This window comes from Chryseobacterium sp. B21-037 (assembly GCF_028570785.1).
Classification (GTDB): Bacteria; Bacteroidota; Bacteroidia; order Flavobacteriales; family Weeksellaceae; genus Chryseobacterium; species Chryseobacterium proteolyticum.
Window position 1 is genome coordinate 346,029 of sequence record NZ_JALGCB010000001.1, and the last position, 461,373, is coordinate 807,401.

General features: G+C 37.2%; 384 protein-coding genes, 2 tRNA genes, 3 pseudogenes and 1 riboswitch (2 of these 390 running past the window's edge). Of the genes and pseudogenes, 245 read left to right on the forward strand and 144 right to left on the reverse strand.

What is annotated here, in order from left to right; translation table 11 throughout:
* From trpA to MTQ00_RS01580, 10 genes are all read right to left on the reverse strand, one after another.
* On the reverse strand, window positions 1–85 hold the start of the coding sequence (gene trpA / locus MTQ00_RS01535; protein ID WP_273647458.1) for a tryptophan synthase subunit alpha. It extends 650 nt beyond the left edge of the window; 85 of the gene's 735 nt are visible here — the first part of the coding sequence; its start codon is at window positions 83–85; the stop codon falls past the left edge of the window.
* Between the two features lie 122 nt (window positions 86–207).
* On the reverse strand, window positions 208–1,386 hold the full coding sequence (gene trpB / locus MTQ00_RS01540) for a tryptophan synthase subunit beta (RefSeq protein ID WP_273647459.1): 1,179 nt from the start codon (window positions 1,384–1,386) through the stop codon (window positions 208–210).
* Between the two features lie 11 nt (window positions 1,387–1,397).
* Complete coding sequence (locus MTQ00_RS01545) at window positions 1,398–1,937, reverse strand: hypothetical protein (RefSeq protein WP_273647460.1); 540 nt, start codon at window positions 1,935–1,937, stop codon at window positions 1,398–1,400.
* Window positions 1,921–2,442 carry a hypothetical protein gene (locus MTQ00_RS01550; RefSeq protein ID WP_273647461.1) on the reverse strand — a complete coding sequence of 174 codons (522 nt, stop codon included), beginning with the start codon at window positions 2,440–2,442 and terminating at the stop codon, window positions 1,921–1,923. Before MTQ00_RS01550 ends, MTQ00_RS01545 begins: the two co-directional genes overlap by 17 nt.
* A complete protein-coding gene (locus tag MTQ00_RS01555; RefSeq protein WP_273647462.1) occupies window positions 2,439–3,092 on the reverse strand; it encodes a phosphoribosylanthranilate isomerase in 654 nt (217 codons plus the stop codon). Before MTQ00_RS01555 ends, MTQ00_RS01550 begins: the two co-directional genes overlap by 4 nt.
* A complete protein-coding gene (gene trpC / locus MTQ00_RS01560) occupies window positions 3,092–3,874 on the reverse strand; it encodes an indole-3-glycerol phosphate synthase TrpC (RefSeq protein ID WP_273647463.1) in 783 nt (260 codons plus the stop codon). Before trpC ends, MTQ00_RS01555 begins: the two co-directional genes overlap by 1 nt.
* Window positions 3,875–3,934: 60 nt before the next feature.
* Window positions 3,935–4,921 (reverse strand): anthranilate phosphoribosyltransferase, encoded by a 987-nt coding sequence (gene trpD, locus MTQ00_RS01565; RefSeq protein WP_273651041.1) that lies wholly within the window; start codon window positions 4,919–4,921, stop codon window positions 3,935–3,937.
* Between the two features lie 38 nt (window positions 4,922–4,959).
* Window positions 4,960–5,559: an anthranilate synthase component II gene (locus MTQ00_RS01570; protein WP_273647464.1), complete on the reverse strand. Its 600-nt coding sequence runs from the start codon at window positions 5,557–5,559 to the stop codon at window positions 4,960–4,962.
* Window positions 5,560–5,569: 10 nt separating this feature from the next.
* Window positions 5,570–6,991, reverse strand: a complete 1,422-nt coding sequence (locus tag MTQ00_RS01575) for an anthranilate synthase component I family protein (RefSeq protein ID WP_273647465.1) — start codon at window positions 6,989–6,991, stop codon at window positions 5,570–5,572.
* Between the two features lie 264 nt (window positions 6,992–7,255).
* Window positions 7,256–7,900 (reverse strand): hypothetical protein, encoded by a 645-nt coding sequence (locus MTQ00_RS01580; protein WP_273647466.1) that lies wholly within the window; start codon window positions 7,898–7,900, stop codon window positions 7,256–7,258.
* Window positions 7,901–8,038: 138 nt separating this feature from the next.
* Here MTQ00_RS01580 and MTQ00_RS01585 point away from each other — a divergent pair, with 138 nt between their 5' ends.
* The 5 genes from MTQ00_RS01585 to MTQ00_RS01605 all read left to right on the forward strand — a co-directional run bounded on the left by MTQ00_RS01585 (window position 8,039) and on the right by MTQ00_RS01605 (window position 12,553).
* Window positions 8,039–8,263, forward strand: coding sequence for a hypothetical protein (locus MTQ00_RS01585; protein ID WP_172276484.1), 225 nt, complete (start codon window positions 8,039–8,041; stop codon window positions 8,261–8,263).
* Window positions 8,263–8,637 (forward strand): c-type cytochrome, encoded by a 375-nt coding sequence (locus MTQ00_RS01590; protein ID WP_172277630.1) that lies wholly within the window; start codon window positions 8,263–8,265, stop codon window positions 8,635–8,637. Before MTQ00_RS01585 ends, MTQ00_RS01590 begins: the two co-directional genes overlap by 1 nt.
* A gap of 3 nt (window positions 8,638–8,640) precedes the next feature.
* Window positions 8,641–9,576: a 23S rRNA (adenine(1618)-N(6))-methyltransferase RlmF gene (gene rlmF / locus MTQ00_RS01595; RefSeq protein WP_273647467.1), complete on the forward strand. Its 936-nt coding sequence runs from the start codon at window positions 8,641–8,643 to the stop codon at window positions 9,574–9,576.
* Window positions 9,577–9,686: 110 nt separating this feature from the next.
* Complete coding sequence (gene lysS, locus MTQ00_RS01600; RefSeq protein WP_273647468.1) at window positions 9,687–11,384, forward strand: lysine--tRNA ligase; 1,698 nt, start codon at window positions 9,687–9,689, stop codon at window positions 11,382–11,384.
* A gap of 347 nt (window positions 11,385–11,731) precedes the next feature.
* Window positions 11,732–12,553 carry an OmpA family protein gene (locus MTQ00_RS01605; protein WP_273647469.1) on the forward strand — a complete coding sequence of 274 codons (822 nt, stop codon included), beginning with the start codon at window positions 11,732–11,734 and terminating at the stop codon, window positions 12,551–12,553.
* A 3-nt stretch (window positions 12,554–12,556) separates the two neighbouring features.
* Here the strand turns inward: MTQ00_RS01605 and MTQ00_RS01610 are convergent, their stop codons facing one another.
* On the reverse strand, window positions 12,557–13,561 hold the full coding sequence (locus MTQ00_RS01610) for a cytochrome d ubiquinol oxidase subunit II (RefSeq protein WP_172277638.1): 1,005 nt from the start codon (window positions 13,559–13,561) through the stop codon (window positions 12,557–12,559).
* Complete coding sequence (locus MTQ00_RS01615) at window positions 13,558–14,901, reverse strand: cytochrome ubiquinol oxidase subunit I (protein ID WP_172277640.1); 1,344 nt, start codon at window positions 14,899–14,901, stop codon at window positions 13,558–13,560. The genes MTQ00_RS01610 and MTQ00_RS01615 overlap by 4 nt, the downstream gene beginning before the upstream one ends.
* 227 nt (window positions 14,902–15,128) lie before the next feature.
* Between MTQ00_RS01615 and gyrB the strand changes: the two genes are divergently transcribed.
* From gyrB to MTQ00_RS01645, 6 genes are all read left to right on the forward strand, one after another.
* Entirely contained in the window at window positions 15,129–17,063 is a 1,935-nt protein-coding gene (gene gyrB / locus MTQ00_RS01620; protein ID WP_172277642.1) for a DNA topoisomerase (ATP-hydrolyzing) subunit B, read from the forward strand.
* 118 nt (window positions 17,064–17,181) lie between these two features.
* Window positions 17,182–19,074: a DUF3857 domain-containing protein gene (locus tag MTQ00_RS01625; RefSeq protein WP_273647470.1), complete on the forward strand. Its 1,893-nt coding sequence runs from the start codon at window positions 17,182–17,184 to the stop codon at window positions 19,072–19,074.
* 2 nt (window positions 19,075–19,076) lie between these two features.
* Entirely contained in the window at window positions 19,077–21,005 is a 1,929-nt protein-coding gene (locus tag MTQ00_RS01630) for a DUF3857 domain-containing protein (protein ID WP_273647471.1), read from the forward strand.
* Window positions 21,006–21,070: 65 nt separating this feature from the next.
* Window positions 21,071–21,484: a DUF5684 domain-containing protein gene (locus MTQ00_RS01635; protein WP_273647472.1), complete on the forward strand. Its 414-nt coding sequence runs from the start codon at window positions 21,071–21,073 to the stop codon at window positions 21,482–21,484.
* A 72-nt stretch (window positions 21,485–21,556) separates the two neighbouring features.
* The gene (locus MTQ00_RS01640) at window positions 21,557–22,378 is read left to right on the forward strand and encodes an RsiV family protein (RefSeq protein WP_172277650.1); all 822 of its coding nucleotides are present in this window, start codon (window positions 21,557–21,559) and stop codon (window positions 22,376–22,378) included.
* A gap of 5 nt (window positions 22,379–22,383) precedes the next feature.
* On the forward strand, window positions 22,384–23,274 hold the full coding sequence (locus MTQ00_RS01645; protein WP_373428004.1) for a diacylglycerol/lipid kinase family protein: 891 nt from the start codon (window positions 22,384–22,386) through the stop codon (window positions 23,272–23,274).
* Here the strand turns inward: MTQ00_RS01645 and MTQ00_RS01650 are convergent.
* Window positions 23,271–24,551, reverse strand: coding sequence for a dicarboxylate/amino acid:cation symporter (locus MTQ00_RS01650; RefSeq protein ID WP_273647473.1), 1,281 nt, complete (start codon window positions 24,549–24,551; stop codon window positions 23,271–23,273). The two genes, MTQ00_RS01645 and MTQ00_RS01650, sit on opposite strands and share 4 nt — an antisense overlap.
* 137 nt (window positions 24,552–24,688) lie before the next feature.
* Window positions 24,689–26,377 carry a gamma-glutamyltransferase gene (gene ggt, locus MTQ00_RS01655; RefSeq protein ID WP_273647474.1) on the reverse strand — a complete coding sequence of 563 codons (1,689 nt, stop codon included), beginning with the start codon at window positions 26,375–26,377 and terminating at the stop codon, window positions 24,689–24,691.
* A gap of 253 nt (window positions 26,378–26,630) precedes the next feature.
* On the opposite strand from ggt, the gene MTQ00_RS01660 reads away from it, so the two are divergent.
* From MTQ00_RS01660 to MTQ00_RS01670, 3 genes are all read left to right on the forward strand, one after another.
* Window positions 26,631–29,477, forward strand: a complete 2,847-nt coding sequence (locus MTQ00_RS01660; protein WP_273647475.1) for a TonB-dependent receptor plug domain-containing protein — start codon at window positions 26,631–26,633, stop codon at window positions 29,475–29,477.
* A gap of 106 nt (window positions 29,478–29,583) precedes the next feature.
* Window positions 29,584–30,549 carry an NAD-dependent epimerase/dehydratase family protein gene (locus MTQ00_RS01665; protein WP_172277658.1) on the forward strand — a complete coding sequence of 322 codons (966 nt, stop codon included), beginning with the start codon at window positions 29,584–29,586 and terminating at the stop codon, window positions 30,547–30,549.
* Between the two features lie 84 nt (window positions 30,550–30,633).
* Entirely contained in the window at window positions 30,634–31,386 is a 753-nt protein-coding gene (locus MTQ00_RS01670; RefSeq protein ID WP_273647476.1) for a polysaccharide deacetylase family protein, read from the forward strand.
* A gap of 96 nt (window positions 31,387–31,482) precedes the next feature.
* Here MTQ00_RS01670 and MTQ00_RS01675 read toward each other — a convergent pair whose 3' ends face one another.
* Entirely contained in the window at window positions 31,483–32,688 is a 1,206-nt protein-coding gene (locus MTQ00_RS01675) for a metallophosphoesterase (RefSeq protein ID WP_273647477.1), read from the reverse strand.
* 67 nt (window positions 32,689–32,755) lie between these two features.
* A complete protein-coding gene (locus tag MTQ00_RS01680; protein ID WP_172277664.1) occupies window positions 32,756–33,823 on the reverse strand; it encodes a 3-oxoacyl-ACP synthase III family protein in 1,068 nt (355 codons plus the stop codon).
* A 100-nt stretch (window positions 33,824–33,923) separates the two neighbouring features.
* On the opposite strand from MTQ00_RS01680, the gene MTQ00_RS01685 reads away from it, so the two are divergent.
* The 8 genes from MTQ00_RS01685 to MTQ00_RS01720 all read left to right on the forward strand — a co-directional run bounded on the left by MTQ00_RS01685 (window position 33,924) and on the right by MTQ00_RS01720 (window position 40,211).
* The gene (locus MTQ00_RS01685) at window positions 33,924–34,493 is read left to right on the forward strand and encodes a hypothetical protein (protein ID WP_172277666.1); all 570 of its coding nucleotides are present in this window, start codon (window positions 33,924–33,926) and stop codon (window positions 34,491–34,493) included.
* Window positions 34,490–35,221, forward strand: coding sequence for a bifunctional demethylmenaquinone methyltransferase/2-methoxy-6-polyprenyl-1,4-benzoquinol methylase UbiE (gene ubiE / locus MTQ00_RS01690; RefSeq protein ID WP_172277668.1), 732 nt, complete (start codon window positions 34,490–34,492; stop codon window positions 35,219–35,221). The genes MTQ00_RS01685 and ubiE overlap by 4 nt, the downstream gene beginning before the upstream one ends.
* 3 nt (window positions 35,222–35,224) lie before the next feature.
* Window positions 35,225–36,007 carry a type IX secretion/gliding motility protein PorT/SprT gene (gene porT, locus MTQ00_RS01695; protein ID WP_172277670.1) on the forward strand — a complete coding sequence of 261 codons (783 nt, stop codon included), beginning with the start codon at window positions 35,225–35,227 and terminating at the stop codon, window positions 36,005–36,007.
* Window positions 36,008–36,145: 138 nt separating this feature from the next.
* Window positions 36,146–36,448 carry a hypothetical protein gene (locus MTQ00_RS01700; RefSeq protein WP_172277672.1) on the forward strand — a complete coding sequence of 101 codons (303 nt, stop codon included), beginning with the start codon at window positions 36,146–36,148 and terminating at the stop codon, window positions 36,446–36,448.
* On the forward strand, window positions 36,448–36,735 hold the full coding sequence (locus MTQ00_RS01705; RefSeq protein ID WP_172277674.1) for a cell division protein ZapA: 288 nt from the start codon (window positions 36,448–36,450) through the stop codon (window positions 36,733–36,735). The genes MTQ00_RS01700 and MTQ00_RS01705 overlap by 1 nt, the downstream gene beginning before the upstream one ends.
* A gap of 226 nt (window positions 36,736–36,961) precedes the next feature.
* Window positions 36,962–38,530, forward strand: coding sequence for a ribonuclease Y (rny, locus tag MTQ00_RS01710; RefSeq protein WP_172277676.1), 1,569 nt, complete (start codon window positions 36,962–36,964; stop codon window positions 38,528–38,530).
* A 73-nt stretch (window positions 38,531–38,603) separates the two neighbouring features.
* Window positions 38,604–39,848 (forward strand): MFS transporter, encoded by a 1,245-nt coding sequence (locus MTQ00_RS01715; RefSeq protein ID WP_273647478.1) that lies wholly within the window; start codon window positions 38,604–38,606, stop codon window positions 39,846–39,848.
* A 168-nt stretch (window positions 39,849–40,016) separates the two neighbouring features.
* The gene (locus MTQ00_RS01720) at window positions 40,017–40,211 is read left to right on the forward strand and encodes a hypothetical protein (RefSeq protein WP_172277680.1); all 195 of its coding nucleotides are present in this window, start codon (window positions 40,017–40,019) and stop codon (window positions 40,209–40,211) included.
* Window positions 40,212–40,294: 83 nt separating this feature from the next.
* Here MTQ00_RS01720 and MTQ00_RS01725 read toward each other — a convergent pair whose 3' ends face one another.
* The 5 genes from MTQ00_RS01725 to MTQ00_RS01745 all read right to left on the reverse strand — a co-directional run bounded on the left by MTQ00_RS01725 (window position 40,295) and on the right by MTQ00_RS01745 (window position 45,056).
* The gene (locus MTQ00_RS01725; protein ID WP_273647479.1) at window positions 40,295–41,251 is read right to left on the reverse strand and encodes a YeiH family protein; all 957 of its coding nucleotides are present in this window, start codon (window positions 41,249–41,251) and stop codon (window positions 40,295–40,297) included.
* A gap of 62 nt (window positions 41,252–41,313) precedes the next feature.
* Complete coding sequence (locus MTQ00_RS01730; RefSeq protein WP_273647480.1) at window positions 41,314–42,195, reverse strand: LysR family transcriptional regulator; 882 nt, start codon at window positions 42,193–42,195, stop codon at window positions 41,314–41,316.
* A 60-nt stretch (window positions 42,196–42,255) separates the two neighbouring features.
* The gene (locus MTQ00_RS01735) at window positions 42,256–43,560 is read right to left on the reverse strand and encodes a voltage-gated chloride channel family protein (protein WP_273647481.1); all 1,305 of its coding nucleotides are present in this window, start codon (window positions 43,558–43,560) and stop codon (window positions 42,256–42,258) included.
* A gap of 30 nt (window positions 43,561–43,590) precedes the next feature.
* A riboswitch (Fluoride riboswitch) is annotated at window positions 43,591–43,658 on the reverse strand.
* A 13-nt stretch (window positions 43,659–43,671) separates the two neighbouring features.
* The gene (locus MTQ00_RS01740; protein ID WP_273647482.1) at window positions 43,672–44,514 is read right to left on the reverse strand and encodes a GLPGLI family protein; all 843 of its coding nucleotides are present in this window, start codon (window positions 44,512–44,514) and stop codon (window positions 43,672–43,674) included.
* Between the two features lie 74 nt (window positions 44,515–44,588).
* Entirely contained in the window at window positions 44,589–45,056 is a 468-nt protein-coding gene (locus tag MTQ00_RS01745; RefSeq protein WP_172277690.1) for an acyl-CoA thioesterase, read from the reverse strand.
* 116 nt (window positions 45,057–45,172) lie between these two features.
* Here MTQ00_RS01745 and MTQ00_RS01750 point away from each other — a divergent pair, with 116 nt between their 5' ends.
* The 4 genes from MTQ00_RS01750 to MTQ00_RS01765 all read left to right on the forward strand — a co-directional run bounded on the left by MTQ00_RS01750 (window position 45,173) and on the right by MTQ00_RS01765 (window position 47,380).
* Window positions 45,173–45,526, forward strand: coding sequence for an arsenate reductase family protein (locus tag MTQ00_RS01750; protein ID WP_273647483.1), 354 nt, complete (start codon window positions 45,173–45,175; stop codon window positions 45,524–45,526).
* A gap of 287 nt (window positions 45,527–45,813) precedes the next feature.
* Window positions 45,814–46,518, forward strand: a complete 705-nt coding sequence (locus MTQ00_RS01755; RefSeq protein ID WP_273647484.1) for a hypothetical protein — start codon at window positions 45,814–45,816, stop codon at window positions 46,516–46,518.
* A 151-nt stretch (window positions 46,519–46,669) separates the two neighbouring features.
* Complete coding sequence (locus MTQ00_RS01760) at window positions 46,670–46,855, forward strand: hypothetical protein (RefSeq protein WP_273647485.1); 186 nt, start codon at window positions 46,670–46,672, stop codon at window positions 46,853–46,855.
* Between the two features lie 90 nt (window positions 46,856–46,945).
* Window positions 46,946–47,380, forward strand: a complete 435-nt coding sequence (locus MTQ00_RS01765) for a hypothetical protein (RefSeq protein ID WP_273647486.1) — start codon at window positions 46,946–46,948, stop codon at window positions 47,378–47,380.
* A 70-nt stretch (window positions 47,381–47,450) separates the two neighbouring features.
* On the opposite strand, the gene gcvT is transcribed toward MTQ00_RS01765, so the two are convergent.
* The 4 genes from gcvT to MTQ00_RS01785 form a co-directional block, all read right to left on the reverse strand.
* The gene (gene gcvT / locus MTQ00_RS01770) at window positions 47,451–48,527 is read right to left on the reverse strand and encodes a glycine cleavage system aminomethyltransferase GcvT (protein WP_273647487.1); all 1,077 of its coding nucleotides are present in this window, start codon (window positions 48,525–48,527) and stop codon (window positions 47,451–47,453) included.
* An 11-nt stretch (window positions 48,528–48,538) separates the two neighbouring features.
* Window positions 48,539–49,018 (reverse strand): hypothetical protein, encoded by a 480-nt coding sequence (locus tag MTQ00_RS01775; RefSeq protein WP_273647488.1) that lies wholly within the window; start codon window positions 49,016–49,018, stop codon window positions 48,539–48,541.
* On the reverse strand, window positions 49,019–49,528 hold the full coding sequence (idi, locus tag MTQ00_RS01780) for an isopentenyl-diphosphate Delta-isomerase (protein WP_273647489.1): 510 nt from the start codon (window positions 49,526–49,528) through the stop codon (window positions 49,019–49,021). It lies immediately after the preceding gene.
* 101 nt (window positions 49,529–49,629) lie between these two features.
* Window positions 49,630–50,469 carry an AraC family transcriptional regulator gene (locus MTQ00_RS01785; protein WP_273647490.1) on the reverse strand — a complete coding sequence of 280 codons (840 nt, stop codon included), beginning with the start codon at window positions 50,467–50,469 and terminating at the stop codon, window positions 49,630–49,632.
* Window positions 50,470–50,575: 106 nt separating this feature from the next.
* Between MTQ00_RS01785 and MTQ00_RS01790 the strand changes: the two genes are divergently transcribed.
* The 3 genes from MTQ00_RS01790 to MTQ00_RS01800 all read left to right on the forward strand — a co-directional run bounded on the left by MTQ00_RS01790 (window position 50,576) and on the right by MTQ00_RS01800 (window position 52,712).
* Window positions 50,576–50,992 (forward strand): carboxymuconolactone decarboxylase family protein, encoded by a 417-nt coding sequence (locus tag MTQ00_RS01790; RefSeq protein ID WP_273647491.1) that lies wholly within the window; start codon window positions 50,576–50,578, stop codon window positions 50,990–50,992.
* A gap of 262 nt (window positions 50,993–51,254) precedes the next feature.
* Window positions 51,255–51,662 (forward strand): LNS2 domain-containing protein, encoded by a 408-nt coding sequence (locus tag MTQ00_RS01795; RefSeq protein ID WP_373428005.1) that lies wholly within the window; start codon window positions 51,255–51,257, stop codon window positions 51,660–51,662.
* 90 nt (window positions 51,663–51,752) lie between these two features.
* Entirely contained in the window at window positions 51,753–52,712 is a 960-nt protein-coding gene (locus MTQ00_RS01800) for a D-2-hydroxyacid dehydrogenase (RefSeq protein WP_172277710.1), read from the forward strand.
* A gap of 53 nt (window positions 52,713–52,765) precedes the next feature.
* Here MTQ00_RS01800 and mscL read toward each other — a convergent pair whose 3' ends face one another.
* Complete coding sequence (gene mscL, locus MTQ00_RS01805; protein WP_172277712.1) at window positions 52,766–53,146, reverse strand: large conductance mechanosensitive channel protein MscL; 381 nt, start codon at window positions 53,144–53,146, stop codon at window positions 52,766–52,768.
* Between the two features lie 165 nt (window positions 53,147–53,311).
* Here mscL and MTQ00_RS01810 point away from each other — a divergent pair, with 165 nt between their 5' ends.
* Window positions 53,312–54,829: an NAD(P)H-hydrate dehydratase gene (locus tag MTQ00_RS01810; RefSeq protein ID WP_273647492.1), complete on the forward strand. Its 1,518-nt coding sequence runs from the start codon at window positions 53,312–53,314 to the stop codon at window positions 54,827–54,829.
* A gap of 78 nt (window positions 54,830–54,907) precedes the next feature.
* Here the strand turns inward: MTQ00_RS01810 and lgt are convergent, their stop codons facing one another.
* On the reverse strand, window positions 54,908–55,774 hold the full coding sequence (gene lgt / locus MTQ00_RS01815; protein ID WP_228456944.1) for a prolipoprotein diacylglyceryl transferase: 867 nt from the start codon (window positions 55,772–55,774) through the stop codon (window positions 54,908–54,910).
* A gap of 434 nt (window positions 55,775–56,208) precedes the next feature.
* A complete protein-coding gene (gene yidD / locus MTQ00_RS01820; protein ID WP_172277717.1) occupies window positions 56,209–56,451 on the reverse strand; it encodes a membrane protein insertion efficiency factor YidD in 243 nt (80 codons plus the stop codon).
* A 101-nt stretch (window positions 56,452–56,552) separates the two neighbouring features.
* Here yidD and MTQ00_RS01825 point away from each other — a divergent pair, with 101 nt between their 5' ends.
* Window positions 56,553–57,830, forward strand: coding sequence for a replication-associated recombination protein A (locus MTQ00_RS01825; protein WP_273647493.1), 1,278 nt, complete (start codon window positions 56,553–56,555; stop codon window positions 57,828–57,830).
* Between the two features lie 47 nt (window positions 57,831–57,877).
* Here MTQ00_RS01825 and MTQ00_RS01830 read toward each other — a convergent pair whose 3' ends face one another.
* From MTQ00_RS01830 to MTQ00_RS01850, 5 genes are all read right to left on the reverse strand, one after another.
* Window positions 57,878–58,315 (reverse strand): hypothetical protein, encoded by a 438-nt coding sequence (locus MTQ00_RS01830; protein WP_172277719.1) that lies wholly within the window; start codon window positions 58,313–58,315, stop codon window positions 57,878–57,880.
* Between the two features lie 110 nt (window positions 58,316–58,425).
* Complete coding sequence (locus tag MTQ00_RS01835) at window positions 58,426–60,675, reverse strand: DUF2339 domain-containing protein (protein WP_273647494.1); 2,250 nt, start codon at window positions 60,673–60,675, stop codon at window positions 58,426–58,428.
* Between the two features lie 122 nt (window positions 60,676–60,797).
* The gene (locus MTQ00_RS01840) at window positions 60,798–61,514 is read right to left on the reverse strand and encodes a hypothetical protein (protein WP_172277721.1); all 717 of its coding nucleotides are present in this window, start codon (window positions 61,512–61,514) and stop codon (window positions 60,798–60,800) included.
* Between the two features lie 340 nt (window positions 61,515–61,854).
* Window positions 61,855–62,703 (reverse strand): prephenate dehydratase, encoded by an 849-nt coding sequence (gene pheA / locus MTQ00_RS01845; protein ID WP_273647495.1) that lies wholly within the window; start codon window positions 62,701–62,703, stop codon window positions 61,855–61,857.
* A gap of 83 nt (window positions 62,704–62,786) precedes the next feature.
* On the reverse strand, window positions 62,787–63,215 hold the full coding sequence (locus MTQ00_RS01850; protein WP_172277723.1) for an acyl-CoA thioesterase: 429 nt from the start codon (window positions 63,213–63,215) through the stop codon (window positions 62,787–62,789).
* A 137-nt stretch (window positions 63,216–63,352) separates the two neighbouring features.
* On the opposite strand from MTQ00_RS01850, the gene dnaA reads away from it, so the two are divergent.
* From dnaA to MTQ00_RS01875, 5 genes are all read left to right on the forward strand, one after another.
* Window positions 63,353–64,807: a chromosomal replication initiator protein DnaA gene (gene dnaA / locus MTQ00_RS01855; RefSeq protein ID WP_172277724.1), complete on the forward strand. Its 1,455-nt coding sequence runs from the start codon at window positions 63,353–63,355 to the stop codon at window positions 64,805–64,807.
* A 103-nt stretch (window positions 64,808–64,910) separates the two neighbouring features.
* Window positions 64,911–65,360: a low molecular weight protein-tyrosine-phosphatase gene (locus tag MTQ00_RS01860; RefSeq protein ID WP_273647496.1), complete on the forward strand. Its 450-nt coding sequence runs from the start codon at window positions 64,911–64,913 to the stop codon at window positions 65,358–65,360.
* Complete coding sequence (locus tag MTQ00_RS01865; RefSeq protein WP_273647497.1) at window positions 65,361–65,861, forward strand: nuclear transport factor 2 family protein; 501 nt, start codon at window positions 65,361–65,363, stop codon at window positions 65,859–65,861. It begins immediately after the preceding gene.
* 4 nt (window positions 65,862–65,865) lie between these two features.
* On the forward strand, window positions 65,866–66,564 hold the full coding sequence (locus MTQ00_RS01870) for an SAM-dependent methyltransferase (protein ID WP_172277727.1): 699 nt from the start codon (window positions 65,866–65,868) through the stop codon (window positions 66,562–66,564).
* Between the two features lie 149 nt (window positions 66,565–66,713).
* Entirely contained in the window at window positions 66,714–67,091 is a 378-nt protein-coding gene (locus MTQ00_RS01875) for a hypothetical protein (protein ID WP_172277728.1), read from the forward strand.
* 40 nt (window positions 67,092–67,131) lie between these two features.
* Here MTQ00_RS01875 and MTQ00_RS01880 read toward each other — a convergent pair whose 3' ends face one another.
* Both MTQ00_RS01880 and MTQ00_RS01885 read right to left on the reverse strand, forming a co-directional pair.
* Window positions 67,132–67,992 (reverse strand): DUF4349 domain-containing protein, encoded by an 861-nt coding sequence (locus tag MTQ00_RS01880; RefSeq protein WP_273647498.1) that lies wholly within the window; start codon window positions 67,990–67,992, stop codon window positions 67,132–67,134.
* A 53-nt stretch (window positions 67,993–68,045) separates the two neighbouring features.
* Window positions 68,046–68,519: an Mpo1 family 2-hydroxy fatty acid dioxygenase gene (locus MTQ00_RS01885; protein ID WP_273647499.1), complete on the reverse strand. Its 474-nt coding sequence runs from the start codon at window positions 68,517–68,519 to the stop codon at window positions 68,046–68,048.
* Window positions 68,520–68,590: 71 nt separating this feature from the next.
* Between MTQ00_RS01885 and MTQ00_RS01890 the strand changes: the two genes are divergently transcribed.
* The 6 genes from MTQ00_RS01890 (at window position 68,591) to MTQ00_RS01915 (ending at window position 75,691) form a co-directional block, all read left to right on the forward strand.
* Entirely contained in the window at window positions 68,591–69,436 is an 846-nt protein-coding gene (locus tag MTQ00_RS01890) for a helix-turn-helix domain-containing protein (protein WP_273647500.1), read from the forward strand.
* An 89-nt stretch (window positions 69,437–69,525) separates the two neighbouring features.
* Window positions 69,526–70,836 (forward strand): TolC family protein, encoded by a 1,311-nt coding sequence (locus MTQ00_RS01895; protein ID WP_273647501.1) that lies wholly within the window; start codon window positions 69,526–69,528, stop codon window positions 70,834–70,836.
* Window positions 70,837–70,860: 24 nt separating this feature from the next.
* The gene (locus tag MTQ00_RS01900; protein ID WP_273647502.1) at window positions 70,861–71,976 is read left to right on the forward strand and encodes an HlyD family secretion protein; all 1,116 of its coding nucleotides are present in this window, start codon (window positions 70,861–70,863) and stop codon (window positions 71,974–71,976) included.
* Window positions 71,977–72,067: 91 nt separating this feature from the next.
* A complete protein-coding gene (locus MTQ00_RS01905; protein WP_273647503.1) occupies window positions 72,068–73,660 on the forward strand; it encodes an MFS transporter in 1,593 nt (530 codons plus the stop codon).
* 261 nt (window positions 73,661–73,921) lie between these two features.
* Window positions 73,922–74,734, forward strand: coding sequence for a siderophore-interacting protein (locus tag MTQ00_RS01910; protein ID WP_273647504.1), 813 nt, complete (start codon window positions 73,922–73,924; stop codon window positions 74,732–74,734).
* Window positions 74,735–74,986: 252 nt separating this feature from the next.
* Window positions 74,987–75,691, forward strand: coding sequence for a class I SAM-dependent methyltransferase (locus tag MTQ00_RS01915; protein WP_273647505.1), 705 nt, complete (start codon window positions 74,987–74,989; stop codon window positions 75,689–75,691).
* Window positions 75,692–75,782: 91 nt separating this feature from the next.
* Here MTQ00_RS01915 and metG read toward each other — a convergent pair whose 3' ends face one another.
* Window positions 75,783–77,819 (reverse strand): methionine--tRNA ligase, encoded by a 2,037-nt coding sequence (gene metG, locus MTQ00_RS01920; RefSeq protein WP_273647506.1) that lies wholly within the window; start codon window positions 77,817–77,819, stop codon window positions 75,783–75,785.
* 335 nt (window positions 77,820–78,154) lie between these two features.
* Here metG and MTQ00_RS01925 point away from each other — a divergent pair, with 335 nt between their 5' ends.
* From MTQ00_RS01925 to MTQ00_RS01955, 8 genes are all read left to right on the forward strand, one after another.
* Window positions 78,155–80,884, forward strand: a complete 2,730-nt coding sequence (locus MTQ00_RS01925) for a SusC/RagA family TonB-linked outer membrane protein (protein WP_273647507.1) — start codon at window positions 78,155–78,157, stop codon at window positions 80,882–80,884.
* Between the two features lie 6 nt (window positions 80,885–80,890).
* A complete protein-coding gene (locus MTQ00_RS01930) occupies window positions 80,891–82,489 on the forward strand; it encodes a RagB/SusD family nutrient uptake outer membrane protein (protein ID WP_273647508.1) in 1,599 nt (532 codons plus the stop codon).
* A 17-nt stretch (window positions 82,490–82,506) separates the two neighbouring features.
* Window positions 82,507–83,577: a SusE domain-containing protein gene (locus MTQ00_RS01935; RefSeq protein WP_273647509.1), complete on the forward strand. Its 1,071-nt coding sequence runs from the start codon at window positions 82,507–82,509 to the stop codon at window positions 83,575–83,577.
* Window positions 83,578–83,686: 109 nt separating this feature from the next.
* Entirely contained in the window at window positions 83,687–85,843 is a 2,157-nt protein-coding gene (locus MTQ00_RS01940) for a glycoside hydrolase family 97 protein (protein WP_273647510.1), read from the forward strand.
* Between the two features lie 75 nt (window positions 85,844–85,918).
* Window positions 85,919–87,502, forward strand: coding sequence for an alpha-amylase family glycosyl hydrolase (locus tag MTQ00_RS01945; RefSeq protein ID WP_442868039.1), 1,584 nt, complete (start codon window positions 85,919–85,921; stop codon window positions 87,500–87,502).
* A gap of 50 nt (window positions 87,503–87,552) precedes the next feature.
* The gene (locus MTQ00_RS22330; protein ID WP_442868070.1) at window positions 87,553–87,780 is read left to right on the forward strand and encodes a cyclomaltodextrinase C-terminal domain-containing protein; all 228 of its coding nucleotides are present in this window, start codon (window positions 87,553–87,555) and stop codon (window positions 87,778–87,780) included.
* Between the two features lie 26 nt (window positions 87,781–87,806).
* Window positions 87,807–88,322, forward strand: a complete 516-nt coding sequence (locus MTQ00_RS01950) for a nuclear transport factor 2 family protein (RefSeq protein WP_273647511.1) — start codon at window positions 87,807–87,809, stop codon at window positions 88,320–88,322.
* A gap of 6 nt (window positions 88,323–88,328) precedes the next feature.
* On the forward strand, window positions 88,329–89,711 hold the full coding sequence (locus MTQ00_RS01955; protein ID WP_273647512.1) for an MFS transporter: 1,383 nt from the start codon (window positions 88,329–88,331) through the stop codon (window positions 89,709–89,711).
* Window positions 89,712–90,170: 459 nt separating this feature from the next.
* Here the strand turns inward: MTQ00_RS01955 and MTQ00_RS01960 are convergent, their stop codons facing one another.
* A complete protein-coding gene (locus MTQ00_RS01960) occupies window positions 90,171–90,767 on the reverse strand; it encodes an FMN-dependent NADH-azoreductase (RefSeq protein WP_273647513.1) in 597 nt (198 codons plus the stop codon).
* A gap of 91 nt (window positions 90,768–90,858) precedes the next feature.
* Here MTQ00_RS01960 and MTQ00_RS01965 point away from each other — a divergent pair, with 91 nt between their 5' ends.
* The 10 genes from MTQ00_RS01965 to MTQ00_RS02010 all read left to right on the forward strand — a co-directional run bounded on the left by MTQ00_RS01965 (window position 90,859) and on the right by MTQ00_RS02010 (window position 104,313).
* A complete protein-coding gene (locus MTQ00_RS01965; protein WP_273647514.1) occupies window positions 90,859–91,245 on the forward strand; it encodes a winged helix-turn-helix transcriptional regulator in 387 nt (128 codons plus the stop codon).
* 261 nt (window positions 91,246–91,506) lie between these two features.
* Window positions 91,507–92,235 (forward strand): pirin family protein, encoded by a 729-nt coding sequence (locus tag MTQ00_RS01970; RefSeq protein ID WP_172277767.1) that lies wholly within the window; start codon window positions 91,507–91,509, stop codon window positions 92,233–92,235.
* A gap of 36 nt (window positions 92,236–92,271) precedes the next feature.
* A complete protein-coding gene (locus MTQ00_RS01975) occupies window positions 92,272–92,826 on the forward strand; it encodes an NADPH-dependent FMN reductase (protein ID WP_273647515.1) in 555 nt (184 codons plus the stop codon).
* Between the two features lie 281 nt (window positions 92,827–93,107).
* Window positions 93,108–94,100 (forward strand): phosphoribosylformylglycinamidine cyclo-ligase, encoded by a 993-nt coding sequence (gene purM / locus MTQ00_RS01980; RefSeq protein WP_273647516.1) that lies wholly within the window; start codon window positions 93,108–93,110, stop codon window positions 94,098–94,100.
* Window positions 94,101–94,177: 77 nt separating this feature from the next.
* Window positions 94,178–94,741, forward strand: a complete 564-nt coding sequence (gene purN / locus MTQ00_RS01985; RefSeq protein WP_273647517.1) for a phosphoribosylglycinamide formyltransferase — start codon at window positions 94,178–94,180, stop codon at window positions 94,739–94,741.
* Window positions 94,742–94,890: 149 nt separating this feature from the next.
* Complete coding sequence (gene purH, locus MTQ00_RS01990; protein ID WP_273647518.1) at window positions 94,891–96,408, forward strand: bifunctional phosphoribosylaminoimidazolecarboxamide formyltransferase/IMP cyclohydrolase; 1,518 nt, start codon at window positions 94,891–94,893, stop codon at window positions 96,406–96,408.
* A gap of 92 nt (window positions 96,409–96,500) precedes the next feature.
* Complete coding sequence (gene purD, locus MTQ00_RS01995; RefSeq protein ID WP_273647519.1) at window positions 96,501–97,739, forward strand: phosphoribosylamine--glycine ligase; 1,239 nt, start codon at window positions 96,501–96,503, stop codon at window positions 97,737–97,739.
* 158 nt (window positions 97,740–97,897) lie between these two features.
* Window positions 97,898–99,427, forward strand: coding sequence for a glutamine-hydrolyzing GMP synthase (guaA, locus tag MTQ00_RS02000; protein WP_273647520.1), 1,530 nt, complete (start codon window positions 97,898–97,900; stop codon window positions 99,425–99,427).
* A gap of 319 nt (window positions 99,428–99,746) precedes the next feature.
* Complete coding sequence (locus tag MTQ00_RS02005; protein WP_273647521.1) at window positions 99,747–102,722, forward strand: glycoside hydrolase domain-containing protein; 2,976 nt, start codon at window positions 99,747–99,749, stop codon at window positions 102,720–102,722.
* Between the two features lie 82 nt (window positions 102,723–102,804).
* On the forward strand, window positions 102,805–104,313 hold the full coding sequence (locus MTQ00_RS02010) for a bifunctional GNAT family N-acetyltransferase/carbon-nitrogen hydrolase family protein (RefSeq protein WP_172277783.1): 1,509 nt from the start codon (window positions 102,805–102,807) through the stop codon (window positions 104,311–104,313).
* A gap of 66 nt (window positions 104,314–104,379) precedes the next feature.
* On the opposite strand, the gene MTQ00_RS02015 is transcribed toward MTQ00_RS02010, so the two are convergent.
* On the reverse strand, window positions 104,380–104,541 hold the full coding sequence (locus tag MTQ00_RS02015) for a bacteriocin-like protein (protein WP_172277785.1): 162 nt from the start codon (window positions 104,539–104,541) through the stop codon (window positions 104,380–104,382).
* 157 nt (window positions 104,542–104,698) lie between these two features.
* On the opposite strand from MTQ00_RS02015, the gene MTQ00_RS02020 reads away from it, so the two are divergent.
* From MTQ00_RS02020 to MTQ00_RS02030, 3 genes are all read left to right on the forward strand, one after another.
* Window positions 104,699–106,348, forward strand: coding sequence for an ABC1 kinase family protein (locus MTQ00_RS02020; protein ID WP_273647522.1), 1,650 nt, complete (start codon window positions 104,699–104,701; stop codon window positions 106,346–106,348).
* A 42-nt stretch (window positions 106,349–106,390) separates the two neighbouring features.
* Window positions 106,391–106,900: a hypothetical protein gene (locus MTQ00_RS02025; protein ID WP_273647523.1), complete on the forward strand. Its 510-nt coding sequence runs from the start codon at window positions 106,391–106,393 to the stop codon at window positions 106,898–106,900.
* Between the two features lie 67 nt (window positions 106,901–106,967).
* The gene (locus tag MTQ00_RS02030; protein ID WP_273647524.1) at window positions 106,968–108,320 is read left to right on the forward strand and encodes a DEAD/DEAH box helicase; all 1,353 of its coding nucleotides are present in this window, start codon (window positions 106,968–106,970) and stop codon (window positions 108,318–108,320) included.
* Between the two features lie 76 nt (window positions 108,321–108,396).
* Here the strand turns inward: MTQ00_RS02030 and MTQ00_RS02035 are convergent, their stop codons facing one another.
* The 4 genes from MTQ00_RS02035 to MTQ00_RS02050 all read right to left on the reverse strand — a co-directional run bounded on the left by MTQ00_RS02035 (window position 108,397) and on the right by MTQ00_RS02050 (window position 111,474).
* Entirely contained in the window at window positions 108,397–109,053 is a 657-nt protein-coding gene (locus MTQ00_RS02035; RefSeq protein ID WP_273647525.1) for a GDSL-type esterase/lipase family protein, read from the reverse strand.
* A 70-nt stretch (window positions 109,054–109,123) separates the two neighbouring features.
* On the reverse strand, window positions 109,124–109,585 hold the full coding sequence (locus MTQ00_RS02040; RefSeq protein WP_172277794.1) for a lipocalin family protein: 462 nt from the start codon (window positions 109,583–109,585) through the stop codon (window positions 109,124–109,126).
* Window positions 109,586–109,790: 205 nt separating this feature from the next.
* Window positions 109,791–110,954: an iron-containing alcohol dehydrogenase gene (locus MTQ00_RS02045; protein ID WP_273647526.1), complete on the reverse strand. Its 1,164-nt coding sequence runs from the start codon at window positions 110,952–110,954 to the stop codon at window positions 109,791–109,793.
* Window positions 110,955–111,069: 115 nt separating this feature from the next.
* A complete protein-coding gene (locus tag MTQ00_RS02050; protein ID WP_273647527.1) occupies window positions 111,070–111,474 on the reverse strand; it encodes a winged helix-turn-helix transcriptional regulator in 405 nt (134 codons plus the stop codon).
* Between the two features lie 102 nt (window positions 111,475–111,576).
* Here MTQ00_RS02050 and lpdA point away from each other — a divergent pair, with 102 nt between their 5' ends.
* Window positions 111,577–112,977 (forward strand): dihydrolipoyl dehydrogenase, encoded by a 1,401-nt coding sequence (gene lpdA / locus MTQ00_RS02055; RefSeq protein WP_273647528.1) that lies wholly within the window; start codon window positions 111,577–111,579, stop codon window positions 112,975–112,977.
* A gap of 34 nt (window positions 112,978–113,011) precedes the next feature.
* Here lpdA and MTQ00_RS02060 read toward each other — a convergent pair whose 3' ends face one another.
* From MTQ00_RS02060 to MTQ00_RS02070, 3 genes are read right to left on the reverse strand one after another with little or no spacing between them, the layout of a single operon-like run.
* Window positions 113,012–113,617: a hypothetical protein gene (locus MTQ00_RS02060; RefSeq protein WP_273647529.1), complete on the reverse strand. Its 606-nt coding sequence runs from the start codon at window positions 113,615–113,617 to the stop codon at window positions 113,012–113,014.
* A 37-nt stretch (window positions 113,618–113,654) separates the two neighbouring features.
* Window positions 113,655–114,059, reverse strand: coding sequence for a hypothetical protein (locus tag MTQ00_RS02065; protein WP_273647530.1), 405 nt, complete (start codon window positions 114,057–114,059; stop codon window positions 113,655–113,657).
* Window positions 114,060–114,113: 54 nt separating this feature from the next.
* Window positions 114,114–114,779, reverse strand: a complete 666-nt coding sequence (locus tag MTQ00_RS02070) for a hypothetical protein (RefSeq protein WP_273647531.1) — start codon at window positions 114,777–114,779, stop codon at window positions 114,114–114,116.
* A 478-nt stretch (window positions 114,780–115,257) separates the two neighbouring features.
* Here MTQ00_RS02070 and MTQ00_RS02075 point away from each other — a divergent pair, with 478 nt between their 5' ends.
* Window positions 115,258–117,792 (forward strand): phosphoenolpyruvate carboxylase, encoded by a 2,535-nt coding sequence (locus MTQ00_RS02075; RefSeq protein ID WP_273647532.1) that lies wholly within the window; start codon window positions 115,258–115,260, stop codon window positions 117,790–117,792.
* 68 nt (window positions 117,793–117,860) lie between these two features.
* Here MTQ00_RS02075 and MTQ00_RS02080 read toward each other — a convergent pair whose 3' ends face one another.
* Window positions 117,861–119,465 (reverse strand): S8/S53 family peptidase, encoded by a 1,605-nt coding sequence (locus MTQ00_RS02080; RefSeq protein WP_273647533.1) that lies wholly within the window; start codon window positions 119,463–119,465, stop codon window positions 117,861–117,863.
* Window positions 119,466–119,551: 86 nt separating this feature from the next.
* On the opposite strand from MTQ00_RS02080, the gene MTQ00_RS02085 reads away from it, so the two are divergent.
* From MTQ00_RS02085 to MTQ00_RS02095, 3 genes are all read left to right on the forward strand, one after another.
* Window positions 119,552–120,676 (forward strand): DegT/DnrJ/EryC1/StrS family aminotransferase, encoded by a 1,125-nt coding sequence (locus MTQ00_RS02085; RefSeq protein ID WP_273647534.1) that lies wholly within the window; start codon window positions 119,552–119,554, stop codon window positions 120,674–120,676.
* Window positions 120,677–121,160: 484 nt separating this feature from the next.
* Window positions 121,161–122,183, forward strand: coding sequence for a UDP-glucose 4-epimerase GalE (galE, locus tag MTQ00_RS02090; RefSeq protein ID WP_273647535.1), 1,023 nt, complete (start codon window positions 121,161–121,163; stop codon window positions 122,181–122,183).
* 80 nt (window positions 122,184–122,263) lie between these two features.
* A complete protein-coding gene (locus tag MTQ00_RS02095) occupies window positions 122,264–122,710 on the forward strand; it encodes an adenylyltransferase/cytidyltransferase family protein (protein WP_273647536.1) in 447 nt (148 codons plus the stop codon).
* 35 nt (window positions 122,711–122,745) lie between these two features.
* On the opposite strand, the gene MTQ00_RS02100 is transcribed toward MTQ00_RS02095, so the two are convergent.
* From MTQ00_RS02100 to pnuC, 5 genes and pseudogenes are all read right to left on the reverse strand, one after another.
* Window positions 122,746–125,265, reverse strand: coding sequence for a TonB-dependent receptor domain-containing protein (locus MTQ00_RS02100; protein ID WP_273647537.1), 2,520 nt, complete (start codon window positions 125,263–125,265; stop codon window positions 122,746–122,748).
* 168 nt (window positions 125,266–125,433) lie between these two features.
* Window positions 125,434–126,459, reverse strand: coding sequence for an endolytic transglycosylase MltG (mltG, locus tag MTQ00_RS02105; protein ID WP_273647538.1), 1,026 nt, complete (start codon window positions 126,457–126,459; stop codon window positions 125,434–125,436).
* Window positions 126,460–126,492: 33 nt separating this feature from the next.
* Window positions 126,493–127,261: pseudogene (gene dapF, locus MTQ00_RS02110) on the reverse strand (diaminopimelate epimerase).
* 92 nt (window positions 127,262–127,353) lie between these two features.
* The gene (locus tag MTQ00_RS02115) at window positions 127,354–127,980 is read right to left on the reverse strand and encodes a hypothetical protein (RefSeq protein WP_273647539.1); all 627 of its coding nucleotides are present in this window, start codon (window positions 127,978–127,980) and stop codon (window positions 127,354–127,356) included.
* Window positions 127,977–128,654 carry a nicotinamide riboside transporter PnuC gene (gene pnuC / locus MTQ00_RS02120; protein WP_273647540.1) on the reverse strand — a complete coding sequence of 226 codons (678 nt, stop codon included), beginning with the start codon at window positions 128,652–128,654 and terminating at the stop codon, window positions 127,977–127,979. Before pnuC ends, MTQ00_RS02115 begins: the two co-directional genes overlap by 4 nt.
* A 177-nt stretch (window positions 128,655–128,831) precedes the next feature.
* On the opposite strand from pnuC, the gene MTQ00_RS02125 reads away from it, so the two are divergent.
* From MTQ00_RS02125 to MTQ00_RS02140, 4 genes are all read left to right on the forward strand, one after another.
* Window positions 128,832–130,361, forward strand: coding sequence for an APC family permease (locus MTQ00_RS02125; protein WP_273647541.1), 1,530 nt, complete (start codon window positions 128,832–128,834; stop codon window positions 130,359–130,361).
* Window positions 130,362–130,435: 74 nt separating this feature from the next.
* Complete coding sequence (locus tag MTQ00_RS02130; protein WP_273647542.1) at window positions 130,436–131,446, forward strand: glycosyl hydrolase; 1,011 nt, start codon at window positions 130,436–130,438, stop codon at window positions 131,444–131,446.
* A gap of 272 nt (window positions 131,447–131,718) precedes the next feature.
* Window positions 131,719–133,077, forward strand: coding sequence for an oxygen-independent coproporphyrinogen III oxidase (gene hemN / locus MTQ00_RS02135; protein WP_273647543.1), 1,359 nt, complete (start codon window positions 131,719–131,721; stop codon window positions 133,075–133,077).
* A 3-nt stretch (window positions 133,078–133,080) separates the two neighbouring features.
* The gene (locus MTQ00_RS02140; protein ID WP_273647544.1) at window positions 133,081–134,286 is read left to right on the forward strand and encodes a hypothetical protein; all 1,206 of its coding nucleotides are present in this window, start codon (window positions 133,081–133,083) and stop codon (window positions 134,284–134,286) included.
* A gap of 23 nt (window positions 134,287–134,309) precedes the next feature.
* Here the strand turns inward: MTQ00_RS02140 and MTQ00_RS02145 are convergent, their stop codons facing one another.
* On the reverse strand, window positions 134,310–135,674 hold the full coding sequence (locus tag MTQ00_RS02145; protein WP_273647545.1) for a PQQ-dependent sugar dehydrogenase: 1,365 nt from the start codon (window positions 135,672–135,674) through the stop codon (window positions 134,310–134,312).
* 217 nt (window positions 135,675–135,891) lie between these two features.
* On the opposite strand from MTQ00_RS02145, the gene secD reads away from it, so the two are divergent.
* A complete protein-coding gene (gene secD, locus MTQ00_RS02150; RefSeq protein ID WP_273647546.1) occupies window positions 135,892–138,786 on the forward strand; it encodes a protein translocase subunit SecD in 2,895 nt (964 codons plus the stop codon).
* 211 nt (window positions 138,787–138,997) lie between these two features.
* Complete coding sequence (locus MTQ00_RS02155; RefSeq protein WP_172277839.1) at window positions 138,998–140,224, forward strand: TCR/Tet family MFS transporter; 1,227 nt, start codon at window positions 138,998–139,000, stop codon at window positions 140,222–140,224.
* Between the two features lie 68 nt (window positions 140,225–140,292).
* Here MTQ00_RS02155 and MTQ00_RS02160 read toward each other — a convergent pair whose 3' ends face one another.
* Window positions 140,293–141,234 carry a hypothetical protein gene (locus tag MTQ00_RS02160; RefSeq protein WP_273647547.1) on the reverse strand — a complete coding sequence of 314 codons (942 nt, stop codon included), beginning with the start codon at window positions 141,232–141,234 and terminating at the stop codon, window positions 140,293–140,295.
* A 223-nt stretch (window positions 141,235–141,457) separates the two neighbouring features.
* Here MTQ00_RS02160 and MTQ00_RS02165 point away from each other — a divergent pair, with 223 nt between their 5' ends.
* Genes MTQ00_RS02165 through MTQ00_RS02175 form a run of 3 tightly spaced genes read left to right on the forward strand, consistent with a single transcriptional unit; the run spans window position 141,458 to window position 143,169 of the window.
* Complete coding sequence (locus MTQ00_RS02165; protein WP_172277843.1) at window positions 141,458–141,787, forward strand: Sec-independent protein translocase subunit TatA/TatB; 330 nt, start codon at window positions 141,458–141,460, stop codon at window positions 141,785–141,787.
* A 3-nt stretch (window positions 141,788–141,790) separates the two neighbouring features.
* Window positions 141,791–142,357: a phosphatase PAP2 family protein gene (locus MTQ00_RS02170; RefSeq protein WP_172277845.1), complete on the forward strand. Its 567-nt coding sequence runs from the start codon at window positions 141,791–141,793 to the stop codon at window positions 142,355–142,357.
* Window positions 142,354–143,169 (forward strand): tetratricopeptide repeat protein, encoded by an 816-nt coding sequence (locus tag MTQ00_RS02175; RefSeq protein ID WP_273647548.1) that lies wholly within the window; start codon window positions 142,354–142,356, stop codon window positions 143,167–143,169. Before MTQ00_RS02170 ends, MTQ00_RS02175 begins: the two co-directional genes overlap by 4 nt.
* 2 nt (window positions 143,170–143,171) lie before the next feature.
* On the opposite strand, the gene MTQ00_RS02180 is transcribed toward MTQ00_RS02175, so the two are convergent.
* The gene (locus tag MTQ00_RS02180) at window positions 143,172–143,645 is read right to left on the reverse strand and encodes a 23S rRNA (pseudouridine(1915)-N(3))-methyltransferase RlmH (protein WP_172277849.1); all 474 of its coding nucleotides are present in this window, start codon (window positions 143,643–143,645) and stop codon (window positions 143,172–143,174) included.
* 159 nt (window positions 143,646–143,804) lie between these two features.
* Here MTQ00_RS02180 and MTQ00_RS02185 point away from each other — a divergent pair, with 159 nt between their 5' ends.
* From MTQ00_RS02185 to MTQ00_RS02195, 3 genes are all read left to right on the forward strand, one after another.
* A complete protein-coding gene (locus MTQ00_RS02185; protein ID WP_273647549.1) occupies window positions 143,805–144,827 on the forward strand; it encodes a DUF4421 family protein in 1,023 nt (340 codons plus the stop codon).
* Window positions 144,828–144,829: 2 nt separating this feature from the next.
* Window positions 144,830–145,789, forward strand: a complete 960-nt coding sequence (locus tag MTQ00_RS02190; RefSeq protein ID WP_172277853.1) for a YihY/virulence factor BrkB family protein — start codon at window positions 144,830–144,832, stop codon at window positions 145,787–145,789.
* A 157-nt stretch (window positions 145,790–145,946) separates the two neighbouring features.
* Window positions 145,947–146,090: a bacteriocin-like protein gene (locus tag MTQ00_RS02195; RefSeq protein WP_172277855.1), complete on the forward strand. Its 144-nt coding sequence runs from the start codon at window positions 145,947–145,949 to the stop codon at window positions 146,088–146,090.
* A gap of 53 nt (window positions 146,091–146,143) precedes the next feature.
* Here the strand turns inward: MTQ00_RS02195 and nhaA are convergent, their stop codons facing one another.
* The 3 genes from nhaA to MTQ00_RS02210 all read right to left on the reverse strand — a co-directional run bounded on the left by nhaA (window position 146,144) and on the right by MTQ00_RS02210 (window position 150,018).
* Window positions 146,144–147,331: a Na+/H+ antiporter NhaA gene (gene nhaA / locus MTQ00_RS02200; protein ID WP_273647550.1), complete on the reverse strand. Its 1,188-nt coding sequence runs from the start codon at window positions 147,329–147,331 to the stop codon at window positions 146,144–146,146.
* Between the two features lie 2 nt (window positions 147,332–147,333).
* Window positions 147,334–149,544 (reverse strand): RelA/SpoT family protein, encoded by a 2,211-nt coding sequence (locus tag MTQ00_RS02205; RefSeq protein ID WP_172277859.1) that lies wholly within the window; start codon window positions 149,542–149,544, stop codon window positions 147,334–147,336.
* 111 nt (window positions 149,545–149,655) lie between these two features.
* Entirely contained in the window at window positions 149,656–150,018 is a 363-nt protein-coding gene (locus tag MTQ00_RS02210) for a hypothetical protein (protein ID WP_172277860.1), read from the reverse strand.
* 247 nt (window positions 150,019–150,265) lie between these two features.
* Here MTQ00_RS02210 and MTQ00_RS02215 point away from each other — a divergent pair, with 247 nt between their 5' ends.
* A complete protein-coding gene (locus MTQ00_RS02215) occupies window positions 150,266–151,528 on the forward strand; it encodes a photosystem II stability/assembly factor-like protein (RefSeq protein WP_273647551.1) in 1,263 nt (420 codons plus the stop codon).
* A 53-nt stretch (window positions 151,529–151,581) separates the two neighbouring features.
* On the opposite strand, the pseudogene acs reads toward MTQ00_RS02215, so the two are convergent.
* The 9 genes and pseudogenes from acs to MTQ00_RS02260 all read right to left on the reverse strand — a co-directional run.
* A pseudogene (acs, locus tag MTQ00_RS02220) lies at window positions 151,582–153,498 on the reverse strand (acetate--CoA ligase); the annotation flags it as partial.
* A 42-nt stretch (window positions 153,499–153,540) separates the two neighbouring features.
* A complete protein-coding gene (locus MTQ00_RS02225) occupies window positions 153,541–155,439 on the reverse strand; it encodes an AMP-binding protein (RefSeq protein ID WP_273647553.1) in 1,899 nt (632 codons plus the stop codon).
* A 78-nt stretch (window positions 155,440–155,517) separates the two neighbouring features.
* Window positions 155,518–155,883, reverse strand: coding sequence for a response regulator transcription factor (locus MTQ00_RS02230; protein ID WP_273647554.1), 366 nt, complete (start codon window positions 155,881–155,883; stop codon window positions 155,518–155,520).
* Window positions 155,884–155,892: 9 nt separating this feature from the next.
* Window positions 155,893–158,586 (reverse strand): ATP-binding protein, encoded by a 2,694-nt coding sequence (locus MTQ00_RS02235; RefSeq protein WP_273651043.1) that lies wholly within the window; start codon window positions 158,584–158,586, stop codon window positions 155,893–155,895.
* Window positions 158,579–158,773: a hypothetical protein gene (locus MTQ00_RS02240; RefSeq protein ID WP_273647555.1), complete on the reverse strand. Its 195-nt coding sequence runs from the start codon at window positions 158,771–158,773 to the stop codon at window positions 158,579–158,581. The genes MTQ00_RS02235 and MTQ00_RS02240 overlap by 8 nt, the downstream gene beginning before the upstream one ends.
* 79 nt (window positions 158,774–158,852) lie before the next feature.
* Window positions 158,853–159,080, reverse strand: coding sequence for a DUF6814 family protein (locus MTQ00_RS02245; RefSeq protein WP_172277871.1), 228 nt, complete (start codon window positions 159,078–159,080; stop codon window positions 158,853–158,855).
* 43 nt (window positions 159,081–159,123) lie between these two features.
* Entirely contained in the window at window positions 159,124–160,704 is a 1,581-nt protein-coding gene (locus tag MTQ00_RS02250) for an MFS transporter (protein WP_273647556.1), read from the reverse strand.
* A gap of 57 nt (window positions 160,705–160,761) precedes the next feature.
* Complete coding sequence (locus MTQ00_RS02255) at window positions 160,762–162,141, reverse strand: porin (protein ID WP_273647557.1); 1,380 nt, start codon at window positions 162,139–162,141, stop codon at window positions 160,762–160,764.
* 204 nt (window positions 162,142–162,345) lie between these two features.
* A complete protein-coding gene (locus tag MTQ00_RS02260; RefSeq protein WP_172277876.1) occupies window positions 162,346–162,762 on the reverse strand; it encodes an IS1/IS1595 family N-terminal zinc-binding domain-containing protein in 417 nt (138 codons plus the stop codon).
* Between the two features lie 158 nt (window positions 162,763–162,920).
* Here MTQ00_RS02260 and MTQ00_RS02265 point away from each other — a divergent pair, with 158 nt between their 5' ends.
* From MTQ00_RS02265 to argH, 8 genes are all read left to right on the forward strand, one after another.
* Complete coding sequence (locus MTQ00_RS02265) at window positions 162,921–163,610, forward strand: GNAT family N-acetyltransferase (protein WP_172277878.1); 690 nt, start codon at window positions 162,921–162,923, stop codon at window positions 163,608–163,610.
* Complete coding sequence (gene argG / locus MTQ00_RS02270; RefSeq protein WP_273647558.1) at window positions 163,582–164,778, forward strand: argininosuccinate synthase; 1,197 nt, start codon at window positions 163,582–163,584, stop codon at window positions 164,776–164,778. The genes MTQ00_RS02265 and argG overlap by 29 nt, the downstream gene beginning before the upstream one ends.
* Complete coding sequence (argC, locus tag MTQ00_RS02275; RefSeq protein WP_273647559.1) at window positions 164,775–165,737, forward strand: N-acetyl-gamma-glutamyl-phosphate reductase; 963 nt, start codon at window positions 164,775–164,777, stop codon at window positions 165,735–165,737. The genes argG and argC overlap by 4 nt, the downstream gene beginning before the upstream one ends.
* 94 nt (window positions 165,738–165,831) lie before the next feature.
* Window positions 165,832–166,971 carry an aspartate aminotransferase family protein gene (locus tag MTQ00_RS02280; protein WP_273647560.1) on the forward strand — a complete coding sequence of 380 codons (1,140 nt, stop codon included), beginning with the start codon at window positions 165,832–165,834 and terminating at the stop codon, window positions 166,969–166,971.
* 150 nt (window positions 166,972–167,121) lie between these two features.
* Window positions 167,122–168,084 (forward strand): N-acetylornithine carbamoyltransferase, encoded by a 963-nt coding sequence (locus tag MTQ00_RS02285; RefSeq protein WP_273647561.1) that lies wholly within the window; start codon window positions 167,122–167,124, stop codon window positions 168,082–168,084.
* Between the two features lie 9 nt (window positions 168,085–168,093).
* On the forward strand, window positions 168,094–168,885 hold the full coding sequence (argB, locus tag MTQ00_RS02290; protein ID WP_194304220.1) for an acetylglutamate kinase: 792 nt from the start codon (window positions 168,094–168,096) through the stop codon (window positions 168,883–168,885).
* Window positions 168,860–169,942 (forward strand): M20 family metallo-hydrolase, encoded by a 1,083-nt coding sequence (locus MTQ00_RS02295; RefSeq protein ID WP_273647562.1) that lies wholly within the window; start codon window positions 168,860–168,862, stop codon window positions 169,940–169,942. Before argB ends, MTQ00_RS02295 begins: the two co-directional genes overlap by 26 nt.
* 247 nt (window positions 169,943–170,189) lie before the next feature.
* Entirely contained in the window at window positions 170,190–171,494 is a 1,305-nt protein-coding gene (argH, locus tag MTQ00_RS02300) for an argininosuccinate lyase (RefSeq protein WP_172277888.1), read from the forward strand.
* A gap of 92 nt (window positions 171,495–171,586) precedes the next feature.
* Here argH and MTQ00_RS02305 read toward each other — a convergent pair whose 3' ends face one another.
* Window positions 171,587–172,048 (reverse strand): Lrp/AsnC family transcriptional regulator, encoded by a 462-nt coding sequence (locus MTQ00_RS02305; protein WP_172277890.1) that lies wholly within the window; start codon window positions 172,046–172,048, stop codon window positions 171,587–171,589.
* A 243-nt stretch (window positions 172,049–172,291) separates the two neighbouring features.
* Between MTQ00_RS02305 and MTQ00_RS02310 the strand changes: the two genes are divergently transcribed.
* The 7 genes from MTQ00_RS02310 (at window position 172,292) to MTQ00_RS02340 (ending at window position 180,123) form a co-directional block, all read left to right on the forward strand.
* Window positions 172,292–173,182, forward strand: coding sequence for an aspartate carbamoyltransferase catalytic subunit (locus MTQ00_RS02310; protein ID WP_172277892.1), 891 nt, complete (start codon window positions 172,292–172,294; stop codon window positions 173,180–173,182).
* Between the two features lie 86 nt (window positions 173,183–173,268).
* The gene (locus tag MTQ00_RS02315) at window positions 173,269–174,342 is read left to right on the forward strand and encodes a carbamoyl phosphate synthase small subunit (RefSeq protein ID WP_273647563.1); all 1,074 of its coding nucleotides are present in this window, start codon (window positions 173,269–173,271) and stop codon (window positions 174,340–174,342) included.
* A 53-nt stretch (window positions 174,343–174,395) separates the two neighbouring features.
* The gene (locus MTQ00_RS02320; RefSeq protein ID WP_273647564.1) at window positions 174,396–174,749 is read left to right on the forward strand and encodes a four helix bundle protein; all 354 of its coding nucleotides are present in this window, start codon (window positions 174,396–174,398) and stop codon (window positions 174,747–174,749) included.
* Window positions 174,750–174,807: 58 nt separating this feature from the next.
* Window positions 174,808–177,990, forward strand: a complete 3,183-nt coding sequence (carB, locus tag MTQ00_RS02325) for a carbamoyl-phosphate synthase large subunit (RefSeq protein WP_273647565.1) — start codon at window positions 174,808–174,810, stop codon at window positions 177,988–177,990.
* A 199-nt stretch (window positions 177,991–178,189) separates the two neighbouring features.
* On the forward strand, window positions 178,190–178,609 hold the full coding sequence (locus MTQ00_RS02330; protein WP_273647566.1) for a hypothetical protein: 420 nt from the start codon (window positions 178,190–178,192) through the stop codon (window positions 178,607–178,609).
* Between the two features lie 247 nt (window positions 178,610–178,856).
* Window positions 178,857–179,441: a hypothetical protein gene (locus MTQ00_RS02335; protein WP_172277902.1), complete on the forward strand. Its 585-nt coding sequence runs from the start codon at window positions 178,857–178,859 to the stop codon at window positions 179,439–179,441.
* Window positions 179,442–179,619: 178 nt separating this feature from the next.
* Window positions 179,620–180,123, forward strand: coding sequence for a hypothetical protein (locus tag MTQ00_RS02340; protein ID WP_273647567.1), 504 nt, complete (start codon window positions 179,620–179,622; stop codon window positions 180,121–180,123).
* A gap of 35 nt (window positions 180,124–180,158) precedes the next feature.
* Here MTQ00_RS02340 and MTQ00_RS02345 read toward each other — a convergent pair whose 3' ends face one another.
* Entirely contained in the window at window positions 180,159–181,010 is an 852-nt protein-coding gene (locus MTQ00_RS02345; protein ID WP_273647568.1) for a hypothetical protein, read from the reverse strand.
* Between the two features lie 123 nt (window positions 181,011–181,133).
* Between MTQ00_RS02345 and MTQ00_RS02350 the strand changes: the two genes are divergently transcribed.
* The 7 genes from MTQ00_RS02350 (at window position 181,134) to MTQ00_RS02380 (ending at window position 185,719) form a co-directional block, all read left to right on the forward strand.
* Window positions 181,134–181,910, forward strand: coding sequence for an isocitrate lyase/PEP mutase family protein (locus tag MTQ00_RS02350; protein ID WP_273647569.1), 777 nt, complete (start codon window positions 181,134–181,136; stop codon window positions 181,908–181,910).
* Window positions 181,910–182,953 carry a bifunctional transcriptional activator/DNA repair enzyme AdaA gene (locus MTQ00_RS02355; protein ID WP_273647570.1) on the forward strand — a complete coding sequence of 348 codons (1,044 nt, stop codon included), beginning with the start codon at window positions 181,910–181,912 and terminating at the stop codon, window positions 182,951–182,953. Before MTQ00_RS02350 ends, MTQ00_RS02355 begins: the two co-directional genes overlap by 1 nt.
* A 48-nt stretch (window positions 182,954–183,001) precedes the next feature.
* Window positions 183,002–183,535, forward strand: coding sequence for a Crp/Fnr family transcriptional regulator (locus tag MTQ00_RS02360; RefSeq protein ID WP_273647571.1), 534 nt, complete (start codon window positions 183,002–183,004; stop codon window positions 183,533–183,535).
* 54 nt (window positions 183,536–183,589) lie between these two features.
* Window positions 183,590–184,144 (forward strand): DinB family protein, encoded by a 555-nt coding sequence (locus MTQ00_RS02365; RefSeq protein WP_273647572.1) that lies wholly within the window; start codon window positions 183,590–183,592, stop codon window positions 184,142–184,144.
* Window positions 184,145–184,222: 78 nt separating this feature from the next.
* A complete protein-coding gene (locus tag MTQ00_RS02370; protein WP_172277915.1) occupies window positions 184,223–184,828 on the forward strand; it encodes a DUF2911 domain-containing protein in 606 nt (201 codons plus the stop codon).
* A gap of 5 nt (window positions 184,829–184,833) precedes the next feature.
* Window positions 184,834–185,358, forward strand: a complete 525-nt coding sequence (locus MTQ00_RS02375; protein WP_273647573.1) for a GNAT family N-acetyltransferase — start codon at window positions 184,834–184,836, stop codon at window positions 185,356–185,358.
* 1 nt (window position 185,359) lies between these two features.
* On the forward strand, window positions 185,360–185,719 hold the full coding sequence (locus tag MTQ00_RS02380) for a cupin domain-containing protein (protein ID WP_273647574.1): 360 nt from the start codon (window positions 185,360–185,362) through the stop codon (window positions 185,717–185,719).
* Window positions 185,720–185,803: 84 nt separating this feature from the next.
* On the opposite strand, the gene MTQ00_RS02385 is transcribed toward MTQ00_RS02380, so the two are convergent.
* The 3 genes from MTQ00_RS02385 to MTQ00_RS02395 form a co-directional block, all read right to left on the reverse strand.
* Window positions 185,804–186,547 (reverse strand): dienelactone hydrolase family protein, encoded by a 744-nt coding sequence (locus MTQ00_RS02385; protein WP_273647575.1) that lies wholly within the window; start codon window positions 186,545–186,547, stop codon window positions 185,804–185,806.
* Between the two features lie 193 nt (window positions 186,548–186,740).
* Window positions 186,741–187,352, reverse strand: coding sequence for an HAD family hydrolase (locus MTQ00_RS02390; protein WP_273647576.1), 612 nt, complete (start codon window positions 187,350–187,352; stop codon window positions 186,741–186,743).
* Window positions 187,353–187,584: 232 nt separating this feature from the next.
* On the reverse strand, window positions 187,585–188,019 hold the full coding sequence (locus tag MTQ00_RS02395; protein WP_273647577.1) for a type I restriction enzyme HsdR N-terminal domain-containing protein: 435 nt from the start codon (window positions 188,017–188,019) through the stop codon (window positions 187,585–187,587).
* Window positions 188,020–188,025: 6 nt separating this feature from the next.
* Here MTQ00_RS02395 and holA point away from each other — a divergent pair, with 6 nt between their 5' ends.
* The 4 genes from holA (at window position 188,026) to MTQ00_RS02415 (ending at window position 192,058) form a co-directional block, all read left to right on the forward strand.
* On the forward strand, window positions 188,026–189,063 hold the full coding sequence (gene holA, locus MTQ00_RS02400) for a DNA polymerase III subunit delta (RefSeq protein WP_273647578.1): 1,038 nt from the start codon (window positions 188,026–188,028) through the stop codon (window positions 189,061–189,063).
* A 268-nt stretch (window positions 189,064–189,331) separates the two neighbouring features.
* Entirely contained in the window at window positions 189,332–190,273 is a 942-nt protein-coding gene (gene trxB / locus MTQ00_RS02405) for a thioredoxin-disulfide reductase (protein WP_172277927.1), read from the forward strand.
* A gap of 226 nt (window positions 190,274–190,499) precedes the next feature.
* Window positions 190,500–190,584 (forward strand) — tRNA-Ser (locus tag MTQ00_RS02410).
* A gap of 253 nt (window positions 190,585–190,837) precedes the next feature.
* The gene (locus MTQ00_RS02415; protein ID WP_273647579.1) at window positions 190,838–192,058 is read left to right on the forward strand and encodes a site-specific integrase; all 1,221 of its coding nucleotides are present in this window, start codon (window positions 190,838–190,840) and stop codon (window positions 192,056–192,058) included.
* A 784-nt stretch (window positions 192,059–192,842) separates the two neighbouring features.
* Here the strand turns inward: MTQ00_RS02415 and MTQ00_RS02420 are convergent.
* Both MTQ00_RS02420 and MTQ00_RS02425 read right to left on the reverse strand, forming a co-directional pair.
* The gene (locus MTQ00_RS02420; RefSeq protein ID WP_273647580.1) at window positions 192,843–193,187 is read right to left on the reverse strand and encodes a hypothetical protein; all 345 of its coding nucleotides are present in this window, start codon (window positions 193,185–193,187) and stop codon (window positions 192,843–192,845) included.
* Window positions 193,188–193,241: 54 nt separating this feature from the next.
* Entirely contained in the window at window positions 193,242–193,565 is a 324-nt protein-coding gene (locus MTQ00_RS02425) for a helix-turn-helix domain-containing protein (RefSeq protein ID WP_273647581.1), read from the reverse strand.
* Window positions 193,566–193,721: 156 nt separating this feature from the next.
* Here MTQ00_RS02425 and MTQ00_RS02430 point away from each other — a divergent pair, with 156 nt between their 5' ends.
* The 4 genes from MTQ00_RS02430 (at window position 193,722) to MTQ00_RS22340 (ending at window position 196,474) form a co-directional block, all read left to right on the forward strand.
* The gene (locus MTQ00_RS02430) at window positions 193,722–194,477 is read left to right on the forward strand and encodes a hypothetical protein (protein WP_273647582.1); all 756 of its coding nucleotides are present in this window, start codon (window positions 193,722–193,724) and stop codon (window positions 194,475–194,477) included.
* Between the two features lie 149 nt (window positions 194,478–194,626).
* Window positions 194,627–195,055 carry a hypothetical protein gene (locus tag MTQ00_RS22335; RefSeq protein ID WP_442868071.1) on the forward strand — a complete coding sequence of 143 codons (429 nt, stop codon included), beginning with the start codon at window positions 194,627–194,629 and terminating at the stop codon, window positions 195,053–195,055.
* Window positions 195,052–196,092 carry a sporulation-delaying protein SdpB family protein gene (locus MTQ00_RS02435; protein WP_273647583.1) on the forward strand — a complete coding sequence of 347 codons (1,041 nt, stop codon included), beginning with the start codon at window positions 195,052–195,054 and terminating at the stop codon, window positions 196,090–196,092. The genes MTQ00_RS22335 and MTQ00_RS02435 overlap by 4 nt, the downstream gene beginning before the upstream one ends.
* Window positions 196,093–196,264: 172 nt before the next feature.
* Entirely contained in the window at window positions 196,265–196,474 is a 210-nt protein-coding gene (locus MTQ00_RS22340; RefSeq protein ID WP_442868040.1) for a PH domain-containing protein, read from the forward strand.
* A 669-nt stretch (window positions 196,475–197,143) separates the two neighbouring features.
* Here MTQ00_RS22340 and MTQ00_RS02440 read toward each other — a convergent pair.
* Window positions 197,144–197,392 carry a hypothetical protein gene (locus tag MTQ00_RS02440; RefSeq protein ID WP_273647584.1) on the reverse strand — a complete coding sequence of 83 codons (249 nt, stop codon included), beginning with the start codon at window positions 197,390–197,392 and terminating at the stop codon, window positions 197,144–197,146.
* 113 nt (window positions 197,393–197,505) lie between these two features.
* Window positions 197,506–197,586: pseudogene (locus MTQ00_RS22345) on the reverse strand (hypothetical protein); the annotation flags it as partial.
* A gap of 280 nt (window positions 197,587–197,866) precedes the next feature.
* On the opposite strand from MTQ00_RS22345, the gene MTQ00_RS02445 reads away from it, so the two are divergent.
* From MTQ00_RS02445 to MTQ00_RS02480, 8 genes are all read left to right on the forward strand, one after another.
* Window positions 197,867–198,451 (forward strand): Crp/Fnr family transcriptional regulator, encoded by a 585-nt coding sequence (locus MTQ00_RS02445; RefSeq protein ID WP_273647585.1) that lies wholly within the window; start codon window positions 197,867–197,869, stop codon window positions 198,449–198,451.
* A 136-nt stretch (window positions 198,452–198,587) separates the two neighbouring features.
* Window positions 198,588–198,722, forward strand: coding sequence for a hypothetical protein (locus tag MTQ00_RS02450; RefSeq protein WP_273647586.1), 135 nt, complete (start codon window positions 198,588–198,590; stop codon window positions 198,720–198,722).
* A gap of 276 nt (window positions 198,723–198,998) precedes the next feature.
* Window positions 198,999–199,646, forward strand: a complete 648-nt coding sequence (locus tag MTQ00_RS02455) for a malonic semialdehyde reductase (protein WP_273647587.1) — start codon at window positions 198,999–199,001, stop codon at window positions 199,644–199,646.
* Between the two features lie 84 nt (window positions 199,647–199,730).
* Entirely contained in the window at window positions 199,731–200,099 is a 369-nt protein-coding gene (locus MTQ00_RS02460; RefSeq protein ID WP_273647588.1) for a VOC family protein, read from the forward strand.
* 191 nt (window positions 200,100–200,290) lie between these two features.
* Entirely contained in the window at window positions 200,291–200,818 is a 528-nt protein-coding gene (locus MTQ00_RS02465) for a YceI family protein (protein ID WP_273647589.1), read from the forward strand.
* Between the two features lie 73 nt (window positions 200,819–200,891).
* Entirely contained in the window at window positions 200,892–201,911 is a 1,020-nt protein-coding gene (locus MTQ00_RS02470) for an Atu2307/SP_0267 family LLM class monooxygenase (protein ID WP_273647590.1), read from the forward strand.
* 66 nt (window positions 201,912–201,977) lie between these two features.
* Window positions 201,978–202,961, forward strand: coding sequence for a type I glyceraldehyde-3-phosphate dehydrogenase (locus MTQ00_RS02475; protein WP_273647591.1), 984 nt, complete (start codon window positions 201,978–201,980; stop codon window positions 202,959–202,961).
* Window positions 202,962–202,983: 22 nt separating this feature from the next.
* Window positions 202,984–203,595, forward strand: coding sequence for a pyridoxamine 5'-phosphate oxidase family protein (locus MTQ00_RS02480; RefSeq protein ID WP_273647592.1), 612 nt, complete (start codon window positions 202,984–202,986; stop codon window positions 203,593–203,595).
* Between the two features lie 624 nt (window positions 203,596–204,219).
* Here the strand turns inward: MTQ00_RS02480 and MTQ00_RS02485 are convergent.
* The 3 genes from MTQ00_RS02485 to MTQ00_RS02495 all read right to left on the reverse strand — a co-directional run bounded on the left by MTQ00_RS02485 (window position 204,220) and on the right by MTQ00_RS02495 (window position 207,656).
* Window positions 204,220–205,641: an amino acid racemase gene (locus MTQ00_RS02485; RefSeq protein ID WP_273647593.1), complete on the reverse strand. Its 1,422-nt coding sequence runs from the start codon at window positions 205,639–205,641 to the stop codon at window positions 204,220–204,222.
* A gap of 634 nt (window positions 205,642–206,275) precedes the next feature.
* A complete protein-coding gene (locus tag MTQ00_RS02490) occupies window positions 206,276–207,007 on the reverse strand; it encodes a pirin family protein (RefSeq protein ID WP_273647594.1) in 732 nt (243 codons plus the stop codon).
* Between the two features lie 73 nt (window positions 207,008–207,080).
* The gene (locus tag MTQ00_RS02495; protein WP_273647595.1) at window positions 207,081–207,656 is read right to left on the reverse strand and encodes an isochorismatase family protein; all 576 of its coding nucleotides are present in this window, start codon (window positions 207,654–207,656) and stop codon (window positions 207,081–207,083) included.
* A 382-nt stretch (window positions 207,657–208,038) separates the two neighbouring features.
* Here MTQ00_RS02495 and MTQ00_RS02500 point away from each other — a divergent pair, with 382 nt between their 5' ends.
* From MTQ00_RS02500 to MTQ00_RS02535, 8 genes are all read left to right on the forward strand, one after another.
* A complete protein-coding gene (locus MTQ00_RS02500; protein ID WP_273647596.1) occupies window positions 208,039–208,584 on the forward strand; it encodes a carboxymuconolactone decarboxylase family protein in 546 nt (181 codons plus the stop codon).
* Window positions 208,585–208,632: 48 nt separating this feature from the next.
* On the forward strand, window positions 208,633–209,496 hold the full coding sequence (locus MTQ00_RS02505) for an alpha/beta fold hydrolase (RefSeq protein ID WP_273647597.1): 864 nt from the start codon (window positions 208,633–208,635) through the stop codon (window positions 209,494–209,496).
* A 162-nt stretch (window positions 209,497–209,658) separates the two neighbouring features.
* Window positions 209,659–210,237, forward strand: a complete 579-nt coding sequence (locus MTQ00_RS02510; protein ID WP_273647598.1) for a Crp/Fnr family transcriptional regulator — start codon at window positions 209,659–209,661, stop codon at window positions 210,235–210,237.
* 95 nt (window positions 210,238–210,332) lie between these two features.
* Window positions 210,333–211,151, forward strand: coding sequence for an MBL fold metallo-hydrolase (locus MTQ00_RS02515; RefSeq protein WP_273647599.1), 819 nt, complete (start codon window positions 210,333–210,335; stop codon window positions 211,149–211,151).
* Window positions 211,152–211,184: 33 nt separating this feature from the next.
* Window positions 211,185–211,595: a nuclear transport factor 2 family protein gene (locus MTQ00_RS02520; protein ID WP_273647600.1), complete on the forward strand. Its 411-nt coding sequence runs from the start codon at window positions 211,185–211,187 to the stop codon at window positions 211,593–211,595.
* Window positions 211,596–212,569: 974 nt separating this feature from the next.
* A complete protein-coding gene (locus MTQ00_RS02525) occupies window positions 212,570–213,061 on the forward strand; it encodes a cupin domain-containing protein (RefSeq protein WP_273647601.1) in 492 nt (163 codons plus the stop codon).
* Between the two features lie 6 nt (window positions 213,062–213,067).
* Complete coding sequence (locus MTQ00_RS02530) at window positions 213,068–213,907, forward strand: AraC family transcriptional regulator (RefSeq protein ID WP_273647602.1); 840 nt, start codon at window positions 213,068–213,070, stop codon at window positions 213,905–213,907.
* Between the two features lie 23 nt (window positions 213,908–213,930).
* On the forward strand, window positions 213,931–214,947 hold the full coding sequence (locus MTQ00_RS02535) for an NADPH:quinone reductase (RefSeq protein ID WP_273647603.1): 1,017 nt from the start codon (window positions 213,931–213,933) through the stop codon (window positions 214,945–214,947).
* A gap of 491 nt (window positions 214,948–215,438) precedes the next feature.
* Here the strand turns inward: MTQ00_RS02535 and MTQ00_RS22350 are convergent, their stop codons facing one another.
* Window positions 215,439–215,630, reverse strand: a complete 192-nt coding sequence (locus MTQ00_RS22350; protein WP_373428006.1) for a glycoside hydrolase family 30 beta sandwich domain-containing protein — start codon at window positions 215,628–215,630, stop codon at window positions 215,439–215,441.
* Here MTQ00_RS22350 and MTQ00_RS02540 point away from each other — a divergent pair.
* Entirely contained in the window at window positions 215,606–216,460 is an 855-nt protein-coding gene (locus tag MTQ00_RS02540; RefSeq protein WP_273647604.1) for an erythromycin esterase family protein, read from the forward strand. The two genes, MTQ00_RS22350 and MTQ00_RS02540, sit on opposite strands and share 25 nt — an antisense overlap.
* A 232-nt stretch (window positions 216,461–216,692) precedes the next feature.
* Here the strand turns inward: MTQ00_RS02540 and MTQ00_RS02545 are convergent, their stop codons facing one another.
* Window positions 216,693–218,189: a BspA family leucine-rich repeat surface protein gene (locus MTQ00_RS02545; protein WP_273647605.1), complete on the reverse strand. Its 1,497-nt coding sequence runs from the start codon at window positions 218,187–218,189 to the stop codon at window positions 216,693–216,695.
* A 434-nt stretch (window positions 218,190–218,623) separates the two neighbouring features.
* Between MTQ00_RS02545 and MTQ00_RS02550 the strand changes: the two genes are divergently transcribed.
* The 3 genes from MTQ00_RS02550 to MTQ00_RS02560 all read left to right on the forward strand — a co-directional run bounded on the left by MTQ00_RS02550 (window position 218,624) and on the right by MTQ00_RS02560 (window position 221,954).
* Window positions 218,624–219,229 (forward strand): DUF6134 family protein, encoded by a 606-nt coding sequence (locus MTQ00_RS02550; RefSeq protein WP_273647606.1) that lies wholly within the window; start codon window positions 218,624–218,626, stop codon window positions 219,227–219,229.
* Window positions 219,230–219,394: 165 nt separating this feature from the next.
* Window positions 219,395–219,859: a hypothetical protein gene (locus tag MTQ00_RS02555; RefSeq protein WP_273647607.1), complete on the forward strand. Its 465-nt coding sequence runs from the start codon at window positions 219,395–219,397 to the stop codon at window positions 219,857–219,859.
* Between the two features lie 295 nt (window positions 219,860–220,154).
* Window positions 220,155–221,954 carry a hypothetical protein gene (locus tag MTQ00_RS02560; RefSeq protein ID WP_273647608.1) on the forward strand — a complete coding sequence of 600 codons (1,800 nt, stop codon included), beginning with the start codon at window positions 220,155–220,157 and terminating at the stop codon, window positions 221,952–221,954.
* Window positions 221,955–222,032: 78 nt separating this feature from the next.
* On the opposite strand, the gene MTQ00_RS02565 is transcribed toward MTQ00_RS02560, so the two are convergent.
* The 5 genes from MTQ00_RS02565 to MTQ00_RS02585 all read right to left on the reverse strand — a co-directional run bounded on the left by MTQ00_RS02565 (window position 222,033) and on the right by MTQ00_RS02585 (window position 225,476).
* Complete coding sequence (locus tag MTQ00_RS02565) at window positions 222,033–222,416, reverse strand: hypothetical protein (protein WP_273647609.1); 384 nt, start codon at window positions 222,414–222,416, stop codon at window positions 222,033–222,035.
* Between the two features lie 75 nt (window positions 222,417–222,491).
* A complete protein-coding gene (locus tag MTQ00_RS02570) occupies window positions 222,492–223,022 on the reverse strand; it encodes a Crp/Fnr family transcriptional regulator (RefSeq protein WP_273647610.1) in 531 nt (176 codons plus the stop codon).
* 59 nt (window positions 223,023–223,081) lie between these two features.
* Window positions 223,082–223,540 carry a MaoC family dehydratase gene (locus tag MTQ00_RS02575; protein ID WP_273647611.1) on the reverse strand — a complete coding sequence of 153 codons (459 nt, stop codon included), beginning with the start codon at window positions 223,538–223,540 and terminating at the stop codon, window positions 223,082–223,084.
* A 285-nt stretch (window positions 223,541–223,825) separates the two neighbouring features.
* Window positions 223,826–224,221, reverse strand: a complete 396-nt coding sequence (locus MTQ00_RS02580) for a DUF3574 domain-containing protein (RefSeq protein ID WP_273647612.1) — start codon at window positions 224,219–224,221, stop codon at window positions 223,826–223,828.
* Between the two features lie 226 nt (window positions 224,222–224,447).
* Window positions 224,448–225,476, reverse strand: coding sequence for a rod shape-determining protein (locus MTQ00_RS02585; protein ID WP_172277960.1), 1,029 nt, complete (start codon window positions 225,474–225,476; stop codon window positions 224,448–224,450).
* Between the two features lie 253 nt (window positions 225,477–225,729).
* Between MTQ00_RS02585 and MTQ00_RS02590 the strand changes: the two genes are divergently transcribed.
* Window positions 225,730–226,329 carry a DUF6624 domain-containing protein gene (locus MTQ00_RS02590; protein ID WP_273647613.1) on the forward strand — a complete coding sequence of 200 codons (600 nt, stop codon included), beginning with the start codon at window positions 225,730–225,732 and terminating at the stop codon, window positions 226,327–226,329.
* 11 nt (window positions 226,330–226,340) lie between these two features.
* Here the strand turns inward: MTQ00_RS02590 and MTQ00_RS02595 are convergent, their stop codons facing one another.
* The 3 genes from MTQ00_RS02595 to MTQ00_RS02605 all read right to left on the reverse strand — a co-directional run bounded on the left by MTQ00_RS02595 (window position 226,341) and on the right by MTQ00_RS02605 (window position 229,275).
* Window positions 226,341–227,039, reverse strand: coding sequence for a LytR/AlgR family response regulator transcription factor (locus MTQ00_RS02595; protein ID WP_273647614.1), 699 nt, complete (start codon window positions 227,037–227,039; stop codon window positions 226,341–226,343).
* Window positions 227,036–228,703: a histidine kinase gene (locus MTQ00_RS02600; RefSeq protein WP_273647615.1), complete on the reverse strand. Its 1,668-nt coding sequence runs from the start codon at window positions 228,701–228,703 to the stop codon at window positions 227,036–227,038. The genes MTQ00_RS02595 and MTQ00_RS02600 overlap by 4 nt, the downstream gene beginning before the upstream one ends.
* A gap of 113 nt (window positions 228,704–228,816) precedes the next feature.
* Window positions 228,817–229,275 carry a MarR family winged helix-turn-helix transcriptional regulator gene (locus MTQ00_RS02605; protein WP_172277968.1) on the reverse strand — a complete coding sequence of 153 codons (459 nt, stop codon included), beginning with the start codon at window positions 229,273–229,275 and terminating at the stop codon, window positions 228,817–228,819.
* A gap of 101 nt (window positions 229,276–229,376) precedes the next feature.
* Here MTQ00_RS02605 and MTQ00_RS02610 point away from each other — a divergent pair, with 101 nt between their 5' ends.
* The 7 genes from MTQ00_RS02610 to MTQ00_RS02640 all read left to right on the forward strand — a co-directional run bounded on the left by MTQ00_RS02610 (window position 229,377) and on the right by MTQ00_RS02640 (window position 237,548).
* Window positions 229,377–230,567 carry an FAD-dependent oxidoreductase gene (locus MTQ00_RS02610; RefSeq protein ID WP_273647616.1) on the forward strand — a complete coding sequence of 397 codons (1,191 nt, stop codon included), beginning with the start codon at window positions 229,377–229,379 and terminating at the stop codon, window positions 230,565–230,567.
* 121 nt (window positions 230,568–230,688) lie between these two features.
* Window positions 230,689–233,061 carry a TonB-dependent receptor domain-containing protein gene (locus MTQ00_RS02615; protein WP_273647617.1) on the forward strand — a complete coding sequence of 791 codons (2,373 nt, stop codon included), beginning with the start codon at window positions 230,689–230,691 and terminating at the stop codon, window positions 233,059–233,061.
* An 87-nt stretch (window positions 233,062–233,148) separates the two neighbouring features.
* Complete coding sequence (locus tag MTQ00_RS02620) at window positions 233,149–233,565, forward strand: HIT family protein (protein ID WP_273647618.1); 417 nt, start codon at window positions 233,149–233,151, stop codon at window positions 233,563–233,565.
* Between the two features lie 317 nt (window positions 233,566–233,882).
* Entirely contained in the window at window positions 233,883–234,593 is a 711-nt protein-coding gene (locus MTQ00_RS02625; protein ID WP_273647619.1) for a DUF2071 domain-containing protein, read from the forward strand.
* 41 nt (window positions 234,594–234,634) lie between these two features.
* Window positions 234,635–234,970: a TfoX/Sxy family protein gene (locus MTQ00_RS02630; RefSeq protein ID WP_273647620.1), complete on the forward strand. Its 336-nt coding sequence runs from the start codon at window positions 234,635–234,637 to the stop codon at window positions 234,968–234,970.
* Between the two features lie 181 nt (window positions 234,971–235,151).
* Window positions 235,152–236,957 (forward strand): beta-lactamase family protein, encoded by a 1,806-nt coding sequence (locus tag MTQ00_RS02635; protein ID WP_273647621.1) that lies wholly within the window; start codon window positions 235,152–235,154, stop codon window positions 236,955–236,957.
* A 183-nt stretch (window positions 236,958–237,140) separates the two neighbouring features.
* Window positions 237,141–237,548, forward strand: a complete 408-nt coding sequence (locus MTQ00_RS02640) for an ACT domain-containing protein (protein ID WP_273647622.1) — start codon at window positions 237,141–237,143, stop codon at window positions 237,546–237,548.
* Window positions 237,549–237,636: 88 nt separating this feature from the next.
* Here MTQ00_RS02640 and MTQ00_RS02645 read toward each other — a convergent pair whose 3' ends face one another.
* The 5 genes from MTQ00_RS02645 to MTQ00_RS02665 form a co-directional block, all read right to left on the reverse strand.
* On the reverse strand, window positions 237,637–238,551 hold the full coding sequence (locus tag MTQ00_RS02645; protein WP_172277982.1) for a helix-turn-helix domain-containing protein: 915 nt from the start codon (window positions 238,549–238,551) through the stop codon (window positions 237,637–237,639).
* An 81-nt stretch (window positions 238,552–238,632) separates the two neighbouring features.
* Window positions 238,633–239,532 (reverse strand): SDR family oxidoreductase, encoded by a 900-nt coding sequence (locus tag MTQ00_RS02650; RefSeq protein WP_273647623.1) that lies wholly within the window; start codon window positions 239,530–239,532, stop codon window positions 238,633–238,635.
* Window positions 239,533–239,702: 170 nt separating this feature from the next.
* Entirely contained in the window at window positions 239,703–240,233 is a 531-nt protein-coding gene (locus MTQ00_RS02655) for a hypothetical protein (protein WP_273647624.1), read from the reverse strand.
* Between the two features lie 421 nt (window positions 240,234–240,654).
* The gene (locus MTQ00_RS02660; RefSeq protein WP_273647625.1) at window positions 240,655–241,563 is read right to left on the reverse strand and encodes a helix-turn-helix domain-containing protein; all 909 of its coding nucleotides are present in this window, start codon (window positions 241,561–241,563) and stop codon (window positions 240,655–240,657) included.
* 82 nt (window positions 241,564–241,645) lie between these two features.
* Window positions 241,646–242,629 carry an aldo/keto reductase gene (locus MTQ00_RS02665; protein ID WP_273647626.1) on the reverse strand — a complete coding sequence of 328 codons (984 nt, stop codon included), beginning with the start codon at window positions 242,627–242,629 and terminating at the stop codon, window positions 241,646–241,648.
* Between the two features lie 260 nt (window positions 242,630–242,889).
* Here MTQ00_RS02665 and MTQ00_RS02670 point away from each other — a divergent pair, with 260 nt between their 5' ends.
* Window positions 242,890–243,834, forward strand: a complete 945-nt coding sequence (locus MTQ00_RS02670) for an alpha/beta fold hydrolase (RefSeq protein ID WP_273647627.1) — start codon at window positions 242,890–242,892, stop codon at window positions 243,832–243,834.
* A gap of 42 nt (window positions 243,835–243,876) precedes the next feature.
* Here MTQ00_RS02670 and MTQ00_RS02675 read toward each other — a convergent pair whose 3' ends face one another.
* Together MTQ00_RS02675 and MTQ00_RS02680 are read right to left on the reverse strand one after the other, a co-directional pair.
* Window positions 243,877–245,391: a hypothetical protein gene (locus tag MTQ00_RS02675; RefSeq protein ID WP_273647628.1), complete on the reverse strand. Its 1,515-nt coding sequence runs from the start codon at window positions 245,389–245,391 to the stop codon at window positions 243,877–243,879.
* Window positions 245,392–246,077: 686 nt separating this feature from the next.
* A complete protein-coding gene (locus tag MTQ00_RS02680) occupies window positions 246,078–246,710 on the reverse strand; it encodes an NAD(P)H-dependent oxidoreductase (protein WP_273647629.1) in 633 nt (210 codons plus the stop codon).
* Between the two features lie 179 nt (window positions 246,711–246,889).
* Here MTQ00_RS02680 and MTQ00_RS02685 point away from each other — a divergent pair, with 179 nt between their 5' ends.
* On the forward strand, window positions 246,890–247,276 hold the full coding sequence (locus MTQ00_RS02685) for a winged helix-turn-helix transcriptional regulator (RefSeq protein ID WP_273647630.1): 387 nt from the start codon (window positions 246,890–246,892) through the stop codon (window positions 247,274–247,276).
* Window positions 247,277–247,393: 117 nt separating this feature from the next.
* On the opposite strand, the gene MTQ00_RS02690 is transcribed toward MTQ00_RS02685, so the two are convergent.
* From MTQ00_RS02690 to MTQ00_RS02710, 5 genes are all read right to left on the reverse strand, one after another.
* Window positions 247,394–248,599 carry a hypothetical protein gene (locus tag MTQ00_RS02690; RefSeq protein WP_273647631.1) on the reverse strand — a complete coding sequence of 402 codons (1,206 nt, stop codon included), beginning with the start codon at window positions 248,597–248,599 and terminating at the stop codon, window positions 247,394–247,396.
* Window positions 248,600–248,604: 5 nt separating this feature from the next.
* Window positions 248,605–249,645: a nucleoid-associated protein gene (locus MTQ00_RS02695; protein WP_273647632.1), complete on the reverse strand. Its 1,041-nt coding sequence runs from the start codon at window positions 249,643–249,645 to the stop codon at window positions 248,605–248,607.
* A gap of 379 nt (window positions 249,646–250,024) precedes the next feature.
* Window positions 250,025–251,158: an HNH endonuclease gene (locus MTQ00_RS02700; RefSeq protein ID WP_273647633.1), complete on the reverse strand. Its 1,134-nt coding sequence runs from the start codon at window positions 251,156–251,158 to the stop codon at window positions 250,025–250,027.
* Window positions 251,136–251,342 carry a hypothetical protein gene (locus MTQ00_RS02705; RefSeq protein WP_273647634.1) on the reverse strand — a complete coding sequence of 69 codons (207 nt, stop codon included), beginning with the start codon at window positions 251,340–251,342 and terminating at the stop codon, window positions 251,136–251,138. The genes MTQ00_RS02700 and MTQ00_RS02705 overlap by 23 nt, the downstream gene beginning before the upstream one ends.
* 56 nt (window positions 251,343–251,398) lie before the next feature.
* Window positions 251,399–253,369 carry a hypothetical protein gene (locus tag MTQ00_RS02710; RefSeq protein ID WP_273647635.1) on the reverse strand — a complete coding sequence of 657 codons (1,971 nt, stop codon included), beginning with the start codon at window positions 253,367–253,369 and terminating at the stop codon, window positions 251,399–251,401.
* A 167-nt stretch (window positions 253,370–253,536) separates the two neighbouring features.
* Here MTQ00_RS02710 and MTQ00_RS02715 point away from each other — a divergent pair, with 167 nt between their 5' ends.
* Entirely contained in the window at window positions 253,537–253,905 is a 369-nt protein-coding gene (locus MTQ00_RS02715; RefSeq protein WP_273647636.1) for a helix-turn-helix domain-containing protein, read from the forward strand.
* 98 nt (window positions 253,906–254,003) lie between these two features.
* Here the strand turns inward: MTQ00_RS02715 and MTQ00_RS02720 are convergent, their stop codons facing one another.
* On the reverse strand, window positions 254,004–254,444 hold the full coding sequence (locus MTQ00_RS02720; RefSeq protein WP_273647637.1) for a hypothetical protein: 441 nt from the start codon (window positions 254,442–254,444) through the stop codon (window positions 254,004–254,006).
* Between the two features lie 253 nt (window positions 254,445–254,697).
* Between MTQ00_RS02720 and MTQ00_RS02725 the strand changes: the two genes are divergently transcribed.
* From MTQ00_RS02725 to MTQ00_RS02735, 3 genes are read left to right on the forward strand one after another with little or no spacing between them, the layout of a single operon-like run.
* A complete protein-coding gene (locus MTQ00_RS02725; RefSeq protein ID WP_273647638.1) occupies window positions 254,698–255,954 on the forward strand; it encodes an alkaline phosphatase family protein in 1,257 nt (418 codons plus the stop codon).
* 11 nt (window positions 255,955–255,965) lie between these two features.
* Complete coding sequence (locus tag MTQ00_RS02730; RefSeq protein ID WP_273647639.1) at window positions 255,966–258,923, forward strand: SusC/RagA family TonB-linked outer membrane protein; 2,958 nt, start codon at window positions 255,966–255,968, stop codon at window positions 258,921–258,923.
* 19 nt (window positions 258,924–258,942) lie between these two features.
* Window positions 258,943–260,394: a SusD/RagB family nutrient-binding outer membrane lipoprotein gene (locus tag MTQ00_RS02735; protein WP_273647640.1), complete on the forward strand. Its 1,452-nt coding sequence runs from the start codon at window positions 258,943–258,945 to the stop codon at window positions 260,392–260,394.
* 106 nt (window positions 260,395–260,500) lie between these two features.
* On the opposite strand, the gene MTQ00_RS02740 is transcribed toward MTQ00_RS02735, so the two are convergent.
* From MTQ00_RS02740 to MTQ00_RS02750, 3 genes are all read right to left on the reverse strand, one after another.
* Window positions 260,501–260,896 (reverse strand): VOC family protein, encoded by a 396-nt coding sequence (locus MTQ00_RS02740; RefSeq protein ID WP_172278012.1) that lies wholly within the window; start codon window positions 260,894–260,896, stop codon window positions 260,501–260,503.
* A 72-nt stretch (window positions 260,897–260,968) separates the two neighbouring features.
* Window positions 260,969–261,820, reverse strand: coding sequence for a helix-turn-helix domain-containing protein (locus tag MTQ00_RS02745; protein WP_273647641.1), 852 nt, complete (start codon window positions 261,818–261,820; stop codon window positions 260,969–260,971).
* A gap of 18 nt (window positions 261,821–261,838) precedes the next feature.
* Window positions 261,839–262,819, reverse strand: coding sequence for an amidohydrolase family protein (locus MTQ00_RS02750; protein WP_273647642.1), 981 nt, complete (start codon window positions 262,817–262,819; stop codon window positions 261,839–261,841).
* 214 nt (window positions 262,820–263,033) lie between these two features.
* Between MTQ00_RS02750 and MTQ00_RS02755 the strand changes: the two genes are divergently transcribed.
* Entirely contained in the window at window positions 263,034–263,618 is a 585-nt protein-coding gene (locus tag MTQ00_RS02755) for a Crp/Fnr family transcriptional regulator (protein WP_273647643.1), read from the forward strand.
* 62 nt (window positions 263,619–263,680) lie between these two features.
* Window positions 263,681–264,307 (forward strand): FMN-dependent NADH-azoreductase, encoded by a 627-nt coding sequence (locus MTQ00_RS02760; RefSeq protein WP_273647644.1) that lies wholly within the window; start codon window positions 263,681–263,683, stop codon window positions 264,305–264,307.
* A gap of 41 nt (window positions 264,308–264,348) precedes the next feature.
* Here MTQ00_RS02760 and MTQ00_RS02765 read toward each other — a convergent pair whose 3' ends face one another.
* Together MTQ00_RS02765 and MTQ00_RS02770 are read right to left on the reverse strand one after the other, a co-directional pair.
* A complete protein-coding gene (locus MTQ00_RS02765) occupies window positions 264,349–265,665 on the reverse strand; it encodes a sensor histidine kinase (RefSeq protein WP_273647645.1) in 1,317 nt (438 codons plus the stop codon).
* Window positions 265,666–265,723: 58 nt separating this feature from the next.
* Complete coding sequence (locus MTQ00_RS02770) at window positions 265,724–267,067, reverse strand: sigma-54-dependent transcriptional regulator (RefSeq protein ID WP_273647646.1); 1,344 nt, start codon at window positions 267,065–267,067, stop codon at window positions 265,724–265,726.
* Between the two features lie 198 nt (window positions 267,068–267,265).
* On the opposite strand from MTQ00_RS02770, the gene MTQ00_RS02775 reads away from it, so the two are divergent.
* From MTQ00_RS02775 to MTQ00_RS02790, 4 genes are all read left to right on the forward strand, one after another.
* Window positions 267,266–268,507, forward strand: coding sequence for an efflux RND transporter periplasmic adaptor subunit (locus MTQ00_RS02775; protein ID WP_273647647.1), 1,242 nt, complete (start codon window positions 267,266–267,268; stop codon window positions 268,505–268,507).
* Between the two features lie 132 nt (window positions 268,508–268,639).
* Window positions 268,640–269,362: an ABC transporter ATP-binding protein gene (locus tag MTQ00_RS02780; protein ID WP_273647648.1), complete on the forward strand. Its 723-nt coding sequence runs from the start codon at window positions 268,640–268,642 to the stop codon at window positions 269,360–269,362.
* 74 nt (window positions 269,363–269,436) lie between these two features.
* Window positions 269,437–271,854: an ABC transporter permease gene (locus tag MTQ00_RS02785; protein ID WP_273647649.1), complete on the forward strand. Its 2,418-nt coding sequence runs from the start codon at window positions 269,437–269,439 to the stop codon at window positions 271,852–271,854.
* Between the two features lie 49 nt (window positions 271,855–271,903).
* The gene (locus MTQ00_RS02790) at window positions 271,904–273,202 is read left to right on the forward strand and encodes a TolC family protein (protein WP_172278031.1); all 1,299 of its coding nucleotides are present in this window, start codon (window positions 271,904–271,906) and stop codon (window positions 273,200–273,202) included.
* Between the two features lie 102 nt (window positions 273,203–273,304).
* Here the strand turns inward: MTQ00_RS02790 and MTQ00_RS02795 are convergent, their stop codons facing one another.
* Complete coding sequence (locus tag MTQ00_RS02795; RefSeq protein WP_273647650.1) at window positions 273,305–274,114, reverse strand: DUF4249 domain-containing protein; 810 nt, start codon at window positions 274,112–274,114, stop codon at window positions 273,305–273,307.
* 3 nt (window positions 274,115–274,117) lie between these two features.
* A complete protein-coding gene (locus MTQ00_RS02800; RefSeq protein ID WP_273647651.1) occupies window positions 274,118–276,451 on the reverse strand; it encodes a TonB-dependent receptor in 2,334 nt (777 codons plus the stop codon).
* Between the two features lie 566 nt (window positions 276,452–277,017).
* Here MTQ00_RS02800 and MTQ00_RS02805 point away from each other — a divergent pair.
* From MTQ00_RS02805 to putP, 3 genes are all read left to right on the forward strand, one after another.
* The gene (locus MTQ00_RS02805; RefSeq protein ID WP_273647652.1) at window positions 277,018–277,362 is read left to right on the forward strand and encodes a YciI family protein; all 345 of its coding nucleotides are present in this window, start codon (window positions 277,018–277,020) and stop codon (window positions 277,360–277,362) included.
* A gap of 122 nt (window positions 277,363–277,484) precedes the next feature.
* Window positions 277,485–280,049: a M1 family metallopeptidase gene (locus tag MTQ00_RS02810; protein WP_273647653.1), complete on the forward strand. Its 2,565-nt coding sequence runs from the start codon at window positions 277,485–277,487 to the stop codon at window positions 280,047–280,049.
* A gap of 93 nt (window positions 280,050–280,142) precedes the next feature.
* Entirely contained in the window at window positions 280,143–281,639 is a 1,497-nt protein-coding gene (gene putP / locus MTQ00_RS02815) for a sodium/proline symporter PutP (RefSeq protein ID WP_273647654.1), read from the forward strand.
* A gap of 118 nt (window positions 281,640–281,757) precedes the next feature.
* Here the strand turns inward: putP and MTQ00_RS02820 are convergent, their stop codons facing one another.
* From MTQ00_RS02820 to MTQ00_RS02835, 4 genes are all read right to left on the reverse strand, one after another.
* On the reverse strand, window positions 281,758–282,105 hold the full coding sequence (locus tag MTQ00_RS02820) for a 4Fe-4S dicluster domain-containing protein (protein ID WP_172278050.1): 348 nt from the start codon (window positions 282,103–282,105) through the stop codon (window positions 281,758–281,760).
* Window positions 282,106–282,171: 66 nt separating this feature from the next.
* Window positions 282,172–282,735 (reverse strand): NADPH-dependent FMN reductase, encoded by a 564-nt coding sequence (locus MTQ00_RS02825; RefSeq protein WP_273647655.1) that lies wholly within the window; start codon window positions 282,733–282,735, stop codon window positions 282,172–282,174.
* 5 nt (window positions 282,736–282,740) lie between these two features.
* Window positions 282,741–283,241 carry a DUF2480 family protein gene (locus MTQ00_RS02830; RefSeq protein WP_273647656.1) on the reverse strand — a complete coding sequence of 167 codons (501 nt, stop codon included), beginning with the start codon at window positions 283,239–283,241 and terminating at the stop codon, window positions 282,741–282,743.
* 30 nt (window positions 283,242–283,271) lie between these two features.
* On the reverse strand, window positions 283,272–283,898 hold the full coding sequence (locus tag MTQ00_RS02835) for a superoxide dismutase (RefSeq protein WP_273647657.1): 627 nt from the start codon (window positions 283,896–283,898) through the stop codon (window positions 283,272–283,274).
* A 191-nt stretch (window positions 283,899–284,089) separates the two neighbouring features.
* Between MTQ00_RS02835 and MTQ00_RS02840 the strand changes: the two genes are divergently transcribed.
* Window positions 284,090–284,710 (forward strand): helix-turn-helix transcriptional regulator, encoded by a 621-nt coding sequence (locus tag MTQ00_RS02840; protein WP_172278058.1) that lies wholly within the window; start codon window positions 284,090–284,092, stop codon window positions 284,708–284,710.
* A 52-nt stretch (window positions 284,711–284,762) separates the two neighbouring features.
* Here MTQ00_RS02840 and MTQ00_RS02845 read toward each other — a convergent pair whose 3' ends face one another.
* Window positions 284,763–285,269, reverse strand: a complete 507-nt coding sequence (locus tag MTQ00_RS02845; RefSeq protein ID WP_172278060.1) for a DinB family protein — start codon at window positions 285,267–285,269, stop codon at window positions 284,763–284,765.
* Window positions 285,270–285,808: 539 nt separating this feature from the next.
* Here MTQ00_RS02845 and MTQ00_RS02850 point away from each other — a divergent pair.
* Both MTQ00_RS02850 and MTQ00_RS02855 read left to right on the forward strand, forming a co-directional pair.
* Window positions 285,809–287,944 (forward strand): S8 family peptidase, encoded by a 2,136-nt coding sequence (locus tag MTQ00_RS02850; RefSeq protein WP_273647658.1) that lies wholly within the window; start codon window positions 285,809–285,811, stop codon window positions 287,942–287,944.
* A gap of 131 nt (window positions 287,945–288,075) precedes the next feature.
* Window positions 288,076–289,542, forward strand: a complete 1,467-nt coding sequence (locus tag MTQ00_RS02855) for a beta-lactamase family protein (protein WP_273647659.1) — start codon at window positions 288,076–288,078, stop codon at window positions 289,540–289,542.
* Between the two features lie 133 nt (window positions 289,543–289,675).
* On the opposite strand, the gene MTQ00_RS02860 is transcribed toward MTQ00_RS02855, so the two are convergent.
* Complete coding sequence (locus MTQ00_RS02860; RefSeq protein WP_273647660.1) at window positions 289,676–290,302, reverse strand: RNA polymerase sigma factor; 627 nt, start codon at window positions 290,300–290,302, stop codon at window positions 289,676–289,678.
* A 270-nt stretch (window positions 290,303–290,572) separates the two neighbouring features.
* Here MTQ00_RS02860 and MTQ00_RS02865 point away from each other — a divergent pair, with 270 nt between their 5' ends.
* The 17 genes from MTQ00_RS02865 (at window position 290,573) to MTQ00_RS02945 (ending at window position 311,205) form a co-directional block, all read left to right on the forward strand.
* Complete coding sequence (locus tag MTQ00_RS02865; RefSeq protein WP_273647661.1) at window positions 290,573–291,520, forward strand: FecR family protein; 948 nt, start codon at window positions 290,573–290,575, stop codon at window positions 291,518–291,520.
* A gap of 72 nt (window positions 291,521–291,592) precedes the next feature.
* A complete protein-coding gene (locus MTQ00_RS02870) occupies window positions 291,593–294,895 on the forward strand; it encodes a TonB-dependent receptor (protein WP_273647662.1) in 3,303 nt (1,100 codons plus the stop codon).
* A gap of 315 nt (window positions 294,896–295,210) precedes the next feature.
* Window positions 295,211–296,527 (forward strand): hypothetical protein, encoded by a 1,317-nt coding sequence (locus MTQ00_RS02875; protein ID WP_172278072.1) that lies wholly within the window; start codon window positions 295,211–295,213, stop codon window positions 296,525–296,527.
* A 65-nt stretch (window positions 296,528–296,592) separates the two neighbouring features.
* Window positions 296,593–297,516, forward strand: a complete 924-nt coding sequence (locus MTQ00_RS02880) for a T9SS-dependent choice-of-anchor J family protein (RefSeq protein ID WP_172278074.1) — start codon at window positions 296,593–296,595, stop codon at window positions 297,514–297,516.
* A 180-nt stretch (window positions 297,517–297,696) separates the two neighbouring features.
* Window positions 297,697–298,434: a hypothetical protein gene (locus MTQ00_RS02885; RefSeq protein ID WP_273647663.1), complete on the forward strand. Its 738-nt coding sequence runs from the start codon at window positions 297,697–297,699 to the stop codon at window positions 298,432–298,434.
* Between the two features lie 25 nt (window positions 298,435–298,459).
* Complete coding sequence (locus MTQ00_RS02890; protein ID WP_273647664.1) at window positions 298,460–299,812, forward strand: S41 family peptidase; 1,353 nt, start codon at window positions 298,460–298,462, stop codon at window positions 299,810–299,812.
* Window positions 299,813–299,866: 54 nt separating this feature from the next.
* The gene (locus MTQ00_RS02895; protein ID WP_172278081.1) at window positions 299,867–300,142 is read left to right on the forward strand and encodes a hypothetical protein; all 276 of its coding nucleotides are present in this window, start codon (window positions 299,867–299,869) and stop codon (window positions 300,140–300,142) included.
* Window positions 300,143–300,471: 329 nt separating this feature from the next.
* Entirely contained in the window at window positions 300,472–301,941 is a 1,470-nt protein-coding gene (locus tag MTQ00_RS02900; protein ID WP_273647665.1) for a hybrid sensor histidine kinase/response regulator, read from the forward strand.
* 6 nt (window positions 301,942–301,947) lie between these two features.
* The gene (locus tag MTQ00_RS02905; RefSeq protein ID WP_273647666.1) at window positions 301,948–305,553 is read left to right on the forward strand and encodes a response regulator; all 3,606 of its coding nucleotides are present in this window, start codon (window positions 301,948–301,950) and stop codon (window positions 305,551–305,553) included.
* A gap of 15 nt (window positions 305,554–305,568) precedes the next feature.
* Complete coding sequence (locus MTQ00_RS02910) at window positions 305,569–305,934, forward strand: response regulator (RefSeq protein WP_172278087.1); 366 nt, start codon at window positions 305,569–305,571, stop codon at window positions 305,932–305,934.
* On the forward strand, window positions 305,935–306,765 hold the full coding sequence (locus MTQ00_RS02915; RefSeq protein ID WP_273647667.1) for a CheR family methyltransferase: 831 nt from the start codon (window positions 305,935–305,937) through the stop codon (window positions 306,763–306,765).
* An 8-nt stretch (window positions 306,766–306,773) separates the two neighbouring features.
* Window positions 306,774–307,355 carry a chemotaxis protein CheB gene (locus MTQ00_RS02920; RefSeq protein WP_273647668.1) on the forward strand — a complete coding sequence of 194 codons (582 nt, stop codon included), beginning with the start codon at window positions 306,774–306,776 and terminating at the stop codon, window positions 307,353–307,355.
* Between the two features lie 16 nt (window positions 307,356–307,371).
* The gene (locus MTQ00_RS02925) at window positions 307,372–307,737 is read left to right on the forward strand and encodes a response regulator (protein ID WP_172278092.1); all 366 of its coding nucleotides are present in this window, start codon (window positions 307,372–307,374) and stop codon (window positions 307,735–307,737) included.
* Window positions 307,738–307,909: 172 nt separating this feature from the next.
* Window positions 307,910–308,401: a MarR family winged helix-turn-helix transcriptional regulator gene (locus tag MTQ00_RS02930; protein ID WP_273647669.1), complete on the forward strand. Its 492-nt coding sequence runs from the start codon at window positions 307,910–307,912 to the stop codon at window positions 308,399–308,401.
* 6 nt (window positions 308,402–308,407) lie between these two features.
* A complete protein-coding gene (locus MTQ00_RS02935) occupies window positions 308,408–309,166 on the forward strand; it encodes a hypothetical protein (protein WP_172278096.1) in 759 nt (252 codons plus the stop codon).
* A gap of 209 nt (window positions 309,167–309,375) precedes the next feature.
* On the forward strand, window positions 309,376–310,383 hold the full coding sequence (locus MTQ00_RS02940) for an SDR family oxidoreductase (protein ID WP_273647670.1): 1,008 nt from the start codon (window positions 309,376–309,378) through the stop codon (window positions 310,381–310,383).
* 81 nt (window positions 310,384–310,464) lie between these two features.
* Window positions 310,465–311,205 (forward strand): sterol desaturase family protein, encoded by a 741-nt coding sequence (locus tag MTQ00_RS02945; protein WP_273647671.1) that lies wholly within the window; start codon window positions 310,465–310,467, stop codon window positions 311,203–311,205.
* Window positions 311,206–311,225: 20 nt separating this feature from the next.
* Here MTQ00_RS02945 and MTQ00_RS02950 read toward each other — a convergent pair whose 3' ends face one another.
* The 4 genes from MTQ00_RS02950 to MTQ00_RS02965 all read right to left on the reverse strand — a co-directional run bounded on the left by MTQ00_RS02950 (window position 311,226) and on the right by MTQ00_RS02965 (window position 314,099).
* Window positions 311,226–312,089 carry an NAD(P)-dependent oxidoreductase gene (locus MTQ00_RS02950; protein ID WP_273647672.1) on the reverse strand — a complete coding sequence of 288 codons (864 nt, stop codon included), beginning with the start codon at window positions 312,087–312,089 and terminating at the stop codon, window positions 311,226–311,228.
* 176 nt (window positions 312,090–312,265) lie between these two features.
* Entirely contained in the window at window positions 312,266–312,622 is a 357-nt protein-coding gene (locus MTQ00_RS02955) for a nuclear transport factor 2 family protein (protein WP_273647673.1), read from the reverse strand.
* Complete coding sequence (locus MTQ00_RS02960; RefSeq protein ID WP_273647674.1) at window positions 312,585–313,217, reverse strand: FMN-dependent NADH-azoreductase; 633 nt, start codon at window positions 313,215–313,217, stop codon at window positions 312,585–312,587. The genes MTQ00_RS02955 and MTQ00_RS02960 overlap by 38 nt, the downstream gene beginning before the upstream one ends.
* 48 nt (window positions 313,218–313,265) lie before the next feature.
* Window positions 313,266–314,099 carry a sigma-70 family RNA polymerase sigma factor gene (locus tag MTQ00_RS02965; RefSeq protein ID WP_273647675.1) on the reverse strand — a complete coding sequence of 278 codons (834 nt, stop codon included), beginning with the start codon at window positions 314,097–314,099 and terminating at the stop codon, window positions 313,266–313,268.
* 108 nt (window positions 314,100–314,207) lie between these two features.
* Between MTQ00_RS02965 and MTQ00_RS02970 the strand changes: the two genes are divergently transcribed.
* Both MTQ00_RS02970 and MTQ00_RS02975 read left to right on the forward strand, forming a co-directional pair.
* Window positions 314,208–314,771, forward strand: a complete 564-nt coding sequence (locus MTQ00_RS02970) for a Crp/Fnr family transcriptional regulator (RefSeq protein ID WP_273651044.1) — start codon at window positions 314,208–314,210, stop codon at window positions 314,769–314,771.
* Between the two features lie 102 nt (window positions 314,772–314,873).
* Complete coding sequence (locus MTQ00_RS02975) at window positions 314,874–315,263, forward strand: RidA family protein (RefSeq protein WP_273647676.1); 390 nt, start codon at window positions 314,874–314,876, stop codon at window positions 315,261–315,263.
* A 175-nt stretch (window positions 315,264–315,438) separates the two neighbouring features.
* On the opposite strand, the gene MTQ00_RS02980 is transcribed toward MTQ00_RS02975, so the two are convergent.
* Entirely contained in the window at window positions 315,439–316,500 is a 1,062-nt protein-coding gene (locus MTQ00_RS02980; protein WP_273647677.1) for an NADH:flavin oxidoreductase, read from the reverse strand.
* 135 nt (window positions 316,501–316,635) lie between these two features.
* Between MTQ00_RS02980 and MTQ00_RS02985 the strand changes: the two genes are divergently transcribed.
* The 4 genes from MTQ00_RS02985 (at window position 316,636) to MTQ00_RS03000 (ending at window position 319,400) form a co-directional block, all read left to right on the forward strand.
* Window positions 316,636–316,977, forward strand: a complete 342-nt coding sequence (locus MTQ00_RS02985; protein WP_172278116.1) for a winged helix-turn-helix transcriptional regulator — start codon at window positions 316,636–316,638, stop codon at window positions 316,975–316,977.
* A gap of 257 nt (window positions 316,978–317,234) precedes the next feature.
* Window positions 317,235–318,293 (forward strand): 3-oxoacyl-ACP synthase III family protein, encoded by a 1,059-nt coding sequence (locus tag MTQ00_RS02990; protein WP_172278118.1) that lies wholly within the window; start codon window positions 317,235–317,237, stop codon window positions 318,291–318,293.
* A 93-nt stretch (window positions 318,294–318,386) separates the two neighbouring features.
* Window positions 318,387–318,471, forward strand: a tRNA-Ser gene (locus MTQ00_RS02995).
* Window positions 318,472–318,821: 350 nt separating this feature from the next.
* Window positions 318,822–319,400 (forward strand): Crp/Fnr family transcriptional regulator, encoded by a 579-nt coding sequence (locus tag MTQ00_RS03000; protein ID WP_273651045.1) that lies wholly within the window; start codon window positions 318,822–318,824, stop codon window positions 319,398–319,400.
* Window positions 319,401–319,964: 564 nt separating this feature from the next.
* Here MTQ00_RS03000 and MTQ00_RS03005 read toward each other — a convergent pair.
* A complete protein-coding gene (locus tag MTQ00_RS03005) occupies window positions 319,965–320,960 on the reverse strand; it encodes an SDR family NAD(P)-dependent oxidoreductase (protein ID WP_273647678.1) in 996 nt (331 codons plus the stop codon).
* A 36-nt stretch (window positions 320,961–320,996) separates the two neighbouring features.
* A complete protein-coding gene (locus MTQ00_RS03010; RefSeq protein ID WP_273647679.1) occupies window positions 320,997–321,764 on the reverse strand; it encodes a succinate dehydrogenase/fumarate reductase iron-sulfur subunit in 768 nt (255 codons plus the stop codon).
* Between the two features lie 392 nt (window positions 321,765–322,156).
* On the opposite strand from MTQ00_RS03010, the gene MTQ00_RS03015 reads away from it, so the two are divergent.
* From MTQ00_RS03015 to MTQ00_RS03190, 36 genes are all read left to right on the forward strand, one after another.
* A complete protein-coding gene (locus MTQ00_RS03015; protein WP_273647680.1) occupies window positions 322,157–322,348 on the forward strand; it encodes a DUF3606 domain-containing protein in 192 nt (63 codons plus the stop codon).
* A gap of 93 nt (window positions 322,349–322,441) precedes the next feature.
* Entirely contained in the window at window positions 322,442–325,138 is a 2,697-nt protein-coding gene (gene ligD / locus MTQ00_RS03020; protein WP_273647681.1) for a DNA ligase D, read from the forward strand.
* A complete protein-coding gene (locus tag MTQ00_RS03025) occupies window positions 325,135–325,377 on the forward strand; it encodes a hypothetical protein (protein ID WP_273647682.1) in 243 nt (80 codons plus the stop codon). The genes ligD and MTQ00_RS03025 overlap by 4 nt, the downstream gene beginning before the upstream one ends.
* Window positions 325,378–326,063: 686 nt before the next feature.
* Window positions 326,064–326,789: an NUDIX hydrolase gene (locus MTQ00_RS03030; RefSeq protein ID WP_172278131.1), complete on the forward strand. Its 726-nt coding sequence runs from the start codon at window positions 326,064–326,066 to the stop codon at window positions 326,787–326,789.
* Window positions 326,790–326,804: 15 nt separating this feature from the next.
* On the forward strand, window positions 326,805–328,289 hold the full coding sequence (locus tag MTQ00_RS03035; RefSeq protein ID WP_273647683.1) for a xylulokinase: 1,485 nt from the start codon (window positions 326,805–326,807) through the stop codon (window positions 328,287–328,289).
* Window positions 328,290–328,396: 107 nt separating this feature from the next.
* Window positions 328,397–329,725, forward strand: coding sequence for a xylose isomerase (gene xylA / locus MTQ00_RS03040; RefSeq protein WP_273647684.1), 1,329 nt, complete (start codon window positions 328,397–328,399; stop codon window positions 329,723–329,725).
* A 93-nt stretch (window positions 329,726–329,818) separates the two neighbouring features.
* A complete protein-coding gene (locus MTQ00_RS03045) occupies window positions 329,819–332,713 on the forward strand; it encodes a SusC/RagA family TonB-linked outer membrane protein (protein ID WP_273647685.1) in 2,895 nt (964 codons plus the stop codon).
* Window positions 332,714–332,725: 12 nt separating this feature from the next.
* The gene (locus MTQ00_RS03050; RefSeq protein WP_172278139.1) at window positions 332,726–334,684 is read left to right on the forward strand and encodes a RagB/SusD family nutrient uptake outer membrane protein; all 1,959 of its coding nucleotides are present in this window, start codon (window positions 332,726–332,728) and stop codon (window positions 334,682–334,684) included.
* 96 nt (window positions 334,685–334,780) lie between these two features.
* Complete coding sequence (gene uxuA / locus MTQ00_RS03055) at window positions 334,781–335,938, forward strand: mannonate dehydratase (protein WP_273647686.1); 1,158 nt, start codon at window positions 334,781–334,783, stop codon at window positions 335,936–335,938.
* A 31-nt stretch (window positions 335,939–335,969) separates the two neighbouring features.
* Window positions 335,970–336,785 (forward strand): SDR family oxidoreductase, encoded by an 816-nt coding sequence (locus MTQ00_RS03060; protein ID WP_273647687.1) that lies wholly within the window; start codon window positions 335,970–335,972, stop codon window positions 336,783–336,785.
* 237 nt (window positions 336,786–337,022) lie between these two features.
* Complete coding sequence (gene uxaC / locus MTQ00_RS03065) at window positions 337,023–338,441, forward strand: glucuronate isomerase (RefSeq protein ID WP_273647688.1); 1,419 nt, start codon at window positions 337,023–337,025, stop codon at window positions 338,439–338,441.
* Window positions 338,431–339,441, forward strand: a complete 1,011-nt coding sequence (locus MTQ00_RS03070; protein WP_273647689.1) for a sugar kinase — start codon at window positions 338,431–338,433, stop codon at window positions 339,439–339,441. The genes uxaC and MTQ00_RS03070 overlap by 11 nt, the downstream gene beginning before the upstream one ends.
* Window positions 339,438–340,070 (forward strand): bifunctional 4-hydroxy-2-oxoglutarate aldolase/2-dehydro-3-deoxy-phosphogluconate aldolase, encoded by a 633-nt coding sequence (locus MTQ00_RS03075; protein ID WP_273647690.1) that lies wholly within the window; start codon window positions 339,438–339,440, stop codon window positions 340,068–340,070. The genes MTQ00_RS03070 and MTQ00_RS03075 overlap by 4 nt, the downstream gene beginning before the upstream one ends.
* Before the next feature lie 4 nt (window positions 340,071–340,074).
* A complete protein-coding gene (locus MTQ00_RS03080) occupies window positions 340,075–341,349 on the forward strand; it encodes an MFS transporter (RefSeq protein WP_273647691.1) in 1,275 nt (424 codons plus the stop codon).
* Between the two features lie 32 nt (window positions 341,350–341,381).
* On the forward strand, window positions 341,382–343,865 hold the full coding sequence (locus tag MTQ00_RS03085) for a glycoside hydrolase family 95 protein (protein ID WP_273647692.1): 2,484 nt from the start codon (window positions 341,382–341,384) through the stop codon (window positions 343,863–343,865).
* A gap of 38 nt (window positions 343,866–343,903) precedes the next feature.
* On the forward strand, window positions 343,904–345,622 hold the full coding sequence (locus tag MTQ00_RS03090; RefSeq protein ID WP_273647693.1) for a glycoside hydrolase family 43 protein: 1,719 nt from the start codon (window positions 343,904–343,906) through the stop codon (window positions 345,620–345,622).
* An 85-nt stretch (window positions 345,623–345,707) separates the two neighbouring features.
* Window positions 345,708–347,315, forward strand: a complete 1,608-nt coding sequence (locus tag MTQ00_RS03095) for a glycoside hydrolase family 43 protein (RefSeq protein ID WP_273647694.1) — start codon at window positions 345,708–345,710, stop codon at window positions 347,313–347,315.
* 94 nt (window positions 347,316–347,409) lie between these two features.
* Window positions 347,410–347,742, forward strand: a complete 333-nt coding sequence (locus MTQ00_RS22355) for a hypothetical protein (RefSeq protein WP_273647695.1) — start codon at window positions 347,410–347,412, stop codon at window positions 347,740–347,742.
* Window positions 347,652–349,334 (forward strand): alpha/beta hydrolase-fold protein, encoded by a 1,683-nt coding sequence (locus MTQ00_RS03105; protein WP_273651046.1) that lies wholly within the window; start codon window positions 347,652–347,654, stop codon window positions 349,332–349,334. Before MTQ00_RS22355 ends, MTQ00_RS03105 begins: the two co-directional genes overlap by 91 nt.
* 49 nt (window positions 349,335–349,383) lie before the next feature.
* On the forward strand, window positions 349,384–351,831 hold the full coding sequence (locus MTQ00_RS03110) for a glycoside hydrolase family 31 protein (RefSeq protein ID WP_273647696.1): 2,448 nt from the start codon (window positions 349,384–349,386) through the stop codon (window positions 351,829–351,831).
* Between the two features lie 16 nt (window positions 351,832–351,847).
* Window positions 351,848–353,221: a glycoside hydrolase family 43 protein gene (locus MTQ00_RS03115; protein ID WP_273647697.1), complete on the forward strand. Its 1,374-nt coding sequence runs from the start codon at window positions 351,848–351,850 to the stop codon at window positions 353,219–353,221.
* A gap of 95 nt (window positions 353,222–353,316) precedes the next feature.
* The gene (locus tag MTQ00_RS03120; RefSeq protein WP_273647698.1) at window positions 353,317–354,102 is read left to right on the forward strand and encodes an NPCBM/NEW2 domain-containing protein; all 786 of its coding nucleotides are present in this window, start codon (window positions 353,317–353,319) and stop codon (window positions 354,100–354,102) included.
* 38 nt (window positions 354,103–354,140) lie between these two features.
* The gene (locus MTQ00_RS03125) at window positions 354,141–355,334 is read left to right on the forward strand and encodes a glycoside hydrolase family 27 protein (protein WP_273647699.1); all 1,194 of its coding nucleotides are present in this window, start codon (window positions 354,141–354,143) and stop codon (window positions 355,332–355,334) included.
* A gap of 13 nt (window positions 355,335–355,347) precedes the next feature.
* The gene (locus tag MTQ00_RS03130) at window positions 355,348–356,754 is read left to right on the forward strand and encodes a glycoside hydrolase family 43 protein (protein WP_273647700.1); all 1,407 of its coding nucleotides are present in this window, start codon (window positions 355,348–355,350) and stop codon (window positions 356,752–356,754) included.
* A gap of 168 nt (window positions 356,755–356,922) precedes the next feature.
* The gene (locus tag MTQ00_RS03135; protein ID WP_273647701.1) at window positions 356,923–358,305 is read left to right on the forward strand and encodes a glycoside hydrolase family 43 protein; all 1,383 of its coding nucleotides are present in this window, start codon (window positions 356,923–356,925) and stop codon (window positions 358,303–358,305) included.
* On the forward strand, window positions 358,302–360,239 hold the full coding sequence (locus MTQ00_RS03140; RefSeq protein ID WP_273647702.1) for a glycoside hydrolase family 97 protein: 1,938 nt from the start codon (window positions 358,302–358,304) through the stop codon (window positions 360,237–360,239). The genes MTQ00_RS03135 and MTQ00_RS03140 overlap by 4 nt, the downstream gene beginning before the upstream one ends.
* Window positions 360,240–360,266: 27 nt before the next feature.
* Window positions 360,267–361,487 carry an SGNH/GDSL hydrolase family protein gene (locus MTQ00_RS03145; RefSeq protein ID WP_273647703.1) on the forward strand — a complete coding sequence of 407 codons (1,221 nt, stop codon included), beginning with the start codon at window positions 360,267–360,269 and terminating at the stop codon, window positions 361,485–361,487.
* 16 nt (window positions 361,488–361,503) lie between these two features.
* Window positions 361,504–364,026 carry a glycosyl hydrolase 115 family protein gene (locus MTQ00_RS03150; protein WP_273647704.1) on the forward strand — a complete coding sequence of 841 codons (2,523 nt, stop codon included), beginning with the start codon at window positions 361,504–361,506 and terminating at the stop codon, window positions 364,024–364,026.
* Window positions 364,027–364,282: 256 nt separating this feature from the next.
* Entirely contained in the window at window positions 364,283–367,021 is a 2,739-nt protein-coding gene (locus MTQ00_RS03155; protein WP_273647705.1) for a T9SS type A sorting domain-containing protein, read from the forward strand.
* Window positions 367,022–367,316: 295 nt separating this feature from the next.
* Window positions 367,317–369,950: a beta-glucosidase gene (locus MTQ00_RS03160; protein WP_273647706.1), complete on the forward strand. Its 2,634-nt coding sequence runs from the start codon at window positions 367,317–367,319 to the stop codon at window positions 369,948–369,950.
* A 52-nt stretch (window positions 369,951–370,002) separates the two neighbouring features.
* On the forward strand, window positions 370,003–371,991 hold the full coding sequence (locus MTQ00_RS03165) for an alpha-L-arabinofuranosidase C-terminal domain-containing protein (RefSeq protein WP_273647707.1): 1,989 nt from the start codon (window positions 370,003–370,005) through the stop codon (window positions 371,989–371,991).
* A gap of 128 nt (window positions 371,992–372,119) precedes the next feature.
* Entirely contained in the window at window positions 372,120–373,820 is a 1,701-nt protein-coding gene (locus tag MTQ00_RS03170; protein ID WP_273647708.1) for a ribulokinase, read from the forward strand.
* Window positions 373,821–373,853: 33 nt separating this feature from the next.
* Window positions 373,854–374,564 (forward strand): L-ribulose-5-phosphate 4-epimerase, encoded by a 711-nt coding sequence (locus tag MTQ00_RS03175; protein WP_273647709.1) that lies wholly within the window; start codon window positions 373,854–373,856, stop codon window positions 374,562–374,564.
* A 38-nt stretch (window positions 374,565–374,602) separates the two neighbouring features.
* Complete coding sequence (gene araA / locus MTQ00_RS03180; RefSeq protein ID WP_273647710.1) at window positions 374,603–376,099, forward strand: L-arabinose isomerase; 1,497 nt, start codon at window positions 374,603–374,605, stop codon at window positions 376,097–376,099.
* A gap of 27 nt (window positions 376,100–376,126) precedes the next feature.
* Window positions 376,127–377,284: an aldose epimerase family protein gene (locus MTQ00_RS03185; protein WP_273647711.1), complete on the forward strand. Its 1,158-nt coding sequence runs from the start codon at window positions 376,127–376,129 to the stop codon at window positions 377,282–377,284.
* A 3-nt stretch (window positions 377,285–377,287) separates the two neighbouring features.
* Entirely contained in the window at window positions 377,288–379,015 is a 1,728-nt protein-coding gene (locus MTQ00_RS03190; RefSeq protein ID WP_273647712.1) for a sodium:solute symporter family transporter, read from the forward strand.
* 80 nt (window positions 379,016–379,095) lie between these two features.
* Here the strand turns inward: MTQ00_RS03190 and MTQ00_RS03195 are convergent, their stop codons facing one another.
* Window positions 379,096–380,814 (reverse strand): RICIN domain-containing protein, encoded by a 1,719-nt coding sequence (locus MTQ00_RS03195; RefSeq protein WP_273647713.1) that lies wholly within the window; start codon window positions 380,812–380,814, stop codon window positions 379,096–379,098.
* Between the two features lie 646 nt (window positions 380,815–381,460).
* Complete coding sequence (locus tag MTQ00_RS03200) at window positions 381,461–382,147, reverse strand: NUDIX hydrolase (protein ID WP_172278194.1); 687 nt, start codon at window positions 382,145–382,147, stop codon at window positions 381,461–381,463.
* Between the two features lie 514 nt (window positions 382,148–382,661).
* Here MTQ00_RS03200 and MTQ00_RS03205 point away from each other — a divergent pair.
* From MTQ00_RS03205 to MTQ00_RS03230, 6 genes are read left to right on the forward strand one after another with little or no spacing between them, the layout of a single operon-like run.
* On the forward strand, window positions 382,662–385,049 hold the full coding sequence (locus MTQ00_RS03205) for a glycoside hydrolase family 127 protein (RefSeq protein ID WP_273647714.1): 2,388 nt from the start codon (window positions 382,662–382,664) through the stop codon (window positions 385,047–385,049).
* Window positions 385,050–385,070: 21 nt separating this feature from the next.
* Complete coding sequence (locus tag MTQ00_RS03210; RefSeq protein ID WP_273647715.1) at window positions 385,071–386,975, forward strand: sialate O-acetylesterase; 1,905 nt, start codon at window positions 385,071–385,073, stop codon at window positions 386,973–386,975.
* Between the two features lie 28 nt (window positions 386,976–387,003).
* Complete coding sequence (locus MTQ00_RS03215; protein WP_273647716.1) at window positions 387,004–388,449, forward strand: MFS transporter; 1,446 nt, start codon at window positions 387,004–387,006, stop codon at window positions 388,447–388,449.
* Between the two features lie 9 nt (window positions 388,450–388,458).
* The gene (locus MTQ00_RS03220) at window positions 388,459–389,568 is read left to right on the forward strand and encodes an endo-1,4-beta-xylanase (RefSeq protein ID WP_273647717.1); all 1,110 of its coding nucleotides are present in this window, start codon (window positions 388,459–388,461) and stop codon (window positions 389,566–389,568) included.
* Window positions 389,569–389,589: 21 nt separating this feature from the next.
* Entirely contained in the window at window positions 389,590–390,564 is a 975-nt protein-coding gene (locus MTQ00_RS03225; RefSeq protein WP_273647718.1) for a glycoside hydrolase family 43 protein, read from the forward strand.
* 27 nt (window positions 390,565–390,591) lie between these two features.
* Entirely contained in the window at window positions 390,592–392,625 is a 2,034-nt protein-coding gene (locus tag MTQ00_RS03230) for an alpha-glucuronidase (protein WP_273647719.1), read from the forward strand.
* Window positions 392,626–392,738: 113 nt separating this feature from the next.
* Here the strand turns inward: MTQ00_RS03230 and MTQ00_RS03235 are convergent, their stop codons facing one another.
* Complete coding sequence (locus MTQ00_RS03235) at window positions 392,739–393,335, reverse strand: hypothetical protein (RefSeq protein ID WP_273647720.1); 597 nt, start codon at window positions 393,333–393,335, stop codon at window positions 392,739–392,741.
* A 156-nt stretch (window positions 393,336–393,491) separates the two neighbouring features.
* On the opposite strand from MTQ00_RS03235, the gene MTQ00_RS03240 reads away from it, so the two are divergent.
* The 13 genes from MTQ00_RS03240 (at window position 393,492) to MTQ00_RS03300 (ending at window position 405,025) form a co-directional block, all read left to right on the forward strand.
* Window positions 393,492–394,364, forward strand: a complete 873-nt coding sequence (locus MTQ00_RS03240) for an AraC family transcriptional regulator (RefSeq protein WP_273647721.1) — start codon at window positions 393,492–393,494, stop codon at window positions 394,362–394,364.
* 92 nt (window positions 394,365–394,456) lie between these two features.
* On the forward strand, window positions 394,457–395,110 hold the full coding sequence (fsa, locus tag MTQ00_RS03245) for a fructose-6-phosphate aldolase (RefSeq protein WP_273647722.1): 654 nt from the start codon (window positions 394,457–394,459) through the stop codon (window positions 395,108–395,110).
* Window positions 395,111–395,200: 90 nt separating this feature from the next.
* Window positions 395,201–396,385 carry a galactokinase gene (gene galK / locus MTQ00_RS03250; protein WP_273647723.1) on the forward strand — a complete coding sequence of 395 codons (1,185 nt, stop codon included), beginning with the start codon at window positions 395,201–395,203 and terminating at the stop codon, window positions 396,383–396,385.
* Complete coding sequence (locus MTQ00_RS03255; RefSeq protein WP_273647724.1) at window positions 396,369–397,418, forward strand: UDP-glucose--hexose-1-phosphate uridylyltransferase; 1,050 nt, start codon at window positions 396,369–396,371, stop codon at window positions 397,416–397,418. Before galK ends, MTQ00_RS03255 begins: the two co-directional genes overlap by 17 nt.
* 83 nt (window positions 397,419–397,501) lie before the next feature.
* On the forward strand, window positions 397,502–398,296 hold the full coding sequence (locus MTQ00_RS03260; RefSeq protein WP_172278218.1) for an HAD family hydrolase: 795 nt from the start codon (window positions 397,502–397,504) through the stop codon (window positions 398,294–398,296).
* A 55-nt stretch (window positions 398,297–398,351) separates the two neighbouring features.
* On the forward strand, window positions 398,352–399,086 hold the full coding sequence (locus MTQ00_RS03265; RefSeq protein WP_172278220.1) for a helix-turn-helix transcriptional regulator: 735 nt from the start codon (window positions 398,352–398,354) through the stop codon (window positions 399,084–399,086).
* Window positions 399,087–399,156: 70 nt separating this feature from the next.
* Window positions 399,157–399,690: a dihydrofolate reductase family protein gene (locus tag MTQ00_RS03270; RefSeq protein ID WP_172278222.1), complete on the forward strand. Its 534-nt coding sequence runs from the start codon at window positions 399,157–399,159 to the stop codon at window positions 399,688–399,690.
* Window positions 399,691–400,092: 402 nt separating this feature from the next.
* Window positions 400,093–400,287 carry a hypothetical protein gene (locus MTQ00_RS03275; RefSeq protein ID WP_273647725.1) on the forward strand — a complete coding sequence of 65 codons (195 nt, stop codon included), beginning with the start codon at window positions 400,093–400,095 and terminating at the stop codon, window positions 400,285–400,287.
* Window positions 400,288–400,344: 57 nt separating this feature from the next.
* Window positions 400,345–400,797 carry a hypothetical protein gene (locus tag MTQ00_RS03280; protein ID WP_273647726.1) on the forward strand — a complete coding sequence of 151 codons (453 nt, stop codon included), beginning with the start codon at window positions 400,345–400,347 and terminating at the stop codon, window positions 400,795–400,797.
* Entirely contained in the window at window positions 400,794–401,708 is a 915-nt protein-coding gene (locus MTQ00_RS03285; RefSeq protein ID WP_273647727.1) for an alpha/beta hydrolase family protein, read from the forward strand. The genes MTQ00_RS03280 and MTQ00_RS03285 overlap by 4 nt, the downstream gene beginning before the upstream one ends.
* Before the next feature lie 306 nt (window positions 401,709–402,014).
* Window positions 402,015–402,881: an AraC family transcriptional regulator gene (locus MTQ00_RS03290; RefSeq protein WP_273647728.1), complete on the forward strand. Its 867-nt coding sequence runs from the start codon at window positions 402,015–402,017 to the stop codon at window positions 402,879–402,881.
* A gap of 72 nt (window positions 402,882–402,953) precedes the next feature.
* Entirely contained in the window at window positions 402,954–404,009 is a 1,056-nt protein-coding gene (locus tag MTQ00_RS03295) for a hypothetical protein (protein ID WP_273647729.1), read from the forward strand.
* A gap of 200 nt (window positions 404,010–404,209) precedes the next feature.
* Window positions 404,210–405,025, forward strand: coding sequence for a helix-turn-helix domain-containing protein (locus tag MTQ00_RS03300; protein WP_273647730.1), 816 nt, complete (start codon window positions 404,210–404,212; stop codon window positions 405,023–405,025).
* A gap of 1 nt (window position 405,026) precedes the next feature.
* Here MTQ00_RS03300 and MTQ00_RS03305 read toward each other — a convergent pair whose 3' ends face one another.
* The 3 genes from MTQ00_RS03305 to MTQ00_RS03315 all read right to left on the reverse strand — a co-directional run bounded on the left by MTQ00_RS03305 (window position 405,027) and on the right by MTQ00_RS03315 (window position 407,902).
* Complete coding sequence (locus MTQ00_RS03305; protein ID WP_273647731.1) at window positions 405,027–405,473, reverse strand: YybH family protein; 447 nt, start codon at window positions 405,471–405,473, stop codon at window positions 405,027–405,029.
* Window positions 405,474–405,607: 134 nt separating this feature from the next.
* Complete coding sequence (locus MTQ00_RS03310; protein WP_273647732.1) at window positions 405,608–406,438, reverse strand: universal stress protein; 831 nt, start codon at window positions 406,436–406,438, stop codon at window positions 405,608–405,610.
* Between the two features lie 51 nt (window positions 406,439–406,489).
* Window positions 406,490–407,902 (reverse strand): inorganic phosphate transporter, encoded by a 1,413-nt coding sequence (locus tag MTQ00_RS03315; RefSeq protein ID WP_273647733.1) that lies wholly within the window; start codon window positions 407,900–407,902, stop codon window positions 406,490–406,492.
* A gap of 334 nt (window positions 407,903–408,236) precedes the next feature.
* Between MTQ00_RS03315 and MTQ00_RS03320 the strand changes: the two genes are divergently transcribed.
* Window positions 408,237–408,872: an FMN-dependent NADH-azoreductase gene (locus MTQ00_RS03320; protein WP_273647734.1), complete on the forward strand. Its 636-nt coding sequence runs from the start codon at window positions 408,237–408,239 to the stop codon at window positions 408,870–408,872.
* Between the two features lie 171 nt (window positions 408,873–409,043).
* Here MTQ00_RS03320 and MTQ00_RS03325 read toward each other — a convergent pair whose 3' ends face one another.
* Window positions 409,044–409,190, reverse strand: a complete 147-nt coding sequence (locus MTQ00_RS03325) for a bacteriocin-like protein (protein WP_172278248.1) — start codon at window positions 409,188–409,190, stop codon at window positions 409,044–409,046.
* Between the two features lie 27 nt (window positions 409,191–409,217).
* Entirely contained in the window at window positions 409,218–409,361 is a 144-nt protein-coding gene (locus tag MTQ00_RS03330) for a bacteriocin-like protein (protein WP_172278250.1), read from the reverse strand.
* 314 nt (window positions 409,362–409,675) lie between these two features.
* On the opposite strand from MTQ00_RS03330, the gene MTQ00_RS03335 reads away from it, so the two are divergent.
* Both MTQ00_RS03335 and MTQ00_RS03340 read left to right on the forward strand, forming a co-directional pair.
* Window positions 409,676–410,551, forward strand: a complete 876-nt coding sequence (locus tag MTQ00_RS03335) for an alpha/beta fold hydrolase (RefSeq protein WP_273647735.1) — start codon at window positions 409,676–409,678, stop codon at window positions 410,549–410,551.
* Window positions 410,552–410,604: 53 nt separating this feature from the next.
* Entirely contained in the window at window positions 410,605–411,198 is a 594-nt protein-coding gene (locus tag MTQ00_RS03340) for a dihydrofolate reductase family protein (protein WP_273647736.1), read from the forward strand.
* Window positions 411,199–411,238: 40 nt separating this feature from the next.
* Here the strand turns inward: MTQ00_RS03340 and MTQ00_RS03345 are convergent, their stop codons facing one another.
* The 6 genes from MTQ00_RS03345 to MTQ00_RS03370 form a co-directional block, all read right to left on the reverse strand.
* Window positions 411,239–412,135, reverse strand: coding sequence for an aminoglycoside phosphotransferase family protein (locus tag MTQ00_RS03345; RefSeq protein ID WP_273647737.1), 897 nt, complete (start codon window positions 412,133–412,135; stop codon window positions 411,239–411,241).
* 116 nt (window positions 412,136–412,251) lie between these two features.
* Window positions 412,252–413,676, reverse strand: a complete 1,425-nt coding sequence (locus tag MTQ00_RS03350; RefSeq protein WP_273647738.1) for an MATE family efflux transporter — start codon at window positions 413,674–413,676, stop codon at window positions 412,252–412,254.
* 278 nt (window positions 413,677–413,954) lie between these two features.
* The gene (locus tag MTQ00_RS03355) at window positions 413,955–414,137 is read right to left on the reverse strand and encodes a hypothetical protein (protein ID WP_273647739.1); all 183 of its coding nucleotides are present in this window, start codon (window positions 414,135–414,137) and stop codon (window positions 413,955–413,957) included.
* 182 nt (window positions 414,138–414,319) lie between these two features.
* The gene (locus tag MTQ00_RS03360) at window positions 414,320–415,249 is read right to left on the reverse strand and encodes a bifunctional helix-turn-helix transcriptional regulator/GNAT family N-acetyltransferase (RefSeq protein ID WP_273647740.1); all 930 of its coding nucleotides are present in this window, start codon (window positions 415,247–415,249) and stop codon (window positions 414,320–414,322) included.
* A gap of 131 nt (window positions 415,250–415,380) precedes the next feature.
* Window positions 415,381–416,229: a universal stress protein gene (locus MTQ00_RS03365; RefSeq protein WP_172278260.1), complete on the reverse strand. Its 849-nt coding sequence runs from the start codon at window positions 416,227–416,229 to the stop codon at window positions 415,381–415,383.
* A gap of 20 nt (window positions 416,230–416,249) precedes the next feature.
* Entirely contained in the window at window positions 416,250–416,699 is a 450-nt protein-coding gene (locus tag MTQ00_RS03370; RefSeq protein ID WP_172278262.1) for a MarR family winged helix-turn-helix transcriptional regulator, read from the reverse strand.
* Between the two features lie 237 nt (window positions 416,700–416,936).
* Between MTQ00_RS03370 and MTQ00_RS03375 the strand changes: the two genes are divergently transcribed.
* Window positions 416,937–418,067 (forward strand): alpha/beta hydrolase-fold protein, encoded by a 1,131-nt coding sequence (locus MTQ00_RS03375; protein WP_273647741.1) that lies wholly within the window; start codon window positions 416,937–416,939, stop codon window positions 418,065–418,067.
* A gap of 51 nt (window positions 418,068–418,118) precedes the next feature.
* On the opposite strand, the gene MTQ00_RS03380 is transcribed toward MTQ00_RS03375, so the two are convergent.
* From MTQ00_RS03380 to MTQ00_RS03400, 5 genes are all read right to left on the reverse strand, one after another.
* Entirely contained in the window at window positions 418,119–421,220 is a 3,102-nt protein-coding gene (locus MTQ00_RS03380; protein WP_273647742.1) for a non-ribosomal peptide synthetase family protein, read from the reverse strand.
* Window positions 421,221–421,608: 388 nt separating this feature from the next.
* Window positions 421,609–422,535, reverse strand: a complete 927-nt coding sequence (locus MTQ00_RS03385; protein WP_273647743.1) for a hypothetical protein — start codon at window positions 422,533–422,535, stop codon at window positions 421,609–421,611.
* Between the two features lie 68 nt (window positions 422,536–422,603).
* Window positions 422,604–423,707: a hypothetical protein gene (locus tag MTQ00_RS03390; RefSeq protein WP_273647744.1), complete on the reverse strand. Its 1,104-nt coding sequence runs from the start codon at window positions 423,705–423,707 to the stop codon at window positions 422,604–422,606.
* A 246-nt stretch (window positions 423,708–423,953) separates the two neighbouring features.
* A complete protein-coding gene (locus tag MTQ00_RS03395; protein WP_273647745.1) occupies window positions 423,954–424,568 on the reverse strand; it encodes a response regulator transcription factor in 615 nt (204 codons plus the stop codon).
* A complete protein-coding gene (locus MTQ00_RS03400; RefSeq protein WP_273647746.1) occupies window positions 424,561–427,575 on the reverse strand; it encodes a ligand-binding sensor domain-containing protein in 3,015 nt (1,004 codons plus the stop codon). The genes MTQ00_RS03395 and MTQ00_RS03400 overlap by 8 nt, the downstream gene beginning before the upstream one ends.
* A gap of 270 nt (window positions 427,576–427,845) precedes the next feature.
* Here MTQ00_RS03400 and MTQ00_RS03405 point away from each other — a divergent pair, with 270 nt between their 5' ends.
* Window positions 427,846–428,400, forward strand: coding sequence for an OmpH family outer membrane protein (locus MTQ00_RS03405; protein ID WP_172278276.1), 555 nt, complete (start codon window positions 427,846–427,848; stop codon window positions 428,398–428,400).
* Between the two features lie 118 nt (window positions 428,401–428,518).
* Here MTQ00_RS03405 and MTQ00_RS03410 read toward each other — a convergent pair whose 3' ends face one another.
* Entirely contained in the window at window positions 428,519–429,643 is a 1,125-nt protein-coding gene (locus MTQ00_RS03410) for an endonuclease/exonuclease/phosphatase family protein (RefSeq protein ID WP_273647747.1), read from the reverse strand.
* 189 nt (window positions 429,644–429,832) lie between these two features.
* Here MTQ00_RS03410 and MTQ00_RS03415 point away from each other — a divergent pair, with 189 nt between their 5' ends.
* Both MTQ00_RS03415 and MTQ00_RS03420 read left to right on the forward strand, forming a co-directional pair.
* Window positions 429,833–430,426, forward strand: coding sequence for a TetR/AcrR family transcriptional regulator (locus MTQ00_RS03415; protein ID WP_273647748.1), 594 nt, complete (start codon window positions 429,833–429,835; stop codon window positions 430,424–430,426).
* A 110-nt stretch (window positions 430,427–430,536) separates the two neighbouring features.
* The gene (locus MTQ00_RS03420; protein WP_273647749.1) at window positions 430,537–431,802 is read left to right on the forward strand and encodes an MFS transporter; all 1,266 of its coding nucleotides are present in this window, start codon (window positions 430,537–430,539) and stop codon (window positions 431,800–431,802) included.
* Window positions 431,803–431,864: 62 nt separating this feature from the next.
* Here MTQ00_RS03420 and MTQ00_RS03425 read toward each other — a convergent pair whose 3' ends face one another.
* A complete protein-coding gene (locus tag MTQ00_RS03425; protein ID WP_273647750.1) occupies window positions 431,865–432,359 on the reverse strand; it encodes a hypothetical protein in 495 nt (164 codons plus the stop codon).
* Window positions 432,360–432,586: 227 nt separating this feature from the next.
* The gene (locus MTQ00_RS03430) at window positions 432,587–433,450 is read right to left on the reverse strand and encodes a helix-turn-helix domain-containing protein (RefSeq protein WP_273647751.1); all 864 of its coding nucleotides are present in this window, start codon (window positions 433,448–433,450) and stop codon (window positions 432,587–432,589) included.
* A gap of 342 nt (window positions 433,451–433,792) precedes the next feature.
* Between MTQ00_RS03430 and MTQ00_RS03435 the strand changes: the two genes are divergently transcribed.
* Window positions 433,793–434,923: a 1-acyl-sn-glycerol-3-phosphate acyltransferase gene (locus MTQ00_RS03435; RefSeq protein ID WP_273647752.1), complete on the forward strand. Its 1,131-nt coding sequence runs from the start codon at window positions 433,793–433,795 to the stop codon at window positions 434,921–434,923.
* A gap of 120 nt (window positions 434,924–435,043) precedes the next feature.
* Here MTQ00_RS03435 and MTQ00_RS03440 read toward each other — a convergent pair whose 3' ends face one another.
* The gene (locus tag MTQ00_RS03440; protein WP_273647753.1) at window positions 435,044–435,673 is read right to left on the reverse strand and encodes a class I SAM-dependent methyltransferase; all 630 of its coding nucleotides are present in this window, start codon (window positions 435,671–435,673) and stop codon (window positions 435,044–435,046) included.
* Window positions 435,674–436,683: 1,010 nt separating this feature from the next.
* Here MTQ00_RS03440 and MTQ00_RS03445 point away from each other — a divergent pair.
* Window positions 436,684–457,887, forward strand: a complete 21,204-nt coding sequence (locus tag MTQ00_RS03445) for an SDR family NAD(P)-dependent oxidoreductase (protein ID WP_273647754.1) — start codon at window positions 436,684–436,686, stop codon at window positions 457,885–457,887.
* Window positions 457,888–457,979: 92 nt separating this feature from the next.
* Window positions 457,980–461,373 carry the 5' portion of an SDR family NAD(P)-dependent oxidoreductase gene (locus tag MTQ00_RS03450; RefSeq protein WP_273647755.1) on the forward strand. It continues 1,124 nt past the right edge of the window, so only the first 3,394 of its 4,518 coding nucleotides appear in the window; the start codon lies at window positions 457,980–457,982; its stop codon lies off the right edge, out of view.

Here is a 461,373-nt window from a genome sequence, read left to right on the forward strand (position 1 = left end):
CGGCATCCTGTATGAGTTTTATAATATCTGCAGTATCTTCCAATTTAGGAATCCCTGCTGTGAAGTATATATTGAGTTTTTTCATTGGGTTTATTGTATTTATGTATTCATGTAAAATGTATTTATGATAAAAAGACGCATAATTTTCTTTAACAACTGTCAGAATCATTTTACATGAATACTTTTTACATTTTACAGATTAAAAATTTAAAGATTAGCTAAATAAGTTTCCATATCCTTATCACCACGTCCGCTCAGGCAGATCACCACGATGTCATTTTCGTCGAATTTCTTTTTATCCAGGACGGCCAGAGCATGTGAGCTTTCAAGGGCAGGAATAATTCCTTCCAGTTTTGTGAGCTCAAAAGCTGATTTCAGGGCTTCATCATCATTGATGCTGAAAAATTCCGCACGCTTTTCCTTAAATAAATGAGCATGGAAAGGCCCGATCCCGGGATAATCCAAACCGGCAGAAATTGAATGGGGTTCGATTACCTGACCGTCGCGGGTCTGCATGACAAGACTTTTGCTTCCGTGTAAAACGCCTAAAGTTCCAAGAAAAGTGGTGGCCGCAGATTTTCCGGATTCCACACCGAAGCCTCCTGCTTCTGCCGCAATAATTTTTACATTTTCTTCTTCCACAAAATGGTAAAAAGTTCCTGCTGCGTTACTGCCACCTCCTACGCAAGCAATCACATAGTCAGGATTCTCTCTTCCTGTTTGTTCATGAAGCTGTTCCCTGATCTCTTTTGATATGACGCTTTGAAATCTTGCAACCAAATCGGGAAAGGGATGAGGTCCCACAACGCTGCCTATAACATAATGAGTTGTCACGGGATTATTGATCCAATCTCTTAAAGCCTCATTTACAGCGTCTTTTAATGTTTTTGATCCCGAAATTGCCGGAACTACTTCTGCACCCAGCATTTTCATTCTTGCTACATTTGGAGCCTGCCTCTGAATGTCAATTTCACCCATATAAACAATACATTTCAAACCAAGCAATGCGCAGGCGGTAGCAGTAGCAACGCCGTGTTGTCCGGCTCCGGTTTCTGCAATAATTCTGGTTTTTCCCAATCGTTTTGCCAGTAAAACCTGGCCTAGTGCGTTATTGATCTTGTGGGCACCGGTATGGTTAAGATCTTCTCTTTTCAGATAAATGTTCGTTTTGTACTGGTTGCTCAGATTTTTGGCAAAATAAAGAGGAGTAGCACGCCCCACATAATTTTTCAGTAAATCCTGATATTCTGCCTGAAACTCCTCAGATTCTATAATTTCAAGATAGTTTTTTTGAAGCTCTTCTACATTTGGATAAAGCATTTCAGGGATAAAAGCTCCTCCGAATTCTCCATAATATCCATTTTGATCAGGGTTTTTATAATTCATTTTCATTGTTGTTATTGTATTAAATAAGCAGTTTTTTCTGAATCAAGCTGCTTGAAAAGATTTCTATTTTCTTCAGACAAATGGATGATCAGGATATCATCATCTTCAGAACTGATCCAGTGATCATCTTCCTGCTCCAGAATTTTTTTTGCTTTATCGTATAATATATCAATTTTGCACTTTTCATAAAAGGGGCGCAAATCGGAAATACAGAATCCAATAACCTGCAGGTCCCTCTCAGTAACATTTTCTGCTGAAAGCTTCAGCAATTGGCTGCCATAGCCATGTCCTTTTTGTGCAGAAACAAAGCCCACCATTTCTGTATAAGAATGTAGATTTCCCGATATCTTTAATGTAAAATCGAAATTCAGACGCAATACAGATTTGATATTTCCATCAGTGTCCAGTAATAAATGAAATTCAGAATTTTTAAATAGCTGTCTGAAATCATCAGCTTTCATACCTGTCCATTCCTTGTTTTCCCAAAGCTTTATTATTACTCCTATTTCCTGTACGGTAAGTTGTTCCGGATTTTTAATGTGGTACGTCATGGTTCAGGGTATTTAGATAGGACAGATTATGATCGAATTGCTGTCTTGTTATTTGTTTATTCTGGTACAGGTATTTTATTTTACTTGAAATGCTGATCAGGGTTTCGATATCTAGCTTTGAACGATACATTTTAAAGATCAGTTCCAGGTTATCCAGCAAATAATAAGAATCCAGTTTTTCATAAGATAAGAATATCTTAAAATAGATTTTTCCCAGGTCATAATTAACATTAGCTTTGACCGTATTTTCCATCAGTTTATCCGCAATTATTACCAAATGATATCCATCCCATAAATGAATGGTTTCAAAAAAATACTCAATATCATCTTCATTAAAATCCTTAATGATACTTATAAATATGGATAATAAACCACCCATTTCCCAGAAGTCTGTGGTGCTGTCATTTTCACATATGAAATCATGCAGTTTTTTTACCCTTTCATTCTCAAACCTCGGTGGGAATAAAGTTTTATAGAACTGTTTTTTCAATGATTGTATATTCATAAGGATGAGATTAATGGGTTTGACTTAAATACTTTAATTTTCTCTACATCTTTAATTCCTGGTCCGGTTTCAAATTTTGAATTGATATCCAAGGCAAAAGGTTTCTGATCCAATACTTTGATATCTTTTATATTCTGTTCTGAAATGCCCCCGCTCAGCAGGTATGGAACATTTATTTTGATATCATTTAACAGCGACCAGTCAAACTGTTTTCCAGTTCCTCCAAATGATTGACTATCCGTATCAAATAACAAATAATCAATAACGGATTGTATCCGGTCAATTTCAGAAGAAAGATGTCCCATTGTTTCACCAATCCTTAAGGCTTTGATTATTTTTACTTCCGGATCTGTTTTTTGCTTTAATACCTTAATATATTCATCACTTTCATCACCGTGCAGCTGAATAAAATTAAGCTCAGCCTTTTTAGTAATATCCGCTACATTTTCTATATCCTCGTTCACGAAAACTCCTACCTTTCCTTTGTGAATGATTTTCGAAATATTATCTAAACTTAAACGATTAAGTGCATACCGCGGCGATTTTTTGTAGAATATAAATCCTATAAAATCAATATTCATGGAAATTAATTCCAGAATTTGATCAGGCAGTGTAAGACCACATACTTTTATTTGTAGCTGCTGGTTCATCACGATAGGTTTATATGGTTGATGAATTCTTTAAAGGCTTTGGCAGGATCTTCATTCTTCATAAAATATTCACCCATTAAGAATCCGTCGAAACCCTTTTCTTTCAGGTAACTGAAATCCTCAATACTGTAAATTCCACTTTCAGCAACAGATAAAGTTTGTTCGGGCAGTTGATTTTTTAATCGGACAGAATGTTGAAGATCTACTTTAAAATCTTTTAGGTTTCTGTTATTAATTCCTACCAGATCAATATCAGGATGGAAGTGTTGCAATTCTTCTTCTGTATGCATTTCCAGTAAAACTTCTAATCCCAGTTCGTGTGATAAATGGGTGAACTCCAGAACCTGTGATGGTGAAAGACAGGCGGCAATCAGTAAAATAACATCCGCACCCATATTTTTAGCCTCATAGAACTGATATTCGTCGATCATGAAATCTTTTCTGAGAACGGGTGTTTTAATCTGACTTCTGAGATCCATAATATCTTTAAAACTACCGCCAAAAAAATCGGTGTCGGTAAGTATTGAAATTCCGCTTGCTCCAAAATTCTCATAAGCAGACACTACTTCAAAAGGAGAAACCTTATCATTAATTACTCCCTTTGAAGGAGATTGTCTTTTAAATTCAGCGATTATTCCGCTTTTCTCTTTAAGAGAAGATTTTAAAGAAGCGGTTTTTCTTTCAAAAAAAGCAGAATCCTTTAATTCTTCTACAGAAATATTTGCTTTTGAAAAATTAACTTCTTCTTTTTTTCTCGATATAATTTTATCTAATATGGTCATTTATTGTGTGTTTTTATATTTCCTGAAACTAATTAATTCTATTCAAAACCTCAAAATGCATTATTCTAATAACAGTTCCAGGCTTCTCAATGCTTTTCCGCCATGTAAACTTTCCTGTGCCAAAAGGAGGCAATCATCATAGGAACCGAATTTTTCCGTATGATAAAGTGCTACCGCAGCATTCGCTAAAACAACGGCATTTTGAGAATCTGTTCCCTTTCCTTCCAAAATATTCCTGAAAATTCTTGCTGCTTCCTGAATGGTTTTACCTGCCTGGATACTTTCAGGACTTACCGGATCGAATCCCAGATCTTCGGAAGAATAAATATTTTCACCTTTTTTGGTTATAATTTTACTGTCATGGGTAAGGCTGATCTCATCATATCCATCCAGGCCATGAACCAGGACGAACTCCTGAGGTTCTTTTTGTAAAAGATATTGATAAATCCTTGCGATTTCCAGGTTGTATACTCCGATCACAGAAAATTTTGGTTTTGCCGGATTTACCAATGGACCTAATAAGTTGAAAAAGGTTCTTAGCCCCAGTGATTTCCTCAATGCTCCGACAGACTGAAGGGCAGGATGGAAGTAGGGAGCATGTAAAAAGCAGATATTCGCTTTCTCCAGATCTCTGTTCAGCTTATCAGAATCATTATTCATCTGATAACCCAGCTCTTCCAAAACATTTGAAGAACCGGTAACAGCTGAGGCCCCATAATTTCCATGTTTTGCTACGCTTTGTCCTGCTCCGGCAATAACAAAACCGGCCAGCGTTGAAATATTGATCGTGTTTTTGCCATCACCTCCCGTTCCTACGATATCTAAAGCATCAGTGGCATCAAGGCTTACAGGAACTGCCATTTGCAATAATGCTTCCCTGAAGCCTTCCAGCTCTCTCAATGTAATATTGCGCATAAGGAAAACGCTCATAAAAGCAGTAACTTCCGTTGAATTGAATTTATTCTGGGCAATTTCAATCATGATCGCTTTGGCCTCAGATTTAGATAAGGTATGATGATTGAATAAATATTGCAGGATCTCTTTCATTTGAGGTGTTTTTATTGTTGAGGGAATATCTTGTGTTTTCAATGTAATAAGAAATTTTTAATGATAACTTCTCCGTCCGGAGTTAAAATACTTTCAGGATGAAACTGGACACCATGTACATCATAGGTTTTATGTTGCAGGGCCATGATCATTCCATCTTTATCTACGGCAGTGATCTCCAGTTCTTCGGGGAACTGATCGGGATCCACAGCCCAGCTGTGGTATCTTCCTACTTCCATTCCTGATGACAGGTTTTGGAAAAGTTTGGTTTTTTCTTTCACCAGCTCTGTGGTGGTTGCCACACCATGAAAAATTTCTGAAAGATTAATCAGTCTTCCTCCGAAAGCCTCAGCAATGGCTTGTTGCCCCAGACAAACTCCGAGAATGCTTTTAGTGGGAGCATATTTCCTGATCAGATCAAGTAATATACCGGACTCCTCAGGTATTCCGGGACCTGGAGACAAAATGATCTTATCATACTTTTCCACTTCTTCCAGGCTGATTTCATCATTCCGATAGATATCCACTTTCTGGTTTAGAATTCTTTCAATAATCTGAACCAGATTATAGGTAAAGCTATCGTAATTATCAAATACTAAAACTTTAGCTGTTGATTGGGTTTTTATATTTTCGTTCATCTTATTTAAATTAGTATTTGAGTTTATCTGCCTTTTCTACAGCTTTCTTGAGTGCGTTAAGCTTATTGTTGACTTCCTGAAGTTCACTTTCAGGATTGGATTTGGCTACCAGTCCTGCACCGGCCTGATAAAAAAGAGTATTGTTTTTACTTAAAAAGGTTCTGATCATAATAGCCTGGTTGCAGCTTCCGTTCAGACCTACCATTCCGATACAGCCTCCATAGTAACCCCGTGAATCCTTCTCATATTGATTGATTAATTGAAGGGCTTTATGCTTAGGAGCACCACTTAAAGTCCCCTGAGGAAAGGTGGAAGCAACCACTTCAAAAGGATTGGTATTTTCCGGTAATTCCGATGTTACTTCACTTACCATATGAATAACGTGAGAAAAAAGTTGGATTTCCTTTAACTTTGTTACCGTTACATTTCTTCCCATTTTTCCCAGATCATTTCTTGCCAGGTCTACCAGCATAGTATGTTCAGCATTTTCCTTGGGGTCATTTTTTAATTCTTCTATAGATTGAAGATCTACATCAAAGTTTCCGGTTCTTTTAAAAGTTCCCGCAATAGGATGGATGATGGCCTTATGATCTTTAATAATCAGTTGGCTCTCGGGGCTCGATCCGAATAATTTGTAATCTCCGTAATCGAAAAAGAACAGATAAGGAGAAGGATTGATATTTCTTAAAGCACGGTATACGTTGAATTCGTCACCCAGAAACTTTTGTTCGAATCTTCTGCTCAATACCAATTGAAAAACATCTCCCCGCATGCAGTGTTTTTGAGCCGTTTTAACCAGTTCCAGATATTCTTCATCGGTAATATTTGAGGTTTCTTCACCCGTTTTCTCAAAAGGGTAGACTACTGAGCTTTTATTTTTTATTAAATTTTCTAAAGTATAAAGTTCTGATTTGATCCCTTCGATTTGATTTTCGATAAAATGCATTTCATCATTGTAATGATTGATTGCAATAACGTACTGGTATAATCTGTATCTCACAAGGGGAATTTCAACCTCCGGGCTTTGTGCTTTAAAATTGATGTTCTCGAAAAACTGAACCGCCTCAAAGCTGGTATATCCGAAAAGGTTTTGTGCTGTTTCTTCAATGGGATCCGTTGTTTTTTCACAATCAAAAACAGAAGAAAAGTCATGCAGGATATCTGCGATCTTATGATCAATGATAAACTGCTTTACAGGTTCTGAATTGGGGAACTTAACCTCGAATTCATTAAGGTTCTTAACCTCAATTCCTGCTATGGCATTTATGGCGATAAATGAAAAATTATTATCTATGTTTTTAGAATCCGAGCTTTCCAAAAGAATGGTGTCCCTGAACTTGTCACGGATCTGCAGATAAATATTCATGGGAGTCTGAAGATCTCCCAGTGTTTTCTTTGATACGGTTTTTACCTTTATATTCTTATTAAACATTTGATGTTTTTATTTTTGTTTGAGATTAAATAATAAAAAAAAGACTTCAACGGAATCCGTCAAAGTCTTGATATTTTGTTTATCTTATTTTATTGCAAAGCAGCTTAACAATTAGCAATACGATAATCCTTTCAGACCCGACGAAGAGTTTGAAAGCCACCACCAAAAATTATTGCTCGTATTAAACATGGCACAAATGTAAAAATTTTTTTTAATATCAAAACCAAAAAAGAATAAAATTAAAAAAACTTAAGATAAAATTAACTATCGGCTCTCTTCCAATTCTTTCTTCAGCTTTTCAATTTGAATATTGTAGTTATCATCTTTATAAACTTCTACATAATTTTCTAATGCAGTTAGGTATTCTTTGATGAATTCTTTATTGGTGGGATCTGCCTCATATTTTATTTTTGCTGTATTGATAGGAGCCTGCATTTCATATTGGCGAAGACGTCTGCCTTCTTCGGACTGATCATATAAAATCACGATATTTTTCTCATATCCCGGAATATATTTTACGGGAAATGGACTGTTTACCTGTGGAATACGGATTGCATTTTCAATAGGGTATATAGAAGCCGAAGTGGTAGAGAAAAAAGTTGTAATATATTTACCGTCCTGCTTTTTTACAATTGCTTCATAATCATGGATATACATATCGTTTAATGTAGAACTTGTCTCCACATCGGAGGTAATGATTGCAGTACTTTCAGTTCCGTATTTGTTTAAAAACCAGGCATTCAAAAACTGTCCCGCAAAGGCATTGGCTATTCCTAAAGGGATAATCGGCAGTAATAACCACCATTTTTTAGTAAGGAATGATACTAAGCTGAAGAAAACAATCAGGAGGACCACGGTGTAAAAACCATGATGACTGGTGAAAAACAGAATTTTAGAAATGAATATCATACTTTAAAATTAAAATTTTTATTTAGATAAAAGAACATTAGTAATCTTATTCCAGATAAATTATTGTTGAAACGGATATTTATCATCACTTTAAAAATTTATTTTTTATACTTTTGCTTAAATTTTATAGAAAAAATAATGAAAAAAGTATTAGCACTTGCATTTATCGGAGGTTTATTAGTTGTAAACTGCAAAAAGAAACCAGATCATTCACTACAAGATAGCAACACAATGCTTGAAGAGCCTGAAGCAACTACAGTTGTAGACACTACCGCAACAGCCCGCAACAAACCAGAAGCAGATGTAAATGCAGCAGTATCCGTACCTGCAAAGGACGCAAAAGCAGATACATTGACTAAATAATGAAAAAACTGTTTTTGACAGGATGCATAGGATTTTTTATTCTTTCCTGTTCCAAAAAAGAAAATACACCTGTTGATACTCCTTCATCAGAAACAACTGCTGCTTCTGAACCGGCAAAAACCAATCTTTCCGGGAGCCAGATCATAGAAACGTTGGATTGTACAGGATGTCACACGGTTAATGAGAGAATGATAGGACCTTCTTATCAGGAAATAGCTGACAAATATTCTGAAAAAGATATTGAAATGCTGGCCTCCAAGATTATAGAAGGCGGAAGCGGAGTTTGGGGAAGTGTTCCTATGCAGCCCCATCCTCAGGTATCTAAAGACGATGCAAAAAAAATGGTAGAATATATTTTAAGTCAGAAGAAGTAAAATATGTCTGCTGAAAAATCCAGTCTGCACACAAGAAATCTTCATCGTGATCCCTATGATTTTGATCAGCTCATTTCTTGTGTGCCAGAACTGAAGCACTATGTTTTTGTTAATGCACACCAAACATTAACGATCAACTTCAGCCTTCCAAAGGCGGTAAAACTACTCAACAAAGCCCTTTTACAACATTTTTACCATATCCGGAACTGGGATATTCCTGAAAATAATTTATGCCCTCCGATTCCCGGAAGAGCAGATTATATTCATTACATTGCTGATTTACTGGCTCTTGAATCCGGATCCGGTGAAATCCCTGAAAGCTCTTCAATAGATGGTATCGATATAGGTGTAGGAGCTAATCTCGTGTATCCTTTAATTGCTCACAGGTCTTACGGATGGACAATGACGGGAACAGATATTAATAAAGACTCGTTGCAAAATGCACAACGTATTCTCGACAATAACCCGGATCTGTCATCTTTTATTCATTTGAAGCATCAGCCGGCTTCTGACTGTATATTCAGGAATATGCTTCTAGAAGGAGACAGATTTATGTTTTCAATGTGTAATCCTCCTTTTCATGACTCTGAAGAATCTGCCATAAAAGGAAATCTCAGAAAGACTAAAAATCTCCGTCAATCCAGAGTTAAGAAGCCTTTACTCAATTTTGGAGGACAACAATCGGAATTATGGTGCGAAGGTGGGGAGCTTGCTTTTATTACCAGGATGATACATGAAAGCAGTTTATTCGCTTCGCAGGTCCTGTGGTTTACCTGTCTGGTTTCCAAAAAAGATAATCTGTATCCACTTACCACACTCCTGAAAAAGAGTAAGACAGTAGAGTTCAAAACCATCGATATGGCTCAGGGCCAAAAAATAAGCAGAATTCTGGCCTGGACATTTATCCCTCAACAAGACAGAAAAGGCTGGTTCCCGTAAGCAAACCTCTCTTTAACCGCATTTTTACAGAAATAAATATATTTCTGGGAAAAGTCATTGACAGTCAACTCAAAAATACCTAAATTTGTAGGCTTTTAGAAAAATAAGAAATGCAATTATCAGAACAAGAAATCATTAGAAGAGAAAAGCTTAATAAGCTTGTTGAAATGGGGATCAACGCGTTCCCGGCAGATGAATACAAAATTACAGATACAACAGAATCTATAAAACAGGATTTTTCTGAGAGTAAACAGGTGAAGATTGCTGGTAGATTGATGTCCCGAAGAATTCAAGGGAAGGCTTCTTTTGCTGAATTGCAGGATTCTACAGGTAAAATTCAGGTATATTTCAACAGAGATGAGATCTGTACAGGAGAAGATAAAACTTTGTATAATGAAGTGTACAAACACCTTTTAGATATCGGGGATATTATCGGTATAGAAGGGGAGCTTTTTACCACACAAGTAGGGGAGAAAACTGTACTGGTAAAGAATTTTACTCTCCTTACGAAATCTTTACGTCCGCTACCACAATCCAAAACGGATGAGAATGGAGTAATACATGATGGATTTAATGATCCTGAACTAAGATACAGACAACGTTATGTTGATTTAACCGTCAACCCGCATATTAAAGAAATTTTTGTGAAGAGAACAAAATTGTTCAATGCCATGAGAACCTTCTTTAATGATGCAGGATATTTTGAAGTTGAAACTCCGATTCTTCAATCCATTCCGGGAGGAGCTGCGGCAAAACCGTTCATTACACACCATAACGCCTTGGATATTCCATTATATTTAAGAATTGCAAACGAGCTTTATCTTAAAAGATTGATCGTTGGAGGATTTGATGGGGTATATGAGTTTTCCAAAAACTTCAGAAATGAGGGAATGGACAGAACACATAATCCGGAATTTACAGCGATGGAAATTTATGTGGCTTACAAGGATTACAACTGGATGATGGATTTCACAGAAAAGCTATTGGAATTCTGTGCTACTCAGGTTAATGGAAATGCCGAATCTACTTTCGGAGAGCATAAGATAAATTGGAAAGCACCTTATCCTAGAGTTTCAATGACTGAAGCGATCCAGAAATATACAGGATTCGATATCACAGGAAAAACTGAAAAGGAATTGTTTGATTTTGCTAAATCTATTGGGATTGAGGTTAATGAAACAATGGGTAAAGGGAAATTAATTGATGAGATCTTCGGAGAAAAATGTGAAGGAAATTTCATTCAGCCAACTTTCATTACCGATTATCCGATCGAAATGTCTCCTTTAACTAAAAAACACAGAAGCAAAGAAGGCTTAACAGAGCGTTTTGAGTTGATGGTTTGCGGAAAGGAAATAGCTAATGCTTATTCTGAGTTAAATGACCCTATTGATCAGAGAGAACGTTTCGAAGCGCAGATGGCTCTTTCTGAAAGAGGTGATGATGAAGCGATGTTTATCGACCAGGATTTCCTTAGAGCTTTGGAATACGGAATGCCTCCAACTTCCGGATTAGGAATTGGTATGGACAGATTGATCATGTTCTTAACGGATAATGCATCCATCCAGGAAGTATTATTCTTCCCTCAGATGAGACCTGAAAAAACAGTTCCTCAGATTGAATTGGGAGAAGATGAGAAAGTAATTCTTGAAATTTTAAACTCTCAGGAAGAAGCATTCTCTTTAGCAGAAGTTAAAGAAAGAAGTCAGTTATCCGGTAAAAAATGGGATAAAGCATCTAAGACTCTAACTAAGAATAATTTAGTCAAAGTAGAAAAAGTTGATGAGCAGGTTTTAATGAAACTAGTATAAATAAGAAATTCATTCATTTTTAAGTTTAACTGGCTTAAGCTTAGAAGGCTTTGACTTACTTATAAAATTTGTGCTTGGCGTTTTATATGATTTTATAAAAGATTTCTTTCCTACAATTAAAAATGAGTATCAAACAACAAAAACAAAGCTTATGGAAATAATAAAAAACGGTGCGATAAAAACCTTAATTGCGTGAGTCATATTTTTTATTCTAAGTTAAAGTCAATGAATAGTTAAGGTTAGGGATCGGATCCCGCTTACGCACAAAAATCCTGAAGATACTTCAGGATTTTTTTTGCTACAAACTATAAATTGTTATTTTCCGTTCCATATAAAACTCAATTTCGATGAAAATTTTTGTTTTATTTTTTCTGTTACAATGTCTTGTCATTAAGTCGCAAATGATTGAATCTGTTTACTTTGTGCATGATGACTATAAACTTGATAAGCAATCCCAAAAGAAATTAGATAGTTTGGCTCAGTTAAAAGGCAATTTAAGATTCAGGATTTTTGGAAATTGTGATTCTACGGGAAGCATACATTACAATAAAATATTGTCTGAAAACCGTGCAAATGCAGTTAAAAAATACCTGCAGGAGAAAATTAAAACTCATATTACAATTGAAAATGTTGTAGGTCTCGGTGAGGGAAAACAGATCAATGATAATAGTTCAGAAGAATTACGGAAGAAAAACAGAAGAGTAGATATTTTTATAGACAGAGAATGGGCTAAGGGAGAAAAAATTCTACGAAAAGTTCCTCCAAGTTTTGTAGATCTGAGTGTTGCTGAGCTGAAAGTTCAAAATACATATTCTCTTCCTAATGTTAATTTTATTGGCGGCCGTCATGTCTGGCTCCCGGTTGGGAATGAAACAATTCTTAAGCTGCTTAAAATACTAAGAGATAATCCGGCTATGCAGGTAGAATTACAGGGGCATATTTGCTGTGATTATAATAATTTTGATGGTGAAGATCTTGATTTGGGTACTTTTAATCTTTCACATACAAGGGCTAATTCTATAAAGGAATTCCTCCAGATGCAAGGTATAGATTCCAGCCGTATAAAAGCAAGCGGACAAGGACATCTTAATCCGGTTGCTTATCCCGAACAAACGGAAGCGGACCGGATTATGAATAGGAGGGTTGAAATTGTTTTACTTAAAAAATAATCCTTACTTCCTTAGTTTACTGAATGAAGCCATCAGGTAAAATAAAAACGGCAGAATAAATAAAGATCCTAACATTAATGCCCACGCTAAAGCAGAAATCGTTTTCGGAGCTGCTACATGTTCTAATAATGAAAGATGCTGCCCATTCCCTAATAATATGATATCAGGGTTATGCTGATACGTTGCGGCCACCAGGATCATAATAACCTGGAATCCTGCTAAGGCACGAACGGGAAGGAGCTTCCGTTGTTTCATAGCCCGGAAAATCAATAACAGTGCTATCGTTGCAAAGGCAATTGCCATAATTCCCAAAGGTTTGGAGAAAACCCAGGTAACTAGAGGAATGCCCGAAAGATACGCTGAAAGAAAAACCAGAGCTCCGGTGATCACTACAAAGATCATCGTTTGTTTGGATTTTCTGATCATCAGATTAAGTTGCACACGATCCTTGGTTTCCCTAAGAGAAAATATTGAAGCAAGATAGGCACAGAGGGCCACTGTAAATAAACCAACGGTCACTCCGAACCAATTCAGCCAGCTGAAAATATAGAGATCCAGAAATGTGGTGGCGTCCGGATTAATGGATTGGGAAACTGTAGCTGCCGCAATCAGCCCTAAGAAAAAAGGAGTGAGAAGGCTTGCATAATAAAAAATGTGAGTATATAAAAACTGCCAGTCATCTTTCACCGCATCATAATGCCTGAATGTAAAAGCGGTACCTCTTGCAATAATTCCTACAAGCATAAGAACTAACGGAATATGCAGGTAAGTGGACATCGTTGTGTAAATTTCAGGAAATCCTACAAACAGGATCACAATAGCAATAATCACCCACATATGATTCGCTTCCCAAACCGGAGCGATTGATTCATACATAATCTCCTCTGTTTTATGACGGGATTTTTTATTGGTGAATAACTCCACGATCCCTGCGCCAAAATCAGCTCCTCCCAAGATTACATACAGGCAAATTGACAGCCAAAGAAAGCCTATAACAACGTAGATCATGATTTTGTATTTTTAGCGTTAAACTGAATATCTGTAGGGTCATATAATTTCGGAACCATTTGGATTTGTCTTTTGAGAAGAAATATTAAAATCAATGACAGGGAAACAAAAATTGCGGTGAAGAAATAGAAGGAATACTGGATGCCCGGCATAGGCGTTACAGCATCTACAGTCCGCATAATACCATAAATTATCCAGGGCTGGCGGCCTACTTCTGTTACAGTCCAGCCTGCTTCCAATGCTATATATCCAAAAGGAGTGGCGATCAGAAATGTTTTCAGCAGCCAGTTCTTGCTCAGCCATTCTTTTTTAAAGAATAGCGAATAGACATATAGAGAACCTATGCAGATCATTATGACACCAAAGAAGATCATGATCTGGAAAGAGTAGTGGACAACGGCAACAGGAGGCCATTCATCTCTGCTGAAATCATTCAATCCCTTTACTTCAGCATTAAAATCATTACTGACGAGAAAACTTAATAATTTAGGGATTTTTAATGCATATTTGATTTCGCCTTTCTTTTCATCCGGAATTCCTCCGATCACAAAAGAAGCTCCCTTTTCTGTTTTAAAATGAGCTTCCATTGCAGCCAATTTTATAGGCTGTCTTTCTGCAACTGATTTAGCAGCGATATCACCACTTAAGGGAGCTCCGAAAGCTCCTATGAGGGCAAAACCTGCAGCAATTCTAAATGCTTTGGTGTGAAATTCCACATTTCTTTTTCGCATAATTAAAAAAGCATGAACTCCTGCAACGGCAAAACCGGTTGCACAAAATGCAGCTACCGTCATATGCAATGCCTGTGGAAACCAGGCTTCATTAAACATCGCTTTGATAGGATCTATATTTACATATTGTCCGTTGATATAATCAAAGCCTGCGGGAGAGTTCATCCACGCATTGGCTGCAACGACAAGGATGCCGGAAGCCAATCCACTGAGTCCGACTAAAAATCCACAGAACCAGTGAAACCATTTGTTGAACTTATCCCATCCGTAAAGAAAAAAACCGATAGCAATTGCTTCGATAAAAAATGCTGTTCCTTCAAGAGAAAAAGGCATTCCGAAGATGGGGCCGGCGTGTTTCATGAACTGTGGCCAAAGAAGTCCCAATTCAAAAGAAAGCATAGTTCCGGAAACAGCTCCTGTTGCAAAAAGAATGGCGACTCCTTTGCTCCATGCTTTTGTAAGTCCCTTATATACTTCGTTTTTTGTTTTAAGGTATTTCCAGTGGGCAAAGGCCATTAAAAATGGCATAACCATACCTACACACGAAAATATAATGTGGAAGCCGAGGGACATGGCCATCTGGGCACGGGCTGCAATGAAATCGTCCATAATATCAATTTTGAGTAAATAAATTTAAGCATTAATTATAGAAGAATACATGATTTAAAACAGTTGATATTATTGAAATGCAATATAACTTTGTATTTTTTTAAGATAAAAATGCCTTTGATTCGTGTTGAAAACTCCATCTTTTTTGACATATTTTAACTTTCATATCTCGAAAAAAATCACGATATTTGTAGGTCTTTGCAATTGGCAAAGTTTAATAATTTGATATGAGTCAGAAACAATATACAGCTAGTAGTATTCAGGCATTGGAAGGAATGGAGCACGTTCGTATGCGTCCTTCAATGTACATTGGTGATGTAGGAGTAAGAGGTCTCCATCATTTGGTTTATGAAGTAGTAGATAACTCTATTGACGAAGCGTTAGCAGGATACTGCGATACCATTTTCGTTAGCATTAAAGAAGGAAACGGAATCGAAGTAATGGATAACGGTAGAGGTATTCCGGTTGACTTCCACGAAAAAGAACAAAAATCTGCTCTTGAAGTTGTAATGACGAAGATCGGAGCAGGAGGTAAGTTCGATAAAGATTCCTATAAGGTTTCCGGAGGTCTTCATGGTGTTGGGGTATCTTGTGTGAATGCACTTTCCAATGAAATGATTACAACCGTATACAGAGACGGAAACGTTTACCAGCAGGTATATTCCAAAGGAAAAGCACAAACGGGAGTTGAAGAAATAGGGAATAGTGACAAAAGAGGAACTAAGCAGTTCTTCCAGCCTGATGATACCATTTTCACTGAATTAGTATATAACTATGATACGTTAGCAAGCCGTTTACGAGAGCTTTCTTATCTTAATAAAGGTATTACCATTACCCTTACCGATGAAAGAGAGACTCTGGAAGATGGTTCTTTCAAATCAGAAGTCTTTCATTCCGAAGGCGGTTTAAAGGAATTTGTTGCCTACATTGACGGAAGCCGTGAGGCCATTATGGAGAATGTAATCTTCATGGAGGGCGAAAGAGATGATATTCCGGTTGAAGTGGCAATGCGTTACAATACTTCATTTAATGAGAATCTTCACTCTTACGTTAATAATATCAATACCCATGAAGGGGGAACACACCTTGCGGGTTTCAGACGTGCATTAACGAGGACCTTAAAGAAATATGCCGATGATCTGGGGATCCCTCAGAAAGAAAAGGTAGAAATTACGGGAGATGACTTCCGTGAAGGTCTTACAGCCGTGGTTTCCGTAAAAGTAATGGAACCGCAGTTTGAAGGGCAAACTAAAACAAAATTGGGTAATTCCGAAGTTTCCGGAGCAGTTGATAAAATTGTGGGGGAAATGCTTACGAACTTCTTAGAAGAAAATCCTAACGAAGCTAAAATTATCGTTCAGAAGGTTGTTTTAGCAGCAAAAGCAAGACAGGCTGCGAAAAAAGCCCGTGAAATGGTTCAGAGAAAATCTCCGATGGGAGGTTCCGGACTTCCTGGGAAATTGTCCGACTGTTCTTCTAAAAGTCCTGAAGAATCTGAAATATTCCTTGTTGAGGGAGATTCCGCAGGAGGTACTGCAAAACAAGGACGTGACAGACATTTCCAGGCTATCCTTCCATTAAGAGGTAAAATTTTGAACGTTGAAAAGTCTATGCTTCATAAAGTTTATGATAATGAGGAAATTAAAAATATTTACACAGCTCTTGGGGTTTCTGTAGGAACGGAAGAAGACAGTAAGGCGTTGAATATGGCGAAACTGAGATATCATAAGATTGTCATCATGACCGATGCCGATATTGACGGTTCCCACATTTCTACATTGATTCTGACATTCTTCTTCAGATATATGAAAGAATTGATTGAAAATGGTTATATCTATATCGCTCAACCGCCTTTATATTTATTGAAGAAAGGTAACAAAAAAGTATATGCCTATAATGAAAAAGAGCGTGAGGAATTTACTCTGGATATGTCTCCGGATGGAAAAGGAGTAGAGGTACAACGTTACAAAGGTCTTGGGGAAATGAATCCTGAGCAGCTTTGGGAAACGACCTTAAATCCTGAGCATAGAATATTGAAACAGGTAACTATTGACAATGCTGTAGAAGCAGATAGTGTTTTCTCTATGTTGATGGGAGATGAAGTTCCGCCAAGAAGAGAGTTTATTGAGAAAAATGCAAAATATGCTAAAATTGATGCATAATTTATTTTTCTAAAAAATATAATGAAAAAGGCTCCGTTTTGGAGCCTTTTTTTGTCTTCGAAAATTAAATTTTAACATTTATTAAGATTTCATTACTTTTGTTAAATTTTTTAAAACAATGATGAAAATCTTAACAGTTGGTGCCGTTTGTATTGCTTCTCTTTACTACGCCCAAAGCTATCCGGTGTCAGCAATCCCGGAGAATTTAAAGAAGGATGCCAATGCGGTGATCCGAAAAGATTTTACCACGATCCAGATCAACAAGATAGATGAGGTAAAATATCAGATAAATACCGTAACTACGGTTTTAAATAAAGACGGGGATTCCCAGGCTCATGCTTATATTCCATATGACAAAGGAGATCATATTTCTGACGTAAAAGTTACAGTGTATGACGAATCCGGTAAAAAAATAAAGTCTTATTCCAAATCGGATTTCGGAGACTTTGCTAACAATTCCCAGGGAGTCTTTTATTCGGATAGCAGATATTTATCATTGGCTTATACTCCGACCCAATATCCTTATACACTCGAGTTTTCGTACCAGATCACTAATGAAAACACTATTTTCATACCGGATTTTGTACCTTTTTCAGGCACCAATGTAGCATTGGAGGAAAGCCAGTTTAAGATTCTTAATAATTCAGGTATTGAGCTCCGTACAAAAACTTATCCTTCGAAGTACAATTATACTACGGTTGCAGAAAGCAGTAATGGGGCAGAAAAAGTATATTCATATAAAAATGTTCCTGCAATAGAAGATGTTTCTTTACTTCCTTCACCACTTAAGATCTTACCTAAAGTGAGTTTTTCACTGGCAAAATTCAATCTGGAAGGAAAGCAGGGAAGTATTACGAGCTGGAAAGATTTCGGATCCTGGTATTATAATAGCATTTTGCAACCTGTATCTGTTTCCACGCCCTCTATAAAAGCTGATGTTGCAGCACTTAATTTACAGGGGTCCACAGAAGAAAAGGTGAGAAAACTGTATCAGTATATGCAGGGTAAAACCCGATATATATTTGTTGCGCTGGGAATTGGGGGATGGCAGCCTATGATGCCGGATGAAGTACAGAAAAAAGGATATGGCGACTGTAAAGGGTTATCCAATTATATGAAGACCTTACTTGATGAAGCGGGAATTCCATCGTACTATTGCACCATCAACTCCGGCTCTTCACCGGTGTCTTTCGATAAAGATTTTCCAAAAATGGGAGGGAACCATGTTATCTTAATGGTGCCTACTGAAAAGGGAAACATATGGCTGGAAAATACATCCCAGCAGATTGCTTTTAACCATTTGAGCTACAGTACAACGGACCGAAATGTTCTTTTGGTTAAAAAGGATGGAATTGAAGTGATGGATACTCCTTCATATTCTGCAGAACAAAATAAAGAAAAGCAAATCCTTAAAATTAAGCTTAATGAAGATAATAGTATTGCAGGAAAAGGAGAGTTTGCTTTTACAGGCAGTCAATATGATTATAACTTAAGATTTGCCACATTATCTCCTAAGGAAAAAAATGAATCAGTAAAAAGCCTTTTAAATATTTTACATTTTGAAAATATTGAAATGAAAGATTTTATTAATGACAGGGATAATGCAGTTATAAAATATAATCTTGATTTTAAGGCTAATAACTATTCCAAGAATGCCGGAAGCAGTATGGTATTCCGAGCGGTACCTATCTTTTCTGATAATAATTATAAAGCAGATGATAAAAGGGAATTGCCGTTTGAGATCATGCAGTCTTTTGAAGATGAATATAAGATTACATTTGAAATTCCTAAAAATTATAAGATCGATGAAGTTCCTGAGGATGTAAAACTTCCGTCTGAATTTGGAACCTATCAGCTTAACTTTATCAAGAATGGACAAGAGCTTACCGTTACCAGGACTATTCATGTAAATAAAGGAACGTATCCTAAAGAAAAATACAATGATTATATCAAATTCCGAAAGAAAACTGTAAATATGGACAATTCTAAAATTCTAATAACTAAAATCTAAGCATGAAAAAAATTATATTCGTCGTTTTGAGTTCAATCAGTATTGTTTGCCTCAAAGCCCAAAAACAGGAATTTCTCAACCCACCTAAATTTAATGATACCGATTTATCAAAGCAAAAATCATTGCTGGACGAAAATGCTCCGGCGGAAATTTTGTATAAATCAGTGTCTTTTAATATAGATTCCAATAATGGTACTTTGCAGAAAAGAGCCTTCTACAGGGTGAAGATTTATGATAAAGAAAAAGCCGAAGACTGGCTTAATCTTGAAGTGCCCCTTTATCAGGATGGCAGCAGCCAGGAAAGCTTATCTAAAATGAAGGCTTACACCTATAACCTTGAAAACGGAAATGTGGTCACGACTAAAGTAGATAAAAGTTCAAAGTACAAGAGTAAAGAAAATAAGTATATATCGGTTACCAAATTTGCTTTTCCTAATGTAAAAAACGGTTCTGTTATTGAATACCAGTATGAGATCACTTCTCCGTTCTTGTATTCCATTCCGGAAATATTGATAGAATCTGATACACCATCATTATATACTGAATATATTTTGGATGCTCCTTCCAATATATCGTATAATATAAATTATACAGGCTCTTTAAGTCCTAAATACAAGCAGGTTGAGGAAAAGCTTCTGTATGGCTCCAATTACAGAACCTATCGTTTCGGGTATGAAAACCTTAAAGGTTTTAAAACGGAGAAATTCATAAAAAATGATAGGAATTACAGAACGAAGATCAGTGCGGAATTGCATTCCACCAATTTTAAAGAACTGAAGTTGTATTCATCATCCTGGGAGAAGATCAAAGAAAGATTATATGAGAATGAAGATTTTGGTGGAGAACTGAAAAGAACAAAATTGGCGAAAGAAAATATGCCTTCAGGAATTTCAGGGCTTACAGATATGGATAAGGCGGATGCTATTTTTAAATATGTCCAAAAGGCCTTTACCTGGAATAAATATTCGGGAGTAAGGACAGAAGATGGAATAAAAAAACTTCTCGAAACAAAAACCGGAAACGCTGCGGAGATCAATCTTTTTTTAATCATGATGCTTAGAGAAGCAGGGTTAAAGGCAGATCCGTTATTGATCTCTACTGTTAGTAACGGAATGATCAATATTGCATCTCCGAATGTCTCGAATTTAAACTTTGTCCTGGCAGCCGTTAAAATTAAAGACCAATATCATTTATATGATGCTACATCCAAGCAATCTTCAAGGGATATGCTGCCTCCAAGAGATTGGAATCAATTTGGGATCCTGGCTCCAAAGGAAAAAGTACAGGAATTATCTATGACCAATGCACAACCAAGTTTTACTTACCTTACGGCTGAGGCTAAGATCAATGAAGATGGAAGTATTTCCGGAACTTATTCCGACAAAGATACAGGTAGCTATGCGATGTTTGCCAAAGAAAGTTATGACGAGAATATGGATAAATACAAAAAGCAGTACAAGGAAAACTTTGCTATTGATTTTACGGATATTAACTCAAAAGTTCTAGAAAATGGTGATTTTGAAAGTACGATGAAATTTACATCAGAAAACCTGATCGATAGAATAGGGAAAAAAATGATCATTAATCCTATGCTGTTTCTTAATAAAAACTCCAATGAATTTGATCAGACAGATGAAAGAAAATATCCCATAGATTTTATATCAGCCTACACAAGAACAAAAAAAATCATTTTCGAAATTCCCGAAGGTTATGTTATTGAAGAAATGCCAAAAAATAAAAAGATAATAACGGATGATAAGGAGATCGAATACAGCTATGTTGCAGAGCAAAAAGGAAATAAACTGGAGGTCACCTCAAAGACCAAAGTAAGCAGTCCGGATTATCCTAAAGATTATTATCCCGCATTTAAACAGATTTGGGGAGTAGCTTCAAAAAGTGAAAATCAGGTGATAAGTTTAATTAAAAAATAAATTAAAAGCTTCTATTTATAGAAGCTTTTTCGTTATATTTGAGCAAACCAATAAAAATTAATAATATGTTAACTCTTTTACAAACAGATCCTTACGATGGGATGGATTCTGCGGCAGCGGCCGGAATTGGAATCGGAATGTTATTCTTTTATCTGATTATATATCTGTTCTATGGATATTGTATGTATAAAATATTTCAGAAAGCAGGGCGCCAAGATGCATGGGCGGCTTTCATTCCTATTTATAACATCATCGTTTTGCTTGATATTGTAAAGAAACCGGCTTGGTGGATTATTTTATTTTTTATTCCGTTTGTTAACCTGTTTGCATCATGGATGGTTAATGATAGTCTTGCCAAAGGATTTAGCAAAGAAACGCCTTTATACACGATTCTTTTATTCTTCTTAGGATTTATATTCATTCCTGTTTTAGCTTTTGGGAATGATCAATTTGAAAGCCAGAAAATACCGGCGAACTAAAAAAATTCATTATAATTTACAAAACCATTCATTTTGTGAATGGTTTTTGTATTGACATCACAAATATAGAATATGAAAAATACAATTGCAGCTATTTTGCTTTCCTCGTTCTTTGCTCTTGCAGCGTGTAAAAAGAATGAAAAAAAGGATTCATCGACAGAAAAAACAGAAGTGAATCAGTCCGAAAAATTTGTAGTCGATTCAGTAAAAGTTAGCGACTCTACGAAGGTCAATGATTCTTTAACTGTAAAATATACTTCGAAACTTTTAGTATTTCCTTCTTTGAAAGACCAAAAGCTCCTGGACAGCATCTATTTTATCAATAAAGGGGCAACAGATTTTTCTAAAAACGGGATTCAGTCCTACCTGGAAAGAGAAAAGGCAGAATATTTCAATTCTATCAAGAAGGAGGCGAAGGATCTTGGAGTATCATTTCCTCAGGAATGGTATACCAGTAACTATATGAATCTGAAATCCACAACCAATGATTATATGCACATTGAATATGTTTACAGTGCGTATGAAGGGGGAGCCCACGATAATTACGGGTTTTCCGAGCGGGTGTTTGACCTGAAAAACAATAAGAAAGTACAGTTGGCTGATATTACCACCATGCCTAAAAAACAAATTGAGGGAATTCTGATGAAGAATATCAATAAGATGAATAGTGGAACGACCGATGAGAAAGGAGAGGTGAAAAATTCTGATATGCTCCTGGTAGAAGTAATTCCTGCAAGTAGCAATTTCTACTTTGATGATAAGAACCTGTATTTCCATTATAGTCCATACGAAATTGCAGCTTTCGCAGCTGGAGACATCACAATCCCCGTATCATGGGAGGATCTTAAAGGGACGCTTAAGCCCGAGTTTAAAGAAAGAATGAAAATTAAATAAGAATAATGCTTCCAAATCAGGAAGCATTTTTTATTTTTGCTGTAATGGAAAAAGTAGCTTTTATCATCAACCCGTTTTCTGCCAAAAGGAATTATCAGCCATTTCTCAATGAGTTGAAAAAAAAGGTGGAAAATCCCCTTTACTATATTTCAGAATCCATTCAGGGAACAGATGATTTTATTGAAGAGCACTTCAATGAAATAGAAATTTTTGTTGCAATAGGAGGGGATGGCACTATTTCTACAGTAGCAAGGAAGTTGATTAATACACCTAAAATTTTAGCTATTTTTCCGGCAGGTTCAGGAAACGGATTCTCGAACGAAACCCAATTCAGCAAAAATCTAGATGAGCTACTGGATAAGCTAAAGGCGAAAAAATCCAGAAAAATTGACACTTTTACCGTAAATGAAAGACTTTCCATCAATGTTTCAGGAACAGGATTTGATGGCAAGGTGGTAAAAGAATTTGAAAAGACGGACAGGGGTTTCAAAAATTACATCAAGGTTTCCCTTAAAACCTTTTTTAATTATAAACCCATTAAGGTTAAATTTGTTGATGAAGCTTACCAGCAATATAACGGCAGATATCTGATGCTGAATATTGCTAATACCCGTCAGTTTGGAAATAATGCATATATTGCTCCGCACGCGAGTAAAAGTGACGGATTGGTAGATATGGTTTTGGTTAAGAAATTTCCATTAACCTATTCTGCATTATTTGCATACAGGATGTTTACCAAAAAACTGAAAGATGATGATTATGTGACCTATCTTCCGGTTTCAGAAATCGAGTTCAGTGTCAATACCAAAAACTGGCACCTGGACGGTGAATTTAATAAAATAAAATCCCCGATCCATATTAAGGTGCTTCCTGCCAGTCTGACGATTCTAATTTAAGCCTCTAACTTCTTTTCTACTTCTTGTGGATGGTTCAGGGAGTAATGGAGCTGTTCTTTATCCAGTTGTTTTTCCCAATTTGCAACCACTACAGTGGCTACGGAATTTCCTATAACGTTGGTCAATGCCCGGCACTCGCTCATGAATTTATCGATTCCCAGGATCAGTGTCATTCCTGCGATCGGAATCTCCGGAACTACAGCCAATGTAGCTGCTAAAGTTACAAATCCGGCTCCTGTTACGCCCGCTGCACCTTTAGAACTTAGCATAGCGACAAGGAGTAGCATTAATTGTTTTTCCAGTGGCAGATGAATATTCAGGGCTTGTGCTATGAACAATGAAGCCAGTGTCATGTAAATATTAGTGCCATCGAGGTTGAAAGAATAGCCGGTGGGAACCACCAATCCTACGATAGCTTTGGAGCATCCTGCTTTTTCAAGCTTTTCCATAATTCCCGGTAATGCGGATTCTGAAGAGCTGGTTCCCAGAACTAAAAGAAGCTCCTCTTTAAGATAAAACATCAGCTTAAAAATGCTGAAACCATTATACCAGGCAACAGCACCCAGTACCAAAACAACAAATAGTAATGAGGTGATATAAAATGTCCCTACCAGGAACAGAAGATTGAGAACTGAATGAAGACCATATTTTCCGATGGTAAAAGCCATTGCCCCGAAAGCTCCGATGGGAGCAAGTTTCATAAGCATATGCACGATTTTAAAAACAGGTGTTGAAAGATCCTGCAGAAAGTTGGTTATCCTTTGGCTTTTTTCTTTTGTCAATACAAGTGCAACTCCCATTAAAATAGCGACCAATAAGACCTGAAGAATATTTTCACCGACCAGGGGACTGAAAAGGGTTTCAGGAATAATATTCATCATAAAACCCGTAAGTGTGGATTCGTGGGCTTTTTGCTGATACTGGGAAATATCTCCAGAAAGCGAGGCCGGATCAATATTCAAGCCTGTGCCGGGTTGAAGGATGTTACCGACGATTAGTCCGATGATTAAAGCTAATGTTGAAAAAGTAAAGAAATAGATCATTGCCTTTACTGCAATTCTCCCTACCTTTTTCAGGTCGGTCATATGGGCAATTCCTAATGTAAGCGTAATAAAAATTACCGGAGCAATAATCATTTTTACAAGTTTGATAAAGCCATCGCCTAAAGGCTTCATTTTCTCTCCCAGTTCGGGATAGAACCTTCCCAGAAGTATACCTGCAATGATGGCGATGATTACCTGAAAATAGAGCTGCTGATAGATTTTTTTTGCTTTCAATGGGGGTGTTTTTTAATTTAAAGGACGAAAAGTAAGAAAAAATATCAGGAATCATGATAGATGTCATGAAAAAATGATCTTTTCCTTTTTTCGTCCTTTAAATATTTAGTTGAAAATTACAAATAGGTAACCAGAAGTTATTCTGTTGCGACAGAGTCGTCACCACGTCCGTCCGCTACTGCATGTATGTTTCCATTCTCATCAATAACGATCATTTCTGTTTTTCCGATCTGTTTTACTTTTTCGATAACATAATTTTTAGCCTTTAATTCAGAAATTGTTGATTCCGGAAAATTGTTTTCCACAGATACGGTTTCTGGAAGCCATTGGTGATGGAATTTAGGTGCGTTTACGGAAATATTGGCGTTCAATTTAAAATCAACAACATCTACGATGGATTGATATACTGATGTCGGAATTGTTGTTCCGCCCGGTGTTCCTACTACCATAAAAGGTTTTCCGTTTTTTAAGAGTATGGTAGGAGTCATGGATGAGAGCATCCTCTTATTCGGTTGAATAGAATTGGCTTCCCCGCCTACAGCCCCAAACATATTCGGAACTCCCGGTTTGATAGAAAAGTCATCCATCTCATTATTTAAAAAGAATCCTGCTCCGGACACAACCACTTTACTTCCGTAATACCCGTTAAGGGTAGTGGTTACAGATGCAGCATTTCCATCCTTATCAATTACTGAAATGTGGGTCGTTTGTGTTGATTCTTTAGGTTGCTTTATGATCTTTCCAATCTCAGAGCTAGGCGTGGCCTTAGAAAAACTAAAGCTTTTCCATCTCTTTTTCAAATAATCATCAGAGATAAGATAAGAGGTCTTATCTCCTATAAAATCCGGATCCCCCATATATTCTGCACGGTCAGCATAGGCTCTTCTTTCGGCTTCTACCATGATCTGTACGGCAGGAGTAGAATTCAGCTGATATTTTTCTAAATTTTCAAAACTTGCCATTCTCAGCATCTGGGCTAAAAGAACTCCACCACTGGACGGTAAGGGCATGGAAACAACATTATTTCCTTTGTAATCAAATTCAAGAGCTTTTCTCTGGGCAACCTTATAGTTTTTTAAATCTTCAGAAGTGATAATTCCGTTTCCTCTTTTCATTTCAGAAACAATAAGGGCTGCGGTTTTACCTTCATAAAATCCTTTTGCTCCTTGTTTCTGAATAAGTTTTAAAGTCTCAGCCAATTCTTTCTGAACCAAAATATCACCCGCTTTCCACGGGGTGTCTTTTACAAAAGGAATTGGTGATTGATTGTGTTTTTGGAAATTTACCTTGTGGGTGTTAAGCATATCAGCTTCTTTTTCTGTAATAGCAAACCCTTTCTCAGCGAGATCTATGGCTGGCTGAATAATTTTTTCCATGGGAAGGTTGCAATATTTTAGGGTAGCAAAAAAGCCTGCAATACTACCAGGGATTCCTACAGCTAATCTGCCGTTCTGCGAAAGGTCTGTACTGGCTTTTCCTGTTTTGTCGACGTACATATCTCTCGATGCATTCCTTGGAGCTGTTTCTCTATAATCGATCGTAAATTTTTCACCATTATTTTTTACACCCACTAAAAATCCGCCACCGCCTATATTTCCTGCCTGAGGATAAACCACGGCTAATGCATATTGAGTGGCTATGACAGCATCATAAGCATTTCCTCCTTGCTTCATGATTTTTGCTCCTGCTTCACTTGCTAGCGGATGGGCAGAAACAACAACTCCTTTGTTTTTTACCTTAACTTCTTTTACGATATTAAAATCTGTATACTGACTCCAGTACAGGTTTGTGCTTAAAAACACGGCGGCGAATAATAGGTTCTTCATACCATTTTGCTTTTTATTGATAGCAAAATTATATATTTTTAAATGAAATATTTCTTTTTCAGGTCTATATGTATAATTGATCAGCTGAAGGATTAATTATACATTGTGTTATTTTTATTAAAACGACATATGATGTTTGTTTTGTTTAATTTTTATTCGTTTTAAATAATTATAATTTAATAAAACTGGTTTTTGTTTGCGTTTAAATTGTTTTTAAAAGATAATTCATTACTTTTGGAAAAAAAACAACCGTATGATCAAAAATTACCAGAAGGCAGCTTCTCTCGCTGCATTATTTTTTGTTTCCGTTTATGCCCATGCACAAACCGATTCTACAAAAACGAAGAATATAGAAGAAATCAAAATTACCTTAGGGTCCAGAAACAAAGCAAGAGTAGCAACGGATACGCCTGTACCTGTAGATGTTATCAATATCAGCTCACAGTCTGTTATCACTCCGCAGATGGATCTCAACCAGATTCTGAATTATGCAGCTCCTTCGTTTACCTCAAATTCAACCACAGTTGCAGACGGTACGGATCATATTGATCCGGCTCAGTTGAGAGGGTTGGGTCCCGACCAGGTATTGGTTTTGCTTAATGGTAAAAGAAGACATACCTCTTCGCTGGTTAATGTAAATGGTTCTCCCGGAAGAGGTTCTGTGGGAACCGATCTGAATGCATTGCCTGCATTTGCTATAGAACGTCTGGAAGTCTTGAGAGATGGAGCTTCTGCACAATATGGTTCCGATGCTATTGCGGGGGTGATTAATGTTATCATGAAGAAGAATACCAATGCATTTACTTCGGCAATTACAGCAGGGGGATTTAATTCCAAAGGATCCAATGACCACAGCGGAGGCTGGGATGGAGGTAAATATCAATTAGACCTTAATTATGGTACAGCTATAGGAAAGAATGGATTCATCAATTTTACGGCAAGTTTAATGAAGCGGGAAGAGACACGAAGAGCCAATGCTGCTACCGGGCAGATTTTTAATGCCTATAATGCTATCGAACAAAGGGCGCTGGAGAACGGTGTCAATATTTCCTCCCTTTTCGGAAATATCGGGAACACTCCCAATTCCCAACAGATTATTGATTATATTCATCAATATGCTCAAAATGTAAATTATTTTAGTCCCGCTTTTCAAACTGAGATTCAGAATGCCAATAGTATTTCTCAGCTTCAAACACTTTTAAAAACTGATGTTTCAGAAAATGAAATGGCATACAGAGGGCTTGCGAGAAACGATTTTAATATGAGAGTAGGACAGTCCAGGTTGACATCGGGGCAATTTTTCATGAATTCTGAATTTGATCTTGCTTCTTCCGTAAAAGGATATGCTTTTGGGGGGATTTCCTATAGAAGTGGCAATGCGGGAGGTTTTTTCCGCAGGCCTTATGAGAGTAGGGCTTCTACTTCTATTTATCCCAATGGTTTCCTGCCTGAAATCGCTTCTGATGTTATAGATCTTTCCCTGGCAACAGGTCTTAAAGGTAAAATAGGAAATATTAATTATGATATAAGCAACACATACGGTCGGAATACTTTCGATTATACCATTAAAAATACGGCGAATGCTTCTATGCTTTATCCGAGTAAAACAGAATTTAAAGCTGGAGGACTCAATTTTTCACAGAATACCGTTAATGCGGATTTTGATACAAAAGTTGACTGGCTTCAGGGGTTTAATATTGCATTTGGGGGAGAGGCCAGATTTGAGAGGTATAAAATTCAAAGTGGAGAACAGGATTCCTGGGCACTCTATGATATTAATGGCAATGTTCAGGATGTTTCAACACCTGCTAATCTTAAACCGACTGATTTTTTTGGTGCGGTGAGACCAGGTGGAGCTCAGGTATTTCCGGGATTCAGACCAGCGAATAGCTTAAATAAGGGAAGAAGTTCCGTCGCGGGCTATATAGATACTGAGCTTGATGTTACGGATAAATGGCTGATAAGCGGTGCTGTGAGATATGAGAATTATTCTGACTTTGGATCTACATTTAACTACAAAATTGCTACGAGATATAAGCTAACGAATCAGATTAACCTTAGGGCTGCGCATTCTACAGGATTTCGTGCACCTTCTTTGCAGCAGATTTACTATAACGCAACATCTACACAATTTGTGGGTGGTATAGCATATGAAGTTGGTACATTCTCTAATGATTCTGAAATAGCAAAAAATTTAGGAATTCCACAATTGAAACAGGAGGAATCTGTAAGCTATTCCGCCGGCTTTACTGCTAAAATACCTAATGCGAACCTTACATTTACGGTGGATGGATATTATATTAAAATTAAAAACAGAGTTGTTTTAACGGACCAGTTTTTGAGGCCAAGCGGGACGTATCCAGGCGGAAGTCCTTTGTTTAACCTTCAAAGGGAGTTTGATAAGGCTAATGCCAATGCGGCAACTTTTTTCGCCAATGCTATTGATACTCAGACAAAAGGATTGGAGGGTGTTATTTCCCACCGTGCTAAATTCTCATCAAACATTTCACTAAATTCCGATCTGGCTGTCACTATTTCCAAAACAAATAGGGTAGGGAATATCCACGGCTCTGATGTTTTAATTAATGCAGGGCAGATCAATCGTTATTATTCCGAGACCAGTCGCATCTATGTAGAAGAAGCCGTTCCGAGGTTTAAAGCATCTCTTAATAACGGCCTGGAGATTGGTAGATTTAATGTTTTACTAAGAAATGTATATTTTGGAAAGGTGACCGATCCTAATACAATGGATGTTAATGGAGATGGTAAAATTGGCTATGAAATAATCAATGGCAGTGTTGTTGAAAATGAACATCCGGTTTGGGGTGCTAAGGTAATAACCGATCTTTCCGTTGGTTTTAAATTCAATAAGAGCTTTATCCTGACGATTGGTGCCAATAACCTGTTCGATATCTATCCTGATAAAAATTATGGGCCAACGCCGGTGCAGAGGCCTACTGTGGATGCTGCAGGAAATATTGTTTATACACCCGCTACAATTGATCTCTCTAATCAAAATCAGTTTGTATATTCCAGAAATGTCTCGCAGTTTGGGATGAATGGAAGATTTCTTTTTACAAGGCTGAATTTTAGTTTTTAGAGAACTTCTGACAATGTTCTGAAGGTGTGTTTTTACGCACCTTTTTTTATTATGATAAGCATGATTTTTTTACTTTTGTAAAATTCAAAACCTAAAAGAAATAAAAATGGAATCCTATACGGAAAAAATACTGATTACCGGTGCTTTAGGGCAAATCGGAACTGAACTTACCAACAGACTTGTTGAGATCCACGGAGCGGAAAATGTTGTAGCCTCAGGCCTCGACAGATGGCAGAAGGGAATTACATCAGCCGGCTATTATGAGAGAATGGATGTTACCAACACCCAGCTTGTGAGACAAATCATTAAAGATTATGATATCACGACTGTCTATCACTTAGCTTCTTTATTGTCCGGAACCTCAGAAAAGCAGCCTATTTTTGCATGGAAGCTAAACCTGGAGCCTCTCCTTCATTTTTGTGAAATGGCAAGAGAAGGATTGCTTAAAAAGATCTTTTGGCCAAGTTCAATTGCAGTATTCGGAAAAGGAATTCCAAAAGAAAATGTTGAGCAGGATGTAGTCCTGAATCCTACTACCGTTTATGGTATTTCTAAAATGGCAGGTGAAAAATGGTGTGAGTATTACTTTGACAAACACGGAGTGGATGTGAGAAGTATCCGTTATCCGGGGTTGATTTCATGGAAGACTCCGGCAGGAGGAGGAACTACGGATTATGCGGTAGAGATTTTTTACGAAGCGATAGAGGAGGGGAAGTATACGAGTTTTATTTCTGAAAATACAGGGATGCCTATGTTGTATATGGATGATGCTATCAATGCGACATTGAAATTAATGGAGGCTCCAAAAGAAAGTTTAACGGTTCGTTCTTCTTATAATTTAGGTGGAATGTCATTTACTCCAAAAGAATTGGCAGAAGAAATCAAGAAAGAAATTCCGGATTTTGAGATCGATTATAAACCTGATTTCAGACAGGAAATTGCAGATTCATGGCCGGCTTCAATTGATGATTCAATCGCCAAAAAAGATTGGGGACTGACGTATGATTTTGGAATTTCTGAAATGACAAAAGACATGATCAAGAATCTTAAAGTAAAATTAGGTAAAAATTAGCTAATTAAAGTATAGCTTTAATTAAAAATGTTTTTAACGTCTCATTTTTAATGTATTATAAAATTTATATAAAATTAAGTTTAAATGATATTATTAACTTTTAACATCCTTGATATTGAAGCAAAGACTAAAACTAATGCTCAGATTACAGGCGATGACCGTTTAAAAATAACAGTTGATAATACAAAAGCTATTCTCAGAATTTTGGATATTCACGATACGAAAGCCACATTTTTTATTGAGGTCTCCATCGTTGAAAAACTTCATCATCTTATAAAAGCAATTTCAACCCGTGGGCATGAAATTGCTTTTTATAATAAAAATTCTTCCCTTCAGGAAATCGAAGCAGTTAAGAAAAATATAGAAGAATGTTTTGGAAAACAGATACGGGGAATTCGCCAGAAAGATGTAAAACTTCCGCAGGAGAATTTGAAATTACTTGAGTTTAATTATGTTTCCAATATCGATAATGCCAATATTCTTTTTCCGTTCAAAAGGCTGAAAAGGGATACTGAGATTACAGAAGAAGATGGGTTAAGTATTGTTCCGGAAAGTATTTCGCCGTACAGTCAATTACCCTACAATGATTTTGTATTTCAGATATTGCCTATGAAATATTACCAGAATATGGTTTTTGAAACATTAAAGAATGATGAATTTGTTTTGATCTATCTTAATTCCTGGCAGTTTACGGATTTTAAGACGTATCCCTTTGATATTCCTTTTTACAGAAGCTTTTCATCAGGAAAAAAAATGGAGGACAAATTAAATGCCCTCCTTACCTGGATCAACGAGAAAGAAATGGCTACTTCCCGTATGAAAGATTATATTTTTTAATAAGAAAGTTTACAGTAACACACGAATTGAAAAATGTCTTAAGTAGTTTATTGAAATGATACCTAAGATCTAATTTTGTCTTCTAACTTCTAACTTCTAACTCAACTCAAAAAGTGTGATTTCAGGTAAAACTCCAACCCTCCCTGGATATCCAAGCACTCCGAACCCTCTGTTTACATACAGGAATTTACCTTCGCTCTCATAGATATCCGCCCATTTTGGATAACGGTATTGGACTGGTGACCATTTGATGTTTTTAAGATCAAGACCGAACTGCATTCCGTGGGTATGGCCTGATAACGTCAACTGGACATTTCCGGGGTGTTGTTTTACAATGGAATCAAAGTGAGTAGGGTCGTGGCTCATTAATATTTTTGCGGCTGATTCCGGCACTCCTGCAATCGCCTTATCAAGATCTCCGAATTGAGGGAACGGTTTAAGTCCCCAGTTTTCTACACCCAGAATATAAAGCTTTTCACCATCTTTTTCGATAATTCTGTGTTCATTTCTCAGCATGTCAAATCCGGCCTGTTTTTCATAGTCAATAAGCGTTTCCAGGTTCTTTTTCTTGGCATCCAGAGAGGTCCAGGTAACATAATCACCGTAATCATGGTTTCCCAGTACTGCAAATTTGCCATCCTTGGCTGTTATTTTTGAAAATAAGGGTATAAATGGTTTGAACTCTTCAGAAACATTATTGACCATGTCTCCAGTAAATAAGACCAGATCAGGTTTTTGCTCATTAATCAGCTCAATGGCGTGCTCTAATTTACTTGGATCGGCGAAACTTCCGCTGTGGACATCGGAGATCTGTATGACCTTATAACCTTTGAAGTTTTTAGGAAGATTAGCAATTTTTACTTTAACCTTTCTCACTTTATGCCTGTACTTACCAAATGTAATTCCATCAATAAAAAGTGCCGAAAGTACACCTCCCAGACCGAGTCCCATTAAGCTTAAAAACTTTCTTCTCTCCGGGAAAAAGTTTTCTGCAGGGTTTCGGAATCCAAGGATATAGGTACCGGTCCTGAAAATATCATCGATCAATAAAAACAGAACAATGAAAATTTTGGGAAGGATGAAAATGAGAAAGAGGGACATCATCCATTGAATTCTTACAGAACTTCGGTCTGCTTTCTGAAAATGGGCAAGCTCATAGGCGAAAAGCCCGTAAATAGCTAATGATAAAACACAGTAACCGATTTTCACCCAGGAATTATCCGCCAATGTCCTTATCGCCTGATAAATGTATATTTCCAAAAACAGAAATATGGCGGCAATAATTAAAAAATTTTTTTGCATAATCAGATTAAAAAAGCACAAAAGAAAATTTCCCTTTGTGCTTTTAATATTTTTAAATTATTTATTCTTAAGGAAATTTATAAACGATAGCATTGATGTTCATTCCGGCACCTACCGAAGTCATAACAACGTTACCTTTTTCTTTAAACGAATGACCAGCCATTTTTCCTTTAATTATTAAATCATACATGGTAGGAATGGTTGCTACAGACGAATTTCCAAACTCCTGAATGGTCATTGGAGAGATAGTATGATCATAATCTTTTACATCATAAAGCTTGTGAAGTCTTTCGATCATAGCGTAATCCATTTTTGCATTAGCCTGGTGGATTAATATTTTGTCGATATCCTCAATAGAAAGCCCAGCGTCATCAATAGTTTCTTTGATGGCTGCCGGAACATTTTTTAATGCGTATTCATAGATCTTTCTACCCTGCATTCTTACAAATAAGCGGGTTTGATCAGAGTCTTTATTGATCGAAGGTCCGTTGGCAAGGTAGTTCAATTCAATTCCATTATCGCAAATTGTATTGTGTGCAATAATTCCTACATTTTCCTCATCTGTAGCTCTTACTACTACAGCTCCGGCTCCGTCTGCAAAAATCATTCTGTTTCGGTCGTGTGGATCTGTAACACGGCTTAAAGTTTCCGCACCGATTACTAAAATGGTTTTTGCTGCTTTGGCTTTGATCAGATTATCTGCTAAGATCATTGCTTCCACCCATCCCGGACATCCGAAAAGCATGTCATAGGTTACACATTTTCTGTTCGTAATACCCAGTTTATTCTTTACTCTGGCAGCCATTGTAGGCATGAAATCAGCGTATCCGTTTACAGTAACTTCTCCAAAATTACTGGCATAAATAATATAATCCAGTTCTTCACCGTCAATTTTAGCATCTGCAATGGCTAGCTTTGCAGCTTCGTAACCTATTTGTGAGTTTGAAAGATCTTCGTCAATGAATCTTCTGTTTTCTATTTCTGTAATTTCTACAAACTTGGCAATCGTTTCTTCAGTAGGCTTGTCAATCTTTACCCCGTCTTCTGTATAGAATTCTGAACCTAGAAAAAAGTCTCTCCCGATAATCCTTTTAGGAAGGTAAGATCCAGAACCAATAATGATCGTATTCGGCATTCGTTTAAATGATTTTTTAAAAACGCAAAGTTAATAATTAATCTTAATAAGAAAGAATTAAAAATATTATTAAATTTGCAAAAATTGTACTTTACAGTCTATGAAAAATAATCCATCCTTAAAAGGCTTACTTATTGCTGTTGTGGCGTTTATCATTGCCTTTGGGATTTATTTCCTTTTTTTAGCTAAGAAAAATTATTACTTAGTAGACAACCCCACTCCCAATACCTATTACTATAGAATTAATAACGGTTCTGAAGGAATTATTTCAGCAGGACAGTCGGTGAAGGTTGATTTGAATAAAGGAAAAAATTCTATTAAAGTTTTCGATCAGAATAAAAAAATACTTTACGATTCTGCCTTTGAGGTAAATAAAATTCGCGGGTTATTGAACATCGCTCACCAGGATTATTATATTAACCGCCAATATTATGGATACAATCTTAAAAAAGATTCATTACTTTTGGAGCTTAATAAAACCGTAATAGACGGAAAAGAATATCTGGGCGGAGCGAAGCATTTCAATAAACTGTTTACTGATGATTTTTATTATAATGTAGATGAGGATTATGATAAGATCATTAAAAATATTGACAAAGTAGAATCCCGTTCAAAGATTTTCAGAAAGCAAGATTACCTTAATTACTATAAAGAATATTACAAGTTTTGACAAAAGATATCAACCAAGTAACTCCCTACAATTCTGATGCTACAAAAAAAAGCCAGGTAGAGGATATGTTCGACAATATTGCACCCAAGTATGATCTTTTAAACCGTGTTTTATCAATGAAGATTGATATCATATGGAGAAATAAATTGGTCAAATGGATGAAAAATGACAACCCTCAGGAAGTGCTGGATGTGGCTACAGGAACGGGGGATCTGGCCATTACAATTGAAAAAGGAACCAATGCAAAAGTAGTTGGTTTGGATTTATCGCAACAAATGTTAAATGTTGGCGTTATTAAAATAAAAAAACTTAAATTAGACGGCAAAATTTCCATGCAGAAGGGGGATGCAGAAAATTTACCCTTCGAGGACAATAGATTCGACTCTGTTTCCGTTGCATTTGGAGTGAGGAATTTTGAAAACCTTACAAAAGGTTTAGCAGAGTTAAGAAGAGTAGTAAAAGATAACAAAAGTGTTTTTATACTTGAGTTTTCAAAGGTTGAGGGGTTCTTGGGGCCATTTTATATGTTTTATTTTAAAAACATATTACCTGCGATAGGGAAATTGGTTTCTAAAGATAATAGGGCATACACATACCTTCCGGATTCTGTAAATGCTTTTCCTTACGGGGAGAAGATGAGACAAATTCTTTTAGATACAGGATTTAAGAAAGTAGAATATAAAAAACTAAGTTTAGGTATAGCCACAATTTATAAAGCAACAAAGTAACCTATGAATAAATTTTTATTAAAAGCACTGGTGTTAGCCTCAGTAAATATTGCAATCTTTGCAGATGCGCAATTTAGAACCCGAAACAGAATGGATAAGTTGGAGGAATTTGATCAACAAGTCTTCAGTTGGGGTTTTTATCTGAATGGCAATATACTGGACTACCGTATCGTATTAAACCCAAGATATGGTATGAATGGGAATCAAAATCTTGTTACATCTAAGAGCAGTACAAGCTTCGGAGCCGGATTAATCGGTAAATGGAGATTGAATGACTATTTAGATTTAAGAGCAGAACCAGGCTTGCAATTTGCTCAAAGGGAACTTACTTTCAACACGCAGTCTAATGACCAGTATGCGGCTGGTACTTTAACAAATGCTCCTTTTACTCCATTTCCTTTAACGGAAAAAGATAAAGTAAGACAGGTAAAATCAACATTGGTAGATATTCCGGTCATGCTTGAGCTTCACGGACAGAGATGGTACAATTCCAGACCATATGTCGCTGCAGGGGTAAATTATATCGTGAATCTTCAATCCAACTCTACTTCCACTGATGATAACCTTCAGCAGGTTTTCAGATCCACTACACATAACTTTGCGTGGTCTGCGGAGATGGGAATCCAGTTTTACTTCAATAAGTTTAAACTGACTCCGGCCATCAGAGGTACGTTCATTATGAACAACGAAGTTGTTGCGGATAACGCAAACACTCCTCCTTACTGGGCAGCTGCAATGTCTACTTTACAGACAAGAGCCATCATGTTTGTATTGAAATTTGAATAAGAAAAGACTTAAAATATAAAAAGGAGATGCGAAAGCATCTCCTTTTTTGTTCATCATATCAAAATATAGAGACTTTTATTTTTGTTAATGTCAATATTTTTATATTTTTGCTAACAGTTAGAATATATAAAACCTGGAATGCTTCAAGATTTAGAGAATAATTTTTCAGAGCTGGAAAAAAAGATTTTGAATTTACATAAAAACTATCAGAATCTTACTGAGAAATTTACGGAATTGAATACAGAGCATGAAGAATTGAAGAAGAAATATGATGAGGAAAGAAAAAAAAGTCAGGTATTAGCAGAAGAACAAAAAAAGATAAAACTTTATTCAGCAATATCAGGAAATCCCGAACATAATAGATTAATGAAAAACCATATCAATCGATTAGTAAAGGAAATTGATTTCTGTATTGCTCAGCTTCAAAACAGTGGATTATAATGGAGGTAAGGAGAATAACCATCAACATTGCAGGAAGAGTGTATCCGCTGAACGTACCGGCCGCAGAGGAAGAGACTTTGCGTAAAGTAGGGAAGCAGATTGAAAGTATGATTAAAGATTTTGAACAAAACTTCGATGTAAGAGATAAACAGGATGCTTTGGCCATGTGTGCCCTTAAATTAGGAACCAATGCTGAAGTAGTATCACTTAACTACGAAAAAAACATAAATTCAACCAACGAAAGATTAGTAAAGATTAATCAGACGTTGAATGAAATTGGGAAATAGATTTTTTTTCCTGAAACAACTGCCTACAATAGTTCTAACACATTAAAGGTAAACTCAACGCTAAACAATTACCGAACAAATGTCCATCGAATGGCGTGCCGGTTCTCCGGATTACAGACAGTGGAAATCAGTTCAAATCGTGTTGATTAGGAGTTTACTCTATATCACTAGATTATTGTAGGCTTTTTTTATTTAAATGATTAAAGACAATTAAAACTCAATATATATGACAACAGCCATTATAGTCGGCGTTATTTGCTTGGTAGTTGGTGCGGTTATAGGGATTCTTTTCTCTAAGAGCTCACTCAATGCCAAGGCAAAATTTATTATAGATGATGCAAAGAAAAATGCTGAAAACCTTATAGAAAAAGCTAACGTACAAGCCGAATCCATAAAAAAAGAAAAGAACCTTCAAGCTAAAGAGAAATTCCTTGAATTAAAATCTCAGCACGATGCCGATATCCAGGCCCGTGAAAAGAAAATACAGGAGATTGAGAAAAGAACAAAAGATAAGGAACATAAGCTGAATGATGAGCTTAGTAAGACCGGAAAGCTTGAAAAGGATCTGGATAAGCAGATTGCAGATTATGCAAAGAAGAACGAAATTTTAGAAAGAAAACAACAGGAATTGGATTCTGTGACTTCTAAAAAAGTTGAAATTCTTGAAAAGATATCTAACTATACGGCAGAAGAAGCAAAAGCTGAATTGGTAGAATCCATGAAAGCAGAAGCTAAAACCAGAGCTCAGGCGCATGTTCAGAGCATCATGGAAGAAGCCCAGCTTAATGCCAAGAGTGAAGCCAGAAAAATCGTAATTCAAACGATTCAAAGAATCGGGACAGAGCAGGCTATCGAAAACTCAGTATCGGTTTTCAATATCGAATCTGATGAAGTAAAAGGTAGAATTATTGGTAGAGAGGGTAGAAATATCCGTGCACTGGAAGCGGTAACAGGAGTAGAGATTATCGTAGATGATACCCCGGAAGCTATTCTTCTTTCATGTTTTGACCCTGTAAGAAGAGAGATTGCAAGATTATCACTTCACAGATTGGTTACAGATGGAAGAATCCACCCTGCAAGAATTGAAGAAGTTGTTGAAAAAACGAGAAAACAAATCGAAGAAGAAATCATTGAGGTTGGTAAAAGAACCATCATAGATTTAGGAATTCACGGATTACACCCTGAATTGATTAAGATCGTAGGTAGAATGAAATACCGTTCTTCTTACGGACAAAACTTATTACAGCACTCCAGAGAAGTAGCCAATATTGCTGCAACCATGGCTGCTGAACTTGGATTAAATGTGAAACTGGCAAAAAGAGCAGGTCTTTTACATGATATCGGTAAGGTTCCTGAACAGGAATCTGAACTTCCTCACGCATTGTTAGGTATGCAATGGGCTGAGAAATATGGAGAAAATCCTGAGGTAATCAATGCTATTGGAGCTCACCACGACGAAGTTGAAATGACTTCCCTGTTGTCTCCAATTATCCAGGTTGCCGATGCTATTTCCGGAGCAAGACCGGGGGCAAGACGTCAGGTATTGGAGTCTTATATTCAGAGACTGAAAGATCTTGAATCGGCAGCATTAAGCTTTGATGGAGTATCAAGTGCTTACGCGATTCAGGCAGGTAGAGAGTTGAGAGTAATGGTAGAAAGCGGAAAAGTGAATGACGAAATTGCTTCTCAGTTGTCTTACGATATCTCTGAAAAGATCCAGAACGAATTAACATATCCCGGACAGGTAAAAGTAACAGTAATCAGAGAGACGAGAGCTGTGAATATTGCGAGATAATAATTTAACAAAGATATTCTGTAAAAACCTTTCAAGAAATTGAAAGGTTTTTTATTTTTATCAAAATTTAAAAATGCAAGAACTATCCATGTCTTCAAAGCTGAAGTACATTTTCTCCATTCCGGTAATTATTTCTGCTCTCGGTTATTTCGTAGATATTTATGACCTTCTTTTATTCGGTATTGTAAGGATTCCGAGTTTAAAAGCTTTAGGCCTCAATCCTGATGTGGATGGTACCTTCATTTTGAATTGCCAGATGACCGGCTTATTGATTGGTGGGGTTTTCTGGGGTATTTTTGGAGATAAAAAAGGCCGGCTATCCGTATTATTCGGTTCTATTCTTGTATATTCCCTCGCAAACATAGCCTGTGGATTCCTTCCTTACTTTCCTAAAGAGCATTTGGTGTACCAATATGCGGGTTTAAGGTTTATAGCAGGTATTGGGTTAGCCGGAGAGCTTGGAGCCGGAATAACCCTTGTTTCTGAAAGCCTCCCAAAAAGTTTACGGGCAATAGGGACATCTGTAGTGGCAGGTTTTGGATTAATGGGTGCGGTAGTGGCTCAGCTAACTGTTGAACTCGCCGGAAGCTGGAATATTTCTTACATTATCGGAGGTGTTCTGGGGATTATGCTGCTATTTTTAAGGATAAGCGTTTCAGAATCGGGAATTTATAAGAATATTGAGCATCAGACGAATGTTTCAAAAGGCAATTTTCTTTCCCTTTTTACCAATAAAGATCGTTTCATCAGGTATATGAAATGTATAGCTGTCGGACTTCCAACCTGGTATTGTATAGGTATTCTTGCTGTGTTAGCCAATCAGTTTGCTCCGGAAATGGGCATTAAGGAGATCAATCCCGGAAAAGCTATTATGTGGGGATACGTTGGAATATCTATCGGGGATTTGATGAGTGGATTTATTTCGCATCTTTTAAAATCCAGGAAAATGGCTATTTTTTATATGCTGGCATTTACGCTGGTAGGTGTTGCAGTTATGCTTTTCGGTAATACCAATACCGAAACCAAATATTACATTTTCTGTGTATGGCTAGGGCTGGGAACAGGATATTGGGCCATGTTCGTTACCCTGGCTGCCGAACAGTTCGGGACCAATATCAGGAATACGGCAACGACTACTGTTCCTAATATGGTAAGGGGATTGGTGCCTGTAATGATTCTGGCTTTTGACTTACTTAAGCATAATTTTACTGTTATCATAAGTGCCGCTATTGTTGGAGTAATCGTTTTCGGACTGGCATTTTATTCATCAATTACGATCTCCGAAACTCATAACAAAGACCTTGAATTTACAGAATAACAGCAGGTGTTTAATAAATTGTAAAAGTATTTTTTGCTTTAAAAAATTAATAACTGTTTTTATATTAATAAATTATGAATTTTTTTCGTAAACTATGCTTTGAATATTAATTATTTGTTTAAATTTGAAATCATTAAACTATATTGTTCAATCTCAAAATCAAATCACATGGTAAACAACATTTTTAAAAACGCTAAGAAATTAAACAAAGGAGAACTTAAAAACATCGTAGGGGGTGTAAACGTGAATCCTGATTTATCTCTATGCGGATGCAGCTGTTCAGGTTCTGTAACTGGTCCTAAATACTGCATTCAGTACATTGCTTGCCCACAGGTATATACTTGTGATCAGTCGGCAATTTAATTATGAATTATTTCAGTTAGAAATAAACATTTCCACATTTAATACGCAAAAGCCTTTTGGGGATCCAAAGGGCTTTTGTCTTTTTAATGGATAATATACAACAATGTTCCCGTACTTATAGAAATCCATAGGATGACAGCTACAGTCAGTGGCTTAAAACCAATTGTTTTTAAGGTTTGCAGAGAAAGGGTGGATCCAATAAGAAATAAAGTTAAGTTTAATCCTGATTTTGAAACTGTGGTAATGATCTCGCTGAAATGAGCAAACAAGGGTATATAGGTATTTAATAAGATTGCAAAAACAAAATATCCGATAAACCACGGAATTTTAATCTTCGATTCTTTATTTTTAAAGATCAACATGGTAATAAGAGAAACCGGAATAATCCATAAAGCACGGGCAAGCTTCACAGTAGTGGCTGTTTTTAATGCTTCATCCCCAAACTTGCCTGCAGCTCCAACAACGGAACTGGTATCATGAATACCGATCGCACACCATAACCCGAATTGTTCCTGGGAAAGGTGTAATGCATGACCAATAACAGGGTAAACAAATAATGCAATGGAGTTTAAAGTAAAAATGATTGCAAGAGCAAGAGAAATCTGTTTGGTGCTGGGTTTAATGATGGGAGAGGTAGCCGCTATGGCACTGCCTCCACAGATAGCGGTACCAACAGAAACCAGATATGACAATTTTTTTTCCAGCTTACATATTTTACCTAAAAAATACCCCAGGATCATTACTGTTGCAATGCTCACAACGGTTAATATAAAACCCGTTTTACCAGCCTGTAAAGCTTCGTTAAGTTTTAATCCGAAACCCAACCCTACAATGGATATCTGAAGCAGTAAGTGAATATACCGATGGAGATATTTCTCAAAAGGATTTCCTAAAAGGACAGCGAGTAGAAATCCTAAAGCAAGAGCGATGGGAGATGAAATCCACGGTGTAAGCGTAATGACTGCTAATGTAAGGAAAATGATTTTCTTTATTTTTTCGTTGTGGATAAAACGATTCATATTATAGATTCTTGAATTCATTCTTCAAAATTCTACAATTAATTATTACAATGTAAATTGTATTTTGTTATACTTTATAACTTTTAGTTATAATTTATAAATTTTAAGAAAAGTTGAATAAGGGCAGATTGCTCTCCTTTCGGAAGGATATAATGGAAGTTTCGTTCAATACTGAAATTTTTAATATCAATAATCGTCAGAGTATTATTTTTCAGCTCATTTAAGACAGTGCTTACGGAAAGAAATGCTAGACATTCGGAATGAAGGAGGTAGTTTTTTATACTTTCGCTGCTTCCCAATTGCATAACAATATTGAGATTTTCTAGATCAATGCCTTTTTCTTTTAACCGACTCTGGATAAATTCCTGTGTTCCCGAACCTTGCTCCCGGAAGATCAGGTCTGTATTGTATAAGTCTTTCAATTGCAGTGTCTTGTTCATAAGAGGGTGGTCCGATTTTGCAACAAGTACAATTTCATCGGGTTTAAAAATTTTATAATCAAAATAAGAAGATTGGGATTCGCCTTCAATGATTCCCAAGTCAATTTTACCCTCTTTTAATAATGTTGATATAGCTTCTGTATTGTAAGTAAGCAGTTCAATCTTAATATCCCGGTAATACGAATGAAATTTTGCGAGGATCTCAGGAAGAATATATTGTGCAACGGTAGTACTTGCTCCAATAATCAGTTTTCCCCTGTGTTCAGAATTCAGCTGATAAATTTCAAACTCCAGATCCCTGTACATATTGCGGATTTTTTCTGCATATTTGTAAAGTATGACTCCACTACCAGTAAGCTGGATAGATGTACCTTTCCTGTTAAACAGCCTGGTGTTAAGCTGGCTTTCTATTTCCTTGATATGTTTGGTGACCGCCGGTTGCGAGATATTCAACTCCTCAGAAGCTTTTGTAAAGCTCAGTCTTGAAGCAACCGTATGAAAAACTTTAAGTCTGTAGTCAAACATGCTGTAAAAACAATTAAGACACAAACTTAGTTAAATTGTATGTAAGAATACCTTTAAAATTCAGAGATCTGAAAAACTTTTATCCTGGTCGCTCTCGTATCTGCGATGTTTAGCTTGTCCGATTCTTTGCCGTGTGTAAATGCTGTTTCTGCCCGATAACAAATAAGAAACAACACAAGCTATGGCAACATAAATTCCGGATTCAGCTCCAAAAAGCTCAATCCCCATAAGCATACACGCAAGGGGAGTATTGGTTGCTCCCGCAAAAACTGCCACAAAACCCATTCCTGCCAAAAGCCCGAAAGGAAGAGGGATAAACAGGGATAAAGCACTTCCCAATGTTGCTCCGATAAAAAATAACGGAGTTACTTCACCGCCTTTGAATCCTGCGGATAATGTTATGATCGTAAAAATCATTTTTAAGGCAAAATCATAAAAAGGCAGCTGATTTTCGAATGATTCCACAATTGTGGGGATCCCCAGACCGATATACCGTGTCGTTCCCATTGTAAATACAGCAATAGCAACAATACCACCACCCACAATAGGCCGGAATGGGGGAAACGTGATTTTAGATTTGAATATTCTTCCTGCCCAATGTATCATTTTACTGAATGCTGCTGCACACAGACCAAAAGCAATACCGGCCAGAATACTGTAAAGAATAGGTAAAAACTCAGGTTTTGGGACGAAATCAATATGATAATGGGTATGTTTTACATTCCACAGATCGGTTGCCCAGTTTGCAATAATAGCAGACGCAAATGCAGGAAAAATGGCATTATAACGGATCCTTCCAATGAGAAAAACTTCAAGACCGAATACCGCTCCGGCTAGCGGTGTTCCAAAAACAGAACCGAAACCAGCAGCTATGGCAGCAATAATTAAAATTTTCCTTTCGGTTTTATCCAGTCTGAATGGTTTACTGATCTGGTCTGAAATTGCTCCTGCCATTTGTATTGCTGTTCCTTCCCGGCCTGCAGAACCTCCAAAAAAATGAGTAACTATAGTACCCAGATATACAAAAGGAGCCATTTTAAAAGGAATGGTTTCCTGAGGATCATGAATGGTATCGATCAGTAAATTATTACCGGCTTCGACGTCCTTTCCATAGTAATGATATAGCAGGCCTATTAAAAAACCGGCCACCGGAAGAAGCGAAATCAACCAGATATGGTTCTCTCTGAAACGGGTAGCCCATTCAAGGGACTGCAAAAACCCGGCTGAGGCACTTCCGACCAGAATCCCGATGATCGAGCTGATGCAAAGCCATTTTACAATATATGGGAGAGCAGGGAATTTTCTAAAGAAAAATCTTGAATGAAATACTATTTTTTTACTTACTGTTCGGGGATTTTTAGACATAATAATCCTGATTAATTTTGGTTGATAATCTATTAATCAGGCGTCATCAGCTTACGTAAAGCGGTTGGGTAAGGAAGAACACCATTTCCTTTTGAACTACAAAGATAAATATTATTTATTAATCTTATAATGCATTGCTTTATCAATCTCAATAGGATTATTATACTTTCTTATTACCTCCTGCATGCTTTTGGTTTGTGTATTCAGCTCATCTACATTGCGGATTTCTTTTCCGTTGATATTGATATTAAGATCAGTTGCCGTTTTGCTGATGGTATTTCTTTCAAAAGCAAAAGGGTCATTATAAAATTCCAGCAATAATTTTTGCTTTTGCTTTTCATTGATAGGGACCGCTTTGTTGCCAAAATTAGACTCCAGAAAATCTTCAGTGGATGGTGTTCCGGTTAATGTTTCGCTTTTTAGAAGATGATAGATGAAATTTTTATTTGAATCGGATAATTCAAAAATTAAACCCGGCAGACCACGAAATTTAAAAGGTCCTTCATTAAATGGAATATCCTTACAAAACCATGCAGTCCAGCTTCTTCCTCCAAAATCGGCAGTTGCTTTTTGCAAAGTGTAATGTTCTACTTTTTTCACTTCATCAGAGATCATCCAGTTGATTTTGTCCGTAGTCCTGAATGAATAATATCCTGCTTTTATGTTAATGAAATTTTCGTGATCAAAGGAGTTGACTTTTCTTTTTACAACCTGTCCGGACATATCCGTATAGCTGGAGTTCATTCCGAACTTTTTATTTAAAGAATCCGTAGCCATTAGGTTTTGTCCGTAGAACTTAACTTCTTTTGGGGTGATATCCAGGATCATATTCAGCTTTTCATAACCGGATTCCGTGGAGTCCATTTTATATTTGAGCTCATAAATGAACCTATGGGTCTGGGACTGAACAAAAGTAATAATTAACAGGGCAGATAATGTAAAAATAATTTTCATGATATCTATAAATTTCTATTCCTTAACTATAAATTGTTGCTCATCTCTTTATGATTAATGAATTGCTGCCTTTCTTATAAAAAAGGCTTCATTTCATCCTCAATCTGGGTCCTTAATTCCATAAGTCTTTTTGCATACTGCTCCTGCTGCTTTTCTTCTTCAGTCTCAGGAACCCATTTAGGAACAGGCAGCTTTTTGCCATTTTCATCCACGGCCACAAAAACAATGATGCAATGTGTCTTCTTGTCAAAATTAGGTTGCTTGAGGTTTCTCGAAAATACATTGATCGAAATGTGCATGCTGGAGGTTCCGGTATAAATAACCTGAGCTTCAACCTTCACAATTTCCCCGATTTTAATGGGTTCATAAAAACGAATTCCCCCTACGTAAACCGTTACAGAATAATTTCCGCTCCAGGTAGTCGCACAGGCATAGCCGGCCTGGTCTATCCATTTCATCACGCTTCCCCCGTGAACATTTCCTCCATAATTAACATCCGATGGTTCCGAGATAAACTGAAACGTAATTGGCTTGTTCTGCATTGTATAAAATTTGAATAAAGATATTTAATAATTTTCAAAATCCTGAATTAAATCATAATTTTGAAGGGTTAAAGCTTATCATAAGCTTTTTTAGGATCATAAAAATCATAATAGAGATGAAAAAAGTATTCCACCTGAATACCTGCGATACCTGCAGAAAGATATTGGCACAGTTTGATCTTACAGACTGGGAACTCCGAGAAATTAAGAAAGAGCCGGTTACAGAAGAAGAGCTTGCTGAGATGTACAAAAGGACTCAATCGTATGAAGCATTGTTTAGCAAAAAGTCTACACAGATCAAATTACGGGGACTGGATGTAAAATCATTAAAAGAAAAGGATTTTAAAAATTTATTACTGGATCATTATACCTTTTTGAAGCGACCTGTTTTCGTAACGGATAAGGAAATTTTTGTGGGAAATGACAAAAACAATATTGAGAATTTAAAAAAGTTCTTTGGTGCCGATTAATTTCTGAAAATAAGATCATACAAATTTAAAACTTCGATTTGTAAAGGATTATTTTTCTGATTCGAAATATTTCACTCAATTAAATACATGTACGATTTTGAATATCCGGTATTGTTTACCGGATATTTGCTTTTCAGTAGAATTTGATAAAAAAATGATTTTTAGATTTTTTTGTATGTTAGCTGGTGATGAAAAAACTCCCTGATTCTCTTAATTCCCAAATTCCCTAAACAGGATCTGTGAAATTTTTCATCTATAATTTATAAACACAAAAAATAAAACAAATTATGATGGAAAAAGATTTTAATCCTGTAATAAAAGCTGTCCAGAACCTAAGAAAATTAAGCACTGATATTACCCTTACCCACAAGGAGATTGTGGAGGGCAATGATGGCATCATAAAAAAGATTGATGAAGCTGGAGAACTTATTGTTTTGTTTAATGATTGCATCATTATCAATTTATGGCTGAACGAAAAAGCTAAGCTACTTGAAAATATCATTGTATTGCTTGGAATACTTAGGAGTATCGAAGACAAATTCATAAATAAGGACCGCTCCAACCTGCTTGAAATAAGACAAGCTTACAACCATTATAAAGATGTTGTAATTAACATTCTGATAGAAATGCAAAATGTAGGAAACAGTATTTTTACAGCAGAAAACCTTCAAAAATGGGACAGCATCTGGGAGATTATTTCAAAGAATCTGAACCGGATTCTTTCCACATCTGAATCTTATAAATTAAAACTAACCCTCATGGAAAACCTTGAACCGGATGAAATTGATGCTTTAACATTAGATATCCTGAAATATATTCCATGGAGTTACCCGGATTCGGAAGATCAAAATTATGAAAGACAATATGCGGAGGCTTACGATGAATTAAATCAATCCCTGTCTGAGAAAAAGAATGTATGGAATAAAGTTCTTAGTGTTTTGGCTGGTGGTATGGACGAGACATCAGCACATCGCTTGTCAATTAAAAGATAAATGTTGAGTGATTGGTTTAATATAGCCAAAATTAAGGCGTGGTTTTGTTCTATGTGATTTTACTTCAGGTATTTATGTGATTTATTTTTCTTCAGATATCGTTTCTATATGTCGGAAAAATTCTATATTTGATGATACCAAAAATATTATTATGTTAAAAAATGTTCACAAAATCAAAAGCCTAAACAGGGGAGACCTTAGAGAAATCAATGGAGGAATCGGACCTGTTGTAAATTGCAATTTTTTATGCGGTGGTGCCGGTGGAGTAGTTTCCAATAATCCGGGAATGGGTGATGTATGTACCCCGGATCGGAAATTATGCTGTATCTGCTATTAAACTAAAAGAGACTGTATCCTACACAGTCTTTTTTATTGTGGAAAAGCAAATTATTTTAACAATATTTGCATTCTGTTTTACCTTTGTATCATGAAATATATTTTCGTTCTGTTAAGTTGCGTCTTTTGTCATCTTCATGCTCAGCATAAGATTGATTTAGATAAAAAGAATACCAAAGAACTGGATACTTTACATTATCTTAAAACAAATTTTGAACTTAAGAAATTCGAATATAGAGGAAAACCCTTTTCTTATTTATTGAGCAAAATGACCAGAATATATCCACGAACTGTTTGGAACACCCCAGATATAAGAGATAGTACCATTGTTGAGCGGTCTTTGTTTCGGTTTTATGATATCAATTATCCGATTTTAAATGAAACCAAAATGCTCATTATCTGGCAAACAGGATTTTCTTACAGAACTGCTGACGCTTATAGCAGAAGAAATAAATATTACTTTACCAATGCGGAAAAGAAATTGTATGGAAGTATGATCATCAAGGATATTTTGGTTTACCGATAACAAAAACCCCAATAAAAAAAATAAAACCGTAGGAACTCCTACGGTTTTTATTTTAATAAAATATTCCTTTCTATACAAAAGGTGCCTTCACAACTTTTGCAGGGATATTTTTATTTCTTACCTGGATGAAGATATCCGATCCTAATTTAAAATGAGGTTTAGCAACATAAGCCAATCCTAAACCAATCTTTTTCATAGGAGACTGCGTTCCTGAAGTTACTTTTCCGATTACATTTCCTTCCGCATCCACTACAGGATAATCATGTCTAGGAACCCCTTTGTCCTGAAGTTCAAAAGCAACCAGTTTTCTTATTACTCCTTCTTCTTTTTGTTTTGCAAAGGTTTCTTTAGAAAGGAAATCTTTATCGAATTTTGTGATCCATCCTAAACCGGCTTCAATAGGAGAAGTTGTATCATCGATATCATTTCCGTAAAGACAGAATCCTTTTTCAAGTCGCAAAGTATCTCTGGCAGCAAGTCCACAAGGAATAATACCCTCTGTTTCTCCTGCTTTGATGATCTCATCCCAAAGTTTTACGGCATCTTCATTTTTAAAATAAATTTCAAATCCTCCGCTGCCAGTATATCCCGTATTTGAAATAATGACATCGTTTACTCCTGCTACAGCCCCTACTGTGAAGTGATAGTAAGGAATTTCAGACAAGTTAACGTCAGTAAGCTTTTGAAGGATTGCTGTTGCATTCGGTCCCTGAATTGCCAAAAGTGACATTTCATCGGAAGCGTTGGTCATTTTAGCTCCGAAAGTGTTGTATTTTGAAATATGATTCCAGTCCTTTTCAATATTTGAAGCATTAACTACTACAAAATATTTTTCATCATCCATCTGATACACGATAAGGTCATCTACGATACCGCCATTCTCATTAGGAAGACAAGAATATTGGGCTTTTCCTTTTTCCAGTGCATTTACATTATTTGTCGTAACGAATTGCAAAAGCTCTTTAGAACCAGGACCCTCAATGAAAAATTGTCCCATGTGAGAAACATCGAATATTCCCGCGTTTTCTCTCACTGCAAAATGTTCTTCCGTAACTCCGGAATATTGTACAGGCATTTCGAAGCCTGCGAAAGGTACTATTTTCGCTCCTAAAGAAACGTGTTTGTCGTACAAGGCTGTTTTCTTCATATTTATTTTTATTACTTTATTTTAAAGCTGTTAAAAGTATCATTGAAAAGATTCATATAATTGCCATTCCAATATTTCTGGCCACAATTGATGGAAATAATGAACAGGTTTTTCTCTTTTTGAAAAACTTTGGTAATCCAGAAAAGCTTATCGTGATCATCAAAATATTCATACGTATATTCTGTGTATCCTTTCTTTCCTTTCTTTCCTTTACCGGATTTTACCTTGCTTTCTTCATCATTGGATTTGTAAAGGGCAAGGATGAATTTTTTTGTTTCCTCTTTAGGAATATTCAGGTCATGGTATTCTGAAATTGTAATGGCACCAATTTCATTCGAAGGAAATATATTTACAATATCATCGTCATTTGTCGATTTCCACCCTTCAGGAACGTTAATCGTGTAATTGGTACTTTCATAAACTGCCGTTTTCTGTGCAAAGGTAAAACAGCCTAACATCAATATTAATCCTGCGATCAAATTTTTTCTCATCTAAAAATGGTGTTTGTATTCTTCCAGAATGATTTTAAACCATTCTGTAAAATTTTCTGGGTTCTCAGAGATCTCTTTATCCAGATCAGCAATGGAGATGTATCTTACCTCTTCAACCTCTTTTTTATTTAAACTGAAATCAGCATCATAATTTCCGACGAACACATGGTCAAGCTCATGCTCCCAAAGTCCACCGCCAACATCAGCTTTATAAATAAAACTGAATTTTTCCGCAAGTTCTACTTCTATTCCCAGTTCTTCTTTCACCCTACGCTTTGCACCTGCCAGATAGCTTTCACCATTTCTGGGATGCGAGCATACTGCATTGGTCCATTGGTTAGGAGAATGATATTTTTCCGAAGCTCTTTTTTGCAAGAGCATTTCTCCCTTTTCATTAAATAGAAATACGGAAAAAGCCCGGTGTAGCAAGCCATTAATGTGTGCCTGCTGTTTTTCCATCAAACCTATAACATTGTCCTGCGGATTTACTAAGACTACCAATTCTTCCATTCCTACAAATGTAAGTCTAATAAATGTATTTTGGAAATTTTTGGGGAAACATCATATCAATGCCTGATCGCGAATGGAATCCCTGAAATTTTCGGAACTTTTTAATGATCTGCAGTTCGTTTTTCTTTTCTCAATATGGATGAAGATATACCGAAATGCTTTTTTAAGGCCTTATTAAGGTGGCTTCCGTCGGTAAAACCCAGGCTCCATGCAATTTCCTGTAATGGAGCTGTTGTATATGTAATCCTGTTGATCGCTATCTGCAGTTTGGTTTTTTGAGTATATTCCTTTAATGTTTCGCCGGCATTTCTTTTGAAATATTCGCTGAAATACTTTCCGGAAAGATTAAATTTTTTGGATAAATAATCGATAGACAATTGATCCTCATTAATGATGTTTTGATTGATATGCCGGATGATTTCAGAAAATTTAGTATCACCTTTCTCTTTCGTATCGGCCAGTCTTGAACTGATAATTGTAAGTATTGAAGACAGGGAACTGGCGATTAACGTTTCAGAATACGCCGCGTTCTGATCCTTTTCATAAACTATAATATCCAATAATCTTCTAACCTGTTCCTTGTCTTTATTATCATGAAAAACAAGTCCTGTGCTGAAATCATAGAATCCTATGATATAATTGAGTTTGCTGTACCATTGTGAGTAATTGATATCCGTATTTTTAAGGTTTTTAAAATAATGCTCTGTAAACCGGATGAATAAAAATTGAGTAGGCTGGATGATGTCATAGGCATGACACTTTGAATAGGGAAGCAAAAAGAAATCCTGAGGTTGATAATTCCGGGTTTTGTATTCTATACTTTGTACTCCTTTCCCCGAAAGAATGAAGACGAGTTCAAAAAAACTGTTTTTACGGAAACGGTCCTTCCATTCAGATAACTCAGTTATTTCGATTTCAATAAGCTCATGTATATGGTCCATCGCAGCATCAATGATTAGTACAAAATTAATCTTTTATTTATACTTAATCTTCTGTTTTTTTTACTCTTTTAAGAATGTATGCCTGCTGTAGCTTTGTAAAAAAAAGATGGATTATAAAAGTATAGCCAGGCAAACTGTTGGATATTTATATCAGGCTCGTTCAAGTATCAGAAATTCAGGAATTGATAATAAACTTATTGCTCTGGCCGAGCTGAGGATATCCCAGTTAAACGGCTGTGCCTATTGTTGCAGTTTCCATGCCGGAGAACTCAGAGATATGGGTATCGATCAGTCAATAATAAATAAGATCCCGGGATATAAGCACTCGGCATCATTCAGTAAAAAACAGCTCTTAGTTTTACAGTGGGCAGACGCTGTAACCTTCATCAATGGAGATATCAGTAATTTACTTGTAGAACTTCAAACTGAATTCTCTGAAAGGGAGATTGTAGAACTTACATCAAGTATTTCCCTTATGAATGCCTTGAACCGGTTGCGCATTAGCCTTGGAGAAAAATTTTAAAATTTTCTGTTCAGTGATGATATCTCAGATTATCAATAATGTAAATCTTGTGGTTATTTGTTGAAATCTGATATTATTTTTAATGAACTTCTGGTGATTAAACTCAAGTGAAACTGAAAATTTTAAATCATAAATGTAAAATTGGTTGATTTAATATTGAATTTATTAATCTAATTTACGTTATAGTAGTAAATTTTTAACATAAACAAAGTTTAACACCTCTTTTCATTGTAAAAATCGTAACTTTGTAATTCAAATTTTTATGATGGAGCTAGATTATATCGAACACGTGAGTCCAGTACTAAAGGACGGAGTAAAAAATTACTTAATAGATATTGACGGAACAATTACGGATGATGTTCCGAACGAAGAACCGGAGAGAATGGTTACCTGTGAGCCTTATCCCGATGCTTTAGAAACCATAAATAAATGGTATGATGAAGGACATCAGATATGCTTTTTTACTTCCCGCACTGAAAATTTAAAACAAATTACAATTGACTGGCTGGATAAACACGGATTCAAATACCATAGTGTTTTGTGTGGAAAACCAAGAGGAGGGAACTATCACTGGATTGATAACCACCTGGTGAGAGCGACAAGATACAAAGGGAAATTTACTGATCTGGTCGAAAAACAAGTGACAATCGAAGTTTTCAAAGAAGATTAAAAATAATTCAAAGATTTAAAGATTAATGATAAAGCAGCACGCCGAATTTTAATTTTTAAATCTTTTTAAATTTAAATAGACATTGTATTTATGAAAGTTTTAGCAAATGACGGTCTGGATCAATCTGGAATTGATGCATTAACTGAAAAAGGGTTTGAAGTAATCACAACAAAAGTACCACAGGAATTTTTAGTAGATTACATTAATGAGCACAAGATCCGTACTTTACTGGTACGTAGTGCGACACAGGTAAGAAAGGATATTATTGATAATTGTCCATCCATTGAGATTATCGGAAGAGGAGGAGTTGGTATGGATAATATTGATGTAGATTATGCAAGGGAAAAAGGAATTCATGTAATCAATACACCATCTGCCTCTTCGGAGTCGGTTGCGGAATTGGTATTTGCCCACTTATTTTCAGGAGCACGATTTTTACAGGATTCGAACAGAAAGATGCCTGTAGTAGGAGATACTGAATTTGCAGGACTTAAAAAAGCATATGCTAAAGGAATAGAATTGCGAGGGAAAACCATCGGTATCGTTGGAATGGGAAGAATAGGACAGGAGGTTGCTAGGATTGCTTTAGGTCTTGGAATGAGAGTAGTTGCGGCTGATAATAATGTAGGCAGGGCAAGTATAAAAGTCAAGTTCTATAACAACCAGTTTATTAATGTGGATATTGAAACGGAACCGTTACAGGATGTTCTGAAGCATTCGGATTTTATTACCCTTCATGTACCGGCACAGAAAGACGGATATATGATCGGAAAAAATGAGTTTGAAATTATGAAGGACGGAGTTGCAATAGTGAACTGCTCACGCGGAGGTGTTATTGATGAGGTGGCTTTAATTGAAGCCCTGGATTCCGGAAAAGTGAAGTTTGCAGGACTGGATGTTTTCATTAATGAGCCTACTCCTTCAAAAGACATTCTCACTCATTCTAAAATTTCCCTCACACCTCATACAGGAGCTTCAACATTGGAAGCACAGGATAGAATTGGTCTTTCTTTAGCGGAGCAGATTTCAAGTATACTACAGATTCACTAATCGAATGAAGTTCGTATTGAAATAAAAAACACCTCAAATGAGGTGTTTTTATGTTATATGTTGTTCTTGTTTTTTAGTAAATCTCTGATTTCCATCAATAATTTCTGATCATCTGTAGGACCAGCCGGAGCAACCTCTTTTGCCTTTGATACTTTGTTAATTCCTTTAATCATTATAAAAAGAACCATTGCTATACAAAGGAAGTTAATAACTGCCGCCAGGAAATTACCATAGGTAACGCCGTTCCATACCAGGGTTTTGATATTTTCTGCCCCTGCAGCTTTTAGAGCCGGATTAAGTAAAAGAGGAGTAATAACATCTTCTACAAATGATGAAACAATTTTACCAAAAGCTGCACCAATGATAACCCCTACTGCAAGATCAATGACATTGCCTTTGACTGCAAATTCTTTAAATTCCTTTAAAAATCCCATAATTTAATTTTTTTTATGTTGTGTATGAGACAAATATAGCTAAAATTGTTATTTTTTTCGCGTTTATGGGATATTTATTTGTATTCTTTTTAAATAATGTGAATGTGGAGTAATCGCCTTTGCGTTAATAAAAAATATTATAAATTAGTCGGATACTAATATGAAATGAAAATATTTACGAAGGAGCAAATAAGGGCGTGTGATCAGTTTACGATATCGAACGATCAAATTTCTTCAATTAAACTAATGGAGCGCGCAGCACAATCATGTGTAAACTGGATATCTGAACATTGTAAAAATCATAAGAAGTTTTTTGTTTTCTGTGGCGTTGGAAATAACGGAGGAGATGGATTTGCTATTGCACGGCTGCTCCATACCGAAGGTTTTGATGTAGAGGTATTTGTAGAGGATCCCAAATCGAAACTTTCCGATGATGCAGAGGTCAATTTTGAAAGAGTACAAGGGGTTTCGGAAATTCCGGTTAAAAGATTCAGTGAGCTGGATAAGGACCCGCTGGATGATGATACTGTTATTATTGATGCCCTTTTCGGAACCGGATTATCAAGAGAACTTGAAGGAGCATACAAAGAAATAGTTGATTATTTAAACACTCTGAAGGTTGTTAAAATTTCTATTGATATTCCTTCCGGACTTTTTACAGATACCACTTCTGTTGCAGGCTCTACTATTTTCAAGGCTGATTATACTCTGAGTTTTCAATTCTGGAAGAAGAGCTTTTTACATCCTGAAAGTGGTATATTTACAGGTAAGGTAGAGATTTTGGATATAAATCTTAGCAGAGAGTATATTTCAAATACTGAAACAGCTGATTTTTCAGTTGATGAAGAATGGATCAAAAGAATTTTTAGACCGAGACCGGACTTTTCTCATAAAGGATTGTATGGTAAAGTATATATTGTTGCAGGAAGCTTCGGTAAAATGGGAGCTGCTGTGCTATCCACAAAAGCTGCCTTAAAAACCGGAGCCGGTTTGACGTTCACGGTTGCTCCCGAATGCGGATATAATATTTTACAAATATCTTGTCCGGAAGCCATGTTTATAAAAAGTGGTGATCAAGTTACAAGTAAGATAGAGATTGAAGATAATTCTGTATTTGGTATAGGGCCGGGTATAGGAGCAGATAAGGAAACGCAAAAAGTGCTTCTGCAATTTTTAAAAGAATATGAGAAACCACTGATCCTGGATGCGGATGCTTTGAATATAATTTCGGAAAATGAAAAAAATCTGAAACTGATCCCGAAGAATTCAATCATTACTCCTCATCCCAAGGAGTTTGAAAGGCTATTTGGTAAATCTGCAGACTCTTTTGAAAGGCTGGAACTGGCTCGTCAGAAAGCGGATGAGCATCAGATATATATTGTCCTGAAGGATCATCATACACAAATTATTACTCCTGATGGAAAAGTGTATTATAATACAACAGGAAATTCGGGACTGGCCAAGGGAGGAAGTGGAGATGTTCTTACAGGAATTCTTACCTCATTACTGGCACAAGGATATTCCGAAGAAGATGCCGCTGTTTTCGGGGTGTGGCTTCATGGAAAAGCAGCAGATTATGCAGCAGAAAGATATTCTAAAGAATCTATGCTTTCTACTGATCTCATTAATGAACTGGGAACAGTATTTGAGAAAATCAATAAAAAAACGGCAGTTAAGCTATAAAGTACTTCTAAAGGAGGTCGTAAAAATATAAAAGCCACAATTCAATTGTGGCTTTTATATTTATTTTAAGGAATATAATTATTCAGGTTTTGCGTTTTGTTCCTGAGTAATTTTGAATTTTTTAGACATAATCATGATCACTACTCCTGCAAGCATGAAAGGAATAGAAAGTACCTGTCCGGTATTCAAGCCTCCGATCTGGATAAATTCATCTCCCTGAGGCTCTTTTAAAAATTCTACAAAGAATCTGATAGCCCAAAGAATAATGAAAAATAATCCAAATAACCAGCCTTGCTGATATTTCTTATCTGTCTTTTTGTATAAGATCCAAAGTAGGATAAACAGGCAAATATATCCGAAGGCTTCAAAAAGCTGGGTAGGATAACGTGGTACAGTTAGACCATATTCACTGCTTTGCTGAGGGAAAAGTAAAGCAAACGGGGAATTCGGGTCTACAGGTTTTCCCACAATTTCAGAATTGAAAAAGTTTCCCATTCTTACAAATGCACCTCCCAAAGAAACCACTATTCCTAATCTATCGTATACCCAGAAAGGATTTTTTCTGATGATCTTAAACGAGTAATAAAGAGTTGTAAGAATTAAAGCAATAGTAGCTCCATGGCTTGCTAATCCTGAAAAGCCTGTGAATTTCAGGCCGTTTTTTGTGCTTATTGGTAAAAAGACACTCCAGAAATCTTCCTTGAATAATTCAGGCTGATAAAAGATAACGTGGCCTAGCCTTGCACCCAAAATAGTTCCGATCAGCGTCCATGTAAATAATGGTTCCAGATATTTTAAATTGACATTATCAGTTTTGAAGATTCTTGCCATCAGGAGATAACCAAATCCAAAGGCAAAAATGAACATCAGGCTATAAAAATGAAGTGTAACAGGCCCCAGTTTGATCCCATTGGAAGGATCCCATATTTTAAAAGGAGTTTCCAGTTCAACATGGTCTGCAGCTGTAATGGGTTTGTCTGCTTTTACAGCATATTTGAAAGTTTCAATATTTTCCTGAGTAGCCGGAGTTTCTATCAGCTTAAAGTGTTTATCAAAAAACTGGTATTTTGCTTCTTTGTATTTACTTAATGTTGCAGCGCTGAAATTGAAGTAAGCAGGCTCAAAATTAGACTTATTCAGAATTACCAGAACATTACTATTGATAGGTCTTTCCACAAAAGAGTCCAGATCTCTGATTTCAGTTGTTGAATAGATTTTAACGGGGATTTCCGTAGCATTTACTTGTAAGCTTCCGTCCGATAGACCGCCAGGGTATGCCTGTGCAAAAATACACTGGGTAACGAAGGCAAATACTACGAGGTACATTCTGAAAAAAATATTACTCATTTCTATTTTTTTGATAGTTTATTACTGAATTTTTATTTCTTTGGAGGAACGGGGTCATATCCGCTACCTCCCCATGGATGACATTTTGAAATTCTCCTTATACCCAGCCACAATCCTTTAAAAATACCATGCACCTGCAGTGATTCTACCATATAATGGGAGCATGTAGGTTCATAACGACAGTTTTTAGGGAGTAAGGGCGAGATAAACCATTGGTAAAATTTAACTAAAATTACCAAAGGAAAAGTAATGATCTTGTTGACTGTTAATTTCAAAACAATGCAAAAATAGGGTAAAAAAATGAAAATTAGTTTAAATTTGTTATAAGTTTCAGACACATAAATCTGAAATATTCACTCAAAAATCCTAAAATATCTTGAATCAAAATATTCCATTAGCTGAAAAATTAAGACCCAAAACCCTGGATGATGTTCTGGGGCAGGAGCATCTTACGGGTGAGAAGGGAACAATACGGAAGATGATTGAGAACGATACGCTCAATTCTCTTATTTTATGGGGGCCTCCGGGAACGGGGAAGACAACATTGGCAGAAATTATTTCTGAAAAATCCGGAAGAAAGTTCTATAAACTTTCTGCGGTTTCTTCGGGTGTAAAAGATGTTCGCGATGTCATTGATGAAGCAAAAAAACAGAATCTATTTTCAGGAAAATCGCCAATCCTATTTATTGATGAAATTCACCGCTTTAATAAGTCGCAGCAAGATTCATTGCTTCACGCAGTAGAAAAAGGATGGATCGTTCTGATAGGTGCAACCACGGAAAATCCAAGTTTCGAGGTAGTTTCAGCCTTGCTTTCAAGGAGTCAGGTGTATATCCTGAAAGCTTTAAGCTATGAAAAACTGGAAGAATTGGTGGACATTGCTCTCGATAGGTACAATAAAGACGAGAATACCCATTTAAAAATTGGAGAAAAAGGTGCATTTATACAATATTCGGGTGGTGATGCCAGAAAACTTATCAATTCTGTTGAGCTGGTTCTCAATCAATATAAAAATACAGAGACAACTGAGGTTTCCAATGAAGATGTTCTTGCCGTTCTTCAGGAAACAATGGCTTTATATGATAAAAATGGAGAACAGCACTACGATATTATCTCTGCATTTATTAAATCCATGCGGGGAGGTGACCCCAATGGTGCGGTATATTGGCTGGCAAGAATGATCGCCGGGGGAGAAGATATTAAATTTATTGCGAGAAGGATGCTTATTCTTGCGGCTGAGGATATTGGATTAGCAAATCCGAATGCTTTGGTTATTGCTAATAATTGTTTTCAGGCTGTCAACGTAATAGGTAATCCCGAAGCCCGGATTATTTTAAGTGAAACTGCAGTGTATCTGGCAGTATCTCCTAAAAGTAATTCTACTTATATGGCTATTAATAATGCATTGGCATTAGTAAAACAAACAGGTAATCTTCCTGTACCCCTTCATCTCAGAAACGCTCCGACAAAACTAATGAAGGATCTTAATTATGGCAAAGACTACAAATATGCACATTCTTATGAAGGAAACTTTGTAGACCAGGATTTCCTTCCTGAAGAAATTAAAGACACCAGGCTTTATGAGCCGGGAAATAATGCCACGGAGAAAAAGATCTATGAAGAACTCAGAAAAAAATGGAATAATAAGTATTAGAAAAGGATGCTCACTGAGCATCCTTTTTTATGATCAAAAATTAATGATTATTTCTGGGTTGTTGTAATAAAAAGGGACTTTTTGCCATTGTAATCCTTTACTTCAGTTTTAGCTAAAATATCAGCATAAATACTGGTTTCAGGATTAGAAAATTCATAACCTTCGATGATTACAGGTGTTTCTTTGGGTAGGTTGTTTTGTACATTAAGCTGAGCTAATGTTAATCTGTCAAGGTTTTCATATCCTTTTTTGATTTTGAACTCTGTAATCCCATTGTCTGCCAGATAACTGAATTTTTTTAGATTCTGTGGCAAAGTAGCAGGCGTTTTATAAACATGCATGCTTTGTATGAAATCTGATTTGTCCTTGAACATATCAACTGTTCCAACAATATCATTAGCAACAGCAAATTTCGCTGAAGGATTCTTCTGTCCAAACAAACATACAGAAGATACTAATAAAAAAGAATAAAGTATTTTTTTCATAATCTAAAGAATAAGTAACGATTAAAAACAGGTTAAATATAAGTTTTTTTTGTAGAATTTGAATGTGATTTCAAGATAAATTAAAAATTATGTATAAATAATGGTTTTTATTAAAATTCTGAATTTTCATTTTTATCAGTTTCCTCCTTTTTATCCACAAGATTTTTAATGATATTTTTCAATCTCTGGAACATAAATGAGCTTAGCAATAAAATCACTCCAAGTAATATAAAAGCTATAATTCTGGAGATATTATCCATTTGCCATACATCATATGCATACAGTTTCACAATAACGATCCCTATAAGGGTGAATCCGATTCTGCTTAATTCATTATTCTCTCTTTTAAGCCCGGTATAAATAAAGATAATTGAAAGGATAGCCCAAATGATTGGAAGATACAGAATGCTAAAATGTTTTTGAAGTGCAGGCAGTTTTGCAAGGTTTACTGAATTTCCCAATAAATATAAATGATACAATTCACAGCTTACAACAGTAACCAATGTAAAGGCACCGAGCCAATACGAAATTTTTATTTTCAAAAAATCCGGTGTGTTTATTACCTTATAATAATATACATATATAAAAGGAATGAGGTATAGTAAATAAATTCCATAGAAAGAAGGTGAAGTTTTCTTTAATACGATATCATGTATAAGCTCGGAAGCACAGAAAGTAACATGAATGATAGTAAGGCAAAAGAAAAAATAAATCAATCCGTTTTCGATTTGTCTGTTTATTTCCAGTTTTCTGCCGAGTAGTAAAAGGATGAAGATGTAGAACAGACTCAGTAAAAGCCCCGATACTAAAATAATAGCAAAAGGCTGTTCAGAAATCTGATAAATCAATTCAAATAATATCGCGAAATAAATGATAGAGTAATTAAGGATTTTAAATGCATTTTCAAAGAAGCTATTTCCGGAAGTGTTATTTCCCTGTAATCTTTTGAGTAGGGCAAGATTAAAAAGGATGGTAATGATTGTCACCAAACTTGTTAAAAAGATAGGGTTGATTATTACGTTAAGATCTTTTGCGTCGAAATATTGTGCCCATGTAATGATTTGAGCTAACAGGACCAAAGGAAAAAGAATATAAAAGAAAACTTTAAAAATACTAAGATTTGTTTTTTTCCAGATAAAAAGAAGTAAAGTTGCTTCAATTGCCCAGATGCTTGTGATCAAATGCGTTTTGAACTGCAATGCGACAGCAATGGTTAGAAGGCTTACAGTAATACCTGTAAATATGGAATAAGTGCTGTTAAAACTTTTCTTATTATATTCCCTGAAAACGAGACAGCCGTTAATTGCTGCAAAGATTAGAGGAAATATGATGACCGGTTCATATCCCAATTTGTTAAAAAGGTAAATTAAACTTAGAGTACTAAAGAAGTTGACCAGGACTAATAATATTGTATCAAAAGCAAAAAGTATGTTTTTCTTAATATTGTTAAGCAATGCGAAAGCATAAAATATAACATAATTGATCAGATAAAAATAAATACTTAATATTTCAGGTTTTTCTACAATCCAATATAACAAATAGAGATGCGTAAAGAAAAATGCAATTCCTCCAACACTTTTCCATTGTTTCAAAAAGGTAATGATAAACATTCCGATATTTAAAACAGATATATAGGTGAATAAAAATAAGTAATTACTCTGGCCGGAACTGATCATTAAAGGGGCTAGAAATCCGCCAAATAATGAAAAAATAACTAGGACCTCGCTATTATAGCGATAAGAAAGAATGATAGATAATAATGTTATACAGCATGTAATAATAAAAGCGGTATTCTGTGCGAACAGATGATATTCACGAAACGCTATGGTAGTGGTAAAATATAAGATTGCAATACCACCTCCCAATATTATAGATGAAAATGTTGCATAATTTTTTCTTAGAAAATGACCTGTAATTATAATAGCTGAACCGATGAAGAATCCTATTGTCGCCCTTGCTGCTTCTCCAATCCAGTTTTTATCAATGGCATACTTTACAAAGTAACCGATACCTAAAACCAAAGTGAAAATACCAATAACTGCCAGAATGTTTTGTTTAAGAAAACCCATAATAGGGGAAAGCCAGTCTGTTTGTTGATCTGATGGTACCTGTTCCTGAATGTTGGGGTAGATCTCCGGTGCAGATTCTTTTTCATGATGTGTATTGATAGGTGAAGCTTCAGGAGATAGCTGAGATGGACTTGTAGATTCTTTTTTTAGCCCTGCAACCGGAATGTCTTTAGGAGTATTTTCCTGTAAGTCTGAAATTTTCTTTTCAAGCTTTTGTATTCTGCTATTTAAATTACTATAAACAATAACAATCAATACAATCAGTAGAATAACCAGGAAATTTGCCGTCATAATTTTCATTTGTTTGATCAAATATAAATAAATGTTTGTTAAGCTACTCGTAAAAACAATTAATCCATCATATTGGGATATGATGGATTAACGGTGTATAGTGATTAAATTAAATAAAAGTCCTAGTTAGATACTTTGTAAATATAGAATGAAGCAACACTTGATCCAAGTAAACCTACGTCAAGCGCAGATGACCCTACAAGACCGAATGAAATCTTATCTCCTGCCTGTAAGCTATAGATTGAGTTCAAGCTGGATTCTGAAATTGTTAAGCTTAACAGAATTAGGTTTGCTCCGCTAAATGCACGGCTATCTATTGTAGTAGCTACCCCTGCTCTTGTTCTAACGATTCCTACTCCCGGGCTGTTGGCAAGGATTGAAGCTTGTAATCCTGTTCCGTAACGGAAAGTAAATCCAATAGCGTATACTCCGTCAGATGGAACAACATACGTATTGTCGGTATCAGAGAATAATGCTGCACTACCGATTGTTCTTTCTGCTGTCAGGAAGTTAACTCCTCTAAATCCGGAAGGAAACAATCCTAAGCTTAATAAACTGATTCCTGCTGTTTTTTTAGCAGCAAACAGGGTAGGGTTTGTAGCACCACCACTTCCGGCACTCGCTACTAATGCAGGATCTGCTTGTTGTAATTCACCGGTAGCAATATTATACATCATAACATCAAATCCAGTTAATGTTGTCGTTGTTGGAACCTGGCGTACTTTCACATCTCCGTTTACGTCAAGAGTAGCTGCTGGTGTTGTGGTGTTTATTCCTACCTGTGAAAAGGCTTGAAATGAGATCAAAAATAAGATCAGAATGGAAATTTTAGTTTTCATGTTATAAAAGTTTAAATTGTTATGGTTCTAGTTTTAGTTTCGTAAAAATACAGCAAAAATTATGCCTGTAGGTTATATTTTATATAAAGTTATTGTAAATTATGTTTAAATATTTTAACAATTTACAATTTATATTCAATATAACGTTACGTATTTATACTATAAGTAAATATACTTAAATTTTTTGAGAATAAAGATAAATAAAATAATTTAAATAAATCCCTTTTTATTGAATAATTTTTATTTAATGTAAAAATAAAGCTGTCAGAACGTCTGACAGCTTTTTAGTAGGTTATATTTCTTAGATAATATTATAACTATCCTGTATTTTTAATAAGATTTAACTTTCTAATAAGTACTCTTTGTAATTTCCAAGGAAATCAACATCTGCGCGGATGGATTCAAGCTCCTGTATTGCATTTCCATGCAGGATCGGATGCCATTCACCTACCACATTGATATAGAAAAAGTAGTTTCCAAGTCCCGTTTTTAAGGTCCGGGATTCTATTTTACTAAGATTCATCTTTCTCCAGGCGAATACTGATAGTACCTGGTGTAATCCTCCGGCATGATCTTCAGGTAATGTAATGAGCATCCCGGATTTTTCCCCAAGAACCTCTAATTTTTCGTTTTTGTAAGAATTTCCTTCTTTAGAGATCACGATAAAGCGTGTATGGTTCTGCTCAAAGTCCTGAATATTCCGGTTAATGATTTTTAAACCATAAAGATTAGCAGCAAATTGGTTGGCGACAGCTGCGATCTTTTGATCAGGGTTCTCGGATACAAACTTGGCTGCGGCGGCCGTAGAAGAAAAATCCTGTCTTTGAACATTCTTGTAGTGTTCATCTAAAAAATGAAAACTCTGAGCCAATGCCTGCGGATGGGAATAAATCTTCTCGATTTCCTCAATAGAATTGTTGGGATGAATCATTAAGTGATGTGCAATGGGCATCACAGCTTCAGCTTCGATTTTTATTGCAGGGGTTTTATACAGATAATCTAATGTCATGGAAACGGTACCTTCAATGGAGTTTTCCAATGGGACAACAGCTTTAGCAACTTCTCCTTTTTCTACTGCTTCAAAACAATCCAGGATATTTGCCTGTGGTAATAGGTCTTCCTCAGGAAAAAGTTGTGTGGTGGCAAGTTGAGTAAAACTTGCATGTGGGCCAAGAAATGCAATCTTCATATATTCTGCGTAATTGTTAAATGTAAATTAAACTTCAACAAAGGAATGAAATAGTTGATAGTTAAAAAAATTATATACCGTAATTATTCAGGGGTATTTTCTTCAACCTTCCAGTTTGCTTTAAAAAGATTCAATAAATGCTCCGGGCATCTGATGATTTTGTTGGTTGATGAATCCAGAAAGAACAGGGTGGTAGAAGCTTCGGTAATTTTTACTCCATCTTCGTTGTAGATTTCATATTCAAATTCAATCCGTACTCCGGGTATTTTTTTTATATAGGTGTGGATTTCTAATTTTTGATCGTATAAAGCTGGTTTTAAATACTTAATTTTATAATCGGAAACGGGTAACCAAATTCCCTGGTTTTCAATTTCATTATATGACATTCCGATGGATCGAAATAGCTCAACTCTGCCAATTTCAAAGTACGTTGCATAGTTGCCATAATAGACATATTTCATAGGGTCGGTTTCGGCGTAACGTACTCGTATTGAGTGGATTGTGTGTATCATTTTGGGTCTCAAATTATACATACAAATATATTTTTAAATAATCAATACCTGCAAAATTTTTTTTTGAAAATAAAAAATTAGACCTTTGTCTTCCTTCTAAACACAGTACTAACTAAAGAATTAATCGGGGCATAAATATGGATGAAAATTTAATGATGATATGGCAGAAGTGCCTTCAGTTTATGCGTGACAATCTTAACGCAGCTGAAGATAATTCTGATTTGAAAAAACTTGAAAAATCCTTCGACTTATTGTTCGATAAGGTGCAGCCAATCTCTTTGGTTGACAATAATCTTACATTAATGGTACCTAGTGATTTTTACAAGGAATATATTGAGGATAATTACTTATCTCTACTTTCTGCGGCCCTGAAGAAAAATATAGGTAAAGGAGTAAAATTATGGTATTCTGTAATGGAAAATAAGCCTAATGGCTTAGAAAAACCAGTTACCATGAACATGAAAGGGAAAAGTGTTCCTACACCGAAAGTGCAGGAAACAATGCCTCAAGGTTTTTCATCCAATATTGTTAATCCTTTTGTTGTACCTGGAATTAAAAAAGTAAATATCGATTCCAATCTGAAATCTGATTTTTCTTTTGATAACTATGTAGAGGGAGAAAGCAATAAATTTGCTGCAACAGTAGCAAGATCTATAGCAAAAAGACCTGGTGCTACTGCCTTTAATCCATTGTTTTTATATGGAGGATATGGAGTGGGTAAAACACACTTGGGACAAGCGGTAGGATTGGAAGTTAAAAGCCAGTTTCCGGATAAAGTAGTCCTTTATTTGTCTTCTGAAAAATTCATACAGCAATTCATTTCAGCAGCAAAGGCACATAAGCAAACCGAGTTTGCTAACTTCTACCAGATGGTGGATGTTTTGATCATTGATGATATTCAGTTCTTGTCCGGTAAATCGGCGACACAGGATAGTTTCTTCCACATTTTCGATTATCTGCATCAGAATGGAAAGCAGATCATTCTGACTTCTGATAAGGCTCCTGTAGATATCATGGATATTCAGGACAGAATCGTTTCCCGTTTCAAATGGGGACTTTCTGCAGAGATCAAATCTCCGGATCTGGAAACCAGAAGAAAAATTATCGTTGATAAGTTAAGCAGAGATGGTATTGTACTGACGGAAGATATGCTCGACTTCTTAGCGGCTGAAGCAAAGACCAACGTAAGAGAACTTATAGGGGTGATCAATTCTGTAATTGCTTACTCCACAATTTATAAATCCGATCTTAGTCTTGAGTTATTGAAAGATACCATCAATAAGATTGCAGCCAATCAGAAAAAAATCATCAACATTCCTTATATTCAGGAGATCGTATGTGATTATTTTGGTATTAAAAGAGAGCAGTTACTTTCGAAAACAAGAAAAAGGGAAATTGCACTTCCAAGACAGCTGGCCATGTATTTTGCAAAGGAATTTACCAATGCTACATTTACTAAAATCGGTGAAGAAATGGGAGGTAAAGATCATTCAACGGTAATGTATGCTTGTGAAACTATTAAAGATGTTTCCAAGATAGACAAAGAAGTGAAAAAGTACGTAAAAGAGCTTACGGAAAGAATCAAACACTAGAATAATTTAATTTGATATAAAGAAAATGAAGGATAGGAATTATTCTTCATTTTTTTGTTTAATTTTGATAGATATGCTAGTCCTTAATTCATAGAATTGTAACATGAAAATATTGATGGTGTGCTTGGGAAACATTTGCAGGAGCCCTTTAGCAGAAGGAATTATGAAAGAAAAGCTCCCTCCCGGTTTTGTAGTGGATTCTGCGGGAACGATTTCAATGCATGAAGGTGAACATCCGGATAAACGGGCGATAAAAACGGCAGCTAATCATGGGATTGATATTTCCAAACAAAGATCCAGACCCATCACCAAAGCGGATCTGGAAAATTTTGATAAAATCTACTGTATGGATATTGATATTTATGGGGATGTAATTTCAAAAGCAAAAAATGAGGAACAAAGGCAGAAAATATTTCTGTTTTTAGAAGCTGCAGGAAATCATGAAAATGCTGAAGTTCCCGATCCTTATTGGGGAAATATGGATGATTTTGAAGATGTGTATCAACTTTTGGATGAAGCATGCAATACGATCCGTAATCAAATTATAAATTAAATGAAATACTTGATTTTCTTTTTTGTTTTAATTGCCAACTTTCTATTTGCCCAGACAAACGACGAGATTGCTATTAGGAAAGTAATGGATGATTTTATGACAAGCATCAAAACCAGGGATGAAAGTAAATTTCTTTCCCTTTTTCAGGAACCGGTTTTATGGACGGGAACATATAGTGAAAGGACTCAATTGAAACGTCTTGAAAAAAATCCAAAAGCAGAAAGCCACTTTACCGATGATTATAAAACCTTTATTAAGGGTTTTAAAGACGATAAATCAGAAGAAAAGTTTGATAATATCAGGATCATTGAAGACGGTTCCATAGCTTCCGCTAATTTCGATTATAGCTTTTGGTATGACGGAAAAATGAGTAACTGGGGAAAAGAAATATGGACCTTAATGAAGATCAGCGGGACATGGAAAATCACCTCAGTGACGTTCTCAATGGATCTGACCCAATATTTTCAACAACCCTCATTAAAAGAAAGAACCCAAAAATAAAAAAATGCTTTTTTTACTTCCAGCCTATTTATCAGAAAATACTCCTATCAATCATTTTTCACCGGTGATGAATGATTATATCATGCAAACCGATTATTTCTTTGTGGAAAATGAAAAAACTGCCCGAAAGGTCATTAAATTCTTTGCTCCTGAAAAAAAACAATCCGATCTCAAGCTTTTTTTACTGGATAAATACACCGAGAATGCGGACATTAAAGATGCTCAGGAACTCATGTTAAAAGGTCAGGATTTTGGATTGCTTTCTGAAGCTGGACTTCCCTGCATTGCTGATCCGGGAAATCTGATTGTGAAATGGTGCCATGAAAAAAATATAAGAGTAATACCTGTTTCAGGACCATCTTCTATTATCCTGGCTCTGATTTCAAGTGGGTTTAACGGTCAGGAGTTTTCGTTTAACGGATACCTTCCTATTGATAAAGGAGAAAAGAAAAAACAAATTCTGCATTTGGAAAGCCTTGTACAGAAGACAGGATATTCCCAGATTTTTATGGAAACGCCCTATCGGAATAATCCCCTTATCGAAGATCTGTGTAAATTTTTATCTCCCAATACAAAATTGTGTATCGCTGCTAATATCAACGATCCTGAGCATGAATTTATTCAGACGAAAACCATTAAAGAATGGCAAAAGAAAAAACCGGAACTTCATAAAATCCCCGCTGTATTTGTGCTTGGTAAATAATTATGTAGATCTTTCTTATAAAGAGTTTTCGTATAACAGGTCTTGTTTCATTGTTGTTTAATTTTTTTAGTGCAATTATTTTTAACATGCATTAACGTCGTCTTTGCACCATTGTTGTTCTATATAGAGTAACATTAAAATACAAGATTATGTCAGACAAAAAATTAGCAGGAATCTGGATAGATACCGAAAAAGCTATCGTTGCAAAAAATCACGATGCACAAAATGCCTTTAAATTTTTTCTTTGTAATCCTGTAAAAGCTGAGATTCAGCATGGTAATTCAAGTGAAAATGCAGGTAATAATGCGGAAAGGACGAATCGGATTAAGTTTTTTAAAGAAGTTGAACATTTATTAATAAATTCTCAGGAAGTATATATTACCGGTCCGGGAAAAATTCAGGAAGAATTAAAACACTATCTGCATGATACTGCTCAGTTCAAGGATCTGAAAATTACATTAGACACGTCCCAGCAAATGTCAGACGAGAAAGTGCTGGAAATGGTAAAGAAGCATTTTAATGCATAGTTTTAAAAACAAAAATAGATCCGGATATAGATATTCAGATCTATTTTTGTTTTCTTCTTCCTTTCCATTTTCTCCAAAGGAAAACAATAAGCGGGATGGCTAAAAAGAATGGCCAAAAAGAGATGAGTCCTAGTATGAAACTTATAAAACTATTCCAGCCTTGGGTAATGGAGTCTCCGAACCGGCTTCCAAAACCTATTTTTGATGTAGCTGAACTTCTTATTTTTTCTTTATATAAACTCAAATTGAGTGTGCTGTAGTTCACACGGTCATCAATAAAACGAAGTTTTCCTTCTGCAACATCTATTTCATCTTCCAGACCACGGATTTTTTCCTGGATTTCAAGCATATCCTTCGTATTGGAGGCTCTCCTAAGCAAATCCCGGTATTTTTCAAGATAAATCTTTTTGTTGGCTAGTTTGATGCTTACATCTGTATACTCTTCCGTAACATCTTCAGAGGAAATGTTTTTAGATAAAACAGAACCTATCCCATTAGAAAAAGAATTGATTAAAGCATCAAAATTTTTATGAGGCACACGGATCGTAAGGCTCAGGTTTTCATCTTCATCTGAGTTTTGAAAATCTTCTGTTTGTATATAAGCATTATTTTTCTTTAAGGCTTCATTTACCTGATCCAGGGATTTTTTAATATCTGAAACTTGGATACGCATTTCTCCATTTTTAATGATTTTTTTAGAAATGGTATCGATTTTTTTTGGTGTATTTTCCCGCGGTTCCTCTTGAGGCGAAGGAACTAGTTCGTTTTTTGAGAAATTAGCTGTTTTATCATCCGGTAGTACTTCTACAAGATCAGCACTAGCTCTTGGACTGGCGACACCATCTGATTTACTGCAATGAATGCATATTATGAGCAATAAGGGTAAAATTAAGTTCTTCATGATTCTTTTTATGAATCTTATCAAAAATGATGCATAATTCAAAAGAAAGACTGTTAATATTTTATTCCTGTCTTTTTGAAAATAAAGGTTAATAACCAAATAGGCCCCATTAGAAGGAATTGAAGATCTTTTAAGAAGGGAGGCTTTTTACCTTCGATTCTGTGTCCGAAAAGTCTTAAGATCCAGGTAACCACGAATATTGAAAAATAAATAATCCATGCGTTTTTCAAGAATCGTATATTAACCATATATATTGAACCCTCCATCAATATCATGATAATAAGCATCATCATGCTGATCAGGAAGGATAGTCTGAGATAAAATAGCGTAATGAATGCAACTGCAACCATGCTTATGATGCTGGCACAACCAAAGTAAGGAGAGCAAATATGCGGTGAAGGAAGTAAGGAGATAAAGCCTAATATGCTCCAAAAAGTGAGAGGAACACACATCCAATGAATGAGCTTATTGGTTTTATTTCTGTGGTTTTTACAATATTCTGCGAAAAATAAATCTATCTTTCTCATAATTTGGAATTTGGTTAATACGAAATTAATAAAATTTTGCAATCGTCCAAGAGATTGAATACATTTGTGGTATGTCTGTCCTGGAAAAATTCGGTGTAGAGATCTTTACACAGCATAATATCTTTGAAAGAATTTCTGTCGAAAAACCCTTTCGTCCAGATAATCCTGCGTTTATATTTGTTAAAACCGGGACTATAAAGCTTCGTCAGCATTTCAGGGACCTTGAACTTATGCCCAATATGTTTATGGTAACCGATCCCCAGACTGTTTATGAAATGGTATCGGTAAGTGATGACTTTCAATCCAGAATGGTTTCTTATAAAAGGGAGTTTATTTCTGCTTTATCCCTGAAATTTAACCGTCTTATCGGATACCGTTATTTCAGGCAACAAATGAATAAAGGAGTTCCTTTTCAGCAGGATGAAATGGAGTTGGTGTGGAAAAGTGTTAATTTCCTTAAATATATACTGGATTCGGAAACGGAAATGATGTATAAAAAGGAGATAGTGGAACACTTATTTTCCGTTTTTTGCTACCAGATGGCCGGGATTATTTCCAAGGAGGATAGCAACGCCATGGGGCAGATGTCTAGACAGGAAGAAATTGTTTTTATCTTCTTGACAGATCTCGCAGAACATCACCATACGGAAAGAGCTGTTGAGTTCTATGCCGAAAGACAGTCCATTACAACCAGACATCTTTCGTCGGTGGTGAAATCTATTACCGGAAAGTCGGCCAGTCAGATCATAGCGGCTATAGTGGTCAACGAAGCCAAAGTACTTCTAAACTCTTCCAAAAAGTCTGTTTCAGAGATTTCTTCCATGCTTGGGTTTAGTGATCAGTATTCATTTTCTCACTTTTTTAAGAAGCATTTAGAGATCAGTCCCACCCAATACAGAAATCAGTTTGACAGGTAAATCCTACATTTGAACATCTTTTTCCAGTTATCAAACATTTGTTTGATTTCTGTGTTGCCGTAACTTTGCCTATGTAAAAACAAGGTAAAATGATACATTACATAAAAACAGCACTATCAGTTTTGATAGCTATATTCCCTGCGCTGTTTTTTTCTCAGGAAGTCAGACAAATGACAGCGAATGAGGTCGCTGAACTGGCTCTTCAGAATCATCAGCAGCTAAAAGTTACCGCTCAAAATATCAATATTGCAAAACAACAGACAGGTGTCGCAAAACTACAGAAGTTGCCTAATATAACGGCATCAACAAGTCAGTTTTACTTGGGAGATGCAGTAGCAATTGACAAAGATTTTTCGGGTTCTACCACTATTCCTATGCCTCACTATGGAAGCTCATATGCAGTACAGGCTACTCAGTTGATCTTCAAAGGAGGATTGGTGAATAAATCTATAGAATTAGCCGGATTAAGGGAACAGCTTTCTGAATTGGATCTTGAAAAGAATAAACAGGACGTTAAGCTCTTAGTTATATCCAATTATCTGGATATCTACAAAATTCTTAATCAGGAATCCGTTTTTCAGAATAATAAGAAACTGGCCCAGGAACGCCTGAAAAACATCCAGAAATTTTATCAGCAAGGAATGGTTACCCGCAATGAAGTGATCCGTGGAGAGTTGGCAATAAAGAATCTCGATCAGGGAATCTTAACGCTCGTTAATAACCGGAAGATCCTTAATTATAATATGAATATTGCATTAGGGTTACCTTCTGAAACAGAAATTATTCCTGTCGAAAGTTTAGACAATAAGGAAGCGGGTATCGGAATGGAGTATTATATGGATCTGGCTCATAACAGTAATCCACAGCTAAAGTCTGCCAAAACGAATATTGATGTTGCAAATAAAAATATAGAGATTATAAAAACCGATCAGCTTCCTACGTTATCCGGTTTTGGAGGTTATACATTACAGCGCCCGATTACGACAAGAAATCCTGTTCTGGATATGTATTCCGGAGGATGGCAGGCAGGAGTTTCTCTAAGTTACAATATCGACAATCTTTATAAAACGAAAGAGAAAATTAAACTTGGAGAAATACAAAAAACGCAAGCCGGAGATGCAATGACTTTAGTTCAGCAAAATGTAGACATGGGAGTTAATGCGGCTTATGTTAAATACCAGGAATCTATTCAGCAGGCTGATATTCTTAATGACGCCAAAAAACTGGCCGAAGAGAATTACAAGATTACAGAGGCTAAATATCTTAATCAGCTGGCTGTACAAGCCGAAATGATTGATGCTCAAAATCAGAAATTACAGTCTGAACTGGACTTTGCCAATGCAGAGATCAATGTTCTGTATCAATATTATAATCTTTTAAAATCTACGGGAACACTTTAATTTTTAAAACTGAAAATCAAGATAATGGAAAACAAGGAACAACAAAATATAGAACAGGCACCTGCGGTTTCAAGCGCAGTAGCTAAAAAGAAGGAAGCTAGGAAAAATAAAATTAGAGCAATTATTTCCAATATTATTGTATTTCTGGCTATTGGTTTTGGCTTATTCTGGCTGGTTAGGGAATATTTTCATATCGGAGATAAGACTTATACAGAAGCAGCCCAGGTTGAAGAATTTATCAATCCAATCAATACCAGGGTTTCAGCCTATATCAAAGAAATTAAATTTATTGAGCACCAGCAGGTAAAAAAAGGAGATACTTTGGTTATTTTAGATAAAAATGAAATTTTAACCCAGCTAGGCCAGGCCGAAGCAGCGTATCAAAATGCTTTGGCACAGCGCTCCGCTACGTCATCATCCGTAAATACGGTTTCTAATAATGTTAACGTGATGGAGTCTAATTTAGCAGGGGCAAAAGCCAGATTATGGAATGCCGAACAAAACCTGAACAGGTACAAAAACCTATTGGCTTCAGAAGCTGTTACCAGACAACAATATGACCAGGTGAAAACAGAATATGATGCACAAAAAGCAGCTTACGAAACATTAGTTAATCAAAAGCAATCAGCTAACCTTTCTACGACGGAAGTTAAAAGCAAGCTTGGGATCAATGATGCCGAGATCAAAAGAACAAAATCGGCATTGGATATGGCAAGAATCAATCTTTCTTATACCGTAATTACAGCACCCTATGACGGCGTTATGGGGAGAAGAACGATTTCCGAAGGCCAACTGATCCAGCCGGGGCAGCAGGTAGCTACGATTGTACTGAATGGTCAGAAATGGGTAACTGCCAATTTTCTGGAAAGCCAGATGCCAAATGTTAAAATTGGAGAGAAGATGACAATGACGGCGGATGCGCTCGGCGGACAACAATTTGAAGGAATTGTTACGGCTATTTCTGCAGCTACAGGATCGAGATATTCCAGTGTTCCGACAGACAATTCTACCGGTAACTTCATTAAAGTGCAGCAGAGAATTCCCGTAAGAATAGAATTTACTACCGCTAATAAAAAAGAGGATATCAATAAACTGAGTGCGGGGATGAATATGAATGTGAATGTTAACAAGAAAGATTGAAAGATTGAAAGATTGAAAAATTGAAAAATTTGTCCGTAAGATATCTTTTTCAACTTTTTCAATTGTCTGTAACATCTAAAAAAATTAAAAAATGTATAACAAAGGCTTATATCATGATTGGGTTCCAAAGCCGGTTCAGCTTTTACTGATCGTATTACTTCTTGCCGTGGTAATGCCGTTGGGGGGAGTGTATACAGGTAATATAAGTTATCTTGTAGGAGGAACAGGAGCTCTGTCAGAATATTTTCTATGGGCAAATTATGCAACGACAATAGGAATGGGAGCCTGTATGCCTGTAGTTCTAAGAATGAAGATGAGATTTAAGGTACGCGATAAGATCACTTTAATTCTTGTTCTTTTAGGACTATTAAGCTATGTTAATGCTACCACGCTGCAGCCAATGGTAATCGTAATAACAGCACTAGTCATCGGTTTTCTGAAAATGATGGTTACTATTGAACTGTTCTTACCATTAATGGCAATGATAGGAAACAGGGGGATGTTCTACGGAGCATTTTATACGTTCGTCCTTATGATGAATCAGGTGGCAAGTTATTATGCTGTAGAAGTGTCTGTTCTTTACAACTGGCAGCATTTTTACATTATTGTGTCCGTTTTATGTTTTGTACTGGCAATGATTCATTGGATCTTTATGCATGATAAATATTTTGCCCTTAAAGTTCCTTTGCATTATATTGATTGGCTGAGTATTCTGCTTTTTATTTCCTCATTCATGTTTTCGGCATATGTATATTCTTTTGGAAAGCAGCAGGATTGGTGGAATTCTTCGAAAATAGTGAAGGCCAGCATTGGTGCTTTTATAAGTTTTGCGTTATTGGCAACACGACAATTAACATTAAAAAGACCTTATCTGTCATTTTCCATATTCAAAAGAAACAATGTCCAGAATGGATTGTTCATGTTGTTCTGGCTGGGAATGTTTTTAGGGACAACAACTTTGCAAAATACGTTTGCGGTGGGAGTATTGGGATATGATCAATTGACCAATGCAAGGCTCAGCATCCTGATGATTCCGGGAATTATTTTGGCTGGGATTACAGCTATTTTCTGGTTTAAAAATGAAAAACCTTTAAAGATGTTCATTTTTTCAGGATTTTCTGCGATGATAGGATATGCTGTGATCATGTACTTTTCAATGGTATTGGAATTCAATTATGAAGGTTGGTATCTGCCTATGTTTTTAAAAGGTTATGGGATGTGTTCATTGTTTATCTCAGTATGGTATTATACGCTTGATAAACTGGAGCTTGATGATATGCTTGCTGCAATCGGCTTGGTGCTGGTTTGGAGAACATTCTTAGCGGTAGGTATATTTTCAGCAATCTATTCATGGTTTCAATACCACTTTCAGGTGGTGGCGGTAGGAGATCTGGCTGTTTATATTGATGGAATGACAGTGACTCCTCAAACACTTTCCGGTAATATGAAACTCGTTCAGCTGAATGCGATCATTATCGCGTCCAAAAAGATATTTGGTTACATTATAATAGTAGGTTTAGGGGTATTGGCTTACGTTTTAACCCATCATTTCGGTAAAGAACGGTTTCAGTATGGTAGATTTATCAGAATGCTGGGTGGTAAATCCGTGATTGCCAGAAGGAGATTGAGAGAACGTAAAAAATTGTTAGAAGAAATAAAAGATGCGGCTGGTCCCGCTTTGTAAAGATACCTTGTTTTTCACTTGTAAACCCCGGATTTATTTTGAGTCTGGGGTTTACGTTTTCTTGTTTGGTATCTTATGGTATGAAAATGAACCCGATAAAATGTAATTTATTTCAATAATATTATTTTTATTTAGACGTAATAAAAATAATTAACTACATTTGTATCATTCTTTATGAAGAATGTTCTTTATCCTTATGTCCTATTATCAAAGGCTTCAAAGGATGATTGGTGTATAGCATATTAATTAAAAAAAAAAGGTATGGCTACAATGCAAGCAGGGCAGATCGTTGCCGAAGTAATCAAAAAACAATACATAACTCCTCATTTTATCAGAGTTTATCTTAAGGCCGAAGATGTTTCGATGTTCAGAAATACAACGATCGGTGATAACAATAAAATTGCGATTCCTCCCCATGGGCTGAACGAGATCTATTTTCCAACTTTAAATGAAAATCATGAATGGATCCATCCATCAAAGGAAGTCGCTCCCTTTATCCGTACGTATACGCATCGGGGAATTGATTTTGAAGCCAATGAACTGGTTATTGACTTTATTGATCACGGTGATAGTGGTCCTGCTTCAAAATGGGCTAGAGATGCGAAAAAGGGCTCAAAGCTAGGCGTGATGATGCGTACAGAGGCCAAGGAACTTTATCCTCAGGCAGATTGGTATTTTCTTATTGGTGATGGTACTGCAATTCCGGTTTTGAGTGCCATTTTAGAAACCCTTCCCGAAACGGCAAAAGGAGTTTGTGTCATCGAAGTCCATGGGAGAGAAGACGAGCAGGAATTGGAAACCAAGGCCGATATTGAATTCATATGGGTTCATAATCCTGATGCTCACTTAGGAAACAAGCTTGCTGAGGTGGTGCGAAGGGTGGAGATCCCGGAAACTTCAAAATTTGGATATATTGCCTGTGAACTCTCCACCATGAAAGAGGTTCGCAATTATTTCAGAAAAGAAAAGAGCTGGAATCAGTCTGAGCTATATGCATATTCATACTGGAAAGCCGGTGCTGCGCAAGATGAGTCACAGGCAGAAAGGAGGAGAGAATTGCATGCGAATGAATAAGAATGGTCCCGACAAATCGTTCGGGTTTCTTTTGATAGGTATATTTTGAAGCTTTTTCCCGCTATCCACTCATACTCCTCGCGCCTTGCTTTCCCGATTCTTGCTGTGGGGTAACCGTTCCTATCGGGGCTATCTGTTACTACCGGTAACAAATTAATCTCCGCTAATTGGATTAGACTATCTTTTGTTCTATCAATTACCGCGATAGCTTTTCAAGGCAAAAATCTTATCTTTGCTTGATTAAAAGTTATTATGAAAGATTTAATGGGAAAAGCAATCTGGGATTACCATCATAATGAAGATCCTGAAGATTTGCAGACTGAAACTTCAATTTCCGAACTGGATGAACTTCCTGTAGATTATCTTTTCAGAACCTTTGAAGAGATGAATGCCTTGGAACAAAAAGCTCTGGAATCATCTTATGGAAAGGTTTTAGATATCGGAGCCGGAGCTGGTTCTCATTCTTTATATCTTCAGGATATCAGGAATCTGGATGTTGTGGCATTGGATATTTCCCAAAAATCGATTCAGGTGTGTCAGATAAGAGGAATTAAAAAAGCTGTCTGCGAGAATATGCTTGATTTCTCTGGCGAAACTTTTGATACCATATTGTTGTTAATGAATGGAACCGGGATTTTTGGAAGCCTGGCTGAAATAGATAATTACCTCCAAAAACTGCATTTATTGCTCAATGATAACGGACAGGTTTTAATCGACAGTACAGATATTTTATACATGTTTGACCGGGATGAAGATGGCGGAGTATATATCCCGGCAGAAGGTTATTATGGAGAATTGGATTATATCGTACACTATAAAGGAGAGTCCGAAGATCCTATCAAGTGGTTATACCTGGATTTTGAGACTTTAAAGAATGCTGCAGAAAATAATGGTTTCAATATTGAAAAGGTGATGCAGGATGAAGATGCTTATTTGGCAAAACTAATGAAGAAATAGAATATGAGTATCCCTGCGAGGACAATTGTATAAAAATAAAAATCCCCTAAGGTAAAACCTTAGGGGATTTTTTTACTATGCATTTAAATATTTAGCCTATTTCAATACCGTTTTCAACATTGCTGTCATCCGGAGTAACAAAAGATAGTTTTCCATCCGGCTTTGTGGTTAATAATAACATACCCTGAGATTCTATTCCACGAATTTTTCTTGGAGCCAGGTTTAATAAGATCATCACCTGTTTTCCGATCAATTCTTCCGGAGTAAAACTCTCAGCAACTCCTGAAACTACTGTTCTTATATCAACTCCTGTGTCAACCGTAAACTTTAATAGCTTATCGGCTTTTTCTACTTTTTCAGCCTCTATAATAGTAGCCGTTCTTAAGTCTATTTTAGTAAAATCATCAAAAGTAATTTCCTCTTTCATCGGTTTTGCGTTAGGATTTGTTTTTTTATTATTCTGTTTTGTATTCTCCAGTTTTTGAATCTGTGCTTCTATAACGTCATCTTCAATCTTATTAAAAAGCAATGGTGCATTCTCAATTTTATGACCAGCTTCAATTTGGATTTCAGAATTTTTTATCTCGTTCCAATTCTTTTTGTCAATATTAAAGTATCCAAATAGCTTTTCAGCAGTAAAAGGCATAAAAGGTTCACATAATTGAGCAACAACTGCTGCAATTTGTGCTCCAACAAACATCGTTTGACCCGCTGCATCCTTGTTTTCAGCTATCGCTTTCCAAGGAGCGGCATTTTGAAGATATAAATTACCATAATCTACTAGAGCCATAAATGAATTTAGTGCATTTCTAAATTCATATTTTTCTAGATAATTACTTACCTCATCTAATGCAATTTTAATTGCATTTTTAGTCTCTTCATCTAAGATACCATTTGGAACTTTTCCTTCGAAGTTTTTATTTGTAAACGAAATAACTCTGTTTATAAAGTTTCCAAACTTATTTACTAGTTCCGAGTTATTTTTTGTCTGAAAATCTTTCCACGTAAAATTATTATCCTTTGTTTCAGGAGCAGAAGAAAGAAGAGCATATCTCAAAACATCCTGTTGTCCCGGGAAATCTTCAACATACTCATGTGCCCATACCGCCCAGTTTCTTGAAGTTGAGATTTTATCGTTTTCAAGGTTCAGGAACTCAAATGCCGGAACATTTTTAGGCATTATATAATCTCCGTGTGCCTTCATCATTGCCGGGAAAATGATACAATGGAATACAATATTATCTTTTCCGATAAAGTGAATCAGGTCACTGTCTTCACTTTGCCAGTAGTCCTTCCAGTTTTTTCCGTTTTTCTCTGCCCATTCCTGAGTGAATGAAATATATCCGATAGGAGCATCGAACCAAACATACAATACTTTTCCTTCTGCATTAGGAAGAGGAACCGGAACTCCCCAGTTGAGGTCCCTGGTCATTGCACGTGGTTTTAATCCGTCATTTAACCATGATTTTACCTGCCCGTATACATTGGGCTTCCAGTCGTCTTTATGGCCTTCAATGATCCATTCGTTTAAGAAATCTTCATATTCATTTAAAGGTAAATACCAGTTTTTGGTTTCTTTAAGGATCGGAACATTTCCACTTAACATTGATTTCGGATTGATCAGTTCTGAAGGAGAAAGGGTAGTACCACATTTCTCACACTGATCTCCGTAAGCATTTTCATTCCCACAATTAGGACATGTTCCTACAATATAGCGGTCCGCTAAAAACTCGTTAGCCTGCTCATCAAAATATTGTTCAGAAACTTCCTCAGTAAATTTTCCCTTTTCATATAATGTTTTAAAGAAATCCTGGCTGGTTTCATAATGTTTTTTAGAAGTGGTTCTGGAATATTCATCGAATGAAATTCCAAGATCTGAAAAAGATTTTTTAATGATCTCATGGTATTTATCCACAATATCCTGAGGAGTAACTCCTTCCTTTTTGGCTCTTATGGTAATAGGAATTCCGTGCTCATCCGAACCACAGATAAACGCTACATCTTTTCCTGACCTTCTTTGAAATCTTGCGTAAACATCCGCAGGAATATAAACACCTGCCAAATGTCCTATATGAACCGGTCCGTTTGCATAAGGCAAAGCTGCCGTAATCATCTTTCTGTTTGACATTTATAGTAATAATTTAACTACAAATATACGGATTATCTCCCGAAAATTCTTGATGGCCCTTAATATTAGCAACAATAAGCGATTATTGGGAAATAAATATTACATTTTGTTAAACGTTTGTTTAACTTTTTGTTAATCCTGCGATAATATTATGCAATGCATAAGATCGTGTAAATTGATGAAAAGCAGAAATCTAATCTTTGGACCGCGTTTAATTTACATAAAATTATCTAAAGTTTTATTAAATTTATGATAATTCTAATTTTTTTCTAAATTGCAAGCGTGGTTTTCACGCCATTATTACTACAAAAACGAAACTATATAAAAAAAATATTGTGAGAAATTTTACAACGGTATTAAAAATAGCACCTGCTTTTTTATTGGCCAGTTCAATGGTTTATGCACAAGACTCTGTGACTAAAGAAAAGAAAATAGAGGAAGTGGTGCTGATTGGATATGGAAAGCAGAAGAAAACAGATTTAACAGGATCTATTTCTTCAGTGACATCAAAAGATTTTAATGGTGGTGCAGCAACTGCAGACCAATTAATTGTGGGAAAAACCCCAGGCGTGCAGATAACTGGGAACAGTGGAGCGCCCGGTGCAGGTTCTACTATAAGAGTAAGAGGAGGTTCTTCATTTATTAATAATGATCCATTAATAGTAATTGATGGTGTACCTATTGACTTTAATAGCTTAAGTGGTGCCACTAATCCATTAGCTCTCATAAATCCAAATGATATTGAAACTTTTGATATTTTAAAGGATGCTTCTTCCGCAGCGATTTATGGTAACAGAGCTTCAAATGGGGTCATTTTAATTACAACAAAGAAAGGAACTACAGGTAAATTGAAAGTTAACTTCAATACCAATTTTTCAGTCTCTACCAAAATGGGTAATGTGGACGTCCTCAATGCCAGCCAATTTCGAGATTTTGTAAATACATACGGAACTGCACTTCAAAAGACATACCTAGGAAATGCAAATACCAATTGGCAGGATCAGATTTATCAACAAGCATGGGGAACTGACAATAATATAGCTTTCTCCGGAGGTATTAAAAAATTACCTTATCGAGTTTCTATAGGATATAATGAACAAAATGGTATTGTTAGAACAAATGAGTTTAAAAGAACATCTTTAGGTTTAAATTTTTCACCTAAATTTTTTGATAATCACTTAACTGTTAATGGTAACTTTAAAGGAACATTTTCTGAGAACAGATTTCCAGATAAAGGGGCTATTGGAGCATCTATCTATTTTGATCCTACTCAGCCTGTGTATTCTGGTAATTCAAATTATGGAGGGTATTATGAGTGGTTGGATCCTCAAAATCAGGCTACAGGACTAAATGTAAATGGTACCAGAAATCCCTTGGGATTATTGTACGGGAAAAGAGATCTTTCGTCTGTTTTTAGGATTATACCTAGCCTTCAATTAGATTATAAATTCCATTTTCTGCCTGATTTACGTTTAAATGTGACGGGATCATATGATTATGCAAAAAGTGATGGATCTGTAAATGTATCAAAAGACTATGCTCAAGGAATAGGGAGTTTAGGATCTTACCGTTCGTATTCCCAAGAAATAAAAAGTAAACTTTTCGAGTCATATTTAAATTATGTTAAGAAAATTGATGCAATAGATACCAATTTGGATATTATTGCAGGTTATTCTTATCAGGATACTCGTTCTATTACTCCTGAAGCACCTACATATTATGGCAACCAAAAAACAGATTATTCAACTCCCGGAGACACAAGAAGAACCTTATTGTCTTTTTATGCTAGAGGTATTTTTACTATAGCTAATAAATATGTCATTAACGGATCAATAAGAAGAGATGGTTCTTCTACATTCTGGAATGGAGTTGATAAAAATAACTTATGGGGTAATTTCCCGGCAGTGTCAGTTGCTTGGAAAATCAATGAAGAAAATTTTCTGAAGAATATTTCAAGTATAAATTCCTTGAAAATAAGAGCTGGATGGGGTAAAACAGGACAACAGGAAACAGGTAATTTTTATCCTGCTTTTGGTTCATATTCATATAGCAATAGTAGTACTGCTCAGTATCAATTTGGGAATAACTTTTATACGTTACTTCGTCCGGATGTTTATAATCCTAATCTGGTTTGGGAGACTACAACCACAAAAAATTTAGGGTTGGATTTCGAAATTCTTAATAGTAGGATTAATGGTTCAATAGATTATTTTGATAAGAAATCTGAGAATCTGATTGCAAAAGTTCCAACTTGGGCTGGAGATTTAAATAACTTTAATATTAAAAATGTTGGAATTATTGCTAATAAGGGATTTGAAGCTAATTTAAATATCATTCCGATAAAAAATGAAAATCTAACGTGGGATGTAAATTTTAATGCAACGAGATTCAATCCTAAAGTTACGAGTCTTTCACAATATGTAGATTCTGCTTATAAGATACCTGCTGGAAGTATTTCTGGAATCAACAATTATATTCAGGCAATTACAGTTGGTCAACCTCTTAATGCCTTTTACGTTTATCAACAGGTCTACGGTGCTAACGGAAAACCATTGGACGGGGCTTACATTGACAGAAATGGGGACGGAAAAATAACAGAAGATGATAAATATTTTTACAAATCACCGAATCCGGATGTTATACTAGGTTTTTCCACAAAGGTGAAGTTTAAGAAATGGGATATTGGAACATCCCTTAGAGCGGTTTTAGGTAACTATGTTTATAATAATTCAGCTTCTAACAGTTCCATAGCAAATATTCAGGCAAACAATTTCTTAAGCAATACCAATTCAAGTGTTCTAAATACTCAGTTTGCAACTACACAGTTATTCTCTGATATGTTTATAGAAGATGCTTCGTTCCTAAGAATGGATAACATTACGGTTGGATATAACGCAGGTGAATTTATGGGGAAAGGCACAAATTTACGAATAAATGCAATGGCTCAAAATGTATTTGTAATCACCAAATACAAAGGTGTGGATCCTGAGGTTTTTGGTGGAATTGATAACGGATTTTATCAACGACCTAAAGTTTATTCAGTAGGGTTTAACTTTCAATTTTAATCTATCATGAAAAATAAGTATTTATATAAAAAACTAATTATTGGAACTATTACATTAGGAACTTTAATTTCAACAGGATCTTGTACACAGGATCTCGAAAGAGAGCCAACCTTGGGTTTAACCTCTACCGTATTATACAAAGATTTTAATAATTATAAACCTGCTCTCGCAAAAATCTATGCAGGTTTAGCAATTGGAGGACAAGGTGATGAAAATAATGGAGATGGAAATACGGATATCGGAGGTATAGATGGTGGGTTTTCCAATTATCTTCGTCAGATGTATAGTATGCAGGTATTGACGACAGATGAGGCTGTTATTGCCTGGAGTGATGCTGGTTTGCCTGAAATGCATAATATGACCTGGAATGCTTCAAATCCTTTTGTTGCGGCGATTTATTATAGAATGTATAACGTTATTGCTGTTAGTAATGAATTCATCAAAAATACAACCGATGAAAAACTTGCTACCAATGGAATTTCAGGAAGTAATCTTACTGAAGCTAAATATATGAATGCTGAAGCTCGATTTTTAAGAGCTCAATCATACTATCATGCTTTAGATTTATTTGGAAATGTTCCTTATGTATTGGAAACAACTGATATCATTAATAATCCGCCTCCAAGAATTACAAGACCAGAATTATTTAAGTTTGTGGAAACTGAATTATTGGCTTGTGCCAACGATTTAAAAGATCCTAAAACAAATGAATATGGTAGAGCGGATAAAGCTGCTGCCTGGGCATTACTTGCAAGACTGTATCTAAACGCAAAAGTTTATACGGGGACAGAAAGAAATACAGATTGTATTACTTATTGTAAAAAAGTAATTAGTTCTGGGTATGCCTTAAAATCAAATTATGGCTCATTGTTTATGGCGGATAATAATTTGAATAATCCGGAGGTTATTTTATCAGTAAATTATGATGGAATGCGTACAAAAACTTATGGGGGCTCAACTTTCATGGTACATGCTGCTATTGGAGGTTCAATGCCTGCTGCTCAATTTGGTGTCAATGGTGGTTGGGGTGGTTTAAGAACGACGAAATCCTTTGTGAGTTTGTTTAACGGAAACTCTAATGACCAAAGAGGTAATTTCTATACAAGCGGGCAAAATCTGGAGATTAATGATATAACTGCTTTTACTGACGGATATGCTTTTATAAAATATAAAAATATAAAATATGCTAACAATGCACCAGGTTCTGACCCTACAGGAAATTTTGTAGATGCTGATATACCATTATATCGTTTAGCAGATATTTATTTAATGTATGGCGAAGCTGTTACTAGAGGTGGTTCAGGAGGTGATATTGCAACTGCATTAGGATATGTAAATGCTCTCAGAACAAGAGCAGGAGGAAACTTAGTTACATCAATTAATACTGACTTTTTCTTAGATGAAAGAGCGCGAGAAATGTCGTGGGAGGCTACCAGAAGAACTGATTTAATACGATATGGGAAATTTACCTCAAGTGCTTATATATGGCCTTGGAAAGGTGGTGTGAAAGAAGGAAAAGGAGTGGATGAATATAGAAATCTATTTCCTATTCCAGCTAATGATATCGTAGCTAATCCTAATTTGATTCAAAATCCAGGGTATTAACTTTAAAAAGTCTAAAAATGAAACATTTTTTTAAAATCTTAGCAATAGCTTTCGTAGGGCTTTGGGTTATCTCATGTACAAAAGACGATGATGAGGCTGTTATTACTGAAACTACCAAAAGTAAGATTTCACCAGATAAGACAACGATCGTTTTGGATAAAAACAATCCTGATAACGTAGCTTTGAATGTAACCTGGAGTAAGTCAACTTTTGATCTACCTGTAGTTTACACACAACAGTTACAGTTTGCAATAAAAGGGAAAAGTTTTAAAGATGCTTCTACTATGGAAGCTACAAATTCTCCTATAGCCTTTACTCATAAACAACTTAACAATATAGCATTGAGTTTAGGAGCATCTACAAATGCAGCAGCTGAAATTGAGGTTCGCTTAAGAACTTTAGTCGGGGCAGCACCCTTTTATTCTGAGGTAATTACTTTAACAATCACTCCATATCTTTTAGGACCTGTTTATAACTATACAGATTTATATCTAATAGGGGATGCCACATCAGCCGGATGGACAAATACAACAGCTAATACTAATTTCCTTCCATTGCAAAAAACGGCTACTGCCGGGATCTATTCTTATACTGGGTATTTTGCACAGGGAGAATTTAAAATGATTAAAACTCCTGGATCATGGGATCCGCAATATGGATTAGGTTCTCCAGGAACATTAAGTACAAGTGGTGGATCAGGGAATATTCCTGTTGCAGCTGCGGGGTATTATAAGCTCAGTATTAATACAACCGCTTTGACTTATACTTTAGTATCTGTACCTGCTCCGTCAACAACTTATACAACTATTTCAATGATTGGAACAGCATCAGGGGACTGGAATACGGATCTTGATCTTCAGAAATCAACTTTTGATCCTCATATTTGGGTGAAGAAGAATGTTGCAATGAATTCCGGTGAATTTAAGTTCAGAGCTAATCATGATTGGGGAACAAGTTGGGGAGTAGCACAGGAATTCTTTGGAGTAGCAGCCGTAGGAGGAGCTAACATTCCTTTAGCTACAGCATTCCATTATGATGTATATTTTAATGATATAACAGGTGAATATTCTGTAATTCCTGTATTTTAAAATATCCTGAAAAATACTATATCAAATATTAAATTACATAGAATTTAAAAAGTAAGGTGTTGCTTTTTAGTAACACTTTATTTATTTTTTAAACATATAAATAGTCATTATGAAGAAAATTACAGTTGGAGCTTTATTGTTCTCAATGATGTTTGCGGGTGTTAATGCACAAACTTTAAAATCGCCGGACGGAAAGTTCGAAATGGACTTTCAGCTAAAGCAGGGAGTACCTTATTATAACTTAAAATATAATGGGGCAGTAGTTGTTGAAGATTCTAAATTGGGATTGAGATTATTTAAAGACACAGCTATTAAATTTGCCTCTGAAATTGCAAAAGCAGAAGACGCTAAATTTGACTTGAATAACGGGTTTACCAAGACAGATGAGAAAAGGGATTCTAAAAATGAAACCTGGCAGCCTGTACTTGGAGAAAAGAAAAACTATATCAATAACTATAATGAATTAGCTGTTACGCTTAATCAGGCTTCCACAGACAGAAGCATTGTGGTAAAATTCAGGTTGTTTAATGACGGATTAGGTTTCCGATATGAATTCCCACAACAGAAGAACCTTAATTATTTTGTGATCAGAGAGGAAGATTCTGAAATTGATTTTCCGACAGATATGAAAGCATGGTGGATTGTGGCTGATTATGATTCTCAGGAGTACCAATATCAGGAAACAAAAATTTCTGAAATCCCGGGTCGATGGGACAAAGCGTTTGATGCCAATGCTTCTCAGTCATTGGTTAAAAATGCAGTTCAGTCTCCTTTAATGTTAAAGAAAGAAGGTAAAAGTCCTTTATACGTCAATGTAGCTGAAGCGGCGGTTTTGGATTATCCTGCTTCGCATCTGGAAGTGGATGCTCAGAATTTTAAATTTAAAACGCATCTTACAGCCGACAGGCAAGGAGCGAAAGGATATATTCAAACTCCTTCTGTTACGCCATGGAGAACGATTATAGTATCTCCAAAAGCAGAAGAGGTAATGGACTCAAAAATGATATTTAATCTTAATGAGCCGACTAAATATACCGATACTTCTTATATTCACCCTACAAAATATATGGGTGTTTGGTGGGAAATGATCATCGGAAAATCCCAATGGGCTTATTCTACGGCAGAAAATGTTCATTTAGGTAAAACCGATTTTACCAAATTAACTCCAAACGGAAAGCATGCTGCGAACAATACTAAAGTTAAAGAGTATATCGACTTTGCTGCTGAAAACGGATTTCAGGGACTTCTGATCGAAGGTTGGAATATCGGTTGGGAAGACTGGTTTGGACATTCAAAGGAATTTGTTTTTGACTTCATTACACCTTATCCGGATTTTGATATCAAAATGCTGAATGATTATGCCCACTCCAAAGGGATCAAATTGATCATGCATCATGAAACTTCAGGTTCGGCAACCAATTATGAAAGATGGTCCGATAAAGCTTTCCAGTTAATGAATAAATATGGATACGATGCTGTAAAAACAGGATATGTAGGAGATATTATTCCAAGAGGCGAGCACCATTATTCTCAGTGGACGATCAATCATTTTTACAGAATTGCAGAGAAAGCGAATGAATATAAGATCATGGTTAATTCTCATGAATCTGTACGTCCGACAGGAGAAAGCCGTACCTATCCGAATTACATTTCCGCAGAAGCAGCCCGTGGAACGGAATATGAGGCATTTGGAGGAAATAATGCAGATCATCAAACCATTTTACCATTTACAAGATGGATGGGAGGTTCAATGGATTATACTCCGGGAATTTTCCAGACTAAACTGGATTATTACTTCCCAGGTGATAAACGATTTGTAAAGACTACTTTGGTAAAACAGCTGGCATTATATGTTACCATGTATATGCCACTTCAGATGGCTGCCGATCTACCTGAGAATTACAAGAAGCATATGGATGCTTTCCAGTTTATCAAAGATGTAGCAGCGGATTGGGACGATACAAAAATCCTGGCAGCAGAGCCTGGAGATTACGTAATTACAGCCAGAAAAGCTAAAGGAACCGACAATTGGTTCGTGGGTGGAATTACAGACGAGAACAAACGTGAATACACAGTAGACTTCTCTTTCCTGGATAAAGGTCAGAAATATGAGGCAACAATTTATGAAGACGGTAAAGACGCTGATTATATTAATAATCCTCAAAGCTATAACATCTACAAAAAACAGATTACAAGCAAGTCTAAGATCAATTTTAAAATGGTAAGAAGTGGTGGTTTTGCAATCTCCATTAAGCCTATAAAATAAATTTTAAGAACCAACTTAAAACTTAAACCTTACAGGTATATGATTCCTGTAAGGTTTTTTTAAACCAAGTCCATTATGAAAAAACTATATACAATATTAGCTCTTTTGACAGGTTGCCTTGCTTTTTCCCAGTTGAAAACATTAGAAAGAGTAGAGCCTGCATTTTGGTGGAAAGGGATGAAAAATCCTGAGCTTCAGTTATTGATTTATGGAAAGAACATCGCAGATTATGGGATTGAGCTGTCCAATGGTATTAGAATTAAAGATATCCGGAAAGTTGAGAACCCAAACTATCTCTTCGTTACCATTAATACGGATGAAATTAATGCTTCTGAGTTTAAAATCAACATAAAAAGAGGAACTGAAAATATAGCTTCTTATTCTTATGAACTCAGACAAAGAAATCCCAATTCAGCCAACAGGGAGTCCTTTACCTCTAAAGATGTGATGTATCTGATCATGCCGGATCGTTTTGCCAATGGTGATGAGAAGAACGATTCTCAGCCTGATCTTACTGAAAAAGCAAACAGAAAGCTTCCCAACGGAAGGCATGGTGGCGACCTCCGCGGTATTATCAATAATCTTGATTATATCCAGAATTTAGGTGCTACATCCGTATGGCTAACTCCGGTTACTGAAGATAATGAAAAAGTATATTCTTATCATGGATATGCACAAACAGATCTTTATAAAATCGATGGACGTTATGGTACCAACGAAGATTACCGTGAACTGTCCCGTGAACTGAATAAGCGGAATATGAAACTTGTTTTGGATTATGTTACCAACCACTGGGGAGTTTCACACTGGATGATCAGGGATCTGCCAACCAAAGATTGGATCCATTGGTTTGATGAAGGAGAAAAAGGCTTCTATCGTTCGAATTATAAAACAACGACTCAGTTTGATACCAATGCATCTGATATTGATACAAAATATGCTTTGGATGGATGGTTTGATAAAACAATGCCCGACATCAACCAAAAAAATCCTTTGGTTCTGAAATATCTGATCCAGAATGCAATCTGGTGGATCGAATATGCCGAGCTGGGAGGTTTTCGTGTGGATACCTATCCTTATAACGATAAAGAAGCGATGGCAAAATGGGCAAAAGCCATTACTGATGAATATCCGAAATTTAATATTGTTGGTGAAACGTGGTTATATACAGCCGGTCAGATTTCGGCCTGGCAGAAAGATTCAAAAACAGGAGAGGCTGCTCATTATAATTCCAATTTACCTTCTGTAATGGATTTTATGCTGTATGGGGATCTATCTAAAGCATTTACTGAAAAAAATGGTTGGGATAGCGGGCTGATTAAATTGTATAACGTATTTACCAGTGATTTCCTGTATCCTGATATTGATAATGTGATGGTCTTTTTCGAAAATCATGATACCGAGAGATGGAATGAAATTTTTAATGCTGACCCGGATGCGTACAAAATGGCTTTAACAGTAATTTCAACTGTCCGGGGAATTCCGCAAATATATTATGGTTCTGAAATAGGAATGAGGGGGATAAAAAGAAAGGAGGAGATGCTGATATTCGAAGAGACTTTCCGGGAGGATGGAAATCAGACAGTCAAAATGCTTTTAATCCTTCAACCCAAACGGAAAAGCAAAAGGAATTCTACACTTTTACCCAAAAACTTCTGAACTGGAGAAAAGGGAAAGAGGTTATTCATACGGGAAAAACCAAAAATTATATTCCCCAAGACAATGTTTTCGTATATTTCAGGTATAATGAAAAAGACAGTGTTATGGTTGTTTTAAATAATAATAAAAAAGAGCAGGTTTTGGATTTAAAACGATTTGCTGAATCTATAGGCACCATTAAAAAGGGAAAAGATATCATTTCAGGGAAGGAATTTTCATTACAGAACACCATCACCATACCTGCAAAAACATCGCTTGTGATTGAATTACAAAAATAATGACATCAAATATCTTAAATTAGAATATGAAAAAAATAACAATCATTTATACGCTGGTACTCCTGGTGTTTGCTATCAACTATTCTTCAGCGCAGTCTAAATTCGAGAAAGATAAAGCTGAGATCGGAACCATGCTCGACGGATTCAATGTTGCTGCTGCCAAAGCAGATTATACTGCATATTTTAATTATTTTGCTGATGAGTCTACATTCATCGGGACTGATGCCACAGAAGTTTGGGATAAAAAAGCTTTTATGGTTTGGGCTAAGCCGTATTTTGATAAAAAGAAGACCTGGAATTTTACTTCTTTGAAAAGAAATGTGTATTTCAGTAAAGACGGTAAACTAGCCTGGTTTGATGAATTATTGGATACCCAGATGAAAATCTGCCGTGGTTCCGGTGTGGTGGAAAAAATAAACGGAAGCTGGAAAGTAAAACAATATGTCCTTTCCGTAACGGTTCCAAATGATGTAATAGATAAAGTGGTGGCTGAAAAGGCACCGATTGAGGATGTACTTTTGCAGCAATTGAAAACCAAATAACAGGCAATGGCTAAAAAAGTAAAACCGAACCTTTCCATGGCTCAGATCATCAATATGAGTATGGGATTTTTAGGGATTCAGATGGCTTTTGGTTTACAAAACGGGAATGCCAGCCGGATTCTTGCCAACTTTGGAGCAGATGTTCACGAGCTTTCCTGGTTTTGGTTGGTCGCTCCCGTTACCGGATTGATTGTTCAGCCTATTATCGGTCACATGGGGGATAATACCTGGAGCCCATTGGGAAGAAGGAAGCCTTACTTCTTAATAGGAGCCATTTTGTGCGCAATAGGCCTGGTACTACTTCCCAATGCTGCTTCCGCAACCCATATGATGGCAGCAAATGTCTTATTATTAGCTGTTATATTTTTGGCCATGATGGATGCATCCATCAATGTTGCAATGGAACCGTTCCGTGCGCTGGTAGGGGATATGCTTCCAAAACATCAGGGAACAATCGGATTTTCTGTTCAGACAATACTGATAGGAATCGGAGCGGTTATCGGGTCCTATTTGCCGGATTGGTTAACTCAACTTGGAATTTCCAACGTTGCTCAGCCTGGTTTTGTAGCGGATAATGTAATTTATGCCTTTTATATCGGAGCAGGGTTTTTACTGGCAAGCATACTGTATACCATAGTGAGTACAAAGGAATATTCCCCAGAGGAGTTTGCAGAATTTGAAAATGGAAAAGAAATGGTTCAAGAACCATCTAAATTTACTGATATCTTCAAAGATTTTGCTAAAATACCTTTGCTTATGAAGAAATTAGGTGCAGTTCAGTTTTTTTCATGGTTTGCTCTTTTTACGATGTGGGTATTTACCACAAGTGCTTTGGCAACACATCATTTCGGACTGTCCCCGCAGGATACTCATTCAGCTGAATTCAATAGGGCTGGCGATCTTACAGGAAAATTGTTTGGATATTATAACTTGTGGGCAATTCCGTTTGCGTTTCTGCTCACCCCAATCGCCAAATTAATCGGAAAAAAACAAACTCATGCATTAGCTCTTTTTTGTGGAGGGATAGGACTGATTTCTATGTATTTTATCAAAGATGTAAGTTATCTGAAAATCTCAATGATAGGATTAGGCTTTGCCTGGGCAAGTATTTTAGCAATGCCTTATGCGATGCTGATTGATGCTATTCCTCAAAAGAAAATGGGAGTATACATGGGAATCTTTAATTTCTTTATTGTAATTCCTCAGATTATCAACGGTCTTTTTGGTGGGCCTATTGTAAGCGGACTCTTTGGGAATTATGCAATTGGGTATGTTGTTATAGGAGGTGTTTGTATGTTGCTTGGAGCTGTCCTTACGATGATTTTTATTAAATCTGAAGATGAAACACCTAAAGAAATTGAAGAAGAAATTCAACAGGTCCATTTTTAATTTTATATTAGTAATAATATATCAGATATTAGAAGTTAGAAGGCAGCAATACAATTATGTCGAAAAATATATCAATAGAAGCGGGCTTTAGTCCGCTTTTCTAATTTATACAAATAGCTTTAGCCAAAATATAGTTTAAATTACAGATTTATTCATCATAAATGAAGTTTGCAACTGTTCCATAAAATTGATGAGATTATTTAATATATCCATATTCAAAGAGAATAATAGCTCAATTATACGTCTGCAACTTTAGAATCTCTGATTGCCCTTATGCTGATTATTTTCGCTTTACTTTTCTATCTTAAACGAAATTCCAAAATTAAGGAGGCTTTTTAACCTTTCTTAAAAAAATAAACTAATCCTCCTGTAATGAAAAAGGTGGGTTTAAACCCACCTCAACAATAAGAGTATAAAAACGGCTTAGCCAAAACTTACATTTTTATTAGCTCAATTGAATTATACCAGTTCTTCAATCTCAGCAATTGCTTTTGATAAATTTGTTTCTTTCAACTGTGGAACCATGGTTCCCTGAGATTTGAAAACTTTGATATCCGTAATACCGATGAAACCGAATAAGGTTTTTAAGTAGGTTTCCATATTTTCAATAAGTCCATTTTCATACACACCTCCGGATGCGAAATTCAGGTATATTTTTTTATTTTGCAGAAGACCTTTCGGAACCCCGTCAATATAAGAAAATGTTTTCCCTGCAACAGATATGCTATCGATCCAGGATTTTAAAGTTGACGGAAAACTGAAATTATAAAAAGGAACTCCTATAACAATAATATCTGCATCCTGAACTTCTTTTAATGCTTCGTTAGAATATTTTGATGCTTCTTTCTGTTCATCATTCTTTTCCTCATCCGGAATTCTTGAAGCACTAAAATGATGAATCTCCAGATGGGGGATAGGATTTAAACCCAGATCACGGATAACAACCGTGCTCCCGGGATTTTTATCCAGTAATTGATTGATAACAGTCTGAGATAATTGATTGCTTATAGAATTTTCTCCTACAATACTTGTTTTGATATTTAAAATGTTAGCCATTTTGTTTAAATTTTTTTTGTTTTTATTAATGTCAAAATTATTGTAAATTTACTTTCAAAAGTATAGTGGTTACCTAAAGGAAAGTGGAATAATGGAAAAACAACATAATCATAAAGATTGTACAAAGGCTCTTAAACCTGTTCAGGATACATTGGATGTCATTAATGGGAAATGGAAATTACAGATCATCATTTCTTTGAATGCCGGAAATAAGCGTTTCACAGAGATTGAACGTAGCATTCCCAAGCTTACTTCGAAAGTTTTAGCCAAAGAATTAAAGGAATTAGAACAAAATGGTTTGCTTGAAAGGGTTGTGAAGGATACATATCCTGTTTCTATTGAATACTTACCGACAGAATATACAAAAACACTTCACCCTGTGGTAGAATCATTGGGAAATTGGGGTAAAAATCACCGTCAGCATATCTTTGGGACAACAATTGAAGAAGAGACGAAGAATGACGAAGTGGCTGAATAGATGAAAAGCAAAATGACAAAAATGCTGAAAGGCGAAAAGTCAGAACAGTTAAGTCGTTTAATCGCTAGGAATGTTTGTTGAAAAAAGTTTTTATCAAAGGGTGAAAGTTGTTCATCGACAAAGATGGCGATTTTGCAGTTCCGCAATTCAGCGATTTTGCCTTTTCACCTTTCAACGATTTCACCTTTTTTTCCTTTCTTACCCTACATCAATATCCACTCCGTCTACGCTGCGTACATTTGTACCATAATTAATCACAATATGAAAACAGTATATCATAAATCAGATTCAAGAGGCCATGCTAATCATGGTTGGTTAAACAGCTACCATACTTTCAGTTTTGCAAACTATCAAAATCCTGAAAGAACAAACTTCGGAGTTTTAAGAGTGTTGAATGACGATACCGTCTCTCAGGGAATGGGATTCGGAACACATCCTCACAGAGATATGGAAATCATTTCTATTCCATTAGAAGGAGATCTGGAGCATAAAGATTCAATGGGTACAACGGCGGTTATCAAAAAAGGAGAGATTCAGGTAATGAGTGCCGGGACAGGTGTTCAGCATAGCGAATACAATAAAAACAAGGATGAGGAGGTGAAATTTCTTCAGATCTGGGTGTTTCCAAGAGAGCTGAATGTAGAGCCCCGATATGATCAGAAAAGCATCAAAGAAGGAGAGAAAATTAATGGTTTCCAGCAGATTCTTTCACCCAACAAAAATGATGATGGAGTGTGGATTCATCAGGATGCATGGTTTAACCTGGCTAACTTTACAAAAGGGAATGGTAAAAACTACGTGTTTAACAAAAAAGGAAACGGGGTTTATGCATTTGTTCTAAAAGGAAGTGCAAAAGTAGGCGACAGAATCTTAAATGAGAGAGACGGATTAGGAATCTGGGATACCCAAAGCTTTAATATTGAAGCAATTGAGGACACAGAAATATTATTGATGGAAGTGCCAATGGAATTACCATCTTATCTAAAATAAAAATTAAATTTGTAGACATTAAAAAAATTAAACAGAATGAAAGTTTTAGCAATAGCAGGAAGTAATTCCGAAGCATCAATGAATAAGCATTTGGTATCCTACGCAGCTTCTTTGTTTGCGGGAAAAGCAGAAGTAGAAGTAGTAGACCTTAACCCTTTCGAAATGCCTATTTATAAGCATGAGAGAGAATTGGCCGGAGGAGTACCTCAGGAAGCAAAAGATTTTGCAGCAAAAATTGATGGCGCTAATGTACTCTTGGTTTCTTTACCTGAACATAACGGAACATATTCAACAGCTTTTAAAAATGTATTTGATTGGGTTTCAAGAATCAAGGACAGAACAGTGTGGAATGAAATACCAATGCTTTTAATGTCTACATCACCGGGAGGGAGAGGTGGAGCCGGGGTTTTGGAAGCTGCAACAAAACGTTTCCCTTTCCACGGAGGAAATATTGTAGAAACATTCTCTCTTCCTTTCTTCAACGATAATTTTGATAAAACAGCTGAAAAGATCTCTAATGAAGAAAAAGATAATGAGTTGAGAGAGAAAATTATTAAGATTTCTGCCATTGAAACAATCCTTGAAAAATAGAATTTGAATTTTAATTTAAAATTACTATTTTTGCAAAAAGAAAAAGAGATGAAAATTCAGTCCACTTTCAAAGAATGTTTTTCCATAAAAGGGAAAACTGTGGGCTCTAAAATTCTCAGATAAAATACTGGCCGATAATCTACTAAGATTGTCGGCTTTTTTATTTTCTAAATTTTAAATAAAATTATAATATAAAAAGGTTGGATATACTTCAGATGTAAGATATTAGATTTTCAATAGTCTGCAATCTGAAATCTGGCATCTAAAATCTAAATAATAACATGAGCAATACTTACAAATCTGCAGGAGTAGACAAAGAAGAAGGATACAAAACCGTTGATAAGATCAAAAAAGCGGTTGGTGAGACCCACAATTCCAATGTACTGAACCATTTGGGAAGTTTTGGGGCTTTCTATGAAATCGGTGGATATAAAAATCCGGTACTCGTTTCCGGTACGGATGGAGTAGGAACTAAGCTTAAAGTAGCTTTAGATTCTAAAAAATATGACTCTATCGGTGTAGATTGCTTCGCAATGTGTGCCAATGATATTTTATGTCACGGTGCCAAGCCATTGTTCTTCCTGGATTATCTGGCTTGTGGAAAATTAGACTCTGAAATTGCAGCAGAAATTGTTTTAGGAATGGTAGAAGCCTGTAAAGATAACAACTGTGCATTGATAGGTGGTGAGACCGCTGAAATGCCGGGGATGTATCAGCCTGGGGACTATGATGTTGCAGGATTCTGTGTAGGAATTGTTGAAAAAGATCAGATTATTGATGGTTCTAAAATAAAACCGGGAAATAAGATCATTGCATTACCGAGTTCAGGATTCCATTCCAATGGATTTTCACTGGTAAGAAAAGTATTCCCGAATTTTGAAGAAGAATTTGAAGGAAAACCTTTGTATGAAACTTTATTGGTTCCTACAAGATTGTACTATAAAGATATTCATAAAGTAATCGGAGAAGTAAAAGTTGCAGGAATCGCTCACATCACGGGAGGTGGGTTGTATGAAAATATCCCAAGAATTATTCCTGAAGGTTTGTGTGCTTCTATCGATGCTTCAAAAATACAGATCCCAAGCATAATGCTTGAACTTGAAAAAAGAGGTGGGGTAGCTCGCGAAGAAATGTTCGGAACTTTCAATATGGGAGTGGGAATGATCGTTGTTGTAGATGCTGAACATGCAGAGAAAGTTTTACACCTGCTGGATGATGCTTACGAAATCGGAGAAATCAGGGAAGGAAGTGAGAAAATAAAATTAACATTTTAAAAGACTTCAAATGTCAGATATCAGATACAAGACGAAATAGTCTGAAATCTGATATCCGACATCTAGTATCTAAATTAATGAAAAACATCGTTGTACTCGTTTCTGGTTCCGGGACCAATCTTCAGAGAATCTTAGATACCATTGAAAGTGGAGAAATCCAAAATGCAAGAGTGTCTTTGGTTGTTGCAGACAGAGAATGCTACGGGCTGGAAAGAGCAAAAAATCATCATATAGAAAATATACTCATTCCAAGAGGGAAAAATTTCAGCAGTGAATTGAGCAAAGTAATTCCTGAAAATACTGATGTAATTGTATTGGCAGGGTTCTTATCTATTCTGAAACCTGAATTCTGCGAAAACTGGAATGGTAAAATAATTAATATTCATCCTGCTTTGCTCCCCAAATTTGGTGGAAAAGGAATGTGGGGAATGAATGTTCATAATGCCGTTATTGAAGCTAAAGAAAAAGAAAGCGGGGCAACAGTTCATTTTGTAACTCCGGGAATTGACGAAGGCCAGGCTATCCTTCAGAAAGCATTTGACGTTACAGAAAATGATACTCCGGAAACATTGGCTGAAAAAGTACACAAGATTGAGTACGAAATTTTTCCGATAGCGATCAATAAAGTATTAGGGAATTAATATAATATACCTGTTTGATAATATTACATTGCTGGAAAGGGACATTGTTACAATTAAAAAAAATCTAAGTAAAATAAAAGTAAATCCGGGGGTGAAAGACCGGGAATACAGTTTGAGATAGCTGTGAAAAGTAAAAAATTGAAAGTAAGATGAGTAAAAAGAGAGTTTTAATTAGTGTTTCTGACAAAAGTGGATTAATAGAATTCGCTCAGTTTTTGGAAGCTCAAAACTACGAATTGATTTCTACCGGAGGTACCTTCAAACATTTGAAGGAAGCCGGTCTGAATCCGATTCAGATTGATGAGGTGACCAATTTCCCTGAGATGCTGGATGGCAGAGTAAAAACCCTGCATCCAAAAGTTCATGGTGGGCTCCTTGCTGTTCGTTCCAATGAAGAACACATGAAGACGGTTCAGGAACATGGAATTGGTTTGATCGATATGGTTATTGTAAACCTTTATCCTTTCTTTGAAAACGTAAACAAAGATATTTCTCTACATGAAAAGGTAGAATTTATCGATATCGGTGGTCCTTCAATGCTTCGTTCAGCAGCCAAAAATTTTGACTCTGTTACTGTAATTACTGATGTTGAAGATTATACAACCGTAAAAATTGAAATGGAACAGAATGGAGACACGTATATCGAAACCCGTAAAAAGTTGGCCGGTAAAGTGTTCAATCTTACTTCTGCTTACGATGCTGCTATTTCAAGAATGCTTTTAGAAGAGGAATATCCTACTTATTTAAGTGCATCTTATAAAAAAGCTGCTGATCTGAGATACGGTGAAAACCCTCATCAGACTGCTGCTTATTATGTTTCCACTTTCGAAAATGGAGCGATGAAAGATTTCGAACAACTTGGAGGAAAAGAACTTTCCTTCAACAATCTCCGCGATATGGATCTTTGCTGGAAAGTGGTTACTGAATTTAAAGAAGAGATGGCTTGTTGTGCTGTGAAACACTCTACACCTTGTGGCGTGGCGATCGGGACTTCAGCATTGGAAACATATCAAAAAACTTTTGAATGTGATCCTATTTCAATTTTTGGCGGAATTGTTGCAATGAACTATAAGATCGATGCGGCTACTGCTGAAGAATTAAATAAAACTTTCCTTGAAATTGTTATGGCTCCTGATTTTGATGAGGAGGCTCTTGAAATTTTAAGAAAAAAGAAAAACCTAAGAATTATAAAGATCGTAAATCCGGTTTCCGATAAGCAGACATGGGTGAAAATTGATGGAGGAATGCTGGTTCAGGATAACGATACTTATTTCTCTGAAGATATTAAAGTAGTTACCGATGTACAGCCTACTGAAGAGCAGAAAAAAGCATTGCTTTTCTCTCAAAGGGTTGTAAAATATGTAAAATCTAATGCGATAGTAGTTTCTAACGGTATTCAGGCTTTTGGAATCGGAGGAGGCCAGGTTAACAGAATCTGGGCAACTCAGCAGGCAATCGAAAGAGCTAAAGAGAAATTCTCCGGAAATCTTGTATTAGCTTCAGACGCTTTTTTTCCTTTCCGTGATGTTGTAGATTTCTGCGCTAAGGAAGGTATCAAAGCGATCATCCAGCCGGGAGGAAGTGTAAAAGATCAGGAAAGCATCGAAGCTGCAAATGAGCACGGAATTCCGATGATGTTTACAGGAGTTAGACATTTTTTACATTAATTAAATTAGAATTAAAAAGTAGTTTTGAGGTGGCATTTATCGCTTTCAAAATTATATATTTGTATAATATAGACTAGATAATTAAATAAAGTATGAGAATCTTAATCATAGGTGAAGGTGGAAGAGAGTCTGCATTGGCAGCGAAACTTCATAAAGACTCCAGAGTTACTAAAATGTTTTTTGCTAATGGAAATGCAAGTACGGATGTAATAGGGAAAAATGTTCATTTATCAGAAATTAAAGAACTTAGAGACTTTGCTATCAAGGAAAAGGTGGATCTAACGATTGTAGGTCCTGAAGCTCCACTTGTAGCTGGTTTGAAAGATGAGTTTAAGAAACATGATCTTAAAGTTTTTGGTCCGAACCAGAAAGTGGCAAGTCTTGAAGGAAGCAAGGCTTTCTCTAAGAAATTTATGCAGACCTATGATATTAAAACAGCAAAAGCTGTAGTATTTGATTCATATAACGAAGCTAAAGAATACGTTCAGACTCAGGAATACCCTTTAGTGATCAAAGCAAGTGGTTTAGCAGGCGGAAAAGGTGTTGTAATTTGTGATACCCTGGAAGAAGCTGAAGCTACAATCCACGATTTCATGATTCGCAGAATTTATGGAGATGCAGGTATCCGTTTGGTTATCGAAGAATTTTTACAGGGTTTTGAAGCTTCAATCATTGCTTTCTCAAACGGAGAAAAACTATTCCCTTGTATTGCTGCTAAAGATTATAAAAAAGCCGGAAACGGAGATACAGGACCTAATACAGGAGGTATGGGATCTGTGGCACCAAGCCCGGAATTTACTGCTGAACATCAGGCTGATTTTGAAAAAAATATTTTGGAGCCTACTGTTCGCGGTCTTAAAGAAGAAGGATTCAGCTTTAAAGGGATTATCTTCTTCGGATTAATGGTTACTAAAAACGGGACTTACCTGCTTGAGTACAACATGAGATTCGGAGATCCTGAAACTCAGGTATTGATGGCTCTTATGGAAAACAATCTTTTGGATGTAATCAATGACTGTATGAGCGGAAAAGACATCGAGCTTAAGTTTAAAGACGAGAAAGCCGTATGTCTGGTAATGTGTTCAGGAGGTTACCCGAGAAATATAGAAATAGGCTTCGAGATCAAAGGAGAAGATAAAGTAAAACACAGTCAGTTGCTACACGCCGGAGCGATCCGAAAAGGAGACAAAGTGGTTTCCAACGGGGGTAGAGTTCTTAACCTGGTTGCAACGGGTGCTACTTATGAAGAAGCTCGCAAGAAAGTATACGAAGATGCACTTCCGGTTCACTTCGATTACAGTTTCTACAGAGAAGACATCGGAAAGTTTTAATAAAAATCATAAAAAAAGATTTGGAACGTTTCCAAGTCTTTTTTTGTAAAACAGTTAATATTAGAAATAAGAAGTCAGATGCTAGATTCAAGACTTCAGACTAAAATCTGAAATCTGATGTCTGAAATCTGATATCTTTCAAACAAATCAATTATAAAATGAACAACGGTATTATCATATTAGATTTCGGATCTCAGTACAACCAGCTTATCGGAAGAAGAATCCGTGAAATGGGAGTATATTCGGAAATCTTACCTTACAATACACCATTACAAGAAATTCTTGAACGCCAGCCTAAAGGAATTATCCTTTCTGGAGGGCCAAGTTCTGTAAATGCAGAAAATGCTCACCTGGTTGAGAAAGCATTATACGAACAGGGAATTCCTGTACTGGGTATTTGCTACGGAATGCAGCTTACGGCACATGTTTTAGGAGGAAAAGTAAATAAAGGAGAAAAAGGGGAGTACGGAAAGGCTCACCTTGATATTATTAAAGAAAATGCTCTATTAGAAGGGGTGAGTCAGAATTCTGTGGTTTGGATGAGCCACTTTGATGAAGTAGGTGATTTGCCGGCAGGTTTTGAATTAAATGCAAAATCGGGAGTTATCGCCGCTATTTCAAATTCTGAAAGAAAAATCTATTGCGTTCAGTTCCACCCAGAAGTTTCTCATACAGAAGAAGGTGGTAAAATGCTTGAAAACTTTGTTTTCTCGATCTGTAATGCTGAGAAAAATTGGAAGCTTACCAATTATATTGAAAGAACAGTTGCTGATATCAAAGAAAAAGTAGGAGATAATAAAGTAATCCTTGGGCTTTCAGGAGGTGTTGACTCTTCTGTTGCTGCAGTTTTGATTCATAAGGCAATTGGCGATCAGCTGACTTGTATCTTTGTGGATACTGGTCTTTTGAGAAAAAATGAAGATGTAAAAGTGATGGAGAATTATGGAGAGCACTTCCATATGAACATTAAATTGGTTGATGCTTCAGAAAGATTTTTATCAAAATTGGCTGGAGTAGATGATCCTGAACAAAAAAGAAAGATCATCGGAAACGAATTTATCCATGTTTTTGATGAAGAATCTCATAAAATTGAAGGAGCTAGGTTTTTAGCACAAGGAACAATTTATCCTGATGTAATCGAAAGTCAGTCTGTAAACGGACCATCAGCAGTGATCAAATCTCACCATAATGTAGGAGGGCTTCCTGAGGAAATGGAATTTGAGCTTTTAGAGCCTCTTAGAGAGCTTTTCAAAGACGAAGTAAGGAAAGTAGGGGAAGAGTTGGGGATTCCTCATCATTTGGTATACAGACACCCTTTCCCTGGTCCTGGTTTAGGGATCAGAATTTTAGGAGCTGTAGATGCAGAAAAAGTAAGAATTCTTCAGGAAGCTGATGACATATTTATTGAAGAATTATACAAAAATGATCTTTATGAAAAAGTTTCTCAGGCTTTTGTAGTATTGCTTCCGGTTAAGTCTGTTGGAGTAATGGGAGACGAAAGAACCTATGAATACACTGCGGTAGTTCGTTCTGCCAATACAATCGACTTTATGACGGCAACCTGGAGCAGACTTCCTTATGAATTTTTAGATACTGTTTCCAGCAGGATCATTAATGAAGTAAGAGGAATTAACAGGGTAGCTTATGATATTTCAAGCAAACCACCTGCAACTATTGAGTGGGAATAATCTTACCTAAAACATAAAAATGCAGAATCCTACTTTTTTAGTAGGATTTTGTATTTTATGATTAAGCTCATGATTTATTTTATTTTTAGGCCGTACATTTGTATAAGAATTACATGATTTATATTCTAATAGATATAATAATTTTTTTTCATCATTTGTGTTTTTGAACCTCCCTTATGGGAGGTTTTTTTATTTCTGAGGAGATATTCTTTCTTTATTTACCTGTAATGTGTTAAGAGTTATTTAATATTTTCTATGTATTGTGATTTATCTTAAATTTGAAAAATAGTAAATCATTGACCACTTTATCTCATTTAATATGCTTTTAAAAAAAATTTTCCCACTGATTCTGACAGGAAGCCTTATTCCAAATTTTAGTAATGCACAACATGTCTATCCTCCTCAAATCCAGAAATGGAATGCCGATGAATTGGGTAATCAACGGGCAGTATTGCGGTGGAATGCATCTTCAAAGCAGGCTAAGGCCGTCATTCCCTGGCGAAATATAAATGTAAAAGCTGATCAGAAGGTCATAATTATAGACAGCCTTACTCAAAAACAGTATGAACCGGATGCATACCTGAGTATGAATGAAGAAGAAGGTTCATTTGTTTTTAATCCGGTTTCAGGAAAGGGAATTTACTATGTCTATTTTCTTCCCTATAAGTTGGATGAAAGAACGAATTACCCCAAAGCGACTTACCTTAAGAGGACCAATACAGCGACTGCTAAAGATGTTGGAGCCGTACCATTGGCCAGTGTGATAAGAATAGAGTCGGTGGATAAGTTCAACTCCAATGATCCGATGGAAGTAATTGCGACTAAAAAAGAGATTGCAGAATACATGAAAAAACATGAAGGTCAGTCTTATTTTGTATTCCCTGAGACTATAGAAAACCCTGTTAAAATGAATATAATCCCTCAACGTTGGGTGGATGATAAAAAGGACTCATCTGTTCTTCATGGAAATACTGAAAGAGGCCTATTTTATGCTTTTCAGATTGGGGTTTTACCAGTAAAAATTAATCTTGAAAAAGTAAAAATAACAGCTTCTTCATTAAAAAGTACTTCAGGAGCGACAATAGATTCCCGATATTTTAATTGTATCAATACAAACGGTACAGATTATAAAGGAGAAAAGCTGGAGTTAAACGCAAATGTAAAAAAAGATGATTTACAGGCTTTCTGGTGTGGCTTTGATATCCCTGAAAATACTTCTCCCGGAATCTATGAAGGGACAATTACCATTCGTCCAGAAAATGCTGCTGTACAAACAGTGAAAATTGTATTAAACATAAGTGGGGAAAAACCTGTTAATAAAGGTTTTGATGAACCCTGGAAAATGACCAGGTTGCCATGGCTTAATTCTACCTTGGCGCAGGCTAATACCGTAATCAAACCATATACACCATTACAGCTCAAAGGACAGGAAATTTCCTTACTGGGAAGGAAGGTACAATTAGATGCTTCAGGATTTCCTAAGCAGATTCAGACTTTTTTTACTCCGGAAATGACATCAATCGGAGAAAGGGCCAATTCAATACTAAGTGAACCTATACATTTTGTAGTAAAAGGACCCGGGGCAAAACCTGAGAACTTCAAAAATTCAGGAATTAAGTTTATAGGAAAAGAAGAAGGTAAAATATCCTGGATAAGCACAAATACTTCAGGGAACTTACAAATGAAGGTAGAAGGTTCCATAGAATTTGACGGATTTATGGAATACAGTGTGAAGATTACTGCATTAAAAGATATGCAGATTGATGATATTGCCTTGCAGATTCCTTTTGAGAAAGATAAAGCAACCTATATGATGGGATTAGGACAGAAAGGAGGTTACAGACCGGATCATTTTAACTGGAAATGGGATGTTGCCAAAAAAAATCAGGATGGAGCATGGTTGGGCAACGTAAATGCCGGAATACAATTTTCCTTAAGGGACCAGAATTATTCACGTCCGCTTAATACCAATTTTTACCTTCAAAAACCATTGATTCTGCCATCTTCATGGGGTAATGAAAATAAAGGAGGGATCACGATAAAAGGAACCGGCGGAAAAATTGTTGTCAATAATTTTAGTGGGGCCCGCAGCATGAAAAAAGGAGATGAACTATATTATAACTTTCATCTGTTGATTACTCCGTTCCATCCGATCAATACAGAGGAACAATGGAATAACCGTTTTTATCATGCTTATAAGCCGGTTGATACGATAAAAGCCAGTGGAGCTAATGTAATCAACATTCATCACGGAAATGAGATCAATCCTTATATCAATTATCCGTTTGTAGCGACGAAAGAGATGAAGGACTACATTACGAAGGCGCACGAGAAAGGTTTAAAGGTGAAAATTTACAATACGATCAGGGAGGTTTCTAACCGGATGTATGAGCTGTACCCCGTGAAAAGTTTGGGTCAGGAAGTTTTTTCCGCAGGAAAGGGTGGAGGCTATTCATGGCTGCAGGAGCATCTTCATGATCACTATATCGCAGCCTGGTATGTGCCGGAATTTAAAGATGCTGCAATTATTAATAGTGGGATGAACCGTTGGCATAATTATTATGTGGAAGGGATGAATTGGCTGGTCAATAATTTAGGGATTGACGGAATTTATCTCGACGATGTAGCATTTGACAGGGTAACAATGAAGAGGATTAAAAGAGTAATGACCCAGAATGGACATCCCGGTATCATTGATCTGCATTCTGCAAATCAGTATAATGATAAGGATGGTTTTAATAACAGTGCCAATCTTTATCTTGAGCATTTTCCTTATATCAACCGTTTATGGTTTGGGGAATATTTTGATTATAACAACAATAATCCTGAATTCTTATTAACTGAGGTGAGTGGTATTCCTTTCGGGCTAATGGGAGAAATGCTTCAGGATGATGGCAATCCTTGGCGGGGAATGCTTTATGGCATGACAAGTCGTCTGGGATGGTCGGCAAAAAGTAATCCAACTCATCTGTGGAAAGCCTGGGATGATTTCGGAATTAAAGGCTCAAAGATGATTGGCTATTGGGTTCCTGACAATCCTGTGAAAACAGATAATCCAGCAGTACTGGCTACAATTTATAAACAGGAAAAAAAGATCATGGTTTCCCTTGCAAGCTGGGCTCCTCAGGATATTCGAGTGAAGCTGAAAATAGATTGGAAAGGTTTAGGCATAGACCCGAAGAATGTGAAAATAAGTACTCCTGCAATTAAAGATTTTCAGGAAGCAAAGATATTTAATATCAATGATGAAATTAATGTGGAGAAAAACAAAGGATGTTTAATAATTATTCAATAGATTAAAGAACTCGCCCCGGATACAAGGAAATCTGGCACATAATCTGATTTATTTTACTTAAATTTAATAAAATTTATATAAAATGCAAGTAGATACAAGGACCTTAAGTGTACAGGATTATGATGAGTTGGTAGAAACAATGAGGCGTGCCTACCCTCAGATGTCAGAATATGTATGGTCTAAAAAAAGCATCGAAAAATTAACGAAAATATTCCCAAAGGGACAGATCTGTATTACAGTAGATGGCAAATTAGCTGCTGTGGCGCTTTCTATCATCGTAAATTATGATGAATTCGGAGATGATCATACTTATAGTGATATTACCGGAAATTATACTTTCAATACCCATTCGTCAACAGGAAATGTACTGTATGGGATCGAAGTTTTTGTAGATCCGGAATACCGTGAACTGAGATTGGGAAGAAGATTGTATGATGCAAGAAAAGAATTATGTGAACAATTAAATCTGAAATCGATTGTGTTGGGGGGAAGAATTCCGAATTACCACAAATACAGTGACGAATTATCGACGAGGGATTATATACGGAAAGTGAGGGATAAGGAAATTTATGATCCTGTTTTATCTTTTCAGCTTTCCAATAACTTTTTACCCATCCGTGTTTTAAAAAAATATCTTCCGGAAGATGAGTCTTCAAAGGAAAATGCAGTTTTGCTGCAATGGAATAATATCTATTACAGTAAAAAGCCTAACACCATGCAGGATAGCATTATACGGCTTGGCCTTGTACAATGGCAAATGAGGCACTTTAAGAATATTGATGCCTTTTATGAGCAGGTGGAGTTTTTTGTTAATGTAATGGGAGATTATAAATCTGATTTCGTTTTGTTTCCGGAACTATTTAATACTCCTTTGCTGGCACCATTTAACAAACTATCGGAAAGAGATAGCATGATTGAGTTGGCAAAATTAACTGACCAGATCAAAGAGAGAATCTCGGAACTGGCTATCAGTTATAATGTGAATATTATTTCAGGAAGCATGCCGGTTTTTGATCCTGAAAATAATGACCTTTATAACGTCAGCTATCTGTTGCACCGTGACGGACGAATTGATGAATACAGGAAAATTCATATTACACCTAATGAAAGAAAATACTACGGAATGAAAGGTGGGAATGAAATTAAAGTATTCGATACCGATTGCGGAAAAATAGGTCTTGTAATTTGCTATGATGTGGAGTTTCCGGAACTGCCTAGAATTCTGGCAGACCAGGGAATGAAGGTCCTTTTTGTCCCTTACCTTACAGATACTCAAAATGCTTATATGAGGGTTCGCCATTGTGCAGCAGCAAGAGCCATCGAAAATGAATGTTATGTTGCCATAGCTGGCTGTGTAGGGAACTTACCGGGAGTGAATAATATGGATATTCAATTCGGCCAGGCAGCTGTATTTACCCCTTCTGATTTTGCTTTCCCATCTAATGCCGTAAAAGGGGAAGCGACCCCTAATACGGAGATGACCTTGATTGTGGATGTAGATCTAAATCTTTTAAAAGACCTTCACTATAATGGTTCTGTTCAGATTCTCAAAGACAGGAGAAATGATCTCTATGAAACTTATCTTAAATAGTTAACAAATAAAAACAGAATGCTTTTGCATTCTGTTTTTTTATAAATAATTTTTGTTACCTCTATCTTATTGAAGTTGTGGACAAACTACAGCCGGGCAAATCAATTTTGGACATCTAGGTCTTCCGTCTGTAGGACAACATTGATTTGAGCATCCTACGATAATTCCAGCTCCTGAAACAGTTCTTAATTCTTCTCTTGATAATTTTTTGATCGGTAAATTTTTCATTTTGTAATATTTTACGGGTTAGTAATAATTTTTGTACCCTATAAAGATAAAAAAATCCGGCAAATAACAATAAAGATGGATTTTTTTTCTTCCATAGTTCTTTGGATATTGTATTAGGAATGGTTTTTGGAGTAATTTGCACTTATTATTCACAATTATGTTTGATAAGCAACAGAGAAAACTGAAAAGATCTGCCAGGCTGATTTCCGTATTAAGCAAATATGGTTTTAAAGATATGCTGGCCCGGATGAATGGGAATAAGCAGGAAGAGGAGGATTCTGAACGTTCTGATGAGATTATTTCAAAAGGAACTGTTTACGAAAGGATCAGATTGGTTTTGGAAGAGTTGGGGCCAACATTCGTGAAACTGGGACAAACATTTAGCAACAGGGAAGATTTACTTCCCCCGGAACTGATTCAGGAATTACAGAAACTACAGGATAAGGTGGATACTGTAGAAATGAATGTAACTGAAATCCTGGAAAATGAATTCAATATTTCAGTGAAGGATCATTTTCTGGAAATTCAGTCCCAACCCTTAGCAACCGCATCCATTGCACAGGTGTATAAGGCTACTTTAGCAGATGGGACCAGTGTAATCCTAAAGATAAAAAAAGCCGATGTACAGACCGTTATTGAGGATGATTTGCTTTTGATCAAAGACTTGGAAAGGCTTGTTTCTTCTTATTCTGAAATTGGAGAGAAACTGAACTTAAAACAGGCTATATCCACATTTGAGAAATCGTTGCTTGAGGAAGTTTCTCTGATCAATGAAAAAGATAACATTTTACAGTTTACACGAAACTTTAAAAATAATAAGGAGACCTACGTTCCAAAAGTTTATGAGGAATTTTCCAATAATAACATTCTCTGTATGGAATTTATTGATGGAATAAAGGTCACTGATAAAGCAGGACTTTTAGCCCATAATATTGATCCTGTAAAGGTTTCTGAAGCAGGATTAAGGTTGTTTGTATCTCAGATCCTCGACTATGGTTTCTTTCATGCAGATCCGCACGCCGGAAATATTCTGGTAAAGAAGGATGGGAAAGTCGTTTTTATTGACTTTGGAGCAGTAGGGCAGATTCAGCCTAATGATAAAGAAATCCTTGAGGATCTTATTGTAAGTTTTGTAGCGAAAAACTCACACAAAATAGTGAGGTATCTGAAGAAGATGGCTGTCAGTTATGAAATTCCGGACGAAAGAAGATTTGAAAATGATGTAAATGATATTCTGAATTTTGTTCATAGTTCTTCTTTGCAGGATATCAATGTTCAGACGGTAATCAATAAAATGAAAGACATTTTGAAAGATAACCGCCTTCATATGCCGGACTATTTTTATCTGTTGTTTAAAGGAATCAGCCTTATAGAGGGAGTAGGAAGGAATATTAATCCGGATCTGGACATTGTTAAAAGTCTTAATCCTTATACCAAAAAGATATTTGCCAAAAAAATAAGTCCGAAAAATATACTTAAAACCGGAATGGATAAAATGATGAATTTCACGGATAATGTAGATGAAATTCCCAGAGAACTCCGTTCTGTTTTACAAAAGCTGGATGAAAATAAGTTTAGCATTTCCAGTGAAATTAAAAATATCGACAAAACGAATCAGATCATCAAATCCAGTGCGGTTAATATGATTTTAGCGCTCATATTGGGAGCAAACATGATTGCAACGACAATTGTTTTTGTGTCAGAGGCTCCTCCGAGGATCGGAGAAATGTCACTGATAGCGGTATTGGGGTTTATCTTTTCAGTGATATTGGTTTTGATTCTGTTACTGAGGATAACCAGAAAGTAATTTTTTTAGAAGAAAGATTCATTTAAAATAAAAAATAACCATATGAAACTAATGATTTTAGCTGTTCTGACATTCGGAAGTTCTGTCCTGTCAGCTCAAAATAAAGAAGAAAAAGGAATCCTGGGTGATTACGATGGAAATGGAACAAAGGAATATGCTTATTTTAAAATAAATGACTGCACTGAAGAATGTGATGGAGCGTGCGAAACGGTAATTTATTTTAGTGACAAAAAAATAAAGTCTTTTACCGTTTCAAAAGCAAATGGTGTTGAACTGTACAACCTCGGAGACCTTAATGGGGACGGAAAAGATGATATCGGGGCTTATACGCTTTGGTGTACAAGCTGCTGGGCTCCGTTTTATGTATATACCAACAGTAAAACCGATTGGAAGCCTTTAGTGAAACCTATTTCAACCCATTGCTCGCAATGGGAAGCCGATAAATTTCCGATCAAAAAAGATCCTCGGAAGAAAGGACATGTAATTATTACGTCAAGCCAATGGAAAGATGATGATATCAAGATAGTGAGTCAAAGCGTTAAAGTAAATTAAAACCTGCTATTCATCAACCATTCAACTATCATTTCACATTGTACATTTTAATACCTATCTTTGCAAAATGGAAAAACTCACTTTTGCAGATTTTGGCCTGCCGGTAAAAATTCTTGATGTTTTAGCAGATTTGGAACTGTTTGAACCTACTCCTATTCAGGAAAAGAGTATCAGCCCGATACTTTCGGGTAGGGATGTAATGGGAATTGCCCAAACCGGAACAGGAAAAACTTTAGCATATCTTTTACCGGTTCTTAAGACCTGGAAGTATAACAAAAGTGGAAATCCAACGGTATTGGTATTGGTTCCTACCAGGGAGTTGGTGGTACAGGTAACTGAAATTCTTGAAAAGTTAACCGCCAATATTACCGCAAGAGTTATCGGAATTTACGGAGGAAAAAATATCAATACACAGAAGCTTTTATTTGATAACGGATGTGATATTTTGGTAGGAACTCCGGGAAGGGTAATGGATCTGGCAATTGATAACGCAATTTCTCTTAAGGAAGTTCAGAAGCTGATTATTGATGAGTTTGATGAAATGCTTAATTTAGGTTTCAGACCACAACTGACTCATATTTTTGAAATGATGAAAGAGAAAAGACAGAATATTCTTTTCTCTGCTACAATGACGGAAGCTGTAGATGAAATGCTGGATGAATATTTTGCCCATCCTATAGAAATTTCATTAGCAAAGTCCGGAACTCCTCTGGAAAAGATAGAACAGACAGGATATAAAGTTGAAAATTTCAATACGAAGATCAATCTACTGGAGCATTTACTTAAAAATGACGCCGAAATGTCTAAAGTTCTGATCTTTACCAATAATAAGAAGAACTCCGATTTGTTATTTACAAAGATTGATGAAATTTTCCCCGGACAATTTGATGTTATCCACTCCAATAAATCTCAAAACTATAGATTGAAAGCGATGAAACGCTTTGAAAATGAAGAAATCAGAGGCCTGATCACTACAGACGTTATGGCAAGGGGGCTTGACATCTCGGATATTACGCATGTCATCAACTTTGAGACTCCTGAAGTTCCTGAACAGTATATCCATAGAATTGGTAGAACAGGTAGAGCGGATAAAAACGGTAAAGCTGTTACTTTTGTTACTAAAAAAGAAGAATCGTTGGTACTGGATATTGAGCTTTTGATGGATAAAGAGCTGAAATTTATAGATTTCCCTGAAGAAGTAAAAATCAACCCTAAGAAGATTGCATCTGAAGAAGACCAGATTATAATGAAGAATCCGGCGCAGGTAAAGCTTTACGAAGGAGGTGGAGCTTTCCATGAGAAAAAAGATAAGAATAAAAAGGAAAACTGGGGTGGACCTTCTAAAAGAAAAGCACCAAAGAAATTTGGGGCTAACAGGGCACAGCAGAAAGCAATTTCGAAATCAAAAAGAAAGAAATAATAAACAAAAAGCTTCATCGGTTAAGATGAAGCTTTTTGTTTGCGGATGTGGAGAAGGTATCTTCTGTTAACATCTGCTATTTCATATAAGGTCTTATCACATCTGCCCAGATCTTATTTCCTTCCGGAGTTAAATGAAGCATATCTTCAAGGAAAATATCTCTTCTTACATTTCCATTCGCATCTTCCATTGCCTTAGTGATATCAATATATTCAGCATTTTTTTCCTTTTTCATGAAGGCGGCAATCTGTTTGTTGGTTTCTCTCATTTGTGGCCAGAGAATTTCCCGGCTTGGCGAAAATTTAATTGAAATGTAATCGACTTCTATGTTAGGAAACCTTTGACGAATCTTTTTATAGAAAGTTTTAAAACGCTTGACAACCACATCTGCTTTTAAATCGTGATTATCTGCAAAATCATTATCCCCGCAATAAATGATGATTTGTTTGGGTTGATAAGGAGCGAGAAGATCATCAGCATAGGCATTCAGGTCTGTTAACCTTGAGCCACCAAATCCTCTGTTGATGATTACCTTACCAGGAAAATAACTCGCCACATCTGTCCATCTTGTAAAAGATGAGCTGCCGATTAAAAGAATAGCATCTTTGGGTGGTGGAGTTTCCTTATCTAATTTTTTGAAATTTTGAATGTCCTGCCAGAACATCGGTTTTTTTTCCTGTGAAAAGAAAATGGCAAATGACAGCAATAAGAATGCTGATAAAATCTTCTTCATTTTTTTAATAATTTTTAGTTATTGAAAACCCGTCTCAAAAAAAACTCCCGAACTTTTCGGGAGTGTGGTTTTATCTTTTATAGGTAATGTAGGCGATATCTACAACCTGGTCTCCATTGATATCTATATTGCCAAAAAGCTGTTGGAGCTTAAGTTCCGTACTATTTAAAATCGCAACTCTGTATTTTAGTTCCCCACTATTTCCATATGTTATGGTAAGGTCTTTAGAGTCTGTATCATATTTAAAGGTTCCTTCACTTAATCCATTCTGCTGACAATCTGCACCAACTCCGGCATAAGAAGTATATGAAGTAAAATAATCGGTTCTGAACACGGTAGTATTTTTGGTACTACATCCGCTGGGAGTATCAGAGGCAAGTACAGTTTTATTGTCTTTTCCGGAGATAATTTCTGTTTTACTTGTCTTCCATTCTCCTTTCATCATATCCAGTTCATAAGCCTGCATGTTGTCATCTTCACACGAAGTAAGCGCTAGCGCTGAAAAGGCAAATAAAAGTAGTTGTTTTTTCATTTTCACAAATTTAAGAATATGCTAAAATATAAATAAATTTGAAATATAGATAATGAAATTAAGGTTTTTTAAACAAATGTTTACAAATAAAATAATTTTGTATTAAAAGTTGGAAGTCAGAAACGATTAGAATTTATATATTTTAAAATGAAGGAATTGATCATTCAAATAACTTCCATTATCTGACTTCCAGCATCAAATCTGTTTAGTAACTCATTTCTACGATCTTATAAGCATCCTGAGGAGTTAACTTTTTGTATTCTCCCAGACCTAGCCAGTTCCTGTCTGTAAAAGCTTTTTCCACTCTTTCAGCAGTACCTTTAAATTCTTGGGTATATTCTGAGAGTTTAGTCTGGACATCTAAGCTGTGGAAAAATTCTTCCAGCTTCTTAATACCGGCTTCTGCTTTTTCCTCAATACTTCCTTCTTTAATTCCCCAAACTCTTTCAGCATATTGTGCCAGTTTTCCTTTTTTGGAATCAAAATTATATCGGTAATGAGAAGGGGCAATGATGGCTAAAGTTCTCGCGTGATCAATGCCATAATAAGCTGTTAATTCATGACCCATAGCATGAACGGCCCAGTCTGTAATCACTCCTTTCTGGATCAGACCATTCAAAGCCATGGTACAGCACCACATAAAATTTCCGGCAGCATCATAATCAAAATTGTCGGCCATTACTTTTGGAGCCGTTTCCTGAAGACTGATCAAAATACTTTCTGCAATTCTTTCCTGCAGGTCTGCAGAAGATGGAGCCGTCATATATTGTTCAAGAACGTGCGTGTATGCATCAGTAATTCCATTAACGATTTGTCTTTTAGGGATCGATCGTACAACCTCCGGATCTAAAACTGAAAATTGCGGGAAAAGACCGGGACCTCCTGTGGATAATTTTTCGTTAGTTTCTCTTCTTGAAATAACATATCCTGAGTTCATTTCGGAACCTGTTGCAGGAAGAGTCAGAATACTTCCGAAAGGCATCCCTTCTCCTTCAAAGGTTCTTACCGGTTTGGTGAGGATTTCCCAAGGCTCACTATGGTAGTTGGCTGCCGCGGAAAGAAATTTCGTTCCGTCAATAACCGAACCGCCACCTACTGCCAGGAGAAAAGTAATTCCTTTCTCTTTGATCACCTGCAGTGCATTGATAAGTACCTCGTATTCCGGATTAGCTGGAACACCCCCGAATTCATGCACTTCATAATCTTTTAAAGCTTCTTTTACCTGATCATAAACGCCGTTACTTTTAATGCTTCCACCTCCGTAAATCATTAATATTTTGGCATCAGCAGGAATTTCTTTTGAAATTTTAGCGATTTCACCTTTTCCAAAAAGTATTTTGGTTGGATTTTTAAATTCGAAATTGAGCATTAGTGTAAATTTATTTTACTCAAATTTACGGAATACAAAGTGAAAACTGAGTTAATGGAGTTTTAAAATTATTATGATTCTGTTTTATGAAAACTATTAGTGTATGGGAATTGTATCATTTTCCCTTCAGGTACGCTTTGGCAGTTTCTATAAACTTTTCTTTATCTTTTTTTATTCTTTTCAGCATCTCTACTTTATCAGGAGGTGTTGATAAATATTTATCACCCCAAAGATTGATCTCTACGATGATAGGGACGAGGTCAATTCCTTTCTCAGTGAGAGAATAAATGACTTTTAATTTATTTTCAGGATGATCTTTTTTATCAATAATACCGTTTTCCAGTAAATGTTGTAACCTCGAGGCTAATATATTGGTGGCTATTTTTTCCTCTGCTTTCAAAAAAGCTCCGTAAGTACATTCTTTATGAAGCATAAGGTCACGGATGATAAGCAGGGACCATTTATCTCCCCATATTTCAAGGGAAGAGCTGATAGGGCAGTCGGATCTTTTTTTACTCATAATTTTAATTGAAAAAAAAAAAACACTTGCAAAATGAAAGTTTTTATTTAATTTTACTTTTATTTTGCAAGCAAATTTAATTATAAATAAATTAATAAATCAATGGAAAATTATGACGTTGCTGTAATAGGCTCTGGCCCTGGTGGATATGTAGCTGCAATCAGAAGTGCACAACTGGGTTATAAAACTGTAATCATAGAAAAATATACAACATTGGGAGGTACATGTACAAACGTTGGCTGTATTCCTACAAAAGCATTACTGGATAGTACCCATCACTACGCAGAAGCACAGCACGGGTTTGGGAGCCATGGAATTATGCTCAATGAAATTAATCTTGATTTTAGCCAGATGTATAAAAGGAAATCGGAGGTCGTAACTAAAAATACTTCCGGACTTGAATTTTTAATGAATAAAAATAAAATCACCCATATTCAGGGAATGGCCCGATTTATTAATGATTCCACTATACAGATCAGCGGAAAGGAAGGTGAACAAACTGCTGTGGCTAAACATTACATCATTGCAACAGGTTCCAAGCCTTCAACTATTTCCGGGATTGAAATTGATAAGAAAAGAATAATCACTTCTACCGAAGCTCTTTCTCTTCAGGAAAAGCCTAAAACGATGATAATCATCGGTGGTGGGGTAATCGGTGTTGAAATGGCCTCTATTTTTAGCAGAATAGGGACTAAGGTTACCATTCTTGAATACGCGGATCATCTTATTTCCACAATGGATCACGGGTTGGGCAGGAGCCTTCAAAAGATTCTTAAAAAAGAAGGAATTGAAATACATCTTAACCAGTCTGTTTATAAAGCGGAAAATTTGGGAGCTTCAGCAAAAGTTTTTTTTCGTGATCAAGGCGGAAAAGAAAATGAGCTGGAAGGAGATTATGTATTGATGGCGGTGGGAAGAAGACCTTATACAGAAGGGTTAGGACTTGAAAATACAGGGGTGCAGATTAATAACCGTGGTTTTATTGAAGTAGATGAAAAATGCCGCACAGCAGTTTCTACGATTTATGCAATAGGTGATGTTATCGGTGGTGCAATGTTGGCACACAAAGCGGAGGAAGAAGGGGTTCTTGTTGCAGAAACAATCAATGGCCAGAATCGCCATATCCATTATGACCGTATTCCTTCAGTGGTGTATACCTGGCCGGAAGTGGCATCTGTTGGATTTACAGAAGAATATCTTAAAAAAAATCAGATCGAATACAGGTCAGGATCGTTTCCTTTCTCGGCCAGTGCCAGGGCAAGAGCATCGATGGATACGGAAGGTTTTGCAAAAGTACTGGTAGATCCTAAATATGGTGAGATCTTAGGAGTTCACATTATTGGAGCAAGGGCTGCGGATTTAATTGCCCAGGGGGTTATAGCCCAGGAATATGAAGTGACAGCAGAGGACATGTTCCGTATTTCCTATGCACATCCTACGTACTCAGAGACATTGAAGGAAGCCTATCTGATTGCGTCCGGACAGGGAGCTGTTAATATTTAATCTTGTGAAAAAACTACTCTCAAGAGTAGTTTTTTTATTGGGTATTGCAGTCATTACTTTTATAATACACTCCATTACTTTTTGCTTCGAGTCTTCCTGTTTTTCTATTAATTTTTATAAGAAAAGATTCTTTTGTAGCGGGACAGGCTTTAGATTTTAAACCAAATAAGGAAACGTATTTTTCTTCTATTTTATATGATCCGGTAAATCGGTTACTTGTATCCACAGAATACCCATACGTTTTTGCCAGTAAAATAGCCTCCGGAAGATTGTCTACTGTTCCGAGAAAATCTCTCAGTTGCTGTTCATTGGAAAAATAAACAGACCTTTCGTTTTTGCACGCAAGAATATATGAAAAGCAGTTGTTCCCAATACATTTCTGGAAAAAACCTTTTTCAGGAACAGGTTCATTGATGGTCATAAAGTCAGGAGCCTGGCTTTCATAGAGTACTGATTTTTCATAGTCCATATCATTGCTCAGAACGCGCCAGTAAGCATAGTCTTTATCAGGAACAATGAACGGGTAAAGGTATTCTACCGTATCGAGAATATCAGGAATTTTTTTATAATCATCAGGAACCTTGATCTGGCTGTAAAGCAGATTGGAGAGAATCAGGGAAAATGCGATGATTACTTTCATAGAGAATGTGTTTCCGGTGCAAATTTAAGAAAGAGAATTATTCCAATACAATTTTATAATATCCTTTTTCAGCAGTCACATCAATATCTATACCTGTAAACGTTAATTTATTGATTTGATAGCCATCACACCCTCCATTAAATTCTGATGACTGTATTGAAAAATCTAAGTCTTTAATATTAGAAAAGAATTTATACTTTTTTGTTCCATTATAAGCACCTACATTTTCTACAATGATCATATTGTCAGATGTTTTGGATAGTTGTACGCTATTGTTATCTTCGTCCTGAACTGAATAAGTTGTCAATGTTCCATTGGCAATAAGATTTTCATCATTAGAATCCACAAACTTAAAAAGGATCGGCATAGGAGCATTATAACAATCTTTTTCACATGAGATGAAGAGAAGGGCTACGAGTAAAAAAGTAAATATTTTTTTCATGGATGATGGATAGTGTGAAGAGTAAATTTAGGTATTAATATTTGGTAATCAAAACTATACTATACTTGAATTATTAAAACGACCTCTGAATATTTTCAAAACTTGTGCAAGCTGACCATCTGTAATATCAAAATCATCAATGTTGATTTCTATTTTTTCATTGTTGTGGAAAAAGTATAAATAATTTATTTCAGGCTTATAATCATGTTTAGATTCACGGCTCACCAAACGCTTTACAATAATCTTTTCAAGTTGAATTTCACTCCACAAATACCTAGTATTATTTTTTACCTGAATCCCTTTTCCATTAATAGAAATGATAATTTGTGATATTTTTTTGATCTCTGAAATTATTTTGAACATAAAATAGCCAGTAAATCCAAGAAGTATACATAATATAAATATTGCAGCTCCGTTAAATTTGAATTTAAAACCTAAAAGAAAAAACAAACCTAGAATCACAAATATACCGTAAGTGGCAATAGCAATAATTCTACCCGAACGCGAATATTTGATTATAATTTCATCAGGAACTGAATTTTCATCATATTCAATTTTATCACTTTTATGAAAAGAATATTCTTTATAAATGAAAACGCCATTGATGAATGAAGCAATGAAAAAAATAATAGAAAGAGGAATAAAATATTGTAGTAAATAAATACCTATGAATAAAGCTAAACTTCCTAAAATTGCATAAAAAATAATTCCGAATTTCATTTCTGGTTAAATTTTTTGCGAATATACATTTTAAACTCAATTTACACGAGATTCATAAAAAAACATTTCCGTTCCAAGGATATTCAGAACCGCGCCAAATAGTAGCTTTTAAAACAATTATAATAGTTTGAATTAAAAAAATCAAAGTGAGAATAGCATGAAATGAATTGCTTTTTTTTCTAAAAATTAAAGTAAAAATTAAATGGATAATTGTTGTTAAGTATAAAATAGCATATCCTATTAGATCTCCCAATCCCCAACCAAAAGAAATGTGTTTGTAAAATGTTCCTAATAAAGAAATAATAATTAAAAAAAATAAGAATAATTTAGTTGAATCTTTTCCAAAGATAGTTCATGGTTAATTTATGTGTTTATTCTGCAAAAGTATTTATAAAATTAATATTATTTTTTTGCATTTTGGTCTTAATTTTTGTCATTTGTCAATTAAATTAATTTCAAAATCGCTTACATTTGTTATATGATACATGACCAACGCGCAGAGAAATTCAGGCAGATTGTAGAAAATAAATTCCAGATCTACAATTCATTATTTATGAGTTTGCCTTATGATAAAATGACCAATATCGGGATGTTACTCCCATTTTTATACGAAGAAAGCAAAAACGGTTACGAGGCCGGAAAGACCCCTGAAGAAATCGTAGAGGAGTTTTTTAAAAGCCATACCGACCTGCATACTGAGGAACAGAAACTGGAATTGCTTTTTAAAATCATACAATATATCGAAAGGCAGGTAGTTTTATTTGACAGTATTGAAGATGCTGCCTTTCCGAATCTACATTCGGAGAGCGATAATGGAACGGTAACCAATCTTTTTGAGCGCTCCCAGCAGGATCATAAACTTGAAAAAGTTCGTGAAAAGTTGAGGGATTTTACAGTAAAGGTTGTGTTCACCGCTCACCCTACACAATTTTATCCAAGTTCTGTACAGAGGATCATTCAGGATTTAAGGTCAGCGATTACCACTGATTCTGTTACCAATATTGATATGCTTCTTCAGCAGCTGGGAAAAACTCCTTTTGTTAATAAAGAAAAACCGACTCCTATTGATGAGGCATTGAGTATCATTTCCTATTTACGCTATGTGTATTACGATACCATTGGTGAATTGTTTACCAAGATCAGAAAAACATTCGGAAACGGACATTTTCATTTGCATGAAGATATCATACAGCTTGGTTTTTGGCCGGGAGGAGACCGGGATGGTAACCCTTTTGTAACGGCTGATGTTACCAAAAGAGTCGCTGAAGAACTTCGTTCTGCAATTTTAAAATCTTATTACAGCCATTTAAAATTTATCAGAAGACGTTTAAGTTTCAGAGGCGTGTCGGAAGTTTTACAACAGCTTAATGATGAATTGTATGCGGCTATTTTTAATAACCACAAAATTACCACTGAAGATATCCTGAAAAGGGCAGATGAAGCAGAACATTTTCTTATACGGGAACATAACTCATTATTTTTAGATCTTCTCGTGAATTTCAAAGACCGGGTTAAAATTTTCGGGACCCATTTCGCCACATTAGATATTCGTCAGGACAGCAGGATCCATCAGCAGGTTATAGATGAAGTTTTTGCAAAATTATATGGAGATAAGGAAGCTGATCATAATGAAAAATTCAACCGATTAATTCAGGATTTAAAAACAGTTAAGGCTGATGATTTTGAAGGCATTGTAAAGGATACTTTGCTTACTGTTTCAGAAGTTGCTGAAATTCAGCAATTGAATGGTATGAGAGGAATGAACCGTTATATTATATCCAATTCCGATGCTGTGAAAGATGTGATGAATGTATATGCATTTTTCAAAATTTGCGGTTATCAGGAAGAAAATATCAATATGGACATTGTTCCTTTGTTTGAAACCATGGAAGGGCTTGATAATGCTGAAAAGGTAATGAAAGAACTTTACGAAAATCCGGTTTATAAAAAACATCTTGAAAAAAGAGGTAATCAGCAGACCATTATGCTGGGCTTTTCCGATGGAACAAAGGACGGTGGGTATTTAAAGGCCAACTGGGAGATTTACAAGGCTAAAGAAGTTCTTACTAAACTTTCCGAACAAAGGGGGATCAAAGTCGTATTTTTTGATGGAAGGGGAGGACCTCCGGCCAGAGGAGGGGGCAAGACCCATGATTTTTATGCTTCTCAGGGAAATACCATTGCCAATAATAAAATTGAGCTAACCATTCAGGGACAGACTATAACCAGTATTTTTGGAAATAAAGAGCAGGCAAAATACAATTTTGAGCAACTATTAACGGCGGGAGTGGAAAACGATGTATTTAAAAACTCTAAAAAAGACCTTACTGAAAAAGAAAGAAAGCTGATCAGTGAGCTGGCAGAGATGAGTTATAAAAAGTATTCTGATCTGAAAGCACATCCGATGTTCGTTCCGTACTTGCAGGAAATGAGTACATTGGAATACTATGGTAAAACGAATATTGGAAGCCGTCCATCAAAACGAGGAAACGGGAACGAATTGAAATTCGAAGATCTAAGGGCTATTCCATTTGTGGGTTCGTGGTCCCAGCTGAAGCAGAATGTGCCGGGATTTTTTGGTTTTGGTTTTGCAATGGAGGAAATGAAAAAGCAGGGAAGGTTTGAAGAAGTAAGAGAATTATACAAAGGTTCGGACTTCTTTAAAACTTTAGTTTTAAACTCTATGATGAGTATGAATAAATCTTATTTCCCGCTTACTTACTATATTAAAAACAATCCGAAATTCGGAGCATTCTGGAATGTGCTCTTTGAAGAATATAACCTTTCAAAAGATATCATGCTTGAACTTACCGGATTTACCATGCTTCAGGAAGAAGATCCATTGTCAAGAAAATCTGTAAAGATCCGTGAAAAGATTGTATTGCCTTTGTTAAGCATCCAGCAATATGCTTTAATGAAGATCCAGAAAGGAGAAGGGAACAAAGAAGCTTATGAAAAGCTGGTAACAAGATCATTGTTTGGAAATATTAATGCGAGTAGGAACTCAGCTTAGCAAACGATCTCAAAACTATTATAATTAATCTCGTTATAACAAAGCCACTCAATTTGAGTGGACTTTGTTTATTCTTTTATAAATTTCTCATAATAAGATTTATCTTTTGTCTGAATCTTAAGGTAATAAGTACCTTTCGGAAAATGCTCAACTTTAATCGACTTTTGATGGTTGCTCCGGATGATGAGCCTACCCAGGTTATCATAAACTTCCAATGAAATAACATCTGCTTCTGATGCGACATTTAGAATGCTTTTTACAGGATTTGGAAATATAGTAACTTTTTGCTTTTTTACCGCTTCGGAAGTGTTTAAAGTTCCATTATAGAAGTTTCCGAAATTAAGAATCCCATAACCCATCTGATCTGTGTAGGAAGGATATAATGAGGCCGTTTGTCGTAATTTATTTTTCATCAGATCTCGGTTCATATTGGAAAAAGCCTGAATTAAGCAAGCTACTCCACCTGCAGCAATTGGTGTTGCGATTGAGGTTCCTGTAGCAGAAGTTATTGAATTATTGAAAACAGTAGCGGATGCAGTACCTCTTGTACTGCCGTCTGGCTTTATTACACCCAACGCATTAGGCCCGAAAGATGAAAATCCGGATGAGATTCCGGAAGAATCTACTGAGCCTATCGTAAACACCTGGGGATTATCTGCAGGAGTGCTGATGTAATGCCAGGGAAGCTGTCCCGAGTTTCCTGCTGCAATTAATACAAAAATACCTTTGGTTGTTGCAATCCCGGCGGCTCTGGCTATAAAAGATGTGCTTCCATTCATATCAGAATACTGATAATTATATCGTGTATCATCAAATGTGGTATATCCCAGAGATGTAGTAATAAGGTCGACCCCTTTTCTATCAGCTTCCTCTGCTGCTTCAATCCAGTATAATTCTTCTTCAGGAATTTCTACAAGGGAATTTTCGCTGCGGTAAAGATAGAAATCAGCATCAGGTGCCGAACCAACGAATATATCCTGAATATAACCTCCAATTGCACCTAAAACAACAGAGCCATGGACATTGAGTGAGGGGTTATAAATATCATTCGTTTTAGTGACAAAATCAAATCCTCCTTTAATTTTATTATTGGTCCATAATCTGGCAAAAGCAGAGCCTGTGTTTACTGTCGGAAATCCGGTGTCTATAACTGCGATGGCTACACCATTTCCCGTAAAGCCTGCAAGATGAAGAGGTCTTAGATTGATCTGATCAATTTGTTCTGAGCCTGAACCATAATCAAATGTGGTCAGGTTTTTATTTGTATTGTCAAAATTTTCCCATTTATTAGGGTTGGTCTGTTTGGTCCCTGCAGAAGCATTTCTTGCAAAACTTTCTACCGACTGGACATAGGGTTGTGACTGAAGTGTTGCAATCTGGGCTGAAGTAGCATTTACGGCTACTCCGTTAAGCCATTTTGAGTAATCGGTAACTGTAAAACCAAGGTTTTGGATATTCTGAATATAAGATTGCTCAATGGGAGCATCCTGATCATTCAGGGGAATTCCCAAAGCCGTGCGTCTGTTCAATGATTTCTGGCTAAGCTCAGAAAGGGGATTAGCATAAAATGCTGACTTATTAGGCTTATCAGTGAAATACACGAATACCAGTGCTGTTTGTGCAAAAGCCAGAGAGTAACCGGTTAAGAAACAAAAGAGTAGAGTTTTCTTCATGGAGTTATTTTGTATAAAGGTAAAACAAAATCAATAAAATTTTTGAATGGATTTTAAATTCCTTATTTTTACGGAAATATTTATTTATGAAAAAAATTCAGATGGTTGACTTGCAAAGTCAGTATTACAAGATAAAGAATGATGTAGATAATGCAGTATTAAATGTAATGGATTCTGCGGCTTTTATAAACGGCCCAGAAGTGAAGTCCTTCCAGAATGAATTGGAATCTTATTTAGACGTAAAGCATGTTATTCCTTGTGCAAACGGAACTGATGCTTTACAGATTGCTTTGATGGCTTTAGACCTTAAAGAAGGAGATGAGGTGATCACTGCTGATTTTACTTTTGCAGCTACTGTAGAAGTTATTCATTTATTGAAACTTAAATCTGTTTTGGTAGATGTAGATTACGATACATTCACAATTTCTACGGAACAGATTAAAAAAGCAATTACTCCGAGAACGAAAGCGATCATTCCCGTACACATTTTCGGACAATGTGCTAATATGGAAGAAATTCTGAAAATTGCTGAAGAGAATAACTTATTCGTTATTGAAGACAATGCGCAAGCAATTGGTTCAGACTATACGTTTTCCGATGGAACTGTAAAACAGGCAGGTACGATGTCTACGGTAGGTACCACTTCATTCTTTCCTTCTAAAAATTTAGGTTGCTATGGAGACGGAGGAGCTATCTTTACCAATAACGATGAACTGGCACACCGTTTAAGAGGAATTGTTAATCATGGAATGTATGAAAGGTACTATCATGATGAAGTAGGAGTGAACTCTCGCTTAGACAGTATTCAGGCTGCTATTTTAAGGAAAAAACTTCCTAATCTTGATTCCTATAATGAAGCGAGAAGAAAAGCTGCTGATTATTACGATGAGGCTTTTGCAGGAAACCCAAACATATTAACACCAAAAAGAGCCGAAAACACAACCCACGTATTTCATCAGTATACTTTAAGAATAGTAAACGGAAAACGTAATGAGTTACAAAAATTCCTTGCAGAAAAAGAAATTCCTGCGATGATCTATTATCCGGTAGCATTAAGAAAGCAAAAAGCTTATTTCCAGGAAAGTAATGATGCAGATTTTGTAAATACGGATAAATTATTGGATCAGGTGATTTCTCTTCCGATGCATACAGAATTGGATGAAGAACAGTTGAAGTATATTACGGATGCTGTGCTTGAATTTATGAGATAGAATGAAAAAAAGATTATTTAAATATAAGTGGTTAAATGCTCTTGTAATTGTATTCAATTTTTGTATACTTTTTATATTTGGTTTTGCCACTTTTGATGTTTATAATCTTTTTAAAAGTGAGTCTGATAGCATTTCCAGTGGAAAATATTTTGCGCTGTTGATCTTAGCATTTGGCTTTTTATTTAGCTTTATAAGCTTAATCCTGGTTTTGTTAAAATTATCGAAAAGTTTATTTTTTTTTAAACTTATTTTACGGACTTCTTATTGTAATGTTTTTAGGGGTTTTGACTACTGTGTTTATACAAGAATTTGGTAAGATGGAAGAAGATATTCCTTTATTTGAATATGTAATGTTGTTTGGATTTATTTGTATTACAACATGGCTGATCATACTAATTAACAAGTACAGATATAACGAGGTAAAATGTGATAACATTGAATTTATAGGACAAAAAGAAGAATAAAAATCAAAATATAAACATAAATGGCAATACTCGTAACCGGAGGTCTTGGATATATAGGTTCCCATACCGTAGTGGAATTACTTAATAATAACTTTGATGTTGTTATTGTAGATGATTTGTCTAACTCTGAAAGATTTATTTTAAATAATATAGAAGAGATTACCGGAAAGAAACCTGTTTTTTATCCCTTTGATCTAAAAAGAAAGGAGCTTTTAAGTCAGGTTTTTGATGCTCATCAAATTGACGGATGTATCAACTTTGCTGCTTCTAAGGCAGTTGGCGAAAGTCAGGTTATACCTGTTGATTATTATGAGAATAATTTATTTTCTCTGATCAATATTCTTCAGGAATTTAAAAAGAGAGATCTCTCTAATTTTATTTTCAGTTCTTCGTGTACGGTTTACGGGCAGGCGGATGTAATGCCCATTGATGAAAATACCCCATTAAAAATGCCGGAGAGTGTTTATGGTAAAACTAAACAAATGGGTGAAGAGATCCTTAAAGATTTTGCCAATGCATATAAAAGAAAGATTTCCTTATTAAGATATTTCAATCCTATTGGAGCACATCCTTCGGGTAAATTAGGCGAATTGCCTATTGGAGTTCCAAATAATCTTATTCCTTATGTGATGCAGACGGCAGCAGGAATTCGTGAAAAATTAAATATTTGGGGGAATGATTACGACACGGAGGACGGAACACCAATCCGCGATTACATTTATGTTGTTGATCTTGCTAAGGCTCATGTTGCAGCATTAAAAAAATTAATGTCAGATTCTAGTACCAATACCGTTATTGATATTTATAATTTAGGAACCGGAAAAGGATTCTCAGTTTTAGAAGTGGTGAATGCTTTTGAAATGGCAAATGATGTAAAGGTTGCTTATCAGATCTGTGATAGAAGAGAGGGAGATATTACGGTTGCATATGCCAATGCTGACAAAGCTGAACGTGAGCTGGGGTGGAAGGCTGAAACCAGTTTGCAGGAGTCATTAAAAACAGTTTGGGAATGGCAAAAATACCTGAACTCAAGAAATTTATAATAAATGATTAATAAAATATTTCTCTATGAAAGGAATTGAATAAAAGATTTCTATCTTAGCGAAGTTTTAAATAGACTAATATGAAAACAGAAAGAATCGGGATTACATTCTCTTCATTTGACTTACTTCATGCAGGACATATAAAAATGTTAGAAGAAGCAAAAACCGTTTGCGATTATCTGATTGTAGGTTTACAGATTGACCCCTCCCATGATCGCCCTAATAAAAATAAGCCTACTCAGACCATTGTAGAAAGATATATTCAGCTTAAGGCAGTGAGTGCTGTAGATGAAATCATTCCTTACTATACAGAAGAAGATCTGGAAGACATTTTGAAATCTTTTGTAATAGACGTAAGAATTATCGGAGACGATTATATGGACCGTGATTTTACAGGAAAAAAATACTGCGAGCAAAAAGGAATAGAAATTTATTATAATAAAAGGGACCACCGGTTTTCCTCCAGCGATTTAAGAAAAAGAATTTTCGAAGCGGAGAAAAGCAAAGTACCCGTAAATGCAAAATAAAAAAATCCCGATTAATAATCGGGATTTTTTTTGTATTACATTGGACCACCTTGATCGTCGTCTCCTCCTGCATTAGAATTAATATCTTTTTTTCTTTTCTGTTGTTCTACTTTTTCTCCTTGTTTGAATCTGTATGTAAGAGAGATTGAAAATTGTCTTGGTTGCCATTGCATGTACATTTCTCTTGTATAATTGGGTCCAAAATTTGTTACTTGTCTTGCTCTAGTATTGAATATATCTTGAATATTAAATGCAATTGTTCCATTTCCTTTCCAAATAGTTTTGGTTGCTCCTAAGTTAAAAAAGTAAATAGATTTTGTCTCCTGACTTGCATTTTTTTGTGCGCCTCGGAAATTTCCTTGAACTTGAATACTAAATGTTTTATCTAACTTGAACGTATTGGCTAATCTGGCTCTGCTCGAAAATCCAGTACCATCATAAGACTGGATGAAATTACCATCTATAAAAAGATCTCCCTTAGTTTTATATCCGAATAGGTCCACGTTCCCCATTATTTTCCACCAGGCAAAAGGATCATAAGTACCATTTAAATCTAAACCATATCGATCTTCTGATCCAACATTAAATGGAGTAGAAGTAAATGAACCAGGATCAGCAAGGTTTTGAATGATAGCAAATTGTACGTTGTCTTTCTCCTTTCTATAATATAACGTTGGGTTAATGGTTACTTTACTTTTTGATAAGTTGTATCCCAGTTCAAAAGAGTCAATATATGAAGGGTTTAAATCTGGATTTCCTTGAAACAAGTTTCTAACATCACTAGGCGACGGAATAGGAATCATAAAAAATGATCTTGGCCTATCTATTCTTCTGGAATAGTTTAATAAGATTTGATTGTTTTTGGCTATGTCATAGCTTAAGAAAATACTAGGGAAAAGATTATTATAGTTTTTCTTTTTATTTAAAATAACATCAGTATTTACATCAGGAGTTTGCGGATTTCTATATGGATAAGAAAAGTTTATATTTGAAATCTCATCTCTTAATCCAACTTGATAGCTGAATGCTCCCATCTTACTTTTGAATTGTGCATAAAAAGCATTAAATGTTTCAGTGTAATTAGATAATCCTGTAAATCGGCCCATTACAGTAGGAGGTTGGGTTTGTGATAATTGATTTTGAGCAAAATAATCATAATCATTATCATTGTGATCTAATTTGTATCCAGCATTAAATGTTGAATGCTCACCAATGGGCAATTCATAGTCTAATTTTCCTACTAATGATTTATTTAATGTCTTCACTTTTGTATTTGTAAAAGAGCTAAAAATATCATTGGTAGTTGCTGTAATATCAGAATTATTATTGGATTGATTTCGTTGTAAGCTTACGGATAAAGAAATATTTTGACCTTTATCGTCAAATTTATGATCAATTCCAAAGTCCCCTTGCATACCGGTGTTGGTATTAGCTCCAATAGAATTTCTTGTTGAAAATACGCTACTGCCATTTCTGTTTGTATCAATGTAATTTATAGGATTATCATTGGTATTGTCAAACGTTCTAATCGTTCCACTTAAATTAATCGAGGTCTTGGGTGAAATATCATATACTACTCCAGCTGTTGCATTGTAATTATTTGATTTGGTTTTATTTTCGCTGTTTTGATATGCTGATAGAAGGTCTCCTGAAGTATAATTTGTAGTACTTCTATTTTTATTTTTACCTTCTTGATATCCGCCGCCGCCATTTAAAAACCAATTCCAATTACCTTTCTTCCAACTAAGATTTACATTAAGATTTGTTTTTGGAAGATACCCTAAAGTTCCAATTACACTACCATTAAATCCTAATTTATTATTTTTTTTAAGTATGATGTTTAAAATACCTGCTGTACCTGAAGCATCATATTTTGCTGATGGATTAGTAATTACCTCAATCCTATCAATTTGATCAGCTGGAATTGCTTGCAGGGCATTTGCACCGTCATCAATACCTAATAATGCTGACGGTTTTCCATTAATCAAAAATCTTACATTAGAGCTCCCTCTCATGCTTACAGTTCCATCAGGATCTACGGATACAGATGGTACGTTTTGTAATACATCCTGTAAATTTCCACCAATAGAAGTTAAATCACTTTTTACATCATAAGTTTTTTTATCTAATTCAACCTTATAGGGCTTTGTTGCTTGTACCGTAATCGTTACACCCTGTATATCTCCCGTTTTAAGGTTGGTTGCACTTTTTTCAGGCTCAATGGATAAGGCGCCGATATTTCCCGCAGCTGCAATTTGTTTATTAACTACACTTTTTTTGTAATCAATTGCTTCAACGGTGATGTCGTAATTCCCGGGAGCAAGATCAAGTTTATACTGTCCTTTTTCATCAGTAAGAGCAGCATCACTCAGTAATTTATTTTCTTTATTGCTGAAGGTGACTGAGGCATAAGGAACAGGTTGATTGTTTTTACTAACAATTGTCCCTGATATAGCTGCTTTTTCCTGTCCGAAAGCAAATGCTGCCGCCGAAAGAACAAAAGTAAGCCCTAAGGTTTTTTTTGTAAAAAGGTTAATAATTTCCGTGTGATTCATAAGGTATTGTTTGTGTAAAATCGTGAAGGGATAACTCCTAATATTATGAAATTATTAATGGGTTAAATTTCAAAATATTACGATTAATTTATTGTTTGTAATAGATATGTCGCTTTTTAAGGCCGGATGTTAATTATGAAATTGTTAAAATAAAGTTAAATTTGCTTTTTATTTTATATTTTTTGAATTAAGCCAGTTTTGATAAGCTTTTGCATTGATTGCATGCTCTTCAGCACTTGCCGTGAATTTGTGATAGCCAAACCTTGCCGGATCAGCGCACATATATATATAATTGTTGTTTTCTGCGTTAAGTATTGCGTCTACAGAGTTCTTATCTACAATACATATCGGGCCGGGAGGAATACCGGGATTAGCATATGTATTGTATGGAGAGGGTGTAGACAGATGTTTATATAAAACCCTTTTGATTGGCTCTTTAAAATTTGTCTGCTTATTAATAGCATAGATCACCGTAGGATCAGATTGTAATTTCATTCCTTTTCTGTATCGGTTTAAATATAGTCCTGCGATAGTTTTCATTTCATCTTTTTTTCCACCGGATTCTTTATAGACAATAGAGGCAAGTGCATAAATCTGATCTCTTGTTAGCCCGGACTGCTGTTCTTTGTTTTTTCTTTCACTTGTCCAGAAACCATTATATTGATCCTCAAATCTTTTAAAAAAATCTTTAGGACTTACTGTCCAGAAAAAGTTATATGAATCGATAAAAAAATACTTTTTCAGGTCTTCGGCGCTGGTATATCCTTTTTCAGTTGCAATGGTATTAAAATCTTTTACAAATCTGAGTGAATCCAGCTCCGTTTTTTTTGTGACTTTACCGATCATTTGATACATATCACCAAAATCTCCTATTCTAAAGGTATTCTCAGTCTGGTTTCCCGCTTTGATCATATTGACAATATTCGTATTTCCTGTTCCATTCTGGATGTGGTAACGACCCGGTTTGAGATGTTGTTCCAGATCCTTATCCTTTGCTACTCTTTCAAACGACTCTTTATTTTGTATATACGGTCCGATAGAATCAAGAACCTGCTTAAAGCTTGCTCCATGAGGGATTAAAACATATCCTTCTTTTTCTACGTTGTTACCGTAATATGTATTATAAAATCTTAACCCAAAAAATCCTGCTACCGCTACAACAAGCAGTATGATAATGAGAATAGTTTTTTTCATTATTTAATAGTTGATTAAAAGTTGTCTTTTTTTTTAAACCAAGTCAACCTTACCTCTAAAAACTTGTTTTGCCGGTCCTTCCAACCAGATATTCTGGAAAGAATTTCCGTTTTTTTTCAGCATACACTTTAAGGTTTCCACCTAAAGTTTTAACTTTTACAGAGATTAGATTGTTTTTTTGTAGAAAGGTTAAAGCAGATGCAGTAACTCCTGTTCCACAACTGTATGTTTCATCCTCAACGCCTCGTTCATAGGTTCTTACGAAAATTTCATCATCGGTAATTTTTTCAACAAAATTGACGTTGATACCTTTTTCTTTATAGTTTTCTGAATTTCTGATTTCGTTTCCTTCTGCAAAAACATTGTAGGTAACCAAATCTTCGACGTATTTTACATAATGTGGAGATCCGGTATCCATTACAGAATCTGCTCCGTCATTGGAAATGTCGGTAACATCGATCATTTTTAATTTGATGATACCATTATGGATTTCTGCTTCATGTTCTCCATCTATAGCAATAAATTTACATTTGGCTTCAAAGATATCAAGGAAAAAAGCAAACGCAACAAGACATCTACCACCGTTTCCACACATGGTACTTTCTCCACCATCGGAATTGTAATACACCATTTTGAAATCATACTTTTCATCATTTTCTAAAAGAATAAGACCATCCGCTCCAATTCCAAAACGTCGGTCGCAAAGCTTTTCGATAATTGCTTTGTCTTTTGGAAATTGCAGATCTCTGTTATCTACCATTACGAAATCGTTTCCAGTGCCTTGATATTTATAAAATTCCATACTTTCTTTACATTAAAATAAACAAACAAAATTAGTATATTAAAATAAAAAACGGGCAGTAAATACTGCCCGTTTTTTATTATTTAGAATGATTATCTTCTGAATCCGCTTCCGCCTGATCGATTAGAGTTATCTTGCTGAGTATTATTACTTCTAAATCCACTTCCGTTATTTGTATTTATTGGACTATTAGAGTTGGATGAACTGTTACTTCTGAAACCGCTGTTATTTTGAGGTCTTTGAGTATTTTGCTGAGGAACATTTCTATATCCGCTGCCCTGATTACTCTGACTATTGGAGTTGTTATTTCTGAAACCGCTATTTCCGTTGTTTCTGTTATTATATCCGTTATTGTTATTGTAATTACTATTGTTATAATTACTGTTATTGGTACGTGTATTTTGCAATCCGTTATTAGGTCTCTGAGAAGTAATTGTAGAGCTTCTTCTTTCTACATAAACCCTTCTTCTGTTATTATTGTTCCCATAGTAATAATAAGGAGCACCATTATCGTAATAATAATTGATATCATTTCTATAGTAATATCCATCATTGCCATAATATCCGCCACTTCCGTAGTATCCTGATGGAGCATAATAATAACCGTTATTATAATATGGATCTCCATAACCACCAGCATATCCGTCAGAATATGCCAAACAAGAAGTTAAACTAACTATAGTGAAAAAACTAAACGTTAATTTTAATAAATTTTTCATGACTTTATCTTTCTTTTTTCTTTATAACTTTTTTTCCATTTGACGAATCCTATGATCGCCATTATAGTAAATACCAAATATTGAACCGAAGTGATTCCAAGTCCTTTAAAAATCATCATAGGCATGCAAATAAAATCTCCGATGATCCAGAAAATCCAGTTCTCAATGCGTTGTTTGGCCATAAACCACATTCCTACTAAAAATATGGATGTGGTAAATACATCAAGCCAATTTACCCAATCAAGATGATACAATCCTAAATTAGCACCTGTCATGGAAAAATGATTATCTATGTAAGGTTTGTAATAATATATAAAAGTAACGAGTAATAAACTAACTGCAAACAGGATGCTGGCAAAGATCCATTCTTTTTTGGTTGCCCATGAAACTTCCACATGAACATTATCTTCTGAATTTTTTGCCCATAAAATCCATCCGTAAACACTCATAGCAGTGTAGTAGATGTTGATCATACAATCGCCCAGCAATCCGAAGTTAAAAAGAATATAAACATAAATAAGGGTCGAAATAATACCAGTGGGGTATACCCAAATATTTTTTTTGATGGAGAAATAGACACTGAGGATGCCGAAAAAAGTTCCTGCGCTTTCCAGCATAATTTGTAAGGTTGTATAGTCTTCATACGGTTTTACAAAGAGGTCATATAGATTCATATGTTCAAATGTGTTCAAAAATAAGCAAAAATTCAATATTGATGAAAAATGAGTTGAATGGTATGTTAATCAGTTTTTTATATCCTTAAATATAAATTTAATAATGAAAGTTTGTCAATAATTGTTAGTATTTGTAAATTTTTTATACTTTCGTAAATCTTAAATAAACAATAAAATATGTCAAAAATTTGGGTTAAGAAACCAATGAGCGCTTATGAAGCTGATATTAAGAAAAGTGAGCTGAAACGCGTTTTAGGAAAATGGAGTCTTACAGCTATTGGAATCGGAGCAATTATCGGAGGAGGAATTTTTGTACTTACCGGGACAGGAGCTTATTATAATGCAGGTCCTGCATTAGCACTTTCCTTTGTAATTGCAGGAATTGCCTGTGTATTTGCAGCTTTATGTTATGCTGAATTTGCTTCCATACTTCCTGTAGAAGGTTCGGCTTATGCTTATGCTTATGGAACAGTAGGGGAAATTTTTGCCTGGATTATCGGGTGGGGATTGATTTTAGAATATGCAATGGGATCTATGACGGTCGCCGTATCCTGGTCCGGTTATTTTGGAAAACTCCTTAAAATGTTCGGATTGCATTTGCCTACATGGCTTACTACTGACCCCCAGACTTATTGGGCAGCCGGAAATTCCGGTTTTTCTATGAACTTACCTGCATTTTTGATTGTATTATTTGTTATATCTATTTTGGTGAGAGGAACAAAGGGAGCTGCAAAAGCGAATAACTTTATTGTAATGCTTAAAGTATCAGCAATCATTTTTGTTATTATTGCCGGTATTTTCTTTATCAATACGGATAACTGGGTTCCTTTCATTCCTGAAGCGACTACTATTACTGAAAATGGGGTTTCCCATTCTGCGTATGGTATAGGAGGGGTTGTTGCTGGAGCTTCTGCAATTTTCTTTGCTTATGTAGGATTCGATGCGGTGTCGACTCAGGCAGGAGAGGCAATCAATCCTAAAAAAGATGTTCCTTTTGCTATTATTGCTTCTTTGATCATTTGTACACTTTTATATATATTGGTGTCTCTTGTATTAACGGGTATGATGCATTATACGGATTTCAATCCTTTAGGGAAATATCCTGATGCGATCAAAGCTCCTGTTGCCTATGCATTTGATATTGCTGGTCAAGCCTGGGCTGGTTACATCATTACAATTGCAGCAACTGTTGGATTGATTTCAGTATTGATGGTAATGATCATGGGACAATCAAGAATTTTCCTTGGAATGTCTAAAGATGGATTGATCCCAGCAACTTTTTCAAAAGTAAATCCAAAAACAGGAGTGCCAACCAAGAACTTAATTATCTTGGGAATTTTAATTTCTGTAGTTGCCTCTTTAACACCGATCAATGATCTTGCTCACATGACGAGCTTCGGGACTTTATTTGCTTTCACTATGGTTTGTGTAGCTGTTTGGGTGTTGAGGGTTAAAGAACCTAATCTGCAGAGAAACTTTAAAGTTCCGGCATTGCCATTAATCGCTTGTCTTGGAATTTTAATTAATGTTTATCTGATTTTTAATTTAAGTAGAGAGGCTAAAATGTATTCTTTCGCATGGTTGATCATCGGATTTATTATTTACTTCCTTTATAGTAAAAGAAATTCCAAATTACAAAACGGAGGATATGGAGAAACCTTTAAAGCGGAACAAGAGCCACTGGAAAAACCTGATCTAGATTTGTAAGAATAAAAATAAAAATAAAAAATCCACAGAATGTTGTGGATTTTTTATTTTTGTCTTCACCAAATTAAATTTTTATGAAAAATATTCTAGCATGTGTATTTTGTTTTTTGGGAATATTGACATTTTCCCAGGAAGTAAACATGGAAACAATTTTTAATGATAAAATTAGCATAAGAGCGCTCCAGGTCTGGGATCATAAAATCTGGTATGCGGGTACGGATTCCAAATTTGGTTTTGTTGATCTTAAAAATTTTAAAAATCAAAAACAGATTTCATTATCGGATCAGAAGTTAGAGTTCAGAACATTGGCTCAGAACAATAATGATTTTTATGCTATTAATGTTGGAAGTCCTGCTTATTTCTTTAAAATTGATAAAAAGGATATGCAGTCAAAAACAGTGTATAAGGATACGGTGAAAACTGCATTTTATGATGCTTTACACTTTGTGGATGATCATCTTGCTTTTACTTTCAGTGATTCGGATTTAAGTAATCGCCTTAAATTGGTTGCTTTTAAAAATGGGAAATGGGATTTGCTAAAGAATGAAATTTCATTAAACAGTGGGGAAGCAGCTTTTGCAGCAAGTAATACAAACATTGCTTCAACTAAAAAATACATGTGGATCGCAACAGGAGGTAAAGCTTCCCGAATTCTGAGGTTAGATCTTAAAACGGAGAAGTTTGATGTTTTTACTACACCATTTATTCAGGGTGAGCCATCGCAGGGAATGTATTCTATAGATTTTTATGATGACCGGTTTGGAGTTGCAGTCGGAGGAGATTATACCAAACAGAAAGAGAACATCAATAACATAGCGACGACTAATGACGGGGGAAAAACCTGGCAGATTCAGGCGTCAGGTGCGAACGCAGGCTATACTACCTGTGTAAAAATTAGACCGGGATCCAAAGGAAAAGAAATGATAGCAGTAGGAGATCAGCATATCAGTTATTCTTCAGATTTTGGAAAAACTTGGAGGAAAATTTCTGATGAAAAAAACTTATACGTGTGTGAGTGGGTTGATCAAAATTCTGTTGCCTTTGCGGGTAAAGACAAGATCCAGCTGATGAAATTAAAATTTTAAATTTTTGGTATAGAGGATATCTGTAGTTTTATTACCCATTATTATTTTCTTCGGTATACCTTTGAGTGATTTTGGATACAATTAGGTTATTGAATATTTTAAGGCTTTATTTTTTGTATTTAGAGCCTGTGAAGGGTATTTAGACTGATTATAAATTTCGAAAACAAACCCTAATATAATTCATGATTTAAAATTCATAAGTTATAGCTAATTTTGCAGAATGAAATTCTTATGTGAATTTTATTCAATTTATAAAAATTTAAAATTTTTAGATGAACTCTTTAATCGATAAATATAATATTCCCGGACCACGTTACACGTCTTATCCTACTGTTCCATATTGGGACGAAAGCACCTTTTCTCCTGAAAAATGGAAGGAGAGTGTGGTAAGATCTTTCCATGAAAGTAACTCAGGTGAGGGAATTTCTATTTATATCCATTTGCCGTTTTGTGAAGCATTATGTACTTTCTGTGCATGTCATAAACGTATTACAAAACAGCATAGTGTTGAGACACCTTATCTTGAAAGTGTTTTAAAAGAGTGGAAGCTTTATCTTGAGCTTTTTGATGAAAAACCTAAATTAAAAGAACTTCATTTAGGAGGGGGAACGCCTACTTTTTTTTCTCCTAAGAATTTAAAGACATTGCTGGAAGGAATATTTGCTACGGTAGATATTGCAGAACATCCCGAGTTTTCATTTGAAGGACATCCCAATAATACAACAAGAGAGCATCTTCAGACTTTGTATGATCTTGGCTTTCGAAGAGTAAGTTTCGGCGTGCAGGATTACGATCCGAAAGTTCAGAAAGCAATCAACAGGATACAGCCTTTTGAAAAAGTAAAGGAAGTAACCGAATTAGCCCGTGAGATAGGATATGGAGGAATAAGCCACGATTTGGTTTTTGGACTGCCTCACCAGCATTGGGATGCAATGGAATACACGATCCGTAAAACACTGGAACTGAAGCCTGACAGACTGGCTTTTTATTCCTATGCGCATGTTCCGTGGGTAAAAGGAGTAGGACAGAGAGGTTTTGATGAAAATGACCTGCCAAGCGGAAAGGAAAAAAGAAAACTCTACGAAGATGGTAAAAGCTTATTGCAGGAACTGGGATATATAGAGGTTGGGATGGATCATTTTGCCCTGGAGCATGATGACCTTTATCAGTCTTTAATTCAGAAAAAGCTGCATAGGAATTTTATGGGATATACTTCAAGCAAAACGCAATTGATGGTGGGACTTGGAATGTCTTCAATTTCAGATTCCTGGTATGCTTTCGCTCAAAATGTAAAAACGGTTGAAGAATACCAGAAAATGGTTGAAGAGGGAGAGATTCCGGTGGTAAAAGGTCATATCCTTAATCATGAAGATTTAATTGTAAGAAGACATATTTTGAACCTTATGTGTCAGCTGGAAACGACATGGGATATCCAAAACTCTTTCCCGGAACTGGAAAATGCTTTGGAGATGCTTAAGGAAATGGAAAGAGATGAACTGGTTGAAATCAGAGATCATCAGATCAGGATTACAGAAAAGGGAAGAGCGTTTACAAGAAATGTAGCCATGGTGTTTGATCTTAGAATGATGCGAAATAAACCTGAAACCAGGATTTTCTCTATGACTATTTAGTAGATGAATAGAAAAGTTCTTTTCATTATTATCTATACATATGCACTTGTTTTTAGTGTCTTAAAAACGATAAGGTTTCCCAATCAATGGTCCGTTGCTCACTGGATGCTCGATTATAGATTCGGGTTTATAAAAAGAGGATTTGCCGGAGGTTTTTTGGGATTATTTGTAGAGAAAAATGAACAGAACATATTTGTTTTATCTGTTTTTATAATATTGTTGCTATATGGATTGTTGTTGTTTATGGCTAGTAAAGAAACAATCCGGAACAAAGGGGATGTTTACACTCTTGTATTTTATCTGACCTTTTTTTTATCTCAATATATCATATTTACGGCCCATCTTATAGGGTACCTGGATCATATCATCTTTTTGCTAACCATTTTAGTTATATGGCTTCTCAGGAAGAAAAAGATTCTGCTGGCATCATTAGTTGCTTCTATTAGCATTCTTATACATGAGGTTTCATTTTTCCTGATGCTCCCTATCTGTTGCTTTGCTTTGGTGGTGGATGGAGTAAGTGGAGAAAGAATTTCTTTTAAAGACACTTTAAATTCCCATTTAATAAAGAGAATAAGCTTCTTTCTTATATTACCGCTTGCTGTTACTTTTGGAGTGTCAGCCTACCAGGAAATGAGCGGGTCAAACTATCATAAAATGATTTTTAATTATCTGGATCATTTAAAATTTATAAACGCAAAAGTTGCCGATTCTGTAGCATCTGCTTATACTGTAAAATTTACAGACTATATACAAGATGAGAGTCCGCATTTCTTTCAAAGGGTATTTGTTTCCAAATGCTCAATATTTTTTGGGATTCCCATTCTCTTTATGATGTATGTTGTTTACAGGAAGTTTGAAAAGGCCAACAAGTATCTTTTGCTATTGTTTGCTATTGTTATTCTAATTCCCTTAGGACTTCATGCTATTGCCTATGACACTTACAGGATATGGTCATTTCCTTTCATGATTTTGTTTCTGGGTTATTGGATTCTTAGTTCCGGGTACAATGTTTCAGTCGATGTTTCTGAAAAATTATCCTTACCTGAAATTTTGCTTGCTGCTCTTGCAATTGCATTGGTATCGTTAGTTCCAAGTCAATTACTGGATGATGAAGTGGAGCGTTTTTCTTTAGTTCAGAGGCTGCTGATTTTAATTCCACTTCTAGCTTTAGGAACTGCGTGTTTTTATAAGAAAGCCCCAATGTAGTAAAATTGAGGCTTTCGTTAACATTATTGAATAATTAGCTTTTGACTATAGGATTTTAATTCTCCTGACTTTAAATTGATGTAGTATACTCCCGGGCTAAAACCTGAAATATCAATACTGTTATCATTACCAATTTTTAGCTGATTCATTAGCCTGCCTTCAGAGTTAATGATCTCTACTGAAAGTTTCTGTTCTTTAATACCGTCAATGAATACTTTTTTAGAAGCAGGATTTGGATATACCCTTATTTTGGCTAAATTATTATTTTCCTGTGTTGAGAGTGTTCCGCTTGTAATTTTGTAAATCTTTCCGCTATTAACACCGGCAACATATAGACCATTCTGATTATCTTGTCCAAAAGTTGAGAAACCATTTCCAGAGTAGGATGTCGTCCAGGTTATGGAATTATCAGAGCTCAACATTCCGATCTGGTTGGAGCAATAATCTGCGAAAAAATATTTTCCTTGTAGTGCCGGATAAAGAGTTCCACGGTAAACATATCCACCGGTTATAGAACATTTTCCACCAGAGTGGTCATATACGGCAACCGGAAAAGTCATTGTTGAAGCGGCTGCGCATCCACCGGTATTATAGGCCGTATTTCCTTCATAACATCTCCATCCATAATTAATTCCGGCCTGGGTAATCGGATTTTTGTTGATTTCTTCAATCTGTCCCTGACCCACATCTGCAATCATGGCATTTCCTGTGGTGAGATCAAAGGAAAACTTCCAGGCGTTCCGAAGTCCATATGCCCATATTTCATCTGCTCCGTCAATACCCACAAATGGATTGTCAGGAGGTATATTATAAGCATTGGTAGAGTTAATGTCAAGACGTAGCATTTTACCCAGCAGTGAGTTTTTGTTTTGTGCATTATTGTTGGGGTCTCCACCGCTACCTCCGTCTCCGGTTACCACCCATAATTTGCCGTCAGGCGCAAAATGAATGCTTCCTCCATTATGATTATCGAAAGGCTTTGGGATATTGAGTATTATTTTTTCAGAGCTTGCATCGGCTACATTCGGATCAGTGCTGCTTACGGTATATCTGGCAACAGTAATGTTTCCGTTGGTTGCATTGTTGTAATATACAAAGAAATAACCGTTTGTTGCATACTGGGGATGGAAAGCCAATCCTAAAAGTCCTCTTTCTCCACCATACAAAACTTTGCTGCTAATGTTTAAGAAGTTAGTCGTATTAATAGTCCCGGAAGGTTGAATAATTTTAATGATTCCGTTCTGTTGTGCTACGAAAAGCCTGCTATCATTGGCATTTGTAATTTCGACCGGACTCGTGAGCCCGGTGGCAAATTCTACCAGATTAATTGTCTGGGAATTAAGAAATAGGGAAGAAAAAATCCCTATCACAAAAAGTAAAATTTTCATAATATTTTGATATTTAGTGTATTGTACTCATAATGAAAATTTCATACCAATTAAACTTTATAAACTTCATTAAAATAAGCTTTTAAAATTGATAAATCTTAAATGGAAGTCATATTGTCGATATATCTGAAAATAAACCATTTCTGTTATTGAAAGTTCATAAAATATAAAGAAAATCATTATATTTGCCGACTTAATTTAACGTAGTTATAACAAAATGCAAGGAAAAGGACTTATTACAATTGTTGCTATTGTACTGGGGTTGATTTGCTTAAATGAGCTTATACCAACCTGGTACGCCAGCAAAATTGAATCGCAGATTGAAGCTGCGAACGGAAACGAGAAAGAGATCAAACGAATAAAGGAAGATACTCTTAATCTTGGTTATACGAAGCTTTATTATTCTAAAGCGAAAGACAAAGAAATGAAACTTGGTCTTGACTTGAAAGGAGGGATCAACGTTCTTTTGGAGATCAACCAAAGAGATTTGGTGAGTGATTTAACGAATTACTCTTCTAATCCTGTTCTAATCGAAGCTTTAAATAAAACTGATGAGGTTCAGAAGAATTCTACTAAATCTTATGTAGATAATTTTTTCGATCAGTTTGATGCTATAAACAAAGCAAAAGGAACCAATCTTAAACTTGCAGATCCGGAAATATTCGGAAACACTAATCTTACAGAGATTAAGTATAATACTACTGATGAGCAGGTAAAAAGTATCGTTAAAAGAAGAATTGATGCTTCTGTAGGTACTGCTTTTGAGGTTATCAGAACCAGAATTGATAAAATGGGGGCTGTACAGCCGAATGTTCAGAGAGTACCGGGAACAGCGAGAATTTCTGTTGAAATGCCTGGTATGAAAGAAATCGATAAAGTAAAGAAAATGCTTCAGACTTCAGCAAAACTTCAGTTTTGGGAAGTACAGCAGGTTCCTGAAATTGCACCTTATTTTCAGACTTTAACAAGTGTGGTTGCAGCAAAAGGAGATTCTATGGGAGTTGCAAAGAATGTGAACTTCATGAACCTTTTACATTTAGACAAGTTAAGAACCAACGGAGTTGCTAACATTAAATTGTCTGATACTGCAGTTGTAAATAAAATTTTAAACAGCAAAGTGGCTCAGGCATTACGTCCGGCTAACATTAAATATACCCAATTCATGTGGGGGTACAAACCAGAAGCTACAGATGCTGAGAGCCTTGTATTGTATGCCATAAGAGGAAACATCAACCAAAAAGCACCAGTAGACGGAGCTGTTGAAACTGCTAACATCAGCTATGATGAGCTGGGAAGAGTAGTAGTTGATATGCAGATGGATTCTAAAGGGGCTAAAGAATGGAAAACATTAACAGAGAAAAACGTTAATAAACCGGTTGCTGTAACTCTTGATAACAGGGTATATACTGCACCGAACGTAGTAAATGCTATTCCTAACGGTAGAACTCAGATCTCCGGTAACTTCTCTCAGGAAGAAGCTAAAGAACTGGTAGACGTTTTAGGAGCAGGTAAATTACCGGCAGGAGCTAAAGTAGTTCAGGCTACACAGGTAGGACCGTCTCTAGGACAGGAATCTATTAATGCAGGGATGATCTCATTCGCTATTGCATTTTTAATCATCATCGTTTATATCATTTTCTATTATGGTGGTGCGGGAGTGTACGCTGTAATTGCAATGGTTATTAACTTATTCTACATTTTCGGAATTATGGATTCCGGAGACTTTACGCTTACTCTTCCAGGTATTGCAGGTATCGTTCTTACAATGGCAATGGCTGTGGATACGAACGTAATTATCTACGAAAGAACCAAAGAAGAACTATTTGCCGGAAAAAGTATTTTGGAGGCTTACAAAGATGGTTTTAAACATGCATTAAATGCCATTATTGATGGTCACTCGACAACATTCCTAACGGCAGTGGTGTTATTCTTCTTCGGAACGGGACCTATTAAAGGATTTGCTTTAACACTAATGATTGGTATTGCAATGACTTTATTTACTTCTGTATTGCTTTCAAGAGTAATGATCTTCAACAGACTAAATAAAGGAAAACACCTTTCTGTATGGACAGCTCCGACGAAAAATCTGTTCAGAAATACGTGGATTGATTTTATTGGGAAAAGAAAATATGCGTATATTATTTCTGCTATATTAACTGTTATCTGCATCGGATCTATTGCAACTCAAGGATTTAAGTATGGAATTGATTTCACTGGTGGTAGAAACTACGTGGTAAGGTTTGATAAAGATGTAAATGCTGAAGATATCGAACAGAATCTGGTAAAAATGTTTAAAACGGAAGATGGTAAGAACTCTTCTGTTGAGGCTAAGACCTTTGGTAACTCTAAACAATTGAAAATCTCTACAGATTACCTTATTGATGATGAATCGCTTAAGGCTGACCAGACTGTTGAGCAAAAATTATATGAAGGATTAAAAGGGAATTTACCGGCTAATATTTCACTTCACGATTTTAAATCTGCGGATAAAGACCATGCCGGAATTATCTCTTCTGAGAAAGTAGGTCCTACTGTAGCAGATGACATCAAAACCCACGGTATTCTTGCAGTTGTTGCTGCACTAGGAGGTATCTTTATCTATATCCTTATCAGATTTAGAAAATGGCAATTCTCTCTGGGCGCTGTAGCTGCATTGTTCCACGATGCGATTATCATTCTGGGAGCTTATTCATTGCTGCATAAATTCATGCCTTTCAATATGGAAATCAACCAGGATTTCATTGCTGCAATCCTTACCGTATTAGGGTACTCAATCAATGACACCGTGATTATCTTCGATAGAATCAGGGAATATTTGAGAGAGAAGAAATCTTTAACATTGGCAGGTTTATTTGATGATTCAATTTCAAGTACATTGGGTAGAACATTCAATACCTCATTTACAACGATCCTTGTAATTTTAGCAATCTTTATCTTTGGTGGGGATAACCTGAGAGGATTTATGTTTGCGATGCTAATTGGTATTGGTTTCGGTACCTACTCATCCATATTTGTTGCTTCGGCTATTGCTTATGACTTCCTTAAGTCAGGGAAAGAAGAAGGAGTACATGGAAAAACGACTTCGAATAAAGAAGTCCTTTCTTCAAAATAATTATACTACAATAAATAAAAAATAGCCTTTCATTTCGAAAGGCTATTTTTTTATTTATTGGTTTAAATCTAAGGAAAGAAAATTGTTTGAATAATTAAATGTTAAGCTGTAAATCCGACCTACTATTCAATCCTTGATAATCAATTATCATTATTAAATCTTCACAATTTAGAATCATTATACTTCTATATTTCATTAATTTTGCACAATTATGGAAAATTCAAGGAAAAAAGCCGCCATGAGCTTTATTTTTATAACGCTCCTGATTGATATCACCGGATGGGGGATCATTATTCCCGTTGTTCCTAAATTAATTGAGGAACTGATTCATGCAGACATCAGTGAGGCCGCAAAATATGGTGGATGGCTTGGTTTCGCCTATGCGTTTACACAGTTTATATTTTCCCCGGTAGTAGGAAATCTCAGTGATAAATACGGAAGAAGACCCATTATCCTCATTTCGCTTTTTGGATTTTCAATAGATTATGTTTTACTGGCTTTAGCTCCAAGTATCTGGTGGTTATTCCTGGGAAGAATTATAGCCGGAATCACAGGAGCGAGTGTAACCACTGCAAGTGCATACATCGCTGATATCTCTACTGACGCGGACAGGGCTAAAAACTTTGGTCTGATAGGGGCGGCTTTTGGTTTGGGATTCATTATTGGACCTGTGCTGGGAGGTGTTCTGGGGCATTATGGCTCAAGAGTTCCATTCTACGCTGCGGCCGGTTTATGCCTGCTCAATTTTCTTTACGGATATTTTATTCTTCCTGAAAGTTTGGATAAAGATAAGAGAAGAGAATTCAGCTGGAAGCGTGCCAACCCTGTGGGATCATTTAAATTTTTAGGTAAGCATCCTGAAATTTCAGGATTGATAGTGTCTTTAATTTTGATTTATATTGCAGGTCATGCTGTACAGAGCAACTGGAGTTTTTATACGATGTATAAATTCAGCTGGACGGAAAGGATGGTTGGATTATCTCTCGGAGCAGTAGGATTATTGGTCGGACTTGTACAGGGAGGTTTGATCCGTTGGACAACTCCAAGATTAGGAGAGCAGAAAAGTATTTATTACGGATTGGCCTTGTATGCCATCGGAATGTTATTGTTTGCATTTGCTACAGAAGGGTGGATGATGTTTGCATTCCTTATTCCTTATTGTTTAGGAGGAATTTGTGGTCCTGCACTTCAATCTGTGATTACAAAAAGTGTCCCTTCTAATGAACAAGGAGAATTGCAGGGCGCTTTAACAAGCCTGATGAGTGCTACGGCAATTGTAGGCCCTCCTATGATGACAAACCTGTTTTATTACTTTACCCATGATGAGGCGCCATTTAAGTTTTCAGGAGCACCTTTCTTTTTAGCTTTCCTTCTCATGGCTGTAAGTGTGGTTATTTCATATTATGCATTCGAGAAAAATAGAGAAATTAAAAAGTAAATTATTTTAAATAAAAAAGCAGGATATCATTAATGATATCCTGCTTTATTTTTTTAGCTATGTATTGATTAAGGATAAAGGGACTTGGTTCCGTTACTTACGATATTACTTCCCAAACCGGAAAATGATACCGTAAAGTTACTTGAATTAAAGCTTAAAGAACCTGTCGGTGTACATAATCCAAGTGCATATCTGCATTGTCCGTAAGCTCCGGTTCTCTTTAATATTTTGCTTTCGCTTTTTGCTTTTCCTAAACTGATATTGCCCCAATCACTTACATCAGTATTAGATACGGTAGATCCATTATAATAAATCGTGATCTTATATCCGATTTCTCCTCTCTTGGATCCCCATAGCCATTTTGCCGTCCACCATTCTTTATACCACTTCGAAAGTACCTTTGCCTGATTGTCATTAGAGGCTTCTACGTTACTTCCTCTATCCATCATTACCAGGCCTCCTAACACATTATCCCAGATAATTCCGCTGGTATTGTAGAAACATAATGAAGTAAATTGCTCTCCCTTGTGATTCCATGTAATTTCAAGTACTTCTGTATTTGGTTTTACCTCCTGACTAATGACATCCTTCAGGCTTTGTTGGGCAACTGATAGTTCATCTCCTGAATTAAAATTTGTCATTTTGCCTATTTTTACTGATGCCGGGTCTGTAATATTACCAAACGCCACATAAGTATTTTTATCTGAAATGAGGTTTTGAGAAATGGAAATTCCATTTGCATCAGACAGCTTTCCTAAAACTGAAACTCCGGTAATCTGAAGATCATTTTTAAGGTATTGTTCCAGATTTTTCTTTGAATCATTCAATTGTGTTTGAACAATATCGGGAAGTGTTTGAGAAGAGGGAGTTAATACTTTTTTCAAATCGGAAACAGATTCTTTTTTTGCGGTATTTTCCTGAAGTACTTCAGTTGTTTCATTTTGGCAGCTTGTTAAAGACAGCACCATTGCCAAGGCAAAAACCTTGAAGGGAGTTACTAATTTTTTCATAAGTATATATTTAATGTTTGTGTAGAAATAAAAATAATGAAAAATTTCATATAATTCTTTAATTAGAGAATTAATTATTGATTAATTTAAAAAGATCTGAATATTAAGAGGATTAATAAGCCTGAATTGAAAATATTTAAAGCTTTGAAATGGAAAATCTTAAAATTTGTTTAAATTTTATGTTTCTACATTATATATGTATAATCTTTTGTAATTTTACCTCATGGAATTAAGCATTGGAGAAATGGCATTGATTGCAGTCGCAATCGTTGTATTATTCGGTCCGGATAAACTCCCTCAGATAGCGCGTGACTTAGGAGCAGGCGTAAGAAAGATGCGTGGAGCGGTAGAAGACATTAAAACCGAGATCATGAAAGAGACGGATAACCCTGTTTCTGAAATCAAACGTGAGATCGAAAAGGTGAAAGATGCTGCTAAAGATTTTAACCCAATGAAGAATATTGAAAAAGATATTCTTACCGAACCTTCTTCTGAGCCTGCAAAGCCAAAGCCTTCTGAAGATGAAACCTATGAAGGACCTGTAAGCAGATAACTGATGGAAGAAATCATTCAGGAAGATAAAAATGTCTTTTTATTTCTCAATAATTTGGGGAGTTCTTCGTTTGATCAGTTTTGGATGCTTATCTCCAGTACATGGATCTGGGTTCCGCTTTATATTATTTTTCTGTATTTTCTTTATAAAAATTACCAGTTAAAATCCTTAGTTTTTATTCTTTTATTTATACTTATAGGAACAACCGTGTCCGATCAGGTCGCTGGCATCTTTAAGCATGGAGTACAAAGGTTAAGACCTTGCCATGATCCTTCTCTGGAACATTATATGAGGATCGTAAAATGTGGCGGACAATTTGGATTTTATTCTGCTCATGCATCGAATACTTTCTTTTTAGCTACATATCTGAGTGTTTTATTAGGAAAAAAACTCAGATGGTTTCCTTATGCTATATTTGTATGGGCTGCAGTGGTTTCTTACAGCCGTATATATTTAGGAGTGCATTTCCCGATAGATATTTTGGTGGGGGCGTTTGTTGGACTTTTATTGGGAGTGATATTTAGTGCACTCGCGAAAAAAGTCATCAACAAACAAACGATAACCTCATGAAAAAACATTTATTACTTGTAGTATTAGCATTTACATTTGCTAATCTTTATTCCCAGGACGCAAAAACAGCGGAAGAATGCTTTAAAAAAGCAGATTATAAGTGCGCCGAAGAGCAGTACGCTAAATTAGCCGAAAAAGAACAGATTCAGAAATACCAGTCGGAGTACTACAATAATCTGGGGACTTCCCAAAGGAGGTTGGGTAAAACGAGCCTTGCTCTTAAATCGTATGAAGCAGCTCTGCGGGCAAATCCAATGTCGGCACCAGTATATGCTAATCTGGCATCGGTAAACAGCCAAAAAGGAAATAAACAGAAAGCCCTTGAATACATTGATAAAGGATTACAGATCGATGCTGAAAATGTAGATATGTATTTGACAAGGTCTAAAATTTATGACAGCCAGGGAAAGAAAGAACTGGCTATTAAAGATCTGAACCAGATTTTATCTTTTGCTCCGGAAAATATCTTTGCAAGAACGGGATTGGCTAATTTAAAGAAGAATAATGGCGATCTTGACGGAGCATTAAAAGATTATAATCAGCTCATTTCTGAAAAACCGGAGTCTTTGTTATACAACGGACGTGCGGAAGTCTATTTAAAAATGAAAAAACAGAAGGAGGCTTTGACTGATATCAATAAAGCTATTTCCATAGATCCGAAATTTGCTCAGTCCTATGTAACAAAATCTCTGATTTTGTTTGACGGTGCCAAGCCGAAAGAAGCTTGTGTCAATTTGGAGAAAGCTGTTGCTTTGGGATACGAAAAAGCAATTCTTGCAGATCATTTTGCAAAATGTCCTCCCGCCAAGTAAACTTAATCGTTATGATAAGGTTTTCCCTGTAGAATCTGATCTGCACGATATAATTGTTCAACGATAAATAACCGGATCATCTGGTGGGTAAATGTCATTTTAGATAATGACATTTTTTCGTTGGCTCTGGTATATATTTCCTCAGAAAACCCATAGGCTCCTCCGATTAGTATGTGGATCTTTTTTACCGACAAATTCATCCATGTATCTATTTTCTGAGAGAATTCCCTGCTGGTAAACTGTTTTCCTTTTTCATCGAGAATAATAACGAGATCATTTTTATCTATATAATTCATAAAAAGCTTTGCCTCTTCTTTCTTCAGAAGATCTGAAGAGAGATTTTTGGCATTCTTAACATCAGGGATTTCTGTTATTTCAAAATTCCAATGTTTAGGAAGGCGGGGAATATAGTAATTGATCAAAGAATTAATTTCTTTATCATCTGTTTTACCGATACAAAGTAAACTTATTCGCATAGGATATAATCACATTTAGGATGACAAAGATATTCATAAATTAAGGAATTTTCCCGGGTTCCTATGATACATTTTACCCTTCGCTGCCAACCGGTGTAATTTTCCGGTTCATTATCAAGTCTAAAAAAATCTGTATTTTTACGGAGCCAATATCACACGATGAAAATAAAATCTATTCCCTACTTATTTTTATATTTTCCGTTAGCTTCTTATGGTCAGGAAGTTAATGAGTATAATAAGAAGTACAGGGAAGATAATAATACAATTTCTCTCGTTGCAGGCGTAAGCTACCTTAACAATTCCTTTGGACTTCGCTATGAAAGAGAAATTTTCAGGCTAAAACCAAATGATTCTTTTTACACTGAGCTTTTTCTAAGGTACAGATGGCTGGATACCAGTATTTCATTTACACCTAAACTGATTAAAATAAATAATGATGATGATATCAAGGGGAAAACGAAATATTTCAATGTGAATTTTGCTTTTTTCCTGAATCCAAAGCTACGACAAATGATAGGTTATAATCAGATCAAAGGGTTATATTTCCGGGATACCAGGAAGTATATAGATCTTTTGTTAAATGGTTCAGACGAAAGTATCACGGATGCATATATTCAGTTTCCGGATGCTAATTACAGGTCTTTTAAAGGGGAGACAAGTTATTTATGGGTCGGAAATAAAGAGAACTACAGAAGCTATACTAATATGACTTATAAGCCTGCTAAAAATGATTTTGTCGTTATTACAGGTCTGTTTTATCAGTATAATATATTGAAAGATTCCGATAGGGCAATATATAAGGGAGAAGTGATAGGAAGCGGGGAAGAAGGTTCTGCCACGAAAGATATAAGGCTGGCATTAAGAACAGGTGCAGGAATACAAAGAGTGATCGATAGTAATTGGTATGCGGTGGTTGAATTTTATCCTCAGCTTTATTATTCAAAGCTGATTGATGAAGACTTTCATGAATTTAATATGGGAATGAATTCCAATGTAAGGATCGGATATGATAACGGAAAATGGTTTGTTGGAGCCGGTACTCAGCTTAACTGGGTAAATAGTTCAAATTCCAATTTGTATTCATCTACACAATGGCAATTCAGGGCTGGAATTGGTCTGAGGTTTAATGCGCCACAAATAGTCAACAGAAATTTTGATAAAATAGATAATATCCTGAAATAATTATGAATATAAAAACTCCTAATTTTATCCTGAAGATTCAGGAATTCTTAGATGATATCCATATCCCGCTCCTGGGAATATCACTGTGGCAAATGTTTCAGATTTATATTTCGGGTATTTTTAAGGATAAGATAGGAAGAAAGGCAGCCGCTATTTCATGGAGCTTTACCATCAGTTTATTTCCTTTTCTTCTTTTCTTGCTTTCCGTTTTACCTTATATGCCGCATTATGATAAGCTTCATTTTTATATTTTTGAAGTGCTGATTCACAATGTTTTTCCTTCCAATATGGAAACTGATGTTAGAGGCTATATTGAGAAAAGTATCATTCCCAATATGAGGGGAATCAGTAATCTAACCATTATTCTTGCCCTTGTTTTTGCTACAAACGGGACTTTTTCCCTTATCAATGGATTCAATGAAAATTCCGAAGAAAAGCTGAGTGACGTAAAAGAGTTTATTCTTTCTTTTTTTATTACCATAGGCTTTATCACTATAGTTTTTTTAGCTCTTTTCGGAGTCTATTATGTAGAAGTAGTTTTAAAACTATTTACACCTATCCATAATGTTTCCTGGCTGGTGAATAACCTTTCTAAGATTATTGGATTTGTGTCTTTTCCTCTTTTTTATTTTATTTTATTAGCGATGTTTTACTGGTTGGGAACAGTGAAGATTGCCAGGTTCAGGCAAGCGGTTCCTGGGGCTATTTTAACGACTGTTCTTTTTGTTCTCACTACTTACATATTTGCTATTTATGTAAAAGATATCGCCCGTTATAATGTTCTGTACGGGTCCATTGGAAGTATGATTCTTTTAATGGTATGGGTAAATGTGAATGTTTATCTGCTATTATTTGGTAATGAACTTAATATGGCTATCAGAAAACTCAGGATAGAAAAATTACTGGCTGATGAACTCCGAAAAGAAGTGCAGGCAGATCATTCCCCGAACGAAAAAGACTAATCTGAATTCTCTTCAATCAATATTATAGTAATTTAATCCATATTTATTTATGGGTCAATTAAAAATACCTGATTATATTTTTTCGTATTCATTTTTATGGTAATTTAGTGACTAGTAAGAATTTGAATTTCTTGTACAAATACCAAATTAATTTATTATGAAAAACATCAAAAAATTAACGAGAAACGATTTGAAAATCGTAAAAGGAGGATTAGCATGCAGAACCGGGGATGATTATTGTCCGGGAACTACCTACTGCTGTAACGGACTATGTAAGATATCCACTTACATTTGCCCGTAATACAATAAAAAAGAGCACTGAAAGGTGCTCTTTTTTATTTTTATAGTTAGCAATTATTCATCACTATCGTCGTCAATAAATTTATTCTTTTTAGCACTGAGGCTTAATATAATTACGCCTAAAATAGCTGATAAAAACGATGCAATCAGAATTGCAAATTTGGCTTCATCCTGGATTTCAAATTGCTCTTTAAAGGATAGTAATGCTATAAAAATAGACATCGTAAAACCAATTCCTGCAAGAAAGCCTACCCCCAGCATATGCGACCATGTGCTATTGTGTGGAAGTGAACTTATTCTAAGTTTAATGGCAATAAATGAAAATAAATTGATCCCGATTAGTTTTCCCAGGACTAAACCACCGATGATCCCTAATCCTAAAGTACTTATCAACCCTTCTGCCATTCCGCTGTGAAAGGCAATATTGGTATTTGTAAGGGCAAATATTGGCATGATTAGAAAGCTTACAGGTATATGAAGATGATGCTCTAATTTTTCCAAAGGAGAAATTTGAACATTGGATGCATTGGTAGGAATAGACAAAGCCAGTAATACTCCTGCGATGGTAGCGTGAATTCCTGAATTGTGAAGGAAATACCACAAAAATAATCCAGGGATAATATAGAAAATAAGCCTCGTCACTTTTAAAAAATTCAAAAGAAACAAGAAAGCGACAATTCCGAAAGAGATCAACAAATAGATCCATTGAATCTGATCTGTATAAAATATGGCGATAACTAAAATCGCTCCCAGATCATCAACAATAGCCAGAGCAGCTAGGAAAATTTTAATGGAATTAGGAATTTTACTTCCTAGCATGGAAATCAACGCAAGCGAGAAGGCTATGTCTGTAGCCATCGGAATTCCCCATCCATTGCTGAATTCTGTTCCTGAGTTGAACAGGGTATAGATGGTTGCGGGAACAAGCATTCCTCCGACTGCCGCAAAAATCGGAAGAGAAGCATTTTTAAAAGATGAAAGCTCACCTTCCACCAGTTCTCTTTTTATTTCGAGGCCTACCAAAAGGAAAAAAATAGCCATGAGACCATCATTGATCCAGATATGGATCGGATATTTCAAGTGAAAAAGATGAGTGCCTATTTCATAGTGGAGAAAATTCTGAAATCCTTCTCCTAAGCTCGAGTTAGCAATTAATAAAGAAATCGCTACACAAAAAATAAGGATGATACCCGAAGATTGACTGCTGTTGAAAAATTTTTTAAAATAAATAGATAAATTCATGCCTATGATTGTAATCGTCTCACCCTTGAAACTCCGTTAATATTTTTAAGTTTTTTAAAGGTTTCTTCCAACTGACCTTTATTTTTAACCTCAAGAATAATGTTACCCATAAAGACGCCATTATTGGATTCTATGGAAAGACTTTTCATATCCATTCCCATAGTGCCACTGATCACGGCGGTAATGTCATTAATCATTCCCATCCGGTCTAAACCTTCAATTTCAATTTTAACCCTGTTTTTAAAGCTCTCAGCATTAACCCATTTGGCTGGAATAACCCGGTAATCATACTGTGCCCTCAGGTTAATAGCATTCGGACAATTATCACTATGCACTTTTATACCGTCTGAAATCGTAATGAATCCAAAAATTTTATCTCCCGGAATTACGGTACAGCATTTTGCATAACTATAGTTTAACTTTTCTTCGTCTTTTCCAAAGACGATCATGTCCAGGTTTTGCTCCTTTGGTTCTTCATAATGAACGTTTTTGGAAGGAGATTTTCTGAATCTTGAAAGTAAATTATTGAATACATTTTTACTTTCGATATATTTTCTAAGACTGCTTACATCCAGTTCATTGCTCTGGAATTTTAAAAACAGTTCCTGTGATGTTTTTAAGTTGAAAAACTTCTGAAGTTTATTGACTTCCTCATCATTAAAATTAATTTTAGCGTGACGAAGCTTTCTTTGTAAAATTTCTTTTCCTTCTTCTACCAGCTGATTTTTTTGTGAATTAAGATAACTCTTAATCTTGGATTTTGCCTTGGAAGTAACTACGAATTCGAGCCAGTCCGATTTAGGCTTTTGATTCTGGGAAGAAAGGATATCTACCTGGTCTCCGTTTTGAAGAACATATGAGATAGGAACCAGTTTTCCATTGATCTTGGCTCCTAGGCATTTCATACCCAAATCAGAGTGTACAGAGAATGCGAAGTCCAGTGCCGTAGCGTTGGTTGGCAGAATTTTGATTTCTCCTTTGGGAGTAAAAACGAAAACCTCTTTAGAATATAAATTGAGTTTGATGTTATCCAGAAGTTCGGAGGTAGAAAGATTCTGTTGCTGTTCTAAAACATCCCGGATTTCTGTTACCCATCTTTCAAAATTTCTGTCCTCACTGCTTTGCTTGTATCCTTCTTTGTATTTATAGTGTGCGGCTACCCCTTTTTCAGCAATTTCGTCCATCCTTTCTGAACGGATCTGTACTTCAATCCATTTTTTATCCGGTCCAAGGACAGTAAGGTGTAAACTTTCATATCCTGTAGAACGGGGCTGTGTGATCCAGTCACGCATTCTTGAAGGGTTACTGTGGTATACATCCGTTACGATTGAATAAATTTTCCAGGCCAGGAACTTTTCATTTTTTGCATCTGATTTGTAAATGATCCTGATGGCGTAATTATCAAATACCTCCTCAAAGGAAACTCCTTGTTTGAGCATTTTCCGGTAAATGGAAGAAACTGCTTTTGCACGGCCTTTTATACTGAAGTTTAATCCTTCCTCTTTGAGCCTTTCGGAAACTTCTTTTTTGAATTCCTCAATGTATTTTTCCCGGTTTTCCTTGGCTAGTTCTAACTTTTCAGTGATCTCATTGAAAACTTCCGCATTATTATACTTTAATGAAAGGTCTTCAAGCTCGGATTTGATGTTGTATAATCCCAGACGGTGGGCCATGGGAGCGTAGATGTACACGGTTTCAGAAGCAATTTTCTTTTGCTTATCCGGGGCCATGCTTTCCAGTGTCCGCATATTGTGAAGGCGGTCTGCGATTTTAATCAGTATAACCCTGAAATCTTCCGATAGTGTGAGCAATAACTTTCTGTAGTTTTCAGACTGTACGGAAATGTTCTGATGATTCATGATGGATATTTTGGTTAATCCATTCACGATATTGGCTATTTTTTCCCCAAAGATCTTCTTGATATCTTCGTAGGTATAGTCGGAATCTTCAATCACATCATGCAGCAGTGCGCAGGCTATTGATGTAGCTCCAAGACCTATTTCCGTTGCAACAATTTTAGCTACGGCAATAGGATGGTAGATATAGGGTTCTCCGGATTTTCTCCTTTGATCTTTATGAGCATCTAATGCAATATCAAATGCCTTTCGGATGAGTTTATTGTTTTCTTCATCCAAAGTCCTGTAAGTATTAGAAATCAGGTCTTTATATCTTGCCAGTATTTCTTTGTTCTCCCGTTCTAAGTCGTAGCTCATTTGTGTAAATCCCGTATAATTAAACGAAAATACGAAAATTTTCCCACTTGTCAATGACAAAAAATCCGCAGAAAGATCTGCGGATTTCCGGTTATTAGATTTTAGTTTTTATTAGAATTTTACTTCTGAATCCATGCCGTTGCTTGAACCCTTGATTTTAACGTCGGGACTGTTATGGATTTCAGCTTTATTTCGTGCGTCAATATATCTTTTTATGTTATGGTAGTCTGCTTGTTCTATTCCCATATTCTCAAATAAATAAGTTTTTACCACAGCATTTTTATTAAAAACGTTCCTGGCATTATCTGCCTGATCTGTATCTTTTACTGCAACACTTGCAAGATATTGTGAATTTTGATGGTCGTTGAGATAAACAATATAATCTGAATCTCCGAAGCCTGAGCTTTCCAGGTCCGTTTCAAGCTTCTTATAATCACTGTGAGATTGAAATAATCCGGCTAATATTTTTGTCATGATCGTGTGTTTTAAATTTGTACTTAAAGGTAATAATTAAATTTCAAATTATTTGAATAAAATTCAATAAAATTTGATTTATATTGTTTTATCTATAATTAAATGTTAAAATATTTGATGATTTCTATCAATCAAATGTTTGAACTTAAAAGTCCGTTAGTCGTTGATAGACAGTATCATGAATTATTAAGAAGTTTATTGTATACTTATCTCAAAAACCTCAAATTTGTTTTTAAAATTAATACCTATGAAAAGAATTTTATTTACTCTTATTCTATCATCATTCCTTCTGCAGGCTCAGCAATATAACTGGACCGCGTTCTCTTATCCTCCGGGAAATGGGGGAGGGCGGTATGATGATGTGTTCTTTCTTAATGAAAATTTAGGGTGGGCAGCCCGGGGCGGCAACGGAGCTGTTTTTAAGACAACAAATGGTGGTACCAGCTGGACACAGCAAATTGTGAGCACGACACCCAATGAATACTATAGGAATATTGAATTTTTAAATGAAAATGTAGGTTTTCTGGGGACGTTGAATAACAATTTTTATAAGACAACAGACGGCGGAGCTACATGGCAAAGAGTTGATAATATTTCGCCATACCCGCAAGGAATCTGTGGTCTGGATTGTGTGGGTACATCCACTGTGTACGGTTGCGGAGCATGGTTTTATCCTGCTTATATTATCAAATCAACAGATAGCGGTATAACATGGCAGTATATGGATATGTCCGCGTATGCTACCGCCCTGGTAGAAATTACTTTTATCAATGAGAACGTTGGTTTCGCATCCGGAAGTGATGATGATGGTGCGGTTATTCTTAAAACGACTGATGGAGGAGCAAGCTGGACAAAAATATATAATAGTAATATTCCTTTTGAGTACGTCTGGAAAATGCAGCTTCTGGATAATAATAAAATATTCTGCTCTATTGAAGCAGAATCTCCTAATACAGGAAGGTTATTGAAATCTTTAAATGGCGGACTTACCTGGGAAACAAAGGATTTTCCGGATACTTTTGTTCAGGCTGTGGGCTTTACTTCACCAGACCATGGGTGGATGGGGGGGCATAATACAGGGTTTTATGAAACCTTTAATGGTGGGGAAACCTGGACGGACACAGGAGTAGGCGGTACTTTGAACAGGATATTTTTTGTTAACAGTAATGTGGCATATGCTGCTGGTACCGGTATTTATAAAATGACTGTCGGTAATCTTGCAACGCAGGAAACTACCAGAGATAATCAGGAAAGGAAACTTCAGATCGATGTAGCTCCCAACCCTGTTAAAGACAAGCTGAATCTCAGTATTCATTTTTTACATTCCGATCATATCATTATCGGGCTGTATGACACATCAGGAAAGTTCATTACAGAAATTCTGAAAGATGATATCAGTGGGAAAAGGCTGAAAAAATATTCTTTGGATTTTCATTATCCTAAAGGGAATTATCTACTTAGTGCACATTCCAACCTCGGTAGACAAGCTATAAAAATTATCAAAGAATAGAGTTGATAAAAAAAGCGCAGGTAAACCCTGCGCCTTCTTATTAATGATAAAGATTAGTCTATTCTTTCATTTTTAATTTCGTCCACAATTTCCGGATTTAATAACGTAGAAATATCTCCGAAGTTGCTGAAATCTCCTTCGGCAATTTTTCTAAGGATCCTACGCATAATTTTTCCTGAACGTGTTTTTGGCAATCCTGAAACGAATTGTATTTTATCCAGTTTAGCGATCGGTCCGATCTGATCGGCAATAAGCTGGTTGATCTCTTTTTTAAGGTTTTCCCTTTGTCTGCTTTCTCCGGTTTCTTTTAAAACAACATACCCGTACAAAGCATTTCCTTTGATATCATGAGGATATCCCACAATTGCAGATTCGGCAACGGCAGGATGCTGGTTGATGCTGTCCTCAATAGGAGCCGTACCTAAGTTATGTCCGGAAACAATGATTACATCATCTACCCGGCCTGTAATTCTGTAATATCCAACTTCATCTCTTAAAGCACCGTCTCCAGTGAAATATTTTCCGGGAAAAGCGGTAAAATAAGTTTCTTTGTATCTCTGGTGGTCACCCCAGATGGTTCTTGCAATTCCAGGCCATGGAAAACGGATGCAGAGATTTCCTGTTACCTGGTTTCCTGTGATTTCATTCCGTTTATCATCCATCAGCACCGGTTGAACGCCAGGTAAGGGAAGGGTTGCGTAGGTAGGTTTGGTAGGCGTTATAAAAGGTAGGGGAGAGATCATAATTCCTCCTGTCTCGGTCTGCCACCAGGTATCCACAATAGGACACTTCTTTTTACCCACATGGTCATTGAACCAATGCCATGCCTCATCATTAATGGGTTCTCCTACCGACCCGATCACTTTTAACGAACTGAGGTCATGCTTATCTACCCATTCGGCACTTTCCTTGGCCAGGGAGCGAATAGCGGTTGGTGCTGTGTAAAATTGGGTGATTTTATGCTTCTCAATAACCTCCCAGAATCTGTCCGGTTCAGGATATGTAGGAACACCTTCAAAAATAACTGTAGTGGCTCCGTTTAGCAAAGGCCCGTAAAGGATGTAAGAATGTCCCGTGATCCAGCCGATATCTGCAGTACACCAATAGATATCATTTTCCTGGTAATTGAAAATATTTTTAAAAGTATACGCGGTATAGACCATATATCCCGCACAGGTATGGAGCATTCCTTTTGGTTTTCCGGTAGAACCTGAAGTATAAAGAATGAAAAGGGGATCTTCGGCATCCATTATTACCGTAACAAAATCAGGAGAAGCTTTTTCATAGAGTTCAGACATCCAGTGATCTCTGCCTTCTTTCATTTTGATCTCATTGTTTGTTCTTTTAACGACCAGGACATTCTCAACCGTTGTTGTTTTTTCAAGAGCTTCATCAACGATACTTTTAAGGTCTAGCACTTTATTTCCTCTGTAGCTGCCATCGGAGGTAATTACTAGCTTCGCTTCACAGTCATTGATCCTTGAAGCTACTGCATTGGCTGAAAATCCTGCAAAGATTACTGAATGTATCGCTCCTAATTTTGCACAGGCGAGCATTGTGATTGCCAGTTCAGGGATCATAGGAAGGTAAATGCATACACGATCACCTTTTTCAATGCCCATATCCCTTAGGACGTTAGCTGTTTTGTTAACTCTTACGTACAATTCACTATAAGAAATATGCTCAGCTTTTTCTTTAGGATCGTTGGGTTCCCAGATAATAGCCGTCTTATCTCCTCTTTCATTCAGGTGCCTGTCGATGCAGTTTTTGGTAATATTTAATTTTGCGTTCTTAAACCAGGTGATTTTTGCCTCGTTCATATCATACTTAACTACCTTACTCCATCTCTGATACCACACAAAATTTTGATCGGCTATTTTATCCCAGAATTTTTTAGGATTTTTAATAGATTTTTTATACTCCTCAAAATAATGTGGTAAATCTTCTATTAAGTAATTTCTCATATCCCTTTTGTTTTTGAAATTTGAATTTTATTGATATTAAATGTATGTCTAATTTGTGAATTTTGCCCTGTAATTAACGATTTTTTCTTGTATTTCCTCAATGATCTGATCGTCGTCTATCGTTGAGGGAACCTGAAATTCTTTTCCATCCAGAAGCGTCCGGATAAGTTTTCGCAGGATTTTTCCTGAGCGTGTTTTGGGTAATCGTTTTACAACCATGGCATTCTTTAAAAATGCGACTGCTCCTATTTTCTCCCGTACCATTCGTACAGTGTCTTTTTCAAGATCTTCCTCTGAAATCGTGGAACCGTTTTTTAATACTACAGTGGCAAAAGGAACTTGTCCTTTCAGCTCATTATCGATTCCTACTACGGCACATTCAGCAACTTCCGGATGGGAAGCGACAATTTCCTCCATTTCCGAAGTGGAGAGCCTGTGTCCTGCAACGTTGATAACGTCATCCACTCTTCCGGTGATGAAAAAATATCCGTCCTCATCCTGTATGGCTCCGTCTCCGGAGAAGTAATATCCTTTATATTGTGATAAGTAGCTGTTCTGAAAACGTTCTTCATCTTTCCATATTCCGGAAAGTGCACCTGGAGGCAGGGGGAGTTTGATCACCAGATAGCCTTCCTGATGAGGATCGAGTTCAAAACCATTTTCATCGAATATTTTAATGTCATACCCCGGAATAGGCTTTCCTGCTGCTGCTCTTTTAATGGTATAATGATGATCAAAAGTCATCAGTCCCAACATCGGCCAACCCGATTCCGTCTGCCACCAGTGATCAATGGCGGGTACTCCAATGTGTTTACTAAACCAATCCAGGGTAGCCACATCACACCGTTCGCCTGCCAAAAATTGCTTTTTAAAATGCGATAGATCGTATTTTTTGACGAGCTCCCCGTCCGGATCTTCTTTTTTTATAGCTCTGATGGCTGTAGGAGCGGTAAACATGGCGGAAACCTTATATTCTGAAATGATGCGCCAGAAAGTTCCGGCATCCGGAGTCATGATTGGTTTGCCTTCAAAAATGATGGTCGTGTTTCTGTTTATTAAAGGTCCATAAACGGAAAAACTATGTCCCACCGCCCATCCGAAATCGGAAGCAGCCCAATACGTTTCTCCAGGCTCGATGCCATAAATATATTTCATTGAGAACTTCAGGGCTGTTGCGTAGCCTCCCGTATCTCTTGTTATTCCTTTGGGTTTTCCTGTTGTTCCTGAAGTATAAAGAAGATAGAGTGGGTGGGTAGATTCCACTGCAACAGGAGAAACCGGGGAAGACTTCTGGGTGAGTTCTTCATAATCGATCAGGCCGTCAAACATCTCATCTTCATTATCAACCAGTTTTCGGTTGTAAACAATGATGTGATCCACTTTGTCCTGAGCCAGCTCAATTGCTTTTTCTACCAATGGCAGATAAGGAATTCTTTTGGCGATTTCCATTCCTGCAGTAGCGGTTATCAAAGCTTTAGGCTTGCAATCATCAATTCTTACCACAAGTTCATGCGGGGCAAATCCTCCGAAAACAACATTGTGAATTACTCCAATCCGGGCACAGGCCAGCATTGCAAAAAGGGTTTGCGGGATCATCGGCATATAAATTACAGCGGTATCTCCTTTTTTTAATCCTAAAGAAGCAAGTCCGCCGGCAAATTTTGAAACCTCTTCCTGCAGTTGCCTGAATGTGTATGTTTTTTTCTGGTCTGTAACAGGAGAGTCATAAATGATAGCGATCTGATCTCCAAAACCATCTTCAATATGTTGATCTATACACAGATAAGACATATTAAGCTGCCCATCCGGATACCATTCCGGATAGCGGTCTGTATCTCGCGAAAGAATTTGTTGAGGAAATGTATACCAGCTTATTTCCCGGGCTTGTTCCTTCCAGAAATTTTCTTTGTCTTCGATACTTCTTTTAAATAAATCTTCTGCATTCATATTAATAATAGTATTTCGTGTTTTTTTTGTTTTGTGATAGTCCGCAGTCTTGTATCTGGCTTCTCCAAGCTTTTATTCTCAGTTATCCAATAATTCCTCAATCTGCTGTATCAGCTTCTTGATAGAGTAAGGTTTTGTAACATAGGCATCAGCTCCCATTTCGAGGCCTTTTTCAATGTCTTTTGGATTGTTTTTGGCACTCAGGAAAATAACTTTTGTATGTTTCAGCTGTTCCTGTTCTTTAATGGCTTCCAGGGTGCTGTATCCGTCAAGATTCGGCATCATAATATCCAGAAGGATAACATCGGGAACCATGGTTTTAAGAAAATCCAATACCTCAGTACCGTCTCTGGCGATGAATACGTCATAGTCGTTTTTTTTGAAACTATATTCCAGAGACATCAGTATTTTATGTTCATCATCTGCAATGATTATTTTTTTCATAATGTGTTTTTAGTACTGTTCGACTTCATCTTTATATATATTTTCCGGAAGGCTTATGGTAAATATTACTCCTGAGCTTTTGTTTTCAGCGTAGATTATACCTCCGTGGGCCTCAATAATCTGCTTTGAGATGGCAAGCCCAAGCCCGCTTCCTGTTGGTTTTAAAATATTCTGATTTTTGGACTGATAAAATTTATTAAAAATCATCTCCAGATCTTCTTCAGGAATAGGTTTACCCGTATTGAAGATAGTGATATTTAAGGCATTTTCATTTTTTAAAAAACGGGTTTGTATCTCTCCCTGCTGATCTGCAAATTTCAAAGCATTTCCAAGGATATTCTGAAACAATTGGATCATTCTTGCTTCATCGTATTCAAATACGCTTTCTGTGAGAAGATTGGTTTCACTAACCTGGATATCTTTCTGCTTGATCAGGTGGAGGATAGGATTTAATGCCTTCCTGTAGGTTTCTGTGATGTCGTTTTTCTTTATCGTAAGGGCAATTTCTCCATGTTCCAGCTTATCAAGATAAAGAATGTCATTAATGATCTCACTTAAACGATCGGATTCCGTAATAATATTGTTTAAAAATTCTCTTTTGATGTCCGCAGGGATATCATCGTCATCGGCTAGAATCTCTCCCGCAGAACGGATGGCCGTGATAGGAGTTCTCAGTTCGTGTGCGACGGAATCCAGGAAATCGTCCTTTTGACGGTCTTTAATTATTAAACTTTCATTAGCTACGGTAAGTTCTTCAGAAAGTTGTTTAAGTTCTTTGGATTTTTCAGTCAGTTTTTTGTTGAGTGTAATATTCTCTTTTGATTCTTCGAGGATGTTCAGGACTTCCTTTAAAGAAATTTTATCTTCTTTCGTTACACCTTCAATGAGAATCTTCGCAGAAGCGGTTCCTATTCTTCCTGCAAGAAGGTTTTCAGAGAATTTTATAAACCTGGAATCCGCTGTTTCGGTTTGAGAATCGATGTTGTATTTTAAATTAAATATCCGCAGTGCCTGTTCTGTTTTCTTTTTTCCTAAAAATCGTTCCAGGATGTTTTTTATATCCGAAACATAAGCCGTACCCCGCCAGATAAAGGCGTTTTCATGGTTTTGAATATATTTATCAACATCCACATACAGCTCAGCAAAGTTTCGTTCCCTGTAATTTCCTTTTACGCTGACTGAAATTGTAGTAAATAGCCCGGTGTTTACTAAGATTGACCAAAAGAAAATTTCCGGGATCTTACTTAAGTAAGGAATCCTGAAAAAATCAAAAACAGTATACATATCTCTCAATACTCCTTTGAATTCCTGATTGTAAGAAAAATAATACTGTGGGATAATCAGGCCGAAATAACAAATGGCCAGCCCGGCAAGAAGCCCTATTACTGCACCTTTATAGGTTCCTCTTCTCCAGAATAAAGCTCCGAAAAAGGCAGGTGCCAGTTGGGCAATAACAACAAAAGAGATCAGGCCCACTGAATATAGGGATGTTTTAAGGATAAAATACTTGTAAAAGGCAAAAGCCATTATGATGAGGGCAAAAATACTTATCTTCCTGATATTCGTTATGCTTCTTGTGTTTTGAATTTCATTTTCAGATTTAAATTTTCCCAGTAAACCGTAAGGAATGATGAGGTTATTGGAAAGCATGATGGATAATGTGATCGCGGATATAATGATCATTGAAATACAAGAACTCAGTCCTCCAAGGAAAACAAATACTGTGATTAAAGTGTTGTCAAAATATTGAGGGATCAGGATCGAATAGAATTCAGGATTTACATTCTGTCCGTTAAATAAAAGCCTGCCTCCCCAAGCAATTGGAAAAATGAAAATGGTAAAAATTAAAAGATAGAGAGGGAAAAACCAAATGGCGGTTTTGATGTGTTTTTCCTGCCTGTTTTCTACGATGGCTGTATGAAACTGTCTTGGAAGGATACAAATAGCTGTTGCAGAGATCATACATAAGATCATCCAGTTCAAAGCACCTTCAATACCATTGAATGTATTCTTTTGTTTGAAATCTTCGAATTTGCTTGCCTTTTCATAAATATCTGAAAATCCGTCAAAGGCAAAATAAATCACAAATAATCCAAGGATGATAATGAAAAACAGCTTTAGAAAACTTTCCAGGGCAATAGCGGATATGATTCCAAGGCGCTTTTCTGAAGCATCCACATATCTTGTTCCGTAGTAGGAGGAAAATAGAGCAATCAAAACCACTACGAAGGTTGCATTATCGGTTAAAATATTTTGAGATACCGGAGTTTTCGTAACCAAATGGAAGGTTTCTGAAATGGCTTTAATCTGTAACCCGATATAAGGGACGATTGCTAAAAGGCAAACGATGGTAATAACGGCACTAAAGCTTCTGCTGTTTCCGTAGCGTAGCGAAATAAAATCAGCCAGACTGCTTATTTTATTGATTCGTGAAATTCTTACGATTCTTGTATTGATAAATATCCATGCAGGAATAATGACAATAGGTCCTACGTAGATGGGAAGATAGTTGAGTCCGCTAGTGGCAGCAACGCCAATACTCCCGTAATAGGTCCAGGCTGTACAGTATACTGCTAAGGATAACGCATAGATGTAAGGATTGTTGATCCATAACTTGCTTTTTTTCTTTTCTGCCAGGTGGGCGACCACAAATAGAAGGGCCAGGTAAAGCAGGACAACAACAAATAAAGCAAAACTACTCATCATATTTTTTCACGATTATAAACGATATGATGATCGAAATCATCCAGACGGCGAAGATGTAGATCAAAATCACGGGATAGTCAAAAGTATCTTTTTCACTGTTGAATAACAATGAAATAGGAATGCTGAAGAGAATGACTAATCCAATGCTTAGTATGATCAGTTTTTGTTCGTGTCTTTTTTTCATACATGATGATGGATAAAAGACAATTGATGAACAGATCCTTTGTACAGATTGTTCACCAATTATCATTCATCATTAATAATTATATTTTGTCGTCAGAATATTCTCCGGTTAAGGCGTAATATCCAAAGACTGCCAGTCCTCCGGAAATAATTGGCATCAAAACAAAAAGGATGATGATGCCAAAAACAAGGTCTTCCTGCTTTCCTGAAGTGATTTTTGGAATACCCAAAACGGTGATCCCGAAATATCCTACAACCAAAGCAATTAAAATCCAGAGGATACCTAATATTTTTTTTAGTCCGTTCATTTTAGTAGTTTTAAAATTAATAAAAATTTGACTGATTCAGTGGTTAATCGTGGATATTATTGTTCTTGCTCTTAAGATAAAATAATCCAATGAGTAAACACACGGCTGCAACACCGATAGGATACCACAGTCCCTGAAGATACCATGAAGGATGTCCTGCCTCTTTTCCTGTGGTTACGAGGTAAGTGGCTACTGCAGGTAATAGTCCTCCAAATACACCATTACCAATGTGGTAAGGCAATGACATGGAAGTATAGCGTATTCTTACCGGGAACATTTCTACCAGGAATGCTGCGATAGGACCATACACCATCGTTACGAAGATCACCTGAATGAACACCAGGAATATCAGGTACCATTTGGTATCATCACTGAGCTTTAAGGACTGTGACACCTTAGGTTCCTCGATCTTTCCGTCTTTTATAACGGGGCCGTTTGCCGACCAGTGTATGATGCTGTCTTTTTTTATTAAAGTTCCATCCGTAAAGAGGGTTTCCTTATGGAAAGTGATCAGGCTGTCGCTGGCAATATCTTTATGGATTTTTGCCGTTCTCTTTTCACTGATGCCGTTGGCAGCTATGGTTTTATTTTCGAGATTAACACTCTTGTACATGCTGTTATAAATCGGGCGGTAAGCTAAAATGGCAACCAGCATCCCGGTCATCATAACGGCTTTTCTGCCCAGTTTATCCGAAAGCCATCCGAAAAATACGAAGAATGGTGTGCCTAAAAATAAAGCGGTGGCCATTAATGAATCAACCTGAGCAGATTCTACATTCATTACTTTTTGCAAAAAGCTCATGGCATAAAACTGTCCTGTATACCAGATGACACCTTGTCCCATTGCGGCTCCGAACAATGCCAGCAGGACGAATTTGAAGTTGTATTTATTTCCGAAACTTTCTTTTAATGGATTTTTTGATGTTTTACCTTCACTTTTGGCTTTAGCAAAAAGCGGTGATTCCTTCATGTTTTTTCTGATGATGTAAGAGACGCCCACCATTAAAATAGAAATCCAGAAAGGAACTCTCCATCCCCAGCCGTCGAATTCCTCTGCAGAAAGGGTGTTTTTTGTTATTAAAATAACAATCAATGAGATAAAAAGTCCGGCGGTAGCGGTGGTCTGGATCCATGAAGTCCAATAGCCTCTCCTGTGGGGTTGTGCGTATTCTGCAACGTAAGTTGCTGCACCTCCATATTCTCCTCCCAGGGCCAGTCCTTGTAATAATCTCAGGATCAGAACCAGAACCGGAGCCATAAATCCAATGGTTTCATAACTAGGAATACATCCGATAAGGAAAGTGGAAAATCCCATGATTAGCAGGGTGACCAGGAAGGTGTATTTTCGTCCGATAATATCTCCTAATCTTCCGAAGAACAGGGCTCCGAAAGGTCGTACAACAAATCCTGCGGCAAAAGTGGCCAGGGTGGATAAAAAGGCTGCGGTAGGGTTGTCTGCCGGAAAGAATTTTGTTGCCAGCACAACAGCTAAACTTCCGAAAATATAGAAATCGTACCATTCTATCAGTGTACCGAGTGAAGATGCAGTAATAACGCTCCATATGGTTCTGTTCTTCTGCTTGTCGGTCATATTTTCATAGCTTTCATGATGGTTTTCGCTCATATCACTTGATTTTGATGTTAATTAATTTTTTTTATGCGGGTTTAAACGAGTCTGTCATTATAAATAAATCTGAAACTGAACAATGAACTCGCCTTTGGATTTTGGACGCTCGGTAGGGTTGGTATAAACAGGTCTGGTGGAGTATTGGGTTGTTATTTTAGCGTGATGTCCGTCTATAAACCAGTTGGCTCCAACGTCAAACTGTGAAGACGACTTGTCGAAGGCTTCAAAGTTTTTATGGGTATATGCTGCAAACGGCTGAATTCTGATTTTAGGCTTTTCTGCTTCGTTGGGAAGTAATAATCCGGCTTGTGCATAGATAATATTACCTGTTCCAATTGTCGGTTGTAGGTTTCCAGGTCCGGCAATTGCCTTTTGTCCTGCAAAGTTAGGATCAGCTACTGCGATATTCATAGTCCCCAGATTTCGGATATAATTGGGGCCGAACTGATAATTATAATATCCCGCGTAGGCAGAAACTGCCATTTTATGTTTGGCATTTCCCAAAGGGATATCTGCAAAAGCATCAACAGCTAGAAGAGTGATGTCGTGCTTTTCGATATTTGAGTTTACGGAAGTTCTGGTTCCGTCCGCCTGATGATAAAAGCCGGCTCCTACATTAAACACTTTCTTTGTTCCCAGATATGATCCAACTTTGAAAGGAAGGGTATTGGATTCTTCGTCCAGAAACTGATATTCTACGTATCCGGCTTTGGAAAAGCTGGGATTTCCGTTATTATCCACAGCAACAGCTTTTGAAGGATCGGTTACATTTACAGGAACCAGATCTGTAGCGAAGGGTTTGTTTAAGCTGAGGCGGTATTCAAGTTTTCCATACTTTCCTTTGGCAAACATACCCAGTTGTCTTGCGAACTGATCAGAGCTATCGATTAACGGCCACGAAAATATAGGAGAATCGAGGGTTAAAAAATTGAGAGTGGAGGCCATAGTCATTCTGGAGAGTCCCATATAATAATGCAGTCCGGCCCCTAATGTTAAAGTAAATTTTCCTGCTTCTCCCGGCATCAGTACTGCATATTCATTCCATGCATCATGGAAAAAAAGCTGTGTTTTTTTGCCATTTCCGTTTCCTCCTGTTCCTGTTGTGCCCGGCGCTCCTCCATTGATGAAGGTTTGGTTATTGATGCCGAAGTGAAGGAGGATCATATATCGCTTAGTAACCTGGGCGTACGTTAAAGCACGGAGTCTGCGGTTCCCTACATTCCAGGTATTGTCTGTGGGTTCTCCTCCGACCATACTTCCCGGGTTCATTTGTGAGTTCCTTAACCAGAACTGATCCCATAAAATAAATCTGACAAATTTATCTCCTTCAGGATTAAGGTTTATTTTTAATCCGTTTCCGTAGTCGGGAGATCCCTGGGAGTATAATGTATTGCTGATTAAAGCTAATCCAATAAAAGTGAGTATTTTCTTCATAAATTATCAATTTTTTGGCGTTAATTTTGTGAAAGCCAAATTGGAATTAATAATTTATTTAGAGAAATTTAATATATATTAATGGTAAGTATATAGTTTTTTTATAAGTACCTGTTTGTTAGTTGAAGCTGAAGGCTCGGAATAGAGAGTTTCATTTTCTGATTTTGCAAATAGGTGATTTTATGATTCCTTCTTTTTGTCTGTTTACTTTTTAAACCGTTCCCACTTGATCAACATGTATTTATCTGCGAACTGTGTGATGATCAATCCTGAGTTTTTAATATTGTCTTCATTGGACATGTATTCGATCAATTCGTTTTGCTTCAGGATTTTATATACGGGATGGAATTCGGAATGCGGCGGCCGGGTGATATTGTATTTCTTGATCCATGAGCTGATGGTTACATGGGAGACCCCGATAATCCTTTCGATTTCGCGGAAGCTTAATCCTTCGAGGTAAAGCTGAAGGGCTTTGGTAACGTAGTAGTCATCGATCTGCTTGCCTATTTTTTTTACGGTGAAATAATAATTGCAGGATTTGCAATGAAATCTTTGTTTCTGGTTGATCACCCCACTTTTTACAAGATGGGTGCTATTGCATTTAGGGCATTTATTTTCCATGTATAATATTTTAGCAAATATATAATAATTTAGCAAAATTATATATTTCAAATAAGATATATTATCTTTTAATAATCATTTAAGCAAAAAAAATATCTTTTTAATTTGGTTATTAAAGTTATTATGCTTTAAATTTGCCAAAAAATTCAGATAAATAAATGGAAATAGAAATTTCCTCATGCGAACATTTAATGTATGTGAGTGAAATACAGCAGGAAATGTATGATTCTGCACAACGGAGAGGAACGGGGATCGCAAAACGTTCCATAGAATATTTAAGTAAGAAGATTTCAGAAGGCAATGCCGTTGTTGCTACTGAAAACGGGGAATGGGTAGGTTTCTGCTATATAGAGACCTGGTCCCACGGTCAGTTTGTGGCCAATTCGGGGCTGATCGTTTCGCCAAAATACAGGAACAGGGGTGTTGCGACCCTGATTAAAAATAAAGTTTTCCAGTTATCAAGGGATAAATTTCCTGCGGCTAAGGTTTTTGGATTAACAACCGGGTTGGCTGTCATGAAAATCAACAGCGATTTAGGTTATAAGCCCGTTATTTATTCTGAGCTTACTCAGGATGAGGAATTTTGGAATGGTTGTAAAAACTGTGTGAATTACGAAATTTTAATGAAAAAGGAAAGGAAGAACTGCTTATGTACAGCAATGCTTTTTATTCCTTCCAACAATGATATAAAGGAGGTGAAAAATAATGAACCTCAAAATAAGGATAATGATGAAGTAAATCAGGATGGGCTTTTGTCTTCGGGGCAGATTACATCCGGTGGATTACATTATACGAACAATAATACGAAAAAGAAGATCGATGAAAAAGAAAGTAATCTTAGCGTTTAGTGGTGGTTTGGATACCTCTTACTGTGCCAAATATCTTAGTGAAAGTCTGGGATATGAGGTGTATGCAGTAACTGTGAATACAGGAGGTTTTTCAAAAGAAGAAGAAAAAGAACTTGAAAACAGAGCCCTGAAATTAGGGGTAAAGGAATACAGGTGTATTGACGCTCAGGAAGATTACTATAATTCATGTGTGAAGTATCTGATCTTCGGAAATGTATTGAAAAATAATACTTATCCGCTTTCCGTAAGCGCTGAGCGTACCATTCAGGCTCAGGAAATTGCAAAATATGCACTGGAAAAAGGGGCGGATGCTATTGCTCATGGAAGCACAGGAGCGGGAAATGACCAGGTTCGTTTTGATCTGATTTTCCAGGTAATGGCTCCGCATGTTGAGATTATCACGCCGATCCGTGATATGGCACTTTCGAGAGAAGAGGAGATTGAATTCCTGAAAAGCCACGGATATGATATGGAGTTTCAAAAGGCTCAATATTCTGTTAATAAGGGGTTGTGGGGGACTTCTGTGGGTGGAAAGGAGACGCTGACTTCCAGAAATAACCTTCCGGAAGAGGCCTTTCCGTCGCAGATCAAAGAAACCCAGTCATCTGAACTGGAAATCGAATTTAAAAACGGTGAAATTACAGCAGTAAATGGGGAGGACTTCAGCCATCCTGTGTATGCTATCCAGAAAATAGAACAATTGGCTTCTGCTTACGGTATCGGAAGGGATATTCACGTAGGAGATACTATTGTCGGAATTAAAGGAAGAGTAGGATTCGAGGCGGCTGCCGCATCTGTGATCATCAAGTCCCATCATTTATTGGAAAAACATACTTTATCTAAATACCAGCAAATGATGAAGTCACAATTGTCCGACTGGTATGGGAACTGGCTGCATGAGGCATTGTTTTTAGATCCTGTGATGAGAAATATAGAATCTTTCCTTACTGACTCTCAGAAAATGGTAACAGGAAAAGTTTTCATCACTCTTTATCCTTACAGATTTGTTTTGAACGGTATTGAATCTGAACATGATCTGATGTCTGATCAATTTGGAAGTTACGGAGAGGCAAACAGAGCATGGAGCGGAGACGATGTAAAAGGGTACACAAAAATTGTAAGCAATTCCCTGAATATTTACCACCAGATTAACGGCGTGAAAATATGAAAACGGTAGGAATTGTAGGAGCTAACGGATATACCGGTAGTGAATTGGTGCGCCTGTTGGCTTTTCATCCCAATATTGAATTGAGTTTTTTATATAGTCGTTCTAATTCGGGTACAAAGATTTCTGATCTGTACCCGGATTTAGCGACGGTTTGTGAAATGGTTTTAACGGACAAACCTTCGGCTGTAGATATTCTTTTTTTGTGTCTTCCTCATAAGGAAAGTCAGAATTGGCTGAATCAGAATGCTGTTACAGATGAGACGTTGGTGATTGACCTGGGAAATGATTTTCGTTTGGAAGGTGCTTTCGGAAATAGAAATTTTATCTACGGGCTTCCCGAAATCAATAAAAAAAATCTTTTAGGGGTAAAAAGTATTGCCAACCCGGGATGTTTTGCAACTGCTATCCAGCTGGCTCTACTGCCATTGGCTGAAAAAGGACTTTTGAATGATGTGTATACAACGGGAATTACCGGATCGACAGGAGCCGGACAGTCTTTACAGGCGACCACTCATTTTACCTGGAGAAATGATAATATTTCTGCATATAAAACACTTAGCCATCAGCATGTAGACGAGATTTTGCAGCAAGTGAATTCTTTTAACAATAAAGACGTAAGCCTGAATTTTGTTCCCTGGAGGGGAGATTTTACAAGAGGGATTTTTACCAGCTCAACGGTTAAATCAGACCTGGAGCTTTCAGATATTGAGACATTGTACAGGAAGTTTTATGAAGATGCACCTTTTGTAAAGGTGAGTGAGAAAGCAATTGATCTCAAACAGGTTATCAATACCAATCGCTGTGTGATTCATATTGAAAAGAATAATAATGTTGTTGTTATTCACTCAGCGATTGATAATTTGTTAAAAGGAGCTTCCGGACAGGCTGTTCAGAATATGAATATTGCCATGGGATGGGAAGAAAACCTGGGACTGGATTTGAAACCAATAGGTTTTTAAATACATTCTTATAAAAGTAAAATGGGGAAGGGTGGAATTGTAAAACAATAACCCGAAACCGGTAACTAAAAATTTTCAACTTCAATTAAAAAAAATGAACTTATTTAACGTATATCCATTATTCAATATAAATCCTGTAAAAGCAAAGGGATCATTTCTTTGGGATGATAAGGGAGAAAAGTACCTTGATTTTTATGGAGGCCATGCAGTGATCTCTATAGGTCATAATCATCCTTATTATCAGGAGAAATTAAGGGATCAGTTAGAAAAAATTTCTTTTTACTCAAATTCAGTACAAAACGAATTGCAAACTGAACTGGCATCGAAACTTGGAGAGATATCAGGATACGAAGACCATGATCTTTTCCTGTGTAATTCCGGAGCTGAAGCCAATGAAAATGCGTTAAAACTTGCTTCTTTTCATAATGGAAAAAGTAAAGTGCTTTATTTTTCCGGTTCTTTTCATGGAAGAACCTCTGCGGCAGTTTCCGTAACGGATAATCCGAAAATTGTAGCACCTGTCAATTATTCCGAACGTTTCATAAAGTCGGAGTGGAATAATGTAGAGCAATTAGAGGAAGTTTTCAGGACTCAGGGAGATTCAATTTCTTCGGTGATTATTGAAGGGATTCAGGGAGTGGGTGGAATTATGATTCCAACGCCTGAGTTTTTATCTAAAATTAAAGAGCTATGCGATCAATATAATGCTGTTTTGATCTTAGATGAGGTTCAGTCAGGATATGGTAGAACGGGTTATTTCTTTGCTCACCAGGAGTTCGGTATCCAGCCTGATATAATTACAACCGCAAAAGGAATGGGAAATGGCTTTCCGATTGGTGGAGTCCTGATCCATCCTAAATTTGAAGCAAGCCATGGTTTGCTGGGAACTACTTTTGGAGGTAATCACCTGGCATGTGCTGCAGCGATTGCTGTGTTAGATGTTATCAGGGATGAAAGCCTTATTGATAATGCTGAGCATATGGGAAGCTATATCGAAAAAGAAATTGAAGATTTACCACATATCATCTCTATACGAAGGAAAGGCCTGATGATCGGGATAGAGCTGGACAGGGATTGTGCAGAGGTAAGGAAAAGCCTGCTTTACGATCATCATATTTTTACCGGAAATTCTAATGATAAAACGGTGCTGAGGATCCTTCCTGCACTCAATATCAGGAAAGAGGAAACAGATCTTTTCATTGGTGCATTGAGGGAAGTACTGACGAAATTGTAAGAGTGAAAATTGCAGAATTGCAAAAACGAAAATGATAGATTGTTAAACGTAAAATTGCAGAATCGTAAAAGGGTAAACTATAGAGATGTCTCTAATGGTTTTAAAAATATAGAAATAAGAGTCTGTTGACCATTAAATAAAATTTATACAATGAAAAACTTTACTGCTGTAAGCGATATTGAAAACTTACAGGAAATTATAAAAAAAGCCTTATATATAAAAGAAAATCCCCATTCTGAAACCGAAAAAGGAAAGGGAAAAACCATTGGATTGGTATTTCTGAACTCAAGTCTGAGAACCCGTTTAAGCAGCCAGATCGCTGCACAGAACCTGGGACTTAATATCTTAACATTAAATGCTGCACAAGAAGCCTGGAATCTTGAATTTGCTGACGGAGCTGTAATGAACGGAGATACTGTAGAACATATTAAAGATGCGATAGAAGTATTGAATCAATACTGCGATATCATTGCGGTTCGTTGCTTTGCGGGAATGAAAAGTAAAGAAGATGATGTGAATGAAAGTATTCTAAGCCAGTTTCAGCAACATGCGAAGGTTCCTGTAATTTCTTTGGAGTCGGCAACACGTCATCCTCTGCAGAGTTTAGCGGATTGTATAACCATTAGTGAAAACTGGAAAGAAGAACGTAAGCCTAAAGTAGTCCTTACTTGGGCTCCTCATATCAAGCCGATCGCTCAGGCAGTTGCGAATTCCTTTACGGAATGGATGCAGGAAATGGATGTGGATTTTGTTATCACCAATCCTGAAGGATATGATTTGGATCCAAACTTCACAAAACAGACGAAAATCATTCATAACCAGGATGAAGCTTTAAAAGATGCGGATTTTATCTATGTTAAAAACTGGTCATCTTTTGATGAATATGCTGCGATGCCTGAAGTGAAGGAAAACTGGATGTTGACAGCTGAGAAGTTGGCGCAAACCAATAACGGAAAAGTAATGCATTGTCTTCCGGTTCGCCGGAATGTAGAATTGAGTGACGAAGTGATGGATGGTGAAAATTCTATTATTTACCAACAGGCTAAAAACCGGATTTTTTCTGCTCAGGCAGTGTTCAGTGAAATCCTGGATGAAATTAACCAAAGTAAATAACAGGAGATTATGGACAAGCTTTTTGTTGTAAAAATAGGAGGTGCCTTAATTGATGACGAAGAGTTATTGGATCAGTTTTTAGAGCAGTTTTCTCAAATCAAAGAAAAGAAGATTCTTGTTCATGGTGGCGGAAAGCTTGCTACTGATTTGGCTGATAAATTGGGAGTTGAGCAGAAGCTCGTCAACGGGCGCAGAATTACAGATAAGGAGACTCTGGATATTGTGGCAATGGTGTATGCAGGTGGAATTAATAAAAATATTGTCGCAAAACTTCAGCAGAAAAAATGTAAAGCAATAGGGTTTTCAGGAGCTGATGCCAATTTGATTAAAGCCAAGAAAAGAGAACATGCAGAAATTGATTTTGGATTTGTAGGAGACATTGAGAAGAAAAGTGTCAATAATAAATTGATATCCAAATTAATTAAGCTTGAGCTTGTTCCTGTATTTTCGGCTATTACGCATGATAAAAAAGGAAATCTTTTCAATACCAATGCAGATACAATAGCTTCGGTGATTGCACAGGCCTTATCGAAGAAATACGATGTGGAATTGCTCTATTGTTTTGATAAAGAAGGAGTATTGGAAAATGTGGATGATCCTGATTCTGTAATTAAAAGCGTATCGTCCGAAGATTTTTCAACGCTGAAAGAAGAAGGAAAACTGCATAAAGGCATATTGCCAAAACTTGAAAACGCACTGGGTGCGATTAAAAACAATGTAAATAAGGTATTCTTAATAAAAGAAACTCAATTAAAAAACCATATAGAAAACCATCATGGAGGCACTGAAATCTGTTTATAGTCACGAAGAGCTGTTCGATAATGCGATTGAACTGCTGAAAAAACTGATTGAAATTCCTTCATTCAGCAAGGATGAGTACAATACATCTGTAGCTATTGAAAACTTTTTTCAGAAGCATCTGATCCCGGTAAAACGTTTTAAAAATAACATCTGGGCTGTCAATAAATATTTTGACGCATCCAAACCTTCTGTGTTATTGAACACCCATCATGATACGGTGAAACCTAATAAAGCGTATACACTGGATCCATTTACGGCGATTGAAAAAGATGGAAAACTGTATGGTTTGGGAAGCAATGACGCAGGAGCATCCTTGGTTTCTTTAGCACAAACCTTTCTACATTTTTATAATAGAGACGATTTAAAATATAATTTAATTATTGCCCTGACGGCAGAGGAGGAAATTTCAGGATTTGATGGAATTGAAGCTCTTTTTCCACAATTACCTAATGTGGAGCTGGCTATTGTGGGAGAACCTACACAGATGAATCTGGCGATAGCAGAAAAAGGACTTCTGGTCATTGACGGTGAAATGAAAGGCACTGCTTCCCATGCTGCCCATCCCAATGATGATAATGCCATTGTAAAATGTATGGAGGATCTGCAGCATATCACCCATTTTAAATTCCCAAAGGTATCTGATTATCTCGGAGAGGTTAAAATTACCCTATCTGGTATCCATGCAGGAGTTCAGCACAATGTAGTTCCCGAATCCTGCCAGTTTATATTGGATGTGAGGGTGACGGATGAGTATACGAATGAAGAGGCTTTTGATATCATTCAGTCCCAAATGAAATCCAACCTTACGGCAAGGTCTTTCAGGCTGAATTCTTCAAAAATAGAACCTGACCATCCTTTTGTACAGGCAGGACTGGCTATTGGAAGGTCGACTTACGGTTCCCCGACATCTTCGGATCAGGCAATTATCCCATGTACTTCTGTTAAGATCGGTCCCGGAGACAGTAGGCGCTCTCATACGGCTGATGAATTTATAGAACTCCATGAGATAAAAGAAGGGATTGATATTTATATCCGGATTTTAGAAAGGGTTTTGTAAAAGACAGCAGATATCAGAATTATTTGAAAGTATTGAATATCTGACATCTGAAATCTAAAGAAAATGTTTTGACACCCAGCATGATCATAATGAAGAGTATCGTTTTTAATAAGATTTATGCAAAATGACAATTAAAAATAAAAGACTTTGTTGAATGTGGAAGATGTTCAGTTCAGGAAGATGGAAAGAGCATGCTGGGTAAAAAAAACAACCTAAAATCAATTAATACTATTTTAAAAAAACAATTATGAAAAAGATATGGCAGAAAGATGATCTTGCCACCAATATATTAGTCAATAAGTTTACTGTCGGTAAAGACCTTGATTTTGATGAACGTCTGGCGAAATATGATGTTAAAGGTTCTTTGGCGCATTGTAAGATGCTTGCAGAGGTTGGAATTATTTCCCATGAAGAAGCTGAACAGATGACCTCTGTTCTGTCGATGATATTAAAAGATATAGAAAACGGAGATTTCGAAATCGATACCCAGGCAGAAGATATCCACTCACAGGTTGAAGCCATCCTGATTGAAAAATTAGGAGATACCGGTAAAAAAATTCATACGGCAAGATCCCGTAATGATCAGGTTTTACTGGATATAAAACTATACCTTTTGGATGAGATCCGTGAAATAGCAGGTCTTACGGATGGGTTTTTCCAACTGCTTATCCAGCTGGCAGACCAGCATAAAAATGTATTGCTTCCCGGGTATACCCATTTACAGATTGCAATGCCATCTTCCTTCGGACTATGGTTCGGAGCCTATGCAGAAGCTTTGTTGGACGACCTTGAAATGTTATTTTCGGTAAAAAACATCATTAATAAAAATCCGTTAGGGTCTGCTGCGGGTTATGGTTCCTCTTTTCCTATAGATCGTGAAAGTACCACCTATAATCTGGGTTTCCAGACAATGAATTACAATGCAGTATATGCACAGATGACCCGTGGTAAATCTGAAAAAATGCTTGCAATGGCAATGGCAACAATGGCTGGGACCCTTGGGAAATTTGCGTATGATGTATGTTTGTATTTAAGTCAGAATTTTGATTTCATAAGCTTTCCTAAAGAATTTACTACCGGAAGCAGTATTATGCCTCATAAAAAGAATCCTGATATTTTCGAACTGGTACGGGCACGATGCAACAGAATTCAATCGCTGCCCAATGAGCTTATCTTATTAACGAATAATCTTCCGTCGGGATATCACAGAGATGTGCAGCTCACAAAAGAAATCTTATTTCCTGCGATTGACTCTTTAAAGGAATGTCTTGAAATCCTGAACTACACTTTACCACATATTAAGGTAAAGGATGGTATTCTTGAAGACGAGAAATATAAATATCTGTTCAGTGTAGAGAAGATCAATGAAGAGGTTAAAAAAGGAAGTTCTTTCCGTGATGCATATATAAAGGTAGGACAGGAAATTGAGAATAATGAGTTTGATTATGAAATTACAGACCTCCATCATTCTCACCAGGGAAGTATCGGAAACCTTTGTCTGGATAAAGTAAGCTACCAGTTCAATAAATTAAAAAATAAGATAGTAGGGTAAATCAGTACATTGGATTTCCAATCCGGCAAAAAGGTAGAATAGCTGAATTGCCCAATCGTATAATGGCCATTATGCCTTTCTGCTAAAAGAAATTAGTCCAGGTCAATTTTAAATTTGGTGGATTTTTTAACCTCATGCAGAACGATGGAGCTGTGGTACTGACCAATATTAGGAATGTTTGAAATCACGCTTACGGCAAAATCATTATAAGAGTTGATATCTTTAGCGATGATCTTTAACATATAATCATATTCTCCGGAGAGACTTATGATTTCCTGAACCTCGTCATATTTGCTGATGTTTTTCTCAAAAGTCTCCAATACTTTCTTGGATTGCTCTTTGAGCCGGACATTACAATACACCACAATATTAAGGCCTAGTTTTTCACGATTCAGAAGGCCGACGTATTTTTCAATGACACCCTGTTTCTCCAGCTGCTTGATACGCTCATAAGTAGGAGTAAAAGTAAGACCTATCTTCTCGGAGATTTCTTTTACAGATAAGGTAGAGTCTTCCTGGATAATACTGAGAATCATTTTGTCTTTGGCGTCCATATGAGCAATTTGAATTTTAACAAAAATATTAAGAAAAAATGAGAATAAGGTGTGATTAAAGTTTTTTAATTTTTTTAGAACTTTAGTTTTGTCAATTCGGTTAATTGTTATATCTTTGCACCTAATGAATAAAAGAGTATTTATATCATTAGATTTACCGGGCGAAAGCGCCCTTTACGATATTTATTGTTATTAAGCGAAGATTTTGTCTTCGCTTTTTTTATGTAAAAAAATTAAGATATTATGTTTACGATTGCAGAACTAAGTACAGAGAAAATCAACAGTATACTAACAGAAGCGCTGGCTTTTGCTGAAGGAAAAACAGCTAAAATTGACGGTGAGGTTTTTTGCTCAAATCTGTTTTTTGAAGACAGCACCAGAACAAAGACAAGCTTCGATGTGGCTGAAAGAAAACTGGGATTGCAGGTGGTTCCTTTTGATGCTTCTCACAGTTCAGTAAATAAAGGCGAAAGTTTATATGACACTGTGAAGACGATCGAAAGTATAGGAGTAAACTTAGTCGTAATAAGAGACAAAAAAGACGGGTTCTTCGAAGAATTGAAAAATATCAACATCCCTGTGATCAACGGAGGAGACGGAACCGGAAACCATCCGTCACAATGTATGCTGGATCTCATGACCATCTACCAGGAGTTTGGGAAATTCGAAGGACTGAAAATAGGAATCGTAGGAGATGTGAAACACAGCAGGGTAGCCAACTCGAATGCTGAGGCATTAAGAAGGTTAGGTGCCAAAGTATATTTTTCTGGGCCTGAGCAATGGTTTGATGAGGGAGCCTTAATCAACGGAACATACCAATCGGTAGACGAGCTGATCCATGAAGTGGATGTCCTGATGCTGTTGAGAATTCAGCACGAAAGACACGATGCTAAAATGAGCTTTTCAGCATCCGAGTACCATAGAAAATACGGATTAACAAAAGAAAGGGAGCAGGCAATGAAGAAAGGAGCTATTATTATGCATCCGGCACCGATCAACAGAGGAGTGGAGATTGACACAGATCTTGTGGAATGTGAACGTTCAAGGATCTTCAAACAAATGCAGAACGGGGTTTTTGCAAGGATGGCCATACTGAAAAATGCATTGGAAGAAAAAGGATTTAAATTTAAATAATTATTGTAAAAAGTATTAATGTAAAAGGTATTCATGAAAATCGTTAATACGTTAATACATGAATACATTATACAACAAAAATAAAAATGAAAAAGAAATTAATATTAGAATCCGGAGAGGTTTTTTACGGAGAAGGTTTCGGAGCAGAATTGGAAACTGCAGGAGAAGTGGTTTTCAATACCGGAATGACGGGATATCAAGAATTGATTTCCGACCCATCTTATTGTGGTCAGATTGTATGTATGACGTATCCGCTAATCGGAAATTACGGGATCAACCGTGATGATTATGAAAGTATTGAGCCGGCTATTAAAGGTCTTATTGTAAAAGAAATTTGCGATTTGCCATCAAATTTCCGTACGCAGATTACTTTAGATGAATTATTCAAAAAGAAAAACCTTTCAGGAATTTCAGGAATTGACACAAGAAAACTGACAAGGATTCTTCGTAATTCGGGAGTTGTAAAAGGGAAAATCGTGAACGCCGATGCAGATGAAAACACAATCGTACAGGAATTAAAATCAACAACTTTCCCTACCAACCAGGTAGAAACGGTTTCTACAAAAACACCATATGCTAATCCGGGAAGAGGGTTTAAAGTGGTGCTGGTAGATTTCGGCTCCAAACTGGGAATCATCAGAGAACTTTCCCAAAGAAACTGTGATATTATTGTAGTATCACACGATACTGCAGCCGAAGAAATTTTATTAATGAATCCGGATGGAATTATGCTTTCAAACGGTCCTGGTGACCCTGAAGATAATCCTAAAGCTTTGGAAATGATCCGTGGTCTTTTAGGAAAAGTTCCCATCTTTGGAATCTGTCTCGGACACCAATTGATAGGATTAGCCTGCGGAGCTAAAACATTCAAATTGAAGTTCGGACACAGAGGAGGTAACCACCCGGTGTTAGATTTAGAGAAAAACAAAGTTTCAATCACTTCTCAGAACCACGGTTATGCAGTGGATCAGGAAAGCCTTAAAGGAACTGATCTTATCGAAACGCACATCGCCCTGAACGATAGAACAAATGAAGGATTAAAACACAAAATCCACCCTTGTTTCTCTGTTCAGTATCACCCGGAAGCAAGCCCAGGCCCTGAAGATGCGAACTACTTGTTTGATGAGTTTATTGATTTAATGGAGAAATTTAAGAAGTAATAATATAGACATCAGATATCAGACACTAGACTTCAGACTTTAATAAAGTAAATATGCACAACTTTGAGAAATTACTTTTCTGGCAGAAATCAATTCAACTTGCAAAAGAAGTTTACCTTGTTTGTGTTGATTTACCGAAGGATGAGAAATTTGGCTTGATTTCTCAAATTAAAAGATCCGTAGTCTCAATTCCATCTAATATTGCGGAGGGAGCAGGAAGAAATAATGATAGAGAATTTTATCATTTTCTGGGTATTGCAAATGCCTCTTCTTTTGAGCTACAGACACAGCTAATATTAACAAGAGAACTGGAATTGCTAAGTGTGGAAAAAGTCGACAGTCTAATATCACAACTGAATGAAATTCAAAGAATGATTTATACATTCAAATCTAATTTAAAAAAGTAAAACACAATGTTGGAAGTCTGAAATCTGACATCTAACATCTTGTATCTAAAAAAAGAAAATGGCAAAACGTACAGATATAAAAACAATTTTAGTAATTGGTTCCGGGCCTATCATCATTGGACAGGCTGCCGAATTCGATTACGCAGGAACGCAGGCTTGTTTGTCTTTGAGAGAAGAAGGCTACAGGGTAATTTTGATCAACTCAAATCCTGCAACGATTATGACGGATGTGGAGATCGCTGATAAAGTATATATCGAGCCGATATCCCTTCAGTTTGTAAGTCATATCATCAGAAAAGAGCGTCCGGATGCGTTGCTTCCTACTTTGGGAGGACAAACCGGATTGAATATGGCGGTAGAATTAGAGAAATCAGGGATTCTTGAAGAATGTAAAGTTGAGGTACTTGGAACTAAACTTTCAGCGATCAACAGAGCGGAGGACAGAGATCTGTTCCGTGAGTTGATGAGAGAACTGAACGAGCCGGTTCCGGAATCTGATATTGTAAATACAGTGGAAGGAGCCCTTAATTTTGCAGAAGAAATCGGATATCCTGTAATTGTTCGTCCTGCCTTTACGATGGGAGGAACAGGAGGTGGAATCGCTTCCAATGAGGCTGAATTGAAGGAGATTGCTGAATTAGGATTGAAATACAGCCCGGTTACCCAGTGTCTTATCGAAAAATCAATTGCCGGTTTCAAGGAGATTGAATATGAGGTAATGCGTGATGCGAACGACAATGCCATTGTGGTTTGTAACATGGAGAATATCGATCCGGTAGGAGTTCACACGGGGGACTCAATTGTTGTGGCGCCTTCACAGACACTTTCGGATAGAGAGTATCAACTATTGAGAAATGCATCACTTAAAATCATCAGAGCATTAGGAATTGAGGGAGGATGTAATGTGCAGCTGGCCCTGGATCCTCACTCATTCAATTATTATATCATCGAGGTAAACCCTAGGGTTTCCAGATCATCAGCTTTAGCAAGTAAGGCAACAGGATATCCGATCGCTAAGATTGCGGCTAAAATTGCAGTAGGACTTACGTTGGATGAAATTATGAATCCGGTTACAGGAAAAACATATGCATGTTTTGAGCCTGCACTGGATTATGTGGTAACCAAATTCCCGAGATTCCCGTTCGATAAATTTGAAACTGCTGACAGAAGACTTTCTACTCAGATGAAAGCTACCGGAGAGGTTATGGCCATCGGAAGAAATTTTGAAGAGTCTTTACAAAAAGCGATCCGTTCTTTAGAAACAGGAATCAGACATCTCGGATTAAAGAAAAAACAGGCAGAAGCGCTTACAGCAGAAGAAATCGAAAGAAGAATCAGAGTTTGTGATGATGAGAGATTATTTATCATCGGGGATGCGTTGAGAAGAGGATATGACTGGGAACAGATCGTAGAATGGAGTAAAATTGACAAATTCTTTATCTGGAAGATCAAAAAGCTTATTGATTTCGAAAAAGTTATTGCAGACAATAAATTCAATAAAGAGACTTTAATTGAAGCTAAAAAATTAGGTTTCGCAGACCTTAATATCGCCCACCTTTGGGAGACGACACAGCGTGAAGTTTTCAACTTCAGAAAAGAAAACGGGGTGATGCCGGTTTATAAAATGGTGGATACCTGCGCAGCTGAATTTGAAAGTGAAACCCCATATTTCTACGGAACCTATGAGGAGGAAAATGAAAGTGTGGTTTCAGATAAGAAAAAGGTTATTGTTTTAGGTTCGGGACCTATCAGAATCGGACAAGGGGTAGAATTTGATTATGCAACGGTACATTCAGTATGGGCGATCAAAGAAATGGGATATGAAGCAATCATCATCAATAACAACCCTGAGACTGTTTCTACAGATTTCTCAATCTCAGATAAACTGTATTTTGAACCTCTGACGGAAGAAGATGTAATGAACATCATCGAACTGGAAAAGCCAACAGGAGTAGTCGTACAGTTCGGAGGACAAACAGCGATTAACCTTGCAGATAAATTGGCCAGCCATGGAGTAAAGATCCTGGGAACTTCATTAGAAGATCTTGACAGAGCTGAAAACAGAGATAAATTCGAGAAAGCGCTTCAGGAACTTGGAATTCCTCAACCACTGGGAAAAACTTCAACTTCGAAAGAAGAGGCAATAAAGATTGCCAATGAAATCGGATATCCCGTGTTGGTAAGACCAAGTTATGTGTTGGGAGGAAGAGCCATGGAGATTGTATATACAGAAGCGGAACTGGCACATTATATGGAATTTGCGGTAGATGCAAGCCCGGAACATCCAGTACTGGTAGACCGCTACATCACCGGAAAAGAAGTGGAAGTGGATGCCATCTGTGACGGGGAAACTGTAATTATCCCTGGAATTATGGAGCACATTGAAAGAGCAGGGGTTCACTCCGGAGACTCTATCGCAGTGTATCCACCGCAGAATGTTTCTCAAAAAGAAATTGATACATTGGTGGATTACACACAAAGGCTGGCAAAAGGCCTTAATGTGATCGGATTAATGAATATCCAATATGTTCTTTTTGAAGGGAATGTATATGTGATCGAGGTAAATCCACGTTCATCAAGAACGGTTCCTTTCCTTTCAAAAATTACGGATGTGCCGATGGCTAATCTGGCAACAAAAGCAATATTAGGTCAGAAACTAAAAGACCTTGGATATGAAAACGGACTGGTACCTAATAAAGAAGGGGTGTTTGTAAAAGTTCCTGTGTTCTCTTTCTCCAAATTAACAAAAGTTGATATCTCCCTGGGACCTGAAATGAAATCTACAGGAGAAGTAATGGGAAAAGATACAACTCTGGAAAAAGCACTTTACAAAGGTTTGATCGCTGCAGGAAGAAAAGTTCCGATGCATGGCTCTATTCTCTTCACTGTGGCTGATAAGCATAAAGAAGAGGCTGCTGATCTTGCTGCAAGATTCCATGAAGTAGGATTCAGAATCTGGGCAACCGAGGGAACGGCTAAATTCTTTGAAGAGAAAGGAATTCCTTGTAAAATAGGATACAAGATCGGAGAAGAGGATGTCAACCTTATCGACCTGATCCAGAAAGGTAAAGTACAGTATGTAGTTAATACCATGACAAAAGGGAAACAAGTTGAAAGAGACGGTTTCCAGATCAGAAGAATGAGTGTTGAAAACGGAGTACCATGTTTAACTTCCATGGATACTGTAGAAGCAATTCTAAAAGTAATTGAAAGTATGACTTTCAAAATGGAAGCGATGTAATTCCTAAAAAATAAATGTAAAACGCACCCTAAGTAATTGGGGTGCGTTTTTTAGTAAAGAATAAATCTTATATAGATAATAGAGATAATGAAGAAATCATTGTCTAAATTTGAATGATTCACTATTTTATTTGAATCAATGTATAAAGAAATTTTTAAAATATTTTTCGGATTTTAATTTTCTCGGATCAATATATTATATGAAAAATAAAAGAATTTTCATTGTTGGAGTGTGTATAGTAGTCTTCTTAACCGCATTTTTTTATGCTTTATTTGAAAACCCCTATAAGACCGTAAAAATCAAAGTACTCGATTGTGAATATACTTACAGAGACTATTATTTTGATGATTGGAAACTAAGGGATTCCTATATAAAACCACAACCAACCACAGCATTTGGAAAACAGTTCGCTGAAAAAGAAATTGGGATGTGTTTGTATAGTAAATATTTTCAAACATTACATTCACAATATAAAATTGAACTTTTAAAATTGTTCAAAAACAGTGAAGAGGTAATAATTACAGAAAAGAATTTTGTAATTGATAAGGAGTTTAAAAATAAGACGGGGTTAAATAAACCAAAAGACTCTATTGATTTCAATCAATATTATCTTGAGTAAAGTTTTGGTTCTACAATATAAGGTTTACGATATTACAAAGGTTATCATACAATGACTTCGGACATTTTTCTTACCATAGTTCTAAACGCACTTTAATGAATAATTTAAGGTGTGTTTTTATTTTTGGCGAATATTTTATTGGGTTTATTTTAATGTACGATAAACATTGGAAAAATTAAAGAGAGTAGGTAAAAGGAAATTGATAAATATGTAAATTAGCCCGTTAAAATTTATTAAATAAAATTGAATGAAATCAAAATTTAAAATTTTTGTTTTAGGTGTTTCGTTGACGTCTTTAACGAGTTGTGCATTATCTAATTCTGTTCAGAAAATTAATTATCAATCAGGGTTAAAAATTGATAATAAATTAGCTTCCAGTAAGACTGTTCAGATCGATCCTATGAAAGATACAAGGGGATATCAGGATAATAAAGTTATTTTCTATAAGAAAAACATGTACAACCAAACCATGTCCGGTGCTTATATGGCTGAAAAACCTGTTTCAGAAATCCTTACGGACGCTATAAAAAACGGGCTTAAAGAAAAGAATGTTAACTTAGGCAGCGATAATAAAAGTTTTACGTTAAAATCAGAATTACAAAAAATGGATTACGAAGCCATTTCCGGATTCTCTACTGTTCAGCTGATTCCTCAGATCACCGTAAAGTTTCAGTTGATTGACAATGAAGGAAAAGTGGTTTGGACTGATCTGATAACAGGAAAGGCAAACACAAAAGGAGCCAAATTTGAAAAATTCCTGCCACCGGCTATCGACAATCTTGTAGAGCAGCTGGTCAACAGCCAGGATTTCCTGAATACGATAAAAGAATAATCGATATTTTGATATAAAAAAACAGATAATTTTTGCCCCGTAATTTTTTACGGGGTTTTTAGTTGATGTAAACATATTAGTTTTTTTTTGCCGATTTATTTATAAATTAGAGCGTTAAAATTCAGGCTGTTAAAATTGTAAAAAAACTAATAGGAATTCCATCAAATCAAAAGTAACCATGGCAGAATATAACGCAAAATCAAATAATGCTTTATCTTTTGAAGTGACAAAAGATGAGAAATTAATTGGAAAACTTTCTTATAATAGCTGGTTTAAGTTCAATGCAGTCATTGACCTGGCGGATTATTCCCATTATGTAATAGAACCTAAAGGTTTTTGGGGAACAACGATTGAACTGAAATACCATGATCGTGTTCTGCTGAAGTTCAGAATGAACTGGAACGGAGAAATCGTCATTCAGACCCATTTTAATGATTGTAAAAAAAGTTATGCCTTTAAGCACAGAGGGATTTTTAAAGAATCTTTCGTGCTGGTGGATGAAGAGGGTTCTGAATATGTAGTGATGAAACCTAATTTTAAGTGGAATAACCCCGATTATGAATACCAGATCGCTACCTCCGAAGCTTTTGAAGAAATTCCTGATAAAGAAATTATATTGATCACTTCATTGCATTGTGCCAATTATTACATGTCTATGATGAGTTCAGCCTCTGTAATATAACTATAGAATGCCTAACATTAGCTAGTTTTTTATTTTTAATTGATTTTATAATAAGGATCGGAGAAATATCGGCTGGGTTTAATATAAGCTGTTTTCCGGTCTGCATCAAATATCCATATGAACCTTTTGATCAGGTCAGCTGCAAAATAACTTACTTTTTGCGTTTTAAGATCTCCGGCAAAGAATCCTGCAGAAACATTTTTTAATGTTGTATTTCCGATTTTAAACTCAGGTAAAATTCCTTGTTTTGTGATCACACTTTTTCCGCTGGAATTCTTTAATGTTTTCTCGCCCGTTATTTTTAATTTTTTATCCAGCAGGTTATCTTCCGCAAGCTGATTATTGTACAGAAGTCCACCGGAATATCCCGATTGTAACAGAAAGCGGCCGGTAATTGTCTTCCCATCGATTATATTTTCTGCTTCAATAAACAACTGATCCCTTTCCGGATATAATTTTATAGGCTGAAATCCCTCCAGATCGGGTAGATGATCATAAATTACAAACTGATTATGGTCATAATCGATCTTGAAGGCCTTTCCGGAGAAAGCTCCTGTTCCGAACTTTCCGTCAGCTTCATGTCCGGTCAGTTCATTATCAAAAAAACGCACATTTTTCCAGGTGATTTTTTCCAATTGTACTCTGTTGTTGTCACTGATTTCATCCTTATTAAAGATAATATGATCTACCTTCCGGGTTCGTTGAGGGGATATTGAAGCATCCTCCATGGCAATCTGAAACATCAGATCTAGTGAATCCTTGTCATTAACCAGTGCTTTTACAATAATATTATTGTGCTTGGTTAATCTGAAAGGAATTGTTTCCTGTGCGTGAAGAGTAGTGAGGCCAATAAGGAAAAAGAGTATGAATTTTATTTTTGTCAGCATGGATAAAAGATTTCGGTATAGAAATTAACCTTTATTTTTGAAATATAAAAGAATAAAAATACTTGTTCATTTTTCGGTTGCAAAATATACCACATAGTACTTAATTTTATAAAAAAAAGAGAAATGACAAATATTCAACTTTTCAGAGATCTGCATCATGGTAATGAACCTTTATTGGTGGGAAATGTATGGAATGTACAAAGCGCGAAAGTATACGAAAAGCTGGGCTATAAAGCTTTAGCCACTTCAAGCTCTGCGGTAGCGCATAGTTTGGGGTACGAGGATGGAGAAGAGATGAGTTTTGATGAGTATTTCTATATGGCTGAAAGGATACTGAAATCTGTTCATATTCCTGTATCCGTGGACCTGGAAGCGGGTTATGGAAATACAACCGATGAGATCGTTTCCAATATTTCCAAACTGTCGGCTGCCGGAGCTGTAGGGATTAATATTGAAGACAGTATCGTGGTGGACGGAAAAAGGAGATTACTATCACAGGATGAGATTTATGAAAAATTCCGACCTGTTATTTCAAAACTGAAAGACAATGCTGTTGAGATTTTCATCAATTTCCGCACAGATCCCTTTTTGATGGGAATTGAAAATCCTGTTGAAGAAACTTTGCAAAGAATCCGGATCTTTGAAGAACTGGGAGTGGATGGGATCTTTGTACCGTGTATTACCGATGAAGAGGATATCAAAACCATTGTGAACGCCACGGAGACTCCTATCAATGTTATGTGTATGCCGGAATTACCCGATTTTGAAACTTTAAAAACGCTTAATGTAAAAAGAATTTCCTCAGGTAGTTTTTTAAACGGATACATTTATGATCATTTGGAAGATGCGGGCCGCGAGGTTGTTGCAAAACAAAGCTTTTCACCTATTTTTATATCATAATGAGGCTTACAGAAGACAGAATGTATCAGGCTTCCCTGGAAAAGGATTCCACATTTGAAGGAACGTACTGGATGGCCGTAAAAACGACCGGAATATTCTGCCGTCCCACCTGCACTGCCAGAAAGCCCAAAAGAGAAAATGTGGAGTTTTTTTTAGACACGAAAGAGGCTATCGCACATGGTTACAGAGCATGCAAAGTATGCAGGCCGCTGGAAAAACTCAATGAAACACCATCCTACATCCGGGAATTGCTGAATGAATTAATGGGTGATGAATCGGTGAAAATTAAAGACTCCGACTTGATCGCGAGAAATATAGAGCCGGTAACAGTTCGCCGTTGGTTTTTGAAAAATCACGGGATCACTTTTCATGCTTTTCAAAGGAAACTGAAGGTAAATAAGGCTTTCAAAAGGATTAAAAACGGGGAAAGTATTCTCGATGCCGCAATGGCCTCGGGTTATGAAAGTCTGAGTGGTTTTAATGAACGCTTTAAAAATATAGTAGGAGTCTCCCCAAAACATACAGGAAGGCAGAAGATTATTGACCTTAAAAGGATTGAAACACCTTTAGGAATCATGTTTGCTTGTGCTGTTGATGAAGGAATCTGTCTTCTTGAATTTACAGACCGGAAAAATATGGACCGGCAGTTTGCTTCGTTGTCAAAATTCCTCAATGCAGAAATCGTTCAGGGAGAAAACAAACATTTCCAGCAGCTCGAAAGAGAATTACAGGAATATTTTGAGGGCAGGCGAAAGTCTTTTGATGTTCCGTTATACATAACGGGTACAGAGTTTCAGGAAAAAGTATGGCAGCTGCTACGTGAAATTCCAATGGGAGAGACCAGGACCTATAAGCAGCAATCTGAGGTTTTAGGAAACCCAAAGGCTATACGTGCTGTAGGAACCGCCAATGGGATTAATAAAATAGCTATATTGGTTCCTTGTCATAGGGTGATCGGGTCTAATGGTGACCTGGTTGGCTATGCCGGTGGCATCTGGAGAAAACAAAAATTACTGGAGCTGGAAAAAGCGATCTTATTCTGATTTTTTATTTAAATTTATAGAACACATCATAACAAATATCCGGAATTTATGAGTTCTGTAAATACCATCCAAACAATGATCGATGCCGGTTTATTTCAGGCTCAGAAAACCATTCAGCGATACCAGTTTTTAAAAGTAAAAGGAGAGACTGATACTCATATTTACTTTGTGCAAGAAGGAAGTGTAAGGATTTTTATCATGGATGAGGATGAAGAACGGATCGTCAGGTTTGGATATAAGGGGAACATTATTGTTTCACTTGATTCTTTTTTATCAGAAAAACCCTCTGATTTTTACATCCAGGCTATAAAAAGGACTACTGTAAAAATAGCCACCAAGAAAAATTTTTATGAGTTGATCCGGTCGGATTACCAGCATCTGAATTGGTGGACCCATGTTCTGGAAGATCTCGTTCTGCAACAGATTGAAAGGGAAAAAGATCTCCTGATCTATTCTCCCCGTGAGCGTTTTGAGAGGGTTTTGAAAAGGAGTCCGAAGCTGTTTCAGGAGATTCCCAATAAATATATTGCCAATTATCTGCGCATGAGCCCCGAAACATTATCGAGGCTAAAGAAATCTTGAGTTCAATCAAGATTTCAGAATGGATTAATCCTGAAGTTTGTAGAAAAAGGATCAATGAAAATTCTTACCGCTCAATTATTATCAGAATTAAAGGAAATTACGCAAAATAACACCCGGTACGTAGAAACTCTTCTCAATAGAACGGATCAGGAACTCAATTACAGAACCTCTGAAAACTCCTGGACTGTACTGGAATGTATAGCGCACCTTAACCGGTACGGTCAATTTTATATTCCGGAAATCCACCGAAGGATATTATCTTCAAAATTTCCACCCAAAGTTACTTTTTCACCTGGAATTTTAGGGGACTACTTCGCAAAGTCCATGCTTCCAAAAGAGAAGCTTAATCCAATGAAAACATTCAAAACAATGAATTCCATTCACAGTAAATTGGATAAGAACGTGTTGAAGGATTTTATTGAACAACAGCATCAATTACTCGGACTGCTTGAGAAAGCTAAAGATATTAACCTTGAAAAGACCAGAACGAACATCAGTATTTCAAAGCTTATTAAACTGAAGCTGGGAGACACTTTACGTTTTGTGATCTACCATCATTTGAGGCATATTGAGCAGGCAAAAAAAGTATTGGAAAGTCTTAAAAATTAATAGTGCGAAAGCAAAAATTATTAAGAATGGGGAGGGCTGTTTTATTTTGATTTCGTAATTTTAGGCAAAAATTTACACGTGAAGAAATTACTATTCGCAGTTTGCCTGTCTGCTTCAGCTTTAAGTTTTGCACAGGATTATTCTGTACCGGCAGCAAGTCCACGTCAGAGAGTGGAACAACAATTTTCGATGTCTAAGATTACGATCGATTATGGAAGACCCGGAGTGAAAGGCCGTAAAATTTTCGGTGAATTGGTTCCTTATGGACAGGTGTGGAGAGCAGGAGCAAACTCTTCAACAAAAATTACTTTCGGACAGTCCGTTAACTTTGGAGGGAAAACAGTTCCTGCAGGGACTTATGGACTATTCATTATTCCAACTGAAAAAGAATGGAAAGTTATTTTAAATAAAGATTTCCAGCAATGGGGCGCGTACACCTATGATCCAAAGCAGGATGTTGTAGACGTTACCGTACCCGTAAATAAATTAGCAGATAAGCAGGAATGGTTTGAAATTACATTAAACCCTACCGATGAAAATTCCGGAAATTTGGTTATTAAGTGGGATATGGCTCAGGCAGAAGTTGCTTTGAAGCCGGCAAAATTAGATGCGGTGATCAAAATTTCTGATAAGTTGAAAGAAATCAAGAAAATAGAAACCGACGCAGCTAAAACCAAAAGCTAAGACGTATGAATTTCTCTGTTCAACCTATTTTAGAAAATGATGAACTTCAATTAATCCCCTTGGTACAAGGGGATTTTGAATCTGTATACGAGCTGGCTTCAGATCCTAAGGTCTGGGAACAACACCCGAACAAAGACCGTTACAAGAGAGACATTTTTGAAAGCTTTTTTCAGGGAGCGATGGAAAGTAAAGGAGCTTTTAAAATTATTGATAAAGCATCGGGAGACGTATTGGGAAGCTCCCGTTATTATAATTACGACGAAGATGACAGCAGCATCTTTATCGGGTATACGTTTTATGGAACAAAATCCTGGGGAAAAGGCATCAATCCTAAAGTGAAAAAGCTGATGCTGGATTACATTTTTCAGTTCGTGGATAAAGTTCATTTCCATGTAGGAAAAGAAAATCTCCGCTCCCAGATTGCTATGGAACGATTGGGAGGTGTAAAAACAGGAGAAGAAGAGGTTGCTTATTTTGCAGAACCTACCCGGACCAACTTTGTGTACGAAATCAAAAAGAAAGCTGGCTGAAATGAAAAAATATAAAATTCAGAAATCCCCTTTTATCGTTCCCACTACAGATGGGAAACTCATTGAGGAACATTGGGGAAATTCTACGAATAATTCAGATATATCAATTGCTCATATGGTAGCACCTCCCGGTTGGAGCGAACCTCACCAGACTCCTCAGTTTGATGAATTTACCATTATTGTTTCCGGAAAAAAGCAGTTTGAAATTGACGGTGAAACGGTCATCCTTGAAAAGGGGCAAAGCATTCTTGTGGAAAAGGGAGCCAGAGTACGTTACAGTAATCCTTTTACTGAGCCCTGTGAATACATTGCGATCTGTCTTCCTGCCTTTTCCATGGAACTGGTGAACAGGGAAGAGTAGCCATTAATAAGAAACCGGACAGTATATTGATCTGACAATATAAGGTTGTTGTATCGCCAGATCAATACATTGTCCGGATAAAAGTTACTTCAGAATTTCTTTCAAAAACATCAGGGTATGGTTCCATGCTCTCTTAGCCATCACTTCATTGTAATCAGGAGATTTTGGATCAGTAAACGTATGCTTTGAATGAGCATAGGTGATGATCTGCCAGTCAGCAGCCCCGTCGTTCATTTCTTTCACCAGGTTATCATAATCCTGTTGGGTAACTCCTTTATCGTCTGCTGGATTTTCAATCAGCATTTTCGTTGAGATCGGACCGTTCTTTCTTGTCTGGTCCTTACCAATGCTTCCATGAATCGATACAACACCGGCTACAGGCATATTGGCCCTGGCAACTTCCAAAGCTCCGGTTCCACCGAAACAATAGCCGATCACAGCTACTTTCCCGTTGGATGCACCGCTCTTTTTAAGCTGTTCTAACGCCAATGAAATCCGTTTTTGATATTCCGTATAATTTTGTTTGTAATGTCCCGCTGCTTTTCCGGCTGCGTCGTTGTCGGCAGGAACATTCCCTTCACCGTAAATATCAGCAATAAACGCAATATAACCTTGTTTTTCAAGCTCTACAGCAGCTGTTTTGGCTTCGTCATCAATTCCTTTCCAGGCGGGTAAAATCAGTATTCCCGGAAGCTTTTTTCCGGCATTGGATGTTACAAGGCCATTGAGCTTCTGTGAGCCGTCCTGATAAGAAACGGGTTTTAAGTTTTGACTGAATAATGCTCCCGATGTCATAAAAAGGGTGGTTAATAAGATGGAACGTATCATATTTTGTTATTTTAATTACACTAATTATTCTTTAATAGCTGAAGGAATATGGATGAGATACGATCTTGAAACTGCATGTAAAGAGAGGGGATTTCTCCTCAATAAAGTAACAAAAATGTATCAAAATCCTCATCTAAGTTAATAAAAATAACTTATTAGAAGAACCATTAAAACATTGTTAATCCGTTATTTATTAGAATTTCAATCCCAAACCGATCAGTTCTTTTTCCAGATCTGTTGTAGGATATACCTGTATGGTATGAAAACCTAAAGATTCTGCCATTTCAATATTCTTTGGATTGTCATCTATAAAAACAGATTCATGAGCATGGATATCGTAACGTTCCAGTAGGAGATGCCATATTTTGGGATCCGGTTTTATCAGTTTTTCGGTTCCTGAGACCACAATTTTTCCATCAAAAAGCTGGAAGAAATCATAATTTTCAAGAGCGTAGGGAAATGTTTCTTCAGACCAGTTGGTGAGTCCGTAAAGATGATAATTGGTTTTGCTGAGTTTTCTTAAAACCTCCACATTTTGTGGAATATCACTTTTCAGCATAACATGCCAGTTGTCATAATAGGCTCTAAGCTCTCTTTCCCAATCCGGAAATTTCTGAACCTGAATGTTGGTTCCTTCCATAAGACTTCTTCCCCGGTCCTGTTCCTCATTCCATTCAGACTGTGCGATGTGGGTAAGGAAATATTCCATTTTCTCATCGTCATTGAAATAGTCCCTGAAAAAATATCTTGGGTTCCAATCCATTAAAACGCCCCCGAAATCGAATATAATATTCCTGATGTTCATAGTAATCCGCTCAATATTTACTAACCGCACAATAGCTTTATCATCTGAATTTTACATTCAACTGAATCTCTTAAGTGCTTTGTTATTTAATGATTTACAATTTTTGTAGCTTAAATGTAGGGAGATTTATGCTCTTATGAACTATAGACTGTGTTTAAAAATTGTGAACTATTAGTTAACGGGAGGATTCATATACAATCGGTTGCTGATGTGTTGAATGGCAAATGGAATTTTAATGATCCGCTTTATAAAACTGATACTGCTCATTCTCAAAATAAGCATTGATATGTTGAAGGCCGTTGGTAAGGACAATTTCTTTAGCTCCGATGATCGAATTGTATCTTGCCGTTTGTTCAAAAGTTTTTTCCGTCAGTTTAATATGGGGAGCTTTGCATTCCACCAAAACAATAGGCTGGGCTTTTTCTGTGATCAGCAGGTCAACTCTTTTTGTGAGGCCGTTTAAAACGATCTTTTTTTCCGTAACCAAAGCAGATACGGAGTAGGATTTTACAGTAAGATAATAATGTATCCAATGTTGTCTTACCCATTCTTCAGGGGTAAGCAAAAGGTAAGTTTTACGAACCAAGTCATAAATAAAAAACTTATCTTTGTCTTTCTTGAATTTAAAATCAAAAGTTTCCTGAAAATTCAGTTTTGGAAGTTCCATTAAAAGATGAAAGAATTAGATTTAATCCTCAAAAATATTAAAAATAAAGAAGTTTTACCGATTTATTTTTTCCACGGAGATGAACCTTATTTTATTGATGTTGCCGTAAAGGCTCTTGAACACGACTTTCTGGAAGAGGATGAAAAAGCTTTCAACCAGACCGTGACCTATGGGAAAGATACTACCTATCAGGAAGTTCTTTCGCTGGCAAGACAATTTCCTATGATGGGGGACAAGCAGGTGATCATTGTAAAAGAAGCACAGGATCTCAGGCTGAATGAAGAGGAAAGCAGAATCCTGGAATCTTATGTTGAAAACCCTGTACCTTCCACCGTTCTTGTTTTTGCCCACAAGCATAAAAAGCTGGACAGCCGCAAAAAAGTAACAAAAGCATTGGACAAGGCAAAGGCTCTTTTCCTGAGCGAATCGATCCGGGAGAATAATCTTCCTAAATGGATTGCTGATGAATGCATCAAGCTGAATATTAAGACAGCACCTAATATTTCCCATCTTTTAGCGCAGTATCTTGGAAATGATCTTTCACGGATCGCCAATGAGCTTGGAAAATTAAAGATCATTTTAAAGGAAGGAGAAGTTCTGGACGGAACGATCGTTGAAAACCACATCGGGATCAGTAAAGAATTCAATGTCTTTGAACTTCAGAAGGCTTTGGGAACAAAGAATTCCAATGCAGCATTTAAAATTGCCCATTTTATGGGAAAAAATCCCAAGAATAATCCTTTTGTGATGATGCTGGCCAGTTTGTACAATTATTTTTCAAATGTAATTATTTACCAGACAATGGCAGGGCAGCCACCACAGGTTATCGCCTCTCAGATGGGAATCAACCCCTATTTTATAAAAGATTATGCAGAAACAGCCAGGCTATATCCTCTGAAACATGCAACAAGGGTTATTTCTATTTTAAGGGAATTCGATATGAAAGGAAAGGGGCTTGGTGCCGTGAATATGAGCGAAGCAGAATTGATCAAGGAACTGGTATATAAGATTATTAATGTGGATAAGTTTAAGATGAAGGTGTAGGTTGGATGAGAGTTGAGGGGGTAAGATTTTTATAGAGCGCTGAGAAGTCGGAGATTGCTCATGTTGACATATAAAGCGATTTCGCGATTAAGCAATTTAGCAGTTTTGAAACTCTGATGAACCCGAAACCAGCGCCTGATAACCAATACTACATTCATCGACAATCGACATATTGATTATTGACAAGTATCATTAAAATTCCTTTAATAAAACATTAAAAATTACGAAATTAGCGAACTTTAATTTTAATCTTTTTGAAAAGTAAATTATGGAGCAAAACATTTTAGATTGTGTAATAGTTGGATCAGGGCCATCTGGGTTCACAGCGGCAATTTATGCAGCAAGAGCAGATCTTAAACCTGAATTGTTCACAGGTTTGGAACCGGGCGGACAATTAACAACAACAACGGAGGTTGATAACTTTCCCGGATATCCTGCAGGTATTACAGGTCCTGAAATGATGATGGATTTGCAGAAACAGGCAGAAAGATTTGACACCAAAGTTCATTATGAAATGATCACAAAGGCTGAATTTTCTAAAGAAGTAGGTGGTGTTCATAAATTGTATGCTGGAAACAAAGAAATCCTGGCAAGAACAGTAATTATCTCTACAGGAGCCACTGCAAAATATCTGGGGCTGGACGATGAGAAAAAATATAATGGAGGAGGAGTATCTGCTTGTGCCACTTGTGATGGATTTTTCTACAGAGGAAAAGACGTAGTGGTAGTAGGAGCGGGTGATACAGCTGCTGAGGAAGCTACCTATCTTGCAAAATTGGTGAATAAAGTAACCATGTTGGTAAGAAAGGATGAGTTCAGAGCTTCAAAAGCAATGGTTCACAGAGTTCAGAATACACCGAATATTGAAGTGAAGTTTCATCACGAATTGATCGGGATCGAAGGGGAAAACAATCTTGTAGAAAGAGCTGTGGTGATCAATAACCAGACTCAGGAAAAATCTACCGTGGATGTGCACGGGATCTTTATTGCCATCGGCCACAAGCCTAATACAGATATCTTCGCCGGACAAATTGATCTGGATGAAAACGGGTATATTCAAACGGAGAAAGGATCAACAAGAACCAACCTTCCTGGTGTTTTTGCAGCAGGAGATGTTCAGGATCACATCTACAGACAGGCCATTACAGCTGCGGGAAGCGGATGTATGGCAGCCATGGATGCTGAAAAGTATCTTGCTGAACTGCATTAATACTTGAATCAATACATCATATCATAAACGCATCATGAATTGGTGCGTTTATTTTTTATCCTGTTTGTTGATCAATACACACAGAAAGACAATCCCAGGAAATTAATCCGGTTGATTTCTAGCTGATTATTTTATTTTGTTAAAATTTATCCGGGAATTATTTTGTCAGAATTAAAAAACGTTCTATATTTGCACCACTGAAAACGAAGGCATAGCCGGAGTTCAGGGAGAGTTGGCAGAGTGGTCGATTGCGGCAGTCTTGAAAACTGTTGACTGTAACAGGTCCGGGGGTTCGAATCCCTCACTCTCCGCAAGGTTAGAAACCAAAATAAGCTAAAACGCTGTAAACATCATGTTTACAGCGTTTTTTGTTTTAGTGCAGTATCAAAAAAAAACAAACTAGGTCACGATTTATATGTCCTATTTCGTATCCCATTCGAAAAATAACAAAAATGGGTCACGAAAAATCACGGAAAGCCCGACCAATAAGCAGTCTAACGATTGTACATCTTGCAAAAAGTGGTAACAAAAAGTAAATTAGTAAATCATTAAAGTTATCACACAATGAACAAAACATTCAACCTGTTATTCTTTATCAAAAAGAATAAAATCAGAAACAACGGAACCGCTCCCATCTACTTACGAATTACGATAGACGGCAAGGCAGCAGACATTGCTGCTAAAAGGTATATCGATCCGAAGAAATGGGATGTTAAAGCACACAAAGCACTAAGCAATTCGCAAGAAGCAAAAACACTGAATCTCTATCTTAAAACTTTAGAACAGAAAGTTTACGATTTCCACTACCTGATGCTGAAAGATGAAAACTTTGTAACAGCAGAGAGTTTAAAATCTAAACTGCTTGGAACTGATATTGAGCAAAGAATGCTTATTCCGATATTCCAGGAGCATAATGACAAAGTGGAAGCTTTGGTTGGTAAGGATTTTGCCCCAGGAACACTGGAGCGTTATAAAACTTCTTTAAAGCATACACAGGAATTCATTAGATGGAAATACAAAGTTTCTGATATTGATATCACGCAAATCGATCACGGTTTTGTAAGTGATTATGACTTCTGGCTCCGCAGTGTACGTAAATGTGGAAACAATACAGCTGTGAAATACCTAAAGAATTTCAAAAAGATCATCCGATTATGTATGGCCCACGGATGGATCATTAAAGATCCTTTTCTGGGCTATAAAGCAAAGATTAAAGCTGTTGAACGTCCTTACCTTGCTAAAGAAGAAATTCAGATGATCTATGAGAAGGAATTTGTTTCCGATCGATTGAAGCAAGTACGAGATATTTTTCTTTTTAGTTGCTATACAGGTCTGGCTTATGTAGATGTAAAACAATTATCAAAATCTAACATCAATATTGGTATTGATGGGGAACAGTGGATTTTTACACATCGTCAAAAGACCGGTACTTCAACCAGAATTCCATTATTGACTTTAGCTCAGGAGCTGGTTTTAAAATATAAAAATCATCCGCAATGTGTGAATTCAGATGTCCTTTTCCCAGTTCTTAGCAATCAGAAAATGAATTCTTATCTCAAAGAAATTGCTAGTGTCTGTGGAATCAATAAAGATTTGACATTTCATATAGCAAGACATACTTTTGCTACTACTGTTACATTGTCTAATGGAGTACCGATTGAAAGCGTGAGCAAAATGCTGGGACATAAAAATATTAAAACTACACAACAATATGCTAAGATTTTGGATGAAAAATTGAGTAACGACATGTTAACTCTAAAAGGTAAACTTGGAGAACAAAAATAGACGTTATTTCTTGCTCAATTATCTTGGTAGAACAGTCATTAATTGAAAACGGAAAGTCTAAAATAATTCCTGTCAAGGGACCTTAACGAGCGTATCTTCAAACACTTTTATCGATGATTTGGTTCGATTAAGTCAAATTAAACTATACTTATAGAATCAATTTTTTCTTCAGAAATATTTAGTATTATAATTTGAAATTTACTATAAGTTAGGATAAGCACAAGTGGTGAACTGCTTTTAGCATTTATTGTTAAAAGTGTAAAGAAATTAAAGGTAGGTGGATAAATTAGCTGAAGTTTTTGCAAAGGGAGATGATTTATACGAAGCAAACAAGGACGGAGCTATCTATATCACAACCGATTCGGGCGATAATCGTTAGTCCAGATAGAATTATTGAGAGTACTAGATTCTATATTTGATGCCAGACCCGCAACAATGAATGCCGTTGGGTGTGCTTATTTTTTTATGGTGTTATCTAGTTATTAACCTGTTGTTTGAATTACTATAAAAAATATTAGCTTATCAATCAGGTAATTATAGACATTGAGGAGCATATCAGGATTAAGCATTTTCTAAATATTAATATTTGTATCAAGACTACAAATCAATTCCTGATTTCATCAGTTTAAGTTTTCAAATTATTAAATTTGGAATTCAAATTTGTAATGCAGTAAAATTGGAATCACTAGACTATTTCGAATCTCATTCTCTATTTCAGCTGTACAAAGCACTGAACCTTCCTGTAGACCTGTTTGATCTTACGGAGGGATTCACTATTTTCAATTTAAGAGATATTTGTTTCCACATTAAGAGATCCGGATACACGCGATAACGAATTGTTAATTATAACATAAAGTACTGCTTTTGGGTTTTCTATTCCATGGACTTTGTAAGGAACATTCATGTGGAAGTGGCCATCTGGAAGTTGAGTCCAATCAGATGGCTCAAATTTAAAAATATAATCTTTACGATTGAAGTATGGTAGTAATGTTGCAATAAGAGGGAATAAAATAACAAATACTAATGCAAGATAGTCTAATTCTTTTGTATAGTACCACTTATTAATTACATAGACTGCAGATCCTGTAGTTAAGGCGATACATATATTTTTAATGACATTATTTCTCACGATCAATCTCTATTTTACATCAATTAAATCTAGAAATTTCAAATATTTTCAAACTTATTGGAGATAAGTAAATAAATTATCCACAACCTCAGTTACAATTTTCTTAATCAACTCAGCATCTCTATTGTAAAAGCCACTACCTCCTAATAGTAATGAATTAGCAAAAAGTTTTTGCTTACCACTGAATTCAATGACATCAAAAAAATTAATATCTAAAATTTCTAATAATTCACCCAGTTTTTTTATATCAAAATCATTTTCTCCCTTTTCTAAACGACTATACTGTGCTTGTGAAATATCAAGTAGATCTGCAATATATGTTTGAGAATAACCTTTTTGTATGCGTTTTTCTCTTATTTTTTCTAATCTGACTTTCATAATGTCAAAAATATAAATCAAAAATATAAAATTATTGTGAATTTATAAACAAAATAATTGTATTCTAAAAACGTATAAAGTATACATTTTACGGATTGTTAAATAAGGTATTAATCTATAGTTTTACCAAATATTAAAACTTAATAACATTATATTATGAAATCGGTAAGAAAAATCGCAAGTCATCCTATCATATTAGGTACATTACTTGCTTCGTTTTTAAACATGTCGTGTAGTCAAGGTGATACTCGTGACAATCAGAGTATTGAAATCAAAAATGAAAAAAACAGTAGTAATTTTTCAAAAATAGCATCGCTTAGTGATGCTGATGTTTTTAAAGGAGTAATGTTTTTTGAAGGAGATATTGCTAATAGCTTATCAGATTTTAAAGAATTAAACTTTAGAAACTTTATTACTGACAATACAAAAATTGCAGAGATTGAAGCATTCCAAAATAATGTTGTTAATAATATTGAAGTTTCAAATCCTGGTTATTTGGATAAATTCAGAACAGACATTTCTTCTGGGGATTATTACAAAGTTGAAGCTGCCATTAAAGAGGCTGCCCAGCTTGTAAGAAAAGAAACAATAGCATTAGCTCAAACTAATGATGCAACGGCAACAGAGCTTACAAATCTTTATGCGACACAGGTCAAAGAACAAAGTGACATCAGCAGTTCTACATCAGTCCCAGAGGTTGCTTCAAAAGCGAGACAAATCAAAATACAGGCTGGGGATACGGTTTGGTTTGATACTGACACTGTTGTTTGGGCAGTTGTGGCAGTTGCAGGAGCTGTGGTGGTTGTAGGTGCAGTAGCTGTGTTTTTATATGCTCCACAGACAGGAATGGATACTCCTTACTTACAAGAAAAATTTACTTCGGATGTAACAATGCAATTAAAGGGAATTTAAGTATTTTACATGAAGAAAGTAAGTATATATTCAATAATAGCTCTCTTTTCAGGGCTATTTATTGTTTTATTCATATTCTTTAAACTCCTCAGTGTTTATTTAGGAAATAATCCTCTTAACAATAGTCAGAGCATAAAAGCATCCTACGTATCGTTTTTTCCGGAAGGTTGGGCTTTTTTACCAAGACTTCAAAAGATCCAAAAATTCATATCTTTTCTGTCAAAGGGAATAAGATAGAATACCTTAATCTTAGAAATTTTTCTTCTGAATATTATTTTGGTATATCGAGACACAATCGGGTATTAAATGTTGAAATAGGCAATATTACACAAAGAATTAAAGAAGATTCTGTTAAATCTTTCACAATAACTACAAAGTCTGAATTAAATATTCTGGATGGGATAAAACCTGACACTTTACAATATTCAGATTTGGTGATAGATAAGAAAAGTATTAAAAATTTTAATGGAAGATACTTAATTTCATTGGAATTTCTCCCGCCCTGGTCTTTATTAAACCAAAGTCCAGAGTACCCTTCCAAATTTGTAGTTTTCCCCATAAATATTATCACGAAATGAGGTCATTAATTTTGTTGTTGGAAAGAAAATCTATATTTAGTGAGCGTTTAGCATTTGCCCGATCTATATTTGCTTTAGGCGCCTTATTAACTCTTTTATTCAATAACGTCCCAGAATTGGCTGATTTTGAGTTATTGTCGAATAAACAGGAAATGATATTCGTAAGAAATATACCACTCGCCAATTTCAGTATCTTCTATTTATTAGGTTTGGAGTTGGGAAAATATATTTCGATCCTGATCCTGCTATCTGTTTTTACGGGATATATTCCCCAGGTAACAGGCTTATTACAAGCATGGGTACATTATAGCATTTGTAATAGTTTCTTGGTTGTGGAAGGTGGTGATCAAATTGCCTCAAATCTTACCATTCTGCTTGTTCTTATCTGTTTATTTGATAATCGGTTAAATCAATGGAGACCAGAAAGAAAAAGTGAGGGAAGAAAGCCTATTAATGTTTTTTTTAATATATACTATTTTTTGATTATTCTTCAGGTTGCTATAATATACCTGCATTCGGCTGTTGGAAAACTATACAATGAAGAATGGAGAAATGGAACCTGTGCCTATTATTGGTTTACGCACAACGTATTTGGAGCGCCGGTTTGGATTCAGAGAATCTACAATATTTTTACACTAAGTAAATTTACTCCTTTATTTACATGGTCTGTAATTATCTTGGAACTCTTACTTTTTGCATGTATATTAGCTACCAATAGAAAATTAAGATATTCTTTTTTAATTGTTGGGTTGATTTTTCACTTGAGTATTATTTTTACTCATGGCTTAGTTTCTTTTTTCTGTTCCATGGCTGCAGCATTGATACTCTATCTTGATGATGAAAATATCATATATTCGAAAATAAAAAATTATTTATCAAAAACTATTATGGTAAGAAAGTACAAAGCTAAAATGGGCACAATGACTATAGTCTTAACATTAGTCTTAAATCTATTTATTATTAGTCTTTATTATTTTATTATTTTTAAAAAGATTATGTTGAGGTTCCTTCAGCAGCAGCGAAGTATTTTCTTTTAATGCTGTTTGCAATAATAGCGATAGTCCCCTATATATTACATCCTAGAGAGTATTTGATAAAGGATAATTATATCCTTATAAAATCACCTGTTTTTACAATAAAAAAGATTAACATTTATGATTTGGTGGATATAAAGAAACAAATACACGTGCATTCAACATGCATATGCGTATGTTTGCTTCGAAGGGTTTTTGGGGATACTTTGGAATATTTAATTCAAAACCATATGGCAGGTATTCAGTATATGCTTCCAATCTAACAGATCTTGTATTTATTATTACAAAGACTAAGGATATCACTATTATCAGCCCAAGACAAAGGCTTGATTTTATAACAACCTGTCAGAGTATCAGATCTCAGCAATTAGAAAAAATTAATTAGGACTCTGTAAAAAAGTATTCGAAGATAATAACATCCCGTTTTCAGCTTTTGAGAAAATTTTAAGGATTTCTTTAATGCAATTTGGAGGTAACAAGGGTGACGAATTTGAAATTATAAAAAGAAACGAAACCGAAAAATTCAATAAACCATCATTACCTACTTATTAAATATTTTCGATCAGTATTTTATCATTTATCTTTTCCCTTAAGTAAAGAAACTCTGAGTATAACCAAAGTTTGGATATATTGAAATCCCATAAGGGTTCATTTTCATTAATTATAACAAGTGTTTTATCATTAATGTCATATTCTTTCATAAAGTAACTGGTAAGTGATAACAAAATTTTTTAACTATCATGATTTACTGGGCTATAAAAGTATGGATTATTCGTCATGCTTATTTCTCAAATTAATAGACATTATTCTTGTTTCCAAAAGCTTAAATTCATGCATGGGGTATTTTATGGATGCGGTACCCAGTTTTTTCCAAGGGATTCCTTTAATAATTTATTGTTTCCGAATTATTCTTTTTATAAATAAAATCTTCTTTTGTAGGATGGTAATTCTTAAAGAACCATCTGGATCCTCCTACTGTGAGATGTTTCATGCTTAGTTTGTGAAGGTTATTTCTACTGACAATTTCCAGGGCCCTGCTGTTAATATTGATATTTTAAAAAGTGGCTATAAGCTCACCTTCAACACTGTATAGGTTACCTTCTTTTTCATACATGTCTCTGCTATTTGCAACCAGGTTTGCCCCGGTTCTTCTAAAATGGTCTTTACTGACAGATAGCTTTTCCAAGTTTTCAGCATGCAGGTGAAACCTATTACCATCTTTAAATGAGATCAGAAAAGGCTCGGTATTTGAATTTCCACGAAATGATGTTATACCAAACGGGGCACAGACCTTCGCTATCATTTTCCCTCTGATTATAATAAGCAGGTATATTATAAAAATCTTTTCTAGGTATTTGTTGAAGAATTTCATGAATTGTCTCATAATCAATTCCGATGGCTTACGCTTTTTTCATCTTATGATGTAATCAGGTGCTCAAGGCTTTTCATATCTCCATAGTTGGAAATAGCGTAGTTTTCAAAATTTTCAATAGATTTCCATTCTTCACCGGGAAGATTCCCGAGTGAAGTATTGTGAAAGACTTCACTAAAGTATTAGTTATCTATATTATCGGTCTGGATCATTAAAAAAATTGTTAACAAAAAAATATCACGGCATCCTGAAAACAAAAATATTAAACTCAAAATATGTTTAAAAGGAATGTGGTAGATTAGGAATACAAGCATCTTAAGTAAACTATAGTAAGAATAACAATTAGCACATTATTCTACTTAAAAAAGATTTTTTACCTTTAGTACAGCTTTTATTTGATCACCTATGCACGAAACCTTATTCAAATATATTGAAGACAAATCCGGAATGACCTTGAAATCTGATGAAAAGATCCTCATAGAAGAAAAATTCAAACCAAAAAAATTTCGGAAACGGCAATATCTTCTGCAGGAGGGTGATGTGTGCAAATATGCCAGCTTTGTTGTTAAAGGATCTGCCCGTATGTTTTCGGTTAATGATAAAGGTCAGGAACATATTGTTCGTTTTGGAGTCGAGGATTGGTGGCTCGGTGATCCTGAAAGCTATACGCAGGGCACCCCTACAAAATTTCACATAGAAATGCTTGAAGATTCTGAACTATTGCAGATTACCTGGGAGCATCTTCAAGATCTTATGGCGGCGATTCCTGCTGTTGCAGCTACCTTAAAATCAATGGATAAGCAGAGTTTCATAGCAAGCCAAAAACGAATACATGCAGCCATAAGCATGAGCGCAGAAGAGCGCTATGAAGAGTTGATGAAGTCCTATCCATCGTTCATTTTAAGATTTCCGCAAAACATGGTTGCATCTTACCTAGGTATTTCCCCTGAAACATTAAGCAGAATTAAAAAGAATGCCTTGAACGGTTGATTAAATGATTATACAATTATACGATCATACAATCAAAAGGTGGTTACTTTCCTGCTTATTTTATTTGGACTTTTTAAGCGGATCACTGCTGTGGCTAGGTATGATCTTTAAAGCGCATATCCAAGTTTGATTCTTTATGGGCTGGGCCGGCACTTTACAAGGGGAAGGTTATGAATACCATTTGCTTGTGATAGGAATATTAGTGGTGCTGGCGAAATATGGTTCAGGAAAGGTAGCGCTGGATAATCTGTTGCATAAAAACATAAAATAGAGACGGCTGTAAATTTCCAATACTGCATAAACGTTTTAGTAATTGAAAGGATTCGCTTGAGTCCTTTTTTTGTTTATAAACATCTGCTCTCTTACACGAATCCATGATTGATGTCAGTGCTATGCTCTTGATAAATGTCAAGACCATTTTTTGACAAAGGTCATTAATGCTTATTTATGATTAACGCAAATTTGTAACATCAAAATGAATCAAGGGCAATGTCCCTATAAACAAAGAATACATTAGATAATATAAGGACAATTAAAATTTACTATAATGACAACAAATTCAAATCCTCACACAAATTACAATGATGCCGAAAGTTTAGATAGAAAAATTCTTTCTACCGATGTTTTTGATCAGCTTTTTACCAAAGCAAGATCACACCACCATTGGACGGATAAGGCAGTCTCAGATGAAGACTTAAAAAAACTATATGAGATCGTAAAATATGGTCCGACAAGCGGCAACCTGCAACCTGCCCGAATTATATTTGTTCGAAGTGAAGCAGGGAAAGAAAAACTTTATCCCGCATTAGAAGGGATGGGGAGCAATCTAGGACAGGTTAAGTCAGCACCAGTGACCGCGATCATAGCACAGGACGAGCTTTTTTGGCGGGAGGCACCAAAACTATTTCCGAGAATAGATGTTAAACCAATGTTTGAAAATGATCCCAGCTTTGCTGAATCTATAGCCTACAGGAGCAGTTCCCTAACTGGAGCTTATCTCATGATCGCGGCACGTGGTCTCGGACTGGATGTATGTCCAATGTCCGGATTCCATAATAATATTATCGATGAAACATTTTTTAAAGGGACTTCATGGAAGGCAAATTTCATCTGCACGATCGGTTATGGAGATGATTCCAAATTGCATCCGCGTGATCCGCGTCTGGCCTTTGAAGAAGCTTGTCGTTTTGAATAAAGCTATCGGATTTATTAAAGAATGATAAAACGAAAGTGTTTTTCATTTTATCATTCTTAAGTTCAAAAATTAAGATTTCAAACTATGAGAAAAAATAAAATTCCGCTTCGAATTTCTATAAATGGCAAACCTGAAACTGCGCAATACTGGGAAGCACTTGCAAAGGTATTGGGAGCAAAAAACATGCTGGGAGATCCAGGCCTTTCGGCCTATAAGCTAAATGATAATACAGTATTGGAGATTTATGGAACAGGTCTGGTCGGTCCTCAAATGATTTTTAGAGACGGCGATATTGTGATAGGTTTCCAGGTGGACGACCTAGAAAAATCCGTGGATATTTTGCTAAAAGCTGGAGTTGAACCTGTTGATGGTATTATCAGGACATGTGAAAGCTATGCTTACAGTCATCTTTTATTTGACGGAAATCTTTTTGGACTTTATCAGATCGACTAGGCTTGACATTTATCAATCGTATTTTTTGATAAACATCATTCCCTATCTTTTGACAATAGCTGAACTTTGACATACAAACTTTAAGAACGACAGTAATTCAGATACGATTATCAATATATAATCTTCTTGCTCTAAGAAGTTACTAATAGAAATAAAAATTAATTATAAATAACACTTAAAAATTTACAAACATGGCAACAAAATGGAATCTTGACCCAACGCACAGTGATATTACTTTTAAAGTAAAGCACATGATGATTTCTAACGTAAGAGGAAGCTTCACAGATTTTAATGTGGAAGTGGATACTGAGGATGATACGTTTACTAATGCAAAAACGAGAGTAACGATCAAAACCGATTCGATTTCAACCAATAATACTGATCGTGATAACCATCTGAAATCCGCTGATTTCTTCAATGTGGAACAAAATCCAACCATCACTTTTGAGTCTTCAGCACTAAATGTTAGTGATGGGCTTACAGGTAATCTTACCATCAATGGAATTACTAAGCCTGTTACCATCGACCTGGATTTTAACGGGATCGAAGTAGATCCTTATGGAAATTCGAGAGCTGGCTTTTCTTTTGAAGGAAAAGTCAACAGAAAAGACTTTGGTTTGACATGGAATGCTGCCCTGGAAACAGGCGGGCTAATGATTGGAGAAGATGTCAAATTAGCTGGAGATCTGCAATTTGTAAAGCAGGTACAAGAAGGCTAAAGCATTTCTGAAGAAATAATTTTAAGCGGCCAGCTAAATGTTAGCCGCTTTCATTCAAAAGCAAATATTTATTATGGAAATAGGAATTGACAGTTTTGCATCTGCCATGTATGGCACTACAGGAATTACACCAGATCTTGCAATGAAAGAATTGCTTGAGCGTATCGAGCTTGCCGACCAGGTAGGATTATCCGTGTTTGGGATTGGTGAACACCATAAAAAAGGATTTTTAGATTCTGCTCCTGCAGTTATTTTAGCTGCCGCAGCAGCTCGTACCAAGAAGATACGGCTGGCAAGCGCAGTAGTAGTTCTTGGAGCTGCAGATCCCGTCCGGCTTTTCCAGAGTTTTGCAACTCTGGATATTATTTCTGAGGGAAGAACAGAAATGGTTGTTGGCAGGGGATCCTCGATAGAAGCGTACCCGCTTTTCGGACTGAATCTCAGCGACTATGATGAGCTGTTCCATGAAAAACTGAATCTTTTGCTGGAAATCCGTAAAAACGAATTCGTGACTTGGAGCGGTAAATTTCGTTCAAAGTTAGACAATCTTCCAGTTTATCCAAGACCTTTGCAAGAAAAGCTCCCTATTTGGTTGGGAGTGGGCGGTACTCCAGCCTCTTTTGAAAGGGCAGGCCGATTAGGATTACCACTAATGGTAGCTGTCATTGGTGGTTTTACGGAACGATTTAGACCTTTGGTTGATATATACAGAGAAGCAGGAGCTAAGGCTGGATTTAGACCCGAGGATTTAAAGGTCGGTCTGCATTCACCTGGTTATGTTGCTGAAAACGATATGAATGCTATCGCCGAATATTATCCCGGACATGTTGATCAGTGGAACAGAATTGGCAAAGAAAGAGGGTGGGCGCCAATCACACGTTCTCAGTTTGATTTAAATGTCAGTCCCAAAGGTGTATTAGTAGTAGGTGGTCCCGAAGCGGTAGCAGAAAAAATAATTAATCACAGTGAGTCACTCGGAGGTATCCAAAGATTCACTTTTCAGATGGACAATGCCGGTCTTTCACACAGCCAGTTAATGAAGGCCATAGAACTAATTGGTTCCAAGGTTATTCCGACTGTGAACATGACATAAATGTAGAAAATATGTTGTAATTTCATTCAAATTTCACAATTCCAAATATATTAAAAAAGTAACAAAATGAAAAAAATCGCTATTAACGGATTTGGCCGTATTGGCCGTGCTGCCTTAAAAATCATTTTTGATACGAATGATCTTGAAGTAGTTGGTATCAATGATCTAATGAGTATAGAAAATGCTGTGTACCTGCTCAAATACGACAGTAACTATGGCAAATATGAAAAAGATGTTCAGATTGCTGGTGATACAATTGTTGTGAATGGTAAGCCAGTTAAATATACTAACGTCACGGACATAGAAAGTTTACCATGGAAAGAAATAGGCGCAGAAATAATCATTGAAAGTACAGGTTTGTTCACCAATAAAAATGATGCTGAGAAGCACCTTACAGCCGGTGCAAAATTTGTGGTGATTTCCGGTCCGACCAAGGATACTCCAACTGTCGTACATGGTGTAAATACAGAGGACGGTAAAGTTTCAGTTTTTTCATGTGCAAGCTGTACTACCAATAACATTAGCCCCATTATTGAAATACTGGGAAGACGACTTGGTATCAAAAAAGCAATTTTGAATACAACACATGGTTATACAGCATCTCAGACCCTAATTGATGCCCCATCTAAGAAAGAGCCCCGTATGGGCAGAGCAGCAGGTATCAATCTGGCACCAGCTGCTACAGGGGCTGCTATAGCAACAACAAAAGCCCTACCTCAGTATGTAGGAAAGTTTGATGGTATAGCAGTTCGAGTACCAGTTCCTGTAGGCTCTATATCCGACATAACTTTTGTTGCAGAAAGACCTACGAGCATTGAAGAAATTAACCAAATTTTGACTGAAGAATCAAAAACTGAGCGGTATAGTAAAGTTATTTCTGTAACAGACGAACCTCTTGTATCTACTGACATCATCAAAAGTCCATTTGCTTCAACTGTTGATTTGGAAATGACCCGTGTTGTTGATGGTGACCTGGTAAAGGTTATGGCATGGTATGACAATGAATGGGGATTTAGCAATCAGATGATCAGACAGATCCAGTCTATTTAAAACTATCAAAAAACTACAGCAGATGAATTATGCAAACACAGCATTTACAGAAGTAATTAAGGCGATCCAGGAACAACAGGGAAGCCGTGATATCTATGAACGGATGGAAAAACAAAGTTACCGCGATGGTCTGACAGAAGTTGAAAAGGGTTTTATAAGTGGGATGGATAGCTTCTATCTGGCTTCATTTGGCGAAAATGGATTTCCTTATATTCAGCATCGTGGTGGTCCAAAAGGCTTTGTTAAAGTTATTGATAAGGAGACCCTTGGTATGATTGATTTCAGTGGGAATAAGCAATATATTTCCGTTGGAAATATTGTCACCAATAATAAGGTATCACTGATAATGATGTCATATCCTATGCGTGCAAGATTAAAAATCTATGCTAAGGCTGAGGTTATAGAAATTGAGGACGATCCGGCTCTATTTAAAGAATTGAAACCTAATGATTATAAATTCAAACCGGAGCGAATGCTGATCTTTCGGATCGAAGCTTACGACTGGAACTGCCCACAACATATTATACCGAGATACACCGAGTCGGAAATTACAGAAATACTTGGACCTAAGTTGGAATATATTGAAAAGCTAGAGGAAGAACTAAGTACTTTGCGCAATCGTATAAAAGGGTAATTCCTAACTAAAAATAAAAACAGATGATATTCTGACCACTAAAGGTGGTGCTGAAAGATTATAGCGAAACTCAGTTAACCTTCCCCTCTTTTCAAAATTGAACATATTGCACAGCTTCCGGCGATCAGATTAAGATACTGGCAACTCAATCACGACACGGTTCTGCAGGCATCGAACGAATCACGGGGGATTTGATGGGCTTTCATATTACCGTGTAAGTGGAAGAAAGAATTTTGAGCTGTATATAACAGAGGATACCGTGTACTATAATGAAAAGCTGATAAAAGGGGACTGGAAAATCAACTGGTAATTTTTTCTCCGCAGATATTAATGACTTATCGGATGATGCTGTTTCCGCTTATAATTATTTGAAAAACAGAAATGACCTGAATTATTCCAAAATGGGATTTTTAGGAGCAAATCAGGGTGTGGCTTATTCCGTTGGGAGCCAATAAGATTTCCGATTGTGGCTTTGCAATTTTAGTAGTCGGTCCTGCAGTTTCTCTTTACGAGCAATATTTCAATAGGGTTCAATATACTGCCTGGAAATGTCGCAAAATTTTCAATGATAAAATATTCTAAAAAAATATATTAATAGTCATCAGAACTTCAAATCTATATGATTCATTGTACTGTTGAAAGATCAACTATTTTCTTAGCTAAAATTAGTGTGGGATCTACTAAAGTAACTTTTCTCCCCTTACTTATAATAGTGTCTTCCGATGAGAACATTAATGGCAATTCGGTACAACCAAGGATGATCACATCAGCACCTTCATGAATCAAAAAGTCAGCGGCTTTGAGTACATATTCCTTACAAATACCTTCAGCAAATCCTGCTTTTACACCTAATTGACCATAAATACTTTCCATAACATACTCCTGATGTTTTGTATCGGGTATAATAACTTCCAATTTCATCTCATTTAGCACATCATGATAAACCCTACTATGTAAAGTTCCACTGGTAGCAAGCAGACCAACTTTTATATAACCATAATTTTGTAGAATATGCTCAGCGGTAATGTTCAGCATATTAATAATTGGAATTCCCAGATGCTCCTGAATATCTTTGACAAAAGCATGAGCCGTATTGCACGGAATGGCGATCGCATCTGCACCTTCCGCCTCTAATCGCTTACAAGTTGAAAACATGGCTACAGTAGGATCAGTTTCCTGCCGAATAAGATTAGCAGTTCTATCGGGAATTTGCGGATTTTGTTCGACTACCATTTTGATATGATCCTGATCTTTTTGGGCAGGTGTACTCTGTATAATCTTGTTCATGAAGTCTACTGTAGCTGATGGCCCGACTCCTCCAAGGATACCTATTTTAAAAGACTTTTCTACATTACTGTTAGGATTCAGCAGGGCATAGTCTGCATACACTTGATTCACATCAATCATTTGGATACCACGTCTATGCAATAATTCAGTAATTAGTGAGAGTTCAGTGATACCTGGCAAAATAATATCACAGCCGCCTTCAGTTAGTTCTGCACAGATTTTGTAAATGTACTCGAATGATAGGCCTTCAAAATATCCGTTTTTTATTCCATATTTACCATATATTGCTTCCATCAACTTATCCTGATCAATAGGAAATATGAGTTCATAATCAAGAAAATATTCGTCAAGCTTTTTGCTCTGCCTAACAAAATCAGAGGTAAGTATACCAATTCTGGTTCCAGAGGAGAATCTCGAACGTATATAAGCGGCAAGAGCATCATATATATTTACGATCGTAATAGAAATTTCCTTCTGTAGCTCATCAATGAAAGAATGGCTTGCAAAACAGGGCAGTAGTATTTTAGTGACATCTCTTTTCTCAAAATTCTTACTAACATTATATGTATAAAATTTTCTTGATCTGATATCCTCTTCCTGATGTAAGGGGAGGTTAATCTGGCTGTAGGGTTGCTGTTCAAAGATAAAGTGGTAGCCCAATTGATTTTTAAGAACTTTCTTGTTTTTGAGTAATTTGAAGAACAGGTCGCCACCGGATAAAGTGCCAAGGCCGCCGATTACTGCAATTTTTTCTACCATTCCGCTTGACTAAATAATATTTTACAAATTTACAAAATTTTTTAGCAAAACTTAAGGACTAATTTTTAGTTTAGCGATAAAAAAAGAACTACTAATGAAAGGGCGACTTTGCTTTGTTAGTTAATATCAATATAATGAATTACAAGATCTTAGAAAAAAACGAATTATCAATAGTTATTTGAGCTTGGAAGCTATTTTGTGAAAGAATGGAGTATTTTTGATATCATTTCAAAGAAGTGTAATAATTAGGTAATGGCTCAAAATATGCATGTGGTGTGAAATAAGTTATTGCTTCTGTATACATGGAAACCAGTGTATAACGTTCGGCTCCTGGATGCTTACAGTACAGAAGGGATTATAATAGTTTTTTTAAGGAGTTGTTAACAAAGTTTAAAACTAGGACTGCTAAACTTAAGATTTTATAAAACTTGCAAAATATGAACAGACTGAAGTCTTCAAACGTATGGACCTGAGATTTGTTGGCCACAGCAAATCTTAGCGCAAGAAACCACACCCTGCCGATCGGTTACTATGAAGACGGAACGAATCTGGATAAATTGTATATCGGGACAAATTATACAGCAGAGTATGGAGGGAATTCAACAAATTGTCTCAAAGTAGCTTATAGGTAAAATCAAATGTAAAACTTGTTACCACTAAACATTCCGGTATCACTATATTCTGCATTTTTTTTAATTTGAAATAAAACCAGATTACTCTCTGTTTCAGCTTCAATAATTAAATTTTCTTCAAAAATCACAGAATCCCCTTTTGTAACTGTCTCATTTCCGATTTTAATATTTCCATTAAAACAGTAAAGAAAATTAATAATCTTATCATAATTTTCAGGAACTTTAATAGAATTTTTTTTGTTTAATCTTATATCAAAAATATTAGTTTCCACTCTTAATTTCAAAGGAGCGTGTTTTTGATTTCCCGCAACTAAACGCCAAATATTATCGCTGTAAATATTTTCAAACTGATGAAACTGAACCTTCGGAGGCAAATCATTTTCTGTAGGGCGCATAAAGATCTGAAGCATTTCAACGTTTTCTTCTGAACTTTCCTCGTGTGAAATACCACTTCCGGCGTTCATCATCATCATATAAGAGCTATTCAAATGCTCTTCATGTCCGGTACTGTCTTTGTGAATCATTTTTCCTGAGCGCATGTAAGATAAAATTTCATCGTTCTGATGAGGATGCATCGGCACCAGTCCGGGAGGTTTGAATAGCGCATGATCAATTCTTCCAATGGTAAAAAAGCCGGTATCTGTTTTATCCAAATTGGCACCAGGGTATAGAATTTCCACTTGAAAAGTAGAATTTCCGTGAGTATGTTTTTCTGAAGCTTTTATAATTTTCATAACTTTGATTTTAATAAAAAAAGAAACACAGGTAGTTCCACAGAACCCGTGTTTCTTTTTGTTAAATTGACGATTAATGATAGTTTAAAATTCCTACCAATTTCTGTCCGTTAGGGCTTGTCCAGTCGATAGCCAATTCAGAAATAATCTGGTCAACTGTTGTAATAATAGCTCCTGCCTGTCTCATTCTTTCCAAAGCTAGATTATCTCCATATTTTGTATAAGAAGCCGATGCATCCGCAGAAACCTGCACTTCATATCCTTCATCTAACATCTGTAAAACCGGGAAAGTAACACAGATTTCAGTAGTGACTCCGGCTACGAAAAGTTTTTTACGTCCTAAATCTTTTACTGCTTTATTAAAACCGTCATGGTGCATGGCATTTACAATTCCCGGACGTTTAATACGTGCTTTGAATGCTTCCGGTAAAATTTCTTCAAGTTCAGGAATCAACGGTCCCTGTACATACTCTTCCATACTTGAAGTAAGAATTACAGGCATATTAAGCGCTTTTGCAATTTTTGCCAGTTTAATTGCGTTTTGCTTTACTAAATTAATGTCATGAGAATGTGTCCATGCCATTGTTCCTACTTGGTGATCAATTAGCAGCATTGCTGCGTTTTCCGGGTTGAATGCTTTTGTGTGCATAATGTAATTATTTAAATGTTAATAAAAATTTGTTTTTGCTACAACAGAAATTATATGATTGTTGTACAGGACAAAATTATGCTCATTGCAAGCCCTAAAACGGTGATATTTGATACAAAAAAACTGTGATAAATGTCAATCAATTTTTAAATTTTATATCTAAAAAACCTGATTATCAGTTTATTAAATGATAAAAGACCATCTTGGAATTGATATTTTGTCATTTTAAAAAAAATAATTGTTAAAAAATTTAAGAAAAATAACGCTTAGAAAAATTGCCAACTCTTCGGGAAATGATGCCTAACTGTTGCCTGGTTCAAATTCACAATTTTGTACCGTCAATAACGACAAACATATTTAATAATTTAAAAACAATATTATTATGGCACGCATTAAAGCATTAAATCCGGAGGAAGCTACCGGAAAAACAAAAGAACTTTTCGAGACTGTAAAATCTAAAATGGGAATGGTTCCCAACATGATGAGAACTTTAGGAAATTCTCCAGCGGTACTTAATGGATATCTGGGTTTCAATGCCGGATTAAGTTATTCTTCGCTTGGAGGAAAATTAGGAGAACTGATTGCACTTACCGTAGCCAACGAAAACGGATGTAACTATTGCAACGCTGCACACAGTTTTGTCGGTGGCAAAATGGGAATCAGCGAACAGGATATTAACGATGCAAGAAATGGAGTTTCTTCAGATCAGAAGGTAAATGCAGCCCTGGTTTTTGCTAAAGAAATTCTGAATACTAAAGGAGTAGTTTCTAATGAATCTTTAGAAAGAGTAAGAGCAGCAGGTTACAATGACGCTCAGATTCTGGAAATTTTAGCTCAGGTATCACTCAGCATTTTTACTAATTATGCAAATATTTTGGCAGATACAGATATTGACTTTCCAAAGCTGGCTCCAATCTCTAAAAACTAATCAACACTTATAATTTAAAATAAATCTTAAACTTAAATACTTACAACAATGAAGACAACATTCAATACAATTGATATCAACGGAATAGAAATTTTTTACAGAGAGGCAGGTGACAGAAAAAATCCGACATTAGTTTTGTTACATGGTTATCCGACCTCATCGCACATGTACAGAAATCTTATCAATGATCTTTCAGATAAATATCATCTGATTGCTCCTGATTATCCAGGCTATGGAAGAAGTGAGCAGCCACCTATGAGTGAATTCGAATACACTTTTGATAATTTTGCAAAAATAGTGACAGAGTTGTTAGCAAAACTTGATATTAAAAAATACAGTCTTTATCTGATGGATTATGGAGCTCCCATCGGTTTTAGAATTGCCAGTGCATTCCCTGAAAAAATAGATTCATTAATTGTACAGAACGGTTGTGCCTATGAAGAGGGGCTGGAAGCGTTCTGGGATCCGATTAAAGCCTATTGGAAAGATCGTAACAATAAAGAAGCTGAAAATACATTAAGGGGTTTCCATGACCTCAATGGTCTGAAATGGCAATATACCCACAGTGTAACGGATCCAAGCGTAATTTCTCCGGATAACTGGGAAATTGACCTGAGACATTTGGAAAGACCTGAAAACGGAGCAATACAATTAGCTTTATTCTATGATTATCAGAATAATATCCCTTTGTACACGAGTTGGCAGCAATATTTCAGAGATTATCAACCGGAAATGCTTATTGTTTACGGCAAGGATGATTACATTTTTCCGGGTTCAGGGGCAGAAGCATTTAAGAAAGATGTAAAAAATCTTGAATTCCATTTGTTTGAAGCTGGTCACTTTGCTTTAGAGAGTCATGGTGACGAAATTGCGGCAATTATTGAAAATTTTTTAGACAGAAAAGTTAAATAAGTTGTTCACTTTTTGAAATCACCCTATAAAACTTACAGGGTGATTTTAATACTCACTACTATTTAAATTAATAAAATATACAAATATGAAAAAAGCGGGAATTTTTTTAATTTTGATAATAAGCGACTTTTATGGTTGCCAACTAACAAATAATTATTAAAAATGTACGAACCGCTTTTTGATTATATAGAACGTTACAGCAATTCAGGGCTTTCGTCCGAAGAAAAAATAACAATTCAATCGTTGTTGCTTCCTAAAAAGTTGCGAAAAAAACAATATTTTTTGGAGGAGGGTAATGCGTGTCCATACACAGGTTTTATTCTTAATGGAGCAATCCGGATGTTCAGTGTAGACAGCCACGGCATCGAATACATTCTTCAATTGGCAATAGAAAATTGGTGGATTGTAGACCGGCAGAGTTTTATTAATCAAACACCTTCAAAATATTATATTGAAGCATGGGAAGACACAGAATTATTAGTGTTACCAAGACCTAATCTGGATGCGTTTCTGGAAATTCCGGCTATTAAAGCCATGTTTTGGAAGATGAGTGAAAACAACCATATCGCAACGCAAAAACGTGTTGACGATGCGATTAGCCTGAGTGCTTTGGAACGATATAAGAGTTTCGTTAAACTTCATCCTGAAATGATCCAAAGATTTCCATTGCATCAGATTGCCTCTTATTTGGGAATTTCAAGAGAGACATTAAGCAGAATCCGTAAACAAAGCTTTCGGTAATTGATTTTTCTGTCGATTGTGAGTTTGTGACAAATATCAACGTTTTGAATGTGCAGCTGCTGTAAATTTGTTTCAATAGAATTATAATTAAAATCATGGAAAGAAATATCAAAACTACAGATACGGGAAATAATATTCTCATGACTGCCACATATATCGGAGGTCCTACAGTACTTCTTAATATTGGCGGATTTCGTATAATGACTGATCCTACTTTAGATCCTGAAGGAACTTCATTCATTTTAAATGAAAAAATGAAAGAGTCAAAGTTGTCGGGACCTGCAATAATTCCCGGAAAGCCCGTTGACATTGTTTTATTGAGTCATGATCAGCATTTTGATAATTTAGATAACATGGGCCGGGAATACCTAAAAGAAGTGAAAGCAACGCTGACCACGAAAAAAGGAGCGGAAAGATTAAAAGGAAACAGTATCGGTTTAGATCCTAAAGAATATATAGCTTATAGTTCCCCTGCTGGGGACGAAATCAGAATAACAGCTACTTCTGCCCGCCACGGTCCCGCAGGAATAGAAAAGCTAGCAGGCGATGTTATAGGATTTCATATTGCCGTTTCAGGAAAAAATAATTTTGAATTATATATTACCGGAGATACCGTCTTCTACAATGAAATTGAAAATCTCGGGAAAACAATAAATCCGGCCTACATTTTCGCATTTGCAGGAGCGGCTCGTCCCAGGGGACCATTTAACTTAACAATGGGTACCAACGATGTTCTAGATACCGCTCATGTTTTTCCAAAATCAATTATTATTCCTTTACATTCGGAAGGATGGTCACATTATACAGAAAACAATGCCAATTTGGAAGAGGCTTTCGATATTTTGGGAATTAGAGAAAGACTTCAGATTTTAAAACCAGGTGTTGAAACTATGCTTTCTTTACACTCAAATTAAATACAATTTCAATCTCCTTTAATATATAACAAGATGGAACAGAAACATCCTTTACCTCCATTTACTCAGGAAACTGCTATACAAAAAGTACAGTTGGCAGAAGACGCTTGGAATTCTAAAGATCCTGAAAAAATAGCATTAGCATATACAGTTGACAGCCAGTGGCGCAATCGTTCTGAATTTATAACAGGCCGTGAAGAAATTATAAAATTTCTAACAGGAAAGTGGCAAAAAGAATTGGATTATAAATTGAAAAAAGAACTGTGGGCTTTTACGGATAACCGTATTGCTGTACGTTACGAATATGAATATCATAATGCAGAAGGCCAGTGGTTCAGAGCTTATGGTAATGAAAACTGGGAATTTGATGAGAATGGTTTGATGCAGAGACGTTTTGCAAGCGTAAATGATCTTCCTATACAGGAGTCTGAAAGACGATTTTAGCAACCACTTAAAAAAACAGTCTAATTAAGACTGTTTTTTAATTTATATTTAAATATCCTAAAAGTTACATTAAAAAAATTAAAAGACTTATTATCTAGCACGAAGTGGGGATAGTAGGTCTTAATTTGTATTAAATAACTTTAACCCCTTTTATTTCCACCATACATGCCTCTTTTAAAAATAGAACTGTTTTCATCTGTGAAAAATAAACCAATTCTACTTCCGCTGAAGTGACGATAGTAAATTTTTCGTCTATGAAAAGAAGTGAATCATTTTTTTCTAAAATAATCTCCGAATTTATTATAGAAAAGCCTGGATAAACGTGCAGCAGGCCGATAAGACCATTTTAAGACAATCTAGAAGGACAATGTTTGTATACCGAACAATCTTGTAAAAAATATTCAGGTCTGGCTGTTGAAGTGGGATTTGGTTTTTGCTGATTGAGATCCCAGCAAACGTCATTTGTTATTGCTGTAGAGCTTATCGAAATCCTGGATGATTACCTCTGGTTTCAGACTCTCTCCGGACTCGATATATATTTGTAGTCTCTCGAGCAACTTGGCCTGTCCGTCAATATCTTCTTCATGATAAATCGTTTACCAGTTTCCATCAGCATTAGTTTCTTGCTACCAAGATTTTCAGTGAATCTTCAGAATCCGAATGTTTTACTTTTCCTATACTGAAATAAGAAAGAATTTCATTTTTAACGTGAGGATGCATAGGGATTTCTGTTTACTCCGAAATGTCACGTGATCTATTATTCCGATACTTCCAATATCTGAGTCTGCAGTAATTATTTGAACCAGGATAAAGTATCTTGATCGGATCGTGATCTTTAGTGTATTCCCTGATATTTTTTTAACATAGTTTCTTTTTCTTTTCATTATTTATCATTTGAGTATTGTGACAAATGTCAACGTTTTGAAGCTATATGGTCTGTAAATTTGCTTACAGAAAACCCTAAGCTGAAAATTATGGAATCAGAGATAAGCATCAGAGATAAAGAAAAAGGAAAAAGATTGGGTGTTGCGGGCGGTAATTACAGAGTAATTGTGTCAGGTGATGACACTGATCAAAGTTATGCAGTCATCGAAATGACGGTTCCGCCCGGAGGCGGTCCCCCGCCTCATTCTCATCCGGATACACATGAAATATTTTACGTACTGGAAGGAGAAGTTGAAATTAAAACAGAGAAAGGAAAAGAAGTCGTTTCTCAAGGTGGATTTGTAACAATCCCTCTTGGTGGTGCAATTCATTGTTTTAAAAATACATCGGATTCTTTTGTTAAACTTCTTTGTACGGTTATGCCTGCAGGTTTGGAAAAGATTTTTGAAGCGATCGGCCAGCCAGTGGCAGAAAATGAATTTTTACCCGTTCCCGAAATGACGGAAGAAAGAAAAAGTTTTTTAAAACATTTGGATGAACTTAATGGACAAAAAACTTATGATGTTAATTATTTAGATTAAAAAATTATGATTTTTACGAATGATTTAAATGAAACATTGCAGGTCTGTAATCTAGACCAGACAAATGCTGATATCGTTTCAAACGTACAAAAAACTGACATGACTTTTATATGGAATACGGGGCAATCCATGAAAATAGAGGTAGATAAATATGTTTATATTCTTCAAAAGAATCAGATTATATTTCTAACAGAATTCCATAAGATTGATTCTCTGGAGATTGAGTCTGCCAGAATGGTAAGATTTAATCAACCGTTTTATTGTATTGTAAACCATGATAATGAAGTTGGTAGTAAAGGAATGTTGTTTTTCGGAGCTTCGGACATTCCTATCGTTACTGTTGATGATGATATGATAAGGGATTTTGAGTTATCTTGGGAGATTTTTTGCTCGGAAATAAATAAAAACGATATTCTTAAGCAAGACATGTTACAATCTTTATTAAAAAGAATGTTAATCTTATCTGTAAGAATCCTCAGACAGTCAAACAAATTTAGTAATCTTGAAAAAAGCCAAAGTGATGTAATCAGGGAATTTAATTATTTGGTTGAAAGACATTTTGCAGAGCATCACGATGTTGCTTTTTATGCTTCCAGACTCAATAAATCTCCAAAAACATTGTCGAACTTATTTTCTCTTGTTTCTAGTCGGGCTCCGCTTCATATAATTCATGATAGAATAATGATTCATGCAAAAAGACAGATTAATTATTCTGGTTTATCCATAAAAGAGATTGCTTACGAACTTGGATATGATAATATTCAGACGTTCAGTCGGTTTTTTAAAAGTAAAGAAGGAGTATCCCCTGTTCATTACCGTAAAAAAGTTACAGAGTCTGTGTATTAAGTATTAATTAAAAAATAAAAGTTATGACAGATAAAATTACGATGCATGCTGCTTATTTTGAACAACAGGGATCAGCATCCGACGTTTTGCAGGTAAATCAATTGCCGATTCCTGTTCCCGGACGAGGAGAAGTTCGTATCCGTGTTATTTTATCAGGCGTCAACCCTTCTGATATAAAATCGAGGACAGGTTTTTTGGGGCCTATGCTTTTTAACAGAATTATACCACATCAGGACGGTGCAGGTATTATAGATGCTGTGGGAGAAGGAATAGATGCTATAAGGATTGGCGAAAGAGTTTGGATATATGAAGCACAATATGGCAGAGCAAATGGAACAGCATCCGAGTACATTGTTATTCCTGCCAATCAGGCTGTACAACTACCTGAAAATGTTTCTTTTGAGACTGGTGCAAGTTTAGGAATAGCAGCAATGACCGCGCATTATTGTTTATTTGCAGACGGGAATATCGCAGGTCGAAGGGTATTAATTCAAGGGGGAGCAGGAGCAGTCGGTGAAGCGGCAATACAGCTTGCTAAATGGTCAGGAGCATGGGTTGCAGCTACCATAAGGAACCCGGATGACGAAATGCGTGTCCGTTCAAAAGGATCAGATGTTGTTATCAACATGAGTAACCAAGATGTAGCTGAGGAAATAAAAAAAGCAACAGACGGTCGGGGAGTGGACCGGATTATTGAAGTTGACCTGAGTTCCAATTTAAATATTGATCTTGCAAGCATTGCAAAAGGCGGAGTTATAAGTACATACTCTGCAAAAAAAATGGACGAAAATTTCGCTCTTTCGATATTAAATTCCATGATAAATAATATTGCCTTCCGATTTGTATATGTCTATACAATGCCAGAAGAATTTAAAAAGAAAGCGATTGAAGATATTAGTAATTGTATTAGTGAAGGAAAATATACTCCTACTATTGGACTCACTGTTCCTCTTGACAAGATTTGGGAAGCGCATGAAGCGTTGGAGTTTCATAAGGTTAAAGGGAAAGTACTTGTACGGATTTTAAATGACGAAAATTAAAATAGGCAATGATACACTTTAGTGTACCAATTCATTTTCTTTTTAAAAAGTTGAAGCTTAAAGATTATAAGAGAAAAAACTTCGGTAATAATATACATAAGTGTACCAAAATATATTTTTAATGTAAATGCAATTTTTAAGATTAGTAACGCAATTTTTGTAGTTAAGTAACCTCGCATTAAATTTTAGTTTTGTATCTACAATTTTATTAACTTTCTTTTAATTGGATTCTATTGCTTTTTTTAGACAACCCGATCTCATGCTTCTCTGATTAGGAAAGCCTGTCATTAACTGTTTATATAATACTGAATTTCTGGTACCAGTAACAGAAGAAATATCGAAACATTTAGTGGAAGATTTAGAAAGAATTGCAGAATTGAATAATCTTGTCATGTGACCAAAACAAGCGTATCTTCAAACATTTTTATTGATGATCTAATTCGCCTAGCCAAATTAGACAGGAATTGTTAACTACCTGGTGCAGTGGATGACTATGAGACACTGCCAATCCATTTGAATGTGGCCGCCGAATTGGCAGGTATGCTATAGGTGAAGGATTGTGCCCCCCATTTGACTTTGCATGAAGTTGCTGAGCTGCTATTATTGTATGCGATAAGAACCTTTGAACCATCGGGATTTCTAAATGCTGTTGCACGGAATGTATTTTTGGCTTTGGCAAACACAAGAGACCTTGGATTTTGTTGAATGGTTAAAGCTTCATAACGAAAATATGAATAACAAAATACTGTTTGACGGCTTTGACATGCAATGTTATTTTGGAGCTTTACAGCAGATTACAGACATTTATAAAGCAAATAATTATGAGCTAGATGATATTAATAATCTGACTAAAATTTTAAAAGAAAACAATCGAGGTCAAAGAAAATATACAGATAAAATTCAGGATGCTATAAATAACTTATTGGATAAAATCTCCCAAAATGCTGTGAAAATTGATGATGCAGAGACAAAGAAAAGATATTTACAGAATATTACAGTAATAAGACAAAATATACAGGTTGGAAGTTCAGTTACCAGGGATAAATTTATGGCTGAAAATATAGATTGGATCAAACAAAATTATAACCCAAGCAGGGTAATCGTATCTGCCCATAACTTCCATGTTTCTAAAGAAGATTCCTCGTCAATGGGGTTTCATATAAACAAAAAATATCAAAGTGATTATGTGAACTTTGGATTTGCATTTTTTGAAGGGAATTACACGGCGAGCGTAAATAAAAAGATAGGAACATTCACATCACAAACATCACCACAAGGTAGTTTAGAATATAATTTAAATTCATTAAACATACCTTATTTTGTGTTAGATTTAAAATCTATAAAGACTGATAAAAATGAATTGGGAGAATGGATATTGAAAAAGATTCTGTTTCGAAAAACCGGTTCCGGAACTGAAAGTAATGAGTTTAGAAAAACAAATATTGCAGATTCTTTTGACTATTTGATTTTTATCAATAAATCTTCGCATTCAAATTTATTGAGAGGATTTTAACAGGAAATACACAACAGATGAAAGAAATTGATAAGTCGTCATGGTTCACAGTTGCTTAAAAATGCATTTTTGTGCATCCACAAGCTGCTAAAGCGGTAAGGATAATATAGTAATTATCAAATTTTTGTCATTTTATATTGCCTTTTAAATTTTCTTCACCTACATAAATATAATACTTAAAAAGCTCCAAAGTACAATGACTTTGGAGCTGATTTAATTGTAAATTAACCTGTTATTGCTTGATTATTTTAGTTAGAGTCGTATCACCTTTTAAGAAATAATCTCCCGATGGATATTCAGTAAGATCGATCGTGTTTTTCCCTTTTCTAAACATCATATTTTTAATGAGGTTACCATTGATATTATATAAATGAACATTTTCGTCCGAAGCGGATTCCACATTAATCACTCCTGTCGTTGGATTAGGATAAGCAGAGGTTTTTGTTTTTGGTGAAACTTCTGTTGTTGACAGAAAACAACCGGCAATATAGGAATCTCCAATAATATTAAACCCTTTATTGATCAGCTGAGCTCTGGCCAGCATAGCCTGCGGTGTAGAATAAACAAGTCCTGTTGCATCTATAGTTCCGGATGTTATTGTTGAGTTCCCCCATGTAGGATTATTATTCAGAGCAATAAGAAACTTACTGTAATTCGTACATGATAAGCCCGCATTTTTAAATCCAAAATAGATTGCATTCCAGCTGAAATTTTGAAGCTTGATGTTCCACGAAGAAATATCCTGGTCAAAATGGGAAGCACCCGAAAACATATTAAATCCGGCAATATAATCAACCTTGCTTACGTCCCAATTTCCAATGGGCTGATTGAATGATACTGCATTTTCAAACATATGCTCAAAATCTTTTACTTTACCTGTATTCCAGTTATTAAGAGGCTGATTAAATGCTTTTGCATTATAGAATGTATAACGGAAATTAGTAGCATTTTCCGTATTCCATGAATTTAATGGCTGATTAAAAGAAGTAGCATCCGAAAACATAGAAGAGAAGTCAGTTCCGGACATTGTATTCCAGGAAGAAATATCTTGATTGAAAGAAGAAGCAGAAGAAAACATGCCGCTAAAATTGGTTACTTTTGCTGTATCCCAGTTTCCAATATTCTGATTAAACAGAGTAGCTCCGCTGAACATACCGCTCATATCCGTAATATTGTACGGATTCCAGTAAGAAAATGAAGTGTGCCCTGTCAAAGATGAACAGTTTAGGAACATTTGTGACAAATTGTTTATATGTGTAAGGTCAGGAGTATCTGCAGCCGTTACATTAAGACTGGGACAGTTCGCGAATGCACTTTCGAATTGCTGGAGCCATGTAGTATTTCCCCACTGACTTACTTCTATGAGCTCCTGATTTCCCTCAGGAGGCATAATACCGGTATTGGCCCTGAACCCATAAAATAATCCGTTACCGCCGGATACTTTCACTTCGTAGGTGGCTTGCAGAGGATCCGCATGTAATGAAGGTCCGAAATTTATGGTTATAGGATTGTTACTGTTTGAAGTGACAGAATTCATGATTCCATTATGCTGAGGATATCCTACTTCTTCCCAATAAATGGTGTAATCGGTTCCTGTGCCGCCGAACTTTATTGAATGATCAATAATGCCATTTGCATTTGGTTTCCAGAGCGTAGTAAATTCATTCTGCGCGTAGGAAATGAAAAAAGAAAGAAGAAAAATGATTATCAGTTGTTTTTTAAACATCATGTAAAAAAGTTGTTTTTAGGTTAAAATTTGGCTTAGTAAGACAATTAATTTCCCGGGATTCTTTATCTTATCTCTAATACAAAGGTACTTTTGCACAGCGACAGAACTCGTCGTATTAAAAATTATCATTTCTTTTTTTGAGTTTTTTGATGAAAATTATCCTGTAAATATTGGTAACAACAGAACAATTTAAATTGGAAAGAGTGTGAAGAAAAATGTATCCCATGTCAATTGGGTTGCAGCAATACGAATCGGTGGCTAAGCTTAGTACAATTATTTTAAAAAAGTTCAATTTTATAAACAAGAACGAAGATCCGTATTCAAATATCTCATTTTTAATCATTTAAATTATTTAAAATAATAAGTTCACATTTATCCTCCGGAACATTTTAAGCTTTTTCCCGGACTAATTTTGCTTCATAAATATTTTTATTATGAAAGCACTCCTGATTTTTACGGTGATGGTGTACAATTATTTTCAACCTTTCATGGCACCACCCATTAACAAAGAATTGAACTATTCCATTATCAAGGACAATAAAATGATTGGCAAGATCCATGTGGAACGTTCTCTAAAAGATGATGTCACTGAATATCTTTTTGAATCCAGGGCCAAAGTAAAACTTCTTTACAGTATTGAAATTTATGACAAAATGGGGGTTACCTTTAAACAGAATATCCTTCAGCAGGCCAGACTTTACCGGACAATGAACGGGAAACTAAAGGTGAACAATACCGCTACCTGGAACGGAAGTTTTTATCATCTTTCGGATAAAGATGGAGCTAGTGGCTCGCTGAAACAGTCAATTTTCAGTTCGACGGCAAGTTTGTATTTTAATGAACCGGGAAATATAAAATCCGTTTTTTCGGAGAAATTCCAAAAAATGATTCCTGTCCGGAAGATTACTTCGGGAAAGTACAGAATCGATCTGCCCAACGGAAACTCCACTACTTATACCTACAGCAATGGAATTTGTACTTTGGTGGAAGCCGATACGGATTTTGCGAACTTAAAATTTGTTCTTGATCAGAACCGATAATCAGGAGTAACAAATGACCTGAACCCTTTCTCCTAAAGGCCGAAATCAATACATTTAAAAACAGGGAAATATTATTGTTGACAGTGTTTTTTGTTTTGGTAATAATATCACAGGATCTTTCAAAAGAAAATACTGATTTTTGCGTTTATTTCTTAAATTTGACTCATGCGAAAGAATCTTTATTGTATCCTTATATCATTTTCTCTTGTGAGTTGCTATACTTATCAGGTAAAAAAACAGGCCGATCCCACAGCCGACAATAAGCAGGCATCCAAAATGAGCTCTGGTAATAATGCACCTGCGCAAACGAAAAATCCAAACGCTGATTCCCAAAATCTGAATCTGCAACAAGTATCCGCTCCTGTGAATGTTCAGGAGAAGCTCTCACCTAATAAAAATGTGAGGATTGAAGCAGACGGCAAAACCTACAAAGTAATAGTGGACAGATGGGAGAGTGATAGTCTGGTTGCGCATCCGGTCCATAATCCCAAGAAAATTCTAAAATTTCATAAGAATCAGATTAATGCCGAAAGAATTGCTGAAAAAAGATTTTCGCAACCCATAGCTGATATCATTACGGTAGCGGCCTATGCCGGTGCGGGGGTTCTTATCTGGTCGCTTTTGAAATAGTTTTCTACAAAAGTTTTTTGCGCTATTACGGTTGAACACCCCAGTATTTCGCTTGCTGTTTATTTTGGTTCAAAGCGCAATAAATTGCCAGTTGATCTATAACAAAGTAATTGATTGATTTTGAATTTGTTTCAGTTCAACTTATACCAAAAGATAACTTTTCATTTGCTATCTGCAGATGCATTCATCTTTCCTGGAGTGAAAGATGATGTGATTTCAATAGAATTTAGTACGTTTTTAATTCTTATTGGCTTGTAAATTGATATTATCAAGCTTATTGAATTTTTGATGACTAATGACTAGATCTACTATATTTTTAATTTTGCTGTTCAGTGGTTTTTTCTTTTTAAATGCACAGGAAAAAAAAGATTCTCTTTATTACAAAATAGAAGAATTTTCGGATCATCATAAAGTGACCAAATTCTTTCACCGTCTCATATTCCGTAGAGAAGCGGATTCTACTTCTGTTAAGTCCAGAACTGAAAAGCTATCGCAGGAGAAATATAACAGGAAATACATCAGAAATATCCGTATAGAAACGATAGACCCCTTTGGATATGGTTCCAAGGATACCAAAGAGCAATCTAAATGGTACGACTGGATCACCAATCACCTTCATCCTAATACCAAGACTTCTACGGTTAATAATTACCTGCTTTTTCACGAGGGGGAAGAGTATAATGCGCAGAAACTCTATGAATCCGAACGTTTGTTGAGAAAGATGGCTTTTGTCAACAGGGTTCATATCGGTGTTGAGGAAAGTAATTCCAACAATGATTCTATTGATGTGGTGGTAAGGGTTCTCGACTCATGGAGTTTAAAACCCAGGCTAAGCTACTCGGGAAGTAAAATCGGCCTTGGAGTTACGGAAGAAAATGTTCTGGGATTAGGCCATACCTTCGATTTCCTTTACCGAAACGATTCTAAAGAAAAGCAAAACTACCTTTTGGGAAGTTACACGGCCTATAACCTTTTCGGGTCCTATGTTGATGCACAGATTCTGGGGGAGAGGGATTTTTTTAAAAATGAAAGAATCAACTTCAATGTCAGGAGAGACTTTTTCTCACCGCTCACCAAATGGGCCGGTGGTGTTAGTCTGGAATATTTCATGAGGCATGTTTTACTTCCTGTAGAGAATGATACAACATATCCGGAAGTCCAGATCAAGGTATATAGCCAGGATGTATGGGGTGGATATCAGATTCCTGTTTCATCCGATCCGAATGAAAAAGTCTCCAGTAATATTGCCATAATCGGGAGGTTTCAAAACTATCAATATAAAGACAGCCCGGGAATCGACCGGTATCAGTATTTTAATTCTTACAGCAGTTTCCTGATGTCTATCGGGTTTATCCAAAGAAATTTCTCGGTTCAGAAAAATATTTTTCAATATGATTTGCCGGAAGATATTGCTTATGGTAAATCGTTGAATTTGACTGCCGGGGGATTGTCAAGGAATAACGACGTAAAACCATATGTGGGAGTTGCGGCATCTTATGGTAATTTTACCAGGCTGGGATATTTTAATTTAAAAGCTGAGTTCGGAAGGTTTTTTAATGAAGACAATCAAAATCGCGAGTCCTTCCGGTTGGATGGAACTTATTTTACCCATCTGATGGATTGGAAATTTGCCAAGGTGAGACATTTTTTCTCTCCGACCCTGGCTTTGGGAAATCCACAGCATAACTATTCGTACAAAGACAGAATTAATCTTTCGGCTTCAGATGAATTTCCGGTTTATAACTCGGATTATATCGGGACTAAGAAACTGGTTCTGAGATATCAGCTTCAGTTGTTCGTTAATAAAACATGGAAGAATTTTCACTTCAGCCCGTATTTAACCGCCGCAGTGGGCTGGCTGGGTATGCCTGATGACAAATTACTGAAAACAACAGCCAACACAAAAATAGGAATTGGTGTTCTGATCAATAATCCTTTTCTGGTATTCAACAGGATCCAGATCTCTTTTACTTATTATCCGCGTGTTCCGTTTGATAATAATTCGGTTTTTGATTTTAACAGCAACCGAAATAATCTTTTACCAATCAATAACTTTTCGACCGATATTCCGCATTTTGTGAATTTTGGAAATTAAAGAACAGTTTTTTATACTTTCGTTTAAAGAGCCTTCCTGAGAAGGCTCTTTTTGTTTTAGATTATAGCCCGAAATAGATCAAACTTCAGAACCTAATTTTTTTTCAGATGAATCACCTTCTAAAAGGAAAGTTAGTTCGTCACAATGGACTACTTTGTCATTTTTGAATTTGAATTCTGCAAAGACTTTGTGTTTTACTACCTCTTCATTCTGAAGAATACTGGTCACATAATGCTTTGTAATCACGCAATTTTCATCACTCATTATATTGTCAAACACTACCTTTTGCTCAACTACTTTTTCCTTTAATTTCCGGATATGATTTTTAAAAGAATTAAAATCCAGCATTACCCCATCTACCTCCTGAATATAATCTTCACTGAAGTATTTGTTGATCAGGGATTCGTCATAATTTTTGTTTTCTATGACTTCTTTGAATACGGCTTGTATTAATTTTTCCATTGTTGATATAATTTTCAACAAATGTAGCCTGGAAGTAAGTGATCCGTCGTTAACAATTGTAAAGAAATGAAGCGTTCATCGATTTCTGATCCTGCTTAAGCTGACCGGCGTCATACCGAGGTAAGACGCGATCAAATGCTGAGGAATACGGAGGATGATTTCCGGATTTTCTTCAAGAAGCTTTTTGTAGCGCATCTCCGGCTTTTCCCGGATCTGAGAGATCAATAACTGCTGGTAATCATTTACCCGGCTTATGAGATATTTATTAAAGAGATTCACGAAGGTAATGTCTTCGGATAATGTATCGATATCCGTTTTTTCTACTGATAAAAGGCTGCATGCTTCGATCGTTTCCACTGTATAAGAGCTTGGCTGATGATAAAAGAAGCTCTCGGAACAGCAAAAAATATGATTTTCAAACAGGAATTGAAATGTGACTTCTTTACCGTCATAATTTGTCCAGCCTCTCAGAATTCCTTTTTTTAAATAATAGAACTTTCGCGAAACTGTTCCTTCTTCGATTATTACGCTTTTAGGCCCGTATTTTTCTTCTTTCCCGGATTTGAAAAGAAGATCAGTAAGCTGATGTAATTCGTGGTCTTTCATAGAATGCAACTAAACATTATTCATGTTTACGGGATGAAAATAATGAATTCTTCCTGTTTTTAAGCGAAGTGGTAAAGAAAAATAACATCACCGGTGTATGCGGGTTTCTCTTCACCTTTAATGATCAGCTTAGCCTGGATCACCGCTTTAACAGTTCCTCTGAGGTTGGATATCATTTTTGCGGTGGCTTGTAGCTGTACTTCGCTGTTAACACGTACAGCCTGCCCAAATTTGAAGCTTTCTATTTCGTAATTGATTTCCATTTTTACATTACGGACATCCGCTATCTGCTTCCATAAATAGGGGATAAGAGAAAGAGTGAGATACCCGTGGGCTATGGTTGATCCAAAAGGTCCTTCTTTTTTTGCCCTTTCCGGATCGACATGTATCCATTGCCGGTCTAAAGTTGCATCAGCAAATTTATCGATCTGTTCCTGATCTATCTGATGCCAGTTGGAAACACCTATGGTTTTTCCTTCATAGGACTTATATTCTTCAAAATTGTTGATCGTTACCATTGTATTTCCGTTTATTTTTTAACCTGATCGGCTTTATTGTTTTACTTACCAAGTTTCCTGCCAAGTTAAGGCTATTGATCCGGAATTACATATTAAAACTCATTTCACTTTTTTGGTTGTTCTTTATATGAATGATGATGAGGGTTTTGAACAAAAGAATTTCACTTTGAGCTTACTTGTAAAAAATATAAGTAAAATCAGTTACTAATGATTTTTCTAATGGAAAGGGTATACACGGAGTTTCCTGAAGGATGAAATGTAGGAAAAGAGTAATTTACAAACAGATTATGTCTTACTGATGAATTTTACTTTGGGCTTGCTATCTATTCTCAGTACACTTTGCTGGTGAAATTGACGAATATACTTTTGTGTAATACTGTCGAGGGAAGCATTTCTTTCTTTGGTGGGTTTACCGAGAAAGGTCACCACCTTGGTATTTTCGGAAATGGTTTGTTTGGTCTGGGTGTCCATCCATTTCCCGACAGCATCTACTTCTGTATATCCCTCAGGGAAGTAGTGGGTAATAACCCCGTCACAAAATTCCTTCCACTGCCGCTGGGTTACATTGCCTCCGGTCGGGATATTGGTTCCAAAATACAGATCGGTTCGCTGCATGGTAGCGCAGGAAGTAAGAACAAGACTGAAAATAGATACAGATAAGGCTGTTTTTAAAGTTTTCATGGCTTTTTGGGTGATGATATGTTGGAACACTTTTTCCTTTTTAGTATTGCTTTTCTTATAATCCGGATGCAAATTATGTACTCAGCAAATATAAAATTTTAATTAAAACAATTCAATTTCAGGTGATAAATATATTTTAACCATTTGTAATATTGTTGTTTTTTACCCAACACAAAAAGGCCTTAAATATGTATTCAAAGCCTTTTGCTATTTATTCCGGTCAATATTAGTTACTCATCAGGAAACTAAACTTATTGATGTTTTTAAGCGCGATACCTGTACCTCTTACAACGGCTCTCAAAGGATCTTCCGCCACACATACAGGTAATCCTGTTTTTTTGTGTATTCTGTCTGCAAGTCCATGAAGAAGGGCGCCACCTCCGGCGAGATAGATTCCCGTTTTATAGATGTCTGCTGCCAGTTCAGGCGGAGTGAGGGAAAGCGTTTCCATCACCGCATCTTCAATTCTCATCAGGGATTTATCCAGGGCTTTAAAAATCTCTTTGTAATTCACCATGATCTCTTTAGGTTTCCCGGTGATCATGTCTCTTCCCTGTACCGGAATGTCTTCCAAAGGATAGTCCAGCTCTTCCAGTGCAGATCCGATTTCGATTTTTATTCTTTCAGCTGTTCTCTCTCCAACATACAGATTGTAATAGGATCTCAGGAAGTAAGCAATATCATTGGTAAAGACATCTCCGGCTATTTTAAGCGATCTGTCGCAAACGATTCCACCCAGTGCAATGACTGCAATTTCAGTCGTTCCGCCGCCTATATCTACGATCATATTTCCTTCCGGATTCTGAACGTCAATACCCGCACCAATTGCAGCGGCCATTGGCTCATAGATCAGCTTAACTTCCTTTGCATTCACTTTCAATGCAGAATCTTTTACAGCCCTTTTTTCCACTTCCGTAATCCCTGAAGGAATGCAAATGACAATTCTAAGTGCTGGCTGTATAAATCTTCCCTTAATTCCCGGTATCTGTTTAATGAATTCTTTGATCATGTGTTCGGAAGCATGAAAATCAGCAATCACACCGTCTTTCAGCGGACGTACTGCTTTAATATTTTCATGGGTCTTCCCCTGCATAAGCTTCGCCTGTTCTCCGACTGCTATTGGTTTTCCCGTTGTACGGTCAATAGAGACGATCGAGGGCTGATCAATGATGATTTTGTTATTATGTATAATTAGTGTGTTAGCGGTTCCAAGATCCATTGCGATCTCTTGTGTAAACATATCAAATAGCCCCATCTTTTTCGTTGTTTTTTAGGCTGCAAAGTACGGCTTTATGTATTAAAATCACAGCCTCCGAATTTAAGTAAAGGCGTTAAAGTTGTGTTAATTATCTTTCTCCCTAATCTGCATTCCAGAGTTTTAGAAAGTTTCCCGGGAGTGTCAGAGTTCAATTGATTAGTTTAAAATATAGAGTATATTTATAAAGGCAGATCAAGATAGGTATTAAGCGATCAAAAATACCTGTAGTAAATATTATTAAAAACTTATTATGAGCCATAACCATTTTGCAGAAAGAATTATTGAACTAAAAAATGAAGATCTCGAATTGCGTGATCAGCTTATCAAAAGAGGGGAACTCGGGGAAGGATATCATAAAGAAATGGAACAATTGCATAACAGGAATGCGAAAAAACTGAATGATATCATGGATATTATTGGTTACCCCGGTATTGACAAAGTGGGTAAAGAAGCCAGTGAAGCTGCCTGGCTGATTATACAGCATGCTATCGGCCAGCCTGAATTGATGAGAAAATGCGTCCGGTTATTAAAAGATGCAGTAGACGAACAAAAGGCCGATCCTAAAAATCTCGCCTATCTTAGTGACCGGATTGCCGTGTTTGAAGGAAAGCCGCAGCTATACGGAACCCAATTTGACTGGAATGAGAACGGAGAAATGGTCCCGAATTTTATTGACAATATCACAAAAGTTAATGAACGAAGAAAATCTGTTGGGCTGAATACACTCGAAGAGCAAACGGCCATAATCCGTGAGCAGGTAAAAAGAGAAAATCAATCGCCACCTGAAGATTTTAGCAAAAGAAAAAATGAGCTGGAAATCTGGAAGAAGAAAGTAGGATGGATAAAATAAAACGGTAACAATCAAATGGTCTTATTTCTGAGCTCTTTGTATTTTGAACGTCCAATCGGAAGGATTTCCCCGTTTTTAAGCAATAAGCCGTAACGGGAGCCGGAGCTGATGGTGATCTTTTCAGCTTGAGACAGATTGACAAGATAGGATTTGTGAATCCGCTCAAATTCTCCCGGAAGAAGCTGTTGTAAAAGCTCTAAAGATTTATCGTGCAGCTCCTGCCGGCCATCTTTTAAGTGAAGTTCGGTATAAATTCCGGCTCCTTTTATATAAATCAAATCCGAAATATTCACCAACCGTATTTGTCCGGATCTCTTCACAGCCAGGTATTGGATATCGTCACCGGATTTGATGGAAGGGCTGCTAAAACGGTTAAGAGCCTGAAAAAGCCTGTCCTCATCAAAAGGCTTGGGAACAAAGTCCAGTACTCCATATGCAAAGGCAGTGATTGCTTTATCGGTATTGGCTGAAACAATGATGGTGTGAAAAGAAGAGGCTACCATATGTTCCAATACTTCAAAACCATTATCACCATTGAGGTTCAGATCGAGAAGCAGCAGATCAGGAAGATCGTGTTCTATTTGGGAAAGTCCTTTTTGCAGAGAATCGCAAACTGTAATCCGAACAGGTCTGTTTTCGAAGAATTTTGCTGTCATACGCTGCAGGCGATGTGCGATCCTTGATTCGTCCTCTATAATCAGTATATTCATGATCTTGTAATTTGAATGGTCGATAGCCAACCGTTTTCTGTTTGAACGGATTTGAATACCCAGTTTTGTCCGTAACTTTCTGTCAGACGGGCACGAATATATTTAAGTCCGTTGCCGCCACTCCGGCTTGTGAATACCTCACGGTTTTTTGCAATGGTTTCGAATACATATTTGTGATGATTTCCCGATAAGGAATAGCTCAGTTTAAATGTAATGATATTTCCGGGCAATGGTTCACTGTGGGTAATGCCATTTTCCAGTAAAGTATGAATAATGGCGGGTGGAATGAATTGCGTTTCATCTATTCCGTTTTGCTCCCATTTATAGTTTATCTCTTTCCGGAAACCCATAACTGAAAGATGCTGCCGGCAAAGTTCGAGCTCTTTTGTTATGGGAATCAGGGTCTGTTCGGAAATCTCGTTCATAATGTCAAACTCTGCGGCCAATGCCTGGATGAAGCGCGATCCTTCCCTGGGTGATTCTTCGACCCAGTCCATCATAGAGGTCAGGGTATTTCTCAGGAAATGAGGCTGAATATTTTTTTTCAGCAATTCCAGTTGCAGCCTTGAAGAAAGCAATACAGCCTGCTGGTGTTCGGCTTCAATAACACTGGTCCGGATCGAGTGCAGGTAAAGCATGCTTAAAACAATGATAGTGAAGCTGATAAAGAGTCCATAGTCGTAAAAAATAAATTTATGCATCAAGCCGCTGATCAAGAGTCCTGCCAGTACGATAAAACCTCCTTTTTCTTTTTGGATAATGCCGTTCAGAACGACAATGATAGCTGCTATCAGCATTGCCAGACTGTATAGTCTTGCGGTAAGGTCGTAGTGTCCGTAATTAAATCCATATAATAATAAGAGTGTTACCAGAAGGGCTGCCATGAGCCACTTTCCTCTTTTAAAATTAAACTGAATAATAAAATACCAGGGAACCAAAAGCGCATTGGCAAAGGTGAGCCATCCAATAATTTCCAGGCGGATAAAAAACTGAGAGTAGGGAATAACCACATGAAATTTAAGGTATTCCATGATCAGTAAAACAAAAAATAAAAGGCAGGTGGTTGCAAAAATAAGGATATCAAGAGGTCTTCGCCTGCTGTTCAGGTACAGGAAAAAATAATAGACTGCTGCAATAAGAAAAGCTCCTGCCATGAGATTCATGTACGACATGGTAACCAGGGGCTTGGTTAATAAGGTCGTGTATTTATTCATCTTAAATCCAATGTCACGATGTACATGAGGAAGTAATGATTGAGAAGTTCGCAATGCAACAATATGGGAACCCGGTGAAATCAGGCTGTCCGGAACTCTGTAATAACTGCTTTCGGAACCTGGGGTTTCAGGTTTTCCATTTTGAGGTAATTGTCCGTTGTTTCCGATAAAAACACCATCCCAATATACTTCAAATGCGCCAAAAGATTCAATCTGAAGTCCTAAAGGCGTAAGTTCAGGTTCTACTTGCCGGAGATCAAGACGGGTCCGTGACCAGAATATCTTATCAGAAGTATCTCCTCTTACCCGTGACCAGTTTTTGTCATTGTAGTTCTTAGCTGCCCAGGCCGGATCATCTCCTGTTTTATACAGCGATACAGGTTCATCATTCTGAATAACCGGGATATTCACCAGGTTCAGGAATACCAATAAAAGCAGGACCTTATGCATAATGTAAATATACAAGGTAATGGATAAATCCTGGTTGTCGTTTGAAAGTCTGTAGAGCTGTTTGCATGTTTTTAATTAGGTTGCAGATACATAGACTTATTTATCACATCATATTACAGATCCGATGTCATCTGGTTCAGATCATCACTGCTTATCTGAAGTATTTTTTCCATAAAACCGTTGATAATATCGAGTTCCTGGTCAGAATATGTTTTGAATAATTCTGTTGTAGCAGCTATTAAAGGAGCGTATAACGGGAATACCCTTTGTTGTATGGTATTTAAGTTGGGTTCAATAATTACTTTTCTTCGGTCAGATTTATCCAGGACCCTTTTTACAAAATCTGCTTTTTCAAGGCGATCGATCATTTTGGTAACGGCTCCTCCTGATATTCCTGTTTCGCTGGAAAGTGTTCCAGCAGTCGCTTTTCCGTTTCGTAACAGGACTTCCAAAGCTTCAAGATCGGTAGGATTGATTTTCAATTGAGCGGCGATAAGATTGCTCCTTCTAACAGCATGGGTACTTTGTTCTTTGAGTCTTTCACCGATTTGTTCTATTTTATTTCTGCTCATTGTTGTTGGTGTAAAATAATTTATTTTACTTTGTGAAATATTTCATAAGTAAAATAAAATCAAACTTAATTATATACAAAGTAAACAAAAACCGATCAGTTATGGAAGAGAATCGAAAAGCCATTATTTTAGGTGCCGGAATTGCTGGTACAGCCATGGCATTATTCCTTGAAAAAATTGGTATTTCCTCCGAAATCTTTGAGCTAAGATCACGAAAGGAAACTGCGGGTGGTGGCCTGAATATAGCACCAAACGGAATGAATGTACTGGCAGAGCTTGGCCTGGCAGAGGAAATTATTCAAAGCGGATGTCCCGTTCATGAAGGAGTTTTTAGAAATGCCAAAGGAAAAAGGCTGGCAAAAATGCTGTTTACAGATCTGCAGAAGTTTCCGCAACCTGCAGTCAGTATGAAGAGGCAGACATTGGTAGATATCTTAAGGAAAGCTGTCCGAACTAAGAATATCCCGCTTTATTTTGAAAAGAAATTAAAAGATATTGTCCAGACTGACGATGGGAAAGTGATCGTTTACTTTGATGATGATACTGTTTCAATCGGGGACCTGTTGATTGGAGCAGATGGGATCAATAGTGAGGTAAGAAAGTCCGTTGCCCCTGAAATTCAACCGGAATTTACCGGGATTGTTTCGCATGCCGGTTTTATTTCAAGAGATAAGCTGGCAGATTTAACAGACAGGGAGTTCAGGAACATTAATTTTATTTATGGCAAAAACGGTTTCTTTGGCTTTAGCGGAGCAAACGATAAAGAATTAATGTGGTGGACCAACGTCATTTCCCAAATGCCCTGGTCTAAAGATCAATTGAAAAACATTCATGTGGATGAGGAAAAGGAAGTTTTGAATAAACAATATGGAAGCTATAGTTTTCCGGTATCGGATATCATTAATAATGCAGATTCTTACATACGCGTCAATGTTTTTGATGTACGTTTTCTTCCTGTTTGGTCTCATCGAAAAATAATACTGATAGGAGATGCAGCCCATGCGGTAAGTCCAAACTCCGGACAGGGAGCGTCTATGGCCCTGGAAGACGCAATGTTGCTGGCTAAATTGCTCAGAGATCAAAAAGAATGTCTGTCCGCATTTTCACTATTTGAACAAGAGCGCAGACCTCGGGTAGAAAAAATTGTACTTGAAGGAAGAAAAAGGGGAGAGGATAAAGTAGTGGTAAACGGTTTTAAGCAATTCATCAGGGAAACTATGATTAGAATTTTCATCAATCTTTTTGGATCAAAAGGAAACGACTGGCTTTTCAGCTATAAGATTAAGTGGTAAAAGAGAGAAGTTTACAGAAGTAATAGTTGAGTCTAATCTTCCGGATTGCTGTTCGAAAGCCTCTGGAGCGGTTCACATGTTTTTACTTTAAACAGACATGAGCACGTTCTAATTTTACTTCATGAAACAATTAATAATCATCTTTCTGATCATGTTGGCAGCTCCGCTTTATTTTGCCCAGCAAGCCATGATAAAAGGCGTCATCAGCGAAAATTCCGGACAGCCATTATCCGATGTGACCGTTACATTAAAGGACAGTAACGATAAATCCATTGCAGTGGCTATCTCAGATAGCAAAGGAGCATTCCGGCTGGACCAAATTCCCATGGGAAATTATAGCATTGTTTATCACCTGATTGGTTATCGGGAAAGCCATAAACAGATACAGGTAAACTCGGAGACAATACATGTCGGAACTGTTCTCCTGGAACCTGATGCAAAGCTTTTAGAAGAGGTTTCTTTAACAGGGAAACGAGGCCCAGTCAGTTTGAAGCTTGATAAAAAAATTTTTGAAGTAGGTAAGGATGTTCTGTCACAATCGGGAGCAGTTACCGATTTGTTAAACAGGGTCCCTTCCGTAAGTGTAAATCCGGGTGGCGGGATCAGTTTACGAGGGAACAACAATGTCCTCATACTGATTAATGGACGGAGAACAGGGTTAACGCAAAGCAATGCATTGGAGCAATTGCCAGCGGATCAGATAGAACGGGTAGAAGTGATAACCAACCCTTCTTCAAGGTTTGACGCAGCCGGATCAGCCGGCATTATCAATATAATCCTTAAAAAGAATAAAAAAGCAGGTTTTAGTGGCCAGTTGCGTGTGGTTGGAGGTATTCCCAATGAAACCAGAATAAGTCCCAGTCTGAATTTTAAATCCAATAAACTCAATTTATTTGCTACGTACGGACTCAGGTTGTCTGATTATGTGGGGGTATACACCATGCAGCAGTCTTCAGGACTTTCCGATACCTCTTATTTCCTCGATCAGAGACAGGATGAAAACAGGCATGACGATGCCAAGCTGTTATATTTTGGAGCAGATTTTCAAATTAATGATCAGAACAGCCTTACTGCTGCTTTTCTCCGGAACTCAACACGTGATCATGATAAAACCCGTATGAATTATCTGTACTCTGGGAGAAATAGTTTGGCAGACAGCAGTGTCACACGCAATGGAGAATCCTGGGAAAAGAGGAGCTACAATCAGCTGGAGTTTAATTATACCAAAAGCTTTGATAAGCCCGGAAAGAAATTTACTGTCGATATGCAGTATGATTTCTGGGACAGTGATAAAGAATGGAATCTTGAAACGCGAAGGGTTTTCCCTTTGCCAGCTGGCTTGCCTTTGATCAGAACAGGTTCAGTAGGAAGCAGTAAGGATTTTATGATCAAAACGGATATGATCCATCCGCTGGACAGTACTTCTACCATTGAATACGGATTGAAATTGGAGGACCGCAGGGTCAACAGTGATTTCATTGCTGAGCAGCAAAATATTTCAGGCTGGGAGATCATTGATCAGATTGATAATCACCTTTTATATAAAGAGCTGATCGGAAGTGGCTATGTTCAGTTTTCAGGTAAGAAAGGAGCCTTTAGTTATCAGGGAGGATTACGTGGTGAGCTTACCAAAATAGGAATTGAAGACCGTATGGGAACCTACACAAGCAATAAAAATTACACCCGTTTGTTTCCAACATTAAATCTAAGTTATCGTTTTAACGGAAACACGACTTTGCAGGGTAGCTATAGCAAGCGGATCAACAGGCCGTCCCTTACCATGATTTATCCTTTTAATGAATTGACAGATCTCAGCAGCCGTTATGTGGGAAATCCGGATCTTAATCCGTCATATGCACAGGTATTGGAAATTTCTTTTCTAAAGAACACAAAGACGCTTACTTTTAATCCATCGGTTTACTACCAAAGAAACAAGGGGATAATTGAGGATTATACGTACAGGAATGCTGAAGGGCTTTTTATTACCATGCCTGTAAATATTCATAAAGAAACCCGGAGTGGAATAGAGCTTTCCGTATTATACAATCCTTTAAAATGGATTCAGCTGAATACAGAGCTCAACCTGTTTCATTATGCAAAGGAAGGATCTTATCGGGAACAGGCTTTTGATTTTTCAGGAACTACACTGACTGCCCGTTTAAGTGCTCAGCTTAAACTGAAGGATAAACTTTCTTTCCAGACAATATATAATTTCAGGGGGGCCAATGCAACAGCCCAAACCCATACTAATGCGGTACACAGTATCGACTTTGGATGTAGCAAAACTTTTTTAAAAGACAGGGCAACCGTCACATTTGATGTGAATAATCTTTTTGAATTACGCAAACTAAGCAGCGTAATCACCGGAGCAGATTATGTGATCAACCAGACCAATATCCCTAATGCCGCCCGATATCGCCTGACGTTGGTCTACCGATTGAATATAAAAGATAACCAGGCTGTACGGCAGGCCAAAACAGGAAACCGTAACTAGATTAATCTTATTTTTTTGTTGAATAAACAATCCTTATTTCCTGGTTATTTCTGTTTTACTATTTTTATAAAAAACTTTCCGGCCCTTATGAACAATTGTATTTTTTGTAAAATAATAAACAGAGAACTCCCTGCAAGCATCATCCACGAAGATGATCAGGTAATTGCTTTTATGGACATCCAGCCCGTTAATCCGGGACACATATTAGTAGTGCCGAAAATACACAGGGAATTCATTGCCGAACTGGACGAAGATCTTACTTCAGGAATGTTTAATGTTGCCGCAAAAATTAATCGGGCCCTTAGGAAATCGGATATAAGATCTGAGGGAATCAATTATTTTCTTGCTGATGGTGAAGCTGCCGGCCAGGAGGTTTTTCATACCCATCTGCATATTTTCCCGAGATTCCGTAATGATGGTTTTGGTTTGCGGTTTGGTGAAAGATATTCAGTCCTTCCGGATCGTAAAGAGCTTGATGAGGTATGTACATCTATCAAAAGATGATGGAATAGTGTAGAAAAAGTATTTTCCCAATATTCTGAGCATACAGTTCACGATCGGAATTTGAATTTCAGGATATGATTTGTTGAGGATTTATTATTTGGATAAAAGCAAAAGAAAAGGTGCAGATTAAAATTAATTTTTTCATAATACTGAAAGCAATTATAGCAGCAAATCTCATAAAAAAACAGCAAATAAAAATAGAACGAAATTAACATCTTTTCTGTGTAAAACATATTGGAAATACTTTATCAGGTTGACCAAAAAATGAATTACATTTGTCTCTAAGACAGGGGATGGCCGCATCTTAACATATAAAAATGAAATTACCAGAAATACATGGATATATAGATCGAAGGATTTTGATCAATTTTACTGCTGATCCTGAGGCAGTAGAAAAAATTCTCCCTTTTCCATTCAGACCAAAGCTTTATAAAAATAAAGCAATAGTAGGTATTTGCCTGATCAGGCTTAAAAATATTAAAGCTTTGGGGTTGCCGGATTTTATGGGGATCAATTCCGAGAACGGAGCACATAGAATTGCTGTTGAATGGGACGAAGGCGGACAGGTTAGGACCGGGGTTTATATTCCGAGAAGAGATACTTCATCGAAGATCAATACGCTTATAGGCGGACGTGTATTTCCGGGTAAACATTATTATGCGAAATTTAATGTAAAGGAAAATAACAAGCATTACCATGTTGATTTTAAAAGCTCCGATCAGCTGGTTACTTCAATTGATGCTAAGGAAATTGAAGTATTTGATAATCATTCCATATTTGAAACATTGCAGAAGGCTTCAGACTTTTTTCAGGAGGGATGCCTCGGGTATTCGCCTCATAAAGATAAGCTGGAAGGACTTCAGTTGAATACCTATACATGGGAAATAAGACCTCTTGAAGTGATGGATTTGAAATCAACTTTTTATGAAGATGAAACACTTTTCCCAAAAGGCTCTATAACGTTTGATAATGCTTTGCTGATGACCAATATCGAGCACACATGGAAATCGATGCCTGAAAAATGGTGATTCATTAAAGAGTATACCTGCAAGAATTAAAAAAAATAATCATGTACAACGAACAACTGGTAAACCGGATAAGAGAAACATTGATGCATGAGAATAATGTGGTTGAGAAAAAAATGTTCCAGGGATTAAGCTTTATGGTAGATGATAAACTATGCATCGGAGTTCGTAATGAGGAGATCTTATGCAGGATTGATCCTCAACAAGCAGAGCTGGAGCTGGAAAAAGAGTATTGCCGCCCGATGATTCATGGGAAAAGGGTAGCAAAAGGGTATATTTTTGTGAGTAAAGAAGGATATCACAAAAACAAAGATTTTCAATACTATATAGACCTCTGTCTTGCTTATAATAAAGTGGTTCAAAAGGCAAAAAAGAAATGAGGAGCCCTTCTTTTCATTAGATTTTTTTCAGAAGAGATAGGAAAATAAAACACTACAGGAAGTGTATCAGCAATCTATGGGATGAATTTGACTGCCTTGAATATAATAATAAGTATCTTATAAAATTAATTCCGCTGATATTCGTAATACTTACTTATTTTTAGGCTATTAATTAAAAATTATGAAAACCGGAACTCGTTTTTATATTGTATTATTTATGGGGTTGATTTCCAGTTCTTTATCTGCGCAGACAGATGCTCAGCTGAAAAATGAAATTGCGCGAATAGAATCAGGCTTATTACCTGCCGTGAGATTTGAGGGAGAATCTGCATGGAAACTGGAAGACCGAATGAAGTTTTATAATATTCCAGCCGTCAGTATAGCAGTAATCAGAAATTACCAGGTGATATGGACCAAAGCATATGGACTCGCAGATGTGGAAAATAAAACTCCAGCTACCACCGCTACCTTATTTCAGGTTGCTTCTATGAGTAAACCTGTAACGGCTTATGCTGCATTAAAGGAGGTAGAAGAAGGAAAAATAGATCCCGATGCTGATGTGAACAGATATCTGAAATCCTGGAAAATTCCTGAGAATGAGTGGACAAAACAGAAGCCGGTAACGCTTAAGAATATTCTTAGCCATACAGCCGGTTTCACCGTACATGGATTCCCCGGATACGAGGCAGGAAAACCTCTTCCTACAGTGATTCAGGTGTTGAACGGAGAAAAGCCTGCCAATACTGATGCTGTGAAGGTGGATAAGCTTCCCGGAAAATCTTTTCGTTACTCTGGCGGTGGATATACTGTGTTGCAGGAAATACTTACAGATATTGAAGGAAAGGATTTTGCAACTTTGATGAAGGAAAAAATCCTGATGCCTCTCGGAATGAAGAACAGCAGCTTCACTCAGCCTTTGCCAGAATCTCAATCCGTAATTGCCGCAACAGCATATTTAGAAAACGGAACTAAAGTCCAGGGCAGATATCATATCTATCCTGAACAGGCCGCCGCCGGTTTATGGTCCACAGCAGAAGACTATGCCCGTTTTGTGGTCGATATCCAGAATACGTTGAATGGTAAAAGTAATACCATTATTTCCAAAAAGATGGCGGAAGCATTTACCACTCCTTACATTGAAACTTTTGAGGGATTAGGTGTTATGCTGGAGACCTATGGCAATCAGGTATATTTCTCCCACGGTGGCTGGAATGAAGGTTTTTCCAGCCTTTTTACGGCGAGTAAAACAAGTGGGGATGGAATTGTAGTATTAACCAATACCAACAAACCTCAGTTTATCAATGAGGTTATACGTTCTGTGGCAACTGAATATCAGTGGCCGGAATTTATGGCTCCCACTCTTAAAATTTTACCTTTAAAACAAGAGGATTTCAGCAATGCTGATCGATATAAATTCAATAAGTATGGTGTTTACAGGGTATATCAGGAAAAGGGAAAACTGATGATGAAGATGAATATGGAAACACCGATTGAACTTCTTAAAATCGGGGAAAATAACTATGCGTTAAGAAACTGGAATTTTAAAATAAGTTTTAGGACTAACCCAAAGACAGGAAAACGTGAATTGATGGAAACACTCCTGAATAAAACCATCCGTTCGGAAAACCCACAATGGGCGAAAGATGAGAAAGGACCATTGGAATTGATTAGCGAAGGATATTTTGAAAAAGGTCTGGAAGCTTATAAAAAAGCAAAAAAAGAAGATGCGGATAATGAAATGCTTTCCGAAGACTATATTAACAGTCTCGGTTATACCTTACTTCGCGAAAAGAAATATACCAATGCAATAGATTTTTTCCGTGTCAATACCCAATTGTATCCCCAAAGTGCAAATACTTACGACAGTCTTGGGGAAGCCTACCTTGAAGCAGGACAAAAAGATAAAGCTTTGGAAAATTACCGGAAAGTGCTGAAAATCAATCCGGAGAATGAAAATGCAATTAAGATTTTAAAAACAACAAAATAAAAGTTTTTAATTAGCGCCCCTGAATTCCAGGGGCGTTCATTTTGCCGTTCCTATTTCACGGTTTAATCAATGAGTATTTTTCTTTATTGTGGCTCATAGTTCCATTTAATAACTATCACGAAGCATTTTTTATCAATTGATAAATAAATCCTAAGGCTTAACCTGTAGTTTTGTACAAAAAAAATGTCAGGAGAAACAGATTTAAAAATATTGCTGCAACATATGGAACCGGTGCTGAATTCAGGGGAATATGTTTTTTGCAAAGTAGGTCACTTACATGAGATTCCGGATATAGAAAAACTTGTATTTTTCTTTCGTGAAAAAGAAGCCATAACCGTTGTTCTGGAAAAGCCGGTCGCTGAAAAATGGAATTTGGAATACAATTATGTTTCTTCATGGATCACTTTGAGTATTCATTCCTCACTTGAAGCCGTAGGGCTTACGGCTGCATTCGCTAACGCACTCAAGCACGAAGGCATTAGCTGCAATGTGGTGGCAGCTTATTTTCATGATCATATTTTTGTTGCAAAAGATGATACAGAAAAAGCAATGGAAGCTTTGAAAGCGATGAAGGTTGGGAACACCGTATGATTTTTCAGATAGAATAATGGATTATTGGATTGTTTATAAATGGGTCTGATAATAAATAGCAGAGCTTAACCTTGGCAAGGTATAATGGTTAGTTAAAAAGTTCCCTAAATCCAAGCGGAGTGGTATTCGTCATTTTCTTAAAGAATTTGCTGAAAGACTGTGGGTGCTCAAATCCTAATTCATAAGCAATCTCACTTACGGTGCTGCCTGTTGTGCTGAGTTTTTCCTTTGCTTTTTCGGTCAGCTTCTGATGAATGAACTGTTGGGTGCTTTGTCCGGTAAGGTTTTGGAGTAATGTTCTCAGATATCCTGTAGAAATACCGAGCTCTCCGGAAATATAATGAACACTTGGGATGCCATTATTTATGATCATTTCACTGTTGAAATATTGGTTGAGTAGGATTTCTAACCGTTCAAGGATTTCATGATGTGCCTTATCACGGGTAATGAATTGGCGCTGGTAAAATCGGTTTGAATAATTAAAAAGCGTTTCCAGTAATGAAACCATGATATCACTGCTGAACTTATCTGTATTAGTATTGTATTCCTTTCGGATATTATCTATCAGAAGCTGAAGGATCTGCTCTTCATCTTCAGAAAGAAAAAGGGCTTCATGCAGGGAATAATCGAAAAATTCATATTGGGTTATAGTTTTAGCCAGGGGTTTATTCCATAAAAAATCAGGGTGGATCATCAGCATCCAGCCTTCAGCGGGACGTGGCTGGTTGTCCATTTCAATCCGGAGTACCTGGTTCGGAGCCATAAAAAATAATATGCCTTCATCAAAATCATAGTCTTGCTGTCCATATTTGTATTTATGGTTCATATTTCTTTTTACTGAAAGGGAGTAAAAATCAAATACCAGGCTTTCACTTCCTTTATCGGGTTTTTGCATATCTCTAAAATCAATGATGCTGATCAGCGGATGTTTAGGCTTTGGTAAGCCACGCAAAGCATGAAACTGTGAAATCGTTTTGATCCTTATGGGTTCTTTTGCCGACATAATCTTTTAGGTATAAAAAGAGAAGAATATGTAAATAGCTTTCACATACTCTTCCCTGATGTGGTATAGTAAATTTACAATTTATTGGGCAGGAAAATAAATTTCTCCGTGTAAATCCGATAGCAAATCGATTTCATTTGGCTCCCAATTTAATATTTCCCGTGTTGCAGCGCTTGAAGCAAGGACATTAAATTCTGCAAAATGGGCAAACCAGGTAAAGTGATCTGCTACCTCACCTGCTGAAATGGAACGTGCTGGTATACCCAGTTTTGTACCTATCGTTTCGGCGATCTTTTTAAATTCGATGCCTTCTTCTGCAACTCCGTGGTATCGTATTCCGTTAACCGAATGTTTTTCTACGGCCAGTCGGAAGAGTTTGGCCGTATCTTTACGGTGTACTGCAGGCCAGAAATTCGTACCGTTGTCAATGTATGCAGAAAAACCTTTTGCTTTTGCTATCCCAATCAACGAAGGAATAAAACCAATTTTATCTCCCAGGTCATGTACCACAGGGGGAAGCCGGACAACGGCTACCTGAACTCCTTTAGCAGCTACTTTGTCTGCTGCATGTTCTGTAATAATCCTTGGAATGCTATTACCTTCCGGCATATCTTTTTCCGTAATCATACCTTGTTTTTTAAGCACACCGATTCCTGAAGTAATAACAAATGGCTTTTGTGTTCCTTCCAGTACAGAGCCGATTGTTTCAATGACCTTTCCGTCCAGGATACACATTTCTTTAAACTTGCTGAAATCATGGATAAATCCAAGATGAATTACTGCATCAGCTTTTTCAACTGCTTCTATCAATGTCTCCGGTTGACTGAGATCTCCGTAATATACTTCTACACCGGACTTCCTTAGTTTTTCGGCGGATTCCTCAGAACGGGCTAATCCTATAACCTGATGTCCGCCGGATTGTAATTCTTTTACTGTTGCAGAGCCTATAAATCCTGTAGCTCCTGTTACAAATACTTTCATTTCCTGTTTGTTTTTAACACTACAAAGTTGGAAAGAACAGGATTTCTCTACGTAGCCAAAACACACTTTGTTGTAGCCGGAAAATTGATTTACATAAAATATTTAATTATATAAAAACACTCTTCAGTACATATCTGAAGAGCGTTGTAAAGCTATGATACTCGTTTTTATTAAAATTCGAGTTCTACGGTATGTATTGCTTTTTTCTTCCAGCTTTTTCCAAGAGAAGCACTTAATGGAATCAGGCTATATTCAGCTTCAGCCCCTGCATTAGTAGATGTTTCTATCACGAAACTGATCTTGATAGTAAAGCCTTTGGAAACTATATCTTTTACAGTAACCTTTGACATTTCATCATAAGCCTTTCTTATTGCATTTGCGAGAGCTGTTTTAAATGTTCCAGTCTGGATAAGGGATTCCTTTGGAACCAAATTAAATTGGTAAGAAATTTCTGTACTTTGTGCTTTATTCCAGGATCGTCCAATACTGAAGATTAAAATCTTCAGGCCAGTACTTGTTTCTCCTGATGTTTCGCTTTCGAAAGTAACTGCTACATTTTTAGGCTGCTTAAAATTTTTCATCGTTTCTACTTCATGTAGGGCTTCTGTAACTTGTTTGAGTACATTGTCAAGAGGTGCTGTTTTTTGTGCGTGTACCACTACGGAAAATAAAAGAAGTGTTGCAAAGATAAATGCTTTCATAATTGTAAGTTTTTGGTTGTTAGTTAATAGTAAATTTATCCTAAAACCAAAACCATTGCAATAACACTTTTGGGTGATTTACACAATGACAGTATGTTTATTTCTAGTAGATTAAGCAGATTTAAAAAGACCTATATTTCAACTTTGAAGTAAATTCCTAACCGACCTAGGAAGCTGTAGCGTAAAGAAAATGTATTCTGTGAACGTAAAAAAATTCTACTGTCCGAAGCGCGACAACAATACCGAATCGAATAACTTATTCTGAATTCGCGCAAGTTTTGGAATTTTTAGAGAACAGAATACATTTTTAGCGGAAGATTTCAGTCTTGAATTTTTGTTTCTTTTGTTTCAAGACAAAAGAATATAACAATCGGTTTATCCAACCCCAATTTATGAGGCATTTCGCAGATTAAAAAAATCTTCAATTAAACGATTCCCTAAATGCAATAGGCGTTACCTTCACCATTTTCTTAAAAAACTTACTAAAAGATTGCGGATGCTCAAATCCAAGCTCATAAGCAATTTCACTGATTGATAATTGTGTGGTTGACAGTTTTTCCTTTGCAAGATTGCTGAGTTTCTGATGAATATATTGTTGGGTATTCTGTCCGGTTAGCGAACGTAAAAGATCACTCAGGTAACTGGGGGAAATACTCAGTTTTTCTGCTAGGGAATGAACTGTGGGAATTCCATGTTCCAATAGGCTTGAATCATTGAATGATTGATCAAGAACTTCTTCAAATTTTTCAAGTATACTGTGGTTCACTGCTTTTCGGGTAATAAACTGTCGCTTATAAAACCGGTTGCTGTAGCTTAGCAGAAGCTCTATTTGTGCAATCATTACATCCTGGCTGAAATCATCGATCCGGTTATTGAGTTCTTCTTCAATGATTTTAAAAACCGATAAAATGGTTTCCTTTTCTTTTTCCGAGAGAAGTAAAGCTTCGTTGGCAGCGTAGGAAAAGAAGCCATATTCCTTTATTTTTTTTACCAGAGGATAAGACAATATAAAATCGGGATGAAAAAGCAGGATAAAGCCAGAATTCGTTTGATCATCCGGGCTTTCAAATATCTGGTTGGGGGCCGTGAATACCAGTCCGCCTTCCCGGAAATCATAATAATTTTGTCCGTACCGGGCCTGGCTGCATAGATCTGTTTTACAGGCGATCTTATAAAAATTCAACATCATGGTTGGGGAAAGTTCATCCGGATTGATTCGGATGTCTCTGATATTGATAAAACTTACCAAAGGATGTACGGGCTTGGGAAGCCCGAACACCTTATGCAAGTCATATAAAGATTCAAATTTTTGTGGAATGTTTTTATCCATTTTATATAATTGTATCTGATCAGAAATTCTTTTACAATTTACAAATAAATTGCGTTAAAGAACCGACTCTTCTATTATCAGTTTAATCTTTTAATGTTCTTAGTTTTGCCAGATCTTCATCTTTTCTGTCGCCATGAACCTGAATGGTAGCCAGTGCTGTTTCTATCTGCCTAAATTCATCTTCAGTAAGGACAATATCAGAAGATTCTATATTCTCGCGGATCCTTTTTAAATTTCTTGAACCCGGAATCGGTACGATAAAATCATTTTTATGGAGCATCCACGCCAGGGAGATCTGCGCGGGAGTTGCTTCTTTCATGGTGGCAAACCCATTTAAGAGATCCAGTAGAGGCTGATTTGCGAGAATGTTATCTTTTTGAAAGCGGGTGATTACTCTACGGGCATCAATTCCGGTAAATGATGTATCTGCGTTTACATGACCGGACAGAAATCCATTAGCCAGAGGCGAGAAGGCTACAAAACCGATTCCCAGTTCTCCGCAGGTCGGGATCACATTTTTTTCAAACTGCCGGGCCATAATAGAGTATTCACTTTGAATCGCGGTAATGGGTGTTACGGCATGTGCTTTCCTGATCTCTTCTTCTGTGGCTTGTGATTGGCCCCAGCCCAGTATTTTTCCTTCCCTGATCAGCTTACCCATACACCAGGCTATATCTTCTACAGGAATATCTTTGTTTACACGGTGCTGATAATAAAGTTCGATGTGGTCTGTTTTCAATCTTTTTAATGAGCCTTCTATTTTGTTTCGGATCAATCCCATTAGTTTTTCTGCGGAATAATTTTCTATACTATCCTGTATCCAGAATTTAGAGGCAATGCTCACCTCATTCCTGAAACCGGCTAAAGCTTCACCCAGTAATTCTTCATTAGCTCCCATGGCGTAGGCTTCTGCAGTGTCAAAAAAAGTACAGCCCAGATCATAGGTATTGTGAAGTAACTCTATGGATTCTTTCCGTTCTGGTACTGATCCGTACCCCTGGCTGAGTCCCATACTGCCATAACCGATACTCGATACTTCGAGAGTTCTCAATTTTCTTGATTTCATTGTATTCTTATTTAAAGTTGATGTCGCAAAGTTCAGCTTATAGCATAAGGTTCATGTAGCCTGATTGAGGGATCACGTAGCCAGATTGCGGAAAATCGGCAGAAATGCATTTCATGGAAATAAACGGTAAGGAAGAAGCTTTTTTAAGTGAGGTAAATGTCTGATTAACCTCTGAAATTGTCCGTTTGAGATACTTTGTAAGTGTTCCGCCTTTTTGTGCGCTTTATGTTTGCACCATAATCATACAAAAATAAACAACAATGAAAGCATTCAGAACCATTTCAGCAGCAAGTATTTTATGTGTAACGCTATTTTCAGTAGCAACTGTGTCATGCAGTGAAGAAAGTGAGATCATCACCCAGGAAGTCCAGATGGTGAACCACCGCAACGCCAAAACAAAATTTATAAAAGTAAAGGGGAATGACATCGCTTATCGTACCTGGGGAAAAGAAGGAGGGATACCGTTGGTATTATTACCGGGATTGGGAGGCTCCATGGACGACTGGGATCCGGCAGTCACAGACGGGTTGGCTCAGAAATATAAGATCATTATATTCGATAACCAGGGCGTGGCTTCTTCCCAGGGAACAACCCCAAATACCGTGCAGGGGATGGCCGATGATGCCATTGCTTTTATCAAGGCACTCAACCTGACGAAAGTAAATATTATGGGCTTTTCGATGGGAGGATTTGTGGCACAAAGAGTGGTTTTAACGCAACCTACACTCATCAATAAAGTTATTTTAACAGGTACCGGACCTAAAGGTGCAATCGGATTATCCAATTTGCCGAATATCATTGCCGGAACTGCAGGATTAAGTCCTGAAGAATCTTTCCTGAAATTTGGATTTACCCAATCTGCAGCGAGTATTGCGGCAGGAAAGCTATCTTATGAGAGGATTCAGCTTCGTACAACGGATCGGGATCCTGCATTAAGCGACGCAACTTCCAATGCTCAGTTTACGGCTGTTCTGAGTTGGGCGCAACCTGATGCCAACGCTCTTGAAGAAATAAAAATGATCAAAAATAAGGTGCTTATCGTTCACGGGGAAAATGACCTTCCCGTATCGGTTCAGAATGCACAGAATATGAAACAAAATTTGGAGTATGCGGAACTCGTGATTTTTCCGGATTCAGGACATGCGTCTTTCTTTCAGAATCATGATGCGTTTGTGGCGAAGGCTGTGGCGTTTTTGAGTGAGTAGTTTTTGTTTTTATGGTTAAGAGCTTACCATGTTGGTAGGCTCTTAGCTTTTATATAGTCTTAATTCAAAAATGTACTTACTAAGGGATAATTCAACAGATTTATTACCATTTTTCCATTTCACAGTAGCATTTTCTTTATCCTGATTGTTTAGAATAGGCTTTCCTAGTTTTTGCATTAGAAAAGCAAAGAGCCAGTCAAATTTTGATTTATATAATTTTTGTGTATCAATATTAGGAGTAGTTCGAGATTCTTCTACACTGTCAAAATGTGATTTAATACCCCATTGGAATTCTATCAGCTCAATTGATTTTTCTCTCGTTGTATAATAATACATCGTTGTCAGATGAATAAATGGGTTTTCTTTTTTTCGATAAATTCTAGGAGTTTCTATATCTTTTCCATCAAGTATATAATGAGAGATTTTGTGACTTTGGGTTAGGTCTCTTGCATTTTCCTTTTGCTCAATATCATCAATTTGATTTAAAGATAAAGTATTTAAATTAGAATAGAAGTAATCGAAATTTGTTTCAACCCACTCCTTTGTCTGGTCTTCACCCATAATAGGTTCCTTATAAGAATTTTTGAATGAAGTTACATTGATGTGATTTTTGTTAATTTCAATAATCCCAAAATTATTTTTACCCTTAATAGAAAACTGAATAGTTTGATATTGATTGTTTTGTATTGGGTTTCTTGTATCGTAATACCATTTGAAGGGACGTAGATCAGATTTAAGATCAAGAATTGGTGTTAACTTTTTATTCTCCACTATTCCGATTTTTGTTGAAATACCATCGTTAAATAAATGATAAAATTTATTGTTTGCTATAAAAGAGGTTGCTATCGAATATTTAGATTTAACATCAGTAGTATCAATATATATAATTTCACCTCCTTTCATTGAGTTGCTCCCTTCTCTGAAATAACGTTCTGCTAATACTGCTTTTTTGTAATCGTAAGCTTCTTTACTTATTTCTAATTTTTTAGGATCTGATATTTTAAGGATGAATTTACTTGTCGTTAAATAATAAGCATTATCAAATTTGTTGATCACGGGATTTGTTGCTGCTATTTCATATTGTTTATGAGTTAAATTATCTTTGAACCAAGTTACTCCACCCCATTCTCCGAAGTCGCGAGTATATACTGTATATTCTTTATCTTCATATACCAGATCAATTCCTTTTTTAGTTTCAATCCATTTTTTATTTTTTTCATCAAGATAAAAAGTATGGTGATTATAATATTCTGTGGTAAAGATGGAATCATTTTTTATATATAAATCATAATAATAGGTTTGGAGCTTTTCAGGAACACTTATTTTAGAATTAACTTTTCCTTCCTCATCTAAAATATAAAAGTTGTGATTCGAACCAGAACTGAATTTATCATTATCAGTCTGAAAATAACAATAATACTTTGAATTATGTTTTAACCAGGGGCCAGGACTTCCAGGAATATCAATTTCTATTGTTTCGTAGTCAATTTTTAATTCTTGTGGATGACAAGATTGCATAAAAAATATGAAAATAAAAATTTGGAAAATGTTTTTCATAGATCTGCTTGTAATGATGCTAACTTACAATAAATTTTGAAATTAATTTGTATTCTGCTTACCGAAAATATGTTATTTTCTAGTGTCTTGGCGATTAATCAGACTATATCATTTTATCAACATATTTACAATTGATCTCGATACATTTTTCTCCTGAACTACTTTCGCAGGATTACATCCTGTATTTCGAAAAACACTCGATTTGATGGGAGACTACTATTTGTAGAATATAAGGAAAAAGGCAACGTCACTTCGAGTAGATTTTGAAAAAATCGTATCGAGAAGTTTCTTTTTTTGTCGTAATAAAATTAATGGAGTTTTTGTTAAACGCGAAGGCACAATTATTTTACCATCTGTATGTTGTTAAAGTGCGAGAAACCCAGTATTTTATATGATTACTAATTACAATTCAATTGTATTCTACCCATTTATGTCATTCCGTAGGAATCTAAACCCTAGTTTTTATAAGGGTGTGCTGAGATTCCTACGGAATGTCAATATTGAGTATTAGTGTATATACGGTATAGCTTAGTAAATATGATTATTGAAGCCAAAAGAATTTCGTTCCATAAAATTCTAGGTAAACGTTATATCCTCTTTGCCGAAAATCTTTGATTTTCTTGCGCCTTAAAAACAGCAGCATATTAAAAAATCTTTGCGTCTTTGCGATTAACCAAATCCAGTTATTAATGAATCTCAATAAATAACTCCTCATTGGATCTCCTTACTTTTTTCAGGTTTACCAGCCAGTCATTCTCTTCATCCCTGTATCCCAATGCTAAAAGAACCGTACTCTTTAATCCCTGTTCACGAAGATTAAGAATCTCATCATACGCTTCACTGTCGAATCCTTCCAGAGGAGTGGCATCTACTTTCAGATCGGCTGCGGCAAGAAGGCCAAATCCTAATGCGAGGTAAGCTTGATGGGCAGCACCTACAAAATGCTGGTCTTTACTTCTTTTTTCCAGAATGCCGAGAAGCTTTAAACGGTAGTCATCGGTGGCACTGGAAGGCAGGTTGCGTTCTTTATTACTAAATTCGAAAAAGGTGTTTACTCTTTCCGGAGTGTACTCATCCCATGCTGCAAAAACCAGCAGGTGAGAAGCCTGAAGAATCTGTTTTTGTTCCCATGATACGGGATATAACTTTTCTTTTAATTCCTGATTGGTGATCACCAAAACCTTAAAAGGCTGTAGACCGGAACTTGAAGGCGACATCCGGATTGCTTCCAGGATCTGCTCAATCTTTTCATTTTCTACTGTTTTACCATTATAGCTTTTAGTGGCAAATCTCCATTGTAATGTTTCTTGTAATGACATAATGTTGAGTATTTTTTATTAAAAATTGTTGAGGTTTTTATCTCATTTTGATGGAACAAAGTTAGGGCGTTTTGGTTTCCAAAACACACCTATTACCCATTGGTAACCAGTTACAAAAAAGTAACCAGGTGACTTTTAATACAAATAATTCCGTAATTTTAAAGTCTAATTTTCGGGGTATGAAAAAAGATAAAATTGAGATCTCAATAAAATGCCAAAACCACATCCGTGGCGTACGTGATACGATGTATCTGCTGGATGGGAAATGGAAAACGCTCATCATAAGCCATTTGTACTATATAGGAAAAATGCGGTTTATGGATTTGAAAAGACAGGTAGAAGGCATCGCGTCAAAAACCCTTTCCAAGGAATTAAAAGAACTGGAAATGAATAACCTGATCAAAAGAACTCAGAATAATACCATGCCCGTTTCCGTAGATTATGAACTGACCTATTTTGGAGAAAGTCTCCATACGATTATTGATACGATGGGTGAGTGGGGGATGAAGTATAGGAAGGACTTGTTGCAGAAGGGGAGTGAGGTGGTTGCTGAAGTTGTGGATTGAGTCGGAAAGGCGGGCAACGAGCGTGACGCTCGCGCCAGCGGGGGGTGATGCCTATGTCAGCAAGGGGGAATTTTAAATAGTTGTAATTTCATGCTTTAATTTCGAAATAGAAAGTCATTACAAATATTTTGTTGAACTAAATAGTCTTATAATTAAAATAGAAATAGCTAAACCTATTGATATTCCCCAATTGCATATTTGAAGTATTTTTAGTCTTTTTTCTTGTCGACATATCTCAGCTTCTGTCTTTTCGTAAGAAGTATTAATTAATTCAGATAAATTTTCAAGATCTTTTTCATCTTCAAATTCTGTGGATTTTGAGCGCTTATAATTTATTTTATAGTTGTTTAAATTATCTGATATTATTTCTATTGCATTTTTTTGATTTTTGATAAAAACTGAAATAATATAAGAAAAGAGAAAAGCAGAAATTATTATTAGTATGTTCTTAAAAGATAATGGTTTTGAATAATCTATTTGGGATGTTCCCAGGACAAAAGCTGCCGGAATTGCTATTAATTTTGATTGTGAATCATTAATTATGGCGCGGATGTTCTTAGAATATTCTAAAACAGAATTATCTAATTCCAGTTTAATTTTATTGAATGAAAAATTTGATAGGTAATATTCAAAACTTGTATTGCATCTTTCATAAAATTCACCGAAATATAATATAAGTTCATTCAGTCTTTCTGTTTTATTTATGTTATTAAGAAAATCAATTAATTCTTTTAAATATATTGTCCTTTTCTCTTTATAAGAATCAATATCCTCTATATATTGATTTATTAAATTAATATTTTTATGTTCTAAATATTCCTCATAAAAAATACTATCTATGGGTATTTCAATAAAGGAATTATCCTGTACTAAAAATAAAGTTCTAATATGATCTTCTGAAACAAATTTTGACTTGTTGGTTAATCGATCAATAAGCGTTGTTAAAGTTTTATACTTTTCGATATCTTCATTACTAGAAGATGATCCATCCAAATATCTTAGCTGAGAAATATAAAATTCGTTGGGAATTTCAAAGCGATTGTCAATTACAAAATCATGTAGTGAAAGGTAGAAACCAATTTTTTCTAATTCTGCTATTACAAATTCTATTGAAATTGATTGATTTTTAAAATTTAATAAATCACCAATATTAATAATTTTACTGTCATTTGACTTAATTTCTTCAATAAATTCTCCATTATATAGATCTTCTATGGTTCCAATATTTTCAACTTTAATCTCTAAAATGTAAATAAAATTATCTGAATTAACTTCAGATATTTTTCCTTTTAGTTTTAAGAATTGTTGCAATAAGCTTTCCATTAATGCTAAAATTGGGATATTAATTCTTCAGGTAAGTTTGAAATTGTTATTGTTCTTTTATCTTTGCTAAGTTTAATTGATGTATTAAGTAATCTTTTGTTGAACTTCAGAGTGAAGTCTACACTTTGATAATCTATATATTTTAATGTTCGCAAAGTTTTGCTGTCGTATTTAATAACCTCACTATTTCCAAAATTTTCGTGGGAAGCATAAGTTGCAAAATCGTCAGGATTTTCTTCATCAAATAAAAAAGAAATATGAGATAATAAAATTTCTTTTTTTTGCTTGTTGCAATCTTGACAATAGTCTAAAATTTTACCTTTTAAATCTTTAGCTATTTTATCATTTATCTCCTTTTCTTTAATATAACTATTTATAGTATTTAAAAGTATTGTTGAGGATTCTGTTGCTGTCGTTTTATCTTCACACCCAATGAAGTTTTGAAAATAATCTGAGATTTTTTTCTTACCTCTTATAAATGTTAAATAAGTTTTAATTTCGTTTCCTGGATTTTTAGAAAGCTCCCATCTTGACAAATTTATTATAGCGGCTAGATCCATTTTATTTAGTTCTAGATTTTGAATTTCTTGAATAGCCAAAGCAATTTCACTTAAATTATAACCTTCCTTATTATCTATTGAAAGAACCAGTATATATCTTTCATCATTATTATCTGTAATTTTGAAATCAGCAAATATCAAAAAGCCTCCTGTAGCAGGGGCTGATGTTTCAATGGTTCTTTTATAATATTCCATTGACTCAACCGAAAATTGCATAAAGTCAATTTTATTGTCTTTATAATTTATAATTGCTTGTTGAAAACCATTATGAGATGATACATCTTCAAATACTCCATGTGTTGGGACTGATCTTTTGCTAATAGATTCACGAACATCATAAATAAATTTTCTTTCAGGATCTCCTACTTTTATTTCTTTTAAAGCTAACTTAAGTGTAGATTTTTTATCTCCAGCTGCCTTGTTAATCTTATGGATTACAATATTTTTTAAGTTTACATTATGGCCTTTTTCTTTTAATTTTGTCATTGAGTTGGTTATAGTTTTTAAAGTGTTATTAGTAATTCTTTTTATATTTCTAATTGTAGCTTTTTATAAAATTAATAAAATATTTGTTTATAAAATACGGATTTCCATAATAAGTTTATTGAATACCACTGTAATTAGATGAAAAAAATAGAAATGAGTAATTCTTTTTTTATAATTGAAGGAATTATAAAATAGTTAACATACTAACGAATACCCTTGCATTCTTAGAGTTATTAGTGCTTCCATAATGAATTATATTGTGCTTTGTATAAATATCGTAGCAATTTAGTTTTATGTTTAATTCCCACTGAAAAATAAATGGTTGGCATATTATCTTAATGCATAATAAATAAGACTAATTGAATAAACTTTTTTAACTTTAAAATAATCCTATTTGTCTTCCAATATCTTTTTTATATTTTGCTAAAGGTTCATTTATTTCCAAATTGTTAAACATTATAGTTCCGAAAATATCTTTTTTAATTTCTAAACATGATTTTCCAGTAATTTTAGAAATTTCTTGAATTGCAGAGTCAGAATATATCTGCCTTTTTTTAATTAAGTGCATAGATTGATATTTGTGAAATCTATACCTACCCCGTATTTTAAAAATATCTAAAAAGTTTTGTGACTTTTTATCTAATGTTGTTGCAATTTCCGGACGTACACTAAAGTCATCTAAATCATTTGTTTTGGTTATTTTTTCTTGTATAGAGGTGCTCGAAGCTTTAAAATATAATTTGAATTCAATATGATTGTGTAAATCAAATTGTCTGCTAGTAGGTGAAATATATTTTAAATATTCTCCAATTTCATATTGCTTTTCCTTTTTAAACTTAGAATTACAAGAAGAACAAGATGGAACTAAATTGTACAAACTCAAAGCTATATATGGATATTTTCCTTTTGGAACAAAATGATCTAAAGTGAAATGATTTTTAAAAGCTTTTATTTTATTTTGTAAGTTATTTATTAGTATTATTGTTTTTTTTCCAATTCCTTTAATGATTGATATGTCTTCTACTTTTGTGATGGTATTTAATTCTAAATATTTATATATCAAATCTCCCCTTTCAGGACCTATATATTTTTTAAGTTCTGCTAGAGTACCATTTACTAAGAAATCTAAATTATTTTCGTATTCACCAATATCTTCGAAGGTATTTATAAATTCTATATTACAGTAATAACATGTTTTCATATTCATCTCAATTGTATGATTCATAAAAAAAGATGCTATATGAGATTGATAACTATCGTATTCAAATTGTTCAAGAAATTTTTTTTTCTCTATATATGATAAAATAGGTAACAGATTTTTCTCTATAATATCTAAATGATTGAGGATATCATCAAAAGTAAATAAGAGTAAGGTTCTAAATGTTATCCTGGGAAAGGTGAGTGGTAATTTGTTTAATATATAATTAATGTAAGCCTCATTATGTTTTGGAATAATATCATAATACTCGTTTTCGAAAGAAATTATGTCATCAGGATATTCTATTTTGTTCATCTCTTTTGATTTTTAACTCATTAATTTTTTTTTCCATATCTAATATTTCTATATCTATTTTTGAATATAATTTATTTTCAATATCATTAATGTGATTTTTGAGCGTGTTTTTTAAATAATCTTCTCCTATTATATTTATTATTCCATTCCACAAAGTCTTATTGATTTCATATATTAATTTCATGTATTCAAATCTGCCTTCATTATTTTTTACATTATCAAGTATTCGATGAAACTTAACTATTTTTTTATTTTATTCAGTGCGAAATTTCCTTTTGTATGTTCCATGAAAAAGCCACTGGTTAACATCTCATGAGTGTTTGCCGCAAATGTTTGTTTTGCCTCTTGTTTAGAAATTGCTTTCTTAGATTTATCTAAGGTTAAAAATAGAATATTTTCCTTGGAAATATCTGAAAGAATGAAAGGAGAGTGGGTAATAAAGACAATATTGATATTTGGAATACAATCAAAGTATCGATCTTCAAAATCAATTTTCCGAATATAATCTAATAGATCTTTTATGAAAGTTCTTTGTAACTCTGGATGATAATATAATTCTATTTCATCTAAAATAATATTGAAATTCTTATAAATAATTAGTTCATCTTCTTTATGATTTTTATTTACTGATAAAAGATTTCTTATATGATAAACTATAGAGTTTAAACTATAAATTTTTTGTTTCTCACCTGAACTTAGATTAGAAAAATTATTATTTTCATTTTCCTGATCAAAATAAAGTTCGATTTTAAAAAATGATGGAGGAATGTATTCTATTAAATCCACAAAATCTTTTGATTCAAAATATGAGTTAATTTTTCCTTCTAAATCTTTTATACTAAATACTTTTTCATTCTGTAAGATTTGATCATCTAAATAATTTTGATGATGATAAAAATTTAAGGCTTGTTTAACTTTTAAAGAAATATGGCTTCTATCTTGAAAAAGATCTTTAATGAGTTCATTTTCAAGCTCGTGATTTATGAATTCCTTATCCTCTATGCTAATATATTTTTTGAAAGTAGGATATCTTTCTACAATATTTGTGATTTTTTTTAGAATATATTCAAGAGTCTTTTTGTAGATATCACCTGTTTTTAGTAAAAAAGAAGAATAATTAATTTCATCCAAATTTGGAGTAGGATGAGAAAAAAAATAAGTGTAAAGTTTTGGAAAAAATTGTTCGCTAAACTTCTTCCAATATATTGGCGTATCAGGCAGTTTTTTTTCAACAAAACTTAATTTAATGCGTTCAATTTCCTTTCCTTGTGCAATTCTTTTATTATTAACATCTTTCGCCAAAATTATAGCTAATAGTCTTGAGCGGACCAAATAATTTTCAGTATTTATATCAATATTTCCCTTGTCTCTATAAGGATTTAATACAATTGGAGTTTGATACGAGTCATTTTTATGGAAAAGTTTCTCCATCCATAGTCCAGACTCTTCTGAATTTAAACCGTATAATGAGTAATTTATTACGAGATTATAAAAAATACTTTTTGAAATTTTTTTGAAATCATTTTCGTCCTTGATTTCAATTTTTTCAGATATAGTAATAGATTCATTTTCTGACGAATAGATAATTAGTATACATTTATCTCCGTTCAATTGCAGAGAAAGAAGATTATTATCTAATTCATAAAAAATTTCAATATTTATATTTTCTGTGTTTTTGTCATAGACTTTTTCGTCAAGTTTGATAGTTAATTTCTGATTGATTATTTCTCTTATATTTCTATATTGAAAATTAAGTTCTTTTTCAATATTGTCAACATATTGAATCACATCTTCATCTTTTCTAAGTGTTTTTGCTAAAAGTTCGAGTTGACTTGCAAGTTTATTATCGTCATATAGAAAGCTATCCTCACTGTCTTGTTTTGTGAGTTTAATAATATTAGTTATCCTTGAAATTTTATAGAAAGTAACGTATAATAATTCTATTAAACTACTTTTCCCACTTCCATTTTTACCAACAATTGCCGAGATATTAAAATTTAATTTTTTGATATCACCATTTTTATGTTTAATATATTCACTATAAAGGTCTAATGATGTGTTTTTATTTTTTGTTATTTTTAGATTGGGAGGATTTTCAATTGCGAAATCATAAATATTACTAAACTTATAAAAGTGATTTGTTTTTAAATTTTTCTGAAAAATATTATGTTCAGTAGGTAATGGTCGTATAGCTATTAATTTAAAACTCATATTTTAAAATTGAAAGACATAGATAGAAAAAAAATACAGAAATTTAGCTATTAAAATGCAAATTGAATATTTTAGTGAAAAATTCTTATTAATTATTAACTTTCCTCGGGATTTGTGTCCTAAAAGCCTATTTTTCTCTATATTTGTACAAAGCACAACAAACCACTATGGAAAAGCTAAGAAGTCTAAGAAAGCAGAGAGGGTACACTCAAGAGTACATGTCAAAAATCTTATCAACGGATGTTTCCAACTATTCACGGAAGGAAAGTGGAGATGTCAAAATATTTGAGGATGAGTGGGAGAAATTAGCGAAAGCGTTAGAAGTTCCTGTAGACGAAATTAAAGAAGAAAGATCCGCCCGTGTCGTAAACAATGATAACCTTGTTTTTAACGATCAGTCAGCAAATAATAATTTTAATCAATATTATAATATTCCTGAGTATATCTTAGAAAACCAACAGGAATACATCAATCTTCTTAAAGAGCAGATCGAAGCTTTAAAAGAAGAAAATAAAAGATTAAAATCTGGGAAATAAATCAATTGCAAAAATAGATAAACAATATTTATACTGCCTCCATGAGGCGGTATTTTTTATATCTATAATAATAGTTTTGAAGAAAGAATGTAAATGAATTACGATAGTCTATTATCCATCCCATACAATATAGCAGCTCCTGATTTTTTAATTGTAATCTGATTGAGAGCTTTCCGAAATTCATCAATTGCATTGGGCTCTGCCAGTATTTCAAACTGGATTTTAGATTGAGCTTTTATTCGGAGTTCCGCTTCTGTTGCCATTTTTATTTGTATTCCAATATGAGAAAGTGAATGGGCTGGATAAAGGTTTATTGAAAAATAAGAATACTTTGAATCTTTAACACCTAATTCGAAAGAAATTGATTTTTCATTTTTTGGGAAATCAGTTAACTGTTCAGCAAATAGATTGATTGATTCAATATTTGCATATACATCTGTTGATCCTGAAAAATAGGTGCCTGACCCTTTAATTTTGAGTTCGATCAGTTCTTCATCAACATAAATTATTTTAAGTTCTAAATATGATTTTAAATTCAATTTAATAAAGGTGTATTTCAGTTTTTTAAGAATCCAAATATAAGAAATTAATCAAAGTATCTAGATTTTAACCATTTTATAGTCCCATAATTTATGTAGAGCTTTTAAAAACATTTTTAATAGATTTTTTCAAAGTACTGTTGTTAATATAAAAGATTTTAATGAAAGTTAATATATTATTTAAACTTGTTAACGGTTTGTTAAAAGATAGTCTGTATTTTTTATAGAATTTTGCCCCAATAAAAAATGTAGCATGAACCTTTTCAAAACTTCCCTTTTTATTCTTCTTTCTTTCACCGGTATTAGCGGGCAAGCACAGAAACATTCGCCACAAAAAAAAGTAGTTTTTATTATTGTAGATGGTATCGCTGAAGATATGCTGGACAAGTCTGAAATTCCCAATCTTAAAAAGATCAAAAAAGACGGTGCACTGCTGAAAGCGTATGTAGGAGGAGAAAAAGGAGGGTATAGTGAAACACCAACGATTTCAGCAGTAGGATACAATAGTTTGCTGACAGGAACCTGGGTGAATAAGCATCATGTTTTTGATAACGATATTAAAGATCCTAATTATAGCTATCCAACCATTTTCAGGCTTTTTAAAGATCAGTATCCCGGCAAAAAGACAGCTGTATTTTCAACCTGGGAAGACAACCGCACGAAACTGATCGGTGAAGGTCTGGCGGCTACAGGAAAAATAAAAATGGATTTTTCTTATGATGGGTTGGAAAAGGATACATTGAAATTTCCGCACGACAAACAAAGCGGATATATCCGTAAGATCGATAGCCTGGTGGCAGGAAAAGCAGCAAGCTATATTAAAGAAAATGCCCCTGATTTGTCTTGGGTATACCTGGAATTTTCTGATGATATGGGACATCGCCACGGAGATGGAGATATTTTGTATAAGGCAATCTCCTTCGAGGACAGGCTGATCGGAAAAATATATGATGTCGTAAAAGAGCGTGAGGCAAAGCATGGAGAGGATTGGTTATTCATCGTTACAACGGATCATGGAAGATCTGCCAGTAACGGAAAAGGGCATGGCGGGCAAAGTGATAGAGAACGGGATACCTGGATTGCAATCAATAAACCCAATATTAACGCATATGCCAAAAATAATCGTGTTGCCATTACAGATATCCTCCCTACGATGACAGATTTTCTCAGTATAAAAGTACCTGAGAATGTTCAACAGGAAATAGACGGAATCGATTTGATCAAAAACAGAGCAGTAAGCCAGCTGAATGCCTCTTTGTTATCTGACAGAACATTGGAAGTAACGTGGAAAGTAGTAACACCCACGAAGGAATCTGCGGAGGTGTATGTGACCACTACCAATAATTTCAAAACCGGTGGTAAAGACTATTACCAGTTGTTGGGACAGGCAGATCTGAGCAGCGGTAAGTTTATATCAAAACAAAAACTCGATCATTCCAATATCTACAAGATTGTTCTGAAAACCAAAGAAGGCTTTCTGAATACGTGGATCACTCAACAAAATAAATAAGGAATCTACTTATGAAATTACATCTTTTAATCGGCCTGGGCTTAGTCACAGGCCTGGAAGTCTATGGCCAGAACGTACAGAAAATAGATGGCGCCGATACCATAAAGACCCATGAGAAAAAGATCGATGAGGTTGTTATTACAGCACTTGGGATCAAAAAAGACAAAAAAACGTTGGGATATGCAGTACAGGAGGTGAAAGGCGATGTGTTTGAAAAAGCAAAGGAACCGAATTTCATCAATTCCCTTTCCGGAAGGGTAGCCGGATTGAATGTTAAGAACAGTACGGATCTTTTTCAAGATCCGGGAATCAGCCTGAGGGGTGCCAAGCCGCTTATTGTTATTGACGGTGTTCCAGACAGGACCGCTGATTTGTGGAGGATCAATGCGGATGATATCGATAATATCAGTGTATTGAAAGGACCTACAGCTTCTGCTTTGTACGGATCAGTGGGAAAGGACGGAGCGATTATGATCACTACCAAGAAAGGAAAGAAAGGAAGAATGAGTATTTCATTTAATAATTCCACCATGTTTCAGACTTCTTTTATCCGTATTCCTAAAGTGCAGACAACATACGGGGGAGGAAATAACGGGAAATATGCCTATATAGACGGAAGTGGTTCCGGAAGTGAAGGTGGCGGATGGATCTGGGGTCCTAAGCTAGACCAGAAAGATCCTACAACACCCAGTGGATATTATGAAACTCCGCAATACAATAGTCCGATTGATCCTGCAACCGGAAAACCGATACCCTTACCATGGATTTCCCGTGGAAAGAATAATATTAAAAATTTCTTTGATACCGGCGTTATCCAGTCCAATAACCTGAGTGTGGACTGGGGAAGTGAAAAAGCAACTTTCAGACTTTCCCTTTCTAATATTTATCAGAAGGGAATCGTTCCGAATACCGATCTGAAAACTACGTCAATCAGTCTGGCAGGATCCGTAAATCCTATTGAAAAGCTTACGATTAATTCTACTTTAACCTATAATAAAGAATATACCTCCAACTTCCCGGAAGTAGGATACGGACCTACGAACTATCTTTATAATCTGGTATTATGGACCGGTGCCGATGTAGATGTAAGAGACCTGAGAAATTACTGGGTAGCCGGAAAAGAAGGATACCAGCAAAGACATTACAATGTTTCTTACTACAACAATCCTTATTTTCAGGCGTATGAATACCTGAGACCTTACTATAAGGATAATGTAATGGGAAATGTAAACCTAGAATACCAGATCATTCCCAAATTATCAGCTAAAGCCCGAGTGGGGACAAATGTGTATGCCCTGAACCGCGAATATAGAGAGCCTAAAAGCTATATAGGGTATGGAAATAAGTCATTAGGAAACTATACGCAGATTAACGGAAATTATTTTGATATTACTTCAGAACTGGGACTTAAATACCAGAACCGCTTTTCAGAAAACTTCTCATTAACCGGTGAAGGATATGTGTCTAATTTTTACAGGGAACAGAAAAATAGTGAGATCCGTACTGATGGATTGGTAAGCCCGGGATGGTATAATCTTTTTAACAGTATAGGACCACTATTTGCTCCAAAAGCAGGAAACCGGAAAGAATTTGAACAGATCAACAGTGTATACGGGTACGTAGATATGGAAATTTACAAAGCATTTTTCCTGAATATGACTGCCCGATATGACAAAGTATCCACACTTCCGAAAGGAAATAACGGGTATTTCTATCCGTCTGTTTCCGGATCAGTATTACTTAACCAACTGGTAACGCTTCCGGATTGGATCAGTTTTGCCAAACTTCGCGGATCATTGGCGCAGGTTTCCAACGGTAAGCTGGCTAACGATACGTATGGTTATATCTCTGCATTTGAAAAAAGTGATATCAGCTGGAACGGACAATCAACATTTGTTTTCGGGGATGTATTGATCGACAGTAATATAAAGCCTGAAACATCAAACTCCTGGGAGATAGGAACGAACATTTCATTTCTAAAAAACAGAATTAATTTAGACGTTGCTTATTACCAAACCCGGGATTATAATAATCTGGCGAGTATTCCTCTGTCTGAGGGAGTAGGATATAAAACGTACCTAACCAACGGAAATGTATTTCAAAGAAAAGGGGTAGAGTTTACCCTGAATGCGGATGTCATTAAGAAATCGGATTTCAGATGGAGTACACAGCTGAATTTGAGCCACTACCGGAAGTATTTAAAAGAAGCTTATGGCGGTAAAGATTATACAACAATCTATAATGCTGCCAACGGAAGGAACAATTTCATTCGGGTAGGAGAGAGAGCTGATAAACTGACTGCCATGCCTTATGAAACTTCACCGGACGGGCAATTGGTCCTTCAAAACGGATATCCCGTGAATTCCACAGCACCCTTTGAAAGCAATATGGGATATTCTGATCCGGACTGGACTTATGGTTTATCCAATAATTTCAGTTACAAGAACTTCTCACTTTCCTTATTATTTGATGGCCGACTTGGAGGAACCATGTATTCCACTACCAATCAGAAAATGTGGTGGGGAGGGATTGCCCCGGGAACAGTTAATCAGTATAGGGATGATGCCAATGCCGGAAACAATACTTACATAGCACCGGGTGTAAGAGTGGTAAGCGGCTCTATAACGTACGACCAGAATGGTAATATAAAATCCGATACCCGCGTTTTTGTTCCCAATGATGTTGCTGTAAACTACAATGCTTATATGCAGAGTACCAGCAATGCTTTTGAAAGCAATTACCATTATTATAAGCAAACCTTTATCAAATTGAGAGAGATCACGGTTACTTATAATTTTGAAAAATCTTTTGCTGAAAAATTAGGAGTATCATCAGCGAGTGTTTCGTTAATCGGTAGAAACCTTTGGCTGGCTTCAAAGATTAAAAATGTAGATCCCGATTCTGGTGTCGACCAGCTTCAGACTCCTGCAACAAGAAGTTTTGGAGTTAATCTCAATGTAAAATTCTAATGATAAAAATACGATAGAAATGAAAGTAGCTAAAATATATATAGTGTTGCTGACTGCTTTAATAGGACTTACGGGCTGCAGGGTAGATGATTTCCATGATGATCCCAACCGCCCTAAAAGTGTAGATGCGGAAAACATCCTTCCGGGAATCGAAGTGAATGCATTCAGTACGATTAAGGCGGAAGCAGCTCTTGCATCTAGACAACTTACCTATATCAACGGAGTTAATGCGCAGCAGTATTACAACTGGCAAAGAGGATCATTTGGTGTTTATGACAACATCAAGCAGGTGGAAAAGATGGTGGAGGAAGCCAATAAAAAAGGAGGAAAGGAATATATTGCACTGGCCCGCTTCTTTAAATCCTATTATTTTATCTCCTTAACCGAGACATTTGGTGATATTCCTTATAGTGAGGCGATAAACACGGCTAATTTTTATCCGAAATATGATGACCAGAAAAGCATTTATAAAAACGTCCTTAATGAACTGGCATTAGCCAATACCGAGCTTTCCAATCTGAATACTCCAATCCGTGGGGACATTATCTATAATGGAGATTTGCTTAAGTGGAGAAAACTAATCAATTCCTACAGATTAAGGATCTTAATGGATCTTTCTAAAAAAGCGGATGATCCGGATCTGAATGTAAAACAGACTTTTGCCAATATTATCAATAATCCGGCCCAAAATCCTGTGATGGAATCCAGCAATGACAGTGGTGCATTACCGTTTTATAATCTTGTAAATAACCGGTATCCGTTTTTTAATAGTAATGATCTGCAGACGGCCTATTATATGGAGCAAAGTTTTGTAGATAAACTCAGGACTTCCAAAGATCCAAGGTTATTTAAAATGGCTGAAAAGAAAACAAGTACAGTTGGGACAAGTCCTTCAGATCCGTTTAGCTTTTATGACGGATTATATGGAAGTGGGGATCTGGGGCAGAATTCTACCAAAGCATCTAATGGTCTGGCATCAAGAATTAATCCGAGATATTTTAATGATCCGATCAATGAGCCTTCTTTATTAATGGGATATGCTGAACTCCAATTTGTTTTAGCCGAAGCGGCCGTAAGAGGCTGGATCAATGCAAACGCAAATACATACTACCTGAATGCCATTAATGCATCCATGACTTTCTATAAAATAAGTCCTACAGATGTAGCAGCTTATCTGGCTCAGCCAACCATTAATCTGCAGCCTGGAAAAGAGATCGAACAGATCATGGATCAGAAGCATACGGCCTTGTTTTTTAATACGGGATGGCAAATATTCTATGATCAGAGAAGAACAGGTTTTCCTCACTTCAATACTGATGGTCCCGGAATTCTGAACAACGGCAAGATTCCTAAAAGATGGATGTATCCTTCTTCTGAAATCAATAATAACAATACCAATCTTAACAATGCCATCACCAAGCAGTATCCGGCTGGTGATAATATTAATGAGACCATGTGGCTGATTAAGTAAGCCGTACTGAATTTACACATCGGATCAATAAAAAACTCCTGCTTCGAAGAAGCAGGAGTTTGCTGTTAGTTAGAAAATGAAGGATATGATGATTCAATATAAATTTTTAGCTGAACTTTTTAATTGCTTCCGGAGAAACAGGTGTGAAAAAATTGATCAGATTTCCGTCCGGATCACAGAATAAAAGTGACCGGTTACCCCACGGCATGGTGGTGGGCTCCTGGACAATTTCGCTTGTAATTCCTTTAATTCTCTCATATTCATCGTCTACATTGTCGACAATAAATTCTATGATGCTGCTTTTGCTTCCGGTAGATGCTGTGAGGTTTTCACTGAAGAGCGTCATGGTGCGTGTGCTTCCTATAGCTAAAGTGATAGAACTTGTAGAGAGCTCTGCAAAATCTTCTGTATACCATTGAGCTGTCAGTCCCATTGCATTCTCATAAAACTGCACGGATTGCTTAATGTCCTTTGTGATAATTCTTAATGATGTTAATTTCATGTTTGTTGAATTTAATAATATCCTGGAACAAAAGTAAGCTCAGGTTGTGACAAGAGTATGTCAGTAGAAAAATTAATCTCTGAATTTTTTACGGAAATTAAGGGCTGTCATTCCCGTTTCTTTAGAGAAAAAGCGTGAAAAATAGGAATGATCTTCGAAACCCAGGTCATTTGCAATCTGTTTTACATTGAGGTCACTGAAGTATAAAAGCCGTTTAGCTTCAAGAATTATATTGTACCTGATCCAGAATGAAACAGGGGAACCCGTATATTTTTTCAGGCATTCATTCAGGTATGACTCTGAAATATGGAGCATTTTTGCGTAATCAGAAGGACTTTTATATTTCCTGATATGTTTGTTAAGAAGATTTTTGAATTGAAAGGACAGTTCAGCGGTTCTTGAATTGGCATCAGAATTCTCCCGGATACGAACAACATCTGCTGCCATTTCAAAAAAGGAACGCAGTAATGAGTAAGCTATATTTAAATTGAGTTTATCCCCGGAAGAATGATCTGTTTTTCTATGTAAAATACTCAATAGCTGATCCATATCTTCCGCATCTTCCGGACGAAGATCAATAGGTTCCTGAAAGCCCAGCCAGCTTTCAAAAGTATTCCGGCATGATGGGTCCACCAATGAAGGATCTACAGCGATATACCATCCTTCAGCTTTTCTCGACTGAATCCGGTAATGAACCTGTTCCGGTAAAATGTAGTACAGCTGTTTTTCACGGATAATTTTATTTTCAAAGTCTACAATTGTGGATCCGGAGCCTTTCAGCATCATAAAAAATATATAATGATCGTCACGGTGCGCCCCAAGATCTCTGGAATGCTTCCGACTGATCTGCTCAGGGCCAAATCGTGAAATTAAAAAGCTATGATCAGTTTTTTCCTGTAATTGATGGATGGGAATATTTTGCATAGAGAATGTAATCAATTATTAAAGTCCCAGGATGCGGTCTGCATTTCCATGGGCAATCTTTGCGATCTGTTCAGCTGGAAGATTTATGCCGTGTAAGAAATCAATACCCATCTGATTATCACTAAAAGGATAATCTACCGATAGAATAATATGATCTATGCCTATCGTATCCAATGCTATTTGCAAAGGAGGTTGGGTGAAGAAACCACTCGTTGTTATATAAAGCTGCTCTCTGAATGTATCAGCCATTGTTCTTTGATTACGGCCTCCATTACCCGGCTGAAAAGCCTTATTGGACCTGTCCCACATGATCGGCAACATTTCGCCCATATGTCCTATGATTATTTTCAGTTTGGGATAATCATCAAAAACTCCGGCTATCAGAAGTCGCAGTACATGAATAGCTGTTTCTGAGTGCCATCCCCATCCCCAGCAGGCAAGAGCATCAAAAGAACCGGAGGTTGTGCCTATATTGCTGTAGTAAGCATCCATGACAGGTTTTGGTGGGATTCCGGGGTGTATATATAGGGGGACTCCTAACTTTTCAGCTCTTTCAAAAACAGGTGCAAATTTAGGAGCGTCCAGGAATTCTCCACAGGTAAGTCCGCGGATCATAGCACCGCGGAAACCATAAGTCTTTACGGTGCGTTCAAGCTCATCAGCCGCAGCAGAGGGAGCCACCATCGGAAGATGGGCAAATGCCGCAAACCTGTCAGGATGATCTTTTATTCTCTCCGCCAGCAAATCATTATACTGCGAAGCAAATGCAGGAGCAGATGACTGATCCAGTAAATTGACATCGGTATTTTCTACAGAAAGGACCTGCATGGATATACCCGATTGATCCATCGATTCCAATCGTTGTCCGGAAATATCCGACAACATAGGCATCAGCCTCATTGCCGGACCCGATGGCTGCTTTTTATCCGTTATACCTTCAGGAAGAAAGTGGGACATTTCAGGAAAGGACACGTGTTCCTCTATTGTTACTATTCTCATTGTAAAAGGATTTTATTGCCACAAAAATAGAATACTAAAGGTACGCAATCAATGAAGAACTTACAGGGATGATAGCACAATTCGCGGTAATTTTTTTCCTGGGATAAATGAAATGGAGAGTGCTCATGTATTAACTCATTACCTGATCTTTTATAAACCATGAATAGATTGGAATATTCTGTACATTTGTTGATCATCTCATTAAAGATCGCTTATGAAGGAAAACCCTTTACTGAAAAATATTTCCAGATATGTTACTTTAACAGAGGAAGAGACTGAAATTTTTGAGAGTTTCTGGACAGAGAAAATTTTGGAAAAGGGAGATTATCTTTTGAGAAACGGGGATGTCTGCCGGTATGATAATTATGTGGTTTCAGGTCTCCTGAAAGCATTTTATATCAATTCCGAGAATGGTAATGAAGAAATTCTTTATTTCTCTATTGACGATTGGTGGGCCAGTGATATCGATAGCTTTTCTAAACAGAAAACTTCTATTTACAATATCCAGGCTCTTGAAAAAACCAAGGTCTTACAGATCAATTACCATTCATTTCAAAATCTGTTGCGGGCTATTCCACAACTTGAGCGTTATTTCCGGCTTATCCTTGAAAGTTACCTGGGAGTCCTGCAAAAGAGACTGATCTACCATAATGTATATGATGCAGAATACAGGTATTTTGATTTTCTTGAAAGATATCCTGATATCGCTTCCAGGGTTCCGCAGTATCTGATTGCTTCCTATCTGGGAGTGTCGGCAGAATTTATTAGCAGACTGCGAAAAAAAAATAAATCCTCTTGAACTAGGTCAATTTTTCTCTCTTTTATAATCTGGAATTTTGCTTCATTATAATAACGAAGCATATGAAAAAAGTATTGATCATCAACGCAAGCGTAAGAAATGAAAGATCACACAGCCGAAAACTGTCAAAGCTTTTTGCAGACAACTGGACATCAAAATATCCTCAGGATATATTTACCTACAGGGAAGTAGGAACAGAGGTGATTCCCGGAATTGATGAATCCTGGATTGCCGGGGCGTTTACCAAGCCTGCAGACAGGACAGAAGCAGATTATAAAGCCTTGGAGCTGAGTGATAAACTGGTGGATGAACTGAAAGAACATGATATTTATGTCATTGCCACACCAATGTATAATTGGTCGCTTCCCAGTGGTTTGAAAGCCTATATCGACCAGGTGATGAGATTCAATAAAACCTGGAAATTCCGATCAGGAGTTCCTGATGGGGATTATGTAGGCTTACTTGAAAATAAAAAGATATTTATACTGTCCAGCAGGGGAGATACAGGCTATGGAGCAGGAGAGAAAAATGCTCATATGAATTTTCAGACCACGTATCTGGAGTTTATATTCGGGATTATGGGAGTAAAAGATATAACCCTTTTTTCTCTGGACAATGAAGAGTTCGGCGGAGAGATATTTGAAAAGTCCAAAAGGCAAATCTTTGAGCAGATAAGCCTGGTTGAATAAAGCAGAGTATTTTAGGTTTTCCAATTACAATTGAAAAGCAGTTATACTAAAAACCATAATTCAAAACTGCTGCCCTCATTCAGTGCCTGGTAATTGAGATACCCTCCATGCGCTTCCATTATACTTTTGGTAAGTGTGAGCCCGATTCCGGAACCACTGGCTCTGGTTGTAAAGAAAGGAAGGAAGATCTTGTCTTTAATTTCAGGAGTAATGCCCGATCCGTTGTCGGTAATAGCGATAATGATGCGGTTATTTTGAGATCGGACAGTGGTTGTGATGATTTTATTTGGTTTTTCAGAAACGGCAAATATCGCATTGAGATACAAATTGATAAGACTGCGTTCTATCATTTTCTCATCCGCCAGAACCCTAAAATCTTCAATTTCGCGGACGATTGAAATATTTTGCTTTTCAAATTCCGGTTTCAGGAAATTTAATGCAGATTCTACTATTTTTTTCAGGGAAACAGAAGCCAGAACGGGTTTGGGTAATTCTGCAACCTGGCGGTAATCATCAACAAAGCTTAGCAACTGTTTTGATTTGGAATTAATGATCATCAGGCTTTCTTTCATTTCCTGCTGGTCTTCTTTATCTACGGTTTCCTGATTACTGATGTATTCCAGGCTTTGGATCAGGCTGTTTACGGGGGTCAGTGTATTGAGGAGTTCGTGTGAAATCACCTTCATCAGGTTATTCCATGCGAGTTTCTCTTTTTGTTCTATGATCTTCTGAACGGATTCCAGGGTGATGATGTAAAAACGGTGTTGCGGATTTTTTACCTGTTTTGTTCTTAATGAAAAGGACTGCTTGGAATTTCCACGAATAGAAATATCAAAAAATTCCTGAGAATTGCTGTATCCTGTATCCTCAATAATTTTAAAAAATTCAGGAGCTTTAGATGCATACAGGCTCCAGTTGTTGTATCTTGGAACCTGGAGGCTTGTAAGAAAAGCTTCATTCACATAAAATACTTCCCAGTTTTTATTTTCCTCGGAAAGGATCATGAGTCCTGTTTCCATCTGGTCCAGAATACTTTCGTACAGAAGCTTATAAGACGATAGGGAAAATTGTTCTTCTTTGCTCTGGTAGTACAAACGGATGCTGCTATCCAAAAGCGCTGTTCCTTCCTCTTTGGGAAATAATGAAAAATCTTTTTTTCTGATAGAAGATATAATCTTCTCTGTTTTTGAAGCTAAAGCAATCTGCGATTGGTTGATCAAAATAACAAAGAGCACCATTATTCCGGCAAAAAGACTCGCATTAAACCATTTTTCCTGTAAAAAAAAATGATAGGTAGCAATTCCGCTCATGATTGCCAGAAAGTGGTAAAGCAACCACCAATATTTATATTTATTCATAATTTTAATACATTGTCTAAAATCTACTTTCTAACCTCTAATTTCTACCATCTACCACTCATATCCCAAATTTCTCCATTCTCCTGTAAAGTGCAGCCCGGGAAAGACCTAAATCTTCGGCTGCCAGAGAAATATTCCCGGTATGTTTTTTCAATGCCTTTTTGATCAGTACTTCTTCCATTTCCTCGATATTAAGATTGATAATGGTTTGCTCTTGCTCCTCCGGCTGAGGCATCAGCAATTGGAGATGATGATCGGTGGACAGGATAACACTTCTTTCAAGACAATGATCCAGCTCCCGGATATTTCCCGGCCAGGAATAATTGATAAGGGTAAGCATTAAACCTTCCGTAAGTTCCAGGTTCGGTTTATGGTATTTCTGTTTATAGCGGTCCAGAAAATACTGAGCCAGAAGACCTATATCTTCCTGTCTTTCCCTTAAAGCAGGGATATGAATTTCCACGGTATTGATACGGTAGTAAAGATCCTGGCGAAAGCGATTTTCAGCTACCGCTTTTTTAAGGTTTTCATTAGTGGCAAAAATAAAACGGACATCCAGTAAGCGTTCCTTGGTTTCACCTAATCTCGACAATTTCCGGTTCTGAATAAGGCTTAATAATTTTGTCTGCAACTGTAGAGGTAGATTTCCGATCTCGTCAAGAAAAACTGTTCCATTTTGTGCATTTTCTATTTTTCCGGCGTAATCCTGGTGGGCATCAGTAAATGCTCCTTTTTTATAACCGAATAATTCTGATTCAAAAAGGCTTTCGGAAATACTTCCAAGATCAATATGCACAAAAGGCTGATTTTTTCTCTCCGATTGTTCATGAATAGACTCGGCAAGGACATATTTTCCCGTCCCGTTTTCTCCCAGAAGCAGAACATTGGCATCCGTAGGGGCTACTTTTTCGATTTGTTCTAAGACTTCCTGCATTTTCGGAGAATGACTATAAAGCTGATACTGATGGTTTTTCTGATTTATATTTTCCCACTGACTCAGCTTTTTATTTTTTCTGGAAATATCTACAGCGAGATTCACAGAGGCATAGAGCTTTTCATTATTCCACGGCTTCAGGATGAAATCCGACGCACCGTTTTTTAAAGCTTCAACCGCAAGTTCTACTTCGCCGTAAGCGGTCATAAGAATAATGGGAAGCTGAGGTTCAAGTGTTTTGATCTCCTTCATCCAGTACAAACCATCCTGGCCGCTTTCAAAACCTTTTCTGAAGTTCATATCCAGTACTACTGTATCAACCTGGTTTTCAGTCATGAATTTCATGATCTGTACGGGCTTACTAAGACAGCTGACCTCTGTGAAAAATTTTTTAAGCCAGACTCTTGCAGAAAACAAAATGTCTTCGTCGTCATCTACAATGAGAATGTGCGCTTCTTTTTTTCGCATATCGGTATTTGTTGATTGTATTAAAACTCATTCTTTTTCTATTAAAAATGTTCATTATCGGACAAAAAGTGTCCGATAATGAACACCTGATCAACTCCTCTTATTAATATTATTTCAGATTATCAGACACTTATAAAAGTATAATTTTCTGGCATCTGTGTTGTGTAATTTACTGTAACAAAAAGAGTTATCTTTATTATGGATACGAAAATAGTAAAAAAGAAATCGAAATTAAAATTTGTTTTAGGGGGATTGGGAGCTATAGCTGTTTTGTCGCTTTCCGGGATGTATTTCAGCAGCCAGAAAAAGACGTATAATGTTTCGGCAGAAGATATCCAGACCGATAAGGTTACGAGAGGGAAATTTGAAGATATGCTGATGGTGAATGCACAGACACAATCGCTTAAATCTTCATTTGTAAATGTTCTGGAAGGAGGAGCGGTTAAGGAAATATTTGCTGAAGACGGTCAGATGGTCACAAAAGGTCAGCCGATAGCAAGAGTCTACAATCCGAATACCGAATTCAGCTATATGAATCAGGAAACAGGGATCATGCAGCAGATCAGCCAGATGAGGAGTACACTTCTGGAACTGAAAAATCAGGAGCTGGCCCAGGATAAGGAATTGCTGCAGGCACAGAATGATTATAATACAGCCCTACAGAATTTTAACCTTCAAAAACGTCTCTATGATGCAGAGATCGGGAAGAAAACAGATTATGACATCAGTGTGCAGAATCTTACGTACCAGAAACAAAGGAAATCAATTGTAGAAAAAGGCTATTCCAGTGAAAAAAATTCCAGAAGCGCTCAAATGTCGGCAATTAATACATCGATAAACCAGATGGATAAAAGCTTACAAATCCTACATTCTAACAAAAATAATTTCCTGATCATGGCTCCGGCTTCCGGAAGACTTTCATCTTTCACAATATCGGTAGGTGAGAACCTTACGAATGGCCAAAGCATTGGAAAAATAGATCTGATGGACGGCTATAAGCTGGTAGCTAAAGTAGATGAATATTACATCAACAAACTGCAAAACGGAATTAAGGGAGTTCTGGATAATAACGGACAGGAAGATGAGGTGGTGATTACCAAAATACTTCCTGAAGTAAAAGACGGGCAGTTTTCAGCAGAGCTTAATTTCACGGACAAAAAGCCTGAAAACCTCAAAATAGGGATGACATTCGGAGTAAAACTAAAACTTTCGGCAGATACACAGAGTACCATGATTCCAAAAGGGAATTTTTATAAAGATACCAATGGGAAATGGGTGTTTGTGGTTAAAGGAAATAAAGCCGAACGGAGAAACGTAAGCCTGGGTAGGGAAAACCCTTTATATTATGAAGTGAAATCGGGGCTTCATGAAGGAGAAACGGTAATCATATCAGATTATGCGGATCTTAAAAAATATGAGATACTCACCATAAAAAAGTAAAAATATGAATACTTTTAATTCATATTGTTACAGAGATGAAGCCGATTCAGCAATTTAGGTAAAAGCTTCTCTAATGAACCTGATATCAGGGATTTATCAACAATACATAATACAATTAAATATCAAATTATCATGATCAATATTCATAACCTTTCAAAAATTTATATATCAGAAGATGTTCAGACCCATGCATTAAATAAGGTAAGCCTGGGCATTAAAGAAGGAGAATTCCTTGCTGTAATGGGACCTTCAGGCTGTGGAAAATCTACTTTTCTCAATATTCTCGGACTTCTGGATTCTGCTTCAGCCGGTTCCTATCAGTTTTCAGGAGTGGAAATGGTGGGACTTAGCGAAAAAGGTAAATCGGATGTCCGTAAAAAGAATATAGGTTTCATTTTTCAGAATTTTAATCTGATAGATGAGCTTACCGTCTATGAAAATATTGAACTGCCCTTGATCTATAATGGGGTTTCCTCCTCAGAAAGAAAAAAGAAGGTGGAAGAAATTATGGAAAAGATAAATATCAGCCACCGGGCCAAACATTATCCCCAACAGCTTTCGGGAGGGCAGCAGCAAAGAGCAGCCGTAGCCAGGGCTCTTGTCACTAAGCCCAAACTGATCCTTGCCGATGAGCCTACGGGGAATCTGGACAGTTCTAATGGAAACGAAGTGATGAATCTGTTGGCAGAACTTCACAGAGAAGGCTCTACCATTGTTATGGTAACACACTCTTCCTATGATGCCGGATACGCTTCCCGAATCATCACCATGAAAGACGGAGAGATTTTTAATGAGGAACATGCTTCTCAGAGAAAAGATGTATTCGCTAAGGCGGATGCTAAAGAATTCGGATAAATCAAAATCCTTCAGTGTACCCATGAAGATCATGGAAATGATCTGTACCATTCATTATTAATAACAACAGAATTATGTTCAAGAACTGGCTTAAAATTGCTTTCGTCAATTATAAAAAAAATGCGCTGTCCACCATTATCAATATATTTGGACTTACGATAGGGCTTACAGGATTTATGCTGATCCTGATGCATTGGAATGATGAGGAATCCTATGAAAAATGGAATCCTAAAAAAGATGATATCTATGCCTTTCAAACCTATTCTAAGGCAGAGAACTCTTACCGTAGCAGTATTTCTTATCCTATGGCATTCAATGCCCTTAAGAAAATTCCCGAAGTTCAGGATTACGTTCTTTTCTTTGGTACCGGAATCGGTAATAAAATGACTACAAAATACCATACAGCATTTCAGCAGGACGGTCTTCTGGCATCTGAAAGCTTCTTTCATTTTTTTCCTTTTAAGATTATTTCAGGAGGAGCAAAAGATGCTTTAAAAACAGAAACCTCTATTGCTATTTCCAAACAGACGGCTATCAGGCTGTTCGGAAAGACAAATGTTGCGGGGGAATCTGTAAAGATTGAAAATAAAGACTATATCGTTACCGCGGTATACGAACTTCCGGAAGGAAATACGCAGATAAAACCGGAGTTTATCATTAATCCTGTGGAACAGTTCAGAAGTGACCGTGACCACTGGAATGACTATCGTTATGCATGTTTCTTCATGTTAAAAAAGGGAGTGGATCCGTCGGTTTTCAGTGAGAAATTTAAAAGAGACATCATTGAAGTAAGGGCAGCGGTAGACGCAAAAGATTCTGGAATCAGTACCCAGCAATTTCTCGAAAAATATGGCCCCAACACCGTTTTACTGACTCCACTTGATAAGATAAAACTCCATGCGAAATCTTCCCCGCTGGCTGCAGGAGATTTTAAAACTGTGCTGATCTTGTTTATTTTATCTGTACTGATCGTTGTTTTATCTGCTATTAATTTTATTAACCTAAAAACAGCAGAAGCATCTCAAAGAGGCAAAGAAGTAGGAGTGAGAAAGGCAATCGGAGGAACAAGGTCTTCACTGATGAGACAATTTCTTTTAGAGACTTTTATAATTTGCATGGTATCCTATTTTATTTCTCTGGTCCTTACGGAACTCCTGCTTCCGAGCTTTAATAAGTTTTTTGATAAAGAAATAAAGCTGAATGACTGGCATGTCTTTCTTTATTCCCTGATCATGGTACTTTTGGTTACTTTGCTGTCAGGACTTATTCCTGCTTTTTATCTCTCCAGCTTTAAAGCTATTGAAACACTGAAAGGGAATTTTTCACGAAGTAAGCACGGGATATGGTTAAGAAACGGAATTCTTACCCTTCAGTTGATGATCTCTTCGTTTTTTATCATCGGTGGGCTTATTGTAAACAGTCAGGTAAAATATATGATGAACAAAGATCTTGGTTTTAATGGAAAGCAAATCATGCTGATAACCTTCAATGAAAACGATCCTAAACCGTGGCTGAAGTATGAGCTTCTGAAGTCCGAAATTTCTAAAATTGATGGAGTAGAAGCGGTTTCCTTTGGAGATGCAGTTGCGGGGAGTAGCAGGAAGAAAAGTGCTAATATCGATTATATGCAGGAGACTATTAATACAAACTACAGCTCCATGGATTACAACTACCTGCAGTTTATGGAAGTGAAATTGTTAAAAGGACGCTGGCTAAACCCTAATCTCGCCTCAGATACAATTAACAGTCTGATCGTAAATGAAGCATTTGTTAAAAAGTTTGGCTGGACCGATGAGGAAGCTTTGGCGCGAAATTTAAATCCGGGATTCGATGACAATAAAAAATATAGGATTGTTGGGATCGTTAAAGATTTTAATCTTAAAAGTTTAAAATTTAAAGTAGAGCCCATTGCATTTTTCCATTACAAAGAAACTGCCGCAAACAGGTATGCTCTGCAAAGTATCCAGGTAAAGGTAAAACCTGATGATATTGAAGGAACAGTAAACAAGGTAAAAAAATACTGGGAAAACTCAGCTGAGCCGGGATATCCGTTCCAATACTATTTTGTAAATCAAAAATTTGCGAAAACCTTTGTACAGTATCAGAAACAGCAGACCTTATTTACTATTCTCAATGCCATGGTGCTTATGGTGGCTCTGCTTGGGCTTTTTGCTCTCTCTTCCCTGATGATCGAACAAAAGCTAAAAGAAGTAGCGATCAGGAAAACTTTAGGTGCGTCTGACCGTATTTTGGTCTTCGGACTGACCAGACAGTTTCTTTGGATTGCCATAATTGCAGTATTGATCAGTGTACCTATATGTTACTACCTGATGAACGAATGGCTGAAAGACTTTGCTTACAGAATTGATATGCCGTTATGGCCATTTATCGTCAGTTTCTGTGTATTGCTTGCATTGACATTTGCCGTGGTAAGTATAAAAGCGTACAAAGCTACAAAAGTCAATCTTGTAAAGTACCTTAAATATGAATAAGTAGCGCAATCATACTATATTTTTAATCTACTTAAATCAGAACGAACTCATGAAAAATTTCATTTTCATATTTTTTATCAGCCTGTATCCGGGGCAGCAAACCTGGAACCTGCAACAGTGCCTGGATTATGCATCTACGCATCATCCGTCAATAAAACAGGCCGCTGTTGCCGTAGAAAAGAATGACAGGCTGATCACCGGATCAAAAGGAATGCTCCTGCCAACAATAGAAGCAGGGGTAAACCACACGTATAGTTTCGGATCTTCAATCAACCAGTCCAGTAATCAGCGTGAAGCTCTTAATACACAATACGATCAATTCAACGCAAGGGCGGATTGGGAACTGTTCAACTGGAAAAATTTCCTGAATATCTCTCTTTCTAAATTGAATAAAGAAACCAGTACCTACAAGCTTGCGCAGGCTAAAAATGAAGTAAAGCTGAATGTTATACAGATGTTCTTCACGTATCAGAACAGCAAAAGCTGGCTGGAAGTGCTGGAAACCCAGATCTCAGGCATTGAAGAGCAGATTAAACGGACTGAAAAGGAGGTGGAGATTGGCAACAGGCCCAAAAGCGATATCTATGATATAAAAGCCAATTTAGGAACTTTACAGGAGCAATGGGTATCCGCCAAGAACCAGCGTGACCTGTCAAGGATTAACCTTCTCAATGCTATGGCGGTAACACAAGATTCGATAGATTTTGTTATGGATAATGAGAATCCTCTTTCAGAAAGTGAATTTCAGGATCCCGACTTTACAAAAAGGCTTTTAGAAAAGAATCCGGCTTACCAGTCGGTGATGGCGGAGATCAATGCACAGAAAAAAAAGGAAGAGGTAGCAAGAGCCGGATATTGGCCAACTTTGAACGGAACCTATAGCTGGTCAACTTTTTATAATAAGGTTTTGGGAAAAGATAATGCGTCGACCCTTAGTTTTTCTGATCAGTTCGGACAAAATAAGAATCAATCCCTTAGTTTCGGCCTCAGTATTCCCGTTTTCAATAAACTTCAGGTAAAAACAAATGTTGAGATCGCAAAACTGAATGCTATCAATTCCAACTATGACAAAGAACTGGTAATTAATAATCTCACACAAACCATCAATTCCATAAAAGCCCAGTTTCTGAATGCACAGGAAAAATACCATCTTCTGGATCTCAATTTTGAAAATCAGAAACTGTCATTTCAGAAATCGGAAGAAAAATACAAAGAGGGTTTAATGGATGCCTATACCTTCTTCGTTGTAAGGAACGGTTGGCTCCAGGCCAATTATAATCTCATCAGCAGTAAGAATGATCTTATTCAGCAGACTGAATTATTAAAAGTGCTGGAATCCGGTTTATAAAAACGGTTCAGCAGAAAAATAAAAACATATTTAACACTGATTATATTGAAGGCTATCCCGGATTTTCGGAATAGCCTTTTTTTTTGATTCAATCGTTATAGATTATTGAATTACAGCATTTCTTTTACTCAGAGTGTGAGCAGAAAAATAACCTAAAGCACCATTGCTGATGTTACTCGGCGGATTGGATGGAGTTACTCCACCACCGGGGCCGCCTCCATCAATGATTTGAAGCAATGCACTGTAGTACGTGAATACATTATTATCAATAGATTGCATTTCGACATGGATGGTGTCACCAACTACAACCTTGTGGCTGTTTCCGTCTTCGTCATCATTGGGAAGAAACAAAGGGCGCTGATTCAGTAATCCGTTATTGATATTATCTGAAAATACTTCAAGCGTCTTTTTAGGCTTGCTGTTGATAGTAAAGCTAAAAAGATAACGGTTTCCCAAGGCTACAGGATCCGTGAAAAGAGGCAAAAGGGTATAAGTGGTCTCTCCTCCGAATACAAAGGAATCCTGAGTAAGGCCATCAAAACTTACAGCTGCGGGCATAGTGCTTTGAGCAGTATATTGTTGTCCCTCAGCCTGTATTTTTAAAGTATAAGTCCTTCCTGATACTCCGCTGAAGTTGGTCGTCTGATATTTTCCGTCTCCGATATATTGCAGGGTTTCGGTTTGTCCCATGTTATCGCTTACAATCACCTGTGCATTGGTAACAGCAGGATACAAATTATTTTCTGTAACCGCTACTGATTTTGTTATTCTTACAATATAAGGACCAGGTTGATCTGTAATGTTTCCTTCAATGACGATCTTTCCACTCTGATCAGCCAGATCAAGGTCTATTTCTTTTTGACAAGAGGTCAATAAAAACAAGGATAATATGATAAAAAAAATATTCTTCATGATTTAAAATTTGAAATTGTAAGTAATATTAGGTACCCAACGGAATAATGAAGTTTGCATAGCACGCGTAGTTCCCGGATTATTTGGATTGTCTTCAAAAGTAATAGTATAGGCGTTTTCTCGACCATATATATTATAAATACCAAATGACCAAGATCCATGGAAGCGTTTAGTGGAATTAGGCTCATAAGTAGCACTTAGGTCCATCCTGTGGTAAGCAGGCATTCTATCCGCATTCCTGCTGCTGTACTGGAAAACGGTTTGTCCGTTCAGCTCATATTTTCCGGTAGGAAAAGTTACCGCATTTCCGGTGCTGTAAACAAATAATCCGGAAAAGGACCATTTGGGGTTTAGCTGATAGGTGGCCACAACGGATAAGTCGTGGGTTTTATCCATTCTTGCATTGTACCATTCGTTATCATTAATCCCATTGATTTTTCTCTCTGTTTTAGACAATGTATATGAGATCCAGCCTGTTAATTTCCCGCTTTTCTTTTTTGCAATCAATTCCAGACCATAAGCCCTTCCTTTTCCGAATAATAACTCACTTTCTACATCTGCTGCAGTATCAAAAGTAATTTGCGCACCGTTTTTAAAGTCGATCTGATTTTTCATTGATTTGTAATACACCTCAGCATTAATCTCGTAATTGTTGTTATTGAAATTTCTGCTGTAGCCTACGCTTACCTGATCTGCAATTTCGGGCTTTACCGTATAGCTGCTTCCGATCCACTGATCTGTAGGGTTTCCGCTGCTGCTATTGCTCAAAAGATGCAGATTCTGGGTGTTTCTGGAGTATCCTCCTTTTACACTGCTCACTTCATTGATCCTGTAATTGGCTGTAATACGCGGTTCCGGATTTACATACGTTTTCCCGAATTTTCCTTTTTCAAGATATCTGCTGTCCGTAAGAACACCGTTATCATAACTATTAAATGTATCTCCACCTAAAACACTGAATGTAGAGAGCCGCACACCATAATTAATGGTCAGCTTTTCGGTTGCTTTAAAATCATCGTTTATATAAATGGCATTTTCCCACGAATACCGTGGATTTCTTGGAAAGCTGCTGACACTTGTTCCTGAGGCACTGCTCGGTGTCAGGGTATGGTAAATGGACTGTAGGCCAAAACGAACCGAATGCTTATTTCCGGCAAACCATGTGAAATCCTGTTTAAGGTTCCAGTCCTGGATCTCTGAGTTCAGTCCGAATTTATTATCATTACTTTCCAGGCTTACTTTATAATTATAGTCGCTGTAGATCAGGGAAGTGTTGGAGAATAATTTACTGCTGATGATGCTGTTCCATCGCAAAGTAGCGGTTGTATTTCCCCAGTCTGTCGCAAAGGTCTTCCCGATTCCCAAAACGTCTCTTCCAAAATATCCGGATAAATACAGTCGGTTATTATCATTGATCTGATAATTGGCCTTTAAGTTCAGATCATAGAAATACAGCTTGCTGTCCTTAAAATCTTCACTTCCTTTTAGAAATAAATCCGCATACGTTCTTCTTCCGGAAACTATAAACGATGATTTTTCTTTTTGAATAGGACCTTCCACACTTAATCTGCTGCTGATCAAACCAATTCCTCCATTGATATTATAATCTTTATTATTTCCATCCTTCATTTTCACGTCCATGACAGAAGAAAGGCGACCACCGTATTGTGCGGGGCTGTTTCCTTTGATGATACTGGCATCCTTTAAGGCATCACTGTTAAATGTGCTGAAAAAGCCCAACAGGTGAGAAGCATTATAAACAGGAGCTTCATCCAGTAAAATTAAGTTTTGATCAGTAGCTCCACCTCTAACACTGAATCCACTGCTTCCTTCACCATTACTTTTGATCCCCGGCAACAACTGAATGGTTTTCATAACATCCTTTTCACCGAATAAAACCGGAAGCTTCTCAATATTTTTAATACTTAAAGTCTCGGTACCCATTTGGGCAGTAGAAAGGTTTTTATCTTTTTTTACTCCGGAGATGATCACTTCATCAATCTTTGCTGTTCTCTCTTCTTCCTCCTGGTTCAGCGGAAGGTCCAGCTTGATATTCTTATCTACCGTGATGCTCTGTTCAAAATCCCTGTATCCCGGATATGAAATGATCATGGTGTAATTTCCTTCCGGTAGCGATAAAGAGTAGAAGCCATATTCATTGGCAACCACATTTATCGAAGGATCTTCAGCTACTTTTACGGTAACCCCAATCAACAATTCTCCGTTTTTTTTATCCTTGATCGTTCCGCTAACCGTGTATTTTTGTTGGGCTAAAACGACCGTACTGAAACAGAGTGCAGCTGAGGCAGCCGCAATTTTAAAAAAAGATGTTTGCATTCAGTTTATTATTTAAGTAGTAGATTTTTTAAATATAGTAGTAGGGTTTAATGGTGGATTGTTACAAGGATTGAAAAGGAAGTTTAATTTAACTCAGGAAGAGGTTTTTGAGGAATAGGTAGGTCACAGTTTTATAGTTTTTAGTGAATATTTTTAACTTAGAAATACGTCCTTTGAAAATATACATCGCGAAAATAGGTATTTTGATTTGTAAAATACATTTATCACTGTTAATTTTCAAACAATTGTGAGTTTTGCATCATGGTCTTAGGTTTACGGATCGGCCAGTTACCGGATTTGATTCATCTTGTTATAGGATTAATAGTTTGTTATTCATGAAAATAACTGAGAAATGATAAAAATATTGGATGGCAGATTAAAAAAATTAATAATTTTAAAAACTTTTCAAATTATTAAACACTAAAACAATAAACATGAAAAAAGTAACAGGTATCGGAGGTATCTTTTTTAAATGTAAAGATCTTAATAGGTATTTGATACCAATCATTAAAAGCTAATTTTAAAAGTTATGCTATGATTCACTCATTCCATTTAAATATAAAACAATGAAAAAATTTATCGTATTATTTAGAGAACCTGATGGAAGGACCATACAACATTCTGATGATGATATTAAAGCTCATCAGGAAAATTGGAAGAATTGGTTTTCGACTTGGGGACAAAAGGGAAAGCTGGAAGGTGGGAGCGGCTTAACATTAGAAGGAAGAATGATAAAAGATAATGGAAATACAGTCACCAATGAAATCTATAAGAATCATCATGAAATCGTTGGAGGGTATTTGTTGTTGAAGTGTACTGATTTTGACGAAGCGGTAGAAATAATGAAAACCTGCCCAATTTATGAATTTGATGGCTATGCTGAAATAAGGGAACTGCAAAATCAGGATTAAAAAGCCTTTGATGAAATGAACAATAATCTATATACTATCTTTGGCTTTGCCATCCACCCTTGTTATTTCTGCATTTATCTTTTAGCTGCATTTAATTTCCGATCAATTCTTATATTTGATCTATGAAAAAAGGATTATTGACGTTATTTATTGTTGCATTTGCTAGTTATTCTCAGGCACAAATGAAATCCCCGCCAAGGGTAGAACAAGGAGTTTCTTACGAATTGGCACAGTTCAGAAAAAATACATTAAGCGGCATCAGATATGAGCTTAGTTTAAACATTCCGGAAAGCAAATCCGAAAGGATAAAGGCAAATGAAATTCTGCATTTTACCTATAAAAAACAGGATGAAGCTCCGTTACAAATAGACTTTAAGGAAGAAGCCGCATATTTAATTTCTGTATCTGTAAACGGTAAGGCCGTAAAACCGGTTCTGGAAAATGAACATATAATAATTGAATCCAGATTTCTTCAATCAGGAGCGAACGAGATTCATTTTACGTTTCTCGCAGGTAATGCAGCATTGAACAGACGTGATGGTTATCTGTATACTCTTTTTGTTCCAGACCGGGCCAGGACTATGTTTCCCTGTTTTGATCAGCCCAATCTGAAAGCCAGTTACACCTTATCCCTTACGATTCCTGAAAAATGGAATGCTTTAGCCAATGGAAAACTGAAAGAAACAAGTATCCGGAAAGGAACAAAAACATTGAATTTTGCAGCTTCAGACCTGCTTCCAACCTATTTATTTTCTTTTGCTGCCGGAGATTTTAAAGATTTTACAGCAAAAATCGGAAAAGAAGATTCTAAAATCCTATACCGTGAAACGGATTCTGTGAAAATTAAGAACAGTATGGACTCTGTATTCACACTCTATCGAAATTCTCTAGCTTACTATGAGAAATGGACTGACATTCCACATCCATTCCAAAAGCATGGAATGGTTGCGGTTCCCGATTTTCAGTTTGGAGGTATGGAGCATCCCGGGGCTATACTATTTCAAAACTCAACCTTGTTTTTAGATAAAAATGCCACCCAAAATCAGTTAAACAGTCGTTCCAATCTTATTGCCCATGAAGTAGCCCATTTGTGGTTCGGAGATATGGTGACAATGGATTGGTTCAACGATGTCTGGATGAAAGAGGTATTTGCCAATTTTATGGCAGACAAAAGTACCGGAGCTGCATCAGATAAAAGTGTGTATGATCTCAAGTTTTTAACGACACACTTTCCGGCTGCTTATTCAGTAGACAGGACTCTGGGAGCGAATCCGATACGTCAGACTCTGGATAATCTGAAAAATGCAGGAATGATGTACGGTCCTATTATTTATAACAAAGCCCCCATTATGATGAGACAGCTGGAGCTGTTAACAGGAGAGGAGAATTTCAGGAAAGGAATTGATGAATACCTTAAGAAATATGCATACAGCAATGCAACCTGGCCGGATCTTATCAGGATTCTGGACCAATATACAGATGAGGATTTACAAAGCTGGAATAAAGTTTGGGTGAATGATCCCGGAAGACCGGTTTTTGATAATGAAGTACAATATAAAGGGAATACGATTGATCAATTTACGATCTTACAACATCCCGAGCATGGAAAAGAGCATAAATCCTGGCCACAGGAGTTCCAGATTGCTTTATTTTATCCGGACAGGGTTGAAAAAACAGAAGTTAAAATTTCAGGAAGACAGCAGGAAATTACAGCATTAAAAGGAAAAATGAAACCTCTTTTCATTCTTCAGAACTCTTCCGGTATTGGATACGGCATATTCGGTATAGACAAAGGGATGCTGTCCAACTTTTCTCTGGTTAAAGATCCTGTCAACAGAGCGAGCGCCTATATTTCATTATATGAAAATATGCTGGGAGGAACGGGCATTAGTCCACAGGATTTGTTGTATTTTTTTACAGCACAACTTCAAAATGAAAGTTCAGAGCTGAATCTACGTCTTATCATGGGATATATTTCGGGTATTTACTGGGAATTTTTACCGGAATCTCAGCGGATAAAAGAATCGGAAAATTTAGAAAATACCTTATGGAAAGCGTTACAGGTGCAAACCACAAAAAATAATAAAAAAATTCTTTTTGACGGATACCAGGGAATCTTTCAATCTAAAAAAGCGTATGATAATTTGTATGCCATCTGGAAATCACAAACTCCACCCGAAGGTGTGTCTTTGAATGATGAGGATTATACAGGACTTGCGCTTTCCTTATCATTAAGGAATAACAACAATAATGATCTCCTGCAGGAACAGTTAGCTCGTATTAAAAACCCGGACCGGATCAACCGTTTTAAGATCATTATGAAAGCGGCATCTTCAGATCAGAAAATCCGTGATGATTTTTTCAAAAGCTTATCCGAAAAACAAAACAGAACCAATGAATCTGCCGTGGTGGCTGCCGTAGGATATTTACATCACCCATTGAGACAGCAGACTTCTATCAGCTATCTTCCAAAAACTTTAGAATTGTTACAGGAAATACAAAAAACCGGAGACATATTTTTTCCTGATAACTGGCTTCGTTCTGCATTCGGAAATTATCAGGATCCAAAGGCACTTGAAATTGTCAATCAGTTCCTTTTGAACAATCCGGATTATAATAAAATCCTGAAGAATAAGATTTTGCAGGCCTCTGATAATCTGAGAAGGGCCCAAAAACTTGTAAAATAAACACTTTTCCTGCTTGTTCAGGAGGATTTGTATGAACAGGTATACATCTGTTTTTCAGAAAATGGTTATATTCGGTGTCGCAAAAAAAATGATATGCAAGTATATGAAGCAATTTCTGTCGGATTATACCTGTTGCTGATGATTGGCATAGGTATTTATTCTTACAGGAAATCAACCAGTAATTCAGAGGAATTTTTAATAGGAGGAAGAAAAATGGGAGCAGCTGTTACCGCGCTATCCGCCGGGGCTGCCGATATGAGTGGCTGGTTGCTGATGGGAGTTCCCGGGGCCATGTATTTTACCGGGATCTCCAGTGCATGGATCGCGATAGGGCTCACGATAGGAGCTTATCTCAATTATATTATTGTCGCACCCAGACTCCGGGTATATACAGAGGTTGCCCAGAATTCCATTACACTTCCGGTATTTTTTGAAAACAGATTTAAAAACAAAAATCACCTTCTCAAAATAACTTCGTCTATTTTTATTCTTGTGTTTTTTACCCTCTATACTTCTGCAGGAATGGTTTCAGGGGGGAAATTATTCGAGTCCGCATTCAGGATGGACTATACTGCCGGTTTATTATTAACGAGCTTGGTTGTGGTATTATATACATTTTTAGGAGGATTTCTTGCGGTGAGTTTAACGGACTTTGTGCAGGGAACAATTATGGTACTGGCGCTTGTCATTGTACCGATTGTCGCTATTTCTGAGATAGGAAGTGTTCAGGAAACTTTTTCATTGATCGAAGCAAAAGACCCAAAGTACCTGGACCTGTTTAAGGGAACGACCACGGTGAGTATTGTTTCCCTTCTTGCGTGGGGATTAGGATACTGTGGGCAGCCACATATCCTGGTTCGTTTTATGGCAATTGATAAGCCGAAAGATCTGATCAAAGCAAGACGGATCGGAATCACATGGATGATCTTTACTGTTGCTGGCGCTTTAGCAATAGGGTTGGTAGGAATTGCTTATCTGCAAAAGTTTGATGTAAATACCATGATGAAATTTGATGCTTCAAAAACCGAGGCAGAGACTATTTTTATTTATTTCTCAAGGATACTATTCCATCCGTTTATTGCAGGATTTTTGCTTACAGCGATTCTCGCAGCAGTAATGAGTACCATTTCATCTCAGTTGCTGGTTACTTCGAGCTCATTAACAGAAGACATTTACAAAGCTTTTCTGAATAAAAAGGCAACCTCAAAACAATTACTGATCGCCAGCAGGCTTTCCGTTCTGTTAGTTGCTGTTGTTGCTATGTTATTATCATTGAATCCAAAGGATAGTATTCTTAATCTTGTGGGAAATGCATGGGCAGGTTTCGGGTCTGCATTCGGTCCTTTGATTTTACTATCTCTTTTATGGAAAAAGACAACGTGGCAGGGTGGTTTGGCAGGAATGCTGGCCGGAGGTATAACCATCCTATGCTGGGTGTATATTCAGCATCCACTGAAAGACTGGTATGAAATGATTCCCGGATTTACACTTTCATTCATCACCAATGTTATTGTTTCATTGGCTACCTATAAACCTGATCCGGTTATTGAACGTGAATTTGATGAGGTAAGCCAGATCATTAAGGAATAAAATAAAGATGCATTAAGATGCTCATTATACTAAAAGCCAACTCTGTAGAGTTGGCTTTTTATTTACATTCAAATCTTTATGTAGGAAATAGCTGTTAAAGATTATGGTTTTGTTAATCTCAGGTATGCAAAAACCGCTGACGGCTAAATAAAACTTCTTCGCTTTCCCGATGTTCAGGATCATCAACACAACAGTCTACCGGACAAACCGCTTTGCATTGAGGCTCTTCATGGAAACCCTTACATTCTGTACATTTTCCCGGGACAATATAATAAACATCATCAGAAATAGCCTGGTTATAGGCATTGGCATCTACTTCCGTACCGTCAGGAAAAATAGTTTTCCCGGAAAGCTTTGTTTTATCCTGCCAACGCCAGTCGATGGCACCTTCATAAATTGCAGAGTTTGGGCATTCCGGCTCACAGGCTCCACAGTTAATGCACGCATCCGTTATTGTTATAGCCATGATATCAATCGTTTAGATTCTTTAATAAAGGTACGGGATTTTATATTATCAATCCCGATGTTTTCTTTATACTTTGGAATAAATTATTTTTTCTATCCTGTTTGTGGTTGCGATGCTGATCAATCTGTCCAGCTTATCGGAATAAAGAGGAGAGATTTTATTTTCAGCATCAAACAGGGACGTTCTGATCATAGGAACACTGTAAGGCAGCGGCCATGCCCGTAACGATTTGGCAATAGAATCCATTGCGTTGATCCCCTGCATGGCCTGTAAACCATCTGCCCAGCATACAAGGCCTACTGTCTTATCTGTAAGGTAGGGCTGTTCATTGTCAGCGGTTACCTCAAGCCAGTCCAGGCAGTTTTTCATTACACCCGGAATACTTCCATGATAGAGAGGAGTCAGCCAGAAGTGAATATCTGCTCCCAGGAATAATTGGGTCATACGCTCTACAGCCAATGGTGTTTTGGTAAGGGTAATATCATAAAGTGGAATACCGGAATCAGCGAGGGCAAATGTTTCATGAATGATGCCCAGCTCTTCAAGTTTGTCCGTAAAATATTTGGAAAGGATCCCTGAAGTGGATTTTGGTCTTCTCTCCAAAGCGCCGTTGAAGATAATTGCTTTCATTTTATTTAATTTTTTAATATGACTTTAGGAAGGCCTACTTCACCATACATCAGACTTTTGACAAATGGTTTCATAAGCTGGGTGATTAAAAGATAAAGAGCAGGAGAAGTTTCGGATCTTGCTTTAACAACAATTTTAAGATCCTTATACTGCTCCGGTTCTACATTTTGAAGTTCTTTTTTCCAAAGATCCAGAAGGATCTCTTCTGAACTGCGTATATCTGTATAAACAGAATACCCGGATAATTTATCCATCAGTAACATATATGCCCACGGTGGAATGATGGCCTCTGTAGAGCAGATAACAGCGACGGCTTTTCCAGTGTACACCGAGAAATCAATAGATGACAGGGACTCTTTAAATTCTTTTTCTTTGAGAATCATTCCCATGAAGAGATGATCCTTAAGATCAAACTCAACAATCTCTATAGTGGGTTTATAATCCCAAAGATCAAATGGAATGATTCCCGAAGCCTCAGCTTTATTAATAAAAATATTCTGGTTCATAAGTAGGCAACCTGTTTTGTTCTAGGAATGTTATTTGATTTTTGAGAGAGCTTCTTCATATTTTTTCTCTACTGATGCCCAGTCAAGAACTGCCCAGAATGCATCCAGATAATCTGCTCTTTTATTTTGGTAGGCTAAATAATAAGCATGCTCCCAAACATCTATTCCCAATATTGGAAACCCTCTGTTGGCAGATTGAATATCCATCATAGGATTGTCCTGATTAGGGGTTGAGCTTAAGGCAATAGAACCATTGAATTTTACATAGAGCCAAACCCATCCCGACCCAAATTGTCCCAGACCTGCTTTTTTTATCTCAGTTTTAAGGGTATCAAGGTTTCCAAAAGTGGAGTCGATTACCTCTGCAAGTTTTCCCTCAGGAAGAAGTTTAGGTGCAGGAGAGAGGATTTCCCAAAATAAAGAGTGGTTAAAATGTCCACCGCCGTTATTTCTTACAGCAGGGCTGTACTCACTGATCCTCTGTAGAAGAGAATCCAGATCAGTCTCTTTTTCTTCGGCCTGTTCTAAGGCAGCATTTAGATTATCAACGTATGCCTGATGATGTTTTTGGTGATGAATAGTCATTGTTGCTTTATCAATAAAAGGCTCTAATGCATCGTAAGCATACGGCAGCTGGGGTAGGGTAAATGCGTTCATTACTTTGATTTTTTATTAATGTGTTTCAAAGGTAAACATTTATTTCAATTAAACAACTTTTGGGTTGTTTAATTGGTGGTCCTATTGAGTCCTCCCATATATTATAAATGACTGATTTGTCGTTATAAAGCCGATATAATAGAAAATGACTATCTTTGTTGTAAGAAATAAAACAACCTATATATTGCCAAATGAAAAAACCGGCAGCAGATCGTATTCTGATGTTTTTAAAGATGAGAGGGGAAGCTACTTCGCTTTTGATCTCTGAAGAACTCTCCATAACAAAGGAAGGGGCGAGAAAGCACTTGCTAAATCTTGTTAAAGAAGGACTTATTGAGTCTGTTATCAGGAGTGAAGGAGTGGGGCGTCCTTCCACTTATTATATCCTTACCCGAAGGGGGCTTTCACAATTCCCGGATACCCACGCTGACGTTACCGTACAGCTTCTGAAGTCTGTAAAAGACCTATTGGGAGATAATGCACTGGATTTATTGATCAATGACAGGGAAAAAACGACGTATCAGAGGTACGAGAAAGCGCTTACCAAAGCAAAATCGTTGGAAGACCGACTGGAAATTCTATCAAAAATAAGGAATGACGAAGGGTATATGGCAGAATGGACAAAGGAAGGAGCTGATTATTTTTTAATAGAAAACCATTGTCCGATCTGTGCAGCTGCAAGTGAATGCCAGGGGTTTTGCCGGGCAGAATTATCCAATTTTCAGAACCTGATAGGTTTGGACTATAAAGTAGAAAGGGTAAAGCATATCCTGTCCGGAGCTCAGAGATGTGTGTATAAGATCAGTGTATAATAGCCTGATCGGAGGAGAGGATAAGGGCAATATGCAATTAAGAAAAATATCTTTATTCTATTTTCACACTCATTTCCTGTACTTCTTCTGCCGAAAAGCCATAAATCTGAGGTGTTTTTACATCCAACAGGTTCAGGTAAATATAAAGTTCGCCTCTGTGGTGGATTTCATGTTCCAGCATTGCCCGCAGCCATTTCCATATTGTAATTTCCTGATTCGCGGGAGTAAGACACTTCTTATACAGGTCTTCATCCGATAGCCGGCTTATAATATCGATAGTCTGCCGGTGCATTTCGTTAAAATATTTCAGTATGTTGTCATAACCATCTGCCAGCTCTTTTCCGCAGCCCTGATAAGCACTCCTTCTTCCTGCAATGGTTTCTCCGTACATATAACGTTCAATGGCTGCAATATGCCTGATCTGGTCGCCTACGGTAAACTTTCCCGGTTTATATGAAAAATCAAGGTGTTCCGGCTGGATAACTTCCAGCAGCCGAAGGGTTCGGGACCGTACTTTTTCGTAATAATCAATAAATGACTGTGCTGATCTTATCTCCATCGTATTAATTTTATTTCTGTCAGTTTAAACTTAAAAGATGTCTTTATAGGTCCAAACATTTTGTGAATATATGAAAATCTGAATTTACTGTTTTTATGATCTTTTTAGGCTGATCAAAAACAGGGAAGTACTTAACATAATAAAAAAGTCTACTATTTTAGTAGACTAATTGAAAGTATATTTTATATTTGCAGGCATATTCAGATAATAAATTTACAAAATTGATGTTATGTGTTTAATTTATTCAACTTATTCTTATGTAATGTATAAATCATTTATAAGCCGGAAGAAGGGAAATTTTTTATTGAATATTAATTGCAACTTTGTTGCTTTTTAAAAATTTTTTATTATTATTGCAATTAAATTGCATTAATAAAACGTGATCCTTTCAAAAAAAATAAATAATTCATGGATTATTAGAAAATAAAGGATAATAATTAAATGCAGGATGGATTTTGGTGAAGTGCTTTTCTGAGCTGTAAAAGATGCTCTTTTTGGATTGATTTTTAACTTAAAAAACATATTTAAATTTACCACTAATGAAAAAACAATTACTTGTAATCAGCACCCTGATGGTTAGTCTTGCGAGTGCTCAATCCAATGATATCTTACAAAAAGAATTCGAAAAGCAAAACAGAGAAAACAACGACAGGTTTGATTCATATGTAGCCAAACAATATGGTTCCGCTAAAGGAGCAGCCAATCAAAAGGAAATTGAAGAGCAAAGAAGCAATCTGGCAGGATTTCTACCTGATGGAAAGCCTTACTTCTACAAACAGCAGGATATAAGACAAGTTCAGAATGCCAATGCTGACGCTCTGAACACAGCGGGTAGTGTAGCGGGACTTACCAATGCATACAAAGGAGAGAATATTAAATTTACGGTCTTTGACGGAGGAAGGGTTTATGCTGCTCATCCCGCATTTGACAATGCAGTTGGTAGAATTACCAATAGAGAAGCTTCAACTCAGATCTACAGTGCACATTCAACAGGAGTTGCCGGATTTATAGGAAGCAGGGCATTAACCATTTCAGGAACTTTAAATGGTGCGGCAGTTACTGGAAATATCCAGGGAGTTGCGGTAAATTCAACCATAGATTCATATAGATTTGCTCAAACAGTACTACCGGGAAATACAGCGGCAAGTAATGTATTTCAAAAAATATTAATTGCACAGCCTAAAATATCCAATCATTCTTACGGGGTTAATCCAGGTTGGGATGTAGTAAAAGATGCTAACGGAAGCAATGTCTGGCTATGGAATGGTGCTTATGATAGTCCTGATACCTCTTTTGATACTCAGGGATCTTATTTATCCAATGATCAGAATTATGATCAGATCGTATACAGTAATCCTTCTTATATTATAGTAAAATCAGCAGGGAATTCTTTCGGATATGGCCCTACAATGCCAGGAACCACAACATTTCCAAAGTATTACAGAGACAGCAATGGTAATCTGGTTCAGTTTGCTTCTACAGATACTTTACCTGCAAATAATTGTGCACAAGGCTATGACTGTATAGGTCAAGGCTCATTAGCCAAAAATATTATTGTGGTAGGCGCTACAGATGTGATCTCTACGAATAACTTTAAATATTCTGTTCCTTCGGATGTGGTGCATTCTGATTACAGCAGTGCAGGACCAAGAGATGACGGTGGAATAAAACCGGATATCACAACCACGGGTACAAATGTGTTTTCAGCTTCTACAGCAGAAGATACTACGGGAAGTGTGAAATATGATTATGGAAGTGGAACATCTTATTCCGCCCCGGTGGTAACCGGAGTAATCGGTTTATGGTCCCAGATTTACAAAGATCTATTTTCTGATCAGCTTCTTAATGCTGCCAGTGCTAAAACTTTAATGGTTCATTCTGCTTCTGAAGCAGGTAATGTAGGTCCTGATCCATGGTTTGGCTGGGGATATATCAATGCAAAAAAAGGCGCTGAGCTATTGGTTGGAAAAGCAAACAATACTGTAGTTTTCAATAATGAAACTCTCAATAACGGTGTTGCCAACACAAAAGTGATAAAAGCATCAGGAACTGAACCTCTAAAAGTAACCATATCCTGGATTGATCCTGCTTACAATGTTCCTGCGAACCTAACCTGGGGACAAGTTTATAACAACAGAAGCTCGAGATTGGTGAATGATCTGGATCTGAGAATCATTGATACGACGAATAATACGGTTTATACTCCATGGAAACTTGATGCTGCTAGTCCTATGACCCCGGCAACCAAAGGAGATAACACGGTGGATAACGTGGAACAGGTAGTCATTGATGCTCCGGTTGCAGGTAGAAATTACAGGATAGAAATCACAAATAAAGGGAATCTGGTGAACAGTGCCGGAGCAGGGGCCCCTCAGGATTATTCGATTATTGTTACAGGCTACAGTGAACAAGTTCTCGCAACAAGTGAGAGAGGAATTGCAAAAACCGAAAGTTTAATCATTGCTCCTACCATTACCAAAGATGTGGTTAAAGTACTGAATGCACCTAAAAACTCAACCTTCAATGTGTATGATCTTTCAGGTAAAAAGATACAAAGCGGAACGATAAACACCAACGAAGCGAGTGTAGATTTGTCTTCGAATGCCAATGGTATTTACATTATTGAGGTAAAAACAGATAAAGAAACGATCTCTAAAAAAATTATTAAAGAATAAGCAGTAATTCTTTCTACTATTTTTTGTAATTAAAGGCACCGGTTATGATTTGACTTTTATAAAATCATATTTCGGTGCCTTTTTTTGTAATATATTGCAGGTTTATATTGTCTTATCACAAATGCCTCGACATGAAAAGTTTCTTTTTACTCATTCTTTGTATATTTTCTTCTTATGGATATGGCCAGGAAACAGCTTCAGCCATTGAAGCCATTATTAAAAGAGAAATGGCAGAACGCAAAATTCCCGGCCTACAAATCGCTGTAGTTAAGGAGGGTAAGGTGATAGTGAAAAGATCTTTCGGAGTTGCCAATGTACAGGATCAGGTTCCGGTTACAGATACGACTGTTTTTGCTATTAACTCCTGTACGAAAGTATTTACCGCTACAGCTATTATGCAGCTGGCTGAGCAAGGCAAAGTTGATTTGTCTGCACCCGTGTCCCGGTATCTGGATGATCTTCCGGAACAATGGCAGAAAGTGACCATAGAACAAATGATGACTCATATTTCAGGTTTTCCTGAGATACTCAAGTTATTTGATCCGGCTACCGGTGATACATCGAAAACTGAAAAAGAAATCTGGGACGAACTTAAGGGATTGCCTATGGAATTCAAGACAGGTGAGCAGTTTAGCTACAATCAAACCAACTATTATCTACTGGGAAAGATTATAAACAAACTGAGTAGGAAGTCTTTTGATCAGTTTTTTAAAGAGGAACAGCTTCAAAAAGTCGGAATGCCGCATACATTATTTGGAGATTCCAAGGATGTCATTCCTCACTTTGCACCCACTTACCGTTACAGGAATATGACCGAAGGAGAAAATGGGAATCGGCAAAAGCTAGTCAACGACTATTTTATATTTCCTCCTTATAGCAGAACCGGAGCTGGGCTGAACAGTACGGCTGAGGATCTGGCCATGTGGATCATTGCGCTGCAGAGTGGAAAGCTTTTGAAGACAGAAGAATCTCTGCAGAGAATGTGGAAACCTATAAAAATGAACAATGGAAGTCAGACTATGTGGTCTCCCGGTTGGGGATTGACGAAATTCAGGACAAAACACAAGGCTATCGGAATGTCAGGAGGAGGAAGATCTGCATTTTTGGTATATCCGGATGATCATCTTGCCATTATTGTGCTTACAAATTTAGCAGGAAGTTATCCTGAAGAATTTCTGGAAGAGCTTGCCGGAGTATATTATCCGGAAATTATTAAATCCGATCCGGTTACTTATCTTAGACTTCATCTAAAAAAGATTGGTTTTGATAAGGCAATAGAACTGGTTAATTCGGAAAAGAAAAAGAATCCGGATTTCAAGCCTCAGGAAGCTGAACTTAATAATTGGGGGTACCGGATGATGTCTGAAAATGATATTAAAAATGCTTCCGAAATTTTTAAACTGAATGTTTATTTGTTTCCCAATAGCTGGAATGCGTACGATAGTTACGGAGAAGCATTATTAAAGTTAGGAAATAAAAGTCAGGCTGCCATAATGTACCGAAAATCAATAGACCTGAATCCTGATAATGAATATGGAAAAAAAGTCCTCAATGAGATCCTTACAGCAAATGGGTCCACAAATTCATCGGTTAAATAATGAGAATTGTAAAATGAAAAAATGATTTCAGGTATTGATCTTGGATTTTTTTCAACAGGAAATAACAAGTAAGTATAACAAAATCCGGCCCCTGTGAAACAGGGCCGGATTTTTATATCAGATTTAAATGATTTTAAGAATACAGATTGGGCATCATTTCCATAAGAATCAGAAGGGAAACAAGTTTTTTGGAAGATTCATAATTGGGATTAAGCTTTTCTCTGATTTCATTCAGGGTTTTACTTAAATTATTACTCACCGTTTTATTGCTTAAATTAAGGGCTTCAGCAGTTTCTACCACAGACATGTTCTTGCGGATTCTAAGGTCATATACTTTTTGTTCAGTGGGAGTAAGTTGGGAAATCACTTCATCGATCATAGCAAACAGTTCCGTAATATCATTTTCCTCCAGTATTTCCGCATATTCTGCATCCGTTATTTCGGCTAAGAAATCTTCGCTTTCATCTACATATACTTCCTGGATCTTTCTGATGCTTGCATAATAGTCCAAAATACGGTAATGGATGAAACGAAATAAATAACCTTTGGCACTTTCCTCCTCATCTGTCTGTACAAACTCCGGATTTTCCAGAATCCTGATCCAGAGGTTCTGCAACAGCTCTTCAGTAGCATCCCTGTCCTTTGTCCGTGTGAAGATCATTGTATAGAAACTATCCCAATATCTTTCATACAATATCGCAAAAGCAGGCCGGTCGCCCGATTTTATTTTTTTTAATAAAGTATAGTCTGTAGGTTTCATAATGTCTGTTACAAATTTACCTAAACTAATATTAATGTTTTGTGAATTATATAACCTATAAGATTAAATATTTCTGAAAATATTTTCATTTTTCCACTTATAATGTATCGAATTGTTCATAAACCAAGTGTTTTTGTTGAAAAAACAAATGTGATATTAAGGAAATGTTAAATGGGGTTTGGGAAGTTTGTCTTTTTGCCCAGTATTATAAGTGAGGGTATTTATTAGAATTAATACAAAAATATAAAACTAATACAACAACATTATACAGTGAAGAAATTGAAATACAGCAAGGCACAGACATTTGTTTTTAAGTTATGGAGCAGGGAGGTGTCTGGTGATGAGATCTCAGAGAAAGAATCGGTGATCCTTGAACTATGGAAAAATGAAGCTATTAAAGATTTGGATAAAAAACATATTCAGGAGTCTAAGCTAAAAGTATTGGCCGGTCTTGAGTCTTACTTTAAACAATCTCATAAGGCGAATATATTTTCTCTTAAGAAAAATATGTACAGGGCTGCCGCTGTATTGCTTCTGCTGTTTAGTCTTACAGGTTTCCTGGGGTATATGTTTTTTATAAAACCGGATGTATATGTTGCGATCAATGACAATCAAACGATAAAACTTGAGGACGGATCTTTAGTAATGCTTTTACCGGGTGCAAAGCTTACTGTCGAAAAATCTTTTCCCGCTGATACCAGAGTGGTGGATTTGCAGGGTGATGCTGTATTTAAAGTAGCTAAATCTAAAAAACATCCATTCATAGTTCGTGCGGATGGCTTCAGCACAAGGGTAATGGGAACGGTATTTAAGGTAATGCAGCGGGGAGAACGCAAGACCGTGGAACTTTATGAAGGTAAAGTGGCTGTTTCTTCACCCGGAACTGCAGTTTCTTACCTGACTCCAAACCAAAGGTGGACAAATTTTGGAATGGCCCATACTGCTGCTGTAATAAATGAAAAAATAAATAAGCAATCGGGAAAAAAGACTTCAGTACTAATGACGCTGACTTTCAATGATGTTTCGTTTAGGAGCATCATGGAAATACTATATAAAAATTATGGAATAAGTATCAGATATCCGGAAGAAATAGCAGAAAAAAAAATTACTGCTGACCTTACCGGCAGCAACTGGGATGAAAATGTAGAAGCATTGGCATTTATCACAGGGCTTGAGGTACAAAAAGAAAACAATACCACTTACATATTAAAAAAATAGCAACCGGATTAATTTAGATAGAGTTTACGAAGAATTATGAGTCAGTCAATAATGAAAAGTGGTGTTAAAAACATGAGAAATTTGAAATGCAGTCTTACGGTAGCGGTGATCTTTTTTGCCACGACAGTAGACGCGCAGGAGTTAACGATGAAAGTGTCCTTTTCTGCCCCGGCCGGAAAGCCTTTGATCAATACATTGGAAGAATTTGCAGATAAAACAAGAATGCGTCTGGTCTATTCAAAAGCTGATATAAATGATCTTAAAGTGAGAGAGGTAAAATGTGATAACCTTCCTGTGAACGATTGCCTGAAAAATATTACAGACAATCTACCTGTAGCAGTACGCCAGAGGGGAGAACTGATCTCAGTAAAATATCAGGGCCTGAATACTTCCATATCCTCTGCCCGGGGAAACGGAAGGCTTACAGGAAAAATTGTAGATGAGGTAGGAAATCCCATTGTAAAAGCAGAAGTAAGTGTAGCAGGTAAAACGGCAGTAACGGATAACAACGGGGATTTTAGTATCAGCATTCCTGCCGGAGTTTATACCCTAAGTGTAAAGGCTTCGGGATTCAGCTCATTAAGGGTGGAGAAACTGCAAATCAGTAATGACGATATCAATACTGTTTCTTTTGCCATGAAGCATATTTCTTCCGATAAAGAAATGAATATTAAGGAAGTGGTGCTTACAGGAACACGCAAAGCGGATACCCAGGCAGGACTTCTGGCTCAGCAAAAGAAAGCCGCACAGATGAGTGACGGGATTTCTGCTGAACAGATTTCAAAAACACCGGACAATGATGTAGGAGGAACATTAAAAAGAGTAACCGGGGTAACCACGATAGATAATAAATATGTAGTGGTCCGCTCCATGGGGGAGCGTTGGAATACCGCTGCCATGGATGGAATCAATTTGCCTAGTACAGAAGCTTATAACCAGAATTTTTCATTTGATATCATCCCCACGTCCATGGTGGAAAGCGTGGTGATCAGCAAGACGGCCACTCCGGATATGAATGCAAGTTTTGCCGGAGGATATGTGGAGGTGAGAACGAAAGATATTCCGAACGAAAATTTTACCACGGTAAATCTGGGAACTTCATATAATGACGTCTCTACGTTCAAAGAGTTTTTATCAAAGAAAAGAGGAAAATATGATTATTGGGGATATGATGATGGAACCAGGGATTTCCCTAAAGGTTTGGAAGCCATGGATTGGAATAATCCCTTGTTTTTTGAACAATCCAAAAGGTTTACCAATGATAATTTTACCAATTATGCTACCAAAGCAGATCTGAATTCCAATATGCAGATTGCTTTGGGAAGAAATTACAGACTGAAAAATAATAATAAATGGGGATTTGCTGCTGCCATTACCACGAGAAATGAACAGAATAAACTGGATATTGAAAATACAGCCAGAGGAGGCTGGCTGGATAATGTAGGTGGAGTGAATAACAACTGGGAACAATTGGGAATAGCACCGGTCAATACCTTTAATTTCAGGAATCAAGGAGCCTCGTACAGCTATAACTCCACTATCGGTGCCATGTTGAATCTGGGATTACAGCTTGGGAAAAACAGGATTTCATTCCGCAACTCCTATACTCATATTTATGATCAGACTCTGACAAGGATTACGGGATGGAATGAATATACAGGCGGAAACGGGGATGCCTCGGATGCTTATAACTATTTTTACCATGAGATCGTTCCTCCCAACACAGACCTTAAATTTTTAGATAAGCCTATAACAGAAACTACGGATTATCCGGTTTATCAGACTTTATTACAGAACAAGCTGGAGGGGAACCATAAAATAGGAAATAAAGAAATCAGCTGGTTTGCAGCAAGAACTGGTGTCACTTCCGATACAAAAGATTATACACAGTATCAGACCAATTATAATTTTATCGGCAACGAAATTTTGAGTTATAACCAGATCTATAATTCCGGGAATAATTTCGCCAGGGGATATATTGCAAATAAAGAAACGGATTATAATTATGGAGCTGCCTTTAAATGGAGTATGGATGCCGGAAATTTTAAAAATGATATTAAGGTGGGGTATGCAGGGGCCTCAAAAAGCAATACCAACCAGCAACAGAAGTTTTTCCTGAGGGTAGATGAAAACCGCGATGTTCCGAATAGTGAAAAGAATATGCTGATCATGTATGGAGCACTTTCAGGATGGTTTGACGGATCTCATTATGTACCCGGAGGAATCGGGTGGCAAACCAAAGCATTGTATAAAAATGATAAATATGAAGGGAAAGTTTCCCAGCACGCACCTTTCATCATGTTTGATAACCGTTGGAAAAATAAGTTGAGGCTGGTATGGGGAGTACGGGCAGAATATTTTAAGTATGATCTTATTTCTCAGCAACAGGATCCGAATGATCCTAAAAGCGTTACCAAAGAACCGATTGAAGAAAAGCCATGGCAGTGGATGCCATCAGCCAATTTTACGTACAGTCCTTCCAACAGTATCAATGTAAGGCTGGCTTATAACAGGTCTGTCATTCGTCCTCAGTTTAATGAAAGAACAGGGTTGCCTTATTTTGATCCTGTGGCGAACGGACTTATTTACAATACGGAAATGACATCAGCAGTCATTAATAATTACGATTTTAAGTTTGAATGGTTTCCGGGTCTTGGAGAAATTATTTCTGCAGGTTTATATTATAAAAATATCGACAGACCGATAGAGCGTGAAGGTTATATTTCCAGTGAGGGGAACCTCTTCCTTTATAACGGAAACTCTAAAAATGCAAAGCTGAAAGGATTTGAAGTAGAGGTAAGAAAGAGCCTTGGCTTTATCAGACCCGAAAGCTTCCTGAAAGATCTTTTTATCAGCGGAAATTTCACGTATAACGATACTAAGGTTATAGCTTTTAAAGACCGGTATAAAACTCAGGATACCGATGACACTTATGAAGTAGATCGTCCCCTTTACGGGCAGACACCGTATGCCTATAATCTGGGGCTGCTGTACAATGGAGATCGTTTAGGACTTAGTTTCCTGTACAATGCTAAAGGAGATCAGTACGTTACAGTGGGCTATGCTTACATTGGAGAAGAGATCCAGCGTCCTTATGCCGTAGCGGATGCACAGATTTCCTATAAGCTATTGAAAGATAAGAACCTGGAAATCAAATTAAATGTCAGAAACCTGTTCAACAGAGTAAGGGAGTATTATAATAATTTCAATTCTTACTCAGTATCCAAAGGAAACGGAAGTTCTTTTGATACCCAGAGAGAATCTTTAGGACTTTTACCGGGAGCAACGGATAAATATGATAAAGGAATTGATAAAATATTATTCCGGGCTTACAATGGTAGACAGTTCGGTTTATCAGTAAGTTATAGTTTTTAAATATAAAAGAACTTTTAACAAAAGTATATATGAGATCTTATAAGCCATGTCACAGGTTCCCATAGCCTGAAATCTGAATCGATAGATCTGTTGATGCGCACATCAGTGAACTTTCAGTCAAAAAATGGAAATACCGGATTTCCCCGTCCGGTAGGATTTTAAGGGGAAGCTTTATTCACTTGCACCCTGGGTGAAATGGAGTTTTAAAAACAATGTGTAACCAAATCACGGAGATAAAGGTGAATATCCCGTAAACAGGAATCATCCGGACCAAAAAACAAAATAACCGGATCCATATTTCTAAATTTTACAACAATGAGAAAATTAACTTTAATCGCTGTAACAGCTTTATCTTTAACAGCTTGTCGTGAGAATGATTCTTTATCAGATTCTTCTAAATTTGAAATGCAATCTGCTTCTGCAGAATATTTAACTGCTTCTGCACTTCCTGTGACTACAGTAAGTGGTGCTATTACTACCAATACTACATGGAGTGGAGTGGTTGAAATTGATGGAATCGTAACTGTTAAAGGTGGAGCTACTTTGACTATCCAGCCAGGTACTTTCATTAAAGCTAAACCTAATACAACAAATACACCTACAGGAGTTTTGGTTATTGCTAAAACTGGGAAAATAAACGCTACAGGAACTGCTTCTCAGCCGATCATCTTTACAAGCTACAGATTATTGGACGGAGATGAAGATACTACAGCAACTCCAGGTGATTTCGGAGGGGTTATCATGTTGGGAGATGCTCCTACAAACAAGCCTACAACTACTGTTATCGAAGGGTTAACAGGTGCAGATTACCAATATGGAGGTACGAATGCCGCTCATAATGGGGGAACTATTAAATATGCACGTATCGAATTCGGTGGATTCGACCTTTTCGCTCCTAACTCAGGAAACGAAATCAACGGATTAACATTAGGTGGAGTAGGTAACGGAACTACACTAGACCACATCCAGGTATCTTATGGTAAAGATGATTCTTTTGAATTCTTCGGAGGTACTGTAAACGCTTCAAACCTTGTATCTTTCGCTCCGGACGATGATAACTTCGATTTTGACTTCGGATATACAGGAACAATTACTTGTGCATTAGCTTTAGCTGATTACAACTCAACGCACAGTCAAAGTGGTGGAGTTTCTGATACGAACGGTATCGAGCTTGATAACGATGGAACAGGTTCTACTGCTTCTCCATTTACCCGTCCTACAGTTAAAAATCTTACAATTGTTGGTGCTAAAAGCCCATTAAAAGGTGGATTATATGAAAATGCCATCCACGTAAGAAGAAACGGTAAATTGAATTTAGATAATGCTACTGTTACAGGTTATCCTATCGGAATTTTATTGGAAACTCAGAGCAGTGCTCCGGTAAATCTTGCAGACCTTAGCTTTACAGGAGTACAGGCACATGGATTTACATTCGCTACTGCTTCTAAGATCGGTACTACCACTGCTGCTCTTACTATTCCTGGAGTAACTACTTCTACAAGTAATCCTGCTAACCTTTGGGGAATGTCTCAGCCATTCTTTAACGAGGCTACAGCATGGAACGTTTCTCCAAGAAACTGTGGAGATTTCCAGGGTACATGGACAAAATATAATTTCTCAATTGTACAATAATTGATCAACATGGGGTGGCATTACCTGCCATCCCATTTTTTAATTCAACTTTAAAAATTCATAGAATGAAAAAAGTAATTTTACTATCTGTTTTGGTTTTATCAAAATTAGTGTCTGCACAATATCCTGTATGGACTAATTCTTTTAATTCAACAAGTGATATGCAGGGATGGTCTTTCCATGATCTGAACGGAAACGGAAATGGATGGGTACAAGGACCGAACATCTACCATAACGGTACTTCTTTGGCTTATGGAGGGGCTGGTTCTCTTCGTTACTCAATCAGTAATGTTCCTTCCGGAAATGTGGCCGGTTTCACTACAGAAAATGACTGGGCCATTTCTCCGGAGATTGATCTCACTTCATCTTCAGGAACGATTACATTAGCAGCATACATAGGACGTCAGAGAACAACACATCAGGTGGTAAAGAGATATCTGTACATCTATGTAAGTACTGCACAAAAGCCTGTCCCTGAATTATCGGATTTTCAGGCATTGGCAGTAGATGCAAACGGCAATAATGTTCCCAGCCCATATGTGATTGCAGCAGGAGGAACTGCTAATCCTTTCCCATCGGACCTCAATCAGTTTGTTGAAAGCCTTGTTAATCTCTCTGCTTTTGCAGGAAAAAAAATCTACATCGGATTGTGGTCGAACAGATATGCGGCTGATGATACCAATGTACAGAATATCAACATCAACGAAATGGCGATCTATACTTCAGTTCTAAAAACACAGGATGTAAAAAAAGCAAAAGATCTTACTATGGTGATGCAGAATCCCGTATCCTCATCACTGATGTTAAAACTTAATCCAGCCCTGAAAGAAAACAATGTTACTGTGACTGTTTTCAATATGGCCGGACAATCTGTTATTACTACGCAGTACCGTAGAGAAATTAATGTTACGACTTTATCTTCCGGAAGCTATATCGCCGTGGTTTCGGATGGAGTGCTTTCTGAGAAAGTGAAATTTATCAAAAAATAATGTTTTAGATGCAGGAAGGCAGTCTCTTATTTTCAATTTTTACAAATGCAAAATAATAACCATATCAAAACCATCATCATAGGATATATGCCTTTCCTGCTTACTATAGAATTTAAAAGTATTGCCCTCTGCGTGCTAAGGGCAATATTTCTAAATCGAATTTTTATAATGAATCATACAATGAAAAAAATAATCGCCTTTGCTGTTCTTACAGGTCTGATATCGTGTACCGATGATGTGCTGCAACCTTATGATAAATCACAGAAACCTGCAGAAATCAGTGTCAAGGGATATTCAAAACCGGATGTACTGCAGCTCCGGCTTAACGGAAAACCGGTAAGCATTAATGGAAGTACATCTTATACCAATACTATAGAAACAAAGCTGAGCTTTGTCGTGGACGAAGGGGAAACAGATCAGATTGAGATCTATAACCATGAAACCGGCAAACAGATCGCAAAATATAACATCGATTTTAATACAGTGGATCAGTATAAAAATCTGAATTTCTTCAATCTGCCCGGGATCTATCTTCAGACCTATGCAGTAAAGCCACAGGTTAACCTGGGGAAGGTAGGTTTCGAACTTATTTTTCCGAATTTGGGACAATATTCCCATACTACATTACAAAGTGTGAAAGGAATACTCAAAAAAGAGAATGGAGATGTTCTCGCTGAATTTGAAAATATTGAAAAAAATAACTTCTCTTCACTTAAAATGTATAGCTTTTTCAGTGTTACTGCTCCCGTTTATCTGGAGTTGTACAAGCCTGGAAGTACTGACCCTTATTTTGGATCACAAACGATTAGAGTAAAAATAAAACAGGATATCGGAGCTAATATGATCGTGCTACAGGAAAAAGCGGAAGGCGGTACTGTTCAGATTATGGGTGATATTGACATCGCAGACTACCTGTAAAATAAAAAATCATTCGGATAAGATCATGCATAAATTTTTAAAATCCTACCTACTTGTTTTATTATTTTTAAGCTCAGCAGTTATCGTTTCCTGCCGTTCTGAGGAGGAGTCTGTTCCTGATTTTCCCGACGGAAGCGTAGAGTCTGTCAATCTATGGGTTCATGAAAACATGAAACGTTATTATTTCTGGGAGGATCAGATGCCTGCAAAACCGGATTATCATCTTCCTGTAAAGAAATTTTTTGCAAGCCTCCTATCTCAGAATGACCGTTTTTCAAGCATTGTAAATACGGAAGATGCTTCTACTTACCTGCGGACGGTCCGCAACATGTATGGCTTTGATTATGCAGTATTGCAGCTTGCTAACGGGCAGATAACAGCTGTGATAAAATTGGTATTACAGGATTCTCCGGCTCAGAATGCCGGCCTGAAACGAGGGATGATCATTAAGAAGATCAATGGAAGTGAGATTACGGCTTCGAATGCGGAAAGTCTTTTAAATTCTATTCCGGACAATACTACGCTTGACCTGAGCGTAGGTAATTGGGACAACGGAAACGTGATTGATGAAAAAGATATAAAAGTATACTATGGATTTTCGCTCAGCCAGCCTGTTATATCTAAAATTTTTGAACAAAACGGAAAAAAGACAGGGTACCTGTACATCTATGATTTTCCGGATGGCATGTCTCACAGTCTCAATCAGAAGTTTGCAGAATTTAAAGCTAACGGTGTACAGGATCTTATCGTGGACCTCAGGTACAATTATGGAGGATCAGTAGCTTCTGCGGCCGCATTATGTGCAATGATCCCTTCCGGAATAACGGGCAATTCTCCTTTTATAACCTATAAAGGAAATAAAAATGGTGGTGAGGTGAAAAAAACATTTGCCGAACAAATTGCCTATGACCCTGCCGCTCTGAATTTCACAACACTCCATGCCAATAATCTGCAGCTGACCAAAGTATATATACTTACCTCGGGAAGTACGGCCTCGGCCTCGGAAATCGTTATCAATAATCTAAAACCTTATATGCAGGTGATACAGATGGGAGGAAAAACACTAGGAAAAGATATGGCCGGATTTGCCATTACGGATGATCGTAAGCCTAAAAAGATTTCCTGGCAGCTTCACCCGGTCATCTATAAAGTATATAATGCTAACGGACAGGGAGAATACAGCAATGGAATTTCACCGCAGTTTCCTGTAGATGAATACGCATCTTTGCCTCTGAAGTCTTTAGGGCAGGCTGATGAAACCTTATTGCAATCGGCTTTAGGTAAGGTGTCGTCTAAATCCGCTTATTTCGAAACTTTTACGCACCAGATAAAAATAATTACAGAAAGTGAAAAGCCGTTTTCTATGGGTAAACACTAAATATTAAAAATAAAAAACCAAATCAAACTATATTTTTTTAAAATTGAATTCACTATGCAGGGAATAGAGCCAAAAATACACCAGGAAGTAATCAAGAGAATTAATGATCTGGAGCAGCTTTTAAAGCAATCTCCCGATCAGGACAGGACCTATACAGATGAAATTGTTATGATGAACACAGAATTATCAGCGCTGTATGAAGAGTATCTCAGTATAAAAAAGAGATTAGAAACCTGTATTAAACTCTACAGGTCAAGACATATTGAGATCAGAAAGCACCTTACCCACAATATTAGAAAGATTAAACGGGAAAGGGTTAACCGAAAATAAATAAAGGGTATCTATTTAAAAATAGGGTCCCGCGACTCAACTTTTACGAATAAAAACCTGAGCCGGAAAATTAATTGATAAAAATGTGGTATCTATAATGGTTCAGTAAACAGGTTTTTTTTGATTTTATATTGAGTTAAATTCGGTTAAATAGCATTTAAATTAGGGAATAATTGGCATTTTGTGATGAATGTGTGCTGATAATTGTATTATTGGTTGGTTTTTTAATGGATAATGGATTTTAGGAACATTATTAAGAAAATCAATCATTTTTTGGGATTTTGTGAGTACTTTTGAGGACTTAACTCCCATTAGATTATTTGTGCTTTATGATCTTAATTGTCGATGATAACCAAAACAATATTTACTCATTAAAGAAACTATTAGAATCCAAAGATTTTCAGGTAGATACTGCTAATTCCGGTGAAGAAGCATTAGGGAAAGCATTGAAAAATGATTATGCCCTAATTATTCTCGATGTTCAGATGCCGGGAATGGATGGTTTTGAGGTAGCTGAAATATTTGCAGGTTATAGCAAAACGAAAGAAATTCCTATTATATTTCTTTCAGCGGTAAATACAGAAAAGAGATTTATCACCAAAGGATATGCTTCCGGAGGTAAGGACTATGTCACCAAGCCGGTAGATCCCGAAATTCTTTTACTGAAAGTTAAAACATTTTATAATCTGCAGGAGCAGAATATTGAAATGAAAAAAACTCAGCAGAGTTTACAGCTTGAGGTAAAAGGAAGAAGAGAATCACAGGTTACCATGAAGTCGCAGATTGATCACTTTCATCTGATGCTGGAAGGCTTGCCGCAAATTGCATTTACGTTGAATGATAAAGGGATCATCGATTTTGTCAACGGCAGATGGTATCAGTATTCAACATCTGATAAAAACTTCCCCGAAACTTTTCCTGATGATTTAGATATAAAGGAGCAATTTGAAATTTCAAGGAAAAATGGAAAATCACTTCAGCTTGAGACGCGGATAAAAAATATTGAATCCGGAGAATACAGGTATCATTTATTGAGAATATCACCGGTTTATGAAGGTAACCATGTCAAAAACTGGGTAGGAACATTTACGGATATTGATGATCAGAAGAGGGTAGAAAATGAGAAAGATGAATTCCTGAGTATTGCCAGTCATGAACTGAAAACTCCTCTTACAAGCATTAAAGCGTATGTTCAGTTGTTGGAACGCAAGCTAAAACTTGACAAAGACAGTGCAGAAGCAGGATATGTAACCAAGGTCCAGGATCAGATCGAAAAATTGAACAGCCTTATCAGTGACTTACTGGATGTCTCTAAAATTGAAAACGGGAAGCTGAAGATCAACAGGAAACCTTCCAATCTTGAGAAGATAATTGAAAATGCTATAGAAACGATACTTCAGACTCATGATGAAAATAAGGTAAAAATCCAGCGTCACGGGGAAATACCGGATATCCTTATTCCGTTTGATGAAATTCGTATAGAGCAGGTATTGATCAATTTCCTGACCAATGCCATCAAATATTCACCACAAAATAACCAGGTTATTGTCACTACATTTGTAGATGATGACCAGGTAAAAGTAAGTGTTACCGATTTTGGAATCGGGATTCCTGATTTCAAACAAAAGGCAGTATTCCAGAAATTTTATCGTGTAGAAGAATCGTCACTACAATTTCAGGGAATGGGAATAGGCTTGTATATCTGTTCAGAGATCATCAAGCAGCACCATGGAACAATCGGATTGTCAAGTATTGTCAATGAAGGTTCCACATTTTACTTCACTTTACCCTTAAACTAATTTTTTATGCCACAAAAAGTTATAAGAAATCTGCAATTTGGAGTCGGGCTTTCGCTGTTAATTTTAATAGCAAGTTCCGTAGCATCGTACTGGAGCATTCAGAAACAGATGGAAAACCGCGAAAGCCTTTCCCGTACAAGAAGATCCATTACTGCAGTAAAAGATATATTAATTTCCCTCCTGGATGCAGAAACTGCCAACAGAGGATACCAGCTTACCGGCAAGCAAAATTTTCTGGAACCCTATAACAGAAGCGTTGCAGCCTATCCTAAAGCAATTGCCTATGCTAAATCCTTAGACATTAAAGATAAGGCACAGCTAAAGCGTTTGGCGGATCTGGAATATAATGTGAACACGAATATCGATAACCTTAAGCAATTTGTTGAAAACAGGAGCAAAGGAATCGTAATGACGCAGGATCAGCTTATTTTAAGCAAATCCTATATGGACAAATGCAGAAAGATCGTTCGTGATTTTGTACGGTATGAAGAAATTCAGCTTGAAATAAAAAACAAAGATCTTAACCGTTCCTCAAACACAACTGTTATTTTTATCATTTTTTCAGCACTTGCAGCCATAGTGGTAACTACTTTCTTTTATCTTAAATTAAGAAGTGACCTTCTCCGCAGGGATAAGCTTGAAAAAGAGTTGAAAGCAAAAGATCTGGAAATCACAAAACGGGTAAGTGCAATCCAGCAGATTGCCAATAGAGTTGCCAACGGAGACTATAGTCAAAGGGCTGTGGATAATGTACAGGATGATCTTGGAGATCTTGTGGAATCACTGAATAATATGACGGACTCCCTAAAGAAATCCTTTGATAAAATAAACAGAAGCGACTGGCACCAGAAAGGATTGGCTTTACTGAATGAATCTCTGGTTGGGAATAAGTCTGTTAAAGAGGTTGTTACCAATTCCCTGAATCATATTATCGAATACGGAGGAGGAACCAATGGTGCCATCTACCTGCTTGATGAAGGTAAATTATTCCTGAACAGTGCTGTAGCGCTGGAAGATAATATGAAAAAATCTTTCGAACCGGGAGAGGGAATGGTAGGACAGGTCTTTCTTCAGAAGAAAACAAAGGTATATAACGACCTTAACGACGAAGATTTTGCGGCAACATTTGCCAGCAGCAAATTAAAGATTAATGGACTCGTTGTAATCCCGATTACTCTGGACAGGCAGAGTATCGGAGTTTTGGAAGTGGGCTCAACCACAAATTTCGATCAGGATAAAATCAATTATTTCGCAGATAGCTGCAGGAATATAGCAACTGCCATAAGTGCGGCAAAAGGTCGTGAAAAGGAACAGCGTTTATTGGAAGAGACGCAGGCACAATCAGAAGAACTTCAGGTACAGCATGCAGAACTTGAAAACCTGAATACTGAACTCGAGGCACAGACACAAAAGCTTCAGGCTTCAGAAGAAGAACTGAAAGTTCAGCAGGAAGAGCTTATGCAGACGAATGCAGAACTGGAAGAGCGTTCAAAATTACTGGAAGAAAAAAATCACCTCATTGCAGAACGTAATATAGAGATCCAGAAAAAAGCGGAAGAACTGGCTTTAAGTACGCAGTACAAATCAGAATTCTTAGCCAATATGTCGCATGAATTGAGGACCCCTCTTAATTCTATCCTGCTTCTTTCCCGTTTAATGGTAGAGAACCCGGAAGAAAATCTGAATGAGGACCAGGTAGAGTCAGCGAAAGTAATCCAGAGTTCCGGAAGAAGTTTGCTAACATTGATCGATGAGATCCTGGATCTTGCTAAGATTGAGTCCGGGAAAATGGTTCTGGAATATGATGACGTTGCCCTGGAAGATGTGGTGAATGACCTGCGAAACCTGTTCAATCCTTTGGTTAATGAAAAAGGGATCAGATTTGACCTTGAAATAGAAGAAGGTCTTCAAAAGTCTATAGAAACGGACCGGTTACGATTGGATCAGGTTTTACGTAACCTGCTTTCCAATGCTTTCAAATTTACACAGGAAGGAAGCGTGGGGCTGTATATTAAAAAAGATCCTAAAAATAAAGACTTTATTACCTTCAGCGTAAAAGATACGGGAATCGGAATTCCGGAAGATAAGCAAAGAATTATTTTTGAAGCATTCCAGCAGGCAGACGGATCTACCCAGCGTAAATTCGGAGGTACAGGTTTAGGATTATCCATAAGCCGTGAGATTGCCAAATTATTGGGTGGAGAACTATCGCTTACCAGTGCAGTTAACGAAGGAAGTGAATTTAGTTTAACAATTCCGGTAAAGGCGGTCTCAGAAACGGTCCAGGTATCACTTGATAAAGAATTGGTAGAGATCATAAAAGAAGATGTAGAGGAGATTAAGAACATTGCAGGATATGAAGAAGAACCGGAACAACCGCTTACGGTTTTAGAAATTCCTGAAGAAATAGCAGATGACCGGGATAATATTACGAAGGATGACAAAGTTATATTGATCATCGAAGACGATACCAACTTTGCAAAGGCACTTCTGAAGTATGCCCACAGACAAAATTATAAAGGAGTAGTGGTTGTAAGAGGAGACCATGGGCTCTCTGCAGCATTACAATATCATCCTTTAGCTATCTTACTCGATATTCAGCTGCCGGTAAAAGATGGATGGCAGGTAATGCATGAGCTGAAATCCAACCCAAAAACCAAACCTATTCCGGTGCACATGATGTCTTCGTTGCATATTAAAAAGCAGGAAAGTATTATGAGAGGAGCCATTGACTTTATTAATAAGCCTGTGGCCCTTGAACAGATGACGGATGTATTTAAAAAAATTGAAGAAGCCCTTCGAAAATCACCTCAAAAAGTTCTTATTGTAGAGGAGAATGCTAAACACGCCAGCGCATTGTCATATTTCTTAAGCAATTTTGATATTTCTCTGGCAGTGAAAGATAATGTGGAGGACAGTATAAAGGCGCTTACGGAAGCTGAGGTAGATTGTGTTATCCTGGATGTGGGACCGGCAAGAGGAAAAGGATATAAGATCATAGAATCAATCAAAAGCTATGAAGGCCTTGAAAATCTTCCGATCATTATTTTTACAGAAAACAACCTGTCTTCCTCTGATGAGTTGAAGATCAAACAATATGCTGACTCTATTGTTGTTAAAACGGCACATTCATATCAGAGGATATTGGATGAAGTCGGTTTATTCTTACATTTGGTTGAAGAGAAAAGTACCGAAGCACCGCGAAACAAAAATCTCGGATCACTTACTGAAGTATTAAGTGGAAAGAAGATTCTGATTACGGATGATGACGTACGGAATATATTTTCACTGACCAAAACGTTGGAAAAATACAAAGTAGAAGTCATCCTTGCGATGGATGGGAAGCAGGCTTTAGAACAGATTAAAGAACATCCGGATATTGATGCTGTTTTGATGGACATGATGATGCCGGAAATGGATGGCTATGAAACCATACAGGAAATAAGAAAAAAACAGGCGTTCAGCAGATTACCGATCATTGCCGTTACGGCAAAATCCATGATAGGCGACCGTGAAAAGTGCATTACCGCCGGGGCATCAGATTATATATCAAAGCCTGTGGATGTAGATCAGTTATTATCTTTGTTGCGTGTTTGGTTATATGAAAGTTAAAAAAACTCACTTCTGATGAAAAAAAAGATTTTGATCGTGGATGACGATCCGCGAAACATATTTGCACTTAAACTTACTCTGAAAGCCAGAGGATATCAAATGGAGAGCTGTACAATGGCACAGGAAGCCATTGAACTTTTACAAAAAGACGACCGGATCGGAGTCGTATTGATGGATATGATGATGCCGGAAATGGATGGTTATGAAGCCATCAGGATTATCCGCGAAACGCCTTCGATCAGTAAGGTTCCCATTATTGCCGTGACGGCACAAGCCATGAAGGAAGACCGCCAGAAATGTCTTGATGTTGGAGCACAGGATTATGTGAAAAAGCCTATCGATGTCGATCTTTTATTAACTGCCATTGAAAAACTGTCGTAGATGCTGGAACCAAGTATTGTAAAGGATGAAGAGGTAGAGCATCTGATAAAAGATGTTTATGAACTGTATGGTTATGACTTTTCCATGTACAGCAGGGCTTCGTTTAAACGAAGGGTAAACAGGATCTGCCTGATCGATAAGTTTGCCAGTTTTGCAGAGTTAAGATATACTGTGCTTAATGATCCGGATTATCTGAAGCACTTTATCGAGGAAATTACGGTGAATGTGACGGAAATGTTTCGTGATCCCTATTTTTTCAAAGCATTACGGGAAAATATTTTACCCCAATTGGGAACCTATCCTTTAATCAGAATCTGGGTGGCAGGCTGTTCAACCGGGGAAGAGGCTTATTCTATGGCCATATTATTGAAGGAAGCCGGTCTTTATCAGAAATCACTGATTTATGCTACGGATATTAACCCTTCTGTGCTGGAAACAGCCCGTGCCGGAGTTTTTCCTCTGCAACAGATGAAATTGTATTCAGAGAATTATATACTTTCAGGAGGTAAAAAAGATTTTTCAGATTATTATACGGCCAATTATGATAGTGCAATGTTTGATTCAAGTCTCAAGCAAAAGTTGATTTTGTCTACCCATAATCTGGTGTCAGACAGCTCCTTTAACAGTTTTCAGCTGATTATATGTCGGAATGTGCTCATCTACTTTGATAAAGCTTTACAGGAGCGTGTTTTTCAGCTGTTTGACGATAGCCTTGAAAATCTGGGCTATCTTGCTTTAGGTTCGAAAGAAACTCTTAGATTTTCGAATCTGAACAGATATTATCATCAGGCCGATGATCAGCGGATCTGGAAGAAAGTAGACCATCATTAATATTTTATATGAAAGAAATAGAAGAGAATATTGAACTCATTGTTATAGGAGGTTCTGCGGGAAGCTTAGAGGTGATACTGGATATGGTGAAAAAGCTGGATCATAAGATCAGCTTTCCCATTATATTGGTTGTTCACCGTAAATCTCAATCCGTAAGCATTTTACCGACTTTGCTGCAGCAGTTTTCTTCTATAGAAGTAACGGAAATTGAAGATAAAACAGAAATAAATAATAATCAGATCTATATTGTGCCAGCCGACTATCATCTTTTATTTGAAAGTAAAGAGCTGGTATCTCTTGATAGTTCGGAAAAAATGAATTATTCACGTCCATCGATTGATGTAACCTTTAAGTCAGCTTCAGAAATATATGGGAAAAGTCTTGTCGGAATATTGTTATCCGGTGCTAATGCCGATGGAGTAGAAGGTTTACAGTATATTAAAAAAAATCATGGAAGGGTGTGGATCCAGGACCCGGATACCGCGGAGGTTAACTATATGCCCAGACATGCAGTGGAAGGAGTGAGCTATGATCTCATCATTACTCCTGAAAATCTTGCAGAGTGCATTAATCAATTAAACCGGTTTTAAATTAAAGCTAATATATATGAGTAAGAAGAAAATTTTAATTTTTGATGATGACAAGACGATCCTGGACGTTGCAACCATCATTTTTGAAGAAAGTGGTTATGAAGTAGGGATTTCAGAAACGTCGCATGATATCATCGATAAGGTATCACAGTTTCAGCCGGATGTGATTCTAATGGATAACTGGATTCCCAATATCGGGGGAGTAGAAGCAACGAAACTTCTAAAAAACCATGAAGAGTTCAAAAAGATCCCTGTGATCTACATAACGGCTAACAATGATATCAATGCGTTGGCGGAAAGCGCTCAGGCTGATGATTATATTGCCAAGCCATTCAACCTGGATGATCTTGAAGAAAAGGTAGCTAAATACCTGAAAGGATAAACCGGATAAAAAAGCGTGTTTATCATACCGGATGTATAAAATCCTTACCTGACAAAGTAAGGATTTTTTATTTCTATTCATGATCTTGTACTTTTTTTTCAAAAAATATATAGCCACCTATATAGTTGTGTATATTTTTTTATATATTTGAATGTCCAATATGTACAATTCCATGAACAACGATTTCATAAAAGAGCTTGGCTATAAGGCACTTGATTCCCGGTTTAAAAGGATCAGTGAAAAGATGGCTTACAGTGTGAAGAAACTTTATAAAGATCTTGATTACGACATAGAGCCCAACTGGTATCTGATATTTATGATCCTAAGGGATAAAGGAGAATTATCTCTGATAGATATTGCTGAAAGTCTGGGATATTCCCATCCGTCTGTTGTGGTCACGGTAAAAAAAATGGCGGCCAAAGATTATCTGGATGTAAAAAAAGATGATTCGGATAAAAGAAAACAGATCGTATCACTTTCTCCCAAAGCATTAAGATTAATGCCTGAATTTGAAATGCTCTGGAACAGCTGTGAGGCTGCCATTCTCAAAGTATTGCAGGAAGATCTCACCATCTTAAAATACCTTGATACTATTGAAGCCTCTTTGGAGGAGACCTCCTTTTATTATCGCTTCAAACAGGAGTATAAAAACCAATTAAAATAAAAATCCATGAAAAAATACCTTATCATTCTTCTCTCGGTATTTTGCGTATTTTCCTTTGCAAAAGAGACCAGAATAACCATTAGAGCGAAAGCTAAAGATGCTAAATTCATCGGAAGTTCTCTGGGAGGAGCGTATGTGATTGTAAGGAATAAGATCAATAATACCATTTTGGCTGAAGGAAAAACCAGTGGCAGTACAGGAAATACGGATCTGATCATGAAAGCTCCAAAACATAGAGATAGTTCTATTGTTGATGATGCAACCGGTAAATTTCTGGCCACGGTTAATATTGATGAACCTACTTTTGTAAGTATAGAAGTGTTTTCACCATTCAATCATAAACAGGCACAGGCGAAAGTAAGCACGGAAATATGGCTTATTCCTGGAAAAGATATTCTGGGCGACGGGATCATCCTGGAAATACCCGGGTTTATTATTGATATTTTAAAGCCCCGAACGCATCAATATATCGGATTAAGCTCAATCAGTGGAAAGCCTTTTCAGATACAGGCCAATATTGTTATGATGTGCGGTTGTGTGATCGATAAAGGTGGTGTATGGGATTCCGATAAGTTTGAAACTAAAGCCTTGGTTAATAAAGATGGAAAACGGGTAAGTGAAATCAATTTATCACTAGTCTCTACCAACCTATTTGAAGGGAACACTTCTATTTCTGCACCGGGAAATTATGAGATCATTGTTTATGCTTTTGATCCCAAAACAGGAAACACCGGAGTGGATAAAATCAATTACGTAGTATATTAAAAGATACAGAGGTTTTTATACCTTCTTGTTTATATCCGCATACACTATAGTAAAGCTGATTTATTCGATCTTAATCTATAGTTGTAGTATAGTTGTTTTGAACTTTTTAATTATAAAAAACATATAAAAATTAGAATATTAATGGACTAGATTACCTTTTATGGCATGATAATAGGTTGATTATAAGCATTAACCAAATCAATTACAAAATGAAATCTGAGACTAAATTAAAAAAGAGTATAAGAGGGAAAACCGTAGTCATTACCGGAGGAAGTAGTGGAGTTGGTAAAGCTACTGCGGAAGCATTTGCTTTGGAAGGATGTAATATTGTAGTTGCTGCCCGGGGTAAAGAAGCTCTTGATGAAACCGTGAGCCTTTGCAGGGATCTTGGAGTGGCGGTAATAGGGGTACCTACAGATGTTTCAAAAGCTGAAGAAGTTGCTCATCTTGCTGAAACAGCCATTCAATTTAACGGAAGAATTGACATTTGGGTAAATAATGCCGGTGTCATGGCAAGCGGAAAATTTGAAGAAATACCCATGGAACTCAATGAGCAGGTAATCAAAACAAATTTGTTCGGATATATGCATGGGGCTTACAGTGCGCTCCCCATCTTCAAAAAGCAGCAGGAGGGAATCTTAATTAATAATGTTTCTATCGGTGGTTTTATGCCGGCTCCTTACAGTGCTGTTTATTCATCAACAAAATTCGGAATTCGCGGTATGATGGATTGTCTTCAGGGAGAGATTTCCGATTATCCGGATATTCATATTTGTAATATTTATCCTCAGATTCAAAGATCCACCGGAAATATGCATTCGGCAAAATATTCCGGACTGGATTTTAAAATTCCGCCGTTTGCAGCAGATCCCCGGGACACAGCCAAAAAAATTGTGGAGTTGGCTAAGAACCCCAGAAAAGACCTGTTTCCCGATTTTACCTCATTACTTCTTAAAAATATCTACGGATTATTTCCGAAACCGATCATTAATGTAGCTTCTGCAGGGATGAGAATGATGATGAAAGCTAAAAATGCTCCACCTGATTCGGGTAATATTTTAAAGCCTTCGTCAGAGCCTCACCGCATTTATGGGGAAACCATGCTGCCCGTCCCTTCCAAAAAGACAAAATTAGCCATTGCAGCGGGACTGGGTTTAGGTTTGGCTTACATGATCTTGAAAGCCGATTCCGGAAATAAGCAAATAAAGAATTCTTAATATAAGAAGCGATATTTCAGCAGTAAAATTACTACGCATTTCATTTCGTCCGTTGTCCTGAAATTCATACTTTTATACTTCATGATAGAGAACGGATTTTTGAATTTCAGCGGATCGGGATTTCCCGAATATATAAAAATATTGGAACGGTTGACCTGGTTGGATTGGGTAGGGGCTAGCCTGGCTGTAAATATCGCTTTGTATCTTTTTTCAATAGGTCTTTACCTGAGTATTGAAAAGACCTGTCCCAAAAATAAGCTACAGGAGCATAGTCATCCTGTCATGCGGTCGGATTATTATCTGAGCTTCGTAACCATTCTCTGTAATTGTTTAGTAATGCTCTGCGGTGTTTTCCTTTGGAAAAATCATTGGATTACATTAGGAAATAGGTTTTCAGCGGTTTCCGTTTTTTTAGAGGTCCTGGTATTAATCCTATTAATGGATCTCTGTATGTACTTTTTTCATTTCATTGCCCATACACCTTACTTTTATAAAAGATTGCATGGAAGACATCATGAACATGTTAACACCAACTTCTTAAGCCTTTTTGTATTGCATCCGGCAGAAACAATAGGATTTGGATTGATGATATTGGTCGTACTGGTATGTTACGATTTTTCTGTTCTCTCCATTAGTCTGTATCTTCTTATCAATCTCATTTGGGGAACAATAGGCCATTTGAATAAAGAGTTTTTCCCGCCTCAGTTTAACAAGTATTTTGTGGGAACAACACAATTCCATAACCAACATCATGTAGATGAAACTAAAAACTTTGGTTTCTACACTTCCATCTGGGACAGGATATTCGGGACGTATAAATAATAATGACAGCTGGTTGAATTTTATTTTAATTTTTTAAAACTCCTAAAAGCTTCTGTAACACCATCAAATTTTTCGTTTTTAAAAATACCGGATTCATCAACCCTTTCAAAAGTTTCAGCGGTACCGGCAGCAATTGTATTGGGAAGTCCTTCACTTCTGAGCATATCGGTCAGACCTTTCATTTCATCAATCCTTCTTGAAATATGCTGTGGGTAAGTAGGAGTTGTTTTAATCAGATCCTGATAGGTTCCCGGAAGAAATGCCTGAAGGCTTTCATTCAGTTCATCAAGAATGCCATAATGAGACGCAGCGATCATTGTTTCAAAAAACAAAGCGTTCATTCCTTTATTGACCATTGAAAACAGAAGCTTGTAAGCTGAAGCTGCTTCTGTTTTTTCACCGGCATCTTTTATTTTAAATATCCCGCCGAATTGTTCTGCAAATAAGTTTCTCCAGATACCGCTTACAACAAATGTTGCCTGGTCCGGAACATCTTTGGAAGCACCCATTACCGCTCCGTTTACAAATCTGATATTCCCCGTACTGCACATTTTTTCAATAGATAAAGCAATCTGAGGAGTATTGGAATTGAGATCTATAAAGACAGGTCGGTTATCCGTGTTTTTGAGATGGCCGATTATATTTTCTGCCACCTTCGGACTTGCTTCAGGATTTGCCAATGAAATAATAATATCTGCCTGTTCTGCTATGTTTTGTAGAGTATTCACATCATGGATTCCCGAATCTTTAATATTTTGGAGCGTCACTTGCGACCTTCCTTCACCTGCGGTGATAACCGTATATTTATTTTTGATTAAGGTTCTGGCGATTTGTGTTCCCATGTCTCCGGGAAAAAGAATGGCTATAACAGGTTGGGCAGTCATTATAATTTTAGTTTAACATTCAAATGATGAAGTAAATTATATTGCAAATCTCTTTAATTTTTTTTAATTCCTAAACATATTGCCCCGGATAATTTCTATAGTTTAAAAACCATTATTATACTTACAGCCGGTATAGATATTTTCTATACCGGCTGTAAGTAAGGTTACGGTGAAATTTATTTCTTTTCAATCACCGGAATATTGGTAATGACCTGCCATTTTTCATCCTCCTGTATACATGTAATGGTAGATGAAAAGCGGAGCACATCGCTCTCCAGGCTGAGTTTTGCAATAGCAATATTCCCTTTTTGCTCAATTGAGTCAAAAGCAAGGGTTCTAGGTTTTCCGCCAAAGGTTTTATTGCTGATGTACTCAATGTATTGTTCTTTGGAAATAATAAAAATCCCTTTTTGTTCGAAAAATCCATCCTGAATATTCTGGTAATCTTTGTGAAGAACTTCGTCCATAAGATTCGTATCACTGGTGTCACCTGCTTTAATAAATTTTTCTATAGTCTGTTTTATCTGTTGCATAATCTGATTGATTTAAATGTTGATTAATCTGCTTTCTTTGTTGTTGGATTTTTATAGCTGCTTGCTCCGGATCTACCATTCCATCCATCGGAAAATAACTTATATCTAAGATACCCAGCTGGTTTAATATGCTTGTGACCTGAATTTCAATAGGATTTTTTTCCTGAGAAGCAGGCTGAAGAATACCCAGTGCCGTAATGAGGTATGCTTTTTTACCGGTCAGCAGCCCTTTTATTCCATTGGTGTCATAGGCAAAGGTTTTTTTCGTCCGGACTATAAGGTCAAAATATGCTTTTAATGAAGAGGCAATTCCATAATTGTACATCGGAGAGGTAATAAGGATCTCATCGCAGGAATACAGCTCATCTATAAGCAGATCGGACAATCCGATGTGTCTTGAATGTAATGAGTCATCAAAAAATCCATTGAGTGTTTCCTGGGTCAGATGGGGAATAGGCTGTAAGGTCAGGTCTCTCCGGATAATCATTCCGTCATGATATTTTACTTTCCATTGTTCTGTAAAATAATCACCCATGGAACGGGAATAGGAATCATTTATCCTGAGGCTGCTGTCGAGGCGAAGTAGTGTTGTCATGTTCTGCTTTTTTCTTTAAAGACACACCGCTTCTCGGAAACGTGACGTTTATGTTAATCTTTTTAATTTTTCCGGATCTACTATGGAATAAATCTCCCGGATTCTGCCATCACGATCAACATCTAAAATATGGCAGTTGTATATCTGATTTTCCCTCCAGAAACATATGGCTGGTTGATGACTGAACCTGTGAAAAGTAAAAGGTTTGTGGTTAAGAAACTGCTGCTGGACATAGGCAAGAAGGGCAGCTGTAGCTGATTTTCCTACTTCCACTGCTTTTATCACCCGGACACGCTGTCCGCCATCTGCAGAAAGCCTGATGTCGTTCAGTAAAAGCTCCTCAAGCATCGGGATGCTTCCTTCGCTTAATGCTTTTTGATATTGAGAAAGGGTTTCATGGGAAATCGAAGAGTTGATATGATCTGGCTTATACTCGATATTCTGAAGGTGTTTCGTTGCCCTGCTCAGTAATTTTCTTGAATTTTCAGCAGAGATATCAAGGAGTTGTGCGATTTCCTGGTGGGAATAGTCAAAAGCTTCTTTCAATATATAGACAGCACGTTCTTTAGCCGTTAGTTTTTCTAAAAGAACAAGCAAAGTATAACGGGCAGTCTGTTCCTGAATAAGTCTGTTTTCCACATTATCAAAAGACAACGGTTCCGGAAGCCACTCTCCATATACCATCTTTTTTGTGTGCCTGTTTTTAAAATTTATAGCGTGATTGATGGTGCTTTTTATTAAAAAATTCTTCTCATTCCTGATTTCTGTTTTATCCAATGAAATGTATTTTTCCAGAACATCCTGCACGAGATCCTGTGAATCTTCATATGAACCTGTAATATTATAAGCGTAAGTCAATAGCTGACGATAATTTTCCTGCATGCCTTTTCTATTTAAGACCCATCAGAGGGGAAAAACGTGACCATTCTGATCAAATTAAATGATAAAGAAAGTAAAAGTAGTATTTTTATACTTTCGAAGCTACTACAGATGCAGGATCCGTTAAGAATACATATTGAAAAAGTTGTTCCGGTAAGTGACGAGGAATTTACCATCATTTCCTCGTATTTCACGAGGAAGAAATATAAAAAGTACCAATTCCTGATTCAGGAAGGGGAGTCTGTATCCTGCAATTATTTTGTTCTAAAAGGGCTTTTAAAATTGGTATACACTGATGATACCGATAAAAGCCATATTGTAGGCTTTGCCATGGAAGACTGGTGGGAGAGTGATTTCAAAGCTTTTTACACAGGATCCAGAGCAAAGATGTCTCTGGAATGCGTTGAAGATACGGAAGTTCTGTGTTTAACATTGGAGGGATATAAAAAATTATGCAGTGAGATTCCCAAAATGGAACATTTTTTTCTTGAGAAAGCTTACTTTGGTTTTATATCAGCCCAGCAACGTATACTTTCGATGATGACCTCCTCTACGAAAGAAAGGTATGATCAGCTGCTTAAACAATATCCGGCACTGGTTCAGCGTGTGCCTAAATCTCTTCTTGCTGCTTATCTTGGCGTTTCGAGGGAAACCTTAAGCCGCTTTTCTTTATAAAGGAGTGATCTTCATCACTTCATAATCGTGATCCATGTCAAGAGTTGTTCCAGTGGATGATATATTGCAACTTTGCTACAACAATATAAACAGCAAACAACAATGGAAAAGCGAACAATCAATCCCTGGAACTGGCAAAAAGAAAGAAGCTATTCCCAGGCTGTAGAAGTGAAAAATGCAGAAGCTACCTTATACTGTTCAGGGCAGGCGGCTATTGATCCTGACGGAACTTCGAGTACACAGGATATGAAATCCCAGCTGGAACAGGCTATAACCAATCTGGAGGAAGTAATTACTAGTGCGGGTTATGAATGCAAAGGAATCGTCAGATTAAATATTTACACCACATCTACGAAAGAGCTGTGGCCTCATTTTCCTATCCTTCAGGAGTGGATCGCCAGGCATGGTATTGAACAGGCAGTTACCATACTTGAAGTAACAGGATTGTTTGAAACTTTAACAGTGGAGCTCGAAGCGACCGTGGTGAAATAATGAACAACTTTATTAAAAAAACAAAACCTTCAAGTCTTAAACTTGAAGGTTTTTTATGCCAGTAATTTCCGAATACTTTCTGAAATCCTTTTTGCACATTGGAAATCATCAGGAGATTAGATTTCCGGTTATTGAAGAAAACTTTATATATAAACAAAGAAATTGTTGTAACGGTTTAATACAAAACTCCCATACTTTCTGCTGCAAAGCCTGAAAGTTCTTCTAATTTTCCCTCTTTTACTTTTTTCACCCACTGATAATCGTTCAGTAAAGCACGGCCTACAGCCACTAAGTCGAAATCCTGTCTTTCTAATCTTCTCAGTAATTCCGTAAGGTCAGATTTTTCTGAGCTTTCACCCGCAAATGCCGACATGAAATCACCTTTAAGTCCTACGGACCCTACGGTAATCGTTGGCTGGCCGGTTACTTTTTTTGCCCATCCGGCAAAGTTAAGATCCGAACCTTCAAATTCTGGCTCCCAGAAACGACGTTGTGAACAATGGAAGATATCTACTCCCGCTTCTTTTAAAGGAAGCAACCAATCTTCCATCTCAGAAGGGTTTGTGGCCAGCCTGCTTTTATAATCCTGCTGTTTCCACTGCGAAAGTCGGATGATAATTGTAAAATCTTCTCCTACAGCCGCTCTGATTGCTTTTACTACATCTACAGCAAAGCGGGTTCTTTCCTTTATTGTTTTGCCACCATATTCATCAGTTCTTGTATTGGTAACCTCCCATAGAAACTGGTCGATAAGATAACCGTGAGCACCGTGGATCTCAATACAATCGAAGCCTAAATCTTTAGCTGATTTCGCTGAAGCTGCAAATTGATTTATGGTGTCCTGAATATCTTCCAGAGACATAGTAGAAGCTTTTTCCATTGGAACCAAAGGATAGTCGTCAGATGAACGGGTGTCGCCCACGTGCCATATCTGTGGTCCCATTTTACCCCCGTTATGATGAACCTGATCGATTACATTTTTCCAACCTGCCAATGCTTCAGTACCGTAGAAATCAGGGATGTTCTGCATATTTTTAGAGGCAGGGCGATTGATTACAGTTCCTTCAGAAAGGATTAATCCAACTTCTGAGGCTGCTCTACGGCCATAATAATCTGCAATTTGTTGTGTAGGTACACCATTATCCGATTGTGCTCTTGTCATGGGAGCCATTACAATTCTGTTTTTAAGGTGTAGATTTTTATAGTTAAATGGAGTGAATAACGCGTCTGTACTCATTTTCTATTAATTTTTATTAATAATTTTTATTCTTTTGTTACACAAAGTAACTAATAATAATTCGTTTTTGTACCTATTAGAAAAAAAATTGTGGTAACTTTGTCGTAACAAACGATAGTAACCGGCTTGTAACTTATGAAAGAAAATAAAATAACCCAGCACTGTTGTCCCCTGGTAAAGGCTATGTCTTCCCTGGGAAGTAAATGGAAGCCTGTCATTGTTATGGTAATTAATGACAGAAAATTACGGTTTGGACAGATTGCAGCCCGCATTCATGTCATTTCGCGTAAGGTTCTTACCGACCAGCTAAGAGAAATGGTAGAGGATGGACTGCTAATTAGAGAGGAATTTAAAGAACTGCCACCCCGGGTTGAATATACCCTCACGGAAAAGGGACTTGCTCTTTTGCCCATTTTAAATTTATTGGAAGATTGGGAAAGAAATTATGAAACAAAAGAAGTTTTGGCTGAGGCATAACGTTCTTTGGTTTTATAAGATTAAGAGTTTTTGATGCCAGGTTGATGATTGATTCCTACTCAGTTAAAGATTATTTTATTTTTTTATAAGAGGTGCATTAGTGAATTAAAATTCAGTAAATGCTTATGACATACATAACAGATTAAGTAAAAAAAGAAGACAATCTCTAATCTCAAATACTTTTTTTTATAATTAATCGTTATATTTATCGAATTAATTCTTAAATCAAAAATGGATTAATAGATCATAACTTTTAGATGACCAGTAAAATCATTGGTGTAGGAAACTACATCCCCCCGGAAACCATTACCAATTTATTCTTTGATAAACACAATTTTATAAACAAAAGCGGCGAGTCATTAAAAGAAAGTAATGCTATTATTGCCAGTAAACTCAAGGAGATTACGGGCATTGAAGAAAGAAGATATGCGAGCAATGATCAGGTTACATCCGATCTGGGCTTTATTGCTGCCAAAGCAGCTATCGAAGATGCAGGAATTGATCCTGAAACGTTGGATTATATTATATTTGCCCATAACTTTGGGGACGTCCGCTTTGGAACTGTTCAGTCCGATACGGTTCCGAGTCTTGCCTCAAGGGTGAAACACCTATTAAAAATCAAAAATAATTTTTGCGTCGCCTATGACGTATTATTCGGATGTCCCGGATGGATCGAAGGAATCATCCAGGCCAATGCATTCATTAAATCCGGTATTGCCAAAAGATGCCTGGTTATCGGAGCTGAGACCTTATCAAGGGTAGTGGATATCCACGACCGGGATAGTATGATCTATGCAGATGGGGCAGGGGCAGCCATTCTGGAGATCTCTGAGGAAGAAAACGGAATAAAATCCCATATCTCAGCCTCTTTTACCCTGACCGAAAAAGATTATTTATATTTCGGAAAATCATACAACAATGACAAATGCCCGGATACCAAATACATTAAAATGGATGGGCGTAAAATTTACGAATTTGCTCTTTCAAATGTTCCGGATGCAATGAAGAAATGTCTGGATGACAGTGGCTATGGAATTGATCAGCTGAATAAGATTATCATCCACCAGGCGAATGAGAAAATGGATGAAGCTATTGTTAAAAGATTCTATCAGTTGTACAATACACCTATGCCCGAAGATATTATGCCTATGGTTATCAAAAAACTAGGCAATAGCAGTGTGGCAACAATCCCTTCATTACTAAGCATGATCCTGAAAGATGAACTGGATTCCCATGATATCGATAAAGGAGATATAGTCTTGTTTGCCTCGGTAGGAGCAGGGATGAATATTAATGCATTTGTGTATAAATTTTAATATTTTATTCACAGACTGCTAAAAATATTTTGTCAGAAATAAAAAACTCTCTATATTTGCACCACTGAAAACGAAGGTATAGCCGGAGTTCAGGGAGAGTTGGCAGAGTGGTCGATTGCGGCAGTCTTGAAAACTGTTGACTGTAACAGGTCCGGGGGTTCGAATCCCTCACTCTCCGCAAATGCTTAACAAGAGTTTTTCTGAAAGCGTAAAAACATGAATACATCCTGCAAATTAAGATTTGCAGGATGTATTGTTTTTGGGATGAATGAAATTTCAAAAGCACTTCAAAAAATTTGTGATAACTCTGCAGTAGTTTTTAAATCACTTTAAAATTGCCATAAAAAATAGATTCAAGAGCTGTAAAATACCGGATGTTATGCTTTAATAACTACAGCTTCTCGTTATCGACTTTGATGATCCATTAATGAAGCATTTTTACACATTTTATTTACCAAATAAGTTTTTACGAAGATGATTATTTAAAATTATTAACAGTTAAAAAAAGATTATGTTATTAGCGAAGAAATTTTAAGCTCAGCTGGTGCTGGGTTAAAAAGATACAATCCAGAAGAAACGATTTTTCACGAGGGAGGCGCACCGTTATATTATTATCAAATAGTAAAGGGTGAAGTTAAACTGAATAATTATAATGCCGAAGGAAAAGAATTTATCCAGAATATTCTATTTGATGGACAAAGTTTTGGTGAGTCGCTTTTATTTGATGATAAACCATACCCAATGAGTGCAGTAGCTATCACTGCCAGTACTATTCTTAGATTAAGTAAACGAGATTTTTTAGAGATGCTGGCAAAGCATCCACTTCTCTTTTTTAATTTCTGCAAAGAGCTATCAGACGGGCTGTATTACAAATATATTATGCTTCAAAAAAATTCTCTGGAAAGTCCGGAGGAAAGGCTTATTGGCGTTATGGATTACATGAAAAGTTTTCAAAAAGAGCAAGCTACGTTCTCTTTCCAAGTACCTCTTACAAGACAGCAACTTGCCAGTCTTACAGGAATTCGTGTAGAAACTGCCATAAAAGCTATCAAACGTATGGAAAAAGAAAAAATTGTAAAAATAATTAACAGAAAAATTTTGTATTAATTCGTACCATTATGAAGTCACTCATAAAACCCGAATTACTCTATTGTAAAATTGGTTTGACAATACGATAAATCTACAGTTTTCCCTTGATACATGATAGAGACTGAATTATCAGCCTTTTTAAGAATAAAAGTGGGAAAATAAACACAGTATTATGGGTTTCAAAAAAATATTTTGGCATATATCAGTTAGGCTTTCTGCTTATAAAATTTTACTTACTTCTCTGCTTATAAAGGAGAAATCATCTTTACAAAAAGTTGGAGCTGTATCCCAAAACTGATGCTTTAAATGTACAACTCTAATACAGCCTTAATTTGAAAATGGTCCCTTAAAATCATAAAAGTAGAGGTAGAGAACCTGCTGTAGAAATGTTGTATATAAAAACGAGTACTATTGGTTTGCAGGAAGGCTCAATTTTTTTTAATGATAATAGTACCATGATAGTAGATTAAGAGAAACTTTCAAGAGCAGCCACAATTTCTTTTGACAGGAGTTTAATTAATATCTGAATGGCGTTGAACTTGTTGTATCTGTCCATTTATTTGATCAACAAAACGTGCTGCTTCATTCTTTTTTACTCAGAAAATTCCTGATATGGAAATCGAGGCTGTCTTCCACAGTAATAAATTCATAATTCAAAGTTTTTACAATTTTAGCATTAGACATTTTTGAGAAAGAGGTTAAAAATTCTATGTTTGCTTTGGTCAGTAATCTTAATTTTGGGATTAATCCTCCAGAAAGAATATTTAAAATTCTCCCTATTTTTAAAATGTTCTCAGATAAAATAAAAGGATTAACCGTCTTTTTAATTAGTCTAGACAGATCGCTGTACTTTCTGTTCTCTGAAATGATGATGAAACGTTCTCCGAAAATATTTTTTTCCATCAGTTCGATAGCGATTTCTGCTACATCCCTTACATCTACACATCCTGTTCCGCCAGGGAAAGAATACAATCTGTTAGCAAAAACTTGTAAGAATTCGCCACTGCTTTTTTGCCAGTTACCACTTCCGATAATCATCCCCGGATTAATGATAATGGTATCTAAACCTTGATGAAATGCATCAAGCACCGCTTTATCCGCATTGCATTTTGAGATGGCATATATTGTATTGTTTTCACCGCTGATAAGATCTGAATTTTCATCAATAAGTTTTTCACATTTTCCTTTATTGAAAATAGCTGCGGAACTTACATACAGAAACTTTATTTTATGGAAACGGTGGCAGCATTCAATTATGTTTTCAGTTCCTTCAACATTGACTTGGGTAACATCTTTCTGTTTTTTCGGATCATAAGTTACCTTCGCGGCACAATGATATACCTCCTGAACATCTTTAAGTGCATTTTGCAGACTTTCCTTGTTATGTAAATCTACCGTCACCCATTCTATCTTATTAAAATAGCTTTCAGCATTTTCTGAGTAATACTTCAATGATTGTTTCACTTCTTCCAAATCACTGGAGTCTCTTTTTGTGGCACGCACAGTTCTGCCTCTTTTGAGAAGTTCCAAAACAATTACCCTACCGAGAATTCCGGTAGCTCCGGTTACTAAAATCATTATTAAATAATTAAAATTACAATGTAGAATCTCGCCCTATTCTTCACTAAGCCAGGCATTCATATACTCTCTGTTCATTCTGGCGATAGTATCCAGTGAAATACTTTTGGGGCATTCAATTTCACATGCTCCAATGACAGAGCAATTTCCAAATCCCTCATCATCCATAGCTTTTACCATATTTAAAACCCTTCTCTTTCTTTCAATCTTTCCTTGTGGCAGTAATGCAAAATGAGAAACTTTAGCACCAACAAAAAGCATTGCAGCACCATTCGGACAACAAGCTACACATGCTCCGCAGCTAATGCAGGCGGCAGCGTCCATTGCTTTATCAGCATTCTCTTTGGGAATAGCAATAGCATTGGCATCCAGCGTATTTCCTGAAGTGTTGACAGAAATAAATCCACCTGCTGCCATTATCCTGTCAAAAGCACTACGGTCTGTCATTAAGTCTTTGATAACAGGAAATGCAATACTTCTCCATGGCTCAATGATAATAGTGTCTCCATCGTTAAACATCCTCATATGGAGCTGGCATGTTGTAATTCCTGTGTCCGGACCATGTGCTCTTCCGTTTATGTATAAAGAACACATTCCGCAAATTCCTTCACGACAGTCATGATCAAAAGCAACAGGGTCTTTATTTTCATAAATTAGCTGTTCATTAAGTATATCCAGCATTTCCAGAAAGGAAGAATCGGTAGAAACACCAGAAATTATATATACTTCAAATTTTCCTTTACTTTTTCTATTTTTCTGTCGCCAGATTTTCAAGGTAAGAGATAAATATTTCCTAGTATTCATAGCAGTTTTAAATTTGATTATCAAAGTATAATTAATACCATTATAGTTTTTATGAGTAAAATCATATTATAACTGAATACAGCAGGAAATACTTATTAAAGAAAAGGAAATATAATTTAATGCTATTTTTTCTTGCCTGTGAATACATGGTTACTGAAATCAATTTTACAACCCCCAGTTAATATATTAGCTTTAAGAAACAGATTGCTGTAAAGTCTGACAGATCCGATTTTGATCACTAATTTATTTTTATACAACAATTTTCATTCATAAGTCTTATGTTTTTAAACTTTTTAGTTTTGGTTATCTTATGTAAAAATAAATAATACGTAACGGCGTAATATTTGTATTTTTTTTAATCACCAAATGTAAATCACTTAAAATATTAAACCATGACAGACGATAAATCCAAAAAAGGGAAAAAAGACCGCAAACAGGTAAGTGGTTCAGAAAATTATGAAATCCAGTATTTCAAGGAAAAAATGGGAGTAACCTCACAAGCCGTTGTCGGTGCTATAAAAGAAAACGGTTCTAATGACCGAAAAACATTAGAAGATTACTTAAGGAAGCGTCACCAAAAATAGCAATACTTGCATCATTAGAGTGTCAGCTGTGCATTTGTTAAGTGCGGCCAAATTTTTAGATTCTAAAATCCATTAACTTAAAAAACAATTGGTATGGCTTTAGAAAAATATCGTGAAAAGCGGTCAGAAGAAAAGACTCCCGAACCCTTTGGGGGTAAGCCATCTGGCAAAGAATTGAGGTTTGTTGTTCAGAAACATGATGCTTCCCATCTTCATTACGATTTTCGTCTTGAAATGGACGGAGTGTTAAAAAGTTGGGCGGTTCCTAAAGGACCCTCCCTGGATCCGAATATTAAAAGACTTGCTATGATGGTTGAAGACCATCCATATGATTACCGGGATTTTGAAGGTATTATCCCAAAGGGACAGTATGGTGGGGGTACGGTGATTGTTTGGGACGAAGGTACTTATGAACCTTCGGAGCCAGTGGAAGGAGATTTGAAAAAGCAGGAGGAAAATCTATTGCACCAACTTCATGCCGGTAAGTTGAAAATAAAGCTAAATGGTAAAAAACTAAAAGGAGAATTCGCCTTGGTAAAAGCTTATGGTAGGGGCGAGAATAGCTGGCTTCTGATGAAGCTTGAAGATAAATACGCAACGACCAGGGATATTACATTAAAAGATAAATCCGTGATTTCCAAAAAGACAATAGTCCAGATGGAAAAATCTCCAGATAAAGTTTATGGAAAACCTAATGTAAAAAAGGAGAGTAGGCTCAAAGATAAGACTACTGAAAAAAAAACGACTCCAGAACTCATTGAGGAACAATTAAGCTCAAACAGATCAGAGAAGGAGGATATTGATGTGGATAAGATTTTAAAAGGCGCGCCAAAGAAGGCTTTTTACAATCATGTACAACCAATGCTTGCTACACTTGTGGATAAGCCCTTTGAAGATAAAAATTGGCTCTATGAAGTGAAATGGGATGGGTACAGGGCAGTGTCCTTTTTAAAAGGGGGCAAGGTTGAGATCAAATCTCGTAATGACAAAAGCTTTAACGAGAAATTTTATCCGGTATATGATTCGCTCAAGGCGCTTAATCTTAATGTTATCTTGGATGGAGAAATAGTCGTTGTAGGGGAGGATGGCAAGGCTGACTTCGGATCATTACAAAACTGGCGCAGTGAGGCAGACGGAACTTTACTGTACTATGTCTTTGACATTATATGGCATGATGGAAAGGACCTTACAGACCTTACCTTATGTCAGCGGAAGGAAATTCTAAAAGAAATATTAGAGGAGAATGATATAATAAAAATCAGTACACCATTTTATACTTCCGGGATAGAATTTTTGGAAGCTGCAAAGAACATGGGACTTGAAGGCATAATGGCCAAAAAGAAGGATAGTTTGTACCATGTACATGTAAGGACAAAGGACTGGCTTAAGATCAAAGCCAATAAAAGACAGGAAGTGGTTATTGGAGGTTTTACGTTGAATGATGACTCCAGAAAATCTTTTAGCAGCATCCTTGTAGGAGTTTATGAAGGTAAAGATCTTGTGTATAAAGGAAAAGTGGGCACAGGATTTAATGACAAGTTGCAGAAGGAGATGATGGAACAATTTAAACCACTGTTCACTAATAAGCCTCCTTTTTCTGAGGAGCCTGATGTCAACAAACCTTCCCGATTTCGGCCTAATCCCCCTCATGCTTCCGTTACATGGCTAAAGCCTAAACTTATCTGTGAAATAAGTTTTACAGAAATGACCAGTGATGGAGTCATGCGTCACCCTTCCTTTGAGGGGATGCGGGAAGATAAAGACCCAATGGAAATTATTCTTGAAAAAGAAATTGATACAGCTCAGATTACTGATGAACATCATGAAAAAATAATAAAACCTGCTGGCAAAATGAAAAGGAAAACCTTATTGAATCCTACTGAAAAGACACAGGTGAAAACCGTCAATAAGCACGAACTTAAATTTACAAACCTGGATAAGGTTTTTTGGCCAAAAGCAAAAATTACTAAACGCGATTTGATCAATTACTATTACCAGGTAGCACCATTTATTCTTCCTTATTTAAAGGACCGCCCTCAGAGTATGAACCGATTTCCCAATGGTATTGAAGGTAAAAGCTTTTATTTTAAAAATGTGACAGATACAGCACCGGACTGGGCTGATACTTTTTTGTATAGGAGTGAAACAGATAATGAGGACAAGCACTACCTTGTTGGGAAAGATGAAGCAACATTGTTATATATGGCAAATCTTGGCTGTATAGAGATGAATCCCTGGAATAGTACAATAAAAAAACCTGAACATCCGACATACTGTATCGTAGACCTCGATCCTGATAAAAACTCTTTTGATCAGGTAATCGAAACCGCACAGGTTACAAAACAGATTTTAGATGATATGGGTATAGATTCTTACTGCAAAACAAGTGGATCGACCGGTCTTCATATCTATATTCCGTTGGGAAATAAATATACATATGAACAGTCCAAAGAATTTGCTCGCGTAATAGTCACCTTGGTACATCAAGAACTTCCTGATTATACAAGTTTGGAACGGGTCATTAAAGACCGTAAGGGAAAAATGTATCTTGATTTTTTACAAAACAGGCCTCATGCAACTATTGCATCGGTGTATTCTGTGCGACCAAAACCTGGGGCGACTGTTTCTATGCCTCTGCATTGGGATGAAGTTAAAAAGGGACTTAAAATGAGTGATTTTCATATTTTCAATACGTTGGAGCGATTGCAAAGTGAAGGCGATATATTTAAGCCAGTGCTAGGAAAGGGAATTGACCTTAAAAAGATAATTGATAAATATGCTGGGAAATGAAAAATGCCAGCAAGTCAAAAATAGAGGATACTAACCTAATAAAAAATAATATCATGAACGTCAAAAGAATTTTTGGGACAATATTAACCCTACTTGGGATAGGTGGCCTTATTTATGTAGGAAATGGCTTAATCACCAAAGGTGTAGCCAATATGCCGATTATCGTGGTGGGAATTATCGGTTTACTTTTCTTTTTTGCTGGAATCAGCTTAGTCAAGAATACAAAGGATGAGAGCTAAGCCAGGAAATAGTAATGAAGAAATTACATAGTTCAGATTCTCCGGACTATTACATCAGTAAAAGATTTAATATTCTGTGGTGTCCAGAGATGGACACTGCAGAATATAAGTTTCTTTGCAATTAATGACCGACAATAAAGTTGCCATATATTTTTTGTTTTCAACACTAATTTTCTTCTTCATAGTAAACATCTTGCCTGTCTTTTGATAGCAGTAGATGATATCGAAATCATCTGGCAATTCCAAGTTATAATTGGATTTTTTTGACGGATACCAGATCAAATAATCACACCTTTTAAATTTATTGTTTCATAATTTTTTGCTGTTAGAGCGGAAAATTGGTGAATGAAAATAGGTTTTTATTTACTTTTTCATAATAAAAAGTGTCTTTTTTACATTTTTTTTTCAGCTAAAATGAAAAAAAAATTAATTCTTCTTATCATAATATTTATTCAGAAAAAAATGATCCTCTTTTTGGTGTTGTGATATTGCAATTAATTGTGAACTCATGTCTTATGAAATAAGTAAGTGTATTTTTAATGATAACCTTATCATAATTTTTATACAATTCATATCATAAAAATTCGATATGTAATGTGTTGATAAGCAGTAGATAATGATGGATTTATTTTTTTTATTCAGATGAATTTTTATATTTGTAATGTTACCAAAATGTTAACAAACTAATGAATCAGAATTTTATTCATACCTACGTCTCTGTAGATTGCGTTGTGTTTGGATTTGACCATGAAAACCGGTTGAATATATTATTAGTACAACGTCATGTAGATGATGTACCATTGGAAAAACAAATCAAGCTTCCCGGAAGTTTGATTTTCAGCGACGAAGATGTGGATGATGCTGCACAAAGAGTACTGCATGAACTTACAGGGATTAAAAAAATGGTCCTCAAACAGTTCAAATGCTTTGCAGATCCCATGAGAGCAAGTAATGCGCATGATATCAAATGGATGGATCAGGAATACAAACATCATATAGACAGGATCATTACAGTGGCTTATCTTTCTCTTTGTAAAATAGACCACAAGATCAACAGTACAAAATATGATACCGTAGACTGGTATCCTATTGATGAAGTTCCGGGATTGCCTTTCGATCACAACAAAATTATCAGTGAATCTCTAATGGAGATCAGAAAATGGATTGAATCTGATTTCTCTATCATTTTTGAGCTGCTGCCGAAAAGATTCACCATCAGACAGCTCTATCAGCTCTATAGTGCATTAAGTGAAAAAAATATTGACATCAAGAATTTTCATAAAAAAATTTCTTCGTTCCCCTATATTGTTCCCTTGGATGAAATTCAAAAAGATGTGTCACACCGTGCAGCAAGGTACTACAGATTTGACGCTAAGATTTACAAGAAAAACAATACAAAACTTATAAAATAACCTTTTTAAAAAATTATGTACTTACTAGGCTATGACATTGGCAGTTCTTCTGTGAAAGTTTGTCTCATCGAGGCATCCAGTGGAAAAGTGATTGCTTCTGAATTTTCTCCCAAAAAAGAAATGAAAATCACTGCTATAAATCCGGGATGGGCAGAGCAAAATCCAGTCGACTGGTGGACCAATCTGAGGTTGGCACATGAAGCTGTGATGCATGAATCCGGTGTACATGCTGAAGATATCAAAGGAATTGGAATTACCTGGCAGATGCATGGTCTGATTCTGGTGGATAAAGATCAGAATGTCTTAAGGCCATCCATTATCTGGTGTGACAGCCGTGCTGTGCCTTACGGCGAAAAAGCTTTTAAAACAATAGGAGAAGAAAAATGCCTGTCTCATTTGTTGAATTCACCCGGAAACTTTACAGCATCAAAGCTGGCCTGGGTAAAAGAAAATGAGCCTGAAATTTTTGAAAAGATAGATAAAATCATGCTCCCGGGAGACTATATTGCTATGAGACTCTCAGGGGAGATCGGAATAACCATTGAAGGATTATCAGAAGGGATCTTCTGGGATTTTAAAAACAACTGCATTTCGGAAGATATCATCAACTACTATGGTATTCCTAAAAGCTTTTTCCCTGAAATCGTACCTACATTTGGTATCCAGGCAACGGTTTCCAAAGCAGCAGCTGAGGAATTAGGCTTAAAAGAAGGGACACCTATATCCTACAGGGCAGGTGATCAACCGAATAATGCGCTTTCCCTGAATGTTTTTAATCCCGGAGAAATTGCCTCCACAGCAGGAACCTCAGGAGTTGTCTATGGTGTTCTGGATCAGCTGGAATATGATAAGTTATCACGGGTAAATACATTTGCCCATGTCAATTATACACCTGAACAGATCAGGCTGGGAGTTTTACTATGTATCAACGGAACCGGTATTTTAAATTCCTGGCTGAAGCATAATTTCGCAACCTCACTTTCTTCTTATGGGGATATGAATGATATGGCTTCGCTTTCACCTATTGGCTCAAAAGGGTTAAGTATCATTCCTTTTGGAAACGGTGCTGAAAGGGTACTGGAAAATAAAGATACCAGCTGTTCTATTCACGGAATCAATTTCAATATACACACTAAGGGAGATATACTGCGTGCGGCGCAGGAAGGTATTGTATTCTCTTACGAATACGGAATGGATATCATGAGAAATATCGGAATGGATATACAGGTCATCCGTGCAGGAAATGCCAACATGTTTTTAAGTTCAATTTTTCGCCAGTCTCTGGCCAGCGTGAGCAATGCGGTCATTGAACTTTATGATACCGATGGAGCAGTGGGAGCTGCAAGAGCTGCTGGAATGGGAATTGGATTTTATTCAGATTCCAGGGAAGCATTTTCTTCACTTGAAAAGATAGCGGTGATAGAGCCGGAACACGAAAAACAAGAACAATATACAGAAGCCTATGCGCGATGGAAACATCATCTTAATGAAATAATCTAAAGCAATTACAACCGTATTTTTCATCCTCTTACTGACTTTTAAGAACCAGTGAGAAGGGAATTCCTACGCAAAAATTAAAAAAACAAATTAAAAATAATCAAATAAATATGAACACTTTAACAGGTACAAAAGAGTTTTTTACGGGTATTGAAAAAATTAAGTTTGAAGGAAAAGAAAGTAAGAACCCGTTGGCATTCCGATATTATGATGCTGAAAAGATTGTGATGGGAAAACCTATGAAAGATTGGACCAGATTTGCAATGGCTTGGTGGCATACCTTATGTGCAAACGGAAGTGATCCGTTCGGAGGTCCTACGATCCACCATCCATGGGACATCGGAAATGATGCAGTGACCAGAGCCATGCATAAAATGGACGCTGGTTTTGAATTCATGTCCAAAATGGGCTTCAATTATTACTGTTTCCACGATATCGACCTGGTAGATCCTGCTAATAACTGGAAGGATTATGAGAAAAACCTTCAGACTATTGTAGAATATGCAAAACAAAAGCAGCAGGAAACAGGAATTAAGCTTCTATGGGGAACAGCCAATGTTTTTACCCATGAAAGATACATGAACGGTGCCTCTACCAATCCGAATTTTGACGTCGTGGCCTGCGCAGGAACTCAGGTGAAAAACTCAATAGATGCAACGATAGCATTGGGAGGAGAAAATTATGTTTTCTGGGGTGGAAGAGAAGGATATATGAGTCTTTTAAACACGGATATGAAGCGTGAAAAAGATCACCTGGCCCGTTTTCTTTCCATGTCAAGAGATTATGCGCGTCAGCAAGGATTTAAAGGAACATTCCTGATCGAGCCAAAACCAATGGAACCTACCAAGCATCAGTATGATTATGATTCCGAAACAGTGATCGGATTCCTGAGACATTACGGATTGGATAAAGATTTCAAACTGAATATCGAAGTGAATCACGCTACGTTGGCGGGGCATACATTCGAGCATGAGCTTCAGGTAGCTGTAGATGCCGGACTTTTAGGAAGCATTGATGCCAATAGAGGAGATTATCAGAACGGATGGGATACCGACCAATTCCCGATCGATTATTACGACATGGTTCAGGCGTGGCTTGTACTGCTTCCGGCGGGAGGCCTGGGAGCCGGTGGAGTAAACTTTGATGCGAAAATCAGAAGAAATTCTATAGATGCTGAAGATTTATTCATTTCCCATATTTCAGGAATGGATGTATTCGCAAAAGGTCTTCTTGCAGCAGCTGATATTCTGGAAAATTCTGATTACAAAAAACTGAGAACAGATCGTTATGCTTCTTTTGATAACGGGAATGGAAAATCTTTCGAGGAAGGTAAACTTACCCTGGAAGATCTTCAGAGAATAGCTCACGAAATCGGCGAACCACAGCCAAAAAGCGGAAAGCAGGAATTGTTTGAAGCCATCGTGAATATGCATATATAATAAAAAATAAAAGGCTTGTAAACACTAAGGACTTTACAAACTATAATTATTAATCAGCCTTTTATTCAATAACTAATACTAAAAATAATAATTATGAACCGATTTTATTTCAATAGAAGCAATAAAGCAGCATTATTTTTTGCAATGACTTTATTGCCTTCCGGCATAGCATATTCACAGGTTAAAAAGGATACGATAGTTAAAGAAAAGAAAATAGATGAAGTTGTTGTAATAGGGTATGGAACACAAAGAAAAGAGGCGGTTACAGGTTCTGTGGCCACGGTAAAAGGAGATGCATTGCGTGAAGTACCTTCTGCTAACATAACTCAGGCATTACAGGGAAGAACGGCAGGGGTAGATATCTCACAAACCTCTACAAAACCGGGTGCTGCCATGCAGATCCGTATCAGGGGAACAAGATCTCTGACAGGAGATAATAATCCGTTGATTGTATTGGATGGAATTCCTTTCGTAGGATCACTGGGAGATATAAGCTCAAGTGATATCAAAAGTATTGACATCCTTAAAGATGCTTCTGCTACGGCGATTTACGGATCCAGAGGAGCAAACGGAGTTATCCTCGTTACAACCAACAGAGGAGCAAAAGGGCAGAAACCCAGATTCACTTACAATACCTTTACGGGAGTTCAGACCTTGTTTTCAAAATATCCTATGATGGATGGTCCTAAGTTTGCACAGTTGCGTGCTTATGCGATTCCGGCAGGAAATACAACACCTTTATATTCAAATGGTGCTGATGAAAGCAACAGTGTTAATACGGACTGGCAAAGCCTGTACTACAAACCGGCGATGATGACCAGTCATGATATCGGGGTTTCAGGAGGAACAGACGGAGGAAATTATAATGTAGGGTTATCTTACTTCAAGCAAGATGCATTGATCCCTATTCAAAGTTATGAAAGATTTGCCCTGCGAATGGCTATTGACCAGCAGGTAGGCTCTGTTTTTAAATTTGGTTTTACATCCAATACCAATTATTCAATCTCTGAAGGAAATGGGGTAAATCCGGGAGCAGTGCTGGGATTTTCTCCAATTGCCAATCCTTACAATGCGGACGGAAGCCCAAAGAGGGTAATGAGCACGGCTGGAGGTATTGATCAGACATGGATTTATACCAGAGGGAGCCTGGAAAGTCTTGGAGATAAATATATTGACGAAACCAAATCTTTTGCATCCTACAACAACCTTTACGGGGAAGCCAATCTTCCGATCAAAGGACTGAAATACCGATTGAACGTAGGTTTGGATTTCCGTACTTCAAATAGTGGAAATTATGCTGGGGTAGGAGTATTTAATACGAATCCTCTTGGGCCTTCAGCTGCAGGAAGAGGGAATAACCAAACCTATCACTGGGTCCTGGAAAACCTTTTAACCTACGACCGTACATTTGGAAAGCATAAAATTAATGCGGTAGGATTATATTCCGCAGAAGGGAATAAGTATACAAGCTCATACATGAGCGCAAAGAATGTCCCTGCAGATTTTTTTCAGTATTATAATCTGGGACAATCGCCTCAGGCAGATATTACCGTACGACCGGAAGACCAGATCTACTGGAAAACGGGTCTTCTTTCTGCAATGGGAAGGGTAATGTATACTTATGATAACAAGTATATGCTGACAGCAACACTTCGTGCAGACGGATCTTCCAGACTGGCTCCCGGCAACAAATGGCATACATATCCCGCATTATCATTAGGATGGAATGTTACCAATGAATCCTTTATGCAGAATATCAAAGCCATTAATCTTCTTAAATTCAGGGTTGGATGGGGACAGACCTCCAATCAGGCAGTAGATCCATATTCTACTATGGGAAGATTTAGTGTTGCTCCTTATAATTTTGGAAGTGCAGGAAGTACAGGGATCTATGGAAGTCAGCCACCAAATCCGAACCTGGGCTGGGAATATTCAAAAACGCAAAACTACGGTCTTGATTTCGGTTTATTGAACAACCGCCTTACGGGGAGTGTGGAGTATTACAAAACCCATACATATGACCTGTTGACACAGAAGAGTCTTCCGGCAACAAGCGGATGGTCATCCATTGTTTCCAATGTAGCGGAAACAGAAAATAAAGGTTTTGAAGTTTCCTTAAACGGTGTCATTTTCGATAATCCGGATGGGTTTACATGGGAAGCCGGAGTTAATTTTTATACCAACCGAAACAAAATTTTATCTCTTGCATCCGGAACAACACGCGATGTGAATAATCTTTGGTTTGTAGGTCATAATATCAATTCGTTATATGATTATCAGTATGTAGGCCTTTGGCAGGCAGGAGATCCCTATCAAAGCATTCTGGAACCGGGAACTGCTGCAGATGTAGTAGGATCTATCAAAGTTCTTTACACCGGAGGTTATAATCCTGACGGAACACCGGTAAGGGCAATAGGACCTGATGACAGGCAGATTTTTGATACCGCTCCTAAATTTCAGGGAGGATTCAATATGCGTTTTGCCTACAAGAACTTTGAACTAAGCACGGTAGGGGCTTTCCAAAACGGAGGAATCCTGGTAAGTACCATTTACGGATCTGCAAGTTATCTTAACAGATTAACAGGTAGAGGGAACAACGTGGATGTAGATTACTGGACAGAAGATAATACAGGAGCTTATTTTCCTCGTCCGGGACGCCATTTGAGCGGTGATAACCCGAAGTATTCTTCTACTTTAGCGATGTTTGATGCTTCTTACCTTAAGCTCCGTACGATTACATTAGGCTATAATTTCAACAAAGATTTTTTAAAGGATTTGAAGATCACCGGCTTAAGAATTTACTTTACCGTAACAAATCCTGTTGTATTATTCTCTCCTTATCATAAGTTCTCAGGAATGGATCCGGAACCGAACTCTTTTGGAAATGAAAACCAGGCCGTAAGCGGATATCAAAGCCGTCAGCTTGTTATAGGAACCAACAACCCTTCCACAAGAAATTACTTAATGGGACTTAACTTAACCTTTTAAAACTGTATTGTCATGATAAATTTTAACAAAAAACTGGTATTGGGAACAATCTTTTTATCCCTAACATTTACAGGATGTAATGAAATTCTGGATGAGCAGCCAAGATCAATATATACAGCGGATTACTTTAGTACACCGGATGGAATTAATCAGGGATTTACCTCTCTGTACAGACAGATGAGATTATTGTACGGTAATGGATATTTCATGAGCAATTGCCAGAATGGAACTGACGAATCAACATGGGCCCAAAGTGCGGATGGTAACTTTAAAGAACTTGATATGTCCGGAAACGGTATTATCAATTCCAATACTTTTCCTACTAGTATGGTTTGGAATTCAGTGTTTCCGTATATCAATACAGCCAATGGAATCATTGAAAAGGGACCGGGGTTCGGAATCGCAGAATCCATGATTTCCGAGGCCCGTTTCTTCCGCGGATTTTACTATTTCATGCTGGTGCAGACCTATGGAGGAGTTCCTTTGGATTTAGGGGCAGGAGAATTGAAATATAATACGCTTCCGTCCACGAATTCTGCAAGGAATACTGTGCCGGAAGTCTATACAAAAACGGTTTTTGCTGATCTTAAAAAGTCAATAGAAAATTTACCATCATCACCGAGAGTAACAGGTGGTGTAACCAAAAATGCAGCAAGATTAATGCTTGCCAAAGCTTACCTTACTTATGGATGGTGGCTGCAGAATCCTAACAATATTCCGACTTACCCTGAAGCAACAAGAACTGACCCTGACGGACATAATGCTCAATGGTATTTTCAGCAGGCTTATGACGTCGCAATGGAAGGAATCAACAACCCGGGACCTTATGCGCTTCAGCCTACTTTTTATGATGTCAATGTAGGTTCAAACGACAGAAACACGGAATCGATGCTCTATGCAGACCATATACAATCAAGTACTTACTATAATGAAAGTGATCCTGTAGGATTTGGATCAGGCTGGGCTCCGGACAATTTTGCAGCATGGATGCAGACCTGGAACTATACGGCTATCAAAAGCAGTAAAACCACAGCTTGGGTTGGCGCAGACGTTGTAAGTTCAGTACAGAGAGAGGCGGCGCAATCACTGGGACGTCCTTGGGTTCGTATGTGTCCTACTTTGGGAGTCATTAAAAATACTTTTGCAGATAAAACCAATGATTCCCGTTATGATGGAACTTTTGTAACCACGTACAGAGGAAACTGGAACAAGAATGGAACGGGTCTTACAACGGTTCCTGTACTTTATAACGCCAATAATTTACCGGTACAACCGGGTGGGGCTATCCTGAGCTTTCTTAACGATGACAGCCAGCTGCCTGCTTATCCTACAGGAGCGGGACAAAGTGGTGTAGGAGCAGGAACACTGGCTGGAAGAGCCGATTGGGTAATTGCACCGAATGGAATCAGCAGGATTGTATACCCTGGCTTATGGAAAATTGGAACTTATCGTACCGATGATCCGAATGGCTTAGGATATCCGAATGCGGGATTAACCCGTCCTTTCAGCGTTGCCAAGTTTTCAGAATTCTATTTTATTGCAGCAGAAGCAGCAGTAAAAGGAGCTTCAGGTGCTATGACAGCCAGAAGTTTAATTAATGTCATCCGTGCCCGTGCCGGAAAATGGAAGTTCAATAATGCCCAGAATGCTGCTTACGTAGCGGATAACAGTGCTGCCATGATTGCGGCTACACCAGCGGTAATTACCATTGATTATATCCTTGCAGAAAGATCCCGCGAATATTACGGCGAATTCTACAGATGGTATGACTTGGTACGTACACAGAAGTGGGGAGATTATGCGGCTACCTATCAGATCGGGGGAGCTTCTTATGGAGATCATGATCCGCAAACGGTGACAAGAACGATACAACCTTTTCATTATCTGAGACCTATTCCACAGAATCAGATTGATGCGATGGAAGTATCTGCAGACATCAAGGCAAAATATCAGAACCCCGGATACAATTAATTTTATTCTACATTCATATCAGCAACAGAGTAGGTGTGAAAGCACCTGCTTTGTTTATCTGAATTAAAATTTAAAAATTATGGAAAAAACCTGGCGTTGGTTTGGAAAAAAGACAAAATAGAACTGAGTACGCTTCGTCAAATAGGAGTAGAAGGAATTGTTTCTGCCCTGCACGATATCCCCAACGGAGAAATCTGGAATCTGGAGGCCATCAATGATTATAAAAACTATATAGAAAGCCACGGACTTCGCTGGTCTGTTGTTGAAAGTCTTCCCGTAAGCGAAGCGATCAAATACGGAGGTGAAGACCGTGACTCTTTAATAGAAAATTATATCACAAGCCTTGAAAATTTGGGTAAAGCAGGCATTACAACAGTTTGCTACAATTTTATGCCTGTTCTGGACTGGGCACGTACCGATCTTTTCCACGAATGGGAAGACGGTTCGTCATCCCTCTATTTCGACAAAGCCAAATTTGCGTACTTCGAAATTCATATCCTTCAAAGAGAAGGGGCAGAAAACGACTATAATCCGGAGATCCTTCAGAAGGTAGAAGAATTAAAAAATACATTAACGGAAAAAGATAATAATGACCTGATAGATTCAGTCATTGTAAAAACACAGGGATTCGTAAACGGAAATATCAAAGATGGTGAATTGAATCCTGTAGAAAAATTCAAGAGTTTATTGGCGTTATATGATGGAATCGATAAAGACAGATTACGCCAGAACATGAAATATTTCCTTGAAAAAATAATGTCTGTCTGTGAAAAATGGAATATCCAGATGTGCGTACATCCAGATGATCCTCCATTTTCACTATTGGGCTTACCAAGAATAGTGACCAATGAAGAAGATATCGACTGGCTTCTGAAAGCTGTTGATAACCCTCACAACGGATTGACGTTTTGTGCAGGATCTTTAAGTGCTAACCTTCAGAATGATGTTCCCAAGCTGGCACAGAAATTTGCCCACAGAACCAAATTCGTTCACCTGAGAAGTACAAATGTCTTTGAAAACGGTGACTTCATTGAGGCTCATCATTTGGGAGGAAGAGGAAAGCTTATTGAAGTGATCCGTGTATTCGAAAAAGAAAACCCTGATCTTCCTATGAGAATTGATCATGGTAGACTTTTAACCGAAGATATTGACAAAGGTTATAATCCCGGCTATTCATTTTTAGGAAGAATGCTGGCATTGGGCCAGATCGAAGGAGTAATGGCCGCAGTACAGTCGGAATTACAGAAAAATTAAACTGCGTTTGTAATAAATAATAAAAAGTAAAATGAAAGACCTGTTTAGTATTAAAAACAAAGTAGCAGTCATCACAGGGGCTTCAGGTGTTTTGGGAGGAAGTCTTGCCAAAAGCTTTATAGAGGCCGGCGCCAAAGTTGTTGCACTGGGGAGAAACCAGGAAACACTGGATGCCAGGGTAAAAGAACTTACAGACCTGGGAGGAGATGCATTCGCTGTGGAAGCCAATGTGATGGATATTAAAAGCCTTGAAGCTGCCGCAGAGAAAATAAAAGAAAAATATGGCAGCATTGATGTTCTGCTCAATATAGCCGGTGGAAATATCCCGTCAGCAACCTTATCTCCCGAACAGTCATTTTTCGATATGGATATGAAAGGATGGGCGGAGGTTACTGATCTTAATATCAACGGAACTGTTTATCCGAGCTATGTTTTCGGAAAAGCAATGGCTGAACAGGGGAGCGGAAACATTATCAATATTTCTTCCATGGCTGCTTATTCAGCGATTACAAGAGTGGCCGGATATTCTGCAGCCAAATCAGCAATTACCAATTTTACCCAATGGCTGGCCTCTGACCTGGCATTGAAATTCGGAGATAAGATACGCGTTAATGCCGTGGCACCAGGATTTTTCATTGGAGATCAGAACCGTGCAATTCTTCTGAATCCGGATGGAAGCTTAACGGAGAGAAGTAAAAAAGTAATGGCCAAAACACCGATGCAGAGATTTGGAGAAGTAGAAGAGCTGAACGGGGTTGTACAGTTTCTATGTTCAGATGCCGCAAGTTTTATCACGGGAGCATTGATTCCTGTTGACGGAGGCTTCAGCGCATTCAGTGGAGTATAAAAAAAACTAATTTTTTCATATACAGTAAACAGGACCTTAATGGTTTCATTCAAGGTCCTGTTTTTAAAAAGTAGACACCTAAGTGTTGTGAAAATCTTTGATTTTCATCTTATGTGAACTTTTCTGCAGAATTATTTTAAACTTTCTTAAGTGAGCCAAAGTGTTTTAAAATAAGGCTTTTGTGGTTTTGCAGAGTTTAAACAAGTTAATTAAAATTCAGGGTTGTAAAAATAAATCATGAGTAATTCCATTAAAAATAAAGACGTTTTCGGAGAATTGTTTTTGCTTGAATCGGCAAAGGCAGAAAATCTGTATTTCGGCTATGCCAAAGATATGCCGGTGATCGATTATCACAATCATCTTGAACCGGATGTGATTTCTACCAATCAGAATTTCCGTTCTTCAACCGCTATATGGCTGGATGGTGACCATTACAAATGGAGAGCCATGAGAAATTTCGGCATTGATGAACAGCTTATTTCCGGAAATGCTTCAGATCAGGAGAAATTCAGGAAATGGGCAGAGGTAGTACCTTATACCCTTCGTAATCCGTTATTTCACTGGACCCATCTGGAACTCAAAAATCCTTTTGGAATCAGCGAATATTTATCATCCAATAATGCAGATGCAGTGTATCATCAGATGAATGAAAGTTTGCAGACACCTGGTTTTTTGCCACAATCCATTATTGAAAATTTTAAAGTAGAAGCCTTATGTACTACAGATGATCCTGCTGATGATCTGGTTCATCACAAGGCTTTAAAAAATAGTGGGTTTAAAACAGCTGTTCTTCCGGCTTTCCGTCCTGATACCTATATCAATATGATCAATCCTGAACAATATCTTTCAGGAATTAAAAAGCTTGAAAAAGTCTGTGGTTTTTCCATCGCATCAATCTCTGATGTGTTGAATGCACTTCAGTCCAGAATCAATTATTTTGTGGAAGCAGGGGCAAAAGTGGCCGATCACGGCTTTGAATATTTCCCGGATACCACAAAGTGGAATCAAAACCTTGAAAAAGAGTTTTCAGAATTTCTGAAAGGAAATATTTCGACATTTTCCGATCCGGATGCATTATGCGGCTATTTGCTGAAAGAACTTTGCAAAATGTATGCAGAAAAAGGCTGGGTACAGCAGTTTCATGTAGGAGCAACACGAAACAACAATTCAGAAATGTTCAGGAAAATGGGTGCCAATGCAGGATATGATGCCATTGGAGAACCATATTACGCACAGCGATTGAGCGTTTTGCTTGATGCATTGAATTCAGAAGGAAAACTGGCCAAAACCATTATTTACAATCTGAATCCGGCATTTAATGAAGTTCTGGCTACTCTTGCCGGAAATTTCAATGAAGGAGGCATCAAATCCAAAGTACAGTTTGGAGCAGCCTGGTGGTTTCTTGATCAGCTTGACGGGATGACCAAGCAGATGAATACGCTTTCCAATATCGGTCTTATCAGCACTTTTGTCGGCATGCTGACTGATTCCCGAAGCCTTTTATCATTCTCAAGACATGATTATTTCAGAAGGCTTTTATGCAATATGTTCGGAAGTGAAATGGAAAGAGGTCTTCTTCCCGATGACGAAAAATGGGTAGGAAAGATCATCCAGGATATCTGTTATCACAATACAAAAAATTATTTTGAAATATAAAACCATGCAGGATTCATCGAAAATATTATGTTTCGGGGAACTGCTTCTCCACTTTGCCCCGGATTCCGAAGGAAACTGGCTGAATGAGCAGTCTCTGAAGATGTATATAGGCGGAGCAGAATACAATGTAGCAGCTGCACTTTCCCAGTGGAAGAATTCTGTGAAACTGTTATCAGCATTACCGGAGAATTTTGTAGCAAACCAGCTGGAATCTCAGCTTAACAGTAAAGGAATAGAAGTCCTTGCAGAAAAGAACAAGGGAAGAATAGGAACATTTTATCTTTCTTCCGATGGCGATATGCAGAATGCTTCAGTGGTGTACGATCGCTTTCCGTCTGTTTTTACCCAGTCGGATTTTGAAACTTTCAGTGATGATGAGATATTTTCAGAGGTAAAATGGCTGCATATCAGTACCATCACACCGGCTTTGAGTGACCAGGCATTCCACAAATGTCTGCAAATCATGAAGGAAGCCAGAACAAAAAATATTACGGTTTCTCTTGACCTGAATTACAGGGCGTTGCTTTGGCAAAACCAGAATCCTCACAAAATTAAAGAGCTGATGCCTTTTGTGAATGTTCTTATGGGAAATATCTGGTCTGTGGAGCAGTTTCTCAATATTCCTGTTGAATATGAGCTTAACGGAAATTTCGATGATGAAAACCTTCTTAAACAGGCCGAAAAAACAGCATTGGAAATCAGAAGACAATTCCCTGAGGTAGAAAAAATTGCGAATACCTTCCGTTTTACAAACGGAGAACAGGTGAATTACTTTGCCACCTTATTTACTGATGAGCTTTTGATTTCGAAAAAATATAACTCAGATACCATTAAAGAAAGGGTAGGAAGCGGTGATTCTTTCATGGCCGCTTTGATTCATGGAATTTTAAAAGGAAATCCTGAACAGCAGATTCTGGAAGATGCTACAAAAGTTGCTTTTAAAAAGCTTTTTGTAAAGGGAGATACCATTGATGAAAGCATTAATATCGAAACATTATGAGTGAAATAGTACAAAAAATAAAAGACCAGAAAATCGTTCCGTTGTTTTATAACGAATCGTTTGAAGTCTCAAAAAATATCATAAAAGCTTTATACGAAGCAGGAATCCGTGTGATAGAATATACCAACCGGGGTCATCAGGCACTGGAAAATTTTACCAGACTGAAAGAAGTTTCCCTTACAGAATTTCCTGGTCTTCTGTTAGGAATCGGAACGGTAAAAAACATACAGGAAATGGATGATTATGCTAACGTAAAAGCAGATTTTATCATTACACCTATTATCAATGAGGCATTGGTGAAACATGCTCTCGAAAAAAATATCCTTCTGATTCCGGGCTGCTTTACCCCTTCCGATATCAATATCGCGCATCAGAATGGGTTAACACTGGTTAAAATATTTCCGGCTGATGCCTTAGGAAAGAACTACATCAAATCGGTACAGCCTGTTTTTCCGGGAATGAATTTCATGCCCACCGGAGGAATCCATGCTGAAACTGAAGATATCAGAGAATGGTTCAATGGAGGTGCCATAGCAGCAGGGTTGGGAAGCTCTCTCATCGGAAAAGATGTTAATGAAGAAGAACTGACGCTGAAAACAAAAAATTTATTACAACAACTTAATCAATAACTCAATGCAGGCTCCTCAAAACCGCAATATAAGATGGTGGATGCTGTCCCTTGTCTTTCTCGCCACTACGATCAATTATCTTGACCGTCAGGTAATGGGCTTGCTGAAACCTGTGCTGGAAAAAGAATTCAGCTGGGATGAAAAAGATTACAGTTATATCGTCATGGCTTTTACCACGACTTATGCTATAGGTTATATGGCCATGGGAAGGTTTATAGACAGGGTAGGAACCAAAATAGGGTATGCCGTTTCCCTGATTGTATGGAGCCTTGCCTCGATAGGACATGGCTTTGTCAAAAATACCATCGGGTTTATCATTGCGAGAAGCACGTTGGGAATCAGTGAAGCAGGAAACTTTCCTGCCGCCATCAAATCAGTGGCTGAATGGTTTCCCAAAAAAGAAAGAGCACTGGCAACGGGAATTTTTAACTCAGGAGCGACGGTGGGAGCTATTTTAGGGCCGCTATTGGTTCCGTTCATTCTCGGGCATTACGGCTGGAGACAGACTTTTGTATGGATTGGCGCTTTGGGTATGGTTTGGATTGTCCTTTGGTGGAAATTTTATGCCGTTCCGGAAAAAGCCAAAAATATCAGCAAGGAAGAACTGCAGTATATAAAAAGCGATCAGGCTGAAAAAACTGAAGAGAAAACGAAAATTCCTTTATCGGAATTACTGAAATATAAAGTAACATGGTCGTTTGCCATCGGTAAAATGTTAACCGATCCTATCTGGTATTTTTTCATGTTCTGGCTGCCGGCTTATTTTTCGGATGTATTCAAAATGGATTTAACAAAACCATCCCTTCCATTGATTATTATTTATAGCGGAACCACGATTGGAAGTATTGGCGGAGGCTATCTTTCATCATTTCTGATCAAAAAAGGCTGGGCCATCGGAAGAGCCAGAAGCATTACGATGTTATTGTTTGCATTGATGGTGGTTCCGGTAATGTTTTCAAAATATGTAGATAATATGTGGATGATTACGATCATTATTGCCTTTGCAACAGCCGCACACCAGGGTTGGGGAGCCAATCTTATGACCACGGTTGGAGATCAGTTGCCTAACAGCTACGTCAGTTCTGTCATTGGTTTTGGCGGAATGCTCGGTTCAGCGGCAGGAATTATTTTTCCTTTGTTCATCGGGATCGTTTTAGACACCTTCAAAAAGGCAGGAAACGTCAATGGCGGTTACAATATTATTTTCTTTATTGCAGGAATTTCATATGTTGCCGCATGGGGACTCATTTCGGTGATTAACAGAAAGAAAACAGTGTAACAATAAAATAGTTTGAAATTTAAAAAATAAAAATGAAATCCGGGTTTTACATAACCACAGGTCTTCTGATCAGTATATTTTCCTTTGCCCAGAAAGGAGGAAAGTATAAACTGTGGTATGATAAACCCGCAAAACAATGGGTGGAAGCTCTACCGGTAGGAAACGGAAACATTGCAGCTATGGTCTATGGAGACCCTTATCAGGAAAAGCTTCAGCTGAACGAAGGCACATTCTGGTCCGGAGGCCCTTCCCGAAATGATAATCCGGATGCTCCAAAAGTCCTGGATTCCATCCGATATTATTTATTTAACGGAAACTATAAAAGAGCTCAGATCCTTGCAGATAAAGGATTAACAGCAAAAACAGTTCACGGCTCAGCATTCCAGAATATTGGTGATTTTACGCTGGATATGGATAACCTTAAAGATATCAGAAATTATTACAGAGAATTGGACATTGAAAAAGCAATTGCAGCCACTACATTTACCTCTGATGGCGTTAATTTTAAAAGAGAAGTTTTCGCCTCAATTCCTGATCATGTGATTGTCATTAAATTAAGCTCAGATCACAAAAATGCATTAAACTTTACAGCAAAATTCAACAGCGAGCTCAAAAAGGAAGTCAAAGCCATTGATGCCACTACTTTACAGATGGATGGGGTTTCTTCCACATTAGACGGCATTCAGGGGCAGGTGAAGTTCAGTGCACTGGCAAAACTCATGACCAAAGGTGGCAAAACCCAGATCTCAGAGAGCGGAATTTCGGTAAGCAATGCTCATGAGGTTACGATTCTTATTGCAATGGCCACTAATTTTACAGACTACAAAAATTTAAATACAGACGAGGTTGCAAAAGCCAGAAAGTATATTGAAGCAGCAGCAAATAAAAGTTTCAAAACTTTAGTTCAAAACCATCTGAATGCTTATCAGAACTATTTCAAAAGAGTAGATCTGAATTTAGGAACTTCCGAAGCAGCAAAAAATCCTACAGATGTCCGTATTAAAAATTTTGCAACGGGCTATGATCCGGAACTTATTTCATTATATTATCAGTTCGGGCGTTATCTCCTGATTTCTTCCTCTCAGCCGGGTGGCCAGCCTGCGAATTTGCAGGGGATCTGGAACAATTCCAATAAACCGGCCTGGGACAGCAAGTATACGATTAACATTAATACGGAAATGAATTATTGGCCGGCGGAAAAGACCAACCTTCCTGAAATGTATGAACCATTGATCCGGATGATAAAAGATTTGAGCGAAACAGGAAAAGAAACGGCAAAAACAATGTACAACAGCCGTGGCTGGGTAGCACATCATAACACCGATATCTGGAGAATAACAGGGGTAGTGGATTTTGCAAACGCCGGAATGTGGCCCATGGGAGGCGCCTGGCTTTCACAGCATTTGTGGGAAAAATATTTATACAGCGGAGACAAAAACTATCTGCGAACCATTTATCCTGTTCTAAAATCTGCAGCACAGTTTTATGAAGATTTCCTGATTGAAGAGCCTGCGAATCACTGGCTGGTGGCAAGCCCGTCAATGTCACCCGAAAATATTCCACAGGGACACCAGGGAAGTGCTCTGGCGGCGGGAAATACAATGGACAATCAATTGATGTTCGATTTGTTTACCAAAACAAAAAAGGCAGCACAGATTCTCAATACAGATTCAGATAAAATTCAGGTCTGGAATACTATTATTTCAAAATTACCACCGATGAAAATCGGAAGTTACGGACAATTGCAGGAATGGATGGAAGACCTGGACGATCCTAAAGATAACCACAGACATGTTTCTCATCTATACGGATTATTTCCTTCCAACCAGATCAGTCCGTTTACCACACCGGAATTGCTGGACGCCTCCAGAACCGTACTCGTTCACCGTGGTGATGTATCCACAGGCTGGTCAATGGGCTGGAAAGTCAATCTCTGGGCTAAATTATTAGACGGAAATCACGCCGATAAATTAATCAAAGATCAGTTAACGCTGGTGGAAAAAGACGGTTGGGGCAGCAAAGGCGGAACATATCCGAATCTTTTCGATGCACATCCGCCATTCCAGATTGATGGAAATTTTGGCTGCACTTCCGGGATTACCGAAATGCTTCTGCAGACTCAAAATGGTTTTATAGACATCCTTCCCGCACTTCCTGATGAGTGGAAAAACGGCAGCATTTCAGGGCTGAAAGTATATGGAGGTTTCGAAGTCAGTATTATCTGGGAAAATAATAAAGCTAAAGAAATTACCATAAAATCAGGATTGGGAGGAAACTGCAGAATAAGACTTCCGAACGAAATGAAACTTTCCGGAAATATAAAACTGAAAAAAGCAGAAGGTAAAAACCCGAACTCCTTTTTTGAAATTCCGGAAACTCCGAAACCTCTGATTTCTGACAAAGCAAAATTGAATCCTGTTGAAATTAAAACTGATCTTATCTATGATTTCCCGACAGAAGCAGGGAAGGTGTATACATTAAGATGGAGTAATAAAAGCTCTGAAGGAACAATTTAAAATTAAATAATTACAATAAAAACTAAAAAAATCTATATATGAAAAAGAGTCTAATGAATCCTGTTTTTTTAAGAAATAAAACCCACGTCATTGCAGTGGCGGCTTTACTTTCCATCAGTAACCTCTCTGCACAGACTTTTTCCGACTTCAACTACCGTGGAAACGATAAAATATATAATGACAACCCTCTTAAACAGGATGAGTTCTATTCCCCGATTTTGCAGGGTTGTTATCCCGATCCCAGCATTACCAAAAAAGGTGATGATTATTACCTGGTAAACTCTTCTTTCTCAATGTTTCCTGGTGTTCCGATCTTCACTTCCAAGGATTTGGTCAATTGGAAGCAGGTTGGACACGTTCTCGACAGACCTTCTCAGTTAAAGGTGGAAAAAGGAGGTGTTTCTCATGGAATTTATGCGCCTGATATCAAATACAATAAACACAACGATACATTTTATATGATCACTACCCAGATTGCAGGCGGTATCGGAAATATGGTCGTAAAAACCAAAGATCCGGCAAAAGGGTGGAGCGAAGTCCAGAAACTGAATTTTGATGGTATTGATCCTGCCATTTTCTTTGATGATGACGGAAAAGCTTACATCGTTCACAACGACGCGCCACCACAAGGAACCGAACAGTATCAAGGTCACCGTGTTATTAAAATGTGGGATTACGACCTTGAAAAAGATCAGGTTGTGGCAGGTTCAGACAGAATTATTGTAAACGGTGGAGTCGACCTTTCTCAAAAACCCATTTGGATTGAAGGTCCGCATTTGTACAAATACAAAGGGAAATATTACCTGATGTGTGCAGAAGGCGGAACCGGAGGCAACCATAGCGAAGTGATTTTTATGGCAGATTCTCCGAAAGGACCATTTGTTCCCGCTAAAAATAATCCGATTCTTACGCAAAGATATTTTCCGAGAGACAGAAAGGAAAAAGTGGATTGGGCAGGTCATGCAGATTTGGTAGAAGGTCCGAACGGACAATGGTATGGCGTATTTTTAGCAATTCGTCCGAATGTAAACAACCGTGTTACCAAAGGCCGCGAAACTTTCATTCTTCCTGTAGACTGGAGCGGAACGTATCCTGTTTTCCAAAATGGTCTGGTTCCGATGAAACCAAAATTGAAAATGCCACAAGGCGTTCAGAATCAAACCGGGCAAAACGGATTTTTCCCGAACGGCAACTTTAAATACAACGATAAACTAACCGATAAAAACCTCGATTTCCGTTGGATTGCGATGCGTGGTCCTCGTGAAAACTTCATTACAGCAACAAAAAATGGTGTAAAAGTGAACCCAATGGAAACGAATATCAAAGCGTTGGCTCCGGTTTCATCTTTGTTCCACAGATTACAGCACGAAGATTTTGAAACTTCCGTAACCTTGGATTATAAACCAAAATCGGAAAAAGAATTGGCTGGAATTACCCTCTACCAAAGCGAAACATTCAATTACGTTTTCGGAATTACCAAAAAAGATAAAGATTTCTATATCGTATTGGAAAGAACAGAAAAAGGCCAATCAAAATTGATTGCAAGCGAAAAAATTTCACTTTCAAAGACTATCAAATTTCAGGCTACAGGAGAAAAAGATGAAATTAGCTTCAATTATTCTTTGGATGGCAAAAACTTCAAAAATCTGGGAGGACAAGTTTCAGGAGATATACTTTCTACTGATGTAGCGGGAGGTTTTACGGGGAGTCTTATCGGACTGTACAGTACTTCTTCCAATGATATTATCCCGCAATAGTAGGACATTAGAAAAGATACTTAATGACAAAGATTAAGTGTTTTAAAATGAAAAACTAAGAGTAAAACCAAACATCACATACATTTTGAAAATCAAAATATCTTATATAGTTTCTTTTTTGGGGTTTATCGGGCTGAATCTTCTTTCAGCCCAGGTAAACTCTTCCGGAAAGCAGAGTACAACTTTTACCAATCCCATCATCTGGGCAGATGCACCGGATCTATCCATTACCAGAAACGGAAATGATTTTTACCTGATCAGTACCACCATGCATCTGATGCCCGGAGCTCCGGTAATGCATTCCAGAGATCTGGTACATTGGGAAATGTCCGGGTATGTTTTTGACACTTTGAACGACAACTCGAAATATGATTTATTGAACGGAACCGTTTACGGCAGAGGCCAATGGGCTTCATCAATTCGCTACCATAAAGGGAAATATTACGTTTTGTTTTCTCCGAATGATGAACCTTTCAAATCCTATTTCTATGTGACTGATCATCCCGAAAAGGGAAAATGGAAACTCATCACCAGAACACGGCATTTTCATGATGCGTCTTTGTTTTTTGATGATGATGACAGGATATATGTTTTCACTTCCAATAAAGTTTTTGAACTGAGTCCTGATTTTAAAGAAGTGATCGGAAATCCGGATGGAACTGAGGTATTTCAGAAAGATGCTTCGGAAACCGGACTTCTGGAAGGTAATCAGATCATCAAAAGAAACGGAAAATATTATATGATGATGATATCATGGCCAAGAAACGGAAAACGCCGCCAGGTAGTCTACAGGGCAGATAAAGTGACAGGTCCTTACGAGAAAAAAGTAATTCTGGAAGATAATTTTTTAGGATTTTCCTATGCAGGTCAGGGCGCTTTGATAGATGATAAAAACGGAAACTGGTATTCCCTTATTTTCCAGGACAGAAACGGAGTGGGACGAGTTCCGTTGCTTCTGCCTGTTCAATGGGAAAACGACTGGCCGGTATTGGGAGATAACGGAAAAGTTCCTTTGAAAGGAGAAGTTCCGCTTCCGCCGTTCAAACCCAAAAATCATCTGGTGGAAAGCGATGAGTTCTCTGGTAAAACAATGAAAATCCAGTGGCAATGGAATCATAATCCAGTGAATGAAGCATGGTCTTTATCTGAAAGAAAAGGCTTTCTGAGACTGAAAACCAGCAGAGTGGTAGACAATCTGTACGCGGCTCCCAACACTTTGACCCAGAGAATGGAGGGTCCGACTTCTTCAGCAGTTGTCGCAATGGAACTTAAAGGAATGAAAGATGGAGATGTAGCAGGTTTCAGTGCCTTCAACGGGGATTCCGGGATTTTGTCAGTAGTAAAGGAAGGTGAAGAAAAATTCATTGTTTTTTCAACCAACGAAGTGAGCCTGGATAATAAAACAAAAGCCATTACAGGGGTTAAAAAAGAAGAAAAAAAACGGATTCCTCTTAATTCTGATAAAGTTTTTCTTCGTATCGATGCTGATTTTAACCTCGGGAAAGATCTTGCAGACTTTTATTACAGTACTGATCAGAAGAACTGGACGGAAATGGCAAAAGATTACAAAATGATCTTTGATTACCGTAGATTTTTTATGGGATCAAAATTCGCAGTTTTCAATTATGCCACTAAAAATACCGGAGGCTTCGTAGATGTGGATTTTTTCAGAGTCACTGAAGTCGGAAAATAAGAATCAGATAAAAGTCTGTTGTAAACAGTAAATAAAATATACGCTATTATTTTTTTATCTCAATTAATAAGTGTAAAAAATACAAATAAAAATCATGAATAAATCAGTTATATGGGCTTTAGGACTTGTTTTGTCGGGAATGTTTGTTCCCGCACAAACTTTTGATCAGCAGGCGCCGCAGGGTTTCGATGTGGAAAATGCTGCTGTTTCCCACGGGAAAATTGACACGATTCAATACCAATCGAAAACCGTTGGAACAACAAGAAGAGCTTTGATTTATACACCGCCGGGATTCAAAAAAATGAAAAATATCCTGTTCTTTATCTTCTTCACGGAATTGGCGGGGATGAAAAAGAATGGTTCAATCAGGGAAAACCCAATATTATTCTGGACAATCTGTATGCACAGGGAAAACTGCAGCCGATGATTGTTGTACTTCCCAACGGCCGTGCGATGAAGGATGACAGGGCGACAGGAAATATAATGGCTCAGGATAAAGTGGAAGCTTTTGCAACTTTTGAAAAAGATTTGCTGACTGACCTGATTCCGTTTGTAGAAAAAAAATATCCGGTTAAAAAAGACCGTGAAAACCGTGCTTTGGCAGGATTGTCAATGGGAGGCGGACAGACACAGAATTTTGCTTTCGGAAACATTGATAAGTTTGCCTGGCTCGGCGCATTTTCTTCTGCACCCAATACAAAAGAACCCAATAAGCTTTTACCCAATCCACAGGATGCGTTAAAGCTGAAGCTGATCTTTATTTCCTGTGGTGATGCAGACGGGCTGATGCCTTTCAGCAAAAGAACGAGCGATTATCTGAGAAAAAATAAAATCCCTCATATCTTTTATATAGAACCGGGCGGCCATGATTTTAAGGTTTGGAAAAATGATTTATACATTTTTTCACAGCTGTTGTTTAAGCCTGTTGACAAAACTAAGTTTGAAGGATTTACCGTTTTGGGAACTCCTGCAGCAACCAATATAAGAAATGCCCAGTATCCTCAGATCCTTCCCGACGGAAGAGTGATGTTCAAAGTGAAGGCACCGGAAGCACAGAAAGTTCAGATCGATTTAGGAAAAAAATACGATCTGAAAAAAGATGCTGATGGCTTCTGGACAGGTACAACTGATCCGCAAAGCGGAAGCTTCCATTATTATTCCCTGCTGATTGATGGGGTTGCGGTTGCAGATCCGTCCAGCGAAACATTCTACGGAATGGGAAGGTATGCCAGTGGAATAGATATTCCTTTCGAAGGAGATGATTTCTATGCATTAAAAGACGTCCCTCATGGAGATATCCGTATTAAAAATTTCTATTCCAAAGTCACCAATTCCTGGAGAAGAATTTTTATTTACACGCCACCGGGTTACGACCAGAATCCTGCTGAATCTTATCCTGCACTGTATATTTTACATGGCGGCGGTGAAGATGAAAGCGGCTGGGCTAACCAGGGCAAGACCAATCTGATTCTGGACAATCTGATTGCAGAAGGAAAGGCAAAAAAAATGGTCATCATTATGCCGGACGCCAATATCGGACAAGGCGGAATCCGGAACTTTGGAGAGCGCAATCTTCAGATGTTTGAAAAAGAGCTGAAAGAATCCATCATTCCGTTTGCCGAATCTAATTACAGGATAAAAAAAGGTAAAGAAAACCGTGCGTTGGCAGGACTTTCCATGGGTGGAATTTATACGCTGTATGCCGGAATTCAGAACTCTGAGATGTTTTCCGGTTTGGGAGTTTTCAGTTCAGGATATATGCTACCGATGCTTCAGGATGTTGCCGATAAACAGTACAAATTTTTAAATGAAAATAAATCTGCTTTTTCATCCAACATCAGAAATTTCTGGATTTCAATGGGCGGAAAAGATGATATTGCTTATGAAAACGGTCAGAAAATGTTGAAAGAACTGGATAAAACCGGAATTAAATATACGTACACAGATTATCCGGGAGGCCACACATGGCCGGTTTGGAGAAATAGTCTGCATCAGTTTGCCCAGGTACTTTTTAAATAATGTTTTTAAGTCAAAGGCATAAAGAAAAGTAATTCAAATCTGAAATAAAATGGGCTTTACAAAGATAAACACCAAAACTTCTATCATTACGGTCATCATGTTTTCCGGAATGGTAAATGTCAGTGCACAGGCTTATCAGAAAACAGATTCAGGATTGAAGTTTTCTGCTGATCATATGAATGTTGAAGTGAAATTTTATGGAGAAAATACGATCAGGGTTATTAAATATCCCGCCGGAAAATCATTTGTCAAAAATAGTTTGTCGGTCATTAAACAGGAGCAGAAAATCAAATTCTCAGTTTCAGAAAAAAATAATGTTATTTCATTAAAAACAAATGACCTCCTGCTTTCTATTAATACTAAAAATGGAGTGATCACTTATACATTACCATCCGGAAAGGAGCTTTTGAAAGAAACCGCAAATGACTTCAAGCCATTCAATGATGCCGGAACGCAGACTTATTCTATAAGACAGGATTTTCAGCTTGAAAAAGACGAACCTATTTACGGTCTGGGAATTCTGCAAAATGAAAAAATGTCCCAGCGGAATACCGATGTAAAAATGATTCAGAATAATACCTGGGATTTTGTGCCTTTTTTCCAGTCTGTAAAAGGATATGGTGTTTTTTGGGATAACTATTCACCAACACAATTTACGGATACGCCTCAGAAAACATCCTTTTCATCAGAAGTGGGAGATGGTATAGATTATTATTTTATCTATGGTAAAAATGCCGATGGAGTCGTTGCCGGAATGCGTGACCTTACAGGAAATGTACCCATGCTTCCTTTATGGACATATGGCTACTGGCAAAGCAAAGAACGTTACAAAAGCCAGGATGAACTGACAGATGTGGTTAAAAAATACCGCGATCTGAAAGTCCCTTTAGACGGAATCATACAGGATTGGCAATACTGGGGAAACAATTATCAGTGGAACGCCATGGACTTTATCAGTCCCGATTTTCCGGATGCTAAAAAAATGATACAGGATATCCATGATATGAATGCCCATCTTTCGGTTTCCATCTGGTCGTCATTCGGGCCAATGACCAGGCAATACCATGAAATGGATTCAAAGGGAATGCTTTTCAACATCAGTACATGGCCTGAATCAGGCCGTGATGTCTGGCCTCCGGATATGAATTATCCTTCCGGTGTCCGTGTTTATGATGCGTACAACCCTGAAGCCAGAAATATATACTGGAAATACCTTAACAAAGGTATTTTCAGCCTGGGAGTGGATTCCTGGTGGATGGACTCAACAGAACCTGATCATCTCAGCCAAAAAGCGGAAGACCTGGATACTAAAACCTACCTTGGCTCATTCAGAAAAGTAAGAAACGCATATCCGCTGATGACAGTAGGTGGTGTTTACGACCATCAGCGTGAAACCACCAGTGATAAAAGGGTTTTTATTTTAACAAGATCAGCGTTTGCAGGCCAGCAGAGATATGCGGCCAATACCTGGTCCGGCGATGTCAATTCTTCCTGGGAAACATTGCGCAAACAGGTACCGGCAGGATTGAATTTCAGCCTTACCGGAAACCCGAATTTCAATTCCGATATCGGAGGTTTCTTTGCTGGTGTGTATAAAAGAAATGGAGGTTCAAAAAATCCAATGTTCCAGGAACTGTATGTCCGGTGGCTACAGTATGGAACCTTTACACCAATGATGCGCTCGCATGGAACCGATGTTGCGAGGGAAATTTATCAGTTTGGAAATAAAGGAGACATTGTGTATGATGCGATAGAAAAATTCATCAGACTGCGTTACAGTATGTTACCGTATATCTATTCTGTTTCCCATGATGTTTCAAAAAACGGATCAAGCTTTATGAGAGCCCTTTCCATGGACTTTCCTTCAGACAGAAAAACGTGGGATATGAATAACGAATATCTTTTTGGAAAATCAATGTTGGTGGCACCGGTTCTCAATGCCCAATATACCCCTGAAAAAGCAGTTAAAACTGACGAAAATGAAGGTTGGAATAAAACCGACAGCAATAAGGATAATTCAGTTACCAACATAGATTTTAGCCAAAATAAAACCGTTAAAGTTTATCTACCGGAAGGAACAGATTGGTTTGACTTCTGGACCAATGAAAAATACAGTGGAGGGAAAGAAATTCAGAAATCTGTTAATCTTCAGACGATTCCTTTGTATGTAAAAGCAGGAAGTATCATTCCGTTGGGGCCAGATGTACAATATGCCACTGAGAAAAAATGGGATAATCTTACGGTAAAAATCTATCCGGGAGCAGATGCAGATTTTATCTTATATGAAGATGAATTCGATAATTATAATTATGAAAAAGGTGCCTATACAGAAATACCTTTTCACTGGAACGAAAAATCAAAAATACTCACGATAGGTGAGCGGAAAGGTAAATACAAAGGAATGATTGAGACAAGGAGTTTTAACCTGATTCTTCCTGATGGCCAGCAGAAATCGGTGAATTATGCTGGGAAAAAGATAAATGTAAGTTTGAAATAATATTAAAGTATTGATTATGAAGTTTTTAATTTTAATAATGATTTTAGGGTTTTTTCAGATTTCCTTCGCTCAAAATCCGATTATCCAAACCAAGTATACTGCCGACCCGGCACCAATGGTTTATAAGGATACGGTTTATCTTTATACGAGCCATGATGAGGACGATGCTTTCGGATTCAAAATGAAAGACTGGTTGCTCTACACTTCCACAGATATGGTCAATTGGACAGATCACGGTGTAGTGGCTTCGCTCAAAGATTTTAAATGGGTAAATACCGACAACGGTGCCTGGGCACCACAGGTTGTCGAAAGAAATGGTAAATTCTATATGTATTGTCCAATGCCGAACAATATGGGGATTGGTGTTTTAGTGGCGGACAGTCCGTATGGTCCTTTCACCGATCCTATTGGTAAGCCTTTGATCAAAAATTCTCTGGATGACATCGATCCCACAGTTTTAATTGACGACGACGGGCAGGCTTATCTGTACTGGGGAAATCCCAATCTTTGGTATGCTAAACTGAATGAAGATATGATATCTCTTGCCGGACCAATCACCAAAGACCCTTCGTTTGCGAAGGTGAAAGACCAGCCAGATCCTTTCAAGTATCAGGAAGGACCTTGGGTTTGGAAAAAAAATAACCATTATTATATGGCTTACGCATCAAAATGTTGCCCGGAAGGGATTGGTTATGCCATGGCAAAATCACCTACAGGACCTTGGAATTATGGAGGTGTGATCATGGATGGTGACCAGAGATCCAGCGGAAATCATCCCGGTATTATAGATTTCAAAGGCAGATCTTATGTTTTCGGATTCAACCATATGCTTAGGATGCAGACCATGAGCAAGCATTACGAACGCCGGTCTGTCAGTGTCACAGAAATTACCTACAATGCAGATGGAACTATTCAGAAGCTTCCTTTCTGGACTGCGGATGGCGCAAAAAGAGTGGGTACTCTGAATCCTTATAAAAAAGTTGAAGCAGAAACTATGGCTTACAGCGAAGGCCTGAAAACAGAAATGGTCACAGAATGGGAACGCAATCAACCCTATAACAGAGGTAAAAAAATCACAGACCGTATCATCGTTACCTCAATTAACAATGGTGATTATATTAAAATCCAGGGAGTAGATTTTTCCAAAGGCGTAAAATCTTTAGATGTGAATGTTGCTTCTCTCTATGGAGGAAAAATAGAAGTACGTTCAGATGCTCTTAATGGGCCTATGCTTGGCGTTGTTAACGTTACAGGAAAAGGTGAGGGCGACTTATATAAAACCATTAATACACCTCTGAAAAGTGTAAGAGGAATCCACGATTTATATTTTGTTTTTAAGGGAGAAAAAGACCTTTTCTATTTCGATTGGTGGAAATTTAATGAAAATTAAAGCTGAATTCAGGAATATCAATAGGAATGGGCTTTAGCCAAAACTTAAGTCATTTGTTATGAGTTATAATTAATATATCAGTTACAATTTAAAAAATGTTCAGATTTAAACTCTTTATTTTCAGTTTTTTAATTGCCGGATACTGTTTAAATGCGCAGTCAACCGTTTGGTTAGACCAGTTGGATTTGAGCGTTGTAACACAGGGACACGGAAAACCCGGCATCAATACTTCAGTGGACGGAAAACCTATAACCATTGCCAGCGAAGTTTTCAAAAGAGGTTTCGGAACTCACGCTGAAAGTTTTTTGTTGATTAATTTAAATGGCAAAGCAAAAATCTTTACCGCAATGGTGGGAATGGATGATGAAATCAAAGGTCAAAATCCCGCTGCCGAATTTGAAATTTATGGCGACAACAAAAAACTTTGGTCTAGCGGGGTCATGAAATTAGGCGATAAAGCAAAGCCTGTTTCCGTTTCGCTGGAAGGTGTAAAACAATTAGAATTAGTCGTAACAGACGGCGGAAACGGACCTTATTATGATCACGCCGATTGGGCAGATGCTAAGTTTGAAACAGCAGGCGGTGCAAAATTGATAACATTTAACCCAATTTCATCAGTACCTTATATTTTGACGCCAAAACCTGCGGCAACTCCAAAAATTAATTCAGTAGGCGTTTACGGAGTTCGTCCTGGCTCACCTTTTTTGTTCAGGGTTGCGGCAACGGGTGACAGACCAATGACTTTTACGGCGAAAAACCTTCCGAAAGGTTTAACAATAGATTCACACACCGGAATCATCACTGGAAAAATAGATTCTAAAGGAAGTTATGAAGTGATTTTGAATGCTAAAAATGCGAAAGGTTCAGTTTCAAAAAATTAAAAATAGAATGTGGAGACAGGATCGCCCTTACACCTACAATGGGCTGGAATAGCTGGAACTGCTTCGGACATGAAGTTTCTGCCGATAAAGTGAAACGTGCAGCAGATGCCCTTATAAAGTCGGGGCTAATCAATCACGGATGGAATTATATCAATATAGATGATTCCTGGCAGTATAACAGAGATGGAAAAGACCCTTCATTCCAGGGAAAAATGCGTGATGAAAACGGTTATATCCTGACCAATTCCAAATTTCCTGATATGAAAGGCCTTGCAGACTACATGCATAACAATGGCTTGAAAATGGGAATTTATTCTTCCCCCGGTCCATGGACCTGTGGCGGATGTGCCGGAAGCTACGGTTACGAAAAACAGGATGCTGAAAGCTATACCAAATGGGGCGTTGATTACCTGAAATACGACTGGTGCAGTTATGGTGGAGTGATTGACGGGCTGCCGGATAATGATCCAAATAAAATTCCTTCTCTTGCTTTTCAGGGAGGCGGAGATTTGGATAAAGGCGTGAAACCATTCAGACTGATGGGAAGCCTTTTGAAGCAGCAGCCGAGAGACATTGTGTATAACCTCTGCCAATACGGAATGGGTGATGTGTGGAAGTGGGGTGATGAGGTCAATGCACAATCCTGGCGTACCACCAACGATATTACAGACACCTGGTCAAGCGTAAAGAATATTGCCCTTGCTCAGGACAAGGCAGCTCCTTTTGCGAAACCCGGAAACCGGAACGATCCGGATATGCTGGTTGTTGGCGTTGTCGGTTGGGGAAATCCACATCAGAGCCGGTTGAAGCCTGATGAACAGTATCTTCATATGAGTCTGTGGAGTATTTTTTCAGCCCCGTTGCTGATTGGCTGTGACCTTGAGAAACTGGATGATTTCACTTTAAACCTTCTGACGAATGATGAGGTTATTGCCGTCAATCAGGATACTTTGGGAAAACAGGGTGTTGGTTTGCAGACCATTGGTGAGCTCAGAATTTATGTCAAAGATTTGGAGGACGGAAGCAAAGCTGTGGCTTTTGCCAATTTCGGAAGAGAAAAAGTGACGCTACCCTATAAAGATTTCAAAAAATTAGGGATTTCAGGTGTTCAGACGGTTCGTGACCTTTGGAGACAGAAGGATATTGCAGAAATCAATACGGACAAAAAAGGTCTTTCATTGGACATTCCGGCACATGGTGTTGCCTATTATAAATTCATTTCACTCAAATAAATAAGATTAAGATATGAATCAACGAAACTTAAAATATATCACACTTTCTTTTCTGTTGGCAGGGATTGGTATTTCTGCGCAGAATCCGGTTATTCAGACCCATTTTACACCAGATCCTGCTCCCATGGTCTATAAGGGGAAAATGTATATTTATACAGGGGATGATCAGCCGGGATTTGATTTTTATACGATGACCAAATGGCGGGTGTATTCCACGGAAGATATGGTCAATTATACAGACCATGGTTCGCCTATTTCTTTAGAGTCTTTCAGCTGGGCACGGGACAGAGCCTGGGCAGCACAGTGTATTGAAAGAAACGGTAAATTCTACTGGTATATCTGTGTACAGACCGTTGACAACAATATGGCTATTGGGGTTGCGGTGTCTGACAGTCCTACCGGGCCTTTCAGAGATGCTTTGGGAAAACCTCTGATTTCAACCGGAACCTGGGATAATATTGACCCGACAGTTTTTATAGATGATGACGGACAGGCTTATCTGTATTGGGGAAACAGTAAATTATTTTATGTGAAGCTCAATAAAGATATGACTTCCTATCAGGGGAAAATCACAGAAATTCCACAATCGGTGGAAGCTTTCGGCGGGCTGAGACGTCCCGGGAAAAGTGATGAGGTTCTGCAAAAGCAGGAAAAATTTGATGATGTATATGTAGAAGGACCATGGCTTTACAAGCGAAACAATCAATATTATATGATGTATGCCGGAATGACCGGAAGAACAGAATGTTTATCTTATTCAACCAGCCCATCGCCAACCGGGCCGTGGAAATATCAGGGGAAAATAATGACCGACCAGCCTACTAACAGCTTTACCAACCATGGCGGAATTATCGATTTCAAAGGAAAGTCCTACCTGTTTTACCATACCGGACTATTGCCGGCCGGAGGAAGCTACGGACGCTCAACTGCTGTAGAAGAATTCAGATATAATGCTGACGGGACTATTCCGAAGATCACCATGACCAAAGAAGGTGTAGCTCCGGCTGGAACCTTAAATCCATATCAGAGAACCGAAGCCGAAACTATGGCATGGTCGGAAAAATGCAGCACTTCCGAAAACAGAAAAACCGGAGTGTATGTCTCCGATGCCAGAGCAGGAGGGTATATCAGGGTCCGTTCGGTAGATTTTGAAAAGGGAACTTCAGGATTTTCAGCTTCCGTTGCCGCAGGAATTGATGGCGGAATTCTGGAAGTTCATCTGGATGATGTTAAAGGGCCAAAAATAGCCGAGATTGAAATTCCGAGAACCGGTGGCTGGGAAGAGTTCAAAACCCTGACCTCAAAAATTTCAGAATCTGTTTCCGGTGTTCATGATGTATACTTTGTGTTCCAGGGGAAAAATATTACGGCAGGAAGAAAGTTATTTAATTTCGATTACTGGAGCTTTCAGAAAAAATAAGATAAAAATTTCCCTCCTTTGGAGGGGTGTCAAAAAATCGAAGATTTTTTGACGGGGTGGTTAAAATGGCTATAACAATATGAGAAACCAAATTTCGAAAACCTTAATAATTCAACCATTTAGCTCCTACAGGTGATAGCGGCCTTAGTGCTCAAATAAAAGTTAAATATGAAAAAAACAATAAAGGCAATACTTAATCTCTGTTTAACAGGATATTCGGGAATATTACTTTCTCAGAACCCTATTATTCAGACCAATTATACTGCAGACCCGGCACCAATGGTGTACAATGACAGGCTGTATGTGTACACGACACATGATGAGGATGATTCCACCTGGTTTACCATGAACGACTGGAAAGTGTATTCCACCAATGATATGGTCAACTGGACAGATCACGGAACAATTCTCTCGTATAAAGATTTCGACTGGGCAAAACGTGATGCCTGGGCCGCACAATGTGTAGAAAGAAACGGAAAGTTTTTTTTATACGTTCCGATGTGGTCTAAAACCAATAACAAAGGCGCTATAGGGGTTGCCGTTGGCGACAGTCCGTTTGGACCTTTTCATGATCCGCTGGGAAAACCTCTTGTTCAGAGCGAATGGGGAGATATTGATCCCACCGTTTTTGTGGATGATGACGGACAGGCTCATATGTATTGGGGAAATCCTAAATTAAAATACGTAAAGCTGAATGAAGATATGATCTCCTATTCCGGAAATATTACAGAAGTTCCGATGACCGAAGAATCATTTGGAATAAGGGACGGAAAGCCTAATCCGGAAAGACCCACAAAATACGAGGAAGGCCCGTGGCTGTACAAAAGGAAAAACCTGTATTATCTTTTCTGGCCGGGAGGTCCGCTTCCTGAATTCATAGGATATTCTACAGGTAAAACAGCACAGGGACCATGGAAATATGGAGGAATTGTAATGCCTACTGAAGGGAAATCATTCACCAATCATCCCGGTGTTATTGATTTCCGGGGGAAAACGTATTTCTTTTATCACAATGGGGCATTGCCAGGCGGAAGCGGTTTTACAAGATCGGTAAGTCTGGAAGAGCTTACATTCAATAAAGACGGTTCCATCTCACCATTTAAAATGACCAACGGAATTACAAAAGCTATCGCGACAGTTAATCCTTATTCATTCAATCAGGCAGAAATGATTGCCTGGTCGGAAAATGTAAAATCCTATCAGAATAAAGAGGCTGGTGTTTTCATCAAAGCAAAGAAAAATGGGGCTTATAGCAGTGTAAAGAATGTAGATTTCCGGAAAAAAGGAGCTGCTGCCTTCTCTGCAAGAGTAGGAACTACCCATAACAGTGACGTCACAATGACCGTTCATCTGGATGCTGTGAACGGCCCGGTTGCTGCAACGGTAAAGGTTCCGCTGACGGGTGGAGATGACCGCTGGGAAACCGTAAAAGTTCAGATGGCTGAAAAGATTACCGGCATTCATGATCTGTACTTTGTATTCAATGGAAAAGCCTCAACAGATATTATGTATTTCGATTACTGGACCTTTCTTGAAAATAATGAGTTATGAGAAAAAAAGTTTTATATATAGTATTCAGCCTGTTTCTGATCAGCAAAGGTTTTGCACAGGTAGCAGAGATTTCAAGTCCTGATGGACACCTGAAGCTTCAGGTTTTTTCGGAAGAGGGAAAAGCATCGTATAATGTTATCCTTCAGGGAAAAACAATGCTTGAAAAATCCCCGCTGGGCCTGGTAACCAATGAGTCCGATTTTTCAAAGGATCTGAAATTTATGGACAGCAAAAAGGATATTGTTTCTAAGAAATATACAAACGAAAAAATCAAAAAATCTGAGGTTCATTATAATACGAATACTTTAACCGTTAATTTCATCAATGCAGATCAGCATGAAATAGGCATTGAATTTCAGGTGAGCAACAACAATATTGCTTTCCGCTACAATATTCCACCGATGAAAGAGCGGCTGAGTGTTGTGATAAAGTCAGAATCCACAGGGTACAGATTTCCGTCACAGACGACTACTTTTCTTTCACCTATGATGAAGCCGATGACAGGATTTGCCCGCACAGCGCCAAGTTATGAAAGTGGTTATAAAGCTGATGCTGAGCTGGGAATACCATCCGATTACGGATACGTTTTCCCTGGTCTTTTCCATATCGGAAATGAAGGATGGGTATTACTTTCCGAGACTGGAGTGAACAGTACATATTGTGCTTCACACCTTGAAACCACAGCAGAAAAAAGCCTTTACAAAGTCGCTTATCCGAACATTTCTGAAAATAACGGCTTCGGAAGTACCGGAGCAGCTGTTTCTCTTCCCGGAAAAACACCATGGAGAACAATTACAGTGGGGAATTCTTTGAAACCTGTTGTGGAGACCACGATTCCTTTTGATGTGGTAGATCCGATGTATGAGCCGTCACAGGAATATCAGTTCGGAAAATCTACCTGGAGCTGGATTCTTTGGCAGGATAACAGTATGAACTATGATGATCAGGTGAAATTCATAGACCTTGCTGCTGCACTGAAATATCAGTTTATTCTTATGGATGCGCTTTGGGATAAAAACATAGGTAAAGACCGCATGAAAGAGCTTATTCAATATGCAAAATCTAAAAATGTCGGGGTATTACTCTGGTATAATTCCAACGGTGCTGCGAATGATGCACCAATGGGACCTAGAAACAAAATGAATTCATCCGTTGAACGGAAAAAAGAAATGAAATGGCTGAAAGAAGCGGGCGTAAAAGGACTGAAAGTCGATTTCTTCGGAGGAGATAAACAGGAAACCATGCGTCTTTACGAAGATATTCTGTCAGATGCCAATGATTACGGATTAACCATTATTTTCCATGGAGCCACTGTCCCGAGAGGTTGGGAAGTGATGTATCCGAATTATGCAGGAAGCGAAGCTGTTCTTGCTTCAGAAATGCTTTATTTCTCAGAAGATGTACGGAAACAGGAAGCTTTTTTTGCCACACTTCATCCTTTCATCAGAAATACAGTGGGCAGTATGGAATTTGGCGGGACTTTCCTCAATAAATATTTAACGAAATCCAACAGGGATAAAAATAAAAGACATACTACGGACGGCTTTCAGCTGGCTACGGCAGTCCTGTTTCAGAATCCCGTTCAGATGTTTGGCATCATGCCGAATAATCTGACCGATGCTCCGGAATTTCAGCTCAGCTTTATGAAAGAAGTTCCAACACTTTGGGATGAAACAGTTTTCATAGACGGCTATCCCGGGAAATATGCCGTGGTTGCGAGAAGACATGCAGATCAATGGTATGTGGCTGGTGTAAACGCTGAAAAACAATCCCGGAAACTGAAAATAAAGCTTCCGATGTTTGCAGGGAAAACAGTTAGATTCATTAATGATGATGCGCAGGGAAATTCGTCAGAAAAAGAACTAAAAGTAAATGCAAAAGGCGACTTTATGATTGAAATTCAGCCGAACGGAGGATTTGTAGTAAGAAATTAAAGATTGATAAACAAAAAACAGGGAAAAATGCACTTCAAAAACCTATACATCTTCATCATTTCGGGATTTTTGATTTCCTGCTCTTCCTCTCGAAGTTTGGAAAAAAAGTCTTCCAAAGACCAGTGGCTCACTACCTGGGCAACGGCTCCCCAATTGGTGGAACTCAAAAATCTGCCGCCGGAACCGGGGCTTTCGGGGAATACCCTGCGTCAGATTGTGCGTGTATCTGTGGGTGGGAAAAAATTGCGGTTACGTTTTTCCAATAGGTATTCTACAGACAGCCTTGCAGTAAAAACAGTTTCTATTGCCGTGCCATCCGATAGCAGCAATGTGGATGCAGCCACTATCAGGACATTAACGTTTGAGAATAAAAACAGTTTTAAAATTGCTCCCGGATCTGATATTTATTCCGATGAAGTGAACTTTAATCTCAAACCTAATTCGCTGCTGGCCATTACCATTTCCTATGGAAAAGTAACCCAATCTGTCACCGGACATCCGGGTTCAAGAACAACCTCTTTTATTGTTAAAGGTGAGCAGACCAATGCTGCGGTATTTAAAAATCCTGTAAAAACAGATCATTGGTATTCGCTTTTTAACATCGATGTAAAGACCGGTGAATCTTCGTATGCGGTGGCTATTATGGGGAATTCCATTACCGATGGAAGAGGATCGGGAACCAACAGACAGAATCGCTGGCCGGATATTTTTTCTCAGCGGTTACTGGCAAATCCTTCGACCAGGAATGTAAGTGTCCTTAATTTCGGGATTGGTGGGAATTGTGTAGTGCGTGGCGGTTTGGGTCCTACAGCAATAGACCGTTTCGATTATAACATTCTCAATCAGCAGGGCGTAAAATGGCTGATCATTCTGGAAGGAGTGAATGATCTGGGAGGAACAAGAGATCCTGATGAGGCTTACAAAATAACAGAAGAACTCATTGCCGCTTATCAGGTGATGATCGATAAGGCACATGCTAACGGAATCAAAGTGTACGGAGCAACGATTCTTCCTTTCGGAAAGTCATTCTACGACAAACCTTTTCGTATTGAGTCATGGAAAAAAGTGAACGACTGGATAAGAAACAGCGGGAAGTTTGATGCCGTCATCGATTTTGCCAAACACATGCAAAGTGAAAATCCGGAAGTCATCTTAAACGATATGCACGATCATGATTTTCTTCATCCCAATGAATCCGGCTACAGGAGAATGGGAGAATTTGTGGATATGAACTTATTTAAAAATTAAATCAAAAAGATATAGTATGAATTTTACAAAAAACATTTCGCTGTTTCTTATGTTGTTGTTTATATTTTTTGTAAAAGCAACCGAACCATTTATTTCTTTTGCTAAGACAGAAAATTCGGTGGTGTTGAAAGAGCGTAATTCAGGTTTGATGCTTTTTTCAGACAGTGATTCGGACAAAGGAATTCTGCGTGCTGTTGCGAACCTTCAATCCGATTTTCAAAAAGTAACCGGTGTTCAGCCTCATCTGGTTTCCCAAAACTCTGGTGTGAACGGAATGATCATCATTATTGGTGAAGCAGGTAAAAGCAAGACCATTGATAATTTAATTCGGCAAAAAAAGCTGGATGGAAAAGCATTAACAGGGAAAAGGGAAAAATATATCATTCAGAATGTCAGCAATCCTTTTCCGGGCGTTTCCGAAGCCATTGTGATTGCAGGTAGTGATAAAAGGGGAACAATTTATGGAATTTATGAAATGTCTAAGCAGATAGGTGTTTCACCATGGTATTATTGGGCAGATGTTCCGGTTGAGAAAAAAGAAAATGTATACTTTAAAAAAGGATTATATACTGATGGTGAGCCTGCTGTAGAGTATCGCGGTATTTTCCTTAACGATGAAGAACCTTCACTTGGAGGCTGGGCAAGAGCAACTTTTGGCGGAGTTAATTCTAAATTTTACGAAAAAGTTTTTGAACTGATTCTGCGTCTTAAAGGAAACTATATCTGGCCGGCAATGTGGGGGAAAGCATTCTATGACGACGATCATCTGAGCGGGCCGTTAGCAAATGAAATGGGTATTGTGATGGGAACTTCTCACCATGAGCCTATGGCTTTGGCACAAACCGACTGGCACAGGTATATCAAAAAAAATAACCTCCCGAATATCTGGGATTATGCTAAAAATGCAGAAGTTTTAAAGAAGTTCTGGAAATCCGGACTCGAAAGAAGCAAGAGCTGGGAAAAGCTTGTTACAGTAGGAATGCGTGGTGATGGTGATGAAGCGATGGGAGAGGGAACTAATATTTCCCTGCTCGAGAAAATTGTAAAAGATCAGCGTAAAATCATTGCTGATGTTACAGGTAAAAAAGCAGAGAAAACACCTCAGGTCTGGGCATTGTATAAAGAAGTTCAGGACTATTATGATAAAGGAATGCGGGTTCCGGATGATGTGATCCTGCTTTTCTGTGATGATAACTGGGGAAATGTAAGAAAGCTCCCTGATCTTTCAAAACCTTTGCATAAAGGAGGCTATGGAATCTATTACCATTTTGATTATGTAGGCGGCCCAAGAAACTCCAAATGGATTAACATCAGTCCCATCCAGAGAGTCTGGGAACAGATGAATCTTTCTTATGAACATAAAGTAGATAAGCTTTGGGTAGTGAATGTGGGAGATTTAAAACCTATGGAGTTTCCGATCAGTTTTTTCCTGGAAATGGCCTGGAATCCGAAGCAGTTTAATGCTAAAAATCTTTTGGAATATACTGAGAAGTGGGCTGCTCAGCAGTTTGGTGAAAAACATGCCGGGGAAATTGCCGGGATGATTAACATGTATTCCAAATACAACAGAAGAGTAACCCCTGAAACCCTTGACAGCAAAACATACAGCCTAGAGAATTACCATGAATTTGAAACGGTCTTAAATGATTACAGAGCATTGGCCGTAGACGCCTTACGGTTAAAAGAGCAGATTCCTGCAGAATATCAGGATGCGTATTATCAGTTGGTTTTGTACCCGATTGATGCATGCAGTAATTTATACGAAATGTACTATGCGGTGGCAAAAAACAGGGAACTGGCAGCGAAAAAAGATCCGGGAGCCAATTTCTACGCAGATAAAGTGAAGGCATGTTTTGAAAGAAACGCTTATCTGGATAATCAATACAATAATGTGATTGCCGAAGGAAAATGGAAGCATATGATGGATCAGATGAGGATAGGATATAAAAGCTGGGCAGACGGAAAAGAAAATATAATGCCTGAAGTGACCTATATTTCTGAAGCCGAGGTTCCCAAAGAAAAAATATTTCAGGAGAAAAACGGCTATGTTTCCATTGAGGCAGAAAATTTTGCAAGAATGAGCAATTCTGACCGAATCCATTGGGAAGTGATTCCTGATTTTGGAAAAACAAAGTCGGGAGTGACAACGTTTCCACAGAATGCCTATCCAAAAGCCGATGAAAATATCTGGCTGGAATATGATATCAATTTTGAATCAAAAGGGAAGTTTGAAGTCCAGTTACTATTAGCACCGACTTTAAATTTTAATCATAATAAAGGATTGCGTTACGAAATTTCTTTTGACAACGAAACTCCGCAAATTGTCAACTTCAATGGCCATTACAAAGGAGAATTGGGAAAATGGCAGTCAGAACATATCATTAAATCTGCTACAAATCATTCTGTTCAGCAGGAAGGAAAGCACATGTTACGTTTCAGAGTGCTGGAACCCGGCATTGTCCTTGAAAAGATACTGATCAACACCGGAGGATTAAAACCCTCTTACCTGGGCGCTCCCGAAAGCGAAATGCTTCACTGAGTGACCCAATATTCATCACAAACAACACTTTAATTATGAAACATTAATCTTAGTTCACATTCCAATCTGAAATACAGTTCCCTCACAGAGAATGAAGAGAAAGAACAGCAGATGATTTTGTAAGCAACTTTATTTAACAGATCGCTGCCTGATATCATTCAGGGTATTTTCCTGACGGCTTTTGAAAATCAACCGTCTTGATGGGGAATCTATTGCCCTTACTTTAATTGTTAAAATCAAAATCACGAAAACCATTATGAAAAAAATTTTAAGTCTTGTAACCATTCATTCTATAGCTCTGTTTTGCAGCCTGATGCTGCATGGACAGCTTACTACGGTAAAAATTGATAAGAACATATCTTATCAGAAAATAAAAGGGTTCGGGGGATTTGTCTGCAGTCCCCAGTTTGCCTATAACCATATGTCTACCTCAGAAATTCAGACGCTTTGGGGCGCTTCCAGTGAAGGTGGATATAATATTATGAGATTGTATATTCCCGAAAACAGCAGTAATTGGAGCTCAGTACTGGCTACAGCACAGTTCGCCAAATCTATGGGACTTACCATTTTTGCTTCGCCTTGGACCATGCCCGCAGCCTGGAAAACCAATAACCATGTGAATGCAGTGTATACTGATGCGAACGGAGTACAGCAGGTAGGATATTTAAAGCCGGAAAATTATCAAGATTATGCGCTTTATCTTAACAGCTTTGTTACCTATCTCCAGAACAACGGAGTAGAGCTCGATTATATCTCCATTCAAAATGAACCGGATGAAATGGCACAGTATCAGGGATGTATCTGGACTCCTGCGCAAATTACCAATTTCATCAAGAATTACGGACAGCTTATCAATTGTAAAGTGATTGCCCCGGAAAGTGTGGGATTTACGGATAATTTTGCCAGTGCTTTGCTGGATCCTGCGGCAATGGCCAATTTTGAAGTGTATGGAGGGCATCAATACGGGCTTATGCAGTCTACCTACAAACAATTCCAGAATTATAATAAAGAAATCTGGCAGACAGAATATCTGATCAACTGGAACTCTTCATCCACCCAGCCGGCCCGTGACTTCAGCTGGAATACAGATGCATTTACCTTTGCCAGCAGTGTCAACAATGCATTATTGGGTAATGTCAATGCCTGGATTCATTATTCTGCCAAACGTTATTATGGCTTAATGGGTGACGGAACTTACGGAACTCCCGCAGGTGTAATGACCAAAAGAGGTTACATCCTTTCTCATTATGCCAAATACACAACAGGAAAGACGAGAATAGAAGCTAAATGGGATGACAAAACAGGTGTTTTACAGGGTTCTACCTATATTTCGCAGGATGGAAATCAGGTTGTTCTTATGGTTATTAATCCTTCTCAGAACTCCTATAGTTTAAAAGTTGATCTGCCTTTTTACACGACTTCAGGAACAAAAGTACTGACCAATACGCAATCCAATATGGTGAGCACACCTATTTCTTTGAGTACGGCAACATTCCGGCCTACTGCTGATATCAGCCCTTCCAGTATCATGACTTTCGTTTTTAATAAAAGCGGTGACAGGCCTGCTTCTCTCATGACAGGCGGTGATATTCATTATAATAAAATTGAAACACAAACTCCTACCAGTGCAGCTTTTGGGACAGGATTCAATATCAGCAATACAACGGTGACGTTCTCCAATCCAAGTCCTCTTATCAGCAATAACATGACCGCAGCTAATGGTTATCTTCAGCTTAACGATAGGTACAATAAACTGATCCTGCATGTAAACAGCTATACAACGGCGGGACAAAGTTACTCAGACAATACGACTTTATACTATATCAACAGCCAGGGCGTAACGAAATCATATAATTACGGCAAGATTAATTTTCCGCAGGGAGGAAACTTCGATATCACCTTAGATATTTCAAGGCAGGTGCTTACAGACGGATGCAAAGGAATTTTAGGACTGAGAAATTCCAATTACAGCTCTGTGCTTACGATTAATCTGGGAGATGTTTATTTCAATGTAGGTAATGAAATTGCTTCAAAATTCGGAGGTACCTATTCCGCAAGTGACAGCTATCTGATGGATGCGCTGGAAAATGGCTACTACACTTCTGTAGACTTCAGAAATGCAGCAGGAGTTACTTCCTCCAATAACTGGCAGCCTATGAGTGCTAACTCTAACAGCATTTATTATGTAAATTCAAACGTAAGTTCATCTGCCAATAATGTGATCTCCGGTACTACATGTTCAAATCTTATCCTTTCCGGTCAGGGTATGGATTTTCAGGTGCCGTTTAACTTCACAGCCAATGCTGCCTCTTACAGCCGTACATTTAATGGTTACGATGTGCTGATCCTGCCATTCCAGGCTAATATACCTTCCGGAGTTACTGCTTATCTGATGTCTCCGAATGCCAATAATATCAGCTGTACCGCAATTTCAAACGGAATCATTCCTGCAAACACTCCGGTAATCGTCAATGCGACAGGGAATATTACTTTCAGCGGTACAGGAAATGTTTCCACACCCAAAGCAATCACGGTCAATCAGATGAACGGAGTTTACCAGGGCATCAAAGTTCCGGCGAATGCTTATGTGCTGAAAACAGAAAACGGAGTAACAGGTTTCTATAAAGTAACTGCCGGAAATGAGCCTTTAATTGGTACTTTCAAAGCATATCTTACAGAAGAAAATACTTATTCTGCCAACGTTCTTCCTTTAAACTTCGGATCGTTAAGCACCAGAGATATTTCTGCTGAAATTAAAAAAGAGTTTGTAAAAATATATCCTAATCCGGTAAAAGCAGAGCTTTTCATTGATTCTGATCTGTCAGAAGCTGCTGCCACCATTTTTGACGGAAGAGGAAGCATCATCAGATCCGGAATGAAAATAAATTCAGGGAAAAACCAAATTAATGTGGGAGATTTCCCGGCCGGTATTTACTTTATTGAGGTTACTCAAAAAAATAATACAATCGTAAAACAAAAATTCATCAAAGAGTAAACTGAATCCGAAGCCATCATGAGCACTGCTTGTGGTGGCTTTATTTCCACAATTTAGTAGATGAAAACCAAAAGTAAGTAGGATTTATTCTTAATTTAAGTGTATTATTTACATTTATTTAAAATAGAACGTTATATTTGTTTTTCATTGCATTGTTGCTGAATAATACTGGCAATTTGTGTAAAATAAGAATGAAAACATAATTATCCGTAAAAATCTGTGAAATCAGTGGTTTAAAAATGATTAATCACAAAATCCACAGCCTTTTTCGGACTTTATTGAAACCATACTACCTATGAAAAGAATTGTATTAATACTATGTGCAACACTGGCAGCATCTTTATTTTTTGCTCAGAATCATTATAAATACCCATTCAGAAACCCGGATCTTCCGGTTAATGAAAGAATAGAGAACCTTCTTACTTTGCTGACTACAGAAGAAAAGATAGGAATGATGATGGATAATTCCCAGGCAGTTCCGCGTTTGGAAATTCCAGCCTATGGATGGTGGAATGAAGCACTTCATGGGGTGGCAAGAGCAGGAACAGCTACTGTTTTTCCTCAGGCAATCGGGATGGCGGCCACATGGGATGTTCCGGAGCATTTTAAAACCTTTGAAATGATTTCTGATGAAGCAAGGGCAAAATACAACAGATCTTTTGATGAGGCTCTAAAAACAGGACGGTATGAAGGACTGACCTTCTGGACACCCAATATCAATATTTTTCGTGACCCAAGATGGGGAAGAGGCCAGGAAACCTATGGTGAAGACCCTTATCTGACCTCTGTTCTGGGTGTTGCTGCAGTAAAAGGTCTGCAGGGAAACGACCCGAAATTTTTTAAAACCCACGCCTGCGCCAAACATTTTGCGGTACACAGCGGACCGGAATGGAACCGCCACTCTTATAACGCAGAAATCTCAAAAAAAGATCTGTATGAGACGTATCTTCCCGCTTTCAAAGCATTGGTTCAGGAAGGAAATGTAAGAGAAGTGATGTGCGCTTACAATGCTTTTGACGGACAGCCATGTTGTGCAAACAATACTTTACTTACTGAAATTCTCCGTGGAAAATGGAAGTATGACGGAATGGTGGTCTCAGACTGCTGGGCACTGGCCGATTTCTTTCAGAAAAAATACCACGGCACCCATCCTGACGAAAAAACAACGGCAGCAGATGCCCTGAAACATTCTACGGATCTGGAATGCGGAGATACTTATAACAATCTGAATAAATCTCTTGCCAGCGGACTGATTACCGAAAAGGATATTGATGAGTCGATGCGCAGAATCCTGAAAGGATGGTTTGAGCTGGGAATGCTTGATCCGAAATCTTCCGTTCACTGGAATACCATTCCGTATTCTGTAGTCGATTCTGAAGAACATAAAAAGCAGGCACTGAAAATGGCACAAAAATCAATTGTGCTGATGAAAAACGAAAAGAATGTTCTGCCTCTCAGCAGAAGTATTAAAAAAATTGCCGTTGTAGGACCAAACGCCAACGACGGATTGATGCAGTTAGGAAACTATAACGGAACTCCTTCTTCAATTGTCACGATTTTAGACGGAATCAAAACCAAATTTCCAAACGCTGAAATTATCTACGAAAAAGGAAGCGAAGTAACAGATCCTTCGTCCAGAACCTCACTCTATCAGAATTTTATCAGTCAGAAAAACGGCTCGAAAGGAATGAAAGTAACGTTTTTTAATAACAATGAATTCAAAGGCCAGCCGGCAAATACTTCCGTAAATTCCACTGCAATCAGCTACAACAGTTTTGGAGGAACCCAGCTTGCACCCAATGTAGGAAGAGAAAATACCTCAGCCATCATTTCAGGGATTTTTAAAAGTACCTATACAGGAGAGGTTGTGTTTTCTGCTTCCACTTCCGATGTCTATACCCTTTTCGTGGACGGAAAAGAAATTGCCACAAGAAAAGGACCTGATGCAAGACATCCTTCAGAGTTTCCTGTAAAAATGGAAAAAGGAAAAGAATACAAGATAGAACTGCGTCATACACAAAAAGGAAAATATGTGAGTATCACTTTTGAAGTGTACAGAAAAGACCTTGTTAATTTTGTTTCGGTGAGGGAAAAGGTGAAAAATGCAGACGTTATTGTCTTTGCAGGCGGACTTTCTCCAAGTCTGGAAGGTGAAGAGATGATGGTAAATGCAGAAGGCTTCAGAGGAGGTGACAAAACTTCGATTGCCCTTCCTAAAGTGCAACGGGAACTGTTAGCGGAGCTTAGAAAAACCGGAAAATCTGTTGTTTTTGTTCTTTGTACCGGAAGTGCTCTGGGATTGGAACAGGATGAGAAAAATTATGATGCCCTGTTGAATGCCTGGTATGGCGGACAATCAGGAGGAACGGCCGTAGCAGATGTTTTGGCAGGGGATTATAACCCTTCAGGAAAATTACCCATTACCTTTTACAAAAACCTTGAGCAGCTGGATAACGCTCTTTCAAAGACAAGCAAACACGAAGGATTTGAGAATTATGATATGCAGGGAAGAACCTACCGTTATATGACGGAAAAACCTCTTTATCCGTTCGGGCATGGCCTGAGCTATTCAAAATTTGTTTATGGAGATTCAAAACTCAGCAAAAATACTATCAATACCAACGAAAATGTGACGATCACAATTCCGGTAACCAATGTTTCAGAAAGGGATGGCGAAGAAGTCGCTCAGGTCTATATCAAAAGAAATAATGATACCCAGGCACCGGTAAAAACGTTAAGGGCTTTTGAGAGGACTTTAATCAGATCTAAAGAAACAAAAAATATTCAGCTGACCCTCTCCAAAGATTCATTTGCCTTCTATGATGAAAAAGCAGATGATCTGGTTTCAAAACCTGGCGACTATACCATTTTTTATGGCGGAACTTCTGATGAAGCCGTGTTGAAAAGCATTCCATTAACAGTAAAATAAAAATTGATTCAAGACAAATTGAGACATGCTTTAGTTTTCAAAATAACGATCTATGACAACCAAAAATAAAATATTTTCCATCGCGATTTCCCTCAGTGCTGCTTTTTTTTCGGCTCAGAATAATACGGTTCGTACCTTTAACCTTGATCTGAAAGAAACCTCTACACCTATTAAAATACAGCCCACCATGTACGGGATTTTTTTTGAAGACATCAATTTTGCAGCAGATGGCGGATTGTATGCGGAACTAATTAAAAACCGGAGCTTTGAATTTGATGAACCTTTCACAGGATGGAAACAGCCCAATACAAAAACACTTTCCCCTAATCTGTATTCCGGATTTCTGACCATTTATTCTGATCCTGCCAAAACCAATAAAAATTACGCACGAATTACCGTTCTGAATGATAAAAAATATATTCTGGAGAATGAAGGATTCAGAGGAATAGGGCTTCATCAGGGAGAACAATATGATTTCAGTTTTAATCTGCAGAATGTTTCAGGAAATGTTGCTGCGGTAAAGGCAAGTCTTGTTGATGAAAATGAAAAGGAAATTTCTTCAGTTTCCATACTCATAAAAGAAAAGGGATGGCAGAAGTATACAGCTGTTTTCAAAGCACCTCAAACTGTAGAAAAAGCAAAACTGCGGATTACATTTACCGGAAACGGCATCGTGAACATGGATATGATATCCCTCTTCCCGCAAGACACCTGGAAAGGCAGAAAAGGCGGCTTACGAAAAGATCTCGTTCAGAAACTATACGATTTGCAGCCCGGATTTTTGAGATTTCCTGGAGGCTGTATTGTAGAAGGAAGAACGTTGGCTGAGCGGTATCAGTGGAAAAAAACAATAGGAAATGTAGCAGACCGCGAATATCTTATCAATAAATGGAGTACAGGATTTCCACATCGTCTTACACCGGATTACGGACAGTCTTTCGGACTGGGATTTTATGAATATTTCCAGCTTTCCGAAGATCTGGGTGCAGAACCCGTTCCTATTCTGAGCTGTGGAATGGCATGCCAGTTCAACACAGCGGAGTTGGTGAAAATGGAAGACCTTGATCCTTATATTCAGGATGCCCTTGACCTGATTGAATTTGCCAACGGAGATTCCGGCACAAAATGGGGTAAAATCCGTACTGAAATGGGGCATCCAAAGCCTTTTAATTTAAAATTTATCGGAGTGGGAAATGAACAGTGGGGAGCGGATTATATCGAACGCTATAAAGTATTTGAAAAAGCCATTCACACAAAATATCCTGACATTAAGATTATTTCCGGAAGTGGACCGTCACCCGACGGCGAGTTCTTCGAATATGGATGGAAAGAGTTGAAGCAGCTTAATGCACAGATTGTTGATGAGCACTATTACAATTCCCCCGAATGGTTTATGAAAAATGCAGGCAGATACGACCAGTATGACCGCTCCGGGCCAAAAGTTTTTGCCGGGGAATATGCAGCCCAGTCTGTAGGCGTGGTAAAGCCTGATAATAAAAATAACTGGTTAACCGCTCTTTCAGAAGCTGCTTTTATGACCGGACTTGAAAGAAACGCAGATGTGGTCTATATGACTTCCTACGCACCGCTTTTTGCCCATGCTGACGGCTGGCAGTGGACGCCCGATCTCATCTGGTTCAATAATCTGAAATCCTACGCGACCCCGAATTATTATGTTCAGAAATTATTTTCCAACAATAAAGGAACGGATGTATTAAAAATAGAACATAACGGAAAAGCGGTATCCGGCCAGGAAAAATTATATGCTACAGCTGTAAAAGATGCCAAAAATAATGAGATCATTATTAAAATGGTCAATACTGATACTCAGGCTAAAACGGTAAATATCAAACCAGAAACTCTGAAAATCGGTAAAAAAGTAACCAAAATTCTTCTGTCTGCGCCGCAGCTTTCCAGTGAAAATAATTTCGATGCTGAACCTGTGAAACCCAAAGAGGAGAATTCAGAAGCTAAAAAAGGTGAAATTTCAACAGAAATTCCGGGCAATTCTTTGGTTGTTTTAAAGGTGGAAACAATTTAAAAAACTGTTTTATAGTATGTTATAAAAAATAAGTGTGTTTTTTACATTTATTTAAAATAGAATCTTATATTTGTTTTTATCTCATCAGGAGAATTTAAAATCTCAATAATCAAAAACGTTTCACCACCATGAAAAAATATGTTATCGGGCTGGACTACGGTACAGATTCCGTACGGGCCGTCCTTATTGATACTGAAAACGGTTCCGAAATAACTTCTTCAGTCAGCTACTACCAGAGATGGAAGGAAGGCCGATTCTGTAATCCTTCAGCCAACAGTTTCAGACAGCATCCTTCAGATCATATTGAAGGTCTGGAAAAAACGATTTCAGAAATAGTAAAAGAAAGCGGGATACCGGCAGAGCAGATCGTCAGTATTTGTATTGATACTACAGGCTCTTCACCGTTACCAGTAACAAGTGATGGAACTGCTCTGGCGCTGGTTCCGGGATTTGAAGAGAATCCCAATGCCATGATGGTTTTATGGAAAGACCATACTGCCATTCGTGAAGCCGAAGAAATCAATACCCTTGCAAGAACCTGGGGTGGTGAAGATTATACAAGATATGAAGGCGGTATTTACTCTTCAGAATGGTTCTGGGCTAAAATACTGCACATCAGCAGAGCAGATGCAGAGGTAAAAAATGCTACGTACACCTGGATGGAGCACTGTGATTATCTGACCTATCTTTTATCAGATCATAAAGACCTGGCAACATTCAAAAGAAGCCGTTGTGCTGCCGGCCACAAAGCCATGTGGCATGAGTCGTGGGGCGGTCTGCCTTCCGAAGAGTTTCTCAACAGGCTAGATCCTTCTCTGGGAGCGCTCAGAGGAAGATTATACAAGGAAACCTATACTTCAGATGAAATTGCCGGCTACCTGAATGAAGAATGGGCCGCAAAAACCGGTCTTACCACCAAAACCATCATTACCGTAGGAACCTTTGATGCCCATTCAGGAGCTGTAGGAGCCAGAGTGGAAGAAAATACACTGATCAGAATCATGGGAACTTCCACCTGTGACATTATGGTTGCCTCGCAGGAAGCTATCGGGGACACAACTGTAAAAGGAATCTGCGGACAGGTTGACGGCTCCGTAATTCCCGGACTGATAGGGCTTGAAGCAGGACAGTCAGCTTTTGGAGATGTTCTGGCATGGTATAAAGATATCCTGATGTGGCCGGTTCACCAGGTTATGGTGCATTCCGAAAGTATTTCAGAGGAGCAGAAAACAAAGCTCGCTGAAGAAATGGAGGACGGACTTATCAGAAAATTGACCCTTGAAGCAGAAAAAATTCCTCTTTCAGATACTGTTCCGGTTGCATTGGACTGGGTAAACGGAAGGAGAACACCGGATGCAGACCAGGAACTTAAGGCAGCAATTAGTCAGCTTTCTCTGGGAACAAAAGCTCCTCATATTTTCAAAGCTTTGGTCAATGCTATTTGTTTCGGAGCTAAAAAGATCGTTGACCGTTTTGAAGAGGAAGGGGTGAAAATCAATAAAGTGATCGGAATCGGAGGAGTAGCAAGGAAATCGCCGTTTATCATGCAGACACTCGCTAATGTTTTGGATATGCCGATTGTTGTTGCCGCTTCGGACCAGACTCCCGCGTTAGGGGCTGCTGTTTATGCAGCTGTATCAGCAGGAATTTATCCGACCGTACAGGAAGCAAGCATGAAAATGGGCTCTGCATTTGAAGCGGAATACCATCCGAAAGCGGAAGAAGTACAACACTACAGAGAATTAATGCAGCAATACCAAAAGCTCGCTGATTTTGTAGAATACAATACCAAACTGAAAAACAACAGGAAGGAACTTCAGAACTCCTGATTCTCCCATTTTAACCTTTTTAATATACTCAAAATGAATACCTATAAAGAACTCCAAAGAGAATGTTATGAAGCGAATATGCAGTTGGATGCCCTGAAGCTGGTGGTCTATACCTTCGGGAATGTGAGTGCTGTAGACCGTGATAAAGGTGTTTTTGCCATTAAACCAAGCGGTGTTCCCTACGACATTTTAAAGCCTGAAGATATGGTGATTCTGGATTTTGATGCCAATGTCATCGAAGGCAGTCTCAGACCTTCTTCCGATACCAAAACCCATGCTTATCTGTATAAAAACTGGGAAAACATCGGTGGAATTTCCCACACCCATGCGATCTATTCCGTAGCGTGGGCACAGGCACAAATGGATATTCCTGTTTTCGGGACCACTCATGCGGACCATCTTACGACAGATATTCCCTGCGCTCCGCCTATGCGGGATGAGCTGATTGAAGGAAACTACGAATACAATACAGGAATACAGATTCTGGAATGTTTTAAACAAAAACAGCTCTCTCCGGAAGAGGTAGAAATGGTTCTGATCGGCAATCACGGCCCGTTTACCTGGGGGAAAAATGCAGAGAAAGCAGTTTACAACAGCAAAGTACTGGAGACCATTGCCGAAATGGCTTATCTCACCAGACAGATCAATCCTGATGCGGAACGACTGAAAGACTCACTCATCAAAAAACATTATGAACGTAAGCACGGCAAGAATGCTTATTACGGACAGGAATTTAAACACTAAACACTTCAACATAACAACTATTAACGATCAACAAAATTATGTTAACACCTCTCAATACCAAAGAAGTCTGGTTCATCACAGGAAGTCAGCATTTATACGGACCTGAAACACTTGCCCAGGTGGCAGACCATTCACAGAAAATTGTGGCAGAACTTGAAAAATCTTCTTTCATCCCGGTAAAAGTCATTGTAAAGCCAACGGTAAAAACTACCGAAGAGATATTTGAAACCATTGCAGCCGCTAATCATGCAGAAAACTGTATAGGAGTAATCACGTGGATGCATACCTTTTCACCCGCTAAAATGTGGATCAGAGGACTAAAAATTTTACAGAAGCCTCTTCTGCATCTGCATACCCAGTTCAACAGAGATATTCCATGGTCCACGATGGATATGGATTTTATGAATCTTAACCAGGCGGCTCACGGGGACCGTGAATTTGGTTTTATGGTAAGCAGGCTCCGAAAGAACAGAAAAGTAGTGGTTGGGCACTGGTCGGAAGAAAGGGTTCAGAAGCAGATCGGTGACTGGAGCCGTGTTGCAGCAGGATGGGACGACTGGCAGGGCGCTAAATTTGCACGTTTCGGAGATAATATGCGGTTTGTAGCCGTTACAGATGGTGATAAGGTGGAAGCTGAAACCCAGTTCGGCTTTTCAGTCAATACCTGGGGAATAGGTGATCTTGTAGGCGTTATCAATTCTGTAAGTGAGGGAGAAATAAAAAGCCTTATGGAAGAATATGAATCTTCTTATCATATGGCAGCTTCCCTTTTGGAAGGAGGAGCCAACAGAAGCTCACTTCACACCGCCGCAAAAATTGAACTAGGACTTGAAAAATTTTTAAAAGACGGAGGATTTAAAGGATTTTCAGATACCTTTGAAGACCTTCACGGGCTGGAGCAGCTGCCGGGAATTGCCGTACAGCGACTGATGCAGAAAGGATACGGATTTGCAGGCGAAGGAGACTGGAAGACAGCAGCACTCGTACGTGCCATGAAAACAATGGGGCAGGGCCTTGAAGGTGGAAATGCCTTTATGGAAGATTATACCTATCATTTAGACCCTTCCAATCCTTCTATTTTAGGCTCCCATATGCTGGAAGTAGACCCTGTGCTGGCTGCCGGGAAACCTTCATGTGAGATACATCCACTGGGAATCGGAGGAAAAGCAGATCCGGTTCGTCTTGTTTTTAACTCCAGAGGAAATATTGATTCTCTGAATGCTGCCCTGATGGATTTTGGAAACCATTTCAGACTGCTGATCAATAAAACCAGAGCATTGGAAATTACAGAAGAGTTGCCAAAACTCCCGGTAGCAAGGGTTTTATGGAAACCTCTTCCTGATTTATATACGGCCGCAGAAGCCTGGATACTGGCAGGAGGGGCACACCATACATGTTACAGTGAAAATATTTCAGCAGAACAGCTGGAAGATTTTGCTGAGATAGCAGGAATTGAATCATTAGTCATTGATGAAGATACCAGAATGCGTGACTTTAAAAATACACTTCGTTGGAATGAAATGTATTATCGTTAATTAATTTTAAAAAATATGTAAATAATTATGAAAAAAACAACATATAACGGCATTTTTATTTTATTATTTTTAATTATTTTCGGCTGTAAAAAAGAAAATAATAAACAGGATATTTCAGGAAAAATGGAGAATATTTCTACTTCAGACTATGGAGTGACGCCAAAAGGCGATTCTATTAAAAAATATACGTTGACCAATAAAAACGGGATGAAAGTTGAGGTCATCAACTTCGGGGGAATTATCACATCCTTAACCGCTCCGGACAGAAATGGGAAATACGAAGATGTAGTGCTTGGCTTTACAAAACCCGAAGGATATTTCGATGGCAACCCTTATTATTTCGGTGCTTTGATCGGAAGATACGGCAATAGGATTGCCAATGCCAAATTCGCACTGGAAGGTAAAACATACGAAATTGATAAAAATGATGGTCCCAACAGCCTTCACGGAGGAAAGGAGGGATTTCATACCAGATTCTGGAATATTGAGGCAGTAAAAGATGCAAAATTTCCGACATTGAAATTATCTTATATCAGTGCAGATGGTGAAGAAGGATATCCGGGGAAATTAACAACAACTGTTTTTTACACGCTTACAGACGACAACGCCTTGGAAATTTCTTACGAGGCTGAGACGGATAAGCCTACAGTGGTAAATCTTACCCAGCATTCTTATTTTAACCTGTCCGGGAATTTTACTAAAACGATTACTGATCATGAACTGCAGATTAATGCAGATCATTTTCTTCCGGTGAACGAAACCTTAATTCCTACAGGTGAGCAGAAAGCTGTAAAAGGGACTCCTTTTGATTTCACGATATCAAAACCGATCGGAAAAGATATCAGTGCAGACGACGATCAGCTGAAAAAAGGAAAAGGGTATGACCATAACTGGATCCTGAATGGAAAAGGACTTAGAAGTATCGCCAAAGTATATCATCAGGGAACAGGAAGGCTGATGGAAGTTTTCACCGATGAGCCTGGTGTGCAGTTTTATTCCGGAAATTTTCTTGACGGAAAATTTGATACCAAAACAGGTGGTAAAAATGAATTCAGAACAGGATTCTGCTTAGAGACCCAGCATTTTCCTGATTCACCAAACCAGCCTTCTTTCCCTTCTACAGAATTGAAGCCTGGGCAGAAATACCACTCGAAAACCATCTATAAATTCTCCGTTAAAAACTAAACTATGGGAAAATTAGCAACTATTGATATCATCATATTTCTGATCTATTTCGTAGTGGTAGCTTCCTACGGATTATGGATCTATAAAAAGAAAAAATCTGAATCTACAGGAAGTAAAGATTATTTCCTTGCCGAAGGATCTTTGACCTGGTGGGCTATCGGAGCCAGCTTAATCGCTTCCAATATTTCTGCTGAACAGTTTATCGGAATGAGTGGCGAAGGTTTCTTTGTCGGAATCGCTGTTGCCGCTTACGAATGGATCGCTGCTCTTGCGTTGATTATTATTGCGGTCTGGTTTATTCCGATCTATCTTAAAAATAAGATCTATACCATGCCTCAATTTCTGGAGAGAAGGTATAACAAATCTGTTTCACTGATCATGGCTGTATTCTGGCTGTTTCTGTATGTTATCGTGAATCTTACTTCTATCCTTTATCTGGGTGCTCTTGCTATTGATACTTTACTGGGAGGAGAACATCTTCACGGTATTATGATCGCTCTTCTGCTTATGGCCCTTCTGATTGGTCTTGGAGGTATGAAAGTGATAGGATATACAGACGTTATACAAGTGGCAGTTCTTATCATTGGTGGTTTTGCAACGGTGTATATGGCGCTGCAGATTGTGGACCAGAGAATCAACGGAGCAGCTGTAGGAAATGCTTTAGCAGGATTTAATACCCTGATCAATGAGGCTCCGCAGCACTTTAAGCTGATTCTTCAAAAACCAACAACCACCACAACTACGTTGGCAATGCCTCAGAATCTGGATGTACAGAAGTATGTCGTATTACCTGGTTTGGCGATGTATTTTGCCGGTCAGTGGATTGTTAACCTGAACTATTGGGGTTGTAATCAATACATCACCCAGAGAGCTTTAGGGGCAGATCTGAAGACGGCAAGAACAGGAATTCTGTTTGCTGGTTTTCTGAAATTATTCATGCCTGTAATCGTAATGCTTCCGGGAATTGCCGCTTATGTTTTATATTCAAAAGGACATCTTCCGGGATTCAACGGAGTGAAAGACGGAGCCTACTCTGCAATATTAGGATTTTTACCAGTAGGATTGAAAGGATTGGCTATTGCCGCTTTGACCGCAGCGATTGTGGCTTCACTGGCAGGAAAAGTGAACAGTATTTCAACTATTTTTACGCTGGATATCTATAAAAAATACCTTAAAACAGATGCCACCGAAATCCAGATGGTGAGAACAGGCCGTTGGGTCATTATTATTGCCATGATGGTTGCATTGGCTTTTACCTGGACAGACGTTTTAGGAATTGGAGGTGAAGGAGGTTTCACATTTATCCAGAAATATACAGGCTTTATCAGTCCTGGAGTTTTTGCCATGTTCCTTCTGGGAATGTTCTGGAAGAGAACAACCGGTACAGCTGCATTGGTAGGAGTTATCTTAGGTTTTGTCCTGGCGATCTTCTTCAACAGTTTTGCTGTAGAGATTTTCGGGAAAGAAACATGGTTGTATACTGCATTCACTTATGAAAAGCTGGAGAATGGTGTAGTTCATACCATTACCGAGATTCCTTTCCTGATCAATATGGGATGGTCATTCTTTATCACGATAATCGTGATGATCCTGATCAGTCTTGCAGGTCCGAAAGTAAACCCTAAAGCTTTTGCCATTGATGTGACGATGTTTAAAGTGGATAACAGAACTTTAGTATTGATCGTAATGACGCTGCTTTTACTGACGGCCTTGTATGTAAGGTTTTGGTAGAAATTATTATACATAACAAATAAAATAGGATGCTGAAAAAGCATCCTATTTTTTTTGATCTTAGAATTGGTTATGTACGTTTAGTTCATTGCTATAAATTTGAACTTAAACAGCTGGCAGGATGTACCATAATAATCCCAAAGATGTAAGTTTGAATTACCATCCATGGTACAGTTGGGAATATCCCAGCCGCGTGTAGGATCCACCTTGGATAGTATTTTGTAATAACCATTAGAGACAGCAACTACCTGCCAGGCTTGTGCGTCATTACTATAGTTCTGCCAAAGCCTGATCGAAGTTCCCAATGTATTACTATTGCTGGCCAGATCAATACAACGATTGGTTGCGCTGGCTTTGGATACAAAACGCCAGTAGCCATTACCTGCGTCAATGGCAACCCATCGCTGTGCAGCAGCGCCATTCCTTGTCCATGGCCTTAATACTGCACCATTGGCGTCTTCTCCTGATTTCAGATCAACTACTTTGTTGGCATCAGTCTGAAATTCGATCTCATAAATACCATTATTAACCAGGCTACTGTTTGTGTTGCAGTTGGCAACGGGGTAGTTGGAGGATGCATATTGCTGAAACCACTGTTTAACCGGGGCAGCGCAGGCTTCCCAATCGTTGTTGTAAGCTGTTCCTGCATTAGGATCGCCTTTGTGGAGGAGGTTATCCGGGGCAAGAACATTCCAGCTTACATTGCCGGATTGATCCACGATGTATTTTAAATTGGCACCAAATCCGCTTCCGCCTGCCGTACCGGTATTACCAATGCCGAAGGTACCATATCCTTGTGGTGCCCAATCGGTCTCGGTAATGGCGATCGGTGCAATGTCTGCAATCGGTTTAACGTTGACATTCCATGCGTTCTGAAAGGATTGATAGTTGTTGAGACCACCCCAGTAACCGGGATAAATATGAACAGCGTAGCCAATATTACCTCCTGTGATCTGATTATTGACATAGCCTTGATAATGCGATTGCCAGCCTGTACCCGGAATCCAGCAAACATTGTTGGCTCCGTTGTTACGGATGATATTAACCAGTGGCTGAAAGAAGTTTTTGAGTGCTGCAAAATGCTCATTTCCCGTACTACCCCAAGCACCATTTGTTCCCAGGATTTCAACAGGTTCGTTAGCTAATTCAAACATCACATTGTCAGCATTCTTTAATCCGGGATGCTGAGACAGAAAAGTCCATACGGTCTTCAGATAGCTATGGTACGCATCATTGACTGCAATACGATTTGGGCATACACCTGGTGGGCGAAGGATGACATACATTCCCAGACTGCGGGCATGGTTGATCAGTGGGATAATTACCTGATCGGTGTAGGTAACCAGGCGGCTGTAATTGAATCTTGAGATATCGTTCTCCGGGATAGCCGGTCCGGGATCATTGGTCCAATACGGATCAATATGAAGGCGGATGTAATTGAGGTACCAGCCATCGGAAGCGCTGCTGAGCTTGTTCATAACAGCTTTGTTGTAGTTCAGAGCACCCTGTACATTGTAATTATCCCAGGTACAGTAGCCGGAATTCGCACCATATTGACATCCATTGAACCAGGGGCTGGGGGTTATGGCAACCCCATGTAAGATAACGTTATTGTCACAAGGGTCTTTAAGGTATCTGCCTCCAACATGCAGCATTGGAGTTGCTGCCAATGCTCTTGCACTGGCATTGGCGCTTACATTGTTTTCAGGTTCTTCTTGTAAAGTTTTTTCCATCCGGGAGCAGCCCGAAAGAATGGTTAACAGAAAGGCCATAAATAGCCACATTGTGTTTGTTCTCATAATTTATATATTAAAGGGTTATTAATTTTGTTTTTGGTGATCGATTTTTTCCTCTTTACCCTTAGAAGGATCATGCAGATACTCGATTTTTTTAAATCTTAATGGGATAGTTGACTGGACAGGGCGTATTGACTAAAAACTGCTTATCTCAAAGTGTTGTAATCTGTTGCGGTTTTTCGGCATTAATCACGGGGAGGAAATGACAGGACTATCTCTGTCAGGTTTCAGATATGAAAACCCTTATTCTCTTTTTCTCCATTTTTCACGCATGAAGCATGATATGATGAAAATTCAAATAAATGATATTTGTTGTTGTTAGTTTTGTATAAAAATACATATTTATTTAAATATATGTCAATATTTTAGTTAAAATTAACATAAAAAAATCATATCATAAATATAATAATTGGCAAATAGTTATAATTGTTTTATTTGAAAGGGAAAATAGAAAACCTTATCATAAATTTTCTTTATGATACTTCTATAAAAAGGCGCAAATGTTTATTTGCCAGCTGAAATTTCCAGGTTAGCTCAAAAAAAAATCCCGTAAAAAACGAGATTTCATTTATCTTAAGGTCATAGAAGATTTGTGGAAAGGTGCAGGGTATAGATATTAAATAGATGATTTGCATAATATCAAAAACAATTACATTTTAAACATAAACCCGCGCGATATTTTCTTGGTGTATTTTTTTTCGTCAAAGCGGTAAAGAAAAGAACCTTTTCTGGATGAGGTCATATCCTTTTTATTGGTATTGACAAGGATATCCATGCTATTGATCTTGCTTGTGAAATTACGCTTATCGAATTTTTCGTCAAAAATGGCTTCATAAAGATTCTGAAGATCCTTCATGGTGAATTTTTCAGGAAGAAGCTCAAAGCCGATAGGTCCGGTGGAAGCTCTTCTCCTCAGTCTGGCTACCGCATCCTTTACCATATCGTTATGATCGAAAATAAGATCCGGTGCTTTCTGAAGCTCAACCCATTCTGCACTGTACTGTTCATTGATCTGAATATCTTTTTCAATATTGATCAATGCATAGTAGGAGATTGACATGATTCTGGCTGTAGGCTCACGTTTAATTTCCGTATAACATTTCAGCTGTTCAAGATAAATATTTTCAAGACCAGTTAATGTATACAGAACCCTGTTGGCCGCTTCATCGGATGTCTCTTCACTGCCAATGAATCCACCCATGAGGGACCATTCGCCCATCTGGGGTTCAAAATTTCTTTTTACCAATAGGATTTTAAGATTTTCGCCATCAAAACCGAAAATAATGCAGTCAACAGCAACCAGGTGTTTGGGATATTGGGAGTAATCCTCAGTCATCTTTTATATTTTGATGCAAAGGTAAAACTTTTATACTTACGATCTTATACAAATGTAATTCTTACACTTTTAAATCTGAATCATTATTTTTATTAAAACGATTCTACAAAGGTATTTTGGGAGCTAAAACTGGGATTAAAAATGAAAAATAGCAATGAAATCCAGTTAAATGTATATGAATTTAATGTTAAAATTGTGTTAAAATTAGAATTAACACTTATTATTATTAATTAAAATAGCTTAACGTTAAAAATACGATAAGGTATTCGCTATATCATTGAAATTTTTATTAAAACGTATTCTTAATTCATTTTCATAGGGAATCCTGTGATTGCAAAGTTTTCTTTTTCTGTGAATTGATTATCTTATTTTTTATGATAAGGTAGTGGCTTTTCTTTTATTTTCCGGGCTTTGTGAAAGATTTTAAATAAAAAAATAACTAAAACAGACTCAAAAAAAGTTTCGTATATAGATTGTTTCCATTATTTTAGAAATGTTGAATTAACATTTATTCATGAGACCAAAATTTTCAGTTATTTTATTGTGTTTCGCTTCATTCACCTCAGCCCAGGTAAAGGAGAAAATTCATTATTTCCCTTTGGAAACTGTAAGGTTATCAGAGAGTGTTTTCAATAAAGCCATGACAGCAGACCGGAAATACCTTATGGAGATGGAGCCGGACAGATTGCTGGCTCCCTATCTTAAGGAAGCCGGACTAAAACCAAAAGCAGATAATTACCCCAATTGGGAAAACACCGGATTAGATGGTCATATAGGAGGACACTACATTTCTGCACTATCATTAATGTATGCTTCCACAGGTGATTCCGGAATCAAGCAGAGGATTGATTATATGATCAGTGAGCTGGAACGATGCCAGAAAGCTTCTCCGGACGGATACATTTCTGGGGTTCCCAACGGGAAAAAGATCTGGAAAGAAATAAAGCAGGGGAATATACGCGCCTCAGGTTTTGGATTGAATGATCGCTGGGTTCCTTTGTATAATATTCATAAGTTATATGCAGGATTACGCGATGCCTATTGGTATGCAAAAAGTGAAAAAGCAAAGACAATGTTGATCCGACTTACGGATTGGATGCTGAATGAAGTGTCAGGCCTTTCTGATGAACAGATACAGGATATGCTGCGCAGTGAGCATGGAGGACTTAACGAAGTTTTTGCGGATGTTTACGATATCACCCATGAAAAAAAATATCTGCAACTGGCTCATCGCTTTTCCCATCAGGCTATCCTTAATCCTCTTCTGGCGGGAGAAGATAAGCTTACAGGTCTTCATGCCAATACACAGATTCCAAAAGTAATCGGCTACAAACGCATTGCTGATCTTGAAAATAATACTTCCTGGAGTAATGCCGCTGATTTTTTCTGGCATAATATTACCGAGAAAAGATCGTCTGTTATTGGCGGAAACAGTGTCAGTGAGCATTTTAACCCTGCCAATGATTTCAGCAGCATGATAAAAAGTATAGAAGGTCCGGAAACCTGCAATACCTATAATATGCTCAAGCTGACGAAAGAGCTTTATGCAACGTTACCTGAATCTTATTATATCGATTATTACGAAAAAGCATTATACAATCATATCCTTTCCACGGAAAATTATAACCAGGGAGGCTTCGTGTACTTTACCCCGATGCGTCCCGGACACTATCGTGTTTATTCACAGCCTCAGACCAGCTTCTGGTGCTGTGTAGGATCGGGGATGGAAAATCATGCCAAATACGGGGAAATGATTTATGCCCGGTCGGATAAGGATTTATATGTGAACCTGTTTATTCCTTCCACATTGACCTGGAAACAGCAAAAAGTGATAGTTCGTCAGGTGAACAACTTCCCGGAAGTTCCTGAAACAACACTGATCTTTGATGCCGCAGAAAAATCAGAATTTGGTTTAAAACTAAGATGTCCGGAATGGACCACAGCCTCGGAAGTACAAATTCTGATCAACGGAAAACAGGAGAAAGTACAACGAGGTTCCGATGGCTATTTTACACTGACTAAAAGATGGAAAAAAGGAGATGTTGTGAAAATGATTTTGCCGATGCATCTTTCTGCAGAACAACTTCCTGACCATTCCAATTATTATGCATTTAAATACGGTCCTGTAGTGCTTGCCGCAACATACGGTGCCGAAAACCAACAGGGACTTCTTGCGGACGATAGCAGAGGCGGCCATATTGCTCATGGTCCGCAGATTCCTTTAAACGAAATTCCAGTTATCCTTGGAAATCCTTCCGAGGTAGTCAGCCATGTTACACCTTTGAACAGTAAACCGCTCAACTTTGCCGTTACAGGGCTTTATCCGTCGGAAAAATTCGGGAAAGGTTTAGAGCTTGTACCGTTTTACAGTATCCAGGCAGAAAGATATATTCTGTACTGGCCGCAAGCCGACAAAAACGGGATAGAAAATATGCTGAAACAGAAGGCGAAAGAGGAATCGGAAACCAAAGAACTGGATGTCCTTACAACTGATAGAATCCAACTGGGCGAACAGCAGCCGGAATCAGATCATTTTATAGAAAGCAAAGACTCTGGTACAGGTTATATGGAAGACCGGCACTTCCGAGATGCCAAAGGCTGGTTTAGCTATCAGATGAAAAATAACGAGAAAAATGCTTCATTCCTTTACCTGCTTTATTTTGATGCCAATGCCAATCGAGTACTGAATATTGAAATCAACGGTAAAAACATCATTACTCAGAATTTGAACGGAAAGTCCGGAGCCTTACCTCAATATCTGGTTGTTCCGATACCGGATTCAGAAAAGAATAAAGAACATCTAACGGTAAAATTCCTGGCAGATGAAAAATTGATGACCGCTAAAATCATCGAAGTTCGTTTGCTGAAAGGAAAATACGAAAAGCAATACAAGCTGAACTAAAAATAAAAACAGATTTTTCCCATGAAAAACAGAATCCTATACTTATTATTTTTTCTGGCAGCCATTTGCAGTTTTCATGCAAAAGTAAGGCTCCCTGCTTTGGTTTCGGACGGGATGATCCTTCAGAGGAACCAGGATCTGAAAATCTGGGGATATGCAGATGCGGGAGAAAAAATTACGGTTAAGTTTATCAGTAAAACCTATCATGCCACGGCTGATCAGAATGGCAACTGGACCCTTATGCTTCCAAAGCTTAATGCCGGTGGTCCATATAGCATGACAATTAATGAGATCACCCTTAAGGATATCCTTATTGGAGATGTATGGGTGGCTTCAGGGCAATCCAATATGGAACTTCCGATGCGCAGGCTGACACCTCTGTATGAAAATGAAATTAAAAATGCCAATAATCCGAATATAAGATTCTTTACTGTCCCGCAGAAATATAATTTTAAAGCGCCTCAAAATGATCTTGACGGTGGGAAGTGGGAAAGTACCAACCCTCAGACTATTCTTGATTTTTCAGGAGTTGCCTATTTCTTTGCCAAAGAACTGAATGAAAAAAACAAAGTTCCGGTAGGAATCATTCACACCAGTCTCGGAGGCTCTCCGGTTCAGGCCTGGATGGATGAAAACTCACTGAGAAAATATCCGGAATATCTTACTGAAGCAGAAAGATGGAAAAATGATGACCTGATAAAAACCACAGAATCTCAGGAACGGTCCCTAAGCAAAGCATGGTATGCAGAGCTTGATCAGAGTGATATAGGGTTGAACCAGCACTGGGAGAAAGACAATGGGGATGATTCCGGATGGAAAACCATGGTGGTACCGGGATCGTGGGAGGATCAGGAAGGCTCGTTTGACGGTTCGGTATGGTTCCGCAAAGAAATTATTCTTCCAAAAGGAGTGGATCAGAAAACAGCATTTTTGAATCTGGGAAGGATAAAAGATGCTGATGTTACTTACATCAATGGAATTAAAGTAGGAAATGTGACTTATGAATATCCGCCACGTTGGTATGATGTTCCCAAAGGTGTTTTAAAAGAAGGCAAGAATATCATTACCGTAAGAGTAATCAATGGAAGCGGTAAGGGACAGTTTATTGCCGATAAACCGTATTACCTCGAAATTGACGGACAAAAAACAGATCTTAAAGGCGAGTGGAAATATAAAATAGGAGCAAAAATGGAAAAAATGGCTCCCGGACAAACTTTTATCCGGTGGAAACCGTTAGGACTATATAATGCCATGATTAACCCGCTGATCAATTATAAAATCAAAGGATTTATCTGGTATCAGGGTGAAAGCAATACAGGAAAACCTAAAGAATATGGAGATTTGCTATCAACAATGATTTCACTTTGGCGTTCAAAATGGAACAAGAATGATTTGCCGTTCCTGATTGTACAGCTGGCTAATTTCATGGAGAAAAAAGATGAACCTCTGGATAGTGGCTGGGCTGAGCTGAGAGAGCAGCAGAGACAGGTTTCCCTCAATGTTCCTTACGCAGGGCTTGCAGTAGCTATTGATGTAGGAGAATGGAACGATATTCATCCGCTGAATAAAAAAACAGTAGGTGACAGATTGGCTTTACAAGCCCTGAAAATTGCGGAAGGTAAAAAGATTATTGCAGACGGACCCGTTTATCAGTCCATGAAAACAGAAGGGAATACCATTATTTTATCCTTTAAACCCGGAACAGATGATCTGGTACAGGGAGAACTGAAAGGTTTTGCCATACAGCAGAAAGATGGCAGTTACCAATGGGCCAAAGCAGAAGCAAAAGGTAGTAAAGTCATTGTCTGGAATGACCAGGTCACCAGCCCTGTCAATGTACGTTACGACTGGGCAGACAACCCGGACGGCAATCTTAAAAACAAAAATGGGCTGCCTGCTTCACCTTTTACAACAGAAAAAAATTAATTTAACATAGAAAACCTTATTAAAATCAATGGATAATCAACCGCAAAAAATATCGGTAATAGAAAAAGTAGGGTATAGCCTGGGAGATCTGGCAGCCAATCTTGTTTTTCAGACCCTGGTAACCTACTTAACCTATTTTTATACGGATATTTACGGACTCAAGGCAGAAGATGCCTCTGTCATCACCCTTACCGTAGGTTTAATTGCCGGGTTTGGCTTTAACCCGCTTATCGGAGCACTGGCGGATCGTACAAGCTCACGATGGGGGAAATTCCGTCCATGGATTCTATTTACCGCTGTACCGCTTGGTATTGCAGCACTATTAGCTTTCAGTACGCCTCACTTTTCCTATCAGGGTAAAATGATCTATGCAGCGGTTACCTATTCATTATTGTTGCTATTATACGCATCCAATAACTTACCGTATGCTGCGTTGAGCGGTGTTATTACGGGAGATATGGGAGAAAGGAACAGTATTTCTTCATACCGTTTTGTAGCCGTGATGTTTGCACAGTTCTTTGTACAGGTATTTATGCTTCCCATCATTTTATATGTAGGACACGGAGATAAAGCTCAGGGAATTGAAACTGTTATGACATGGCTGGCGGTGATCGGATCCATAATGCTTCTGATTACTTTTTTTACGACCAAAGAAAGAATCATTCCCAAGCCGGAGCAGAAATCAAGTCTGAAAGAAGATTTAAAAGATTTATTCCAGAACAGACCGTGGATTATTATGCTTACCGTGACCGCATTTATATTTATCACATTGGCTATGAAAGGAGGATCTTATGTATATTATTTTAACAACTATGTGGATGAAAATGCCCTGAAGAGCTTTATCTCACCCATTACCGCATTTTTTAATTCTGCAGGGATGAATTTCTTCGGAGAAGATCCAAAGTCTGCGGGATTCGGATTATTTAATGCAGGAGGAATTGTCATGATGATCGTCGGGATTACTTTCTCTAAAAGGCTGGCAGACAGATTTGGAAAGCGTGATACTTTTATTGCTTCATTATTTATCTCTACATTGTTCATCCTGATGTTTATATTTTACCCTCCGAAAGCAGTAAAAGTGATGTTTTTGTCACAGATCTTACACGGATTCTTTTACGGAATCAGTACGCCGCTTTTGTGGGCCATGATTGCTGATGTTGCCGATTATTCGGAATGGAAGAACAACCGCAGGGCAACGGCTATTATCTTTTCCGCAATGATGGTTGGCTTAAAAGTAGGTCTCAGCATCGGAAGCTCATTGGTCGCTTTGATCATTGGGAAATACGGATACATTTCAGTACACGGGAGCGAACAGGCTATTCAGCCTGAAACAGTGGCTGCAGGAGCGAAAATGCTTGTGAGCATATTTCCATCCATACCGTTTTTCATTGCCTGCGGACTGCTTTTATTCTACAAAATCAACAAAAAAATGGAAGTTCAGATTGAAAAAGATCTGGCTGAAAGAAGAAAATAAACGATTACTATGAAACGTATTTTACTAGGTTTGGCGGCTCTTACCGCTGCCGGTCTGTCGGCGCAGAAGTCTGACGGTACTTTAAAAAAAGCATTTCAGAATAAATTTTACATCGGAACGGCGATGAGTCTTCCCCAGATTGACGGTACAGATAAAAAAGCGGTAGCCATCATCAGAAACCAATTCAGCTCTATTGTTGCTGAAAACTGCATGAAATCTATGTTCCTTCAGCCTCAGGAAGGGAAGTTCTTCTTTGACGATGCCGATAAATTTGTCGATTTTGGAATAAAAAACAAGATGTTCATCATCGGGCATACGTTAGTCTGGCATTCGCAACTTCCAAAATGGTTTTTTACAGATAAAAATGGGAAGGATGTCTCTCCGGAAGTATTGAAACAACGCATGAAAAACCATATTACAACGGTAGTTTCCCGTTACAAAGGGAAAGTAAAAGGATGGGATGTGGTGAATGAAGCCATTATGGAAGACGGAACCTACAGAAAAAGTAAATTTTACGAAATCCTGGGTGAAGATTTTATTCCTTTGGCATTTCAGTATGCACAGGAAGCCGATCCCAATGCAGAACTATACTATAACGATTATAATGAATGGTATCCTGAAAAGGTAAAAGCAGTCATTACAATGGTTGAAAAGCTTAAATCAAAAGGAATCCGCATTGATGGGGTGGGAATGCAGTCTCACGTCGGAATGGATAACCCTTCTATGGATGAGTATGAAAAAGCAATTGTAGATTATTCCAATGCCGGAGTTAAAGTTAATATAACAGAACTGGAAATAAGTGCGCTGCCTTCTCCGTGGGGAAGCTCTGCCAATGTTTCGGATACCGTTGCCTATCAGAAAGAAATGAATCCTTACACCAAAGGTCTTCCCAAGGAAGTAGAAGCGAAATGGGAAAAACGCTATCTTGATTTCTTTGGTTTGTTTTTGAAACATAAAGACAAAATAAGAAGAGTAACCTTATGGGGTGTTACCGATAAGCAATCCTGGAAAAACGATTTCCCGGTAAAAGGAAGAACGGATTACCCGCTACTTTTTGACAGGAAAGATCAGGAGAAACCAGTAGTACAAAAAATAATAAAATTGGCAGAGAAAAACTAAAATCAATAGAATTTTTACTTAATGAAAAAATCAAAATATTTATTCCCGGAAGATTATATGGCAGACCCTTCCGTTCACGTTTTTGAAGATAAAATCTATATCTATCCTTCTCATGACCGCGAAAGTGGAATTGAAGAAAACGATAACGGAGACCATTTTGACATGAATGATTATCATGTCTTCTCAATGGATGATGTGGAAGGTGGAGAAATTAAAGACCATGGCGTAGTACTTTCGGTAAAAGATATTCCATGGGCGGGAAGACAGCTGTGGGATTGTGATGTTGCGTTCAAAGACGGTAAATATTATATGTACTTTCCCTTGAAAGATCAGAATGATATCTTCAGAATCGGGGTTGCTGTGAGCGACAAACCTTACGGGCCTTTCATTCCTGAAAAGCATCCGATGATGGGCAGTTACAGCATCGATCCGTGCATTTTTGAAGATAAGGGAAAATATTATATGTATTTCGGAGGAATCTGGGGTGGACAATTACAGCGCTACAGGGATAATAAAGCACTTGAATCTGCTGTAATTCCCGAAAATAATGAACCTGCAATCCATTCTAAGGTAGCTTTGCTGAGCGATGATATGCTTGAATTTGCTGAAGCACCTAAAGACGTTGTCATCATTGATGAAAACGGAAAACCACTGCTTCATGGAGATAAACACCGCTTTTTTGAAGCATCATGGATGCATCAGTACAACGGGAAATATTATTTTTCTTATTCCACAGGAGACACCCACCTGATTTGCTATGCAACCGGGGATAATCCTTACGGGCCGTTTACCTTTCAGGGTGAAATTCTTACTCCGGTGGTAGGATGGACTACTCATCATAGTATTGTGGAATTCAAAGGGAAGTGGTACCTGTTTTTCCATGATTCTGTTCCCAGTGGCGGTAAAACATGGTTGAGAAGTATGAAAGTGATTGAACTGGAATACGATCAGGAAGGGAAAATCAAGAGGATTGAAGGTCTGGAAGACCGGTCATAGTCATCTTTAATAATTTAAAATTTTTCAATGCGATATCTGAGACTCAACATTCTATTTTTTCTGATCATTCCGTTACTGGCCTTCGCGGAGGACGGAAGTCAGCTATGGCTTCGGTTTCCTGCCAAAAACGGAATATCTGCAGATAAAATTATTTCCAGAGGGAACAGTCCCACGCTGAACATTGCCAGAAAAGAGCTGAGCGGCCACTGGCAGGGACAGGCGGTGGAACTTCGTACCGAAAACAAAGAGAAAAATCTGAAAGACGGCTATAAGATTGTTTCCACCCCTGAAAAAATCGTTATTTCTGCAGGCAAAGAAATAGGACTGTTGTACGGAGTCTATCATATTTTACGATTACAGCAGACAAAAGCCGACTTGTCTCACTTAAACAGTATTGAAAAGCCATCATACGATGTAAGGATTCTGAATCATTGGGATAATCTGGACGGAAGCATTGAGAGGGGATATGCCGGAAGATCGCTTTGGAAATGGGAAGATCTGCCCGGGAAAATTTCTCCGCGCTATGAAGAATACGCGAGAGCGAATGCTTCTGTAGGAATTAATTCCGTTGTTTTGAATAATGTGAATGCATCGCCCAATATGCTTAGGGAAGATTATCTTAAGAAAGTCAAAGTTCTGGCTGATATTTTCAGGCCTTATGGTATCAAGGTGTATCTTTCTGTGAATTTTTCTTCCCCAAAAGTGCTTGGCGGATTGCAAAATTCAGATCCATTGAATAAGGATGTACAAAAGTGGTGGAAAGATAAAGCTGCTGAAATTTATAAGTTAATTCCCGATTTCGGCGGATTTTTGGTGAAAGCCAATTCCGAAGGGCAGCCGGGTCCTCAGGATTACGGAAGAACCCATGCAGACGGAGCCAATATGATGGCTGATGCCCTGAAACCTTACCATGGAATAGTGATGTGGAGAGCATTTGTCTACAGTCCGAGCAAAGACGACAGAGCCAAACAAGCTTATCTGGAATTTGTTCCTCTGGATGGTAAATTCAGGGATAATGTGATTATTCAGATCAAAAACGGTCCGGTTGATTTTCAGCCCCGCGAAGCGTTTAATCCGCTTTTCGGAGCATTAAGAAAAACTTCCGAAATGGTAGAATTTCAGATTACACAGGAATATCTGGGCATTTCAAATCATTTGGTTTATTTGGCTCCATTATTCAAGGAAACACTGGAAAGTGATACTTACTCGGACGGTCAGGGATCTACGATTGCTAAAATAACAGACGGAACTTTAAGACCCGCAAAATTGACAGCCATTTCGGCTGTTGCCAATATCGGGGAAGATACAAACTGGACAGGGCATCATTTTGCACAGGCCAACTGGTATGCCTTCGGAAGGTTGGCATGGAACCATCAGCTGAGTTCAGAGCAGATTGCGGATGAATGGATTAAAATGACCTTTACAGACAATCAGAAATTCCTGAATCCGGTAAAAGAAATGATGCTTTCGTCCCGAGAAACCGCTGTGGATTATATGATGCCTTTGGGACTTCACCATATTTTTGCAGGCGGACATCACTACGGGCCAGAGCCATGGGGAGATTATAAAGGCGGAAGACCGGACTGGTCACCCGTCTATTATCATCAGGCTGATGCTCAGGGATTGGGCTTTAACAGAACAAAAACAGGAAGTAATGCTGTTTCGCAATATTTTCCACCATTGAATGAAAGGTATGGGAATATCTCAACCTGTCCGGAAAATCTTATCCTGTGGTTTCATCATGTTCCGTGGGATTATACAATGAAAGACGGAAAAACACTATGGGATGAGCTGTGCTATACGTATGATTCCGGAGTAAAAAAAGCAAGGGACTATCAGAAAGTATGGGATAAGATGGAACCTTATATAGATGAACAAAGATTTGCTGATGTTCAGTCAAAACTCAAGATTCAGTCAAAAGATGCAGTCTGGTGGAAGGATGCCTGCCTGCTGTATTTCCAGACTTTTTCCAAAAAACCGATTCCTTATGACATCGAACGCCCTGTTCACGAATTGGAAGATCTGAAAAAAATTAAATTGAATATGGGACATCACAATTAAAAAATGAGGCCGTTTTTTTTCCGGATCGGAAAGAAGAGCGGCCTCAAATAATAATAGCTATGTAAAATTTTAAATCCAAATAATTGGAATGAATGATCTTTAAATGTAGCGGGTTATCTAAGGGAAATTATTTTATTAAAAATATTTCCGTTTTCTTCAACCTGGATGATATATTGGTTGGCTGTTTGTGGGTTAAGATTAAAGGTAATATCTACATTGCCGTCAGCATATTCTCTGTTGGATGTATAATACGTCGTATTGGATAGATCATATACTGAAATATTTACGGGACCCTTTACATCCGACATATGCAGCTTCGCCATATTACCGGAAATGGTATATTCAGGCTTATTGATTGAGCTCACAGGCTTTTTTTCCACTTCCATTACATTATCGGAACTGATTTGTATTTTATACTTCTCTATCTTCATTTCTGATTCTGCTACCAGATAATAAGTTCCGGGTTCAAAGCTTTGAAAATCATACGTTTTCATTACATGGCTCCCATCCGTAAGATTTTCGGAGAATAGTTCATCATGTGCACTGTTATAAACAAAAACAGATACGCTTCTGGCGTTCGACAGCTCAAAATTTAACGTTTTGGCTTGTACGTTTCCAAAGGAAAGGGAAAAATCTCTATCCTTACTCATTACATTTGCTGAAAACAACAAGGCTCCTGCAAAAAATACGGCTTTTAATAATGTGCTCATGGGTTAAGGCTTTTAGGATTAATACTGCAAAGCTAGGGCACCAATAATTCTCAGGCTATAATTAAATTTTCATATTTATGTGCTATATTAACCTTGTTTAATGATATTAGTGTATTATTTGTTAATTTTGCATATGAAATTATTTGTATTTGGCCTATGAAACATGTAAATCCTTCTTTTGAGGCGGTAAGACCTACTATAGGAAGCAGCTTTACCAGCCTTAAATTTCTGACTAATGAGAATATAAAATCACATGTCTGGCATTACCATCCCGAGATTGAGTTGATTTTTGTATGCAAAGGTTCCGGGAAAAGACAGATTGGAAGTAGTATCACTTATTTTTCAGAAGGAGATCTTGTACTTATAGGAAGCAATCTACCGCATTGCGGACTCACCAATGAAAGTACGCATAATGAGTATGAAATGGTTATTCAGTTCAAACCTGATTTTTTAGGAGAACCTATCTGGGACATACCGGAAATGCAAAGGATTTCTTCTTTGCTTGAAAAATCAAAAGCAGGTATTGTATTTGGGGAGGATGTGAAAAAAAGAATCGGGAAAGAGATTGTTGAGATGCATGAAGCTTCCTCTTTGGACAGGTTATGCAGATTTTTAAAAATATTGGATGAATTGGCTGTTACTCAGGATTACAGGATTTTAAATGCGGGAAAATATTACCTTCAGACACAGATTGAAGATAATGAAAGAATCAATCTTATATTCAATTACGTCAAAGATCATTTTAAAGAAACCATAACCCTGGAAGAAATGGCTGATCTTGCCAATATGAAAGTACCGTCTTTTTGCCGTTATTTTAAAAAAATCACAAATAAGACCTTTACACAGTTTGTTAACGAATACAGAATTACCCATGCCCTCAAGCTTCTTGCTGAACAGCCCTTAAGCATTACAGAAGTCTGCTTTGAATCCGGATTTAATAATTTCAGTTATTTTAATAAAACGTTTAAGGAATACATCCAAAAAAGTCCTTCTCAATACAGGAAAGAGTTTAATTATTTCATGGAATAATTTTTAGCAAAACAATAAAAAAGTGTAATCATATGATGATTTATTAAAATATAAGTGTAATTTTAACACTTATAAAATAACAATCACTTTTTATGAAATTTTTTATTGACACTGCCAATCTGGCGATGATAGAAGAAGCCCATGCCCTTGGAGTTCTTGACGGAGTAACCACCAACCCTTCGCTGATGGCGAAAGAGGGGATTTCCGGAAAACAAAACATACACCAACACTATCTTGATATCTGCAACATTGTGGATGGCGATGTAAGTGCTGAAGTTTTAGGAATTACTTTTGGAGAAATGGTTAAGGAAGGTGAAGAGCTTGCTGCACTACATCCGAGAATTGTTGTAAAAGTACCCATAACTCAAGATGGGATTAAAGCCATCCGCTATTTTTCTGAAAAGGGAATAAAGACCAACTGTACGCTTGTATTCTCTTCCGGACAGGCATTGCTGGCTGCCAAGGCAGGAGCCACCTATGTTTCTCCGTTTCTGGGAAGACTGGATGATGTCTCTACCGATGGCCTTCATCTGATATCGGAAATCCGGGAGATTTATGACAATTATGCTTTTCAGACACAGATCCTTGCTGCTTCAGTCCGACACAGCATGCATATTATCAATTGTGCAAAGATTGGTGCTGATGTGGTAACGTGTCCTTTGGCTCCTATACTTTCTCTTCTTAAACATCCGCTTACAGATTCAGGATTAGACCAGTTTATTAAAGATTCACAAAAAATGAAATAAGATTGGGCAGAAAAAGTATAACTTCTCTGTTAAAATTCAGTAGTTTTATACTTTAGATGAGCCCAGATCTGTTGATCAAATGAGATTGATATGCAGGAACAGTTAATCAACCCAACCATACAAAAGTTTAGGACCGAATTCAAAGCAGAGCCTGAACACATCTTCCTTTCTCCCGGGAGAATTAATATTATCGGTGAGCATGTAGACTATAGCGACGGTTTTGTATTACCTGCTGCCATAGATAAATACATTTGTTTTGCCGTCCGCAAGCTGCCACAGTCTAATTTTTGTACCATCATAGCCAAAGACCTCGGAGAAGAATATACATTTGATGTCACAATAGAGGTAAAACCTGTACCGCAAATGTGGATGAATTATATTCTGGGCGTTTTCAGCCAGTTGCAGAAGTCGGAAAACCAGTTTTGCGGAATGGAAATTGTCTTCAGTAGTACCATTCCAATGGGATCCGGACTTTCTTCTTCGGCAGCCCTTGAATGTGGCTTTGCCTATATCCTCAATGAACTTTTTGACCTTCATCTCACCAAGAAAGAAATCGCGGTGATCGGGCAAAAATCAGAACATACTTTTGCAGGAGTTCAGTGCGGAATTATGGATCAGTTTGCCTCCGTTTTCGGAAAGGAAAATAAGGTGATTATGCTTGACTGTAATTCTTTGGAGCATCAATATTTTGATGCCGACCTTAAAGGATACAGCCTGCTGCTTTTTGACAGCTGTGTAAAGCATAGTCATCTGACATCCGGCTATAATGAAAGACGTAGAGATGTAGAACACGGCAAAAAAGTCTTATGGAAAAATTTCCCTGAGATTGAAAAATTCCGGGATTTTACATTGTCTATGCTTGATCATACAAAGGAAGAAATGGGAGATATTTCATACAAAAGATGTCTCTATCTGTTGAAAGAAATCCGAAGAGTAGAAATGGCGGCCAAAGCAATTTCGGAAGGAAATATTGAATATCTGGGAACACTTCTCACAGAAACCCATGCCGGGCTGTCCACTGAATTTGAGGTCAGTTGCATTGAACTTGATTTTTTGGTTGAAAACACATTGCAGAAGGAAGGGGTTCTGGGAGCAAGAATCATGGGAGGCGGCTTTGGGGGCTGCAGCATCAACCTGATTCAGGAAAACAGAGCTGAAGAAGTGATTAAAGCCATCAGTGAAAAATATCTTGAACATTTTAATATTCAGATGAAAGTGTATCAAGTTAAAATTTCAGACGGGATAAAAGAATACACCAATGAATACATCATTTGACCGTAATAAACATCCCCACAGAAGATACAATCCTCTCCTGAATGAATGGATACTGGTTTCTCCCCAACGGGCAAACCGGCCCTGGCAAGGGCAGAGAGAGAAGACCGCAGCAGATGATCGTCCTGCCTATGATCCGGACTGTTATCTCTGTTCCGGAAATTGGCGTGCTAACGGAGCCCGCAACCCTGACTATAAAGGGACATACGTTTTTAATAACGATTTCGGGGCGTTGCTTAATGAAGAGGTTGATTTCTCAGAAGGACATTCAGGATTTTTTACCCTGCTTCCGGAACGTGGAATCAACAGGGTTGTTTGCTTTTCTGAAGACCACAGCCTTACCTTACCGGAAATGTCCGTGGAACAAATAAAAAATGTGGTGGATGCATGGCAGGCGCAGTTCATTGAATTAGCAGCTTTCGACCATATTAATTATATTCAGATTTTTGAGAATAAAGGAAGCATCATGGGATGCAGCAATCCTCATCCGCACGGCCAGATATGGGCACAGTCATCAGTTCCGGCAATGGTTCAGAAAACCCAGGATCAGTTGAAATCTTATTTTGAAAAGAATAAAAGAACATTGCTGGAGGACTATATTGAGCAGGAAATAACGGCCGGCGAACGTATGGTCACAGAAAATGAAAATTTTGCAGCATTAGTGCCGTTTTGGGCATCATGGCCTTATGAAACAATGATTATCAGTAAACAACAAAGAGAAAATATTGCAGCATTTTCTGAGGATGAAAAAGAATCACTTGCAGCCATACTCAAGGACCTGACTACAATTTATGACAATCTTTTTGAAACGTCATTTCCTTATTCTGCGGGAATTCATCAATCACCTACGGACGGAAAGCAACATCCGGAATGGCATTTTCATATGCATTTTTATCCACCGCTGCTCAGGAGTGCGGAAGTAAAGAAATTTATGGTAGGGTATGAAATGCTTGCAGAGCCTCAGCGAGACATTACCCCGGAACAAAGCGCGGCAATATTAAGAAGCCTGCCCCGGATTCATTACAAGAAAAAATAATAAAATCAATACCTTTGGAAAGAATATGCAGATGGTAATTCTGATACATACAGAATATAACATCTCTTTTTCTCAATAAAATTATGGAACAAATTAAATTAATTGTGACGGATATGGATGGGACGTTTCTGAATTCCAACCATGAAATGAGCCCTGAATTTTCGGATATTTATAAAGAACTGAAAAAAAGAAATATTGTATTTGTTCCCGCGAGTGGCCGGCAGATGCCGGGGATTACCCATTATTTCGGGGATATAGAGAGTGAGATCGGCTTTATCGCTGAAAATGGAGGTTATGTGATCTATAAAGATCAGGAGCTTTTTGCTGATATATTGGAATATAAATATATTGTTGAGATCATCAAAGCGGTTCGGGAAATACCGGGAGCGAAAGCGGTACTCTCAGCTAAAAAAATGGCATATTATGAAACCGAAGATCAGCAGTTTGTAGATTTTTTCTCAAAGTATTATACCGAAAATATGAAAAAGGATGATCTTACTGAAAGAATTGATGATACAGCCTTTAAAATAGCAGTCTATCATCCTGAAGGCTCTGAAGAATATCTGTATCCGGTTTTGAAAAGATTTGAAGAATTTGGTCTGGAAGTGGTTGTTTCGGGAGAATACTGGCTGGACATTATGAATAAGGATATCAATAAAGGAAACGCTTTGAAAATCCTTCAGAAATCTTTGGGAATCTCTCCTGAAAATACGATGGCATTCGGAGATTATATGAACGATATAGAAATGCTGAAGAATGCCAAATATTCTTACGCGATGAAAAATGCACACCCGAATGTAAAGCAGGTGGCCAATTTTGAAGCGTGTACCAATGACAGCTTTGGAGTTTTAAAAACAATCAAGGGCTATCTGGACTGATTAAAGGCATTTGTAGTAAGAAATGCAATAGAATATCGGGCTGTAAAATAAACCTATGGAGTATAAAAAAGTACATCCGCATAAAGCATTAGAATCCTTCATTCATTTCTATTGGGAATTGAAAGGAAATGAACAGGAAGAGCAATGGGAAAGAGTTTTTCCGGATGGCTGTGCTGGTATACTAATGAATGTAGGAGATCCTTGTTTGACGGATAACGGTTCGGTCGTAATGGAGTTCGGAAAAACTTATGTAGTGGGAGCAATGACTTCATTCAAAGATAGTTTTATTGATACTGATACTCATTTAATCGGTGCATGCCTGAAGCCGGCAGCTTTTGCCAATTTCTATAATTATACTTCACAGAATGAGCTGGTAGACGACACGATTGAATTTGAAAAATCAAATTCCTTTAACGTTGACAAAGCATTAGAGGATACTTTCCATTATTTTGATCAATTCTTTTCCGCTAGAGTACAGAATAAGAACAACAAGTTACAACCTGTACTTAACGAGATACATTCTGCAAAAGGAAAAATCAGCATATCTGAGCTTGCAAAAAGGAATTTCACGTCCGTAAGACAATTGGAAAGGGATTTTAAAAGACTTATTGGAATATCACCAAAAGAATATACCAATATAATCCGATTTCAGAATGCTTTGCACCTGATCAGAAATCCGGATCAAAACAGGAGTCTCTTAGATATTGCATTTGAATGTGGATACTATGACCATTCACACCTTAGCCATGAAATCAAAAGAAATACAGGACTTTTGCCATCGTTACTTTGATTTGTCGCATTTTTACAAAGTATACCAGGCTGGGTAAAAGTAAATTTGCAGAGACATTAAAATTCAAACAATGCGAAAAATATCACTTTTTATTGCGATGAGCTTAGATGGTTATATCGCGCAACCCAATGACGATTTAAGCTTTTTAAAACTTGTAGAGAAAGAAGGCGAAGATTATGGCTATACGGAATTTACTTCTCAAATTGATACCATAATTATTGGTAGAAGAACCTATGATTATGTAGTAAATGAAATCGGAGCATCTCATTATGATAATGGGGAACGGGATGTTTATGTAATTACCAGAACAGAAAGGCCGCAAGTAGGCAGAACGATTTTTTATACGGGCAATTTAACCGAATTGGTTGAGCGTTTAAAATCAGAAAACGGTAAAAATATTTATTGCGACGGCGGGGCGGAAATAATTAATGAATTATTGAAGCAAGACCTAATAGACGAGTTTGTAATTTCGGTTGTCCCGGTTTTATTAGGTGATGGGACAAGACTTTTTAATGACAGAAGACCAGAACAGGTACTTGAATTTATTACCGTAAAAACATTTGAAACCGGTTTGGTACAACTTCACTACAAACGTAAAAAGTAATCAAAGAAAGCCGCTTAAAAGAGCGGTTTTCTTATATTTGGAACCGATACTTGTGGTATTATATCCCTCATTCTCTAAAAACCAGGTAGCACCATAAAGATAGATGGTGTCATTTTCTTTATAATTAGCATTCCTACATGTATGATAACCGGACTTTTTGTTCTCTTCAATATTGTTTAGGTTAGTATTTAACAGGGATGATTACAATGATCTATTTCGTTTCATAAAAAAAGCAACGTTCTGTAATTAAGATGGTTGCGGTGCTTCAATATGCTCTAAATTTATAAATATAAATAGTGTATGCTATGAATATATCTAATTAAAATTTATGTTTGCTCTGTTAAAAAAAGCGAAATCCGAAAAGCTTAATAGAGTAGGAGAAAATTAAACTGTTTATTAATTATGAGTTCTGAAAGTAACAGAAAAAAGAAAGTTATTGATGATTTGTTGAAGAAGAAAATCGAAGGTCTTAAAGGAATTTATGGTGGTGTTGCATGCACGGCTCCTCCTAAGCCGATTGTTATTACTCAATGCTACATCTGTACAGTAACTTCCCCGACCAATCCGAGCGGACCAGTTGTTGCAATTGCTCCTTAATTACTAAAAAAAGAAGGAATGAGCAATCATTCCTTCTTATCTAAAACTAGACTTACTATGATAAACAAAAGCTTACATGATGTGCTGGCCTACAGAAATGATGATGTTATTGATCGTTTTTTAACCATGTACAATATTGAGAAGGAAGAAGCTTTGAAGATATTTAACGAAACATTGAAATGGCTATGGCTAGGTAACCATGTTGATGATGTTTTTATTGATGATTCTACATTAATAATTGATGAGATGTGGCATAACTTTATTCTTTTTACGCAGGACTATGAAGCCTTTTGTTCTGCACATTTTGGACGGTTTATACATCATCAGCCTGAAAAAAGAAAACAACAGGAGTGGTATAATGACACATTTAATGTTGAAAGCCATACAGACCGATTAAAAAGTTTATATGAAAGGGTGTATGATAACCTGGGAGAAGAGACCTTACTAACCTGGTATGAAGAATATCCTAAAAAATATTCTCCAGAGCAAATAAAAAAACTTAGAAAATGAAAAGAATTATTTATTTCTGTTTACTGATTCTGTCGAATCTGGTTTTCTCTCAAAATTTATCAACCGGTTTTGAGGAATTACAACCGGAAAAAATAGGGGGGTATACCGTAAAAAATACTGAAGGGAAAGAGTTTTATAAAACGGAATATCAACATCTTGACTCAGTAAAAATTTTCGGATATAATTATTTATCAGAAGACAATCTTAAAATAAGAGGGTTTCTTATAGAGCCCAAAATAAAAGGGAAGTATCCCGTAATTATTTTCAACCGTGGAGGCAATGGTGAACTTGGAGCTGTAACTCTACCAGTATTAACGGATTTTCTATCAAAAATTGCGGCTAAAGGCTTTGTGGTAATAGGCTCTCAGTTACGGGGAGGAGCCCGTAGTGAAGGAAAAGATGAATTTGGGGGGAAAGATATTGGAGATGTCTTAAAATTATTTGAAATTATTGATCATCAGGAGACTATTGATCCCAAAAAAGTTGGAATGCTGGGTGTAAGCAGAGGAGCAATGACCAACTTTTTAGTCCTAAAAGAAACAGACAGAGTAAACGTAAATATTACGGTAGGAGGCATTGCTGATTTAAATCAAAAAGACAGACCGGAAATGTGGGAGCTTTACAAAAAACTCATTCCTGATTTTGAGAAAAATTCGAAAAAAGAAATGGATAAGCGCTCTTCAGTTCTTGCTATTCCTATGATCAAAAATAAAAAAGTAAAAAATATGATTATCCATGGGGCCAATGATGAAAGGGTAAATGTTGAAAATGCAATTGTATTGTTTAAAAATTTAAAGGAAAATAATTTTTCAACAAGACTACTGATTTATGAAGATGCCAATCATGGAATTAATAATAACACGAAAAGCCTGATAGAAAATATAACGAAATTTTTCAAAGAATACCTTTAATATTATATGGACTGAAAATAGATACCCTATAAAAATCTTCTAATGAAGTAAATTTGATATGAGCTAGACAAGGAATAGAAATGGGTGCATGGTCTTTTAGTGTTATAGGTTGTTCATTTTTACCATAAATCATGTAACATATAACTCAGGAAGAAAGTCCTTCAAATAATTTTGAGGGGCTTTTTCAGGTTGGCTGTATATTATAATCTTTGATCATAGAATTATAATTTTTGTTCATTACCATATACACTCCGGAAATTTGTATTTTTAATCCATCATTGGTGCAAGAAAAAGTTGTTAAAAGAAATGGAACCGGTCACAAAAATTAAAACGTATCACTTTCTTCCCTGCAAGTATGGTTTAGAGCTGCTTTTAGATATTGGTCGTATTGAAACATTAAATCATTTTGTATTAGATAGCACATTGCACCAGCTTAGTTTTTACGAAATTCTTTTTATTGAAAAGGGAGCCGGTACCTTTACATTGGATGAAAATAAGATTCCCATTACTCCTGGAACTGCTATCTTCACAAGCCCTGGACAAGTTCGGTGCTGGGAAATCAAAGAAAAGGTAGAAGGATATACTTTATTTTTTGATAAAGATTTTCTCTATCTCTTTTTTTCAGACGAGCTGTTCCTGTATAGATTTCAATATTTTCATCAATATTCATTTCCAACCGGAATGCAGATACCGAAAGTATCATTTGAGAAATGTATGAACCTTTTACATGAAATAGAAGGGGAGTTCGGGCAGCTCCAGAATGACAGTGGCCATCTGATCAGGTCCGTCTTATATCAGCTGCTTGTCATTCTTAACCGTTATTATGCAAGTGTTTATCATATTCAGGGGGATACCTATGTTCATCCGGATTTTTACAGGTTTCGATCTTTACTGGAAAATAGCTTTATAAATGACAGGACTGTAGAGGCTTATACCCGAATACTTAATGTCAGTCCAGGATTTCTGAACAAAATATGCAGGCAATTCAGTGGGCTATCAGCACAACAAATGATTCACCATAAACTGATTTCAGAAATAAAGAAAGAGCTGTATCAAAACAAATCTGCAAAAGAGATTGCTTACGGGTTTGGTTTTTCTGATCCTTCTAATTTTAACCGCTTCTTTAAAAAACTTACGGGGAGCACTCCTCAACAATACCGGAAGAGTTTGTAAAATGACCATTTAAAAATTAAAATGACCTTTTTGCAGTATAAGATTGTTCCTAATTTTACCCAAAAAAGGAATATGAAAAAATACATACTCAGCTTTCTGCTTTTTATAATAAGTGTAGCGATAGTACAGGCAGAACAATTATATGTTAATCCCAGGACCGGCAACGATACCAGTTCCGGAATAAAAGAACAACCTCTGAAAACAATTGCAGAAGCAGCAAGACGCGTCAACCAAAATAAGGAAAAGGAATCCACTACAATTATTCTTTCGGAAGGTATCCATCTGATCACCGAGACTGTTGTATTCAGTAACGATAAGTATACCCCTAAAAACCGTCTGGTTATTCGTGCGGAGATTATGCCTGATGATGCAGATTGGGGTCCTCAAAAAATGCCGGTTGTCGTTACAGCAGCACCCCTTGTACCGGGTGTGGGAGGAGAAGAGGCAAGAGGCATACAACCGGAGGTTAGTCATGTGACTATTGAAGGTCTTAGATTTACGGGAAGCCCTGACTATTCTTATATAGATGGTAAAAACTTACGCAGGTCTTATCCCATTTGGAGGGATGGCAAAAAATTAGATGATCTTCTGGTAACGCAGTGTCTTTTTACCGGAAATCCGGATGTATTGCCGTTGCATGTAGGGGTTATAGCTAATGGATATGGTCTGGTGGTTGATCATTGTGTATTTTTCAATTGTAAAAATCCTGTTGTTTTCTGGAAAAATGAAGGAGCTAAGGGGAGCAGAAGTGCCATGCGTTATTCATTGGTTTATGGAGGTTATTTCAGTGGGGTCTGGACTACAAAAGGTACTGATGGTGACTATTTTGATTTTCATCATAATGTCATTGCAAATACGACTACGGTATGGATAAGGGAAAAAGGAAGTACACTCAGATACAAAGCCTCTGATTGCATTTTTACAGACTATAAAAATATGGCAGGATTTGGTGACGGTGCGATAGGTGGTAATGATTTAACTTCCTCAGATTTTCTGGATATGAAAAACGTGCAGACTACAGGAACTGTACAAATTGAAAAAGATCAGAGTAAGCGTAATTATCTTCAGCTGGCAGAGGGGTCGTTGGGCTCAAACCTAAAAGCAGGACTTTTTAAAAAAAATCAATAAGTATATAGTTTAGATGATAAAGAATCCTGTCGTTTTTAAAATTGCAGGATCTTTATTTTACTGTAACCAATGGAAATTTCGCAAATATCATATATCTCAGCCAGGGCCAAAAAATATATGTTTTTCTTTTGATCTGTCATGTTTTTTTATAACTTTAACAGGCTTTGGATTAGCGAATTACTTAATTATTTATTCCGATTATGCAGATTTTGCCATCAGCTGTTTTAGCGCCTTACGTAAAGAATTATACGGTTGTAACGATTGGTAAAGATATCACGGATGCTGTATTTTATCCCAGTGGTTATATCGATTTGATTATTAATATCTCTGGCGGATCAGCTGCGACTATCATTAATGGCAAAAGAAAAGATACCCCGTCCGTAGAGTTGCTGGGGCATATTACACTTCCAACAAGACTTACGGTCCTGAAAAATACGACGGTGCTCATCGTAAGAATTTATCCTCATGCCAGCACTTTATTTTTTGATGATCCGGTCTCTGAATTTACAAACTATGCCACTGATATGTATGATGTAACAGCAGAAAGTACAACCTTGTATGATCGTATCATGATGGCGGGTGACTTGTCCGGCCAGATTAAAATAGTAGAAGATTTTTTGTTGCAGCAAATGAGAAAAAATGAAAACCGATTGAAAAAAGTGTCGATGGTTCTGGCTCTTAGTAAGCGGATTTCATTTGATCATCAGCCATTAAATTTAAACCGGTTATCTGAAGACTCCGGACTATCGGAAAGATATATTCAAAAACTTTACATGAACAATATGGGTATCAGTCCGGCAGCCTTTACGTCCGTCATCCGATTTAACAGATCCCTGCATCTGGTGCTTAATACCCGGTCATCACTGACTTCTATCGCCTATGATTGCGGGTATTATGACCAGGCACATTTTATCCGGGAATTTAAAAGATTTACGGGTATTGTTCCCTCAGAATCCCGGAGTTTCCTAATTGAAAACGGGAAAGATTTTCAAGAGGCTGTCAATGTAGGCTTTTAGCCTATTTCGCTGGATGATTACTGCTAAACATATCGCGATGCATTTTCCATCCGTTTTTTGTATTTTTCCAGATGACCATTACTTTTCCATCATCTATTTTCTTACCGTCAAGATCTCTCATTTCATAAAAGCTTTCTTCAGTAATGGATGTTTTGTCACTCCCATATAAATGCTGAATTGTAAATGTAACATGTACCTTAGGTCCACCTTTAAAGAATGAAGCTATTTGCTCCCGTCCGCACACGGGTGAAGCGCCTGGAGGAAACAGACATGCATCTTCAGTATATCTGGTAAGAATAGATCCATCGTCTTTATTGGCGAGATCTGCATAGATGGCATTGCTTGATTCTATGGCTTTCCTGGCACTTTTTGACACCATATCTGTATTTTGGGCTTTGCAAAAACCGGCAAACGCTATGAATACGCTTACCATAACTACTTTTTTCATTTTAATTTTTTTTACAAAGTAACCGATTGATCGAAAATGAAAATTGTATAATTGCGAACTAATATTAATTTTTTCTTTTAACCTTATGCAGATTAAAGGATGGTTTGATACAAATGAAAAATGAACAATATTGTTTAAGCATGAAGTACCAATATTGCTTTTACGGATTTGTTAAGAATTTCTTCTACAGTGCTGCTGCTAAATAAGCGGTAAATAATATTATGATTTCTTTTAACCAGACACAAAATGTCTGTTTCATTATTATCAATAAACTCTATAATTCCATTTGATGTTTTACCCTCCTCATCGATATAATTGAAATTAATTTCTACGGAGGGAAACTGTGCCGTGAGCTTTTTTTCACCATTCTTTATAACCTTAGGGTTGGTTTCTTTTTCAGAAATATGAAGAACCTCAAGTTTTTTAGGCTTAGAAACTTTCAGAATCTGATTTAAAGCTTTAACATCCCTTACAGATAATTTTGTTGTTTTATAATCGGTGGCCAGCGTAATGACAGGAACTTCTGGCATTGCACTTTCAATAGGAACAATTAAAGTAGGGATCCGGATTTTAGATAGTGCCATACTGGTGTTGCTGCCTACAATTCCCTTGATACCCGTAGCACCTGTAATCCCCATTACCAAAAATGAAACTTCATGGTATTCTGCATATTTAGTCACCACATTTCGAAGAAAACCTACATCACAGATTGTTTTAACCGGAATGTCTTTATATTCTTCACTCTGAATAAAGCTTTCTGTCCATTCCTGAAGAGCCTTTCTCTTTCGCGCATAATAATCCTCGATAAAAACAACATTGTAAATATTATTATTGATTCCTTCTGTGGGATGTATGGCATTTAAAACTGTTATCTCCATTTTTAAAGCTTTAGCAAGGGATAATGCATACAGCATAGCGTTCCCGGCACTGTGAGAGAAATCGGATGCAACCAGTATTTTTTTCATTTTTTTGTTTTTGATGACAATTTGATTAATCTAAAAGGAGACCATGTTAAATTAAATAAACAGGTGAAAGAGTGTAAACAATAACAAAGATAATATTATTGAAACAGGTAAAGTAAGAATCCAGGCCATCCCGATATTTTTCAATGTGCCTGCATTCAAGTTATTCTTGCCTCCCGATGCTACCATAGATCCGGCAATTCCACTTGACAATACATGGGTGGTACTAACAGGTAGCCCCAAAAATGTACTGATACCGATGGTTGAGGCCGCTACAATTTCACTTGAAGCACCTTGAGCATAATTCAGGTGTTCATTACCAATCTTTTCACCAATGGTTACTGCAATTCTTTTCCAGCCGATCATTGTTCCCAATCCCAATGAAACTGATATGATAATAATAACCCATACCGGTGCAAACTCAGTAAGTTTATTTAACTCAGCTGCCTGATGCATAAGTTGGCTCCTATTCGTATCATCAATGATTATTTTTTTATTATCATTGATCATTTTAATGGACTTTACGAGGGTTTCAACCTGTTTTCGGAAGGCATAGGTCCCCTTTTTATCTTTTTCACTTTTATAAGCCAGCTGTTTTTTTACAGCTTCGATCTGTTGACTTATGGAAACCAGTCCATTTCGGTTTTCAATAGATGCAGCGGCTATACCTTGTACGAGCTTTTCTGTATGATTCAGAGTGTAGAGGATCCTGTCATTAGGAATATCATGATTGATCGCAAATTTGGCAGGAAGGAATGCAATAAGGATGAGCATAAAAAGACCGACACCCTTTTGCCCGTCGTTGCTTCCATGAAAAAAGCTGACCAAAGTACAGGTGGTAATTAAAATGCCCCTGATCACCAAAGGTGGTTTGTCATTTTCTCCTTCCGGGATATGAAACAATGCTTTATAGCGGAGAACATATTTAAAGAACCACATTATCAGAATAGCCAGTCCAAAACCCACAATAGGAGAAAGGATGAGTGACAGTCCTATTTCTTTTGCCTTTTCCCAGTTGACACCACCTCCGTAATACCAGCTGAAACCAAGACCGGCACCAATCAGTGAACCGATGAGGGTATGTGAGCTCGAACAGGGAATACCCAGGTACCAAGTTCCAAGATTCCAGATGATGGATGCAATTAGCACAGCAAGTACCAGGCTTGCCCCGACAGCTATGGGAAGTGTCATAAGCGTGTCCATGGGTACCAGTTTCAGGATTCCCATCGCTACAGCAATCCCACCCGTGAAAACACCGAGAAAATTCCAGAGACCGGACCAGGGGATGGCAATAACGGGCTTAAGGGCTTTGGTATAAATAACTGTGGCAACTGCATTGGCTGTATCATGAAAGCCATTTACAAATTCAAAGACAACTACAGCAAATAAGGATAAAGCAAAAACGATCACTAAGCCTATGGTTAATTCTGATTCTCCAGAAAAAGGCAGGGTAGTGTTTAAAAGCATACAATATTTTTATTTAAGTAAAAAGATATCCGTGCAGTATGCCCCAATGATTGCGTTAAGAATAAATGCCCGGTACTTTTCACTTTAACAAAGAAAAGTGATTTAATTTATCTGTATTTAAACGGATCATTAATAATTTGTTATGCTTTACGGACCGACTGTTTTAATGTGGTCAATCGGGATCTGGATCGTAATTTATCTGGACTACTTATATATGTATGTCTGGTACCTTAATGGGGATGTAAAGCAAAATACCTTTGCGTAGAAGATGGATCCACGAGTTGAATAAAGGATTCAATATAAAAGAAACTAATTAGCTTATTAAATTTAGATTATGAGCAACGTATTAATTATTAACGCCAGTGCAAGAAAAGAACGGTCATTAAGCCGTCATCTTTCAGAGGTATTTACTAAAGAATGGAAAGAAAGGCATCCTGAAGATCATATTGTCTATAGGAATATAGGGCAGGAAAATATTCCACACGTCACGGAAAAATGGATTGCAGCAGCTTTTAAACCTGCCGGACTGAGAACAGATGAAGATATAGAAACATTACAAGTGAGTAATCAGCTGGTCGCAGAACTGAAAAATTCTGATGTTATCGTATTGGGAACCCCGATGTATAATTGGTCGGTACCCAGCGTGCTAAAAGCATATATAGATCAGGTGGTAAGAGTGAATGAAACGGTTTTGGTAAATAAAAACAAACCAGAAAATCCCTATACGGGCCTATTGATAAATAAGAAGGCTTATCTGTTGATGGTTCGCGGAAATGCAGGGTATGATCCCGGAGAATTTTATGAACATATGGATTTTCAAACTACTTATCTTAAGACTGTACTAAGCATAATGGGGATAAAAAATATCAATTGTATGACACTCAATGGAGTAGATTTTGAAGGGAGCTCATTAGAAGCCGCTAACAAAAAAATAAAAACGATGATCTTGAATGAAAATACAATAGCTTAGCCCTGGAACTTCTTCTGTTTTTGTCAATGAATAGTCTGTGGAAACAGAAGTTATACCCTCTGAAAAAATGATTGAGTGCAGATGATTAAGTAAAAGCATCCTTTAGATACTTCTAAAGGATGCTTTTTATTAAAGTTAATGAACCGTATTGATCGGATCGCCTTTCAGCTTTTAACTTAGTATTTCACACGGCGCAAAGCATACTACCGATGGACATCTTTTAATTCCCGGAGGAGGGCAGCAATCATTCGAGCAACCTACTGCTCCGCCATTGATATTCTTCAATTGGTCTCTTGTAATTTTTGTGAAATTTTTCATAATAATAAAATTTGGATAAAATTAAAATTAAGGTTGGTTTCCGCCACCGCATCCATCGAATGGCATACATTGCCATTTTCCACCGATTAAGCAGATCTGGCCACCAGGACAGTTAATTCCTCCTTTAATTGTTTTCAAATCCTCTCTTTTGATTTTTTGTAAATTTTTCATAATAAATTAAGTTTAGTTCGAGTTAAAATTAATCAAATTTCATTTACATCACTAAAATTATCTGATAAATTTTCAGGTAAAATATGATTTGTCTATTGATTTTACATTGATTTTATAGATATGTAGTAAAAGAAATATTTGAGAAATAACAGGAATTCCTGCAAAAAACAGGATCGGCAAAGAAGTCTTTTTACCCAAATAAAATCTTGCCCTATGGCAAGCGATTTTTTCTAATGGCTTAGTAATTTTGGATAAAAGTTTTTTGATCTGTTTGAGAATAAGATCAAAAAAATAAACCAAATTAAAATATTGCTATGAAAAATCTATTCAAATTTGATACGTTTCGTAAGCCATTGATCATGATTGTAATTATGATGTTAACGGCTTCGCATTTGTATGCACAGAAAATCAAGCCTTCCGGAAGCGGGTATGTTCCGGTAGAAGGAACTAAGGTTTACTATGAAATATACGGAGAGGGCAGACCGGTAGTTTTATTGCATGGTGCTTTTATGACCATTGATATGAATTGGGGACAACTGATCCCTGAATTATCAAAAACTAGGAAAGTGATTGCTATAGAATTGCAGGGACACGGTCATACACCTTATTCGGACAGGAAATTGTCACATGCTACATTAGCAAAGGATGTGGAAAAAGTAATGGATTATCTTAAAGTTGAGAGTGCTGATGTAGTAGGTTATAGTTTTGGAGGTGCCATCGCCTATGAGTTTGCTATCCAGAGTCCAAAGAGATTAAAAAATCTTGTCATCATTTCTGCTACTTATAAAAGCGCGGGTTGGCTACCGGAAATTAATAATGCTTTTAAGGGAATGAAACCGGATGTTTTTAATGGTAGCCCTATGCAAACTGCTTATGATGCTGTAGCTCCTGATAAGACAAAATGGACTAAATTTCTTGAGCAAATGATGGCTTCTGCATCGGAATCTTATAATATGGGAGATGAGAATATCGCAAAAATTACAGCTCCTGTACTGATCATAGCTGGGGATAACGACGGCCTCGATAAAATTGAGCTTGTAAAAACCTATAAGTTATTAGGTGGAGGTATTGCAGGAGACTTTGGAGCCTTGCCCAAATCACAATTAGCCATTGTACCGGGTCAAAACCATGTCAGCCTTATGATGCAGACTTCGACCATATTGAATTACCTTAACGCTTTTTTAAAGTAATTTAATTAAAGGATCAGCGTAATAATTTTAATACATCATAAAAAATTAATAAAGTGAGAAAAATAACCGTTTTATCCATGATAACATTAGATGGTATTATGCAGGCTCCCGGAGGACCTGAAGAGGATACCTCCGGAAACTTCAGATATGGAGGATGGACAGTGTCCTATGGAGATGAGCTTTTTGGAGAGATTATGAAAGAAGAGATGAAGCCTTCAGATTATATTTTAGGAAGGAAAACATTTGAAATTTTTGAATCCTATTGGCCTGAGCATGCAAACTTTTGGCCTGCAATTAATGAAGGGACAAAATATGTCCTGTCTAAAGAGAGGGAGACATCTGATTGGAAAAATACCGTATTCTTAAAAACTTTGGAAGATATCAGAATGCTTAAAAACACAGAAGGATCGGATATTCAGGTATGGGGAAGCAGCGAGCTAATTCACCTGCTGCTTGAAAATGATCTGGTAGATGAACTAAGGCTTAAAATCTATCCGTTGATCCTTGGCAAGGGAAAAAGACTTTTTGATGAGAATGGAATTCCTTCAGCATTTAAATTAACAGAAAATCACGTGACTTCGAAAGGGGTTATGATCGCAGCTTATCAACGTGACGGAGGCGTCGTAACGGGTAATGTTGAAATATAATGACCTTTTTATTGAACTAATTTAACCCAAATATTTAAAATTATAAATTGTTTATGGCCCAGTTTTCAATTTTTTGGTAATCATCATGCTCTTTTCGTACAGTATGAATATACAGATGGAAAAGAGTATAATGGATACGGTAGCATTGTAGCCGTTCTTCTATATGCTCAAAATTGATATACCCGGGTTTCATATTCATCCAGATCGAAAGAAAATCAGGACCAGTATCCCTTATCCAGGGTTCATTCATATGCAGTAAATCATAAAGCGGGTCGCCAAGCATCATTTCGGCCCAATCCAGAACAGCGGTTACTTTTCGGTTTCCGTCCAGTAAAAGATTATCAAACCCGAAGTCTCCATGAAGGATATATTTTTCATTGGGCAGATAAGGGAAAAAGCTTTTCATTTTTTCGATAAGATGTGTGAAAAGCTGTCTGTTAAGCCATGAGGTCTGGGCAAGATGTTGCCAGCTTGCAGTCGTTTTGCTATTATAAAATGATAAGAGAAAATGCTGCCAGCTTGGAAACATACCTTTTCCCTGGGGATCGGTAAAGCCCCAACCGCTGAGGTTCGTGGTATCGCTCAGGTGGATATTTTCCAATTGCCGGATGATTATTTTTGCAAGCTCTGTTTGCGAATAATGATCAAGATGGTCCATGATCTCATCGGAAGGATCACCATTTGCCTTTCTTGAAATACAGTAGTATACATTATCATGATAATTTCCGTATTCCAAAACTTCAGGAATAGGAATTTTCGTATTATTCAGATGTATAAAAGCCCAATGGTCTTTCATAAAATCCTGTACATGATTGCCTGTTCTGATAATGTATTGCTGCCCTTCAGCAGTAAAACTATATGCCTTAGACCACCATCCTTCAGCAATAAATTGGAGGTTAAAGATCTTTCCAAATTTTTTGGTTAAAAAATTTTCCATACTTCAATTTTTCAAGCATTAATTTACAAATTAAAAACAGCTGGACCTAACTAAAAGAGGCCACTCAATAGAGTGGCCTCTTCATTTTAGAAAATTATGGTATAATAAGTCCGGGACTATACATTGACCGTTTTCCATTTACCTCTTTTGAAAAAGATAAATGTCGTAATTGCGATGGCCGTTTCCGCAACCGGTATTGCGATAAAGACACCGGTTGGTCCCATGCCTACGTGTTTGGTAAGGATATAGGCCAATGGGATCTGAAGAAACCAGAAGCCAAAGAAATTGATCCATGTCGGGGTTTTTGTGTCACCGGCTCCGTTAAGGGCATTCATCATTACCATACCAATGCCGTAAAAGACAAAAGCGGTACTCATAATCCACATAGCCTTTTGGGCAACTTCTTTGATCTGGATATCATTGGTGAAAAATGAAACCAGCCAATCTCCAAAAAAGAGAAATAATATGGTGACAATGATCATGAAGATGACATTGTATTTTACAGTAGCCAGGACAGAATCTTCAGCGCGTTGAAATTGTTTGGCTCCAAGGTTTTGCCCTACCAGGGTAGCGGCAGCATTACTCATACCCCAGGCTGGCAGCATAAAGAACATCATCAATCGCAATGCGGTCTGATAACCGGCAGATCCATGATCACCACCCGTGGTTGCTACCAGCTCAGCAAGAAATATCCAGCTGCATGACCCGATAACAAACTGAAGTATACCAGGAGTTGCAATCCCAACCAATGATTTTATTACCGGCCAGTCAATACGAAAATGATGAAGCTTGATTTTTAGCTGATGCTTTCCGTTAAACAGGCAAAATAGCTGGTAAACCACTCCCATTGACCGTCCGATAACCGTTGCCATAGCCGCTCCTGTTAGTCCGAATGCAGGGATGATACCCCAGCCGTTAATGAATATAGGACACAGGATGATATTGCAGATATTGGCAATCCATAAGCTCCGCATGGCAATAGCAGCGTTTCCTGCACCACGAAATATACCATTGATCAGGAATAATAGCATTATGACAAGGCTGCTTCCCATCATGATCCGGGTAAAGTTTACTCCAGCATCAACGGTTTCCTTGCTTGCTCCCATGATCCGTAAAATATCCCCGGCATAAATCATCCCCGCGATGCTTAAGACAAGGGTTACGGCAAAAGCTACGATAATAGCCTGCATACCGGCATGTGCTGCTGCATCAGGATCTTTTTCTCCCACCCGTCGTGAAACCACCGCTGTGGCTGCCATACTCATACCAATTGCGATAGAGTACATTACCGTAAGTACAGATTCCGTTAAGCCCACTGTTTGTATGGCATAGCTGCTGTTTTCGAGATGCCCTACAAAATAAAGATCTACCAGTGCAAATACCGATTCCATGATCATTTCAAGCATCATGGGAATGGCGAGTAAAATAACAGCTTTATTAATATTACCGGTCGTATAATCCATTTCGGTACCCAGTAATGATTGTTTCAACAATGTGAAATAGCGCAAACCCTTCGATGGGGTTTTCTTATGATATGACATAAATGTAAAATTAAAAGTAAGTAATAGTAATATGGAACGAAGAGGCTTCGTTCTTTAAAGTGTTCTTATGTTTTAAGCCCGGTGATTAACCAATGATTACACTGGTGAGGGCTACTATCACTTTCATATGCAGTAGTAATTGAATCGCAAATATAATTATTTTTTAATTGCAAGTGACTAATAAGATGAAAAAAATCAGACAAATAATAAATCCGGACTTATATAATATGTTTATTTATATTACTTTAGTTCTTATGACGTATAGTTTTTTGTCTGACTTATTGATATAGAAAGAGAATGTCACAAGGTATTAAAATATTTTTAATCGTGTTGTAGGTGTATCCGTTAGCAACGATCAATGCTTTTACAGGACTGGTTCTGCCAATACTTATAATATTTTCCGATACAAAGCTTTTACTAGAAGAGGCCTGGTTGTCACTTCCTAAAATGATCAATTCCACAGAAGGCAGGTCTTTGAGAAGATCGTTGATGTTTATTGATCCGTTTCATCCAATAGGATATCGAATATTAATATCTATATTATCAGTGTTGCTTAATAGAACAATTCCTGATTTTTTTTCAGGAACTAATGCAAGCATACTTCGATAGCCTATGTCACCACTGTCTAATTTTAATATTTAAATTAGGAGATATCCTTCAACATATGAATAGTTGTTGCATAATGCCCGGAATCTCCTATGGAACTGTGTAAATGTTTGTATTCCAATTTCTCATACATTGATATTGCTCCCTTAAAAACCTCAAAAGATTCTAAATAAAGTTGCTTATAACCTGCTTTTTTTGCTCTCCTTTCTATCATTTTTAGCAAATATTGTCCAACACCATTTCCTCTCAATTGATTGGAAAGATAAAATTTAACAATCTCTGCGCATGCAGAAGGCAACCCTATGGTAGGATAGAAGCCACATCCACCTAAAACTACATCATTAGATTCTACTATCCAATATTCTGCGTTTACATCTTGAAAAAGCTGATATAATTGGTTTGTTCTGGGATCATCATATACACTTCCTTCTTGAGGAGCGTTGAACTCTTCAAAAACTGTACGAATAATATCTGCTAAGGCTTTATTGTCTTTTTCTTCAATAGGTCGGATAATAACAGGATCTATAACTGCATGATTATCTCTGTGATGAAGTAGAGAATCAATCGTGGTCATACTCCGAATGACCGTTTTCAGATTTTGCTCGGAAAGATCTGAAAATAAATTTTCTATTTGAATGTCTGAATCACGGTTGATCTTTTCATAAGTGCTGCGTCCTAAGTCTGTAAGACTAATCACGCTGGAACGGTTGTCTTCTCCTGATTTTTTTCTAATAGTCAGTCCTAATTTTTCAAAACGTTTAAGGATGCGGCTTAGAAAACCCTTATCCAATCCCAGAGTAGCGGCCACTTCAGTAGGTCTTACATCAGCATTGAAATAAATCTCACGCATAACCCTGACTTCCGAAATACCCAGGTCTCCATCAAGAATACCCTTGTTGAGTAATCCCAGTACCTGTGTATAATACCTGTTGAAGGCTCTTATTTGTTCAATATAATGTTGTTTCATGATGTAAATATACATCAATAGTTGACTTTGTCAACTATTTTATATCAAAAATACATTACGTTATTTTAGTTTGCTTATTTTCTGTTGTTTATAATGTGATTAAGTCAGCTTTTGAAAATAAAAGATAGAAGTTATTTTAATATCAAAACAGGTTGATTTACATTTTGGTAAATTCCTTCAGAAATACTTCTGCTTGCCAGATAATAAAGGAAACTATGTCTTCCCGGTAGCGCAATAATCAGATCCGTTTTATTTGATGAGGCAAAAGTCAGAATTCCGTTGATAATATTTTCGTCGTAATAATAATGAATAGTACTCGGAATCTTGGTTAAATATTGGTGGATGTACTTTTCCAGGTCTCTCTTTTTATCTTCATTATCATCGATCCCTTTTCTTGTGTTGATATTGAGAAACATAAGGCGAACATCCATCTGCTCGATGATGGATTTGTGGTGAAACAGCCGGTCTAATTTTGTTATGCTGTTTATATCACAGGGTATTAAAATATTTTTAATCGTGCTGTAGGTGTAACCGTTAGGAACGATCAATGCTTTTACAGGACTGGTTCTGGCAATACTTATAATATTTTCAGACACAAAGCTGTTACCGGAAGAAGCCTGGTCGTCACTTCCTAAAATGATCAGTTCTACAGAAGGCTGGTCTTTCAGCAGTTCATTGATGCTTCTCGTAAGTGTCCATTCGCTTACCGCTTTTAGAACAGTTACTTCAGGTGATTTTTCAGTGATGATACCTGTTAATTTGCTAAGGAGTAATTCTGTACTTTTAATGAGGCTGTTTACATTTTCTTCATTCACAAGCAGATGACCTTCGGCTATGTGGAGATAGTCAAATTCAGATTCCTGTGACGTTTTTAAAAGAATAATATGTGTGTATTGATATTGTGTGGCCCATTCTGCAGCAAGTTTTACAGCATTTTCGGTAGTTGATGTGAAGTCAACAGGTACAAGTATTGTTCTCATATCAGTAAATTTAAACTCAGTTATTCAAGATTTGTTGTCATTTTTTTTACCAGGAAAAGAGCATCCTGTATTTTCTCTATACCAAGGTTGCCGGCTGCTTTTTCATACAGTTCCAGTGCCCACGGATAAACAATTTCTACAATTTCCTTTCCCTTTGCGGTAAGGAATATCTGTTTATTCCTTCGGTCATTGCTGTATTCTATTCTTTCAACCAATTCCCGTTTTACAAGATTGTTGATCAGGTAGGTAACACTTGATTTGTCTTTGCTTATTTTATTGCTTATCTCCTGCTGATTGATCCCGTCATTCCGGGATAAAACTCCAAGGATCTCTATAAGCTCAAAAGAAAGATCCGGATCATACTCGTTGATTCTGGTCTGGATTTTCTGTCGCAAACGGCTTTTCATTTCACTCATTGCCAAACCAAGCTCCAGGGCTAATTCTGATATGTTGTTTTGTGTGACGGGCATATGATGAATATTAACGTATAGTGGAGGTTTGATCAATCGCTGTTGTATAACAAATATACTTAAAATTAGTTTGAATTAAAACTAATTTTTCAAAAAAATAAAAGATTTTTTTTCTGTTGTTTACTTATTTAAGAAGAATATTTTCTTATTATTGAATTAAATTATAAGAAAAACTTGATTTTTACACGGAATGTAAGAAATGAGTGTTCGTATTTTTCTTATGTTAAAATCAAAATAATGCAATATTTACAAAAGATATTTCTCATTTCTGTTTTGTTTTCGTCAATGCTATTTTGTCAGAATTCCAGTGTTTCAACAACGGCATTACCGGGAAAGGATTTTCCGAAGCTGGATTTTGAAAAGAAGGCTCAGTTCCGGGTGTATTTTCCGGATGCTCAATCTGTAACTTTAGAGGGGGGGGATGGTATGAAAAATATAAAATCTACCGCCTCAAAAGATAAAGACGGTTTTTGGAATATTTCAACAAGTCCTCTTGAAATTGGATTTCATTATTACTGGCTGAACGTGGATGGAAAGCGGGTCAATGATCCGGATACTCAGCTGTACTTTGGCTACGGTCAGCCGACCAGCGGGATCGAAGTTCCATCAGGAGAAGATTTTTTCTTTGAGAAGAATGTAAAACATGGACAGATTATAGAGGATGGTTTTAATTCAAGAATAACAAAAGGTAAGCGAAATTTTAAGGTTTATCTTCCTCCGGGATACGGATCAGAGAAACTACCGGTATTGTATCTATACCACGGAACAGGAGAAGATATAACGGGTTGGGAAAGACAGGGGCATATTGCCTGGATTCTTGATACTCTTCTGGCAGAAAGAAAAGCAGAGAAAATGATTGTCGTAATGGATTACGGAGTGGCATTAAATCCGGAAGAAGAAAAACTAGCGGATAATTCTTCCAAAACAGTCATTTCATCCCGAAATCTGGATAAGATTTTTATCGAGGAGCTGGTTCCCTATGTAGAAAAAAAGTATAAAACCAATGGTAAAAAAGCGATTACCGGACTTTCCCGTGGAAGCTATCAGGCGATGCTGATAGGGGTAAGTCATCCTGAAATGTTTACAGCCATCGGGTCATTCAGTCCTGTAATTTATGGAGGAACTGAAGATGAGCCTTTTAAGGAGCTGCCGGTTGATCATCTTTTAAAGTCACGGAAAAAGCCTTATTTCTTTGTCGGGATCGGGGAAAAAGAAGAAGCACGATTCTTTGGATTCAATGAGATTCTGCATGATTTCTTTACTCAGAATAATTACCCCTATACTTCATACAGATCCGCAGGAACTTATCACGAATGGCTTACCTGGAGAAGATGCCTTTATGAGTTTGCGCAACAGATTTTCAGATAACTTTATATTAAAAATCCCCGGCCTTGGCCGGGGATACACCATAACTAAAAACTAAGAATGCATGCCCAGATACTTTAAATAAGCATCAAGGACAGGTTTGTTGAATACAGGTTCTTTAATGTCTGAGTCTTTGAGGAACTCCTGTACATTCGAACAGTCCCAAATGTAAGTATGCTGGTAAAGTTCCACAGTAGACAGGCCTTCATGCATATTATCTTTAAACAGGCTTGTTAATGGATACAATCTGTTTTTGGTATCATTTTCCCAATGCTTACGCCATTCTTTATAGGGAAGGGGAGTAAGTTCATAAGGGTAATTCTTTTTGAGCAGGCCAAAGAAATCCTCCAGCGTCAGATTAGTTTCAGGGCTGGCAATCAGATTGAATTTCTTGCCGATTGCATTTTTATTTTTCGTGATATGAGCCATTGACCGGGTCATGTAGTCTACGGTGATCAGGCCTTCTCTAAGTTCTGTTAATGCAGGGTAAGATTTAAACTCTATACAGTTTTTTACCAGTCCGGACCACCACTGATAAGGTGCGCTCGCTCCGGATTTACTGTGACACATCGCATATCCCAAACGATACGTAATCAGCGGGAGACCTTCCCGGGCTGCAAGATCCGCTATAGCTTCCATTACATATTTGCTTCGCACATAGCCAATATCTTTACTTACCGACATGATATTCTGTTCTATGTCGTCAGATTCCAGCATGATCTTTTTTCCGGTAAATAGATGTCCCCAGCTATAAACTGAAATTGTAGATAAAAGAGCCAGGCACTTTGTTCTTTCTGTTCCTGCCAGACGTATAATTTCCCTTATTCCATCTACATTGGGTGCTTTCATATAAGAATAAGGCTCAATAAAATTGACCGAACTTCCGGAATGATATATCACATCAATAACAGTGGCAAGCAGATCGAATTTTTCTTCAGATAAACCCAAAGAAGGTTTTGCCAGATCACCTAAAACCGGAATAATCCTTGATCTCTGCGAGTGATTTTGCGGGATATGAAACTGAATAAAGCACTGGTTGATTTTTTCCATGGCATGAAATTCATCCTGTGCTCTTACCAGGCAGTATATATCTGCATCCGTTGTATCTAAAAGCTCCTGAAGAAGATGGATTCCTACAAACCCTGTGGCGCCTGTGAGAAATATGGCAGATGGATTTTCCAGTTTTTCTGGATCAAAATTATCCTTGAATCGGGTGCCGGGATTCAGGTAGACGTCCTGTTGTAATTCAACATAAGGTTCTACGTCTTCAGAAGGAATTGCTTCTCTTGCCTCGTGAGCACGTGCTATAAGCACATCGCTGAGTTTTTTCAGAACAGGGTATTGATAAATATCGCGCAGATATACTTTTATATTTAATTTTTCCTGTAAAGCTACCGCAACAACAGCAACCAGAAGCGAATTTCCTCCGATATCAAAGAAATTATCAGTGATATTGATAACCGGAAGTTCCAGTTCCGATGACCAGATGTCAGCTATTATTTTCTCGGTTTCATTTGTTGGCGGTTCGTGTGAGATAAGTTCCTTTGCCTCTTTTTCTGCAAGGCTGCTTAAGAGGTCCGTATTGGTTTTTCCATTCGCGGTCAATGGTATTTTGTCGATACAGATGATCTGGGCGGGGATCATATATCCGGGTAATTCTTCTTTGAGAAAACTCCTGATTTGCTGGATATCCTTTGATGTTCCGGGTTTTAAAACAATAAAGGCGACAAGATATTTGTTATTCCCTGAAGTATTTTTTGTGATTACTACAGCTTCTTGTATTCCTGCCAGTCGATCGAATGTGCGTTCTATTTCTCCCAATTCTATTCGGAATCCTCTTATTTTTACCTGATTATCCATTCTTCCCAGAAACTGGATTTCTCCATCGGAGGACCATCGGGCAAGGTCTCCCGTTCGGTATAGTTTTTCAGTTTCCATAAAAGGATTAATAATGAATTTTGAAGCTGTGAGTTCCTCATTGTTTAAATATCCTTTAGCCAGTAAGGTGCCGCCTATGTATAATTCTCCGGTTGCTCCTATGGGTAATAGTTTCATTTGATTTCCCAATATGTAAGCTTTAGCATTTGCTATAGGCCTGCCAATGGAAGAAACATATTTTCCGTGAAGATCTTTAACCTTCTTAAAAGTAGCATATACGGTACATTCTGTAGGACCATAATAATCGATAAGTTCATAGTTTAGTCCATCGGTGAGTACAGGCTTTAGTTTTTCACCTCCTGTAAAAAGATATTCCAGCTGAAGATCATTATGATTTCTGGTGTGTGCCACGACTGCCGGAACCAAAACAGTAGGGGCAAAACCGTGGGTAATTTTGTTTTTCTGATAAAAGCTGGCCAGGGCGGAAGCTTCAGTTCTCTCTTCGCTGTCCGCTATAAAAAGGGTCGCTCCGGAAGTCAATGCCGACCAGGTTTCCCATACAGATATGTCGAATGCCAAACCGGCCACCAGGCTGAGATGAGAAGTGGGGGTGACATTAAAATAAACATTATGCCAGGTTACCAGATGCTGGATACTTTCATGAGTGATCATTACTCCTTTAGGGTTGCCTGTGGAGCCGGAGGTGTAAATGGTATAAGCAAGAGTGTTGTGATGAATAATCACCTCCGGATGCTGAACGGAGGAATCAGTGAGGTCATCCTTACGGTCAAGATAAAATATGTGGAAGTTTGGGTCTTTAGATAAATCTTGAGAGAGGACCTGATTGGTGATTATAATTTCTGCTTTAGTATCATTCAGAATATACTCTACGCGTTTTACCGGATAGGCAGGATCTATAGGAACATAAGCAGCACCTGTTTTTAATATTCCAAGAATTGCAATGACCCATTCCAGGGAGCGGTCCAGCCATACAGGGATGTACATTCCTTCTGTTATCCCTTTTGCAATGAGTGTATTGGCGATCTGGTTGCTTTTTTCATCCAACTCACGGTAGGTTATATGCTGATCCTGATAAACAGCAGCCACGTTATCCGGATGTAGGGAAACTTGTTTGAGAAATAATGAAACCAATGTTTGTTCCTTTTTGTAGTCCCAATTTGTTTTATTGAACTCGTACAAAATTTTGTTCCTTTCTTCTGAGGACAAAGGAAGGATAGTGTTGATTCGGGTTTGTGATGTTAAGTTTGTGTTTGGCATATTAGTTTTTTTTGATTTGGTTGTATGTTGTAATGTTTATGGCATGGTTGTTATTTTGGGTTATAAAATTTAGAATAAACTAAATGTGAAATTTTTTTCACGGAGTCATATTTTTTTATGTTTTAGTTTTATTTGTTAAATTTCATGAAGTATCTGTTAATGTTTTATTCATAATTGATTTATTTTAAGGATTAGTCAATAAATTTAAGATTATAAATTGAAGGTACTGCACAATAAGTGTTAAATTTTCACCATAAAGAGATTTAAATTAAACGACTGTCTACTAATGAGACAGTCGTTTTTTAATAAGAAACCTTGTAAAATGAGGGATTTCTACATGTTTAAGTTTCAGTTGTGTTATTAGAATCTATCCGCGGTTTTGTATAAATTAATTCGCGATTTTATATCCGTAAAAGGAGCTTACGACAACCTGGTATATTGGACTGCCGGTTACTCCGGCGGCGGCTGCCATGCTTACGGTTTCATCTTTATTAAGATACGTGATACACGATACGTTTCTTCCCGTCAGTGTACCCGGAGCAGGTTGGAAAGATTGTACCAAAATATTGTCTGTGCTCACCGCATAGTTTTTCATAAGATACAATACAACCCAGTCGAAACTTGGTGTACCCGGAATATTTCCGTTATCAAATTGGGTGGAACCATAAAACATATAATATCCGTTTGAAGGTGCAGTAAACCGACCGTTACTGATATTCAGTACATTTCCCGTGTTGATTACTGTTCCCTGAGGATAATTGATTTCCCTTCTGATGTAAGGACCGGTGCTGGCGGTAAGATCCTGTCTGCTTGTGGTGCTTACTGTAGAAAACGGATAACTGGTGGTGGCTGCGGGCAAGCTGTCAGAGCTTGAAAGCAAAATAAGCTCCCATGTTGTTCCTGTCGTTGTTCCTTTACTTATAAAAAATGCATAGTAACCTGCGGGAACATTAACAGTGCCAACGCCTGCTCCTGTTTGATTGTCGATTAATTCTGCTCCGTTGGCTGCAATAGATAATACGGCTGTCCCTGTATTTTTGAAATGATAGGTTCGTCCTGCAAAGTTACCGGAACCAGTAATGGCGGCAGGTAGCGTCAAAGTTCCGTTCGTATTGCTGCTGTAGGCCAGATAGTAATCCGTAGGGGCGACATTTCCACTTGCTGTAACGGATCTGTACGTAGCGGCAAATGAACCGTTCACAGTGAGTGTGCTCCCGGGAGTGGTAGTGTTGATACCCACATTTCCTGTTTGCGAATAGCTCAGAGTGCTACTCATGGCGGCAAGTAAAGTCAGGAAAATTGAATTTCTTTTCATATAAATTGTGGTTAAAATGATCAAAAAGTTAGTTGGATGATGAATGTATTTATTGATTATTTATACTGTTAATTCTGAAACTTTACAAAATCAAGATAAAAAGAAGGATTACCCGCATTAAAACTGGCAGGGATAATACCATTTGTTTTACCGGCTAAAATGGTATAATTTCCTGGTGTTGCGAAGTACAAGACGCGATTTTGATCCCGGGGAAACATAAAAGCTGCCGTGTTAGAGCCGCAATAACTTCTCCATACGTCTCCAATACCATTGATATAAAAGAAATAATCATTACACTCAGAATTGATGGCCACGCCACTTCGGATAAAATACCATCCTTTTGCAGGGATAGTCAGTGATATTCCGGTAACCAGGCCGCCGCCGCCGGTAGGTGCTGTGAAAGGATTTACTAATGTTCCCGTATAAGAAGTCCAGTTATTGGCAAACGCAGTAGTAACAGTAGATGACCAGGTGGCTAATCCATTAGAGTCGCTGGTTAATACATAGCCTAATTGTTGTGTTCCATCCTTAATCTGCAGCGCTCCGTTTGTTGTGCCATTATCAATAACAATTTTAGCATCAGCCGCACCAGCCGGGATCGTGTTGGATCCTAATAAAACTTTACCAGTACCGGTGATACTCAGATTATTTCCTACGGTAGTAACGATGTCTGTAGCCTGGGAAAGGGTACCTCCTAACTTAACATCATTCCCGGAAAGGTTTAGACCGTTACTGGCCGTATTTGTTACTCCACTTATGCTTTCCCATGTGGAATTTGCTCCGGTAAGTCCTGTACTGATCAACTGTGCACTTTGATTGGGAAGGACCAGAATATTTGTATTCCCATTAATTGTTTCAGGTAAAGCAGAACTTATGGTTATCGTAAAATTACTGTTATTGGTAATCCTATACATACGTCCTTTAAAATTTCCGGTGCCATTAATTGCGGGAGGAAGGCTAAATGTCGTATTCGTACTACCATTATATGAAACATGGAAATCAGTGGCGGTTAAACTGTAAGATGCCGTATTAACTGTCTTATAACTTGCCGCTACCGATCCGTTAATGTCTAATGTAGAGCTAGGGGTTACCGTATTAATTCCAACATTTCCCGTTTGTGCAAAGGTAATAGTTGATAAGAATAATACTAGTGGGATAAAATTTTTACTCATTTATTAAATGTTTATGGTTATGGTTTTGATGTGTCAATAATCCTATATCAGAACAGGAAAAGTCCGTGATATCAAAGTATCATTTACAAGGCGTAAAATTATAGGAATACTTCCACAAGAGCCTGTAATGGACTGTAGAATGAAATAAAGAATCGTGTAGAAAATTTTCTACACGATTCTCAGGATCACTAACTCTTTTTTAAACAGAACTAAAAGAGTCAGTTGTCAGTGTTTGCAAATTTTACTTCAGGAAGTATAATTTTGATAAAGTTTAATAAGATCTGCAAGATGATTGGTCTTCAGTTTGTTATGGATCCTTTTTTTATAGGTGCTTATGGTGCTCATCTGAATGTTCATCTCATTGGAAATTTCTAAATTTCCATATCCCTTCACCATTAAAATAAAAATCTGATATTCTCTTTCCGAAAGCCTCTTTATGGAATCTAGCGGAGAGTCCTGTAGTAATTGATTAACAATACCAGAAGGGTAGTAGTAGCCCTCACGGAAAATCCTGATTACTGCTTCTGATATTTCCTCCACTTTGCTCAGTTTACTGAGGTAACCGTTGGCTCCCTCTTTTATGTATTGTACGGCAATCTCTTCTTCATAGGCCGAAAATATCAATATTTTTACATCCGGATCGATTTCTTTAATTTCAGAAATCATTTTTTTATTTTTACTTTCAGGCATATTGATATCAAGAATAATCAGGTCGTACTTTCGCTGGGAGATTTTTTCCAGAGTTTCCGGGTAATCTTCTGCCTGATCAACGGATATATCAGGGATTCTGGACTCCAGTATCAGGCTTGTTCCCGTAAGAACCACATCATGATCATCAGCTATAAGAATGTATTTAATCATTTTTTTTATTTTTTAAAATCAATCGGCAGGTAGTTCCTCCTGTCTTGTTTCTGGTAAAGATTATTTTACTTTCTATCATTTGTAGTAGTTGTAGCACCAGATGGATTCCCATCCCATATTTTTGGAGTAATAATTTTTCATTTTCGATGTTGTTCTGAAGCTCTTCATAATAATCTATTTTTTGCTGATCCATTCCTGAACCGGTATCTTCTACAATTAAAATAACGCTTCTGTACTCGGTAAAAGCATCTATGGTTATGGTTCCTCCTCTTGTATATTTTACTGCGTTATCCAGAAGGTTATGGATAATGGCTGCCAGAATATTTTTACTGATCCGGGTGTGTATTTTTTGATCAGCATTGTTAATAATGGATGTATGATTGCTTTCAGCTATGGTACTGAAAAGCACTATTTTTTCTGTGATCAGATCATGCAGAGAGTATGTTTCCGTTTTATCGGTTCTGTGGTGGCTGTAGATATCAGCATACTCTTTGAGCGTTGCCGTAAAATTATACAGCTGATCGGAGGATTTATAAATTGAAGCGAGCACTTTTTCAGTCCGTTGTTGATTGAATTCTTTATTCCCTAATATTTCCTTTGCAGTTAAAGCAATAAATTTTACAGGAGTGGTAATATCGTGTGTTATGGTACCGATCAGTTTTTTTTGCTGCTCGATTTCCTTATGAAGCTGAATTTTTGTTGTTTCAAGCTTTTCGACGGTAGCGGAAAGTTTTTCGGTACGTACGGTGATAATTTTTTCCAGTTCCAGATTTTTCTTTTGCAAAAACCGGATCCTCCATTTGAGAAGGAGGTATAACACAAAGAATAGTAATAATATCATCACTATCTTAAACCATAAGGTCTGATAAAAATAAGGCCTTACGATGAGGTTGATTTTTTTATAGATGTATTTTCCTTTATCGGAAACAAGCATTCTTGCAATGAAAGAATAATTCCCGTACCTCAGATTGGAAATGGAAAACTTCCTGTCTTTCCCGATGGATTCCCATTTTGCGTTGGGAAGCCCCATAATTTTAGCTTCTATCACAATATTGTCGGGATTTGCATAATAAGGAACATCTATAAAGAGGTCTAATCTGCTGGATTTCTGTTCAAGAAAAAGAGTTTTATGAAAGGACTCTTCTTTGTTATCTATCATTGCTCTTTCGATGTAGATGTTTTTAGGGTAGTAACTTTCGATTTTTAAGGGGTTAAAAAATACTAATCCATTCAGAGAAGGTAGCACAAAATCCCCATTTTTAAGTTTATTGCCACTTACATTGCTGCCACCATTGAATTCATTGGTGAAGAAACCCGAATCTTTTGAAAATCTGTAATAATTAACCTTAGAATCCAGGGCCTGAACAAATTTCAGAAGCTGGCTTTCATGAACTTTATATAAGCCGTTATTGGTAGGGATCCAGAAAAAACCTTTTTGATCTTCGAGAATGGTATGAGGAGATGAAATATTACCATCAGCATCATAAGGCATCCTGATAAGCCTGTTGTTTTTTAGTAAATAAAATCCCTTTCCCAAAGTTGTGATCCACAAGTTACCGTCTTTTGACCTTATGATATTACGGATAGACAATTCCTGGTCAGCGATTACCGGATGTATTTGGTTTGTGCTCAACCGGATATTGTATAAACCCTTTACCGTACCGACTAAAATATGATCAGGATCGACCTTTAAAAATTTGGTAGGCTCACTATCCAATACAATTCTTCTTTCCAAAGATAGCAGGGAGTTGTCTTTGTATATCTCAAATGTTCCACTAAATTCAGAAACACTATTCTTTTTGGGTTTTGCAACCAATGCATAAGATTTTTTTGCATCGAAAAAGAAATCTTTTAAAAAAAACTCTTTTAAAACAGTGAAGTCCCTGTACGAATTTGATTTTTTATAGATCCTTAAATCCCGGTCTTTTCGTATCATAAGGTTTTCATGCCGGTCGTATGCCATAAAAAAAGGAGCTGTATTTTTAAAATGCTTCTCACGGACCATTCCATTACGGGTGTAGATTTCACCAAAGGGATTAATGACCGAAGTGCTGTCGTAAGGAAGGGTAGCATAAAAAACGGATTCTGCTTTCGGCGAAGATCCTTTGACGGTAGTGAAATCATGAAGATTGATAACCTGCAATCCTTCTGTACTACTCCCGAGATAAAGTTTCTTGTACCGTTTGTCATAATATACACTGATCAGGTTGTCATTTTTTATATTGTCCATTTGGACGATCTCGGATATGATAAATTGTTCCTTTTCATAGGTGCAGAGGTAAAACTTATTATGGCTTAACACGAAAAGCTGATTGTTTATTCTGCTCCAGAAAATCTTACTATCCTTGTCAGTTAGCAAAGGGACCTGATAGGAATTTGTGATTTTTCCTTTTTCTATTTTTTCTACTTTATTTGTGGTAAAGTTGATGTAAAACAGGATTTCATTGATTGTAAAAATCCTGGGAATATTTTTGTAGATGGCATTAATTTTTAGCGTTTCTTGAGGTTTAGAGCGAAAACTGGTGAAGGTAAGGCTGTTTTCTTTGATGTAATATCTTCCATCCTTATCATTCATGTAAAAGTTGATGCCGGGATACCGGGTATAGCTATAATTGGAACAATACAAAAGGTAGCCGGTATTATCTTTTGATACTACTGTAGGGAATTGTTTCAAAGAATTTGTTACCCGTGGAATTTTATTACGCAGAAGGATGGTTTTCCCGTAATCACCGGCTGTTAAAATACTGTCTTTTTCTGGGTATCCATAGAAGTATGTAAAACGCTGACTGCTCAACGGGAAGTTTTTATAGACCAGAAACTGAGCGCCATCATACCGTACAATTCCATTTTCAGTGGTGAGCCATATAAATCCATATTTATCTTTTATAATGTCTTTTACACTGTTTTGCGGGAGTCCGTTATCGGTATTATACAACTCGATGTTGTATTTCTGGCTGTAGACCTTAACAAAAATAAATATGAAAATTAATAGTATATTTTTATTCAAATCTTATTTTTTACGAATAAAACAAAGATATAACGGAATAGATAATAATAAACCAATAGTAGGTGAAAAAAACTTTAATTAACAATTTTGGATAAAGTTTATTTAATTATTTTATTTTTACAGCTGAATTTTAGCTATTGATATAAAAAATGTTGATACTTACCTGTAAGGACAATAGAGGCGCTAAATCTGCGTTGATAAATATAATTTTAAATGTTTTTATATAATTTTCCGCTAGAATATCAATATAGAATGTAATAACAGTTCCCAATGAGAAATAAAAAAATTGCACTAACCCTTATATTATTTTTGCTTTTCAGTTTAAGTAAGGCTCAGAAGATCGGTGTTATAGATACCAATGTGATATTGAGTAAGCTGCCAGATTATAAAGAGGCTGAAGCAAGGCTTAATGCGCAGATAGCTACATGGAAAAGTGAGCTTCAGAGTATACAGTCGGAATATGAAAAGAAAAAATCGGCATTGGAAAACGATAGGGTATTATTGGTAGGCGAAGAATTAAAACGAAGAGAAAAAGAAGTATTCGATTTAGAGAAAAACATTAAAACGACTACCAGTTTAAGATTCGGAAGTACCGGTGAAATCAACAAGCTGAAGGCCAATATGGTTTTGCCTTTTGAAGAACAGATTCACAATGCAATGGAAACCATTTCTGAGAAAGAAGCATTAGGTGCTGTGATCGATAAGAGATATAATAATGTTCTGTACCTTGAGAAAAAGTTCGACTATACGGAGAAAGTTTTAGATATCTTATTACATAGAACCCCTGTGGTGGAAGTGAAAGAAACACCTAAAAGAAAAAAATAACTTTAGAGATATAAAAATTAAAAAGCCTGGATCAGTCACAGGCTTTTTTTATAGCTATTGGTTACCATAATGCAGTATGCCTTCGTGGTTCCTATCTTTTGGGATACTCACATTTAAGTTATCGATTACCTGTTCCGTTTTGCGTAACCAGCTCAAAGGTGGATAACACTCCTTTATGATCCGAAGGCCAGATACCTATAGGAGGAACAAATGAATCCTGGGTATTCTCCGGAGTACGGATATTTTTTACAATAGACTTGTTATAGCCTATAATATGGGAGCTTTTTAAAGTAAGATTGGGAGCCTGCATAAAGAAAATATAGTCAATCCGCTCTCTTTCATCTGCGTCAGGAGCCCATGTTAACTGGTTGACGGGTTTTGCCGGATTATCGGAGGGGTAGGTGAATCCGGGATGGGTAACGGGAGAAGGATGCATCATGCGGTATGAGTCTTTAAAACCTGCATTATTCAGGAGTTTGGTGGTATCCCATTGGTAAACGACAGTATGATGATCATATAAATTGGCTGTACTACTTACCCAATCAAACATAGAAGGCTCATTAAAATCTCCTCCCAGAAATATTATGGAACCTTTTGTTTTTTCTGTATTTGCATCGGAGATAAACGCTGAGATAGCTTCATCTCTATAAGAAGCAAGATTCATTTCCGATATTTTTGTGAGGTTGGTTTCTGGACCATTGGGTAGTTTTGACCATGTCGTCCCACTGTACCCACGAGGAAGATAACAGGCATAATGAGTATAATCAAGATGACCGGTGTAAGCAGCGATGCGCTGTCCGTTAATTTGAGTGACCAGTTTGTAAACTGAGCCGTGATCATTGCTCACCGGGTAGACAGAAGCGTTTTCAATAATCGGATACCTGGATAATATCCCCGAATCATCTGAACGGAAGGAATAGTAGGTATACCCTTTGGAATGAAGTGACTGAACCAGTTTATTCGTGAAGTCGACATTATTATAGTTTCTGACTTCGCTGAGAAATACAAAATCAGCATCCGACCGGACAATTTCATTGACAATAGCATCATAGCCTCCTGTTACAGAGGTTCCTTCCTGCCATACATTGATCTGGAAAAGTTTCAGTTCTTTTACAGTAGCAGTGGACGACCATTTGTTTTCCGTCTTTTTATTTGAATTCTTTAGCAGATCTTGCCTGGATTCCTCCTGAGAACAAGCCATCATGCTCAGTGAGCATAGCAGTAATATTTTTATTTTTTTCATATTGTATTTTCAAGTTTAGTTTTGGTGTTCTTTTTTTACTAAAATAAATATTTTTTGGTTGACAAGGATAATTTAATCAACATAGATTTATGTACAATTTGAGGTATAGGTTAACTTTTAAGGAAAATAATATTTATTAATTAATAAATATTCATTAATTTTACAGCCTGAAATTTTAAAACTTTACTCATGCGTTTAAAAGAAGGTGATAAAAGAGAGCTCATTAAGACAGAAGCGATTAAAATGATCATCAGAAACGGACTGGAGGGATTCAGCATGAATAAACTTGCGAAGGCCTGCAAGATTTCTGTTGCTACTCCTTATCTGTATTTTAAAGACCGGGATGATTTAATTTTAACGATTGCCAAAGAAGAGGGGCAAACAATGTCTGATGCTATTCTAAATAATTTTGATCCTGAAGCTCATTTTGAAGAAGGCTTACGGGTACAGTGGAGAAATCGGTATGGCTACATGACCACTCATCCTGACAAACATTTGTTTTTTGAGCAATTGAGGAACTCAAGCTACCAGGAAGAATTTCTTCATCATTTTTTACGGGGATTTAAGGAGACTTTAGGGAAATTCTGGGACAATGCAGTAAAGAGAGGTGAACTCAGCCCAATGCCTTTTGAAGTATACTGGTCGGTTGCTTTTTCTCCCATGTACTCTTTAGCAAGGTTCCATAATGAAGGAAAAAGTCTTGGCGGAAAATCCTTTAAAATGACGGACGAAATTTTATGGCAGACATTTGATCTTGTCGTAAAAGCTTTAAAAAAGAAGTGATAAAATTTCTATTACATTATTATTTACACAAAAACTAATCAAACAATGGATGCTAGGAGCTTGGTCATAACTGACGACTCCCGGAATCTTAATTTACCTTTAAAGAAATTATGGAACAACAACCTTTGCCCTTTACGGGCTATCAGAAGTTTGTCATATTTATTTTAGCAATTACCCAGTTTACGGTAATATTGGATTTTATGGTAATGTCTCCACTGGGCGATATGCTCATGAAATCACTTAGCCTAAAACCTTCAGCTTTTGGCTTTGCCGTTTCTGCCTACGCTTTCAGTGCGGGAGTTTCAGGATTGCTGACGGCGGGTTTTGCCGACAGATTTGACAGGAAAAAACTTTTACTATTTTTTTACATCGGATTTATTATCGGAACTATTTTTTGCGGTATGGCACAATCTTATGCGGCCCTGGTCGCCGCGAGAATTATTACAGGCCTTTTTGGAGGAGTGATAGGCTCTATTTCTATGGCTATTATAACTGATTTGTTTGTGCTGCAACAAAGAGGTAGGGTAATGGGATTTATTCAGATGGGCTTCGGAGGAAGCCAGGTTCTTGGGGTGCCTATCGGGCTTTATCTGGCTAATAAATGGGGCTGGGAAGCACCTTTCTGGATGGTAGCGGCTTTGAGTGTCGTTATTGCTGTTTTAATTTTCCTGAAATTGCAGCCTGTAAACAAACATCTTTCTGTACAACGGGATAAATCTGCTTTTCAGCATTTGTGGCATACAATTGCAAAAAGTAATTACAGGGTAGGGTTTGCCGCTACAGCCTTACTTTCCATCGGAGGTTTTATGATGATGCCTTTCGGAAGTGCGTTTGCAGTTAATAACCTTGGGCTTACCAATGAACAGCTTCCTATGTTATTTATGGTTTCTGGGGTTAGCTCATTGGTGATCATGCCTTTGATCGGAAAATTAAGTGATAAAGTAGACAAGTTTAAAATATTTGCAATAGCTTCAGTATGGATGATGGGGATGTGCGTGCTTTATACTAACCTGTCCGTAACTCCGTTATGGCTGGTGATGATATTTAATATCCTGATGATGATCGGGATTATGAGTCGTATGATTCCTTCTTCAGCTTTAACGAGTGCCATTCCGGATTTACAGGACCGTGGCGCTTTCATGAGCATTAACTCTTCTCTGCAGCAAATAGCAGGTGGAATAGCAGCAGCTGTTGCAGGCGTGATCGTTACCCAAGAAAGTAAAGGGGCTCCCTTAGAGCACTATAATATAGTGGGATATGTGATCGTTGCCATTTCTATATTAGGTATCTTCTTAATGTGGAGAGTGGACAACTTAACAAAAAAGAAAACCGTTGATAAAGCTCCCATAGAAGATACTGTTCCTTTATCGGAGTAAATACAATGCAAAATAAAAATGTTCGGATTTTCCGAACATTTTTTTTAAGCAAAGAATGAAATTTAGAATGACACTTGTTGATTAGCTCTTTTTTGTTTGATGTACTGATATACCGAACCCGCGAGAAACAGAATAAAGAGCGCGCCCAACGTTTTTCCTATAATAGGGTCGCTGATATCTTTTGCCAATGGATGTCCTAATGGAACACGGGTAAAAGTTTCATTAACCGTAGGCACGAGTGACAGAAAAAAGCTGAAAGAGAGTGAGAAATTTTCAAAATACCGTGCTCTGTTACTGTTTTGCTTTTTTGAAAAAAGAAAATATGCGGCAGACACCAAAACGATGATAAAGATGGAAAAAATATGTCCTGCATTAAAACCTCCATGCTTTGAAATTCCCAATGCTGTAAGTGAGGTGATAAGGGTTCCGTAAAAATATATTTTTCCCGGTAGTCTGCTAAGATCGATCTTGCCGTATTTAATAAATGATAGTAATGCTCCTGCAATGGCAGCAATTCCAATAATCGTATGGAATATTCCTAAACCTGATAGTCCCATTTTATGATGTTTTTAATTTATAAATCCTTTATTTGAAAAAATACAGTTCAATTGTTTTTTTTCAATATTTTCCCAAGAGGAACATTGCAAAGTTGCGTCAGAAAAAAAGAAATAGCTTTGCGATTTCGTTCAATTGTTTGGTATTTTGGTTCATAAAAAAGCATCCTTAAACCGGTTTTAAGAATGCTATAACGGAGGATTTTTAACAGAAATAAGGAAGTGGAATATTATATCGGGTTATCGTCTTTTATTTTTTGACGATAGTTCGTTGGACTCTGATGATATTTTTCACCAAAGCTTTTTGTAAAATTAGCCAGATCATTGAATCCGCATTCAAATGCAATATGAGTGATGCGCTGATCTGAAATCGCAAGAAGTTCGGCAGCTTTTTCAAGCCTTTTGTTTCTGATATAGTTGGCAGGGGTATCATTATAGAGTTTTGAAAATTCTCTTTTAAAGGAAGACACACTCAGGTTAGCCCGTCCTGCAAGCTGTTCGATCGTTAATTGTGAAAACAGATTGGCTTCAATGATTTGCTTGAAAGTGTAAGTTGTAGGAGAAAAAAGCTGTGATAATATCACTTGTATTGCTTCCGCATTTTGGGTTTGAGCTAACAAAAGTATAATTTCCTTGAGCTTCAGAATCAGGATATCTTCATTTACCAAAGACGGATTCTCAAAATAAAACAACAGTCCTTCAATATATTTTTGAATTAAAAATTCATTGTTGATTTTTTCATTGGATTGATTTGAAATGATGTTTCCGGGAGGATGAAGTAATAAAGGCAATTCCCGATCGTAGATTTTCTTTAGTATGTCCGGATAAAAAGTAACAATTACAACTTCACAGTTAGTCTCGGAGGCAGCATGATAGATTTGCTTACCGGAGGTGATACAATTGAGAAGTAAAGAATAATGGGTAGGTATATTAATTTCATCATTATCCTTCTTATATTGTAGTTCCCCTTTTAAAACATATAGAAAACACGCCTGTTCGGTAACTGGAAAATCATAATTAAAAGGTGAGGTCAATGCAATTTTTTGCATTAATGTCTTACCAAACAGGTCATATTTTTTATAATCATTTACCATAACTTTATTTTTTATCCGGTCCTGTGATGGATAGCATTATTATCAAGAGAATGTTTTGCATGCTATTAAAATATCTATCAAATATAGATAAGAAAATATGATTTTAAGTGAGAATGTAATAAAACAATATTTTATCAGCTGTTTTTAAATTATCTCGACATAATTAATCAAGATATTGGTCAATAGTACTTTGTTGTACCGGTCAGTTTTTCAATCTGTATTTTCTTTTTAAACATAAACTTTCAATAATCAATTTACCGAATAACAATTATGACATGAATCATCGGGCGTAGTCAATATTTTTTTGTTCTTTTGCAGTGCGTTTAATTTTTAAATAATAATATGTCAAAATTTGATGATATCAGGCCTTTTTATGATGATGAAGTTAATGATGCTCTGAAGAGTGTTGCAAAACATCCTATGATGAAGGCGTTGATGCGTTTTACTTTTCCTGATCAGGACGAAGAATTTTGGCTTGGACAATTTAAAGATATTCATTCCATTAGTGATTTTCAACACCACTTTATAGCGTATACCGTTCGCCAGATCCTGAAACAAAGTTCTGAGGGATTAAGTACTTCCGGATTCGAGGACCTGGATAAGGATACAGCTTATCTGTTTGTTTCCAGTCATCGTGATATTGTTCTGGATACCTCTCTGCTCAATTTGGTATTGCTGGATGAGGGACTTGTAATGACATCTTCAGCAATTGGGGATAATCTGGTACAGAAATCATTCCTTCATATCCTTGCAAAACTGAATCGTAATTTTTTAGTTCAGCGTGGACTGCCGATCCGTGAACAACTAAACAGTTCAAAGATCATGTCCGAATATATTTATGAGCTGCTTACTAAAGAAAACCGATCCGTATGGATTGCACAAAGAGAAGGCCGAACCAAAGACGGCAATGACGCTACACAACAAGGAGTTCTGAAAATGCTTGCCATGGCAGCAGGGGAGCAGTCATTAACCGACTTCTTTAAAAGTCTGAAAATAGTTCCGCTATCTATTTCATATGAATATGATCCTACAGATGTTCTGAAGATGCCGCAACTTATGGCGAAATCAAGAAATGAAGTTTATATTAAAGATAAGGATGAGGATTTTACAACAATGCTAAGCGGAGTGCTGGGCCAGAAAAAACGCATTCACCTGCATGCAGGAAAGGTACTCGGGACTGAGCTTGATGAGATCGGATCAGAATTTGATAACAAGAACAAACAGCTACAGGCCATTGCTCAGGTAATCGATGATTCTATTATCCGGAATTATAAACTCTGGCCAACAAATTTCATTGCCTACGACCTTTTGCATAAGACGAATCAATATTCCGGATGTTATACGGAAAATGAAAAGATGCTGTTCGAGAGAAGAATGGAAATGCGTATCGATATTTCCGATGCAGAGCTGAAACAAAGTTTTTTAGCAATGTATGCAAATCCGGTTATCAATAAAGATAAATACAATAAATAGCAGGCTTTAGCATATTTGAAATCTGTAAAATAGAATTCTTTTTTAATGCGAAAAGGGAATGAGATAAACCTGTAAACTCAAACTCTTTTGAGTTTTATCATGTATGATATAACACACAGGTCAATTCAGTTTTCCGATCAATACCATGTCAGTAATCATCACACCATCTTTATCGGAAGAATTAAAACGTTTTACCTGCAACATATCAAAATTATTTTCCTGGAAAGCTTTTGCTAAATAATCTTCCTGATGGTAATAAAGGTAAACCTGATCTCCTAAACTGGATGTGATCAATCCTGATTTGCTATAATCATCCTCCATCGTACTCAAATAAAATACACCTCCGGGCTTTAACAATGCGGAGACATCTTTGATTAAGGTGAACGCTTCATCACGTGTTAAATAAGGAAGGCAGAAGCCACAAACAATTCCGTCAAATTTTTTTTGGAGCTTATGAATATCCCGGCAATCCATCAGTTGAAAATCTGCTGTAGGATTATTGGCTTGGGCAAGATCAAGCATTTTCGAGGATAAATCGATTCCTAATATGTTGTATTCTGGTTTTCTGTCCAATAAATATTTAGTAATATTTCCCGGACCACAGGCAATATCAAGAATATCGGCACGATCAGCCTCTATTTGATCGCAGAAGAAATTAAAAGTGTTCCCAAACAAGCTTACATCCATGAACTTATCCTGGTATATTTTTGCGGCTTTATCAAATGCCTCAACGGGTTTTAATATTTTCATGATTTTAGATTTTTAGATACCAATTTAAATAAATATTATTAATCCCTAATAAAGAGTAGTGCAGTTTTGAATATATACTTAAAATGAATTTATGATCAATTGACTAGAATAAGCAAAAGTCATGTTATTAATACTCGATTTGTCAATTTCACCTGATAACATAAATGAGTAAAATTGAAGACTCACAAGCTTTTTGCTGGTTTTTGCTTTAAGTGCAATTGAAAGGATTCTTCATCTAAACCTTATTTTTAGTTAATTAAGAAAATGTGAACAACATAAAATTATGCGATAAACGAAATTTAGGGTTGAAGGATGAAGATTTAGGTTACTCTATTATGGGTGTTTCACCGTAAAATGAAAAAATGATATTAATAAAGCTTAAAAATAAAATGATTTATAGATTTCCATTATTAGACTTTTTAATTTGAAATTATTGACTAGATCATATTGGACTATATTGTTATGTGATAAAGCTTTACAGTTAATAAAAAATTCACCCTGATGTGATTATTGTTATGCAGAGAATAATATTGGTCTAAAAGCTTTATAATGAATAAACTAACTGCAATATCTCAATTTGTTATATTTAATTTAATTAAACAACCTTATAATTTAATATTATTTTAATGCTGTTTGTATTAATAAAAAACTTACATTAGCATATCACCAAAATGAGACATAAAGAATCAAAAAGTATGAAAAGCCTATGAATAAAGGCTTTATATGTTAAAACTAAATGAACAAAATTAAATTTCTATGAAAAATGTGTCAACACAAAAAAAAATTAAACACCTGTTCAGGGTCTTTGAGACTTTTAATCCTAACCTGAACAAATTTTCATCTACGGATCACATTCACTCTTCCAAAATATTGAATTTAATACGGCATTAATCATCTACCGCTAAATATTCTATAGAATACACTTTATGTGAGGCTATTTTAGAACAACCCAATGATTATAAGATCAGGTGGGTGGGGTAGCTTGTTTCTATTTTAAAAAACAGATCAACATGGAAGATACTTCAAAAAATAATCTTCAGCTGGATAACCAGTTGAACAGGACAGATATTGCCGTTATTGGAATGTCATGCAGGTTTCCCGGAGCGGATAATTATCATGATTTTTGGAATAACCTTATCAATGGAACCTTCAGTGTAACGGAGATTCCGGAATCGCGTTGGGATTGGCGGGAATACTATGGTGATCCCGCGTCGGACATACCAAAAACTAATAGCAAATGGGGAGGATTTATCAATGATATGGATAAATTTGATCCTTTATTCTTTAATATATCCCCTAAAGAAGCTAAATATATTGACCCCCAGCACAGAGTCTTTTTAGAGGCAGCGTGGCATGCAGTGGAAGATGCAGGATACAGCACGGAGAGCCTGTCTGGCAAAAAAGTAGGAGTGTATGTTGGGGTTTCCAAAAATGATTACGCAGAAATGCTGCAATCTACGCATCAGGAGATTAGCTCGTTCGTTTCTACTGGTACGGTACATTCTATTTTGGCGAACAGGGTTTCTTTTTTCCTTGATATCAGAGGGAAAAGTGAAGTGGTAGATACCGCTTGTTCCAGTTCTTTGGTGGCATTGCATAATGCTATCAGGGATATTCGTTCAGGAAATTGCGAATCTGCTCTGGTAGGTGGTGTGAATGCATTGATTACACCAACCATGTATTTGTCTCACGGGAAATCAGGGATGCTATCCTCAGAAGGTAAATGCAAAACCTTTGATGAAAGTTCTGACGGATACGTACGTGGAGAAGGAGTAGGATGTATTTTCATAAAACCATTGTCTGCGGCAATAGCAGATAATGATCATATTATAGGTGTGATTAAAGGAACAGCAGTGAATCATAATGGCCGTTCCAATTCATTGACTTCCCCAAGCGTACGTGCACAGGCTGAAGTAGTAAATGCTGCTTTGGAAGATGCTGCTTTGGAAGCAGGAAATGTAAGCTATATTGAAGCACACGGTACGGCAACGCCATTGGGTGATCCTATTGAGATCAGTGCTTTGAAAAAAGTCTACAGTCAGTATGGAGCGCATGAAAATATCAATTGCACTTTAGGGGCACTAAAAACCAATATCGGTCACCTGGAAAGTGCTGCGGGTATAGCTGGGCTTATCAAAGTTTTGCTATGTATGCAGAATGGAAAAATTCCGGGGATATTGCATCATAAAAAGCTGAATCCATATATCGATTTAAAAGGAAGTCCTTTTGTTATTTCTACTGAAAATACAGAATGGAAGCCTTCTGAAAGCGGAATTCAAAGTGGAGCATTGACAGCCGGGGTAAGTTCTTTTGGAATGGGGGGAGTAAATGCACATGTTATTTTACAGGCGTATGATGGAGAACAAATCAGAAATACGGAGGAAAACGTAAGGAGTTATACCATCCCATTATCTGCAAGAACAGAAAAACAGTTAAAAGCATATGCTGAAAGAATTACAGATTTTATAAGAAAAAATAGGGCAGAATTACGCATACAAGATATTGCCTTTACCCTTCAAAACGGAAGAGATACGATGGCTGCTAAAGCTGTTTTCGTAGTTTCTGACGTAGAAGATCTTATTAAGCAGTTAGAAGAATATATTTCCACAGGAAAAATTAACAAAACCGAGAAGGATGCTGAAAATCAACTGGCTGATGGTGTAAGAATTTCTTTACCGGGATATCCTTTTGAAAGAAGAAGATGCTGGATGGATGGAGCTTCTGTTTCAGTGGCCACTTCAAATTCAGCAATTGTTCGGGAAGTGGGATCACCATTGATGCAGTTTTTAAACAAAGATCAGCAACAATGGGAATATGAAGCTCTTTTACAATCAACAAATTATTTTATTCGTGATCATGTAGTGCAAGGCGAATGTATGATGCCGGGAGTTGCTTATCTGGAAATTGCAAGATCGGTAGCAGAACAGGCTTGTGGACGTCCGGTTAATGAATTGAATGATGTATGCTGGATGCATTCGGTAAAAGTATATGAAGAGAATGTCCCTTTACAGATCAAACTTACACCAATAAATACAGGATTTTCATTTGAAATCACAACTACTGACGGGGTTCACTCCAATGGAAATGTCTCACTGAAAAGCAATACAACTTCCGCAGGATCTATTGACTTGCAAAAAATAAAACAACGTTGCTCCACTGTAAAAACAGCAGAAGAAATCTATCAGGAATTTGCAAAAGAAGGTTTGGCTTACAAGGAAACTTTTCAAACCATCACAGAAGGCTTTTTTGCCTCTGATGAAGCAATATGCCTATTAAAACCTACCAAAAAAGAAAATCCGGTTTCCTCAAAAGTCTGGGAACCGTCTCTATTAGATGGGGTTTTTCAAACCGTAGTTGGATTATGTATCTGGGGTAATGTAGAAGCCCAACATCAGTTATTACCATTTTATTTAAAAGCGATCCGTTGTTATGGTAATCTGGCAGATGCTCATTATGCTTATGTCAAAAAATCAGATACATACCAGAATGGAAAAAGGTTTTCATTTGATCTGTTTTTGTGTGATGAACATGGAAATGTGATCCTTGAATTTAATGAATTTGTGAAAAGAGCTTATAAATCAGGACCTGTGACCATTGAGGAAACGGCTGTACCTGTTATTGAGAGCTTACATTATACGACCGATTGGCTAGAAAGACCATTAGGAATCCACGCAGAAAGACCTGCTGCTGTTATTATTTTTGATACGGACGCTTTATTATACGAAAAGATAAAGGCAGAATTAGGTTATACAAAACCAGTTTTGGTATTACCGGGGGATTCTTATGAGAAAAAAGATCAATACACCTATAAGCTTGATGTTGCAGATACGGCATCTTTTAAAAATCTGCTTAAAGATCTTGAAGAAGACGGAATGGTAACGGATAACTGGATCTACAGATGGGGAATGAGCCGTGGTGAACAGGTCGCCGAGAATATGCAGGATATTTATGCATTGTTGTATCTGTCGCAAGCTTTAATTACTGCTGAATATTCTGGACATATTAAGTTGCTGTTTGCCTACAATTATAATGATACAAAATCTGCTGCTATACAGCAAATGGCAGGTGGGTTTGCCAGAACCTTGGCTTATGAGAACCCAAGGATTTCAATTCTAACATTAGGCATCAGTGAGGCAGATATATCTTCTTATCAGGATATCATTGTGCAGGAAATGACGCATTATGTGATGGCTCCTCTCCTGGAAGTAATTTACCGTAACAGACTAAGACAGGAAAGAACCGTTGTTCCGGTAAAACAACTGGACAATGCATCATCAGAACTGTTGTTAAAAGAAAACGGATGTTATATCATTACTGGTGGCACCGGTGGTTTAGGAATGGTATTCGCGGCTTATTTGGCGGAACACTATAAGGCCAATATTATATTAATAGGCCGAAGCTTAAAGAATGAAGCCATTGAAGAAAAGCTTCAGCAATTAAAACAACTTGGAGGAAATGCAGCATACTACAGAGCTAATGTGGCTGATAAAAGAGCACTTTCTGTGGCTATTTCCAAAATCAAAAAGAAATTTAAAACCATTAATGGAGTCATTCATGCAGCTGGTCTGATTGAAGACTCTTTTATCATCAATAAAAAAGCGGATTCATTTGAAAGGGTGATCACTCCAAAAGTATATGGAACGATCAATCTGGATGAATGCCTTCAGAATGAAACGCTTGATTTCTTTATCGTATTCTCTTCAATCGCTTCATTGATGCCTAATCAGGGACAATGCGACTATGCTTCTGCCAATAATTTCCTTGATCATATGATGGAAATCAGAAACAGAAGAGAAATAGAAAAAGGAAATCATGGAATCAGTCTGGCTATTAACTGGCCTTTGTGGGAAAGTGGAGGAATTACGGTCTCCGATGAAGAACGAGAACATTTATGGCAGGTATTCGGAATGAAACCGATGCTTAATGAAGATGCCTTAAAAGGTTTTGTAAAATTATTAAGCATAAACAATACCTCAATATCTGGTCAGGCGGTATTGATTGAAGGAATTGCAGCTAAAATAGAATCTCACTTAAGTGTCGAGCATGTATTTGATCAAGCCCATAGTGAAAAAAGAGACTCTGAAAAAGGAGATTTCTCTTCGTTAATTAGAAATATGATTGCTGATATTTTACCTAAAACTTCAGTAATAACAGATACAGACAGCTTCAATAAACTAGGTCTTGATTCTTCAGGACTGGTAAAGCTTTCTGCAAAATTGACTGAATATGTGGGAGCAACAATCAATCCTGTTTTATTGATTGAATACAATACCATCAAAAATCTTGCTGCTAATATTGCCAACGAGGTTCCATCTTTTGATCCTGAAAAGATCAAAGAATCTCTGTCAAACAACACTAAAAAGAGCTATATATCAACTACTTCATTGGTAGATGCTGAACGATCAGACGTAAAGAACTTACTGTTTAGAAAACGATACAGCAATGAAGAATTCTTCATGCAGGATCATGTGGTGGATGGAAAATACAATGTTCCGGGAGCCTGCTACATTGAAATGGGAAGACAGGCTGCCACATTGCTTGGAAAAAGGATCTGCAGTTTATCCAATAATTACTGGCCGGAAGTATTATCATCAGCAGGGCCTGCAATCAATGCTTTTATTCAGATGGTACCAAAGGGTTCATTGTATGCTTACGAAATATTTAGTGAAGATACCAATGGTCGAAAAACAGTACATGCAATGGGTGATGTCAACATGGAAACATCCATTGAACCGGGCGAACTGGGAACTTTTGATATTCAGGCAGCTCAAGAAAAATTAAATATAAGTATAAGCAGGGAAACGGTTTATGAACAAATCATCGCTGAAGGATTACACGTAGGACCTTCTTTTATGCCGATGAAGGAACTGTGGACCAATAAAGAAGAAGCTCTAGGACACCTAATCTTGCCTTTACACGTGGCAGAAACATTGTCAGATTATATTTTACATCCGAGTATGCTTACAGGAGTATTCCAGACCGCTATTATTAATAATAAGCCTAATGGCTTGGAAAACTCCAAATACATTCCGGTGGCCATAGATGAGATTGTATTTACAGGTCAGATTCCTGCGGAGTGTTACGTACATACCATAGCTCACGAAGCTAACAAAACCAGAAGCGGCATCAGAAAATTTGATGCTCAGGTGATGGATATTGAAGGAAATATTATTGCCAAACTTAATGGGTTTTCAATCAAAGAAACAACCAATGCATCCATTACTGTAACTTCAACTCAATCAGTAGCCCCAAGAGTGAAAGCTGTTGAGAGTGGTGAACTTGCGATAGAACGTATTGAAAGTCTTTTGAAAACATTGTTACACGAAGGAGTTGGTCTGGAAGAAGAAGAAATGGATGCTGAAACATCTTTTGAAGAACTGGGAATTAACTCCAGAATGATCATCGATCTGAATAGATTGTTAGCAAAAACCTTCGGAAACTTATCCAAAACCCTATTTTTTGAATACCGCAATATCAATGAGCTGGCAGGGTATTTTCAGAAAAAACATGCGGGTGTATTAAAAGACCTATTAGGTGAACCAGAAGAAATTGATTCAACACCGGAAAGGGTAGAAGAGATTGCTTCTGTTGAGCATTCAACAGAAAAAAACACAAACAAAGACATTGCTATTGTTGGAGTGAGTGGAAAATATCCAAAATCGAATACGCTTTCTGATTTCTGGGATTTGATGAAAAAAGGAGACGACTGTATTGAAGAAATTCCGCAGGATCGTTTTGATTATAAGGGACATTTTGATGAAGATAGAGAAAATGGATTGTTATATGCCCGTTGGGGTGGTTTTATCAATGATGTTGATCAATTTGATCCATTATTTTTTAATATCTCACCAAGAGAAGCAGAGAAAATCGATCCTCAGGAAAGATTATTTTTAGAGGTAGTCTGGTCTACGTTGGAAGATGCCGGAATTACCCGTGAGAAACTCACAGAACAATCTAAGAAAGTTGGTGTTTTCGTAGGGGCATTATGGCAGCCATACGTTAACCTTGGAATAGAAGAAACAGCCAAAGGAAATCCTGTCGCTCCAAGTGGCCTTTTATACAGTATTCCTAACAGAGTTTCTTACTTCTTTAACTGGACAGGGCCAAGTATGGCCATAGACACTGCTTGTTCTGCATCATTAACGGCTTTACATTATGCCTGTGAAAGCATCAGAAGCGGAGAATCGGAAAGCTGTATTGCCGGAGGTGTGAACTTATCATTGTCATTGAGCAAATATTTATTCCTGAGTCAGAATAATTTCTTAGCCAGTGACGGACGTTGCAGAAGCTTTGGTATTGGAGATGGTTATGTACCAGGTGAAGGGATCGGTGCAGTTTTGCTTAAACCTCTGGAAAAAGCAATTGCGGATGGTGACCAGATTTATGGGGTGATCAAAGGAACTACCGTTAATCATAATGGAAGAACCAATGGATATACCGTACCAAGTCCTAATTTACAAGGGGAATTGATTCAGTCTGCTTTGCAAAAGACCGGAATTGATCCACGCACCATATCGTATGTAGAAGCTCATGGAACAGGAACATCTTTAGGAGATCCTATTGAAATGACGGGACTTTGTAAAGCTTTTGATGAATATACAGATGATAAACAATTTTGTGCCATCGGTTCTGTAAAATCAAACATCGGGCATCTGGAAGCTGCAGCGGGTATTGCAGGACTGACAAAAATTCTGTTACAGTTTAAACACCAGCAGTTAGTACCATCTATTCATTCTGCAACACTGAATCCGAATATCAGTTTTGAAGATACACCCTTCTATGTTCCTCAAAATTTAGCGCCATGGAAAAGACCTGTGATCATTAATCAGAACGGACAATCAGAAGAATTGCCATTAAGAGCGATGTTAAGTTCTTTTGGTGCGGGTGGAAGCAATGCTCATCTTATTATCGAAGAATTCAGAGCACCAGAGCAGACTTCTAAAAATGAATTAGAACAGGATCCTGCGATCATTGTCTTATCAGCGAAAAATGAAGAACGCCTTCAGGAACAGGTATTTAACTTAAAGTATAGTTTAGAAAAAGATAACACCTTATCATTGGCGGATATCGCTTATACTTTACAAACAGGAAGAGAAGCCATGGAAAACCGGGTAGCTTTTGTTGTGAAGGATATTCCATCATTAATAGGTTTACTGGATGACTTTTTAAAAGATACAGATTCTCAAAAAACATATACAACAGGAACCTGTAAAATAGGAACTAAAGGTGAAGAAAAATCTACCGAAGTTCAGAATAGGATCAATGCCGGAGATTGGGCTGGAATTGCTGATCTATGGATACAGGGATCTGTATTCGACTGGAATTTGCTTTACGCTGAAAAACAACCTCGTAAGATCAGCCTGCCTACCTATCCTTTTGCAAGGGAACGCTACTGGCTTCCTACTGCTGAAGGAAAATTGAATCCAACAGGAAAAATTGTTGACAGAACACTACATCCACTGGTACACCAGAATACATCTGACCTGGATCAACAACAGTTCAGCAGCACTTTTAGTGGTGAAGAATCATTCTTAGCGGATCATCAGGTACGCCATAATAAAATCTTACCAGGAGTTGCTTATCTGGAGCTGGCAAGGGCTGCGGGTAAATTCAGTACCCATAAGCAAGTTACCCAACTTAAAGAAGTAAGCTGGATCAATCCTTTCTGGGTTCATCAATCAGAAACACTTCACATAGGATTACACCGCGATCAGGAAGATGTGGTTTATGAAATATACAGTGGCCATGAAGACACCCTGATTACTCATAATAGTGGAAGACTTTCCAATGTTTTAACGGCAGCTCCTGCAAAAATGAATATTCAGCAGCTTAAAAAAGACTGTGTCAATGAAATCACAGGATCAGAATTGTATAACGCCTTTGATTTAGAAGGATTAAACCTGAAGAGTAGTTTTCAGCAGGTAGAGATCTTATATGTGGCAGAAGAATATGCTTTGTCAAAAATAAAATTGGTGAATAACGAAGGTTGCGTATATCCACCTTGTATTATGGATAGCCTTCTTCATGCCATTTATGGTTTAATGGATTCTTATTCATTGGTACTGCCTTTTTATGCAGGAGAAATTAATTTCTATAAAGGACTTGAAGAAGCCCAGGAGCTTTGGGGTTATGCGGTGAGAAAAAAAGAAGGAGATAACGACAAGGTTGTAACTGCCGATTTTTATTTATTAAATGAAAACGGAGAAGCATTATTATCCTTTAAAGACTTTATCTTCCTGCCTTTGGGAAGCAAGGATTCCGATCATTCAGGAATAAAGACTTCTTCGAATGAAAAAGGAAAAGTAGTGTATTATCAACAGGAATGGAAAGAAGAAGCCTTAAGCTCAGAACAACTTGAAACCGCCAATCAGATAATTCTTATTGCTGGTGGTGCCATAGATTTGTGCGATAAGCTTCAGGAAGAACTGGGACTGGAAGTTATATCCATCAACCAGGAAAAGCCAGTGGCTTTCTTCAATTTCGTATTATCTAAAATAAAAGAAAAAATAAAGGAGAAAGGGCGTACTCAAATTACGATCGTTTGTCAGAACAGTGATTACCCTGAGTATGGTTTTGTATCCGGATTGCTTAAAACAGCACATCTTGAGTATCCTGGAATTACAGGTAAAGTACTTGCCGTGGATCATTTATCCGTTAAGAATTTGGGAGAACTTACTTCAATGATTGAAGCGGAGCAGCATAATAAAGATGTTGAAGTAGCCTATACTAATGGTGTAAGAACCGTGAAAAGATCAGTGTCTGTAACTTTTGATTCACAAAATACGGAAGGTATAACCTTTAAAAAAGGAGGAGTTTACCTTTTAACGGGGGGTGCAGGAGGCTTAGGTTTGAAGATCGCAGAGCATATTTGCAGTAAAAATAATATTACACTGGTACTAACAGGCAGAAGTGTATGGTCTGAAACCATTAAGACTTTAGTGTCTAAAATACCTGGAGCTGTTTATCATCATTGTGATCTGAGCAACTTTGAAGAAACCCAGAAACTGGTACATCTTATTAATCAGGAATATGGTCCTTTAAATGGCGTGATTCACAGTGCAGGTGTCCTTAGAGATAGTTATATCATCAATAAAACATCTTTACAGGTGGATGAGGTTTTTGCAGCTAAAGTAGAGGGGACAAAAAACATTGATGAAGCGACCAAAGATCAGCCATTAGATTTTATGGTATTCTTCTCTTCCATAACAAGCATTAAAGGAAATGCCGGACAGGCGGATTATGCTGCTGCTAATGCTTATTTGAATACGTATGCGACTTACCGAAATACAGAAAGGAATAGTAAAAAAGCAAACGGTAAAACTTTAAGCATCTGCTGGACTTTATGGAAAGATGGCGGAATGCAGGTGAATGAAGAAGACATAAAGCATTTGGAAACACACCTGGGATCACTTTCACTTCCATCCGCAGATGGTATAAGGGCTTTTGATACTTTACTAAAAAATGGGAAAGGAGAAATTCTGGTTACCTATGAAAACACTCATGAAGATGTACAGATTTCTAAAATTAAGGTAGAAGATGCTCCAATAGCCCAAGTAGCTATTGGTCAATCTGAAATTTCAGAAAAAGTTTCAGGTAAAATTATCGAAACAGTAGCAGTGTTGTTAAAATTAAACTCTGCGGCTATTAAAAGAGACAAAGCATTTGGTGATTACGGTTTTGAGTCTGTTTCATTAACCAGATTTGCCCGCCAGTTAAATGCATTTTATGAGCTTAAATTATTACCCACTGTTTTTTATAATTATCCGACGATCAATGATCTGAAAGATTTTTTAATGGAAGAACATTATGCGTCAGTAACTCAAAAACACAGCTCATCTGTAGTTGTAAAATCAGAAGAGGTTCAACCTGCCACGATCATACACAAACGAGTTGCTTTCAATAATGAGGGACGTACCGCATTACCAAAAACAGCTGTGAATGTCATCAGTAACAATACTGATACAATACAAAAAGCAGTTGCTATTATTGGGATCAGTGGACGTTTCCCTGGGTCAGATGATTTAGATGCTTTCTGGAAAAATATCAGTCACAATAAAGATCTGATCACTGAAATTACCCCAGACCGATGGGATTGGAAAGCGTATTACGGAGATCCGTTAAAAGAAAAAAATAAGACCAAAGCTAAATGGGGCGGACTGATCTCCGACATTGATAAATTTGATCCTTTATTCTTTAACATCTCTCCGCGTGAAGCAGAACTGATGGATCCACAACAAAGAATCACTCTGGAGGCCGTATATCATGCTCTTGAAGATGCAGCAATTGCACCGGATAAGATCAAAGGAAGTGACACCAGTATTTTTATTGGAGTTTCCACATCCGACTATTCTATGTTAGTGAATAATCAGTCTGATTTAACCGGACAGGGACATTATGCAACCGGATCAGTACATTCTATCCTGGTCAACAGAATATCTTATTTATTAGATATTCGTGGGGCAAGCGAGCCTGTGGATACCGCTTGTTCTAGTTCACTGATTGCCATTCACCGTGCCGTAGCACACATCAGAAACGGAGATAGCAAAATGGCAATTGCCGGAGGGGTAAATGCACTTCTTTCTCCGGAATTGACTCTTTCATTCAGTGAATCTGGAATGCTAAGCGTAGATGGACGTTGTAAAACATTTGACGAAAGTGCTAATGGTTATGTACGTGGTGAAGGAGTAGGAGTGGTGATCTTAAAATCATTGGAACAGGCAGAAGCAGACGGAGATCATATTTACGGAATTATCCGTGGAAGCGCAGAAAACCATGGTGGAAAAGCCAATACATTAACTTCTCCAAACCCGAATGCTCAAAAAGAACTGTTGGTTAAAGCGTATAGCAGAGCAGGAGTTCATCCGGCAGATGTAAGCTATATAGAGGCTCATGGAACAGGAACTTCGCTGGGAGATCCCATTGAAATAGAAGGATTGAAATTGGCTTTTAATACTTTATATAAACAGAGAAATCAAACTTCGGCAGAAGCTGCCTATTGCAGTATTGGAAGTGTCAAAACAAATATTGGCCACCTGGAAGCTGCTGCAGGAATTGCAGGGGTAATGAAGGTCATCCTGGCGATGAAACATAAAACACTGCCTGGAAATCCTCATTTGATTCAGACCAACCCATATTTAAATCTGGATGGAAGTCCGTTCAGGTTGCAACAAAATACAACCGACTGGAATGTTGCTGACAACAAACCAAGAATCGCTGGAATCAGCAGTTTTGGTTTTGGTGGAGCCAATGCCCATTTAATTATAGAAGAATATATTCCTGCTACCAGAAAAGAAATTGTGGAAGGACAGCCTGCTGTTATTCTACTGTCTGCAAAAAATGCAGACCGGTTAAAAGCTAAAGCATTGCAGTTGAAAATGTTCTTGCAAGCTCATCCGGATACTGATTTACACGAACTGGCTTATACGTTACAATCAGGACGTGAAGCGATGGAAGAGCGTCTTGCATGGATTGCAGAAAGCCAGGAAGATCTATTGACTCAGTTGGAGAACTACACCAATGGCAATAGCTTTGGATTCTATCAAGGAAATATCAATCAGGAGCAAATCGGCTTCCTTCTCGAGGGAACTGCAGGAAAAGCCTATGTGGAAACAGCTTTTAAAAATAATGAGATCAAAAGCCTTGCTCAGCTGTGGGTAAAAGGAATTGATGTTGATTGGAAACTATTATACACAGATATGTTACCAAAACGCATCAGTCTCCCTGTTTATCCATTTGCAAGACAACGGTACTGGATCCCTGATTCTCCTAAAAGAATAGTGCATGCACCAATCACAGAAAATCATCTGCATCCCTTGTTACATACCGATGAATCTAATGGTAAGCAAAAACAATACGCGGCAGTATATGATGGAACTGAATCTTTCCTTTATGATCACATCGTAAATGATGAGAAAATACTTCCGGGAGTAGCCTATCTGGAAATAGCGAGAGCAGCAGGGGCTTTGAGCTCCCAAAAGCAAGTGGTAAAATTAAAAAATGTGAGTTGGCTGAACCCGCTAAAACTTGAAAATGGAATGGTCTCTATTGCCGTTACATTGGATCCAGAACCAACAGGTCTTAATTACAAAATTTATAATCAGAAAAATAGCCAGCTTCTTTATGGAAACGGTTTGATCATTACCGGTGAGGGAGAACCTCTCGGAAGATATGATCTGGAAATGATGAAAGCGGCCTGCTCAAAGGTTATTCCTGGAGCAGAAGTTTATCACAATTTCAAAGAAAACGGATTGAACCTTGGAAAGAGCTTCAGAGGAGTTGCCCAAATTAACGTAGGGGAGAATATCGCTTTATCAGAGATCCGTCTTGAAGAACTGGAAGGTTGCATGTATACACCGGGTATTATGGACAGTCTCTTGCATACTATTTACGGATTGGTTATTTCAGGAGGAGAAGCCTATTCATTGGAGTTACCCTATTTTGTAAAAGAAGTATATTTTTATGAGCCTATAACAGATGCTTCAGTATTGTGGGGCTATGCCAGAAAAAGTGAAAATTACAAAGACGGCGATCAGGTCGTTGCATACGATCTGGATCTCCTGAATAATGAAGGAGATGTATTGTTAAGCTTCAAAGATTTTGTGGCACTTCCCTTGGATGGTCTTGAAACTACGGTACAGGAAGATACTCCTGACGAAACTGTTGAAAAATCGGTTGACGAACAAATAACAGCACCAGTTGAAGCAAGTTTGCTAAAGAAAAAAGCGACCGATAAGATCATCAGTATTGTTGCTGAATTAGTAAGAATGGAGCCTGCCGAAATTGAAAATGATAAAAAATTCGGAGATTATGGGTTTGATTCCATTTTATTAACCCGTTTCAACAATGAGCTCAACGGTTATTATGATCTGGATCTGATGCCAACGGTCTTTTATAATTATGCAACCATCAATAAACTGGCTGCATTTATGACAGAAGAATATACGGAGGCACTCACTGCATTGCACGGAGAATCTCCTGCTGCTCCAATAGCTAATCCGGTTGAAAAAATCACAATAAAAAAGAGCGCTTTTTCAACAACCTTTGCAACACCTGTAAAGCAATCAGTAAAACAGTTCACTCCTTACAAACCAAAACCACAATCCGTCAATGAACCTATTGCTATTATTGGGATGAGTGGACGCTTTCCGGGATCACCGGATCTGGATACTTTCTGGAAAAATATCAGCGAAAATAAAGACCTGATCACAGAAGTTCCCGCAGACCGATGGGATTGGAAAAAATATGACGGAGATCCTTTAACGGAAAAGAATAAAACCCGATCCAAGTGGGGAGGTTTCCTTACCGATATCGATAAGTTTGATCCTGCATTTTTCAGTATTTCTCCCATGGAGGCTGAGCTAATGGATCCTCAACAACGTATTCTCATGGAGTCCGTATACCAGGCGCTGGAAGACGGTGGAATTGCAACAGAAAGCATTAAGGGGACCAATACCGGAATATTTATAGGAGTTTCTGCCTCTGACTATTTGATACGCCTTCGCCATGAAACCGATTTAGCGGGACAAATGCATACCACTACAGGCTCCGTACATTCCATGATGGTGAACAGGATTTCCTATTTACTGGATATCAATGGACCAAGTGAACCGGTAGATACGGCCTGTTCAAGTTCATTAATTGCCATCCACAGGGCGGTTGAAAATATCAGAAACGGTATGTGTAATATGGCCATTGCAGGAGGAGTGAATGCACTACTTTCTCCAGAGTTGACTCTTTCTTTCAGCCAATCAGGAATGTTGAGCAAAGACGGAAGATGTAAAACGTTTGACCAGAGTGCCAATGGATACGTAAGAGGAGAAGGAGTAGGAATTATTGTCCTTAAATCATTGAAACAGGCCATTGCAGATGGTGATCCTATTCATGCGTTGATCAGAAGTACCGCAGAAAACCATGGGGGAAGAGCGAACACCTTAACTTCACCTAATCCGATTGCACAAAGAGATCTTTTGCTTCATGCCTATCGCAGTGCCGGAATTGATCCGCGTGATGTGAGTTATATTGAAGCTCACGGAACCGGAACACCTCTTGGAGATCCGATAGAAGCAGAAGGACTGAAGCTTGCATTTAAAGATTTATATAAAGATAAAGGACTTCAACAGCCTACAGAACCGCATTGCAGTATCGGAAGTGTAAAAACCAATATCGGACACCTGGAATCTGCAGCAGGTATTGCAAGTACTATTAAAGTACTACTGTGTATGAAACACAATACATTGCCAGGAAATCCACACTTAAAAAATCCTAATGAATACCTGAAATTAAACGGAAGTATCTTCCAGTTGCGAACAGAGACAGGTCCCTGGATCAGATCCGATAACCGTCCTAAAATTGCGGGAATCAGCAGTTTCGGATTCGGAGGCGCCAATTCACATATTATCATTGAAGAATACCGACCTGATCAGACAACTCCTTATCAGGAAGACGGCCAGTCCATTATTATACTTTCTGCAAAAACTAAAGACAATCTGAAACAGCAGGTGAGTAACCTTTTAGATTTTGTTCAAAAAAATCCTGAAGCGAATCTTTTTGATATCGCCTATACCCTGCAAACGGGCAGGGATGAGATGGAAGAAAGACTGGCCTTGGTCGTAACCAATAAAATCGAATTGATGAGCAGACTGACAGATTATCTTTCAGGAAATTCAGAACATGGATTTACGGGAAATATAAAACAGGATAAAACGGGTTCCGGAAATGCCTATATCAGTATTGCCATTGACAATAAAGACCTCAATTCATTGGCAGGCTTATGGGTTAAAGGAGCATCTGTAGATTGGAACCTGCTATATATCAACGGACGTCCTTCGAAAATCAATTTACCTGTTTATCCGTTTACCAAAAACAGATACTGGATCCCTGTCAGTTCATTCCTGCTAAAAACAATGGCAAATACCAGAATTCATCCATTACTGCATATGAATGAATCGGATTTAAATGAACAAAAGTATACCAGTATTTTTACAGGTGAGGAAGTTTTCCTGAGCGATCATAAAGTAAGAAACGAAAAGATATTGCCGGGAGTTGCTTATCTCGAACTGGCAAGAATTGCCGGAACATTGAGTACAGGCCAAAAGGTAACACAACTTAGAAATATCAGTTGGGTCAATCCGATTTCCATCGTGGATGACTATGCAAAGATTTCAACCGCGATTTATAGGGATGGTGATCAGCTTTGTTATGAGGTCTATAACGATAAAGAAGTGGTACATGGTAATGGTCAGATATCCACCGATAAGCTTATCCAGCCGGAAAAAATGGACATCAATGCTTTGAAGGCTAAAGCCGATAAGGTATTGGATGGGAAAGGAATGTACAATGAATTTTTGGCTGCAGGACTTGATCTCGGTGCTGCCTACCAGGGAGTTCAAAAGATGTATGCAGATGACCATGGTTGTTTAGCTAAAATTAATCTGACAAGCCTTGAAGGCTTTATGTATACTCCTGGAATCCTTGACAGTATGCTCCATACCATTTATGGTTTCCAGCAACTCGCTGACGAAACGTATTCATTGGCACTTCCTTATTTTATGGGAGAGATGAGCTGCTACCAGACATTAGAAGGACAATCATTGTGGGCATATGCACGAAAAAATGAGCAAACCAAATCAGAAGATAAGCTGGCAGCATACGATATTGATCTGATCAATGATCATGGTGTCGTTTTAGTAAGTTTCAGAAACTTTGTAGCCCTTCCGTTAGATGGTTTTAAACCCACAAAGTCTGTTAAAAAAGATATTGATACATTTATCTATCAGCCGGTTTGGGAAGAAATGGTTGCAAAAGACTCCTCCAAAGTACGTGAAACTGAGAAACAGTTCATTTGGCTTGCAGGAGGTACAGATTCATTGGCAGAAACATTAAAAGAAAGATTGGGAATCCCGGTACAGACCATTGCAATCGATCAGCCAATCGAATATTTTACTACAATACTTGAACAGCTTAAAAGTTACTTGAAGAAAAATACTTCAATGCATATCACAGTGGTTTACCCAAATCATCAGTATCCACAGGCAGGGTTTATTACCGGTTTGTTAAAAACGGCAGTTCAGGAAAATCCTGGAGTTACCGGACAGACCATCGGTGTAGACAGCTTCGATCCTGATTTTCTGGCAGAATTACTGAAAAATGAAGTAAGTAAAAATGCTGAAATCCGTTATGATCAGGGTATTTTCAAAACAAAACAGTTCAGACCGGTAGTAAAAGATATTCTAGCGGTAGATCAAATGGCGATCCGTGAAAATGGAGTATACCTCATTACAGGTGGTGCCGGTGGTCTCGGACAGATTTTCGCGAAGCATATAAGCAAAACTAAAAATGTGAAAATTATCCTGACAGGTAGAAGAACGGCAGATCAGGAAATAGAAAAACTACTGTCTGAAATTCCGGGAACAGTATATTATTCATGCGATATTACAGATTATCAGGACACAGAGCGATTGCTTACAACCATCAAAGAAACCTATCAGGGATTGAATGGAATTATCCATAGTGCCGGAACGTTGAAAGATAGTTTTATTCTGAATAAAACCCAGGAACACTTGGAACAGGTGCTTCATCCTAAAATTACAGGAACGAAGGTATTAGATGAAGTAACAAAAGACGAACCTCTTGATTTTATGATGTTCTTTTCATCCGTTGCAGCGGTGACAGGGAATGCAGGACAATCAGATTATGCGTCGGCCAACACCTATCTGGATCATTATGTGGAATACCGAAATGAAGCGGCTGCCAAAGGACAGAGATCAGGAAAAACAATCAGTCTGAACTGGCCATTATGGAAGTCCGGTGGAATGCAGGTAAGTGCAGCAGGAGAAAAATACCTTGAAAGTCAGTTTGGTATGATTCCAATGGCAACACAAACAGGTCTTGAGATGTTCGATCTTATTCTGAAAGCTCAATCAGGACAATATGCGGTGTATTTTGGTAAAGAAGAAGGAATTTCCAAAACGACAGGTAATGCAGTTGCAAATACCACTCAAAAAAATGTTTCAGTACCTAAAAGTACAAATGAAAACGTAGGTGGTTCAAAAACGGCGAAAGATAAGATCGTTAGAGAAGTGAGTGAAATTGTAGCAAAACTGCTTAAAATGGAGGTTTCGACGGTTGACCAGGAAACAGAATTTGGTGAATATGGTTTTGATTCCCTTTTAATGACCCAGTTTACCAGTTCATTGAATAATTTCTATGATCTTAAATTAATGCCTACGGTATTTTATAACTATCCGGCTATTGGAGTATTTTCAGAATTCCTGATCAAAGAATATCCAAACCTTGCAATAGAAAGTAAAAATGATTCAAGGGCTGTTACTCCAGCTCAGGATTCAACTCGATTTGATCAATTTTCCGGGCGTAAAAACAGAAAACATTCTTCACAATACAACAGCTCACCGGTAAAGGCAGCTCAAAAGCCAGCTGAAGAGGGAATTGCTATTATAGGGATCAGCGGACGTTTTCCGGGATCACCTGACATCAATACTTTCTGGGAGAGAATTAAAAATAATGAAGACCTGATCACAGAAATCCCTGAAGATCGATGGAGCTGGCAGGAATATTACGGAGATCCTCAAAAAGAAAGCCGCAAAACCAAAGCAAAATGGGGTGGATTTATCAGCGATATCGACAAATTTGATCCTTTATTTTTCAATATTTCGCCTAAAGAAGCTGCTTTAATGGATCCTCAGCAAAGAATTACCCTTGAAGCTGTATACCACGCTTTGGAAGATGCAGGAATAGCCACTTCCGCATTAAGAGGAACCAATACCGGAACCTTTATCGGAGTATCTGCGGTAGATTATTCCATGTTATTGAATAACGGAACCGATCTTACAAGTCTGGCACAGTTTTCCACAGGTGCCGCTCATTCGATATTGGTAAACAGAATTTCTTATCTATTGGATATTCATGGACCAAGTGAGCCGGTGGATACTGCGTGTTCAAGTGCATTAATTGCCATTCATCGAGGCGTAGAACACATCAGAAACGGACATTGCGATATGGCCATTGCAGGTGGAGTCAACGCCATACTGTCTCCGGAACTGACGCTTTCCTTCAGCAGTGCAGGGATGTTGAGCGAAGATGGAAGATGTAAAACTTTTGATCAGCGTGCCAATGGTTATGTCCGTGGAGAAGGAGTGGGAATTGTGATCCTCAAGTCTTTAAGCAAGGCTGTAGCTGATGGTGATCATATCTACGGAGTGATCCGTGGAACGGCTGAAAACCATGGTGGAAGAGCTAATACGTTAACCTCTCCGAATCCCAATGCACAAAGAGATCTATTGGTAAAAGCATACCGAAATTCAGATATAGATCCACGTGATATCAGCTACATAGAAGCACATGGGACAGGAACAGCGCTGGGTGATCCTATAGAAATTGAAGGGCTTAAGCTTACATTCAATACATTATATGAGGATAAAGGACTACAGCAAACACAAAAAGCCTATTGCAGCATTGGTAGTGTAAAAACAAATGCCGGACATCTTGAGTCTGCAGCCGGAATGGCCGGATTAGCAAAAGTATTGATGGCCATGAAGCATAAAGTTTTACCTGGTAATCCGCACTTGCAAAATCCAAATGCCTATTTACAAATGGAAAATACCCCATTCCGTTTACAGAAAGAAACTACAGAATGGACCAGCGAAGGAAATAAGCCACGAATTGCCGGGATCAGCAGTTTCGGATTTGGAGGAGCCAATGCACACATCATTATTGAAGAATATCAGTCATCAAAATTGACTCATAAAATAGATGGCAGTGCTATTATTCCATTATCGGCAAAGACAAAGGGGCAACTTCAACAACAGATTATCAATCTTAAGAACTATCTGGAGCTGAATCCTCAGCTTGATATACATAATGTCGCTTATACTTTGCAAAATGGGCGTGAAAAGATGAAGGAAAAAGCGGTATTTATAGCAGCTAATACCAAAGATCTTATCAACCTTCTTTCTGAAAAAAGAGATCTGAATGTTCCTGTTTGCAAACCGGAAGAAAATAATAGAGCTTTAATTTCAACGGCAGAAAACTGGTTAAGCGGAGTATTAAAAGATTGGTCTGCTTGTTATCTGGGTCAGAAACCAGCTAAAATAAGTTTACCAGTGTATCCGTTTGCACGTAATCGTTATTGGATTCCGGAAGGAAAAAAGACATTAGCCGTTTCTGCAAAAGAGCCAGATCAGGAACTATTTGAATATTCTTCAGAAAACATAACAATAGAAGAAAGAGCTGAACCTGCTGATGTAAAGACTAAAACAGCTCAGGATAACAGTTGGCTGATGGAAAAATTAATTCAGATCGCAGCAGCAACGATTGTGTTGCCTGAAGAAGATTTTGATACGACCACTCAGTTTAAAGACTATGGTTTTGATTCCATTATGGGTGTTGAATTGGTAAACAATATCAATTCCGAGCTGAATATCACCATCAAGGCAACTGATTTATACAGTTATCCTAACATTAATTTAATGACGGATTATGTGTTAAAGAATTTCTCTGAAGAATTGCAGGCTCCTGTTGAGGTTCATCACTATGCTGTTGCAGATAAAACCATATTAACCGAAAAGAAAAGTCAGGCTGCTGAAAATAAAGTTTCAAAGCATTCTTATTCCACCGCTGAAATTGCGATTATAGGAATCAGTGGACAATTCGGAACGGCCAATGATCTGAATGAATACTGGAAAGTATTGGCTGAAGGGCAGTGTCTTGTCAAAGAGATAAAGGATGAGAAATGGAGGAGAGATGATAACAATGTGGAAGGACAGAAAAGATGGGCAAGCTGTTTGGAAAATCCGGACTATTTTGATCCTTTATTCTTTAAACTTTCAGGGTCTGAAGCAGAAATGATGGATCCTATGCAGCGGTTATTCCTTGAACATAGCTGGAAAGCTATTGAAGATGCAGGAATTGACCCAGACTCTCTTTCATCTCTGAAATGCGGTGTATATGCAGGAGCAGGACACAGTGATTATATTGCTGGAACTGAAGGAACATTACCTTCGGCGCTTTGGGGAAATTCAAGTGCGATATTGGCCTCAAGAATTTCTTATTTCCTTAATTTAAAAGGACCTGCAATAGCCGTCAATACAGCTTGTTCAAGCTCTTTGGTTGCAATGGATCTTGGATTTAACAGTCTTCAAAGAGGCGATACAGATCTTGTTTTGGCGGGTGGTATCAATATTATCAATTCTGCCCATTCACATGATATGGCGGTAAGAGCGGGTATGCTGTCTGCAGATGGACGATGCTACACCTTTGATAGTAGAGCTAATGGCTTTGTGATGGGAGAAGGTGTTGGTGTTGTTGTTTTGAAAAGGCTGGCAGATGCAGAACGGGATAACGACCGTATTTATGGAGTGATCAAAGGAAGTCTGACCAACCAGGACGGAACAACCAATGGTATTACCGCTCCAAGTGTAGTATCTCAGGAAGAACTGGAGAAAGAAGTATATGACAGGTTTAATATCAATCCTGAAACCATCACCTACGTGGAAGCTCACGGAACAGGTACGGGATTAGGAGATCCTATAGAATTTGAAGCTTTAAATGCATCATTCAGAGCGTACACCAATCAACAGAATTTCTGCAGTCTGGGAAGTGTGAAAACAAATATAGGTCATGCTTTAGAAGCTGCCGGAGTGGCTAGTGTTTTAAAAGTACTTCTGGCAATGAAACATAAACAATTGCCGCCTAGCATTAATTATGAGAAGCCTAATGCGTTAATCAATTTTAAAGAGAGTCCATTTAAAATACAGGATACACTAACCGATTGGAATACACCGGCTAATACAAAAAGAAGAGCGGCCATCAGCAGCTTTGGTTTTAGTGGAACCAATGCGCACATGGTTATTGAAGAATACATCCCTCAGGAAAAGAAAGAGATTAAGCATAGCGGAGATGTATTGATTGTATTGTCAGCTAAAAGCAGAGAACAATTGATTGTACAGGCTGAACAGCTTGTTAAACATATTAAAAATGAACCGTTGATCAGCTTATATGATATTGCTTACACCTTGCAGGTCGGAAGATCAGCAATGGAAGAAAGATTGGCTATTCCAGCAAAAACAATTGAGGATCTGGTTGATCGACTTACTGATTTTACAATCGGAAAAGAAGGGCATTATTTTACTGGAAATATCAGACATTATAAAAAGAAGTCAGCCGATCTTCCGAAGCATCTGCGATTCAAAATGCTTTAGCCAATAAATTCTGGACAGCTGTAGGAGAATATTGGGTAAAAGGATTTCCTGTAAAATGGAATGTATTATATCAGGAAACGAAGTGTAATAAAGTGAGTCTACCTCATTATCCTTTTGCAAGAGAAAGATATTGGCTGAAATCTGAACAGAAAATAGTTACAAGTTCTGCTATTGCACATCCATTATTGCATCAGAATAATTCCAGTCTAAAGAATTGTTTGTTTAGCAGTCTGCTGAATGGAAGTGAATCTTTTTTAAGAGATCATAAGGTCTTTGGAGAACAGGTTCTGCCTGGAGTCGCTTATCTTGAAATGGCCCGTGTAGCAGGTGAGATGGGTGCTGAGGTTTCAATAGCTCAATTAAGAGAAGTGAACTGGTTACAACCTGTAAAGGTTAATACTGAACCAGTACAACTTCATATTAATATTGAAACTTTGAATAATGAATGGACTTATAAAATCTATTCAGGTCCGGATGAGAAACAGTTGCATGGACAAGGAATAATGGGATCGGTTTCCAACGTAGTTCCTCAGATCAAAAACATCAATAAGTTACGAAATAGCTTTATTTCAAAAATGGATAAAGCAGCCTATTATGAATTGTTCAGATCTATTGGATTGGACTATGGAACAACCTTCCAGGGAGTTCAGGAGGTTTGGTATAATGAGGAGTCTGCATTATCAAGAATTGAGCTAACTCCAGAAGCTGGATTTACTTTATCCCCTGGAATGATGGATGGCGCATTACAAACCTGCATGGCGATCAGTCTTTCTGATCAAAGCCAGCAATTGATGTTGCCATTCAGTGTAAGGGAGATCAATATCTATAAGCCTTTATCACAAGAAATCTGGTGTTATGTGAGAAAAAACAGTTCAGGTAAACAATCCAGCAGTTATGAGATTGAAATGCTGAATCAGCAGGGTGAGGTTCTGATCAGTTTCACTGAGTTAGTGGTTTTAACATTAGAAAACAACAACAGTACATCTTCGGTGGCTCATGAGAATAAACGTCAGAATAAGGAAACTTCAGAGAGTGGTATTGGATTGTACCTGTATGCTAATGAATGGCAGAAAGCAGGTGTAGAGGAATTTAATTCAAAAAGAACAAACACATCAGTTGCTCCTTTGGTATTTTTGGCGGGTGGTTCTGCAGTATTAGCAGAAAAGCTGGAAGAGAGCCTGGAATGTGAAGTAAAGATGATTCATGAAAATGCTCCGGAAGAAACTTTCATTCAGATTCTTGAAGAAATACAGCAAAGAAAACCTGTAGGGCAAATGATTCAATTGGTATATCCTGCCGGAGAAGAAATGGATTATAGTTTTCTTTCAGGATTATTGAAAACAGCAGTACAGGAAAGCTTAGTGTCCGCAGGAAAACTAATTGAAGTAGACAATCTGTCGATTAACGGATTGAATGAATTAGTGAGGATTTTACAAATTGAACAGGAAAATACCGATGCTGAAGTTCGATATCACCTTGGAAGAAGAGAAGTAAAAAAACTGAAAGTTTTAAACATAAACGACAATCAAGAGGTAAAAACAGCCGCTAAAGAAAATGGTGTTTATCTGATCACTGGAGGTGCAGGCGGATTGGGATTATTATTTGCAGATTACTTCAATCAGACTGCAGGCACAAAAGTAATATTGGTCGGCAGAAGTGAGCTTAATGCTTCACAAAAAAGTAGATTAAGAAAATTGTCCAGCACCGCTTACGAACAATGCGATATTACTGATCTTGGAAGCGTAACGGCTTTAATGAAAAAAATCAAAAATGAATATGGCCGTATTGATGGTATTATTCATAGTGCTGGGGTAACCAGAGATAGCCTGATGATTCACAAGACAGCAGCTGAGGTTAGGGATGTTTTCTCTGCTAAAGTAAAAGGAGCTAAAAACATTGATCTGGCAACCAAAAATGAAAATCTTGATTTCACGGTTTATTTTTCATCATTAGCGGGAATATTCGGGAATACAGGACAGTCGGATTACGCATCAGCTAATTTGTGGCTGGATCATTTTGCTTCACATCGCGAAATGGAACGGCTTCGTGGAAAAAGAACAGGAAAGACAGTAAGCATCAACTGGCCATTATGGAAAGAGGGCGGAATGCAGATCAGCACAGAACACGAGAAATATATGGCGCATCATTTTGGTTTATGGCCAATGCTGACTGCTGATGGACTTCGTGCTTTTGACACTTTATTGAACAGCAATTTCAATCAGGGAATTGTCATCTATGGAGATCCTGAAAAACTGGGAATAGAAAAAGGAAGTTCACTACTTCAAAAAGAAGTGGCAAAAGAAACTCCGGTTTCCCAGGCTGATGACCATTTATATGAAGCATCTATAGAATATATTGGGACATTGATAGCCGGAACCTTAAAGATCCCTGTGGCTAAATTACAGCAGGATATTCCTTTTGAAGAATTTGGTATCGATTCTACGATAGTCGTAAGATTGACGAACCTATTGGAAGAAAAACTCGGTAAGGTTTCAAGAACCGTATTTTTTGAATGTCAGACCTTGGGTGAATTGGTTTCTCATTTCCTGAAAACCCATCGCAATGAACTTATGAAACTAACAGGATCAGCAACAACCGTTGATCATAAGAAAGTAGCCTTTACAGATCAGGTAAAAAATATACAATCTACAGCATCTGATAAGGCAGTAGATCAACGAACAGAAACTCCTGAAAAAGAACTTCCTGAATCATTAATACTATCTGAAGAGATTGCCATTATCGGATTGAGTGGAAAATATCCTGATGCTAAGAATCTGGATGAGTTTTGGGAGAATCTTAAATCAGGAAAAGACAGCATCAGAGAAATCCCTGAAGACCGTTGGAAGATCAGCGATTTTTATGATCCTGTAAAAGGTAAAGAAGGCAAAACCTATAGCAAGTGGGGTGGATTTATGAAAGATATTGATCTTTTTGACCCTTTATTCTTTAATATTTCTCCAAGGGAAGCAGAAATCATGGATCCTCAGGAAAGACTTTTCTTACAAACGGTATGGGAAACCATGGAAGATGCGGGATATACAAAAGCCAAACTTCAGGGGAAAGTAAATGAAACAAGCGGTATGTCAGGACAGGTTGGAGTATATGTAGGAGTAATGTACGAAGAATATCAGTTATTCGGAGCAGAAGAAACAGCAAAAGGAAATCCGACAGCTTTACTGGGCAACCCAAGCGGTATTGCCAACCGGGTATCTTACTTTTTCAATTTCCACGGACCTAGTATGGCGGTAGATACGATGTGTTCTTCTTCTTTAACGGCAATCCATATGGCTTGTAAAGATTTACAGTCAGGAGAAATAGAAATGGCTGTTGCAGGAGGAGTCAATCTAAGTTTGCATCAAAACAAATTTTTAATTTTAAGTGAAGGTGGATTCGCCTCCAGCAAAGGCCGATGCGAGAGTTTCGGAGAAGGTGGAGAAGGCTATGTACCGGGTGAAGGAGTTGGAGCTGTGTTACTAAAACCTTTAA

What these genes read in the sequence shown, in the direction of transcription:
- MTQ00_RS02805 (WP_273647652.1), top strand. Translation starts at nt 277,018, where the DNA reads ATGAAAAAATTTATCGTATTATTTAGAGAACCTGATGGAAGGACCATA.
- MTQ00_RS02610 (WP_273647616.1), top strand. Translation starts at nt 229,377, where the DNA reads ATGGAAGAGAATCGAAAAGCCATTATTTTAGGTGCCGGAATTGCTGGT.
- MTQ00_RS02395 (WP_273647577.1), bottom strand. Translation starts at nt 188,019, where the DNA reads ATGGAACTTCCAAAACTGAATTTTCAGGAAACTTTTGATTTTAAATTC.
- MTQ00_RS01890 (WP_273647500.1), top strand. Translation starts at nt 68,591, where the DNA reads ATGTCTGTCCTGGAAAAATTCGGTGTAGAGATCTTTACACAGCATAAT.
- MTQ00_RS01810 (WP_273647492.1), top strand. Translation starts at nt 53,312, where the DNA reads ATGAAAATATTTACGAAGGAGCAAATAAGGGCGTGTGATCAGTTTACG.
- MTQ00_RS01575 (WP_273647465.1), bottom strand. Translation starts at nt 6,991, where the DNA reads ATGTTTAATAAGAATATAAAGGTAAAAACCGTATCAAAGAAAACACTG.
- MTQ00_RS02045 (WP_273647526.1), bottom strand. Translation starts at nt 110,954, where the DNA reads ATGCTCAATTTCGAATTTAAAAATCCAACCAAAATACTTTTTGGAAAA.
- MTQ00_RS02235 (WP_273651043.1), bottom strand. Translation starts at nt 158,586, where the DNA reads ATGAGTAGTTTTGCTTTATTTGTTGTTGTCCTGCTTTACCTGGCCCTT.
- MTQ00_RS03285 (WP_273647727.1), top strand. Translation starts at nt 400,794, where the DNA reads ATGAAAAGAATTATTTATTTCTGTTTACTGATTCTGTCGAATCTGGTT.
- MTQ00_RS03260 (WP_172278218.1), top strand. Translation starts at nt 397,502, where the DNA reads ATGGAACAAATTAAATTAATTGTGACGGATATGGATGGGACGTTTCTG.
- MTQ00_RS03085 (WP_273647692.1), top strand. Translation starts at nt 341,382, where the DNA reads ATGAAATCCGGGTTTTACATAACCACAGGTCTTCTGATCAGTATATTT.
- MTQ00_RS01945 (WP_442868039.1), top strand. Translation starts at nt 85,919, where the DNA reads ATGAAAAAACTATATACAATATTAGCTCTTTTGACAGGTTGCCTTGCT.
- MTQ00_RS03365 (WP_172278260.1), bottom strand. Translation starts at nt 416,229, where the DNA reads ATGAGAACAATACTTGTACCTGTTGACTTCACATCAACTACCGAAAAT.
- MTQ00_RS02335 (WP_172277902.1), top strand. Translation starts at nt 178,857, where the DNA reads ATGAAATCAAAATTTAAAATTTTTGTTTTAGGTGTTTCGTTGACGTCT.
- MTQ00_RS02225 (WP_273647553.1), bottom strand. Translation starts at nt 155,439, where the DNA reads ATGAATGCAGAAGATTTATTTAAAAGAAGTATCGAAGACAAAGAAAAT.
- MTQ00_RS02765 (WP_273647645.1), bottom strand. Translation starts at nt 265,665, where the DNA reads ATGAATAAATATAAATATTGGTGGTTGCTTTACCACTTTCTGGCAATC.
- MTQ00_RS03445 (WP_273647754.1), top strand. Translation starts at nt 436,684, where the DNA reads ATGGAAGATACTTCAAAAAATAATCTTCAGCTGGATAACCAGTTGAAC.
- MTQ00_RS03090 (WP_273647693.1), top strand. Translation starts at nt 343,904, where the DNA reads ATGAAAAAGAGTCTAATGAATCCTGTTTTTTTAAGAAATAAAACCCAC.
- MTQ00_RS02875 (WP_172278072.1), top strand. Translation starts at nt 295,211, where the DNA reads ATGAGAAAATTAACTTTAATCGCTGTAACAGCTTTATCTTTAACAGCT.
- MTQ00_RS03140 (WP_273647702.1), top strand. Translation starts at nt 358,302, where the DNA reads ATGAGAAAAAAAGTTTTATATATAGTATTCAGCCTGTTTCTGATCAGC.
- MTQ00_RS02160 (WP_273647547.1), bottom strand. Translation starts at nt 141,234, where the DNA reads ATGAAAAAATTAGTAACTCCCTTCAAGGTTTTTGCCTTGGCAATGGTG.
- MTQ00_RS02750 (WP_273647642.1), bottom strand. Translation starts at nt 262,819, where the DNA reads ATGAGAATAGTAACAATAGAGGAACACGTGTCCTTTCCTGAAATGTCC.
- MTQ00_RS02440 (WP_273647584.1), bottom strand. Translation starts at nt 197,392, where the DNA reads ATGATAGCGAAGGTCTGTGCCCCGTTTGGTATAACATCATTTCGTGGA.
- MTQ00_RS03350 (WP_273647738.1), bottom strand. Translation starts at nt 413,676, where the DNA reads ATGTCATATCATAAGAAAACCCCATCGAAGGGTTTGCGCTATTTCACA.
- MTQ00_RS02770 (WP_273647646.1), bottom strand. Translation starts at nt 267,067, where the DNA reads ATGCGAAAAAAAGAAGCGCACATTCTCATTGTAGATGACGACGAAGAC.
- MTQ00_RS02735 (WP_273647640.1), top strand. Translation starts at nt 258,943, where the DNA reads ATGAAAGTAGCTAAAATATATATAGTGTTGCTGACTGCTTTAATAGGA.
- MTQ00_RS01830 (WP_172277719.1), bottom strand. Translation starts at nt 58,315, where the DNA reads ATGAAAAAAATACTTTATTCTTTTTTATTAGTATCTTCTGTATGTTTG.
- MTQ00_RS02460 (WP_273647588.1), top strand. Translation starts at nt 199,731, where the DNA reads ATGAGAAAAAATAAAATTCCGCTTCGAATTTCTATAAATGGCAAACCT.
- MTQ00_RS02415 (WP_273647579.1), top strand. Translation starts at nt 190,838, where the DNA reads ATGAACAAAACATTCAACCTGTTATTCTTTATCAAAAAGAATAAAATC.
- MTQ00_RS03165 (WP_273647707.1), top strand. Translation starts at nt 370,003, where the DNA reads ATGACAACCAAAAATAAAATATTTTCCATCGCGATTTCCCTCAGTGCT.
- MTQ00_RS02965 (WP_273647675.1), bottom strand. Translation starts at nt 314,099, where the DNA reads ATGCAGGAAAATTATCGTCAGCTATTGACTTACGCTTATAATATTACA.
- MTQ00_RS01860 (WP_273647496.1), top strand. Translation starts at nt 64,911, where the DNA reads ATGAAAATATTGATGGTGTGCTTGGGAAACATTTGCAGGAGCCCTTTA.
- MTQ00_RS01555 (WP_273647462.1), bottom strand. Translation starts at nt 3,092, where the DNA reads ATGAACCAGCAGCTACAAATAAAAGTATGTGGTCTTACACTGCCTGAT.
- MTQ00_RS03435 (WP_273647752.1), top strand. Translation starts at nt 433,793, where the DNA reads ATGTCAAAATTTGATGATATCAGGCCTTTTTATGATGATGAAGTTAAT.
- MTQ00_RS01885 (WP_273647499.1), bottom strand. Translation starts at nt 68,519, where the DNA reads ATGAGAAAGATAGATTTATTTTTCGCAGAATATTGTAAAAACCACAGA.
- idi (WP_273647489.1), bottom strand. Translation starts at nt 49,528, where the DNA reads ATGGAAGAATTGGTAGTCTTAGTAAATCCGCAGGACAATGTTATAGGT.
- MTQ00_RS03330 (WP_172278250.1), bottom strand. Translation starts at nt 409,361, where the DNA reads ATGAAAAATTTACAAAAAATCAAAAGAGAGGATTTGAAAACAATTAAA.
- MTQ00_RS02935 (WP_172278096.1), top strand. Translation starts at nt 308,408, where the DNA reads ATGAAAAAATACCTTATCATTCTTCTCTCGGTATTTTGCGTATTTTCC.
- MTQ00_RS03410 (WP_273647747.1), bottom strand. Translation starts at nt 429,643, where the DNA reads ATGAAAAAAATAAAAATATTACTGCTATGCTCACTGAGCATGATGGCT.
- MTQ00_RS03290 (WP_273647728.1), top strand. Translation starts at nt 402,015, where the DNA reads ATGGAACCGGTCACAAAAATTAAAACGTATCACTTTCTTCCCTGCAAG.
- MTQ00_RS01755 (WP_273647484.1), top strand. Translation starts at nt 45,814, where the DNA reads ATGATGGAAAAAGATTTTAATCCTGTAATAAAAGCTGTCCAGAACCTA.
- MTQ00_RS02020 (WP_273647522.1), top strand. Translation starts at nt 104,699, where the DNA reads ATGTTTGATAAGCAACAGAGAAAACTGAAAAGATCTGCCAGGCTGATT.
- MTQ00_RS02665 (WP_273647626.1), bottom strand. Translation starts at nt 242,629, where the DNA reads ATGAAATCAAGAAAATTGAGAACTCTCGAAGTATCGAGTATCGGTTAT.
- MTQ00_RS01720 (WP_172277680.1), top strand. Translation starts at nt 40,017, where the DNA reads ATGGTAAACAACATTTTTAAAAACGCTAAGAAATTAAACAAAGGAGAA.
- MTQ00_RS02585 (WP_172277960.1), bottom strand. Translation starts at nt 225,476, where the DNA reads ATGGGGCTATTTGATATGTTTACACAAGAGATCGCAATGGATCTTGGA.
- MTQ00_RS02580 (WP_273647612.1), bottom strand. Translation starts at nt 224,221, where the DNA reads ATGAAAACTTTAAAAACAGCCTTATCTGTATCTATTTTCAGTCTTGTT.
- MTQ00_RS01865 (WP_273647497.1), top strand. Translation starts at nt 65,361, where the DNA reads ATGAAATACTTGATTTTCTTTTTTGTTTTAATTGCCAACTTTCTATTT.
- MTQ00_RS01640 (WP_172277650.1), top strand. Translation starts at nt 21,557, where the DNA reads ATGAAAAATACAATTGCAGCTATTTTGCTTTCCTCGTTCTTTGCTCTT.
- MTQ00_RS02590 (WP_273647613.1), top strand. Translation starts at nt 225,730, where the DNA reads ATGAGCCATAACCATTTTGCAGAAAGAATTATTGAACTAAAAAATGAA.
- MTQ00_RS03390 (WP_273647744.1), bottom strand. Translation starts at nt 423,707, where the DNA reads ATGAGTAAAAATTTTATCCCACTAGTATTATTCTTATCAACTATTACC.
- MTQ00_RS01835 (WP_273647494.1), bottom strand. Translation starts at nt 60,675, where the DNA reads ATGACGGCAAATTTCCTGGTTATTCTACTGATTGTATTGATTGTTATT.
- MTQ00_RS02065 (WP_273647530.1), bottom strand. Translation starts at nt 114,059, where the DNA reads ATGAAAAAAATATTTACTTTTTTACTCGTAGCCCTTCTCTTCATCTCA.
- MTQ00_RS03395 (WP_273647745.1), bottom strand. Translation starts at nt 424,568, where the DNA reads ATGATTAAATACATTCTTATAGCTGATGATCATGATGTGGTTCTTACG.
- MTQ00_RS02195 (WP_172277855.1), top strand. Translation starts at nt 145,947, where the DNA reads ATGAAAAACATCAAAAAATTAACGAGAAACGATTTGAAAATCGTAAAA.
- MTQ00_RS01750 (WP_273647483.1), top strand. Translation starts at nt 45,173, where the DNA reads ATGAAAAAAGTATTCCACCTGAATACCTGCGATACCTGCAGAAAGATA.
- MTQ00_RS02500 (WP_273647596.1), top strand. Translation starts at nt 208,039, where the DNA reads ATGGCACGCATTAAAGCATTAAATCCGGAGGAAGCTACCGGAAAAACA.
- MTQ00_RS02340 (WP_273647567.1), top strand. Translation starts at nt 179,620, where the DNA reads ATGGCAGAATATAACGCAAAATCAAATAATGCTTTATCTTTTGAAGTG.
- MTQ00_RS02015 (WP_172277785.1), bottom strand. Translation starts at nt 104,541, where the DNA reads ATGAAAAATTTACCGATCAAAAAATTATCAAGAGAAGAATTAAGAACT.
- MTQ00_RS02670 (WP_273647627.1), top strand. Translation starts at nt 242,890, where the DNA reads ATGAAAGCATTCAGAACCATTTCAGCAGCAAGTATTTTATGTGTAACG.
- MTQ00_RS02605 (WP_172277968.1), bottom strand. Translation starts at nt 229,275, where the DNA reads ATGAGCAGAAATAAAATAGAACAAATCGGTGAAAGACTCAAAGAACAA.
- MTQ00_RS02030 (WP_273647524.1), top strand. Translation starts at nt 106,968, where the DNA reads ATGGAAAAACTCACTTTTGCAGATTTTGGCCTGCCGGTAAAAATTCTT.
- MTQ00_RS02860 (WP_273647660.1), bottom strand. Translation starts at nt 290,302, where the DNA reads ATGAAACCTACAGACTATACTTTATTAAAAAAAATAAAATCGGGCGAC.
- MTQ00_RS03320 (WP_273647734.1), top strand. Translation starts at nt 408,237, where the DNA reads ATGAGCAACGTATTAATTATTAACGCCAGTGCAAGAAAAGAACGGTCA.
- MTQ00_RS01700 (WP_172277672.1), top strand. Translation starts at nt 36,146, where the DNA reads ATGCTTCAAGATTTAGAGAATAATTTTTCAGAGCTGGAAAAAAAGATT.
- MTQ00_RS02530 (WP_273647602.1), top strand. Translation starts at nt 213,068, where the DNA reads ATGATTTTTACGAATGATTTAAATGAAACATTGCAGGTCTGTAATCTA.
- dnaA (WP_172277724.1), top strand. Translation starts at nt 63,353, where the DNA reads ATGGATGAAAATTTAATGATGATATGGCAGAAGTGCCTTCAGTTTATG.
- MTQ00_RS02125 (WP_273647541.1), top strand. Translation starts at nt 128,832, where the DNA reads ATGTCAAAAATTTGGGTTAAGAAACCAATGAGCGCTTATGAAGCTGAT.
- MTQ00_RS03280 (WP_273647726.1), top strand. Translation starts at nt 400,345, where the DNA reads ATGATAAACAAAAGCTTACATGATGTGCTGGCCTACAGAAATGATGAT.
- MTQ00_RS01725 (WP_273647479.1), bottom strand. Translation starts at nt 41,251, where the DNA reads ATGAATTCAAGAATCTATAATATGAATCGTTTTATCCACAACGAAAAA.
- MTQ00_RS03275 (WP_273647725.1), top strand. Translation starts at nt 400,093, where the DNA reads ATGAGTTCTGAAAGTAACAGAAAAAAGAAAGTTATTGATGATTTGTTG.
- MTQ00_RS03110 (WP_273647696.1), top strand. Translation starts at nt 349,384, where the DNA reads ATGGGCTTTACAAAGATAAACACCAAAACTTCTATCATTACGGTCATC.
- MTQ00_RS03380 (WP_273647742.1), bottom strand. Translation starts at nt 421,220, where the DNA reads ATGCCAAACACAAACTTAACATCACAAACCCGAATCAACACTATCCTT.
- MTQ00_RS01935 (WP_273647509.1), top strand. Translation starts at nt 82,507, where the DNA reads ATGAAACATTTTTTTAAAATCTTAGCAATAGCTTTCGTAGGGCTTTGG.
- MTQ00_RS02540 (WP_273647604.1), top strand. Translation starts at nt 215,606, where the DNA reads ATGTATTTTTGGCTTTGGCAAACACAAGAGACCTTGGATTTTGTTGAA.
- MTQ00_RS02085 (WP_273647534.1), top strand. Translation starts at nt 119,552, where the DNA reads ATGAAAAAAATTCAGATGGTTGACTTGCAAAGTCAGTATTACAAGATA.
- MTQ00_RS02285 (WP_273647561.1), top strand. Translation starts at nt 167,122, where the DNA reads ATGAAAAACTTTACTGCTGTAAGCGATATTGAAAACTTACAGGAAATT.
- MTQ00_RS03045 (WP_273647685.1), top strand. Translation starts at nt 329,819, where the DNA reads ATGAACCGATTTTATTTCAATAGAAGCAATAAAGCAGCATTATTTTTT.
- MTQ00_RS03155 (WP_273647705.1), top strand. Translation starts at nt 364,283, where the DNA reads ATGAAAAAAATTTTAAGTCTTGTAACCATTCATTCTATAGCTCTGTTT.
- MTQ00_RS01760 (WP_273647485.1), top strand. Translation starts at nt 46,670, where the DNA reads ATGTTAAAAAATGTTCACAAAATCAAAAGCCTAAACAGGGGAGACCTT.
- MTQ00_RS01645 (WP_373428004.1), top strand. Translation starts at nt 22,384, where the DNA reads ATGCTTCCAAATCAGGAAGCATTTTTTATTTTTGCTGTAATGGAAAAA.
- guaA (WP_273647520.1), top strand. Translation starts at nt 97,898, where the DNA reads ATGAACAACGGTATTATCATATTAGATTTCGGATCTCAGTACAACCAG.
- carB (WP_273647565.1), top strand. Translation starts at nt 174,808, where the DNA reads ATGGCAAAACGTACAGATATAAAAACAATTTTAGTAATTGGTTCCGGG.
- MTQ00_RS03345 (WP_273647737.1), bottom strand. Translation starts at nt 412,135, where the DNA reads ATGGAAAATTTTTTAACCAAAAAATTTGGAAAGATCTTTAACCTCCAA.
- MTQ00_RS02210 (WP_172277860.1), bottom strand. Translation starts at nt 150,018, where the DNA reads ATGACAAAAATATTAGCCGGATTATTTCAATCTCACAGTGATTATAAG.
- MTQ00_RS02945 (WP_273647671.1), top strand. Translation starts at nt 310,465, where the DNA reads ATGATAGAGAACGGATTTTTGAATTTCAGCGGATCGGGATTTCCCGAA.
- MTQ00_RS03255 (WP_273647724.1), top strand. Translation starts at nt 396,369, where the DNA reads ATGAATACATCATTTGACCGTAATAAACATCCCCACAGAAGATACAAT.
- MTQ00_RS02795 (WP_273647650.1), bottom strand. Translation starts at nt 274,114, where the DNA reads ATGAAGAATATTTTTTTTATCATATTATCCTTGTTTTTATTGACCTCT.
- MTQ00_RS01840 (WP_172277721.1), bottom strand. Translation starts at nt 61,514, where the DNA reads ATGAAAACTAAAATTTCCATTCTGATCTTATTTTTGATCTCATTTCAA.
- trpC (WP_273647463.1), bottom strand. Translation starts at nt 3,874, where the DNA reads ATGACCATATTAGATAAAATTATATCGAGAAAAAAAGAAGAAGTTAAT.
- MTQ00_RS03115 (WP_273647697.1), top strand. Translation starts at nt 351,848, where the DNA reads ATGAAGTTTTTAATTTTAATAATGATTTTAGGGTTTTTTCAGATTTCC.
- MTQ00_RS03050 (WP_172278139.1), top strand. Translation starts at nt 332,726, where the DNA reads ATGATAAATTTTAACAAAAAACTGGTATTGGGAACAATCTTTTTATCC.
- MTQ00_RS01680 (WP_172277664.1), bottom strand. Translation starts at nt 33,823, where the DNA reads ATGCCGAATACGATCATTATTGGTTCTGGATCTTACCTTCCTAAAAGG.
- MTQ00_RS02685 (WP_273647630.1), top strand. Translation starts at nt 246,890, where the DNA reads ATGAAAAAAGATAAAATTGAGATCTCAATAAAATGCCAAAACCACATC.
- MTQ00_RS02740 (WP_172278012.1), bottom strand. Translation starts at nt 260,896, where the DNA reads ATGAAATTAACATCATTAAGAATTATCACAAAGGACATTAAGCAATCC.
- MTQ00_RS02180 (WP_172277849.1), bottom strand. Translation starts at nt 143,645, where the DNA reads ATGCGAATAAGTTTACTTTGTATCGGTAAAACAGATGATAAAGAAATT.
- MTQ00_RS02035 (WP_273647525.1), bottom strand. Translation starts at nt 109,053, where the DNA reads ATGAAGAAGATTTTATCAGCATTCTTATTGCTGTCATTTGCCATTTTC.
- MTQ00_RS01950 (WP_273647511.1), top strand. Translation starts at nt 87,807, where the DNA reads ATGAAAAAAATAACAATCATTTATACGCTGGTACTCCTGGTGTTTGCT.
- MTQ00_RS01880 (WP_273647498.1), bottom strand. Translation starts at nt 67,992, where the DNA reads ATGAAGAACTTAATTTTACCCTTATTGCTCATAATATGCATTCATTGC.
- MTQ00_RS03220 (WP_273647717.1), top strand. Translation starts at nt 388,459, where the DNA reads ATGAAACGTATTTTACTAGGTTTGGCGGCTCTTACCGCTGCCGGTCTG.
- MTQ00_RS01775 (WP_273647488.1), bottom strand. Translation starts at nt 49,018, where the DNA reads ATGAGAAAAAATTTGATCGCAGGATTAATATTGATGTTAGGCTGTTTT.
- MTQ00_RS02885 (WP_273647663.1), top strand. Translation starts at nt 297,697, where the DNA reads ATGAAAAAAATAATCGCCTTTGCTGTTCTTACAGGTCTGATATCGTGT.
- MTQ00_RS02260 (WP_172277876.1), bottom strand. Translation starts at nt 162,762, where the DNA reads ATGGAAAATAAATGCCCTAAATGCAATAGCACCCATCTTGTAAAAAGT.
- MTQ00_RS02510 (WP_273647598.1), top strand. Translation starts at nt 209,659, where the DNA reads ATGTACGAACCGCTTTTTGATTATATAGAACGTTACAGCAATTCAGGG.
- MTQ00_RS03130 (WP_273647700.1), top strand. Translation starts at nt 355,348, where the DNA reads ATGAATCAACGAAACTTAAAATATATCACACTTTCTTTTCTGTTGGCA.
- MTQ00_RS03405 (WP_172278276.1), top strand. Translation starts at nt 427,846, where the DNA reads ATGAGAAATAAAAAAATTGCACTAACCCTTATATTATTTTTGCTTTTC.
- MTQ00_RS02295 (WP_273647562.1), top strand. Translation starts at nt 168,860, where the DNA reads ATGGAGGCACTGAAATCTGTTTATAGTCACGAAGAGCTGTTCGATAAT.
- nhaA (WP_273647550.1), bottom strand. Translation starts at nt 147,331, where the DNA reads ATGAATTTATCTATTTATTTTAAAAAATTTTTCAACAGCAGTCAATCT.
- MTQ00_RS02745 (WP_273647641.1), bottom strand. Translation starts at nt 261,820, where the DNA reads ATGCAAAATATTCCCATCCATCAATTACAGGAAAAAACTGATCATAGC.
- MTQ00_RS02170 (WP_172277845.1), top strand. Translation starts at nt 141,791, where the DNA reads ATGGAAGAAATCATTCAGGAAGATAAAAATGTCTTTTTATTTCTCAAT.
- MTQ00_RS02660 (WP_273647625.1), bottom strand. Translation starts at nt 241,563, where the DNA reads ATGGATAAAAACATTCCACAAAAATTTGAATCTTTATATGACTTGCAT.
- MTQ00_RS03210 (WP_273647715.1), top strand. Translation starts at nt 385,071, where the DNA reads ATGAAAAACAGAATCCTATACTTATTATTTTTTCTGGCAGCCATTTGC.
- porT (WP_172277670.1), top strand. Translation starts at nt 35,225, where the DNA reads ATGAATAAATTTTTATTAAAAGCACTGGTGTTAGCCTCAGTAAATATT.
- MTQ00_RS02435 (WP_273647583.1), top strand. Translation starts at nt 195,052, where the DNA reads ATGAGGTCATTAATTTTGTTGTTGGAAAGAAAATCTATATTTAGTGAG.
- MTQ00_RS03120 (WP_273647698.1), top strand. Translation starts at nt 353,317, where the DNA reads ATGTTCAGATTTAAACTCTTTATTTTCAGTTTTTTAATTGCCGGATAC.
- lpdA (WP_273647528.1), top strand. Translation starts at nt 111,577, where the DNA reads ATGGAAAATTATGACGTTGCTGTAATAGGCTCTGGCCCTGGTGGATAT.
- MTQ00_RS01970 (WP_172277767.1), top strand. Translation starts at nt 91,507, where the DNA reads ATGAAAACAGTATATCATAAATCAGATTCAAGAGGCCATGCTAATCAT.
- MTQ00_RS02445 (WP_273647585.1), top strand. Translation starts at nt 197,867, where the DNA reads ATGCACGAAACCTTATTCAAATATATTGAAGACAAATCCGGAATGACC.
- MTQ00_RS01955 (WP_273647512.1), top strand. Translation starts at nt 88,329, where the DNA reads ATGGCTAAAAAAGTAAAACCGAACCTTTCCATGGCTCAGATCATCAAT.
- MTQ00_RS02455 (WP_273647587.1), top strand. Translation starts at nt 198,999, where the DNA reads ATGACAACAAATTCAAATCCTCACACAAATTACAATGATGCCGAAAGT.
- MTQ00_RS01875 (WP_172277728.1), top strand. Translation starts at nt 66,714, where the DNA reads ATGTCAGACAAAAAATTAGCAGGAATCTGGATAGATACCGAAAAAGCT.
- MTQ00_RS01590 (WP_172277630.1), top strand. Translation starts at nt 8,263, where the DNA reads ATGAAAAAACTGTTTTTGACAGGATGCATAGGATTTTTTATTCTTTCC.
- MTQ00_RS02075 (WP_273647532.1), top strand. Translation starts at nt 115,258, where the DNA reads ATGATACATGACCAACGCGCAGAGAAATTCAGGCAGATTGTAGAAAAT.
- MTQ00_RS02620 (WP_273647618.1), top strand. Translation starts at nt 233,149, where the DNA reads ATGAACAATTGTATTTTTTGTAAAATAATAAACAGAGAACTCCCTGCA.
- MTQ00_RS01790 (WP_273647491.1), top strand. Translation starts at nt 50,576, where the DNA reads ATGGATTATAAAAGTATAGCCAGGCAAACTGTTGGATATTTATATCAG.
- MTQ00_RS01635 (WP_273647472.1), top strand. Translation starts at nt 21,071, where the DNA reads ATGTTAACTCTTTTACAAACAGATCCTTACGATGGGATGGATTCTGCG.
- MTQ00_RS02380 (WP_273647574.1), top strand. Translation starts at nt 185,360, where the DNA reads ATGAAAAAATATAAAATTCAGAAATCCCCTTTTATCGTTCCCACTACA.
- MTQ00_RS03295 (WP_273647729.1), top strand. Translation starts at nt 402,954, where the DNA reads ATGAAAAAATACATACTCAGCTTTCTGCTTTTTATAATAAGTGTAGCG.
- argC (WP_273647559.1), top strand. Translation starts at nt 164,775, where the DNA reads ATGAAAACGGTAGGAATTGTAGGAGCTAACGGATATACCGGTAGTGAA.
- MTQ00_RS02390 (WP_273647576.1), bottom strand. Translation starts at nt 187,352, where the DNA reads ATGAACATCAGGAATATTATATTCGATTTCGGGGGCGTTTTAATGGAT.
- MTQ00_RS03175 (WP_273647709.1), top strand. Translation starts at nt 373,854, where the DNA reads ATGAATACCTATAAAGAACTCCAAAGAGAATGTTATGAAGCGAATATG.
- MTQ00_RS02250 (WP_273647556.1), bottom strand. Translation starts at nt 160,704, where the DNA reads ATGAGCGAAAACCATCATGAAAGCTATGAAAATATGACCGACAAGCAG.
- MTQ00_RS02345 (WP_273647568.1), bottom strand. Translation starts at nt 181,010, where the DNA reads ATGCTGACAAAAATAAAATTCATACTCTTTTTCCTTATTGGCCTCACT.
- MTQ00_RS02140 (WP_273647544.1), top strand. Translation starts at nt 133,081, where the DNA reads ATGAATAGAAAAGTTCTTTTCATTATTATCTATACATATGCACTTGTT.
- MTQ00_RS02780 (WP_273647648.1), top strand. Translation starts at nt 268,640, where the DNA reads ATGATCAATATTCATAACCTTTCAAAAATTTATATATCAGAAGATGTT.
- galK (WP_273647723.1), top strand. Translation starts at nt 395,201, where the DNA reads ATGCAGGAACAGTTAATCAACCCAACCATACAAAAGTTTAGGACCGAA.
- MTQ00_RS02050 (WP_273647527.1), bottom strand. Translation starts at nt 111,474, where the DNA reads ATGAGTAAAAAAAGATCCGACTGCCCTATCAGCTCTTCCCTTGAAATA.
- MTQ00_RS01545 (WP_273647460.1), bottom strand. Translation starts at nt 1,937, where the DNA reads ATGACGTACCACATTAAAAATCCGGAACAACTTACCGTACAGGAAATA.
- MTQ00_RS02960 (WP_273647674.1), bottom strand. Translation starts at nt 313,217, where the DNA reads ATGACAACACTACTTCGCCTCGACAGCAGCCTCAGGATAAATGATTCC.
- MTQ00_RS02330 (WP_273647566.1), top strand. Translation starts at nt 178,190, where the DNA reads ATGAAAAATAAAAGAATTTTCATTGTTGGAGTGTGTATAGTAGTCTTC.
- MTQ00_RS03215 (WP_273647716.1), top strand. Translation starts at nt 387,004, where the DNA reads ATGGATAATCAACCGCAAAAAATATCGGTAATAGAAAAAGTAGGGTAT.
- MTQ00_RS02975 (WP_273647676.1), top strand. Translation starts at nt 314,874, where the DNA reads ATGGAAAAGCGAACAATCAATCCCTGGAACTGGCAAAAAGAAAGAAGC.
- MTQ00_RS01785 (WP_273647490.1), bottom strand. Translation starts at nt 50,469, where the DNA reads ATGGACCATATACATGAGCTTATTGAAATCGAAATAACTGAGTTATCT.
- MTQ00_RS02565 (WP_273647609.1), bottom strand. Translation starts at nt 222,416, where the DNA reads ATGGAAAAATTAATACAAGCCGTATTCAAAGAAGTCATAGAAAACAAA.
- MTQ00_RS01730 (WP_273647480.1), bottom strand. Translation starts at nt 42,195, where the DNA reads ATGTTTGACTACAGACTTAAAGTTTTTCATACGGTTGCTTCAAGACTG.
- MTQ00_RS02920 (WP_273647668.1), top strand. Translation starts at nt 306,774, where the DNA reads ATGAAAGAAATAGAAGAGAATATTGAACTCATTGTTATAGGAGGTTCT.
- MTQ00_RS01675 (WP_273647477.1), bottom strand. Translation starts at nt 32,688, where the DNA reads ATGCAAAAAAATTTTTTAATTATTGCCGCCATATTTCTGTTTTTGGAA.
- MTQ00_RS02560 (WP_273647608.1), top strand. Translation starts at nt 220,155, where the DNA reads ATGACTAGATCTACTATATTTTTAATTTTGCTGTTCAGTGGTTTTTTC.
- MTQ00_RS02175 (WP_273647548.1), top strand. Translation starts at nt 142,354, where the DNA reads ATGAAAAAACATTTATTACTTGTAGTATTAGCATTTACATTTGCTAAT.
- MTQ00_RS02185 (WP_273647549.1), top strand. Translation starts at nt 143,805, where the DNA reads ATGAAAATAAAATCTATTCCCTACTTATTTTTATATTTTCCGTTAGCT.
- MTQ00_RS02870 (WP_273647662.1), top strand. Translation starts at nt 291,593, where the DNA reads ATGAGAAATTTGAAATGCAGTCTTACGGTAGCGGTGATCTTTTTTGCC.
- MTQ00_RS02215 (WP_273647551.1), top strand. Translation starts at nt 150,266, where the DNA reads ATGAAAAGAATTTTATTTACTCTTATTCTATCATCATTCCTTCTGCAG.
- MTQ00_RS01605 (WP_273647469.1), top strand. Translation starts at nt 11,732, where the DNA reads ATGAAAATTTTTGTTTTATTTTTTCTGTTACAATGTCTTGTCATTAAG.
- araA (WP_273647710.1), top strand. Translation starts at nt 374,603, where the DNA reads ATGTTAACACCTCTCAATACCAAAGAAGTCTGGTTCATCACAGGAAGT.
- MTQ00_RS02640 (WP_273647622.1), top strand. Translation starts at nt 237,141, where the DNA reads ATGTCAGGAGAAACAGATTTAAAAATATTGCTGCAACATATGGAACCG.
- MTQ00_RS03270 (WP_172278222.1), top strand. Translation starts at nt 399,157, where the DNA reads ATGCGAAAAATATCACTTTTTATTGCGATGAGCTTAGATGGTTATATC.
- MTQ00_RS03005 (WP_273647678.1), bottom strand. Translation starts at nt 320,960, where the DNA reads ATGATTTTAGTAACCGGAGCTACCGGAATTCTCGGTAGGGTAATTGTT.
- MTQ00_RS02645 (WP_172277982.1), bottom strand. Translation starts at nt 238,551, where the DNA reads ATGTCGGCAAAAGAACCCATAAGGATCAAAACGATTTCACAGTTTCAT.
- argH (WP_172277888.1), top strand. Translation starts at nt 170,190, where the DNA reads ATGAAAAAGATATGGCAGAAAGATGATCTTGCCACCAATATATTAGTC.
- MTQ00_RS02715 (WP_273647636.1), top strand. Translation starts at nt 253,537, where the DNA reads ATGGAAAAGCTAAGAAGTCTAAGAAAGCAGAGAGGGTACACTCAAGAG.
- xylA (WP_273647684.1), top strand. Translation starts at nt 328,397, where the DNA reads ATGAACACTTTAACAGGTACAAAAGAGTTTTTTACGGGTATTGAAAAA.
- MTQ00_RS01735 (WP_273647481.1), bottom strand. Translation starts at nt 43,560, where the DNA reads ATGTCTAAAAATCCCCGAACAGTAAGTAAAAAAATAGTATTTCATTCA.
- MTQ00_RS02630 (WP_273647620.1), top strand. Translation starts at nt 234,635, where the DNA reads ATGTACAACGAACAACTGGTAAACCGGATAAGAGAAACATTGATGCAT.
- MTQ00_RS02730 (WP_273647639.1), top strand. Translation starts at nt 255,966, where the DNA reads ATGAAATTACATCTTTTAATCGGCCTGGGCTTAGTCACAGGCCTGGAA.
- MTQ00_RS03060 (WP_273647687.1), top strand. Translation starts at nt 335,970, where the DNA reads ATGAAAGACCTGTTTAGTATTAAAAACAAAGTAGCAGTCATCACAGGG.
- MTQ00_RS02615 (WP_273647617.1), top strand. Translation starts at nt 230,689, where the DNA reads ATGAAACAATTAATAATCATCTTTCTGATCATGTTGGCAGCTCCGCTT.
- MTQ00_RS01685 (WP_172277666.1), top strand. Translation starts at nt 33,924, where the DNA reads ATGAAAAATAATCCATCCTTAAAAGGCTTACTTATTGCTGTTGTGGCG.
- MTQ00_RS02825 (WP_273647655.1), bottom strand. Translation starts at nt 282,735, where the DNA reads ATGAAAGCAATTATCTTCAACGGCGCTTTGGAGAGAAGACCAAAATCC.
- MTQ00_RS02145 (WP_273647545.1), bottom strand. Translation starts at nt 135,674, where the DNA reads ATGAAAATTTTACTTTTTGTGATAGGGATTTTTTCTTCCCTATTTCTT.
- MTQ00_RS02980 (WP_273647677.1), bottom strand. Translation starts at nt 316,500, where the DNA reads ATGAGTACAGACGCGTTATTCACTCCATTTAACTATAAAAATCTACAC.
- galE (WP_273647535.1), top strand. Translation starts at nt 121,161, where the DNA reads ATGGCAATACTCGTAACCGGAGGTCTTGGATATATAGGTTCCCATACC.
- MTQ00_RS03265 (WP_172278220.1), top strand. Translation starts at nt 398,352, where the DNA reads ATGGAGTATAAAAAAGTACATCCGCATAAAGCATTAGAATCCTTCATT.
- MTQ00_RS01715 (WP_273647478.1), top strand. Translation starts at nt 38,604, where the DNA reads ATGCAAGAACTATCCATGTCTTCAAAGCTGAAGTACATTTTCTCCATT.
- MTQ00_RS01870 (WP_172277727.1), top strand. Translation starts at nt 65,866, where the DNA reads ATGCTTTTTTTACTTCCAGCCTATTTATCAGAAAATACTCCTATCAAT.
- MTQ00_RS02505 (WP_273647597.1), top strand. Translation starts at nt 208,633, where the DNA reads ATGAAGACAACATTCAATACAATTGATATCAACGGAATAGAAATTTTT.
- MTQ00_RS02905 (WP_273647666.1), top strand. Translation starts at nt 301,948, where the DNA reads ATGCCACAAAAAGTTATAAGAAATCTGCAATTTGGAGTCGGGCTTTCG.
- MTQ00_RS01670 (WP_273647476.1), top strand. Translation starts at nt 30,634, where the DNA reads ATGATATTATTAACTTTTAACATCCTTGATATTGAAGCAAAGACTAAA.
- MTQ00_RS02650 (WP_273647623.1), bottom strand. Translation starts at nt 239,532, where the DNA reads ATGAAAGTATTTGTAACAGGAGCTACAGGATTTATAGGCTCTGCAACA.
- MTQ00_RS22340 (WP_442868040.1), top strand. Translation starts at nt 196,265, where the DNA reads ATGTTTGCTTCGAAGGGTTTTTGGGGATACTTTGGAATATTTAATTCA.
- MTQ00_RS02040 (WP_172277794.1), bottom strand. Translation starts at nt 109,585, where the DNA reads ATGAAAAAACAACTACTTTTATTTGCCTTTTCAGCGCTAGCGCTTACT.
- MTQ00_RS02675 (WP_273647628.1), bottom strand. Translation starts at nt 245,391, where the DNA reads ATGAAAAACATTTTCCAAATTTTTATTTTCATATTTTTTATGCAATCT.
- MTQ00_RS02910 (WP_172278087.1), top strand. Translation starts at nt 305,569, where the DNA reads ATGAAAAAAAAGATTTTGATCGTGGATGACGATCCGCGAAACATATTT.
- MTQ00_RS02700 (WP_273647633.1), bottom strand. Translation starts at nt 251,158, where the DNA reads ATGAACAAAATAGAATATCCTGATGACATAATTTCTTTCGAAAACGAG.
- MTQ00_RS02255 (WP_273647557.1), bottom strand. Translation starts at nt 162,141, where the DNA reads ATGAAGAAAATACTCACTTTTATTGGATTAGCTTTAATCAGCAATACA.
- MTQ00_RS03335 (WP_273647735.1), top strand. Translation starts at nt 409,676, where the DNA reads ATGAAAAATCTATTCAAATTTGATACGTTTCGTAAGCCATTGATCATG.
- MTQ00_RS02890 (WP_273647664.1), top strand. Translation starts at nt 298,460, where the DNA reads ATGCATAAATTTTTAAAATCCTACCTACTTGTTTTATTATTTTTAAGC.
- MTQ00_RS03030 (WP_172278131.1), top strand. Translation starts at nt 326,064, where the DNA reads ATGAATCAGAATTTTATTCATACCTACGTCTCTGTAGATTGCGTTGTG.
- rny (WP_172277676.1), top strand. Translation starts at nt 36,962, where the DNA reads ATGACAACAGCCATTATAGTCGGCGTTATTTGCTTGGTAGTTGGTGCG.
- MTQ00_RS02230 (WP_273647554.1), bottom strand. Translation starts at nt 155,883, where the DNA reads ATGAAAAAAATAATCATTGCAGATGATGAACATAAAATACTGATGTCT.
- MTQ00_RS01610 (WP_172277638.1), bottom strand. Translation starts at nt 13,561, where the DNA reads ATGATCTACGTTGTTATAGGCTTTCTTTGGCTGTCAATTTGCCTGTAT.
- MTQ00_RS02830 (WP_273647656.1), bottom strand. Translation starts at nt 283,241, where the DNA reads ATGAACCAGAATATTTTTATTAATAAAGCTGAGGCTTCGGGAATCATT.
- MTQ00_RS02240 (WP_273647555.1), bottom strand. Translation starts at nt 158,773, where the DNA reads ATGAAAAAAAGACACGAACAAAAACTGATCATACTAAGCATTGGATTA.
- MTQ00_RS02855 (WP_273647659.1), top strand. Translation starts at nt 288,076, where the DNA reads ATGAAAAGTTTCTTTTTACTCATTCTTTGTATATTTTCTTCTTATGGA.
- MTQ00_RS02915 (WP_273647667.1), top strand. Translation starts at nt 305,935, where the DNA reads ATGCTGGAACCAAGTATTGTAAAGGATGAAGAGGTAGAGCATCTGATA.
- MTQ00_RS03235 (WP_273647720.1), bottom strand. Translation starts at nt 393,335, where the DNA reads ATGAGCACATTATTAAAAGCCGTATTTTTTGCAGGAGCCTTGTTGTTT.
- fsa (WP_273647722.1), top strand. Translation starts at nt 394,457, where the DNA reads ATGAAATTTTTTATTGACACTGCCAATCTGGCGATGATAGAAGAAGCC.
- MTQ00_RS03425 (WP_273647750.1), bottom strand. Translation starts at nt 432,359, where the DNA reads ATGGGACTATCAGGTTTAGGAATATTCCATACGATTATTGGAATTGCT.
- MTQ00_RS02810 (WP_273647653.1), top strand. Translation starts at nt 277,485, where the DNA reads ATGAAAAAAGGATTATTGACGTTATTTATTGTTGCATTTGCTAGTTAT.
- MTQ00_RS02570 (WP_273647610.1), bottom strand. Translation starts at nt 223,022, where the DNA reads ATGAAAGACCACGAATTACATCAGCTTACTGATCTTCTTTTCAAATCC.
- MTQ00_RS02355 (WP_273647570.1), top strand. Translation starts at nt 181,910, where the DNA reads ATGAGGCTTACAGAAGACAGAATGTATCAGGCTTCCCTGGAAAAGGAT.
- MTQ00_RS02095 (WP_273647536.1), top strand. Translation starts at nt 122,264, where the DNA reads ATGAAAACAGAAAGAATCGGGATTACATTCTCTTCATTTGACTTACTT.
- MTQ00_RS02080 (WP_273647533.1), bottom strand. Translation starts at nt 119,465, where the DNA reads ATGAAGAAAACTCTACTCTTTTGTTTCTTAACCGGTTACTCTCTGGCT.
- MTQ00_RS03310 (WP_273647732.1), bottom strand. Translation starts at nt 406,438, where the DNA reads ATGAAAAAAATACTGGTTGCATCCGATTTCTCTCACAGTGCCGGGAAC.
- MTQ00_RS02060 (WP_273647529.1), bottom strand. Translation starts at nt 113,617, where the DNA reads ATGAAAGTAATCATCGCATTTTCCCTGATTCTCTCCAATCTGCTTTAC.
- MTQ00_RS02165 (WP_172277843.1), top strand. Translation starts at nt 141,458, where the DNA reads ATGGAATTAAGCATTGGAGAAATGGCATTGATTGCAGTCGCAATCGTT.
- MTQ00_RS01580 (WP_273647466.1), bottom strand. Translation starts at nt 7,900, where the DNA reads ATGATATTCATTTCTAAAATTCTGTTTTTCACCAGTCATCATGGTTTT.
- MTQ00_RS01975 (WP_273647515.1), top strand. Translation starts at nt 92,272, where the DNA reads ATGAAAGTTTTAGCAATAGCAGGAAGTAATTCCGAAGCATCAATGAAT.
- MTQ00_RS01940 (WP_273647510.1), top strand. Translation starts at nt 83,687, where the DNA reads ATGAAGAAAATTACAGTTGGAGCTTTATTGTTCTCAATGATGTTTGCG.
- MTQ00_RS01795 (WP_373428005.1), top strand. Translation starts at nt 51,255, where the DNA reads ATGATGGAGCTAGATTATATCGAACACGTGAGTCCAGTACTAAAGGAC.
- MTQ00_RS03150 (WP_273647704.1), top strand. Translation starts at nt 361,504, where the DNA reads ATGAATTTTACAAAAAACATTTCGCTGTTTCTTATGTTGTTGTTTATA.
- MTQ00_RS01665 (WP_172277658.1), top strand. Translation starts at nt 29,584, where the DNA reads ATGGAATCCTATACGGAAAAAATACTGATTACCGGTGCTTTAGGGCAA.
- argG (WP_273647558.1), top strand. Translation starts at nt 163,582, where the DNA reads ATGAAAAAGAAAGTAATCTTAGCGTTTAGTGGTGGTTTGGATACCTCT.
- purH (WP_273647518.1), top strand. Translation starts at nt 94,891, where the DNA reads ATGAGTAAAAAGAGAGTTTTAATTAGTGTTTCTGACAAAAGTGGATTA.
- MTQ00_RS03375 (WP_273647741.1), top strand. Translation starts at nt 416,937, where the DNA reads ATGCAATATTTACAAAAGATATTTCTCATTTCTGTTTTGTTTTCGTCA.
- MTQ00_RS02310 (WP_172277892.1), top strand. Translation starts at nt 172,292, where the DNA reads ATGTTTACGATTGCAGAACTAAGTACAGAGAAAATCAACAGTATACTA.
- MTQ00_RS02470 (WP_273647590.1), top strand. Translation starts at nt 200,892, where the DNA reads ATGGAAATAGGAATTGACAGTTTTGCATCTGCCATGTATGGCACTACA.
- MTQ00_RS03190 (WP_273647712.1), top strand. Translation starts at nt 377,288, where the DNA reads ATGGGAAAATTAGCAACTATTGATATCATCATATTTCTGATCTATTTC.
- MTQ00_RS02525 (WP_273647601.1), top strand. Translation starts at nt 212,570, where the DNA reads ATGGAATCAGAGATAAGCATCAGAGATAAAGAAAAAGGAAAAAGATTG.
- MTQ00_RS02925 (WP_172278092.1), top strand. Translation starts at nt 307,372, where the DNA reads ATGAGTAAGAAGAAAATTTTAATTTTTGATGATGACAAGACGATCCTG.
- MTQ00_RS02025 (WP_273647523.1), top strand. Translation starts at nt 106,391, where the DNA reads ATGAAACTAATGATTTTAGCTGTTCTGACATTCGGAAGTTCTGTCCTG.
- MTQ00_RS02475 (WP_273647591.1), top strand. Translation starts at nt 201,978, where the DNA reads ATGAAAAAAATCGCTATTAACGGATTTGGCCGTATTGGCCGTGCTGCC.
- trpD (WP_273651041.1), bottom strand. Translation starts at nt 4,921, where the DNA reads ATGAAAGAGATCCTGCAATATTTATTCAATCATCATACCTTATCTAAA.
- MTQ00_RS02880 (WP_172278074.1), top strand. Translation starts at nt 296,593, where the DNA reads ATGAAAAAAGTAATTTTACTATCTGTTTTGGTTTTATCAAAATTAGTG.
- MTQ00_RS01615 (WP_172277640.1), bottom strand. Translation starts at nt 14,901, where the DNA reads ATGGACGATTTCATTGCAGCCCGTGCCCAGATGGCCATGTCCCTCGGC.
- MTQ00_RS01900 (WP_273647502.1), top strand. Translation starts at nt 70,861, where the DNA reads ATGGAAAACAAGGAACAACAAAATATAGAACAGGCACCTGCGGTTTCA.
- MTQ00_RS03080 (WP_273647691.1), top strand. Translation starts at nt 340,075, where the DNA reads ATGCAGGCTCCTCAAAACCGCAATATAAGATGGTGGATGCTGTCCCTT.
- gcvT (WP_273647487.1), bottom strand. Translation starts at nt 48,527, where the DNA reads ATGAAGAAAACAGCCTTGTACGACAAACACGTTTCTTTAGGAGCGAAA.
- MTQ00_RS01660 (WP_273647475.1), top strand. Translation starts at nt 26,631, where the DNA reads ATGATCAAAAATTACCAGAAGGCAGCTTCTCTCGCTGCATTATTTTTT.
- MTQ00_RS02895 (WP_172278081.1), top strand. Translation starts at nt 299,867, where the DNA reads ATGCAGGGAATAGAGCCAAAAATACACCAGGAAGTAATCAAGAGAATT.
- MTQ00_RS01895 (WP_273647501.1), top strand. Translation starts at nt 69,526, where the DNA reads ATGATACATTACATAAAAACAGCACTATCAGTTTTGATAGCTATATTC.
- MTQ00_RS02535 (WP_273647603.1), top strand. Translation starts at nt 213,931, where the DNA reads ATGACAGATAAAATTACGATGCATGCTGCTTATTTTGAACAACAGGGA.
- MTQ00_RS02710 (WP_273647635.1), bottom strand. Translation starts at nt 253,369, where the DNA reads ATGAGTTTTAAATTAATAGCTATACGACCATTACCTACTGAACATAAT.
- MTQ00_RS03145 (WP_273647703.1), top strand. Translation starts at nt 360,267, where the DNA reads ATGCACTTCAAAAACCTATACATCTTCATCATTTCGGGATTTTTGATT.
- MTQ00_RS02850 (WP_273647658.1), top strand. Translation starts at nt 285,809, where the DNA reads ATGAAAAAACAATTACTTGTAATCAGCACCCTGATGGTTAGTCTTGCG.
- MTQ00_RS01765 (WP_273647486.1), top strand. Translation starts at nt 46,946, where the DNA reads ATGAAATATATTTTCGTTCTGTTAAGTTGCGTCTTTTGTCATCTTCAT.
- MTQ00_RS02070 (WP_273647531.1), bottom strand. Translation starts at nt 114,779, where the DNA reads ATGAAATTCGGAATTATTTTTTATGCAATTTTAGGAAGTTTAGCTTTA.
- MTQ00_RS02245 (WP_172277871.1), bottom strand. Translation starts at nt 159,080, where the DNA reads ATGAACGGACTAAAAAAAATATTAGGTATCCTCTGGATTTTAATTGCT.
- MTQ00_RS01585 (WP_172276484.1), top strand. Translation starts at nt 8,039, where the DNA reads ATGAAAAAAGTATTAGCACTTGCATTTATCGGAGGTTTATTAGTTGTA.
- MTQ00_RS03195 (WP_273647713.1), bottom strand. Translation starts at nt 380,814, where the DNA reads ATGAGAACAAACACAATGTGGCTATTTATGGCCTTTCTGTTAACCATT.
- MTQ00_RS03415 (WP_273647748.1), top strand. Translation starts at nt 429,833, where the DNA reads ATGCGTTTAAAAGAAGGTGATAAAAGAGAGCTCATTAAGACAGAAGCG.
- MTQ00_RS02130 (WP_273647542.1), top strand. Translation starts at nt 130,436, where the DNA reads ATGAAAAATATTCTAGCATGTGTATTTTGTTTTTTGGGAATATTGACA.
- MTQ00_RS03160 (WP_273647706.1), top strand. Translation starts at nt 367,317, where the DNA reads ATGAAAAGAATTGTATTAATACTATGTGCAACACTGGCAGCATCTTTA.
- MTQ00_RS02625 (WP_273647619.1), top strand. Translation starts at nt 233,883, where the DNA reads ATGAAATTACCAGAAATACATGGATATATAGATCGAAGGATTTTGATC.
- MTQ00_RS02930 (WP_273647669.1), top strand. Translation starts at nt 307,910, where the DNA reads ATGAACAACGATTTCATAAAAGAGCTTGGCTATAAGGCACTTGATTCC.
- MTQ00_RS02690 (WP_273647631.1), bottom strand. Translation starts at nt 248,599, where the DNA reads ATGGAAAGCTTATTGCAACAATTCTTAAAACTAAAAGGAAAAATATCT.
- MTQ00_RS02100 (WP_273647537.1), bottom strand. Translation starts at nt 125,265, where the DNA reads ATGAATCACACGGAAATTATTAACCTTTTTACAAAAAAAACCTTAGGG.
- MTQ00_RS02545 (WP_273647605.1), bottom strand. Translation starts at nt 218,189, where the DNA reads ATGATGTTTAAAAAACAACTGATAATCATTTTTCTTCTTTCTTTTTTC.
- MTQ00_RS02550 (WP_273647606.1), top strand. Translation starts at nt 218,624, where the DNA reads ATGAAAGCACTCCTGATTTTTACGGTGATGGTGTACAATTATTTTCAA.
- MTQ00_RS02005 (WP_273647521.1), top strand. Translation starts at nt 99,747, where the DNA reads ATGCTTTTAAAAAAAATTTTCCCACTGATTCTGACAGGAAGCCTTATT.
- mltG (WP_273647538.1), bottom strand. Translation starts at nt 126,459, where the DNA reads ATGAAAAAAACTATTCTCATTATCATACTGCTTGTTGTAGCGGTAGCA.
- MTQ00_RS02845 (WP_172278060.1), bottom strand. Translation starts at nt 285,269, where the DNA reads ATGGAGATAAGATCAGCACAGTCATTTATTGATTATTACGAAAAAGTA.
- MTQ00_RS01745 (WP_172277690.1), bottom strand. Translation starts at nt 45,056, where the DNA reads ATGCAGAACAAGCCAATTACGTTTCAGTTTATCTCGGAACCATCGGAT.
- MTQ00_RS01965 (WP_273647514.1), top strand. Translation starts at nt 90,859, where the DNA reads ATGGAAAAACAACATAATCATAAAGATTGTACAAAGGCTCTTAAACCT.
- MTQ00_RS03075 (WP_273647690.1), top strand. Translation starts at nt 339,438, where the DNA reads ATGAGTGAAATAGTACAAAAAATAAAAGACCAGAAAATCGTTCCGTTG.
- MTQ00_RS03010 (WP_273647679.1), bottom strand. Translation starts at nt 321,764, where the DNA reads ATGAATACTAGGAAATATTTATCTCTTACCTTGAAAATCTGGCGACAG.
- MTQ00_RS02365 (WP_273647572.1), top strand. Translation starts at nt 183,590, where the DNA reads ATGAAAATTCTTACCGCTCAATTATTATCAGAATTAAAGGAAATTACG.
- MTQ00_RS01550 (WP_273647461.1), bottom strand. Translation starts at nt 2,442, where the DNA reads ATGAATATACAATCATTGAAAAAACAGTTCTATAAAACTTTATTCCCA.
- MTQ00_RS01625 (WP_273647470.1), top strand. Translation starts at nt 17,182, where the DNA reads ATGATGAAAATCTTAACAGTTGGTGCCGTTTGTATTGCTTCTCTTTAC.
- MTQ00_RS02575 (WP_273647611.1), bottom strand. Translation starts at nt 223,540, where the DNA reads ATGGTAACGATCAACAATTTTGAAGAATATAAGTCCTATGAAGGAAAA.
- MTQ00_RS03015 (WP_273647680.1), top strand. Translation starts at nt 322,157, where the DNA reads ATGACAGACGATAAATCCAAAAAAGGGAAAAAAGACCGCAAACAGGTA.
- MTQ00_RS02790 (WP_172278031.1), top strand. Translation starts at nt 271,904, where the DNA reads ATGAAAAATTTCATTTTCATATTTTTTATCAGCCTGTATCCGGGGCAG.
- MTQ00_RS02655 (WP_273647624.1), bottom strand. Translation starts at nt 240,233, where the DNA reads ATGAAAGCATTTATCTTTGCAACACTTCTTTTATTTTCCGTAGTGGTA.
- MTQ00_RS03325 (WP_172278248.1), bottom strand. Translation starts at nt 409,190, where the DNA reads ATGAAAAATTTCACAAAAATTACAAGAGACCAATTGAAGAATATCAAT.
- ggt (WP_273647474.1), bottom strand. Translation starts at nt 26,377, where the DNA reads ATGAAGAACCTATTATTCGCCGCCGTGTTTTTAAGCACAAACCTGTAC.
- MTQ00_RS03035 (WP_273647683.1), top strand. Translation starts at nt 326,805, where the DNA reads ATGTACTTACTAGGCTATGACATTGGCAGTTCTTCTGTGAAAGTTTGT.
- MTQ00_RS02800 (WP_273647651.1), bottom strand. Translation starts at nt 276,451, where the DNA reads ATGCAAACATCTTTTTTTAAAATTGCGGCTGCCTCAGCTGCACTCTGT.
- MTQ00_RS02465 (WP_273647589.1), top strand. Translation starts at nt 200,291, where the DNA reads ATGGCAACAAAATGGAATCTTGACCCAACGCACAGTGATATTACTTTT.
- lysS (WP_273647468.1), top strand. Translation starts at nt 9,687, where the DNA reads ATGCAATTATCAGAACAAGAAATCATTAGAAGAGAAAAGCTTAATAAG.
- MTQ00_RS02190 (WP_172277853.1), top strand. Translation starts at nt 144,830, where the DNA reads ATGAATATAAAAACTCCTAATTTTATCCTGAAGATTCAGGAATTCTTA.
- MTQ00_RS02695 (WP_273647632.1), bottom strand. Translation starts at nt 249,645, where the DNA reads ATGACAAAATTAAAAGAAAAAGGCCATAATGTAAACTTAAAAAATATT.
- putP (WP_273647654.1), top strand. Translation starts at nt 280,143, where the DNA reads ATGCAAGTATATGAAGCAATTTCTGTCGGATTATACCTGTTGCTGATG.
- MTQ00_RS02725 (WP_273647638.1), top strand. Translation starts at nt 254,698, where the DNA reads ATGAACCTTTTCAAAACTTCCCTTTTTATTCTTCTTTCTTTCACCGGT.
- hemN (WP_273647543.1), top strand. Translation starts at nt 131,719, where the DNA reads ATGAACTCTTTAATCGATAAATATAATATTCCCGGACCACGTTACACG.
- MTQ00_RS01850 (WP_172277723.1), bottom strand. Translation starts at nt 63,215, where the DNA reads ATGATACACACAATCCACTCAATACGAGTACGTTACGCCGAAACCGAC.
- MTQ00_RS02635 (WP_273647621.1), top strand. Translation starts at nt 235,152, where the DNA reads ATGAAAACCGGAACTCGTTTTTATATTGTATTATTTATGGGGTTGATT.
- MTQ00_RS02835 (WP_273647657.1), bottom strand. Translation starts at nt 283,898, where the DNA reads ATGAACGCATTTACCCTACCCCAGCTGCCGTATGCTTACGATGCATTA.
- MTQ00_RS02840 (WP_172278058.1), top strand. Translation starts at nt 284,090, where the DNA reads ATGAAAAAACCGGCAGCAGATCGTATTCTGATGTTTTTAAAGATGAGA.
- MTQ00_RS02970 (WP_273651044.1), top strand. Translation starts at nt 314,208, where the DNA reads ATGCAGGATCCGTTAAGAATACATATTGAAAAAGTTGTTCCGGTAAGT.
- trpB (WP_273647459.1), bottom strand. Translation starts at nt 1,386, where the DNA reads ATGAATTATAAAAACCCTGATCAAAATGGATATTATGGAGAATTCGGA.
- MTQ00_RS02705 (WP_273647634.1), bottom strand. Translation starts at nt 251,342, where the DNA reads ATGAAATTAATATATGAAATCAATAAGACTTTGTGGAATGGAATAATA.
- MTQ00_RS02315 (WP_273647563.1), top strand. Translation starts at nt 173,269, where the DNA reads ATGAAAAAGAAATTAATATTAGAATCCGGAGAGGTTTTTTACGGAGAA.
- MTQ00_RS02495 (WP_273647595.1), bottom strand. Translation starts at nt 207,656, where the DNA reads ATGCACACAAAAGCATTCAACCCGGAAAACGCAGCAATGCTGCTAATT.
- MTQ00_RS01705 (WP_172277674.1), top strand. Translation starts at nt 36,448, where the DNA reads ATGGAGGTAAGGAGAATAACCATCAACATTGCAGGAAGAGTGTATCCG.
- MTQ00_RS02515 (WP_273647599.1), top strand. Translation starts at nt 210,333, where the DNA reads ATGGAAAGAAATATCAAAACTACAGATACGGGAAATAATATTCTCATG.
- MTQ00_RS02280 (WP_273647560.1), top strand. Translation starts at nt 165,832, where the DNA reads ATGAACTTATTTAACGTATATCCATTATTCAATATAAATCCTGTAAAA.
- MTQ00_RS02305 (WP_172277890.1), bottom strand. Translation starts at nt 172,048, where the DNA reads ATGGACGCCAAAGACAAAATGATTCTCAGTATTATCCAGGAAGACTCT.
- MTQ00_RS02595 (WP_273647614.1), bottom strand. Translation starts at nt 227,039, where the DNA reads ATGAATATACTGATTATAGAGGACGAATCAAGGATCGCACATCGCCTG.
- MTQ00_RS02520 (WP_273647600.1), top strand. Translation starts at nt 211,185, where the DNA reads ATGGAACAGAAACATCCTTTACCTCCATTTACTCAGGAAACTGCTATA.
- MTQ00_RS03440 (WP_273647753.1), bottom strand. Translation starts at nt 435,673, where the DNA reads ATGAAAATATTAAAACCCGTTGAGGCATTTGATAAAGCCGCAAAAATA.
- mscL (WP_172277712.1), bottom strand. Translation starts at nt 53,146, where the DNA reads ATGGGATTTTTAAAGGAATTTAAAGAATTTGCAGTCAAAGGCAATGTC.
- MTQ00_RS01910 (WP_273647504.1), top strand. Translation starts at nt 73,922, where the DNA reads ATGGCTACAATGCAAGCAGGGCAGATCGTTGCCGAAGTAATCAAAAAA.
- MTQ00_RS03200 (WP_172278194.1), bottom strand. Translation starts at nt 382,147, where the DNA reads ATGACTGAGGATTACTCCCAATATCCCAAACACCTGGTTGCTGTTGAC.
- MTQ00_RS02555 (WP_273647607.1), top strand. Translation starts at nt 219,395, where the DNA reads ATGCGAAAGAATCTTTATTGTATCCTTATATCATTTTCTCTTGTGAGT.
- MTQ00_RS02430 (WP_273647582.1), top strand. Translation starts at nt 193,722, where the DNA reads ATGAAATCGGTAAGAAAAATCGCAAGTCATCCTATCATATTAGGTACA.
- MTQ00_RS01570 (WP_273647464.1), bottom strand. Translation starts at nt 5,559, where the DNA reads ATGAACGAAAATATAAAAACCCAATCAACAGCTAAAGTTTTAGTATTT.
- MTQ00_RS03315 (WP_273647733.1), bottom strand. Translation starts at nt 407,902, where the DNA reads ATGCTTTTAAACACTACCCTGCCTTTTTCTGGAGAATCAGAATTAACC.
- argB (WP_194304220.1), top strand. Translation starts at nt 168,094, where the DNA reads ATGGACAAGCTTTTTGTTGTAAAAATAGGAGGTGCCTTAATTGATGAC.
- MTQ00_RS02480 (WP_273647592.1), top strand. Translation starts at nt 202,984, where the DNA reads ATGAATTATGCAAACACAGCATTTACAGAAGTAATTAAGGCGATCCAG.
- holA (WP_273647578.1), top strand. Translation starts at nt 188,026, where the DNA reads ATGAAAGAATTAGATTTAATCCTCAAAAATATTAAAAATAAAGAAGTT.
- MTQ00_RS02485 (WP_273647593.1), bottom strand. Translation starts at nt 205,641, where the DNA reads ATGGTAGAAAAAATTGCAGTAATCGGCGGCCTTGGCACTTTATCCGGT.
- MTQ00_RS02360 (WP_273647571.1), top strand. Translation starts at nt 183,002, where the DNA reads ATGAGTTCTGTAAATACCATCCAAACAATGATCGATGCCGGTTTATTT.
- metG (WP_273647506.1), bottom strand. Translation starts at nt 77,819, where the DNA reads ATGTCAAACAGAAAGATGATTACGGCAGCTTTGCCTTATGCAAACGGA.
- MTQ00_RS02990 (WP_172278118.1), top strand. Translation starts at nt 317,235, where the DNA reads ATGACCAGTAAAATCATTGGTGTAGGAAACTACATCCCCCCGGAAACC.
- purM (WP_273647516.1), top strand. Translation starts at nt 93,108, where the DNA reads ATGAGCAATACTTACAAATCTGCAGGAGTAGACAAAGAAGAAGGATAC.
- MTQ00_RS02320 (WP_273647564.1), top strand. Translation starts at nt 174,396, where the DNA reads ATGCACAACTTTGAGAAATTACTTTTCTGGCAGAAATCAATTCAACTT.
- MTQ00_RS02010 (WP_172277783.1), top strand. Translation starts at nt 102,805, where the DNA reads ATGCAAGTAGATACAAGGACCTTAAGTGTACAGGATTATGATGAGTTG.
- MTQ00_RS01740 (WP_273647482.1), bottom strand. Translation starts at nt 44,514, where the DNA reads ATGAAAATTATTTTTACATTATCTGCCCTGTTAATTATTACTTTTGTT.
- MTQ00_RS02425 (WP_273647581.1), bottom strand. Translation starts at nt 193,565, where the DNA reads ATGAAAGTCAGATTAGAAAAAATAAGAGAAAAACGCATACAAAAAGGT.
- MTQ00_RS03370 (WP_172278262.1), bottom strand. Translation starts at nt 416,699, where the DNA reads ATGCCCGTCACACAAAACAACATATCAGAATTAGCCCTGGAGCTTGGT.
- MTQ00_RS02985 (WP_172278116.1), top strand. Translation starts at nt 316,636, where the DNA reads ATGAAAGAAAATAAAATAACCCAGCACTGTTGTCCCCTGGTAAAGGCT.
- MTQ00_RS03360 (WP_273647740.1), bottom strand. Translation starts at nt 415,249, where the DNA reads ATGAAACAACATTATATTGAACAAATAAGAGCCTTCAACAGGTATTAT.
- MTQ00_RS01630 (WP_273647471.1), top strand. Translation starts at nt 19,077, where the DNA reads ATGAAAAAAATTATATTCGTCGTTTTGAGTTCAATCAGTATTGTTTGC.
- MTQ00_RS02205 (WP_172277859.1), bottom strand. Translation starts at nt 149,544, where the DNA reads ATGAGCTACGACTTAGAACGGGAGAACAAAGAAATACTGGCAAGATAT.
- MTQ00_RS01915 (WP_273647505.1), top strand. Translation starts at nt 74,987, where the DNA reads ATGAAAGATTTAATGGGAAAAGCAATCTGGGATTACCATCATAATGAA.
- MTQ00_RS03230 (WP_273647719.1), top strand. Translation starts at nt 390,592, where the DNA reads ATGCGATATCTGAGACTCAACATTCTATTTTTTCTGATCATTCCGTTA.
- trxB (WP_172277927.1), top strand. Translation starts at nt 189,332, where the DNA reads ATGGAGCAAAACATTTTAGATTGTGTAATAGTTGGATCAGGGCCATCT.
- MTQ00_RS01800 (WP_172277710.1), top strand. Translation starts at nt 51,753, where the DNA reads ATGAAAGTTTTAGCAAATGACGGTCTGGATCAATCTGGAATTGATGCA.
- MTQ00_RS02785 (WP_273647649.1), top strand. Translation starts at nt 269,437, where the DNA reads ATGTTCAAGAACTGGCTTAAAATTGCTTTCGTCAATTATAAAAAAAAT.
- MTQ00_RS03305 (WP_273647731.1), bottom strand. Translation starts at nt 405,473, where the DNA reads ATGAAAAAAGTAGTTATGGTAAGCGTATTCATAGCGTTTGCCGGTTTT.
- MTQ00_RS02350 (WP_273647569.1), top strand. Translation starts at nt 181,134, where the DNA reads ATGACAAATATTCAACTTTTCAGAGATCTGCATCATGGTAATGAACCT.
- MTQ00_RS03430 (WP_273647751.1), bottom strand. Translation starts at nt 433,450, where the DNA reads ATGGTAAATGATTATAAAAAATATGACCTGTTTGGTAAGACATTAATG.
- MTQ00_RS01960 (WP_273647513.1), bottom strand. Translation starts at nt 90,767, where the DNA reads ATGGCTAACATTTTAAATATCAAAACAAGTATTGTAGGAGAAAATTCT.
- gyrB (WP_172277642.1), top strand. Translation starts at nt 15,129, where the DNA reads ATGAGTCAGAAACAATATACAGCTAGTAGTATTCAGGCATTGGAAGGA.
- MTQ00_RS02375 (WP_273647573.1), top strand. Translation starts at nt 184,834, where the DNA reads ATGAATTTCTCTGTTCAACCTATTTTAGAAAATGATGAACTTCAATTA.
- MTQ00_RS03025 (WP_273647682.1), top strand. Translation starts at nt 325,135, where the DNA reads ATGAAAAATGCCAGCAAGTCAAAAATAGAGGATACTAACCTAATAAAA.
- MTQ00_RS01905 (WP_273647503.1), top strand. Translation starts at nt 72,068, where the DNA reads ATGTATAACAAAGGCTTATATCATGATTGGGTTCCAAAGCCGGTTCAG.
- rlmF (WP_273647467.1), top strand. Translation starts at nt 8,641, where the DNA reads ATGTCTGCTGAAAAATCCAGTCTGCACACAAGAAATCTTCATCGTGAT.
- MTQ00_RS03135 (WP_273647701.1), top strand. Translation starts at nt 356,923, where the DNA reads ATGAAAAAAACAATAAAGGCAATACTTAATCTCTGTTTAACAGGATAT.
- MTQ00_RS02155 (WP_172277839.1), top strand. Translation starts at nt 138,998, where the DNA reads ATGGAAAATTCAAGGAAAAAAGCCGCCATGAGCTTTATTTTTATAACG.
- pnuC (WP_273647540.1), bottom strand. Translation starts at nt 128,654, where the DNA reads ATGAATCTATATGACCTCTTTGTAAAACCGTATGAAGACTATACAACC.
- MTQ00_RS03170 (WP_273647708.1), top strand. Translation starts at nt 372,120, where the DNA reads ATGAAAAAATATGTTATCGGGCTGGACTACGGTACAGATTCCGTACGG.
- ligD (WP_273647681.1), top strand. Translation starts at nt 322,442, where the DNA reads ATGGCTTTAGAAAAATATCGTGAAAAGCGGTCAGAAGAAAAGACTCCC.
- MTQ00_RS02940 (WP_273647670.1), top strand. Translation starts at nt 309,376, where the DNA reads ATGAAATCTGAGACTAAATTAAAAAAGAGTATAAGAGGGAAAACCGTA.
- MTQ00_RS03185 (WP_273647711.1), top strand. Translation starts at nt 376,127, where the DNA reads ATGAAAAAAACAACATATAACGGCATTTTTATTTTATTATTTTTAATT.
- MTQ00_RS01930 (WP_273647508.1), top strand. Translation starts at nt 80,891, where the DNA reads ATGAAAAATAAGTATTTATATAAAAAACTAATTATTGGAACTATTACA.
- uxaC (WP_273647688.1), top strand. Translation starts at nt 337,023, where the DNA reads ATGAGTAATTCCATTAAAAATAAAGACGTTTTCGGAGAATTGTTTTTG.
- purN (WP_273647517.1), top strand. Translation starts at nt 94,178, where the DNA reads ATGAAAAACATCGTTGTACTCGTTTCTGGTTCCGGGACCAATCTTCAG.
- MTQ00_RS02490 (WP_273647594.1), bottom strand. Translation starts at nt 207,007, where the DNA reads ATGAAAATTATAAAAGCTTCAGAAAAACATACTCACGGAAATTCTACT.
- MTQ00_RS02600 (WP_273647615.1), bottom strand. Translation starts at nt 228,703, where the DNA reads ATGCATAAGGTCCTGCTTTTATTGGTATTCCTGAACCTGGTGAATATC.
- MTQ00_RS03205 (WP_273647714.1), top strand. Translation starts at nt 382,662, where the DNA reads ATGAGACCAAAATTTTCAGTTATTTTATTGTGTTTCGCTTCATTCACC.
- MTQ00_RS03125 (WP_273647699.1), top strand. Translation starts at nt 354,141, where the DNA reads ATGGGCTGGAATAGCTGGAACTGCTTCGGACATGAAGTTTCTGCCGAT.
- MTQ00_RS02775 (WP_273647647.1), top strand. Translation starts at nt 267,266, where the DNA reads ATGGATACGAAAATAGTAAAAAAGAAATCGAAATTAAAATTTGTTTTA.
- MTQ00_RS03240 (WP_273647721.1), top strand. Translation starts at nt 393,492, where the DNA reads ATGAAACATGTAAATCCTTCTTTTGAGGCGGTAAGACCTACTATAGGA.
- MTQ00_RS03385 (WP_273647743.1), bottom strand. Translation starts at nt 422,535, where the DNA reads ATGAAAAGAAATTCAATTTTCCTGACTTTACTTGCCGCCATGAGTAGC.
- MTQ00_RS03225 (WP_273647718.1), top strand. Translation starts at nt 389,590, where the DNA reads ATGAAAAAATCAAAATATTTATTCCCGGAAGATTATATGGCAGACCCT.
- MTQ00_RS02955 (WP_273647673.1), bottom strand. Translation starts at nt 312,622, where the DNA reads ATGCAACAGATAAAACAGACTATAGAAAAATTTATTAAAGCAGGTGAC.
- secD (WP_273647546.1), top strand. Translation starts at nt 135,892, where the DNA reads ATGCAAGGAAAAGGACTTATTACAATTGTTGCTATTGTACTGGGGTTG.
- purD (WP_273647519.1), top strand. Translation starts at nt 96,501, where the DNA reads ATGAGAATCTTAATCATAGGTGAAGGTGGAAGAGAGTCTGCATTGGCA.
- MTQ00_RS02760 (WP_273647644.1), top strand. Translation starts at nt 263,681, where the DNA reads ATGAAAAAAGTATTGATCATCAACGCAAGCGTAAGAAATGAAAGATCA.
- MTQ00_RS02900 (WP_273647665.1), top strand. Translation starts at nt 300,472, where the DNA reads ATGATCTTAATTGTCGATGATAACCAAAACAATATTTACTCATTAAAG.
- MTQ00_RS02265 (WP_172277878.1), top strand. Translation starts at nt 162,921, where the DNA reads ATGGAAATAGAAATTTCCTCATGCGAACATTTAATGTATGTGAGTGAA.
- MTQ00_RS02950 (WP_273647672.1), bottom strand. Translation starts at nt 312,089, where the DNA reads ATGACTGCCCAACCTGTTATAGCCATTCTTTTTCCCGGAGACATGGGA.
- pheA (WP_273647495.1), bottom strand. Translation starts at nt 62,703, where the DNA reads ATGAAGATTGCATTTCTTGGCCCACATGCAAGTTTTACTCAACTTGCC.
- MTQ00_RS02680 (WP_273647629.1), bottom strand. Translation starts at nt 246,710, where the DNA reads ATGTCATTACAAGAAACATTACAATGGAGATTTGCCACTAAAAGCTAT.
- MTQ00_RS03420 (WP_273647749.1), top strand. Translation starts at nt 430,537, where the DNA reads ATGGAACAACAACCTTTGCCCTTTACGGGCTATCAGAAGTTTGTCATA.
- MTQ00_RS02450 (WP_273647586.1), top strand. Translation starts at nt 198,588, where the DNA reads ATGGGCTGGGCCGGCACTTTACAAGGGGAAGGTTATGAATACCATTTG.
- MTQ00_RS02115 (WP_273647539.1), bottom strand. Translation starts at nt 127,980, where the DNA reads ATGAAAAATTTATTAAAATTAACGTTTAGTTTTTTCACTATAGTTAGT.
- MTQ00_RS02385 (WP_273647575.1), bottom strand. Translation starts at nt 186,547, where the DNA reads ATGATACGTTCCATCTTATTAACCACCCTTTTTATGACATCGGGAGCA.
- MTQ00_RS22355 (WP_273647695.1), top strand. Translation starts at nt 347,410, where the DNA reads ATGAATAAATCAGTTATATGGGCTTTAGGACTTGTTTTGTCGGGAATG.
- MTQ00_RS02755 (WP_273647643.1), top strand. Translation starts at nt 263,034, where the DNA reads ATGAAGGAAAACCCTTTACTGAAAAATATTTCCAGATATGTTACTTTA.
- MTQ00_RS02820 (WP_172278050.1), bottom strand. Translation starts at nt 282,105, where the DNA reads ATGGCTATAACAATAACGGATGCGTGCATTAACTGTGGAGCCTGTGAG.
- MTQ00_RS03300 (WP_273647730.1), top strand. Translation starts at nt 404,210, where the DNA reads ATGCAGATTTTGCCATCAGCTGTTTTAGCGCCTTACGTAAAGAATTAT.